At 47.7% G+C, this 461373-nt stretch carries 432 protein-coding genes, 4 tRNA genes, 8 pseudogenes and 1 riboswitch (2 of these 445 running past the window's edge); of the genes and pseudogenes, 208 read left to right on the top strand and 236 right to left on the bottom strand.

Going from position 1 to position 461373, the window contains the following annotated elements; translation table 11 throughout:
• From topA to acnA, 4 genes are all read left to right on the top strand, one after another.
• On the top strand, window positions 1–369 hold the final stretch of the coding sequence (topA, locus tag ACMHKJ_RS02745) for a type I DNA topoisomerase (RefSeq protein WP_413491940.1). Its footprint begins 2232 nt before the window's first position; only the last 369 of its 2601 coding nucleotides appear in the window; its start codon lies off the left edge, out of view; the stop codon is at window positions 367–369.
• A 383-nt stretch (window positions 370–752) separates the two neighbouring features.
• The gene (gene cysB / locus ACMHKJ_RS02740; RefSeq protein WP_413491939.1) at window positions 753–1727 is read left to right on the top strand and encodes an HTH-type transcriptional regulator CysB; all 975 of its coding nucleotides are present in this window, start codon (window positions 753–755) and stop codon (window positions 1725–1727) included.
• A gap of 19 nt (window positions 1728–1746) precedes the next feature.
• Entirely contained in the window at window positions 1747–2277 is a 531-nt protein-coding gene (locus tag ACMHKJ_RS02735) for a hypothetical protein (RefSeq protein ID WP_413491938.1), read from the top strand.
• Window positions 2278–2443: 166 nt separating this feature from the next.
• Window positions 2444–5110: an aconitate hydratase AcnA gene (gene acnA, locus ACMHKJ_RS02730; RefSeq protein ID WP_413491937.1), complete on the top strand. Its 2667-nt coding sequence runs from the start codon at window positions 2444–2446 to the stop codon at window positions 5108–5110.
• 198 nt (window positions 5111–5308) lie between these two features.
• Here the strand turns inward: acnA and ribA are convergent, their stop codons facing one another.
• Window positions 5309–5917, bottom strand: a complete 609-nt coding sequence (gene ribA, locus ACMHKJ_RS02725) for a GTP cyclohydrolase II (protein WP_413492107.1) — start codon at window positions 5915–5917, stop codon at window positions 5309–5311.
• A 215-nt stretch (window positions 5918–6132) separates the two neighbouring features.
• On the opposite strand from ribA, the gene ACMHKJ_RS02720 reads away from it, so the two are divergent.
• From ACMHKJ_RS02720 to yciH, 5 genes are all read left to right on the top strand, one after another.
• Window positions 6133–6852: a phosphatase PAP2 family protein gene (locus tag ACMHKJ_RS02720; protein ID WP_413491936.1), complete on the top strand. Its 720-nt coding sequence runs from the start codon at window positions 6133–6135 to the stop codon at window positions 6850–6852.
• Between the two features lie 182 nt (window positions 6853–7034).
• Window positions 7035–7340 carry a LapA family protein gene (locus ACMHKJ_RS02715; RefSeq protein ID WP_413491935.1) on the top strand — a complete coding sequence of 102 codons (306 nt, stop codon included), beginning with the start codon at window positions 7035–7037 and terminating at the stop codon, window positions 7338–7340.
• Between the two features lie 5 nt (window positions 7341–7345).
• The gene (gene lapB, locus ACMHKJ_RS02710) at window positions 7346–8515 is read left to right on the top strand and encodes a lipopolysaccharide assembly protein LapB (RefSeq protein ID WP_413491933.1); all 1170 of its coding nucleotides are present in this window, start codon (window positions 7346–7348) and stop codon (window positions 8513–8515) included.
• Between the two features lie 49 nt (window positions 8516–8564).
• Window positions 8565–9296, top strand: a complete 732-nt coding sequence (gene pyrF / locus ACMHKJ_RS02705) for an orotidine-5'-phosphate decarboxylase (RefSeq protein ID WP_413491932.1) — start codon at window positions 8565–8567, stop codon at window positions 9294–9296.
• A complete protein-coding gene (yciH, locus tag ACMHKJ_RS02700; RefSeq protein WP_413492106.1) occupies window positions 9296–9622 on the top strand; it encodes a stress response translation initiation inhibitor YciH in 327 nt (108 codons plus the stop codon). Before pyrF ends, yciH begins: the two co-directional genes overlap by 1 nt.
• Before the next feature lie 137 nt (window positions 9623–9759).
• Here the strand turns inward: yciH and ACMHKJ_RS02695 are convergent, their stop codons facing one another.
• From ACMHKJ_RS02695 to rsxA, 8 genes are all read right to left on the bottom strand, one after another.
• Window positions 9760–11697, bottom strand: a complete 1938-nt coding sequence (locus ACMHKJ_RS02695; protein ID WP_413491931.1) for an exoribonuclease II — start codon at window positions 11695–11697, stop codon at window positions 9760–9762.
• Between the two features lie 101 nt (window positions 11698–11798).
• Window positions 11799–12440 carry an endonuclease III gene (gene nth, locus ACMHKJ_RS02690; RefSeq protein ID WP_413491930.1) on the bottom strand — a complete coding sequence of 214 codons (642 nt, stop codon included), beginning with the start codon at window positions 12438–12440 and terminating at the stop codon, window positions 11799–11801.
• A gap of 121 nt (window positions 12441–12561) precedes the next feature.
• Window positions 12562–13266, bottom strand: coding sequence for an electron transport complex subunit E (locus ACMHKJ_RS02685; RefSeq protein ID WP_413491929.1), 705 nt, complete (start codon window positions 13264–13266; stop codon window positions 12562–12564).
• A complete protein-coding gene (gene rsxG / locus ACMHKJ_RS02680) occupies window positions 13266–13892 on the bottom strand; it encodes an electron transport complex subunit RsxG (protein WP_413491928.1) in 627 nt (208 codons plus the stop codon). The genes ACMHKJ_RS02685 and rsxG overlap by 1 nt, the downstream gene beginning before the upstream one ends.
• A complete protein-coding gene (gene rsxD / locus ACMHKJ_RS02675) occupies window positions 13889–14983 on the bottom strand; it encodes an electron transport complex subunit RsxD (protein ID WP_413491927.1) in 1095 nt (364 codons plus the stop codon). Before rsxD ends, rsxG begins: the two co-directional genes overlap by 4 nt.
• Before the next feature lie 2 nt (window positions 14984–14985).
• Entirely contained in the window at window positions 14986–17139 is a 2154-nt protein-coding gene (gene rsxC, locus ACMHKJ_RS02670; RefSeq protein WP_413491926.1) for an electron transport complex subunit RsxC, read from the bottom strand.
• A gap of 5 nt (window positions 17140–17144) precedes the next feature.
• Window positions 17145–17753 carry an electron transport complex subunit RsxB gene (gene rsxB, locus ACMHKJ_RS02665; protein WP_413491925.1) on the bottom strand — a complete coding sequence of 203 codons (609 nt, stop codon included), beginning with the start codon at window positions 17751–17753 and terminating at the stop codon, window positions 17145–17147.
• Window positions 17753–18334 carry an electron transport complex subunit RsxA gene (gene rsxA / locus ACMHKJ_RS02660; RefSeq protein WP_067362166.1) on the bottom strand — a complete coding sequence of 194 codons (582 nt, stop codon included), beginning with the start codon at window positions 18332–18334 and terminating at the stop codon, window positions 17753–17755. Before rsxA ends, rsxB begins: the two co-directional genes overlap by 1 nt.
• Before the next feature lie 350 nt (window positions 18335–18684).
• On the opposite strand from rsxA, the gene ACMHKJ_RS02655 reads away from it, so the two are divergent.
• The 3 genes from ACMHKJ_RS02655 (at window position 18685) to ACMHKJ_RS02645 (ending at window position 21917) form a co-directional block, all read left to right on the top strand.
• On the top strand, window positions 18685–19725 hold the full coding sequence (locus ACMHKJ_RS02655; protein ID WP_413491924.1) for an oxidoreductase: 1041 nt from the start codon (window positions 18685–18687) through the stop codon (window positions 19723–19725).
• A 105-nt stretch (window positions 19726–19830) separates the two neighbouring features.
• The gene (locus tag ACMHKJ_RS02650) at window positions 19831–20820 is read left to right on the top strand and encodes a bile acid:sodium symporter family protein (RefSeq protein ID WP_413491923.1); all 990 of its coding nucleotides are present in this window, start codon (window positions 19831–19833) and stop codon (window positions 20818–20820) included.
• 2 nt (window positions 20821–20822) lie between these two features.
• On the top strand, window positions 20823–21917 hold the full coding sequence (locus ACMHKJ_RS02645; RefSeq protein ID WP_413491922.1) for a TPM domain-containing protein: 1095 nt from the start codon (window positions 20823–20825) through the stop codon (window positions 21915–21917).
• 53 nt (window positions 21918–21970) lie between these two features.
• Here the strand turns inward: ACMHKJ_RS02645 and add are convergent, their stop codons facing one another.
• The 3 genes from add to manA form a co-directional block, all read right to left on the bottom strand.
• Window positions 21971–22978, bottom strand: a complete 1008-nt coding sequence (gene add / locus ACMHKJ_RS02640) for an adenosine deaminase (RefSeq protein WP_413492105.1) — start codon at window positions 22976–22978, stop codon at window positions 21971–21973.
• An 83-nt stretch (window positions 22979–23061) separates the two neighbouring features.
• A complete protein-coding gene (locus ACMHKJ_RS02635; RefSeq protein ID WP_413491921.1) occupies window positions 23062–24639 on the bottom strand; it encodes a YdgA family protein in 1578 nt (525 codons plus the stop codon).
• Between the two features lie 106 nt (window positions 24640–24745).
• On the bottom strand, window positions 24746–25921 hold the full coding sequence (manA, locus tag ACMHKJ_RS02630; RefSeq protein WP_413491920.1) for a mannose-6-phosphate isomerase: 1176 nt from the start codon (window positions 25919–25921) through the stop codon (window positions 24746–24748).
• Between the two features lie 173 nt (window positions 25922–26094).
• Here manA and fumC point away from each other — a divergent pair, with 173 nt between their 5' ends.
• Window positions 26095–27489, top strand: a complete 1395-nt coding sequence (fumC, locus tag ACMHKJ_RS02625; protein ID WP_413491919.1) for a class II fumarate hydratase — start codon at window positions 26095–26097, stop codon at window positions 27487–27489.
• 116 nt (window positions 27490–27605) lie between these two features.
• Here the strand turns inward: fumC and tus are convergent, their stop codons facing one another.
• Together tus and ACMHKJ_RS02615 are read right to left on the bottom strand one after the other, a co-directional pair.
• On the bottom strand, window positions 27606–28514 hold the full coding sequence (gene tus / locus ACMHKJ_RS02620; RefSeq protein ID WP_413491918.1) for a DNA replication terminus site-binding protein: 909 nt from the start codon (window positions 28512–28514) through the stop codon (window positions 27606–27608).
• Window positions 28515–29894: 1380 nt separating this feature from the next.
• Window positions 29895–31148, bottom strand: coding sequence for an MFS transporter (locus ACMHKJ_RS02615; RefSeq protein WP_413491917.1), 1254 nt, complete (start codon window positions 31146–31148; stop codon window positions 29895–29897).
• Between the two features lie 106 nt (window positions 31149–31254).
• Between ACMHKJ_RS02615 and ACMHKJ_RS02610 the strand changes: the two genes are divergently transcribed.
• The 4 genes from ACMHKJ_RS02610 (at window position 31255) to bioD (ending at window position 35085) form a co-directional block, all read left to right on the top strand.
• Window positions 31255–32157, top strand: a complete 903-nt coding sequence (locus tag ACMHKJ_RS02610; RefSeq protein ID WP_413492104.1) for a LysR family transcriptional regulator — start codon at window positions 31255–31257, stop codon at window positions 32155–32157.
• 20 nt (window positions 32158–32177) lie between these two features.
• A complete protein-coding gene (locus ACMHKJ_RS02605) occupies window positions 32178–32948 on the top strand; it encodes an N-acetylmuramoyl-L-alanine amidase-like domain-containing protein (RefSeq protein WP_413491916.1) in 771 nt (256 codons plus the stop codon).
• 72 nt (window positions 32949–33020) lie between these two features.
• On the top strand, window positions 33021–34220 hold the full coding sequence (gene mlc / locus ACMHKJ_RS02600) for a sugar metabolism global transcriptional regulator Mlc (RefSeq protein ID WP_413491915.1): 1200 nt from the start codon (window positions 33021–33023) through the stop codon (window positions 34218–34220).
• 175 nt (window positions 34221–34395) lie between these two features.
• Complete coding sequence (gene bioD, locus ACMHKJ_RS02595) at window positions 34396–35085, top strand: dethiobiotin synthase (protein WP_413491914.1); 690 nt, start codon at window positions 34396–34398, stop codon at window positions 35083–35085.
• Window positions 35086–35200: 115 nt separating this feature from the next.
• Here bioD and ACMHKJ_RS02590 read toward each other — a convergent pair whose 3' ends face one another.
• The 3 genes from ACMHKJ_RS02590 to ydfG all read right to left on the bottom strand — a co-directional run bounded on the left by ACMHKJ_RS02590 (window position 35201) and on the right by ydfG (window position 36739).
• Window positions 35201–35434: a DUF1161 domain-containing protein gene (locus ACMHKJ_RS02590; protein ID WP_413492103.1), complete on the bottom strand. Its 234-nt coding sequence runs from the start codon at window positions 35432–35434 to the stop codon at window positions 35201–35203.
• Window positions 35435–35454: 20 nt separating this feature from the next.
• Entirely contained in the window at window positions 35455–35820 is a 366-nt protein-coding gene (locus ACMHKJ_RS02585; protein WP_067424928.1) for a DUF1283 family protein, read from the bottom strand.
• A 169-nt stretch (window positions 35821–35989) separates the two neighbouring features.
• On the bottom strand, window positions 35990–36739 hold the full coding sequence (ydfG, locus tag ACMHKJ_RS02580; RefSeq protein WP_413491913.1) for a bifunctional NADP-dependent 3-hydroxy acid dehydrogenase/3-hydroxypropionate dehydrogenase YdfG: 750 nt from the start codon (window positions 36737–36739) through the stop codon (window positions 35990–35992).
• Window positions 36740–36941: 202 nt separating this feature from the next.
• On the opposite strand from ydfG, the gene ACMHKJ_RS02575 reads away from it, so the two are divergent.
• Window positions 36942–37349, top strand: a complete 408-nt coding sequence (locus tag ACMHKJ_RS02575) for a GFA family protein (RefSeq protein WP_413491912.1) — start codon at window positions 36942–36944, stop codon at window positions 37347–37349.
• 86 nt (window positions 37350–37435) lie between these two features.
• On the opposite strand, the gene ACMHKJ_RS02570 is transcribed toward ACMHKJ_RS02575, so the two are convergent.
• The 3 genes from ACMHKJ_RS02570 to prpB form a co-directional block, all read right to left on the bottom strand.
• The gene (locus ACMHKJ_RS02570) at window positions 37436–38887 is read right to left on the bottom strand and encodes a bifunctional 2-methylcitrate dehydratase/aconitate hydratase (RefSeq protein ID WP_413491911.1); all 1452 of its coding nucleotides are present in this window, start codon (window positions 38885–38887) and stop codon (window positions 37436–37438) included.
• A 26-nt stretch (window positions 38888–38913) separates the two neighbouring features.
• Window positions 38914–40077 carry a bifunctional 2-methylcitrate synthase/citrate synthase gene (gene prpC / locus ACMHKJ_RS02565; protein WP_413491910.1) on the bottom strand — a complete coding sequence of 388 codons (1164 nt, stop codon included), beginning with the start codon at window positions 40075–40077 and terminating at the stop codon, window positions 38914–38916.
• Between the two features lie 190 nt (window positions 40078–40267).
• Window positions 40268–41152 carry a methylisocitrate lyase gene (gene prpB / locus ACMHKJ_RS02560; RefSeq protein ID WP_413491908.1) on the bottom strand — a complete coding sequence of 295 codons (885 nt, stop codon included), beginning with the start codon at window positions 41150–41152 and terminating at the stop codon, window positions 40268–40270.
• Between the two features lie 313 nt (window positions 41153–41465).
• Here prpB and prpR point away from each other — a divergent pair, with 313 nt between their 5' ends.
• From prpR to ACMHKJ_RS02540, 4 genes are all read left to right on the top strand, one after another.
• Entirely contained in the window at window positions 41466–43079 is a 1614-nt protein-coding gene (gene prpR, locus ACMHKJ_RS02555) for a propionate catabolism operon regulatory protein PrpR (RefSeq protein WP_413491907.1), read from the top strand.
• A gap of 238 nt (window positions 43080–43317) precedes the next feature.
• Window positions 43318–43953 carry a DNA oxidative demethylase AlkB gene (gene alkB / locus ACMHKJ_RS02550; RefSeq protein ID WP_413491906.1) on the top strand — a complete coding sequence of 212 codons (636 nt, stop codon included), beginning with the start codon at window positions 43318–43320 and terminating at the stop codon, window positions 43951–43953.
• Window positions 43954–43966: 13 nt separating this feature from the next.
• Window positions 43967–45052, top strand: coding sequence for a bifunctional DNA-binding transcriptional regulator/O6-methylguanine-DNA methyltransferase Ada (gene ada / locus ACMHKJ_RS02545; RefSeq protein WP_413491905.1), 1086 nt, complete (start codon window positions 43967–43969; stop codon window positions 45050–45052).
• Between the two features lie 53 nt (window positions 45053–45105).
• Window positions 45106–46077, top strand: coding sequence for a hypothetical protein (locus ACMHKJ_RS02540; protein ID WP_413491904.1), 972 nt, complete (start codon window positions 45106–45108; stop codon window positions 46075–46077).
• 98 nt (window positions 46078–46175) lie between these two features.
• On the opposite strand, the gene ACMHKJ_RS02535 is transcribed toward ACMHKJ_RS02540, so the two are convergent.
• On the bottom strand, window positions 46176–47927 hold the full coding sequence (locus ACMHKJ_RS02535) for an ABC-F family ATP-binding cassette domain-containing protein (protein WP_413491903.1): 1752 nt from the start codon (window positions 47925–47927) through the stop codon (window positions 46176–46178).
• A gap of 415 nt (window positions 47928–48342) precedes the next feature.
• Between ACMHKJ_RS02535 and ospF the strand changes: the two genes are divergently transcribed.
• The gene (gene ospF / locus ACMHKJ_RS02530; protein ID WP_413491901.1) at window positions 48343–49068 is read left to right on the top strand and encodes a type III secretion system effector phosphothreonine lyase; all 726 of its coding nucleotides are present in this window, start codon (window positions 48343–48345) and stop codon (window positions 49066–49068) included.
• Between the two features lie 14 nt (window positions 49069–49082).
• Here ospF and ACMHKJ_RS02525 read toward each other — a convergent pair whose 3' ends face one another.
• The 12 genes from ACMHKJ_RS02525 to ACMHKJ_RS02470 form a co-directional block, all read right to left on the bottom strand.
• Complete coding sequence (locus ACMHKJ_RS02525; protein WP_413491900.1) at window positions 49083–49532, bottom strand: GNAT family N-acetyltransferase; 450 nt, start codon at window positions 49530–49532, stop codon at window positions 49083–49085.
• A gap of 95 nt (window positions 49533–49627) precedes the next feature.
• Window positions 49628–50368: a 2-dehydro-3-deoxy-phosphogluconate aldolase gene (gene dagF, locus ACMHKJ_RS02520; RefSeq protein WP_413491899.1), complete on the bottom strand. Its 741-nt coding sequence runs from the start codon at window positions 50366–50368 to the stop codon at window positions 49628–49630.
• A 1-nt stretch (window position 50369) separates the two neighbouring features.
• Window positions 50370–51482: a DgaE family pyridoxal phosphate-dependent ammonia lyase gene (locus tag ACMHKJ_RS02515; protein WP_413491898.1), complete on the bottom strand. Its 1113-nt coding sequence runs from the start codon at window positions 51480–51482 to the stop codon at window positions 50370–50372.
• Complete coding sequence (locus tag ACMHKJ_RS02510; RefSeq protein WP_413491897.1) at window positions 51466–52605, bottom strand: amidohydrolase/deacetylase family metallohydrolase; 1140 nt, start codon at window positions 52603–52605, stop codon at window positions 51466–51468. The genes ACMHKJ_RS02515 and ACMHKJ_RS02510 overlap by 17 nt, the downstream gene beginning before the upstream one ends.
• Before the next feature lie 62 nt (window positions 52606–52667).
• Window positions 52668–53318 carry a DUF4310 family protein gene (locus ACMHKJ_RS02505; protein ID WP_413491896.1) on the bottom strand — a complete coding sequence of 217 codons (651 nt, stop codon included), beginning with the start codon at window positions 53316–53318 and terminating at the stop codon, window positions 52668–52670.
• 2 nt (window positions 53319–53320) lie between these two features.
• Window positions 53321–54112: a DUF4311 domain-containing protein gene (locus tag ACMHKJ_RS02500; protein ID WP_413491895.1), complete on the bottom strand. Its 792-nt coding sequence runs from the start codon at window positions 54110–54112 to the stop codon at window positions 53321–53323.
• Window positions 54113–54138: 26 nt separating this feature from the next.
• Window positions 54139–54435, bottom strand: a complete 297-nt coding sequence (locus ACMHKJ_RS02495) for a DUF4312 family protein (RefSeq protein WP_413491894.1) — start codon at window positions 54433–54435, stop codon at window positions 54139–54141.
• Complete coding sequence (locus tag ACMHKJ_RS02490) at window positions 54435–54800, bottom strand: SFCGS family glycine-rich protein (protein WP_413491893.1); 366 nt, start codon at window positions 54798–54800, stop codon at window positions 54435–54437. Before ACMHKJ_RS02490 ends, ACMHKJ_RS02495 begins: the two co-directional genes overlap by 1 nt.
• Before the next feature lie 21 nt (window positions 54801–54821).
• Window positions 54822–55160, bottom strand: coding sequence for a transcriptional antiterminator (locus ACMHKJ_RS02485; protein WP_413491892.1), 339 nt, complete (start codon window positions 55158–55160; stop codon window positions 54822–54824).
• A gap of 453 nt (window positions 55161–55613) precedes the next feature.
• A complete protein-coding gene (locus ACMHKJ_RS02480; RefSeq protein ID WP_413491891.1) occupies window positions 55614–57551 on the bottom strand; it encodes a BglG family transcription antiterminator in 1938 nt (645 codons plus the stop codon).
• 206 nt (window positions 57552–57757) lie between these two features.
• A complete protein-coding gene (locus ACMHKJ_RS02475) occupies window positions 57758–58792 on the bottom strand; it encodes an agmatine deiminase family protein (RefSeq protein ID WP_413491890.1) in 1035 nt (344 codons plus the stop codon).
• A 10-nt stretch (window positions 58793–58802) separates the two neighbouring features.
• Window positions 58803–59402 (bottom strand): GNAT family N-acetyltransferase, encoded by a 600-nt coding sequence (locus ACMHKJ_RS02470; protein WP_413491889.1) that lies wholly within the window; start codon window positions 59400–59402, stop codon window positions 58803–58805.
• 143 nt (window positions 59403–59545) lie between these two features.
• Here ACMHKJ_RS02470 and ACMHKJ_RS02465 point away from each other — a divergent pair, with 143 nt between their 5' ends.
• On the top strand, window positions 59546–60190 hold the full coding sequence (locus ACMHKJ_RS02465) for a TetR/AcrR family transcriptional regulator (RefSeq protein WP_413491888.1): 645 nt from the start codon (window positions 59546–59548) through the stop codon (window positions 60188–60190).
• Between the two features lie 64 nt (window positions 60191–60254).
• On the opposite strand, the gene ACMHKJ_RS02460 is transcribed toward ACMHKJ_RS02465, so the two are convergent.
• Both ACMHKJ_RS02460 and ACMHKJ_RS02455 read right to left on the bottom strand, forming a co-directional pair.
• A complete protein-coding gene (locus ACMHKJ_RS02460; RefSeq protein WP_413491887.1) occupies window positions 60255–60752 on the bottom strand; it encodes a GNAT family N-acetyltransferase in 498 nt (165 codons plus the stop codon).
• 223 nt (window positions 60753–60975) lie between these two features.
• A complete protein-coding gene (locus tag ACMHKJ_RS02455; protein WP_413491886.1) occupies window positions 60976–62301 on the bottom strand; it encodes a lysozyme inhibitor LprI family protein in 1326 nt (441 codons plus the stop codon).
• 574 nt (window positions 62302–62875) lie between these two features.
• On the opposite strand from ACMHKJ_RS02455, the gene ACMHKJ_RS02450 reads away from it, so the two are divergent.
• Window positions 62876–63430 carry a dihydrofolate reductase family protein gene (locus ACMHKJ_RS02450; protein WP_413491885.1) on the top strand — a complete coding sequence of 185 codons (555 nt, stop codon included), beginning with the start codon at window positions 62876–62878 and terminating at the stop codon, window positions 63428–63430.
• On the opposite strand, the gene ACMHKJ_RS02445 is transcribed toward ACMHKJ_RS02450, so the two are convergent.
• The 3 genes from ACMHKJ_RS02445 to ACMHKJ_RS02435 all read right to left on the bottom strand — a co-directional run bounded on the left by ACMHKJ_RS02445 (window position 63412) and on the right by ACMHKJ_RS02435 (window position 65840).
• The gene (locus ACMHKJ_RS02445) at window positions 63412–64182 is read right to left on the bottom strand and encodes a class I SAM-dependent methyltransferase (protein WP_413491884.1); all 771 of its coding nucleotides are present in this window, start codon (window positions 64180–64182) and stop codon (window positions 63412–63414) included. The two genes, ACMHKJ_RS02450 and ACMHKJ_RS02445, sit on opposite strands and share 19 nt — an antisense overlap.
• 522 nt (window positions 64183–64704) lie before the next feature.
• Window positions 64705–65127 carry a MerR family transcriptional regulator gene (locus ACMHKJ_RS02440; protein WP_413491883.1) on the bottom strand — a complete coding sequence of 141 codons (423 nt, stop codon included), beginning with the start codon at window positions 65125–65127 and terminating at the stop codon, window positions 64705–64707.
• On the bottom strand, window positions 65124–65840 hold the full coding sequence (locus ACMHKJ_RS02435; protein WP_413491882.1) for a GNAT family N-acetyltransferase: 717 nt from the start codon (window positions 65838–65840) through the stop codon (window positions 65124–65126). Before ACMHKJ_RS02435 ends, ACMHKJ_RS02440 begins: the two co-directional genes overlap by 4 nt.
• 300 nt (window positions 65841–66140) lie before the next feature.
• Here ACMHKJ_RS02435 and ACMHKJ_RS02430 point away from each other — a divergent pair, with 300 nt between their 5' ends.
• The 3 genes from ACMHKJ_RS02430 to ACMHKJ_RS02420 are packed head-to-tail and all read left to right on the top strand — an operon-like array spanning window position 66141 to window position 68937.
• On the top strand, window positions 66141–67205 hold the full coding sequence (locus tag ACMHKJ_RS02430) for a FecCD family ABC transporter permease (RefSeq protein WP_413491881.1): 1065 nt from the start codon (window positions 66141–66143) through the stop codon (window positions 67203–67205).
• Window position 67206: 1 nt separating this feature from the next.
• A complete protein-coding gene (locus tag ACMHKJ_RS02425; protein ID WP_413491880.1) occupies window positions 67207–67947 on the top strand; it encodes an ABC transporter ATP-binding protein in 741 nt (246 codons plus the stop codon).
• A 36-nt stretch (window positions 67948–67983) separates the two neighbouring features.
• A complete protein-coding gene (locus ACMHKJ_RS02420; RefSeq protein ID WP_413491879.1) occupies window positions 67984–68937 on the top strand; it encodes an ABC transporter substrate-binding protein in 954 nt (317 codons plus the stop codon).
• A 133-nt stretch (window positions 68938–69070) separates the two neighbouring features.
• Here ACMHKJ_RS02420 and ACMHKJ_RS02415 read toward each other — a convergent pair whose 3' ends face one another.
• The 7 genes and pseudogenes from ACMHKJ_RS02415 to ACMHKJ_RS02385 form a co-directional block, all read right to left on the bottom strand.
• On the bottom strand, window positions 69071–69382 hold the full coding sequence (locus ACMHKJ_RS02415; protein ID WP_413491878.1) for an AzlD domain-containing protein: 312 nt from the start codon (window positions 69380–69382) through the stop codon (window positions 69071–69073).
• Window positions 69379–70086 (bottom strand): AzlC family ABC transporter permease, encoded by a 708-nt coding sequence (locus ACMHKJ_RS02410; protein WP_413491877.1) that lies wholly within the window; start codon window positions 70084–70086, stop codon window positions 69379–69381. The genes ACMHKJ_RS02415 and ACMHKJ_RS02410 overlap by 4 nt, the downstream gene beginning before the upstream one ends.
• Before the next feature lie 76 nt (window positions 70087–70162).
• The gene (locus ACMHKJ_RS02405; protein WP_413491876.1) at window positions 70163–71011 is read right to left on the bottom strand and encodes an AraC family transcriptional regulator; all 849 of its coding nucleotides are present in this window, start codon (window positions 71009–71011) and stop codon (window positions 70163–70165) included.
• A gap of 87 nt (window positions 71012–71098) precedes the next feature.
• The gene (locus ACMHKJ_RS02400; RefSeq protein WP_413491875.1) at window positions 71099–71503 is read right to left on the bottom strand and encodes an NUDIX hydrolase; all 405 of its coding nucleotides are present in this window, start codon (window positions 71501–71503) and stop codon (window positions 71099–71101) included.
• Window positions 71504–71635: 132 nt separating this feature from the next.
• Window positions 71636–72127, bottom strand: coding sequence for an RNA-guided endonuclease InsQ/TnpB family protein (locus tag ACMHKJ_RS02395; RefSeq protein WP_413491874.1), 492 nt, complete (start codon window positions 72125–72127; stop codon window positions 71636–71638).
• The gene (locus tag ACMHKJ_RS02390; RefSeq protein WP_413492102.1) at window positions 72057–72251 is read right to left on the bottom strand and encodes a transposase; all 195 of its coding nucleotides are present in this window, start codon (window positions 72249–72251) and stop codon (window positions 72057–72059) included. Before ACMHKJ_RS02390 ends, ACMHKJ_RS02395 begins: the two co-directional genes overlap by 71 nt.
• 225 nt (window positions 72252–72476) lie before the next feature.
• Window positions 72477–72805 (bottom strand): annotated as a pseudogene (locus tag ACMHKJ_RS02385) (helix-turn-helix domain-containing protein); the annotation flags it as partial.
• Window positions 72806–72861: 56 nt separating this feature from the next.
• Between ACMHKJ_RS02385 and tnpA the strand changes: the two are divergent.
• Window positions 72862–73159 (top strand): annotated as a pseudogene (gene tnpA, locus ACMHKJ_RS02380) (IS200/IS605 family transposase); the annotation flags it as partial.
• Between the two features lie 134 nt (window positions 73160–73293).
• Here the strand turns inward: tnpA and ACMHKJ_RS02375 are convergent.
• The 5 genes and pseudogenes from ACMHKJ_RS02375 to ACMHKJ_RS02355 form a co-directional block, all read right to left on the bottom strand.
• The gene (locus ACMHKJ_RS02375) at window positions 73294–73731 is read right to left on the bottom strand and encodes a hypothetical protein (RefSeq protein WP_413491873.1); all 438 of its coding nucleotides are present in this window, start codon (window positions 73729–73731) and stop codon (window positions 73294–73296) included.
• A gap of 52 nt (window positions 73732–73783) precedes the next feature.
• Window positions 73784–75010, bottom strand: a complete 1227-nt coding sequence (locus ACMHKJ_RS02370; protein WP_413491872.1) for a hypothetical protein — start codon at window positions 75008–75010, stop codon at window positions 73784–73786.
• A 32-nt stretch (window positions 75011–75042) separates the two neighbouring features.
• Window positions 75043–75465, bottom strand: a complete 423-nt coding sequence (locus ACMHKJ_RS02365; protein ID WP_413491871.1) for a hypothetical protein — start codon at window positions 75463–75465, stop codon at window positions 75043–75045.
• Window positions 75466–75533: 68 nt separating this feature from the next.
• Window positions 75534–76670: pseudogene (locus tag ACMHKJ_RS02360) on the bottom strand (IS3 family transposase).
• A 361-nt stretch (window positions 76671–77031) separates the two neighbouring features.
• Window positions 77032–77560 (bottom strand): annotated as a pseudogene (locus tag ACMHKJ_RS02355) (IS6 family transposase).
• A gap of 250 nt (window positions 77561–77810) precedes the next feature.
• Here ACMHKJ_RS02355 and ACMHKJ_RS02350 point away from each other — a divergent pair.
• A complete protein-coding gene (locus tag ACMHKJ_RS02350; protein WP_413491870.1) occupies window positions 77811–78653 on the top strand; it encodes a PhzF family phenazine biosynthesis protein in 843 nt (280 codons plus the stop codon).
• A 33-nt stretch (window positions 78654–78686) separates the two neighbouring features.
• On the opposite strand, the gene ACMHKJ_RS02345 is transcribed toward ACMHKJ_RS02350, so the two are convergent.
• Together ACMHKJ_RS02345 and ACMHKJ_RS02340 are read right to left on the bottom strand one after the other, a co-directional pair.
• Window positions 78687–79751, bottom strand: coding sequence for an alpha/beta hydrolase family protein (locus ACMHKJ_RS02345; RefSeq protein WP_413491869.1), 1065 nt, complete (start codon window positions 79749–79751; stop codon window positions 78687–78689).
• A gap of 108 nt (window positions 79752–79859) precedes the next feature.
• Window positions 79860–80762: a LysR substrate-binding domain-containing protein gene (locus ACMHKJ_RS02340; protein ID WP_413491868.1), complete on the bottom strand. Its 903-nt coding sequence runs from the start codon at window positions 80760–80762 to the stop codon at window positions 79860–79862.
• Window positions 80763–80878: 116 nt separating this feature from the next.
• Here ACMHKJ_RS02340 and ACMHKJ_RS02335 point away from each other — a divergent pair, with 116 nt between their 5' ends.
• Window positions 80879–82063 carry an MFS transporter gene (locus ACMHKJ_RS02335; protein ID WP_413491867.1) on the top strand — a complete coding sequence of 395 codons (1185 nt, stop codon included), beginning with the start codon at window positions 80879–80881 and terminating at the stop codon, window positions 82061–82063.
• 81 nt (window positions 82064–82144) lie between these two features.
• On the opposite strand, the gene ACMHKJ_RS02330 is transcribed toward ACMHKJ_RS02335, so the two are convergent.
• Window positions 82145–82942, bottom strand: a complete 798-nt coding sequence (locus ACMHKJ_RS02330; protein WP_413491865.1) for a helix-turn-helix transcriptional regulator — start codon at window positions 82940–82942, stop codon at window positions 82145–82147.
• A gap of 270 nt (window positions 82943–83212) precedes the next feature.
• Between ACMHKJ_RS02330 and ACMHKJ_RS02325 the strand changes: the two genes are divergently transcribed.
• The gene (locus ACMHKJ_RS02325; protein WP_413491864.1) at window positions 83213–84622 is read left to right on the top strand and encodes an MFS transporter; all 1410 of its coding nucleotides are present in this window, start codon (window positions 83213–83215) and stop codon (window positions 84620–84622) included.
• On the opposite strand, the gene ACMHKJ_RS02320 is transcribed toward ACMHKJ_RS02325, so the two are convergent.
• On the bottom strand, window positions 84549–85784 hold the full coding sequence (locus ACMHKJ_RS02320; protein WP_413491863.1) for an MFS transporter: 1236 nt from the start codon (window positions 85782–85784) through the stop codon (window positions 84549–84551). The two genes, ACMHKJ_RS02325 and ACMHKJ_RS02320, sit on opposite strands and share 74 nt — an antisense overlap.
• A 98-nt stretch (window positions 85785–85882) precedes the next feature.
• Between ACMHKJ_RS02320 and ACMHKJ_RS02315 the strand changes: the two genes are divergently transcribed.
• From ACMHKJ_RS02315 to ACMHKJ_RS02305, 3 genes are all read left to right on the top strand, one after another.
• Complete coding sequence (locus ACMHKJ_RS02315; protein WP_413491862.1) at window positions 85883–86821, top strand: LysR family transcriptional regulator; 939 nt, start codon at window positions 85883–85885, stop codon at window positions 86819–86821.
• A gap of 81 nt (window positions 86822–86902) precedes the next feature.
• Entirely contained in the window at window positions 86903–87361 is a 459-nt protein-coding gene (locus ACMHKJ_RS02310; RefSeq protein ID WP_413491861.1) for a nucleoside deaminase, read from the top strand.
• A 240-nt stretch (window positions 87362–87601) separates the two neighbouring features.
• Window positions 87602–88759, top strand: coding sequence for an MFS transporter (locus ACMHKJ_RS02305; RefSeq protein WP_413491860.1), 1158 nt, complete (start codon window positions 87602–87604; stop codon window positions 88757–88759).
• 39 nt (window positions 88760–88798) lie between these two features.
• On the opposite strand, the gene ACMHKJ_RS02300 is transcribed toward ACMHKJ_RS02305, so the two are convergent.
• Entirely contained in the window at window positions 88799–89320 is a 522-nt protein-coding gene (locus ACMHKJ_RS02300) for a GNAT family N-acetyltransferase (RefSeq protein ID WP_413491859.1), read from the bottom strand.
• 341 nt (window positions 89321–89661) lie between these two features.
• Between ACMHKJ_RS02300 and ACMHKJ_RS02295 the strand changes: the two genes are divergently transcribed.
• Window positions 89662–90252 (top strand): phosphatase PAP2 family protein, encoded by a 591-nt coding sequence (locus tag ACMHKJ_RS02295; RefSeq protein ID WP_150384701.1) that lies wholly within the window; start codon window positions 89662–89664, stop codon window positions 90250–90252.
• A 206-nt stretch (window positions 90253–90458) separates the two neighbouring features.
• Here ACMHKJ_RS02295 and metC read toward each other — a convergent pair whose 3' ends face one another.
• Together metC and ACMHKJ_RS02285 are read right to left on the bottom strand one after the other, a co-directional pair.
• Complete coding sequence (gene metC, locus ACMHKJ_RS02290) at window positions 90459–91634, bottom strand: cystathionine beta-lyase (protein WP_413491858.1); 1176 nt, start codon at window positions 91632–91634, stop codon at window positions 90459–90461.
• A 37-nt stretch (window positions 91635–91671) separates the two neighbouring features.
• On the bottom strand, window positions 91672–92958 hold the full coding sequence (locus ACMHKJ_RS02285) for an amino acid permease (RefSeq protein WP_413491857.1): 1287 nt from the start codon (window positions 92956–92958) through the stop codon (window positions 91672–91674).
• Window positions 92959–93211: 253 nt separating this feature from the next.
• Here ACMHKJ_RS02285 and ACMHKJ_RS02280 point away from each other — a divergent pair, with 253 nt between their 5' ends.
• Window positions 93212–94201, top strand: a complete 990-nt coding sequence (locus ACMHKJ_RS02280; protein WP_413491856.1) for a LysR family transcriptional regulator — start codon at window positions 93212–93214, stop codon at window positions 94199–94201.
• Here the strand turns inward: ACMHKJ_RS02280 and ACMHKJ_RS02275 are convergent.
• Entirely contained in the window at window positions 94171–94824 is a 654-nt protein-coding gene (locus tag ACMHKJ_RS02275) for a GNAT family N-acetyltransferase (RefSeq protein WP_413491855.1), read from the bottom strand. The two genes, ACMHKJ_RS02280 and ACMHKJ_RS02275, sit on opposite strands and share 31 nt — an antisense overlap.
• Window positions 94825–94983: 159 nt before the next feature.
• Here ACMHKJ_RS02275 and ACMHKJ_RS02270 point away from each other — a divergent pair, with 159 nt between their 5' ends.
• The 4 genes from ACMHKJ_RS02270 to ACMHKJ_RS02255 all read left to right on the top strand — a co-directional run bounded on the left by ACMHKJ_RS02270 (window position 94984) and on the right by ACMHKJ_RS02255 (window position 97749).
• Window positions 94984–95571 (top strand): NUDIX domain-containing protein, encoded by a 588-nt coding sequence (locus ACMHKJ_RS02270; RefSeq protein WP_413491853.1) that lies wholly within the window; start codon window positions 94984–94986, stop codon window positions 95569–95571.
• 34 nt (window positions 95572–95605) lie between these two features.
• Window positions 95606–96145, top strand: a complete 540-nt coding sequence (locus ACMHKJ_RS02265; protein ID WP_413491852.1) for a DUF3828 domain-containing protein — start codon at window positions 95606–95608, stop codon at window positions 96143–96145.
• Between the two features lie 122 nt (window positions 96146–96267).
• Entirely contained in the window at window positions 96268–97173 is a 906-nt protein-coding gene (locus ACMHKJ_RS02260) for a DMT family transporter (protein ID WP_413491851.1), read from the top strand.
• 51 nt (window positions 97174–97224) lie between these two features.
• The gene (locus ACMHKJ_RS02255) at window positions 97225–97749 is read left to right on the top strand and encodes a P-loop nucleotide/nucleoside kinase family protein (RefSeq protein ID WP_413491850.1); all 525 of its coding nucleotides are present in this window, start codon (window positions 97225–97227) and stop codon (window positions 97747–97749) included.
• Here the strand turns inward: ACMHKJ_RS02255 and ACMHKJ_RS02250 are convergent.
• Complete coding sequence (locus tag ACMHKJ_RS02250) at window positions 97703–98299, bottom strand: TetR/AcrR family transcriptional regulator (RefSeq protein WP_413491849.1); 597 nt, start codon at window positions 98297–98299, stop codon at window positions 97703–97705. The two genes, ACMHKJ_RS02255 and ACMHKJ_RS02250, sit on opposite strands and share 47 nt — an antisense overlap.
• 323 nt (window positions 98300–98622) lie before the next feature.
• On the opposite strand from ACMHKJ_RS02250, the gene ACMHKJ_RS02245 reads away from it, so the two are divergent.
• Window positions 98623–98943: a DMT family transporter gene (locus ACMHKJ_RS02245; RefSeq protein WP_413491848.1), complete on the top strand. Its 321-nt coding sequence runs from the start codon at window positions 98623–98625 to the stop codon at window positions 98941–98943.
• A 120-nt stretch (window positions 98944–99063) separates the two neighbouring features.
• Here the strand turns inward: ACMHKJ_RS02245 and ACMHKJ_RS02240 are convergent, their stop codons facing one another.
• On the bottom strand, window positions 99064–99519 hold the full coding sequence (locus ACMHKJ_RS02240; protein WP_067362324.1) for an Lrp/AsnC family transcriptional regulator: 456 nt from the start codon (window positions 99517–99519) through the stop codon (window positions 99064–99066).
• A 232-nt stretch (window positions 99520–99751) separates the two neighbouring features.
• Window positions 99752–102148, bottom strand: a complete 2397-nt coding sequence (locus ACMHKJ_RS02235; protein ID WP_413491847.1) for a membrane-bound PQQ-dependent dehydrogenase, glucose/quinate/shikimate family — start codon at window positions 102146–102148, stop codon at window positions 99752–99754.
• Between the two features lie 280 nt (window positions 102149–102428).
• On the opposite strand from ACMHKJ_RS02235, the gene ACMHKJ_RS02230 reads away from it, so the two are divergent.
• The 7 genes from ACMHKJ_RS02230 to ACMHKJ_RS02200 all read left to right on the top strand — a co-directional run bounded on the left by ACMHKJ_RS02230 (window position 102429) and on the right by ACMHKJ_RS02200 (window position 108529).
• Window positions 102429–102501: transfer RNA gene (locus ACMHKJ_RS02230), tRNA-Lys, on the top strand.
• 202 nt (window positions 102502–102703) lie between these two features.
• Window positions 102704–103264, top strand: coding sequence for a YagU family protein (locus tag ACMHKJ_RS02225; protein WP_413491846.1), 561 nt, complete (start codon window positions 102704–102706; stop codon window positions 103262–103264).
• 143 nt (window positions 103265–103407) lie between these two features.
• Window positions 103408–103959, top strand: coding sequence for a hypothetical protein (locus ACMHKJ_RS02220; RefSeq protein WP_413491845.1), 552 nt, complete (start codon window positions 103408–103410; stop codon window positions 103957–103959).
• 376 nt (window positions 103960–104335) lie between these two features.
• Window positions 104336–105037 carry an ABC transporter ATP-binding protein gene (locus ACMHKJ_RS02215; protein WP_413491844.1) on the top strand — a complete coding sequence of 234 codons (702 nt, stop codon included), beginning with the start codon at window positions 104336–104338 and terminating at the stop codon, window positions 105035–105037.
• Window positions 105024–106409: an ABC transporter permease gene (locus tag ACMHKJ_RS02210; RefSeq protein WP_413491843.1), complete on the top strand. Its 1386-nt coding sequence runs from the start codon at window positions 105024–105026 to the stop codon at window positions 106407–106409. The genes ACMHKJ_RS02215 and ACMHKJ_RS02210 overlap by 14 nt, the downstream gene beginning before the upstream one ends.
• Window positions 106410–106525: 116 nt before the next feature.
• The gene (locus ACMHKJ_RS02205; protein WP_413491842.1) at window positions 106526–107245 is read left to right on the top strand and encodes an outer membrane lipoprotein-sorting protein; all 720 of its coding nucleotides are present in this window, start codon (window positions 106526–106528) and stop codon (window positions 107243–107245) included.
• 3 nt (window positions 107246–107248) lie between these two features.
• Window positions 107249–108529, top strand: coding sequence for a hypothetical protein (locus ACMHKJ_RS02200; RefSeq protein ID WP_413491841.1), 1281 nt, complete (start codon window positions 107249–107251; stop codon window positions 108527–108529).
• Window positions 108530–108613: 84 nt separating this feature from the next.
• On the opposite strand, the gene ACMHKJ_RS02195 is transcribed toward ACMHKJ_RS02200, so the two are convergent.
• Entirely contained in the window at window positions 108614–110221 is a 1608-nt protein-coding gene (locus ACMHKJ_RS02195) for an ABC-F family ATPase (protein WP_413491840.1), read from the bottom strand.
• Between the two features lie 214 nt (window positions 110222–110435).
• Here ACMHKJ_RS02195 and ACMHKJ_RS02190 point away from each other — a divergent pair, with 214 nt between their 5' ends.
• The 8 genes from ACMHKJ_RS02190 (at window position 110436) to ACMHKJ_RS02155 (ending at window position 119329) form a co-directional block, all read left to right on the top strand.
• Window positions 110436–111179: a DUF4184 family protein gene (locus tag ACMHKJ_RS02190; protein WP_413491839.1), complete on the top strand. Its 744-nt coding sequence runs from the start codon at window positions 110436–110438 to the stop codon at window positions 111177–111179.
• An 83-nt stretch (window positions 111180–111262) separates the two neighbouring features.
• The gene (locus ACMHKJ_RS02185; RefSeq protein ID WP_067362351.1) at window positions 111263–111727 is read left to right on the top strand and encodes a YaiI/YqxD family protein; all 465 of its coding nucleotides are present in this window, start codon (window positions 111263–111265) and stop codon (window positions 111725–111727) included.
• Between the two features lie 345 nt (window positions 111728–112072).
• Complete coding sequence (locus tag ACMHKJ_RS02180) at window positions 112073–113497, top strand: NAD(P)/FAD-dependent oxidoreductase (protein WP_413491838.1); 1425 nt, start codon at window positions 112073–112075, stop codon at window positions 113495–113497.
• Between the two features lie 37 nt (window positions 113498–113534).
• Entirely contained in the window at window positions 113535–114023 is a 489-nt protein-coding gene (locus ACMHKJ_RS02175; protein ID WP_413491837.1) for a RidA family protein, read from the top strand.
• A 464-nt stretch (window positions 114024–114487) separates the two neighbouring features.
• Window positions 114488–116878 carry a DMSO/selenate family reductase complex A subunit gene (locus ACMHKJ_RS02170; RefSeq protein ID WP_413491836.1) on the top strand — a complete coding sequence of 797 codons (2391 nt, stop codon included), beginning with the start codon at window positions 114488–114490 and terminating at the stop codon, window positions 116876–116878.
• Window positions 116875–117504: a DMSO/selenate family reductase complex B subunit gene (locus ACMHKJ_RS02165; RefSeq protein WP_413491835.1), complete on the top strand. Its 630-nt coding sequence runs from the start codon at window positions 116875–116877 to the stop codon at window positions 117502–117504. The genes ACMHKJ_RS02170 and ACMHKJ_RS02165 overlap by 4 nt, the downstream gene beginning before the upstream one ends.
• Window positions 117501–118373, top strand: a complete 873-nt coding sequence (locus tag ACMHKJ_RS02160) for a dimethyl sulfoxide reductase anchor subunit family protein (protein WP_413491834.1) — start codon at window positions 117501–117503, stop codon at window positions 118371–118373. The genes ACMHKJ_RS02165 and ACMHKJ_RS02160 overlap by 4 nt, the downstream gene beginning before the upstream one ends.
• Window positions 118374–118528: 155 nt before the next feature.
• Window positions 118529–119329, top strand: a complete 801-nt coding sequence (locus ACMHKJ_RS02155; protein WP_413491833.1) for a hypothetical protein — start codon at window positions 118529–118531, stop codon at window positions 119327–119329.
• A gap of 217 nt (window positions 119330–119546) precedes the next feature.
• On the opposite strand, the gene ACMHKJ_RS02150 is transcribed toward ACMHKJ_RS02155, so the two are convergent.
• Entirely contained in the window at window positions 119547–119846 is a 300-nt protein-coding gene (locus ACMHKJ_RS02150) for a helix-turn-helix domain-containing protein (protein ID WP_413491832.1), read from the bottom strand.
• A 294-nt stretch (window positions 119847–120140) separates the two neighbouring features.
• On the opposite strand from ACMHKJ_RS02150, the gene ACMHKJ_RS02145 reads away from it, so the two are divergent.
• Genes ACMHKJ_RS02145 through ACMHKJ_RS02130 form a run of 3 tightly spaced genes read left to right on the top strand, consistent with a single transcriptional unit; the run spans window position 120141 to window position 121944 of the window.
• Window positions 120141–120578 (top strand): hypothetical protein, encoded by a 438-nt coding sequence (locus ACMHKJ_RS02145; RefSeq protein WP_413491831.1) that lies wholly within the window; start codon window positions 120141–120143, stop codon window positions 120576–120578.
• A complete protein-coding gene (locus ACMHKJ_RS19400) occupies window positions 120499–121677 on the top strand; it encodes a colicin E3/pyocin S6 family cytotoxin (RefSeq protein ID WP_461435643.1) in 1179 nt (392 codons plus the stop codon). The genes ACMHKJ_RS02145 and ACMHKJ_RS19400 overlap by 80 nt, the downstream gene beginning before the upstream one ends.
• A 12-nt stretch (window positions 121678–121689) precedes the next feature.
• Entirely contained in the window at window positions 121690–121944 is a 255-nt protein-coding gene (locus ACMHKJ_RS02130; RefSeq protein WP_413491830.1) for a colicin E3-like toxin immunity protein, read from the top strand.
• A 129-nt stretch (window positions 121945–122073) separates the two neighbouring features.
• Here ACMHKJ_RS02130 and ACMHKJ_RS02125 read toward each other — a convergent pair whose 3' ends face one another.
• Window positions 122074–122550: a murein hydrolase activator EnvC family protein gene (locus ACMHKJ_RS02125; protein ID WP_413491829.1), complete on the bottom strand. Its 477-nt coding sequence runs from the start codon at window positions 122548–122550 to the stop codon at window positions 122074–122076.
• A gap of 321 nt (window positions 122551–122871) precedes the next feature.
• On the opposite strand from ACMHKJ_RS02125, the gene ACMHKJ_RS02120 reads away from it, so the two are divergent.
• The 3 genes from ACMHKJ_RS02120 (at window position 122872) to ACMHKJ_RS02110 (ending at window position 124463) form a co-directional block, all read left to right on the top strand.
• Window positions 122872–123324 carry a GNAT family N-acetyltransferase gene (locus ACMHKJ_RS02120; RefSeq protein ID WP_413491828.1) on the top strand — a complete coding sequence of 151 codons (453 nt, stop codon included), beginning with the start codon at window positions 122872–122874 and terminating at the stop codon, window positions 123322–123324.
• A 13-nt stretch (window positions 123325–123337) separates the two neighbouring features.
• Window positions 123338–123745 (top strand): hypothetical protein, encoded by a 408-nt coding sequence (locus ACMHKJ_RS02115; protein WP_413491827.1) that lies wholly within the window; start codon window positions 123338–123340, stop codon window positions 123743–123745.
• Window positions 123746–123833: 88 nt separating this feature from the next.
• Entirely contained in the window at window positions 123834–124463 is a 630-nt protein-coding gene (locus tag ACMHKJ_RS02110; RefSeq protein ID WP_413491826.1) for a rhomboid family intramembrane serine protease, read from the top strand.
• Between the two features lie 120 nt (window positions 124464–124583).
• On the opposite strand, the gene ACMHKJ_RS02105 is transcribed toward ACMHKJ_RS02110, so the two are convergent.
• Window positions 124584–125021 carry a LysR family substrate-binding domain-containing protein gene (locus tag ACMHKJ_RS02105; RefSeq protein ID WP_413491825.1) on the bottom strand — a complete coding sequence of 146 codons (438 nt, stop codon included), beginning with the start codon at window positions 125019–125021 and terminating at the stop codon, window positions 124584–124586.
• 60 nt (window positions 125022–125081) lie between these two features.
• On the bottom strand, window positions 125082–125297 hold the full coding sequence (locus ACMHKJ_RS02100) for a LysR family transcriptional regulator (RefSeq protein WP_413491824.1): 216 nt from the start codon (window positions 125295–125297) through the stop codon (window positions 125082–125084).
• Window positions 125298–125368: 71 nt separating this feature from the next.
• On the opposite strand from ACMHKJ_RS02100, the pseudogene ACMHKJ_RS02095 reads away from it, so the two are divergent.
• Window positions 125369–125789 (top strand): annotated as a pseudogene (locus ACMHKJ_RS02095) (SMP-30/gluconolactonase/LRE family protein).
• Between the two features lie 56 nt (window positions 125790–125845).
• Here ACMHKJ_RS02095 and ACMHKJ_RS02090 read toward each other — a convergent pair.
• The gene (locus tag ACMHKJ_RS02090) at window positions 125846–126307 is read right to left on the bottom strand and encodes a YehS family protein (protein ID WP_067362395.1); all 462 of its coding nucleotides are present in this window, start codon (window positions 126305–126307) and stop codon (window positions 125846–125848) included.
• Window positions 126308–126448: 141 nt separating this feature from the next.
• Between ACMHKJ_RS02090 and ACMHKJ_RS02085 the strand changes: the two genes are divergently transcribed.
• The 7 genes from ACMHKJ_RS02085 (at window position 126449) to nemA (ending at window position 133798) form a co-directional block, all read left to right on the top strand.
• Entirely contained in the window at window positions 126449–127849 is a 1401-nt protein-coding gene (locus ACMHKJ_RS02085; protein ID WP_413491822.1) for an amidohydrolase, read from the top strand.
• Entirely contained in the window at window positions 127846–128676 is an 831-nt protein-coding gene (locus ACMHKJ_RS02080) for an HAD family hydrolase (RefSeq protein ID WP_413491821.1), read from the top strand. Before ACMHKJ_RS02085 ends, ACMHKJ_RS02080 begins: the two co-directional genes overlap by 4 nt.
• A gap of 66 nt (window positions 128677–128742) precedes the next feature.
• Entirely contained in the window at window positions 128743–129579 is an 837-nt protein-coding gene (locus ACMHKJ_RS02075) for a hypothetical protein (protein WP_413491820.1), read from the top strand.
• Between the two features lie 41 nt (window positions 129580–129620).
• Entirely contained in the window at window positions 129621–130550 is a 930-nt protein-coding gene (locus ACMHKJ_RS02070; RefSeq protein ID WP_413491819.1) for a Dyp-type peroxidase, read from the top strand.
• Window positions 130551–130651: 101 nt separating this feature from the next.
• Window positions 130652–132004: a molecular chaperone gene (gene yegD / locus ACMHKJ_RS02065; protein ID WP_413491818.1), complete on the top strand. Its 1353-nt coding sequence runs from the start codon at window positions 130652–130654 to the stop codon at window positions 132002–132004.
• A gap of 37 nt (window positions 132005–132041) precedes the next feature.
• Window positions 132042–132641, top strand: coding sequence for a TetR/AcrR family transcriptional regulator (locus tag ACMHKJ_RS02060; RefSeq protein WP_413491817.1), 600 nt, complete (start codon window positions 132042–132044; stop codon window positions 132639–132641).
• A 53-nt stretch (window positions 132642–132694) separates the two neighbouring features.
• A complete protein-coding gene (gene nemA / locus ACMHKJ_RS02055; RefSeq protein WP_413491816.1) occupies window positions 132695–133798 on the top strand; it encodes an alkene reductase in 1104 nt (367 codons plus the stop codon).
• A 50-nt stretch (window positions 133799–133848) separates the two neighbouring features.
• Here nemA and ACMHKJ_RS02050 read toward each other — a convergent pair whose 3' ends face one another.
• From ACMHKJ_RS02050 to ACMHKJ_RS02030, 5 genes are all read right to left on the bottom strand, one after another.
• Complete coding sequence (locus tag ACMHKJ_RS02050; RefSeq protein ID WP_413491814.1) at window positions 133849–134595, bottom strand: ABC transporter ATP-binding protein; 747 nt, start codon at window positions 134593–134595, stop codon at window positions 133849–133851.
• Complete coding sequence (locus tag ACMHKJ_RS02045; protein WP_413491813.1) at window positions 134592–135575, bottom strand: FecCD family ABC transporter permease; 984 nt, start codon at window positions 135573–135575, stop codon at window positions 134592–134594. Before ACMHKJ_RS02045 ends, ACMHKJ_RS02050 begins: the two co-directional genes overlap by 4 nt.
• The gene (locus ACMHKJ_RS02040) at window positions 135572–136483 is read right to left on the bottom strand and encodes an ABC transporter substrate-binding protein (protein ID WP_413491812.1); all 912 of its coding nucleotides are present in this window, start codon (window positions 136481–136483) and stop codon (window positions 135572–135574) included. The genes ACMHKJ_RS02045 and ACMHKJ_RS02040 overlap by 4 nt, the downstream gene beginning before the upstream one ends.
• A gap of 75 nt (window positions 136484–136558) precedes the next feature.
• Window positions 136559–138706: a TonB-dependent receptor gene (locus ACMHKJ_RS02035; protein WP_413491811.1), complete on the bottom strand. Its 2148-nt coding sequence runs from the start codon at window positions 138704–138706 to the stop codon at window positions 136559–136561.
• Between the two features lie 334 nt (window positions 138707–139040).
• Window positions 139041–141527: a heavy metal translocating P-type ATPase gene (locus ACMHKJ_RS02030; protein WP_413491810.1), complete on the bottom strand. Its 2487-nt coding sequence runs from the start codon at window positions 141525–141527 to the stop codon at window positions 139041–139043.
• 199 nt (window positions 141528–141726) lie between these two features.
• Between ACMHKJ_RS02030 and ACMHKJ_RS02025 the strand changes: the two genes are divergently transcribed.
• Window positions 141727–142074: a two pore domain potassium channel family protein gene (locus ACMHKJ_RS02025; protein ID WP_413491809.1), complete on the top strand. Its 348-nt coding sequence runs from the start codon at window positions 141727–141729 to the stop codon at window positions 142072–142074.
• A 329-nt stretch (window positions 142075–142403) separates the two neighbouring features.
• Here ACMHKJ_RS02025 and ACMHKJ_RS02020 read toward each other — a convergent pair whose 3' ends face one another.
• Window positions 142404–142682, bottom strand: a complete 279-nt coding sequence (locus ACMHKJ_RS02020) for a VF530 family protein (RefSeq protein WP_413491808.1) — start codon at window positions 142680–142682, stop codon at window positions 142404–142406.
• A gap of 63 nt (window positions 142683–142745) precedes the next feature.
• Complete coding sequence (gene fic, locus ACMHKJ_RS02015) at window positions 142746–143822, bottom strand: protein adenylyltransferase Fic (RefSeq protein WP_413491807.1); 1077 nt, start codon at window positions 143820–143822, stop codon at window positions 142746–142748.
• Window positions 143823–144076: 254 nt separating this feature from the next.
• On the opposite strand from fic, the gene arsC reads away from it, so the two are divergent.
• The 3 genes from arsC (at window position 144077) to ACMHKJ_RS02000 (ending at window position 147122) form a co-directional block, all read left to right on the top strand.
• On the top strand, window positions 144077–144499 hold the full coding sequence (arsC, locus tag ACMHKJ_RS02010) for an arsenate reductase (glutaredoxin) (RefSeq protein WP_413491806.1): 423 nt from the start codon (window positions 144077–144079) through the stop codon (window positions 144497–144499).
• Window positions 144500–144744: 245 nt separating this feature from the next.
• Window positions 144745–145737 carry a YeeE/YedE family protein gene (locus ACMHKJ_RS02005; RefSeq protein WP_413491805.1) on the top strand — a complete coding sequence of 331 codons (993 nt, stop codon included), beginning with the start codon at window positions 144745–144747 and terminating at the stop codon, window positions 145735–145737.
• Window positions 145738–145745: 8 nt separating this feature from the next.
• Complete coding sequence (locus ACMHKJ_RS02000; RefSeq protein ID WP_413491804.1) at window positions 145746–147122, top strand: rhodanese-like domain-containing protein; 1377 nt, start codon at window positions 145746–145748, stop codon at window positions 147120–147122.
• A 515-nt stretch (window positions 147123–147637) separates the two neighbouring features.
• On the opposite strand, the gene ACMHKJ_RS01995 is transcribed toward ACMHKJ_RS02000, so the two are convergent.
• Both ACMHKJ_RS01995 and ACMHKJ_RS01990 read right to left on the bottom strand, forming a co-directional pair.
• A complete protein-coding gene (locus ACMHKJ_RS01995) occupies window positions 147638–148000 on the bottom strand; it encodes a cupin domain-containing protein (protein ID WP_413491803.1) in 363 nt (120 codons plus the stop codon).
• Between the two features lie 79 nt (window positions 148001–148079).
• On the bottom strand, window positions 148080–148892 hold the full coding sequence (locus ACMHKJ_RS01990; protein ID WP_413491802.1) for an AraC family transcriptional regulator: 813 nt from the start codon (window positions 148890–148892) through the stop codon (window positions 148080–148082).
• Window positions 148893–148935: 43 nt separating this feature from the next.
• Between ACMHKJ_RS01990 and ACMHKJ_RS01985 the strand changes: the two are divergent.
• Window positions 148936–149055: pseudogene (locus ACMHKJ_RS01985) on the top strand (hypothetical protein); the annotation flags it as partial.
• A gap of 5 nt (window positions 149056–149060) precedes the next feature.
• On the opposite strand, the gene ACMHKJ_RS01980 reads toward ACMHKJ_RS01985, so the two are convergent.
• The 11 genes and pseudogenes from ACMHKJ_RS01980 to malI all read right to left on the bottom strand — a co-directional run bounded on the left by ACMHKJ_RS01980 (window position 149061) and on the right by malI (window position 161813).
• Window positions 149061–149372, bottom strand: coding sequence for a cupin domain-containing protein (locus tag ACMHKJ_RS01980; RefSeq protein WP_413491801.1), 312 nt, complete (start codon window positions 149370–149372; stop codon window positions 149061–149063).
• Between the two features lie 83 nt (window positions 149373–149455).
• Window positions 149456–149611: pseudogene (locus ACMHKJ_RS01975) on the bottom strand (EamA family transporter); the annotation flags it as partial.
• 320 nt (window positions 149612–149931) lie between these two features.
• Entirely contained in the window at window positions 149932–151074 is a 1143-nt protein-coding gene (locus ACMHKJ_RS01970; RefSeq protein WP_413491800.1) for an MFS transporter, read from the bottom strand.
• Entirely contained in the window at window positions 151074–151997 is a 924-nt protein-coding gene (locus tag ACMHKJ_RS01965) for an aKG-HExxH-type peptide beta-hydroxylase (protein WP_413491799.1), read from the bottom strand. The genes ACMHKJ_RS01970 and ACMHKJ_RS01965 overlap by 1 nt, the downstream gene beginning before the upstream one ends.
• A gap of 464 nt (window positions 151998–152461) precedes the next feature.
• Window positions 152462–153487 (bottom strand): threonine aldolase family protein, encoded by a 1026-nt coding sequence (locus ACMHKJ_RS01960; protein ID WP_413491798.1) that lies wholly within the window; start codon window positions 153485–153487, stop codon window positions 152462–152464.
• Between the two features lie 30 nt (window positions 153488–153517).
• Window positions 153518–154177, bottom strand: coding sequence for a Crp/Fnr family transcriptional regulator (locus ACMHKJ_RS01955; protein ID WP_413491797.1), 660 nt, complete (start codon window positions 154175–154177; stop codon window positions 153518–153520).
• Between the two features lie 165 nt (window positions 154178–154342).
• Entirely contained in the window at window positions 154343–155590 is a 1248-nt protein-coding gene (locus tag ACMHKJ_RS01950; protein ID WP_413491796.1) for an adenosylhomocysteinase, read from the bottom strand.
• A 171-nt stretch (window positions 155591–155761) separates the two neighbouring features.
• A complete protein-coding gene (locus ACMHKJ_RS01945) occupies window positions 155762–156226 on the bottom strand; it encodes an NUDIX hydrolase (protein ID WP_413491795.1) in 465 nt (154 codons plus the stop codon).
• Between the two features lie 46 nt (window positions 156227–156272).
• A complete protein-coding gene (locus ACMHKJ_RS01940) occupies window positions 156273–157178 on the bottom strand; it encodes an AEC family transporter (RefSeq protein WP_413491794.1) in 906 nt (301 codons plus the stop codon).
• Between the two features lie 357 nt (window positions 157179–157535).
• Complete coding sequence (locus ACMHKJ_RS01935) at window positions 157536–159830, bottom strand: autotransporter outer membrane beta-barrel domain-containing protein (RefSeq protein WP_413491793.1); 2295 nt, start codon at window positions 159828–159830, stop codon at window positions 157536–157538.
• Window positions 159831–160784: 954 nt separating this feature from the next.
• Window positions 160785–161813 carry a Mal regulon transcriptional regulator MalI gene (gene malI / locus ACMHKJ_RS01930; protein WP_413491792.1) on the bottom strand — a complete coding sequence of 343 codons (1029 nt, stop codon included), beginning with the start codon at window positions 161811–161813 and terminating at the stop codon, window positions 160785–160787.
• A gap of 196 nt (window positions 161814–162009) precedes the next feature.
• Here malI and malX point away from each other — a divergent pair, with 196 nt between their 5' ends.
• Both malX and ACMHKJ_RS01920 read left to right on the top strand, forming a co-directional pair.
• Window positions 162010–163632, top strand: a complete 1623-nt coding sequence (gene malX, locus ACMHKJ_RS01925; protein ID WP_413491791.1) for a maltose/glucose-specific PTS transporter subunit IIBC — start codon at window positions 162010–162012, stop codon at window positions 163630–163632.
• A 48-nt stretch (window positions 163633–163680) separates the two neighbouring features.
• On the top strand, window positions 163681–164871 hold the full coding sequence (locus ACMHKJ_RS01920; protein ID WP_413491790.1) for a MalY/PatB family protein: 1191 nt from the start codon (window positions 163681–163683) through the stop codon (window positions 164869–164871).
• 287 nt (window positions 164872–165158) lie between these two features.
• Here the strand turns inward: ACMHKJ_RS01920 and ACMHKJ_RS01915 are convergent, their stop codons facing one another.
• Together ACMHKJ_RS01915 and ACMHKJ_RS01910 are read right to left on the bottom strand one after the other, a co-directional pair.
• Window positions 165159–165863 carry a PadR family transcriptional regulator gene (locus ACMHKJ_RS01915; protein WP_413491789.1) on the bottom strand — a complete coding sequence of 235 codons (705 nt, stop codon included), beginning with the start codon at window positions 165861–165863 and terminating at the stop codon, window positions 165159–165161.
• A 332-nt stretch (window positions 165864–166195) separates the two neighbouring features.
• Window positions 166196–167206 carry an NAD(P)H-quinone oxidoreductase gene (locus ACMHKJ_RS01910; RefSeq protein ID WP_413491788.1) on the bottom strand — a complete coding sequence of 337 codons (1011 nt, stop codon included), beginning with the start codon at window positions 167204–167206 and terminating at the stop codon, window positions 166196–166198.
• A 597-nt stretch (window positions 167207–167803) separates the two neighbouring features.
• Here ACMHKJ_RS01910 and fnr point away from each other — a divergent pair.
• Both fnr and uspE read left to right on the top strand, forming a co-directional pair.
• A complete protein-coding gene (fnr, locus tag ACMHKJ_RS01905; protein ID WP_413491786.1) occupies window positions 167804–168562 on the top strand; it encodes a fumarate/nitrate reduction transcriptional regulator Fnr in 759 nt (252 codons plus the stop codon).
• Window positions 168563–168710: 148 nt separating this feature from the next.
• The gene (gene uspE / locus ACMHKJ_RS01900; protein WP_413491785.1) at window positions 168711–169658 is read left to right on the top strand and encodes a universal stress protein UspE; all 948 of its coding nucleotides are present in this window, start codon (window positions 168711–168713) and stop codon (window positions 169656–169658) included.
• A 106-nt stretch (window positions 169659–169764) separates the two neighbouring features.
• On the opposite strand, the gene pntB is transcribed toward uspE, so the two are convergent.
• Both pntB and pntA read right to left on the bottom strand, forming a co-directional pair.
• Window positions 169765–171156 (bottom strand): Re/Si-specific NAD(P)(+) transhydrogenase subunit beta, encoded by a 1392-nt coding sequence (pntB, locus tag ACMHKJ_RS01895; RefSeq protein WP_413491784.1) that lies wholly within the window; start codon window positions 171154–171156, stop codon window positions 169765–169767.
• A 5-nt stretch (window positions 171157–171161) separates the two neighbouring features.
• The gene (gene pntA, locus ACMHKJ_RS01890; RefSeq protein WP_413491783.1) at window positions 171162–172691 is read right to left on the bottom strand and encodes a Re/Si-specific NAD(P)(+) transhydrogenase subunit alpha; all 1530 of its coding nucleotides are present in this window, start codon (window positions 172689–172691) and stop codon (window positions 171162–171164) included.
• 391 nt (window positions 172692–173082) lie between these two features.
• On the opposite strand from pntA, the gene ydgH reads away from it, so the two are divergent.
• Together ydgH and ACMHKJ_RS01880 are read left to right on the top strand one after the other, a co-directional pair.
• Window positions 173083–174039 (top strand): DUF1471 family protein YdgH, encoded by a 957-nt coding sequence (gene ydgH / locus ACMHKJ_RS01885; protein ID WP_413491782.1) that lies wholly within the window; start codon window positions 173083–173085, stop codon window positions 174037–174039.
• A gap of 268 nt (window positions 174040–174307) precedes the next feature.
• Window positions 174308–175699, top strand: coding sequence for a basic amino acid/polyamine antiporter (locus ACMHKJ_RS01880; protein WP_413491780.1), 1392 nt, complete (start codon window positions 174308–174310; stop codon window positions 175697–175699).
• Window positions 175700–175925: 226 nt separating this feature from the next.
• Here the strand turns inward: ACMHKJ_RS01880 and ACMHKJ_RS01875 are convergent, their stop codons facing one another.
• The 4 genes from ACMHKJ_RS01875 to hrpA form a co-directional block, all read right to left on the bottom strand.
• Window positions 175926–176186: a bacteriocin immunity protein gene (locus ACMHKJ_RS01875; RefSeq protein WP_413491779.1), complete on the bottom strand. Its 261-nt coding sequence runs from the start codon at window positions 176184–176186 to the stop codon at window positions 175926–175928.
• 95 nt (window positions 176187–176281) lie between these two features.
• Window positions 176282–176545 carry a bacteriocin immunity protein gene (locus ACMHKJ_RS01870; protein WP_413491778.1) on the bottom strand — a complete coding sequence of 88 codons (264 nt, stop codon included), beginning with the start codon at window positions 176543–176545 and terminating at the stop codon, window positions 176282–176284.
• A 3-nt stretch (window positions 176546–176548) separates the two neighbouring features.
• A complete protein-coding gene (locus ACMHKJ_RS01865) occupies window positions 176549–178285 on the bottom strand; it encodes a colicin-like bacteriocin tRNase domain-containing protein (protein WP_413491777.1) in 1737 nt (578 codons plus the stop codon).
• 269 nt (window positions 178286–178554) lie between these two features.
• On the bottom strand, window positions 178555–182448 hold the full coding sequence (hrpA, locus tag ACMHKJ_RS01860; protein WP_413491776.1) for an ATP-dependent RNA helicase HrpA: 3894 nt from the start codon (window positions 182446–182448) through the stop codon (window positions 178555–178557).
• A 211-nt stretch (window positions 182449–182659) separates the two neighbouring features.
• Here hrpA and ACMHKJ_RS01855 point away from each other — a divergent pair, with 211 nt between their 5' ends.
• The gene (locus ACMHKJ_RS01855; RefSeq protein WP_413491775.1) at window positions 182660–183265 is read left to right on the top strand and encodes an FMN-dependent NADH-azoreductase; all 606 of its coding nucleotides are present in this window, start codon (window positions 182660–182662) and stop codon (window positions 183263–183265) included.
• A gap of 65 nt (window positions 183266–183330) precedes the next feature.
• Here ACMHKJ_RS01855 and ACMHKJ_RS01850 read toward each other — a convergent pair whose 3' ends face one another.
• Genes ACMHKJ_RS01850 through ACMHKJ_RS01840 form a run of 3 tightly spaced genes read right to left on the bottom strand, consistent with a single transcriptional unit; the run spans window position 183331 to window position 186511 of the window.
• A complete protein-coding gene (locus ACMHKJ_RS01850) occupies window positions 183331–183684 on the bottom strand; it encodes a YdbL family probable chaperone protein (protein ID WP_413491774.1) in 354 nt (117 codons plus the stop codon).
• Window positions 183685–183692: 8 nt separating this feature from the next.
• On the bottom strand, window positions 183693–183884 hold the full coding sequence (locus ACMHKJ_RS01845; RefSeq protein ID WP_413491773.1) for a YnbE family lipoprotein: 192 nt from the start codon (window positions 183882–183884) through the stop codon (window positions 183693–183695).
• Window positions 183881–186511, bottom strand: a complete 2631-nt coding sequence (locus ACMHKJ_RS01840; RefSeq protein ID WP_413491772.1) for a YdbH family protein — start codon at window positions 186509–186511, stop codon at window positions 183881–183883. The genes ACMHKJ_RS01845 and ACMHKJ_RS01840 overlap by 4 nt, the downstream gene beginning before the upstream one ends.
• A gap of 192 nt (window positions 186512–186703) precedes the next feature.
• Here ACMHKJ_RS01840 and ACMHKJ_RS01835 point away from each other — a divergent pair, with 192 nt between their 5' ends.
• From ACMHKJ_RS01835 to ACMHKJ_RS01825, 3 genes are all read left to right on the top strand, one after another.
• Window positions 186704–187708 (top strand): 2-hydroxyacid dehydrogenase, encoded by a 1005-nt coding sequence (locus tag ACMHKJ_RS01835; RefSeq protein ID WP_413491770.1) that lies wholly within the window; start codon window positions 186704–186706, stop codon window positions 187706–187708.
• A 594-nt stretch (window positions 187709–188302) separates the two neighbouring features.
• Window positions 188303–188620, top strand: a complete 318-nt coding sequence (locus tag ACMHKJ_RS01830) for a hypothetical protein (RefSeq protein WP_413491769.1) — start codon at window positions 188303–188305, stop codon at window positions 188618–188620.
• Window positions 188621–189057: 437 nt separating this feature from the next.
• Window positions 189058–189345 carry a hypothetical protein gene (locus ACMHKJ_RS01825; RefSeq protein WP_413491768.1) on the top strand — a complete coding sequence of 96 codons (288 nt, stop codon included), beginning with the start codon at window positions 189058–189060 and terminating at the stop codon, window positions 189343–189345.
• A gap of 78 nt (window positions 189346–189423) precedes the next feature.
• On the opposite strand, the gene ytfE is transcribed toward ACMHKJ_RS01825, so the two are convergent.
• From ytfE to norV, 3 genes are all read right to left on the bottom strand, one after another.
• Window positions 189424–190086, bottom strand: a complete 663-nt coding sequence (gene ytfE / locus ACMHKJ_RS01820; RefSeq protein ID WP_413491767.1) for an iron-sulfur cluster repair protein YtfE — start codon at window positions 190084–190086, stop codon at window positions 189424–189426.
• A 172-nt stretch (window positions 190087–190258) separates the two neighbouring features.
• On the bottom strand, window positions 190259–191395 hold the full coding sequence (gene norW, locus ACMHKJ_RS01815) for an NADH:flavorubredoxin reductase NorW (RefSeq protein ID WP_413491765.1): 1137 nt from the start codon (window positions 191393–191395) through the stop codon (window positions 190259–190261).
• Entirely contained in the window at window positions 191392–192924 is a 1533-nt protein-coding gene (gene norV / locus ACMHKJ_RS01810; protein ID WP_413491764.1) for an anaerobic nitric oxide reductase flavorubredoxin, read from the bottom strand. Before norV ends, norW begins: the two co-directional genes overlap by 4 nt.
• A 179-nt stretch (window positions 192925–193103) precedes the next feature.
• On the opposite strand from norV, the gene norR reads away from it, so the two are divergent.
• Window positions 193104–194624 (top strand): nitric oxide reductase transcriptional regulator NorR, encoded by a 1521-nt coding sequence (gene norR, locus ACMHKJ_RS01805; RefSeq protein ID WP_413491763.1) that lies wholly within the window; start codon window positions 193104–193106, stop codon window positions 194622–194624.
• A 232-nt stretch (window positions 194625–194856) separates the two neighbouring features.
• On the top strand, window positions 194857–196914 hold the full coding sequence (locus ACMHKJ_RS01800) for a TonB-dependent receptor family protein (RefSeq protein ID WP_413491762.1): 2058 nt from the start codon (window positions 194857–194859) through the stop codon (window positions 196912–196914).
• Between the two features lie 163 nt (window positions 196915–197077).
• Here ACMHKJ_RS01800 and ACMHKJ_RS01795 read toward each other — a convergent pair whose 3' ends face one another.
• Window positions 197078–197794 carry a Crp/Fnr family transcriptional regulator gene (locus ACMHKJ_RS01795; RefSeq protein WP_413491761.1) on the bottom strand — a complete coding sequence of 239 codons (717 nt, stop codon included), beginning with the start codon at window positions 197792–197794 and terminating at the stop codon, window positions 197078–197080.
• Between the two features lie 99 nt (window positions 197795–197893).
• On the opposite strand from ACMHKJ_RS01795, the gene ACMHKJ_RS01790 reads away from it, so the two are divergent.
• From ACMHKJ_RS01790 to ACMHKJ_RS01760, 7 genes are all read left to right on the top strand, one after another.
• Window positions 197894–198982, top strand: coding sequence for an ABC transporter substrate-binding protein (locus ACMHKJ_RS01790; RefSeq protein ID WP_413491760.1), 1089 nt, complete (start codon window positions 197894–197896; stop codon window positions 198980–198982).
• On the top strand, window positions 198975–199985 hold the full coding sequence (locus ACMHKJ_RS01785; RefSeq protein WP_413491759.1) for a FecCD family ABC transporter permease: 1011 nt from the start codon (window positions 198975–198977) through the stop codon (window positions 199983–199985). The genes ACMHKJ_RS01790 and ACMHKJ_RS01785 overlap by 8 nt, the downstream gene beginning before the upstream one ends.
• Window positions 199982–200722: an ABC transporter ATP-binding protein gene (locus tag ACMHKJ_RS01780; RefSeq protein ID WP_413491758.1), complete on the top strand. Its 741-nt coding sequence runs from the start codon at window positions 199982–199984 to the stop codon at window positions 200720–200722. The genes ACMHKJ_RS01785 and ACMHKJ_RS01780 overlap by 4 nt, the downstream gene beginning before the upstream one ends.
• A gap of 160 nt (window positions 200723–200882) precedes the next feature.
• The gene (locus ACMHKJ_RS01775; RefSeq protein WP_413491757.1) at window positions 200883–201224 is read left to right on the top strand and encodes a cupin domain-containing protein; all 342 of its coding nucleotides are present in this window, start codon (window positions 200883–200885) and stop codon (window positions 201222–201224) included.
• 9 nt (window positions 201225–201233) lie between these two features.
• Window positions 201234–202004, top strand: coding sequence for a class I SAM-dependent methyltransferase (locus ACMHKJ_RS01770; RefSeq protein ID WP_413491756.1), 771 nt, complete (start codon window positions 201234–201236; stop codon window positions 202002–202004).
• Window positions 202005–202361: 357 nt separating this feature from the next.
• Window positions 202362–203090 carry an ATP-grasp domain-containing protein gene (locus ACMHKJ_RS01765; RefSeq protein WP_413491755.1) on the top strand — a complete coding sequence of 243 codons (729 nt, stop codon included), beginning with the start codon at window positions 202362–202364 and terminating at the stop codon, window positions 203088–203090.
• Between the two features lie 84 nt (window positions 203091–203174).
• A complete protein-coding gene (locus tag ACMHKJ_RS01760) occupies window positions 203175–203609 on the top strand; it encodes a hypothetical protein (RefSeq protein WP_413491754.1) in 435 nt (144 codons plus the stop codon).
• A 70-nt stretch (window positions 203610–203679) separates the two neighbouring features.
• Here the strand turns inward: ACMHKJ_RS01760 and ACMHKJ_RS01755 are convergent, their stop codons facing one another.
• The 4 genes from ACMHKJ_RS01755 to ACMHKJ_RS01740 are packed head-to-tail and all read right to left on the bottom strand — an operon-like array spanning window position 203680 to window position 206286.
• Window positions 203680–204126 (bottom strand): YcgN family cysteine cluster protein, encoded by a 447-nt coding sequence (locus tag ACMHKJ_RS01755; protein WP_413491753.1) that lies wholly within the window; start codon window positions 204124–204126, stop codon window positions 203680–203682.
• A 53-nt stretch (window positions 204127–204179) separates the two neighbouring features.
• Window positions 204180–204836, bottom strand: coding sequence for a fumarylacetoacetate hydrolase family protein (locus ACMHKJ_RS01750; protein WP_413491751.1), 657 nt, complete (start codon window positions 204834–204836; stop codon window positions 204180–204182).
• A gap of 33 nt (window positions 204837–204869) precedes the next feature.
• Entirely contained in the window at window positions 204870–205964 is a 1095-nt protein-coding gene (locus ACMHKJ_RS01745; protein ID WP_413491750.1) for a lytic murein transglycosylase, read from the bottom strand.
• A 34-nt stretch (window positions 205965–205998) separates the two neighbouring features.
• Window positions 205999–206286 carry a YcgL domain-containing protein gene (locus tag ACMHKJ_RS01740; RefSeq protein ID WP_413491749.1) on the bottom strand — a complete coding sequence of 96 codons (288 nt, stop codon included), beginning with the start codon at window positions 206284–206286 and terminating at the stop codon, window positions 205999–206001.
• A gap of 160 nt (window positions 206287–206446) precedes the next feature.
• Between ACMHKJ_RS01740 and minC the strand changes: the two genes are divergently transcribed.
• Genes minC through minE form a run of 3 tightly spaced genes read left to right on the top strand, consistent with a single transcriptional unit; the run spans window position 206447 to window position 208268 of the window.
• Window positions 206447–207154 (top strand): septum site-determining protein MinC, encoded by a 708-nt coding sequence (minC, locus tag ACMHKJ_RS01735; RefSeq protein WP_413491748.1) that lies wholly within the window; start codon window positions 206447–206449, stop codon window positions 207152–207154.
• Between the two features lie 22 nt (window positions 207155–207176).
• Complete coding sequence (gene minD, locus ACMHKJ_RS01730; protein ID WP_067362569.1) at window positions 207177–207989, top strand: septum site-determining protein MinD; 813 nt, start codon at window positions 207177–207179, stop codon at window positions 207987–207989.
• A 3-nt stretch (window positions 207990–207992) separates the two neighbouring features.
• Window positions 207993–208268: a cell division topological specificity factor MinE gene (gene minE / locus ACMHKJ_RS01725; RefSeq protein ID WP_067362572.1), complete on the top strand. Its 276-nt coding sequence runs from the start codon at window positions 207993–207995 to the stop codon at window positions 208266–208268.
• 71 nt (window positions 208269–208339) lie between these two features.
• On the opposite strand, the gene rnd is transcribed toward minE, so the two are convergent.
• The 5 genes from rnd to ACMHKJ_RS01700 all read right to left on the bottom strand — a co-directional run bounded on the left by rnd (window position 208340) and on the right by ACMHKJ_RS01700 (window position 215144).
• The gene (gene rnd / locus ACMHKJ_RS01720) at window positions 208340–209491 is read right to left on the bottom strand and encodes a ribonuclease D (RefSeq protein WP_413491747.1); all 1152 of its coding nucleotides are present in this window, start codon (window positions 209489–209491) and stop codon (window positions 208340–208342) included.
• 261 nt (window positions 209492–209752) lie between these two features.
• The gene (gene fadD / locus ACMHKJ_RS01715; RefSeq protein WP_413491745.1) at window positions 209753–211444 is read right to left on the bottom strand and encodes a long-chain-fatty-acid--CoA ligase FadD; all 1692 of its coding nucleotides are present in this window, start codon (window positions 211442–211444) and stop codon (window positions 209753–209755) included.
• 286 nt (window positions 211445–211730) lie between these two features.
• Window positions 211731–212333: a Slp family lipoprotein gene (locus ACMHKJ_RS01710; RefSeq protein ID WP_413491744.1), complete on the bottom strand. Its 603-nt coding sequence runs from the start codon at window positions 212331–212333 to the stop codon at window positions 211731–211733.
• Between the two features lie 86 nt (window positions 212334–212419).
• Window positions 212420–213121 carry a tRNA (adenosine(37)-N6)-threonylcarbamoyltransferase complex dimerization subunit type 1 TsaB gene (gene tsaB, locus ACMHKJ_RS01705; RefSeq protein ID WP_413491743.1) on the bottom strand — a complete coding sequence of 234 codons (702 nt, stop codon included), beginning with the start codon at window positions 213119–213121 and terminating at the stop codon, window positions 212420–212422.
• A gap of 94 nt (window positions 213122–213215) precedes the next feature.
• Window positions 213216–215144: an ATP-dependent DNA helicase gene (locus tag ACMHKJ_RS01700; RefSeq protein ID WP_413491742.1), complete on the bottom strand. Its 1929-nt coding sequence runs from the start codon at window positions 215142–215144 to the stop codon at window positions 213216–213218.
• A gap of 100 nt (window positions 215145–215244) precedes the next feature.
• Between ACMHKJ_RS01700 and ACMHKJ_RS01695 the strand changes: the two genes are divergently transcribed.
• Complete coding sequence (locus ACMHKJ_RS01695) at window positions 215245–215589, top strand: RidA family protein (protein ID WP_413491741.1); 345 nt, start codon at window positions 215245–215247, stop codon at window positions 215587–215589.
• 211 nt (window positions 215590–215800) lie between these two features.
• On the opposite strand, the gene lsrK is transcribed toward ACMHKJ_RS01695, so the two are convergent.
• Window positions 215801–217393, bottom strand: coding sequence for an autoinducer-2 kinase (lsrK, locus tag ACMHKJ_RS01690; RefSeq protein WP_413491740.1), 1593 nt, complete (start codon window positions 217391–217393; stop codon window positions 215801–215803).
• Between the two features lie 103 nt (window positions 217394–217496).
• The gene (gene lsrR, locus ACMHKJ_RS01685; protein ID WP_413492101.1) at window positions 217497–218447 is read right to left on the bottom strand and encodes a transcriptional regulator LsrR; all 951 of its coding nucleotides are present in this window, start codon (window positions 218445–218447) and stop codon (window positions 217497–217499) included.
• A 307-nt stretch (window positions 218448–218754) separates the two neighbouring features.
• Between lsrR and lsrA the strand changes: the two genes are divergently transcribed.
• The 8 genes from lsrA (at window position 218755) to ACMHKJ_RS01645 (ending at window position 226496) form a co-directional block, all read left to right on the top strand.
• The gene (gene lsrA, locus ACMHKJ_RS01680; protein WP_413491739.1) at window positions 218755–220332 is read left to right on the top strand and encodes an autoinducer 2 ABC transporter ATP-binding protein LsrA; all 1578 of its coding nucleotides are present in this window, start codon (window positions 218755–218757) and stop codon (window positions 220330–220332) included.
• Window positions 220326–221330 carry an autoinducer 2 ABC transporter permease LsrC gene (gene lsrC, locus ACMHKJ_RS01675; RefSeq protein ID WP_413491738.1) on the top strand — a complete coding sequence of 335 codons (1005 nt, stop codon included), beginning with the start codon at window positions 220326–220328 and terminating at the stop codon, window positions 221328–221330. The genes lsrA and lsrC overlap by 7 nt, the downstream gene beginning before the upstream one ends.
• Window positions 221327–222331 (top strand): autoinducer 2 ABC transporter permease LsrD, encoded by a 1005-nt coding sequence (gene lsrD / locus ACMHKJ_RS01670; RefSeq protein WP_413491737.1) that lies wholly within the window; start codon window positions 221327–221329, stop codon window positions 222329–222331. The genes lsrC and lsrD overlap by 4 nt, the downstream gene beginning before the upstream one ends.
• A gap of 41 nt (window positions 222332–222372) precedes the next feature.
• Complete coding sequence (gene lsrB / locus ACMHKJ_RS01665; RefSeq protein WP_413491736.1) at window positions 222373–223389, top strand: autoinducer 2 ABC transporter substrate-binding protein LsrB; 1017 nt, start codon at window positions 222373–222375, stop codon at window positions 223387–223389.
• Window positions 223390–223415: 26 nt separating this feature from the next.
• A complete protein-coding gene (gene lsrF / locus ACMHKJ_RS01660; RefSeq protein WP_413491735.1) occupies window positions 223416–224297 on the top strand; it encodes a 3-hydroxy-5-phosphonooxypentane-2,4-dione thiolase in 882 nt (293 codons plus the stop codon).
• Window positions 224298–224300: 3 nt separating this feature from the next.
• Entirely contained in the window at window positions 224301–224600 is a 300-nt protein-coding gene (gene lsrG, locus ACMHKJ_RS01655) for a (4S)-4-hydroxy-5-phosphonooxypentane-2,3-dione isomerase (protein ID WP_413491734.1), read from the top strand.
• Between the two features lie 184 nt (window positions 224601–224784).
• Window positions 224785–225642 (top strand): hypothetical protein, encoded by an 858-nt coding sequence (locus tag ACMHKJ_RS01650; protein ID WP_413491733.1) that lies wholly within the window; start codon window positions 224785–224787, stop codon window positions 225640–225642.
• Window positions 225643–225665: 23 nt separating this feature from the next.
• Window positions 225666–226496, top strand: a complete 831-nt coding sequence (locus ACMHKJ_RS01645; RefSeq protein ID WP_413491732.1) for a hypothetical protein — start codon at window positions 225666–225668, stop codon at window positions 226494–226496.
• A 19-nt stretch (window positions 226497–226515) separates the two neighbouring features.
• Here the strand turns inward: ACMHKJ_RS01645 and ACMHKJ_RS01640 are convergent, their stop codons facing one another.
• The 7 genes from ACMHKJ_RS01640 to zwf form a co-directional block, all read right to left on the bottom strand.
• Window positions 226516–227121, bottom strand: coding sequence for a protein-methionine-sulfoxide reductase heme-binding subunit MsrQ (locus ACMHKJ_RS01640; protein ID WP_413491731.1), 606 nt, complete (start codon window positions 227119–227121; stop codon window positions 226516–226518).
• On the bottom strand, window positions 227121–228125 hold the full coding sequence (gene msrP, locus ACMHKJ_RS01635; RefSeq protein ID WP_413491730.1) for a protein-methionine-sulfoxide reductase catalytic subunit MsrP: 1005 nt from the start codon (window positions 228123–228125) through the stop codon (window positions 227121–227123). Before msrP ends, ACMHKJ_RS01640 begins: the two co-directional genes overlap by 1 nt.
• Before the next feature lie 104 nt (window positions 228126–228229).
• A complete protein-coding gene (locus ACMHKJ_RS01630) occupies window positions 228230–229567 on the bottom strand; it encodes an ATP-binding protein (protein WP_413491729.1) in 1338 nt (445 codons plus the stop codon).
• A gap of 26 nt (window positions 229568–229593) precedes the next feature.
• Window positions 229594–230265 carry a response regulator transcription factor HprR gene (gene hprR, locus ACMHKJ_RS01625; protein WP_413491728.1) on the bottom strand — a complete coding sequence of 224 codons (672 nt, stop codon included), beginning with the start codon at window positions 230263–230265 and terminating at the stop codon, window positions 229594–229596.
• Window positions 230266–230378: 113 nt separating this feature from the next.
• The gene (gene mdtI / locus ACMHKJ_RS01620) at window positions 230379–230711 is read right to left on the bottom strand and encodes a multidrug/spermidine efflux SMR transporter subunit MdtI (protein ID WP_067362634.1); all 333 of its coding nucleotides are present in this window, start codon (window positions 230709–230711) and stop codon (window positions 230379–230381) included.
• A 1-nt stretch (window position 230712) separates the two neighbouring features.
• Entirely contained in the window at window positions 230713–231105 is a 393-nt protein-coding gene (gene mdtJ, locus ACMHKJ_RS01615) for a multidrug/spermidine efflux SMR transporter subunit MdtJ (RefSeq protein ID WP_067362637.1), read from the bottom strand.
• 506 nt (window positions 231106–231611) lie between these two features.
• A complete protein-coding gene (zwf, locus tag ACMHKJ_RS01610; RefSeq protein ID WP_413491727.1) occupies window positions 231612–233087 on the bottom strand; it encodes a glucose-6-phosphate dehydrogenase in 1476 nt (491 codons plus the stop codon).
• A gap of 353 nt (window positions 233088–233440) precedes the next feature.
• Between zwf and ACMHKJ_RS01605 the strand changes: the two genes are divergently transcribed.
• A complete protein-coding gene (locus ACMHKJ_RS01605; protein WP_413491726.1) occupies window positions 233441–234289 on the top strand; it encodes a MurR/RpiR family transcriptional regulator in 849 nt (282 codons plus the stop codon).
• A gap of 256 nt (window positions 234290–234545) precedes the next feature.
• Window positions 234546–235988, top strand: coding sequence for a pyruvate kinase (gene pyk / locus ACMHKJ_RS01600; RefSeq protein ID WP_413491725.1), 1443 nt, complete (start codon window positions 234546–234548; stop codon window positions 235986–235988).
• 72 nt (window positions 235989–236060) lie between these two features.
• Here pyk and lpxM read toward each other — a convergent pair whose 3' ends face one another.
• The 3 genes from lpxM to znuA form a co-directional block, all read right to left on the bottom strand.
• Window positions 236061–237041 (bottom strand): lauroyl-Kdo(2)-lipid IV(A) myristoyltransferase, encoded by a 981-nt coding sequence (gene lpxM, locus ACMHKJ_RS01595; protein ID WP_413491724.1) that lies wholly within the window; start codon window positions 237039–237041, stop codon window positions 236061–236063.
• A 281-nt stretch (window positions 237042–237322) separates the two neighbouring features.
• Entirely contained in the window at window positions 237323–238681 is a 1359-nt protein-coding gene (mepM, locus tag ACMHKJ_RS01590; RefSeq protein ID WP_413492099.1) for a murein DD-endopeptidase MepM, read from the bottom strand.
• A gap of 22 nt (window positions 238682–238703) precedes the next feature.
• Window positions 238704–239618 carry a zinc ABC transporter substrate-binding protein ZnuA gene (znuA, locus tag ACMHKJ_RS01585; RefSeq protein WP_413491723.1) on the bottom strand — a complete coding sequence of 305 codons (915 nt, stop codon included), beginning with the start codon at window positions 239616–239618 and terminating at the stop codon, window positions 238704–238706.
• 76 nt (window positions 239619–239694) lie between these two features.
• On the opposite strand from znuA, the gene znuC reads away from it, so the two are divergent.
• Window positions 239695–240504, top strand: a complete 810-nt coding sequence (znuC, locus tag ACMHKJ_RS01580) for a zinc ABC transporter ATP-binding protein ZnuC (protein ID WP_413491722.1) — start codon at window positions 239695–239697, stop codon at window positions 240502–240504.
• Window positions 240497–241282, top strand: coding sequence for a zinc ABC transporter permease subunit ZnuB (gene znuB / locus ACMHKJ_RS01575; protein WP_067362658.1), 786 nt, complete (start codon window positions 240497–240499; stop codon window positions 241280–241282). Before znuC ends, znuB begins: the two co-directional genes overlap by 8 nt.
• Before the next feature lie 218 nt (window positions 241283–241500).
• Here the strand turns inward: znuB and ACMHKJ_RS01570 are convergent.
• The 7 genes and pseudogenes from ACMHKJ_RS01570 to aspS form a co-directional block, all read right to left on the bottom strand.
• Window positions 241501–242223 (bottom strand): annotated as a pseudogene (locus ACMHKJ_RS01570) (glutamine amidotransferase-related protein); the annotation flags it as partial.
• A 214-nt stretch (window positions 242224–242437) separates the two neighbouring features.
• Window positions 242438–243448, bottom strand: a complete 1011-nt coding sequence (gene ruvB, locus ACMHKJ_RS01565) for a Holliday junction branch migration DNA helicase RuvB (RefSeq protein WP_067362660.1) — start codon at window positions 243446–243448, stop codon at window positions 242438–242440.
• Window positions 243449–243490: 42 nt separating this feature from the next.
• Complete coding sequence (gene ruvA / locus ACMHKJ_RS01560) at window positions 243491–244105, bottom strand: Holliday junction branch migration protein RuvA (protein WP_067364691.1); 615 nt, start codon at window positions 244103–244105, stop codon at window positions 243491–243493.
• 108 nt (window positions 244106–244213) lie between these two features.
• The gene (gene ruvC, locus ACMHKJ_RS01555; RefSeq protein ID WP_067364693.1) at window positions 244214–244738 is read right to left on the bottom strand and encodes a crossover junction endodeoxyribonuclease RuvC; all 525 of its coding nucleotides are present in this window, start codon (window positions 244736–244738) and stop codon (window positions 244214–244216) included.
• Window positions 244739–244810: 72 nt separating this feature from the next.
• A complete protein-coding gene (locus ACMHKJ_RS01550; RefSeq protein WP_067420500.1) occupies window positions 244811–245554 on the bottom strand; it encodes a YebC/PmpR family DNA-binding transcriptional regulator in 744 nt (247 codons plus the stop codon).
• A gap of 65 nt (window positions 245555–245619) precedes the next feature.
• Entirely contained in the window at window positions 245620–246084 is a 465-nt protein-coding gene (gene nudB / locus ACMHKJ_RS01545) for a dihydroneopterin triphosphate diphosphatase (RefSeq protein ID WP_413491721.1), read from the bottom strand.
• Between the two features lie 5 nt (window positions 246085–246089).
• The gene (aspS, locus tag ACMHKJ_RS01540) at window positions 246090–247859 is read right to left on the bottom strand and encodes an aspartate--tRNA ligase (protein ID WP_413491720.1); all 1770 of its coding nucleotides are present in this window, start codon (window positions 247857–247859) and stop codon (window positions 246090–246092) included.
• Between the two features lie 505 nt (window positions 247860–248364).
• Here aspS and ACMHKJ_RS01535 point away from each other — a divergent pair.
• From ACMHKJ_RS01535 to ACMHKJ_RS01520, 4 genes are all read left to right on the top strand, one after another.
• A complete protein-coding gene (locus tag ACMHKJ_RS01535; protein ID WP_413491719.1) occupies window positions 248365–248763 on the top strand; it encodes an MAPEG family protein in 399 nt (132 codons plus the stop codon).
• Between the two features lie 83 nt (window positions 248764–248846).
• A complete protein-coding gene (gene cmoA, locus ACMHKJ_RS01530; RefSeq protein ID WP_413491718.1) occupies window positions 248847–249602 on the top strand; it encodes a carboxy-S-adenosyl-L-methionine synthase CmoA in 756 nt (251 codons plus the stop codon).
• A gap of 1 nt (window position 249603) precedes the next feature.
• Window positions 249604–250581, top strand: coding sequence for a tRNA 5-methoxyuridine(34)/uridine 5-oxyacetic acid(34) synthase CmoB (gene cmoB, locus ACMHKJ_RS01525; protein WP_413491717.1), 978 nt, complete (start codon window positions 249604–249606; stop codon window positions 250579–250581).
• A 139-nt stretch (window positions 250582–250720) separates the two neighbouring features.
• Window positions 250721–252907 carry a glycoside hydrolase gene (locus ACMHKJ_RS01520; RefSeq protein WP_413492098.1) on the top strand — a complete coding sequence of 729 codons (2187 nt, stop codon included), beginning with the start codon at window positions 250721–250723 and terminating at the stop codon, window positions 252905–252907.
• A 157-nt stretch (window positions 252908–253064) separates the two neighbouring features.
• On the opposite strand, the gene cutC is transcribed toward ACMHKJ_RS01520, so the two are convergent.
• Window positions 253065–253817 (bottom strand): copper homeostasis protein CutC, encoded by a 753-nt coding sequence (gene cutC / locus ACMHKJ_RS01515; protein ID WP_413491716.1) that lies wholly within the window; start codon window positions 253815–253817, stop codon window positions 253065–253067.
• Window positions 253818–253978: 161 nt separating this feature from the next.
• Window positions 253979–254533: a VOC family protein gene (locus ACMHKJ_RS01510; protein WP_413492097.1), complete on the bottom strand. Its 555-nt coding sequence runs from the start codon at window positions 254531–254533 to the stop codon at window positions 253979–253981.
• A gap of 172 nt (window positions 254534–254705) precedes the next feature.
• Here ACMHKJ_RS01510 and argS point away from each other — a divergent pair, with 172 nt between their 5' ends.
• Entirely contained in the window at window positions 254706–256436 is a 1731-nt protein-coding gene (gene argS, locus ACMHKJ_RS01505; RefSeq protein WP_413491715.1) for an arginine--tRNA ligase, read from the top strand.
• A 92-nt stretch (window positions 256437–256528) separates the two neighbouring features.
• Here the strand turns inward: argS and ACMHKJ_RS01500 are convergent, their stop codons facing one another.
• The gene (locus ACMHKJ_RS01500) at window positions 256529–257404 is read right to left on the bottom strand and encodes a leucine-rich repeat domain-containing protein (RefSeq protein WP_413491714.1); all 876 of its coding nucleotides are present in this window, start codon (window positions 257402–257404) and stop codon (window positions 256529–256531) included.
• 142 nt (window positions 257405–257546) lie between these two features.
• On the opposite strand from ACMHKJ_RS01500, the gene ACMHKJ_RS01495 reads away from it, so the two are divergent.
• A complete protein-coding gene (locus ACMHKJ_RS01495; RefSeq protein ID WP_413491713.1) occupies window positions 257547–258062 on the top strand; it encodes a hypothetical protein in 516 nt (171 codons plus the stop codon).
• 239 nt (window positions 258063–258301) lie between these two features.
• On the opposite strand, the gene ACMHKJ_RS01490 is transcribed toward ACMHKJ_RS01495, so the two are convergent.
• Window positions 258302–259228, bottom strand: a complete 927-nt coding sequence (locus ACMHKJ_RS01490) for a LysR family transcriptional regulator (protein WP_413491712.1) — start codon at window positions 259226–259228, stop codon at window positions 258302–258304.
• Between the two features lie 135 nt (window positions 259229–259363).
• On the opposite strand from ACMHKJ_RS01490, the gene ACMHKJ_RS01485 reads away from it, so the two are divergent.
• Window positions 259364–260074 carry an SDR family NAD(P)-dependent oxidoreductase gene (locus ACMHKJ_RS01485; protein ID WP_413491711.1) on the top strand — a complete coding sequence of 237 codons (711 nt, stop codon included), beginning with the start codon at window positions 259364–259366 and terminating at the stop codon, window positions 260072–260074.
• Window positions 260075–260410: 336 nt separating this feature from the next.
• Here ACMHKJ_RS01485 and murJ read toward each other — a convergent pair whose 3' ends face one another.
• Together murJ and rimJ are read right to left on the bottom strand one after the other, a co-directional pair.
• Entirely contained in the window at window positions 260411–261946 is a 1536-nt protein-coding gene (murJ, locus tag ACMHKJ_RS01480; protein WP_413491710.1) for a murein biosynthesis integral membrane protein MurJ, read from the bottom strand.
• Between the two features lie 74 nt (window positions 261947–262020).
• On the bottom strand, window positions 262021–262605 hold the full coding sequence (gene rimJ / locus ACMHKJ_RS01475; protein ID WP_413492096.1) for a ribosomal protein S5-alanine N-acetyltransferase: 585 nt from the start codon (window positions 262603–262605) through the stop codon (window positions 262021–262023).
• A 166-nt stretch (window positions 262606–262771) separates the two neighbouring features.
• Here rimJ and mdtH point away from each other — a divergent pair, with 166 nt between their 5' ends.
• The 3 genes from mdtH (at window position 262772) to ACMHKJ_RS01460 (ending at window position 266380) form a co-directional block, all read left to right on the top strand.
• Window positions 262772–263977, top strand: a complete 1206-nt coding sequence (gene mdtH / locus ACMHKJ_RS01470; protein ID WP_413491709.1) for a multidrug efflux MFS transporter MdtH — start codon at window positions 262772–262774, stop codon at window positions 263975–263977.
• Between the two features lie 188 nt (window positions 263978–264165).
• Window positions 264166–264723 (top strand): lipoprotein, encoded by a 558-nt coding sequence (locus ACMHKJ_RS01465; RefSeq protein WP_413491708.1) that lies wholly within the window; start codon window positions 264166–264168, stop codon window positions 264721–264723.
• Window positions 264724–265066: 343 nt separating this feature from the next.
• Complete coding sequence (locus tag ACMHKJ_RS01460) at window positions 265067–266380, top strand: CitMHS family transporter (protein WP_413491707.1); 1314 nt, start codon at window positions 265067–265069, stop codon at window positions 266378–266380.
• 62 nt (window positions 266381–266442) lie between these two features.
• Here ACMHKJ_RS01460 and ACMHKJ_RS01455 read toward each other — a convergent pair whose 3' ends face one another.
• Together ACMHKJ_RS01455 and ghrA are read right to left on the bottom strand one after the other, a co-directional pair.
• Complete coding sequence (locus ACMHKJ_RS01455; RefSeq protein ID WP_413491706.1) at window positions 266443–267045, bottom strand: TorD/DmsD family molecular chaperone; 603 nt, start codon at window positions 267043–267045, stop codon at window positions 266443–266445.
• A 63-nt stretch (window positions 267046–267108) separates the two neighbouring features.
• Window positions 267109–268050 (bottom strand): glyoxylate/hydroxypyruvate reductase GhrA, encoded by a 942-nt coding sequence (gene ghrA, locus ACMHKJ_RS01450; protein WP_413491705.1) that lies wholly within the window; start codon window positions 268048–268050, stop codon window positions 267109–267111.
• 333 nt (window positions 268051–268383) lie between these two features.
• On the opposite strand from ghrA, the gene ACMHKJ_RS01445 reads away from it, so the two are divergent.
• The 3 genes from ACMHKJ_RS01445 to ACMHKJ_RS01435 all read left to right on the top strand — a co-directional run bounded on the left by ACMHKJ_RS01445 (window position 268384) and on the right by ACMHKJ_RS01435 (window position 271006).
• Window positions 268384–268473, top strand: a tRNA-Ser gene (locus tag ACMHKJ_RS01445).
• Window positions 268474–268735: 262 nt separating this feature from the next.
• Complete coding sequence (gene dauA / locus ACMHKJ_RS01440; protein WP_413491704.1) at window positions 268736–270457, top strand: C4-dicarboxylic acid transporter DauA; 1722 nt, start codon at window positions 268736–268738, stop codon at window positions 270455–270457.
• A 99-nt stretch (window positions 270458–270556) separates the two neighbouring features.
• Window positions 270557–271006, top strand: coding sequence for a methyltransferase family protein (locus tag ACMHKJ_RS01435; protein ID WP_413491703.1), 450 nt, complete (start codon window positions 270557–270559; stop codon window positions 271004–271006).
• Here the strand turns inward: ACMHKJ_RS01435 and mnmL are convergent.
• From mnmL to hemA, 6 genes are all read right to left on the bottom strand, one after another.
• A complete protein-coding gene (gene mnmL / locus ACMHKJ_RS01430; protein WP_413491701.1) occupies window positions 270957–271910 on the bottom strand; it encodes a tRNA modification radical SAM protein MnmL/YtqA in 954 nt (317 codons plus the stop codon). The genes ACMHKJ_RS01435 and mnmL overlap by 50 nt on opposite strands.
• 6 nt (window positions 271911–271916) lie before the next feature.
• Complete coding sequence (gene kdsA, locus ACMHKJ_RS01425; RefSeq protein ID WP_067362719.1) at window positions 271917–272771, bottom strand: 3-deoxy-8-phosphooctulonate synthase; 855 nt, start codon at window positions 272769–272771, stop codon at window positions 271917–271919.
• Window positions 272772–272852: 81 nt separating this feature from the next.
• Entirely contained in the window at window positions 272853–273659 is an 807-nt protein-coding gene (gene sirB1, locus ACMHKJ_RS01420) for an invasion regulator SirB1 (RefSeq protein WP_413491700.1), read from the bottom strand.
• Window positions 273656–274492, bottom strand: a complete 837-nt coding sequence (gene prmC / locus ACMHKJ_RS01415; RefSeq protein ID WP_413491699.1) for a peptide chain release factor N(5)-glutamine methyltransferase — start codon at window positions 274490–274492, stop codon at window positions 273656–273658. Before prmC ends, sirB1 begins: the two co-directional genes overlap by 4 nt.
• Window positions 274492–275574 (bottom strand): peptide chain release factor 1, encoded by a 1083-nt coding sequence (prfA, locus tag ACMHKJ_RS01410; RefSeq protein ID WP_413491698.1) that lies wholly within the window; start codon window positions 275572–275574, stop codon window positions 274492–274494. The genes prmC and prfA overlap by 1 nt, the downstream gene beginning before the upstream one ends.
• A 36-nt stretch (window positions 275575–275610) precedes the next feature.
• Window positions 275611–276873, bottom strand: a complete 1263-nt coding sequence (gene hemA, locus ACMHKJ_RS01405; protein WP_067362732.1) for a glutamyl-tRNA reductase — start codon at window positions 276871–276873, stop codon at window positions 275611–275613.
• A 291-nt stretch (window positions 276874–277164) separates the two neighbouring features.
• Between hemA and lolB the strand changes: the two genes are divergently transcribed.
• From lolB to prs, 3 genes are all read left to right on the top strand, one after another.
• The gene (gene lolB, locus ACMHKJ_RS01400; RefSeq protein WP_413491697.1) at window positions 277165–277794 is read left to right on the top strand and encodes a lipoprotein insertase outer membrane protein LolB; all 630 of its coding nucleotides are present in this window, start codon (window positions 277165–277167) and stop codon (window positions 277792–277794) included.
• Window positions 277779–278657: a 4-(cytidine 5'-diphospho)-2-C-methyl-D-erythritol kinase gene (gene ispE, locus ACMHKJ_RS01395; RefSeq protein ID WP_413491695.1), complete on the top strand. Its 879-nt coding sequence runs from the start codon at window positions 277779–277781 to the stop codon at window positions 278655–278657. The genes lolB and ispE overlap by 16 nt, the downstream gene beginning before the upstream one ends.
• Window positions 278658–278734: 77 nt before the next feature.
• Entirely contained in the window at window positions 278735–279682 is a 948-nt protein-coding gene (gene prs / locus ACMHKJ_RS01390) for a ribose-phosphate diphosphokinase (RefSeq protein ID WP_150384674.1), read from the top strand.
• 98 nt (window positions 279683–279780) lie between these two features.
• Here prs and ACMHKJ_RS01385 read toward each other — a convergent pair whose 3' ends face one another.
• A complete protein-coding gene (locus ACMHKJ_RS01385) occupies window positions 279781–280050 on the bottom strand; it encodes a stress-induced YchH family protein (protein ID WP_413491694.1) in 270 nt (89 codons plus the stop codon).
• A 306-nt stretch (window positions 280051–280356) separates the two neighbouring features.
• Here ACMHKJ_RS01385 and pth point away from each other — a divergent pair, with 306 nt between their 5' ends.
• Together pth and ychF are read left to right on the top strand one after the other, a co-directional pair.
• Entirely contained in the window at window positions 280357–280947 is a 591-nt protein-coding gene (gene pth, locus ACMHKJ_RS01380) for an aminoacyl-tRNA hydrolase (RefSeq protein WP_413491693.1), read from the top strand.
• Between the two features lie 107 nt (window positions 280948–281054).
• Entirely contained in the window at window positions 281055–282146 is a 1092-nt protein-coding gene (gene ychF, locus ACMHKJ_RS01375) for a redox-regulated ATPase YchF (protein WP_413491692.1), read from the top strand.
• Between the two features lie 86 nt (window positions 282147–282232).
• Here the strand turns inward: ychF and rdrD are convergent, their stop codons facing one another.
• The 4 genes from rdrD to ACMHKJ_RS01355 form a co-directional block, all read right to left on the bottom strand.
• Window positions 282233–282970 carry an antiviral RADAR system accessory protein RdrD gene (gene rdrD, locus ACMHKJ_RS01370; RefSeq protein WP_413491691.1) on the bottom strand — a complete coding sequence of 246 codons (738 nt, stop codon included), beginning with the start codon at window positions 282968–282970 and terminating at the stop codon, window positions 282233–282235.
• An 11-nt stretch (window positions 282971–282981) separates the two neighbouring features.
• The gene (rdrB, locus tag ACMHKJ_RS01365; protein ID WP_413491689.1) at window positions 282982–285684 is read right to left on the bottom strand and encodes an antiviral RADAR system adenosine deaminase RdrB; all 2703 of its coding nucleotides are present in this window, start codon (window positions 285682–285684) and stop codon (window positions 282982–282984) included.
• Window positions 285684–288404: an antiviral RADAR system adenosine triphosphatase RdrA gene (rdrA, locus tag ACMHKJ_RS01360; RefSeq protein WP_413491688.1), complete on the bottom strand. Its 2721-nt coding sequence runs from the start codon at window positions 288402–288404 to the stop codon at window positions 285684–285686. The genes rdrB and rdrA overlap by 1 nt, the downstream gene beginning before the upstream one ends.
• Window positions 288405–288676: 272 nt before the next feature.
• Window positions 288677–289972 carry a hypothetical protein gene (locus tag ACMHKJ_RS01355; RefSeq protein WP_413491687.1) on the bottom strand — a complete coding sequence of 432 codons (1296 nt, stop codon included), beginning with the start codon at window positions 289970–289972 and terminating at the stop codon, window positions 288677–288679.
• Window positions 289973–290573: 601 nt separating this feature from the next.
• On the opposite strand from ACMHKJ_RS01355, the gene ACMHKJ_RS01350 reads away from it, so the two are divergent.
• From ACMHKJ_RS01350 to ACMHKJ_RS01310, 9 genes are all read left to right on the top strand, one after another.
• Window positions 290574–291959, top strand: a complete 1386-nt coding sequence (locus tag ACMHKJ_RS01350) for a TrkH family potassium uptake protein (RefSeq protein ID WP_413492095.1) — start codon at window positions 290574–290576, stop codon at window positions 291957–291959.
• A gap of 216 nt (window positions 291960–292175) precedes the next feature.
• Complete coding sequence (gene yedE / locus ACMHKJ_RS01345; RefSeq protein ID WP_413491686.1) at window positions 292176–293252, top strand: YedE family putative selenium transporter; 1077 nt, start codon at window positions 292176–292178, stop codon at window positions 293250–293252.
• On the top strand, window positions 293245–293496 hold the full coding sequence (locus ACMHKJ_RS01340; protein WP_413491685.1) for a hypothetical protein: 252 nt from the start codon (window positions 293245–293247) through the stop codon (window positions 293494–293496). The genes yedE and ACMHKJ_RS01340 overlap by 8 nt, the downstream gene beginning before the upstream one ends.
• A 213-nt stretch (window positions 293497–293709) precedes the next feature.
• The gene (locus tag ACMHKJ_RS01335; RefSeq protein ID WP_413491684.1) at window positions 293710–294201 is read left to right on the top strand and encodes a YbaK/EbsC family protein; all 492 of its coding nucleotides are present in this window, start codon (window positions 293710–293712) and stop codon (window positions 294199–294201) included.
• A gap of 515 nt (window positions 294202–294716) precedes the next feature.
• The gene (locus ACMHKJ_RS01330) at window positions 294717–295691 is read left to right on the top strand and encodes an autoinducer 2 ABC transporter substrate-binding protein (protein ID WP_413491683.1); all 975 of its coding nucleotides are present in this window, start codon (window positions 294717–294719) and stop codon (window positions 295689–295691) included.
• A 93-nt stretch (window positions 295692–295784) separates the two neighbouring features.
• On the top strand, window positions 295785–297278 hold the full coding sequence (locus ACMHKJ_RS01325; RefSeq protein WP_413491681.1) for a sugar ABC transporter ATP-binding protein: 1494 nt from the start codon (window positions 295785–295787) through the stop codon (window positions 297276–297278).
• On the top strand, window positions 297271–298266 hold the full coding sequence (locus tag ACMHKJ_RS01320; protein ID WP_413491680.1) for an ABC transporter permease: 996 nt from the start codon (window positions 297271–297273) through the stop codon (window positions 298264–298266). Before ACMHKJ_RS01325 ends, ACMHKJ_RS01320 begins: the two co-directional genes overlap by 8 nt.
• Complete coding sequence (locus tag ACMHKJ_RS01315) at window positions 298266–299213, top strand: ABC transporter permease (protein WP_067364709.1); 948 nt, start codon at window positions 298266–298268, stop codon at window positions 299211–299213. Before ACMHKJ_RS01320 ends, ACMHKJ_RS01315 begins: the two co-directional genes overlap by 1 nt.
• 11 nt (window positions 299214–299224) lie before the next feature.
• Complete coding sequence (locus ACMHKJ_RS01310; protein ID WP_413491679.1) at window positions 299225–300859, top strand: FGGY-family carbohydrate kinase; 1635 nt, start codon at window positions 299225–299227, stop codon at window positions 300857–300859.
• A 221-nt stretch (window positions 300860–301080) separates the two neighbouring features.
• Here ACMHKJ_RS01310 and ACMHKJ_RS01305 read toward each other — a convergent pair whose 3' ends face one another.
• The 5 genes from ACMHKJ_RS01305 to ACMHKJ_RS01285 form a co-directional block, all read right to left on the bottom strand.
• On the bottom strand, window positions 301081–302196 hold the full coding sequence (locus ACMHKJ_RS01305) for an ABC transporter substrate-binding protein (RefSeq protein ID WP_413491677.1): 1116 nt from the start codon (window positions 302194–302196) through the stop codon (window positions 301081–301083).
• Window positions 302193–303074 (bottom strand): PepSY-associated TM helix domain-containing protein, encoded by an 882-nt coding sequence (locus tag ACMHKJ_RS01300; protein WP_413491676.1) that lies wholly within the window; start codon window positions 303072–303074, stop codon window positions 302193–302195. Before ACMHKJ_RS01300 ends, ACMHKJ_RS01305 begins: the two co-directional genes overlap by 4 nt.
• Window positions 303075–303079: 5 nt before the next feature.
• The gene (locus ACMHKJ_RS01295) at window positions 303080–305254 is read right to left on the bottom strand and encodes a TonB-dependent siderophore receptor (protein ID WP_413491675.1); all 2175 of its coding nucleotides are present in this window, start codon (window positions 305252–305254) and stop codon (window positions 303080–303082) included.
• 254 nt (window positions 305255–305508) lie between these two features.
• Entirely contained in the window at window positions 305509–306351 is an 843-nt protein-coding gene (locus ACMHKJ_RS01290) for a helix-turn-helix domain-containing protein (RefSeq protein WP_413491673.1), read from the bottom strand.
• A gap of 255 nt (window positions 306352–306606) precedes the next feature.
• Complete coding sequence (locus ACMHKJ_RS01285; RefSeq protein WP_067362781.1) at window positions 306607–307071, bottom strand: Lrp/AsnC family transcriptional regulator; 465 nt, start codon at window positions 307069–307071, stop codon at window positions 306607–306609.
• A gap of 192 nt (window positions 307072–307263) precedes the next feature.
• On the opposite strand from ACMHKJ_RS01285, the gene ACMHKJ_RS01280 reads away from it, so the two are divergent.
• Complete coding sequence (locus ACMHKJ_RS01280) at window positions 307264–307872, top strand: LysE family translocator (RefSeq protein WP_067362784.1); 609 nt, start codon at window positions 307264–307266, stop codon at window positions 307870–307872.
• Between the two features lie 55 nt (window positions 307873–307927).
• On the opposite strand, the gene ACMHKJ_RS01275 is transcribed toward ACMHKJ_RS01280, so the two are convergent.
• The gene (locus tag ACMHKJ_RS01275) at window positions 307928–309346 is read right to left on the bottom strand and encodes an aminotransferase-like domain-containing protein (protein WP_413491672.1); all 1419 of its coding nucleotides are present in this window, start codon (window positions 309344–309346) and stop codon (window positions 307928–307930) included.
• A gap of 247 nt (window positions 309347–309593) precedes the next feature.
• Here ACMHKJ_RS01275 and ACMHKJ_RS01270 point away from each other — a divergent pair, with 247 nt between their 5' ends.
• The 4 genes from ACMHKJ_RS01270 (at window position 309594) to ACMHKJ_RS01255 (ending at window position 313104) form a co-directional block, all read left to right on the top strand.
• A complete protein-coding gene (locus tag ACMHKJ_RS01270) occupies window positions 309594–310934 on the top strand; it encodes a cytochrome ubiquinol oxidase subunit I (protein ID WP_067362795.1) in 1341 nt (446 codons plus the stop codon).
• On the top strand, window positions 310924–311931 hold the full coding sequence (cydB, locus tag ACMHKJ_RS01265; RefSeq protein ID WP_413491671.1) for a cytochrome d ubiquinol oxidase subunit II: 1008 nt from the start codon (window positions 310924–310926) through the stop codon (window positions 311929–311931). The genes ACMHKJ_RS01270 and cydB overlap by 11 nt, the downstream gene beginning before the upstream one ends.
• Window positions 311912–312073: a DUF2474 domain-containing protein gene (locus tag ACMHKJ_RS01260; RefSeq protein WP_413491669.1), complete on the top strand. Its 162-nt coding sequence runs from the start codon at window positions 311912–311914 to the stop codon at window positions 312071–312073. Before cydB ends, ACMHKJ_RS01260 begins: the two co-directional genes overlap by 20 nt.
• A gap of 197 nt (window positions 312074–312270) precedes the next feature.
• Window positions 312271–313104, top strand: coding sequence for a siderophore-interacting protein (locus ACMHKJ_RS01255; RefSeq protein ID WP_413491667.1), 834 nt, complete (start codon window positions 312271–312273; stop codon window positions 313102–313104).
• A 191-nt stretch (window positions 313105–313295) separates the two neighbouring features.
• On the opposite strand, the gene phoH is transcribed toward ACMHKJ_RS01255, so the two are convergent.
• Window positions 313296–314081, bottom strand: coding sequence for a phosphate starvation-inducible protein PhoH (phoH, locus tag ACMHKJ_RS01250; protein WP_413491666.1), 786 nt, complete (start codon window positions 314079–314081; stop codon window positions 313296–313298).
• A 427-nt stretch (window positions 314082–314508) separates the two neighbouring features.
• Window positions 314509–315513 (bottom strand): endonuclease, encoded by a 1005-nt coding sequence (locus ACMHKJ_RS01245; RefSeq protein WP_413491665.1) that lies wholly within the window; start codon window positions 315511–315513, stop codon window positions 314509–314511.
• Between the two features lie 253 nt (window positions 315514–315766).
• Between ACMHKJ_RS01245 and ACMHKJ_RS01240 the strand changes: the two genes are divergently transcribed.
• Window positions 315767–315940 (top strand): hypothetical protein, encoded by a 174-nt coding sequence (locus ACMHKJ_RS01240; protein WP_166417015.1) that lies wholly within the window; start codon window positions 315767–315769, stop codon window positions 315938–315940.
• Here ACMHKJ_RS01240 and ACMHKJ_RS01235 read toward each other — a convergent pair.
• Window positions 315937–316410: a threonine/serine exporter gene (locus ACMHKJ_RS01235; protein ID WP_413492094.1), complete on the bottom strand. Its 474-nt coding sequence runs from the start codon at window positions 316408–316410 to the stop codon at window positions 315937–315939. The genes ACMHKJ_RS01240 and ACMHKJ_RS01235 overlap by 4 nt on opposite strands.
• Complete coding sequence (locus tag ACMHKJ_RS01230) at window positions 316410–317198, bottom strand: threonine/serine exporter family protein (RefSeq protein WP_413491664.1); 789 nt, start codon at window positions 317196–317198, stop codon at window positions 316410–316412. The genes ACMHKJ_RS01235 and ACMHKJ_RS01230 overlap by 1 nt, the downstream gene beginning before the upstream one ends.
• A gap of 134 nt (window positions 317199–317332) precedes the next feature.
• Here ACMHKJ_RS01230 and ACMHKJ_RS01225 point away from each other — a divergent pair, with 134 nt between their 5' ends.
• On the top strand, window positions 317333–318052 hold the full coding sequence (locus ACMHKJ_RS01225) for a TetR/AcrR family transcriptional regulator (RefSeq protein WP_413491663.1): 720 nt from the start codon (window positions 317333–317335) through the stop codon (window positions 318050–318052).
• Between the two features lie 26 nt (window positions 318053–318078).
• Here the strand turns inward: ACMHKJ_RS01225 and ACMHKJ_RS01220 are convergent, their stop codons facing one another.
• A complete protein-coding gene (locus tag ACMHKJ_RS01220; RefSeq protein WP_413491662.1) occupies window positions 318079–318489 on the bottom strand; it encodes a hypothetical protein in 411 nt (136 codons plus the stop codon).
• 278 nt (window positions 318490–318767) lie between these two features.
• Between ACMHKJ_RS01220 and ACMHKJ_RS01215 the strand changes: the two genes are divergently transcribed.
• The gene (locus tag ACMHKJ_RS01215; protein ID WP_413491660.1) at window positions 318768–319061 is read left to right on the top strand and encodes a DUF5339 domain-containing protein; all 294 of its coding nucleotides are present in this window, start codon (window positions 318768–318770) and stop codon (window positions 319059–319061) included.
• Between the two features lie 69 nt (window positions 319062–319130).
• Here the strand turns inward: ACMHKJ_RS01215 and ACMHKJ_RS01210 are convergent, their stop codons facing one another.
• From ACMHKJ_RS01210 to ACMHKJ_RS01200, 3 genes are all read right to left on the bottom strand, one after another.
• Entirely contained in the window at window positions 319131–319568 is a 438-nt protein-coding gene (locus tag ACMHKJ_RS01210; RefSeq protein WP_413491659.1) for a universal stress protein, read from the bottom strand.
• Between the two features lie 186 nt (window positions 319569–319754).
• Window positions 319755–320183 (bottom strand): universal stress protein, encoded by a 429-nt coding sequence (locus ACMHKJ_RS01205; RefSeq protein WP_067362825.1) that lies wholly within the window; start codon window positions 320181–320183, stop codon window positions 319755–319757.
• Between the two features lie 85 nt (window positions 320184–320268).
• Window positions 320269–321135, bottom strand: coding sequence for an NAD(P)H-hydrate dehydratase (locus ACMHKJ_RS01200; protein WP_413491658.1), 867 nt, complete (start codon window positions 321133–321135; stop codon window positions 320269–320271).
• Window positions 321136–321414: 279 nt separating this feature from the next.
• Here ACMHKJ_RS01200 and ACMHKJ_RS01195 point away from each other — a divergent pair, with 279 nt between their 5' ends.
• Window positions 321415–321636, top strand: coding sequence for a DUF2594 family protein (locus ACMHKJ_RS01195; protein WP_413491657.1), 222 nt, complete (start codon window positions 321415–321417; stop codon window positions 321634–321636).
• 180 nt (window positions 321637–321816) lie between these two features.
• On the opposite strand, the gene ACMHKJ_RS01190 is transcribed toward ACMHKJ_RS01195, so the two are convergent.
• Both ACMHKJ_RS01190 and ACMHKJ_RS01185 read right to left on the bottom strand, forming a co-directional pair.
• Window positions 321817–323226, bottom strand: coding sequence for a DUF3999 domain-containing protein (locus ACMHKJ_RS01190; protein WP_413491656.1), 1410 nt, complete (start codon window positions 323224–323226; stop codon window positions 321817–321819).
• Window positions 323227–323270: 44 nt separating this feature from the next.
• Entirely contained in the window at window positions 323271–325991 is a 2721-nt protein-coding gene (locus tag ACMHKJ_RS01185; protein ID WP_413491655.1) for a DUF2339 domain-containing protein, read from the bottom strand.
• Window positions 325992–326736: 745 nt separating this feature from the next.
• Between ACMHKJ_RS01185 and hemB the strand changes: the two genes are divergently transcribed.
• Entirely contained in the window at window positions 326737–327711 is a 975-nt protein-coding gene (hemB, locus tag ACMHKJ_RS01180; protein WP_413491654.1) for a porphobilinogen synthase, read from the top strand.
• Between the two features lie 67 nt (window positions 327712–327778).
• Here hemB and ACMHKJ_RS01175 read toward each other — a convergent pair whose 3' ends face one another.
• From ACMHKJ_RS01175 to ftnA, 9 genes are all read right to left on the bottom strand, one after another.
• Window positions 327779–328129 (bottom strand): DUF488 domain-containing protein, encoded by a 351-nt coding sequence (locus ACMHKJ_RS01175; RefSeq protein WP_413491653.1) that lies wholly within the window; start codon window positions 328127–328129, stop codon window positions 327779–327781.
• Window positions 328126–328644 (bottom strand): methylated-DNA--[protein]-cysteine S-methyltransferase, encoded by a 519-nt coding sequence (locus ACMHKJ_RS01170; RefSeq protein ID WP_413491652.1) that lies wholly within the window; start codon window positions 328642–328644, stop codon window positions 328126–328128. The genes ACMHKJ_RS01175 and ACMHKJ_RS01170 overlap by 4 nt, the downstream gene beginning before the upstream one ends.
• 520 nt (window positions 328645–329164) lie before the next feature.
• A complete protein-coding gene (gene prc / locus ACMHKJ_RS01165) occupies window positions 329165–331210 on the bottom strand; it encodes a carboxy terminal-processing peptidase (protein WP_413491651.1) in 2046 nt (681 codons plus the stop codon).
• An 18-nt stretch (window positions 331211–331228) separates the two neighbouring features.
• Window positions 331229–331924 (bottom strand): RNA chaperone ProQ, encoded by a 696-nt coding sequence (proQ, locus tag ACMHKJ_RS01160; protein ID WP_413491650.1) that lies wholly within the window; start codon window positions 331922–331924, stop codon window positions 331229–331231.
• A 95-nt stretch (window positions 331925–332019) separates the two neighbouring features.
• Window positions 332020–332517, bottom strand: a complete 498-nt coding sequence (locus tag ACMHKJ_RS01155; RefSeq protein ID WP_413491649.1) for a GAF domain-containing protein — start codon at window positions 332515–332517, stop codon at window positions 332020–332022.
• A gap of 572 nt (window positions 332518–333089) precedes the next feature.
• Window positions 333090–333440 carry a YebY family protein gene (locus tag ACMHKJ_RS01150; protein ID WP_413491648.1) on the bottom strand — a complete coding sequence of 117 codons (351 nt, stop codon included), beginning with the start codon at window positions 333438–333440 and terminating at the stop codon, window positions 333090–333092.
• A gap of 26 nt (window positions 333441–333466) precedes the next feature.
• A complete protein-coding gene (gene copD, locus ACMHKJ_RS01145; RefSeq protein WP_413491647.1) occupies window positions 333467–334366 on the bottom strand; it encodes a copper homeostasis membrane protein CopD in 900 nt (299 codons plus the stop codon).
• Between the two features lie 7 nt (window positions 334367–334373).
• Window positions 334374–334760 carry a copper homeostasis periplasmic binding protein CopC gene (gene copC, locus ACMHKJ_RS01140; RefSeq protein WP_067364723.1) on the bottom strand — a complete coding sequence of 129 codons (387 nt, stop codon included), beginning with the start codon at window positions 334758–334760 and terminating at the stop codon, window positions 334374–334376.
• Between the two features lie 216 nt (window positions 334761–334976).
• The gene (gene ftnA, locus ACMHKJ_RS01135) at window positions 334977–335483 is read right to left on the bottom strand and encodes a non-heme ferritin (RefSeq protein WP_413491645.1); all 507 of its coding nucleotides are present in this window, start codon (window positions 335481–335483) and stop codon (window positions 334977–334979) included.
• A 272-nt stretch (window positions 335484–335755) separates the two neighbouring features.
• Here ftnA and ACMHKJ_RS01130 point away from each other — a divergent pair, with 272 nt between their 5' ends.
• Window positions 335756–335989, top strand: a complete 234-nt coding sequence (locus tag ACMHKJ_RS01130) for a DNA polymerase III subunit theta (RefSeq protein WP_413491644.1) — start codon at window positions 335756–335758, stop codon at window positions 335987–335989.
• Between the two features lie 322 nt (window positions 335990–336311).
• Here the strand turns inward: ACMHKJ_RS01130 and yebF are convergent, their stop codons facing one another.
• Complete coding sequence (yebF, locus tag ACMHKJ_RS01125) at window positions 336312–336695, bottom strand: protein YebF (RefSeq protein ID WP_413491643.1); 384 nt, start codon at window positions 336693–336695, stop codon at window positions 336312–336314.
• Window positions 336696–336877: 182 nt separating this feature from the next.
• Entirely contained in the window at window positions 336878–337162 is a 285-nt protein-coding gene (locus ACMHKJ_RS01120; protein ID WP_413491642.1) for a YoaH family protein, read from the bottom strand.
• Window positions 337163–337289: 127 nt separating this feature from the next.
• On the opposite strand from ACMHKJ_RS01120, the gene pabB reads away from it, so the two are divergent.
• The 8 genes from pabB (at window position 337290) to mntP (ending at window position 345610) form a co-directional block, all read left to right on the top strand.
• Entirely contained in the window at window positions 337290–338672 is a 1383-nt protein-coding gene (gene pabB, locus ACMHKJ_RS01115; RefSeq protein WP_413491641.1) for an aminodeoxychorismate synthase component 1, read from the top strand.
• 3 nt (window positions 338673–338675) lie between these two features.
• Window positions 338676–339242 (top strand): CoA pyrophosphatase, encoded by a 567-nt coding sequence (locus ACMHKJ_RS01110; protein WP_067362870.1) that lies wholly within the window; start codon window positions 338676–338678, stop codon window positions 339240–339242.
• A 190-nt stretch (window positions 339243–339432) separates the two neighbouring features.
• A complete protein-coding gene (locus ACMHKJ_RS01105; protein ID WP_413491640.1) occupies window positions 339433–340797 on the top strand; it encodes an L-serine ammonia-lyase in 1365 nt (454 codons plus the stop codon).
• Window positions 340798–341287: 490 nt separating this feature from the next.
• Entirely contained in the window at window positions 341288–342271 is a 984-nt protein-coding gene (gene manX / locus ACMHKJ_RS01100) for a PTS mannose transporter subunit IIAB (protein WP_413491639.1), read from the top strand.
• A 63-nt stretch (window positions 342272–342334) separates the two neighbouring features.
• Window positions 342335–343129 (top strand): PTS mannose/fructose/sorbose transporter subunit IIC, encoded by a 795-nt coding sequence (locus tag ACMHKJ_RS01095; protein WP_067362879.1) that lies wholly within the window; start codon window positions 342335–342337, stop codon window positions 343127–343129.
• 13 nt (window positions 343130–343142) lie between these two features.
• Window positions 343143–344000, top strand: coding sequence for a PTS mannose transporter subunit IID (locus ACMHKJ_RS01090; RefSeq protein ID WP_067362881.1), 858 nt, complete (start codon window positions 343143–343145; stop codon window positions 343998–344000).
• A gap of 222 nt (window positions 344001–344222) precedes the next feature.
• Complete coding sequence (locus ACMHKJ_RS01085) at window positions 344223–344681, top strand: DUF986 family protein (protein WP_413491638.1); 459 nt, start codon at window positions 344223–344225, stop codon at window positions 344679–344681.
• Between the two features lie 156 nt (window positions 344682–344837).
• Window positions 344838–345034, top strand: a riboswitch (yybP-ykoY riboswitch).
• Between the two features lie 6 nt (window positions 345035–345040).
• The gene (gene mntP, locus ACMHKJ_RS01080) at window positions 345041–345610 is read left to right on the top strand and encodes a manganese efflux pump MntP (RefSeq protein WP_413492093.1); all 570 of its coding nucleotides are present in this window, start codon (window positions 345041–345043) and stop codon (window positions 345608–345610) included.
• Window positions 345611–345662: 52 nt separating this feature from the next.
• Here mntP and rlmA read toward each other — a convergent pair whose 3' ends face one another.
• Window positions 345663–346478, bottom strand: a complete 816-nt coding sequence (gene rlmA, locus ACMHKJ_RS01075; protein ID WP_413491637.1) for a 23S rRNA (guanine(745)-N(1))-methyltransferase — start codon at window positions 346476–346478, stop codon at window positions 345663–345665.
• A 282-nt stretch (window positions 346479–346760) separates the two neighbouring features.
• Between rlmA and ACMHKJ_RS01070 the strand changes: the two genes are divergently transcribed.
• On the top strand, window positions 346761–347498 hold the full coding sequence (locus ACMHKJ_RS01070) for a vWA domain-containing protein (protein WP_413491636.1): 738 nt from the start codon (window positions 346761–346763) through the stop codon (window positions 347496–347498).
• An 83-nt stretch (window positions 347499–347581) separates the two neighbouring features.
• Here the strand turns inward: ACMHKJ_RS01070 and ACMHKJ_RS01065 are convergent, their stop codons facing one another.
• The 4 genes from ACMHKJ_RS01065 to ACMHKJ_RS01050 all read right to left on the bottom strand — a co-directional run bounded on the left by ACMHKJ_RS01065 (window position 347582) and on the right by ACMHKJ_RS01050 (window position 353817).
• Window positions 347582–350722, bottom strand: coding sequence for a CusA/CzcA family heavy metal efflux RND transporter (locus tag ACMHKJ_RS01065; RefSeq protein ID WP_413491635.1), 3141 nt, complete (start codon window positions 350720–350722; stop codon window positions 347582–347584).
• The gene (locus tag ACMHKJ_RS01060; RefSeq protein ID WP_413491634.1) at window positions 350715–351974 is read right to left on the bottom strand and encodes an efflux RND transporter periplasmic adaptor subunit; all 1260 of its coding nucleotides are present in this window, start codon (window positions 351972–351974) and stop codon (window positions 350715–350717) included. Before ACMHKJ_RS01060 ends, ACMHKJ_RS01065 begins: the two co-directional genes overlap by 8 nt.
• Window positions 351975–352001: 27 nt before the next feature.
• The gene (locus tag ACMHKJ_RS01055) at window positions 352002–352343 is read right to left on the bottom strand and encodes a copper-binding protein (RefSeq protein WP_413491633.1); all 342 of its coding nucleotides are present in this window, start codon (window positions 352341–352343) and stop codon (window positions 352002–352004) included.
• 91 nt (window positions 352344–352434) lie between these two features.
• The gene (locus ACMHKJ_RS01050; RefSeq protein WP_413491632.1) at window positions 352435–353817 is read right to left on the bottom strand and encodes a Cu(I)/Ag(I) efflux RND transporter outer membrane protein; all 1383 of its coding nucleotides are present in this window, start codon (window positions 353815–353817) and stop codon (window positions 352435–352437) included.
• Between the two features lie 165 nt (window positions 353818–353982).
• Here ACMHKJ_RS01050 and ACMHKJ_RS01045 point away from each other — a divergent pair, with 165 nt between their 5' ends.
• The 3 genes from ACMHKJ_RS01045 (at window position 353983) to ACMHKJ_RS01035 (ending at window position 356830) form a co-directional block, all read left to right on the top strand.
• Window positions 353983–354669: a copper/silver response regulator transcription factor gene (locus ACMHKJ_RS01045; RefSeq protein ID WP_413491631.1), complete on the top strand. Its 687-nt coding sequence runs from the start codon at window positions 353983–353985 to the stop codon at window positions 354667–354669.
• Window positions 354656–356056: a Cu(+)/Ag(+) sensor histidine kinase gene (locus ACMHKJ_RS01040; protein WP_413491630.1), complete on the top strand. Its 1401-nt coding sequence runs from the start codon at window positions 354656–354658 to the stop codon at window positions 356054–356056. The genes ACMHKJ_RS01045 and ACMHKJ_RS01040 overlap by 14 nt, the downstream gene beginning before the upstream one ends.
• Window positions 356057–356326: 270 nt before the next feature.
• Window positions 356327–356830, top strand: a complete 504-nt coding sequence (locus tag ACMHKJ_RS01035; RefSeq protein ID WP_413491629.1) for a copper-binding protein — start codon at window positions 356327–356329, stop codon at window positions 356828–356830.
• A 69-nt stretch (window positions 356831–356899) separates the two neighbouring features.
• Here the strand turns inward: ACMHKJ_RS01035 and ACMHKJ_RS01030 are convergent, their stop codons facing one another.
• Window positions 356900–357325, bottom strand: coding sequence for a hypothetical protein (locus tag ACMHKJ_RS01030; RefSeq protein ID WP_413491628.1), 426 nt, complete (start codon window positions 357323–357325; stop codon window positions 356900–356902).
• 432 nt (window positions 357326–357757) lie between these two features.
• Between ACMHKJ_RS01030 and ACMHKJ_RS01025 the strand changes: the two genes are divergently transcribed.
• The 7 genes from ACMHKJ_RS01025 (at window position 357758) to ACMHKJ_RS00995 (ending at window position 364606) form a co-directional block, all read left to right on the top strand.
• A complete protein-coding gene (locus ACMHKJ_RS01025; RefSeq protein WP_413491627.1) occupies window positions 357758–358318 on the top strand; it encodes a hypothetical protein in 561 nt (186 codons plus the stop codon).
• Window positions 358319–358387: 69 nt separating this feature from the next.
• Window positions 358388–359011, top strand: a complete 624-nt coding sequence (locus tag ACMHKJ_RS01020; RefSeq protein ID WP_413491626.1) for a hypothetical protein — start codon at window positions 358388–358390, stop codon at window positions 359009–359011.
• A 24-nt stretch (window positions 359012–359035) separates the two neighbouring features.
• Window positions 359036–361684, top strand: a complete 2649-nt coding sequence (locus ACMHKJ_RS01015; protein WP_413491625.1) for a TcfC E-set like domain-containing protein — start codon at window positions 359036–359038, stop codon at window positions 361682–361684.
• A 74-nt stretch (window positions 361685–361758) separates the two neighbouring features.
• Window positions 361759–362517, top strand: a complete 759-nt coding sequence (locus tag ACMHKJ_RS01010) for a fimbrial biogenesis chaperone (protein WP_413491624.1) — start codon at window positions 361759–361761, stop codon at window positions 362515–362517.
• Window positions 362514–363671, top strand: a complete 1158-nt coding sequence (locus ACMHKJ_RS01005; RefSeq protein WP_413491623.1) for a COG1470 family protein — start codon at window positions 362514–362516, stop codon at window positions 363669–363671. The genes ACMHKJ_RS01010 and ACMHKJ_RS01005 overlap by 4 nt, the downstream gene beginning before the upstream one ends.
• Window positions 363672–363741: 70 nt before the next feature.
• Window positions 363742–364053 carry a helix-turn-helix domain-containing protein gene (locus ACMHKJ_RS01000; protein WP_413491622.1) on the top strand — a complete coding sequence of 104 codons (312 nt, stop codon included), beginning with the start codon at window positions 363742–363744 and terminating at the stop codon, window positions 364051–364053.
• A gap of 289 nt (window positions 364054–364342) precedes the next feature.
• Window positions 364343–364606 (top strand): FaeA/PapI family transcriptional regulator, encoded by a 264-nt coding sequence (locus tag ACMHKJ_RS00995; RefSeq protein WP_413491620.1) that lies wholly within the window; start codon window positions 364343–364345, stop codon window positions 364604–364606.
• Between the two features lie 139 nt (window positions 364607–364745).
• On the opposite strand, the gene ACMHKJ_RS00990 is transcribed toward ACMHKJ_RS00995, so the two are convergent.
• Genes ACMHKJ_RS00990 through ACMHKJ_RS00980 form a run of 3 tightly spaced genes read right to left on the bottom strand, consistent with a single transcriptional unit; the run spans window position 364746 to window position 368288 of the window.
• Window positions 364746–366662, bottom strand: coding sequence for a DNA topoisomerase III (locus tag ACMHKJ_RS00990; RefSeq protein WP_413491618.1), 1917 nt, complete (start codon window positions 366660–366662; stop codon window positions 364746–364748).
• Between the two features lie 2 nt (window positions 366663–366664).
• Complete coding sequence (selD, locus tag ACMHKJ_RS00985) at window positions 366665–367708, bottom strand: selenide, water dikinase SelD (protein ID WP_413491616.1); 1044 nt, start codon at window positions 367706–367708, stop codon at window positions 366665–366667.
• Between the two features lie 28 nt (window positions 367709–367736).
• Complete coding sequence (locus ACMHKJ_RS00980) at window positions 367737–368288, bottom strand: NAD(P)H nitroreductase (protein ID WP_413491615.1); 552 nt, start codon at window positions 368286–368288, stop codon at window positions 367737–367739.
• A 163-nt stretch (window positions 368289–368451) separates the two neighbouring features.
• Here ACMHKJ_RS00980 and sppA point away from each other — a divergent pair, with 163 nt between their 5' ends.
• From sppA to pncA, 3 genes are all read left to right on the top strand, one after another.
• Entirely contained in the window at window positions 368452–370314 is a 1863-nt protein-coding gene (gene sppA, locus ACMHKJ_RS00975) for a signal peptide peptidase SppA (RefSeq protein ID WP_413491614.1), read from the top strand.
• A 122-nt stretch (window positions 370315–370436) separates the two neighbouring features.
• Window positions 370437–371456: an asparaginase gene (ansA, locus tag ACMHKJ_RS00970; protein WP_413491613.1), complete on the top strand. Its 1020-nt coding sequence runs from the start codon at window positions 370437–370439 to the stop codon at window positions 371454–371456.
• 12 nt (window positions 371457–371468) lie between these two features.
• Window positions 371469–372107 carry a bifunctional nicotinamidase/pyrazinamidase gene (gene pncA, locus ACMHKJ_RS00965; protein ID WP_413491612.1) on the top strand — a complete coding sequence of 213 codons (639 nt, stop codon included), beginning with the start codon at window positions 371469–371471 and terminating at the stop codon, window positions 372105–372107.
• 55 nt (window positions 372108–372162) lie between these two features.
• On the opposite strand, the gene ACMHKJ_RS00960 is transcribed toward pncA, so the two are convergent.
• Window positions 372163–372438: a YeaC family protein gene (locus ACMHKJ_RS00960; RefSeq protein WP_067362910.1), complete on the bottom strand. Its 276-nt coding sequence runs from the start codon at window positions 372436–372438 to the stop codon at window positions 372163–372165.
• 105 nt (window positions 372439–372543) lie between these two features.
• On the bottom strand, window positions 372544–372945 hold the full coding sequence (msrB, locus tag ACMHKJ_RS00955) for a peptide-methionine (R)-S-oxide reductase MsrB (protein WP_413491611.1): 402 nt from the start codon (window positions 372943–372945) through the stop codon (window positions 372544–372546).
• A 399-nt stretch (window positions 372946–373344) separates the two neighbouring features.
• Here msrB and gapA point away from each other — a divergent pair, with 399 nt between their 5' ends.
• Complete coding sequence (gapA, locus tag ACMHKJ_RS00950) at window positions 373345–374340, top strand: glyceraldehyde-3-phosphate dehydrogenase (protein ID WP_067420673.1); 996 nt, start codon at window positions 373345–373347, stop codon at window positions 374338–374340.
• Between the two features lie 111 nt (window positions 374341–374451).
• Window positions 374452–375333, top strand: coding sequence for a D-hexose-6-phosphate mutarotase (locus ACMHKJ_RS00945; RefSeq protein WP_413491610.1), 882 nt, complete (start codon window positions 374452–374454; stop codon window positions 375331–375333).
• Window positions 375334–375366: 33 nt separating this feature from the next.
• Here the strand turns inward: ACMHKJ_RS00945 and ACMHKJ_RS00940 are convergent, their stop codons facing one another.
• From ACMHKJ_RS00940 to fadR, 6 genes are all read right to left on the bottom strand, one after another.
• Window positions 375367–375969 (bottom strand): YiiX family permuted papain-like enzyme, encoded by a 603-nt coding sequence (locus ACMHKJ_RS00940; RefSeq protein WP_413491609.1) that lies wholly within the window; start codon window positions 375967–375969, stop codon window positions 375367–375369.
• A 78-nt stretch (window positions 375970–376047) separates the two neighbouring features.
• Window positions 376048–376806 carry a MipA/OmpV family protein gene (locus ACMHKJ_RS00935; protein ID WP_413491608.1) on the bottom strand — a complete coding sequence of 253 codons (759 nt, stop codon included), beginning with the start codon at window positions 376804–376806 and terminating at the stop codon, window positions 376048–376050.
• 128 nt (window positions 376807–376934) lie between these two features.
• Window positions 376935–379235 (bottom strand): carbamoyltransferase HypF, encoded by a 2301-nt coding sequence (gene hypF, locus ACMHKJ_RS00930; RefSeq protein ID WP_413492092.1) that lies wholly within the window; start codon window positions 379233–379235, stop codon window positions 376935–376937.
• Window positions 379236–379377: 142 nt separating this feature from the next.
• Window positions 379378–380448, bottom strand: a complete 1071-nt coding sequence (gene alr, locus ACMHKJ_RS00925) for an alanine racemase (protein ID WP_413491607.1) — start codon at window positions 380446–380448, stop codon at window positions 379378–379380.
• A gap of 90 nt (window positions 380449–380538) precedes the next feature.
• On the bottom strand, window positions 380539–381837 hold the full coding sequence (locus ACMHKJ_RS00920) for a D-amino acid dehydrogenase (RefSeq protein ID WP_413491606.1): 1299 nt from the start codon (window positions 381835–381837) through the stop codon (window positions 380539–380541).
• A gap of 412 nt (window positions 381838–382249) precedes the next feature.
• On the bottom strand, window positions 382250–382969 hold the full coding sequence (fadR, locus tag ACMHKJ_RS00915; protein WP_413491605.1) for a fatty acid metabolism transcriptional regulator FadR: 720 nt from the start codon (window positions 382967–382969) through the stop codon (window positions 382250–382252).
• Window positions 382970–383214: 245 nt separating this feature from the next.
• Between fadR and nhaB the strand changes: the two genes are divergently transcribed.
• The gene (gene nhaB / locus ACMHKJ_RS00910) at window positions 383215–384762 is read left to right on the top strand and encodes a sodium/proton antiporter NhaB (RefSeq protein ID WP_413491604.1); all 1548 of its coding nucleotides are present in this window, start codon (window positions 383215–383217) and stop codon (window positions 384760–384762) included.
• 163 nt (window positions 384763–384925) lie between these two features.
• A complete protein-coding gene (gene dsbB / locus ACMHKJ_RS00905) occupies window positions 384926–385459 on the top strand; it encodes a disulfide bond formation protein DsbB (RefSeq protein WP_413491603.1) in 534 nt (177 codons plus the stop codon).
• Between the two features lie 74 nt (window positions 385460–385533).
• Here dsbB and ACMHKJ_RS00900 read toward each other — a convergent pair whose 3' ends face one another.
• The 3 genes from ACMHKJ_RS00900 to ACMHKJ_RS00890 are packed head-to-tail and all read right to left on the bottom strand — an operon-like array spanning window position 385534 to window position 386606.
• The gene (locus ACMHKJ_RS00900) at window positions 385534–385938 is read right to left on the bottom strand and encodes an ASCH domain-containing protein (protein ID WP_413492091.1); all 405 of its coding nucleotides are present in this window, start codon (window positions 385936–385938) and stop codon (window positions 385534–385536) included.
• Window positions 385938–386243 carry a putative hemolysin gene (locus tag ACMHKJ_RS00895; protein WP_413491602.1) on the bottom strand — a complete coding sequence of 102 codons (306 nt, stop codon included), beginning with the start codon at window positions 386241–386243 and terminating at the stop codon, window positions 385938–385940. The genes ACMHKJ_RS00900 and ACMHKJ_RS00895 overlap by 1 nt, the downstream gene beginning before the upstream one ends.
• A gap of 30 nt (window positions 386244–386273) precedes the next feature.
• Entirely contained in the window at window positions 386274–386606 is a 333-nt protein-coding gene (locus ACMHKJ_RS00890; protein WP_067420691.1) for an SMR family transporter, read from the bottom strand.
• Between the two features lie 398 nt (window positions 386607–387004).
• On the opposite strand from ACMHKJ_RS00890, the gene ACMHKJ_RS00885 reads away from it, so the two are divergent.
• Complete coding sequence (locus ACMHKJ_RS00885; RefSeq protein ID WP_413491601.1) at window positions 387005–388570, top strand: ATP-binding cassette domain-containing protein; 1566 nt, start codon at window positions 387005–387007, stop codon at window positions 388568–388570.
• 56 nt (window positions 388571–388626) lie between these two features.
• Here ACMHKJ_RS00885 and ACMHKJ_RS00880 read toward each other — a convergent pair whose 3' ends face one another.
• The 4 genes from ACMHKJ_RS00880 to ACMHKJ_RS00865 form a co-directional block, all read right to left on the bottom strand.
• Window positions 388627–388830: a hypothetical protein gene (locus ACMHKJ_RS00880; protein ID WP_413491600.1), complete on the bottom strand. Its 204-nt coding sequence runs from the start codon at window positions 388828–388830 to the stop codon at window positions 388627–388629.
• Between the two features lie 109 nt (window positions 388831–388939).
• Window positions 388940–390235 carry an HAD family hydrolase gene (locus tag ACMHKJ_RS00875; RefSeq protein WP_413491599.1) on the bottom strand — a complete coding sequence of 432 codons (1296 nt, stop codon included), beginning with the start codon at window positions 390233–390235 and terminating at the stop codon, window positions 388940–388942.
• A 234-nt stretch (window positions 390236–390469) separates the two neighbouring features.
• Window positions 390470–390997 carry a hypothetical protein gene (locus tag ACMHKJ_RS00870; RefSeq protein WP_413491598.1) on the bottom strand — a complete coding sequence of 176 codons (528 nt, stop codon included), beginning with the start codon at window positions 390995–390997 and terminating at the stop codon, window positions 390470–390472.
• Between the two features lie 209 nt (window positions 390998–391206).
• Window positions 391207–391806, bottom strand: coding sequence for a pentapeptide repeat-containing protein (locus tag ACMHKJ_RS00865; RefSeq protein ID WP_413491596.1), 600 nt, complete (start codon window positions 391804–391806; stop codon window positions 391207–391209).
• A 626-nt stretch (window positions 391807–392432) separates the two neighbouring features.
• On the opposite strand from ACMHKJ_RS00865, the gene ACMHKJ_RS00860 reads away from it, so the two are divergent.
• The 3 genes from ACMHKJ_RS00860 to ttcA all read left to right on the top strand — a co-directional run bounded on the left by ACMHKJ_RS00860 (window position 392433) and on the right by ttcA (window position 397582).
• Window positions 392433–392777 (top strand): hypothetical protein, encoded by a 345-nt coding sequence (locus tag ACMHKJ_RS00860; protein ID WP_413491595.1) that lies wholly within the window; start codon window positions 392433–392435, stop codon window positions 392775–392777.
• Window positions 392778–393537: 760 nt separating this feature from the next.
• A complete protein-coding gene (locus ACMHKJ_RS00855) occupies window positions 393538–396345 on the top strand; it encodes an inverse autotransporter beta domain-containing protein (RefSeq protein WP_413491594.1) in 2808 nt (935 codons plus the stop codon).
• Window positions 396346–396661: 316 nt separating this feature from the next.
• Window positions 396662–397582 carry a tRNA 2-thiocytidine(32) synthetase TtcA gene (gene ttcA / locus ACMHKJ_RS00850; protein ID WP_413491593.1) on the top strand — a complete coding sequence of 307 codons (921 nt, stop codon included), beginning with the start codon at window positions 396662–396664 and terminating at the stop codon, window positions 397580–397582.
• Window positions 397583–397865: 283 nt separating this feature from the next.
• Here ttcA and zntB read toward each other — a convergent pair whose 3' ends face one another.
• Window positions 397866–398849 (bottom strand): zinc transporter ZntB, encoded by a 984-nt coding sequence (gene zntB / locus ACMHKJ_RS00845; RefSeq protein WP_413491592.1) that lies wholly within the window; start codon window positions 398847–398849, stop codon window positions 397866–397868.
• Window positions 398850–398914: 65 nt separating this feature from the next.
• On the bottom strand, window positions 398915–400549 hold the full coding sequence (locus ACMHKJ_RS00840) for a peptide ABC transporter substrate-binding protein (RefSeq protein WP_413491591.1): 1635 nt from the start codon (window positions 400547–400549) through the stop codon (window positions 398915–398917).
• A 162-nt stretch (window positions 400550–400711) separates the two neighbouring features.
• On the opposite strand from ACMHKJ_RS00840, the gene tpx reads away from it, so the two are divergent.
• Complete coding sequence (gene tpx, locus ACMHKJ_RS00835; RefSeq protein WP_413491590.1) at window positions 400712–401215, top strand: thiol peroxidase; 504 nt, start codon at window positions 400712–400714, stop codon at window positions 401213–401215.
• 185 nt (window positions 401216–401400) lie between these two features.
• Here tpx and tyrR read toward each other — a convergent pair whose 3' ends face one another.
• The 7 genes from tyrR to pspA all read right to left on the bottom strand — a co-directional run bounded on the left by tyrR (window position 401401) and on the right by pspA (window position 407510).
• Entirely contained in the window at window positions 401401–402996 is a 1596-nt protein-coding gene (gene tyrR, locus ACMHKJ_RS00830) for a transcriptional regulator TyrR (RefSeq protein WP_413492090.1), read from the bottom strand.
• Between the two features lie 320 nt (window positions 402997–403316).
• Entirely contained in the window at window positions 403317–404387 is a 1071-nt protein-coding gene (locus ACMHKJ_RS00825; protein WP_413491589.1) for a YcjF family protein, read from the bottom strand.
• Entirely contained in the window at window positions 404384–405781 is a 1398-nt protein-coding gene (locus ACMHKJ_RS00820; protein ID WP_413491588.1) for a YcjX family GTP-binding protein, read from the bottom strand. Before ACMHKJ_RS00820 ends, ACMHKJ_RS00825 begins: the two co-directional genes overlap by 4 nt.
• Window positions 405762–405998 carry a phage shock protein PspD gene (locus ACMHKJ_RS00815; RefSeq protein WP_413491587.1) on the bottom strand — a complete coding sequence of 79 codons (237 nt, stop codon included), beginning with the start codon at window positions 405996–405998 and terminating at the stop codon, window positions 405762–405764. The genes ACMHKJ_RS00820 and ACMHKJ_RS00815 overlap by 20 nt, the downstream gene beginning before the upstream one ends.
• Before the next feature lie 216 nt (window positions 405999–406214).
• Window positions 406215–406568, bottom strand: coding sequence for an envelope stress response membrane protein PspC (gene pspC, locus ACMHKJ_RS00810; RefSeq protein ID WP_413491585.1), 354 nt, complete (start codon window positions 406566–406568; stop codon window positions 406215–406217).
• Window positions 406568–406789 (bottom strand): envelope stress response membrane protein PspB, encoded by a 222-nt coding sequence (gene pspB / locus ACMHKJ_RS00805; RefSeq protein ID WP_067362988.1) that lies wholly within the window; start codon window positions 406787–406789, stop codon window positions 406568–406570. Before pspB ends, pspC begins: the two co-directional genes overlap by 1 nt.
• 46 nt (window positions 406790–406835) lie before the next feature.
• Window positions 406836–407510, bottom strand: coding sequence for a phage shock protein PspA (gene pspA, locus ACMHKJ_RS00800; RefSeq protein ID WP_067420720.1), 675 nt, complete (start codon window positions 407508–407510; stop codon window positions 406836–406838).
• 218 nt (window positions 407511–407728) lie between these two features.
• Here pspA and pspF point away from each other — a divergent pair, with 218 nt between their 5' ends.
• From pspF to fabI, 7 genes are all read left to right on the top strand, one after another.
• Window positions 407729–408745: a phage shock protein operon transcriptional activator gene (gene pspF, locus ACMHKJ_RS00795; RefSeq protein WP_413491584.1), complete on the top strand. Its 1017-nt coding sequence runs from the start codon at window positions 407729–407731 to the stop codon at window positions 408743–408745.
• Window positions 408746–408816: 71 nt separating this feature from the next.
• Complete coding sequence (gene sapA, locus ACMHKJ_RS00790; protein ID WP_413491583.1) at window positions 408817–410526, top strand: ABC transporter substrate-binding protein SapA; 1710 nt, start codon at window positions 408817–408819, stop codon at window positions 410524–410526.
• The gene (sapB, locus tag ACMHKJ_RS00785; protein WP_413491582.1) at window positions 410523–411488 is read left to right on the top strand and encodes a putrescine export ABC transporter permease SapB; all 966 of its coding nucleotides are present in this window, start codon (window positions 410523–410525) and stop codon (window positions 411486–411488) included. The genes sapA and sapB overlap by 4 nt, the downstream gene beginning before the upstream one ends.
• Window positions 411475–412365 (top strand): putrescine export ABC transporter permease SapC, encoded by an 891-nt coding sequence (gene sapC, locus ACMHKJ_RS00780; RefSeq protein ID WP_413491581.1) that lies wholly within the window; start codon window positions 411475–411477, stop codon window positions 412363–412365. Before sapB ends, sapC begins: the two co-directional genes overlap by 14 nt.
• Window positions 412365–413357 carry a putrescine export ABC transporter ATP-binding protein SapD gene (gene sapD / locus ACMHKJ_RS00775; protein ID WP_413491580.1) on the top strand — a complete coding sequence of 331 codons (993 nt, stop codon included), beginning with the start codon at window positions 412365–412367 and terminating at the stop codon, window positions 413355–413357. Before sapC ends, sapD begins: the two co-directional genes overlap by 1 nt.
• Window positions 413357–414166: a putrescine export ABC transporter ATP-binding protein SapF gene (sapF, locus tag ACMHKJ_RS00770; RefSeq protein WP_413491579.1), complete on the top strand. Its 810-nt coding sequence runs from the start codon at window positions 413357–413359 to the stop codon at window positions 414164–414166. Before sapD ends, sapF begins: the two co-directional genes overlap by 1 nt.
• 138 nt (window positions 414167–414304) lie before the next feature.
• Window positions 414305–415093 (top strand): enoyl-ACP reductase FabI, encoded by a 789-nt coding sequence (fabI, locus tag ACMHKJ_RS00765; protein ID WP_067398687.1) that lies wholly within the window; start codon window positions 414305–414307, stop codon window positions 415091–415093.
• Window positions 415094–415296: 203 nt separating this feature from the next.
• On the opposite strand, the gene ACMHKJ_RS00760 is transcribed toward fabI, so the two are convergent.
• Window positions 415297–416232 (bottom strand): Gfo/Idh/MocA family protein, encoded by a 936-nt coding sequence (locus tag ACMHKJ_RS00760; RefSeq protein WP_413491578.1) that lies wholly within the window; start codon window positions 416230–416232, stop codon window positions 415297–415299.
• Between the two features lie 196 nt (window positions 416233–416428).
• Between ACMHKJ_RS00760 and gstA the strand changes: the two genes are divergently transcribed.
• Window positions 416429–417034, top strand: a complete 606-nt coding sequence (gstA, locus tag ACMHKJ_RS00755; RefSeq protein WP_413491577.1) for a glutathione transferase GstA — start codon at window positions 416429–416431, stop codon at window positions 417032–417034.
• A 118-nt stretch (window positions 417035–417152) separates the two neighbouring features.
• Here gstA and pdxY read toward each other — a convergent pair whose 3' ends face one another.
• The 4 genes from pdxY to anmK form a co-directional block, all read right to left on the bottom strand.
• Window positions 417153–418019, bottom strand: a complete 867-nt coding sequence (pdxY, locus tag ACMHKJ_RS00750) for a pyridoxal kinase PdxY (protein WP_413491576.1) — start codon at window positions 418017–418019, stop codon at window positions 417153–417155.
• 172 nt (window positions 418020–418191) lie between these two features.
• Window positions 418192–419466 (bottom strand): tyrosine--tRNA ligase, encoded by a 1275-nt coding sequence (tyrS, locus tag ACMHKJ_RS00745; RefSeq protein WP_413491575.1) that lies wholly within the window; start codon window positions 419464–419466, stop codon window positions 418192–418194.
• Between the two features lie 132 nt (window positions 419467–419598).
• Complete coding sequence (gene pdxH / locus ACMHKJ_RS00740; RefSeq protein WP_067363024.1) at window positions 419599–420249, bottom strand: pyridoxamine 5'-phosphate oxidase; 651 nt, start codon at window positions 420247–420249, stop codon at window positions 419599–419601.
• A gap of 61 nt (window positions 420250–420310) precedes the next feature.
• Window positions 420311–421426: an anhydro-N-acetylmuramic acid kinase gene (gene anmK / locus ACMHKJ_RS00735; protein WP_413491574.1), complete on the bottom strand. Its 1116-nt coding sequence runs from the start codon at window positions 421424–421426 to the stop codon at window positions 420311–420313.
• A 444-nt stretch (window positions 421427–421870) separates the two neighbouring features.
• Between anmK and ACMHKJ_RS00730 the strand changes: the two genes are divergently transcribed.
• On the top strand, window positions 421871–422341 hold the full coding sequence (locus ACMHKJ_RS00730) for an outer membrane lipoprotein (protein WP_067363027.1): 471 nt from the start codon (window positions 421871–421873) through the stop codon (window positions 422339–422341).
• A gap of 60 nt (window positions 422342–422401) precedes the next feature.
• On the opposite strand, the gene slyA is transcribed toward ACMHKJ_RS00730, so the two are convergent.
• Together slyA and ACMHKJ_RS00720 are read right to left on the bottom strand one after the other, a co-directional pair.
• Window positions 422402–422836, bottom strand: coding sequence for a transcriptional regulator SlyA (gene slyA / locus ACMHKJ_RS00725; protein WP_067363030.1), 435 nt, complete (start codon window positions 422834–422836; stop codon window positions 422402–422404).
• A 521-nt stretch (window positions 422837–423357) separates the two neighbouring features.
• Window positions 423358–423594 carry a DUF1289 domain-containing protein gene (locus ACMHKJ_RS00720; RefSeq protein ID WP_067364753.1) on the bottom strand — a complete coding sequence of 79 codons (237 nt, stop codon included), beginning with the start codon at window positions 423592–423594 and terminating at the stop codon, window positions 423358–423360.
• Between the two features lie 277 nt (window positions 423595–423871).
• On the opposite strand from ACMHKJ_RS00720, the gene gloA reads away from it, so the two are divergent.
• Complete coding sequence (gene gloA, locus ACMHKJ_RS00715) at window positions 423872–424279, top strand: lactoylglutathione lyase (protein WP_413492089.1); 408 nt, start codon at window positions 423872–423874, stop codon at window positions 424277–424279.
• Window positions 424280–424400: 121 nt separating this feature from the next.
• Window positions 424401–425042, top strand: coding sequence for a ribonuclease T (gene rnt, locus ACMHKJ_RS00710; protein WP_413491573.1), 642 nt, complete (start codon window positions 424401–424403; stop codon window positions 425040–425042).
• Window positions 425043–425074: 32 nt separating this feature from the next.
• Here the strand turns inward: rnt and ACMHKJ_RS00705 are convergent, their stop codons facing one another.
• The 3 genes from ACMHKJ_RS00705 to ACMHKJ_RS00695 form a co-directional block, all read right to left on the bottom strand.
• Window positions 425075–425821: a hypothetical protein gene (locus ACMHKJ_RS00705; RefSeq protein ID WP_413491572.1), complete on the bottom strand. Its 747-nt coding sequence runs from the start codon at window positions 425819–425821 to the stop codon at window positions 425075–425077.
• A gap of 138 nt (window positions 425822–425959) precedes the next feature.
• Window positions 425960–426298 (bottom strand): Grx4 family monothiol glutaredoxin, encoded by a 339-nt coding sequence (locus ACMHKJ_RS00700; protein ID WP_413491571.1) that lies wholly within the window; start codon window positions 426296–426298, stop codon window positions 425960–425962.
• Window positions 426299–426382: 84 nt separating this feature from the next.
• The gene (locus ACMHKJ_RS00695) at window positions 426383–426646 is read right to left on the bottom strand and encodes a hypothetical protein (protein ID WP_413491570.1); all 264 of its coding nucleotides are present in this window, start codon (window positions 426644–426646) and stop codon (window positions 426383–426385) included.
• A 273-nt stretch (window positions 426647–426919) separates the two neighbouring features.
• Between ACMHKJ_RS00695 and sodB the strand changes: the two genes are divergently transcribed.
• The gene (gene sodB / locus ACMHKJ_RS00690) at window positions 426920–427498 is read left to right on the top strand and encodes a superoxide dismutase [Fe] (protein WP_150384659.1); all 579 of its coding nucleotides are present in this window, start codon (window positions 426920–426922) and stop codon (window positions 427496–427498) included.
• 73 nt (window positions 427499–427571) lie between these two features.
• Here sodB and cydH read toward each other — a convergent pair whose 3' ends face one another.
• The gene (gene cydH / locus ACMHKJ_RS00685; RefSeq protein ID WP_413492088.1) at window positions 427572–427655 is read right to left on the bottom strand and encodes a cytochrome bd-I oxidase subunit CydH; all 84 of its coding nucleotides are present in this window, start codon (window positions 427653–427655) and stop codon (window positions 427572–427574) included.
• 276 nt (window positions 427656–427931) lie between these two features.
• On the opposite strand from cydH, the gene purR reads away from it, so the two are divergent.
• On the top strand, window positions 427932–428957 hold the full coding sequence (gene purR / locus ACMHKJ_RS00680; RefSeq protein WP_413491569.1) for an HTH-type transcriptional repressor PurR: 1026 nt from the start codon (window positions 427932–427934) through the stop codon (window positions 428955–428957).
• Between the two features lie 2 nt (window positions 428958–428959).
• Here the strand turns inward: purR and punR are convergent, their stop codons facing one another.
• A complete protein-coding gene (gene punR, locus ACMHKJ_RS00675; protein WP_413491568.1) occupies window positions 428960–429862 on the bottom strand; it encodes a DNA-binding transcriptional activator PunR in 903 nt (300 codons plus the stop codon).
• 134 nt (window positions 429863–429996) lie between these two features.
• Between punR and punC the strand changes: the two genes are divergently transcribed.
• Window positions 429997–431211: a purine nucleoside transporter PunC gene (punC, locus tag ACMHKJ_RS00670; RefSeq protein ID WP_461435642.1), complete on the top strand. Its 1215-nt coding sequence runs from the start codon at window positions 429997–429999 to the stop codon at window positions 431209–431211.
• A gap of 268 nt (window positions 431212–431479) precedes the next feature.
• On the top strand, window positions 431480–432643 hold the full coding sequence (cfa, locus tag ACMHKJ_RS00665; RefSeq protein ID WP_413491567.1) for a cyclopropane fatty acyl phospholipid synthase: 1164 nt from the start codon (window positions 431480–431482) through the stop codon (window positions 432641–432643).
• 73 nt (window positions 432644–432716) lie between these two features.
• On the opposite strand, the gene ACMHKJ_RS00660 is transcribed toward cfa, so the two are convergent.
• Complete coding sequence (locus ACMHKJ_RS00660; RefSeq protein ID WP_413491566.1) at window positions 432717–433376, bottom strand: riboflavin synthase subunit alpha; 660 nt, start codon at window positions 433374–433376, stop codon at window positions 432717–432719.
• A gap of 210 nt (window positions 433377–433586) precedes the next feature.
• Here ACMHKJ_RS00660 and ACMHKJ_RS00655 point away from each other — a divergent pair, with 210 nt between their 5' ends.
• The 3 genes from ACMHKJ_RS00655 to ACMHKJ_RS00645 all read left to right on the top strand — a co-directional run bounded on the left by ACMHKJ_RS00655 (window position 433587) and on the right by ACMHKJ_RS00645 (window position 435313).
• Window positions 433587–434960 carry an MATE family efflux transporter gene (locus ACMHKJ_RS00655; protein ID WP_413491565.1) on the top strand — a complete coding sequence of 458 codons (1374 nt, stop codon included), beginning with the start codon at window positions 433587–433589 and terminating at the stop codon, window positions 434958–434960.
• Window positions 434961–435115: 155 nt separating this feature from the next.
• Window positions 435116–435192, top strand: a tRNA-Val gene (locus tag ACMHKJ_RS00650).
• 44 nt (window positions 435193–435236) lie between these two features.
• Window positions 435237–435313: transfer RNA gene (locus tag ACMHKJ_RS00645), tRNA-Val, on the top strand.
• 184 nt (window positions 435314–435497) lie between these two features.
• On the opposite strand, the gene ACMHKJ_RS00640 is transcribed toward ACMHKJ_RS00645, so the two are convergent.
• The 4 genes from ACMHKJ_RS00640 to ACMHKJ_RS00625 all read right to left on the bottom strand — a co-directional run bounded on the left by ACMHKJ_RS00640 (window position 435498) and on the right by ACMHKJ_RS00625 (window position 437057).
• A complete protein-coding gene (locus ACMHKJ_RS00640) occupies window positions 435498–435749 on the bottom strand; it encodes a hypothetical protein (protein WP_413491564.1) in 252 nt (83 codons plus the stop codon).
• A 4-nt stretch (window positions 435750–435753) separates the two neighbouring features.
• Window positions 435754–436521: a DUF4225 domain-containing protein gene (locus ACMHKJ_RS00635; protein WP_413491563.1), complete on the bottom strand. Its 768-nt coding sequence runs from the start codon at window positions 436519–436521 to the stop codon at window positions 435754–435756.
• Window positions 436522–436608: 87 nt separating this feature from the next.
• Window positions 436609–436884, bottom strand: a complete 276-nt coding sequence (locus ACMHKJ_RS00630) for a PAAR domain-containing protein (protein ID WP_413491562.1) — start codon at window positions 436882–436884, stop codon at window positions 436609–436611.
• The gene (locus ACMHKJ_RS00625; protein ID WP_413491561.1) at window positions 436881–437057 is read right to left on the bottom strand and encodes a PAAR domain-containing protein; all 177 of its coding nucleotides are present in this window, start codon (window positions 437055–437057) and stop codon (window positions 436881–436883) included. Before ACMHKJ_RS00625 ends, ACMHKJ_RS00630 begins: the two co-directional genes overlap by 4 nt.
• A gap of 550 nt (window positions 437058–437607) precedes the next feature.
• Here ACMHKJ_RS00625 and pykF point away from each other — a divergent pair.
• On the top strand, window positions 437608–439020 hold the full coding sequence (gene pykF, locus ACMHKJ_RS00620) for a pyruvate kinase PykF (protein ID WP_413491560.1): 1413 nt from the start codon (window positions 437608–437610) through the stop codon (window positions 439018–439020).
• A 443-nt stretch (window positions 439021–439463) separates the two neighbouring features.
• Window positions 439464–439700: a major outer membrane lipoprotein gene (locus tag ACMHKJ_RS00615; protein WP_067398128.1), complete on the top strand. Its 237-nt coding sequence runs from the start codon at window positions 439464–439466 to the stop codon at window positions 439698–439700.
• Between the two features lie 147 nt (window positions 439701–439847).
• On the opposite strand, the gene ACMHKJ_RS00610 is transcribed toward ACMHKJ_RS00615, so the two are convergent.
• The 9 genes from ACMHKJ_RS00610 to ydiJ form a co-directional block, all read right to left on the bottom strand.
• On the bottom strand, window positions 439848–440933 hold the full coding sequence (locus ACMHKJ_RS00610) for a L,D-transpeptidase family protein (protein ID WP_413491559.1): 1086 nt from the start codon (window positions 440931–440933) through the stop codon (window positions 439848–439850).
• A 186-nt stretch (window positions 440934–441119) separates the two neighbouring features.
• Complete coding sequence (gene sufE / locus ACMHKJ_RS00605) at window positions 441120–441539, bottom strand: cysteine desulfuration protein SufE (protein WP_413491558.1); 420 nt, start codon at window positions 441537–441539, stop codon at window positions 441120–441122.
• Window positions 441540–441551: 12 nt separating this feature from the next.
• Window positions 441552–442790, bottom strand: coding sequence for a cysteine desulfurase SufS (sufS, locus tag ACMHKJ_RS00600; protein ID WP_413491557.1), 1239 nt, complete (start codon window positions 442788–442790; stop codon window positions 441552–441554).
• Window positions 442787–444109 carry a Fe-S cluster assembly protein SufD gene (sufD, locus tag ACMHKJ_RS00595; RefSeq protein WP_413491556.1) on the bottom strand — a complete coding sequence of 441 codons (1323 nt, stop codon included), beginning with the start codon at window positions 444107–444109 and terminating at the stop codon, window positions 442787–442789. The genes sufS and sufD overlap by 4 nt, the downstream gene beginning before the upstream one ends.
• On the bottom strand, window positions 444084–444830 hold the full coding sequence (gene sufC, locus ACMHKJ_RS00590; RefSeq protein WP_413491555.1) for a Fe-S cluster assembly ATPase SufC: 747 nt from the start codon (window positions 444828–444830) through the stop codon (window positions 444084–444086). The genes sufD and sufC overlap by 26 nt, the downstream gene beginning before the upstream one ends.
• Window positions 444831–444882: 52 nt before the next feature.
• The gene (sufB, locus tag ACMHKJ_RS00585; protein WP_413491554.1) at window positions 444883–446367 is read right to left on the bottom strand and encodes a Fe-S cluster assembly protein SufB; all 1485 of its coding nucleotides are present in this window, start codon (window positions 446365–446367) and stop codon (window positions 444883–444885) included.
• Window positions 446368–446382: 15 nt separating this feature from the next.
• Entirely contained in the window at window positions 446383–446763 is a 381-nt protein-coding gene (sufA, locus tag ACMHKJ_RS00580; RefSeq protein ID WP_067364760.1) for a Fe-S cluster assembly scaffold SufA, read from the bottom strand.
• 350 nt (window positions 446764–447113) lie between these two features.
• Entirely contained in the window at window positions 447114–447539 is a 426-nt protein-coding gene (locus ACMHKJ_RS00575) for a hotdog fold thioesterase (protein ID WP_413491553.1), read from the bottom strand.
• Between the two features lie 47 nt (window positions 447540–447586).
• Window positions 447587–450655, bottom strand: coding sequence for a D-2-hydroxyglutarate dehydrogenase YdiJ (gene ydiJ, locus ACMHKJ_RS00570; RefSeq protein ID WP_413491552.1), 3069 nt, complete (start codon window positions 450653–450655; stop codon window positions 447587–447589).
• 208 nt (window positions 450656–450863) lie between these two features.
• Here ydiJ and ydiK point away from each other — a divergent pair, with 208 nt between their 5' ends.
• Window positions 450864–451979: an AI-2E family transporter YdiK gene (ydiK, locus tag ACMHKJ_RS00565; RefSeq protein WP_413491551.1), complete on the top strand. Its 1116-nt coding sequence runs from the start codon at window positions 450864–450866 to the stop codon at window positions 451977–451979.
• A gap of 483 nt (window positions 451980–452462) precedes the next feature.
• On the opposite strand, the gene ppsA is transcribed toward ydiK, so the two are convergent.
• The gene (ppsA, locus tag ACMHKJ_RS00560) at window positions 452463–454841 is read right to left on the bottom strand and encodes a phosphoenolpyruvate synthase (protein WP_413491550.1); all 2379 of its coding nucleotides are present in this window, start codon (window positions 454839–454841) and stop codon (window positions 452463–452465) included.
• A gap of 219 nt (window positions 454842–455060) precedes the next feature.
• On the opposite strand from ppsA, the gene ppsR reads away from it, so the two are divergent.
• The 7 genes from ppsR to ACMHKJ_RS00525 form a co-directional block, all read left to right on the top strand.
• A complete protein-coding gene (ppsR, locus tag ACMHKJ_RS00555) occupies window positions 455061–455924 on the top strand; it encodes a posphoenolpyruvate synthetase regulatory kinase/phosphorylase PpsR (RefSeq protein WP_413491549.1) in 864 nt (287 codons plus the stop codon).
• 183 nt (window positions 455925–456107) lie between these two features.
• Window positions 456108–457157, top strand: a complete 1050-nt coding sequence (locus tag ACMHKJ_RS00550) for a 3-deoxy-7-phosphoheptulonate synthase (protein ID WP_413491548.1) — start codon at window positions 456108–456110, stop codon at window positions 457155–457157.
• A 208-nt stretch (window positions 457158–457365) separates the two neighbouring features.
• Window positions 457366–457560, top strand: coding sequence for a hemin uptake protein HemP (gene hemP / locus ACMHKJ_RS00545; protein ID WP_413491547.1), 195 nt, complete (start codon window positions 457366–457368; stop codon window positions 457558–457560).
• A gap of 165 nt (window positions 457561–457725) precedes the next feature.
• Window positions 457726–458805 (top strand): hemin-degrading factor, encoded by a 1080-nt coding sequence (locus ACMHKJ_RS00540; RefSeq protein WP_413491546.1) that lies wholly within the window; start codon window positions 457726–457728, stop codon window positions 458803–458805.
• Window positions 458802–459629 (top strand): heme/hemin ABC transporter substrate-binding protein, encoded by an 828-nt coding sequence (locus ACMHKJ_RS00535; protein WP_413491545.1) that lies wholly within the window; start codon window positions 458802–458804, stop codon window positions 459627–459629. The genes ACMHKJ_RS00540 and ACMHKJ_RS00535 overlap by 4 nt, the downstream gene beginning before the upstream one ends.
• A complete protein-coding gene (locus ACMHKJ_RS00530) occupies window positions 459626–460618 on the top strand; it encodes a FecCD family ABC transporter permease (protein ID WP_413491544.1) in 993 nt (330 codons plus the stop codon). The genes ACMHKJ_RS00535 and ACMHKJ_RS00530 overlap by 4 nt, the downstream gene beginning before the upstream one ends.
• Before the next feature lies 1 nt (window position 460619).
• Window positions 460620–461373: the 5' portion of a heme ABC transporter ATP-binding protein gene (locus ACMHKJ_RS00525; RefSeq protein ID WP_413491543.1), read on the top strand. The gene runs 38 nt beyond the window's last position; the window shows 754 of its 792 coding nt (coding positions 1–754); it begins with the start codon at window positions 460620–460622; its stop codon lies off the right edge, out of view.

Below are 461373 nucleotides of genomic sequence, written 5' to 3'. Positions count from 1 at the left end.
CGCAACGGCGAAGTGGCACCACCGAAAGAAGATCCGGTACCGTTACCGGAAATGCCGTGTGAAAAATCAGACGCTTACTTTGTTCTGCGTGATGGCGCAGCCGGTATTTTCCTGGCGGCGCACAACTTCCCGAAATCACGGGAAACCCGCGCACCGCAGGTGGCTGAGTTAGTCCGCTTTAAAGACCGCTTATCCGAAAAAATGCGCTATCTGGCGGATGCACCGGTGGCGGACCCGGAAGGGAACCCGACTACTGTGCGCTGGAGCCGTAAAACCAAGCAGCAGTATGTTGCATCAGATAAAGACGGAAAAGCGACCGGCTGGTCTGCATTCTATATCGACGGCAAATGGGTTGAAAAAACCAAATAGATTGGTGAATTAGTTTCAACTCTATACCCAATGTCACAGGGTATAAAACCAGTCAGTTTATCGCTGACTGGTTTTTTTTACGCCTGTTGTTTGTACAGAATCTTATGAGTATAGCGATCTGTTATATACACCTGATAAAAAAGACTAAGCATGGTGGGGTTTGACAGCCGGCGCATCCGGCTATAAACCAGATACAGCAGGCACTGCGCCTTATATTTTTTAGCTGGTGTCTGTATGGGTTTTGTTATAATGTCGATAAATGGATTGTTGTTATAACAAAATGATTATTTATTACTTTTTGGTATAATTAAGACAATAAAAGACTAAGTACTGACAGCAAGTTATGCGAATAGCCTGATGGATAGGCTCTGAGGGAATACCGGATGAAATTGCAGCAATTGCGCTATATTGTGGAAGTGGTTAATCATAACCTGAATGTCTCTTCGACCGCAGAGGGGCTTTATACCTCGCAACCCGGTATCAGCAAGCAAATTCGTATGCTTGAAGATGAATTGGGCATGCAGATTTTTGCCCGCAGCGGCAAGCATCTGACCCATGTCACACCGGCGGGTGAGTCTGTGCTGCGGATCGCGCGTGAAGTGCTGGCAAAAATTGAAGCGATCAAAGCGGTTGCCGGGGAGCACACTTATCCGGAGCAGGGCACACTCAGCATCGCCACTACCCATACGCAGGCGCGTTATGCGCTGCCGCCGGTTATCAAAGGGTTTATTCAGCGCTACCCGCATGTCTCCCTGCACATGCAGCAGGGCACACCGACACAGATAGCAGAAGATGTCTGCAAGGGAAACAGTGACTTTGCTATTGCAACAGAAGCGCTGCATCTTTATAAAGATTTGATTATGCTGCCGTGCTATCAGTGGAACCGTGCTGTGGTGGTGTGTAAAGATCACCCTCTGGCGCAGCGCCGTGACCTGACGATTGCTGATCTCGCTGACTATGAAATTGTCACTTACACGCATGGTTTCACCGGACGCTCTGAGCTGGACAATGCGTTTGAAAAACTGGGTCTGAAGCCGAAAGTGGTGTTCACCGCAACGGACGCCGATGTGATAAAAACCTATGTCCGCCTGGGGCTGGGGATCGGGGTTATCGCCAGTATGGCGGTTGATCCGGAGACAGACAAAGACCTGGTCTGCATTGATATGCGGGATAAATTCAGCTACAGCACCACTAAAATAGGTTTCCGGCGCGGCAGTTTCCTGCGCACCTATATGTATGATTTTATCTGGCGTTTCGCGCCGCACCTGACCCGGGATGTCGTGGATAAAGCGATTTCTCTGCGTTCTAATGATGATATTGAAGCGATGTTTAAAGACATCACACTGCCGATTGTCTGAACAGACCAATAATAAGGAATTGAATGATAACGCGCGCAGTTATACCCTTATTCATTCAAACTGCAGGTTCGTTGGCTGCACTCAGCCAGCCGGGTCACATAGTTTACCTATGCTCCCCGTCTATCTTCCTTTGCCGCCTGCCTGCATCCTGAATGACGTTGGGTATATACCCAAAAATGTATTGAGCGCTGCCGTGCTTATCCTGGCGGCGTTTTCCGCGCTTTCCGCTGAACCGGTCTGTAAAGCAACGGTGCATGACCCTGAAAGTTATGATTATACAGATGAGTGTTATTATGCAGGGACGAATGTCCTGAAAACATATCAAATTTATAGAAATAAATATGATAATCAAAAGGATATGGTTAAATTAATAACGCCGGGTGTTGATCAGTCGCTGACGGATTACGGCACTACAGTGAACCTGGATTATAAATGGAAAGGTGTTAACCACCTGACAATGATACAGTTTTTTAATGGAGGACTGGATACTATCACCTTTGATTATGATGGTAAGGGAACGACGGTATTGATGGAGTACAGCCCTGATTAGGGTGCAGTCATCTGTCTGAATGGTTGGTTTTTTTATTGCATACCATTACATTTATTTAACAAACTGTGCGCGGATTACCACACTGTTTGCGGGAATATGATATCTTTATATATACAATAATAAGGATGATATCTGTTTAACCCGCACACATTATAGTGGAGGCGTTATGTCGTTAACCTTAAAGCAACAATGTGAAAGCCGGCTGACGGTCGGTTCACAACATTACCAAATCTACAGTCTGTCCCTTCTCGCTGACCTGCTCGGCAATCTTGATAAATTACCTAAATCCCTAAAAGTATTGGCTGAAAACCTGCTGCGTAACCTTGATGGTGACAGCGTTCAGAATGCGGATTTACAGGCACTGATCGACTGGCAAAAGACCGGTACGGTCGATCACGAAATTGCCTTCCGGCCTGCGCGTGTTCTGATGCAGGATTTCACCGGAGTTCCGGCAGTGGTGGATCTGGCGGCAATGCGTCAGGCTATCCGTGCGCTGGGCGGCAAAGAAGAGAAAGTAAACCCGCTGTCACCGGTTGATCTGGTGATTGACCACTCAGTGATGGTGGATGAATACGGCAGTGATCAGGCATTTGCGGATAATGTGGGCATTGAAATGTCGCGCAATAATGAGCGTTATCGTTTTCTGCGCTGGGGGCAACAGGCGTTTGACCGCTTTCGTGTTGTGCCGCCGGGCACCGGAATTTGTCATCAGGTCAATCTGGAATATCTCGGAAAATCCGTCTGGTATGAAACCCGTGACGGCAAAACCTATGCGTACCCGGACACGCTGGTGGGTACAGATTCCCATACCACGATGATTAACGGACTGGGCGTATTGGGCTGGGGTGTCGGCGGCATTGAAGCCGAAGCCGCGATGCTCGGACAACCTGTCTCCATGCTTATCCCGGATGTGGTCGGGTTTAAACTGACAGGAAAGTTGCGCGAAGGGATCACAGCGACCGATCTGGTGCTGACGGTCACACAAATGTTGCGTAAACACGGTGTGGTCGGAAAATTCGTCGAGTTTTATGGTGACGGACTGGCGCAACTGCCGCTGGCAGATCGCGCAACTATTGCCAATATGTCACCGGAATATGGCGCGACCTGCGGCTTTTTCCCGGTGGATGATGTGACGCTGGATTATATGCGGCTGACCGGGCGCAGTGATGATGAAATTGCCCTGACGCAAGCTTACTGCAAGGCGCAGGGGCTGTGGCGCTACGCCGGAGACGAGCCGCGCTTCACTTCAGGCATGGCGTTGGACCTGGCGACAGTGGAAACCAGCCTGGCGGGACCAAAACGTCCGCAGGATCGTGTGGTACTGGCACAGGTGCCGGCAGCATTTCAGGCTGCACTTGATCTGGAACTGAATAAAAAACCGCTGACGGACAAAATTCAGATCGGGGACAATACTGCTCCTGAAGATGGCGCTGTGGTGATCGCGGCAATCACTTCCTGTACTAATACATCGAATCCGGGTGTATTGATGACCGCCGGTCTGCTGGCAAAAAATGCCGTTGAAAAGGGCTTAACCCGCAAGCCCTGGGTGAAAACGTCACTGGCGCCGGGCTCTAAAGTGGTGACTGATTATCTGAATGCTGCCGGGCTTACGCCGTATCTGGATACTCTCGGTTTTAATCTTGTCGGCTATGGTTGCACAACCTGCATCGGCAATTCAGGTCCGCTGGATGCGGATGTTGAATCGGCAATTAAAGATAATGACCTGACCGTCGGCGCGGTGCTGTCAGGGAACCGTAACTTTGAGGGACGTATTCATCCGCTGGTAAAAACGAACTGGCTGGCGTCTCCGCCGCTGGTGGTTGCCTATGCGCTGGCAGGAAATCTGCACTGCAATCTTGAAACTGACCCGCTTGGATATGATAAACAGGGTAAGCCGGTCTGGTTAAAAGATATCTGGCCGGATAATGCCACAATTGCCGCGGCGGTGGAAAACGTCAAAACCGCCATGTTCCGTAAAGAATATGCTGCTGTATTTGAGGGAGACGAACAGTGGCAGGCGCTGCCGGTGGAAAATACCCCCGCTTATCAGTGGCAGCCGGACTCAACTTATATTCGCCATCCGCCTTATTTTGAGGGGATGCCGGTTAAACCGGCCCCGGTTAAAGACGTGAAACAGGCCCGGATTCTTGCGATCCTCGGGGATTCTGTCACAACTGACCATATTTCACCGGCAGGTAATATCAAAGCAGACAGTCCTGCCGGGCGCTATTTGCAGGCTCACGGTGTGGCACCGGCAGACTTTAACTCCTACGGCTCGCGACGCGGAAACCATGAAGTGATGGTGCGCGGCACATTTGCCAATATCCGTATCCGCAATGAAATGGTGCCGGGCACTGAGGGCGGATTTACCCGCCATATTCCGTCCGGGGAGACACTGTCTGTATTTGATGCCGCCATGCGCTATCAGGAAGCGCAGACGCCGCTGGTGGTGGTCGCAGGAAAAGAGTATGGCTCTGGTTCCAGTCGGGACTGGGCGGCAAAAGGCACGAATTTACTCGGGGTAAGAATGGTACTTGCCGGGTCTTATGAGCGCATCCACCGTTCTAACCTGATCGGGATGGGAATACTGCCGCTGGAATTTCCGGCGGGTACAGATCGCCACACGATGGAGCTGACCGGTGAAGAGCTGATTGATGTCGGCGGGCTGAATATTCTTGAGCCGAAGCAGGTTGTTCCGGTGCGTATCACGTATGCGGACGGGCGGGTGACGCAACTGAATGCACTGTGCCGTATTGATACTCAAACTGAACTGGCCTATTTCCGCCACGGCGGGATTTTGTGCTATGTGATCCGCCAGATGTTGCAGTCATAAACCGTAAGGATAAAAATAAAGCGCGGTCATGATAGCCGCGCTTTGTTTTTATACTCGTCATACTTCTGGATGCCTGAGTGTTGACTGCGCTCAGCCAGCCAAGTCACATAGTTTGTCTATGCTCCCCGTCTGTCTTCGCTTGTCGCCTACATGCCTCCGGAATTATTTAGAGTATATAGGGGGATGTTCAGCAAGTTATCAGTGATTACAGCCGGGGGTCTGGCACAGTAAATGCCCCATTTTTTCGGCTTTGGTATCAAGGTAATGGGCATTTGACGGGTTACGCCCGACAATCAGCGGCACGCGTTCAGTGATATTGATCCCGGCCTGTGTCAGGATCGCGACTTTTTCCGGATTATTGGTCAGCAGACGAACAGCGCTGATATCCAGCAGTTTATACATATCAGCACATAAGGTAAAATCGCGTTCATCGGCGGCAAAGCCCAGTTTCTGGTTTGCTTCCACCGTATCCAGACCGGTATCCTGTAAGGCGTAAGCGCGGATTTTATTCAGCAGACCAATATTCCGGCCTTCCTGGCGGTGATAAAGCAACACCCCCCGGCCTTCTTCTGAGATTTGCTTCAGTGCGGCTTCCAGCTGAAAACCACAGTCGCAGCGCAGGCTGAACAGTGCATCACCGGTTAAACATTCGGAATGAACGCGGGATAATACCGGCTTATCACCACTGATATCACCAAACACCAGTGCTACGTGGTCGTGCCCTGTGGCGGTTTCTTCAAAACCGACCATTAAAAACTCTCCGAACGGAGTAGGCAATTTGGCTTGTGCAACACGTTTTAACTGCAATTTATCATTCATGATGTAATTAACTCATTGATATAAATATCGTATTTTAACGCTGGTAACAATAACGCTGATAATAATAATGGCGATTACAGTACCTGCGCCGCCCGGGAAATGAAACTGACATCCATTTTCCGGGTCAAATAACTGAACATGACCATAGTAGTACAAGACATTGACAAAATAACATTTATTTTAACAGGAATAGTTAATAAGCAATGAAAAACATAACAAAGCCCTTCATTATAGCCTCTGTTTTATTGCTTTTATTGCCGCTGGTAATGTTGCTGACCGGCTGGCGCTGGCAACCTGCCGGTGATGAAGATTTGTTGCGCGGATTATGGTATCTGACTGATACGGCCGCGTATCCGCTGGCCATTATCGTGTCTATCTTCTTTTGTCTTCTGTTTATTGGTTTGTTTCCCGGCAGCAAAAAGCAGGCTTTGCGCCTTGCGGCGATGATGCTGATAGTGGTTGCAGCAGGTCAGGGGATTAAAGCCGTGATGAAAAATACTCTGCAGGAGCCGCGTCCTTATGTCATCTGGCTGGCACAACAGCACATTGTTACGGAAACTGATTTTTATGCACTGTCCCGGCCTGAGCGGGCAACGTTGCTGGAAAACAGACTGTCAAACCATTATCAGATCCCGGGCTGGCAGTTAAAGCACTGGCAGAGTGAAACCGGATATGCGTTTCCGTCCGGTCATGCTTTGTTCGCCGGTGCGTGGTCAATGCTGTTATTTGCCTTTTTCTGGGCGCAGCGTCGCACGGGGATAGCGATGGTGATTCTTCTCTGGGGTATTCTGGCACAATATAGCCGTATGGTGCTGGGAATGCACTGGCCGTCTGATATCATTATGTCAGTGATTATTAATGGGTTACTTGTCGGCGGACTGTTTTTATGGCTCAATAATCAGAGCAGGAAAGCGGTATTATGATATAATCACATTCCGCTGAAATCGTTGCCGGTTTTTTGTATAAGTTGTGGCGCAACGGCGTGGAAAAGCCCGGAAACACAATAAATTACTTTTGCTCCCGTACAGGGAAATGGTAACGTAAGGGGTTAGTTTGTCCGTAAGATGCGGAACGCAAACCCTGAGACCTGATAATAGGAATGCCGGTGAAATATTTTCTGATTTTTATCCTTGTTCTGGTGATTTTCATCATTTCGGTGACGCTGGGCGCAAATAACGATCAGGTAGTCACATTTAATTATCTGATTGCGCAGGGACAGTACTCTGTTTCCACCTTGCTGGCGGTACTGTTCGGTACAGGGTTTGTGCTGGGATGGATTGTTTGTGGTCTGTTCTATTTACGTCTGCGGTTATCGCTGGCCCGTGCCCGCCACCGGATCAAGCGTCTGGAAGCTGACCAGACTGCGCCGTCTTCCGGGTCGGTTGCGGTGCAGGACATCACTAAGGAATAAGCATTATGCTTGAGCTGTTGTTTCTTCTGTTACCTATTGCCGCAGCCTATGGCTGGTACATGGGGCGACGCAGCGCACAGCAGAATCAACAGCAGCATGCTGACCGCCTGTCACGTGATTACGTGGCAGGGGTAAACTTTTTACTGTCTGATCAGCAGGATAAAGCCGTCGATTTGTTCCTTGATATGCTGAAAGAGGACAGCTCCGCTTTTGAGGCGCACCTGACACTGGGTAACTTATTCCGCTCCCGCGGTGAAGTGGAACGCGCCATCCGTATCCATCAGTCGCTGATGGAAAGTGCCTCTCTTTCTTACGAACAACGCCTTCTCGCCACTCAGCAACTGGGGCGCGACTATGTTGCTGCTGGTGTGTATGACCGCGCAGAAGCGCTGTTTTTACAGCTGATTGATGAAGCTGATTTCAGACAAAGCGCACTCCAGTCCCTGTTATCTATCTACCAGTCCACCAGTGACTGGAGCAAAGCTATTGATGTCGCAGAAAAACTTCTGAAGCACGGTGATACCGGGCAGCGGGAGAATATTGCCAATTTTTATTGTGAACTGGCTTTGCAGGCACTGGGCAGTGATAACACGGACAGCGCGTTTGCCTATTTGTCAAAAGCGGCAGGAGCTGATAAAAACTGTGCCCGGGTGTCTATTATGCAGGGGCGCATTTATATTGATCGCGGTGATTATCAAAAGGCCGCGGATGTGTTGAAACGGGTATTTGATCAGGATAAAGAGATGGTCAGCGAAACGCTGCCCATGCTGGAAACCTGCTATACAAAGCTGAATCAGCCGGCGGAATGGGCTGAATATCTGCTGATCTGTTCCGATGAAAATATCGGGGCAACGGCTGAGCTTTATCTTGCTGATATTATTGAAAAGCAGGAAGGTCCTGAAATGGCGATCACCTATGTGAACCGCCAGTTACAGCGCCATCCGACAATGCGTTTGTTCTGCCGGCTGATGGAATATTACCTGTCAGAAGCGGAAGAGGGTCGCGCCAAAGAGAGCCTCGGTCAACTGCGCAACATGGTGGGTGAACAAATCCGTACCAAACCGGATTACCGCTGCGGCAAATGCGGGTTTACCTCCCACGCCCTGTACTGGCATTGTCCGTCCTGCCGGTCATGGGATACTATCAAGCCTATCAGGGGTTTGGACGGACAGTGACAACGTCACATTTACCCGTATTATTCACGAAACCACAGGTAATAAATTCATGACATCTCTCATGTTACGCGCCGGGAATGCAAACATTGCATCGCCTGTCATTGTTGCGCTTGATTACGACAATCTGAATAACGCTCTGGAATTTGCTGACCGCATCGATCCCTCGAAGTGCCGCCTGAAAGTCGGCAAAGAGCTGTTTACGTTATACGGACCGGATTGTGTCCGCGCATTGCAACAGCGCGGATTTGAGGTGTTTCTCGACCTGAAATTCCATGATATCCCGAATACCACGGCACATGCGGTGCGGGCGGCGGCTGAACTGGGTGTCTGGATGGTTAATGTCCATGCATCCGGTGGTGCGCGTATGATGACCGCTGCGAAAGAGATCCTGCAGCCATTCGGTAAAGATGCACCGCTGCTGATTGCCGTGACCGTACTGACCAGTATGGAGCAGAGTGACCTCGCCGGTATCGGGCTGGATATTTCCCCGGCAGAGCAGGCACTGCGTCTTGCCCGTCTGACAAAGGATTGCGGGCTGGATGGTGTGGTGTGCTCCGCACATGAAGCACAATTACTGAAGCAATCTCTTGGTCAGCGTTTTAAATTAGTGACACCCGGTATCCGCCCCGAAGGCAGTGATGCAGGTGATCAGCGCCGCATCATGACCCCGGCGGCGGCGGTCAGCGCCGGGGTGGATTATATGGTTATCGGACGTCCGGTTACCCGCAGTGACGATCCGCTGGCGGCATTGCAGGCAATTAATGCCTCACTGGGAGTATGATAATGGACAATAATTCACGGCTGGTGTATTCCACGGAAAGCGGACGTATCGATGAGCCGCAGGTAAAAGCAGATCGCCCGAAAGGGGATGGTATTGTCCGCATTCAGCGCCAGACCAGTGGTCGTAAAGGCAAGGGCGTTTGCCTGATAACAGGTATTGATCTTGATGATTCAGCACTGACAAAACTGGCCGCAGAATTAAAAAAACGCTGCGGCTGCGGCGGTGCGCTGAAAGACGGTATAATTGAAATCCAGGGTGATAAGCGGGATTTACTGAAAGAACTTCTGGAAGGAAAAGGCTTTAAAGTCAAACTTGCCGGTGGCTGAATCTGAATGCCCGGTTTTGTTTGACCCGATAAATAACACCTGATAAATAAAAAAACCGCCATTATAAATATAAATAATGGCGGTTTTTTGTTGTGCAGAATTATTTACAAGGTCTACTGCACGGACAAACAGAAAACTCAGACCGGGCGTGCCAGAATATTGCGTGTTTCCATTTTCACTTCAGCGATCTTCACCGGGATAATATCATTAAGGCGATAGCGGACTTCACCGTTGATAAGTACTGAACCAGTTTCCTGGCTGCACTGTAATTCATCTTTTACCGGATGAATAAAAGTACCCGGGATAAAGGCAACAGCGCCGTTTTCAGTCAGACGGACACGGATACCACCGCGGGTGATATCAATAATCTCCGCCGGGAACGGTGTGTCAGTACCCGCATAAGGGTGCAGATAACGGGCATATAACCAGTCTCCGACATCCCGCTCAGCCATACGGTTGGCACGACGGCGTTCAGCCAGATGTTCAGCCAGTTTCTCAGCCGGTTTTTCAGCCGGTTTACCGGCGATAATGGCTTTGAGCAACCGGTGATTGAGGATATCGCTGTATTTGCGGATTGGAGATGTCCAGGTGGCGTAACCATCCAGTCCGAGGCCGAAGTGCGGGCCTCTTTCCATTCTGACCTCTGCAAATGTCTGGAATCGGCGGATACGGCTGTCGAGGAACTGTGTCGGCTGGTTATCCAGTTCACGGCGCAGGCGGCAGAAGCCATCCAGTGTCAGCAACTCTTCTGCGGTGAAATTAATGCCGTTTTCTGCCAGCAGTACCACGGCCTGGTCAACGGTCAGCGGGTCAAGACCGGTATGCACGTTATACACACCGAAGCCCAGTTCTTTATCAAGCACGACTGCCGCACAGATATTGGCGGTGATCATGGCTTCTTCCACAATGCGGTTGGCACTGCGGCGCTGCTCTGCGACGATATTTGTGACCACACCATTCTCATCGAGAATAAAGCGGAAATCCGGTCTTTCTTTAAAGACCAGTGCATGGGTTTCACGCCACAGGTGACGGCGCTGATACATCTCCTGTAATAACGCAATCTGCTGACGGATAGTGTCATTGGCAGGGAGGCGGTCTTCCACGCCTTCCAGCAGATCAGAGACATCGTCATAAGCCAGTTTGGCTTTGGACTCAACCCACGCAGCAAAGAAAGTGGCATCATCTGCCAGGGAGCCGTCTTCATTTATGGAAATCTGACACACAATCGCAGGGCGGCGGACATGAGGATGCAGAGAGCAGAGATCGTCGGACAGATTACGCGGCAGCATCGGGATATTAAAACCCGGCAGGTAATTGGTAAATGCGCGCTTATGTGCGATAGCATCCATCTCGCTACCCGCAGCGATGTAAGCGGTCGGATCAGCAATGGCAATCGTCAGGCGAAGCTGGTTGTTATCACCTCTGGTGATATAAAGTGCATCATCCATATCTTCAGTGGATGCACTGTCAATGGTGACAAAATCGAGATTTGTCAGGTCAGTACGGGGCAGATCGTCATCAGCCAGTGTCGCCTCAACCGGCTCCGGCTCTTTCAGTGCATGCTGGTGACGGGTAAGTGTGACCCACCACGGCGCGTAATGATCATCGGCATCTGTAATAAACCCGGTAATTTCAGCATGGAAACTGCGGTCACCCTTTAACGGATGGCGGCGCATTTCAGCTACGGCCCAGTCACCTTGTACGAAGGTGTGCTCAACGTCTTTTGCCGGGCGGCAGGGGATCGAATCTTTTAACAAAGGATGGTCAGGAATTATCCAGAGACGCTCATCATTTTCTTTACGCTGTACACGCCCGACAAAGCGTTCAAGAAACCGCTGAACCAGGGTTTCCGGCTCTGCGACATCTTTATTATTCACGCTATGAATAGCGGCAGTAATGCGGTCACCGTGCATGACTTTTTTCATGTGTGGTGGCGGGATAAAGTAGGATTTTTGTCCGTCAACTTCGAGGAAACCGTAGCCTTTGTCGGTACCTTTCACGATACCTTCGACACGCAGTGTTTGACCGTGGAGCTGTTGCTTTAGCTGATTTAACAGCGGGTTATCTTGAAACATAGGATCCCGTACTGGTTGGGTGATCAAATTTAATGTTATTTTTACGCGAATTCACGCTGTCCGCAAGCACAGAGGGCAATTTCTGTTTAATCCGCAGTGAATTATTCCTCCGGATAGACTTTTTCGCCGAATTCGCATAAATCTTCAATAATACATGAGCCGCAGCGGGGTTTGCGGGCAATGCAGGTATAACGCCCGTGCAGTATAAACCAGTGATGGCAGTCGACTTTAAACTCAGCCGGAACAACCCGCAATAATTTTTGTTCCACTTCATCCACATTTTTACCGGGGGCAAACTTTGTGCGGTTACATACACGGAAAATATGGGTATCAACTGCAATAGTCGGCCAGCCGAATGCCGTATTGAGGACGACATTAGCGGTTTTGCGCCCGACGCCGGGCAGCGCTTCAAGTGCCGCGCGATCTTCGGGAACCTCGCTGTTATGGAGTTCAACCAGCATCCGGCAGGTTTTAATCACATTTTCGGCTTTGGTGTTAAATAACCCGATAGTTTTGATATAGGTTTTTACAGCGTCCACACCCAGCGCCAGTATAGCCTGCGGGGTGTTGGCAACAGCATAAAGCGGACGGGTAGCTTTATTGACGCTCACATCAGTTGCCTGAGCGGATAATAAAACAGAGATGAGCAGTTCAAACGGCGAACTGAACATCAGTTCTGTGGTGGGTTGCGGATTGTTATCCCGCAGGCGGGTCAGAATTTCAATACGTTTTTCTTTATTCATAACGACTTCGGCTCATTAATCCTGAATCATTTATTCTGAAACAGATAAACACATATATACTCTGAATAATCAGGGATGCCTGAGTGCAGTCAACACCCGGGCATCCTGAAATATGCCGGGGTTAGCTTACCAGATGGCTTCCGCATCCTTTTTCAGTTTCATATACCTTTACGTCCGGCACATTTTGCCGTTTTTTCATTTTCTCATCAATAAGATACTTGGCGGCGAGCATTAAGCCAAGCCCGATAAATGCGCCCGGCGGCAACATTGCCAGTAAAAACGGGGTATCAAGATGCAATATATCCACCCGCAGGACTTTAGCCCAGTCACCGAGTAGCAGATCCGCGCCGTCAAACAGGGTGCCGTTTCCGAGAATTTCCCGCATTGCGCCGAGCACAAACAGAGCGGCAGTTGACCCCAGCCCCATAGCAAGACCATCTATTGCGGAAGGAAAAACGGCATTTTTTGCGGCAAATGCTTCGGCACGGCCGATCACAATGCAGTTGGTGACTATCAGCGGGATGAATATCCCGAGTGATTGATACAGCCCGAATGCATAGGCGTTGATCAGCAACTGAACGGCGGTCACGACAGACGCAATCAGCATCACGTAAATCGGGATGCGGATTTCTGATGGTATCCAGCGGCGCAGGGCGGATACGGCAATGTTAGTGCAGCAGAGCACCAGGGTAGTCGCCAGCCCCAGTCCCAGTGCGTTTGTGACAGTGGAGGACACCGCAAGCAGCGGGCATAACCCCAGCACCTGAACCAGTGCCGGGTTATTTTTCCATAAACCATCGGCGAATAACGTTTTGACCTGACTCATTATTCTGCTCCGCAGTGTGGTAATTCAGTTAATTGTGGCGGCAGTGTCTGTATATACACTGCTGTTTTTCTCACGGCATTAACAACCGCCCGTGGCGTGATTGTCGCACCTGTGAACTGATCGAAATCACCGCCGTCTTTTTTGACCGCCCAGTGCGGATCAGCCGCTGAATCCACATGTTTGCCGCTCAATGTGGTGATCCAGTCTGAAATCCTGGTATCAATTTTATCCCCCAGGCCCGGGGTTTCTTTATGCTCAGTTACCCGGCTGCCCAGTACTGTCTGGTTAAAATCAGCGGCAACCAGCAACTGAATGGCGCCTGAATAGCCGTCCGGTGCAGTGGATTCAAGCACTGCCGCAACCGGTTCACCATTTTTGCGGGCAACATACAGTCGATGAGGCAGATTATTACCGAGCATCGGGTCTGTCACAAGGTAACATTCCGCAATCATATCGTTATCATACATCCCGGTGGGCAGAATTTGGGCAAACAGCGCTTTTTGCTGCTCAGCCGCCTGCTGCTCAATCGCCGGTTTGGTCAGCGTATAGACAAACCCGCTCAGACCGGTGGTTCCGGCGGCAAACAGGGCGAGGATCAGCCCGTAACGGCGCAATGTGGCAATCATTTATTTCCCCGTTTATGCCCGTAAACACGGGGTTGCGTATAGGTATCAATCAGCGGCACGGTAATATTGGCCAGCAGAACAGAAAATGCGACAGCATCAGGATACCCGCCGTAAACACGGATAACCCATAATAAAAGCCCAATCAGTGTGCCATAAATCAGGCGGCCGCGCGGGGTGGTGGAAGCGGTAACCGGGTCTGTGGCGATAAAAAATGCGCCCAGCATAGTGGCACCCGAAAACAGCTGAATAACCGGCGTGGAAAAATGTGCGGGATCCATCAGATAGCCAATTGTTGCCAACACCGAAAGTGTCCCCAGCATTGCCACCGGTACCTGCCAGGCGATTACGCGGCGGTTTAACAGAATACAGCCGCCGATCAGATACCCGATATTAATCCACTGCCAGCCAATACCGGCAACAGAGCCCTGCAATACAGGCTGAGAGAGGATCTCATTCATATCGCGGGTCAGCAGTCCGGTTTTAAAGCTGTCCAGCGGCGTTGCCTGACTCATACCGTCGGCTCCTGCGCGTAACTGCTCTAATGTCAGCCCCTGATCAGATAATCCGCTGAAAATCACATGCAGGCTGTCACTGGCTGAAATCGGCATTATTTGCAGACTTTCCGGCGGCAACCAGCTTGTCATCTGAACCGGGAAGGAGATAAGCAACACCACATAACCGACCATGGCAGGGTTAAACGGGTTTTGGCCCAGTCCGCCATACAGGTGTTTGGCGATAATCACGGCAAAGAATGTACCGGTGACAATCAGCCACCAGGGTGCGAGCGGTGGAATACTGACCGCAAGGAGCACGGCGGTGACCAGCGCGGAATTATCTTTAAGATAAGGCATTACCGGCTGTTTGCGCAGACGGACAGCGACACTTTCGGCAACGATGGCCGTGGCGACGGCAATCAGTATCTGAATAAGTGTGCCGATCCCGAAGAACCAGAGTTGTGCGGCAACGCCCGGAAGCATGGCAATAACAACCCACAGCATAATGGCGGACGTATTGTCGTGGTTATGTGTGAACGGTGATCCCGCTATTTTCAGCCGGTGCGGTGTGTTTGAGGAAACGGACCTAAATTTCATGCTTATATCGCTTCATTATCAGTAGTTTTTTCAGCGGCCTGTGCTGCTTTCTTTGCTTTGGCGCGGGCAATGGCGGCGGCAACAGCGGCTTTGCGCGGATCAACATCCGCTTCTGCAACAGTCACTGTTTCAGGTGTGTTATGCGTATCTTCCTGTCCGGCGGCCTGTGCTGCTTTCTTTACTTTGGCGCGGGCAATGGCGGCGGCAACAGCGGCTTTGCGCGGATCAACATCAGCCTCTGCAACAGTCACTGTTTCAGGTGTGCTATGCGTATCTTCCTGTCCGGCGGCCTGTGCTGCTTTCTTTGCTTTGGCGCGGGCAATGGCAGCGGCAACAGCGGCTTTGCGCGGATCAACATCCGCTTCTGCAACTGTCACCGGCTCAGGTGTACTATGAACATCGTCCTGTCCGGCGGCCAGTGCAGCTTTCTTGGCTTTGGCGCGGGCAATGGCAGCGGCAACAGCAGCTTTGCGCGGATCGGTTTCAGTTTCTGCGATCACATCATTACGTTCGGATACGGATTCAGCAGTTTTTTCTGCCTGGCGTGCCCGCGCCTGTGTTTTTCTGGCTTCACGGGCAGCAATAGCAGCACTGTTATCCGGTAATACAGCCGGATTGATGGTAATTGTACCGCCTGCGGTGGCATTTTTTTCTTTCACCCGGGCGAGCGCAGCACTGATGGCAGAGCTGTCTTTTTCATCCACCTGTACAGCGGCTTTTTTATGCCGTGCATCGCGGGCTTCTTTTTCACGGGCAAGGCGGGCTTGTCTGGCTTCAAAGCGAATTTTTGCATCCGCTGCCCGCTGCGTCTCGTTGCGGATCTCAATAATCTGTGCCTTTTCCTGCCGGTAATATTGCACCAGCGGGATATTGGACGGACAGACCCAGGCGCAGGCGCCGCACTCTATACAGTCAAATAAATGGTGTTGTTCCGCTTTCTCGTGCTCTTTGCCTTTGCTGAACCAGTATAATTGTTGCGGCAGCAAACCGGCAGGACAGGCATCCACACAGTGACTGCAACGGATACAGGCCTCTTCCGGTGCTTCGGGCTGCATTTCATCCGATGTCGGCGCAAGAATACAGTTACAGATTTTCACTACCGGCACATTGAGATCCGGCAGGGTAAAGCCCATCAGCGGACCGCCCATAACCACCATTTGCTGATGCTGTGGGTTAAATCCGGCTTGTTCCAGCAGGAAATGTACCGGCGTACCGAGGCGTGTCCAGAAGTTACCCGGCGTATTAACTGCTTCACCGGTGACGGTGACCACGCGCTCAATCAGCGGTTCTCCGTCAATAATGGCACGTTTTATGGCAACCACGGTGCCGACGTTTTGCATCAGCACGCCGATATCAGATGAACGCCCGCCGGAAGGTACTTCCCGCCCGGTCAGAATTTTTGTCAGTTGCTTAGCGCCGCCGGACGGGTATTTTGTCGGGATCACGCGCACATGTATCTGTGCTTCTCCTGCGGTTACTTCACGCAGGGCGGTAATCGCTTCCGGTTTATTATCTTCAATGCCGATTAACACCTGCTCCGGCGCCAACAGATGCATCAGGATGTGAATGCCGGTCAGAATCTCCACGCCATGCTCCTGCATCAGGCGATCATCCGCCGTGATATAGGGTTCACACTCTGCGGCATTGATAATCAGGGTGCGGATAAGGTCACCGCCGCCTTTGAGTTTACTGGCAGTCGGGAAGCCTGCGCCACCCAATCCGGCAATTCCGGCCTGATGAATGCGCTCAGTCAGCTCTGTTTTACTCAGTGAGCAGAAATCCGGTGTTTTTTCAGAAGGGTAAGCTGTATCCAGCCCGTCAGTCTGTATACGGACACAAGGCGCGGTCAGTCCGGACGGGTGTGCGGTCACACAGGGTTCAATCGCGGTGATAACCCCGGATGACGTGGCGTGAACCGGTAATGTGCGCCCGGAGCCGGCTGTCAGTGGCTGGCCTTTGAGAACATGTTCGCCCGGATGAACAATCAGGTCGCCTTCGTTGCCGATATGCTGTTGCAGCGGAATAATCAGCTCCGGCGGGACAGGGCAGACGCGCATAGGTGTGCGGGAGGATTGTACTTTCATTTCCGGCGGATGAATGCCGCCGTCAAAATCCCATACCCGGTCTTTTTTCAATAAATTGAGTAAATTAAACATAAAATTTATGACGCCTCAATCTGAACGGATTTGACCGGGGATGCTGCGGGCTCTGCCGGAATATTTCTGACCGGAATACTGTTTAAATCCCATTTCCAGTTGCGGGTAGTGGTGGCAACCGGGATCATTTCGATGCAATCCACAGGACATGGTGAGACACATAAGTCACAGCCGGTGCAGAGGTCTTCAATCACGGTGTGCATGGCACGGGTGGCACCGACAATCGCATCCACCGGGCACGCCTGAATACATTTTGTGCAGCCGATACACTGATCTTCATGAATAAAGGCCACTTTGCGCACAGGATTCAGGGCTGATTCGTCACCGTCGAGCGGCTGCGGATCGACACCCAGCATATCTGCCAGTTTCAGCATGACCTGTTCACCGCCCGGCGCACAGCGGTTTATCGCACCACCATTGGCAACAGATTCCGCATAAGGGCGGCAGCCCGGAAATCCGCATTGTCCGCACTGGCTTTGCGGCAGAATATCGTCGATTTTATCAACAATCGGATCTTCCTCCACTTTAAAGCGGCGGGAGGCATAGCCGAGTATCAACCCGAACAGCAGCCCGAACAGGCTGAGTACGGCGACAGCAATCCATATTATCGTCATCAGAATTTCACCAGACCACTGAAGCCCATAAAGGCGAGAGACATCAGCCCGGCAGTGACCAGCCCGATAGACGCGCCCCGGAAGGGCGCCGGAACATCGGCGGTTGCCAGTCGTTCACGGATAGCGGCAAACAGCACCATCACCAGAGAGAAACCGGCGGCGGCACCAAACCCGTAAACGGCGGATTGCAGAAAGTTATGAGACAGATTGATGTTCAGCAGTGCCACGCCGAGCACGGCGCAATTAGTGGTGATAAGCGGCAGGAAAATACCCAGCAGCCGGTAAAGTGCCGGGCTGGTTTTACGCACCACCATTTCAGTGAACTGCACCACAACGGCTATCACAAGGATAAAGCTCAGTGTACGCAGATACAGAATATCCAGCGGGATCAGGATAAAGGTATCCATCAGCCACGAGCTGACCGAGGCGAGTGTCATCACAAATGTGGTGGCAAATCCCATGCCGATTGCGGTTTCTAATTTTTTGGAAACCCCCATAAAGGGGCATAATCCTAAGAATTTGACGAGAACGAAGTTATTCACTAACACAGTTCCGACAAACAATAATAAGTAGTCAGCCATTACAATGCCCAAAGCGAGTCATATATACCCTTATTCATTCAAACTGCAGGTTCGTTGGCTACGCTCAGATAGCCGCCTGCCTGCATCCTGAATGACCCGGGTATAAAATACAAAAAACCGGTCATTACCGGAAAACGGATGAAATGATAACAATCCCGGGCGCCCGGGGTTATCGGGATTGTGTGAAAGGCGGTATAACTGAGTGTATCAGAATGAAAAAGAGGCAGAATGTAATAAAAATGCGCACAAGGTTTGCGTCCCGGAATCTGTTAGTGTTACTTTTCAGGGTGATTGTTTCATTCTGACTGCATATTTTTATCCTTTAACGTGACAATTCCCCGGAGAATGTGATGACAAAAATACTGAAAGTGGGTCTGGTAGGATACGGTTTTGCCGGAAAAACATTCCATGCGCCGTTTATTGTTAATAATGCCAATATGGAACTGGCGAAAGTTGCCAGTAGTGACGCGCAGAAGGTTCATGCGGATTATCCGGATGTCCCGGTTGTCGCCACACCGGAGGAAATATTTGCAGATCCGGCTATTGATTTGGTTGTTATCCCGACCCCGAATGACACGCATTTTCCGCTGGCACAGATGGCACTGGCGGCCGGGAAACATGTGGTGGTGGATAAGCCCTTTACCCTGACATCCGAAGATGCCTTTTCGCTGGCAAAACAGGCAGATGATGCAGGATTGGTGCTGTCTGTCTATCATAACCGCCGCTTTGATTCAGGCTATCTGACACTCAAATCCCTGTTTGAAAGTAAAAAACTCGGCGATATCAAATACTTTGAAATTCATTTTGACCGCTACCGTCCGCAGCCGCAGAAACGCTGGCGCGAAGCGGCGGCATTGGGTAGCGGTATCTGGTACGATCTCGGCTCACATCTTATTGACCAGGCGCTGCAATTTTTCGGCAAGCCGGATGCAATCACGGCTGATCTCGGTATGATCCGCCCGGGCGCAGAAGCGATTGATTATTTCCATGCACAACTGCATTATCCGGACGTGAAAGTCATTCTTCACGCGACTACGGTGGCAGCAGCAGAATCGCCGGTGTATATCGTACACGGCATGAAAGGCAGCTATGTGAAATACGGGTTGGACCCGCAGGAAAATGCCCTGAAAGCAGGAGAGATGCCGGTTGGAATTAACTGGGGTCATGACAGCAGAGACGGAAAAGTGACGTTGTCACCAGATGGCATTGAACTGATAACCGATATCTATCCGAACAAAGCCGGACATTACGGACGTTATTACGCCGAAGTGGCGGAGGCGATTCTGAATAACGGACCAAACCCGGTAACGGCTGCGGAAGGTGCTGAAGTGATCCGGATTATTGAGGCCGGAATGGAATCTCACAAAACAAAACGGACGGTGGCGCTGTAATCAGCTCATCGGTTTAATTTTATACCCTTATTCATTCAAACTACAGATTCGTTGGCAGCATCCTGAATGACGTTGGGTATAGTTCAGACAAAAAGTGAATAACGTATGACAAGCTGGTGGCAGAAACTGCGGTTAGATCCGTTCCTGGTTATTATGATCACAGTGGTTATTTTAGCCTCTCTTTTTCCGGCAACGGGTAATATTGCCACCGGGTTCCGCTATCTGACCACCGCCGCGATTGCGTTATTGTTCTTTTTTCATGGTGCCAAACTCTCGCGGGACGCGATTGTGACCGGCATGGGACACTGGCGCCTGCATCTGATGGTGTTCAGCAGTACTTTTATCCTGTTTCCTGTTCTGGGTCTGGGTCTGAGTTTCCTGGTGCCGGAGTGGATGTCGCCGGCTATTTATATGGGTTTCTTATACTTATGTGCCTTACCTGCAACAGTACAATCGGCTATTGCTTTTACCTCTGTTGCCGGGGGAAATGTGGCAGCGGCGATTTGCAGTGCTTCCGCATCCAGTATTCTCGGTGTTTTTTTATCACCGGTTATTATCGGATTTATGATGGAAACACAGGGTGCACATGACCTTGATACTTTTGGCGCTATCAAATCCATTTTACTGCAACTGATGCTGCCGTTTGTTGTCGGGCATCTTTCCCGCCCGCTGATTGGTAAATGGGTGGATCGCAACAAAAAAATCATCAATAAAACAGACCGGACATCTATTTTGCTGGTGGTTTATGTCGCATTCAGTGAAGCAGTCGCGGAAGGTATCTGGCAAAAAATTGATGCAATGTCCATTTTGCAGATTGCGGTTGTTTCCTGTGTATTACTGGCGATAGTGCTGGTGATTAATGTGTACGGCTCGCGCTGGCTCGGTTTCAGTAAAGAAGATGAAATAACCATTGTGTTCTGCGGATCGAAAAAGAGTCTCGCAAACGGTGTACCGATGGCAAACGTGATGTTCCCTCCTGCGGTGGTGGGAATTCTGGTTCTGCCGCTGATGCTGTTTCATCAGATCCAACTGATGGTCTGTGCGGTGATGGCAGCGCGCTATGCCCGCCGCAGCAAGGTTCACCAGCAGGAGTAATTATGATGCGCCTGGTGGCAGGATGCCTGTTTCTTATTTTTATCAGCCTGTTTGCCCGAGCAGACGGGCAGTCGCTGCCTGAACTGAAGCGGGAGCGGGTAATTGACAGTGCGGGAATTCTGACAGAGCGGCAGATAACAGAATTAAACAATAAATTGGTTAATTTTGAAAATACCCGGGATGATGGTACGAAATTTGTTATTTTCCTTGTTCAGACGACGGGGAAAGAATCAACAGAACAATTTTCACTCCGTGTTTTTAATCAATGGAAAATCGGAAAAGAAGAAAAAAATAACGGAATATTATTGGTTGCGGCAATAAGGGGTAACAGTATCCGTTTTGAAATCGGTAATGGTATTGAAGCCATAATACCGAGTGTTATTACCGGGCGGATAATCAATAATTATATTTTGCCTGATTTTAAGTTAGGTCTTTATTATAAGGGACTAAATTCAGCGGTAGATGAAATCATTTCATTAGGAACAGGCGAAAAAGATATATCTGACTATAATAAAAGCGATTTTTTGTATGTCCCTGAGAGTGATGACAGTCTGTTAGTATTATCGGTGATATCTGAACACATTTTTTCAAATGCTTTTTCTGCTGTTTATATACTCACTTTTTTTTGTCTGACATTGTTCAGAACGAAAAAAGAAAAACAAAAAATAGAGCACGAATTGAGCTTTATTAATCTCCCCGGAGTTAAAAGTGAAGCGGAAAAAAGAAGAATCACACTGTTAAATATAATATATAGCAGGAAATATATTTATCCAGGATACATAAAAACAATGGTCTCCGCACTATTTTATTCAATAATTATTGTATTATATGCTGAATTAGCGCTGGGCGGAAAAATTACGCCGGATACTATCATGGAGATTGCATTCGGGATTGGTTTTATCAGTGTGTTCATGTCAGCGGGACTGTATCTGACGCTTTTTCTCTGTATTCCGAATCTCCGTTTACAGAGGCGGCAGTTCAAAGAGTCGTACATGATAAAACGGTATTTGCCTTCTTCATCCCCGTTGGTATCTTCCGCAGACAGCGAAGAAGAAAGCCGTTCATCTTCTGACGATGACGGGTCTTCCGGCAATTGATAAAACCGCCGCATACAGCATACGGCGGTTTTTTAATCAGATAAACACGGCGACTATTCGCTGCGTTGTGCCGCTATCCGGCGCAGTTCGGTTTTCTCTTGTTCAGAAAGAAATGCAATTTCCAACCCGTTAATCTGTGCCTGCTCAATTTCCGCACGCGTCAGACCGGCAGCCGGTGCCGCGATATTATATTCATACGCAATTTCAATGCCTTCAACAGCAGGGTCATCGGTATTGATGGTTGCCGGAATACCGTGCGCCAGAAACTGTTTCAGCGGGTGTGCCGCGAGTGATGCCACTGTGCTGGTCTGGATATTGGAGGTCAGGCAGGATTCCATACCAATACGGTGCTCCGCCAGATAATCCATCAGTGCGGGGTCTTCAATGGCCATCACACCATGCCCGATGCGCTGTGCGCCGAGGTCACGGATAGCCTGCCAGATACTGGCGGCACCGGCAGCTTCACCTGCGTGAGCGGTGATCGCCCAGCCGGCATCACGGGCTTTGCGGAAATGGCCGGAGAACAGGTCACCCGGATAGCCTGATTCATCACCGGCAATATCAAGTGCCACAATACGCTCACGATGAGCAAGCAGCGCATTTAATTCAGTATGACAGGCATCAGTGCCAAAAGTACGGCTGAGTATGCCAATCATATTAATGCGCACAGCGCTGTTACGCGCCACTGAATTCACACCATCCAGTACGGCTTCTACCACACCTTCAACCGGAAGTTTATGTTTCATCGCCATATAATACGGAGAGAAGCGCAGTTCGGCATAATCAATTCCTGCATCTATTGCGTCCTGAACATTTTCCGCCGCGACACGGTGGCAGGCATCCAGATCCGCGAGTACAGAAACACCCCAGTCCAGTTTTGCCAGAAATTGCACAAGGTCCGGCTCATTGCTCATCACCTGAACATACGGGCGCAGAGCGTCGGGCTCATAAGAAGGTAATGGCAAATTATGTTGGCGGGCAAGGCTGATAATGGTGGAAAGGCGGATATTACCATCGAGATGACGGTGTAGATCAGTGAGGGGAAGTGATCGGTCAATCATCATAATCAATGTTCCTTACAGATAATAAAAAAGCCGGTCAGGCGACCGGCTTTCACTGAATCAACTAATGATAAAGAACGATATTACTGCGCAGCCGGTGCCGCAGTGTCTGCAGCCGGTTCTTCACCAACAGCAATATTTTCTTCAATGACGTCGCCGTCAGCATTCATTTCGACAGGCTCTTCGTTATAGCCTTCATCACTGTTATCACTCAGCATACCGTATTGGTCGTATTTTGAGAGGAATTCAGCAACAGTAAATTTCTTACCGTTGAAATCAATGTTGTTATTGCTGTATTTCAGATCCATGCCGATGGTTTTATCAGTGACTTTAACCACTTCCATCATGGCACCCATGCTGGCCATCTGAGCAACACCTTGTTCGCCTTGTTCTTTAGCTTCTTTCGCGCCCATACCTTGTGACTGCATGGCTACTGCCACGAAATCAGTCAGCATTGGTTTTGACAGATCCATATTGAATGCGAAATCTTTAACCAGAACCGGCAGGATTTTTTCAAAGCTGCCACTGTGCTCCAGGGATTTAAAGTTTTCCTGAGTCAGGGCATTAAAGGTTACGCTGAAGTTAACTTTTGACTCACCGCCGCTGTTTTTCCAGCTCAGAGGAGAGATAGCAAATGACGGGCTGTGTTTGAAGAGCGCCAGTGCGTTGGTCTTCATTTTTTCGTCCAGCGCGTCCATTTTGCTTTCATCAAAATTTTCGGTATACATGGAATCACTCATCTGAGAGTATTCTTCCATTGATGCCATCAATGTGTTTGCTGCTGTCGCATCCAGATCTTTCAGTGCGCCTTTCAGGGTGATGCCACCCAGGTCGATATCACGATAGCTCAGTGAACCCAGGCTGTAATCGATATCTGCACTCATTTTGTTGTCTTTGACGCCGGACGTGCCGTTCAGCTTCAGATCTTTCAATGTAACGTTATCGCTGTAATTAACAACAACCAACTCTTTCATCGACAGATTCTGGTCGCCCAGATAGAAGAAACTGTCACCTGATTTGCTTACGTCGCTGTCAAACGCCAGACCACGCATTACCAGGCTTTCACGCTCACCTTTGCGGTAAGTCAGTTCATTGCTGCTGCCGCTACCCTTCACATTTTTAAATTCTTTATCGAATTTAACGTTCAGGTCTGCACCGGAGAATGCCAGTTCTTCACCATCTTTTTTGTAATCAATTTTGCTGACAGCAAGGTCGATATCAAAATTCTGGTCGTAACCGATACGGGTGTCGAGAGCAACAGGGGATTTACCACCGGTCATATCAAATGCCGGTTTGGTGGCTTCGCTGTTTTCCAGTTCAGAATGGATTGACGCCATGTTTGGCGAAAGAACCATTTTTTTCAGCTGAGACAGCGGGAACGGACCGTGGTCAATTTTGTTAACGATAACTAATTGGTCTTTGGCGCTGCTTCCTTCACCCTGAAGAACCAATTTAACGTCAGAACTGAAAATACCGCGTGAAAAATCTTTTGCAGTCAGAGTAATCTGAGCATCAGGATATTTATCCTTGATCAGTTTATTTGCTTTGGCAACGTACTGTTCGAGGTTTGCTTCGATTGTTTTACCGGTCTGCCATGAAGCAACACCCCATGCTGCACCTAATGCAACAATAACGCCAACAGCAACTAACGACTTTTTCATAGAGAAATCCATCCTTTATATGCGATTCAATTTGCAGGTTTTCGCACGGTATCAAATTAACGGACAGTTTACAGAGCAAACTGTCCGGGAGAAATCAGAGAAGTACTTATAGCGTATTATAAACGCGGGCAATGATTCCTTCACCATCTATTTCAATTTTTCTTTCTGTTGCAGAGATAAAAGTTGATTCACCTTCGATAACGCTTAAAGTCGTGGTTTTGGTAGTGATAACCACCTGACCTTTCACACAAAAAAGGATATTAGCGCTATTATTATCCAGAGTGATTTTTTGATCATTTAGTTTAATCACCGAAAAAGCGAAATCATCGACCGGAACCGGGAAAATATCACAGCCATTTACCGTGTGCGGTGACATAAATAAGGTTTTTGCCGGTTTCGCAATGAAATCAAGATTACTCAGTAATTCTGCGACATCTATATGTTTTGGTGTCAGCCCTGCGCGCAACACATTGTCTGAATTAGCCATGACTTCCAGCGCTGTTCCCTCCAGGTAAGCATGGGGGGTCCGGGCATACAGAAACATGGCATCGCCCGGTTTCAGTTCGACAACATTAAGAAGAAGAGGGGTGAATAAACCATTATCTTCAGGGTAAAATCCCGTCATCTTCCTGATAGTATCCCACGGCTCGCCCTGACGACTGTTCAGCGCTGATTTCAGCACACCGATAGCTCTGTCTTTTGTTTCGCCGCTCATTGACAGCAACCGGGTGAACAACACAGAAAGCTGCTCTTCTGATGGTTCGGCAATAAACAGGGCAATTCCCGGATGTGCCGGTGCCACTTCACTGAGCAGTGTGCAGATCTCCGGCAGCGGACGAAAGGCATTCATCGCTTTGAACGGGGTGAGGGCATAAACCAGCTCTGGCTTATGATTATCATCCTTATAGTTACGAACAGGAGAATCAAGGGGAATACCTGCCTGATTTTCCCTGGCAAAACCGGCTTCTGCCGCGGCTTTGTCAGGATGCACCTGAACGGAAAGCGGCTGGGCGGCACTCAGCACTTTAAACAAAAAAGGTAACCGGTGAAAACGGCGGTTTATTGTCTCCCCCAGACAGCCCTGCGGGTCGGCGGCGATATAATCATATAGAGAGCTGACGTTACCGTTGTTATCCGTGACGACTGAGCTGGCTTTAGGGTGTGCGCCCATCCATAATTCGGCCATCGGCTGCTTATCAGGATTCGGGTAACCGTACATTTCTGTCATCGCGGTATGACTACCCCAACTGTAGTATTGCACCTGATTCTGCATTTTTAACATAGCTTCGCTCTCTTTTTAAACAATTAACAATAAGATAGTAACAATAAAACAATAAGTCTGCCCGGATCGCATAATCGGAAATGAAACTATGGCAAGATGACGGCGTTTTCAGAGTTTATCTGCAACGTCCGGATTTTCAAATTCATTTTATGTTGTGTGCTAAGGAGAGAGTAATGGCGGTCACCCGTATTGAAAAAGACTCAATGGGCCCTGTTGATGTTCCGGCTGACAAGCTGTGGGGCGCGCAGACTCAGCGTTCATTAGAGCATTTCCGTATCTCAGTTGAAAAGATGCCCGCAGATCTGATAGCGGCACTGGCCATGACAAAAAAAGCGGCTGCGGCAGTCAACTGTGATTTGGGTCTGTTGGCGCAGGATCGTGCCGGAGCAATTATTGCGGCGGCAGATGAAGTGCTGGCAGGTAAACATCCGGGTGAATTTCCGCTGGCGGTCTGGCAGACCGGCTCCGGCACACAAAGTAATATGAATATGAATGAAGTGCTGGCAAACCGTGCCAGTGAAATTCTCGGCGGCAAGCGCGGCAATGAGCGCCTGGTTCACCCGAATGATGATGTGAATAAAAGCCAGAGTTCCAACGACGTCTTCCCGACCGCTATGCATGTCGCCGCTGTCATTGCGGTCACTACACAACTTATTCCTGAGTTAAAATCCCTGCACAGTGTCCTGGCGAAAAAAGCGGAAGAATTCCGTGATATCGTCAAAATCGGCCGTACACATTTACAGGATGCAACACCGCTGACATTAGGTCAGGAAATCTCCGGCTGGGCAGCTATGCTGAAATACAATCGTAAACACCTGGAGAACAGCCTGCCGCACCTGAGCGAGCTGGCGCTGGGTGGTACGGCAGTAGGTACAGGGCTTAATACGCATCCCGAATATGCTGTCCGTGTGGCGAAGAAAATCGCGGAGCTGTCCGGTCAGCCGTTTGTGACCTCACCAAACAAATTTGAAGCACTGGCAACCTGTGATGCGCTGGTTCATGCGCATGGTGCGCTGAAAGGTCTGGCGGCATCAATGATGAAAATTGCCAATGATGTCCGCTGGCTCGCATCCGGTCCGCGCTGTGGTATCGGTGAACTGGCTATCCCTGAAAATGAACCGGGAAGCTCTATCATGCCCGGAAAAGTTAATCCGACACAGTGCGAAGCAATGACTATGCTGTGTGCCCAGGTGATGGGAAATGATGTTGCCGTCAATATCGGCGGAGCCTCCGGTAACTTTGAGCTGAACGTATTCCGTCCACTGGTTATCCATAATTTCCTGCAATCCGTCCGTCTGCTGGCAGAAGGCATGCGCAGCTTTAATGAGCATTGTGCTGTGGGTATCGAACCGGTTCGTGAGCGGATCAGTCAGTTGCTGAATGAATCATTGATGCTGGTTACTGCGCTGAATACTCATATCGGTTACGACAAAGCAGCAGAGATCGCGAAGCAGGCGCATAAAGAGGGGCTGACTCTGAAAGCGTCTGCCATGAAGTTGGGTTATCTGACCGAAGCTGAATTTGATGCCTGGGTTCGTCCGGAAGATATGGTCGGCAGCCTGAAGTAATCAACCGCATTTTTTAGTATGGTGGATATATATACTCTAAATAATTCGGGATGCCTGAGTGCAGTCAACACTCAGGCATTCTGAAGTATGACGAGTATCCTGATGTGGCTCCGTTCTCACATCTGCTCCATAAATAAATACAGACGGGGTATTACGGAGATTAGTTTTTTTGCCTGAGGACGGTGGCGCACCTTAATATTTTCGGCGTCATAATCCGGTAAATCCCCTGTAACAGGTCGGTTTTCATCATCACCATCATAAAACACAATAATCGGTGAGGCGTTTGCATATTGCACTTGCTTTTGTGCCTCACTGTACCAGACTCTGGCAATCGGCTGGACTTTAACCGGACGTTTGATTTTAAGTACCGCATCCGCCGGAATCTGTTTCAATGCAGCTATTTCCTTTGCCAGAAACATCTGCCATGCCTCCCTGGTGTGGGGGGCAATTGCACGCGGGTTCTGGTAGCGTTCCTCTGTCTGAGCCAGTAATTCATCACGATCCACTTTCTGGATAATATGTTTATTCGCCCAGCCAAAGCGGACAGTATCAGGAGAGGTCACTGACTGGATCTGACGATAAGCATTTAATGTAATCAATCCTTTGATTTGATTATGAACAAATTCAAAGCGCTGTGTTTTATTGACACCGGATGTTTCAGTGACTATTTTTGCCAACTGTTTTTTCAGGGTATTAATATCATCGAGCAGTTGCTTAACCTGCCGCTGCTCAGAGCGGGGAAGGGGAACTAATATGACACCGGGCAAACGTACGGCGGATTTACTGCTGATATTGTGGTCATTATCAAAAATAAACAGCCGCTGATAATGTGCTAATGCTTGTTCTGTTGCCGCTTCACCGGAGACAGGAATGACAGAAATAGAGGTAATCTCTTCATTTTCTTCACCTTTTAGTCTGTCCGGCAACTGATAAACCTGAGCCTGAACTCCCGGCGTTTGGCTGAGTGTCAGGCAGAAGGTATTCAGCATATTCTCAAGCTGTTCAAAACAGGCTGTGAGTGACATTTTGGCATCATATCGCATTATATTTACCAAATTAGTTACAACATACAGTTTGGGTTTATCATCAGATTACTTTAGCATCCTGCTTTATACAAGTATAAAATGCTTTCAGCAGGGTGAAAGAACTCTTTACATGTAAATTGGTGATGTGGGTACGGAGAATAAATCCATGTAAAAAATTACCATTAACCCGATAATTAAATACCGGGTTAATGGTGGATGTTGATTTGGCATAATACGATATATTTTATTCGTTATATCAGTAGTCAAAATTCGGAATTATTGCTTTTTTACCGACGAATAACTGAAAATAATATACCGCAGATGAGTGTTTCCACTATGAACACCCAATTTTTTCTTTTGGACAGTTAATCCGGGATTGATGTGTTTCTGAAGATTCCAAAAAACTTGGCAGAGTTTCATCAATATTAGGTTTGAGATAACAATTATGAATCATCAGTGAACTGCTTAATAATAGTGTTAACATAATTACCTCGCTATATACCATTATTCATTCAGGCTACAGTTTCGTTGGCTGTATCTTAAATGTCACTTGGTATATATAAATATTAATTTAACAATGAAATGCTAATCTATGCTTTTAATATTATCCAGGATACCCCCATATTACCGGACAATATTCAGGTGCAACAATATCGCAGCCTTCAAATGAAGCTGCAGAAGAAATTAATAATGAACCGGATAACAATAGTGCTAACATAGATACTCCCTGTAAATGAACTTTGTTATTAAAATACGATATCAGCAGAAGGGATTGATGATTAAACAAGTGCTGTCAATATAATAGGAGATTGTTGGTTCCCGTAGATGTGGCGACGGCGGAACCTGATCAGTATTTCGTGGCGGAAAAATATTATGAACCACTAATGAACTACTTAACAGTAATGTCAGCATAATTAACCTCGTTATTACATTAAGTTATCAGTAAGTTATGATTTAATATCTGTGGTACGCATTAACATTAACGGGCTTAATCTGTAAGGGCAATTAACCTTGCGAGGTATTTTATATAGAGGGGGTATAAAAAACCCTTGATTTATTTTATGTTAATTAATTAGTTACTTTATATTCGAAATGTCAGGATTGTAACTAATGGATTTTCCGACAGGAGGCCAGATATCACAATCTGAAGGGTAATTAATATCACACTGATACGCTGAGAATGAAAATAAAACACTGCCTAATAAAAACGCACTCATATATAACCTCTCGATGTAATAATAGCAATGAAAAACAGACTATTTTTCTTAATGCAGAAAACTATCAATAATGAGTCCGGTCTGCAATTAATCCGATGAGGTATTTTATATGTCGGAGATATTAATTTCCATGAGGTTGTTTCAAGGGAATTAATATAAATTCTTATGAAGAAATCTGTTTCTTCAGGTGCAGCGCAATAAACAGCCCGATAACCAGCATGGCGGCAATAAAACAACCGACACCGGTCCAGTGCCAGTAAGACCAGAATACGCCGCCAAGTGTACCGGCAATACTGGAACCTCCATAATAAGCGAAAAGATACAGTGAGGATGCCTGCGCCCGCGCGCGTCTTGCACGGCGTCCGACCCAACTGCTGGTAACAGAATGAGCGGCGAAAAAACCGGTGGTCAGCACTAACATACCAATAAGCACTGCCGCTGTGGCATCACCCAGTGTTATCAGAATACCGGACAGCATCAGTGCTACCGCACCAATTAATATATTGCCGTATCCGTATTTTCTGGTCAGTGCGCCGGCTTTAGATGCACTGTAAGTGCCTGATAAATAAACCACAGACAACATGCCGACAACCGCCTGACTGAAATTATACGGCGGCTCCAGCAGCCGGTAACCAATATAGTTAAACAGCGTGACAAAACTGCCCATAATGATAAAGCCGATAGCAAATAACCAGGGCAGCCCGTCGTCCCGGCAGTGTAGGATCAGATATTTCCACAGGCTCTTAGGCTTGAGTGAGCTGGCGCGGAAATGGCGTGAGGGCGGTAACAGCCGCCAGAACAAAAATGCACCAAACAGTGCAAATGTCCCCAGGATCAGAACCGCAATGCGCCAGTTAGCGTAATCGGCAACCACCCCGGTTATCAGCCGTCCGCTCATGCCGCCTATCGAGTTACCACTGATATATAATCCCATGGAAAGAGCAACGTAGCCCGGATGGATCTCTTCACTGAGATACGTCATTGCCACCGCAGCCACACCGCTGAGCGACAGCCCGACAAGAGAGCGGACAATCAGGATACCCGCCCAGCTTGTGGTAAAAGCGCTGAGCAGTGTAAAGAGTGCCGCACAGGTCAGCGCGACAACCATTACGTTTTTGCGCCCGATCGCATCAGAGATGGGGCCGGTAATCAGTAATCCGACCGCCATAAATCCGGTGGCAAGGGAGAGTGATAAGCTCGCCTGCGCCGGTGACACGGTAAAGTCTTCAGATAACAGCGGCAGAATGGGCTGGACAAAATAGAGCAGCGCAAAGGTCGCCAGACCCACCATAAAAAAGGAGAGGGTAACGCGCAGATACAATTTGTCATCACGCTGGATATAGTGCAATTTTGTCTGACTCATGGCACTGTCCCGGTCAATATCGCGGTCAGTCATCAGTTTATTCTCGTCAGTCATACACTTATCTCAGGTCGCAGTAATATAACAGAGGATAAAAAGATGCTACTATTTTGTCTAATATATTAATGCTCTTGTTTGATACTTTAAACGACTTAGTGAGGCAATAATGATCGAACTTCGCCATTTGCGCTATTTTATTGCCGTTGCTGAAGAGTTGCATTTCGGGCGGGCGGCAGAGCGGCTGAATATTTCACAGCCCCCGCTGAGCCAGCAAATTCAGGCGCTGGAAAAGGCAATACCGGCAAAATTACTGGCGCGTAATAACCGGAATGTCAGCCTGACACCGGCGGGTGAAATGTTTCTGCGTGAAGCCTATCAAATCCGCGCTCAGGTTGAAGCGGCGATTGGTAAAGCGGCGAGAATGGAGCGCGGGGAACTGGGTGAAGTGTCTGTTGGTTTCACGTCAACCACACCTTTTATGCGCCATATTACCGCCACATTCCGCCAGTACCGGGAAGCGTACCCGGATGTGGCGATTCACATGCACCAGATGAATACAAAACAGCAAATCAATCCGTTACTTACCGGTCGGATTGATTTTGGTGTGATGCGCAACACACAATTGCCCGATAATCTGGTTCATGAGTTGTTGTTCAGAGAACGATTTATGTTAGCTGTCTATGATGATCATCCGCTAATCCGGCACAGGGAAGCGGGCATTTCACTTGATATGCTCAACGGTGTGCCGCTGGTCTTTTTTGAGCGGGATGTGGGAACTGCGTTATACGATGAAATCATTAATATACTGAAAGGGGCAGGCGTAACTCCGGTAATAGCCCAGGAGGCCGGCGAGGCAATGACCATTCTCGGGCTGGTGTCTGCCGGGCTGGGAGTGTCACTGGTGACTGAATCCTTTACGCGGATGAAAGTGGATGGTGTCCGTTACCTGCATTTAGCTGAAAATCAGGCGTTTTCTGAAGTCTGGTTGGTGTATCATAAACACAAAATATTATCGTCTGCCGGTCAGCGGCTGATTGCGATGCTGAAAAGTAATGTTTTCCGCTGAGCGGAGCCGTTTTAACTGAGGTGCCAGTGTTTCTGTGTAATAAATATCCGGCGATAACCGTTTTGTTAGTCACTCTGTGGTCAGGTATTGCCGGTGCGGCGGTGAGTCTCAGCGATTTTTATCAGCCCGATGGTACCCGGCGTGCGATAGCGCATAATATTACGGCACTGACCGGGCAATTTCTTGCGGTGCCGTACCGGGCGCATCAGCTGGTTGGTTCGCCGGAAACGCCGGAGCAACTGGTCACAAATCTGAATGCGCTCGATTGTTTTACCTACCTGGATTATGTGGAAGCACTGAAGCGCAGCCCGCAACAGCAGGATTTCTCCGGGCAACTGGCGAAAATCCGCTATAAAAACGGGGATATCAGTTATTTTCAGCGGCGTCACTTTTTTTCGGATTGGGTAAGCGGCTCACAACCGGTTGCACAGGATATTACCCGGCAATTGTCACCGGATTTTCAGGTGACACATAAGCAGCTTAATCAGCGCAAAACGGGTGGCGCATATATTCCGGGTCTGCCGGTAACAGCAAGGGATATTGCCTGGTTGCCGGTGTCTGCGCTGACGCCGGTGGTGCTCGCACAATTGCAGACCGGGGATTATATCGGTATCTATTCTCCGCAAGCCGGGCTGGATGTTTCCCACGCGGGGATTATTATCCGTACCCGGGACGGATTATTTCTGCGTAATGCGTCATCAACAAGGCGGGAACGACAGGTGATTGATTCGCCATTACACCTGTATCTCCGGCAAAAAAGCGGGATAGTGGTATACCGTGTTGTGTTGTGAAACCACTTACGAACCCGGCGTTTACCCGGATAATGACTACTTCAGCCCGTACATTGCTCAGGATTATTACTGGTGAAATCGACAACACAACCCGGACATATTGACCATATCAAACAAACCAATATGGGGGTTGTTTATCGCTATATTGACCAGCAGGGACCTATATCCCGTATTTCTCTGTCAAAAAAGGCACAGTTAGCCCCGGCGAGTATCACTAAAATTACGCGTGAACTGATGGATGCGCATCTGGTTCGTGAAACGGAATTTCCGGGGCTGGGGTTTCGCGGTCGTCCTGCCATCGGGCTGAAAACTGATTGTGGTGGCTGGCATTTTTTGTGCATCCGTATTAACCGGGGTGAGGTTATTTTTGCGCTGCGGGAACTGAGCGGAAAACTTCTGGCAGAGGAAATCATCGGATTTCCGGCGGCCCGTTCTGATTTTGTTCCGCCTTTCCTGACTGAAATTGATGCTTTTTTTGCCCGGAACTACGCGATAGTAGGGCGCCTGACTGCTATTGCGATCACCATTAATGCGGTTGTTGATCCGGCGAAAGGGATTATCCTCGATTTTCCTTATTATAATATTACTGAATTACCTATCGCGGATATCTTATTTCAGCATACCGGTATGCCTGTTTTTCTTCAGCATGGTATCTCCGCCTGGTCGTTGGCTGAATATTTTTTTGGTGCGTCGAAAGAGTGCCCGAACAGCATTCAACTGGTGATCGATGAACATGTCGGTGTGGCTGTTATCACGGATGGCTCGTTATTGCATGCACGCCGTAACAGCTCGGCGGAAATAGGACATACACGGGTTAATCCGCAGGGAAAACTCTGCTATTGCGGTAATCAGGGGTGCCTGGAAACCGAAGTTGGTATACACCATGTGCTGGAGCGCGCCGCTGCATTCCTGACCGGACCGGAGGGGCAGTCTCCGACAGCGGACATTTTATGTCACGCGGCACTGGACGGCGATGCATCTGCATGCGCGCTTATTGAAGAAGTCGGGCATCATATTGGTGATGTCGCCGCGGTGATGGTCAATATATTTAATCCGGAAATGATCCTTATTGGCTCTCCTTTAAACGCGGCATCGTCTGTTTTGTTTCCTGCCATCCGTGCGCGGATTGATCAGTGTGCATTACCCGGATTCAGCCGGACACTCACCATGACTTCATGTGAATTTATTAATTCCGGTACATTACCGGGTGCGGCATTAGTTAAAGAAGCGCTGTACAACGGTTCTTTACTTATAAAACTGATGAATGGATAAGTAATTTTGTAGTGTTGGTCTTTGACATAAAACAAATTAATGGCAAGGATTTGTTCATCAAAACAGGATTTTCGCAAAAAATTGCGCTGGCGCAAACTTGACAGATATCTGATGCCTTACACTTGTTCTGTTATCAATTTTGATACGCACTTCTTGATATAACGGAAAAACATCTATGTTAAGGCGCTTGTTTATAACCGGCACAGATACGAATATAGGCAAAACTGTCGCTACGCGGGCTTTAATGCAAGCCATCAACCGACTGGGTAAATCTGTCGTTGGGTATAAACCAATCGCAACAGAATACCATGATACCCTTAACGGTAAACGTAACCGCGATGCCATGGTTTTGCATGAGACATCCAGTATTGATGTTACTTATCAGGATGTTAACCCAGTCATGCTGGAAAATAACTATGGTCCGACGACGACGGATATCCAATTTCCTGCATTATCAGCGGGGCTGGAAAAATTAAGCCGGGTTGCGGAACAGGTTGTGGTGGAAGGGAACGGTGGATGGCGTTATCTGCTGAATAATGAAACATTTTTATCTGACTGGGTGAAGAAAGAGAAACTGCCGGTGATTCTGGTGGTCGGGATCCAGTCCGGATGTGTGAATCATGCATTATTAACTGCTGAAGCAATTAAATACGATGGCCTGGAAATTATCGGCTGGATTGCAAACCGGATTAACCCGGGGCTGTCTCATTACGCGCAGGTGATGGATCGTTTACTGAAACATCTGCCGGCTCCGCTTCTGGGCGAGATCCCGTATTTACTGCGTCCGGAAGAGCGCGAGTTATCGCATTATCTGAATGCTGAAAAAATTGAGATGCTCTGGGGCAAAGAACTGGTCGCTTCCTGAGTTAACAGACTGATGATAAATAAAAAAAAGGGCTATTATTGATAGCCCTTTTTTGTCATTCACAATTCATGCATTAACAATATTACGAAGTCTGACCGCATACTGTTATTGCGAATTATTTGCGAAGATAAATAATATTCTGTGTTTCATTGTCGCAGTTACCCACAACCTGACCTTCAGCTTGTGCTGCACTTTCCGCAGGCACGACAGTTAAGGTAAAGCCGTCAGCAGGCACACCGTTGCTGATGATTTTCTGCGAAATTTCTTCCGTGACGCTTTCGCAGGAAGCTTGTGCCATTGCAGGGATAAGCGCAAAAAGTACCGTACTAACCGCAATCAGTTTTTTCATCATTTTTCCTTAAATATTTACTACTTCCAACCTGAAGTAACTTCACGTCCTGTATTTGCATCAAGACATCTCTGTGTATTAGGCTCCCAATACGCAGTGACGACGGAACTTTTTAAGCAGGCATCTTCGACATCAATAGCACGATCAACTTTATCAAACTCTTTTTCCGCACGGCGGTTCACTTTCTGGCGCAGGGAACGGGTATCATCCCACTGTTCTTTTTCCTGGCGCGCTCTTTCTTTCTCCAGCGCGGTATCACCGCCACTGACGACACATGTGCTACCCGGACTGCAATTTGCAGTAACTGCGTTTGCCTGTGCTGCAAAAAATAACGGTGCAGCGAAGGCGGTTGCGATAAACCACTTTGTGAGTATGGATTTAGTCATTATCGTGTTTTCCTCAAAGTTCAATCCTGCAAATTTCGTTCTGATCTTATGCATTATACCGAAGTGTATTTGAGCACCAACAAAAGAAAAAGCATTTCGTGCGTAATTTCAGGTAATTTAAGAAAATTACCTGAAATAAATGAGGTAAGTTTATATTTTACTGTGGTTTTCAGCCTTCACGGTGAACATTCAGTCCGGCAAAGGACTGACAAACCGGCATCATTTCCATGGTATTGATATTAACATGCGCCGGTAGTGTTGCCACCCAGTAAACGGCTTCCGCAATATCATCCGGCATCAGCGGATCGGCATTTTTATAGGTGTTATCGGCTTTTTCTTCATCACCACGATAGCGAATTCCGGAGAATTCAGTTCCGCCGACCATGCCCGGTTCAATATCGGTCACACGGATTTTTTTGCCGAACAGATCCGCGCGCAGTGCCAGACTGAACTGTTTTACAAAGGCTTTTGAACCGCAATAAACGTTACCGCCCATGTAAGGCCAGGAGCCGGCAGTTGATCCTAAATTAATGATATGGCCACGATTTCTTTCCACCATGCCCGGCAGTATCGCGCGGGTCATGTGCAGCAACCCTTTGATGTTGGTATCGACAACCACATCCCATTCTGCAGGGTCAGCTTTATCAGCAGTTTCCATACCAAGCGCCAGACCTGCATTATTCACCAGCACATCAATTTCACGCAGTGATTCAGGCAGGGCGGCAATCACATTATCGACCGCCGGGCGATCCATCATATCCAGCGCCAGCGGATAGAAGCGATCGCCGAACTCTTTATGTAATTTTGCCAGGCGTTCAAGACGGCGTCCTGTACCGATTACAGTATGGCCGTTATCAATAAATTTGCGTGCGAAAGCCTCACCGAAACCTGCGGTTGCGCCTGTAATTAAAACAATCATGACTTACTCCGATTCTGTCAGCGGGGTTTCCCGGAAAAAATAACACGTCCACAGCGATATAATGCCGGCAGTTAATATTGCACAGTGTAACGCGGATAAACTTTTGAAAGCGCGTCACAGGTTCCGCTTTTCAATTATTGAACGGAAAAATGCTGTGCTAAATTGCTAAAAATCCGGCAATGATAATGAGAAGGAAAAACCGATGTCACAAGGTCAATGTTTATGCGGGAAAGTGTCAGTATCCACACAACAAGCGGTAACAGATATTTCGGTCTGCCATTGCGGCATGTGCCGGAAATGGAATGGTGCGCCGTTTATGTCTGTCGATTGCGGCAGTGATATCAGTATCAGCGGTGAGGATTATATCTCCCGTTATGCTTCATCCGGGTGGGGTGATCGCTGTTTTTGCCGTGAATGCGGCACGCATCTTTTTTATTATCTGAAACCTGCCAATCAATATTATGTATCGGCGGCATTATTTGGTGAGACAAAAGAAAGCCGCCTGACTATGCAGATTTATACGGACTGCAAACCGGATTATTATCATTTTGCAGAAAAAACGCCGATGCTGACAGAGCAGGATATTCTGGCGATGTTTGCCGAAAAATAAGAAGTAAGAAATAAGAAATAAAAACGGATACCGGTGAGGGTATCCGTTCTGTTTTTCTGCGTTGCCGGGCAGATTGGAACCTACTGTCAGATAACAAACAAGTCCATAAATTCACTGACAGACAGTAATTCCAGCGTTTTACGGTCGCGGGCAGCATTCAGAATACGTTTCTGCTGTGCTTCCGGGAATTGGCGCGCCAGATTAATACGGAATTTTTCCAGTAATAACGGAATGCCCTCTTCACGGCGGCGGGCGTGTCCGACCGGATATTCCACCACAACTTCATCCAGAACAGTACCGTCTTTCAGGGTGATAGTCAGGGCGTTAGCGATAGAGCGTTTTTCCGGATTATGATAGTCCCCGGTAAATGCCGTATCTTCCTCGCAATGAATGCGCGCGCGCAGAGCATCGATACGGGCATCGGCGGCAATATTATCTTCATAATCTGACGCGGTCAGGCGACCGAAAATCAGCGGAACAGCAACCATATACTGAATACAGTGGTCGCGATCAGCCGGATTATTCAGGAACCCGTGTTTATCAATGATACGGATACAGGCTTCATGCGTGCGGATAGTGACTTTTTCGATATCATCTGCCGTTTTACCGGCTTTCGTCAGCGTGTGATGTAGAGTCATTGCAGCTTCAACAGCGGTTTGCGAATGGAATTCGGCAGGGAACGAAATTTTAAACAGCACGTTTTCCATTACATACGAGCCATAAGCGCGCTGGAATTTAAACGGTTTGCCGTCGAACAGCACATCATAGAAACCCCAGGTTTTCGCGGTCAGTACAGTCGGATAGCCCATCTCACCTTTTTGTGCCAGCAGAGCCAGACGCACTGCGCGGGATGTGGCATCACCGGCAGCCCAGGATTTACGGGAGCCGGTATTCGGTGCATGACGATAGGTGCGCAGAGACTGACCATCTACCCATGCATGAGACACCGCACTCAGCAATTGTTCGCGATCCAGACCCAGCATTTCACCGACAACCGCGGTGGATGCGACTTTTACCAGCACGACGTGGTCAAGACCGACTTTATTAAACGCATTTTCAAGCGCCAGGCAGCCCTGAATTTCATGTGCTTTGATCATCGCAGTCAGCACACGTTTCAGTGGCAGCGGTGCTTTACCTTTTGCCAGTGCTTCGCGTGACAACCAATCGGCCACCGCTAAAATACCGCCGAGGTTATCGGAAGGATGTCCCCATTCGGCGGCCAGCCAGGTATCGTTAAAATCGAGCCAGCGGATCATGGCACCGATATTAAATGCGGCCTGGATGGGATCTAACTGAAACTGTGTGCCCGGCACTTTTGCACCGTTCGGAACAATCGTTCCCGGAACGACAGGACCGAGCATTTTCTTGCACGCCGGATATTCCAGGGCTTCCATACCACAGCCCAGGGTGTCCAGAAAACAATAATATGCAGTGTCATAAGCCCGCTCACTGCTGATATCCATCTTCAGCACATAGTCAGTAATGTCCTGAATAACCTGATCGTACTCTTGGTGCTGTGTGGTAACGGATGCTGACATAGTCTGTATTCCTTATTATTCAATAATTAACGCGCATTCAACGGGACAAAAGTCTGGTTTTCCGGGCCGGTGTAATTGGCGGAAGGACGAATGATTTTATTATCCAGACGCTGTTCAATAATATGTGCCGCCCAGCCTGCGGAGCGGGCAATAACAAAAATCGGGGTAAACATCGCCGTCGGAACACCCATCTGGTGATAAGCAACCGCAGAGAACCAGTCCAGATTCGGGAACATTTTCTTGTGCTGTGACATTACGGATTCAATACGGTCTGCGATATTAAATAAACGGAAATCTTTGGCTTCTTCCGATAACTCACGGGAAATCGCTTTGATCACCTGATGACGCGGGTCAGCGATGGTATACACAGGGTGTCCGAAACCCATCACCACTTCATTGCGGGAAAGGCGGGCAATAATATCGTCCTGCGCTTCATCCGGTGAGCTGTAACGTTTCTGAATTTCCAGGGATACTTCATTTGCGCCGCCGTGTTTAGGTCCGCGCAGTGCCGCGATAGCGCCGGTGATCGCCGAATAAAAATCGGTACCGGTTCCGGCAATAACCCGCGCAGCAAACGTCGAGGCATTAAATTCGTGCTCGGCATAGAGAACAAATGAGGAGTTCATGTAGCGAACCCACTCAGCAGACGGGGTTTTACCATGCAGCAGGCGCAGGAAATGCCCGCCGGCGGTTTCTTCGTCTGTTTCGGTATCAATGCGGCGGTCATTGAACGCATAGTGATACCAGTACAGCAGCATTGAGGTCAGGGAAGAGAGCAAGCGGTCAGCGATATCACGCGCACCTGATAACGGATACCCCTCTTTTTCAGGCAGAACACAGCCCATAATGGATACGCCGGTGCGCAGAACATCCATCGGATGCGCAGACGCAGGCAGGGCTTCCAGTGCTTTTTTCACACTGTGCGGCAGACCGCGCAGGGATTTCAGTTTTACTTTATACGCCGACAGTTCAGCGGCATTCGGCAGTTTTTCGTGGATCAGAAGATGAGCGACTTCTTCAAAATCACATTGTGTGGCTAAGTCCAGGATGTCATATCCGCGGTAGTGCAGGTCATTCCCGTTGATCCCCACAGTACAGAGTGCGGTATTTCCGGCAGCGACGCCGGAAAGCGCGACGGATTTTTTACCTTTCTTCGGTGTAGGTTCAGATTTGCTGAGTTGCTTGTTCATTACGGGTATTCCTTATTATTATGTACCCTTATTTATTCAAACTGCAGGTTCGTTGGCGGAACGATGTACGCCGGGTCACATACTAATGTATGCTCCCCGTCTGTCTTCCCTTGCCGCCTGCCTGCATCCCGAATGACGTTGGGTATAGTAAAACAACCTGCTTCGCATAGTATCGGGTAAGATTCAGGTGTTACTTTTTCTGTGAAAACAAGGCGTCGAGCTTGTCTTCATAATCGTAGTAACCGATGCTTTGGTATAATTCATCACGGGTCTGCATCTGTGCCAGCAGACTCTGCTGAGTGCCTTCACGGCGCAGCGTGTTATAGACATTTTCAGCCGCTTTATTCATGGCACGGAACGCGGTAAGCGGATACAGGGCGATAGCGATATTCACACTGCGCAGTTCATCCAGAATAAACAGTGGCGTCTGCCCGAATTCAGTAATATTTGCCAGCACCGGTGCGTTGATATTTTTGGTGAACAGGCGGTACATATCCAGCTCAGTGATGGCTTCGGGGAATAACATATCAGCACCGGCCTCAATATACGCCTGCGCACGCTCCATGGCGGCATCCAGACCTTCCACCGCAAGGGCATCGGTCCGCGCCATCACCACAAAGTTTTCATCTGTGCGCGCATCAACGGCGGCTTTAATGCGATCAACCATTTCCTGCTTTGATACGATTTCTTTGTTCGGGCGGTGACCACAACGCTTTGCGCCAACCTGATCTTCAATATGCATACCGGCGGCACCGGCTTTGATCAGGGATTTTACAGTGCGTACCACATTAAATGCCGACGGACCAAAACCAATATCCGCATCCACCAGCAGCGGCAAATCACACACATCAGTGATACGGCGGACATCTGTCAGCACATCATCCAGTGTGGAAATACCCAGATCCGGAATACCCAGGGAGCCTGCGGCAACACCGCCGCCGGAGAGATAAATTGCTTTATAGCCCGCACGTTTAGCCAGCAAAGCGTGGTTGGCATTGATAGCACCGACCAGCTGCAACGGGGATTCAGACTTTACGGCATCACGGAATGCGCGTCCTGCGGAGTTAAGAGCCATATATTCACCTTGTTATTAATTTGATACTCATTTGATACAAATTAGTTCTCAGTTGTTATAAAGCAATCACTGTGCCAATCAGCCTGGTATTAAACTAAAACGAACCAAAACGGGACGCACATCACAAATACTGGTTTGTTTATCCGGATATTACGGCTTCCACTATAGAAGTTGATGATTCTGTCTGACAAGCGGGATGTTAGTGATTTGTGATGATGGTGCTATTTATGTTTCATTTCCTGGTTTATGATGTTTCATGAAACAAAAATGAAATATTTGAAATAAATGAAACATCTGAAACAGGAGCAGACTGATGACGCAAAGTGACAAACCGGTGATCTGGACTGTTTCCATCTCCCGCCTGTTTACCCAGTTTCGCGATATCAGCCCGGAATTCAGTGCCCGCGCCACTATCAGTGCTATCAATCTCGGGTTTGATGCGGCGGTTGATGCCATCCGTGAGCGGCTGAAAACGCAGCGCTGTGATGTGATTGTCAGTGCCGGATCAAACGGTGCGTATCTGAAGCAGCATTTGCCGGTGCCGGTGATTATCGCCGCTCCGGGCGGGTTTGATGTGATGCAGGCGCTGGTGCAGGCGCGTCAAATCAGTGATCGCATTGGTCTTGTCTATTACAGGGATACCTTTCCGGCACTTGAATCGCTGGCTCAGAGTTTCGGGATGCAGATTGAGCAGCGCAGTTACATCACCGCCGAAGATGCCAGAGCGGCGTGTAATGCACTGAAAGCGGCGGGGATTACTGTTGTGGTGGGCGCGGGGCTGATTACAGATATTGCGGCTGAGTGCGGAATGACCGGTATTTTTATTTATTCTAATGATGCTGTCCGCCGGGCATTCACGGACGCAATAGAACTAACGCGGATCCGCCACCAGCCGCAAAGCTTCCCGTTGCCGGTTGCCGGTTCTCTGAGTATCCGTCATACGATTAATGATATTCTGGGGACATCCGGGGTCATGGAACAGGTCCGCGAGACAATTACACTGTTTGCCCGTTCAAAAGCAACGGTGATGATCCAGGGCGAAAGTGGCACCGGCAAAGAAATGGCGGCACAAGCCATTCACCATGAATATATCTTGTTCCGTACCCATAAGCGCACAAAGCGCAGTGCGCCGTTTGTTGCGGTTAACTGCGGGGCAATTCCGGAAAGCCTGCTGGAAGCTGAACTATTTGGTTATGAAGAGGGCTCGTTTACCGGTTCACGCCGGGGCGGACGTGCAGGGCTATTTGAAGCGGCGGACGGCGGCACCTTGTTCCTCGATGAAATCGGCGAGATGCCGTTATCTCTTCAGACACGGCTGCTGCGGGTGCTGGAAGATCGTGCGATTGTCCGTATCGGCGGATACAAACCCATTACTGTGGATGTGCGGGTTATTTGCGCCACTCATGGTGATTTGGACAAATGGGTGGCTGAAGGGCGGTTTCGCGCAGATCTTTTTTATCGTCTCGGTGTGTTGCGTCTGCAATTACCGGCACTGCGTGAGCGGGATGCGGATATTTTGTTGTTAGCGGAAAAACTGCTCAAACTGGCCTTTGCTGAACTGGATTTGCCGCTGCATCGCGGGTATCTGCAACAAATTCTGGCGTGCAGTTCCTTTTTCTATCAGTACCGCTGGCCGGGCAATGCCCGTGAGTTGCGCAATTTGATGGAGCGGGTGGCACTGTATTGCAGTGCTTATCCTGACAAAATAATTACTGAATCATTATTAATGCAGTTATCACCGGAGCGCCGTGCTGAGCTACAACCCACGGAGATACTTACCGCTACCGCAGAACCTATGGTAACCGCAACGGCGGCAGAGGCCATTGCCCGTTTTCGCGGTGACCGGCAGGCGGCGGCTGACTGGCTGGGGATCAGCCGGACAACTTTGTGGCGGCGTTTAAAACAGGAGCGCATCATATCACCCTGAATCTGAGCCGCTTTATAAAGGTCGTCCGAATTGAAAAGCAAGCGGCGGAGTGTTTACCCGTCCGTGGCAGGCAATACTGTTATACCCAACGTCATTCAGGATGCAGGCAGGCGGCAAGCTCCGACCTATGGGGGAGCATACACAAGTATGTGACCCGGCTGCCCTCGTTCCGCCAACAAACCTGCAGTTTGAATGAATAAGGGTATATTACCGGAAGGACAGAGGGAACACAGACACAATGTCAGATCTTTTTGCGCACGATGAACCACTCAATATTGCGCCGGATGCCTGTTTATTCAAAGGTTTCCTCAGCAATGAAGATACCGTGTTGCTGGCGAATATCGCCGCGATCACCGCTACCTCCCCGTTTCGTCATATGCTGACACCGGGCGGATACCCGATGTCAGCGGCGATGAGCAGTTGCGGCGCACAGGGCTGGATTTCAGATGCAAAAGGCTACCGTTATTCTGCCATTGATCCGCTGACCGGCAATCCGTGGCCGTTCATGCCGGAACTGTTTTTGTCTCTTGCACAAAATGCGGCGGAACGTTCCGGTTTTCATGGGTTTCTTCCGGACAGTTGCCTGATTAACTGTTATGTCCCGGGCGCGGGAATGTCATTGCATCAGGACAGAGATGAACCTGATCGCCGCCAGCCGATTGTCTCGTTTTCGCTCGGGTTACCTGTGCAATTTCAGTTCGGCGGAATGCAGCGGCACGACCCGCTGAAAACCTTTGCGCTTGAGCATGGCGATGTGCTGGTGTGGGGCGGTCGTTCCCGGCTGAACTATCATGCTGTCCGTCCGGTAAAAAACGGGGTTCATCCGCTTGCGGGTGTCCGGCGGTTTAATCTTACTTTTCGCTGTACGCGATGATAATGAGCACAAGATGAAAGCAGACTCACAACGACCATCGGATGACGATTGCTGGGCGGCGCTGGTTGCCCGGGATAAAACGGCAGATGCGCATTTTGTTTATGCTGTCAGAACTACCCAAATATGGGGATTTCCGTCTACGGTGGTGCGTTTGCCGAAACGGGAAAATACTGAATTTTTTGCCACACCGGCACAAGCTGAAGTGCAGGGCTATCGTGCCGGAAAACGACAGCAGCGCAGTGGTGACGCTATGATGCAGCGACATGCACAACTGATTGCCAAATCTTGCCGCGAACTGGAAACCTGCATTAATCACGGCAGTGCTGTACCGCCTCTTGCGGAGCTGGCGAAATCCGCGGGGGTCAGTCCGTTTCATTTTCATCGTCTGTTTAAAACTCACACCGGGGTAACACCTGCGGCGTATGCGCGGGCTTTCCGGGGCGAACGGCTGCGTGACCAACTGACAAAACAGGCAACAATTACTGGTGCAATTGCTGAATCCGGCTTCAGTTCCGGCAGTCGGTTTTATGAAATATCAGATACACTGCTGGGGATGACACCAAAAAACTGGCGCGCCGGCGGCAAAGGAGCGCTTATCTATTTTGCCCTTGGTATATGTGCGCTGGGTGATATTCTGGTTGCACAAAGCGAAAAAGGAATTTGCGCTATTTTGCTGGGTGATGATGCGGAAACACTGCTGCAAAATTTACAGGATCAATTTCCGAATGCCGAACTTGTTGGCGGAGATGCGCAATTTGAGCAGGTTGTTGCACGAGTGGTCGGTTTTGTGGAAGCGCCGTCTGCGGGGTTTGAATTACCACTGGATATCCGTGGTACTGCTTTTCAGCGCCGTGTCTGGCAGGCACTGCAAACTATCCCGGTTGGCACGACAGTCAGTTACCGCGATATTGCGCAACGGATAGGTTCCCCGAACGCGGTTCGTGCGGTGGCGGGCGCATGTGCGGCAAACTGCCTGGCAGTGGCTATTCCGTGCCACCGAGTGGTGCGTACCAGCGGGGAACTTGCCGGATATCGCTGGGGAATTGACCGGAAAAAGCGCTTGTTACAGCGCGAAGCATTGCAACAGGAAACTTATTAAGAGAAGGAATAGGGATGTATTTTCGTTCAGCTGTTTCAGGATTGAGTTTGTTGATGGCGACACTGCAGGTAATCGCGGCACCGGCAGCCGCAGAGGTTGTAGCGGATGAAAACGGCACCGTTTCGGCTGCCGTCTCCGGTCCGTTATTTGATTGTGGTTATGAGCTGACAAAACTGATTGCGGGCAGTAATCATGACCTTATCCGTGCGGAAAAGGTGACATCAGACAAACTGAGTATTGATATTGAAAAACGTGATAACAATGAACTTGCCATTCAGTTATCGGATACCCGGCAGACGCCGTCGGCGGACACCCCCGGTGCCGGTAAGCTCGGCTGGGTGACCTATAATATAAAAAACAATACATTGCAGACAACAGAGTCGGATGAAGATCATCCGGTATCACTGACCTTCAGTGCGGTACAAGGGCAACGGGTGCAATCGTGCTTTAAAAAAGAGCAGGCATGTCAGACAATCCTCGGTACGCTGCGCCTTGAGGCGTTTATTGCGCAATCCCCGAAATGGCGGGTGACCGGTACCGGGCGCGCCTATTTTCATGCCGCACCCACATCACAGTGTCGTGATGATAATGCCTTTGTGGTGCCGGGTGATGTGCTTCAGGTCAATGGTTTCCGGGCGACAACCCCGGTGAAAGGTGAAAAAGAGGGCTGGTTGCTGGTGGGCTACGGTAATGCGCAGGGTTGGATCAATGTAAACCGCCTTGAACCAGAAGGAGCAGTTTGTGACGCGGTCACAGAAAAGGCAGAAAAAGCCTACGAAAAAGAACTGCATAACAGTGAACCGGCATCACATAAATATATCGTCACACAAAAACAGCTCAGGTTTTATGATGCGCCGGATAAAGGCTGCAAAGCGGAAGTGCAAACATTTGTTGTGCAGGATGATGCCGTCTGGGTTGATCGCAAACAGCCGTATCAGGGATTTTTGCACGGACGTTATATTCATCCGGCGAATGGAAAAATAACGGAAGGCTGGCTGAAAGCAGATGGTCTGACCAAAAAATAAGAAAAATGTGAAGTTATACCCAACGTCATGTCGCCAACGAACCAGCAGTTTGAATGAATAAGGGTATATGGACACCCGAAGGTGTCCACCTTACTTAATTACTCATCTAACCCTAATTGCACACGCAAAGTGGCAATTTCTGCCTGCCATTGCTGCTGAAGTGCGGGTTTCTGGTGTCCGGGTTTGCGCTGTACATCGGCAGCAAGCCTTTCTTCCAGCGCGATCAGCGCCGCCAGTTTTTCCTCTTCATCATCTGCAACAGCCGTTGTTTCAAGTGTTGCGTCAAGTGACCGTGTTACTGCATCCGGGGACTGATCAGCATTCAGATGCCGGATAGCATCATAAACCTGATCCAAATCGTGATACTCCGTCAGCCGTGAGCCGTCGATATACCAAAACCGGTTACAGCTTTTTTCAATCAGTTCCCGGTCATGGCTGACCAGAATCAAACCACCGGCAAACCGGCTGATTTCATCTGCCAGTGCGGTTTTCCCGTCCATATCCAGGTGGTTGGTTGGTTCATCCAGCATCAGAAGAGAATATTTCGCCAGGCTTAACCCGATAAATAACAGCCGCGCCCGCTCACCACCGCTCAGTGAGCCGACAGTTTGCTGGTGGCGCAGATAGGGAAATCCCGCGCCGATCAAGGCCATTTTCCGCTGTTCATCAATCAGCGGAGCAAACGGTTTTAGTGCATCCATTAATGAATCAGTATCATTCAGCTGCGCCAGTTTTTGGTCGTAATAGCCCAAATGAACCCGTGGATGCAGTACCAGCGGGCTGTCGGGTAAAGTGATACTCTCCTGCTGTGACTGCGCCCAAATCATCCGCAGCAATGAAGATTTCCCTGTGCCATTTGCACCCGTAATAGCGACGCGGTCGCCACTTTTCACTGATAAATTATCCGTCACATACAGCGGCGGGCAATTATCGGCCGGGATAACGGCTAACTGATTAAATGCACAGAGACGATCTGCCCGCAGGGCATCGCCTGTCAGTTGCAGTTGCCACCGGCTTCCGGCTGACAGCTCAACCTGATCATCCTGCAAACGTCCTACCTGTTTCTCCATTTGTTTGGCTTTACGGGAAAGGGCTTCGTTATCATACACTTTCCCCCAGATAGCCAGACGTTTTGCACTTTGCGCGATGCGGTCTATCTCTTTTTGCTGCGCGCTGTGACGATGCTCATCACTTTCATCCTGTGCAACGAGCGCTTCCCGTGCTTGTGAACAAGGCAGCCGGAACACAGAAATTGTGCCGTCACGCAATATCCATGTGCAGTTTGTCACATGGTCGAGCAGAGTATTATCGTGAGATACCAGGATAAAACTGCCGCGCCAGCTTACCAAAAACTGCTCCAGCCACAGAATGGTCGGTAAATCGAGATGGTTACTTGGCTCATCCAGCAGCAGCAAATCCGGATTGATAATCAGCGCCCGCGCCAGTAACAAACGGGTATGCTGCCCGCCGCTCAGTGCGGAAAGCGGCAAAGACCACTGTGTGCTGTCAAAACCGGTTTCGGTTAACAGCATTTCGGCACGCCACATATCAGAGACACGCAGCTCCGCAGGTAGTTTTTCCAGCACTGCATCAATCAGTGTCACAGACTGTAATGATTCAGGCAGATGTTGTTCAATATAGGCGACTATCACGCGGTTTGCCGGTGTGACAGTACCTTCATCCGGCATTAATTGCCCGGATAATAATTTCATTAGGGTACTTTTTCCGCAACCGTTATGACCAATCAGGCCAATTTTCTCTCCCTGATTCAGGGCAACAGAAATATCGGTTAACAGGGGCGTGTGACCGGGGTGGAATGACAGATTACGGGTTGATAATAATGTACTCATAGCTTACTCAAATTTTTGGCGTAACCACGCCTTGGGTCATAAAAGCGATAACCCTGTAAGCTGAGGAAGGATGTTACTCAGTAATGCTTCACTCAGGCAGGATTAACGCACAGCGTTAACAGAACAGCCTGAGTTCTGACGATTACCAAAGAAATGTGAATATTCGATCACATCACTTAACAACATAATTAGCCTCCTTTTTTTTCTCTGAGTTATAGAATGAGGCGATTATATCACCGGAAATTATTAATGAGCAATAAGAGCGCTAAGGTGATTTAAGCAAGCGGGGGGGGATGCGTTTTTTTTGAAAGAATCGTCGGTACGGCATGTGATAAAAATCGGGTTTTATACTTTGAACCAATCAAGGTTTATACCCAACTTGAATGACGTTGGGTATAAACACGAGGACAGAACAATGCCCCTGAAGCGCTCTGCATTAAAACTGGATTTTTCCCTGCTGAATAATGCGTCTGAATCTGAAAAAAAACCGGTATTACCGGTAGGCAGTTATCTGAAAACACATTTTGATTCACTGCACCGGGAGGTTATGCAATCTGCGTATTATCATCTCCGAGATGAGCTGAACCCGCCGGACTATAAGGCGTTGAGTGAATGCGGTTTTTCCTCCGTCAGCCACGGGTTTCATTTATCCAATAATGGCGGGGATGTATTTATTCACGCCCGCCGCGATATTCCGCGTTTTTCCGGCGGATATGAGGGGGATAAATTTCATATCAGTGTGCAGGAATCTCAGTTGTCAGAGGCTGTTCAGGTGCTTTCCGGGGCGTTATTTTCAAACAATAACCCGTGCGATAAATGGAAAATCACGGATATTGCCCGCGCCGATCCGGGCAGCCGGGTCCGGGTGGGCGCTCAGATTACGTTATATGTTCGTCCGGATCAGGCAACCGCGCCTTATCACGCGCAAATGCTCAGTGAAATCCGTCAGTTTACCGGCTTACTTGATTCCCGGCTGACAGAGGCAGGGATCATGCAGGGAGAGCACCCTGCGTCTGATATCCGCCCGCCGCAGTGGAAGTTTGTCAGTTATCGTAACGAAATTATCAGCGGGCGCGATGGCAGCGATATTGAACATCAGCGATTATCAGAGTCACCATTTTATCGTCTGATGACAGAGTAACTGATGGCGCTGGTTTACCGGCGAACCATATCACAGTGCGGGATCCCGTCTTCTGAATAAATATCTGAGCAGACAGTAAAACCGCATTTTTCATAAAATGCGGTCAGATGTGCCTGGGCGCTGATATGAATCTGCCGCTGTCCGTGATGCTGATGTACCGCGCGGATAGCTGCTTCCATCAGGGGATAGCCCAGTTTTTGTCCGCGAAACTGCGGATTAACCACAACGCGGCCGATTGCTGCCGGTGATGCGTCATCCGCCGGGGGCAGAATACGGCAGCAGGCGACAATCTCACCGTTTTGCTCCGTCCACAAATGCAGTGCGGTGAGATCAGCACCATCCGCATCCTGATAACAGCAGGTTTGCTCCACCACAAACACCGCGCTGCGCAGGGCAAGAAGCCGGTAGAGTGTCAGCGGTGATAATGCATTAAATTCAGCTGTGTGCCAGGTGATCGCGGTCATTGTGTTATCCGTTTTGTTGCGGGGATATCCCGTTTGATGACTGTCTGAAAGAAGGACGATATCCCGCTTGTATTTATTTCCCGGTTACTGAAATATCAGATTACGGCTTGCTTAACCATCTGTAATAACTGACGAACATCTTCAGGACGGGTATTCCCCGTCTCTTTATCAATAATCGAGCTATAGATGTGAGGAATGATTTTTTTCACGCCTGCATCGAGAGCGATTTGTAAAATTTCGGCAAAGTTATCTAAGTCAATTCCACCGGTAGGTTCGAGAGCAAAATCAAATTTTGCGCAGGCCGCGGCGATGGCTTTGTATTCCTCAATATACGTCAGTCCTTGCATATGAAAAAATTTAACCGAGTCAGCGCCCATATCTTTAAGCATCATAATAGCCGTTTCAATGGGCACGATGCCATCAGGTGACTCAGAGCTTAACGGGCCGGTTGAAATTTTAACCATGCCGATAGTACCACCCGGTGAAATTAATGCATTCACAAAGGTTTCATTTTGACCCAGCAATGCACGGCTGACAGGTGCGCCGGTGAAAACCTGATTGACGTGTTGAGGCTGAATTTCCTTTGAAATCAAAGAAACCATCATAGATTGATTCGGATCGCCGGCACCTAATCCCACAGATAACGCATTGTTTGTTTTTTGTGCATAAATTTTCATATCCGCAATAGCGCTTTCAAGATCCGGATAGTTTTTCGATAAAACACCGACGACCACAAAGTTTTCAGCCGCAGCACAGATATCTTCAGCATTTTGGTGGTTGCCTGCCAATACGTTTAAACACACGCGGTTACGGTAAAAATTCGGTGACAATTTCATATTAAATTCCTTTCACTAACACGCGGATACGTTCAGATATAACATTGAGTTGTTCATTGCTGACGCTACGGACATCGACTTCTGCTTTACCTTCGTTAGCTTTGTATTCGCGGAAATAAATAGCGGTATTACCTTGTTTTAATTCAGACATAATTTGATATGTGGTTTTTCCAATCTGCTTTTCATCAAAGCTGATTTCAGTCCGGGCAATATCTCTGCCGGCGGCATCCCACACGATTTGCGCAGAAATGGCCGGAATGGCATTTAAATCGGAGACAAATTTATCCATCCGGTTAACCATCTCAGCCCCGGTTTCTTTGGTTGCAGTCAAATAATGTTCGATGGCGAGTGTCAGCCCCAAAATCCCTTCTTTACCCACTTTCATCGCCCGCCCGATACCCAGGCTTTGGCGCTTAACCCATTTAATATACGTTTTTTTACCAACCACCAAGCCACTGGTGGGGCCTTCAATAGCCTTTGCTCCACTGTAAATAACCAAATCAGCGCCTGCCCGGTAGTAAGTGGTTAAATCTTCTTCTGCGGCGGCATCAACAATTAATGGTAATTGATGTTCGCGGGCAACACTGACCGCATCGCTGACCGTCAGCATACTTTTTTGTACGGTATGATGAGATTTTATATAAAGGATAGCGGCCGTCTGAGGGGTGATTTTTGCGGCTAATTGGGCTGCACTACATTCGTTGGCAAAACCAGCTTCAATTACTTTACCGCCACCTAATGTCACCATGGTATCAACAGGGGCTCCGAAGTTAACGTTATGACCTTTCGGTAAGATAATTTCACGTGGTACAGGCTTGTCTGAAGAGTGTAAGTTGAGTAATAGATCCTCATCATCTTTTACTATAACCGCAGCTACTGCCTGGGCAATTCCTGCAGATGCACAAGAAACCACCACCGCATCTTCAACATTGAGTAACTGAGCGATAAATTCGCCCGTTTTATTCACCAGCTCTTTAATTTCAAAGTAATTATTCAGCCCATAAGCAACACGTTTGACAACGTCTGGTGTTGGTGTGGAAACACCAAGCATAGTCATGCGACCGGAAGCGTTAATAACGTGTTTAAGCTGATATTTTTCATAAATCGATTGCATGTTCACATTCGCCTTGTGCCTGAATTATGTGTTTTCCACCAATGATGGCGGCGACGGGGACGAAACGGTGTGTTCCGGTGCGTTGTTCGTTTTCTGCATCCGTCAGTTCAGTGAGTTCTTCTTTAAGATTGAACAGTGTGATATCGGCGTCAAAACCCGGCCTTAAATAGCCTTTAGCCGGCAGAGAGAGCAAATCAGCGGCTTTTTCAGTAACACAGCGCAGGATTTGTTCTGCACTAAAGCCCATGCACAGGAATTTAGTCATCACAAATGCGAGGCTGTAAACAGGACCATTAATACGGTTTCTGTGGTAGATATCGGAGCTGATAATGTCAGGATAAGTGCCGATACGCATGGCTTGTTCTGCCACTTTAAAGCTAAAACTTTCACCGCCGTGACCAACATCTAAGATCACACCCCGGGCCAATGCACGGGCAATTGACGGCCTGAGATGACCGGTGTCATCTAAAATTTTGTTGGGTTTACCATTAAAACAGTGCGTAATAATGTCGCCACGCGTCAGTAAATCGGCAACTTCGTCAATGTCAGGCGGATTATTACCAATATGAACCATCAATGGCAGACGATATTTTTTTTGCATCTCTTTGGCTTTGATGAGCGGGGCGATTCCATTTTCGCCCACCACACTTTTACTCATACGTGCTTTCATGCCGACAACAAAACCATTATGACGTTCAATGGCTTGCTGAAAGCAGGTATCATCAATGTTGCTCATATCGGATAATTCATTTTGTGCAATTATGCCAATGCGTGAAATATTCAATAAAGAAAAGACATTGGTTTTGGATTTGAGTGTCGATTGGTAAAATGTGTCAATATCATCGGCACCAACACTACCGGCATCAACCAGTGAGGTGACTCCGCCGGCAACGCCTGCTGAATCAGGATCATCGAAGTAGACAGGTGATTGCACAAAGCAGTGTGCGTGTGAGTCAATCCATCCGGCACTAACGTATGTTTCCCCTTTCAGATCAATTACTTTCTCTGCTTGTTGACGACAGGCCAGTTCCGGGCCGGCTGCGTCGATTTTGCCGTCTTTGATAAGAATATCGATAATTGAACCATCGATACGCTTGCCCTGTTTGATGATTAAAGAATACATGGTTACCTTCTTTATTATTCAGGGGCTGCTGATTGATACTTACATCAGCAGCCCCTGAATGTCTAAGCAACAAGGGGAAAGAAATATCCAAATAACATCGCGCCTAAAATGGCACCACCTGCAACGGGTTTCTGCCACACATAGAAAATCAATGCGCCAATTAAAGAACCGATACCAATCGGAACAGATGCGGCCATTGCAGCCAAAATAATCAAAGGACCAAGGAAACGACCTGATGTGTTACCGGCTCCCATCATGACATCCGCACCAAACGTTGAGTTTGCCTGAGCGATAGTGAATTTACGGGCAAAAACAATTATCAGACCTATCAACACGCCAAGAAAGAGTCCCGTCAGTAAGGAAAGCCAAAAATTAGTGACTAAAATATCCCATCCGGCGGCAAGGAATAGCGCCGGAACCCCGAGGCCAATCCCTGTTTGCAGTGCGCCTCCTATATCCAGGATACCCACCAGCGATCCTTCAATAATTCGTGCAAACAAGAAGCTTGCACCGAAAGCCGCCACGGCGCCATAAACACCGGTGTCAAGTCCTGCACGTAACATGGCCACAAAGGCAACTTCGTTAAATGCACCGAAACCGTAGACGACATACATATGTGTACCGGCGAAGATCCCTGCGGATAATAGTCCGGCAAAGAGAGGGAAAGACCACTCTGCGTACCAAAAATCGTGTTTGTTAATTTCAGTTGTCATGGTTATTTCCCGCTCAGCAGCCCGTGGATATATTCAAGCCACAATGGTTTATCGAGATTGAAAGAGGTGATCATCTTCAGGTCGAACTCACGGAAGAATCCACTGAGCACGAACAACAGAACAACGGTTATCATCATTGTGCGGGTGATGCGGTTCCAGCCATTATCATCAACACCTTTACCAATTAAGATACCAAGGACTAAACCCGGGATTGCGTTACCCATAATCAGTTGTGCGCAACCACCGAAAAGTGTTGCCCAGAAACCGGAACGGCGTCCGGCATCCATCGCCGCTAACCAGAAAATAACCGGCATTACTGTGTTAACCAGTAAGTTAGCGGCAGGAACCAGTACATTAATGGCGGTTGTCTGTAGTGCAGCAGGGACGGCTGATGCGGTGGTATTTAAGAATGCGACGACAAAAGCGCCGATAATGGCACAGGCTATCGCCATTTTTTTCGGGTTATGCAATGTTTCTGCAACATTACGGTTTTTTGTCAGTAGTGCAGCGGCACCCCAGTTAGGAATGATGCGATGATCAACGTCTTGCGTGAATGCCCCCGCAGCGACAGAGGATGCCCATGCGTTAAAGAAGAATCCTAAGCCAAAAGAGAAGTGTGATGCCGGGTCGCCTTCACAGGCATTTAACTCGCCTAATGTACGAAATGCTCCCATTCCCTGAGTGGTCGGAGCGTGGAACATACGTGCAGCCCCGGCTCCTAAACCAAAGCCGCAAAGGCCGCCGATAATCAGGGACATACCCAATATTTCTAAGAAAGATGCCGTTTCACTCATGGAATTAACTCCGGGCCTGATTGCTTTTATTGTTCTGTAAATGGTATTTCGTTAACAGAAAGTAAGGTAACATCCAGAGAAACGTCGAGCACAACACGAAAGTGTTCGCGTTTACGCGGCAAAAAGATAAAAAGAAATTTTTCTGTCCGTGACTGCGAATGAGCACTAACCACCTCAACATCCTTTGGTTCAATTCTCAGTATGATGTTGGTGTTGTCTTTGAGTACGGTTTTTTGTATTGAATTCAATGCGTCAGCAATCGCTTTTTGTTTTGTGTCGCCTTGCCCTGTCACCCGTACAACCGTTTCAATAGATTTTTTCATTAAGCGTTGCCGTATTTTTTATTAAATGCTTTAACTAAGCGCTCGCCTAACTCTTCCTTATCCATAAAACCAAAACCCAACACGTTGCAACCCTCTGCAATTGCAGTTTCTCCTTCTTCGACAGAGCGCATCCCATAACGTGCTTTATAGCCATATTTGGTTTGAGCCGTGATAGCACCGGCGCCGCCGCTACCACAAAAAGAGATACCGAAATCGGCTTGCTCTGCATTCATGACATCACCGAGTTTCATATCAGCAGCAACACCGGGAACCACAATCGCTTTGGCACCTGCATTTTCCGCGCCGACAGCCACTTTTTGGCCTTTCCCTAAACGATCTCCGATAACAATAACGATTTGTTTCATATTTTTATTCTCCAAAAAAAATTAGTCATCAGAACGAATAACTTCAAAATGAACAGAGAGTAAGTACGTCTCTTCAGGAGCTAATCCGGGCAAGGTGTCAACAGCCCGTTGAGCTAATGCAATGGAGTGTTCAGATATTTCATCAAACAAGCTGATATCCACTTCGGGTAATGCTTCGCCGGTTTGCGCTCTTGCAACCATGGCACGCAGATGAGATACCAGCATTTGTTGTTGTACCTCCGTGGTGTAACAGTCCTCCAGCCTGAGCCAGTCAGTAATCATGACCAGCAGTTTTTGTGTTACCTCATCAATATCCGGGTTGTGTTCAAACATATTAAAAACCACAATTGATTCACTCATAACTATTTAAAATCCAAAGTAATAATGCAAGTCAGACTACGGTTGCTCCCTGATGACTAATACCTTAATCTGTTCTGCATTATTTTTGCAGGCAGTAAATTTCCACTTGGAAGTGGAAATAATATGGAATAGTACAAAGGATAATAGTGTTTATTTTTTAACCCAAGCGGAAATCAAATGGAAAAATAACATTTAAAAAGAGTCTGGAAAAATTTACAAACTGTATTTTTTGAAAAATAATTGTTTTAATTCAATTTGTTAGTTATCTTCTGGTGAAGGTGGAAATGCAGGGGTAACAGGGAAGTGATATTTGTGAGCTATTACTTCCACTTGGGGTCTTTGGTGGTTAAATGAGCAGGGGATTGTGAAAAAATAAATGATGGAGTTGCGGTTAGGATCACGTAAAAAACAGCAACTCCCGGTTTTCCGCAAATAAGTGGAAGCTGCCGGTACTCAGAGGATACGGGCTAAACTGTCTTTAGCTATCATTTGGAATTCATTGAAGTTTTTGACAGTAATTAAGCGACGGGTTGTTTTTTCTTTGACGAAAGTGACGAATAAGTCATATATCGCCATAGCTTCTTCATAATCAGCCTTACTGATAGCGAGCAGAAAAATGACATAGGCGTTTTCTTTCGTTTCCTTGTTCCACTCGATGCCTCTTGGCGCAACAATTGTGACGACAACCGTCTTGTTAGCGAGTAACCCTAACGAATGAGGCAGGGCGATACCTTCACCCAGTAAAGTGGAAACAATCGATTCGCGTTCCTGCAGCGAGGGATAAAAATCAGAAGTGACATACCCATCTTGCTGTAATTTTTGGCATACCGTTTTAAATAGTGTTTCCTGACTAATTTTTTCGTTAATCACCATAAAAAATCGTTCATCAAAAAATTGCTCAATGATATAAGGATGCGTTTGGTCAATCATCGCTAAGCGGCCTACCTGCTTGAGCTGATAGGGTGTAGGAAAAGGCGCTATTTTTATAACGGGTTTATTTTTTTCAGAAATACGCACGGTAGTAATAACAAAATCTTCATCAACTTCCTCAAGTGATTCATATTCCTGCAAAGTGAGATCCCGGCTGAATTTCAGCTGCGGAAATTCACGCATAATCTTAGACTCAACCACCCGAAATGTTGAATTACCCGCATCGGTGACAACAAGTACCTCTGTTTGCCGGATAGATCCTGCGCCATAGTTTCTTTCAAGACTGACACCAATATGCACGGCCAAATAGCCAAGTTCATCTTCACTAATGGCGTGAGGAAGTAATTCTTTACTTGCGCTCGTCAATGCACTGAGAGTGACATCATAGGCAAAAGGGTAATATTGTTTTATATCTGATAACAAAGGGTTTGGTGTGGATATGTGGTACTGAAGCCGTGTGATTAATGCGGCAAGATGAGTATTCAGATCTTTTTTAAGTTTTTCATCACTGCGTAAATCATAGTTATAGAGTGAGTTAATATAATTCAAAATATATTCAGCCAGCTCATTATGGCTCCCGTTTTTTTGGCTGGCGGAATCTTGGCTGCTAATACGCCGGGCAACGATTTGATCGTGCAGATAGCTAATTTCGGGATTAGAAAGATCGCTTCCTAAAAAATAGATTAGCCCTTTAGATATTTCATTACAGACTTTGAGGATCACGTCGTCATTAGCATTATTGTTGACTATTGAGGTTAATTCATGCCCTCGGGTAATACGTAAAATTGTGACTGCACAATTAAAAATGAGATAAATATGACCTTCATTACTAAGCCGGATATCGAAGCGATTAATACTGTAATGCAGTACTTTATCAATGTAAGTGAGATCAATATTATCTAAGCATTCAGGCGAAAAAGTGGCTAAATCATGGTTGATCTGTTCAGAAAAACGACGCCACAATGTTTCGGTGATACAGGCTCTGACTGCCCATTCACTGGCATTTAACCGAATTCCCTGATGGGGAATGCTTTCTAAGCTAATTTGATATTTTTGCAGGTGTTCTCTGACCGCGCTCATATCTTGTTGCAGCGTACCTCTGCTGACAGACCATTCTTCTGCGATATCATCCAGTTTTACAGGGAGTGATAACATTAAAAGTTTTAATAATAATGCATCGATACGCTCTTTGCCGGTACGCGGAATACTGTTTTCTGTTTCACCTTGTTGGGTGAACGCCTCAAAAAGTACATTATCGTCAATTTTTAAACGATAGCCATGGCCGCGCTCATAGAGAATATGCGCCCCATGATCTTTAATCAACTCATTGATTTCATTTATATCTGAGCGAATTGTCCGGGTGGAAACGGAAAAACGTTTTGCGAATTCATCCTGAGGTACAACTTCATTGAGAATACCGGCAAAAATTTGATTGTACCGCTGCTGAGTGAACAGACCCATGGAAACACCTTTAAAATCAATGCTAAAAGTATTGAATGTCAAAGTAAAATAATATTTTTGACGGGTTAATAGCCGGACTCTATCACAGGCTTGTCAATATATGGGCTATAGGAATGCTTTAATTTGAGAAGTAACCCACAAATTAAAGCATATTTAATGCGTGTTAATGAATTTTATCCGCAGCTAAGGTTAGTCAGCGTACTACCTCAGTGGCAAAGACTTGTAATAAAAGAAGAAAAGTCCGGCTCCTGCATGGTCATACAATGGATCCCGCCGCCGCCGGACGCAATATTATCAATATTTGTCTGAACAACTGTGCGCTGCGGGAACAGCGATTCAAGCAGGGATCGTGCCTGCGCATCGGCTGTTTTATCGCCAAATTCCGGCAGGATAATCCCGCCGTTACACGGGTAGTAATTAATGTATCCGGCGGCAAAGTCCGGGTGCTTGTCCCGGTTTACCCTTGTCTGCGACGGATTATTCAGAACATGAATATTATCAATCAGGTTGGTATGCTGACGCAGGGTATTCAGGGCTGCGGCATGATCCCGTGTGACCTCGTACTCAAAGGAACCGGGGTCATTTTCCATCGGAATAATTAACGATTTTTCATTGATAAACCGCGCGTAGAAATCCACATGGGCATCGGTAATATCATGGTCGCGGATACCATTAAGCCAGATAATCGTATTCAGACCAAGAGTTTGCTGTAATAACTGCTCTGTCCGGTGACGGCTGAATCCGGGATTGCGATTATCATTAAGAATACAACTGCGGGTAAAAATACCGGTGCCATAGCCATTGACTTCAATTGCACCGCCTTCCATGGTCAGCGGGTTGATATGCAAAGGCATACCGGTGTATTGCGCCATAACAGCCGCAATGTTTGCATCGCGCTTTGCTGTCTGTTTGCCTCCCCAGCCGTTAAAATTAAAACTGACTGCGGCGGGGCGCTGCGTCAGGGTGTCATAAACAAAATTGGCACCGCTGTCGCGCAGCCAGATATCATCCAGCGGACAGTCAACATAAGTGACAGTGTCACCGAGTAACTGTTGTGCAACGGCTCTGTTTTCTTTTGTTACCAGCAGATTAACCGGCTCAAAGCGGGCAATCGCCCGCGCAATATTTGCCTGATCACGACAGACTCCGGCGGCAAGTTTTGCAGACCAGATCCGCGGGTCAGCACCAAATGCCAGCCAGGTGGCTTTGTGGGGGTGATGTTCTGAAGGATAAATAAACATAGTCAGCTCATTATCTCAATGGTAACGACATGTAATACCAGCCGTAAATATCCATATAGCGCAGGGTGGCCTGCGAGGTTTCATATTTCACATCAGTAAAACCGCGCCGCAGATAGAGCGCGCGGGCTTTGGTATTTAAATCTGAGACATACAATGACAGCCGGTTGATAGACGGGTCAGTGCGCAGTTGTTCTGTAATGCTGTCAAGCACCTGGTTGCCGATACCCGTTCCGCGCTGTGATTCATCCACACACAGATAGGAAATATAGGCGGTATCTGGTTCAGGGACATGCACAAACATCTGAAGAATGCGCCGGATTTTCATAAACGGGATAAACCCGGCTTTGCGCAGGATAGTCAGATAAGATATCGGTCGCGGCGCATTTTCCGTCGGGTGTTTTACACCATAGCTCAGCCCGTAAACAGCGACTAATTTGCCGTCACGTTTTACCTGAAAATGGCGGTCATGCGGCTCACTCAGCCCGCGCTGCCAAAACATATCCAGCACCGCCTGACGTTGTTTATCCGGCATGGAGTGTATGGTTTTAAATTTAGAAGAAAATGCCTGATAAAACAGGGTGCATGCGCTGTTTATGTTTGTTTCATCCAAACTTTCTGTTTGTAATCTGCTACCATCAGGGGCAGTGGTTATACTCTTCATTGTGTTGGGTATGTAAATAATAAAAGATGAATTGATAAAAGATAGAGTAATCAGTCTAACATTTATTGTCCAGCTTTTCGGAGAATATTCTCATGGATAAATTAACGGAAAAGCAGCGCCAAAAACGCCGGCAGATCCTGGATGCAGCAATGCACTGCTTTATAGAAAAGGGATTTCATTCGACATCAACAGCGGAGATCTGCAAAGCCGCAGGGATGAGCCCGGGTAACTTATTTCATTATTATCCGACGAAATACGCGATTATTGAAGCTATCGCAGAGCTGGACAGTGATGAGCACAAGTCTATTCTTGCCATGGGCGACGAACCCGGGAATGCCATTGATATTATTGAAAAAATAGTATCGGCGCTGATCACCCTTTACAATGAGCCGGGCTATGCGCGCATCAGTCTGGAAATTATCACCGAGGCGAGCCGTAACCCGGAACTTAACACCGCATTTGTGGTAAACGAGCAAAAATTACACAGTAAAATACGTGATGTATTGCACCGGGGAATTACCGCCGGCGAGATTGATTCACAACTGAATCCGCAACAAACGGCATCCTGGCTGATGGTAATAGCAGAAGGTGCGATGGGCCGGGATCTGATGGAGCCGGCGTTTAACTGGAAAACCAGCCTTGCCGGGTTGCACGTTTTGATCAGAAAAGCGCTTATACCCAACGTCATTCGGGATGCGGGCAGGCGGCAAGCTCCGACCGCCGGGGAGCATAGATAACGGCGGGCTGAGTGCGGCCAACGAACCTGCAACTTGAATGAATAAGGGTATATACCCTGAATAATCAGTCTGCTAAGTGGCGCTGCATAATGGTGACGTTTTCGTCGTTGATAACATCATCAAATACCGGTTTCCATCCCATCCGGGCATACATGGCTTGTTTGTCCGGGGTGTAAAGATTGAGAGCAGGCAGGTGGCGCTCGGTTGCCGCATCAACCACCGCCTGAGTCAGAGCGCTGCCCAGCCCCTGACCCCGTGCGGCGGGCAGGGTATATATTTCACCTGTCCACCAGTCAGCATCCGCCATCCGGCTGGTTTTCAGCTCCCGCCAGATAAGGCTGGCGGTTGCCAGCAATGCCCCGTTTTTATCTGTGGCAACAAACAATTGTTCACCATTTTCCCCGTTTACCCGGTTAAGCAGGCGCGCCAGGATTATCTCCGGAGTCTGCCATTGAGGCAGTGCCTGCCACTCGTTATGCAGAACCTGTGCAATGGCTTGCAGCAGAGGATAGTCCTCAGGCTGAGTAGTGACAGGGCGGACAGTCATGATGCGGATAGTCATGATAATGATACTCCGGGATGTTCAATTAGTTCGCTAATCAGTGCCGGAACGGGCTGAAAGCGCGCGCGGGGTCCGTGCAGTGCATCCGCTGCCGGGGGTGCCTGTGGGCCCGGCAGCAAAGGATAGTTTACTATAACGGTTATTACTCATTTTATACTATACCCTTATCCACTCAAAAGGCAGGTTCGTTGGCTGCCTTCCGAATGACGCCAGATATATATTTTCATTTCTCAATGTCCTTTGACACGGAAAAGTTATTAAAATAAAAATCCTCATCAAAATATGAAAGGATATAATCAACATCATTAAATCTAAAATAGTAAGGCTTTGATGCCTGACTTACAGATAATATATTCTCTGTTGTTTTTTTATCTATATCCGTTTTCCATAATCCGGCAGGTCCACCCGTAATAGAAAAGAAAAATTGATTTTCATTTCCCCAATCAAAATTAGCACCATAGGTAAAATTTACTGTCTCATATTTTTTCTTGTCAAAAAAAATATTAGTGCTGATATCAGGGCGATCTTCAGGGAAGATATAGACACCTTCATAATCACCGGAAGCTACATGCCATTTTTTATTAGCTGATGCCGTATTACTACGGCATAGTTTTTCATCACAATAGCCCATCCAATCATTGTTTTTTTCAGCTTGATTTTTATATTCACTCATTAAACCAGCTATTTCTTTAGTATTAACAATCTCCGTTATTTTTGATTTAATCCACGAAGCATCAATGTCAATACTCTTAATTTTTTTAAGATTACTAAAGTCGACACGATAGTATTTATTTATTCTTCTTCCTGTTTTATCATCATATACATTATTAACAGAATAAGCTAAATAGTCATTTCCTTTTTCAAGGATTTGTATTTCCGGTGACTGATAACCGTTACTATCATATTTTGAGATAATTACTGATTCACCGGGGTAATCTGAAACCAATATTAAATAAGATGATGACTTGTTAGTGTTGACTTTAAAGAAAAAGAAAACGTTATTATCTATGTTTAAATGAGAAAGTATTTCCCAATCACCTGTTCTGATGTTTTTATTGAAGTTATCGCTTTTGCTTGGAGCTTCTGAAATGTTTTTTACCAACCATTGGTTATATATCAATGAATATCCATTGGTGTTGGTTTTTTTATCTTCAGCTTTATTATTCTCATCACTTTCATTACTTTCGTCATAGGTAATATCATCAGAATTGAACTCGTCTGAAACAGATTTAAATTCACTTATTCTTGATAGTATAACATTTCTTTCTAAATATATATTTTTAATACATTCATAATTACTACCACATTGATTTCTGTTTTTAACCCAGGCTTTTTGATCGTTAATTAAGATCCCTAAGGATAATGTGTTGTTTTTTGCTTTGGTAAATAATTTGTTACTCATGTTATCAAGACCATCAAGATAAGAATTACCACATATTGTTGCTTCTGTCTCATTTAATGTATTTAATGAACAATCAAACCCGGCAGCATATGAAACAGATTGAAAAGATAATAAAATCGATAAAAATGATACTGTTAGCTTAATCATAAATAAAACCTCTTACATCCTCTGTTTAATTAATTTTAACTCAGCCTGCGGTGTAATTTAAATTATCATGGCGACTGAATTTTATTTATATAATATCAGGCCGCTTATACTTATGATATGTCAGTTAAATTCAGGCTTAAGTTCACCACTTTCAGGATATCAGCGCAACTAAAATAATAATAAAAAGAAGTAGTACAGAGTATGTAAGGAAGATAGCCGGGAAAATTAATGAAAAAATTATCTTCTGAAGCAGAGGAATGAAAAAAATTGTTGCATTATCCAATGTATTAACACTGATTATTTGTCGATTACCGGCATAACCGGCTAAACTTAATATGGGTAAAATGTTTGTTTTGAATTGCCTGAATTGAGAGTAAGACGCATCCGGATAACAACAATTTTCTGAGTTTACGGCGCTGTATCAGAAATTCACCGGTCTGCTGGTTGTCCGGGAGAGTGGTGCGGTGCGAATTTTTGTCATCATTAAAACTGCAGGCAGGCATGTTAGACGGACCTGTAGTTTGAAGAAATAATAGTATATAGTATTTTATATATTAACTTTAAGATCTTAATAATGCACAATATTATTTATATCGCGACCAGCCTCGACGGTTATATTGCCGATGCGCAGGACAAACTGGACTGGTTGTTTTCCGTGCCGAACCCGGAACAGGATGATATGGGATTTGCTGCGTTTATGCAGGGTGTTGATGCGGTAGTGATGGGGCGCAAAACCTTTGAAACCGTGTGCAATTTTGATGGTGACTGGCCGTATGATAAACCGGTTTTTGTATTATCCCGCTCAGTGACCGAACTGCCGGGAAAACTGACCGGTCACGCCGTGCAATTAATGCAGGGTGATATTAATGAGATACTGGATACTATCCACCGCGCAGGTTACCAGACACTGTATATTGATGGCGGAACTGCCGCGCAGCAGTGTCTGGCGGCAGATTTGATTGACGAAATGGTGATCACGACTGTGCCGGTTCTGTTAGGCAGCGGCAAACCGCTGTTTGGAACACTGGCTGAGCCGCTGCAATTTGTTCATATCAAAACAGAGCGCTATTTTGATTATATGGTCAAGAATACCTGGTACCGGAAACGGGATCAGGCGGCGCAGGTCTGAGTACGCCCCGGGTGGCATAGCTCAAATACCATTTCCGGCGAACCTGGCTGAAACGGGCTGTGCTGCCAGTCACCACAGACACGGTTGACTGTCAGCCCGCTGTATTCAACTGCATCACAGATCTCAGCAAAAGACGGAAAGACAATATCAGATGTGGCACTGAATACCGGCCCGTTTTCACCCATCTGATAAAAGGTACTGTAACGGATAACGCCATCATGTTCTGCGACATCATTCCAGTAAATTATCTCACCGAATTCACCACTGATGCGTGTTTCCCGGGTCAGTTCAGGTATCCATTCACGCCACTCTTCAGTCTGAGAATTGCGGCTGTCAAACAGCACAATACCGTCCGGGCTTAAATGACGCTGAATTGCCTGTAGTGCAGCAATGCGTTGCTCCCTGGTCAGAAAGACCTGGAACGCGTGCCCGGATAGGATAATCAGGTCAAAGGTGATATCCAAATCGAGGTTTTCTGCTGAACTGCATACCCAGCGGACGCTATCCGTTTTTTGCTGTGCGATAGCCAGCATTGCCGGTGCGGGATCGGCTCCGGCGAGGATTTTATGCGGATAGGCTGCGGCAATTGCGGCCATGAGTGTACCTGTGCCGCAACCCAGATCCAAAATACGCGCAGCACTTGCCGCTCTGGCAAGATAAACATCAAAATCTGCCCGCCATTCGTTATCCATATCATAAAACCGCGCCAGATCCGGATTCCGGTAAAGGGCGTCATCATATTTGTTTGTCATCAGATTTTGTCCTTTTGTTATGGTTTCGGAGATCCGGATGATACATAGCACGGACACTATAACAAACTCACCGTTGCTTAACTCATAAACCATCTGCTTTGGCAGGTATTTCATTCATGCTGCGGTGCAGTAATATCATCACAAGAACAATACCGAACCCGACTGCCAGCCCGGTAGCATTGACGTAATACCAACCCGCATAATAAAACGCAACACCTCCCAGCAGGCTGCCGAGTGCGCCAAAACTGAAGATAAGAAAGTCCGTTGCGCCCTGGATTTTTGCCCGTTCATTTCCACGGTAGGTGCGCGGCAGCAGTTGCGTGGTACTGATCAGAATAAAATTTCAGCCCAGCCCCGGAGCGGTCATGGCAATCAGAAAATGAGCATAACTGTTACCGGTAAGACTGACCAGATTAGTAATGATCAGGCAGACAACGCCCAGCCAGATTTAAAATGTGGATGAATAATGTAACAAGATGGAAATTCGTATGCCGGATGATACAACTTCAAGTTAACTTTAAGTCAAGAGGGGGTTTTGATCATTTTTTCTTTGTTTTTTTTCAGACTGACAGCAAGGATTTTCCGGAAATTAGGACACTCCAGGTGATTTTCTGCCGGACACTGCTCAATATGCAGTAATCCCTGTTTCAGTTTTTGTAGTTCCCGTATTTTATTATCAATTTCGGCGGTTTTTTCTTTAATTGCCGTCCGTTCGATACCTTTTCCCGGTAATTCACTGAGCATCACCGTGATTTCATCCAGCGAAAAATGTCCCTGTTTTGCCAGTATGATCAGAGAGAGCCGGGTCAGTATCTCCGGCTCATAGATACGGGTCAGACCTTTACGCCCGGAGGGCGTAATCAGCCCTTTGCTCTCATAATAACGAATGGTGGCCGTTGTCAGACCGGTCAGTTGTGCAACCCGCCCGATGTTCAGTAATTTCATGCCTGTGCTGTCAGCTTGCGGAGTGAGGCGAGTGAATGGATCTGTTTTCCGTCTGCGGTAAAGTTGTCCGGAGATAACCATGTCTGCATCGCCTGATCCACATCCGGCCACTCTGTATCAATAATGGAAAACCATTCTGTATCGCGGTTACAGCCTTTGACCACACGTGCCTGACGGAAACATCCCTCATACTGAAAACCCAGACGCAGCGCCGCGCGACGGGACGGTTCATTCAGGCTGTGGCATTTCCATTCATAACGGCGGTAACCCAGGGTATCAAACACGTATTTCATCAGCAGCCAGTGGGCTTCAGTGGACATCACCGTGCTGCTCAGTAACGGGGAAAAATGCACATGTCCGACTTCGGTTACGCCATTTTGGCAATCTGTCCGTAACAGAGAGAACAAACCGATGGCTTTACCGGTTTCTTTATTGATAATGGTAAAAAACAGCGGATCGGTCAGTTGCGCATTTTTTTCAATTCGTGCCGTATATTCATTGAAATCACGCGGCGGCTCATCCGGCAGCCAGGTCCAGTACCGCCCGTCGGGCGCAAGGGAAAATGCCTGATATAAATCAGCCGCGTGCGCCGGAACCAAAGGTTCAATACGGCAAAACTTACCTTCTGCACTAACCCGTTCAGGGTAAGCGCGTCCTGACCAATCCGGTAAGGTATCGCCGACAGGCTGTCCGAATGTATTTAACTGGCTCATTTTTTTCTCCGCGGTGTTTTTGTTTTTTGTACTGTAATACGCCGTACGGGAAGAAGAAAGATCCAGTTTATTTAAATAACAGGGGTCCGGTAGCGAAATGGTGTAAATCGATATTTTATTCTGTGGTAATCAAATACAGAACATAGAACACCTATGTTAATAATTTATTTTATAAAATGTACTCCGGGGGAGTACTACGCAGCGTGTCATTATAATTTATTATAGAATATAATAACTAACCAACATGTTATTCTTATGCTGATAATATGTTAATGCTTCACTAAATACAGGCTGGTATATATGAGGGATATGGTAAGTAATATAAACAGGATAAATAAAAAGAAATATCAGTATCAGAGTATTTTGCAGTTCTTTTTTTACCTCTTTATTTTACTCGCTGTCATGTTTTTTTCACTGTTTTATGGCAGTGTCAATATGGAGTTTCATCAAAAACTGACAACTGTCCTTAAAATAGTGACCGGTGAAATAAACAACGGCGATTTATTGCCGTATGAAACGATTATTTATAACATCCGGTTGCCCCGGATAATTCTTGTTGCTGTCACCGGTGCATCATTATCACTGGTCGGTATTCTGATGCAGACCATTACCCGTAATGAACTGGCTGATCCTTATATTCTCGGCGTTTCTTCCGGTGCGAGTGCGGGGGCTGTTTCCGCGATTGTGCTGGGATTGTTCTCTTCGGTTTCACCTTATAATATCTATATTGGTGCCTTTGCGGGGGGATTGATTTCCACCTCTATTATTGTGTTATTTAACTTTAAAAAAAGTAATATGACAAACCTGGTGCTTATAGGGATAGGGATTTCCAGCCTTTTCTCTGCAATAACAACCGCGATTATTTATTTATCGAAAAATGAAAGTCAGGTGAAAAGTGCGATGTTCTGGATGCTGGGCAGTTTTTCCGGTATAAAATGGTCCTATATCTGGTTGCCGTTTGTTGCCATGTTGGTTGTACTGGCATTCTGTCTTTTATTCAGTAATGTCCTGGATACATTATTATTAGGCGCAGATGCCTCACAACAGTTAGGTATCAATGTTGGTGCGATTAAATTATGTATCATCATTCTGTCTTCTTTTGTGGTCTCTATTATTGTTGCAAATGTCGGTGTTATTGCATTTATCGGGCTGATTATTCCGCATATTGTCAGGAACCTTATTTCGGTTAAACATTTTAAGCTATCACTTTATTCCTGTCTGATTGGCGGCGCGTTTTTAGTCATTATTGATACTATCTCCCGGAGCTGGTTTAAACCGGAGGAGATCCCGGTCGGGATACTCACCTCTTTAATTGGTGCGCCGTTGTTTGTTTATATCATTATCAAAGGAAACCGGAGCCGATAACATGAGTACTGTTGATGTTACTAACCTGAACTATAACGGAATACTGAAAGAGATTTCGTTATCATTTTCCGGTAAACATATTATTGGTATTGTCGGACCTAATGGATCGGGTAAAACAACGCTGCTGAGACATATTTACCGCGATATAAAAACAAAAAAAACCGTCTTTCTTGATAAAATGGATATTGCTGCATTTTCGATAAAATCGCTTGCCCGTCATATATCGGTACTGACTCAGTTTAATGATCAGGTAGAAGGAAAACTGACCATTGAAGAGATAGCTGTTATGGGCAGAATGCCGTATAAAAAACATTATGTTGATTACAGCCACAACGATTTTCTGATTGCAGAGCGCTATATGACATTATTTGGTCTGCAAACCATGAGACATAAAGAGTATCACGATTTATCCGGCGGTGAAAAACAGCGGGTTATGCTGGCAAAATGTTTTTCACAGGAAACAGATATCATGATCCTAGATGAGCCGACAAACCATCTGGATGTCAGGTATAAAGTTGAGGTAATGAAAGCATTAGCGGCGTCAGATGCGACGGTTATCATGACTATTCACGATATTAATTTAGCCGCCAAATATTGCCGGTATCTTATTATGATGAAAGACGGTGAAATTTATTCACAGGGAACACCTGCGCAGGTATTCACCAAAGAATGCCTGTTTGATGTATTTGGTGTGGAATTTACGATATTACCGGTCGATGACCGGGTCGCTATATTTTTATAGTCTGCTTTATAACATATTGTTGTCACTCAAGAGGGAATGATGAAAAAATTATTATTGGGTACGTTTATTGTCTCCGCACTCTTTTCATTACCGGCGCACGCGGCACAGGCACCTGTTCAGTTTGATGCGAATCTTGACGGCAGTGAATATCATTTTAAACTGGATAGACACCCGCAGCGTATTGTTTCTCTCAGCCAGATCACCACGGAAATATTATTGGTACTGGGATTAGGTGATCGTATGGTGGGAACGGCCTTTCTGGAAGAACCTATTTACCCGCCGGTCAAAGAGGCGTATGACAAAATCCCGGTTCTGGCAGAAAAATGGCCTTCTTATGAAGTGTTTATGTCAGTTTCCCCTGATTTTTCCACCGGCTGGGCAAATTCATATTCTAAATTAGCGCTGGAAGCGAATAAAATTGTTCCGGAAGGCGTTTCTGTTTATATTCCTGAATCAATGACCTCTTCATCTGCGGATGTTAATACCTATTTTAATGATCTGCTGAAGTTTGGTGAGATTTTTGGTGTTGAAGAAAATGCACAAAAATATGTTGCATCTGAAAAAGAAAAATTAAAATCAGTTGTCAGCCATATTAATAAATACCCTGAGAAAACCGCGTTTATTTTTGATTCACAGGATGGTAAGCCTTATACCTTTTTTGAGGGGTATACGACTGAAATGCTTAAATTAATTTCAGTGAAAAATATTTTTTCCGGAAAAGGCATTAAAAAGACCTGGGCTGTAGGTAACTGGGAGGATGTGATTATGTCTGATCCACAAGTCATTATTATTCCTGTCTATAAAGGTTTCCGTAATGATGATGATTATGACCGGAAAGTAGCGTTTCTTGAATCTATGCCGGAAATGCAGGGCGTCAGCGCAATAAAAAATAAAAATTATATAAAAGTCAATTTATCTGAGCTGGTTCCGGGTCCCCGTTCTATTGATATTTTACCGGCACTGGCAAAAGAAATACACGAGAAACACTGATTTTGTGTTTATTCAGCACCAGGTAAAAACCGGTGCTGAAATATAGCGGATATATACTCTAAATAATTCAGGATGCCCGGTTAGCTGAGTGCAGTCAACACCCGGGCATCCTGAAGTATGACGAGTATAATAATTAAAACAGATAAATCAGTGAATAGAAAAACGTTAGTGTCAGAACAACAGTCAGCAAGGTATTTTTAATTAATCGCGCAGATATTATGCAAAACAGTGTTCCCCATAAATACGGATTATCATTTATTTCCCGGAACTGTTGCGCTTCCAATAACACAATTGGCGCACAAATAGCCACCAGCAGGCAGGGCGCAGAGTAAGTCAGCGCCTGTTGAACAAATACCGGCAGGCGCAGCGGCAGCCCCGGGATCAGAAAAATAAAGCGCAGCGAAAAAACCATCACTGTCAGTGTCAGAATTAATCCCCAGCTCATTTTACATCCCCCCATTTGCGACCCAGAAAGACAGCAATCAGCATGGCGCTGACACCGGCGATTACTGTTCCCCCCTGAATACCCTGGCGGGTCAGAAAAATAGTCAGGGCAAAAGAGATAATTGCGCCGGCAAATGCACTTTTTGATTTAATCAGCGGCACAACAATGGCCAGCAATGTTGCAACGACTGAAAAATCCAGCTTTAGCTGACTCAGGTCACTGATGCTGTGCGCGAGGATAATACCGAGCACACTGACCAGCACCCAGACCAGGTAAAAACTGAGCCCGGCACCGAAAAGATATGCAAAACTCAGTCGGCTGCGCCCGGCAACACTGACGGCAAAGAGTTCGTCTGTCAGTAAGAATCCGATACCTGCGCGTTGTACCGGGGTAAACGGGCGCACATGCGGGCGCAGCGTCAGCCCGTAGAGCAGGTGCTGCGAGGTGATAAAAAAGACGGACACAATAATCGTGATGATCCCCGCGCCGCTGTTAAGCAACCCCAGAGTCACAAGCTGGGCGGCACCGGCAAACATCATCGCGGACATCGCCACGCTTTGTGCAAAGGTCAGTCCGCTGTCCACCGCCATCGAACCGGCAAGGATTGCCCAGGGAACCACGGCGAGATTCAGTGGGGTCATATGCAGCGCACCGGTAAAAAAATCCTTCAGAGGTGATGCGGGTAAATCAGAGGTTATCGTCATAGTGAGCCATCCGTCAGCATGAAACAGTAGCGGATACTCTGGCATCTGAGGGTGCGGGAAGATTGTATAAAATTGCTCAGCGGGTGAGGCGGTTATGGATAAATTTACCGGGTGAAATGCCCATTGCCCGCTTGAAATGGCGGGTAAAATGGCTTTGGTCGGTAAATCCGCACTGTACGGAGATATCCGCCGGGCGACCGCCGTCAATCAGTAACTGACGTGCTTTGCGCAGGCGCGCCTGGATAAGCCAGGCATGGGGCGGCATGCCGTAGCGTTGACGAAACTGGCGCAAAAAGTACCAGGGGCTCAGGTTGGCGAGTGCGGCAAGGTCGTCCAGCGCGTAATCAGTCTCCGGCTTGCTGCTCATCATATCCGCGATATATTGCAGGCGCTGACCGGCAGGGGTTATTTCAATTCCGGAAAAACTTTTTTTATTATAACGGGTTATCAGCCATGCGAGGGTGGAGAGCAACAGTGAGCCTTTGAGCAGGCGGTTATCGGGTTTGAGCAATAAATCAAACAGCAGCCGCAATTGTGCGGACAACCCCGGGTCATGTACCACCGCGCTGGTAAACCAGGGAACAAAGCTCTGGTCTGTGGTTTTCAGATCGCGCATCAGGGTATCCAGCATGTCCGGTGTCGGGTAAATCGCCCGGTAAGCCCAGCCGGTTTCCAGGGCGGAAGAGCCGGTGTGGATTTCATCGGAATTCACCAGAATGATATCTCCGGCCGGGGCATAATGATTACTGCCGGTGCGGAAAAACTGCTGTACGCCATCTTCAATCACACCAATACAAAAGCCTTCATGAGTGTGCCGGCTGAATTTTTGCTGATGATAGCGGGCCGAGAGCATACCCAGACCATAAAAATCGTCCAGGTGAAAATAATCTGCTGTTTCCCGGGGATCCGGCTGTTTATCATGCATAAAAATGTACCTGTATAATACCTGTGTTTATTCAAACAGCAGGTTCGCTGGATGTCTTGTACAAAATTGCGCATCTGCCGCGAAAATTCAATTAATTAATTTATGCGCTGCAAGATCTTTGATAATCAGCGCCGCAACCAGAGAGCAGCGGGGCAGGTCACTGCTGTCGAGCCAGGCCAGTTCAGCGATTTCAGCCGCCGGTTTCAGATCACCGGTAAATTCAGCCTGAAAACAACGGATGCGCACTTGCGTGCCGTCCTGTTTGCCATCCGCCTGTCCGGTAAAATCACCGTAAAAAGAGATGGAGTCCGGTATCAGGGTAACGGACAGCTCTTCATCAATTTCACGGCAGAGAGCTTGTTCATCTGTTTCACCGGCTTCACGTTTACCGCCGGGTGCATAAAACAGGGTTTTGTTATGAGAACGGACCATCGCGACTTTGCCATCTTTCAGCGTGATCAGTGCCAGTTTGTCAATCATTTTTGTGGTCATCGTCATTTCTCAGAGTTTATATAATTAATTATCACTATCGTTATTAAAACAGTACATCATAATGTATTTTTGAGGTAATAATCAGTGTACCGGTGACTACTCCCCGCCGTAAACGGCGAGGCTTTTCACTTCTCAGGCCGCAACCGTCTGTGTGATGGATTTACGCTGGCCTCCATGGACAGAGACGACGAGACCCGCCGCCTGCAATTCCTGTATGCCCTTCTGTCGGATATTGATGGCCGCGTTGATATCGCGATCGTGTTCAACTCCGCATTCAGGGCATTGCCAGATACGTTTATTCAGCGGCATTTCCGGCATTTTGTGACCACAGCAGTGACAGGTTTTAGAACTGGCGAACCATTGCTCCAGTTTCACCATATAAACACCTTTTTCTGCTGCTTTGTATTCCAGTTTTGATATAAATCCACTCCATCCGGTATCACCTATCGCCCGAGCCAGATTGTGGTTTTTCATCATGTTTGCCGATTTCAGCGTCTCTACAATTACCGCTTGGTTTTCGTCAACAATTGTACGAGAGAGTTTATGCTGGAAATCAGCGCGTGCATTGGCTACCCGTTCGTGTACACCCAGCAAGCTGTATTCGGGCTTTCCGGCGATTCGCACTGCCTTTTTTCTTACGTGATAATGCTTTCTGTTTACGCCGCAAATTTCGGCTGACATTGATCAGGTGACGCGGGTTAGCAACTTTATCGCCATCCGATTTTATGGCGTAGTGGGATAACCCCATGTCCAGACCGATGACTGTGGTCACCAATGTGGGTTTCGCTGGCGCTTCGATTCCATCATCACAGAGTATGGCGGCGTAATATTTACCCGTTGCCGTTCTGGATAATGTGATGCTTTTTGCCTTGCCGATAGTTTCCCTATGAATACAGGCTTTTATCGGAGGAAATTTGGGGATCTTAACCGCGCCATCCAGCACCTTCACCCCAACACAGTGATAGCTGGATTGCTTACCGTGCTTACGTTTGAATGCTGGAAACGTGCTTTCAGCTTCGGATTAAAGAAGTTAGAAAAAGCAATGTCGGGGTTAATAACCGCCTGCTGCAAGGCGATTGAATCATAGTCTTTTAACCACATGTATTTACGCGATTTTTTTGCTACAGCCAGCAACGGCTTCAGCTCCTTGCAGGGATTTAAGCTCACGCTATAGTGCTTATAAACATGCCTTTTGATATGCAGAGCTTTGTTGTATGCAAAACGAACAACGCCGAACTGAGCATTGAGATACTCAGCTTGTTCTGCTGTCGGATAAATGCGTACTTTTGTGGCTCTTAAAATAATCAGCGCTCATTGATATAGTTAAGTAATTTTAGCATGTTACAGGACGATATCAATTGAGTAATCAGCATGACTCTCCAGAAGGTTTTCTCCGTAAACGGGCACAGTGTTAGCAGACTTGCTGTTCATTTAATATTCACTACAAAATACCGCCGAAAACTATTTGACGGAGGCATGATCGAACAACTTCGAAAAGCATTTTACTCGGCGGCAGCCAAACTGGAATGTGAGATCGTTGAGATGGATGGCGAACGTGATCATGTCCATCTTCTGATCGCGTACCCGCCGAAGCTGGCTGTCAGCGTGATGGTCAATAATTTAAAATCCGTCTCGTCACGTTTGCTGCGACAGCAAAGACAGATGGAGATCAGTGAAGTTAGATTAAAAACAGTTCTGTGAAAAAAATGAACCGATCTCCATCAATGTTATTAAGTGATCTCCATCATGCTAATACGCTACAATGCTTGATTCTAATTATTAGGCAGGCTTTACTTTAGAGAGATATAACAACCACTCGATTCTGAAAAAAGAAAATATCCATAAAAGTCTGAATTAAGTGTTATATACACTAATCCATCATCTTCACTGGAAACAGAGCAAAAAAAATGATTTTTTGTTTGTATTGTTATATCTTCACCCGCAAGACCTATATATACTATTTTTATATACCAATAATCATAAGGAGAACCAAGTCCTGTTATATAAGGAAATGGAGCGGCATGTCCTATGCTATTATTTTTAGCTACATTTTCATATGTTTTAGTCACTATTGAAAATGGCTTATCATGATCATATAGCGTATGAACTACAGTTAATTCTTTTATATTAAACCCAATGCGATTAATAACATAAAAATAACCTAGATTTGATAATTTTTGCAAGGTGTCTATATCAATATTATTTATAATATCACTTGATTTATTCATGGTAAATACCCCAGGTTACAATTAATTATCACTAATTTGTACTATATAATTATTATCTAACATAAAAAATCACCTCTCCATTACTTTCTACCTTAGAAGCCAGATTGGCTTTGTTTCCATACTGATCTATGAGAGAAAAATCCATCTCCACAACCCATTCTTTATAAACGGAGAAATGTTCATACTCTATTTGACAATTCCAAAAACATAATCCTGTTGTTTCATGATTTTTTGCGGTAATAAATATTGACCATCCTTGAGGGAAAATATATTCTTTTGTAAATATCGCTTCAGGATCATAGTTAACTAATTTATCTGTAGAAGTGTTTGCTTCATTGTGATTTCCTTTTTGCTTATATTGATATGTATAGTTTTCAGCACATGTTGCATTTTTTGTTTCTATTCCTTGCGATGGATTAAATCTAACATAGTATTTAGTTAAAATTATATTTCCATCGCCTAAGTCATTTTGTTTTGAAACAAAGGTTTCAATATTTGAATTGGCAAATATTCTTTTGGGTAAAGGGAATAATGTAATGTAATCAGAAATCATGTTTCCGTTGTTATTTAATGCGGATGTAGTGTATTCTTTTCCATTTACCGTGCATTGTACGGAGATATTGAACTTTTCAACCAATTCATCCAAGGAGGCATAAGCAGTGCATAAGGAAAGGAAGTTATTATCTACTGAAGAATAAATTACAGGATAAACATACTCCCCTTTTTTTTCATTAAAAAAAACGTCACCATGGAATATTTCATTTTTATAATCAACGAATTTTATATTTTTAAATATTTCATGTGATTCTATTTTTATTTCTTTCCCACCTTTGCTTATAGCATTTAAATTAACTGTTAGTGGGATTTGATTTTTTCCATTAGCGTATATTTTATTTTCCTTACTTCCTCCTTGGATATTTATTTTTAATAAATTTAAATGCTCAATGCAATCCCAGCGATTATTTACATGGTCATTGTTTGATAGAATTATACTCCCATCAATAATTGCATTTCCAGAAACCATAGCGTCATCTGTTACTATGGCGGAATCGCAAACGATAGCAGTATCATGTATTGAAGCATTCCCTGATACCCGGCCACTACCATACACCATTGCTTCATTGTAAATAAAACAACTGCCGTCTTGACTTAAATTATGTTCGCCGCCAACCCATCCGCCGTAACGGTTTGTTGCAATATTTTCGATTCTTCGAAGAAGAATTCCATTAAACTCTTTAGTGACATCAGTAATTCTATATTTTTTTTCGAAATTTTCCATTGTAACTCTCTTTTAATAATTAATTTAGAAACCTACTTACAATATCCAGTATTTGATTTCATAATTACCATTTTAAAAAATGGGTTTATTGCTATGATAACAACACCATTATCGTCACTACTAATATTGCATTGCATTTCTATATATCTTATTTTTTTCTTTTCACTTGGAACGTAGAACTCAATATCCCAAGAGTCACTTCCTTCTCCTGTGACATAATAAAAATCATCACCTATTTTATTCATTTCAAATGTATCTAAATGAGATTGCTTTATGTTTTCCGTATATTCTACGGAGTCATATAAATATTTATGGTCTAATATAAGATCAGTTAGTATAGCGCCGCTATTATTCGCAAAGAATATAACTCCTTTTATTCTGGTACCTTTTCGTGTTGAGTTTTCATTGTATTTATTTTCATTAATTATGGTGTTTTTTATTTTATTTTCTGACATTAATAACTCCTTTTAATAGTATATTGGCTGGGTTTTCACTATCTAATATAATATTTATCCACTTCCACTTATATGAAACAGTCCTGATTAGAGTTTTCCAGCTGCTTCCGGTAAATCTTAGGCGGCAGATTGTTCAGGTTTTCATGTGTCCGGTTCCTGTTATAATCCAGCATTCAGAACCAAAATATTTCTTTAACTTGGCTCAGTAATTAAAATAAATACGTTTTTAAAAACGCACGACGGAATGATCCGTTAAAACATTCAATTAACCCATTTTGTTGTGGTTTTCCCTGCTGAATATAATTCAATGTAACACCATTTTCTGTACAAAACTGAGCCGGTTTTTCTGATATAAATTCCGATCCGTTGTCTACCAGGATGTATTCCGGTAACCCGCGTTCTTCTTTCAGGCGAGATAAAATACGGATCACCCGTTCTGTCGGTAATGACGTATCAATTTCAATCGTCAGGCACTCACGAGTACTTTCATCAATAATATTTAGTGTTTTGAAACGATTGCCGCAATACAGATTATCGTTCATAAAATCCATAGCCCAGCGTTCATTAATCTGTGTTGCTGTAATCAGCGGCTTTCTTTCCCGCTAAGGCAATTTTTTCTTTACTCTGCGCTTCAGGTTTAGCACCAACCGACAATATACTCGGCAAACCCGTTTATGATTAAAGCAATATTGCTTCCGCTGTATTCGGTGAAAGCATTTCCAGAATCCGGCCTGTGGTGATAATTACAGTTCGGCATAAATCGCGTCAATAACCGAGGCATCCCTTATTTCCCAGTCAGTATTTGCCCGGTAAAAAGACGTTCCGGGCAATGAAACTAACCGACAGGCGACTATGACCGATAAGCCTGCTTGAGTTAATTTCTGAGCGCAGGTTTTTTTTTCGGTCATCACCAGCCTTTTTGCTAAAAGTTCCTTCATGGCATGATTTTCCAGACTGACTTCCGCAAACAACCGTTTAAGCTTGGTATTTTTATCATCGCGTTCTTTAAGCCTTTTAATATCAGCCGCTTCCATCCCGCCATATTTTGATTTCCAGTTATAATACGTGGCATTACTAAACCCGTTCTGGCGACAAATTTCGTCAATTTTCATACCAGAGTCAGCCAGCATCAAAATACTGACAATCTGCGATTCGGTAAAACGTGTTTTTTCATCATGACCTCTGCTGTTTTCAGGACAGAAAATCTAATTATAGTTGTTCCATTTTAGGGGAGGCGGATATATTCTTATGTTTGATTTCTTTACATATTAAATATATTTTAAGTATTCATAATAAAGTCAATTATTATACGGTGAATCATTAAAGCCTGACTAAGACTACAGTTTTTTTGCGGTGAGTTAAAATATAAATAATATAATTGAATAATAAAATATGAAAGGTTAAAAAAACTTAATGTTTTCAATAAAAAAAACAAACATAATAAAAATAATAGGTAACAATCTAATTATGATTGTTTAAAAAGTTATTATTTGCATTTGATCCCAATGAAGGGCTTGTTGCAAATAATGAATTAGAGTCTTTTTCATTCAAGGCTAATTGGGTGTTTCATGCTAAAAGCGTCTTCACATTGAATAATCGATTGATAAAGGCAGATCGCTCCCGCACCCGAAACATGGGTTCGTCACGACATAGCCATTCATCACATTGACCTTTATTCAGTTTTCGCGACGTTTCAGTTCCGGCATAGAACCCCAAGAAGTGTGTTTGTCAGTATTGAGTACTTTTGGCTGTCGCATAGTAATACCCGTTTGAGAAATTTATAGGCGGCATGGCGATTACGTTTCGGTGAAAAATAAACATCCAACGTTTCCCCGTATTTATCAATTGCACGGTAAAGGTAAAATCATTTACCGTTGACTTTGACGTAGGTTTTATGGAGTTGCCAGGAGGAAACAGCCCAACTAAATTGATATTTTTTGAGTTTTTTACGGAGTAGAGGCGCATATTCGATAAACCAACGATAAATGGTCTCGAACGATGAACGGAAATTTTCCTTTCAGCTAACATATCGCTGACGTGGGCATAACTCAGCGGAGCCGAGCCATGAGCCATACCATCGAAGGCTCCACCGGATAGTGGTTGGCGTAAAATGTTTTCATTTAAATAGTCAGGCGCCATTGAGCTTTCCCTTGAAAGAAACTAAGGCATCAGTGTTCATCATCAACTCAATTTTTGCAACAAGCCCACATAACAGGTAAAAGTAAACAAAACTCTCGTTTTATTTACTCGCCCTATCCGCTCAAAAAATGTACTTAGTGTACGTTTCCGTACAGTTGGGCTTCAAACCTCCTAACTAACTAAGAAATGCCATAAGGATAATAATCATGAATACCAAACCCCATCGCTTTCACCAGGTTGATGTTTTCTCTGCGGTGCCGTTACTGGGCAATGCGCTGGCGGTCGTTGTTGATGCTGATGATTTGACGGATGAGGATATGCTGCGCTTTGCCCGCTGGACCAATCTGAGTGAAACCACCTTTTTGCTCAAACCGGTTAATCCGCAGGCTGATTACCGGGTGCGTATTTTTACCCCGGACGGCGAGCTGCCGTTTGCCGGACATCCGACACTGGGTTCTTGCTATGTCTGGCGGGAGACGCAGTCGTTTCAGGAAAAACGCACTATTATCCAGGAGTGCGGCGTGGGGTTAGTTGCTATCCGTCAGCAGGATGAAAAACTGGCGTTTGCCGCGCCAAAATTATTGCGCGGCGGTGATGTTGAGCCTGAAAAACTGGCTTATATTATCGGTGCGCTGGGATTAACGCAGGCGGATGTTGTGCGTTCCGCATGGGTAGATAACGGGCCGGGCTGGATAGGTTTGCAACTGACTTGCGTTGAAAGTGTGCTGGCGGTTAAGCCGGATTATGCCCGCCTGAATGGTTATGATATTGGTATTTGTGCTCTGTATGACGATCAGAGTGGTCCGGTACAACTGGAAGTGCGCGCATTTTGCTGTTCCCTGGTGGAGGAAGATCCTGTTACCGGCAGTCTGAATGCGTCACTGGCACAATGGCTGATCGGCAACGGCACATTGCCGGAAAAATACACGGCAAATCAGGGACGGGCGCTCAGCCGTGACGGGCAGATTTTTCTGAGCAAAGAGGGCGCTGATGTGTGGGTTGCCGGGGATGTGGTCTCTGTTATCACCGGACAGGTGTATTTGCGCTGATTATATATCGTTCTTCTGGTCTGTAAGGTATTTTCAGGCTTTACAGACCGGCAGATAGGGTGCTAAATCTGGTTTTTCGTTTTCTATCCAGTCTGTAATTATGTTCAGGGCGCCGGGATAATAGGCATCGCGTCCGGCATACAGAAAATGCCACCGGCGCAGAACCGGCCAATCGCTTTCTAACTGATAATTAAATGCGGGTGCGCGGAGCAATCCGTGACCTGCCTGCGGAAAAATAATCACATCAGCCTGCGGATTATCTTTCAGGGCTGACTGATAACGACAGGCATTTGTGCGCGCATTCACATTTAAATCTTCCGCGCCCCAGACCGCCAGCACGCGTCCGTTCATGTGCGGCAGGTCAGCGGATGAATCACTCAGGTAATTTTTTGCTACGAACGCAAAGCGATCCGGCGTCATATCACTGCGTTGCGCCGGGTCTTTTGAACCATTCATTGCGAAAATACGGTCATTTTCTGTTTGCTCTTCCGCCAGCAAACGGGCGATATCATCAGGTGTTTTTCCCTGCTGCGCATAGCGCAATCCCTGATAAAACTGCCCCTGATCCCGCCAGTTAACCGCTCCGCCGATAATCACAGAGAATGCCGGATGTGATTGTCCGGCCGCCGCAGGGATAACCCATCCCGCCTGGGAAAAACCGAGAAAGCCGACTTGCACAGTGCCGTCCGGATAGCGGGACTGAATAAAGCGCAGTGCGGCTGCCGCTTCTTCTGCGCGATCAGGCATTGATTGATCCAGCCAGTTTCCCCTGCTGCTGCCAACACCGGCTTTGTCCCATGAAAACACCGCAATACCGGCATCTGTCAGTGTGTTAAACAGCGGGCTGTAACCCATATTGGAATAGCGATACTGCGGGCCATCCCCGTGAATAATAACGGCAACCGCCGCCGGTTGTCCGCTTCCCGGTAACAAAAGTGTGCCGGAAAGGGTATTACCCTGTGATTCAAAGGTCAGTTCCTGCTGTATCGCGTCGTCAAAATCGAAATCATCAAGATGGCTGGTAAAAAAAAGCACAACACCGGTTGCCAGCAGTAAGAAAAATAGCCCGGTTAACAGGCGGATGGCGGCGTATTTCATTATTATTATTTCTCTCAGAAGAGCAGATAAAATTAGACTAAACAATCTAAAAAATAATGTCGAACATTTCCCTGAGCCATCCGTTGTGGCTTAATATAGTGTTCAGATTCAGCTCAGGCGCTTGAGGCTCTGGCTATGCTGCATAATGAAATCGATAAAGCAGCGCAGGCGCGGAGAAAGTGTCTGGCTCCGGTAATAGACTGCATGAATGGGTTGTTTATTTTCATACGTAAATGAGGTTAGGATCTGCCGGAATTCGCCGCTTTCGCGCATCTCATGAGTCATAAAATCAGACATACAGACAATACCTGCGCCCTGACGGGTCAGATTACAGAGAATTTCCCCGCTGCTTGCGGCAATTGAGGGGGTAATTTTCAGTCCTTTTTTATCATCATGGAACAGCGGCCATTCATTCAGACTTTCCGGTGAGGTAAATCCCAGCAGGCGGTGTTGTGTCAGCTCCTGCGGTGTCTTGGGTTCGCCGTACTGTTGCAGATAGCGCGGGCTGGCTAAAATACGCAACCGGCTGTGACCCAGCAATGTGGCGTGAAGAGAGGAATCCGCGAGAGCGCCAATACGAAATGCAATATCTGTCTGTTTTTCAAGTAAATTAATAACACCTTCATAATTGGTCAGTTCCAGGCGGATCTGAGGGTAGAGCTCATTAAACTGTGCCACCAGTGGTGTTATCACATGAATAAGAAAGGGTGTTGATGCATCCACCCGCAAAATACCGGATGGGATCTGCTGGTGGTTCATCAGCACATCTTCTGCTTCCTGCGCGAGCTGTACGACATCCCGGGCTTTGTGCAAAAATATCGCGCCTTCCTCACTCAGTTTCAGCCGCCGGGTCGTGCGTAAGACGAGTGTGCTGTTCATTTTTTCTTCCAGACGCAGCAGGGCGCGGCTGGTGGCAGAAACAGTCAGTCCGCTCTGCGCGGCGGCGGCCGTGATAGATCCGCTGTCCACCACAGCGATAAATACCCGCATTTCTTCCAGCGTAATGTTCATTTTCGCGTTTCACTCAATTATTTTTTGCAGATTAACGACTATTTCCGCCAGAATCAATGTGACACAATCGCCGCACTTACAACAAAGTGGCGTTGTTATTATTTTCTGAGGACATTATGCGAACAAATACTGCACTGTTATCCCTTTCTGTCGGGGCTTTTGCTATCGGTGCGACCGAATTTTCCCCGATGGGCATGCTACCGGAAATCGCCGGTTCACTGGCGGTTTCCATTCCCACTGCCGGTATGCTGGTTGTGGTGTATGCGCTGGGAGTCATGTTGGGTGCGCCAATTATGACATTGTTATTAATTAAGCGTTCACCGAAAGCTGCCCTGATTTTTCTGATGAGCATTTTTACCCTCGGTAATATTTTGTCGGCGCTGTCGCCGAATTATGAAATGTTGCTTATCGCCCGCTTTATTACCAGCCTGAATCACGGCGCATTTTTCGGGATAGGCGCGATGGTGGCGACCCGCGTGGTCGCGAAAGGGAAAGAGGCGAGTGCTATCGCCGGGATGTTTATGGGACTGACCATTGCCAATATCGGCGGCGTACCGGCGATCACCCGGTTATCCCAGATACTGGGCTGGCGTGAATCTTTCTTTGCCATCAGTGTATTAGGGCTGATAACTATGCTGGCACTGTTGCGCTCTCTGCCGCGTAATATGCAGAGGCAAGAGCTGAACCTGCGCCGCGAATTACAGGTGCTGACCCGCCCGGCAGTGTTACTGGCGATGCTGTGTACTGTGCTCGGTGCCAGTGCAATGTTTACATTTTATACCTATATTTCGCCGTCACTGATGTTTATCTCCGGTGTGCCGGAAGCACAAATCAGTATCATGCTGGTGCTGGTTGGTCTGGGATTTACGCTGGGGAACTACCTCGGCGGTGTCTGGGCAAACAGCTCAGTTTCCCGCACATTATACGGATTATTTACCCTGCTGGCGCTGACCATGGTGCTGTTCCCTATGGTGGCAAGTGACAGTGTCACGGCTGGCGTAATGCTGGTTGTCTGGGGACTGGCAAGCTTCGGGATTGTGCCGCCGTTACAGGTAAAAGTGATGCAGGTAGCCTCGGAAGCACAGGCGCTGGCATCATCGGTCAATATCGGGGCATTTAACCTGGGTAATGCTGTTGGTGCGGCGCTGGGGGCATCTGTACTGGCGAACGGTGGTGATTATTCTGCTGTCAGTTATGCCGGTGCGGCTGTTGCTGCGGGCGGGTTAATTATCCTTCAGGTCACATTGCGTCAGGCAAAACGTCAGCGGGCAATGACAGCAAAACATTGTATTGAAAGCTGAGTTATCCGATGTTTCCCTGCATAACCGCAGCCTGTTGCACTATATTGTTATACTGTGCAGTTGCTGCGGTTGTTTTAATGGTTATTCCTCATCACTGACCGGCGTGTATACCAGCAGCCGGTTTGATTTATCAATATCAAATGTCAGTGACGCGTACTCGTAGGTTTCCCGCTTTCCGTCAAATTCAATCTCCCGCATTCCGTTACAGGGCTGATAAATCTCATGAATATTCCACAGACGATCAAATACCGGTGATTCCTCACATAATGTATGGATAAGTAACTGGATCGCGGGATCTTGTTTTGTTCGCGCATAATCACGGCGGAAACTGGCTAGCAAGCGCTGTGCATCAATATCCCAGTCAGTAAAACGGGTCTGATAGCGCGGATCAGTAAACAGCAGATACAAAAAGTTGCGCATTTTGGGCGCGGCATCAGAAAAATGAAAATACCTGTCTGCTTTGTCATTATAAGCCAGTACATCCCAGTGCAGATTCAGTACATAGCAGAGATAACTGTCCGGAAAATCATCCAGCATACGGGTGATCACAGCGGGTACATGATGCTCCGTTTCACTTGTGGTTTCCGGTGCCCGTTGGTGTGCCAGCAGATAAAGGTGCTGACGTTCAGCATCATTGAGCTGTAACGTCCGCGCCAGATTATCCAGAAAGCGGGTGGATACACCAATTTCGCGACCCTGCTCAAGCCAGGTGTACCAGGTCAGGCCGACACCCGCGAGTGCCGCAACTTCTTCCCGCCGCAGTCCGGGGGTACGCCGTCGCGAGGTGTGGGGCAGACCAGCACTCGCCGGTGTCAGGCTTTCGCGTTTTGTCCGCAGGAAATCAGCCAGTTCCGGGCGGGTACGTGCTTTATCATTCATTGACTATTGTCCTGTGTCATCAATCGTATACCCCTATTCATTCAAACATGACGTTGGGTATATTTTGTCAGCCGGTTGTTGTTAATAATATAGCCTGTTGCTTTTAGTAATAGTATAACCAGTTAAATTGTAACAGGATAACAATCTGATTATAGTCTCATTCCTGCTTATACCCTTATTCATTCAAACTGCAGGTTCGTTGGCAGAACGACGCCTGCCTGCATCCTGAATGACGTTGGGTATAGAATTGGTTACATAATGAGATAAAAAATGAATCAGCAACAACGGATCGCGCTGTTTGTATTAGTCCTTGCCGGGTTTGTCACTATTTTTGATTTATTTGTGGTTAATGTGGCGATTGTCAGTATTGAGCGCGATCTACACACCAGTTTTACGGAACTGACACTGATTATTGTCGGGTATGAGCTGGCTTTCGGGCTGTTGCTTATCACCGGCGGGCGTCTTGGTGATATTTACGGGCGGTGCTGTTTGTATCGCGTTGGTATGGCATGTTTTACCGTCGCCTCGTTGTTGTGTGCATTTGCACCTTCCGCGACACTGCTGGTGACTGCCCGTTTTATTCAGGGGCTGGCGGCGGCGCTGCTGTTTCCGCAGGTCTACGCCGGGATACGTCTTAATTTTGATGAAGCACAGGCAAAAAAAGCCTTCGGTTATCTGGGAATGACGCTCGGGCTTGCCGCAATTGCCGGGCAGGCGCTGGGTGGCTGGCTTATTACGCTGGATCTGTTTGGCATGGGCTGGCGGCTGATTTTTCTGGTCAATTTACCGGTTGGTATTCTGGCACTGATATTCTCCCGCTATTTACAGGAAGGACGGGCAGAAGGCCGGTTAACGCCGGACTGGTTCGGTGTCATTCTTTCAGCGGGTGCTGTCAGTATGCTGTTGCTACCGTTACTGATGTTACCGGTATGGGGCTGGGATTGGCGCAGCAGCGGATTACTGACCGCCGGTGTCGCTCTGTTATGGTGTTTTGTCCGCCATGAAATTAATTTGTCCCGTACCGGCAGAGAGCCGTTGTTTGATATGGCAATATTGCGCAACCGGTCGTTTGTAACCGGCACTGGCGTAGTGGTTTGTGTATATGCCACATCCTCCGCATTTCCGCTGATACTGTCGCTATTGCTGCAAAACAGTATGGGGGCAACGCCACTGAAAGCCGGGCTGATTTTTGTTCCTGCCAGTATCGGATTTGTGATTGCGTCTTTTATCACGCCCGGCGCCATGATCAAATATGGAGAGCGGGTTATTTTCAGGGGGGCATTATGGTATGCCGCCGGTTATCTCGCACTGATTGCAGGGCTTCATTTGTTACCCGCCGGTGATACGTTATGGATACTCACCCCGTTGTTGTTCTGGGTGGGTTTCACCCAGGGAATGATTATGACCCCGATGCTGAACCTGGTGCTCTCCCGTGTTTCTGCGCCGGAGACCGGAATGGCTTCAGGGCTGACCGCCACACTGCAACAAATCGGTGCGGCGGCAGGGGCTACAGCGGTATCCGTTATTCTGCAATTTTCTCTCAATTCTGTGGATACCCCGGCTATAACGTCAGTTCAGGTCTCCGCGTTCAGCCTGAGCCTCGGATTTAATATTCTGATGGCATTGTGTGCCGCATGGTTTCTTTACCGGCTGACGCGCAAGCCCTGCGTGAGCGGATGATGAAAGAAGCGGTCAGCAGAAGGGTTGCAAACACACAACCCAATGCCACCCGGATATCCGCCTGAAGTGAAAATTCGGAGACAAGCATACCGCCCGCAGCAGACCCGGCTGCGATCCCTGCGTTAAAAAAAGCAATATAAAGAGCGCCGGTTATTTCAATATCCGGCGCACTGAAACGGATCATCCAGGTCATCAGTACCACAGACACACCGCCATAGGTGAGTCCCCAGAGAATGATCAGCGGGAGCCGGGCTGTCATGACAGGAGTAAGAAAAAGTAACCCGGCTAATGTCAGAATGATCCCTGTAATGATACCAAAAACAGCCCGGTACAGATGACGTCCGGCAAGTAGTCCGAACAGAAAGTTTCCGGCTATCCCGGCAATACCGTAAAGTGCCAGTAATCCGCTCAGGTTTTGGGGTTGTAGTTGCGGATCTTCATGTAATAACGGGCGGATAAAGGTAAATACCATAAAATGTCCGGTCACCAGCAACAGTGTGATAAACAAACCGGTACGGATAACCGGGCGGCGCCATTGCTTTATAAACCGGCTTACAGCGGGTGCGTGCGTACAGGGCAGAGATGGCAGGCACACCATTTGTAACAGCAGAATAACGAGGGAGAATACGCTCATGATAGTGAAGACTCCCCTCCAGCCGGTCAGTTCCCCCAGCATGATCCCAGCGGGGATCCCCAGTACAGAAGCGGCAGCTACGCCACCAAAAATCAATGATGTTGCAGCGGCGACCGACCGCACCGGCAACAGGCGGACGGCAATACCACCAGCTATCGCCCAAATCCCGCCGATACTCAGCCCGACAATAATCCGTGCGGCAATCAGGACATAAAAATGCACTGCCAGAGCTGCACTGATATTTGCCAGCATCAGCAGTGTCATCAGGATCATCAGCAGGGCACGCCGGTTCAGCCTGCCGGCAAATAAAATAACCAGCGGGGAGCAGAAAGCCGCGACGATTGCCGGAATGGTCAGCAACAGACTGACCTGTGCCTGTGGTACACCAAAATCAGCGGCGATAGGGCTGAGTAATCCGACCGGCAGCATTTCGGTGGTGACAACCGCAAAGGTGGCGAGTGTGATCGCAATAACGGAAAGCCATCCCCGCCGTAATGATGGCAAAGATAAATAGTGATTGTCTGACATACATTCCCCATAAAAAATAAACATGACTTGAGGCGTTAGTCTATCTGCGCCAATATGGCAGATAAACAGGGCGTATGGGGTAACACCGGGGACAAATCGTGGCAGATAAAAATCGCTTATTGCTGGATAATTTATTTGATGTGCTGGTTTTTGTGCGGGTTAGTGAAACAGGAAATTTCACAGCCGCAGCAGAAAAACTGCAAATTTCCCGCTCGGCGGCCGGAAAATGTATTCAGCGGCTGGAAAACAGAGTCAGTACCCGCCTGCTGCACCGGACAACCCGGCAAATTCGTCTCAGCGAAGAGGGAGAGCGCTTTTATCTTCATGCAAAACGGATTTTATCTGAGGTGGATGATGCAGAAAATGCACTGTATGAAGGGCAGCAAACCCCGTCGGGAACATTGCGGATTGACCTGCCTGTGGTGTTCGGCCGTCACTATGTATTGCCGGTTTTACAGGACTTTACCGCACAATGGGCGGATGTGGAGATTGATGTCAGTTTTTCAGATGATTACTGTGATTTGGTACATGAAGGGGTCGATGTGGCAATCCGCATAGGCGGAAACGATGACAGCCGCCTGGTACGGAAAGTACTGGCACCGCACCGTCTTATTACCTGCGCATCGCCGGATTACCTGGCACGGAAAGGCACACCGGAAACACCGGATGAACTGACTGCACATGAATGTATGATTTTTTGTCACCGCGGGCGGCGGGTTGCCTGGCAGTTCAGCCGGGATAAACAGATAATATCGCTCCCGGTCACAGGACGGATGCGTTTGGGTGATACCGGCGCGATCCTGGATGCGGCGCTTGCAGGGAACGGCATTTGTCAGATTGGTGCATTTCTTGCGGGACCACAGATAGCGCAGGGTAAATTAATACCTCTATTTAATCCTTTTTCAACCCCCGGAGAACCTGTGTGTGCGGTTTACCCGTCAAAACAGTTTTTACCCCCTAAAGTCCGCCAGTTTCTGACATTGCTTGAAACCCGTTGGCAGGGTAAAGCAGTATGGGAATATTCAGGAAACGGATGACGTAACTTGTGTGCGAAACGATATTATTCAGATATCCGGCTGTTATGATGAATATCGTTGACTGATTAATAAGGATCGGGAATGACTGATAAACAGTTTTTGCAGCAGGCGATTGCACTGGCACGCCGCAATATTGAAAAAGGCGGACGTCCGTTCGGCGCTGTTATAGTGAAAGACGGCAACATTATCAGTGAAGGAGTTAATCAGATGGCTGAACTGAATGATCCGACGGCACATGCAGAGTTGCTGGCATTGCGCCATGCCGGGCAGGCACTCCGCCAGACCCGGCTGGAAGGTTGTGTGGTTTACGCCAGTGGTCAGCCGTGTCCGATGTGTCTGGCAGCTATACGCATGGCAGGCATTACCCGGGCAGTTTATGCTTATTCCAATGCCGATGCACAGCCCTATGGTTTATCAACAGAGATAATTGCCGTGGAATTGCGGGCAGATCCTCATGAACAGGCCGGATTTTCATTTACGCAACAAAAACCGGATGATGAGGCGTCACTGTATGCACAATGGCAGGCGCATCAGCACTAAATCATCATAGAAACAGTCGCGGCTTCCGGCGGCGGTTGTTTCTGTTATAATCGTCTCTGCATAACTCGGTTATGTTCCTCTTCGTTTTTCCTGCGTTTTACACTGGTGTCATTGTTACGATACGCCTGTTTCCCTCCGAAAATATTGTTACCACGTGTTTTTCCTGTCGTTTTATCTGCACTAACTTCCCCTGATAATGTGATTTTTATTCCTTTTAACCTTATTTCACGGGAATTTCTGATGATTTCACCTTATTTGCTGCCGGTGCTGGCAATGATTGTCTTTTTCACCGGTGTAACGGAATTTATGGTGTCACCGATGCTGACACCACTGGCAGAGGCATTTTCGGTTACACCAGCGCAATCATCCTGGCTTATCGCGGTTTATACCTTATCTTACGCCATCGCGGCTCCCTTTATGGGCCGGGTTTCTGATCGTGTAAACCGTTATAAACTGTTACGGGCGGCATTATTGTTATTTGCGGCTGACGGGTTTGCACTGGCGCTGGCGCCCGGGTTTGCGGCTGCTGCCGGGTTGCGGGTTCTGGGCGGACTGGCCTCTGCGGCACTGATCCCGACGGTGTTTGCGCTGATTGCGGAACAGTTTCCTCCGGCACAGCGGGCAACAATTATAGGCTATGTTATGACCGGAATGACACTCGGTATTGTATCCGGACCGCTTATGGCGGGTTGGCTTACAGCCCGTACCGGCTGGTATATGCCTTTTGTTCTGACGGCAACTGGCGGGCTGATTATGTGGGTAATCTGTGGTTTTTTGTTCCGCAATATCAGTACCGTGCCACTGCCGGTTTCTCACAAAACAGGAAAAATCCGCGATAACCCCCGGCTGATTGGTTTTCTGATGGCAAAAGGTTTGTGGAATGGTGCCGCTGTAACACTATTTGTCCTCAGTGGTGAGCTTTTGCGTCTGCGTTTCGGGCTACCGACAGAAACGGTCGGGCTTATCGGCGGGGTATTTGGCGGTGGATTGTTTCTCGGGAATATATTACTGCCATTTATAATGCGCCGTTACAGAACAGAATCGCGTTTATTACTGATAAGCCTGGCAGGTATGACCCTGATGGTTGCTGCGTTTATCAGCGGAACAGGCGGTCTTTACGGCTCCTTATTATGGATGATGCTTTGGGGCGCAATGCTTGGCATCGCGGCACCTGTCAGTACATCTGTCGTGGCTGAACGCGCCGGCACATATAAAGGTGAAGCACTTGCACTTTCTGAAAGTATGAATAATGTCAGTATTTTTATATTGTTACCTTTTACGGCGGGATTACTGGCTTCACAGGGTAGTACGGCACTGCTTATCGCCGCCGTTATATTATTGTGTGGTGCCACCGGGCTGACAGGGTACTTAATCCGCCCGGAAAATAGTAAAAAATGATAATAACGGAGCTATTCAACATAAATATAACAGCGCGTATTACAGTTTTTTCTCCATTATAAATAACTGAGAGGATTGCTGTGCGGTTTCAAACGCAAGGGTGCCGGTTTTTATCATTCCCTGTGACTGATAAAAATGTTGTGCGCCGGTATTGTTTTCCAGGACTTCCAGCCATAAACCGGGCTGGTTCCGGCTGCGGGCAAATGTTTCTATCAATCCGAAAACCGTTTTTCCGTAACCTTTTCCGGTTTCTCCGGGTAAAAAATAAAGCTTGTTCAGCAGCATTGCGCAATATTTACTCATTTCTATCCGGCTATTCTCTGTTAATTTACAAAATCCGATTATTTTTTCATCAGTACAGATAAAAAACCAGAATACTCCGGGTGTCATCAAGCTTTGCTGTAAGGGCTCCGGGTGATATTCATTGTTCAAATACGTATTTAGTTCTGCCACTGAATCCCAATAACCGGTAAAATGGTGCCGGTAAGCGTTGTTACCCGCGTCACTGAGTACGGTGATTTTATCCGGTGTAACAGGCTGTAAAGTGAGTAATGCTGTCATTTGTATTTACCTCATTAATTTTATTGTTTTAATATAATGATTTTTAGTGAAATATCTGATTTATCAGCCGGGTTTAAGGTTTTGTTATATCCGACCAGTGAACGATAACCCGAAAAATGAGTGAAATAATGTCTCCTATATCAATATTATGCACTAGTTTTCCGAAAAAATTAGGAATTATCCCTATGAAACGGAAAGGTGATAAGTTGTTGATGATTATGATGTTATGGAAATTAACATAAAATGACATGATAGTATTTGTCGTATCAGTGTGTTAAAACACACTGTACTGAAAATCAGAAAAAGAGTTTAATTGATTTTTTATAAAAGGATATTTTCAGATGATGTTCATCGACAGGGTCATTCACCTGGTGCTTAGTGGTATTATTATCGTCGGTGTTTACCAGTTTTATTTTTTTACACAACGAAACATGGTACGGCCTGTTAAAACGTTTAATTCATCCATTGATGAAAAAATTCCTTTCTGGCCCTGGTGGTCATGGATATACAGCTTTCTTTATTATCCGGCTATTCTTTATCTGAACTGGATAATTCAGGACTCACGACAATTTATTATCATCGTATTCAGCTATGTAATTTTATTGTTTATGCAGATGTTTTTCTTTGTTGTCTACCCGGTTGCAGTACCTGCACACTGGCGTCAGATGAATACCGGGAAGAAAGCATCTGAGAAATTTTTGCAGTTTGTACAGAAATTTGATGATACTTCCAACTGTTTCCCTAGCATGCACGTATCCGTTGCCACATTAACGGCGTTACTGGCTTATGCATCACTGGGTCCGTGGGTGTTTATGTTCCCGCTGCTGATTGCATTGTCCTGTATGTTTACCAAACAGCATTATGTGATTGATTTACCTGCCGGCGCTGTACTTGGCTGGATTGCGTTTCAGTGTTATGTATTTTTGATTTAACCTTTTCCTTACGTTTGATTAGTAGACTCACTATTATTGGTACCCTTACTGACTTCCTTGCCGCATAATTATATGCGGCTTTTTTTATGCGCACAGATATAAGGTGGATAATGAGCCGGGAACATAAGCAGGGTGCTGCAGGCATAAAAAACCTGCAAAGTGCAGGTTTTCTGAGTGGCGATACTATTGTTTTTTCAGCGGCAATATCACTGTGCCATACGTGCGAATCCACCAGCTAAATCTGTTTTCAGATCATCACTGTCTTCCAGCCCGATTTGCAGACGCAATGTCAGCCCGCCGGGATTCCATTGTGTGACTGTGCGGTATTCTGCGCAGTCAAACGGGATGATCAGGCTTTCAAATCCGCCCCATGAATACCCCATTCCGAAAATAGAAAGACCATCCAGTAATTTCCCGATATCGTCTTGTGTAAATTTCGGGTCCAGCACAATGGAGAACAACCCGGAAGAGCCGGTAAAATCCCGCTTCCATATTTCATGCCCCGGGCAATCAGGAAATGCCGGATGCAGCACACGGATAACTTCCGGGCGTGCTTTCAGCCAGTGCGCCATATCCAGCGCCCGCGCCTGTGCTTCTTTCAGACGGATTGGTAGTGTACGCAACCCGCGCAGGGCAAGGAAGCAATCTTCAGCGCCCGGCAACATGGCCATTAAATCATAAGTTTCACGCAGTGCAGGCCACCAGGCGGCATTGGCTGAGACAATGCCCATCAGTAAATCTGAGTGCCCGCCCAGGTATTTTGTCCCGGCTTCGAGAGAGATATCACATCCCATATCATGGGCGCGGAAGAACAATGGGGTCGCCCAGGTGTTATCTATAATAGTGGCGATATTATGACGTTTTGCCACGGCAACAATCGCCGGAACATCCTGAACTTCAAAGCTCTGAGAGCCGGGAGATTCAAGGAAAATGGTGGTGGTGTTGCTCTGGATCAGTGATTCAATATCACTGCCTGCCATCGGATCATAATAAGTGGTAACAATCCCCATTTTGTTCAGCAGTCCGCGACAGAAATTGCGGGTCGGACGGTATACACTGTCCGGCATCAGAAGGTGATCGCCGGTTTTCAGTGTTGTCAGCAATGCCAGTACAATCGCACCCAGCCCTGAGGGGGATAATACAGTGCCTTCAGCACCGGCAAGAGCGCTCCAGGCCTGCTCTAAATTTTTGATGGTCGGCGTGCCCGCCGTGCCGTAGTTAAACTCAGCCCGGTTATTGAGCAGGGCATCCATGGTCGGAAACACCACGGTTGATCCCCGGTAAACCGGGGCATTAACAAAACCTGACTGCGCTGCCGGCGAGCGGCCTAACTGAGTGATTTGTGTATCAATATGAAATTCGGAAACCGCTTTTTTCGTCATAAAATCCTCACACATAAACAGGGCTGTTCATACAGCATTATTCGAAAAATTTAAAGAACGGAGAGAGGCACAGTAACACACCAAAAAAGATGATAAACCAGACGGTCGCTCCTTTGTATTTATGTAATACCGGCACGCGATACACCAGGTAGCACGGGATCAGGCAGGAGACGATGCCGAATAACGGGCCGCCGAGCTGCATGAAAAAGAGAATTGAAAAGCGCGTGGATACCCAGAACCACAGAGCCAGGATAACACCTGCGCATACGCTGTAATGCAATACGGTGTGATTGATTCGCTCCTGCGGCATAAAGCGGCTCAATACGTTAACAACAATCCCTTTAATCGCTTCCTGGAAGCCCAGATAAATACCGAGAAACGCGGTCAGGATAGCGAAAATATTGAGCATCGCTGTCATGACTTTCACAACGGAACCCGGAATAACCTGGGCCGCAATCGCCAGCGCAGAGATATTTTGTTCAAATGCGGAAACCGCCTGTTCATGACTGATTGAGAACGTGAATGAAAATGCAAAAAACAACACGGCAACGGCTAAAATAATGTAGGCGACACGGTTGGCGCGGATAGCCCGGTATGTCGCGATACGTTTATCTTTTTCCACTCTGCGGTAAGCGATGTTCATCGGGCTTAAAATCTGAACAAACAGGATAGAGAACAGCGTAAACGGCAGAGTCAGAAACACATCCCGCAGAAAAGGCAGAATATCAGGAAATGCCGTGATATTCGCGAAATTCCAGTATGGCACCATCACCACGCCGAGTAATATGATAATCCCGAATTTCACAATTACCATCGGACCGGAAATTTTGAATAACAGGCGTTCGCCCTGTGCGGCAATAGCGACCAGGACTGTCAGGATAATCAGTCCGTACCAGACGGAATCAGACCATAATCCTTCAGATAGACCGAATGTCTTAATATACGATGCACTGTCAAATGTGACCGCCAGTGAGTAGGAGAACATACCGTGCAGCAGCATCAGGAAATAAGCTATCCCGAGTGCCACACCCCAGTTTTTCCCCAGATACTGGGTAATTACGCTGGCATAATCTTCACACTCATCTGATTCGGATAATGTGCGCAGATATAAGTTTTGCAGCCAGTAAATAGCCGGATAAGAGAGTAATGTGGCGGCAATAAATACCCAGATACCTTTAATACCAACCTGAACCGGCATAAACACAATGCCGGAACCAATTGCCATTCCGATACATAAAATAACCCAGCCGGTATCATATTTGGTAAACGGGATCTTTCGTAAATCGTTTTGTGAGTTTGCACTTGTCTGAATGCTGTCTTGCATAGTCAATTCCTCAACGTTATAGATTTAATTATTAAAAAAGTCAGGAACAACGTGAATATATTTTTTGTTGTATGGGTACAGTGAGTGTTATATACCCAACGTCATTCAGGATGCAGGAAGGCGGCAAACTCAGGCCGACGGGGAGCGTGACCCGGAGGGCTTCATGCCGCCAACGAACTTGCAGTTTGAATGAATAAGGGTAAAGCTGTTGTTATAGTAAGCGGGAATAGGCAGTCTGAACAAGGGTGACACCATGCTAATAAATAAAAACACTTTTGCGTTTAAAGCAAAAATAGACAGCTATGCGATTTTCCGGCATCTGGAACTTTTCATTAAAATCGTGGAGTGTAACAGCCTGAGTGGTGCGGCGAAAAAACTGAATGTGACGCCGTCTTCAGTCAGTCGTGGGCTGCAACAGTTGGAAGAGCAGTTAGGTGTGGTGTTGCTGAAACGAACCACCCGTAATTTTGTTCTGACAGAAGCAGGCCGCTATTTATTGCAGAGAGCGCAACAGTTACTGGCAGATCTGGATGATTCATTAGTAAACACGGCCAGTTTTTATCAGCACGCACAAGGACAATTAAAAATAACCTGTTCGATTGCGTTTGGTGTCTGCCATTTAATGCAGCTTTACAGCGAATACCGGGAAAATAATCCTCAGGTGTGGCTTTCGGTTGATCTCAACGATGCATTAATTAATTTAAATGAAACCGACTTTGATATTGCATTACGAATTACCAGTCATCCGCCGGATAATTTTGCATTACGCAAATTATGCAATATTAATTGGGTATATTGCGGCAGCCGCCACTATTTTGAACAACACGGAATTCCTGAATCACCGGCAGATATTGCTTTGCACCGCTGTTTAATTAATCCGAATATTCCCGATACCTGGCGAATGACAGACAAAGATGGCGTGGCATTTCCGCTGGCAATTAATAATATTATTGAAGTAAACAGCAGCCTGGGATTGCTGGAAGCAGCGCGTTGTCATCAGGGAATTGTATGCCTGCCGACATATATGCTTGGTGATTATATTAATAACGGAGAGCTGATACCGGTGCTGACGGACTATAACCCGAAAACAACACCGTTTGCGCTTTATGCATTGTACAGCCCGGCGCATACTCACGCGCCGAAGATCAGGACATTTATTGATTTTCTGGCGGATAAGCTGCCGTCAGATCCGCCGTGGGACAGTTGGATGCATCAGGACAGAGCCGGCAGCTCACCTGCATAAACATAATAGGTTTCAGTGACATCATGCCCGCCCCAATCATAAGGCTGTGCTGCAATGCGCTGTAAACCTTTATGCTCATAGAACCCGAAATCAGAGTCACTGTCAGTCCAGAGGAAATAGCGGGCAGCATTGTTATCGCGTAAATAACGCATGGCGTGCTGCCAGAGCTGGTTGCCTATCCCGCGTCCGCGGTAACGTGCATCAATCATAAACAGATTCAGCGAGGCATCAAAAGGGCGCTCACAGTGTGCCAGTAATTCTCCGTTAATAATCAGAGTATTAAGATACAGTTCGAACAGACTTTCTTCCTGAGTGGGTTCTCTGGCAATAATATTTTTCAGGGCGCGGTACTGACGGGTTTTGGCATTCACTTTTTGTATCAGATCCGGTGCGGCGGTAACCGCGATAATCCCTGCAATTTCCTCCCCGTTGCGGACCACAAAAATACGCGAAGAGGTCAGAATGACATCATCGAGCAGAAATTCCGCCATCGGCAGGACTTTCTCTTTCGGTATCCAACTGCGGTAGTCCCACGTGGTGATAATCAGCTCATTAATCTGTGTGATATCTGTGTCAGTGATACTGTGTAACTCACTGTAATTCAGTGCCTGAGTGTTACTCATGCGGATATTGCCTTTTGAAGTAATTGTCTGCTGATTATTATATCGTTTGAGTTATGACGACCGCAAACTATCCTGTCCGGTTTAGCAATTGCGCGGCAATAATAAAGAGATTAGAGTGTTCAGCGCATCCGTCTTTCTTGTCTGATAATCAGGTGGCTAATGACTTCTCCGCACGATCGTGTCCGTATTATTGATACCATCACTCTTTCCGATAACTGGTATGTCCTCAGAAAATATGTTTTTGATTATCTGCGCAGTGACGGTACCTGGCAACGTCAGGAGCGGGAAGCGTATGACCGGGGTAACGGCGCGGTTATTTTGCTCTATAACCGCAGTAAAAACAGTGTAATACTGATCCGTCAGTTCCGGTTTCCCGTGTTCATCAACGGGCACAACGGCTTTCTGATTGAAGCCGCCGCCGGTCTGCTGGAAGAAAAAGATCCGGTTTCACGCATTAAAGCAGAAGCTGAAGAAGAAACCGGATTTCATATCACCGAGGTGGAAAAAGTCTTTGAAGCCTTTATGAGTCCGGGATCAGTGACAGAAAAACTCTACTTCTTTATGGCGGAATATCAGGACAATAACCGTCTGAATCAGGGCGGCGGGCTGAAAGAAGAGGGGGAAGATGTTGAAGTACTGGAAATGAAGTTTGATGATGCCCTTGCCGCTATCCGCAGCGGTGAAATTAATGACGGAAAAACCATTATGCTGCTGCAACATCTGGCATTATCAGGGAGAATGAAATGATGTACGGGTTGGTGCAATGCGAAGCAGAATAATCATGAAAACAGCAATAAAAACAGTTAGATATATATTTATTATTCCGGGTCTGCTTTTACCCATATCTGCCGGTGCCGCAATATTACCGGCAGAATCGCCCGTCAGCGTGGTACTGGATTTTTACCGCCTGAATTTACAGGATTCATCATCCGGTGGATATGATCAGAGTGTAAAACAGTATGTCACCCTGACGTTACAGAAAAATATCAGTGATTCAATTAGTTGTAATTATGACAGTGATGACACTGACCAGGCACTGTGTGATACACCACGGCCCTGTAAAACCACAGAGAATCACTCCGCCTGCCTGTGGGGCGATAACTGGGTTGAAAATGATGAAAATTATTACACCAAATCACAAGATATTTATGATTCCTGGGTAAATTACCGGGATGCACATACCGAATCACAAACAGATGAAATGGCAACGGTACTGGTAACTCTCGGTAATCCACCGGATGAATTATTACCACTGCGGGTGACCGTCATTAATGAAAATGGACACTGGAAAATTAATAATGTGGCATTGATAGCACAGTAATTTTCCGGAAAACGGGGTAGTTAGCTGATATCCGGCATATTATTTCAGTTATGGTAAAATCAGGAGAGGAACCGCACGCGGTATATGGCATTCCATAATCGTGCAGTGGTTTGCAGAATATTATGGCTTTACGAGAGAAAGACAATGCCATCGCCATTACCGGGCTGGTTATTTTAACACTGATCTGGAGTTACAGCTGGATCGCCATGAAACAGGTCACGCACTATGTTGATGCGTTTGATTTTACGGCGATGCGTTGTGTATTCAGCGCCATTATGCTGCTGCTGGTGCTATATATCCGTTCGCGTGTAACAGGGCGTAAAATCCGGTTTACCCCGTTTAGTTACACGCTGGGAATTGCCGTGCTGCAAACCTGCGGCATGGTCGGGCTGGCGCAGTGGGCGCTGGTCAGCGGCGGTGCCGGAAAGGTGGCTATCCTCAGTTATACCATGCCGTTCTGGGTGGTCATTATGGCGGCTGTTTTTCTGGGCGAGCGGATGCGTCGCCTGCAATATGCGGCTATTGCAGTCGCCGCCGCCGGGCTTGTGTGTGTTATCCAGCCCTGGTCGCTTGATTTTTCATCGATGAAAAGTGCCTTTCTGGCGATTGCCTCAGGGATAAGCTGGGGGGCGAGTGCGATTGTGGCGAAAAAAATGTACCGCCGCTATCCGCAGCTCGATTTACTCTCTCTGACCACCTGGCAGATGGTCTATGCCGCCGTTGTTATGACGATTGTGGCTTTACTGGTTCCGCAGCGGGAAATTGACTGGCAGCCCTATGTGTTCTGGGCGCTGAGTTACAGCGCGATACTGGCAACCGCCGTTGCCTGGAGCTTATGGCTATTTGTTCTGCGCAAATTACCTGCCGGTATTGCCAGTCTGAGTACATTAGCTGTGCCGGTGTGTGGTGTTCTGTTTTCCTGGTGGCTATTGGGTGAGGAACCCGGACGGACAGAGGCAACGGGAATTATCATGATTGTGCTGGCACTTGCGGTGATAAGCATTAAACTACCAAAAAAATCAGCATAAATACTTATACCAGACGTCATTCAAGATGCAGGAAGGCGGCAAGGAGCAGATATGTCAGATACACAATCCCGGGGGCGGCTTCATTTTTTCTGCGGTAAAATTGCATCGGGAAAATCCACGCTGGCGAACCAGTTAGTCCGCGAAGAAAATGCCGTTCTTGTGGCAGAAGACAGCTGGCTGGCGGCACTGTATCCGGGGGAAATAACCCAACTTGCAGATTATATTGAAAAAAGCCGATTACTGAAGTCCATTCTTGCGGCGCACCTGACCGACCTTCTGCGTGCGGGAAATACGCTGGTGCTGGATTTTCCGGCGAATACACCTTTACAGCGCAGGTGGCTGAAAGGGCTGGCAGAGCAGGCGGAGTGTCAATATTGCTGTCATGTGCTGAGTGCAGATGATGACGAATGCAAACGGCGGCTGGCGGTGCGCAACCAGGCAGGTGAAAATCCATTTACTACTTCAGCGGAACAATTTGATCTGATCACCGCACATTTCAGTTATCCGGCAGAAGAAGAGGGGCTGGTGGTCAGTTACCGCGGAATCGGCTCAGTTGGTCTGCAAGTAAGGTTTTGACCAGCCAGACCGCTTCACTGATAACTTTAGGTTTCAGTGTCGGGTCTTTGATCATCATGATGCATAAAGACTCGGTTGCCCCGAAAATCATGATAGCCGTCCATTCCGGAATCCGGAAATTTTCCGGCAGGTATGTTTGCAGCGAGCGGTGAAGTGTCTGACAGAAAAAATCCTGCACGTCTAATCCGATATCTGAAAATTCCGGATACGCTTTCAGTGCCGCCACAGTGGCATTGAAGGCTTCTCCGTCATCCGCCATACATTCAAAATAAGTGGTAATACATACGGTTACCGCATTCTTCAGATCAGAAATCGGCTGGTTCATCTGCGCATTCATCCGGGCGGTAAGGGCATCATCACTGTATTTAAACAGCGCATACAGCAGGGATTTCCGGTTGCCGAAATGCTTATAAGTCACCGGCTTGGTGACTCCGGCTCTCTCTGCCAGCGTGATTAATGTCAGCGCATCGGTCCCTTTTTCCAGGATGATGGTGTTGGCGACATTCAGTAGTTGGATTTGGCGCTCATCGCGCTGTAAACGTCCGGACAAATCCGTCTCCTTATCACTGTATTAATGAAAAATATAAAAATGAATACACTGAAAGTGTATCACAGACTTGCGGAGCGAATCAGACAGTAAAAAGATCTGAAAAAGCTTTACAAGTTACTAAAGGTAACATATAACTATACTAAAGGTAACTTGCAATATTCATCTGCTATTAATCAATATATACCCAACGTCATTCAGAGTGCAGGAAGGCGGCAAGGGAAGTCAGACGGGGAGCACACATTAGTATGTGACCCGGCTGGCTGAGCGAAGCGAACGAACCTGCAATTTGAATGAATAAGGATATAATTTAGTGAGGAAGTACCATGCCGTGGATTTTATTAATTACTGCCGGTCTGTTTGAAGTGGTCTGGGCATTTACTATGAAGCAGTCCGAGGGCTTTACAAAATTAGGTCCGTCAGTGATAACCATTATTGCCATGCTGATCAGTTTCGGGCTGCTTGCTGCCGCAATGCGCGTACTGCCGTTGGGCACCGCGTATACCATCTGGACCGGTATCGGGGCAATTGGTGCTTTTATTGTCGGGATCACGGTTCTGGGCGAACCGGCAAATATGATGCGGATACTTGCCGGGGTGCTGATTGTGTCTGGCCTGGTACTGATGAAATTATCCAGCCCGGCGTAATAATGCCTGTCTGAGTCTGTATATCCAACGTCATTCACGCCGCCAACGAACCTGCAGTTTGAATAAGGGTATAAATAATTCGGTGTTGACTGCCGGCAGATGTTGCCGGCTTTTTTGTGCTTACAGCAATGGCAGTTCCCGCAACTGAATAACATTCTTCATTACCAGTGTGGACGTCAGGCGCTGGACTCCCGGCATAGCAGAGAGCTTGCTGTCATAAAGCCGCTGGAATGCATCAATATCTTTCACCACTATTGTCAGCATATAGTCCGGATCACCAAACAGCCGTTTTGCTTCAATGATATACGGAACATCAACAACCGCTTCTTCAAATTTGCGCATGCTTTCCTGATTACCATCTTTCATGGTCACAAAAACCAGGGCTGAAAAATTCAGCCCCAGTACACGTGGATCAAGCTGTGCGCGGTAATCACAAATTGCTCCGGATTGTTCCAGTGCTTTCAGTCTGCGGTGGCAGGGGGAAAGACTCAGACCAACGCGATCTGCCAGTTCAGTGACAGTTAATCGTCCATCGAGTTGTAATTCAGAAAGGATCTTCCTGTCAAAGCTGTCCATTGGCAATTTTCTTCCCAAAATAAGGTAAATCAGGGGCTGATTAGCAAGCACATTCTATCTGATTAACGATATTCTTCCTATCAGTTTCCGGTGAAGGATAGAGGTATACGGAAACTGATTTTAAAAAGTGTCAGAATGACCCGGCAATAAGCCCCCGCCGGGTCTGACTAAATAAAAAACCCCGTTTCATGGCTCTGAAACGGGGTTTTTCTTATTCTGAAACCTGCTTTAACTATTTATTATCAGGTAAACCATAGGCTACTAAGCTATCGCCCATTGTTGTTCCGAAAGATCCATGGCCACCCGCCATAATAACAACATACTGTTTACCATTAACAGAATATGTCATCGGTGTGGCTTGTCCCCCCGCAGGTAAGCGGGCCTGCCATAACATTTCACCATTAGTGACATTAAATGCCCGCAGATAATTATCCTGAGAAGCAGCAACAAACATCACATTACCGGCAGTAGAAATAGTACCGCCTAATCCGGGAACGCCAATTTTCAGCGGTGGAAGCTGCATCAGATTAGGTAAACTATCGCGGGTTGTACCAAAACGATGTTTCCAGATTAATTCATTTTTCTGTAAATCGATAGCGGCAACAAAACCCCATGGCGGCTGTTTACACGGTAAACCTACAGGCGATAAGAATGGGTGAATATCCACACTATAAGGTGTGCCTGTCATAGGTTGGAGTCCTTGCTCACCGTGACCGCCTTCGCTATTTTTTTCATCATCAGGATTTTTACGATGTAATTTTGATACAAAAGGTAAAGCAATCGTATTCATCACGGCTATCTGACGATCCTGATTAACGGAAATACCGCCCCATTCAAAAATACCAAGGTTACCGGGAAATACCAACGTGCCATTTTCTGACGGCGGGGTATAAATTCCGTCATAATTAAGCTGATTAAAAGCAATACGGCACAATAGCTGGTCTGCCATAGTGCCGCCCCACATATCTGACTCTTTAAGTTTATCTGCAGGTGCAAGATTTAATGCAGAGAAAGGCTGTGTTGGTGAGTAATGTTCACCCTGAGTCTGAGGTCCGTGGCTGACACTTGCCGGTACAGGTTTTTCTGTTACGGGAACTAAAGGCGTCCCATCCCGTCTGTCGAGCACAAAAATATTCCCTGTTTTTGTGACAATATAAATTGCAGGTATAACACCATTTTTTTCTGTTTTTATATTGACCAGTGATGGTTGTGACGATACATCCATATCCCACAAATCATGATGTGTGGTCTGGAAATGCCACAATAGCTCTCCTGTTGAGCCACGTAATGCCACAATAGAGTTTGCATAACGCTCTTTCAGCGGATCGCGGTTACCACCCCAGATATCGGGTGTGCCGACACCGGTTGGAATATATACAACATCAGTTGTTGCATCATACGCTAAAGGTGCCCAGGCATTAGGTGAGTTATGAACAAATTGAGTATTTTCACCCGGCATGGTACCCGGATCCTCAGCTCCTGTATCAAATACCCAAAGAAGTTTACCGTTGTTTACATCATAACCACGGATAACGCCGGAGGGCTCCTGAGTTGAAAAATTATCAGTTACAGAACCACCAATAATGATCGAATTACCCGTCACAATCGGCGGTGATGTTGGATTATAGCCACCAAGATAAGCATACGGCATCGATTTAAGTAAATCGATTTGACCGTTTTCACCAAAGTCGCTGCATACTTTCCCTGTTTGCGCATTTACGGCAATGAGCCGTCCGTCATTAACAGGAAGGAAGACTTTTTGTGGACATAAAGAGGGTGCCGGTTGGCGGATTTCAAGGCTTTTTGCAAATCCGGCTGTATTGTTTTGGTCATAGTAGGAAACACCACGACAAGTCATGTGCTGGAAGCTTTTGTTATACTGAAGTTTTGAATCAAAACGCCATTTTTCTTTACCGGTTGCCGGATCAAGGCTGATAAGATATTGATGTGGTGTACATAAAAACAGATTATTATCTATTTTTACAGGTGTGACTTCATTCGTAATTTCAACGGCATCATCCGGGCGTTTTTTGTCACCGGTATGAAATGTCCATTTTGCAACTAATGTATTTACATTTTCACTGTCGATTTGTGTCAGCGGGGAATAACGGATACCGGCCTGAGTTCTGCCATAAGCCGGCCAGTCATTATCGCTTATACCGGCAGGTGAATGTGTAACTGCGGGTTGTTGTTGTGTAATTTCACCGGTAACAGCATGAGGATCTGTAAACAGACTACCTAAAATAATACCTGGTGTAATTATCAAAAGTGATAGCAGTATTATTTTATCAGCACGGCAATAGAATGCCCCTTTTCTGACAATAAACGGCAATAATAATAAACCTAAAATAAAGGCGATATCAAGACGCGGAGCCAGCGCCCAAAAGTCAAATCCTGACTCCAGGATGCTCCAGATGATCGTCGCTAAAAGAAGTAAGTTAAAAAGCCGGAATGTGATTTTTTTCTGATATATAAAACACACAGATATAAGTAATAATACCAATCCGGAGAAAGCGTAAAAAACGGAACCACCCAAGGTTATTAAATAACCACCCATAGCTGTGAAATAAGCGCCCAATACAAATAACACAATGAATAAAATACATCGGTAGATCGTTGATATTTTCATACAGTTATTGTCCTGTTCGGAGATATAGGAGTGTCCTGTTATATAGCCAACAATGAGAATTGTTCTTTTACCATAGCCTAATTATCTTATGTGGTAAAAATTTTACACATGCTTCCGGTTTAATGTTCCGGGTTATTCGTTATTTAGCAATAACGTCGTTACCAGTATTTAACAGAGCCATTTCATTTACTCTTTTTAGGGTATTCATCCGGCATCTTAGCAGATGATTACGTATAAAGTAGTTGAACCTCGTTATCCGCGGGTGTATTTTATTAATCACGGGCTGTTAGCTCAGTTGGCAGAGCACTGGACTCTTAATCCATTGGTCGGGGGTTCGACCCCCCCACAGCCCATCAATTCTCTTTCAGGCATAATGCGTAATAAATAATCTCAGGAACACCACGGATCGGTAATATATGTACAAGCGTATAGCTGAAGGTATCGGGCTGCACGGTGAATGTCTGCTGTCTGAAAAACAACCTGAAATCACATGTGCCATGTATCAAATTTAACTATTTGAGTGGCTACGTAATATCACACACGGGAGGCGTTATTATGTTCACAGGACTTTTTGTAAGAACTGAAAAAACACGCAGACGATATGGAGTGGCATTATTTGTCGGGATCCTGGGGGGTATTGTTTCTGCATTTGTAAAATGGGGGGCTGAAGTTCCGTTTCCGCCACGAACATTTACGGGGGATCGCAATGAATTTAACCCACCTTATTTATTTCTCCGAGATTATTTAGGAATAGATCCCACATCAACAATTTATACATTCTCTGAGCATATTATCAATCCCGTTACGATTACACATATAGTATTTTCACTTATTTTTGCAATCGGGTACTGTATTGTTGCTGAGGTCTTTCCAAAAGTTAAAATGTGGCAGGGTGTTATGGCCGGGCTGATAGCGACAGTTGCTGTACATGGTATCAGCTTTCCTTTACTTAACCTGACGCCTCCGTTAACTGAACTTCCGTTTGATGAATATTTTTCTGAAATATTCGGACATATTGTCTGGTTTTGGTCAATAGAGGTAATCAGACGGGATATTCGTAACCGAATTACTCATGAACCGGATCCGGAAGTTCCCTTGAATACGCCTTACCGATAATAACACGGCTATATCCGGTATAAGATTAAATCTATTATCCACAGATAATTGAAAACCACCCGCATAGCGGGTGGTTTACTCTGATTTACCCGGATAGTCGCTGGGAGAATATAATCTCATGAATCATTTTATGGCAAAGTAATTTGTCGCAGCGTAAATTCATACTAACCTTACTTAATACCATATTGCCTGTCGGGATGTTTATTGCGAAAGAGTACGCCAGTGACTCGCTGACCTATGACGATCTGACTGAAAAAGCGAAAAATAATGGTACGGCAACAACCCGTGTCCGGATTAAATATCATGAAAATACGGCAACCGGTGAACAGGAGGTGGTGTCTTACGCGACAAAAGGCAGTAACGATCAGGTTCGGGTAAGTATGGGCATTAAGGCTCCGGAATCTGAAGCCGATGAAATCAGAATGGGCAGTCAGGCCTATCATTCAGACGGTCTGCCAACCCCGAAATCACTGGCGACTATTTATAAATTTGCGCTGGATGACGGAAATATTATTTATCTGGGTATAGATACAGATAATAAATTTGTTGAGCTGACATCCTCCACACATCCGGACGAATTCGGCGGACGAGGCTGGCATACCGGCGGAGACGTTGACAAAACAGATGTCCCGGCAGATACCGGTAAAGAAATGACCCGGTTCCGGATGACCGGAACCGGACACATGAACGTCTGAATAATCTTCCGCCAGGAAGCAACCGGAAAACGCTAATCAGGACTGCTTCAGATAAAGAGAACTGGCCAGCACTATCAGCACGGATTGCTGATTTTTTATTTACCGATTGTTTTTTAACATATTTTACATCATCGGCATTTGTATCATCTTATTTTCAGTCATTTTATTTTCAGCTTTATGAAATGTTCCGTAAAAATCATTATTGCTATTTTAATATATTGCATGAACATAATCAGCGCCATCCTCCTCCGAAAAAGTACTGTTACTTAATAATCAGTTAATAAAATAATAAGATGGTTCTAGTATTTCATGAAATTCAAATAAGGTATCTTCCGTGAAAATAGATTAAAAATGAACACCACAGGGATATTTTCAGATGTATGCAGTAGAAATGGAGAATGTTCATAAGAGCTATTTTCTCGGAAAAATCCGTGAGACAGCATTAAGAGATATTAGCCTTAATATTACTTCGCAGTGTTTTACTGTATTGTCCGGAAAATCCGGCAGCGGAAAAACGACATTGCTTAATTTAATCGGTGGACTTGATACTCCGGATGACGGATATATTAAGATTGCCGGCCATGCAATGAATAAAATGAATGATAACCAGCGCAGTACATTCAGAGAGCAGCATTTAGGGTTTATTTTTCAGAATTTTAATTTAATTCCGGTATTGACGGCCTATGAAAATATTGAGATCCCGTTGATCCTGCAGGGGTGTCCTCCGGCAAAACGCAGGCTGGCAGTGATGGCAATGTTAGAAAATGTCGGTCTTGAAAATAAAACAAACGCTCTCCCTAATCAGCTTTCAGGGGGACAACGGCAACGCGTTGCAATTGCCCGCGCACTGATCCATAAACCCGTATTAGTCCTGGCTGATGAACCGACTGCCAACCTCGACAGTAAAACAAGTAAATCAATTTTACAGCTTTTGAGAGAGCTACAGACTGAATATAAAACATCGGTTGTTTTTTCGTCACATGATCCGCTGGTACTTTCAGCAGCAGATGATATTTATTTAATTAATGACGGTATGGTTACCCATCAAATCCGGGATCTGACTGATGAAAACAACTAAACTTGCTCTGCGCAATCTTCTCCGGAACAGGCGGCGTACCTGTTCTACATTATGTGCGATTATTATCGGCGCGGTCAGTATTCTGTTATTTGGTGGATATAATCATTCTATTGAATACAGTCTGAGGACCACCTTTATCCGTGATATCGGTCATCTTCAGATTCAGCATAAAGATTATTTTCTTCAGGGCATTGCGAATCCTCAGGAATACAGTATCCGCCGCTACCAGGCTATTATTGATGCCATTTCCACGGACCCCGTATTAAGCCCGATGATTAATGTCAGCGCGCCTGTTCTTCTGATGAACGGAATTGCGGGTAACTATTCTGCCGGTACATCCCGGCCGGTATTAATTTACGGCACCGATGCAGTCAGTCAGCAGAAATTATCTCAGTGGGATGAATACCAGCTGGGTAAAGATATTCGTGCGCGCAATGCACTGGACAAATCAGTAACTGATGCCGGATTAACCGGGAATGGTCTGAGCCGGCTGCTGAAATTAGACGAGCCGGAAAATAGCCATATTACAGATACCCGCCGGACTGATTCCACCGCTGATGCGTTGCCTGATGATCTCGCTGAGTTGGTTCAGGATACCCGTGGTCAACGCAAAACCGGGGCGGGAAAATATATCGAACTGCTGGCAGCGTCTGCTAACGGCGCTCCCAATATTGTCAGAATTAACGTTACCGGTCACCAGCCGCAGGCGGCTCGTGAGCTGGATGACAGCTATGTGAATATTCACCTGAAACAGGCGCAGCAGCTTTTATTCGGACAGGGAGAACCGGGTGTCACCGCGATTGTTCTGCAACTTAATCATTATGACCAAATGGATGAAGCCAGGACGCGCTTACGACAGTTGCTGACTGAAATATCGGCTGATGAACCGCTGGCAGTGCTGGATTTTATGCAGTTGCAACCACTGTATAATCAAATTTTGGCCATGTTCGGAAAGTTATTCAATTTCCTGCTGGTGATTATTCTCTGTATTACGTTATTTACTGTCGGTAATACGATGAGTATGGCTGTTTTGGAGCGAACAGTTGAAATTGGTACGCTGAGGGCTATCGGATTAAAACAGCGCGATATTCAGAGCATGTTTCTTAATGAAGGTATTCTTCTGGGGATCATAGGTTCTGTCACCGGGGTTATTTCCGCTCTTATCATTGCTTATATTATCAATCTCTCCGGTCTGACCTGGCAGCCCCCGGGTGTTATTGCCCCGATTCCTATCCGGATAAAAATATGGGGTGAACCGCTGATGGTTGCCGGTGTTATCGGAACGCTGATGCTTGCCGCAGTATTTTCTTCCTGGTGGCCATCAAGAAGAGCCGCGGTTGTCTCCATTGTTCAGGCATTACGATATACATAGTGCAATATACCCAACGTTAATCAGATTACAGGACGTAATATACCATGATATTTCAGACAAAATGGTCCGCCCCGTTGTGCTTCGCATTTGTATTTTTATTTGCAGGAATACGCCCGGTGCTGGCAGATATAAATGCACAGGATATTCTGAAGAGAAGCGACATTGTCCGTAATCCGCAGCAACCATTTACGCTGGTCACAACATTAATCAGCTATAAAAATGGTACTCAGCATGAAAAAAGTGAACTGAGGCTTTATTCCCGCCCGGATCCTCACGGCGGACAGTATCACAGCCTGCTGCGGTTTATCAGTCCGCAACGTGATGTGGGAAAACTGACATTAAAAAGCGGACGCGACCTCTGGTTGTATGATCCTAACAGCAAAGCCAGTGTGCCTATCTCACCACAACAGCGGTTGTTAGGTCAGGCGTCAAACGGAGATGTTGTGACGGCGAACTGGGCGGCAGATTACGGTGCGGTAATTATAGCGGAAGAGACTATTCAGGATGGATATAAACAGGATCGTGAATGTTATCGTCTGCATTTAACTGCAACGAATCCGGATGCCGCATATCCGTCCATGGAGCTGTGGGTCGATAAAACCAATTTTAAGAGCCTGAAAGCTGAGTTTTATGCGGTTAACGGCAGTCTGCTGAAAACGACTTTTTACCGTCGCTATGAAGAGGTTTTAGGCGGTGAGAGACCCACTGAAGCGGTAATTATTGATGGTATGAATTCGCAGTTGGTGACGATTATCCGTAATCAGCAATTTGAATGGCGTGATGTGCCGGAGTCCTGGTTCCAGCGTGATTTTTTACCACATATCAGGGATAACTGATTTATGTGGAAGCATCACAGTTACCTGATTGTCGGTGCATCCTGTCTTGCAGGCAGTGCATTATTGCCGGCGGGTGCTGCTGAGGGCATGGATACGTCAGTATTGCAGGCACTTGATCTTGCGGATAATACCGTCTTTGAAAAGGCGGAAAACAGCGCATTATCTTTGTTTACAGAAGCCGCTACGGTAATTAATGAGGCGGGCAGTAATGTGCATCGCCTGTCTCTGGATCTGCGCCTGGATACTCAGCTGTTCCCTTCAGGATCTGATAAGGTTCGGTTTGTCTTATCCAACCGGACAGATACCCGTTTTTTTGGTGCTCTGGGACATAGCGGAAATGTCAATGTACTCAGGGAAGCCTATATCAGTTATAAAATATCATCCGTGACTATTGTGGATGCCGGGCGTATTAATACGCGTTATGGTGTGGCTCTGGGTTATAACCCGACGGATTTTCTTGGCAGGAATACGGTCAGGTCGGCTATTTCAGCTGATCCTGAAAGTTTGCGTACCAACCGGCTGGGTAATGTCATGATCCGGCTTCAGCAGTTCTGGGATAAGGCTGCCGTAACCGCCATTATTTCACCAAAACTCGGGGATAAACCGAATAAAGCCGCGTTCAGTCCTGACTGGGGCGCCAGTAACCCTGAAGACCGCTTGTTGTTATCAGCAAGCTATAAATTCGGGGATAATTTTAATCCTCAGGCTATCTATTATCACGAGGCCGGCAGCCAGCCGCAATTCGGGCTTAATGTCTCACGGGTTCTCAGTCGTTCCGTATTGATGTACACGGAGTGGGCCGGTGGTCGGCAGCCGCTGGCATGGCAGAAAGCCTTACCGGAAAATCAGCAGGAAACCAGGTGGCGTAACCGTGCCGCAATCGGCACAACCTGGACCAGCGATAACCAACTGACATTGCGTCTGGAAGGGCATTACAACGGCAGTGCGGATAATAAAAAAGCGGCGGATCAGTTATCGCGAATACCTCCATCCATGCTGAATCCGGTCGATCTGACTGATAAGATGCAGGATATTATGGCATCGCGCAAATCCGTGTTATTCCAGGTCTATCAGAAAGATATTATTGATAATTATGATGTTAATCTGATTTTGCAACGCGACCTGCAACAACATAAAAACATGGGTTTTGCTGAGATACGCCGACATTTCGGTTCTGCGGATGTTGCCGTGCAGTGGCAGAAAACCTATGCACTGAAAGAAAAAGACGGGTTTGATGTCAGGCCTGAGCAGCGTTGGCAATTGTCTGTTAATTATTATTTTTAAATGAACCGTATTTCCCCTGAATGAAAACAAGACGCCCGATGATGTTCATCGGGCGTCTTACTATTGAAAAGCGGTCAGACTATATCAGCTTGCCGATGATTCAATGCCCTGGCTGCGCAGATATTCATCATACGTCCCGGTGAAGTCGATAACTTTTTGCGGGGTGATTTCGATAATGCGGGTGGCCAGTGAACTGACGAACTCACGGTCATGGGAAACAAATACCAATGTTCCCTGATATAACTCAAGTGCCATATTCAGAGATTCAATGGATTCCATGTCGAGGTGGTTAGTCGGCTCATCCATAATCAGAATGTTCGGCTTGGTCATCATCAGCTTACCGAATAACATCCGGCCTTTTTCACCTCCGGACAACACCTGGACAGGTTTTTTGATATCATCCTGGGAGAAGAGCAGACGTCCGAGCACGCCGCGGACAGACTGCTCATCATCACCAGCCTGCATCCACAAACTCATCCAGTCGAAAACCGTCATATTGACTTCAAAATCAGCCCCATGATCCTGACCATAATAGCCGATAGCCGCATTCTCAGACCATTTGTAGCGACCGGCATCCGGTGTCAGTTCGCCGACAAGCATTTTCATCAGTGTGGTTTTACCCACACCATTCATACCCAGAACGGCAATTTTTTCGCCCACTTCAACCATCATATTGATGTTTTTGAACAATGGCGGGTTGTTATCATACCCTTTGGTCAGGTTTTCCACTTCCAGCGCATTACGGAACAGTTTTTTGTCCTGATCAAAGCGGATAAACGGATTCTGGCGGCTGGAGGCTTTTACTTCTGCCAGCTGAATTTTATCTATCTGTTTGGCGCGGGAGGTTGCCTGGCGTGATTTGGAGGCATTTGCACTGAAACGGCTGACAAATGACTGCAATTCATTGATTTGTGCTTTTTTCTTTGCGTTATCCGCTAACAGTCGCTCACGGGATTGTGTGGCGGCAAACATGTATTCATCATAGTTACCCGGATGAACATTCAGGCTACCGTAGTCCAGATCCGCCATGTGCGTACACACCATATTGAGGAAGTGACGGTCATGGGAAATAATGATCATGGTACTGTTACGGGCGTTCAGTGTCTGCTCAAGCCAGCGGATAGTATCAATATCCAGGTTATTTGTCGGCTCATCGAGCAGCAGAATATCCGGGTCAGCAAACAGTGCCTGGGCTAATAAGACACGTAATTTCCAGCCCGGAGCGACTTCGCTCATCGGACCGCTGTGTTGCTCCAGCGGAATACCCACACCCAGCAATAATTCACCGGCGCGGGATTCGACAGTATAGCCATCCATTTCGGCAAACTGTACTTCCAGATCAGCCACACGCATGCCATCTTCTTCGCTCATTTCCGGCAAATTATAGATACGGTCGCGTTCCTGTTTGACTTCCCACAGCTCGCTGTGACCCATGATCACAGTATCAAGCACGCTGAATTCTTCATAAGCAAACTGATCCTGCTTCAGTTTACCCAGGCGCTCATTCGGGTCGAGGAAGACATTCCCGCCGGACGGAGTGAGTTCGCCGCCGAGAATTTTCATAAAGGTGGATTTACCACTGCCGTTCGCGCCGATCAAGCCGTAGCGATTGCCGCCGCCGAATTTTACAGAGATGTTTTCAAACAGCGGCTTAGCGCCGAACTGCATCGTGATATTATTGCTGATTAACAAGACGAATACTCATTAGTTGAAATTGAAAAAGGAAACGGCGGGCATTATGCCACAAATTAAACGCGAACTCACCGGTGTATAAAAAAAAGGCGGGGCATGAGCGGAAAAATGCAAAACAAAATTGATAAATAATGGATTCTCTGGTGAAGTTGTCCCGGGGTTTCTGTAAGAGAAGCCCGTCGGGTATATACCCAATTTCATTCAGGATAGCACTATGCCATGGACATTTTCTCATCCGGCGGTTGTTTTTCCGCTGCAACATTCCCGTTTCGGACGCTGGCTGAATCTTCCGGCTCTGATAACCGGCAGTCTCTCGCCCGATTTACTGTATTCTTTCGGGTTATACCGCGCGGCAGGTGATGCGCACCATTTCGGTGGCTGGTTTTATACCGGACTGCCGCTTTGTCTGCTTATTATACTGGTTTTTCATTATTTGTCTGATCCGCTGAAAAAAATCCTGCCCGTTCCTGTAACCGACCCGCTGACCGGGTCATGGCGCAGAAATTTTATCCTGTTGATTTCTCTGTTTATTGGTGCAGCCACTCATATTATCTGGGATGCATTTACCCATGAAACCGGCACTGTCGTCAGAGCGGTGTCACTGTTGCAGGCGTCTGTATTGCAGGGAATGACTGACGGGCAGGAGATAGCTGTCTACAAAGTATTACAGCACCTTGGCTCACTGCTCGGCGCCGGGTATCTTTGTCTGGTGTATATCCGCTATCAGCGCAGGCTTGAGGCTGCGCAGCGACAGGAAAACTGCCGTAAATTTATCCGCCTGGCAGGTCTTGCTGTGCTTTCAGCCCTTTGTGCATTGCCGGTTGCGTTGTGGCTGGCACAGACGGTTTCCGGTTTTCATGTAAATCGCTTTGTTTTTTATGAATTGTCGCTGACTGTGCCGTTTTTGTTCGGATTTATTATATTGATGGCGCTGTTTTATGCAGTTAAGCGGGTCTGACGGCTTTATTCTGTGTGTTTGGACGTCATTCCGGTATTCTTGGTGTAAATCTTAGTGCAACATACCTGTTCAGAGGAAATACCATGGCAATCTGGGTCGATGCTGACGCCTGTCCGAAAGTAATTAAAGAGATACTTTACCGGGCGGCAGATCGTGAAAAAATAGAAATTACATTTGTTGCCAACCAGCGCCTGGTTGTCCCGGCATCGCCCTTTTTGCGGACATTACAGGTGCCCGCCGGGTTTGATGTCGCCGATAACGAAATTGTCCGCCGGGTTCAGACCGATGAACTGGTGATCACCGCCGATATTCCGCTTGCGGCGGAAGTGCTGGAAAAGGGCGGTGTTGCGCTCAATCCGCGTGGTGAACGCTACAGCAATGCCACTATCCGTGAACGTCTGACCATGCGTGACTTTATGGACACCATGCGTGCCAGTGGTGTTCAGACCGGGGGTCCGGCAACCATGAATCAGCGTGACCGCCAGCAGTTTGCCAATGAACTGGATAAATGGCTGTTACAGCGCAAAAAACGTCTCGCAGCGTCCTGATATCCCCTCACTATTAATATATGAATGTTTTCCGGGCTGCATTATGTGGCCCGGCAGTAATAATTCTCTCACCGTGCTCACTATCTGACCTAAAACACTATAATAACAATGGGTTATAGTTATCCTGTTGCTGTATCCCCGCAGACGATCTGGTCTGAATCCAACTAAACACCTCGTTAAATCCGATATTTTATATCGGCCATTCCTGATAATGCTTCTATTTAGCCCTGATATTATTAACAATGCGCCATATTCATTAACAATATAATGATATTTGTTATAATTAGCGCGCTACTTTATCAAAGAATTGCCATATAAATATTAAATAAAATGATGAGGGTTTAGATGAAAATCTCACGCAGAAAGTTAATTTTAGGGGTTGGTGCTGCCGGGGTGTTGGCAGGTGGTGCTTCAGTATTAGTTCCGATGGTTCGCCGCGACGGTAAATTTGTGGAAACCACATCCCGCGCAAAAGCGGTTACCGGCACAGAAGGCGCGTTACCGAAAGAAGCTGATACTGTAATTATCGGCGGCGGCATGATGGGCATTATGACCGCAATTAACCTGGCTGAAAGGGGCATGAGCGTCACTGTCCTGGAAAAAGGGGATATTGCCGGTGAGCAGTCCGGACGGGCTTACAGCCAGATCATCAGCTACAAAACATCAAAAGAAATTTTCCCGCTGCACCATTACGGCAAAATGTTGTGGCGCGGTATGAATGAAAAAATTGGCGCGGATACCAGCTACCGGACTCAGGGTCGTGTTGAAGTGCCGTCAAGTGCGGACGATCTTGAAAAATCACAGGCGTGGGTTGAATCCGCCAAAGTGTGGGCGTCTGATTTTGATGCGCCGCTCAATACCCGTTTTATTAAGGGTGATGAATTAAAGCAACGCCTTGCCGGCGCAAAAACAGACTGGCCGATCGCCGGGTTTGAAGAGGATTCCGGCAGTGTGGACCCGGAAACAGGTGTGCCGGTTCTGGCAGAATATGCCAAAACGCTGGGTGTTAAAATTTTCACCCATTGTGCGGTTCGCGGCATTGAAACCGCAGGCGGTAAAGTATCTGATGTTGTTACTGAGAAAGGCGCAATCAAAACCTCTCATGTTGTACTGACCGGGGGGATCTGGTCGCGTCTGTTTATGGGCAATCTGGGTATTGATATCCCGACACTGAATGTGTATTTGTCACAGCAAAGGGTTTCCGGCGTTCCGGGCGCACCGCGCGGCAATGTGCATTTACCGGGCGGTATCCACTTCCGCGAGCAGGCGGATGGTACTTATGCCGTAGCACCGCGTATTTTCACCAGCTCTGTGGTGAAAGACAGCTTCCTGCTGGGACCTAAATTCCTGCATCTGCTGGGTGGCGGTGAATTGCCGTTGGAGTTTTCCATCGGGGAAGACTTATTTAACTCCTTTAAAATGGCGACATCCTGGAACATGGATGAAGCATCACCTTTTGAGACTTACCGGGTTGCGACAGCCACACAAAACAGCGAACATCTGGATGCGGTATTTGCCCGTATGAAAGCAGAGTTCCCTGTATTTGAACAATCAAAAGTGGTTGAACGCTGGGGCGCGATTGTTGCGCCAACGTTCGACGAACTGCCGATTATTTCTGAAGTGAAAGAGTATCCGGGGCTGGTTATTAATACCGCGACTGTCTGGGGAATGACCGAAGGTCCGGCATCCGGCGAAATTACAGCGGATATTGTTACCGGCAAAAAACCGGTTATTGATCCGGCACCGTTTAGTCTTTCACGTTTCAGTTAATTAGTTAATTACCTGCAATATTATAAAGAGGCTCAATATGCGTTATAAAAGTTTACTGTTAGCTCTTCCGTTAGTCTGGGGTGCGGCAAATGCAGCTGAAGGTGTTGTTCATCACAAACTGAACGGCATGCCTATCTCTGAATCTGTGGAAATCAGTGGCAATAAAAACATTATTTTCCTCAGTGGAAAAGTTCCGGCGAAGATTTCAAAAGACGTACCGGAAGGTGTTCTGGCGTCTTATGGTAATACTGAAGCTCAGACCATCAGTGTTATGGAACAAATTAAAGCACATCTGGCTGAATTAGGTCTGGAAATGAAAGATGTGGTGAAAATGCAGGTGTTCCTGGTCGGCGGTGATGAAACTAACGGCACAATGGATTTCGCAGGCTTTATGGCAGGATATTCTAAATTCTATAACGACAAAGACTCCGGTAATGCATTACCGGCACGCAGCACTTTCCAGGTTGCTAAATTAGCCAACCCGGCATGGCGTGTGGAAATTGAAGTAACCGCAGTACGCCCGTAAGGCGATATATACCCTTATTCATTCAAACCGCAGGTTCGTTGGCTTCGCGCTGCTCGCCGGGTCACATACTAATGTATGCTCCCCGCCAATCGGAGCTTGCCGCCTTCCTGCATCTTGAATGACGTTGGGTATAGCTGCATCATAACTACCGGATCTACGGCCAAAAGGCGTAAATCCGTCTTATCCCCGCCACGCTTCTGTACTAAAAGAATTGTCATAACTTGTTGAATTAAGATATCTAATTCCATTATTTCATGGCGTACGCATACTGCGCTATTCTATTTTTCTGAGACAACGATATGCTGACACGAGTCCGCTTTTCACTATAAAATGGCACTCTGCCTGCTAACTCTTCCTGTATTCGAAATAATCCCGCATCTTTTATATGGTTTTGATATTAATCAATAAGGTCTGACCAGTCCATTTTATGATTGTCAGTAATTAAAGAGCGATGTGAGATTATAATGACAACAAAAATAATACCTGAAAATACGGATGGATTGCCGGTCAGCCGCCGTCACTTTGTGCAGGCGGGTGCCGCACTGGTGACCTTGCCGTTTATCAGCAGCGCACAGGCAGATGAAAGCCTGCCGCAGAGTTCAGCAAACAGCGTGGCAGCGAATGCCGGTGCTGATGTGATAGCCACATGCAGCACCTTTGACTGCGGCGGGAAATGTGATATCCGCGCTCATGTGAAAGAGGGGATTGTCACGCGGATAACCACCCGTCCGGATGCGGATCTCGATGATGACATGCCGGTGATGCGGGCGTGTGTTCGCGGGCGCGGTTACCGCAAGTTTGTCTATAACGCAGATCGGCTGAAATACCCGATGAAGCGGGTAGGTAAGCGCGGTGAAGGGAAATTTGAGCGAATTTCATGGGATGAAGCGACCACCCTGATCGCCGAAAATGTCACCCGGCTGACAAAAAAACATGGTGCCGCCAGCCGCTTTCTGACAGTTAACACTGCAGTTACCGGGGGTATTTTTTCCGGCGACACCATGATGAAGAAACTGTTTAACCTGACCGGCGGCTATCTGCCGTATTATCACTCCGTCAGTCTGGGAAACACCGTCAAAGTCACCCCTTATACTTACGGGATTGCCAAAACCGGCAGCTCGATGGATACCCTGGAAAATACGCCGTTAGTGATCCTCTGGGGACATAATCCGAACGAAACCGTATTCGGACATTCCAATCATTACTATCAGAAAATGAAGCAGAACGGCACAAAATTTATTGTCGTTGATCCGCGCTATTCTGATACTGCGCAGTCTCTGGCTGATCAGTGGATCCCACTGCTGCCGACCACGGATAATGCCCTGATGGACGCGATGATGTATGTCATCGTCACTGAAAACCTACACGACAACGCGTTTGTGGATAAATATGTTATCGGTTTTGATGAAGAGCATATGCCGGAAGGCGTTCCGGCGGGTGAATCGCTGGTTTCTTATCTGACCGGTAAAAAGGACGGCACAGAAAAAACACCGGAGTGGGCAGAAAAAATCACCCGCGTCCCGGCAAATACTATCCGCCAACTGGCGCGTGAGTATGCGATGACCAAACCGGCGGCACTTATCCAGGGCTGGGGTCCGCAGCGCCATATTTGTGGTGAGCGCAGTGCGCGCGGCTCTACATTGCTGGCGGCTATCACCGGGAATGTCGGGAAAGAGGGCGCATGGGCTGCCGGTTACGGCGGCGGCGGTAACCGCGTGTCAATGCACGGGCCGGATACCGGCGAAAACCCGGTTAAAGCGCAAATCTCTATTATGAACTGGATGCAGGCGGTTGAAGATGCCGGTAAAGTGCGCCCGGAAGACGGGTTACTCGGTGTTGATAAGCTTGATACCAATATCAAAATGATCTTCTCGCTGGCGGGTAACTATCTGGTTAATCAGAACCCGGATGTGAATGCGGCAGCAAAATTACTGGCAGATGAATCAAAAGTTGAATTTATCGTCGTCAGTGACCTGTATATGTCACCATCCGCCAAATACGCCGATCTGCTGCTGCCGGAAACCAGTTTTATGGAGCGCTGGAATATCGGCGATACCTGGGGCACCGGCAGTTACTTTATTCTGTCAGAAAAACTGATTGAACCTGCATTTGAACGCCGTTCTGATTATGACTGGATAAGCGACGTTGCAGACAAAATGGGTGTAAAAGAGGCGCTGACAGAAGGGCGCAGTGAAAAAGAATGGATTGCCTATCTCGTCGGGATGAATAAAGCCCGCTTCCCTGAGCGTCCGGATTTCCCGACCTTTGAGGAGTTACAGAAAACCCGCCGTTATCTTTTCAAAGAGAAGCCGTTTATTGCGTTTGAAGCGAATATCCGTGACCCGGAAAATAATCCGTTCCCGACGCCGTCCGGCAAAATTGAAATCTTCTCCAAGCGTCTGTATGACATGCAGAACCCGGATATTCCGGCATTGTCACATTATGTTCCGGCGATTGAAGGACCGGAAGATAAACTGACTGACACATACCCGCTTCAGATGCTGACCTGGAAAGGGCGCAACCGTGCAAACTCCACACAGTTTTCTAATCCGTGGTTGCAGGAAGTGCAGGGACAATCGCTGTGGATAAACCCGATCGACGCAGAAAAACGCGGGATCAGTGAAGGCGATATGGTGCGGATTTATAATGAGCGCGGTATTTCTCAGATCCCCGCGCTTATCACTCAGCGTATTATCCCGGGCGTTGTCGGGATGCAGGCGGGCGCCTGGTGGAACCCGGATGAAAACGGCGTTGATCACGGCGGTTGCCCGAATGTGCTGACATCCACACGGATGACCCCGCTGGCACACGGTAACTCGCATCTGACAGTTCTGGTTGAGGTAACAAAAGCATGAGTGATTTTAAAGAATACGCACCGGTCAGTGATGAACAGCTCGGGTTCTTTATAGACTCCTCACGCTGTTCCGGCTGCAAAGCCTGCCAGGTAGCCTGTAAAGATAAAAACAATCTGGAAGTCGGGCGGAAGTTCCGCCGTGTGTATGAAGTTCAGGGCGGGGGATTTGCACCCAATGGTCAGGGCGGCTATGAAAACAATGTGTTTTCCTACACCTTAACTATCTCCTGTAACCACTGTGACGATCCGGTCTGTGTTAAAAACTGCCCGACCACCGCCATGCATAAACGTCCGGGCGATGGCATTGTGCGGGTTGATACCGGCAAATGTGTCGGCTGTGGCTATTGCGCCTGGTCGTGCCCTTACGGCGCGCCGCAGATGAATAAAGAGACGGGCCAAATGTCCAAATGTGACCTTTGTGTGGACTTGCTGGCAGCAGGTCAGAACCCGGTGTGTGTTGATACCTGTCCGCTGAATGCCATAAAATTCGGTAAAATCAGCGAACTTCGTGAAAAATACGGGCATTTAAGCCAGGTTCAGGGATTGCCGGATTTTACCATCACACAGCCGAACCTGGTGATAAAACCGCACAAAGGCGCACAGAATAAAGGGGAGGTTAAATCATGAGTGAGTGGCCATTAGTTGCATTTACGTTATTAGTACAAAGCTCGGTCGGTGTTGTGATTTTTTCTGCACTTTTTTTCTGTCGTCTGGAAAAATCACTGGGTAATCAGCGCGCAAGCCTTGCCATGAAACCGGTACTGCTGACCGGTGCCGTTCTCGGCTGTCTCGGGCTGCTTGCCTCGACACTGCACATGGGGTATCCGTGGAATGCGTTTCATGCGCTGCGCCATATCAGCACCTCGTGGCTGAGCCGTGAAATTGTTTTTGCTGCTGTATATCTGGGCGCGTTATGTCTTTATACGCTGTTTGTTCTGATCAAAGGACGGATGAACCGGAGTATTATTGCGCTGATTGGATTGCTCGGACTGATTGATATTTACTGTATGGCATCCCTGTATTTCAGTACCGCGATGATGACATGGATGCATGTGAATACCTACATCCTGTTCTTTGCAGCGGTATTTGCCGCAGGCGGGGCCATTGCGCTGGGGCTCACGGCGCTGCGGGTGAAATCAGTTATTGACGGTACAACCACATTGCGGATTGTTGCAACTGCACTGGGTCTGATTTTCCTGGCGGTTGCGGTACGAATGGCGGCTCAGCCATTCTTCCTGGAATGGTTGTCAGAAACGGCACAAAACAGTGATGCGATAACTTTTCCGCACTCACCGCTGGCCGCTTACGCAACAACGTACGGGCTGCGGATTATTGCCGGTGCATTATCAATCAGCGGAATTTTGTTCCTCGGATTTAGCCTGATGCGGATGCGTAACACTGTACTGACCAGCGGTCTGCCGGTTATTTTATCCGGCTCAGTCCTGGTCTTTGCAGGTGAAGTCCTTAACCGGTTTGCATTTTTTATTGTGAAGTAGCCACAAAACCCCTCTTTGAATTTAATAAAGAGGGGTTAAATAACCCGGTAATTCATCTTAATATTCCGCTGTTAAATTATATAACAGCGGAATTGTCATTCCTGATGTAAAAAAGTATTCCGGATATCTTTCCGGAATACTCAGGAGAAATAAAGATGACAGAAAGTAAATCTGAAAAACCGGGTGGCGGATATCTGACAGATTATCAGCATGATGGTGTGTGGAGGAAAGGAATAAAATTTCCGTCCGGAAAACTTAGCTATTATGAGCAATATGACATTGTTGTAGAAGGTATCACCTGGCAAAAACCGGAGCAGATTGACAGTGAGAACCTTATTCTGATACCTGTTCAGGAAGATATTGTATGGAACAGCAAGATAGGGATATATGGCTCACGGGGTACTGAAGCCAGTGAAACAGTCTATATGGACGGCACGGAAGTTAAACCGTACGGCGGAAAAATTGATAATTTAGGTACGCTGACCCGGATTATTTTCGAAGAAGGCAGTGTTACCCGTTATAATAATTATCAGGCAGTTATTAACGGACACAAATATACTGATTTACCAAAGGATACTGAAAATAACGCTATTGGTCTGACCGTAAAAATTGATGAATATGCCGGTGTGGTACTTTCCGGGCTTAATGACCGCAGTCAGCCGGTAACTGTATTTGAAAAAGACAGTGATAATAAACCATTACAGGGATTTGTTATTTTTCACGGTAATACATCTACTTGTATTATGTTCCGTAAAGGTGACCTTACGGCGTTTTCCGCCGGTTATAAACTGTATTACGAGGATACATTTACTACAGCGTCGATCAATCTTGAACCGGTTCATATCCGTTTTGAATCTGTAGGCAAAAATATTTGGACAGAAGTTCGTCTGGTTGCGCTGAACAGCGATGGTCAGGATGGTGAAACCCTGTTTCAGGGACGTTACAATCCGTCGTAAAAGAGAAAAAATAACGCTGCCGTATTATTCGGCAGCTATTTTCACCACACCGCCATTCACCGGGACAAACTGTAAATTCAACAGTGTGGAACTGATAAGACCGCCTGTCACGGTAATCTCCATCAGGGCGCGAAACCCGGCATATGGGCCGTTTGTCAGAATCAGCGGTGCCTAAGAAATAATTCCTTTTTTATCACTGACCTATACTTGGTGTTGGTCAGATACGGAAAATTCGGTTATGGCCAGCCGGAAGTTCAATAGTCAGGCGAAGCTTACCGCCCATTGCCTCAATATAGCGTTTCAGTGTTGCCAGTTTTATATCGTTACCGCGTTGTTCTATCTGAGTGACAGCGGGCTGAGATATTCCCTGGTTAGCAGCCAGCATTTTCTGCGAAACATTCAGCTCTTCCCTGATAAGCTGTAATCCGGTTTCAAGAACCAGTTCATCAGTCAGCTTTTTTATGCGAGCCCGGCTTTCAGGGCTCTGATCTGCAATTACATCCTGCAATGTCTTCATTATTACTTTCCTTCTGTTGGTGCAAGATATGACGAAAATTGTTCGTCTGCAAGACGAATCCTGGAGTTTCCCGTTCTCTCTGTATTTTTCATCCCCGCACCTTAACTGCCGTTTTTTCATAATGACGGCGCTGTTGCCATGTAACCTATTTCATTATTAACTTACTAATTATTATATAAAAATTCACATCACGAACCAATTTTGACATTCTGTTTGACGAGAACTATAGTAGTATTCACTGTGCGAATATACAGTGTATTAAATGGGTTATTTTTAATAAAAAAGGATTTTACTATGAATAAAAATAACAGCGGCGGCTATGGCGGTAGTAACCTGGGTGGCCATACCACTGACCACGGTAATGGTAAGTCTACCACCTCAGATAATCGCGGTGATATCAGCCACCACACAGACAGCGGCGGTAGTAAAGGCGATCATGGCCGGGGACGCGGCGGCGACGGAAGCGGAGATTCATCCTCTTCCCGTGGAGATGCCCCGGAAAATGCAAGCCAGGTGAATATGGCTCACGCCGGAATTCCGGTCGCACTTTATCCGGTCAGCGGTGTATTAACTGTTTCACTGAACTGGCCGACCATAACAGCCGCAGTACGTGAGGCATTTATCGGACTGGATACCTATTTGGGTAATTCTCTTGCCCGGACGTCTTCTTGGTGTCGTCGTCGGCAGTCTGTTGCCGGGTCAGATAGCCCCGGACCCAAAGTTTTCATATAACCTCAAAGATCCCCTGGTCGATAAAGACAACCCTTACAGTGTTACCGCATTACCAGCAGAACTGGTTACATCGGTACCGGTTGCGGATATTCCGAAAAATACGACTGTTCCGGCCAGGGTACTGGCACAGGCGGTGATTGATGAACTGGTCCAAACCCGGCCGGTCACAATTACGCCGGTAAAATCTATGCCGGTACCGGTTGTTAAAGCGCAGAAGACTAACAAACATAATGTGTATACCGCGCAGGTTGTGCCCGGTATGAAGCCGATGCGGATCCATGTCAGTTCCTATCCTGATAAATCTCAGGTGGTACCAAACAGTACACCTGCCGTAAAACAGTATTTATCTCATCCTGATGAGGGGCGTTCACATCATGCTATTCTGGATTTTGGCAGAGATCATGCGCCGGTTTACGTTTCAGTCACAAAACAACTCAAACCGGGAGAAGAGAAAAAACTGGCGGAAAAGGCACGAAAAGAGTGGGTGACGGATAATTCGGTTGGAGTGATTAAGGTTCTGGCAGATATTAACACGCTGATTATTAACACAGAAAAGCGGATGTCAGCGAAGCAACAGGAGCTGAAAAATAAACAGGCTGAGTTACAAGACCTGAACAAAGAGTTAATGGTAAAAAATGCGCGCGATAAAAAGAAGCGGGAAATTAACATTGTAATCAATCAGCTCTCTACCGAAGTCGGTTTACTGGAAAAAGCGCTATCGGACGCGATGGAAAGCCGAAATAAAGCGGAAGGCAAGAAAAAAGCCGCTGAGGATAAGGTTAAGGAAGCCAAGGACAAAAAACGTCAGGGCGTTAAAGAAAAAGGTCATGATTACCATCCGGCACCGAAAACTGAAGAAATTAAAGGGTTGGGTGATTTAAAAGGAACTCGGAAAAAGACACCAAAACAAGGCGGAGGAGGAAAACGAGACCGCTGGATAGGAAGCAAAGGCCGTAAAATCTATGAGTGGGACTCACAGCACGGTGAATTAGAAGGGTACCGTGCCAGCGACGGCCAGCATATCGGAGCATTTGATCCGAAAACCGGTAATCAACTGAAGCCTGCCGACCCTAAACGCAATATCAAAGAATACCTGTAAGGAGATAACATCATGGGATTGAAATTAAGACTGGAATGGTTTGATAAAAAAACAGAACTACTAATTGGTGAAGAGTATTCAAAGGATCTTGGTGATGACGATACTATTATCGGGCAGACAGTTAAGCCAACAGAAAATATTATTAATAATGGTGGTTTTGACGTTATTCCGGCATGGGTTTCTTACCTTCAGAAGCATCTGGCTCATAAAATCGAGTTAGATAAATACGACTATCAGGTGTCCTTTGATTACCGTGATAAGTGGTAATTTATTTTTGTCAGGGATGAAATGAAGGCGAATACCCGTTACTTACGGATAAGAAGCGGGTATTCATGAATAATTGTTAACACTAAAAACCTCCTTCAGATAAGGAGGTTTATGCAAACAACAGAATGATTATTTTGCCAGATACAGGCACGGATCTACAGCATTACCGTTTTTTCTGACTTCAAAGTGCAGCAGTGGCTGTTTGGCGTCAGTGTCCCCGACCGTGGCAATCTGCTGACCGGTTTTGACTTTATCGCCTTCTTTTACCAATATTTTATCGTTATGTCCGTAGGCTGTGCGGTAAACCTCATCATGACTGATGATAATCAGGTTACCGTAGCCTTTCAGGGCATTACCGACATACACAACATCACCCTCTGCGGCGGAAAGGACGGGTTTACCTTTTTCACCTGCAATAGTGATTGCTTTGAGGGTGGTAAAGTTATCAACAATATTGCCTTGCAGCGGCCACTGAAACTGTCCGGTTGTTTTTGCGGCGGTTGTAGCATCACATTCTGTAGTCGCGGCTTTCTCAACCGGGGTTGTACAGGCTGACAGCAGAACGAATACCGGCGCGAATAAGACAGCCGCTGTTAATTTTTTCACTGATTATTCCTTAAATATGAATGACTCTTCTTCTGAATAATAATCGCTTGGTACAATCATTCACAGATGAATTTATTGTTTGTCGTATTATTACGGATGTCTGCTTACCACTCCTGTATTTTATATTATTACCCGCTTATTGTGACACTGTCACTAATAAAACCGCTATTTACTATTTCCATTGTGACAGGTTACCAGGTAAATTAAACCTATACCCAACATCATTCAGGATGCAGGCAACTAACCTGCGGTTTGACGGAATACGGGTATATAAAGCTGGCTTTTCTTTGCAGGTTGAATACCCAGAGGAATAATAAGAAAATGAAGCGCGTTCTGACCTGGCAATACCAGCAATATACAGTTACGACAGATACTAAACTGTTTGATATTGACGCTATTCATCAGTATCTGACCCGTTCATCCTGGGCGGAAGGCATTGATATTGATACAGTAAAACAAAGCATTAATAACAGCCTGTGTTTCGGGCTTTTTAACGGAGATATCCAAATCGGTTTTGCCCGTGTCATTACTGACGGGGTGACATTCGGCTATCTTTGTGATGTTTATGTCCTTGAGGAGTGGCAGCATCAGCAGTTAGGGCGCTTCCTTATGGAGTGCTGCCAGTCTCATCCGGTTATGACGCGTCTGCGGCGGATTATGTTAGTGACATCGACTGCGCCGTGGCTGTATGAAAAAATGGGCTATAGCCCGGTTAACTGTGAAAATTTTGTCTGGCAGATTGTCAGGCCGGATATCTACCGGCAACGCGGATAGGTGACATAGTTATATGAATGAAATTACATTATATCCTGCCTCGGTATTGACGTTTTTTGTTGCGCTGCTTCATTTCGGCTGCTTATTTTGGGGGGCCGCCGGTTACCGCTTTCTTGGTGCAGGAGAGCGGATTGTCAGGCTGGCAGAAGAAGGGCGTTGGTATCCGCATGTTATGGCAGTCAGTGTCGGGGTTGTGCTGACGATTGTTTCCGTTTACGCCCTTGTTACTGCCGCAGGTCTTGCGGCGCTGCCGTTTGCACAGGGTGTGCTTACCGCTGCGGCCGGGGTCTTTTTGTTGCGGGCGCTGGCGTTTCCGCTGATAAAATCCCGCTTCAAAGGAAACAGCGACCGTTTCTGGTATATCAGCTCATTTTGCAGCCTGATACTTGGCTGCTTGTTTGCCGCTGGCGTATGGCGCTGAGTGTCATAAGGAAAATCAATATCCCGGTGGAACCGCCGGAAAATTCCGCTATAGTGAGGTAGTTTTATTTACCCACCGGACAGGAATAATGACGAACCCGACAGTAAACAGTAATAATGAAAAGTCCGGCACTGCCGGCGGATTAAAAACCGGGCTGAAAAATGGTCTCTATTTTGTGCTGTTTTTAATCGGCATTCAGTTACTGACCGCGATCACCGGTGGTGCAGTGACTGCGCTGGGGATTGAGCCGCGTACCATTAACGGGCTGTTTGGTATCTTGCTTGCACCCTTTATTCACAGCAGTTGGGGACATTTGTTCAGCAATCTGCCACCGTTATTAATTTTAAGTGTTCTGCTGATGCTGCCGTCATTTAAGCACTATGTGAAAGCATCTGCGTTTATTATTATTGTCGGCGGGTTACTGGTCTGGTTATTTGGCAGAAATGCTGTACATGTGGGTGCCAGCGGGTGGATTTTCGGTCTGTGGGCGTTACTGATTTATCAGGGGATTTTTCGTCGTAAACCGCTGGATATTCTGATTGGCATTGCCGTGCTGTTTTATTACGGCGGAATGATAACAGGTTTGTTTCCCGGGGAGCAATATGTCTCTGTGGAATCCCATATCAGTGGTGCGGTTGCCGGTATTTTATTCGGCTGGATCCAATACAGAAAACGTAAACCCGCGGTAAAAGCCAGCGCAGAGCAGAGCGGGAAGTAAAATTTCAAATCAGAAGATTAAATCTGAACAGGCTATATGTCCGTATTTTCTGCAATACGGACAAATGCCTGCCCGGATGGTGATAATTCACGAAATCCCAGCATTAATGCAAATTCAGTTTCATGCCCGCCCAACCGCACCCGCAGCAACCAGCGAAAGCACAGCATGCATGCTGTGAGCCTCCTGAGCAACCACAGGAACAAACCCCGCCTGAATACAGAGCTGAAACACTTTCAGATGAAAGCTGCGACCCTCATCTGCCGGCCAGAGTATAAAGGGTAAATCAGAGAGTTGGCTCAGTGTCACGTCCGTGTGCGTATTTAGCGGATGCGCTTTGGGTAAGGCGATACATAACCTGTCAGTATCAAACGATTTTTGCACAATATCATCCGCATTTGTCAGTGGCGGAATAATAATACTGATATCTAACTCATCACTGCGTATGGCATCAATTTGCGCCGCCGTTGTGGCTTCCCGCAATTCCAGGCGGATCCCCGGATGCAATAATCTGAATTGCTGAATGATATCCGGTAGCCGCCCGTAAAGCGCACTGCCCACATAGCCCAGCCGGATAAACCCGGTGCGTCCGCAGGCGAGATCCTGCGTTGATGTAATTGCCTATTCTGCCTGTTTTATAACGGCGCGAGCCTGATGCAAAAAGTGTTTCCCCGCAACAGTTAAACCGGATATCCGGTTGTTACGTTCAATTAAAACAACATTCATATCCTCTTCCAGCTTACGGATAGCATTTGTCAGCGGGGGCTGGGACATATTTAATTTTTGTGCTGCGCGATGAAAATTAAGCTCTTCGGCAACGACAATAAATTGCGCCATTGCACGTAAGGTAATCCTATCTTTCAGCAGCACCGCACCAGCATGCCGATTTTCAGTTAAATGATGCAAAAATGGATGCCACAGGGCGTTTGTGGTGCGGATTAATCAATAAAAACCTGAATGTGGACTCCGGTTATCTTTACTGTATAGATCCCGATGGGATATTACACTCTCTCAGACGGAACACTCAGTCACAAACGTGTCTTTTACCGTTTTACCCCCGTGCAGGGCAAACCAGACGGATTAACTGTGGGATCTGATGGTTATCTGCTGAGTGTTCTTTTTGACGGGAGTGCAGTCGCCCGGATTTCACCCTGCGGACAGCGTGTACAGTTTATTGATCTGCCTGTTCCGCGTCTGACAAGCTGTTGTTTTGATGAAGATGAACACTATTTATATGTGACGAGTGCGCGCATCGGGCTGACACCGCAGATGCTCAGCGCATTTCCGTTATCAGGCAGCGTATTGCGGATTGATATGGCGGGGTATTGAGACGATATTAAGAATAATCACCGGGTGATAACACCCGGTATCAGGCAGGAGTCAAATCAGCCGCGCAGGCGGACTGTCAGTCCTTTCAGGAAATAACGCAGCAGTTGATCACCGCAGTTGCGGTAATTTTTATGATCCGGGTTACGGAACAGGGCGCTTAATTCCGGTTTTGACACAGTGAAATCAGCATTCTTATAAATTTCCTGCAAATCCGCATCTTTCAATTCGAAAGCGACGCGCAGTTTTTTCAGCATAATATTGTTGGTGAGCCGCGCATCAATTACCGGGTCCGGGCGGCTGTCATCTTTTCCGCGACGGAAAGAAATCAGTCCGTTAAGAAAATGCCCCATCGCATTATCATTAATCTCCTGATAATCCGCATCATCTTCTTTTTTCAGCCACGCGGTCATTTCTGCCTGCGTTACAGTCAGTCCACCCAGTGCGGTGACTTCAGTCATTTTGATATCAGACAGATCCAGCATGTAACGGACACTGCGCAGAACATAGTTATTTAACATAAATTGGGTTTATCCATTGGGATACAGTTGAAAACCCCGTTATGGTAGTGATTATCGTCCGGGTTTTCAATGAAATCTGCGGATTGGAAGTACATAAGAGGCAATGGTATATTGGTTTTTTCAGCCCCGCTTGAGGTTTTTATGTCATTATCCCGCTCTGCCTGTGTTGTAACCCTGCTTGCCGCCGCCTGTTCTGTTTATGCCACCACGCCCGCTGACCTGATGATCACCGACGGAACGGTTCTGACGATGAATCCGGAAAATCAGGTCATTGAACACGGCACGGTGGTAATTAGTGCCAATAAAATAATTGCGGTCGGCGGTCCGGAACTGGCGGATAAATATCAGGCAAAAAAAATCCTCAATGCAGAGGGCGATATTGTCATGCCGGGTCTTATCAATACCCACACTCACGGGTCGATGACGGTTTTTCGCTCCCTCGGGGATGATGTTCCTGATCGTCTGCACCGCTATATTTTTCCGCTGGAAAATAAATTAGTTTCCCGTGACATGGTGCGGATTGGTGCGAATCTGGCCAATATTGAAATGATTAAAGGCGGCGTAACAACGTACGTCGATATGTATTATTTTGAGGATGAAGTCGCTAAAACAGTAGATAAAATCGGTCTGCGGGCAGTTCTGGGTGAAACCATCATTAATTTCCCGGTTGCAGATGCCAAAAATGCCGATGAAGGCATTGCTTATGCGGTCGGCTTCATTAAGGAATATAAAAATCACCCGCGTATTACACCTGCCTTTGCGCCACATGCACCTTATACCAATACTACAGAAAACTTACAGAAAATCGCGGCATTGTCTCTGGAACTGGATGTGCCGGTAATCACGCATCTGGCGGAAACCGATCGCGAAAAAGAAGAGATTGCCAAACGCACCGGTGGTAAAAGCCCGGTTCAGTATATGGCGGATATCGGCGTACTGAATCATAAGTTACTGGCAGCGCACGTTATTATGGCGGATGATAAAGATCTGGCGTTGTTGAAGCAATATGATGTCGGGGTGGCGCATAATATCAGTGCCAATACCAAATCCGCCAAAGGGGTTGCGCCGGTAACCGCCATGCTGGAGAAAGGAATACGCGTCGGACTGGGAACGGATGGGCCTATGTCATCTAACACACTGACCACGATGAATGAACTCGGGCTGGTGGGTAAAATCCACAAGCTGGAAACCAAAAACCGCGCAGCAATGCCGCCACTGACGGTGGTTGAAATGGCGACAATGGGCTCAGCCCGCGCACTGCATATGGAAGATAAACTTGGCTCGCTGGAACCGGGCAAGCTGGCAGATATCATTGTGGTGGATACTAAAGCGCCGAATATGGTTCCGATGTATAACGCGTATGCCGCACTGGTATACGGCGCAAACGGGGCGAATGTCCGCCACACCATTGTGGACGGTACCATTTTGATGGAAGACCGCAAATTGCTGACCGCAGATGAAGCATCCATTATTAAGGACGCACAGGTTTTTGCCGACAAAGTCCGCGAAACCGTGCTGGCATCAGGGGAAGAGGTGAAATGACCGAAAAATTAAAGTGCGCGCTGATTTATGATTTTGACGGCACACTAGCCGAAGGCGATTGCCCGGAGCACGGATTAATGCCCGCGCTGGGCGTTAGTGATTTTCCGTCATTCTGGCGTGAAGTGAAAGCACTCGCCAAAGAAGACGATGGTGATGAAATCCTGTCCTATATGGGAACGCTGGCGGCAAAGGCTAATGCAACACACTCAGATGAACTGAGTGTTGAAAACCTGATGAAACACGGAAAAACCATTCCGTTATTTCCCGGTGTGAATGCCTGGTTTACCAGGATTAATAAGTGGGCTCAGGAGCATAATTTACTGCTGGAGCACTATATTCTCTCCAGCGGGCTGGATGCCATGATCCGCGGCACAGCTATCGGCAACGAATTCCGGGATATCTACGCCTGTAAATATCACTATTCCCCGGACGGAAAAAAAGCTCTGTGGCCCGCTCAGGCGATCAATTACACCACTAAAACTCAGTTTTTATTCCGCATCAACAAAGGAATACATAATTCCTGGGATAACGCAGCGGTGAATGAATTTATCGAGCAGGAAGCGCGTGATATTCAGTTTCGTCATATGATCTATTTCGGTGACGGGGATACGGATATTCCGGCGATGAAAATGATCCGTTTTCAGGGTGGTTTTTCATTAGCGGTATTTGATCAGAAAAAATGGGGTAATCCGGAGACCCAGCAGAAAGTGGGTAAACTGATCGCGGAGGAGCGGGCGAATTATGTGGTACCTGCCAGTTATGAAGAGGGCAGCCAGTTGGATGTTACCGTAAAGGGATTATTGCAGTTGTTCAGCCGCAAGCGGTAACATTCACTCAATCCGCCATCTCCGGAAATAGGGTGGCGGATATTTAAAAAACACAGGGAGTTGTGTATGAAAACTATTTTGCGTGTATTCAGCGGTTTTTTATTTACCGCATTGTCTGTTCAGACCGCAAACGCGGATATTACAGTACCTATTATATATGTTGAAAATGCCATTCCTGCGATATCGCTGACTGTTAACGACACTCAGATTACTAAATTATCCATTGATACCGGTGCACCCGGCGGCTTATATCTGTTACCGCCGGTGTTTGAACGGGTTTTATCTGTGCAGGAAAATGAAACAAAAGAAACTCAGTCCGCCATTGATATATTCGGGGGGCAGCATTCAACTGAATTTATCCGCAACGCGACAGTAACTGTGAATGGGGAAAGTGTCTCCGGCACAGATATTTTTGTGTTTAATCCGTGGGGAGCGGGAATGGCGACAGCAGATGGACGCCTGCTTATTGATGGTGTGCTCGGGCTGGGCGTAGTAAATAAAAACCGGTCTCTGATTATTAATTTTGCGGCAAAACAACTGACAATCGCAAACAATCCGGCGGCGCGCCCTGAGGGTTATCGCTGGCAAACTATTGACTTTACACATTCAGATCAGGGAATAGTGATTAAGGTGCGTGGTGAAAATAATAATTCTTACCGGATGATGATTGATACCGGCGCAAGTCACACTGTGTTGTTTAACCGGAACGGTAAAGGCTGCGCGACACCGTCTTTATCCTGCCCGCGGGAAACCATTATTACCCCGGATGCCGTTACACTCTCAGCGCTGTTATTTCAGATCAGTGACAGCCGGATAAATTATGACGGATTGCTGGGCAATGATTATCTGTCCGATAAAGTGTTGTTTATTTCAGCAGACACCCTGTTAATTGGTGTACGATAACAGAAGGTCGAATAATCAATAACTGAAGAAACGGAGATAATATGAAATACCAGGATGTGACTGACCAGCCCGGCGAAAATGCGTATTTCCTTGTTTTTAATCTGACAGAAAATTCACAGACACGGGATAAAGTGGTTACACTGTGTAATAATTTATCAGGTATACTGCGCAGTATGCGGACCCGTTATCCTGCACTGGAAGTCAGTTGTGTCGCAGGGTTCGGTGCGGATGCCTGGTCACGGTTATTTTCTGATGCAGGAAAACCCCGCGAACTGAATACATTTAAAGAAATAAAGGGCGCACATTTTACGGCGGTATCCACTCCCGGTGATATCTTCTTTCATATCCGGGCATTGAATGTCTCTGCCTGTTATGAACTGGGATCTGTTATCAGTCAGGCATTAAGCGGGGCGGTGACCTGTGAGGATGAAGTTCACGGGTTCCGTTATATGGACGGACGCGCCATTATTGGTTTTGTTGACGGCACAGAAAACCCGGCATTTGAAGATGAACGCGCTGAATATTCGGTTATCGGTGATGAAGACCCGGCATTTACCGGGGGCAGCTATGCGTTTGTGCAAAAATATATTCATGATATGAGTGCCTGGCAAAATCAGAGCACGGAATATCAGGAAAAAGTCATCGGACGTCATAAATTTAATGATGTTGAACTGACGGATGACCAAAAAATACCGGGCTCCCATAATGTGGTCACCAATATTCAGGATGCAAATGGAAATGACCTGAAAATTGTCCGCGCGAATATGCCGTTTTCCAATCCGGCAAAAGATGAATACGGAACGTATTTTATCGGCTACGCGCGTTATTTCTCCACTACACGGCGTATGCTGGAAAATATGTTTGCAGGCACAGAAAGCGGCGCAAGCGATGAATTACTGAAATTCAGTACCGCGGTTACCGGCACACTGTTTTTTATTCCGCCGTCTGCACTGCTGGATGATATTGAATAGCGAAAGCCTGTTATGTAACGGGTTTTTCGGTGGTGTTTTTACGCAACCTGATGTAAAGTTGCCGGCTTTTTTCCGGTACGAAATAACTATTGGGTGGCGGTATGTTTATTGGTTTTGATTACGGAACATCAAATTGCTCTGTTGCAGTCATGAAAGAGGGTGTTCCGGTACTTTTACCGCTGGAAGGCGACAATGTGTATATTCCTTCAACACTGTGTGCGCCTACCCGTGATTCGGTTTCTGAACATTTATTCCGCCACCGGGATATTTTACCGTCAGATAAAACCGGTGAACAAATATTGCGCAAAGCCATTGCGGCGAACCGGGAAGAGAGTATTGATCTGGAGCCGGAAGATATTGTTTTCGGGCAGGCAGCCCTGGAATTATACCTTAATGACCCGCGCGATGTGTATTACGTCAAATCCCCGAAATCCTTTCTGGGCGCGTCCGGGTTGCATGAAGTGCAGATCAGTTTTTTTGAGGATTTAGTCTGCGCCATGATGGCGAATATTAAACATCAGGCTGAAAAATCGACACAAAACACCATCACACAAGCAGTGATCGGTCGTCCGGTTAACTTCCACGGACTTGGCGGCGAAACGGCAAACCAGCAGGCGGAAGCAATTTTACTGCGTGCCGCAAAACGATCCGGCTTTAATGATGTTACCTTCCAGTTTGAGCCGGTTGCGGCGGGGCTGGAATATGAAGCCTCACTCGACAAAGACCAGACTGTGCTGGTGGTTGATATCGGCGGCGGTACAACCGACTGCTCATTAATCCGCATGGGGCCGGGATACCGCGGACAGGTAGATCGCACTGAAACACTGCTTGCGCACAGCGGTCAGCGCATCGGTGGGAATGACCTGGATATTTATCTGGCGTTCAAAAAACTGATGCCGTTATTCGGGATGAGTACCCGCGCATCATCCGGTATCGAAATGCCGCTGATGCAATTCTGGAACCCGATCGCCATTAATAATGTGGAAGCTCAGCGGGAATTCTATTCACGACCTAATCTGGCAGCATTACAACAGCTTAGACGTGATGCGGCAGAGCCGGAAAAACTGCTGCGTCTGCTGGAAGTGTATAACGAAAGTCTGGGTTACAGTATTGTCCGGCGTGCGGAAGAAGCTAAAATCGCGCTTTCATCCTTCCCTCAATACCGGGCGGGCATCCGGCTTCTCAGTGAAGTGCTGGAAGTGGAGATCGCAGCTCAGGAAATGGAAGACGCGATTTCATCCCCGAAAGATAAAATGATTGCGCTGGTTAATGATGCTGTGCAGCAGGGCGGTGTTACACCGGACACCATTTTTATTACCGGCGGAACAGGGCGTTCACCGGTATTGTGCCGATCGATTGAACAGCAGTTACCGGGGATCCCGGTGGTCAGAGGGAATGATTTCGGCTCTGTTACTGCCGGTCTGGCACGCTGGGGTGAAATTTGTTTCAAATAAACTTGCAACAGACCGATCGGTCTATTACAGTATTTGCATGAACAGACAGACTGACCATGATACACGTGAACACCTTTTAGCTACCGGCGAACAGCTTTGCCTGCACCGGGGGTTTACCGGAATGGGGCTGAGTGAATTACTCAGAACCGCAGAAGTGCCGAAAGGATCGTTTTATCATTATTTCCGCTCAAAAGAGGCATTCGGCGTTGCTATGCTGGAGCGCTATTATGCAGATTATCTCACGCGCTTAGCCGATCATTTTGAGCGCGGGGAAGGGAGTTACCGGGGGCGTTTTCTCGCCTATTACGGGGAAATGCTGAAAAACGCCTGTCAGCACAGCCGGATCCACGGGTGCCTGACTGTGAAGTTATCTGCGGAAGTCTGTGATTTATCAGAAGATATGAATGCCGCTATGGATAACGGGGTCAGCAGGGTCATTGCTCTGCTGGCGCAGGCGCTGGAAAACGGGCATGATGAAAAATCGCTCGTTTTCAGTGGCAGTTCTCTTGCAACCGCACAGGTTTTATATTCCCTGTGGCTGGGGGCGAACTTACAGGCCAAGATTTCCCGCAGTGCTGTCCCGCTGGAAAGCGCGCTGGCTCATGTGAATGTATTGCTTACAGCGCCGGATGTATAAGCGGCGTTTTTATTTACCTTATAACTAGTCGACTGGTCTAATCCGGAGATATTATGTCACAAGAAAAATTATTCACCCCGCTGAAAGTGGGCACATTTACTGCCCCAAACCGTATTTTTATGGCACCGCTTACCCGCCTGCGCAGTATTGAGCCGGGTGATATCCCGACGCCACTGATGGTTGAGTATTATCGCCAGCGCGCCAGCGCCGGGTTGATTATCTCAGAAGCGACACAAATTTCAGCACAGGCAAAAGGCTACGCCGGGGCGCCGGGACTGCACAGTCCGGAGCAGGTCGCGGCATGGAAAAAAATTACTGCCGGTGTTCATGATGCAGGCGGCCATATTGCCGTTCAGTTGTGGCATACCGGGCGGATTTCACACTCCAGTATTCAACCCGGCGGGCAGGCGCCTGTCGCGCCATCGGCTATCAGTGCAGAAACCCGCACATCACTGCGTGATGAAAACGGTCGGGCTGTCCGGGTTGATACTTCAATGCCGCGCGCATTGGAAACAGCTGAAATCCCGGGAATTGTGAATGATTTCCGCCACGCGGTGGCAAATGCGCGTGAAGCCGGTTTTGATATGGCGGAACTGCATTCCGCTCATGGTTATCTGCTGCATCAGTTTCTGTCACCGGATGCCAATCACCGGACTGATCAGTACGGCGGCAGCGTAGAAAACCGCGCCCGCCTTGTACTGGATGTGGTTGATGCAGTTTGTGATGAGTGGGCGCCGGAGCGAATAGGGATCCGCCTCTCGCCAATCGGCACTTTCCAGAATATGACAAATGGCCCGGATGAAGAAGCTGACGCGCTGTATCTTATTGAACAGCTGGATAAACGTGGCATTGCGTATCTGCATCTGTCAGAGCCGGACTGGGCAGGCGGTAAACCGTACAGTGAAGAATTCCGCCGGAAAGTGCGCGCGCGTTTCCGTGGTGTGATTATCGGTGCCGGTGCTTATACAACGGAAAAAGCAGAAGATTTAATCGAAAAAGGGCTTATTGATGCCGTTGCTTTCGGTCGTGATTATATTTCTAATCCGGATCTGGTCGCGCGCCTGCAACAAAAAGCGGCGCTGAATCCCCAACATCCGGAAACCTTTTACGGCGGCGGTGAGCAGGGGTATACGGATTATCCGTTTCTCATGCAATAAAGTATGAAAAGTTGAAAAATAAAAGCGGCGAATTATGCCGCTTTTGTTTTTCAGGGATGCACGATTCTGTCGGCATACACAGTGCAATACCCGTCCATTTCTATTTTTTTAAATCTGACATCAAACACATCACTTAACAGTGGTGAATCAATTAACTCAGCCGATAAACCGAAGTAACGTAATTGCCCCTGAGACAGCAAAATAACAGACTCAAAATAACGAAAAACCATATCCAGTTCATGTAAACACACGATAACTAATTTATCTTTACCCTGCGTGGTTAAATCTTCAATAAGCTGCATCCGGTGTTTGATATCCAGTGCCGCTCCCGGTTCATCAGCAAAAATAACCGGCGGATTACACATCAGCGCCATCGCTGTTAATACCCGGCTTTTTTCACCGCCGGACAGAATATGCCAGTGTTTATTCAGCAGCGGTATTAATTCATATTTCTGACAGACTGTTGATTTAGCTTGTGCCGGGTCTGTTGCCCGCTCTGCGGCAAGTGTAATTAACTCATCCACCTGTTGATCCCAGCAGGGATTAAAACTCTGAGGGATCAGCCCGATTTGCTGTATTCGTGCAGCTCCGCGATACGCCGCTATATTTTTTCCGTTTAATGTGACGGATGAAAATACCTCCCGGTTAAGACCGGATAAGGCATTAATCAGGGTTGATTTACCGGAACCATTCGGACCAATTAAGGCAATGCTGCCTTTATCCGGTAGATTCAGATTATCTATTGAGATAAGCGTTTTTCCCTGTTTGCAGATATGCATATTTTTTACGGTGATCATATTTTCCGCACCCGCTTTGCCAGTAAGTAAATAAAGAAGGGTCCGCCGATAAAGGCAGTAATCAGCCCCAGCGGTATTTCACCGGGCGGCAGTAAACTGCGGGACAGTGCATCAGAAAACATAACCAGCGCCGCACCAATAACAGCGGCTGCCGGTAAAACATATTTATGGCGCGTACCAACCTGCCAGCGTGCAATGTGGGGTGCAATAAGTCCGATAAACCCGACAATTCCCCCTAGTGAAACCGCAACCGCCACAATAGCTGACCCGGCAATTAATGCTAAAACAGTGAACCGTTCAACGGATAAACCAAAACTCATCGCCATTGTTCTGTCGAGCCCCATGAGATCTAACCCGTCAGATAAAACAAAGACAGAAATCAGAATACAGGATGCGGTTAATAACAGGCAGATAAATAAACCTTCCGGTGAAGGCGTTTGTATGCCACCCAGGATCCAGCTGAGAACAACCTGAAGGCTGGTGCTTTCATCAGATAATGCCATCATCATAAAAGAACGGGCTGCATTTAATACTGCGCTGACGGCAACGCCGGTTAGTAATAATGTGGCGGTATCCAGTGAACCTGCTATCCGGGAAACAGAGATTACAATAAATATTGCTGCGAGTGCGCCACTGAAGGCAAATAAGGGAAGGGTAATTGCCATCGGTAATGCCATCGGAACTAATAATGCGATGGTTCCGCCAATTGCCGCGCCACCGGATGAGCCTAATAACCAGGGCTCTGCCAGCGGGTTACGGAATACCCCCTGGAATATAGCGCCGCTTAATCCCAGCAATGCACCGGTAAACCCGGCGGTAATCACCCGTGGTAAACGCCACTCAACTAATAACCGGGATGTCAGGTCATCGGCATAAAATAACGCACTAATGACCTTAACCGGGCTTTCCCATGTGTGCCCGGCACAGGTAGAAAAAATAAAAGTAATAATGAGCAGAAATAACAGACTGACGATCTTCACTGTTTTGTGCTCCATTGTTCAAATAGTTCAGACATGTATTCAATACCATCAATAATGCGGGGTCCCGGTATCAGAACAAAGGCACTTTTTACCGGATAAATATCGTTATTTTTTACCGCTTTTATCTGAGACCAGCCCGGTAATGCCAGCAATGACGTCATTTTTTCATCCGCAATGGTATAAAGAATAATATCCGGATCAGCGGCAATAATCGCTTCAGGTGAGACTTGTTTTAACACCGGACCGGCATGTTTATATTCCTCAAGGGCAAGTGTTCCGCCTGCTTTTAAAATTGAATCTGCGGTATAGCCGGGTGTTTTTTTATAAGTCTGAGGTCTGGCAACCAATAATAATCCGTTGCTTATTTGCCCCGTTATCATAATCACGCGGGGGGCATGATAATCCGCTGGTTTGTGCTGTACGTTACTTAACCGTCTTTCCATCTCTGCGGCGATCTGTTCGCCTTTCTCTGTTGTTTTTGTGACTTCTGCGACCAGGCGGATATTACGGATGATTTCATCAATACTGTTACCTTCCAGGACTAATACGGGAATACCAAATTGCCGCAGGGGTATTAACAGCTGATGGGTTGCCTGGCGGGCAGGTGTCATAATCACCAAATCGGGTTTCTGCTCAATAATTCGCTCAAGGGAAAAACCAAGACGTCCGCCGATTAGGGGCTTATTTTTTATTTCATCGGGGAAATAAGTGTATGCATCAATACCGACAATATTATCTGACAGACCCAGGATCGCCGTGATTTCAGTATTTGATGAAAATATCGTCACAATGCGCTGTGGTTTCTCATGCAGTGTAACCGGTGTATATAGTGGAGCAGTTATACTGAAAGCAGGAAGAGCATGGCACAAGGCCATGCTCAGTGTCATAATTAAAAACAGATTTCTCATGATTATACCCTTATTCATTCAAACTCTTCCCTTGCCGCCTGCCTGCATCCTGAATGACGTTGGGTATATTATCTGTTAAAACCGGTAAGACACACCGGCAATAAATGAACGTCCCGGCATAGATGTTCCCAAACTACCATTGGATTTGGACGGCAACATAATATACGGGTCTTCATCCAGTGCAAAAAATACCGGATGTTCATTTTTATTCAGAATATTATCTATACGACCATAAAATGTCAGGGATGAACTGATATCAACATCCGCATGTAAATTCCAGACCATAAAAGGGGATTTACGCATAACATAAGAGGTATAAGGGCGGACTTCAGGAATAATGCCTTCTTCGGTTTTATACCACATTGGTCCGCGCAGAATTCCCTGAAGCTGAATGCTCCACGGATACTGACCATTGGAAAAATACAGGTCATTAATCACGGCGCCCTGATACTGATACATCCGCTGCACTTTTGTACTATTATTGGTTGCGGTTATTTGTGCGCCTTTATCTTCCATATCGAAGTTCCAGCTGCCGTTAAACCGTAATACCCAGTCCCAGTCTGTCTGCCAGTTCATTAATGAATTAACGGCGGTGCGGCTGTTTATTTCCAGCCCGCGCACAACAATATCATTTTCACTGTTTGCATACTGATATACATTCGGTGAAATAACATCGGTTTGTATTCTGTCCTGAATGGTGTTCTGAAACAGAGAGAGATCAACGGAATGGAGAGAATTACCAATAATGGCACCAACTTCAATCTGCCGGTTACTTTCTGCATTCAGTGTGCTGTTGCCTAAATATTGTGCGCCGGACAGGGTTGTATAATCAGCGCCTAATTGTGTTGCGGTCGGGGCGCGGTATCCGGTTGCCAGAGATGATTTCAGGTTCAGCCACTCATTCACCTGATAGTTTGTTCCCAGACTCCAGGTTAATTTATTATATGATGTGCTGCCGGTAAATTGATTATCCAGATGCGGCGTTTTGTCAAAGTCTGTTTTACCATAGGTATAACGCATCCCGCCGCGGATTATCCAGCTGTCATCAAATAAGCTTTGTTTGTCATCAAAATAAAATGCATACAGGTTTTCAGTCTGATTATTATCGTAAGGTGCGGATTGTTTGATTGGTTTTCCGCTCACACTGACCTGATGCCGCTCAGAGCGCAAACGGCTGTGCTCATAATCAACACCTAATAACAGGTCATTCTGTTCATGAATTTTAATGATCGGCTGGAATTTAATACCATAAATATCTAATGCACGGCGGTTATGATCACTGCTGGTTTTTGCCGTTAACGGCGATGCCCATCTGAAATTATCTACATCCTGAATAAAATAAGCATGGGTATCCATGCTGACGATACTGTCATTATTGCCGTTTTTCCAGACCAGATCCGCAGAACGGTTATAACGGGTATCTTTGGCATAAATATTCCCGGTTGATCCGCGAAAACCACCGTCATAAATACCATCTGTCCTCAATGATAAATCGACCAGGTTATTTTCGTCTATTTTCCAGCCTAAATTTCCGCTTAAACCAAACCGTTCCCAGTTTGTATTTTCCTGTTTATGTCCGCCTTTACCTGAATGGTAATCATCCCGGCGACCGGCTTCAAAACCAAAATAGCCGTATATATCGCCATTATCATTTTGAAAACCGTAGCCGCCATAGGTTTGGGCTAATCCCCATGAACCGGTTTCAACTGATAATTTCCCGCCTTCGTCAGTTAATCCGTTTTTCAGGAAAATATTAATTACACCGCCCATTGCCTGTGATCCGTAAATAACAGAAGAGGGACCTCTGATAATTTCAATCCGGCTAACATCTTTAGGCGATAATTTGGATAAATTCGCGGTACCGGCACGGCGTCCGTTTACCAGCACTAAAATCTGACCGGCAAAATCTTTTCCCTGACCATCAGTTGCGGCACCACGGATATTCACAGATGTTTGCCCGGGACTCCATTCACTGAAAAAACCGACACTGTTTTGTGCTAATAAATCCGTCAGGCTGGTTGCGTGAGCGCGCTCTATTTGTTCACTGTCAATAACCTGAGTGGTCACTGTTGATTTGCGTTGCTGCTCTTCACGTCCGGATGCGGTAACGACAATGGTGTCATTTACCGGATCTGATTTGTTGTTATTTTCTGCACCCACTGCTATTTGTGAATACGATATAATTAATGAAAGAAGTGCTATTTTCCTGCCGTTTATTTTCATCTTAAAACTCATTATATTTATTTATGGCGTACCTAAAATATCAACCGGTAATATCCGGAAGGTTTCCCTGTAATAAAGAATATCACCCACAAATGATAGGCATTATCATTCTACAAAAAAACAACAGGCTAAGTTACTAAAAATAAGAGTAAAAATGCGAAGGGTGAGAGCGGTCAAGGTAATTGAAAACAATCTGTTACAATCACGGGCAGGAATTATAAAAAGGTATGAAGATGTATATTTAATCCGCAGGGTATTAACAAAATAAATACATCTGTTTTATAACATTCCGCCGTGCAGATGATTGCACGGCGGAATAACGCATCATAATAAATCAGTTTTTGACGGGAACCTGAAAACGTTTCAGGCGTAACGCATTAGCCAGAACAAAGACACTGGAGAGCGCCATTGCGGCTGCGGCGATCATCGGTGACAGTAATGTTCCGTTGACCGGATACAGCAGACCCGCCGCAACAGGGATGAGCAGGGCGTTATACGCGAATGCCCAGAACAAATTCTGTTTGATATTGCGGATTGTCGCCCGGCTTAATGCAATCGCATCACCAACACCGCGTAAATCACCTGACATCAGAACCACATCAGCAGCTTCAATCGCCACATCGGTTCCTGTTCCGATAGCAAGACCAACATCGGCTTCGGCAAGCGCCGGTGCATCGTTAATACCATCACCGACAAATGCTACTTTTGCGCCATTACTACGGAATTTCTTCAGTGCCGCCACTTTGCCGTCAGGTAAAACTTCCGCCGCCACTTCATCAATACCCAGTTGTTTGGCGATTGCTGCTGCTGTTGCCGCATTGTCACCGGTGATCATCGCCACTTTCAGCCCCAGAGCATGCAGGGTGCGGATAGCTTCCGGTGTTGTGTCTTTAATCGGGTCAGCTACTGCAATAATCGCTGCCAGCTTTCCGTCAATTGCGGCATAAAGCGGACTTTTACCTTGTTCACCAAGACGTTGTGCTTCCGGTAATAAACGGCTGATATCCAGACCCAGCTGCGTCATAAACCGGTCTGCGCCGACAGAAACCGTACGCCCGCCGACATCAGCTGAGACGCCAAAGCCCGGTACGGCGGCGAAATTCCCGATTGGCGCCAGTGTCAGTCCTTTTTCCTCTGCCGCTGCCACAATCGCTTCCGCAATCGGGTGTTCTGATCGGGTTTCAATGGCTGCAACCAGGGCGAGCACTTCATTGTATTCAAATCCGTCTGCCGGCACGAGGTCCGTCAGTTCCGGACGACCTTTGGTCAGGGTGCCGGTTTTATCGAGCGCAACCACACTGACATCACGCAATGCCTGCAATGCTTCCCCTTTACGGAACAAAATTCCCATCTCAGCGGCGCGACCGGTTCCCACCATAATGGATGTCGGTGTCGCCAGTCCCATTGCACACGGGCAGGCAATGATCAGAACAGCCACTGCATTAATCAGCGCGAATGCGAGTGCCGGGTCCGGTCCGACAAATAACCAGATAAGGAAGGTGATTAACGCGCCAACCATAACAGCCGGAACAAACCACATGGTGATTTTATCAACCATCGCCTGGATAGGTAATTTCGAGCCCTGTGCTTCTTCGACTAACCGGATGATTTGCGCTAGTACTGTATTTGCGCCGATTTTAGTGACGCGAAAGCTGAATGCGCCGGTTTTATTAATGGTTCCGCCGACGACTTGCGAGCCGGTTTCTTTTGACACCGGAACCGGTTCCCCGGTGATCATGCTCTCATCGACATAAGAGGTTCCTTCCGTCACTTCACCGTCCACCGGAATTTTTTCCCCGGGGCGCACAAGAACAATATCATCTGTCATTACTTCACTGAGTGCGATTTCAACTGTTTTTCCGTCACGCAATACCCGTGCCGTTTTCGGCTGAAGCCCGACCAGGCGTTTGATTGCCTGTGATGTTTTCCCTTTGGCGCGAGCTTCCAGGGTACGGCCAAGCAGGATCAGTGTCACTATCACAACCGCTGCTTCATAATAAATATTGGCGGTTCCCGCCGGTAAAATCTGCGGAATAAAGGTGGATACAACGGAAAAGAGATACGCTGCTGCGGTGCCCACAGCAACCAATGAGTTCATATCCGGTGCACCGCGCAGCAATGCCGGAAATCCTTTGCGGTAAAAACGCATTCCCGGACCAAATAACACGATGGTCGCGAGCACGAACTGAATATACCAGTTCAGCTGTTGCCCGAGCGTATTTGTAACCCAGCCGTGTACGCCGGGAATAAAGTGGGAGCCCATTTCAATGATAAAAACGGGCAGGGTGAAAACAGCGGCTGTCAGAAGTGCGCGGCGCAATGAACGGTCTTCTTTTTCCCGGCGGATCTCTGCCTGATCATTTGATGTTGAACCGCTGTCAGACAAACGCCGGGCTTTATAGCCCGCTTGTGTAACCGCTGCGTCCAGATCAGCAAATGTTACCGCCGCAGTGTGGCGCACCCGCGCGCGTTCTGTTGCCAGGTTTACGGTTGCTTCAGAGACGCCCGGGACATTTGCCAGCGCTTTTTCAACACGCCCGACGCAGGATGCACAGGTCATTTCTTCAATGGCGAATTCCGTGGTTTCCATTGTGACGTTATAACCTGCGTCTTCAATGGCACGAATAGCCGCCGGCGCATCAATATCACCGGCAAAAGTAATATCTGCCCGTTCAGTTGCCAGGTTAACAATCGCATTATTGACACCCGCAACAGCTTTCAGCGCTTTTTCAACCCGACCGACACAGGATGCGCAGGTCATGCCTTCAACGGATAAGCTCAGCCGTCCGGATGATGAAGATGGGGATGGAGTTGTATTCATGGTTTTTCCCTCTGGAATAAATTGTCTGATAAGAAGCCTAACCCTTCCCTTTAGGGCAAGGTCAAGCGTTATCGGTTATTTTTTTCAGGAAAGTGTTTGTACTTATGGTCATTAGATACAACGGCGCTGCTCAGTTAGAATTAACGCAATGAAACGGCTACAATAAGGGTATAAATACCAACAGGAGTTACATAATAATATGTATGAATCAAAAAATATGCCGGTAATCCCGTTTAGTGCGTTTTTAAAACGTCTGTTCTTGCATTTTGGTGGTGCTGTTCTTCTTATAATCGTTACCTTATTTATTGGTATGGCAGGGCACATGGTTTTCGATGCCAATATAAACTGGCATGATGCGACATTAAACAGTGCGTTTATAGCAAACGGTATTGGTCCGTATATTGTACCGCAAGGTCTGGCAGGAAAAGTTTTTTTTGCTTTTTATGGTATGTTTACCAGCCTGGTATTTATGACTACGCTGGGGCTGGTTCTGGCACCTATTGCTCACCGGATATTACACCGGTTTCATTTAGACACTGAAAATTAAGTGATATTTAAAATTGCGGAGCCGATGTATACCCATATTTTACAGAAATAAAAATGTCCCGGAACTTATCGTCCGCCATTTAGAAAAAAACTCACTTTTTGGGTCGGTATTCTTGGTTTTACGATTTTGTATGAACGTACGGAAGAACGTTTCGTCTATCTGGATTTAAACGGGGTTCAGTTTATGCCGGAGGAGTATCAGGAAAGGATATACCAGGTCAATAACACTGAACGGGTGCAACGCCAATTCCTTGTTCAGGATCCGGACGGGTATTTATTACGCCTGGTTCAGGTTATTAATCGCTGAGCATCAAAAAACACGGATAATCTCTATTCAATAGTTTTGGTCCAGGGATTGAATCCCGGATGCGTCTCTTCTTCCTGAATATCTTCATCCCGTGAATCAAGATACAGCGCTTCAACTTCTGCGCGCGCCCAGGGCGTTCTGCGCAAAAATTTCAGACTCGACTTCACGCTCGGGTCACTTTTAAAACAATTTATCTTAATAATTTGAGACAGTTTGACCCAGCCATATCTGGCAACGAGTGTATTAATCTGCATTTCAAGTGTGACGCCGTGCAAAGGGTCTTTAGACGTATTAGCTGTCATGAATAAAGTGTCCTGTTATATCAGATATCAAAAAATAGGGAAGCTGACGGAGTTTAGCACAGATTACCGGTTTAATTCCTGTAACAGGCGTGTATTAAGGTACAGTTTTTCCCGCCCGGATTGCATTTCTTCCAGCACACCGATTTCAACCAGTTGTTTCAGGTAAGCAGAGGCCGTCTGACGTTTTGCCACACCCCGCTCAACAAGATTCTCTATACGGCAATAAGGTTGTACAAAAAGAACCTGAATTAACTCATGAGTATAAATTTTAGGTAATTTTTCCCGTACGTATCCGGTAATATCTTCTATTAGGCTGCGGATAATAGCTATTTTCCGGGATGTCCATTTTGCTGTATTTTCAGTGGCTTCCAGCATAAAGAGTATCCAGGGTTCCCAATCGCAGCTCTCTGTCACTCCGCGTAATAATGTGTAGTACTTATCCCGGTTTTCCAAAATAAACCGCGACAGATAGAGAATAGGTAATGACAGTATGTCAGTCTGAATCAGATATAAAATATTCAGTATCCGCCCGGTTCGCCCGTTACCATCGGGAAACGGATGAATACATTCAAACTGATAGTGCAATATTGCCATTTTAATCAAAGGGTCAATATCATCTTCCGCGTGCAGGAATGTTTCCCAGTTTGTCAGCAAATTCCGGATAACAGTTTCGCCTGACGGCGGGGTATATATCACATTTGCGTATTGGTCGCTTAATACGGTTCCCGGCGTTTTGCGGATATCAGTCTGAATAGATCTCAGCGTTGTACAAATCGTTATTGCGGTATTAGTACACAGCGGAAATGTGTTTAACTGTGCAAAACCATTATGCAACGCAGTGCGGTAGCGTAATGCTTCTTTAGTTGCGGGGTCTGCATTCTCTTCGTGACCGGCATACTGGAATAATTGATCGCTGGTGGTAACGATATTTTCAATACGGGAAGAATCTTTTGCTTCCAGCAACGGCAGAATATTGATAAGCAGGGCAGGATCCGGAATAAGTTCTCCTGCCGTTTTCAGTTCAGCAACCGCCGCGCGTGCAGTGATGCACGCTTTGAGTATTTTCCGTGTTTCAATAAGATCCAAATCCGGCGGTAGTGCGGGAAGTGTGTTGTAAGGGATTTCCGGATTATAAGTCATATATTTACAAAACCTGTTTTTATCGACATATGATCATACTATGTTGATAGCATAAACATGTCACGTACTATATGTACGAAAAATTCACTTTTATCGACATATCACTGATATGTGTCGATGTGATAAAGGTATGCCGGTGAACAGAACGCATAGCTGCTCTATCAATACCGGCATTATCATGACTATTCCTGTGTTAACAGTCACATTAATTGCGCTGGTACTTCGTTTGTCTGTCCTGAGTTAGGAGAGATAGCATGAGTAATATAACGATTTATCATAATCCGGACTGTGGCACATCACGAAATGTACTCGGGATCATCCGTAACAGCGGGGAAGAACCGACCATTATTTACTATCTGGAAACGCCACCGGACAAAAATACACTGATGAAATTGATATCTGATATGGCTATCACCACCAGAGATCTTCTGCGGAAAAACGTCAAACCTTACCAACAATTAAACCTGGGAAATGATATTTTTACAGATGAGCAGCTTGTCGATTTTATGTTAAAACATCCGATATTAATTAACCGGCCAATTGTGGTTTCACCATCAGGTACAAAACTTTGCCGACTGTCAGAAGTTGTACTTACAATATTACCTCAACCACAACAGTGTGACTTTATTAAAGAGAATGGAGAGGTGATCCATAATCTGTCACGACAGAAGAGCTGATATTATTTATCCTATCTGATTAAAACTTAACCCTCTTGCACTTTTTTCTTCCGGAAATTGATGCAGAACAAGTTAATAAGATTCAATCGTACTATTTAAGCGTTATCATAAGAAAATCAGAAAAGAACCGGAACATCGCGCTCAGGATATAATCTAAAGTGTGGTTACCGGTTTTTCTGGTTTTATTCAGGATAACTATTGAGGGATATTTATGCGGTTCACAGGATCTTTATGGGAGCCGGCTCATGATTAGCGGCTTATTCATCGGCATGCTTTTTGGCGGGCTTTTGCAATCAGGGCAATTTTGCTTTGTTTCCGGTTTCAGAAATATTGTTTATCAGAAAAACACCCGTTTTCTCACCGCGCTGCTGATTGCAGTTTCTATTCAGGCTACCGGATTTTTTACCCTGCAATCAATGGGATTACTGACTATTCCGGAAGGCACTCTGCCGGTGACTGCCACTATTGTCGGCGGTTTTTTATTCGGGGTCGGCATGGTATTAGCGGGATGCTGCGGTAGTGGTGCCTGGTTCCGGTCCGGCGAAGGGCTGACAGGAACATGGATTGCTTTATTTGCATTTGTCGTCACCATGGCGTCAGCCTGGAAAGGCAGTTTAAAACATTGGATTGAGCCATTATTAATACATCCGGCACAAGCTGATACTATCTATAAAACACTGAATATCTCCCCGTGGTTTCTGGTCGCCGTATTAATTATTGCCACTGTCGGATTACTGATTTATCAGCATCGTCATCCCCGTTATTCACCGCCATCGTCGGGCAAATTTAAGCGATTACCCCTTAACCTTACCGCCGTGCTTATTGGTATTCTCGGCATTATTGCCTGGATTTTCAGTGCGGAAAGCGGTCGCAACTTTGGTTTTGGTATTTCTGTACCTTCCGCCAATGTTATTCAGTATTTAGTGACAGGTCAGCAGCGTTATTTCAACTGGGGAATGTTATTTGTTATTGGTATTTTTGCCGGTTCAATGATCAGCGCTAAAGTACGCGGGGAGTTTTCCTTAGCATTACCACCGGACGGAAAAACCGTTGTAAAACGGTTAACCGGCGGCATAGTAATGGGAATAGGGGCAACACTTGCCGGCGGATGTACTGTAACTAATTCACTGGTAGCTACCGCGTATTTCTCCTGGCAGGGTTGGATTTCAACACTGATGATTATGGCGGGTGTTTGGATCACCAGTTATTTTATTAAACCATCACAGTGCAGAATATAGGAACATATATGAAAGGAAAATTAACAATCTTATTATTATCAGCGCTGTTGTCGGGCTGTGACCAGACCGTTGTAAAAGATATCAGTGTTGATGAGTTATCAAAAAACCTGGATAACCCAGATTACCTTATTATAGATACCCGTCCGGACAGCCTGTATTTTGGTTTTAAAGATAAAGATGCAACCCGCGGTGGTCATATAAAAGGTGCAATGCAATTTACCACCGGGTGGCTGGATTTTATTGATGAAAATAAATTCAATAATTTTGTTGCCGAAAAGGGAATTACCAAAGAAAAAACGCTGGTTTTCTATGACAGTAATTCGGATGACCTGGATAGGGTAACCGCTGAATTTGCCGCCAAAGGCTATAATGTACTCGCATTTAAAGAGTTTATTAACTATGCAAATTCAGATTATCCGATGGAGAAATACCCGAATTACTGGATGAGTGTTTCACCCGGATGGGTCAATGCCGTACTTAACGGTGAAAAGCCGGAAAGCTATACCAGTGATAAAAAACCGGTGATATTTGAAGTTTCATGGGGTGAGGCGGAACAATCCAAATCCTATTCCACCCATATTAAAGGTGCCTATCATTTTAATACGGACTGGATTGAAAATGCACCGGTGTGGAATTTATCTGAACCAGATGTCATTAAAAATAATTTACTGAAAAACGGCATCCGCAAAGATACCCCTGTCATAGTCTATTCTGAAAATCAGATGGCGGCATTACGGGTATTATGGGCGCTGAAATGGGCAGGGGTCGAAGATGTCCGTTTTCTTAACGGTGGTTTAAATGTTTGGGTTGATGCCGAATTACCGACAGAAACCGTGGTTAATATACCTGTGCCGGTTTCTGATTTTGGTGTCTTTATTCCGGCAAATCCGCAGGTCAATATTTCCATGCCCGCTGAAGCTATTCAGGCACAAAAATCAGGGCTAAAACTGATCAGTAACCGCACATGGGATGAATATACCGGAAAAATTACCGGCTATGATTATATTCCGCGTAAAGGCGAGCCGGCAGGGGCTATCTGGGGATTTGGCGGTAAGAATTCTAATGACATGTCTGATTATTATGATCCTGACGGCACACTACGTAATCCGGAAGAGATCTTTGCGCTCTGGAAAATGCAGGGAATTGAGCCTTCAGACCACGTTGCTTTCTATTGCGGAACCGGATGGCGGGCAAGTGTCTCATGGTTTATGACGCAAATGGCGGGCTGGGAAAATAGTCAGATATATGATGGCGGCTGGAATGCATGGCAAATGAACCCGGAATTACCGGTGCTTGATAATGCACAGAGTAAAATCAGCAAACCAGATGCACTGAATGACTTTGGTGAGATTGTGAAAAAACCGGGACAATCCTGCAAAAGCTGATGCCGGATTTGAATTACCCGCCTGTTTACGGGCGGGTATATATTTCCGGTGCCTCGGTGGCCGGCTTCGGATACCGGATTCCGATAGTGGCCGTGTACTGAAATCAGAGGTAGAGCTTTTTTATAAAGGATTTATGCAACAGCTCAGTAGTTGCAGACAATCACCAGGTCAGATGTTCGCAGGCCAGAGAGGATAGGTTACTTATATGAATTACTCAGTCGGAACAGCTAAATACCATGGTGCTATTGTGAGTTCATTTCATTTAACATAATATACATTATGCGAACATAAGTGTGAAATGAAAAAAACCAGCGTTCTGGCTGGTTAATCATGTTAGTTCTTTTTCGGCTCTAAACCGAGTTCTACCTTCATTTAATCCCGAATCGCTAATAGAAAAGTTATCATATCCGCTCTGCGCTAAGTTAGAGATGTCTGTCACGTGGGCTCACCAGATAGATCAACGTCTACCAACCAATTGGGGGTCGATATTATTCGACCCTGAGTGTGTTTAATAATTAAATTCGAATATCATTTTTTGCAGTCCGCTCTCCGCCTTCATGGCCTGTATTTAGAATGCCACAAGGTTCAATTATCATAATATGAGTTTCGATATCGGCACTGGTCTTATGCTCTATACCTCGAGGAACAACATACATTTCTCCTGCAACCAGCTGTACATGTTCATCTTGAAAATCAATCCGTAAAATACCATCGAGTACAATAAATGCTTCGTCTGTCTCCGGATGTGTATGCCAGATAAAATCCCCTTGAATTTTGACTACTTTAAATTGATAGTCATTCATTTCAGCAACCACTTTAGGTTGCCATTGTTCAGTAACAAGGGATAATTTATTTTTTAAGTTAATGGGTTGATACATTATTGAGCTCCTTATAAATGAGGGAGCATCATAGTAAGAAATGCTGAATAATTCTTGAAGGATCGTGCAACTTAATATCTCAGTTTTTTTGGATGTATTTTAACCAGCGACCAGGGGAAATACCAAAATGACTTAAAAACTGACGAGTTGCATGACTTTGGTCTGCAAACCCAGCTTCGACAGCACTATCTGCCAAATTTACACTCTTTAATATCAATTCTTTAAACCGTTCCAATCGCCGCATCGTGATATATCTATATGGGCTTGTTCCAAATAACACACGAAAATCCCGGCTCAAACTCCACCGTTCCCTACCACTTACTGAAGAAAGTTCATCTAGTGTAATATTGTTATCAAAATATGAATGAATATACTCCCGGGCAAGCTCTGCGGCTTTGTAATCAAATGACCTTCGTTGTTGATTTTGTCCTCCAATAGCAGCGAGGACCTGTACAAGATCATAAATTGCATCTTCTTCTTCAATCATTTCAAAATGCATATCCATTGCTTTTAATAAGGGCTGAGTCGCAGCGGATAGTCTGGGATCAATAGAAATACCATCAGGAATAAAGGGGAGCGGTTTACCGCCAAGAATATTTTGAACTAAAGACGGTTTAATATATAACATACGATACTGAAACCCATCCCGTGTACCGGCCTTTCCATCATGCACTTCATCCGGGTGTAATATTACCGTCCCTCCGGGTAAGCTATGACGCTTTTGACTACGATAATTAAAACTTTGTACACCAGATAATGTACGTCCAATGGCATAGGTGTCGTGGCGATGAGGTTGATAACCATGACCAGAAAAAAAAGCCTCTATCCGTTCTATCTGCATTGAGTGCTTAGCTAGCCTCACCCAGTCTTTAGCTTTTTCATTTCTTGGCATCCTGATACTCTCCTATCAAACCATAGGTAATTAACAATATTATATCGGTATTCCTCAGCACCTGAGTAAGCTGGGTGTGAAAGAGTCTGATTTCCCGTATATGGCTGATATGGCACTCAAAGACAGTAATGCGTTCTCTAACCCGCACAAAGGATTTGGTTAATCCTCTTAAACAGAGCCCTCTTTTTCAATCACCAGTATCCTGGCTTCCCCCACCGGATGTGCAACATGTTCACAGCCGATACCGGCATAAAAAATATCACCGGCATTTAAGATAAGTTTTTTCGTTTCACCATTCTCTTTGTAATGCATTTCTACAGCGCCATCCATGACGGCAAAAACCTCTTGCCCGTCATTAACATGCCACTTATATGCTTTATCTGTCCAATGCAATCTTACTGTTGTGCCGTCCAAATTAGCGATATCTAATGCCTGCCAGGCTTTGTCTGCGGTAAAGTCTTTGCTTTTGTATGTTTTCATTTTGTAATTTTTTGTAGTTATCAATCGGTTATTGTGTATTTGATATTTGCAGTTTTTTAAATCGGAATCAATAATTTTCTATTCTATTTTCTGGTAGTTGAACAAAAGCAGATACCGGAAATGATCAGAACCGCACTTAACAAATGAAAACTGTGTAATGTCTCATTTAAAAATATAACGCCAAAAAGACCGCCGCTCAGTGGGATCAAATGAGAGAAAATTTCGCCCCTGGTTGCACCATTAAGCTCTGGTATCACAAGGTCTTATTAAGCGGAGTATGATATGGATAATGAAATAGTGGTAACTTCCCATTCAGCGCGTGGCTGGGTCAATGGTTTTATTGATGTATTGATGTTCTGATTTTTAGCGGCGCCCTACCCGCCACAAAAGCCGGTATTATCGGGTTTGCACCTGATTTTTTGACAGTGGCACGGGCAGCAATTGCCGGGATTTCTCTCTGCGCTGATACTCAATGAGGCGGTCAGCTTTGTGATGATTACATCAACTGCTGGTGTTATTGCCTGTGTGGCGGGTTCAAAGCGATTTTCCTGATGGAGTATTATGAGGGTGATTTATTTTTTGACTGAAGATTAAAAACGATGATCAATATAAACAGTGTTATTACCAGCGGCATAAACATAACTGAATCACCATAAATAACAGCCGCGACAGCGGCTCCAATGGCCAGCGCCATACCGGAAATACCGTCCAGTATGGCAATTTTCCGATCGCTGTTCACTGATGTAATTAACGTATCAATACCTGCTCCGTAAAACATTTCCAGAAATGTTACACCAATAACAATTAACAACAGACCCGGTAATTCTGTCAGCTGAAAAAACCAGGGAATAAACAGCAGGATACAAAATCCGGTTGCTATCAGTATCGCATTTACTATGCCCCATTTTTCCGTGAGATACCGGTATACGGGGATCTGTCCGAGAATTATCACACCGGTGTTGAATAACATCACCGGCCCAATGAGTGATTTGTTATCTGATTGCACCAATTCCAGAGGAACAATGACTTCAAAGGTGTAGTACAGCATAGAAAAAAGAATACTGATAACTGAAATAACCGCGGCATCTTTATTTATCAGGTCAGAAATCGTGATGGTACTACGTGGCTGATATGGTTTCCCGGGACAATTTTTTAACCCGGTTGAGAACACGATACCAATGATAAAGAATAAGATTAGTGTCAGGAGTGCTGCGGTAAATGTAACGGAAAAATAGACAAATGCACTGATCATCATCGGTGAAATTGCCGCTCCTGTATTATTGAGCGTCATTCGTACAGAGAAGCTTTCACTCATATTTTTCGCTGTAGCTTTAATATAATATTTTGATGCAACCGAAAAAAAAGATGTGGCAATACCGTTTGTCAGCATAACAATCAGACAAAGATAAAATGATTGATCATAAAATAACAGTGAGAGTGATATTAATTTAAATATCAGCGAAAAAATAATAACTTTTTTACTATCAAACCGTATTGTTGACGGGATCACTATAAAATAAGCCAGTGAATATGACCAGAATTTTACTGTTCCTAAATAAAGTATTTCTTTAGCGCTGAGATGTGTACCGACAAGGTATAACAGCGCCAGAGGCATCAATAATCCGGAACCCATTGCATTTAACAAGAAACAGAGGTTAATGGCCCGGTTGTTTTTTTCAAAAACGGCCCGGTATATCCTCATCAGCTAAGGTTCCAGCGCTGACATATTTCAGAGAAAATCGTCCTTCCGGTATCGGTAAGTACGGCATGTTGTTTGACGATACCGGCTGTGTTACGTAACTTATTCAGGCTGTCAGTAAACCGTTCGTTATACTCATCTGTACATTCACCAGTATTGTTTTTAATGATTTCATCAAATACATGGCAAATACGGGAAAGAACGAATAAAGCATGAAATATACCGATCATAGGCCTGTCGTCATCACGTAATGGTGCGGTAAATACATCATCGGGCGAATTCAATACCAGTTGATCCTGTGCGTTCAGTATATTCAGTGCGGTATGCCCACACTCATGGGCCAGAATATCAATATAATACGCTACAGAATGGGACGGATGAATATAGGTAAATAACATGCCCCACATATAAAAATTAGTGCCTGAGCGCATAAACCGCGAGCCATCTTTTGTTTCCTGAGTCAGGTAAATCTGATGAATAAATTGATTGATCTCCTGCCAGGTATCAGGAACATCACGATAAATAACAGCAAGCGCCTCCTTAATTTTTACCGTTTCATCCGTTGCCAGTTGGTTGTCATCACAATAGCCGAAACCAAGCTGTTTATCGTCTCTGATTATCTTTAAAATTATATGTGCTGCAAATGAACTATCATCAGAGCTCAGTGGTGATATAGCAAGTTGTTGCAGGCTATCTTCTCTTTTTAATTGATTAAGATAGGTTATTGCAGTTGAGTGCTCTTCATGTTCGGCATATATACCGGCTATATAGTGGATAGCACAAGTTTCCCATGATAACGGCAATGACGATTTTATTTCAGGTAATTCATAAAAATCCAAAAGATAATTCAGTGATGTATAAATTTCATCTGAAAAATATTGATAAGCCTGCTGATGTGAATAATCAGGAAAAGTCAGATTAAACATACTATCATGCTCCATTTGTTATATAGTAAAGTACATGAGAGGGTCATGCCTGTAACAGACAGACATGACCTGTGGTCATTATTAAATAGCAGGCATATTATTTACTAAATGACCAGCCAGATAATGGGGATTTTATCTTCAGCAGTTTACTGGTATCTAATTTTTTCATTATTTCAATTCCTTATAAATAATAATAGATGGAGTTAGATTGATTATTGCTGCGTTTGAATAACAAATAAATCGTAAATGAAAAAAGAAAAATAAAAAACATTTTTTCATTATGTGTGTTGTTTTTTAGATGATAGTCACAAAAAATTAATTTTTTTAATTAAAATATAACAGGGTTGTATATGTTAATTAAATACCCATTAATTAATATAGATATTAATAATTCATTTATTATTAGATAATAAAAAACCGCCCGGTGTTATCTTCCGGGCGGTTTCAATAAGGGTCTGAATGGCTTATATCAAAGATAAAAATGTTTTTTTAAAGTCATCGATGTCATGTTGTGTCGTCGCCCATGATGTACACAGACGTAAACAGGATTTACCCGGTTCAGCAAGCAATGTTTCATGGAATACAAACTGTTTTTTCAGTTTTTCGGCCAGTGTCGCAGGCAGGATAACAAATACCTGGTTGGACTCCGGTGGTGCCAGAAAGGTGAAACCCTGTTCTGTAAAGAATGCAGATAACTGCCCCGCCATATTATTCAGATGGCGGCCTAATGTGAAATAGAGGTCATCGGTAAACAGTGCCAGAAATTGTGCCCCGAGCAACCAGCCTTTTGCCTGTAATCCACCCTTCTGCTTGATACTGAAACGGAAATCGTCTTTCAGTACAGGATTATTAATCACAAGTACTTCTGCGGCGATAGCACCGATTTTAGTTCCGCCGATGTAAAACGCGTCTGTCAGCGCGGCAACATCTTCAATAGTGATATCACTCACGTCAGACATCAGACCGGATGCCAGACGCGCGCCATCCAGGTAGAGCCACAAACTGTGTTCATCACAGAATTGGCGCAACGCCTGTAGCTCTGCTTTGCGGTAAACCGTACCGATTTCGGTGGAGTTCGTGATATAGACCAGTTTTGGCTGCACCCAGTGTTCATCATTGTGTTGAGCAACAATCGGTTTCAGATGATCGGGTGTCAGTTTTCCGTCAGGGGAAAAAACAGTGATAACTTTGTGCCCGGTTGCTTCAATCGCGCCGGTTTCATGTGTCGCAATGTGCCCTGTGCTGACAGAGATAACCGCCTGATGCGGACGCAGAAAGTGAGAGATAGCCGTCAGGTTTGTGATAGTGCCGCCGTTGAAAAAATGCACGTCTGCCTGCGGACGACCTATCCGCTGTTTAATCAGTTCAGCTGCACGGTTGCACAGTGAATCCATTCCGTAGCCGTCGTGACGGTGCCCTGCGGTGTCAATTATTTCTTTTAAAACAGCAGGATGAGCTACTTCATTATAATCATTCTGAAAACGGTACATGTATTCCTCCAATTATGTTTTCCTGATAAATCAGGTCGTGCTTACCAACCCGATCACGCCCTCATCAAGGGTGATTTTCCCCTGAGTTTTCAGGCGCAGCAGGACTTTGTCAGCATGGCGCCGGGAGGTTCCCAGGATGCTGGCGAGCATATCCCGGGGAAGACGGATTTGGTGACCACTGATTTGTGTCAGCATATAAAGTAAGTTATTTTCAATAGAATCAACGGCATTCATCAGGCGCTGTTCGCCGTTAATCAGACAACGTTTTGCCAATTGACGATTAAGCAGTAGTGACAAGCAGTGATCCTGAGCAAGCCAGGTCAGAAATGCCGTTGCCGGCATGCGCAGAACACGGCAATCTGATAATGCAATAACATCATACCGGTAGGCCTGCTGGCAGATAGCTTCCATTTCACCCAGGAATTCGCCGCGATAACAAAAGGTTAATCCAACTTGCTTGCCATTTTCCGCTTGTTTATTAACGATAAATTCGCCGTCCAGAATAACATAAACCGCCTGGTTAGGGTCGCCCTGACAGATAAGGTTTTGTCCGTTACGGACATGCAGTGTGGTAACGGTATTTCTGATGAGATCAGGGACATCACGGAACAAGCCGTCTGCATTGGGCAAAAGCTCTTCTTCACTGAATTTCAGCCATAATTCACGAAACGGGGTATCGTTTTGCATCATCGTTATCAATTGGTCAGATTGAGATATTTATCGTGAAAATACGGTAACACGGTTAATCGTGTGTTTGAATAGGTCGTGGCGGGTTATTTTTTGTTACAGTGTAACAAACATGCATCAACCACAGGCGTGTGCTTCCTGCGGTTGATGCATATGTAATAAACGAAATTAATTTAGTTCGTAACCGTTCAGGTATTTTTGCTGTTTTGTGTTCAGATTATCCAGAGAGACACCCATGTCTTTTAGTTTCAGAGCTGCCACATTGCGATCGATTTCATCACTTACATCATAGACTTTGGCTTCGAGGTTGTGTTTGAGCAGGTATTCCGCACTCAGCGCCTGAAGTGCAAAACTCATGTCCATAATTTCTGCCGGATGACCATCGGCACAGGCGATATTGACCAGCGCCCCGCGACCTAATAAATAGAGGGTATGTCCGTTTTTCAGGGTACAGCCCTCGATATTGTCACGGACAGTCGTGATAGTGTCGCTGAGCCGTTTCAGGTCAGTCAGATTAATTTCATCTTCAAAATGACCGGTATTACTGATGATCGCACCCTCTTTCATCAGACTGAAATGCTCTGCTGTCAGTACATCACAGCATCCGGTGGCGGTAATGAAGATATCTCCCCGCTCTGCCGCCGCGTTCATGGTCATAACGGCAAAGCCGTCCATTTTCGCTTCCAGTGCTTTGATAGGATCAACTTCCGTCACAATGACTTCAGCACCCAACCCTTTTGCCCGCATTGCGCAGCCTTTACCACACCAGCCGTAACCGGCGACAACAACCGTTTTCCCGGCAATAACCAGGTTGGTGGTGCGCATAATACCGTCAAATGTGGATTGCCCGGTGCCGTAACGATTGTCAAACAGGTGTTTGGATTGCGCACCGTTAATGGATAACACAGGGAAATTCAGTACCTGATTTTTTTCACGGGCAATTGCGCGTAAAACGCCGGTGGTGGTTTCTTCACAGGCACCGATGGTGTGTTTTGCGTATTCAGGATAGATACTGTGCAATTCATGAACCAAATCGCCGCCGTCATCAATCACAATGTGCGGCTCACAGGCCAGTGTCTGTTTTACAAATTCCTGATATGCCTGCGCATCTGCCCCGTGGACGGCAAAGGTACTGATCCCGCTGACAATAAGTGCCGCCACGATATCATCCTTAGTAGACATCGGATTGCTGCCGGTGACCGATACCTGCGCGCCGCCTGCCGCCAGAACCCGCGCCAGATAGGCGGTTTTGGCTTCCAGGTGAATAGAGAGCGCAATACGTTTTCCTGCAAAAGGTTGCTCTTGTATAAAACGTTGTTCCAGTGCTCTCAGCAGTGGCATATGGGCACGGACCCAGGTAATTTTTTGCTCGCCCTGCGGGGCTAATGAGAGATCTTTATAGATACCGGTGACCATAGCAACTCCTGTGTACCTTTATTCATTCAAACAGCACTGCATCTTGAATGACATCGGATATATACGTTTTTAATTACGGGGAATTTCGTCACAGTAACGGAGTGTATTATACGCCTCCAGGGCAATTGCCCTGAAAACAGCAAAAAAGGTTAACCGGATGATATTTTGTGATCAGAGGCGGGACTGGATCATGGCGATCAGCCCGCAAACATCCTGCGGGACATTATCCAGCGTACTGATTTCATCTGGCGTCAGCCAGTGAAATTCCGGATGTACGGCGACATCCTCACGTAACGGGCGGCACCAGTACACCATATCAATGTGCCAGTGTTCACCGATTTTTTTATCACGGATAAATTCTTTCAGAATGGCCATGGGCAGCGGAAGTACACCCACTTCCTGCAGTGGTGTAATCTGTTGTTGTGTTTGTGTATCCCAGCTGATTACCCGGCAATCCAGCCCGGTTTCTTCATTGATTTCACGCAGCGCTGCATCCTGTGGTTCTTCATTTTCTTCAATGTGCCCGCCCGGCGGCAGCCAGATCCCGAGTTTGGGATGCAGGTGCAGCAGGAAACGTCCCCGGCGGTCACTGATAAGCCCGGACGCTGTAAAATGTTTGATAACAGATAATGTCATATTTTCTCAGTATATTTATTTTTCAGTCAATGGTTTTGATAATCGCTCAGGTAATAATTGTCATGACAACCGGCAGTGTCAGGACGGCGACCATGGTCTGAAATGTAATGATACCCGCCATCAGTTGGCTGTCACCGCCGAGCTGGCGCGATAAAATATAGGCGGTCGGCGCGGTCGGGATAGCAAAGAAAATCACAAACAGGTGATATTCAAGATCGCTCAGCCCAGTTACAGCCGCAACAGCAATTGCCAGAAGCGGCATCAGACATAAGCGGAGAGCACTGTTAAACCCGATTTTCAGTGCTGAATAACGGATAGTCGCAACCTGCAATGCCGCCCCGACACATAACAACCCGAGCGGCAGGCTGGCGCCGGCAAGTAATTTGGCAAACTGGTGTGTATTATACGGCAGTCCGATACCAGAGATATTCAGTAACATCCCGATAATACAGGATATTATTAACGGATTTGTCAGAACAGGAACCAGCAGACGGCGCAGCGACAACTGCTGAAATTCTGACAGGGAAATCACGGAAATAATGTTACACAGCGGCACTAATACCGCGAGGATCACCGCGGCAACAGCAACACCGGAAGGACCATAAAAATCATTGACGATGGATAACCCGAGATAGGTATTAAAGCGGATAGCCCCCTGGATAAGCACACCAAATTCAGCAACCGGCATTGCACGAAACCGCTTTGCAATCACAAACCCGATTGTTGCCAGCCCGAGCATAATAACCAGAGAAAGCGCGAGTTTCGGCAGTTGCGGGTTATCCAGCGGTGCGGTGGCCAGGCTGCTTATCAGCAGTGCCGGAAACAGAATATAATAATTGAGTTTTTCCGCACCATTCCAGAACCCGGCATCAAATACCGGACGCCGCTTTAATACGCAACCCAGTAAAATCAAAGCAAATAACGGCCACAGTGTCATTAATATGGCAAACATCAGCGGACTTCCGGCAAGACAGATATGTCCGCATCATAACAGGAACAACCAACGGTGCGAGTGTTACGCACTGTTTTGTATCGCTGATCGCGTTTTTACATTAAATCCGGCACAACGCATAAAACACACTACGTTTTTGCCGCGCAGTATGTTAACCCGCCTGAGTTATTACCTGATAAGTTTGCCGGCCAAATGAGCTACAATATCAGCGGATTATACTGAGTATGGTGGATTTTCTCCCAAGTTATATACTCTAGTCTGCAAAGTGACTTATCACCACAGATTGTGTAGAAAAAACAAACCCTGACATGTACATATCCTTATGTACATGATTTACCTTTCTTATGATTTAATTAACTAGAAGTTATACTTAACTCCAATCATAGCTGAACTATCGTTATACCCTTTATCACCCACTTGCGTACCTATATTCCCCCACAGGTTCAGGCGTGGGCTGATTTGCCCTTCTACACCCACTTTCACCTCACCTATGTTACGGGCACCGGCCTGGCTGATACGGACATCATCCATCGTAGCGCTATAGCTGCGTGTATTGTGCAACCAGTTAGCTTCAATAAACGGCTCGAAGGTACGACCTTTGCCTTCATCCATAGCATAATGGCTCTTCAGATAAGCACGTATACCCAAACGTGTCTGTACGTTGCCATCGCCATCGCTATTGACAAGGGTACCATTATCTTCTCTGTGTTGGTCGGCCACCACACCCATCCACGTTGCCTGTGCTGTAGGTTGGATAAACCATTCGTTTACCGTACCTTTGCCACTGGTAAAATCACCCATTTTAATGGTGTAACCCGTTTCCAGCGATGCCGTTAACCCTTTAGACTTATAGGACTCACTGGCCAGCTGTTCGCCATTGACATCGTTATTAAACCAGTTGTATTGCAACCATGTATCTACATAAAGACCCGATTTATCTGCATCGTTGGCAAACCACGTACCATAAACGCCAACACTGTAGCCATTAACGGAACCTTTAGAATCATAGCTCGTTACAGAGGAATTAGTCTTACTATGACTATTAGCATACCCGGTCATCAGTCCCAGATGGCTTTGATTTAAACCATTTGTTGACCACTGTGCGATATCGCCCCCCAACTGAATCACATAGCTATTACTTTGAGTTTTTAATTGCCCATTATTATCACGCCAGCCGTTATGCTTCCCAACCTGACGTAACCAAAGGCTGGTGACCTTTTTCTCGCCGGTGAGAACATCAATATACTGAGTTTCACCTAAACGGTCGTGTAAACTTGTATTAAATAACGTATTTGCCGCTGTGAGATTAGCAATATAGCTACCACCTTCAGGCCGACTCACATGTTCACCATTAACAGGTGGCCCAACTACAGGTGGCTCAACTACAGGTGGTTCGACTACAGGTGGCTCAACTACAGGCGGCTCAACTACAGGTGGTTCAACTACAGGTGGTTCAACTGGTAGTTGACTTGTTAAAATCCAGTTATTGTTTCTGCGAACCAGCGAGTAGTCGTATGCACCAGCAACGATACGGCCGCTCTGAGTAAATATACCGTCTGACTGACCGTCTACATGAATTAATTTAATTCCTTCAATAGTCCCGGCGCCTTTCCCGCCGATATTATTAACAATGACATTTGTATTACCATAGCTATCTCCTTCAATGATCATCTTATCGATAAGAGAGTCATCCCCGGCCAATTTTGCATTAAAACTGATAGTGCCATCATTCCCAATATAATTATAATGAACAGTCAGGGTTGAACCTATACCATACCCATCAGAGAACCGTATAACTCCAGCGTTAGCAAGTTCGTTTACATCAGAGTCCAAAATAATATCCCATGAAGAAGTGGAGTCAATATTAAGCACACCAACGTTACGAATGTAGCCAACAAGTGATGAATAATTGGATAATCGAGTGTCTATATAAGATTTACCCACAGCAATTATAGAGCCAATAGCACTGCTTTTATTAAGGTTAAAGTCAATAATCGATTCGTCAGAGCCAAGTAACAAGGCGGCGGTAGGATTTCCGGTGGTGACCATTGAATCGTTAATTACATTAATTTTTGCAAAAGCCCCATCAGAAACCATAAATGCCGTGGTGCTTTCGGTAGTGACAGATGAGTTATCAATAGCAATATTAGTGGTAAAGTAGGTACCAGCATTACCTTTATATATATGGATCGCACCAGCTGTATTTTTTGACTCAATAATACTTCCATTTTCAATGGAAATATCTCCGCCTTTTGTAATAATCCCATATCCGGAACCATACTCATCTCTTCCGGTGGAATTTATTTTAGTATTGTCAAATTTAATTACACCACCAACAATATAAGCTCCGGTTGCCGAACCTTCTGCATTTATAGTACTATCCTGCACTAAGGTTGTAGTGGTTTTTGGATCCTCAATTCCGTTAGCATTCACAACCAATCCATTAGCACTTGCTCCGGAAGTGCCATCCGTCGCAGTTACGTTAATAACTGTATTTTTAACCTCATACTGTTTAAAATCATTAAAGATTGCCCATGTATCATGACTAGATAAATTAGCATCTTCAATAACGGTGCTGGCGTACACAATAGTAGGGCTTAAAATAATTCCTGAAATAACCAGACTGAGTGTTTTTACTTTATAGTTACGCATATAATAATTTTAATACTCTTTTATAATAGGTGAGTTATTGTAAATTTTTAATAATATCAATAAAAAATGAAACTCATATTGAATTAGGTAATTCCAGAGTGTGCTCTTTTGGTTAATATTCGCCTCATCCAGTAGATACATTTCATTAGATTACGAAATGTCATGTTTTAACGCTATTATAGTCACCTCTGCCATTAATAATATAGAATAAATATTCATTACCCTTCGCGGCGATATATAAATGAAATAATACATCAACAAATCCAGATGACTCCGTGCTAAGGTAGCCTTCAATCTTCTGGATTGTTAAAATAATATTTTAATAACATCATTGGTTTGTTATTTTTAATCTGGTTTGACTTATTTATTTTTTATAATCGTCCTCTGCTAACTCCCTATTGACTCAAATTTATTTGATGATTTTTTCTTTTTTTTCTTTTCCGTTAAATAAGCAACCGAGTAGTATTGTTCGATTCCGGCTTAATTTAACTGATGCATTTTTCTTATGGTAATATAATCCGTTTTCCATTAGCATAATTTAACTGTCTGATGCATTAAGTTTTTTTTCGAATTTTAAACATTAACAAGTAATCAATAGAATAAACTATTATTATTTAATTTCTCATCAAGATGAGGTAATTTAACAACAAAAACCTACAATTAGTCAAATTCATTATTGTTATTATATCTACCAGTAAAAGAGGTTAATTGTAAGAATTGTCGGCAGGGCGGCACAAATCCAGAAGGATTCTGTCGCATTAACAGCGTGAAGTCAGCAAATGAACGCTAAATAAAGATTATAGTTTTCGTTTTCCTTGTCACTCCGCAGTTAAAATGTGACCTGATTCTCCAAAAGAGAAATGTCACTTTTTCTTCTGAAGAACAGGGATTCTATCTTCGCAAGCTGGTTCTGAACTTATTGGTCACACCGGAAACGCTGTTCTTCATGCGTTTTTATCCGTTTAACTGCGCAAAGCCAGGTGACAACGTCACGCTTACAGGCGGGGTATCATCACCGCGGATGCGGCGTAACAACCGTGTGGCAGCGGTGCTTCCTACTGCACGTGACGGCTGGGTGATAAAGGCGACCGGGATGTCATACAGCGCTTCGCTGCCGATATCATCAAACCCGACCAGTGCAATTTCCCGGGTATAATAACTTTCGTTATCCCCTTGTTTTACGGCGTTTCCGGTGCTCAGTGCGGCAAAATAAGCGCCGAGCGCAGTGCCGGTGTTATGACAGACAATGGCACTGACATTGGGGTACTGATACAGAAATTCAGACACCAGGCGGATAATATTTTGCTGCTTATTATCAGTCTCAACAATCCATTCCGTCCGGAACGGCAGCCCGTATTGTACTAAGGTGGAGCAGTAACCGCCGATCCGCTCAGCCCGGGTCAGTGAATCACTTTCCCCGCCGAAATAGGCAATCTGCCGGTGACCATTTTTGATGAGATATTCTGTTGCCAGCCTGGCGGCAACCGCATTGTCCGGGCGGACAACATCGATACCGGCAAACTCACAGGCACGGGCAGCACATACCAGCGGGATCTGATAATGATTTATCCGCTCAACGACATTATCTGTCAGGAATTTCCCGCCGCCGACAATCACACCATCCACACCATAGCGGATCAGGCTGTCCAGCGAGCGGGTAAAACCGTCGGTTGAATTGCCGCATTGTGTCAGAAAAACCTGTTTTCCCTGAGTCTCCGCGTATTCACTGACACCGGCGGCAACTTCTGCGTAAAACGGCTCAGTAATATCTTTGACAATCAGCCCGATCACATTCGAAATGTTATCGCGTAATGTCGCGGCCTGTTGATTACGGACATAGCCCAGCGATTCAATTGCGGCATTTACTTTTTCCGCTGTTTTACGTGAGATCCGCCCTTTTCCGCTGAGTACCAGCGATACCGTTGTGACTGACACTCCGGCCAGTTGCGCCACATCGACAATCGTGACTTTTCTGAGATTCATAACGCCAGATACTTCCCTTATACGCCGGATACCGCAGCGAATTTTACACAATATCCGATAAAACGTTTTATCTATTTATTAAATATGGTTGTCAGGTCATGTTTATTTTTTGTGATCGGGTAAGTATTATATTTTGGTAAAACGTTTTATCTTATTTTACCTTAACGACACCACACTAATAATTACAGGATACGGTATGAGTAGCCAACCAAAACAAAAAGTCACGCTCTGGGAGTTTTTCCAGGGACTTGGCAAAACATTTATGCTGCCTGTCGCACTGCTCTCATTTTGCGGGATCATGCTCGGGATAGGCAGTTCGCTTAGCAGCCGTGATGTTCTCACCCTGCTGCCGTTCCTTGACCACACTGTATTCCAGCTGGTTTTCACCTGGATGAGTAAAGTCGGCTCATTTGCTTTTAGCTTTTTGCCGGTGATGTTTGCTATCGCCATTCCGCTGGGTCTGGCGCGCGAGAATAAAGGTGTCGCTGCATTTGCGGGCTTTGTCGGCTTTGCGGTATTCAACCTTGCCACCAACTTTTATCTGACGGCAACCGGTGTATTACCCACAACCGACCCGCTGATCCTTAAAGCTCACAATATTCAGAATATCATTGGTATTCAGTCAATTGACAGCGGAATTCTGGGCGCGGTGATTGTCGGTATCATTGTTTATATGCTGCATGAGCGCTTTAATACCATCCGCCTGCCGGATGCCCTCGCGTTCTTCGGCGGTACCCGGTTTGTGCCGATTATCACTACCCTGGTGCTGGGTTTATGTGGTTTATTGGTACCGCTTATCTGGCCGTGGTTCGCGATGGGGATCAACGGATTAGGTAAGCTTATTCACAGTGCAGGCGCATTCGGCCCGATGATTTTCGGTTCCGGCGAACGGTTGTTACTGCCTTTCGGGCTGCACCATATTCTTGTTGCGCTTATCCGCTTTACTGAAGCGGGCGGCACCATGGATGTGTGCGGTAATACCGTTAACGGCGCGCTGACTATCTTCCAGGCACAGCTTTCCTGTCCGGATACACAGGGCTTCGCGGCAAGTGCCACTCAGTTCCTTTCTCAGGGAAAAATGCCCGCTTTCCTGGGCGGTCTGCCTGGTGCGGCGTTAGCTATGTATCACTGCGCACATCCTGAAAACCGTCATAAAATTAAAGGATTACTGATTTCCGGTGTGGTTGCCTGTGTGATTGGCGGTACCACTGAACCTCTGGAATTCCTGTTCCTGTTTGTCGCGCCATTCCTGTATCTGATCCATGCGATTCTGACCGGTCTTGGTTTCACCGTGATGGCAATCACCGGGGTGACTATTGGTAATACAGACGGTAACCTGATTGATTTTGTGGTCTTCGGGATCCTGCACGGTATTCAGACTAAATGGTATATGGTGCCGGTTGTCGCCTTTATCTGGTTCGCCGCTTACTATGCGATTTTCCGTTTTGCTATCACCCGCTTTAATATCAAAACCCCGGGTCGTGACACAGAAACCAAAACCGGTGATAAAGCCCCTGCTATCACCGGCTCAGCGGGTAAATCCGGTTATAATGTCCCTGCTATCCTTCAGGCTCTCGGCGGCAAAGAGAATATTATTTCTCTGGATAACTGTATCACCCGTTTGCGGATGTCAGTTCATGATATGAGCAAAGTTGATGATGCACAGCTTAAAGCGCTGCGGGCAATCGGGGTTGTTCATCTTAATGACCATAATTTACAGGTTGTTATTGGTCCGCAGGTTCAGTCTGTCAAAGATGAGCTGGACCAACTGATGAAATCTGTGCCTGACAGCTCACAACCTGAACCTCAGAATGCCTGATATTCCTCACCGCACTGTTTATCAGTGCGGTTTTTCCCCGGAGAAACTATGTCATCAGAAGCTATGCCATCTTCATTTTCTGTTCCGGTCGATCGCCACGGAACCTATTGTACTCAATGGGATTTTGTACAGGATCGTTTTGGTCAGGCCGATTTACTGCCGTTTACTATCTCTGATATGGATTTTGCCACCGCCCCGGCAATTTTGCAGGCAATCACTGACCGCACCACACATGGCGTATTCGGTTACAGCCGCTGGCAGCATGCGGATTTTCTCAGCGCAGTCGCACACTGGTTTTCATCCCGCTTTCAGGCAGAAATCGATACGCAATCGCTGGTTTATGGTCCGTCTGTGATTTATATGGTCAGTCAGATGATCCGTTTGTGGTCACAACCCGGTGACGGTGTTCTGGTTCATACCCCGGCGTACGACGCTTTTTATAAAACCATCACCGGAAACGAACGCAATATTGTGCCGTGCCTGCTGGAGAAAACAGCAGGTGGCTGGTGGTGTGATATGGAAAAGCTGGAGGTGCTGCTGGCACGACCGGACACCCGTATCATGCTGCTGTGCAGCCCGCATAATCCGACCGGTAAAGTCTGGACCAGGGCAGAGCTGGAGACAATGGCACAACTGTGTGAGCGCCATAATGTGAAAGTGATCAGTGATGAAATCCATATGGATTTGTGCTGGTCGCCGCATCAGCACACGCCGTGGTCTGAGGTCGGGCGTCAGGAATGGGCACTGTTCACCTCAGCGTCGAAGTCTTTTAATGTGCCGGCGCTGACCGGCGCTTACGGGCTTATTAATAATGCGGTATCCCGCGAGGCATATTTTCACCGGCTGAAAGCCTGTGACGGGCTCTCTTCTCCGGCGATTCTGGCGGTTATTGCTCATATTGCTGCATACCGGAACAGTGCGCCGTGGCTTGATGAACTGCGTGATTATCTGTTTGCTAACTTACAATATGTTAAACAGCGGTTGGATGATGCATTTCCTGAGCTTAACTGGCAGGTGCCGCAATCGACCTATCTTGCCTGGATAGATCTGAACCCGCTGAACATTGATGACAATGCACTGCAAAATACGCTGATTAACCGGGAAAAAGTGGCGATCATGCCGGGATATATTTACGGAGAAGAAGGTTGCGGATTTTTACGTCTTAATGCCGGATGCCCGCGGGAAAAACTTGCCGCAGGCATGGATAAATTAATAAGTGCGCTGAGAACGTGCACTTGAGGTATGACGGGTATATCTGTTTTTTACGGACCGGAATATAACTATCCTCTTATTCATTCAGGTTGCAGGTTCGTTGCCTGCATCCTGAATGACATTGGGTACACATCCCGGTTATTCATGTATGCCGACCTTATTGCGTAAAGCCCGGCGTAAATAAGAAAACGGTAAACCGGGACATATTTTATCTCCCGGTCTGCCGGTCTTCACCGCTTCCTGTTTTTCATCCTTTACCGGCGCTGTCTGCGCTTGCGGTTGGATCTTGCCGGAGGTGGTGTTATCCGCCATTTTTATTTCCCTTCTTTACTGAGCGCGTCGTTAACGGCTTCTATTTTTTGCACGGCATCATTAAGAATATCTGCGATTTTGCTGAGCTTGTCTGCATCCAGTTCGCTGGTGACCAGCTTGTGGCGCAGTAATGCCCGTAAATTACCGAGAGCCTGTTCGATTTCATCGGATAACAGAGAGCCACGGCGGAAAGAGTCTGTTTCTTTCAGGCGTAGCGCAATTTGCTCAAGAACCCCGGCGTTTTCATCCAGATGCAGCTTCCCTTCCGGTGTCAGGCTGTAACTCTTGCGACCATTGCCTGTATCTTCGGCGACAATCAGAAACTGGTCTTCAAGCAGTGTCAGTGTCGGATAAATCACACCAGGGCTGGGTGTATACAGACCTGATGTTAACTGACTGATAGATTTGATTAATTCATAACCATGACTTGGTTTTTGATTAAGGTTGGCCAGCATCATGATGCGCAGGTCACCGTGATCTAACAGACGACGCAGACCTTTGCCCCGTCCGCCCCGGCGCTGGCCCCGGTGTTCTCCGTGTTCATGGTGATCCCCATGGCAATCGTGTTCACCGCGTTCGTGGTGGTCACCATGACAGCAGCGTTTACTTTGTCCGTGATGTTCGTCGTGACAACTGCCATGCCCGCCGTGACGTTGACGCCCTTCCTGTGCATCGCAGGCGCGATGACGTAATGCATGTAAAAACATAGGGTAATTCCTTTTATGATCAATAGTTTTAATTCACGACTGATATTATACCCAACGTCATTCAGGATGCAGGCAACGAACCTGCAGTTTGAATGAATAAGGGTATAGATATATCTGTTTCGCTTTATGGATAACTATAGCTACCCCGGGATAAAAGGTCAATTTAGATATATCTAAAGCAGCACAATTTGCGCTTAATGTGAATGATAACCACTCTCATATTATAGCGCACAGGCGGGATGCTCTATCAACAAATAATGCTGATATGCCCGGCGGGCTGAGTTTGCCGGGCATCTTGAATGACGTTGGGTGTAGTGCATAAAACAGAAGGATCAGAAGTCAGGATTGGTCAGAATGATTTTACCGGTTAAATCCCCTGACTCCATCAGTTGATGGGCTTTTACCACGTCTGCCAGATCAAAAGTATGGCTTATCAGCGGTTTTATCTTCCCTGCCCGTAATAATGGCCAGACTTTTTGTGCAAGGTCACGGGCAATAACAGCTTTTTCTTCCGGTGTCCGCGCCCGCAGGGTTGATCCTGTGTGGGTCAGGCGTTTTACCATCAACGGCATCATATTCAGGTTTTGCGGATTGCCGCGCATCAGCCCTATCTGGATTATCCGCCCCGCTTTTGCTGCGACCTCATAGTTTTTCTGAATATAATCGCCGCCGATAATATCCACAACCATATTGACACCCTGCCCGCCGGTCAGGTCAGGAATGACCTGTGCGAAATCGGCTTCCCGATAATTAATCACATGATCGGCACCGAGCTGGCGGGCAATATCGGCTTTTTCTGCTGAGCCGACGGTGGTGTACACCGTTGCACCAAATGCTTTCGCCAGCATGATTGCCACACTGCCGATACCGGATGTGCCGCCGTGAATCAGCACACTCTCTTCACTCTGCAACTTACCGATCTGAAAGACATTCGCCCAGACCGTAAAGAAATTTTCAGGAATACCGGCTGCATCCGTATAACTCAGGTTTTCCAGAGGCAGAGCGATACTGTCATGGACTAGGCAGTATTGTGCGTATCCGCCGCCTGCCACAAGCGCGCAAATTTTATCACCCACCTGCCAGCGTTTACAATCCTCACCAACGGCGACCACTTCACCCGCAATTTCAAGCCCCGGAACAGGAGAGGCATCCGGCGGTGGCGGGTAACTGCCCATCCGCTGAAACACATCAGGCCGGTTAACTCCGGCAGCCGCGACTTTAACCAGCAGGTATTCTCCCTGTACCTTAGGCAATGGCGTTTCAATTACCTGTAATACCTCCGGACCACCGGGTTTGGTAATATCTATTGCCATCATTGATTCGGGTAATGTATGTGAAATCATTACGTTTCCTTAAACAGTCCTGGGATACCCTTATTCACTCAAACTGCAGGTTCGTTGGCTGCACCTTAAATGACGTTGGGTATATAGTAATAAGTCTTTTTATGACTACTTTTAGGCTTCAGATAAATTTATAGCGGTGTCATCATACCGCCACTTATAAAAGATAGCATAGCTAGATGGCGAAAATGTAATACCGGTAATATCTTCTTTTATATTTCCATGACAAAATAAGGGATATTTTTACGCTCCCGCTAAACGTCATTTCATTGCAAAGTTTCGTTGCAAATATGTGATTTAATTTAATGTATCACGCTATTTTACAACTAATGATGAACGTCTTATTTACATTTGTATATATTATTAACATGTTGATCTGTAATAAATTGACCTGAAATTGACTTATCCGTTGTTTCCGGTCGGATTAATGAGACTTTAATCAAAAAAATTACATTACGACATCACGAAAAAAGCATATTATGTCAATATTATGCGCCTGTTTTTAGCCGGGTATAATTATATTTAAACTCAGACCACTTACCACTTTTGGTAGTCTGTGATAAAATTGATTCAAATCAATATTATTTCAAGAGCAAGCCTATGATCCCGGAAAAACGTGTAGTACGTAGAATTCAATCAGGCGGCTGTGCGATCCATTGTCAGGATTGCAGCATCAGCCAGCTGTGTATCCCTTTTACGCTTAATGAGCATGAGCTGGATCAGCTTGATAATATCATTGAGCGCAAGAAACCTATCCAGAAAGGTCAGGCACTGTTTAAAGCCGGAGACGAACTGAAATCTCTGTATGCTATCCGCTCCGGAACCATCAAGAGTTATACCATCACAGAAGAAGGTGATGAGCAAATCACCGGTTTCCATCTGGCCGGTGACCTGGTGGGTTTTGATGCCATTATCAATACTGAACACCCGAGCTTCGCACAGGCACTGGAAACATCCATGGTCTGCGAAATTCCGTATGAAACCTTAGATGACCTCTCAGGAAAAATGCCGAATTTACGCCAGCAGATGATGCGCCTGATGAGCGGCGAAATTAAAGGCGACCAGGAAATGATCCTGCTGTTGTCTAAAAAGAATGCAGAAGAACGCTTAGCGGCATTTATTTATAATTTATCACGTCGTTTTGCGCAGCGTGGTTTTTCTCCGCGTGAGTTCCGCCTGACCATGACCCGTGGTGATATCGGTAACTATCTCGGCCTGACTGTCGAAACGATCAGTCGTTTACTGGGGCGTTTCCAGAAAAGCGGCATGCTGGCAGTAAAAGGCAAGTACATTACCATTGAAGATATGGATCAGCTGGCGGCTCTCGCCGGCAAAGTACCTGCTATGCCGCAGGACTGATTAATAAAGCCCCCCCGGGATTGCATTTCTCTGCACTATAATCAGCACCAGACCGAATTATTTCGGTTTGGTGCTAATATTTCCTACATTCCTGCTCCGGTTTGGTTTATCTTTACAGATACGAATCCCGTTCCGCGAGGAGAGATGAATGTCTGACTATCAGAACCTCTTAGTTGCAATAGACCCCAATCAGGATGATCAGCCGGCATTACGGCGTGCGGTATATATCGTGCAACGCAATGGCGGACGAATCAAAGCTTTCTTACCTATCTATGACCTCTCTTATGACATGACAACCCTGCTCTCTCCGGAAGAGCGGGATGCGATGCGCAAAGGCGTGATCGCTCAGCGCAGTGCATGGATTAAACAGCAGGCGCGTTATTATCTGGAAGCCGGCATCGATATTGAAGTAAAAGTCGTGTGGCATAACCGCCCTTATGAAGCCATTATCAAAGAAGTGATCAGCGGCGGGCATGACCTGATGCTGAAAATGGCACATCAGAATGATAAGTTTGAGTCACTGATATTCACCCCGCTTGACTGGCATCTGCTGCGCAAATGTCCGTGTCCGGTCTGGATGGTGAAAGATAAAGTCTGGCCGGAACAAGGTTCTGTTGTGGTCGGCGTGAATCTGTCAAATGAAGAGTCTTATCACGATGCACTGAATCTGAAGCTGGTGGCTATCACACAGGAGCTTGCCAAACGGATAGTCAAAGACCCCGCTATTCATCTGGTCAGTGCGTATCCGGTTGCCCCTATTAATATCGCAATCGAATTGCCGGATTTTGACCCGAACACCTATAACAATGCCCTGCGCGGGCAACATCTTATCGCGATGAAAGAGCTGCGGCAGAAATTCGCTATCGGTGAGGAATACACGCATGTTTACGAGGGATTACCGGAGAAAGTCATTCCTGAAGTCACTGCACAACTGCATGCCGGGGTAGTTGTACTAGGTATTATCGGGCGGACCGGGATTTCAGCGGCGTTCCTCGGTAACACCGCGGAGCATGTCGTTGATCATCTCAAGTGCGACCTTCTGGCAGTAAAACCGGATGGTTTTGTGTGCCCGATTGATACTGACGATGATGATTAATCACTGATTGATTAGTTTTCGGCTATATAAAAGCCGCATAAAAAAAGCGGGTGATTATTATTAATCACCCGCTTTTTGCTTTAACAACTAATGTTAACCGCCGGTTTTACAGTGAACGTAAAATAGCTTCACAACTGGCTTTGGCATCGCCAAATAACATCTGGGTATTTTCTTTAAAGAAAAGCGGATTCTGAACCCCGGCATAACCGGTATTCATCGAACGTTTGAATACAATTACGTTCTGCGCTTTCCATACTTCCAGAACAGGCATTCCTGCAATCGGACTGTTCGGGTCATCCAGCGCCGCCGGGTTAACCGTATCATTCGCGCCGATAACCAGAACCACATCGGTATCTTTGAAATCATCATTGATTTCATCCATTTCCAGCACGATGTCATACGGCACTTTTGCTTCAGCCAGCAACACATTCATGTGACCGGGCAGACGCCCTGCCACCGGATGGATACCAAAACGTACCTTGATGCCTTTATCACGCAGCTTCTGCGTAATATCATGCACAGGGTACTGTGCCTGGGCAACCGCCATACCATAGCCCGGGGTGATGATAACGGATGTGGCATTTTTCAGCATATCCGCCACTTCTTCTGCGTTAACTTCACGGTGCTCGCCGACTTCTTCATCACCGGAGCTTGCGGTTCCGTCTGTTCCGAAGCCGCCTGCAATGACACTGAAGAAGGAGCGGTTCATTGCCTTACACATAATATAAGACAGAATCGCACCGGACGAACCAACCAGCGCACCTGTGACAATCAATAAGTCATTACTCAGCATGAAACCGGCTGCTGCTGCTGCCCATCCTGAATAGGAATTGAGCATAGACACCACGACCGGCATATCCGCACCGCCGATAGAGGCGACAAGGTGCCAGCCGAATGCCAGGGCAATCACTGCCATCACGATTAATGTGAGAACCTGTAACCCTGCGCTGTCAGTTTTGACAAAGGTCCATAACAACAGGAAAGTGATAACCAGTGCCGCCAGGTTTAGTTTGTGGCGGTTAGGCAGCATCAGCGGTTTTGAGGATAATTTACCGCATAATTTTCCGTACGCAACAATTGAGCCGGTGAATGTTATCGCGCCGATAAATATGCCAAGAAATACTTCAGTCAGGTGAATATTATTCATCACCGATGACGTCAGCGCCTGGTTGTGATCCATATAACTGTTGAAACCGACCAGAACAGCGGCCAGACCCACAAAGCTGTGTAAAATAGCAACCAGCTCCGGCATTTCAGTCATTTCGACTTTACGCGCCAGACGAATACCAATCACAGCACCAATCACCATCGCCACAATGATCCAGCCGATATTGGATGAATACGGTCCGAAAATGGTGGCAGCCAGCGCGATAGCCATCCCGATCACACCCAGCAGATTACCCCGCTGAGAGGTTTCGTGGCGGGATAACCCTGCAAGACTGAAAATAAATAAGATTGCGGCAACAATATATGCCGCTGTAACGACTCCGCCAGACATATTCATTACCCCTTACGAAACATTTTAAGCATACGCTGAGTGACGGTGAAACCGCCGAAGATATTGATACTGGCAATCAGCACCGCAATAAAGGAGAAAAATGTTACCCAACCTCCGCTGCCTATTTGCAGAAGTGCGCCGACAACAATAATGCCCGAAATTGCATTGGTTACCGCCATTAATGGCGTGTGTAGTGCATGGCTGACATTCCAGACCACGTAGTAACCAACCACACAGGAGAGCGCAAAAACAGTAAAGTGGGATAAAAACTCCGCCGGAGCGACATTTGCGAGCCAGGCAAACAGAACAAACGCCAGTGCCATCAGTCCGTATTTCAGCCACGGAGACATTGGTTTTGCCGGTTTTTTCTCAGCTTTCACCGCAGCAGGTTTTGCCTGCGGTTGAGCGGAAACCTGAATCGGCGGTGCCGGCCAGGTGATTTCACCAGCTTTTACCACGGTCAGACCACGAATAACGACATCATCAAAATCAATAGTGATTTCGCCATTTTTCTCTTTGCACATCAGCTTCATCAGGTTCACCAGGTTGGTGCCGTAAAGCTGAGAGGATTGAGTTGCCAGACGCGCGGCGAGATCGGTATAACCGATGATTTTCACCCCGTTTCCGGTGGTATGGATCTCACCCGGCACTGTCAGTTCACAGTTACCGCCGTTTTGTGCGGCTAAATCAACGATCACACTGCCCGCTTTCATCGACTCAACCATGTCTTTTGTGATGAGTTTTGGTGCCGGACGTCCCGGGATCAGTGCGGTGGTTACAATGATATCAACGTCTTTTGCCTGTTCAGCAAACAGCGCCATTTCTGCCTTAATAAAGGCCTCTGACATTACTTTTGCGTAACCGTCACCACTGCCTGCGGCTTCCTCGAAATGCAGCTCGAGGAAATCAGCGCCCATACTGTTGACCTGCTCTTTTACTTCAGGACGGGTATCGAACGCACGGACAATTGCGCCCAGGCTACCTGCGGCACCAATGGCGGCAAGACCGGCAACACCAGCTCCGATAACCAGCACTTTCGCCGGCGGGATTTTACCGGCAGCGGTGATTTGACCGGTGAAAAAACGACCGAATGCATTGGCGGCTTCAACAATTGCGCGGTAACCGGCGATATTGGCCATTGAACTGAGCGCATCCAGTGACTGAGCACGGGAAATACGCGGAACCGAGTCCATTGCAAACACGTTAACGCCCTGCGCCGACAACTTTTCAAGCAGCTGCGGGTTCTGGGCAGGCCAGATAAAGCTGACCAGAGAACTGCCTGCTTTCATCAGCGGAATTTCACTGTCCAGCGGTGCGTTCACTTTAAAAATAATGTCAGATTGCCAGACATCCTGCGTGCCGGCGATATCTGCACCGGCTTCACGGTAAGCGTTGTCATCAAAACTGGCAAGATGACCGGCTCCTGTTTCAACAACCACATCAAACCCGAGTTTTTTCAGTTGTACAATGGTAGCCGGCGTGGCGGCTACCCGGGTTTCACTGGACTGTCGCTCTTTTGGTACACCAATACGCATAATGTTCCCTTACATAAGCTCAAGTGTTTTACGGGCATGCTGGTCAGACTTGTGCATAAAAAAACAGCCATCTGCACGAAATCAGATCAAACACACCCTTTTATCTGAAATGTCCTAATAACCTACTGAAAAATGTGATATCGATCCATCTAATTTATTCGTAAATTCATACTAAACAGTATTTCCCCGGACAGAAAATTATTTTGCCGATAAATGACTATGATTGCATAAATTTGTGGTAAAAATAGCTGTATGATTAACAGTCTTAAATTCGCACGACAAATTAAAGCGACAACAAGCACAAATACATGTCATAATCGGGCGGCCAGGATATAAAATTACAGGTTCAGCACGTTATGAATATTAATTGCGCAAGGCGGAAGGATTTTGTATGAAGCTGAAAACAACGGTCATCGCATCTGCGATGTTTTTTTCATTTACGAGTCTGCTGCCGGTTCACGCAGCACAGGAATTAACGCCGGAGCAAGCGGCTCAATACCAACCTTTTGAGCGCATTGCCGTTACAGGCCGTTTCAATGCAATTTACGAAGCTGCTGCCGCCGTTTCCCGTAAAGCAGACAAAATGGGTGCCGATGCTTTCTATATCCAGAGCCTCGATGATCTTAACAGCAACGGAAATATGCGTGTAGTTGCTGATGTTTACCACAAAGATGCGGCACCCGCTGAAAAGAAAAACTACCGGTCATTCCGCGGTATTAATGAATTACCGGAAAAAGATGCCGTTGGTCTCCAGCCTTTCGACACAGTGACGGTAAACGGGTATTTCGCCAACAGTCCTGATCTGAATGATGCTATTGCCAAAGAAGCCATCAAAAAAGGCGCAGCCTCTTTCTTTATCGTCCGTAATATCTTTACCAATGACGGCGGTAATCAGCTGGCAACGGCGTATGTTTATAAAGCCGATGCACCTAAACGTATTCTTCAGACAGATGAAGCACTGATCCCTGCTGATTCAGATGCCGGCCGTGCCGCACTGGCAGCCGGTGGTGAAGCAGCTAAACAGGTAGAAATCCCGGGCGTTGCCTCTTCAACAGATACTGCCGGTAACAGCGTAGGCCGTTTCTTTGAAACCCAGGCATCACGCGGTGGGCGTTATACTGTTACCCTGCCGGACGGCACTAAAGTAGAAGAGCTGAATAAAGCCTCTGCGGCCGTCATGGCACCGTTTGACAGCGTAACTTTCACCGGTTATTACACGACCTCTCCGGAAGTATCTTATCAGGTGGCCAAACGCGCAGCAGCCAAAGGTGCTAAGTTTTACCACATTACCCGCCAATGGCAGGCCAGTGGTGGTAACGTGACTATCAGCGCGGATTTATACAAATAAATCCATGCCGGTCAGCAAAAAAAGCGTATCGTCTGATACGCTTTTTTTATACCTTTAATTTAGTACGTTAACCTTATCCTCACAATCTGCTGCTAATGGATTAAGTAACAGCGAATATGCATAATATAATGCAATTAATGCATGATTAAACATTGCATATCCCCCTGACTCTCCGTACAATCAGCGCCAATTTTTGCGTATTCAGTCAAATTGATTGCATGAATACCCTGTACATATATTACCGTTGCAAACTTACCGGGATGGTACTTTGGATAAAAAACTCAGTTTAACCGCGCTTACGGCATTAGTGCTCAGTTCAATGGTCGGCGCCGGTGTTTTCAGCCTGCCGCAAAATATGGCGGAAGTCGCCAGCCCCGCGGCGCTGATTATCGGTTGGTCAATTACCGGCGTCGGTATTCTCTTTCTCGCTTTTGCATTACTGCTTCTTTCCCGTCTGCGCCCTGATCTCGATGGCGGTATTTTTACGTATGCCAAAGATGGATTCGGCGAGCTGATAGGTTTTTGCTCTGCGTGGGGATATTGGCTGTGCGCCGTGATTGCCAATGTGTCGTATCTGGTTATCGTGTTCGCTGCATTCAGTTTTTTTACCGATACACCCGACCATATTGTTTTTGGTGATGGTAATACCTGGCAATCACTGATTGGTGAATCTGTTCTGTTGTGGATTGTTCATTGTCTGGTCCTGCGTGGTGTTCAGACTGCTGCCGGTATTAATAAACTTGCCACATTTGCCAAGCTGGTGCCTCTCGGCCTGTTTATTGTGCTTGCCGTGATAGCCTTCCGATGGGATACGTTCCACCTGGATTTTACCGGTGTTGAGCTGGGTGTCCCGGTCTGGCAACAGGTGAAAGATACTATGCTTATCACATTGTGGGTTTTTATCGGTATTGAGGGTGCGGTTGTCGTCTCTGCCCGTGCACGGCGGCGTAAAGATGTCGGGTTGGCAACCATGTTTGCCGTGGTATCGGCATTAAGTATCTATATCTGTGTAACGCTGCTCTCTATGGGGGTTGTTGCCCGCCCGGAACTAGCTGAAATGCGCAACCCGTCGATGGCCACACTGATGGTTAATCTGATTGGCGGCAGCGGCGAAATTATTATTGCAGCCGGTTTGATAGTCTCTGTATGTGGCGCGTATCTGAGCTGGACAATTATGGCAGCAGAAGTCCCGTTTATTGCCGCACTTCATGGATCTTTTCCGTCTCCGTTCAAAAAACAGAATGCGAACAATACGCCATCGACATCATTATGGATGACAAACTGTGCTGTGCAGCTTGCACTGGTGCTGATCTGGCTGAGTGGCAGCAATTATAATACGTTGCTGACGATTGCGTCTGAAATGATTCTGGTGCCCTATTTCCTTGTCGGTGCTTTCCTGGTAAAAACCGCTCTGAGATTGAAAAAACCGGCACTGCTGGGCGTGGGAATGGTTGCGGCACTGTACGGATTATGGCTGATTTATGCCTCCGGCTTGCTTAATCTGCTGCTTTCCGTGGTGCTTTACGCACCGGGAATTCTGGTATTTCTGTACGCACTGAAAAATCGTGAAATAAAAACCACCCTGCACTTTGTTGAGTGGACCATTATAGCCCTTCTGCTGGCAGGCGCGGTTCCAGCGCTCTGGTATTTAATCCGATAGTTATCTGAGCTGAACGGGTCGATTGACCCGCTCGGCTATGTCTGTAAATACACACGCAGCCCTTTTATTCCTGTTAAGCAAATAGCATCGCGATAGTTTCCCTTTTCTGCTTTTAAAAAGAGACATATTGTATGTTGTAACTAAACAGGTATCTCAGTAAAAATGTGTGCTATATATTTTTCACGACTGTAATCAACACTGAGTTCGGCGGGTATAAGAGATTCATTCAACCTTTTTTAAATCCCTGCTTACCCTGACTGGCTCGCCATTCTTTCACTGTTTTCAAAATACCCGCCGGAGAATAATCTTCCCCATCATTAGGATAATAGATCAGGCCATTTCCACGAGGATGCTCCGATAATATAACGAAATGTCTAACCCATGATTTGTGCTCTTCCTCACTGGAAGTCTCTACATTACAAATCACCTGTAACAACTTCAAAAACTCCGCTTCGGTGTAATCACTGATACTATTTTTCATTTTCATATTTAAACACATCGTCTGTAAGCCAATAGCCAAATTTCCAATGAGTTGCCGGAATATCTCAGGTATCACCGTATTCCGGCAGCTCATCACTTAATTCAGCCTTTTTTAAACCCTGGTTTGCCCTGCTTAGCCCGCCATTCTTTAATTATTTTAGTTATCGCCTCAGGTGTGCTATCTGCATCTGACTGAGCGAAGTAAATTAAATCAGTACCATCAGGATGCTCTGTGATTTTTTCAAAATGACTGAGTAAGATATCTAATTGATCATCTGTCTCCGCTACATTTTCCTTATAAATTTCCTTCATCAGATCCAAAAATTCACTTTCAGTATAATCATTTATGCTATTTTTTAATTTCATTACTCAGTTACCTCTGTGAATATCAATATGACGTTTTGGTGTAGTAACACGGAGATTACCCATATCATAAACTTCCCCGCCCCGGCTAATAAGTTTATCGTGATGGATTTCAAATGAACTTCGTTTCCCTACAACCCCATTTTTCGGCGTTTTAGGAGCCTTACCAACCTGCATACGATCCCGGTTTCCCTTGATAAACTGCTTTGATAACTCAGTATCCTTAGAAACCTCTATCCAAAATTGCTTCCTGAAATCATCAAAGCTGCTAAATTTCTTGCCCCGTAATTTATCAGCAATACGATCAGGGATCTGTGCTCCGGCTTCTTTTCCTGCATCCTCCAGCCATTTATCACCAACCGTTTTACCTTTGCCTGTGGCGACTCCCGGTTGATTGCGTTTTTTCTCTTTATTTAGTTTATCTTCAGCGGATTTTTTCTTACTTTCTGCCTGTTTGCGGCTTTCTATCGCAACCGCCAGTGCATCTTTCGCCTGAGTATATTGGTGGATGATAGTTCGAATACTGTTCATCCGCTCTTTGTAACTCTCAGCCTCCTGTCTGGCATTACGAACTTCAAAAAACGCAAACGCCTTATGGGCTCTTGCCAGTTCTTCTTTTAGTTTGTCTAAATCAATATGTTTTACCGCATCATAATTTATCTGCGCCGTTTTCAGATTTACATCCGCTTTCGTAAAATTTTTATTCTCAATATCAAATTGCTCTTGTGCCGCCTCTACCGGATGCCGCGCCACCCAGTCTTTTTTCGCCTGCTCAATTATTTTTTTCTCTTCTTCCGGTTTTGGCTTTTCTGTAACAGAAATATAAATCGGTACATGATCGCCACCAAAATCAATCATGGCGTGATATGAACGATCGGTTTCTATAGAAGGAATATATTGATGCATGGCAGGCGCTGTATTTGGCTTTGCCAATTTTGATCTTCGTCGCTTATTTTTATAGATCTCAATGCGCATCGGCGTCATGCCGGGAACGACAGCCGCTGTATAGACATTCGGTTTATTTGTCTTTTGGGCTTTTACAACTGAAACGGGTGTCAAGGTAACAGGTGTTATGGCGACTCGCCGTGAGTTAGTCAGGTCATCAATCACCACCTGAGCAATGACACCAGCCGGAACTGCATCATATTTGTGAATTTCGTTCACGGGCACAGATGTTACAAGATTAGCCGGCAGTGTCGTAATACCGTAGACTTTTTGCTTATTGAAATCCACATCCCTGATATTAAAGTGCATTTTTGGTTCTGTTGCTATGGTTGCCGGATATAGCAAACCAAAAACCCCCATTACACGAACACCCCACGGACCATATTTGCTCAGAATGCCTGAGAAATATTCACCCAACTCAACAACCGCTGCATAAACAGATTCAGTAAACGCAGTTTCGACTAAGGTTGCACCGAAAACACCTTGCTTATTAGCGACTGATAATGCCGTGACGCCTATAACACCCAAATCGATTGAAGTTACTGATTCAGGATGTGAGTTTATATTTACACGTCCATTGGCAGATTCGCTATTACCTCTGCGGGAGCCTCCGAATTTATCCGGGTCATAGTGATGGATATCTCCGTAGGGCGTATTACTTGTCCCCCATCCACTACCACTGCCGGAACCACCACTTGATGAACCTCCGTTACCGCCAATTCCTGTCGGTCCGCCGTTGATATTGCCCCCTGTATCATGGGCACCACTGTTGTAACCATTTCCATCACCACCACTCATGATTGTGTCCTTTTATAAAATTAGCAATATGCCGGCTTTATACACAGCGATGACTAACCCTACACTCGAATCATGAGCTTTACTAAGCATCCATCAGTATAAAAAACGTCAGAATACAATGAATTAAACAACGTTTATTTTTTATTTATCACACCACAAATTTTAAATTTCACGTTATTTCACACAAAAAAAACGGGCACTTCTGTGCCCGCTGATGGGTAAAAAATCAATAACTGTACAAAAACACAGTGCCCCGTAAAAACGGCACTTTACCCACTGATTTGTGCCATTGCCTGAATGATCCGCTTATCTGACACCGGATATGGCGTGCCTAATTGTTGGGCAAACAGGCTGATCCTCAGCTCTTCAATCATCCAGCGCACTGCTTCGGCTTCCGGTTTACGTTTATCCACAGGTGACAATTTACCTTGCCATTGCTTCCAAAGGTTTTGAATATGCTCAATTTTATTCATATTGGCTCTGTCGCGGTTCACGTCCGCCATCAGTTTTTCAATACGCCGCTCTATTCCCTGCAAATAACGCAGAACATCCGGCAGGCGCTGCCAGCCATGTGATGTCACAAAGCCCGGGAAAACCAGACCGGACATCTGCGCTTTGATGTCAGAGAGCGCAAACGCCAATTGCATATCAATCCGCCCTTTCAGACGCTTGTTAATGGCAAATGTGGTTGTCAGGATCTGCTCCACCAGCCGGGCAATGCCGACCACGGTTTCATTCAGTTCCGCGCGGACAAATTCCTGTAGTTGCGCGAATTTTTCTTCCTGCCGGACAACGCCGCCAAACTGAGCAACCAGTTTATCGATACCGCAGGCGATACAGTCATCAATCAGCTCCAGCACCTTACCGTACGGGTTAAAATACAGACCGAGCTTGGCTTTATTCGGTAGTTTTTCATGGAGATATTTAACCGGAGACGGGATATTGAGCAGCAACAGACGCCGCGTTCCCGCCAGCATCGCCAGTTGTTGTTCAAATTCGGTTTCGAACACCTTAATCCCGACACTCTGCTTTTCATCAACCAGCGCAGGATAGGCTTTTACGGCATATCCGCCCCGCTTTTGCTCATAACAATCAGGAATATCGCCGAAACGCCAGATGTGCGCGCCGCTTTGTTCGATACCATCATCCACCACATCCGACAGTGTCTGCTGAACTTCCGCTTTCAGGCTGATCTTCAGAGCATCCAGGTCATATCCTTCCGCCAGTTTTTTCTGTTTATCGCCCACAACACGGAAAGTCATTTTCAGGTGAGACGGCACCTGCTCCGGCTGCCAGGATTCGCGGTCAATAGTCACACCCGTCATGCGGCGCAGTTCGCGCTCCAGCGCATCCAGCAGCCCGCCCTGCGGCTCAGGAACCCGCTGCATGAAAGCCCCGGCATAGTTAGGTGCAGGCACAAAATTACGCCGCACCGGTTTCGGCAGTGATTTTATCCATGCCATAATGAGCTCTTCCCGCAATCCCGGAATTTGCCAGTCAAATCCGTCCGGGCTGACCTGGTTGAGAACCGGCAGCGGAATATGCACGGTCACGCCATCGGCTTCAGTTCCGGGTTCAAACTGATAACTCAGACGGAATTTTAAATCCCCCTGATACCAGTAATTCGGGTAATCCTGCGCTGTTACCTGATCCGCATCAGAGCGGATAAGCATATTTTTCTCATAACTGAGAAAATCCGGTTTTTGCAGCCGCTCCCGTTTCCACCAGTTATCAAAGTGTTGCGATGAAACGATCTCCGGCGGCAGACGTGTATCATAGAAACTGAACAGGGTTTCGTCATCAACCAGAATATCGCGGCGTCGCGATTTGTGTTCCAGCTCTTCCACTTCATTACGCAACGTCTGATTGTCCCGGAAAAATGTATGCCGCGTCAGCCAGTCGCCTTCGACCAGTGCATTACGGATAAACAACTCACGGCACAGCGCAGGGTCAATATTGCCGTAATTGACCGGACGCGCCGCCACAACCGGCAGACCATAAAGAGTGACTTTTTCTGTCGCCATCACCGCACCCTGTGATTTCTCCCAGTGCGGCTCGCTGTAATGATACTTAACCAGATGCTGCGCTAGTGGCTCTATCCAGTCAGGCTCTATCTTCGCAGCAATGCGTCCCCATAAGCGGCTGGTTTCCACCAGCTCCGCCACCATCGCCCATTTTGGCGGCTTTTTAAACAGTCCGGAGCCGGGAAATATTGAGAAACGCGCATTACGCGCACCGGTAAACTCCTGCTTCTCAACATCTTTCTGCCCGATATGAGAAAGCAGCCCGCTCAGCAGTGACAGATGAATACTCCGGTGATCCGCCGGTTCGCTGTTCACCGGGATGCCCTGTTCTTTCACTACCTGGCGCAGCTGAGTATAGACATCCTGCCATTCGCGGATCCGCAGATAGTTGAGAAATTCCTGGCGACATTGTTTACGCAGTTGTGAATTGGATAAAACTTTTTGTTGCTCTTTCAGATAGTTCCACAGATTCACAAATGAAACAAAATCAGATTCTTTATCAACAAAGCGCCGGTGTTTTTCATCAGATGCCTGCTGTTTTTCCATCGGACGTTCACGCGGGTCCTGAATCGATAATGCCGCAGCAATGATCATTGTTTCACGGACAGCTCCGTGATTACGGGCTTCGAGTACCATTCTCGCCAGGCGCGGGTCAATCGGTAGTTTTGCCAGTTGGCGACCGGTCTGTGTCAGTTGATAGTGGTTTTCCTGCGAGGCATTGGTATCAATCGCCCCGAGTTCTTCCAGCAGTTTTACACCATCCTGGATATTGCGCTTATCCGGCGCTTCAACAAACGGAAACGCGCCGATATCACCCAGCCCGATAGCCGTCATCTGTAAAATAACGGAGGCCAGATTAGTGCGCAGAATTTCCGGATCGGTAAATTCCGGACGGGTCAGAAAATCATCTTCTGAATAGAGACGAATACAAATCCCGTCTGAAACACGCCCGCAGCGCCCTTTACGCTGATTGGCAGAAGCCTGTGAAATCGGCTCGACCGGCAGACGCTGGACTTTTGTCCGGTAACTGTAGCGGCTGATACGGGCAAAACCGGTATCAATGACATATTTGATGCCCGGCACCGTCAGGGAGGTTTCTGCTACGTTCGTCGCCAGAACAATCCGCCGGCCGGTATGTGGTTGAAAGATCCGGTTCTGTTCACTATTGGAGAGCCGCGCAAATAAAGGCAGAACTTCTGTAAATCGCAGATCTGCTTTATTGAGTGCATCGGCGGTTTCGCGGATCTCCCGCTCCCCGCTCATAAAGATAAGGATATCACCGGCACTTTCACGTCCGAGTTCATGGACCGCGTCCAGAATGCCCTGAGTCAGGTCACGATCCGCGTCATTGTCATCCCCCATCACCGGGCGGTAACGCACCTCTACCGGGTAAGTGCGCCCGGAGACTTCAATGATCGGCGCATTACTGAAATGACGTGAAAACCGTTCCGGGTCGATCGTTGCAGATGTGATGATCACTTTCAGATCAGGACGCTTCGGCAGAAGCTGACGCAGATAGCCCAGAATGAAGTCAATATTCAGGCTGCGTTCGTGTGCTTCATCAATAATGATCGTGTCATATTGCAGCAGGAGTTTATCCTGTTGTAATTCAGCCAGCAGTATCCCGTCTGTCATCAGCTTAATCAGCGAATTATCACCAACCTGATCACTGAAGCGGACTTTATATCCGACTGCCGCACCAAGCGGTACTTTCAGCTCTTCCGCAATACGGGAGCCGACGGTACGCGCCGCCAGACGCCGGGGTTGTGTATGGCCGATAAACCCGGTAATACCGCGTCCCAGCTCAAGACAGATTTTCGGGATCTGCGTGGTTTTCCCGGATCCGGTTTCCCCGGCAATGATCACCACCTGATGGTCGCGGATCGCGTTATAAATAACATCGCGCATCTGCGATACCGGCAGATTACCCGGATAGGTTATTTCCGGGCGGCTTGCTATCCGCTGCTCTGTCCGGGTAATGCCGTGCAGTATTTCATCCTGCAATGCGCTGAGCACTTTTCTCTGTGATTCCGGGTTATGTATTTTCGCAACACCGGAAAGCCGCTTGCGGAATTGCCATTGATCCCGCAGCGATAAATGGGGGATCAGTTGTTTTAATTCATTGAGAAGGGAATTCACCTTGCTGTCCTTCTGATAGATGGTCTGTAGCCTGTTGTCGCCTGTCCGGCGTAGCTTTTTGTGCGACGGATTCTTACCGTATCGTTATTATCCCGTTTTCGGTGTAACACATGCCGCATGATTTTCAGTAAACTCATGTTTTATGGCGGATGGATCCCTTCATTGTCATGTTTTTATTACATAAGCTGAATCACATATAACAAGGTTTACTATGCAAAAAATTCTCGTGCTCAAATCCAGCATTCTTGCGGGTCACTCTCATACCAACAAAATGGCGGATTATTTTATCGGACAATGGCGGAAAAATCATGCAGATGATGCGATTACTATCCGTGATCTCAGCGAAAACCCGGTTCCGGTGCTGGATAATGAAATCATTTCCGGCATGAATGTTCCGGCGGACGGAACCTTAACCGCGCGTCAGGTATCTGCCAATGCATTACAGACAGAACTGATTGATGAGCTCTTTGCTCATAATGTCATTGTATTCACTGCGCCAATGTATAATTTCACTATACCCACTCAACTGAAAACCTGGCTGGATTTTATCGCCTCTGCCGGTAAAACGTTCCGTTATACCGAAAACGGTGCCGAAGGTTTAGTGCTGGGTAAGCGCGCTATTGTACTGACTGCACGCGGCGGTTTCCACCGTGATCAGACATCTGACCTGATTGTGCCGTTTATGAAACAGTTCCTGGGTTTTATCGGGATCAATGAAATTGAATTCATTTTTGCCGAAGGTGTGGCAATGGGTGAAGAGTCTGCGGATAAAGCGCAGTGTGATGCACGCCTTTGTGTTGAGCAGTTATCCGCCTGATAACTGATTAATATAAGAACCAATACAGCAGCGAACTGTTTACAGGTTTTGCTGCTGTATATTATCTATTCTTTCTTCAGCCACTGCCCGTTAATGCCGAGGACATACTCCCCTTTTGGTGCCCGGGTAACCAGTTTTTGTCCGGCAATTTTTGCCACTTCATCGGCTTTCATCCGGTTGCCCTGTGCCAGTTCACTGTATTTTTGTGATCGGGCGGCATTAATCTCTTTTACCAGGTTTTTGACATCATTCCGTGAGGCCGCACTTTCAACCTGTGCAATATAGCCGCTGAAAGTTTCACCCGCCAGTCCCTGTTGCTTTGCTTCATCCAGCGTCAGCGCAAATGCTGAGCTGCTGACCATCAGTGTCAGTGCTGCCGCGCCAGTGCGGAATTTCCCTGCTTTAAATAATGTGCTCATTATTCACCTCAAAAAATAGCTGAATTGCTCTTCAGCAGATCTTCTACCTGACGGTCAATTTTGACATTAATTTCATGCTCTATTTTGACATTCATATTGATATCAATAGGTTTATCCGGGGTTGCAACTTCGACCCGCAAACATCCGCCCAGTGATATAATCATTAACGGCAATACCGCCCCTGCCATCCACTTTTTCATTCTGACTCCGTCGGATTTGACTCTTGCTGCTGTGAAATTGTTTTTTCCAGCCAGGCTTCCAGATTGCTGCCAAAACTCAGGCTGCGCCATAACTGAAACACATTTTCTTCATGATTGTAATTAAGATTCACCACACGCCGGGCATCCAGCACCGGATTGTAGCCGGAGATAACCGAACGCATGGTCAATACCCCTAAATTTGTCAGGTTAATATCGGTACGCACCCGTTTCATCACCAGATAATCCAGCCAGCTGATTGCTGTTCCTGCTGAGAGATTGTTCTCACTGACTGACGAGACAAACTGATTATCCAGATTCAGTGTCAGCGGGTCATCATTTTCAACCCAGCCGTTACGGACAATCCACTGCGGGTTATCAATATAAAACGGCAGTTCGCCGCTGATACTGCCTTCCAGACCAAACTGTGTCACCTTGAGAGTATTAATCAGCGGTCCGGTGGCCAGTTTATCCAGCCGGATCACTGCCGCCCCTTTCTGAGGAACAGATAATGATGCCATCGTTACCTGCCCGCCCAGCAAATCCAGACTGATACCTGACAATACCAGCGGATAACGATCACTGTACGGATAATAGCCCTGTAAATCTGCTTTAATATCGGTGACTTCAAATAAATTATTTACCCGCGCAATACGCAGTGTGACCGGTGCTTTGCTGCCGAGCTGCCAGCGACTGTCAGACAAACGCCACGGCAGCACAAAATCCACACCCTCAACTTCACCATCTTTCAGCCACATACTGCCTTGTTTTACCACCCAGTGGCCACCAGCGACAAATCCCTGATCCGGCGCGGCAGAGAATGCCGCCTGCGCATAAAACTCCCCGTTGCGCAGTGTTATCCCTGAATCAGACGGAATGAGAGTCTGAAAGGCGCGCAGATCCTGCTCAGGCCAGCGCGCTTCCCCCCGCAAACGGGTACCGTCCCAGCGGGTCCAGTACTGTATCGGCCCGACATTTTTTCCGGCAGATAATGTGCCTTTGACTGAAAAATCATGCGGATCACGCCCGGTCACCCGCATCACAAAGGTGGCGGATGGCAGATAGCTCTGGTCGATTTTGATTTTTTTTGTCGTCAGCTGAAATTGCCCGCTCAGTACGGGGTTCTCTGCGTCCCGCTGCCAGACAACCGGAGACAACAGTGTCACCGCGGGGGATTCCATCGACATCATGCCGTAACGGACCCCCTTAAACCCCGTATCCAGCCGCCTGATCCGGATTTCATTCTCTATCCAGGACCCGGCACCGGAAAATGTCCAGTCCGCATTCAGTGGTTTGACATTGCCTTTGCCCCAGACCTGCCAGTACCAGTGTCCGCTGTCGGGTAAAAACTCCCGCGCCTGACCTTTCATCTGAAAACGATAGCGGCCCAGTTCAGGATTATTAATCGTCACAATTGCATCCAGCGGACCGGAAATCCCCGACTGTGAGAGCCGCGTTCCCGCCAGCGGCAGGCGCAGTTCTTCCACCTGCAATGTCGGGCTGAGTTGCCCGCGGGCGCGGATCATGGCACCCGAGCTGATGCGTACCACCGGATCGGACAGCGTACCGGTCAGTACTGCCGGAAGCCGTCCCGCTGCCCACATATCCTGACTGTTTACCTGGCCGGCAAGTTCAAACGGGATCTCAAACCCGGTCAGTGACAGCCCGGTCTCCGGTAGTTGCAGCACAACGGTGCCTTTGCCACGCTTTCCCTGAGTGACCACAGAAATCCGCGCAGTAAGGCGCATATCCGTTATCGTTTTCTGCCAGTTGCTCAGAGTCGCATTCAGTGTTCCCCGCAAAGGTTGCTCTGCTTTATCCCAGCGCCATTCGCCATCCGTGATAGTGACGGTTTCCCCCGTTGCCGCCCAGGGAAGGCTCAGCAACAGTGTTTCGCTGTCTGTTTCGCGCAGAGTCAGTGTTCCCTGTTTTCCCTGCCAGTCAAATGTCAGTACCAGCGGTAGTGTCCGGGACGGGCTGACAATACCCGCCTGCAATTGCCCTTGTTCAGGCAGTGTTGCTGTATTGCCCGGCAATGTCAGACTGCCGGTGAGAGACAATTTATCCTCACCGGCAGCAATATTAAATTGTGACACCGTCACGCTCTGATCAGGGTTAATGGTAAGCTCTGTCTGAATATTTTTTCCCTGATACGACACATACTGCCCCGAAGCCCCTGACGTGGTCAGGCTCAGGCTGCCCTGATAATCCGGCACAGATGTAATCAGCACATCATCTATTGTCAGTGTGGCGGAAGGCAGTTGTGACAGCAGTACAGCAATATTGACGGGCTCACCTTCCGGCTGTCCGGGAGACGCCGGCAGTGTCTGCATGCATTCAGTGTCACTGGTCAGTCCGGCGGCATCAATCTGCCATTGCCCGGTGCGGCTGTAGCGGACAGAAAGGTTATGTCCGCCTGCCAGTGTGCAGTGGGTTCCCTTTAGTGCCCAGTCTGTAATGTAGATCCCGCGTCCGCGAAGTTCAGGCTGAGAGAGTGACAACGTCACGCCATCCGGCAGATACGATTTTACGACCACGGGGAGCCAGCGGGGTAATGTCAGCCAGATAACCGGTATTATCATCAACAACAAGACGGATAATACCACCAGCACTTTCAGTAATTTTTTCATGCGCCTTACCGGGTTAATTATGCGGTTTTCCACGGAGTTAACCGGAAAACCGCATTGGCTGCGTACAGTTACGTGAAGTTAGCGTTATACTGTACCGCAACAGATTCAATTATTTCTGAACTAAGGAACTGCCCTATTTTGTCAGGGCTATCCGGTTTAGTGTAGCGATTTATTTTAGCGGAGGAGTCCCGGATGAAAATTGTCAGTTACAGTACCAAACATTACGACCGCAAACACATGGATTTGGTGAATCAGGATCCGCGTTTTCAGTATGATATCGAATATTTTGATTTTCCGCTGACACAACAAACTGCCAAGAACGCCGTGGGTGCTGATGCGGTCTGTATTTTTGTTAATGATGACGCTAACCGTGACGTATTGCAGGAACTGGCTGACCTCGATATCCGTATCCTGGCGCTGCGCTGTGCCGGGTTTAATAATGTTGACCTTGCCGCCGCACAGGAACTGGGTATACAGGTTGTCCGTGTACCCGCCTATTCACCGGAAGCGGTTGCCGAACATGCCGTTGGTATGATGCTGAGCCTGAACCGCCGCATTCACCGCGCTTACCAGCGCACCCGGGATGCTAACTTTTCACTCGAAGGTCTGACCGGCTTTAATATGCATAACCGCACAGCCGGCGTTATAGGTACAGGTAAGATTGGTCTTGCGCTGCTGCGGATTTTAAAAGGATTCGGGATGCGGCTGCTGGTGTCAGATCCTTATCCTAACCAGGCAGCGCTGGATTTGGGCGCGGAGTATGTGGATCTGGATACGTTATTTGCTAACGCTGATGTTATCTCACTCCACTGCCCGCTGACCCCGGAAAATCATCACCTGCTGGATAAGCAGGTCTTTAATAAGATGAAAGACGGCGTGATGATAATCAATACCAGCCGTGGTGCGTTAATTGACTCAGCAGCAGCAATTGATGCACTCAAGCAACAGAAAATCGGGGCGCTGGGTATGGATGTCTATGAGAATGAGCGTGATTTATTCTTTGAAGATAAGTCAAATGATGTCATTCAGGATGATGTTTTCCGCCGCCTCTCCTCCTGCCACAATGTGCTGTTTACCGGTCATCAGGCATTTCTGACAGAAGAAGCGCTGCTGAGCATAAGTGAAACTACGCTGAACAATATTACTCAGCTGCATAGCAATGAAACATCCTGCAATCTTGTGTTACATAATCAGTGATCATTATGTAGTTTGTTACAAATTATCCCGGAGTTTTCATCTCTGCCTCCGGGTCTTTACTTATAAAGTAAATTAATAAACATAAACTTAGCTTAACTACATAGGTTTTATCTTAATTTTGCCCGTACTCATTTTTGGTGCTAATATTTGTTCAGTCATCCGCTGAGTTTCTGCATATACTCTGTGACGATAACCAAAGCATCTGTATTGCAATGATCACGTTAATCTCTGTTTAATCCGTCAATATGACGGTGGATTTATTTTATATAAAAAAAAGTCCCGAAACGGGGCAGGCAGGATATAGATATTGAGTAATGTATTTTTTGCTTTTATGACTACATTATAAATCACACTTAATAAACCAATCCTAAATAAAACAGTAACAAATAGTAGATTGTTTTTTCTGTCGCATCTCTTTATTTGTTATGTTTTCGTTTATATTTATTGATGTATTATCTTCGCCATGAAGTAAGACGCAGCAACCAGATACCGCAATTAACTTTAAATACCATTCGTGATGTTATTAAACGAAGAGTATCTCATTAACTAAAAAGAGAACCTTCGGTTAGTATCGAATAATAGAGAGTAAAAAATATGTCTAAGTTAACCCGTTTAGTTTTAGTGGCAGGCATTGCACTGTCTTTTGTTGCACACAGCGAAACACAAGACCAGCAAGGTGGTACCATATCATTCCGGGGCGCGCTGGTTGAATCACCTTGTTCTTATAATATTTCAGGTGGCAATATTAACACCGAGTGTCACCGCTCAGGTCAGACAGAACCCTATAATGGTAAAATGCAGGCCGGGAATAATTTCAAAGGCACATTACTTCCTGACCACATTGGTGAAACTAAGGTAATGCCGCTGCCGACAGATCCGGATAAGTACATCGTCACACTAAGCTATCGTTAATACAGGCAAAGATATACACAACAGCAAATACAATAATAATATGGCAGTTTTATTTTCATATATGATTACGCCCGTTCCACGCTAATAATAAATAAATTAATACAAATACTATCAGACACCCTAGGGTGTCTTTTTTTTTGCTGTATGATGTTTCTGTTTCCCGGGTATTAAATTGGTTACCGTAATGCAATATCCGCTATATCAGAAGATAACAACAGACAGTCAGATTTCACCTGGTGGTCTGACCGCCGGCAAAATGATACCGTCATATACCCAACGTCATTCAAGTTGCAGGAAGGCGGCAAGCTCCTGCTGGCGTCGTTCCGCCAACAAACCTGCGGTTTGAATGAATAAGGGTATACATGATTAAATATACTTAACTATATGCAACAACATTAATGAAAACAGGATGCTTACACTAAAGGATTATACCGATAATGACAGATACCCCGACGACACTGTTACAGCGGTTACAAACCGCCGCAGAGAAGATGGATGCCGGCTTTTCGCCTGTGCTATTTACCCGCGATGAATTAACAGAATTGGCACATGTCCTGTCAGTTGTCTCCGCAAAACCTGCTGCTGCACTGATTATTACAACCTGTGAATCCGGCGCGGTCAGCCATGCCATAAATTATGGCTGGAATGAGGATGATAAACAGCAAACTGAGCAACAAGGCGGGCGCTATATTGCCCTGTTCCGCCATGACACGGTATCTGACTGAGAGTATATTGCGCTGATTTTTTTTATAAAAAAAATCCCGCCAGAGACCATTTTCTCTGCCGGGAAATAAAGTGATTTATTATTTGCCTGCCAGTGCACGCGGGAATAATAAATTATTCTCCAGGCTGATATGTTCCATTAAATCATCGATAAACGTATTGATTCCGTTATACAGTACCCGCCAGGTCGTGCAGGCATCTTCCGGTGGCGTGACATTTTTAGTGATAAATTTAATCACTTCCACAATATCACCTGCATCATCATGCTCTGCTTCCATCACCTGAATGGGCCCGGCCGCCTGCTGTCCCATGCCATTACAAATCAGCGGAAACAAAACCTGCTCCTCTTTCATCATGTGACCGGTCAGCTCGTTATGCAGTGCGGTCAGTTGCCGGGTCAGCCCTTTTGGTACACTGGCTTTCGCGGCATGCACCCGCTCTACTTTCTCCGCCTGTAAAATCAGCTCCGGCAGTTGTGCGCGGTGGCGATCATGATAACGACTGACGATAAACGCAATAATGTCGCTCAGCGGTGCAGTCCGCCAATCCTGAACCAGTGCGTCATCTTTCAGGGCAAGCAGAGCCTGCTCTATTTCATCAATATTTAATGCTTTCTTTTCTGCGGATTTTTCCAGTGTCCGTTTACCCCCGCAGCAAAAATCCAGGTCATAACGGCGGAAAACGGCTGATGCGCCATTAATTGAGAGTGCGAGTTCGCCTAATGTTTTTTCACGTAATGTCATTTTTTGCCCCGAAATTCAGTTTGTTTTATATGTTTGTTTTATATAAATAAGGCAGTTATACCCAACGTCATTCAAGATGCAGGCAGGCGGCAAGGGAAGATAGCCGGGGAGCATATGACCCGGCTGGCTTCACGCCGCCAACGAACCTGCAGTTTGAGTGAATAAGGGTATATCAATGCTGCGGTAACTGGCGCAGTAAGGTAAACGCATCGCTCAGCCGGGACTCTGTTACCGCAAATGCATGCAGGTTTCCGGTGGAATCATGCCCTTTTGCTGTCATTCCTGTGCTGCTGATATCAATCGTCCATTGCAGATCAGGATGATGTAAATTCCCTGCCAGCTGAACCGGCATATCAGGGGTTTTTATCCGGATAAGCATCGGCGGCAGAACCAGTGTTCCCTGTTCACCGGTCAGATTCTTTGCCAGCCTGACGGCGCTGAGCATAATGGGTTGCAGAAATTGCAGTACCTGCCCGTCGATTTCGGCACAATCCCCCAGCGCGTAAATATCCGGATGAGAAGTCCGCAATGTCCGGTCAACCACAATACCGCGCCGGGTGTCCAGTCCCGCCATGTTTGCCAGACTGATATTCGGTTGCAGACCGGTGGCGGCGATCACCACATCTGCACGGGTCACACAGTCATGGTCAAATACGGCGCAAATTCCGTCTGCTTCTGATGTCAGTGATTGTAATTGTGCCCGGTTCAGTACCCGGACCCCGGCCTGCGCCAGTGAATGCTGCAAACGGCTGCTGAGTTCTGCCGGCATCAGGGATGATAAAATGCTGCCCGCCATATCCGCCAGGGTGACTATTTTACCGGCACGGCAGAAATCCATTGCCAGTTCAGTGCCGATGAGCCCGCTGCCCAAAATCAACACCCGCTGTGCCTGCCGGATCTGCGCCTCATGCGCCTGATACTCTTCACGGCTGTTCAGTGTCAACATCAGAGAGGAACCGTCAACCTGAGGGCGGTAAGGTGTTGCTCCGGTCGCCAGCACCAGTTTGTCATAATTCCATTGCTGATTATGGCTGCTGACACTATGCTGCTGCGCATCAATTCCACTGATCCGGGTATGCGGAAACAGCTGCACATTAAATTGCTGCGCAAATTCATCTGCTGACTGCCGTGTGAGATCTTCCGCGCTCTGGTTCTGACTTATTACATGGCTCAGATCAGGTTTGTTATATTCATCAATACTGTCCGCTGAAATAACGCTAACCGGTACCTGACTGTCAGATTTGCGGATATTTTTCACCAGTTGGCGGGCAGCAAAACCCCCGCCAATAATCACAATGCCTGCACTCATGCCGCCTCCGATGCCAGAACATCAAAAACATCTTTACCGAGAGAACATTCAGGGCACAGGAAATCGTCCGGCACACAAGACCATGGTGTACCCGGTTCAACACCCTGTAGCGGCTCACCTTTCAGCGGATCGTATATCCACTGGCAGACACTACACTGCATGCACGGACCCAAATTTTGCTCCGCCGGTTTAGTGACAGAGTTAGTGACGGTGTCACTTGTAATTTTATTGTCTGTATCATTGGCGGTGTCATTTCCCGCCGGTACAACCGGTGATGTTGCCGCAACCGGTGCCGGTTTTGGTACTGCCGGTCTTGTCACCGCAGGTAATGTATCAGTAGCCCACTGCCGTGCCACGTCACGCCCGTACTGACGACAAACTTCCAGCGTATCCATATCCGGACGCCATTTGGCTTTCAGTGCAATGGAGGTTTCAAACCCGGCATCCATCAGACGGGTCTGTACGCGGTCAACCGCACCGCCGTTCCAGCCGTAACTGCCGAATGCCGCCGCTTTTTTGTTACGAAAGCGCAGCCCGGTCAGTTCTTCAAGTATCGCTGCCACTTTCGGCATCATCACATTATTCATGGTGGATGAACCCGCCAGCACACCTTTTGAACGGAACACATTGGTAATAATGTCGTTTTTATCACTGCGGGCGACATTAAAGATTTTCACCATCACATTCGGGTCAGTTTCATTAATACCCTGTGCGATAGCATCTGCCATCATCCGGGTATTATTAGACATAGTGTCGTAAAAAATAGTGACGCGGTCTTCCTGATAATCTGCCGCCCATTTCAGATACAGCTCCACAATTTGTGTCGGATTATCACGCCATACCACGCCGTGTGACGTGGCAATCATATCCACCGGCAGATTAAATCCCAGAATTTCAGTGATTTTCGGCGTAACCAGACGGCTGAACGGCGTCAGGATATTGGCATAATAGCGCTGACACTGCTCAAACAGCTCAGTCTGATCCACTTCATCATTAAACAGTCGCTCATCACAATAGTGCTGACCAAAGGCATCATTACTGAATAAAATCGCGTCACCGGTCAGATAAGACATCATACTGTCCGGCCAGTGCAGCATCGGAGTTTCCACAAAAATCAGTTGCTTACCGTTGCCGATATCCAGTGTGTCTCCGGTTTTTACCACATTGAAATTCCATTCAGGGTGGTGGTGATGCCCGTTAATGGAATCAATCGCATTTTCAGTACAGTAAATCGGCGTGTCCGGAATGTGGCTCATCAGCTCAGTCAGCGCACCGGCGTGATCTTCTTCCGCATGGTTAATCACAATGTAATCAATGTCATTGAGGTTGATTTGTGTTTGCAGATGCTGCACAAACTCCCGGCTGAATTTATGATCGACCGTATCAATCAGCACATTTTTTTCTTCACGGATGAGATAACTGTTATAGCTGCTGCCCAGCAATGTTTTATATTCTGTCCCGTGAAAATCACGCACTTCCCAGTCACGTTGTCCGACCCAGTGAACATTGTTTTTTACATGAATAGCCATTTGATTTTTACCTTCTGTTTTTATGCTTCGTTGTACAGAGATAATCAATTTGCGTGCCAACTTTTATTACATTGATTTTAAACATATTTTAAATTTTATATAAGAAATCGCTGTCAAAATGACTGTCTATTTCATTGTCAATATGACATTGTGTTGTCATATTGACAGCGGAGGAAAGCATGGGATTTTCAGTTGAGGTACTAACCGGTATTGCTATTGCACTGCAGCGGGATATTGGTCACAGGGATCGCTTTCAGCGGTTGATCGCCACCCTGCGCCACGTGCTGAAATGTGATGCTGCCGCCCTGTTGCGCTATGAGCCGCATCAGTTTATCCCGCTGGCGATAGACGGGCTGTCTCAGGATGTTTTGGGTCGCCGCTTTGCCCTGGATGCACATCCCCGTCTGGAAGCCATTGCCCGCGCCGGGGATATTGTCCGTTTCCCGGCGGACAGCCATTTACCCGACCCTTACGACGGGCTGATCCCTGATCATATTCATCTGAAAGTCCATGCCTGTGTCGGGCTGCCGCTGTTTGCCGGGCAAAATCTTATCGGCGCACTGACCCTTGATGGTCTGTTGCCGGATCAGTTTGATGATTTCAGTGACGAAGAATTGCGCCTGATCGCCGCCCTTACCGCCGGGGCATTAAATAATGCGCTACTGATTGGTCAGCTGGAGAGCCAGCAACTGGCATTCAGCCCGTCCGCCGGTATCGCCACAGGAACACAGGCCGGAAAAACCGATATTATCGGGCTTTCTGCCTGCATGTTGCAGTTAAAGAAAGAAATTGCCATTGTCGCGGGCGCTGAGATGAATGTTCTGATCAGCGGCGAAACCGGAACCGGGAAAGAGCTGGTGGTGCAATCCATCCATGAGTTATCTGCCCGCCGGGAAAACCCGCTGGTTTATCTCAACTGTGCCGCATTGCCCGAAACGGTCGCGGAAAGTGAACTGTTCGGTCATGTAAAAGGCGCATTTACCGGCGCTATCAGTAACCGCAGCGGAAAATTTGAAATGGCGGATAACGGCACCCTGTTTCTGGATGAAATCGGCGAGCTTTCCCCTGCATTACAGGCAAAATTACTGCGGGTATTGCAGTACGGTGATATTCAGCGCGTGGGTGATGATCGCCCGCTGCGGGTGAATGTACGCGTGCTGGCGGCAACCAACCGCGATTTACGGGCAGAAGTTGCCGCCGGAAATTTTCGCGCGGATCTGTTTCACCGGCTGAGCATTTTCCCGCTTCAGGTGCCGCCGCTGCGTGACCGGGAAGAGGATGTTCTGTTGCTGACCGGCTATTTCTGTGAGCGCTACCGCCTGACATTTAATCTGCCGCAGGTCGTGATAAGCCCGGCGCTGCGTTCCGCATTGCTGCATTACCACTGGCCGGGCAATGTGCGGGAACTGGAGCATGCCATTCACCGCGCGATTGTCCTCGCCCGTGCAACCGGCGGCAGTGATGAAATCCTTCTGTTACCTCATCATTTTGAATCGGGAAATGCACCACAAACGCCGGAGCCTGAGACAACGCCTGACATGACAAACCAGGATCTGCGCAGTGCAACTGATACTTTTCAGACCGCGCTTATCCGCGACACACTTACCCGCTGTGATAACAGCTGGGCGGCAACCGCCCGCGCGCTGGGAATTGATGCCGGAAATCTGCACCGGCTGGCACGCCGCCTGGGGCTGAAATAACCCTTATACCCAACGTCATTCAGAATGCAGGCAGGCGGCAAGCTCCGACTGCCGGGGAGCATACATCAGTATGTGACCCGGCTGGCTGAGCGTGGCCAACGAACCTGCAGTTTGAATGAATAAGGGTATATCCGCCATTTTTGACAAATGTCATAGGATGACACGCCTTCCCTGCACTATGTTATGCCCTCAAATAAAAATGAGAATCATTTCCATAACGAGGTCAGGGATAATGCAGATAATAAAAAACCGCCGCAGGCTGACACACTGTCTTGCGCTTACACTCAGTACCGCCGCACCGGCAGCTGTTGTTCATGCTGCCGTCACAGATAATACCCCGGCGGATACTCTTATCGTCACCGCTGCGCGCCAGAACACGACGGCACCCGGTGTACAACAGGAAAAAGAGAAACTGGAGAGTGTCGCCGGCGGCACAAATCTGGTGGTCGTTGAAAAAGATACGCGCCTTGCCACGCTGCATGATGCGCTTGATTATCAGCCCGGCGTGCTGGTGCAAAATTTTTTCGGCGGTATTGATCAGCCCCGCCTGAATATCCGTGGCTCCGGTGTGCAGAGCGCCCCGCTGGCACGTGGCATTTTACTGATGCAGGACGGACTGCCGGTGACAGATGCGGACGGCAGTTTCCATATCAGCACCCTGGAAATGCGGGATGCCCGGATGATCAGTGTCCGGCGCGGCGCAAACAGCCTTAATCCGCAAAGTAACACTCTGGGCGGCGAGCTGGATCTTATCTCCTATACCGGACGCGACGAACAGGGACGGCTGCGCTATGAATACGGCTCTTACGGACGCGAGGGTCTGCAAACTGCCTTTGGTGGTGTCTCTGATGACGGCAAATTCGACGGACGCATCAATTTCACTTACGACCATTTTGACGGCTACCGCAAACATTCATCTTCACAGCGCAAAACCGTGCGCACTAATTTCGGTTATGTCGGGGATGATGTTGAAAACCGGACCTGGCTGAGCTGGACTGATCTGCGCTTTGATGTGGCGGGCCCGGTTTCTGAAGCCGTGCTGGACAGTGATCCGACTGAAGTCTATCCAATGGTCTGGCTGCGCGACCCGCACCGCAATGTTGAACAACTCCGGGTTGCCAACCGCACAGACTGGCAGATGGATAATCAGCACATCAGTGGCGGGATCTGGTATATCCGCACACATGATAATTTTACCACCCCGGCTTACTACCGCTTCAGTCAGAGCCACAGTGAAGGTGCGCAACTGACCTGGCAGATGGAAACAGACCCGGCCACCTGGCGCGCAGCACTGGCGGCAGATCATATGGGGCTGGATACCAACCTGATGCAGAATCGGCGCGGTACGTCGATGGATAAAACCCTTATCGGAAAATTTGATGGCCGTGCAGATAATATCTATGCTTCCGCCGGTACCGGTATTCACCTGACCCCGGAACTGACACTGAACCTGGATATAAAAGCCACTCACGCCCGCCGTGATGTTGAAAAACGCAGCGGTACCGATACGCTGGATCAGAGCTGGACATTCTGGACACCAAAAGCCGGGGTTATCTGGCATCCGGCTGATAACCAACGCTGGTTTGCCAACATCAGCGCCAGTCAGGAGCCCGCCACCTTCCATGAGATAATCAATTCATCAGACGGCAAACTGACAAAACTCGATCCGCAGAAAGGCATTACATTTGAAATCGGCGGTGACGGTGACTTCACGGAACAACTGAAATGGAATGTGGCGCTGTACCGCAGCATCATCAAAGATGAGTACATCACCACGTATGATACCGAAGGCAATATCACCGGCGTCTTTAACTATGCTGCCAAAACCCGTCATCAGGGGCTGGAAGCCGGACTGAACGGTGCTATTCCGGCAGGACCCGGTGATGTGGAATATAAACTCGCCTGGACATGGAATGATTTCCGCTTTATGGGTGGCGAATACAACGGCAACTATATTGCGGGGATCCCGCGTAATATGGTTTCAGCCGAAGTGATGTACCGCACAGGTAACTGGCGTTTTGGTCCGAATATTCACTGGGCGCCGACTGACATGGCCGTCGATCACGAAAACCATCTTGATATTCAGAAACGCAAACATTATGCCGTACTGGGTCTGAGAGGCAGCTATCAGCCTGCGGACAGTTGGTCACTCTATATGTCCCTGGATAACCTGACCAATGAGCATTACGCGACGACATCTGTGGCAAACCGCTCTGTTACCGCCAAAGACAGCACGCTTTTCCCGGGTATGGGGTTTAGTGTTAATGGTGGGGTTACCTATAATTTCTGATTTATACTCGTCATACTTCAGCATGCACGGGTGTTGACTGCACTCAGCCAGACGGGTCACATACTAATGTATGCTCCCCGTCTGTCTTCGTTTGTCGCCTACAGGCATCCCGAATTATTTAGAGTATATAGCTTTTGATTATCCGCACTTCTGTCAGAAAATATCAGAACGGGCGCTGTGATGGCGTTGCCAGCTCTGTCAGATAGGATTCATTTGTTATCTGCACCGCATCTTTATCTATCCCGATAAAGGCTTTCTGCCGCCAGCCGGAAAATAACCGGCTCAGAGTTTCATAACGCACACCCAGCTTTGTCGCCAACTGCCCGCGTGATAACGGCAAAATAACACAGTCAGATTGCTGACACCGTTTCAGATCCAGCAGATACGCTGCCAGCCTCTGCTCTGCCGAACTCGACGTCAGCCAGTCAATATGATTGATATTTTCATACAATTTAAGGCTGAAACGGGAGAGCAACTGCGCCATGATTGCAGGACTTGCATGGCACAGTTGTAAAATTGCGGATTTATCCAGTAACAGCGCCTCCCCGTCTGTCCGCGCCCGCAGACTCATCGGATACCGGTTGTGCGGCATAAATATCGCCGCAATCGCCACCAGCTCCCCCGCCGTAAACATGCCGAATACTTTCTCTTCACCAGACCAGGTATGGCGGAACACATCTATTTGTCCGGAAATAATAAGCGGGCATGCTTTTACCAACTCACCCTCGCGGTTAATCAATTCTCCTGACGTAAACGCAAGATAGCTACTGTTTGCCAGCACCAACGGCAGAGATTCATCCGGCACTGCCTGAAACAGCGGGCATGATCGGAGGATCGCCATTTGCCGCGCAGGGTAAACGGTATTTTTGACAAATGTCATAGGGCTTTCCTCTCAGTGCCGCCTAGAATGGATACGATTATAAATGATAATAAATCGCATTATCAATTTAATTATTAAAAATAACTCCAGGATAACCTTATGATCATTAATGTTTTTAAGCTGACACCTGCTCTGCTGTTCATCTGCACCGCCGCGTATGCCGCATCTGACGGCGCGGTAAGCTTTACAGATATGTCACAGCAACCCATTCAGTTAACCGCACCGGCAGAGCGCATTGTCGTGATCCCTATTCCCGCCGCTTCCATGTTGGCGGGGATTGATGAAAGCAGCCGCAAACTGGTCGGTATGCATCCGTTTGCCGGTGTTGCCGCCCGCGAGGGCATGCTCGGTGTGATGTTTCCGGATGTATTATCTGTGCGCAGTGATATGGTTGGTAATGATTTCGCGCCTAATGTTGAAGCCCTGCTCTCTGTTCAGCCGGATTTAGTCTGGCAATGGGGACACCGGGGTGACGATATTATTGCGCCGATGCGTAACGCCGGTCTGACCGTTGCAACGCTGGATTACGGCAAAGAAGCCTATACACAGGAATGGCTGACGCTGATGGGTAAAACCCTCGGCAGAAATGATAAAGTCGCCGGGCTTATTGCCTGGCGTAATGAGGTTATTGCACAACTGGAAAACAGTGTCGCTGCCATCCCGGAATCAGAACAACCCCGCGTACTCTATCTCTCTCACTTTAAACAAAGTATTCAGACCTTTGGCGCGGCATCGCATAATAATGCGGATTTTGCCCTTGCCGGGGGCATCAGTCTAAACCGCGACCTGACCGGTCCACGCACCCTGAATATTGAGCAGATCCTGGTATGGAACCCGGACATTATTCTGCTGGGTAACTTTGAAGCCGGACTTGCGCCATCTGATATTTATAACAACCCGATGCTCAGTGATGTCACTGCGGTCAAAAATAAACGTGTCTACAAACTGCCGATCGGCGGCTTTATCTGGGACGCCCCCAATCAGGAAACACCGCTTTACTGGCAGTGGCTGGCGCAGATATTTCACCCCGAATCTGCCACATTCCCGTTACGTGATGAGATCCGCCTGCGCTATCAGCAGATTTATCATTACACACTTAGTGAACAAGAGATCGACCGCATTCTGCAATTTGATCTTAACCGATCCGGACGCGATTACCTGACACTGATGGGGAAATCTGATGCGTAATCATTGGATCCTGCTCACCATCCTGTTGCTTGCCACGGTACTTACCGCCCTCTGTGCCGGGCGCTATTATGTCTCTTTCACCACAGTAGTGCAGATCGTGTCCGACACTCTGATCGGACGTAATACCAGCAGTGATTACAGCCGTACTGCCGAAAATGTGGTGCTGTATGTCCGCCTGCCGCGCATCCTGATCGCCGGACTTGCCGGTGCCGGGCTGGCTGTCGCCGGAGCTGCATTGCAGGGGATCTTCCGTAACCCGCTGGTCGGCCCGCAGATCATCGGGGTATCCTCCGGGGCGGCACTCGGCGGAGCACTGGCTCTGCTGCTCTTTTCATCCCTCTTTATTACGATCGGTTTTGCCTTTCTCGGCGGACTTCTCGCTATTGTGCTGGTGTTTTTGCTGGGATTAAACCGCCACGGCAGCAGCCTGCTGATGCTGATCCTCGCCGGTGTCATTATCAATGCTTTTTTTGCCGCACTTATTTCACTGATCACCTATTTTGCTGATCCGAATAATACCCTGCAAACCATTGTCTTCTGGTTGATGGGCAGTTTTGCGACCGCCACGTATCTGAAAGTCAGCGTATTATTTCCTGTTGTTGTTATCGCGGGAGGAATTATTTTTGCCCTGCGTTTTCGTATCAACGTGCTCTCGCTCGGTGAAGAAAACGCACAGGCGCTGGGATTGCCGGTCACCGCAACCCGCTGGACAGTGCTGATTTGCGTGACATTAATTACCAGCGCCACTGTCGCCGTTTCCGGCACTATCGGCTGGGTCGGTCTGATTATCCCGCACATTGCACGCCTGATAAGCGGGCACGATCATCGCGTGCTTCTGCCTGCCAGTGCACTGACCGGTGCTATTTATCTGATCGCCGTCGATACCCTCGCCCGCAGCATGACCAGCGCTGAAATCCCGCTGAGTGTGATAACCGCTCTGATCGGCGCACCTATTTTTGCTCTGCTCATTCACTCCATGAATAAAAAGGTAGCTGATTTATGATCCGCGTTAGTCAGCTCAGCTATCACACCGGGCAGCGCCCGCTGTTTGATAAATTAACATTTAGTCAGCCGCAGGGCTCTGTCGCCGCTATTCTCGGCCCGAACGGGCGCGGAAAAACCACACTGCTGCGTTTGCTGCTGTCACTGCAAAAAGGGGCAACCGGCAAAGTAAAACTGAATGCGCCGGCAGCTTATGTACCGCAACTCAGTGGTGCGCTGTTTAATTACTCCGTCCGCACCATGGTCAGCCTGGGACGTGTGCGACACCTGCCCTGGTATGCCTCACCTTCCCGCCACGACCATGACATTACTGATCAGGCGCTCGCCGACCTCGGATTAACCCGGCTTGCAGATAAACCGTTCAGCCTGCTCAGCGGCGGCGAAAAACAGATGGTGATGATCGCCCGCGCGCTGGCAGGAGAGCCGGAGATACTGATCCTCGACGAACCAACCTCTGCTCTCGATTTAGCCAATCAGGATACCGTGCTGTCCGTGCTGAAAATGCTGGCGGCAGAGCGCGGAAAAACGATTTTATTCACCAGCCATTACCCGCAGCATGCCCTGCATATTGCGGATTATTCATTACTTTTATTCAGCGGCACACAGGCGCAGTTCGGCGACAGCAACAGTATGCTTACCGCTGAAAACCTTGAAAAAATGTACCAAATTCCTGTGGCAGTCACGCAGGTGGCATCTCAGAACCGGCAGACCTGCGGGGTTATCCCGCTGTTCCGCTAACAGTAACAACAACATTTAACTATGCCCAACGTCATTCAGAATGCAGGAAGGCGGCAAGCTCCGACTGCCGGGGAGCATACATCAGTATGTGACCCGGCGGGCTGAGCGTAGCCAACGAACCTGCAGTTTGAATGAATAAGGGTATATAAGGACACTTATTATGAGCGACAACACTATCACCCCGGCACAAGCCCTGATTATCGCCGATCTCGTGAACTATACTGAACAAGGCATTTCCAGCCGCGTGCTGGCAAAAAACGGCGGTGGAAACATCACCCTGTTTGCCTTTGATAAAGGTCAGGCCCTGTCTGAACACAGTGCGCCGTTTGACGCCATTGTTATGGTGGCGGAAGGCAGCCTTACCCTGACTATCGCGGGTGTTCCGGTGACAGCCAGACCGGGTGAAATCATCCGCATGCCTGCCAATATTCCTCATGCCGTAGATGCGCCGGAGCAGGCAAAAATGCTGCTGGTGATGTTACGTGAACCGGAAACCAAATAGGATAAACTGATGGAAAGCTCACACACAGGCCATGAAGCCGGACACAAATTCCTCGCGCGGTTAGGTAAAAAGCGCCTGCGTCCCGGCGGGCGAATTGCCACCGAATGGCTGCTGTCACACAGCGGGCTGCAATCAGACAGCCGTGTACTGGAAATTGCCTGCAATATGGGCACAACAGCCATTGAAATTGCACAGCGTTTTCAGTGTCATATCACCGGTATTGATATGGATAAACAGGCACTTGCCAATGCGCGGAAAAATATTCTGCAAAATGGATTATCCCATCTGGTCACTGTGCAGGAAGCCGATGCCTCAAAACTGCCGTTTCCGGACAACCATTTTGATGTGGTCATTAATGAAGCGATGCTGACCATGTATGCCGATAAAGCCAAAGCGCGTCTGTTACAGGAATATCTGCGGGTACTGAAACCGGGCGGACGTCTGCTGACACATGATATCGCCCTGACCACCCCGCGTGAGGAAGAGTGTGTCACACAGGAAATGCAGGCGGCAATCCATGTAAAAGCACAGCCGATGCTCAGTGATGACTGGCTTGCACTGTTCCGCAATACCGGGTTCTGTGATGTGATCCGCTCTGAAGGCGCGATGACACTGATGACCCCGAAAGGCATGCTGCACGATGAAGGTGTTGTCGGTACACTGAAAATAATCCGCAATGCGCTGAAAAAAGAAAATCGACTGCAGTTTTTGCAGATGTTCCGCCATTTCCGGCAGAACCGCGATCGTCTGCGGTATATTGCGGTGGTCAGTACAAAGTAAGTTTGTGAAATATCGGGTTGTAAATTAATATCAAAAAATAATAAATACATCGAATAATTAACGTTTGATGTATTTGTTATCCATAATAATATACCCAACGTCATTCAAGATGCAGGAAAGCGGCAAGGGAAGTTAGACGGGGAGCATACATAAGTATGTGACCCGGCTATCCTCGTTCCGCCAACGAACCTGCAGTTTGAATGAATAAGGGTATAAACATTATTTTCAATATTTGTTTACTCTTCATTAAACATGCTCCAGATATAACGTAACTATTCTTTTTCACCATTAACTATATTGGCTAAAATGCAAATCATATACCCTGGTAACTATTCAAACGCTACACTTCCGGATGAAATGTTTGAAGAGGAATATTATTTCGCTCAAAAGAAAAAAATCCCCTGCCTGTTACTTCATCCGGAAAGTGCAGTAACGGGAAAATATCAATTTTCCGGTGCATTCAAATCTGATATCCCTGTTATCTGGCGCGGATGGATGCTGAATACTGAAGAGTATCAGCAATTACACCGGGTGATTGCATTGCACGGCGGCACAATGCTGAGTTCCGCTGATAATTACATCAGTAATCATCATATTACCGGCTGGTATGAGTGTTGCAGGAAATTCACACCTGAAACCGTTATCACATCAGCCAATGCAAATTTTGATGAATTAATCTGCGACCTTCAATGGCCCGCATATTTTGTTAAAGATTATGTAAAATCACTGACAACAAGCCGGGGGTCGATCGCCGAAAATGCAGATGAGATACGGGAAATAATTAAACTAATTACTCATTATCGCGGAGAAATTGAAGGCGGCATCTGTCTGCGTCATATTGAATATTTTATTGAAAATACTGAGCGACGGTATTTTGTTCTTAACAAAAAGGTATATTCAGCGGATAGTCATATCCCGCACATTGTGTATGACATTGCAGATAAAATAAACACACCTTTTTTCTCTGTTGATATTGCAGAAAATACAGCGGGTAAACTGCGCCTGATTGAAATTGGTGATGGTCAGGTTTCTGATATTAAAGAATGGGATACAGAGAAATTTATTTTAATGCTGAATAATTATTAAGAATAATATGTGAGTATTCAGGCTATTGACTAATTTATCCCTATTTGATGAAAAAACAATCGATAGCGGTTAACAGGATGTTTAATGAGCAGAAATGGCAGCCGGTATACAAAGGAAAACCGACGAAAACAACTGATTCTTAAAAGAAAAAAATCACATCCTGTGCGGATATTTATCCGGAGCCGTGATTTTTTAGCTAAATCGATACTCAGCATCATTATATTCGGTATGATTATTTACTCAGTTAGTAAAGAAACAAGTAATCTGACGCTCATTATTTACATAGCTATATCTATGCTTTTATTTCCATTTACAAAAAAAACGAGTGATGATTTAATCCGCCATTATTTTTCAGAGAAGACATTCAAAATCATTAATGAGGGAAGGATAACCGACCATGGCTCTATTTACCTGGTAATTATCATGATAGTTGCCACCCCTCTCGCTACTGGTTATTTCATATATTATGCAATAGATTATTATAATAAATTTAAAAGTAAAGGTAATGATGATAACTAAAAAAAATGGCCACACCAAAAGTCTCACAGTAATATAGTGAGAGACTCCGGATGTGATTTATTTTTATTTATTACAACCCACTCTCGGGCTTATTCAAAATATGATCTTCCCAGTTCTGAACCACACTTTCCGGCACCGCAATATGGCGCGCAGTAATACCGTTTTGGTGCATCAGGGATTTTGATCCGCTGATTAACGGATGCCAGGGTAATAATGAATTCCCTTCCGAAATCCGGCGATAGGCGCAGGTTAACGGCAGCCAGGCGTCAAATGTCAGCAGGTTTTCCCGCGTCAGTTTTATGCAATCCGGCTCATAACGGAACCGGTCTTCATAATGGCGGCACTTGCAACTTTTAATATCCAGCTGGTTACAGGCAACATCAGTGAAATAGATTTCATCTGTGTCCGCGTCCATCAGTTTCTGCAAACAACACTGTCCGCAGCCATCACACAATGATTCCCACTCTTCATCACTCATTTCATCGAGGGTTTTCACCGTCCAGAATGGTTGAGACATTTTATATTTCCTTCTTATATCTTTTTATTTTTTATCTTTTACCGTGACAACCATCAGATTACCCAGGTTGTCAGCATATAATCATTAACTGCCATTTTCAGCATATCGCCGGACACCAGCGGCCCGACACCTTCAGGGGTTCCCGTCAGAATAATATCACCGGGACGCAGGGTGAAATAACGGGACATATAGCTTATCAGCGGCACAATTGGCGTCAGCATATCTCGGGTATTGCCCTGCTGGCGTAATTCACCATTGACGGTGAGGCTCAGCGTGACATTTTGCGGGTCAGGAAATTCATTAACCGGAATAAAACCGGATACCGGCGCTGAGCCATCAAAAGCTTTGCTCTTTTCCCACGGCTGTCCGGCTGCTTTCAGTTTGCTCTGAACATCCCGCAGGGTTAAATCAAGCGCGATACCAAACCCGGCAATTGCACGGGCGCAGCGATCTTCATTTGCCTGTTTCAGCGGTGCACCAATCAGCACTGCCAATTCAGTTTCATGATGCACTTCACCAAACTCTTTCGGGATAGCGACGGGCTGGCGTAAATCACACAGAGCCGTTTCCGGTTTAATAAAAAGAAGGGGTTCTGCTGCTGTCTGAGATTTCATCTCTGCGACATGTTTCGCATAATTAAGCCCCACACAGACCACTTTACCTGCAGGAAAGTCCAGGAGAGCGCCCTGCCAGTCACGATGCTGATACATAGTTTTACCCCTTAATTTTTTATACTGATTATTTTACCGGATCCGTGCTCCGATATTATCCGCCATCAGCGAAACACTGAGCGCAAAGAAATACGAGCGGTTCCAGTGCATGATAGTGATAAAGTTCTGTGTAACCAGATATACACGCCCCTGATTATCGTCCGGCACAACCAGCCACAACGGAATGTTATCAGGAAGGTTTGCCTGAGCCGGAAGAATCACACCCAGTGCTTTCCACTGTGCCAATGTTTTACTCTGTGCTGTCTTCGTGCCTTCAATTGAGCGGTCAAACTCTGCCGGTAATGTAATTTCATAACCCCACGGCAGCCCTTTTACCCAGCCTTCTGTCGCCAGATAATTCGCAGTGGAGGCAAAAACATCGGCTTTATTTTTCCAGATATCAACAATGCCGTCGCCATCACCATCAACCGCATAAGTCAGGTAGCTGGTCGGCATAAACTGATTCTGTCCCATTGCCCCCGCCCAGGAGCCTTTCAGTTGCTGATCAGCCGGAATATGCCCGTTATCAATAATCTGCAATGCCGCGATAAATTGTTTTACAAACATCTCTTCACGGCGGCCTTCATAAGCCAGTGTCGCCAGCGCAGAAATCACATCCTCCTTGCCCTGATAACGCCCGAAGCCACTTTCCAGCCCCCATAACGCAACAATATATTCCTGCGGTACACCATAATTCTGACTGATACGGTCAAGAATGGCGGTATTCGCATCATATTGTTTCACTGCGGTACTGATGGCACCGCTGGTAACCCGGCGGTTCAGGTAATCATCGAGTGTGACTTTCTTCTCAGGCTGGTTTTTATCAGACGTTATAACACGTTCGATAAAATGAAAATTCTCAAAAGCACGGGTCAATGTCGCTTCTTTAATGCCTTCCTGACGCGCTATCTCTTTTAATTGTTCCGCATAAGCAGGAAATTGCTCCGCAGTCCGGGAATCCACAGGAAAATCACGCTGCAAATCGCTGACAGACAGGCGCGGCGCGACAGATTTTACTGCCGGTGCTGGTGCAATCAATCCTTTGGACTGCGATACCGGTGGCTGAGATGCGCTGCATGCAGTAAGAGATACAGCAATAATAACGGAAGACAATAATGTCAGGCGCATAACGATATCCTTTCTTTCTGTTTGGCAGACATAATTATTCAGATTTATCCTGGATATCAAATAAATCCCGGTATTCCTTTAATAAATTTTCCGCCGGTGGCGGGAATTGAAGATAATAACCGGATTCGGTTAATGCCTGTTTTACTTTCTCAATATCTGCATTTGCCAGTTTGTCGCGATTTGCCAGGTTAATCAGCATGCTGAATGCCGGTGTGCCGAATCTTTTCAGCAATTCGTCAGGTACGCGTGAAAAGTCGTCTCTTTTTTCAATATAAAGATAGGTATGATCGCGGTTAGGACTTCTGTAAATTGCACACAACATTGGAATTATCCCGTATAAATCAAATCGTGACTTGCTTGAAAATGGCAGTAACTATAACATGCTATTGTTTTTGATAATATCGTCACCCGGCATTGTGTCTCAGCCGTGTCATTTGTGTATGGCTGAATACCGGGCCGTTTAATTACATTGAGTCGGACAGATGTCATCATCGCCAATTGAGTTAAAAGGCAGTAACTTTACGCTTTCGGTTCTTCATTTAAATAATGAGGATCCTCAGATTATTGAACAGGCAGTCCGCGAGAAAGTCGGGCAGGCGCCCGCTTTTTTCCAAAATGCGCCTGTTGTCCTGAATGTCAGTCAGATTTCATCCGGTGCAAACCTGAAAATCATCTGCCGGGCAGTGGCTGAGGCCGGTCTGTCTGTTGTCGGGATCAGCGGCTGTCAGAATGAAAAAATGCGCAAAGCGGCTATCCGCAGCGGCATTCCGCTTCTCAGTGAAGGGAAAAGTGCCCGACCCGTTACGGCTGAGCCGGATGTGTCAGAGCAGGCAACCGCACCGGTCCCTTCACCGGATACGCAAAAATCTAAACTGATCACCGTTCCTGTCCGTTCCGGACAACGAATTTATGCGCCTAACAGTGACCTGATTGTGACCGCTAATGTCAGCGCAGGTGCGGAGCTTATCGCAGACGGCAATATTCATATTTATGGCCTGATGCGCGGACGTGTGCTGGCAGGCGCTGCTGGTGATACAGAGTGCCGGATTTTCTGTTCTCACCTGCATGCGGAACTGATTTCTATTGCCGGACAATATTGGCTGAGCGATCAAATCCCGGCGGAGTTTACCGGGAAAGCCGTCAAATTAAGTCTGGTTAATAATGAACTCACTATCAACAATCTAATATAGACCTTTAACAAGGAATAATTCCATGGCACGCATTTTAGTTGTTACTTCAGGTAAAGGTGGCGTAGGCAAAACCACTTCCAGCGCGGCCATAGCGACCGGCCTTGCCCAGAAAGGAAATAAAACCGTTGTTATCGATTTTGACATCGGTTTACGTAACCTTGATTTAATCATGGGCTGCGAGCGTCGCGTTGTGTATGACTTCGTGAACGTTATTCAGGGCGATGCCACACTGAACCAGGCACTGATTAAAGATAAACGGACAGATAATTTATTTATTCTGCCCGCGTCACAAACCCGTGACAAAGATGCACTGACCCGCGAAGGGGTCGAGAAAGTACTGAACGAATTAGGTGAGATGGACTTTGATTTTATTATCTGCGACTCACCGGCAGGGATTGAAAGCGGCGCACTGATGGCGCTTTATTTCGCTGATGAAGCCATTATTACCACCAACCCTGAAGTTTCATCTGTCCGCGACTCTGACCGTATTCTCGGGATTTTATCCTCTAAATCCCGTCGTGCGGAAAGAGGTCAGGATCCGATTAAAGAACATCTGCTGCTGACCCGCTACAATCCGGGACGGGTCAATCGTGGTGATATGCTGAGTATGGAAGACGTACTGGAAATCCTGTGTATCCCGCTTATCGGGGTTATTCCGGAAGATCAGTCTGTTCTGCGTGCATCCAACCAGGGTGAGCCGGTTATTCTGGATCAGGAATCAGATGCGGGGAAAGCTTATGACGATGCAGTTGCCCGGATTTTGGGTGAAGATCGTCCATTCCGATTTATTGAGGAAGAGAAAAAAAGTTTCTTAAAACGCTTATTCGGGGGGTAAACCATGGCGCTGTTAGACTTCTTCCTGTCGCGAAAAAAACCGACAGCAAATATTGCAAAAGAACGCTTGCAAATCATTGTTGCAGAGCGTCGCCGCGGTGACTCTGAACCGAATTATCTTCCGGAACTGAAACGCGATTTACTGGCTGTTATCTGTAAATATGTTCAGGTGGACCCGGAGATGTTATCAGTGCAGTTTGAGCAGAAAGGTGATGATATTTCAGTTCTTGAGCTGAATGTTACCCTGCCTGAAGGCGACGAAATAACTAAAAAAGAGTAGCACTGCCGTCATTACAACGGCGTGATACTAAGTGACGGCACAGTGGGGTAACTCACTGTGCCTTTTCTGTTTTATGCATCCGGTGCGCGGCCTGATAATGACTGAATTTCATCAACCGTTTCTGCCAGTAGTGTTTCAAGCAGTGGTTTACGCCAGCCGCTGAGCAGCTCCGGTTTGCCCTGCTGTGCTTTACAATCCCATACTTTATTCAGGTATTGATTAATCTGACGGCGCGATGCCAGTAACTCCGGACTAAATTGTTCCGTTTCACTCAGCGTTGTAACGCGGGCTTTAATCGCCTTGAATGTTTTACGGTATAACGGATGATCGGACACATTTTCCACCGGTGGCGGACATTCGCTGTCATCCAAATCACGGCACTCATCCACAATTGCCAGCACCCGTTTGCCGTGGCAGCGGATCTCCTGCCCGGTAAAATCTAACCCGTCCAGTTCACTCAGTGATGCCGGCATATAACGCGCCACTTTCCACAGGTGCTCTTCCCTGACAACAAAATTGACAGCCATATCCCGCTCACGAGCCTGCTCAAGCCGCCACTTAGCCAGTTTCTGTAAACAGGCTAACTGTTGCGGACGCAATAATCCTGCCCCGCTGAACTCTTTATAGACCTCAGACGGATCTGCCTGTTTAATCCGCCGTTGTACCATCAGGGCGCACTCTTCCTGTGCTGCCTGCGTACAGCCCGCTTCCTGTACCTTTTCTGTCAGTATTTCTGCCAGCGGCAGCAGATAATACACATCTGCCGCAGCGTATTCACACTGTCTTGCTGTCAGCGGACGTGCCAGCCAGTCCGTGCGGGACTCACTTTTATCCAGTGCGGTACCCAGATAGGTTTCCACCAGTGATGCAAATCCGCAGGACAGCGGATGACCGACAAACGCCGCCAGAATTTGTGTATCCACCATAGGGTGCGGTACACAGTTCAGGCTGTTGAGGAAAACCTCAATATCTTCGCTGCCGGCATGCAGATATTTCACCATATCCGGTGCGGTAAGCAGTTGCTGCAATGGCGCCCAGTCCGTGATGCCCAGCGGATCGACAAGTGCAAGGTGTTCCCCGTCATAAAGCTGAACCAGACCAAGATGCGGGTAGTATGTCCGGATACGGATAAATTCGGTATCCAGAGCAAGAAATGGCTTGCCTGCAACCTGTTCACAGAATGCAGCAAGCTGCGTATCGCTGGTAATCAACTGATGATTCAAAACAACTTCTCTTAGTCTTAAACGACGTGATTAATAAATGATTATACTCGTCATACTTCAGGATGCCTGGTCGTTGACTACGCTCAGCCCGCCGGGTCACATAGTTTACCTATGCTCCCCGGCGGACTGAACTTGTCGCCTACATGCATACTGAATTATTCAGAGTATAGAAACAAGATAACTCAACAAATTATACTAATTCAATATACAGCAATAACGCCGGTAACTACCGACGTTATTATTTTGCAACCGGACGGGGTGTCATGCAACCGGCTGAGCCTGTGTTTTTTGTTTTTCTTCGTTACGTAATTCGCGGCGTAAAATTTTACCGACATTGGATTTTGGTAATTCATCACGAAATTCAATGATTTTCGGTACTTTATAACCAGTCAGATAACGACGGCAATGTGAACGCAGCTCATCTTCTGTCAGTGAGGGATCTTTGCGGACAATAAACACTTTGACGGTTTCGCCGGAGCTTTCGCTCTCCACACCAATGGCTGCACACTCCAGTACCCCCGGATGCAATACAACCGCCTCTTCAACTTCATTCGGGTAAACATTAAACCCGGACACCAGTATCATATCTTTTTTGCGATCAACAATATGCAGAAAACCGTTTTCATCAAACTGTGCGATATCCCCGGTTGCCACCCAGCCATCTTTTAACACTTCAGCAGTGGCATCCGGACGATTCCAATACCCTTTCATAACCTGCGGACCACTGACCCACAGTTCACCCGGCTGGCCTTCCGGCATATCATTACCGTCATCATCAACCAGACGGATATCCGTGGACGGAACAGGAAAACCAATACTGCCGCTGTAACTTTTCAGATTATGCGGATTACCGGCAACCAGCGGTGAGCACTCTGTCAGTCCGTAACCTTCCAGCAGGTGCTTGCCGGTCAGGGCTTCCCAGCGCTCAGCCACAGCTTTCTGCACCGGCATGCCCCCGCCGACAGAAAGGTTCAGTGTGGAGAAATCCAGTTTGCGGAACTCAGGATCATTGACCCATACATTGAATAATGTATTTACCCCGGTTATCGCCGTAAACGGGTATTTACCCAGTTCTTTTATGGTGCCGCTGACGTCACGCGGGTTCGTAATTAACAGGTTGCGTCCGCCTGTTTCAAGAAATAGCAGACAATTTACAGTCAGGGCAAAAACGTGATACAGCGGCAACGCCGTCACAATCAGTTCTTTTCCGACACTCAGTTCAGGAATGTAGGCGGCACGCGCCTGTTCCAGATTCGCCAGCATATTACGGTGCGTCAGCATCGCCCCTTTGGCAACGCCGGTTGTTCCGCCGGTGTATTGTAAAAAAGCAAGGTCTTCCCGGTGAATGTCCGGTTTGACATACTGCATGCGGTAGCCCTGATAGATAGCCCGGCGAAAAGAGATGGCATCCGGCAGGTTATATTTCGGTACCAGCCGTTTAATATATTTGACGACAAAATCCACCAGCGTCGCTTTGGGACGGGAGAGCTGATCCCCCATGCGGGTTAAGATAACGTGGCGAATTTGTGTGTTAAATACAATTTTTTCAAGCGTGTGTGCAAAATTGGATACAATGACTATCGCGGCGCAGCCGCTGTCATTTAACTGATGTTCTAACTCTCTTGGTGTATAGAGCGGATTCACATTGACAACAATCATCCCTGCCCGCAAAACCCCGAACATCGCGATAGGGTATTGCAGTAAGTTTGGCATCATCAGGGCGACCCTGTCCCCTTTTTTCAGCCCCAGTCCGTTTTGCAGATAGGCGGCAAAAGCACGGCTGCGCTCTTCCAGTTTCCGGTACGTCATTACCTCGCCCATATTAATGAACGCTGGCTGGTCCGCAAAGCGGGATACCGCATTTTCCAGCATCTCTGCCATAGAGGCGTAGGTGTCAGGATTGATATCCGCCGGGACGTCTTCCGGATAGTGTTTAAGCCAGACTCTTTCCAAGATTTTACTCCTAATGATTGCTGCTTATCTCAGACCCTGCCAGTATTAACAAAGTATTTACATAACCGGCGGTTTCAGACAATTAATCTGTTTCAGGTTGAGAGACACATCACTAATTTATTTTACAAATACAGATAATAATTGAGGCGGCAAATGCCGCCTCTTAATTTATTCATATTAAACAGATAATAATGATAACGTCTGCTTATAAAAACGTATGTGATTGTACACCCAAATCAGCATTTATGCTGAATTTTAAGGTGTTACCATCCGTAAATCACCCTGATTATGGTACCAGGTAATCCTGTACCACGGCAGGTCCCGGCGGATAATACCAGCCGCCGCCATAATAGCCGCCACCGTAATAGCCATTTTGCCAGCGCCATGGATCAGGTCCGTAAACCGGCGGCGGCATCATTACCTGCTGTGATTTATGCCAGCGCTGATAACCGGTGACATCAATCACCGGGAAGGTGTATGCCACTTCCCCGATATGCCCCTGTTTTGTGCCGTTCAATGTGCCGATAACCGTAACATACTGGTCAAGGAAATTGCTTGGCTCGAGAAAACCGTTAATCCGGGCGTACATTCTGCCGGTTGTGACTGACCCGAGGAAAGGCGCACCGGAGCTGTTAAGCGGCATAACCGCAATCTCTAACTGAGTGGCGTCCGGCTGATTCAGTACATTCAGAACACGCCCGCCGAAACGCGCTTCCATTCCTTTATATGCCTGCGGAGCTTTTTGCGCCGCAGAAAAATCCGTAACCAGAGACGGACCGGTACCTTTGATGGCGTCCGGCACCGTAGCGCAGCCCGTCAGCGCCAGCGTGGTAATCACAACGCAATATTTCAGGCTACTCTTCAGGCGACTATGTAAGCGATTCATCATAACAGTGACCTCTTGTGACAGACCCGATACTCTTATTGTGGCTTATGTCCGGCGATTCAACAATTGACGCCGTCTATATTTTCGCACTATTCCCTGCCCGGCAATTTCTTCCAGGTCACTTCATTGCGCAGATAAACCGGCTCCGCGGCTTCTGCCGGAACGGTTTCGCCCTGCTGCAGAGCAATGACTGCCAGCGGCAACATATCCTGTGCATGAGGCAGTGTAATGTCCGTCATTTGTGTTGATGCGCGGATGGCACCCTGCATATCCGGATACGCCGCCCAACCGGTACCGGCAAGTCCCCATTCTCCGGAAAGTCCGGCGCAGCGGGCAATAAAATCTGCTGGTTTCAGCACAGCTTCTGCTGATTGTGCATGAAATACGCCCTGCTCATCACGCGTATAGGCAGCGCAGTAAATTTCATCCATACGGGCATCAATAGCAATCAGCGCCCGGATAAGCCCGGTGGTGCGGAAAACCCCTTCAGCCATGGTTTTCAGCGATGAAATACCGATCATCGGCAGCTCTGCGCCAAGCGCCAGTCCCTGAGCGGTGCCGACACCAATACGCACGCCGGTAAAACTCCCCGGTCCCTGACCAAACGCCAGTGCATCGAGATCCTGTAACCTGATATTCTGCTGCGCCAGCACGGCCTGTACCATCGGCAGAATACGCTGCGTGTGCTCACGGGGAGTCTCAGCAAAATCGGCAGTGATTTCGCCGTTATTATAAAGCGCAACAGAACAGGCTTCGGTTGCGGTATCTAAAGCTAAAATTCGGGTGGACATGCCATAACTCCGGCAAAGAAAAGTAAGGTTTATGGTAGCAAAAAAATCATCATGACAGAATATTTACCCTGATAAGTGATCATTCTTGCGGTTATCAGTCAGTTGATTGCCTGCGCTGAGCGTGCCGTGCTGCCAGAAATTCAGCAGCTTTCGCCAGTGACCGCGTGCGGGGTGAAGGTGGCAGGCTTTTCAGGAAGATTTCACCATAAGGGCGCATAACAATCCGGCTGTCACAGATGACAATCACGCCGTAATCTTCTGTATCACGTATCAGCCGCCCGACACCCTGTTTAAGGCTTATGACAGCATCCGGGATTTGTACATCACGGAACGGATCACCACCCCGCACTGCGCAATCCTCCATCCGGGCTTTCAGCAACGGATCGTCCGGGGCCGTAAACGGCAGTTTGTCGATAATGACACAGGTCAGTGCATCACCGCGCACATCCACACCTTCCCAAAAACTGCTGGTTGCAACCAACAATGCATTTCCGGATGAGACAAAATCACTGAGTAACTGACTCTTACTGGTTTCGCCCTGAACCAGCACCGGCAGAGTCAGTGACTGACGAAATTCTGATGCAAGGTCACGCATCATCTGATGTGAGGTACATAAAAAGAAGCAACGCCCACGATTCTGGTTGATCAGCGGTCTGAGTTGTTCCGCCAGTTGTTTTGCCGCGCCGTACTGATTCGGCACCGGCAGAAAACGCGGGACACACAGTAAAGTTTGTTCCTGAAAATTAAACGGACTCGGCAGAATAAGTGTTTCCGCGCTGTCCAGCCCCAGACGACGGGTAAAATGATGAAGATCGTCATTGACGGACAGTGTCGCGGACGTAAACACCCAGGCAATATTCGCACTGCTCATCATTTCACGGAATTTATCTTCCACCGTGAGCGGTGTCAGTGCCAGCAGAAAGTGACGTCCGTAACTTTCAAACCAGTAACTGTAGCCCGGAATGGAAACGTCTTTCAGGCGTTTCAACCGGTTACGGTAAACCGTTGCCCGCTCGAAAGCCGCATCCAGCATTGTGGATCGCCCGAGAGACAGTTTCATCACGTCATAGCAAAGCTCCAGGGTATCATCGAGGCGTGTTATCGCCTGCTGAATATGAGGCTTTGCCAGTAATTCGCGCAGATTACCGCGATAGCCGGTATCCCCCAGCGCCAGACGGAAATCCTGTGTGCACATGGTCAGGCGATCAGCGCATTTTTGTAACTGAGCCTGATCGCGCAGCTCTGTCCGGTAAGCCATAATGATATCGCGCGTGAGATCAAATAACTGGCGGCTGCTGAGTTGCTGACCGAAATACTGGCTGGCGATATCAGGGATCTGATGCGCTTCATCGAAAATAATCACTTCCGCCTCCGGGATTAATTCCCCGAAACCGGTATCTTTCACCACCCGATCAGCCATAAACAGATGATGGTTGACCACCACCACGTCCGCGTCCAGTGCCTTACGCCTGGCTTTCAGAACAAAACAGTCTTTATATTGCGGGCAGTCACTGCCGAGGCAATTATCATTGGTGCTGGTAATCAGCGGCCAGACCGGGCTGTCTTCCGGAATATCATGGCAGGTGCTGATATCACCCAGTTCAGTCACGCTTGCCCAGCGCCGCGCTGCGACTATCCGGCTCAGCGTTTCATGATCCATATTAACATCACCGAGCGCCTGCTGATCCAGTCTCTCAAGGCAAAGGTAATTCGAGCGCCCTTTCAGCAGCGCGACTTTGCCGTCATAGTCCAGTGCCTGAATAATAGTCGGAAGATCACGGTTATACAGCTGATCCTGCAACGCTTTCGAACCGGTGGAGATAATTGTTTTCTTTCCGGCGCGCAACGCGGGCACCAGATAGGCGTAAGTTTTCCCGGTCCCGGTGCCGGCTTCTGCCACCAACTGACCTTGTGTTTCAATCGCCCGGCTGATGGCGGCGGACATGGTCACCTGTGCTTCCCGCGGCTGAAAACCGGGGATCACCTGAGCTAACCGGCCATTTTTTGCAAAATCGTCTGACACGCGCGTTCTCTTCTGACAAAATAGACCGCAATTATGCCAAGGGTTGAGCGATAGCACCACCTTGCTGTGTAAGAAACTGGATATATTTACAGGAGAGAGAATGACAATTCAGCGAATTGACCCGGAAGACCGCTGGTCTGAAGCCGTTGTGCACAATAACACTATTTATTACACCAGTGTCCCGGAAGACCTGAGCGGAGATATTACCGCGCAGACAGCCAGTGCGCTGCACGCGATTGATAAAATACTTGCCCGCGCCGGTTCAGATAAAACCAAAATACTGGATGCCACGATTTTCCTGGCGGATAAAGCGAATTTTGCCGGAATGAATGCGGCATGGGATGCCTGGGTTGCTCACGGCAGTGCGCCGGTGCGCTGTACTGTTGAAGCAGCACTGATGAATCCTGGTTATAAAGTTGAAATCAAGATTATTGCTGCGGTGTAGGTTTTGAGGAAAGCAGAGGTTTGCTGAAAAACAGTGTTTTCTGTGAATATATAGTGCCTCTGCTGATGACGGGCAAAACCGAAAAATCGCTGTAAACACATCCGTGTGCGCTCAGGCGCGTCATCCATGACGCGCATGCTTTTCGTTTCCCTGCCCGTCATCGCAGGTTTACCCGGACATCCGGTATCTCTGCTTTTTATTGATACAGGGATTATTTCAGACCCGGCGCCTTCCACATTGATGTGGTCAGACCGGAATCCACCAGCGTCAGTTGATCTGCATAGACTTTTTGCCAGTTTTGTTTCGCTTTGTCATAGACGTCGCGGTGTTCCGGATTTGGCTGGTATTCCTGCTGCCATTGGACCAGACGCTCACCGGCAGACGCCATATCATCATATAACCCGACACCGGCACCGGCGGCAATTGCACAGCCCAGAGCGGTCGCTTCTTTCACGACCGGCACACGAACCGGCACACCGGTGACATCGGCCAGAATCTGGCTCCAGAGTTTGCCTTTTGAGCCTCCGCCGGCAAACACCAGAGAATCCGCTTTCACGCCGCTGAATTGGGCAATTAAATCCAGATTCAGTGAGGAAACAATCGCGGCGTTCTCTTCCAGTGCGCGGAACAGAGAGGCTTTGTTACTCTTTTCTGCATCAATCGACAAATTAATAAAAGAGGGTGCCGCGTGATACCAGGATTTAAAACGCATCACATCAGAAAAAATCGGCATGATACCGTGAGAGCCTGCCGGAACGCGGGCTGCCATATCTTCCAGTAATGAATACGCATCCACACCAAGCCGTTCGGCGACCAATTTTTCTTCCGCGCAGAACGCATCACGGAACCAGCGCATGGTAAGTCCGGTAAAGAAACTGATCGATTCCGCCTGAACCATGCCCGGGATAACATGCGGGTTAATACGGGTATTCATGTCAGGATCAGTGACCGGCTGCGGCAGGTTAACCACCTGCTGCCAGAAAGTTCCGCCGAGTACCGCTGTTTGTCCCGGTTTGACAACGCCGAGGCCCAGGCAGCCAAGCTGAACATCCCCGCCGCCCATAACAACCGGCGTGCCTTCTACCAGACCGGATTCTTCAGCAGCTTTCGCCGTAATATATCCCAATACCGTACCGGTTTCTTTTACCGGCGAGAGAATATCCGCGCGCAACCCTGCCATTTCCAGCAAACCGGGACGCCAGTTGCGGGTGACTAAATCAAGCATACCGGTAGTTCCGGCATTGGAGGGATCGACTGCCAGTTCGCCGCTCAGTTTGCAGGCAAGCCAGTCGCTTATCATTGTCAGTGTTCCCGCCTGCCGGTAAATATCCGGACGGTGATGTGCCAGCCATAACAGACGCGGCATTGCACCCAGCGCTAAGGTCTGCCCGGAACACTGATAAACATCATATTCAAAGGTATTGTTGTACAGCTCTTTTAATTCGCTGACTTCGCGGCTTGAACGGGCATCCACATTGGCACATGCCCAGATAGGCTCCCCGCTGCGATCATAGAGAACAATCCCCTCACGCATGGAGCAGGCAGACACACCTGCAATCGAGGAAGCCGGTAATCCGGCGTTTTTCAGTGCCAGCTTAATGCAGTGACATGCCAGCTGCCAGTTGGTGTGCAGGTCAAATTCCATCGAGCCCGGAACGTCCGGCAGTTCATTATGACGCCACTCCGCCTGTCCGGCGGCAATCTGGTTGCCGTGAAGATCAAAAATTACGGCTCTGATACTGCCTGTTCCCGCATCCAGTGCCATCAGGTACTTTGATGACTGGCTGCCTGTGCTCTGATCCATGTCGCCATCCTCACAAAATTAATTGGATTGATACCGGTACATCATGAAATACAGCGTATTTTCAGCGGCGGCTGTCAGCCACAGAGCACAGACAGTCAGCGCATCAGGTTAATAATGTCAGCATCACCCGTGCCGTTTGTTCATCCGTGACCAGCGCATTGATATACCCGCCCAGCAGCGCCGCCACTATCACTTCAGCTTTCTCTTCACCGCCCGCCACACCCACAACAGTCGGAATGTTTTTCAGCTCCGCCGGGGTGATACCGATAAGTTCGCGGTGCATTTCCACATCATCGGTCATTTCACCTTCGCGACCGATAAAATAGCCGAGAATGTCACCGACTGCGCCGCGCCGTCCCAGCATCAGTTGCTCACCGCTGCTGATGTAACCGGAGCGCATAATGGTCGCATCCTGTTTCTGATTAACCGCGCCCAGCCCGACCACCGCAATATCTGCCGCACAGGCTGCCATAAGGACATCCTGCACACTGCGCTCGCGGCGGAATGTCGCGGCAACCGTGGCATTGGATGCCCGCAGCGGCGCAGGAATGATACTGACCGGGCAATTGGCATCGAGCTGCCCGATACCGGTCATGTATTGCCCGACCCCGCCGGACAGTGTTACCAGCCGGATCTGCTGTGAAGACACAAATCCGCTCAGGTGCTGCAATGTTGCCATCGCTGCTTCACCAAAGCCGACCGCCAGCAATTGTCCGGGTGTAAGCTGAGACATCAGAAGATGTGCGCCGGCAACACCAAGCCGGCTGTGAAGTTCAGGTCCGTTCAGTGAGGGCAGGATGCGAATTTGTTTTAATGAAAATCTTTTCTTCAGAAGATCTTCAAGCTCCAGACATCCTTCAAACCGGGAATTTATCTGCACCCGGATAACACCGGACTGACGTCCTTTTTCGAGTAAACGCGACACTTTAAGTCGTGTCAGGCCGAGCAGATCCCCGATGTCTCCCTGTGTGAGGCCATCATGGTAATAAAACCAGGCAATACGGGCCAATAACTCTTCTTCATTCATACTCAGTCCTGAGGCGTCATAGTCCATCGAAGAAACGGGGCTTACCGGGGCTGCTTTTGTATTTTTAGAGACTGTCGACATGTGAACTTTTGTTTTCCATTTTTACAGATAAGCACCTTTTTGCGGATTTCGCCAGAGGTGCAAGCCAAAATTTTGAACAGATTCTAACGCAGATCTAATTTTTTCACAAAATGTGGTGAAATTATTGTCATATTTCATTTTTATGGATTACATTTATGAACAAATGTGTTTATAAATTATAAATGTTCATTTTTGATGTTTTCTTCATCACATAACATCCGAGCACAATACCCATAACATCAGAGGTGCCGTTATGTCCGGAAAGCAACACCCTGTTCAGCCACTGCTGACTGCCCGCGGAATAGCCAAACAATTTTCCGGCGTGGTGGTGCTGAAACACATCGACTTCACACTGTTACCGGGACAGGTTCATGCCCTGCTCGGCGGAAACGGCGCGGGTAAATCCACTCTGATGAAAATCATTGCAGGGATTGAGCAGCCGGATAGCGGTACACTTACACTTGAAGGTCAGGACATTTCGCACCTGACACCGGCAAAAGCACATCAACTCGGGCTGTATCTGGTTCCGCAGGAGCCGCTGCTGTTCCCTAATCTGACCGTGCAGGAAAACATTCTCTTTCGTCTGCCGAAACATCAGGCGGGTAAAGCAAAATTACAACAGATGCTCAGCGCGCTGCGCTGCAATTTTGACCTGAGCGCCCGCGCGGGCAGCCTGAATGTGGCTGACCAGCAGTTAGTTGAGATAATGCGGGGGCTGATGCGGGACTCACGCATTCTTATTCTGGATGAACCCACCGCCTCCCTGACACCGGCTGAAACAAGCCGCCTGTTTGAGCGGATCAGGGAATTACAGCAAAAAGGGGTCGGGATTGTCTTTATCTCCCATAAAATTCCGGAAATTCATGCCATTGCTGATTATCTGAGTGTGATGCGTGACGGCAATATTGCCCTGACCGGACCGGCAAAACAGTTTTCAACCGATGAAATCATTCAGGCGATCACGCCGGAAGCCAAGAAAAAACCGTTATCTGACACCCAAAAATTATGGCTGGATCTCGCCTCTGCCCGCAATAATCCGCAATCCGGTGAACCGGTGCTGGATGTCCGTAATGCCTGTGGCGAAGGATTCCGTCATATCAGTTTTGTTGTCAACCCGGGGGAAGTGGTCGGGCTGGCCGGCGTCGTTGGCGCCGGCCGGACTGAACTCGCGGAGACATTATATGGTCTGCGCCCGCTGATCGCCGGTGACATTCACCTCAACGGTGAGAATTTACGCGGAGTCAGTACAGAAAAACGCCTTACCCGCGGGCTGGTCTGTTTACCGGAAGATCGCCAGGCATCCGGGCTTTTCCTTGATGCGCCGCTGACCTGGAATATCGGCGCACTGGTGCATAACCACCGGGGGCTGCTGGTTCGTCGCGCTTATGATGATGCGGTGCTGGAGCGCTACCGCCGCGCACTGAATATCAAATTCAATGACGGTCAGCAACTGGTGCGCACACTTTCCGGCGGAAATCAGCAAAAAATCCTGATAGCAAAATGCCTGGAAGCCAATCCGTCCCTGCTGATTATTGATGAGCCGACGCGTGGCGTGGATGTCGGGGCACGAAATGATATTTATCAGCTTATACAAAGTATTGCACAGCAAAATGTGGCGATTTTACTGATTTCATCAGATCTGGATGAAGTTGTGGCACTGGCTGACCGCGTACTGGTCATGCATCAGGGCGAATTTGTCGGTGAACTGCAACACAATGAAATGAATGTCGATACCATTATGCACATGGCATTTGGTGAGCAGCGCCGCTGCACTGACACAAAAAGGTCCGAAACAGAAAGCAGAACATCACAGGAGGCGGCATCATGCTGAAATATATACAAAATAACCGAGAAGTGACCGCGCTGCTCGCGATCCTCTGCCTGTTTATATTACTGGGTGGAATGGAAACCCGCTATTTCAGTTTTCAGACCGCCACCATGATTTTCGGCAGTGCTCAAATCCAGATGCTGCTGGCGATTGGTGCCACCCTGGTGATGCTGACGCGCAATATTGATGTCTCGGTCGGCTCCACCACCGGGCTGTGTGCGGTGATTATCGGCATTTCACTGAATGCCGGGCTGCCCCTGACAGTCGCCATTCTGCTGACCGTTGCCACCGGCCTGCTCGCCGGGCTGTTTAATGGCATTCTGGTAACCTGGTTCAAAATACCGGCGATTGTTGCCACCCTCGGCACGCTCGGACTGTATCGCGGCATTATGTTATTACTGACCGGCGGTAAATGGATTGAAGGTTTACCGGCAGAACTGAAAGCCCTGTCGCAGCCGGTTTTCCTGGGATTATCGCCGATTGGCTGGTTCATTATCCTGCTGATTATTCTGATGACACTGTTTCTGTCCCGCACGACTGCCGGACGCGGTTTTTATGCCACCGGCGATAACTTACAGGGCGCACGCCAGTTAGGTGTTCCGGTAGACAGAACACGAATTATTGCTTTTTCAGTCAATGGCATGATGGCAGCACTTGCCGGTATCGTCTTTGCCTCACAAATCGGCTTTATCCCGAATCAGACCGGTAACGGGCTGGAAATGAAAGCTATCGCAGCCTGCGTACTGGGCGGAATAAGTCTGCTGGGCGGCACCGGAACTATTGCCGGGGCAATTCTTGGCGCTTACTTTATGACTCAGATTGACAGCGTGCTGGTGCTGCTGAAACTGCCGGCCTGGTGGAATGATTTTATCGCCGGTTTTGTCTTGCTCGCCGTCTTAGTCTTTGATGGTCGTCTGCGCGTGGCACTGGAGAAAAACCTCCGCGCCCAGCGTTACGCACGGTTCCTCAATCCGTCCCCGCAGCAGGAGACAAAAAAATGACTGGTATCAAACGTTACGGCTGGGAAATTTCACTGTTACTGCTGCTGGTGGCAGAGATCCTGTTATTCGGGATGGGTAACCCGCGCATGCTGGATGCCAATGTGCTGCTGTTCAGTACCAGTGACTTTATCTGTATCGGGCTGGTGGCGCTGCCGCTCACCCTGGTGATAGTCAGCGGCGGAATGGATATCTCATTCGGCGCCACTATCGGGTTGTCCTCTATTGTGCTCGGTATTCTTAACCAGGCGGGTGTGCCGATGATTGCCGCCATTCCGCTGACATTGCTGACCGGTGCTCTGTGCGGACTGATTAATGCCCTGCTTATCTTATTTACCGGTATAAACCCGCTGGTTATTACCCTCGGTACTATGTATCTGTTCGGCGGCTGCGCCCTGCTGCTCTCCGGGCTTTCCGGTGCCAGCGGCTTTGAGGGGATCGGCGGCTTCCCGATGGCCTTTACCGATTTTGCCAATCTGGATCTGTACGGTATTCCGCTTCCGCTGATTATTTTTGCCCTCTGTGTGATTGTGTTCTGGTTTTATCTGCACCGCACACATCCCGGGCGTAATGTCTTTCTGATCGGACAAAATGCCCGTGTCGCGCGTTACAGTGCCTTTCCGGTGACGCGCACGATTTGTCTGCTTTATTCGATGGTCGGTGTATCTGCCGCTCTCGCTGCCATTATTTTAGTCTCCTATTTCGGCTCTGCCCGTGCCGATCTCGGTGCGTCATTCCTGATGCCGGCAATCACGGCGGTTGTATTAGGCGGCGCAAATATTTACGGCGGGTCCGGCTCTGTTTTAGGAACGGCTCTCGCTGTACTGCTGGTTGGTTTCTTACAGCAGGGGCTGCAAATGATTGGTGTACCCAATCAGATCTCCAGTGCACTCTCGGGTGCGCTGCTTATTGTTGCCGTTGTTGGACGTTCCGTTTCTTTACACCGACATCACATCCTCGGATGGTGGGCGCGTAAACGCAACAGGCAATTCGTATCAGAGTAAAACACGTCTTTTATCACAGATTTGACGAAATGGAGAAAACCATGAAACCCATCATGAAAAAACTGGCGCTCGCCACTGCATTAAGTCTCGCATGTGTTTCCTGGGCGAATGCAGCACAAAAAGTCGCCTTTATTCCTAAACTTGTCGGTGTCGGATTCTTTACCAGCGGCGGTCAGGGTGCAGTTGAAGCGGGGAAAAAACTCGGTATCGATGTCACGTATGACGGACCGACTGAGCCGAGTGTTTCCGGTCAGGTTCAGCTTATCAATAACTTTGTCAACCGTGGTTATGACGCGGTTATTGTCTCAGCCGTATCACCGGACGGTTTATGCCCTGCTCTTAAACGCGCCATGCAGCGCGGTGTGAAAGTGCTGACATGGGACTCGGATACCAACCCGGAATGCCGCTCCATTTATATCGACCAGGGCACGCCGAAACAACTCGGCGGAATACTTGTGGATATGGCCGCGGATCAGGTGAAAAAAGAGAAAGCAAAAGTCGCGTTCTTCTATTCCAGCCCGACCGTGACCGACCAGAACCAATGGGTGAAAGAGGCGAAAGCAAAAATCGCCGCCGAACATCCGGGCTGGGAAGTGGTTACCACACAGTATGGATATAACGATGCGACAAAATCATTACAGACAGCCGAAGGTATCATGAATGCCTGGAGCGACCTGGATGTGATTATTGCACCGGATGCCAATGCTTTACCGGCAGCGGCTCAGGCGAAAGAAAATCTGAAACGTAATGATGTTGCGGTCGTCGGTTTCAGCACCCCGAATGTTATGCGCCCGTATGTGGAGCGCGGCACAGTTAACCAGTTCGCCTTATGGGATGTGGTGAAACAGGGTGAAATATCAGTTGCTGTGGCAGATGCACTGATGAAAAAAGGTGAATTGAATGTCGGCGATAAAATTATGGTCGACGGCGTGGGTGAAGTCGAGGTTTCCCCGAACAGTATCCAGGGGTATGACTACGAAGCAAAAGGCAACGGTGTTGTTGTGCTGCCTGAGCGCGTAATTTTCACCAAAAAGAACATTAACAACTACAATTTCTGATAACCACAATTTCCAGGGAGAACTCCATGGCTGATTTAGATGATATCCGTGACGGTAAAGATTTCGGGCTGAATACCCCGCAGAAAAACACCCTTTATACTCTTAAAGGCTGTGGTTCGCTGGACTGGGGAATGCAGTCGCGCCTTGCCCGTATTTTTAACCCGCAAGATAACAGAACCGTGATGCTGGCCTTTGACCACGGCTATTTCCAGGGGCCGACCACCGGTCTTGAGCGTATTGATATTAATATCGCTCCGCTCTTTGAACACACCGATGTTCTGATGTGTACCCGCGGGATCCTGCGCTCACAAGTGCCGGTCGCCACCAACAAACCGGTTGTCCTGCGTGCATCCGGTGCCAACTCAATTCTGACCGAGCTTTCCAATGAAGCCGTCGCGGTGGCAATGGATGATGCCGTACGCCTGAATGTGTCGGCGGTTGCGGCACAGGTGTATATCGGGACAGAGCATGAACATCAATCCATCAAAAATATCATCAGTATGGTGGATGCGGGGATGCGTGTGGGTATGCCGGTGATGGCGGTAACAGGTGTCGGTAAAGATATGGCGCGTGACCAGCGTTATTTCTCTCTCGCCAGCCGTATTGCCGCCGAAATGGGCGCACAGATCATCAAAACCTATTTTGTTGAAGAAGGTTTTGAACGCATTACTGCCGGATGTCCGGTGCCGATTGTTATCGCAGGCGGGAAAAAATTGCCGGAAGATGAAGCACTCGATATGTGTTTCCGTGCCATAGACCAGGGCGCCTCCGGTGTGGATATGGGACGCAATATCTTCCAGTCCGAAGACCCGGTTGCCATGATGAAAGCCGTTCATGCCGTTGTCCATGGTGGCGAGAGCGCAAAACAGGCTTATGCATTGTTCCTGAGCGAAAAGAATAAGGGGTAAATTTTGAACGTAACATTAGTCGAAATTAATGTAAAAGCGGACAAGGTGGATGAATTTATTGCGGTATTCCGTGAAAATCATCTGGGTTCGGTAAAAGAGCCCGGCAACCTGCGTTTTGATGTGTTGCAGGACCCGGATATTCAGACCCGTTTTTATATCTATGAAGCCTATACGGATGATGCCGCCGTTGCCGCACATAAGAAAACACAGCACTATTTGCAGTGTGTTGAAAAACTGGAAGCCCTGATGACCGGCCCGCGTAAAAAAACTGCGTTTATCGGGTTAATGCCTGAAATCAAGTAAATTCAGGCGATATTCTGAAAAACCTGCTGCGGCAGGTTTTTTATTGTCCTGACGCGGCAAACCACCTACTATCTGATTCATTCATTTTATACCCTTATTCATTCAAACTGCAGGTTCCCTGGCTGTATCCTGAATGGCATCGGGTATATATACTACTTAAGTGCTGTTATCAGCCGGGGTACGCGTGAAAAAAATACACTTCTGTGGTTCATTGCTGTTATTGTCGGTCTCAATTGCACCGGCTTATGCCGCTGATGACTGTAAACCCATGTCCGCCCAAACACAGCTTAACCATTACCGCCTGATGGGAATACCCTACCTGCGCGGCCCGGTTAAATCTGTCTCGATGACGACCGAAAGAAACCCGCAAAGTGATATCCGGCTCTCCTCATTCAACCGGATACACCTGAGCCCCTGCGGACACATCATCAGTTATGATTTTATGCGCAAAAATCAGGAATACGGCACGCTGACAACCACAACTGTCACCGGCGCTGAAGATGATGCTGCTATTAATCTGGAATACACTTACTCAACCGGTTATATAACACAGAAAAAACCACGTCCGATGGTTTCCCGCATAACACTGACAAAAGACGCGCAGCAAGTCGTCACCGGTTACCGGACAGAGAATTTTATTAAAGGAAACAGTACGATTCTGTCCGAAAAAGGGGAACTGAATTACCGCAGTGGCGATGTTGATAATATTGTGATTAACAGCGAATTGTTCGCACAAACCTACACCATGAAATATGACTACAATGATAATGGCGATGTCACGCGGATTTACACAGATACGTCGCCCATGATCGAATACGCCTTTACATATAATGATAAAGGCGGGCTTGTCACCGGCTCAGACAAAACGGATATCGCCGGTATCACTGTCACCAACCACATTGAATGCACTCAGTGGGATGCACGGCAAAACTGTACATCGGGGATCTGGACAAAAACAAACAGTAACAGCCAGCCCGGCATGACAGATGTTCAGGGGCAGACGGTTTTTCATACCACTTATGATTATTACGGTGACAAGTAATGAGGCCGTTTACGTTGTGCACGGTGATTACACTGTTAACCGCGACCTGCACTGTTCCTCTTTATGCAGCAGAAACCTGTAAAACCACTGATGCATCAGTACTGCAAAATAACCGGATTATCCTCGGCGCCCCGCTGCTCACCGGAGCAGTAAAATCGCTCAGAGCAGTATCACCGCCTGATCCGGAAGATTTCCGGCAGTTCAGCACCACAACAGATATTGATTTCGATCCTTGCGGACAAATAACACAGTTTAAATTTATGCGCAGTGAAATCCGGAATAAAATGCAGATAACCCGGATACTGACCGCATCAGAAACCACGGACAATGCGCTTTATACACTCAGGAACTACAGACACCGTCCGGGTAAAAAAGACCGGTATCCGATGGTTATCGACACTGTATTTACCAAAGATACCCGCCAACAGATAACCGGCGGTTCAGGAAAAATGTATGTTGAGAATAACGACACCGTGATGCCCGGTGATGTTCAGGTACAATTTGATAATGCCCGGGTATCAGATATCCTCACTCACTGGCCGCATCTGAAAACGGATCAGCATTTCTCATTCGGTTATGATGACAAAGACCGCCTGACTTCGGTGAAATCAGACAGTCAGGCACCAATGACGCAGACTTATACCTATACTCAGGAAGGTTACCCTGCGACACAGGAAGAAATATTCGATGGTGAAATTGCCGGCAGCCGTTATTTTACGCAATGTCTGACCCATGACAGTCATGGTAACTGTATTAAAGAACATGTTACGTCGCAGAATATTTACGGTGGCGCATCCGGGCTGAAAACAGAATCATCTGTGATTGTTAATAAAACTATCCGTTATTATCCGTAACCCGGTTATCTGATTTTAATTAAATACCGGTTCTGCGAATTTTTCGCTGTTGCCGGAAGCGATGAACGTATGCCGAAATAATCAGTATCAGATAAAGAACCGGCTCCGGTGTGTTCGTTTTCACTGACAGAATATAATGCAGGATAACAATCAGCAGCAACGGATAAAGTAAACTGTGAATACGTTTCCACCAATCACCCAGCCGGATGCGAACCGGGTTAAATGAACTGACCGCCATCAGGAATAAAATAATCCAACCAGCGGCGCCCAACATCAGATAAAAACGCGATATAATTTCACTGAAAAAAAGAGCAATGTTATTGACACCAATTTCAAAAAACAGATAGCTTGCCAGATGTAATGTTGCCCAGACAAAACACCATAATCCGAGTAACTTCCTGGTCTGATATAAACTATTCCATTTTAGGTAATGCGCGGCTGCGGGTATTACAGCAATCAGGATTAACAAACGCAGTGCTGTTATTCCCGTAAAATGCTGAATATCTTTTGCAGGATCTGCACTTAACTTATCAACGTTAAGTGCGTAAACCAGCCATACCAATGGCAGTAATGCCATCAGATGAAAAAATATATTAATAACCGGATAGTGGCGTAATCTGATCATCAGAAATATCTCCGCAGATCCATCCCCTTATATAAATCAGTAACCTCATCAGCGTAACCATTAAATAACAACGTCGGCTGCCGTGTTGTCCGTCCTAATCCCTCTGAGCCGATAAAACGCTCTGTCGCCTGCGACCAGCGCGGGTGATCTACCTGCGGGTTTACATTGGCATAAAAACCATATTCACCGGGAGCTGAAAGATTCCACGTTGTTGGGGGAACAGATTCAGTTAAACGAATTTTAACTATCGATTTAATACCCTTAAAGCCATATTTCCACGGAACAACCAACCTGACAGGCGCCCCATTTTGTTTTGGCAGTTCTTTTCCGTAAACACCGGTCGCCATAAATGTCAGGGGATGTAATGCTTCATCCAGACGTAATCCTTCAATATACGGATACGAAAGCCCGCCGCCGGTAAAACGACTTTGTTGTCCGGGCATTTGTTCCGGTGCATATAATGTTTCAAACGCCACATATTTCGCCCGGCCGTTCGGCTCTGCGGCTGCTAATAACGCAGCCAGCGGAAAACCGACCCAGGGAATAACCATTGACCATGCTTCAACACAGCGCATCCGGTAAATACGCTCTTCTGCTGTAAATTTATTACGGATATCATCGGCATTTAATATCAGCGGCCGGTTCACTTCCCCTTCAATTGCCAGTGTCCATTCATCCGTTTTCATCGTATGTGCATTTTCAGCGGGATCAGATTTATTTAAACCAAACTCATAAAAATTGTTATATCCGGTCACTTTATTTTCCGGTGTTAATACCAAATCAGACTGATATGCAACAGGCCGGGTGAAATTCAATTCTTTTAATATTGCATCCGGCACCGCCGGTTTCTCATCAGCAGAAAACCATGAAAGAATTCCGGCATTTACGCCGGGGCTGACCATCATTCCGGCTGCACCCGCACCTAATAACCGGAGCAGGTTTCTGCGCTTCATCATAAAAACAGATTCCGGTGTAATATCAGATGGTCGTATTATTTTTTTCATAGTATGTCCCTTTATTCAGAAAATCAGCAGAGCGTTTCTGTTTAATCCGTTATACCGCAGGCTCTGAATTTAAAGCTGACAAGATGATGACAATTTTGTCATGTTTATGCGATTTTCCCCGGCAACACTAAAGTAACAACATTACGGGACTCAATACGTTCAAATCTGACTTCACCGGCATGTAATTCCATAATTGCCTGAACTATGGATAACCCCAGCCCGCTTCCTTCTGAAGTACGGGCATTATCGCCACGCCAGAACCGTGTAAATACATCATCACTGTTTTCTATTACATCTCCTTCATTTATAACAGAAATCAAAATTTTATTATCGCTGATAACCGCACGGGAAATTATTGTGGTATTAACATGCGAGTACTTGACAGCATTTGATACAATATTTATCAGTGCCCGCATTAATAGCATCCGGTCGGCACTGACGCTGACACATGATATTTCATTGACTAATGTTGACCCGTTCTCTTCTGCATAAGGCGATAACAACTCATAAACATCATCCATTAGTTCAGTAACAGATACACGTTCCTGATTCAAATTAATATTTTTATTTTCGGCTCTGGCAATAAAAAGAACACTCTGGATTATTTGTGCCAATTTATCCAGCTCTTCTGTATTACTGACAATAATAGATTTATATTCATCGGCAGTCCGTGATTTTTGTAATGTGATTTCATTCTGTACTTTAATCGCATGAATGGGTGTTCTTAACTCATGCGCTAAATCATCCGCTAATTGTGTCAGTCTGGTAAAATCGTTTTTCAGTCTCGAGCGCATTATATTTAAGGAATCCCCGAGGCTTTTTAGTTCATCCGGTAATGTGCTTATATCCACAAGCTTACCAAGGGAATGAACACCTGTTTTCGCTGTGATCTGACTCAGCCGTGTAATATCCTGCAATCCCCGTCTTATCAGCCAGAGACTCAGAATAACCATAAATATAATGGCGATAGCAGAAACAGCTATACTTTTTTGCAGATATCCGGTCAGAACACTATTACGATCAACTGATAGCTTTGCGATAGTGACGTGTAATTTTCCGGTTGCTGATTGTATTTCAAAATTAACTGAAGAAAGAGGTATTCCGTCAGCTGTATTCTGATGTGAAATTGATTGTAAACTCAGATTTTCCGGGCTGACAGGGGGATATTGATTGTCCAGCGTTAATTCCGGATTGGTATCAACAATAACGGTATTTTCTGCATCTGTTATTTTAATAACATCCTGGCGTACATCCATCATGCGCTGAAAATAGATTGGCAGTGATTTTATATCAATACCGCTGATAATTAATTTTGCCAGTTGATCGGCCCGGTTAACCAATAAATTATCATCCCGGGATACTAATTCATTTTTTAATGAGTGATAGAGTATCAGTGTTACAAACCCTGCATTAATGACCATCAGCAGGATAAATAATGACATGATTTTAAACCGTAATGACTGTATTTTCATATTTCCGGCCTGTTTAAACGATATCCCATTCCACGGACAGTTTCGATTAATTTGACATCATAGTCATGGTCTATTTTTTTTCTCAGACGCCGGATAGCCACATCAACAATATTGGTATCACTTTCAAAATCAATTCCCCATACTTCACCGGCAATCAGGGTTCTCGGTAAAATATCTCCCGCATGAAGGGCAAAAAAGAGCAACAATGAATATTCCTGGCGTGTCAGTGTTATTTTTATTCCACCCCGCTGTACTTCATGACGGGTAAGGTCAATCTTGAGATCAGCAATATCAATTACTGCCGATACCGGTTGATGGACACGTAATTGATTTTTTACTCTTGCCAGCAGCTCAGAAAATGAAAATGGCTTAACTAAATAATCATTAGCGCCCAGCTCCAGCCCTTTCACTCTGTCCGCTACCGCGTCCCGGGCTGTCAGGCAAATAACAGGTACCGTTTTAGATGTACGCAGTGTTTTCAGGACTTCCCAGCCATCCATCCCCGGCAGCATAATATCTAAAATAATCAGCCGGTAGTCATTTTCAAGCACGAGATAAAGACCATCCCTGCCGTCTGTGGTGATATCAACAATAAACCCGGTTTCTTCCAGTCCTTTTTTAACCCAGCTACCGGTTTTTTCATGATCTTCAATCAGTAATATTTTCATTTTTGCTACCCGGAAATTGCGCTTATGGTATCTGTCTGTCAGTTTATTTTAATTTTGGACATAAAAAAACCGCAGACGACGGAAAGGTGTCTGCGGTTTCAGTATCAGTGTAATTACGCGAATTTAATCATCACCATACCCAGCAGAAGCAGAACAATACCGCCCCAGCCTTTGTAATTGAGGCGCTGATTAAACAAGATCCAGCCCGCAGCGACGGTTGCCACAATCCCGAATGCACCCCAGAGTGCATACGCCACAGATAACTCAATACCGCGGACCGCCAGTGCCAGGCAACTGAATGCACCTAATACTGCCAGCAGTGATAATATCCCCAGCCATACGCGTTTAAAGCCGTTTGACATCTTCAGCAGGATATTGGCCATAATCTCCAACACCACAGCCAGCAGTAAAAATGCCCCGTGCCACCATTCAAATGTCGACAACATATTACGCCCCTTTCATCATCTCGTTCAGTGGCGCATAAGACGGTTTTGCAACAGGCTGTTTTTTCTGTACTGCTTTTTTGGTACCGTATTTAATCAGGGTGATCCCTGCAATTAACAGCGCCAGACCGCCCAGTTTCATTGGCGAAAGTGATTCCTGGAACCACATCACACTGAATGTGGTAATGATGAGGATCCCAATTCCTTCCCACAGCGCGTATGCCACGCCGAGAGCCACTTTTTTAACCGCCATGGACAGTAAAATATAAGATGCAGCGATCATGATATACATCACAACCATTCCTGCGGTGTCGCCTGAAACACTTGCGTATTTCATCGACAATGTTCCTATGACCTCAGTCACAATGGCCAAGCCTAAAAACATCCAGTAAATCATAGTTATTTTTCCTGATGTACAACGCATACAGGTTTACGACACACCATAAAGAAGGTGCGTGACCGGTCGCGTTTAACGCTAAACGAAAATGTTAAATATAACAGTGCAACCAAAAGCGCAGCGGCGTTTGGCTCGTCAGACGGAAAGAGAAATAGCTATAATTCGCTGTACCAATAGTGCTCGCTTGATACGATAGCGGAAAGGAAAAGTACGTGGGTAGAACGTCGGATTTTAATCCTGCTACTACTGTCGCTTTGCATGATGTCTTATTCTTTTGTTTGTACCCGGTCGGGTCACAACAATGAAAGAATCCTCCGGTTATTAATATTAACATCATTTTTATCACAACTAACTGCGTTCAGCAATGCCGTCGCTCATTATTTTTTAGTAAATAATTTTATTTTTTAGGTAGTTACAAAAATGGCCAGCTTCTTATTCAGAAGATGACCATATTTAAGCAGGCTCAAACCCGCCGTTCACGGGTTTTTATGCGACCAGCTGTATAATTATTCCAGTTCGTTCCAGGAGTGCCCGTCACGTGCCATCATAGCAATAGAGGCGATTGGTCCCCAGCTTCCCGCCTGATATGGCTTAGGTGGTTCATTGTCCAGTGACCACGCATGCATAATGGAATCCACCCACTTCCAGGCTTCCTCCACTTCGTCACGACGGACAAACAGAGCCTGAATGCCGCGCATAGCTTCGAGCAGCAGACGTTCATAGGCATCGGCAATATGAGTCTGGTTAAAGGTTTCCGAGAAGCTCAGATCCAGCTTGGTCGTTTGCAGACGATGCTTGTGATCCAGCCCCGGCGCTTTGTTCAGCACTTCAATATCGATACCTTCATCCGGCTGTAAACGAATAGTCAGTTTATTCGGCGGCAGATGCTGGTATGTCTCATTAAAGATATTCAGGGACGGCTGTTTGAAATACACCACCACTTCAGAGCATTTTGACGGCATACGCTTGCCGGTACGCAGGTAGAACGGTACACCGGACCAGCGCCAGTCATCGATATCCGCGCGGATCGCCACAAAGGTTTCTGTCTGACTGACGGTATTCGCACCCTCTTCATCCAGATAGCCCGGCACTTTTGTGCCATGGACAAACCCGCCCGTATATTGCCCGCGAACGGTTTTCTCCCGGACATTACTGATATCAATGGTTCGCAGCGAGCGCAGAACTTTCACTTTCTCATCACGGATGCGGTCACTGCTCAGGTCATCCGGCGGCGACATCGCAATCATGGTCAGAATTTGCAGCAAATGGCTCTGCACCATATCGCGCATCTGGCCGGCTTTATCAAAATAGCCCCAGCGCCCTTCAATACCCACTTCTTCTGCCACTGTTATCTGGACATGATCGATTGTCCGGTTATCCCAGTTATTCACAAACAGCGAGTTGGCAAAGCGCAGCGCCAGCAGATTCAGTACCGTTTCTTTTCCGAGATAATGGTCGATACGATAAATCTGGCTCTCTTTAAAGTATTTTGCCACTTCGGTATTGATAGCCTGAGAAGACTCAAGATCATTACCCAGCGGTTTTTCCATCACCACACGGCTTGGTTCTTTATTCAGATGCGCTTCGCCCAGCCCTCTGCACATGGCACTGAATGTGCTTGGCGGCATAGCAAAATAATAAACGGAGGTATTTTTATTTTCCGCAATAATATTTGCCAGACTTTTAAAATGGGATAAATCATTCACATCAAGATTGCAGAATCCCAGGCGGGCACTGAAACGCGCCCACAGCTCCGGATCCAGCGGCTCATTCAGGAAGGTATTAAACGCCTCTTCCACAAACTGCTGATATTCCTCACGGGACCATTCTGCACGACCTGCGCCGATAATACGGGTTTCAGGGTGAATATTGCCTGCTTTTTCAAGCTGATATAAGGATGGAAGTAACTTGCGGCGTGCGAGATCGCCTTTGGTGCCAAAAATGACTAAATCACAAGCGGGAGCCGTTGCTGTCAACGCCATAAAAAACCTCTCCTCGTGGCAGTGGAATTGTAATTTTGTTACAGAGATAACGAATAATGTACTCGTTTGCGCCCGGTCAGTAAACATAAATGCGGGTTACAGCACATTTTTGCTGCCTTCCCGGCAAGTACGGGTCTGTGGCCACATCACAATGTGATTTTCAGTAATATGTAATAAAATTACTTTTTTGATGCAAATTTACCGGAATGAAAGTCAGACACAGCTCAAACTTTCAAAAAAAAGCCTTATTCTCCGCCGGTTATCCCCTGTTCTGCCCCGGTTTACGTAGTATATTTTCAGAAAATAATGACAGCCTGTCGTGTCACACAGATCAATATAAAAGGCAAAGTGGTATGAATATTTTAGACCGGCTGCGTAACAGTCTGGATTATCTGAGTAAATCTGAAAAAAAAGTGGCGGAGACAATCCTGGGTGCGCCGCAGATAGCCATCCATTCCAGCATTGCCACTCTTGCCAAAATGGCGGATGTCAGTGAACCGACGGTTAATCGTTTCTGCCGCCGTCTGGATACCAAAGGATTCCCGGATTTCAAACTGCTGCTGGCACAAAGCCTGGCTAACGGCACTCCCTATGTCAGCCGCAATGTCGATGAAAATGACTCTGTTGATGCCTATACCAGTAAGATATTTGAATCCGCCATGGCAGGGTTGGATGCGGTCAGAAGCACACTCGATATGCTGACCATCAACCGCGCCGTGGATTGCCTGACCCAGGCACGGAAAATAGCATTTTTTGGCCTGGGGGCATCTGCTGCCGTTGCCCATGACGCCATGAATAAATTTTTCCGCTTTAACATCCCCGTTATTTATTCTGATGATGTTGTTATACAACGCATGAGTTGCATCAATAGTACAGAAGGTGATGTCGTCGTGCTGATTTCCCATACCGGACGCACCAAAAACCTGGTTGAAATAGCCCGCATTGCCCGTGAAAATGATGCCACCGTGCTGGCAATCACATCAGAAAATTCACCGCTTGCTGCCGAAGCCTCTGTCACTATCATACTAAATGTCCCGGAGGACACTGATATTTATATGCCGATGGTGTCACGTCTGGCACAACTGACCATTATTGATGTCCTCGCCACCGGTTTTACCCTGCGCCGTGGTCCGAAATTCCGTGATAACCTGAAACGTGTCAAAGACGCACTGAAAGACTCCCGCATTGACAAACTCTGTTAGTTTTTAATCATTTGTGTCGTTTTGACACATTTACTGCCGCTGACTGCAATTAATGTCACGAATTAGTAACATGGTGAATGATACGATATACCTGACTCACTGTTTTACATTTGCTGACTCGATTTTTATTTTAATTACGCGATAATCAAACAGGAGTGAATCGATTTTACACTCACTATCCGGTAAATGATCCGCCGGACGGAAGAGTGTTTTTATTAACACCAGTTTTACCTTATTCAGGTCAACGGAGAAATGTATGTCAACACGTCTCAGAAGAACAAAAATTGTGACGACCCTGGGTCCGGCTACGGATCGTGATAATAATCTCGAAAAAATCATTCAGGCGGGAGCAAACGTTGTCCGCATGAACTTCTCTCACGGCAGCCCGGAAGATCACGTTGAACGTGCGGTAAAAGTCCGTGAAATTGCCGCACGCCTCGGTGTTCAGGTAGCGATTTTAGGTGACCTTCAGGGCCCGAAAATCCGCGTATCCACCTTTAAAGATAATAAAATCTTGCTGAGCGTCGGTGATAAATTCATCCTTGATGCTGAGCTGGGTAAAGGTGAAGGTACCAATGAGCACGTCGGTATTGATTACAAAAAATTGCCGGAAGATGTGGTTCCCGGCGATATTCTGTTACTTGATGATGGCCGCGTTCAGCTGAAAGTGCTGGATGTAAAAGGCGCAAAAATTATGACGGAAGTGACTGTTGGTGGTTTACTTTCTAATAATAAAGGGATTAATAAACAGGGCGGCGGGCTGTCTGCTGATGCACTGACTGAAAAAGACAAAGAAGACATCAAAACAGCCGCCAGAATTAATGTTGATTACCTTGCTGTCTCCTTCCCGCGCTGCGCGGAAGATTTACATCTTGCACGCCGCCTCGCCCGTGATGCCGGTTGTGAAGCCCAGATTGTCTCCAAAGTGGAGCGCGCAGAAGCCGTTGCCACTGATCAGGTAATGGATGAGATTATCCTCGCCTCTGATGTGGTGATGGTTGCCCGTGGTGATCTCGGCGTGGAAATCGGCGATCCGGAGCTTGTCGGTGTCCAGAAAAAACTGATTCGCCGCAGCCGTCAACTGAATCGTGTCGTTATCACCGCGACTCAGATGATGGAATCAATGATAACGAACCCGATGCCGACCCGCGCAGAAGTCATGGATGTGGCAAATGCCGTTCTTGATGGTACGGATGCTGTGATGCTTTCTGCTGAAACGGCGGCGGGTCAGTATCCGGCTGAAACGGTTGAAGCGATGGCGCGTGTCTGTCTGGGTGCGGAGAAAATGCCTAACGTAAATATCTCCAAACATCGCATGGACAAGACATTCGACAATCCGGAAGAAGCGATTGCAATGTCAACTATGTATGCAGCGAACCATCTCAATGGTGTGAAAGCTATTATCGCCATGACAGAATCCGGTCGTACCGCCCGTATGATGTCCCGCATCAGTTCCGGTCTGCCAATCTTTGCTATGTCGCGTCATGAAAAAACCCTGAACCAGACAGCGCTTTACCGTGGTGTAACCCCGGTATTTTGCAGCACACACACTGACGGTCTTGCCGCAGTAACTGAAGCGGTCAGTCGTTTGCGTGAAAAAGGCTATCTCTTCCCCGGGGATCTTGTGATGGTCACTCAGGGGGATCAGATGGGTCTGGTCGGCAGCACTAATACCAGCCGTATTCTTGAAGTGAAATAATTACCTGAGATTACAAACAAAACCGCCGGTCATCTGACCGGCGGTTTTGTTATGATGTAATGAACGGCCCCGTCAGGGCAATTCTTTTCTCTTGAACCGCTGATACGGCTCTTCCTCACCGTCACGACGGGTTTTCAGCAGTTTCAGAATCCAGGTGTACTGCTCAATATTCGGGCGTACAAGCGCTTCCACTTCTTCATTCATGCGCCTTGCGATATACGGATCATCCTGCCCGTCAATATCATCCATCGGCGGACGCACATGAATATGAAACTGATGATTTTTGTGATCGTACACCGGAAACAGCGGAACAATCGCGGCTTTGCAGACTTTCATCAGCCGCCCGATAGCCGGCAGTGTTGCTTTGTAAGTGCTGAAGAACGGCACAAACTCACTGTGCTCTGCACCATGATCCTGATCCGGCAGATAATAACCACTGTAGCCATTACGGACACTGGCAATAAATGGCTTAATTCCGGCTTCACGTGAATGCAGACGCCCGCCGAAATGCACCCGCGCTTTGTTCCATAAATAGTCCGCGACCGGGTTTTTCTGATGATGGAACATGCCCGCGACTTTATTTCCCTGCGCAGCAAACAACATTGCCGGTAAATCTATCGCCCAGCCGTGCGGCACCATAAAGATAATATTGCGCCCCTGCGCCTGTAAGCCATCAATAATGTCCTGCCCGTGAACCTGTGTGCGGGAAATAACCCGCTGAGGATTACGCAGACAAAGCTCTGCCAGCATCACAAACGCATGAGGAGCACTGGCAAACATATTATCCGCCAGTACCTCCCGCTCTGCCGCAGGCATATCAGGGAAGCAGTAATAAAGATTAATCAGTGCTCTGCGACGAGCACTTTTGGCTAAGCGTCCGGCTATTTTACCAATACCCGCCAGCATAGGATCACGTAATTTAACCGGCAAAAACGTCAGCCCGGCCAGAGCCCCTGCCGCCGCCCACATTCCCCAGTATTTCGGGTGCAGATAGTGGCGGTGAAATGTCGGGATATATCCCGCTTTGCTGTCTGTATCGGTTTCTTTATTCACAGATGGACACCAATATTGAATTAAATATATATATCATAGTGTTATAACTATTTTAACGTATCATTATTAATTATTTATGATCAGATGTATACCCTTGTTTATTCAAACTGCAGGTTCGTTAGCTGCACTCAGCCACCCGGGTCACATACTGATGTATGCTCCCCGTCTGTCTTTCCTTGCCGCCTGCCTGCATCTCGAATGTCATTGGGTACAATTAAAATTCGCTACAACGGATGAACAGAACGCGGATACCTGAGTACCCGCGTTCGCAGAAGAAGATATTAATTGAAGGTCAGTTGCGGGCGCTGCTGTTTAACCACAGACAGGTAATTCGCACGATCTTTGCCGGACAATCCGCCGGAGCGTGGTAATTTAGCCGTTAACGGGTTCACCGCCTGCTCACCGTTCCAGACTTCAAAATGCAGATGTGGACCGGTTGAACGCCCGGTATTTCCGGATAATCCGACCTTGTCACCCCGCTTCACTTTCTGACCGGGCTTGACTAATAATTTACGCATATGCATGTAGCGGGTCGTAAACTGGCGTCCGTGGCGGATTGCCACAAAATTTCCGGCAGCACCGCTGAATTTCGCCACAACCACTTCCCCGTCACCGACTGCCAGCACTGGTGTACCGACCGGCATCGCAAAATCGACGCCTTTATGCGGCGCAATACGCCCGGTTACCGGGTTTACGCGACGCGGATTAAAGTGAGAAGAAACACGGAACTGTTTACCTGTCGGGAAACGCAGAAAACCGCGCTCCAGGCCATCACCTTTAGCATCATAAAAACGGCCGTCTTCTGCACGGAATGCATAATAGTCACGTCCGTTAGTATGCAGACGGATAGCCATCATCTGGCTCTGCTCCTGTTTGCCGTCCAGCATTTCGCGGGAGGTTAACACCGTAAAGCTGTCGCCGTTTTTCACCCGGCGGACATCCACCTGCCATTGTAATGCTTTTGCGATATCCCGCACTTCACTGCGGCTTAAACCGGCTTTACTGACACTGGCATTCAGGCTGCCGCTGACTTTTCCGCTGATGCGTTTTGTCTGCCATTCACCTTCACGGGTTTCTTTGGTTTCTTTAAATCCGTTGCCGCTGCGGACATATGTCCGGGTTTCACGGCGGTTAACCGTCCAGCTCAGGGATTTCAGTTCCCCGTCTTCGTTCAGTTCCCAGGCAAGGGTCTGTCCGATCTGAAGATTGCGCAACCCTTTGTATTTATTTGATAATAATGCAACATCAGACGAATCGATACCGTATTGTGTCAGAATGGCAGATAAACTGTCGCCATTTGCAACGGTATATTCCAGTGATGTCGGAATGACAGTATCGGTTGGTGATGATTCATCAACATCATCAGACTCTTTTGCCAGACCTTCATCCGGTAACTGGTCGCTGCTGTCAGTAATGATATCATCGGTATCCGCATCCACCTGAATAGTGCTGAGATCCGCAGGCGGCGCAAAATCTGATTCAATATACTGTTCGTTATCGGATGTCCGTTCGTGATATACAGCAAACGGGTGCCAGACAGCGACACCCAGAGTTGCGGCAGTTAACATTCCCAGCATCATGCGATGCGCTTTCGGTAACTGGTTGTATACCAGAACGGCGGATTTTGCCATTTGCTGCAATTGCACGCGTTCTGTTCCTTATTTATTGCTCCAGGCAGGATGCGTACTGCGTCGATAACCGGGACAGGAACTCGGTATAACCGTCCCTGCCCACTGCAATTCCGCTGCCCAGCGGGTCAAGTACGCCCATCTTCGCGTTCGTACCTTTGGCTACCGCTGTAATGACTGCCGGCCTGAATTGTGGCTCAGCAAATACACATAATGTGTCTTGCTCAGCCAGCTTTAATTTGATGTTGCTGAGTGTCTGAGCTCCCGGCGAAATTTCAGGATTGATCGTAAAATGCCCTGAAGGCGACAGATCGAAGCGTTTTTCAAAATAACCGTAAGCATCATGAAAAACAAAATATCCCTTATTTTTTACCGGTGCCAGCTGCTGACTGATATTCTTCTCAGTTTCAGTAAGTTGTCCATTGAATTTACGCAGGTTTACGTCCAGCGCAGGTTTTTTATCCGGATAACTCTCAAGGAGTTTATTATAGACAACCTGAGCTGTTTGCCGTGCAATATCAGGCGATAACCACAGGTGCATATTATATACTCCGTGGTGATGATGTCCGTCGTCGTCGTGGTCATCATCTTCATTGTTTTTCAGCAAAAACGGCCTGACTTGCTCAAGCTCACTGATAACAATCTGTTTTTGCGCCGGAACAACCGCTAACGGCTTTTGCAAAAAGGTTTCCAACTCCGGCCCGACCCATATAACCAAATCCGCCGACCGGATTTTTTTCAGATCAGAGGGTTTCAGTGCATAATCATGGGGCGATGCGCCATCGGGCAGTAAAATCTGTGTGTCCGTTACGCCATCAGCGATAGCGGCTGCGATTAATCCGACAGGACGTAATGATGTTAACACATCCGCACTGGCGGTTTGTGCGCTTAAACTCAAAAAAGTGGCGATAAACACCGTTTTTATACCGCGCCGTGACTGATGTAACATAATTTAAACTCCGTGACATGATTTTAGTAATGTTATATTATAACGTTTCACTCATTCTGCAAGATAACAATTTCCCATGTCAACACTTATCGCGGTAAATGATGTATCCGTTACTTTCGGCAGCAATACCGTGCTGGAAGACATTTCATTTGCATTAACACCGGGTAAAATCATCACCCTTCTCGGGCCCAACGGCGCAGGAAAATCCACGATCGTCCGTGTCGTTCTCGGGCTTATCGCACCGTCATCAGGGTCAGTAACACGTACACCCGGGTTAACCGTCGGCTATGTTCCGCAAAAACTGTATCTTGACCCGACCATGCCCCTGACCGTTGCCCGCTTTCTGCATCTCAAACGCGGTGTCAGCAAAGCAGATTGCCTGACAGCACTCGGGCGGGTAAACGCCGCTCATCTGACGGACAAACCGATGCAGCGCCTCTCGGGCGGTGAAATGCAGCGTGTACTGCTGGCACGGGCACTGTTAGCCCGCCCTCAGTTGCTGGTACTGGATGAACCGACTCAGGGCGTGGATGTGAATGGTCAGGTGGTATTGTATGATTTAATCACACAACTGCGTGATGAACTAAACTGTGCCGTATTGATGGTTTCCCACGACCTGCATCTGGTGATGGCAAAAACAGATACCGTACTCTGTATTAACCGCCATATCTGCTGCTCCGGTGAACCGGATATTGTTGCGGCACATCCGGAATTTACGGCGATGTTCGGCACCCGTGCCGCCACACAAATCGGGGTTTACCGTCATCATCATAACCACAGTCATGAGAATGCCGGAGCGGTTGCATCCCCTTCAGCGCCCTGCTGCGGCAACCATTCACCTGTAAGCGGATCACCGGATAGTGCCGCGGAGTGCCGTCATGATTGAGTTACTGTTACCCGGCTGGCTCGCCGGTATGTTGCTGGCTATTGCAGCCGGTCCGCTCGGCTCCTTTGTGGTCTGGCGACGGATGTCCTACTTCGGGGATACTCTGGCACATGCGTCACTGCTGGGCGTCGCTTTTGGTTTATTGCTCAATGTCAGTCCGTTTTATGCGGTGATCGCGGTCACGCTGATCCTGGCGCTGCTGCTCGCCTGGCTGGAGCGCCGCCCGCAACTGGCGGTTGATACCCTGCTGGGCATTATGGCGCACAGTGCGCTGTCACTCGGTCTGGTGGTGGTCAGTCTGATGTCTGACGTCCGTGTCGATTTGATGGCTTATCTGTTCGGTGATCTGCTGTCAGTCACTTATGAAGATCTGCTGCCGATAGCCGTCGGTGTGGTAATTGTCACCGGTTTGCTGTTATGGCAATGGCGGAATTTACTGTCAGTAACGATAAGTCCTGAACTGGCGTTTGTTGACGGTATACAGCCCGGTCGCCTGCGGATGATGCTGATGTTAGTCACGGCACTGACTATCGGACTCGCAATGAAATTTGTCGGAGCACTGATTATCACATCATTACTGATAATCCCTGCCGCCGCTGCCCGTCGTTTTGCGCGGACACCGGAACAGATGGCAGCCGGAGCGGTAATTATCGGTATAATTGCCATTACCGGCGGGTTAGCACTTTCTGCCGTTTATGACACCCCGGCAGGTCCGTCAGTTGTACTGTCTGCAGCATGCTGTTTTATTCTGAGTCTGCTGGTTAAACCTAAGAACTAAGATCCGGTATACCCTTATTCATTCAAATTGCAGGTTCGTTGGCGGCTTGAATAATATTGGGTATATAAATAAAAACCCCCGCCGGTATGCACAGCGGGGGTTTTTGTTAACGACCATCGGGATGATTACAGGCCGGTCACCGGATGGATAGATCGGCGTTTTTTCGTCTTCGCCATCGGGCGGTGAAGTTTCTTTTCTTCTGTTTTCTCTGTTTTACCACTTCGGCTGACAGTGTAGCCCAGAGCTAACTTATCGAGGAATTCAATAAGCTTCTCATTCATTTCACTGTAGCTGTGACGGCGGATAGCGCTCGGCGTATCAACAAAGCGGAAAGTTGACGCGGATTTCAGGTCATCTTCACTATTGAGGATCAGATATTCAACCACATCGCGGGTAAATTCCATGTGACACTGGAAACCAAATACCCGGTTGCTGTAGGCAACAATCTGTCGCGGACATCCGGCACTGAAGGCAATAATCTGCGCATTTTCAGTAAGTCCCGGCATATCATTGTGCCAGTGACCCACACCCAGAGAATCCCCGAAATTCGAGAAAAGCTGGCTGCGTTTTCCCGCATTGGTGATATGCATCGTAAACTTACCTATCTCTTTGTCAGGGCTTTGTTCATACGGTGCCCCTAGTGCTTCACCGATAAGCTGTGCGCCGAGGCAGACACCAATGACGGCTTTATTTGCCGCAATGGCGTTGGCAATAAATGCCTGCTCTTTTTTCGAATCAAAATAAGAGCATTCAGCTGTTGTTGTTGCCGGGCTTTGCGGGCCGCCCATCACAATCAGAAAATCAATACCGCTGACACTGTCAGGCAGCTTATCACCTTCATAAAGACGGGTGAATGTGACGTTGAATTTGTTCTTCCGTGCCCAATATTCGTAAGCGCCCGGCGCTTCAAAATAGTCATGAATGATAAAATGAACGCGCATAGTCAGTTCCCTTTCACTATATAGAAATTATCCTTTCTACAGTACAGGGTTACGACTGCGCATGCCAATTTTAAAATATCGAATAATCACCAATTACAGCGGATTACTCCCGGAATAATCCCCGGAAAAATCATTTAATTATCATGAATATAAAAAGATAAGCATATAATGTTTAATTGATTAATTATTAACCAATCTGGTTTTATTATCCTGCTTATTGGTTTCCGTGATGTTCAATCCCGAAATGACGATAAGCGTGTATCGTCGCCAGTCGTCCGCGAGGGGTCCGCTGGATAAAGCCCTGCTGAATTAAGAACGGCTCAATTACATCTTCGATGGTTTCCCGCTCTTCTCCAATGGCCGCAGCCAGGTTATCCAGACCGACGGGGCCACCCATAAATTTATCAATAATAGTGACTAATAACTTACGGTCGAGATAATCAAATCCGGCGGCATCCACACTCAGCATATCCAGCGCCAGCCCGGCGGTAGATTCGTCTATCGACCCGTCACCTTTCACCTGGGCAAAATCCCGCACCCGCCGTAACAGACGGTTGGTAATACGCGGTGTCCCGCGTGAGCGCATGGCTATCTGACGGGCACCTTCAGCAGACATATCCACGCCCATAAAATGGGCGCTGCGGCTGACAATATGCTGTAAATCATCCACATTATAAAACTCAAGTCGCTGGACAATACCAAAACGGTCACGCAGCGGAGAGGTCAGAGAACCCGCCCTGGTTGTCGCACCAATCAGGGTAAACGGCGGCAAATCAATTTTAATCGAGCGGGCAGCCGGACCTTCGCCGATCATAATATCCAGCTGATAATCTTCCATTGCCGGATACAAAATTTCTTCGACCACCGGTGATAAGCGGTGAATTTCATCGATAAATAAGACATCATGAGGCTCGAGGTTAGTCAGCATTGCCGCCAGATCACCGGCTTTTTCCAGTACCGGACCGGATGTTGTGCGCAGATTAACACCCATTTCATTGGCAACAATGTTTGCCAGCGTAGTTTTCCCGAGCCCGGGCGGACCAAAAATCAGCAGATGATCGAGAGCGTCTCCGCGCTGACGTGCCGCTTCGATAAAAATTTCCATCTGTGAACAGACCTGCGGCTGACCCACATATTCCGCCAGGAATTTCGGACGGATTGCGCGATCCACCACTTCATCATCCGGTAATGTTTCTGCCGTAATCAGTCTGTCTGCTTCAATCATGACCTGTCACCCCGTTCTGCCGTCATCATCTTTTCGTTATATTTACAGCGCAGCGCGCAGTGCTTCGCGGATCAGTGTTTCACTGTCAGCACCCGGTTTGGTTACTTTCGCAATCATCCGGCTGGCTTCCTGTGGTTTATACCCCAGGGAAATCAGTGCTTCAACAGCTTCAGATTCCGCATCTGCCTGCGTATTACCCGCCTGCTGACTTGCCGGCAGTGACATTTCCGCATCACGGAACAGGTCGCCGTTAAGCCCTTTAAAACGGTCTTTCATTTCAACAACCAGGCGCTCGGCAATTTTTTTACCGACACCCGGTAATTTAACAAGCTGTGCCACCGCGCCCTGCTCAATCGCCGCAACAAATTGCTGAGCAGACATTCCCGAGAGGATAGCCAGCGCCAGTTTGGGTCCGACGCCGTTGACTTTGATTAATTCGCGGAACAGCGCGCGTTCCTGTTTATCATTAAACCCGTACAGCAACTGTGCATCTTCGCGCACAATAAACTGGGTAAACAGGATAGCTTCCTGTCCCACGTCAGGCAATTCATAAAAGCAGGTCATCGGCATGTGAACTTCATAGCCCACACCATTCGTTTCTAATAATACGATAGGTGGCTGTTTTTCCAGCACAATACCTCTAAGTCGTCCGATCACGCGCGTTTCCTTTATAATTACCGGCAGTGCCCGTTTATAACATAAAAAAAGCTGGACGTATATCCAGCTGTCGGAAAATTCAGTTTACCACGCACGGATACCGGGCGGTTACTCTTTCAGCCGTCCGCGCGCCATCACCAGGCGTGGTTGCCCCATCTGTATTAAATTCTGATTGAAATGACAGTGAGTAATGGCAATCGCCAGCGCATCGGCGGCATCGGCCTGCGGCGCTGCCGAGAGTTTAAGGATAGAGCGCACCATGTGCTGCACCTGCGCTTTCTCTGCGGCACCCGTACCGGTAACTGACTGTTTGACCTGGCGGGCGGCATATTCAAATACCGGGATACTATTATTAACTGCGGCGAGAATAGCCACACCACGCGCCTGCCCGAGTTTCAGGGCAGAATCGGCATTTTTAGCCATAAAGACCTGCTCGATGGCAAAATTGTCCGGCTGATACTGTGTGATGATTTCGCTGACACCGGCGTAAATTTTTCCGAGCCGGGACGGAAGGTCTGCGACCTGTGTGCGGATACAGCCGCTGCCGATATACAGCAACCGGCGGCCCTGCTGGCGGATAACACCATAACCGGTCACCCGGGAGCCGGGGTCAATACCCAGAATAATGGACATAGGAGAACCGCGTATTTGCAGAGAGAGTACAGAGAGATACACCATGTGCATCCCTCTGTAAAGGGAAGACGATTACAGCAGCGCTGCGATTTCGTCAGAGATTTCGCCGTTGTGGTAGACTTCCTGCACATCATCAGAGTCTTCCAGCATATCAATCAGGCGCATCAGTTTTGGTGCCGTTTCTTCATCAAGATCTGCTTTGGTGGACGGGATCATGGACACTTCAGCTGATTCCGCGGTAAACCCGGCGGCATCCATCGCATCCTTCACATCACCAAGAGATTCCCATGCGGTATACACATCGATAGCACCGTCATCAAAGGCTTCAACATCTTCGGCACCTGATTCCAGAGCAGCTTCCATCACAGCGTCTTCATCCAGACCCGGTGCATAAGAAATTACACCTTTACGGGTGAAGAGATAAGCCACAGAGCCGTCAGTACCTAAGTTACCGCCGGTTTTGGTGAACGCGTGGCGCACATCAGAAACAGTACGTTTGCGGTTGTCAGTCAGACATTCCACCATTACCGCTGTGCCACCCGGGCCGTAACCTTCGTACACAATGGATTCCATGTTATCGTTTTCATCGTTACCCGCCCCGCGTGCAATCGCACGGTTCAGGGTATCGCGGGTCATATTATTTGATAACGCTTTATCCACTGCCGCGCGCAGACGTGGGTTAGATGCAGGATCAGGACCACCAATGCGGGACGCCGTGACTAATTCACGAATGATTTTCGTGAAAATTTTACCGCGCTTAGAATCCTGAGCTGCTTTGCGGTGTTTGGTGTTGGCCCATTTACTATGACCTGCCATTCTCTAATCTCCAAATTAAGTCTTTACGACGTTCATTCATATTGATCCGCTGCCATTGCGGGAGGTTACACTGTGTGTACCCCGCCCGTCCCTGACTGACAAACGAATTCTTCAATTGCATTCCCGTTACTGGGTGAAATGGTTTTCCCGGCGGCATCTTCCGCCGGTAACCATTCATACGCCAGATGTTCCGTTAAAGGAACCGCTCTCGGCGCGGGTAAGCGTAACATAAACCAATGTTCCGTATTGTGAGTCACCGCAGGTGCATAGCGATGGCGAAAATGCGGAAAAATGGTATAGCAGACAGTGCGCTGACAATCCGTCAGCAGCAACTGCTCTGCAATGATATCAATGCCGGTTTCTTCTTTTACTTCCCGGACTGCGGCCTCCCGGGGAGTTTCTTCCGCTTCCAGACTGCCGGTGACGGACTGCCAGAAAGCAGGGTAATCACGGCGTTGTAACATCAGAACACGCCCCGTTTCCTGCTCATAAATAACCACCAGCACGGATTCAGGGCGTTTATAAGCCATCAGATTCAGTCGCTTTCTTTCTGCGTAACAGTAATCGCCAGTTCTTTCAGCGAATCTGCCGCGGCAAAGCTCGGAGCATCTGTCATCAGACAGGCTGCTGCCGTGGTTTTAGGGAATGCGATAACATCACGGATATTTTCAGTTCCGGTCAGCAGCATCACCAGGCGGTCAAGACCAAAGGCCAGACCTGCATGCGGAGGTGTGCCGTATTGCAGTGCATCCAGCAGGAAACCGAACTTCTGGCGCTGCTCGTCCTGAGTGATCCCCAGAATGCCGAATACAACCTGCTGCATTTCATTGCGGTGAATACGCACTGAACCACCGCCCACTTCATAGCCGTTAATGACCATGTCGTATGCATTGGCGATTGCCTCTTCCGGTGCATCTTTCAGCTCTTGCGCTGACATATCACGCGGGGACGTAAACGGATGGTGCATCGCGGTCAGACTACCTTCACTCGTTTCTTCAAACATAGGGAAGTCAATCACCCACAGCGGACGCCAGCTGTTCAGGTCAGTGATACCAAGGTCACGTCCTGTTTTCAGGCGCAGCGCACCCATTGCATCCGTCACCATCGATTTGGCACCGGCACCGAAGAAAATAATATCGCCGGACTGCGCATCAGTGCGATCCAGAATTGCTTCAGCAATATCCGCGGTCAGGAACTTGGCAACCGGAGACTGAACGCCTTCAAGACCCAGAGAGCGATCGTTGACTTTCATCCACGCCAAGCCTTTCGCGCCATAAATACCGACAAATTTGCCGTATTCATCAATCTGTTTGCGGGTCATTTCTGCCCCGCCGGTGACACACAGTGCCACAACGCGACCTTTCGGATTGTTAGCCGCATCGGCAAAAACAGAGAATTCAGACTCTTTTACCAGATCCGCAATATCAGTTAACTCTAACGGGTTACGTAAATCCGGCTTATCTGAACCGAAACGACGCATCGCTTCCCCGAACGTCATGACCGGGAAATCACCGAGATCGACATTAATAATGTCGTTCCACAATTCGCGGATCATTCTTTCCATGACCGCACGGACCTGGTCTGCGCTCATAAAGGAGGTTTCGACATCGATCTGGGTAAATTCAGGCTGGCGATCAGCACGTAAATCTTCATCGCGGAAACATTTTACAATCTGATAATAACGGTCAAAACCGGACATCATCAGTAATTGCTTAAAAAGCTGCGGAGACTGCGGCAACGCATAGAATTTGCCTTTATGCACACGGCTCGGCACCAGATAGTCACGCGCACCTTCCGGTGTGGCTTTGGTCAGCATCGGGGTTTCGATATCGAGGAACCCTTCGCCATCCATAAACCGGCGGACAAAACCAGTTACCCGCGCACGGGTTTTCAGGCGGGTTGCCATTTCAGTGCGGCGCAGATCCAGATAACGGTACTTCAGACGCATCTCTTCAGTATTGGTCTGATTGCTGTCAAGCGGTAACGGCTCTGACTTATTAAAGATGGTCAGTCCATCTGCATGCACTTCCACACTGCCGGTCGCCATCTCTTTATTAATTTGATTTTCAGGTCGCGCGCGGACAATGCCGGTAATCTGAATACAGAATTCATTACGTAATTCTGATGCCGCGGCAAATGCGTCTTTTTGCTCAGGATCGAAAAAAACCTGAACGATGCCTTCGCGGTCACGCATATCGATAAAAATCAAACCCCCGAGATCACGACGACGGTTTACCCAACCACTAAGGGTTACTTTTTGACCGATGTGAGCACTGTTGAGCTGCCCGCAATAATTAGTACGCATACGATATCCTTTTGTCCGCTATTGTGCGTTTCTGCAAAATTTTGGCATGGTTCTTTTATGAAGAAATGTCAAAAAGGTCATCATTATAGTGGAAAACTCCTGATGAGATAAGAGCAAACCGCACATCTGCCGCAGAGAATTCTCTCACTAATTGATAATTTTCAAATAATTTAGTATATACCCAACGTCATTCAAGATGCAGGCAGGCGGCAAGTGAAGATAAACGGGGAGCATACATCAGTATGTGACCCGGTTAGCTGAACGCAGCCAACGAACCTGCAGCTTGAATGAATAAGGTATATACCCAACATCATTCAGATTGCAGGCAGGCGGCAAGTGAAGATAAACGGGGAGCATACATCAGTATGTGACCCGGTTAGCTGAACGCAGCCAACGAACCTGCAGTTTGAATGAATAAGGGTACAGATTAATATTATTTATTGTGACCTTATCTGCTTTGAGGTTTATCATTGTTTTGCTGTTTCAATTGACCATGAGGGGAAAAATGGTTAGTTCTCTTTATATTATACTGGGTGCGCTGTTAATTATTAAGCTGTCACTCGATGTCATAAAGTTGCGGACACTTTACCGCGTTGCCTACGGCGACGGCGGATTTTATGAATTACAGACCGCGATTCGCGTACAGGGCAATGCGATTGAATACATCCCTGTTGCGCTGCTTTTGTTACTGGTGATGGAACAAAACGGCGCACAGGTCTGGATGGTACATGTTTGCGGTATCATTTTGATCCTCGGACGTATTTTTCATTCATACGGATTAAAGCACCGCGAATACCGCTGGCGGCGCTCCGGAATGGTCGCCACCTTTACCTCAATGATACTGATGGTTCTGGCAAATATCTGGTATCTGCCCTGGCAGCAAATTTTTTCACCCTACATGTGAGCTGCCTGCCCGGACATAACACTTTCTGCACCGGGGCGGCTCTGTTAGAATACGTGCATCTTTTTGTACTGTAGATCTGTATTATGTCCAAAGAAATTCCGGATTTACCGCAGGATATGTTATTTGCGGCCCCCATTGCCCGGCTTGGTGACTGGACGTTTGATGAAAAAGTTGCGGATGTGTTCCCCGACATGATCAAACGCTCGATTCCCGGGTATTCCAATATTATTGCAATGATCGGTATGCTTGCTGATCGTTTTGTCACGCCCGGCTCTCAGGTTTACGATCTCGGCTGCTCGCGGGCTGCCGCGACGCTGTCCATCCGCCGTAACATCACAGATAAAACCGGCTGTCGTATCATCGCTGTGGATAATTCAGCGCCGATGGTTGAACACGCCCGCCGCCATATCGACGGCTATAAATCCCCTGTCCCTGTTGAGGTGATTGAGGGGGATATCCGTGATATTGCCATTGAAAATGCCTCAATGGTGGTACTCAATTTTACCCTGCAATTTCTTGCCCCGGCTGATCGCGAAACACTGCTGCATAAAATTTATCAGGGATTATTGCCCGGTGGTGTACTCGTACTGTCAGAGAAATTCAGCTTTGAAGATACACAGATTGGCGGATTGCTGTTCAGCATGCACCATGATTTTAAACGGGCCAACGGCTACAGTGAGCTGGAAATCAGCCAGAAGCGCACCATGCTGGAAGATGTCATGCTGACAGACAGTGTGGAAACCCACAAAACACGGCTGAAACAGGCCGGATTTGAACATTGTGAAGTCTGGTTCCAGTGCTTTAATTTCGGGTCGCTGCTGGCAGTAAAAGAGAAATAACATGATTGATTTCAGTGATTTTTATCAGTTAATTGCAAAAAATGAACGTCTGAGCAACTGGCTGGAAACCCTCCCGGCGCAGTTAGCACAATGGCAGCGGGACTCACTGCACGGTTACTATCCGGGCTGGGTTAAATCTATTGAGAACCTGCCGGATATGACTCCCCACACGCTTGATCTCAAAAACAGCGTCACCGTAATACGCGACCCTGTGCTGAATGAGGGCGAAACCCGGCGGATAACGAATATCCTGCGTAACCTGATGCCGTGGCGCAAAGGCCCGTTCTCTCTCTATGGCGTCGAAATTGATACAGAATGGCGCTCAGACTGGAAGTGGGAGCGTGTGCTGCCGCACCTCTCACCGCTGGCAGGACGCACTGTACTGGATGTCGGCTGCGGCAGCGGTTACCACATGTGGCGCATGGTCGGTGAAGGTGCTGAACTGGTGGTCGGTGTCGACCCGACACAGCTTTTTCTCTGTCAGTTTGAAGCGGTTCGCAAGCTGCTCGGCAATGATCAGCGCGCACATCTGCTACCGCTGGGCATTCAGGAACTCCCTGCCCTGAAAGCCTTTGATACCGTCTTCTCCATGGGTGTTCTGTACCACCGCCGTTCCCCGCTCGATCACCTCTGGCAGTTAAAAGACCAGTTAGTCAGCGGCGGTGAACTGGTGCTGGAAAGCATTGTCATTGAAGGTGATGAACACCGGTGCCTTATCCCGGGTGACCGCTACGCGCAGATGAGTAATGTGTATTTTATTCCGTCCGCGAAAATGCTCGCCGTCTGGCTGGAGAAATGCGGTTTTGTGAATGTGCGGATTGTTGATGAATCGATCACCGGCACAGATGAACAGCGCCGGACAGAATGGATGATCAATGAATCACTGGCGGACTATCTTGACCCTGATAATAAATTGCTGACCGTTGAAGGTTATCCGGCTCCCCGCAGGGCGGTTCTGATCGCACAAAAACCGGAATAATCTACCGGTACCGCCATTTTATTCTGAGATACCCTGCTTTGCAGGGTATCTTATATCTGTCAAAAAAGTATCACCCCGCCGCTTATTTCGCTACTCTTCATATTCATATAATAATCAATAAAAGCAAAAATGAATAATGATGAAGAAAAAAAAACTCCCGCTGCTGCTGAGTATCTTATTCTTTGCGCCATATGCATCCGCCACCCTGCTCAGCGACAACAAAACAGAACTTTTTATTGATCCCGAAACACTGCGGATAACAGTCGCAGGTACCACAGTTAACCAGGGAACAGAAAAGCAACCTGTTGATAAATTGACAGAAAATAATTCACACGCTACCTGGGTCTGGCCGGATAAACAGATGCAGGTATCTGCCGAATTTATCAATGCAGAGCTGACCCTGACATTCCGGACAGACAAAGCACAGAGTCTTCAGTGGTTTACCCTTCCTGACTCAGGTGTATCCCAACTGTATATGCCTCTGGGCGAAGGCAGCCGGATCCCCCTTAATAATACACAGTGGCGCAGGTATCTCGTCACTGAACAAAACAGTATTGATACCAACTGGGATCTTAAATTACCGCTCTGGAGCCAACAGCAGGATCGGGTATTCAGCTGGATTTTATTGACACCTTTTAATAACCGGATCCGCTTTTCTGAAGATAAAAACACGCTGAAAATGACCGGGGAACATCAGTTCAGTTCCTTTAATCAGCAGCAACCTTTTTCTGTCATATTGCATACCGGAGATACCCCTCTGGATGGTGCGTTACGTTACCGCCGCTGGTTACAGGAAACACAGCAATTCCTCCCGTTGCAGGAAAAATTTGCACTTATACCGGACGGACAGAAACTGATCGGCGCCACCCATATTTATTTATGGGGAAAAGGCGTTATTGATCAGCAGGATATTAAAGACTGGACAGGTCTGAACCAGTATCTTCAATCACCGGAAGGACAGATTTTATGGCAGGCACTTGACCGCGACAGTCAAAAAGCCTTTCAGAAACTGAGCGGAAAAACACCGGAGAAATGGCAGCAGCCTTATCTGACAGAATCACTGAATCAGGCACTGAAAAAGATAATACCGTTGCACGCCATTCCGGATGATACTGATTTTATGAGCGCACAACGGAACCAGGCGCAGGACATAAAACAGTGGGTAAAACAAAATACCGGGCGCTGGTTACAACCTGAATCAGAATGGGGACAAGGTCTTTCTCTGCCTCTGCTTAACGCGCTGTCTGCCGCCGGACTGAATAAACTCTGGCTGGGTGTGGATAACTGGACAGTGACCTATTATCAGCCACAGGCCGTTAACCGGGCGAAAGAGCTGGATTATCTTATCGGCAGTTATGATTCTTATGATACCGGGATCCCCGCCGGAAAAAACAGCGAATGGCTTACTGCACAAGTCCCCTCTTCATTACGGGAAAAATGTGCGATCGTCACCGGAAAAGCAGAAAAACTGCCGGGATTTGGCGGAGAGGGTTATTACCTGAATCCGGGCTGTATGCAGCACTATTCAGAGCAGCGCATCCGGGAATTAGTCCGCTTATCCGGGATAAACAGCTTATTTCTGGATGTCGACGGAACCGGAATGGTGTCTGATGATTATAATCCGTCGGCACGAATGAGTGCGGAAGAAATGGCGGGTGCCAGAAATAACCGGCTCCGTTGGGTGACACAGACAATGCAGATCCCGGCAGGCTCTGAAGATGGCAACGCAGTCACCGCTAAGTACCTGATGTTTGCTCACGGAATGGAAACCTGGGGATTCGGCTGGGGTGATAAAGACATTCACCGGAACAAACAGTCGCCTTATTATCTGGGCGCATGGTGGCCTGAAAGCGAACCGGCAACATTTTTTCAGCCTGCAAAACTTAAACAACCGTATCTGACAACGGAGTTTGATCCCCGCTGGAGACTGCCGTTATATCAGGCGGTGTTTCATGATGCGATTATCAGCACACATCACTGGACGTATGATAATTTAAAATTCCCTGAGGTGAGAATAACCAGGGAACTGCTCAGCCAGCTCTATAACACGGCTCCCCTCTATAATCTCAGCCGTAATACAGTGAAGGCGCGCCTCCCGGCTCTGATTAAGTCTGACAGCACATTTCGCCCGCTGCATGAGCATCTCTGGAACAAAGCACTGACAGACTTCCGCTGGCTGGATAACGCAGGATGGGTACAACAAACGCAATTCAGTGACGGAACAACCATCACCGTTAACTTTGCCGCAGATGTTCTGCTTGGTTATCCGCCACATTCTGTTAACGCAATATTACCGGATGGACGAAATATCAATACATTATTTTGATTTATCTGTTTTTGCGTAAACATACTGTATCCGGCTGAAAATGACCTCACTATACCCTTATTAATTCAAACTGCAGGTTCGTTGGCTACGCAAAGCCCGCATCCTGAATGACGTTGGGTATATAAGGTGATACTGAGGTCATTTTGCCGCCGCTATATCAGTGCATCACCACACTGTGCAAATCCAGCACGCCCTTCATAGCTTCTACTGTATCCCCGTCCACGCAGGTGTGTGAAAACTCATCCGTTTCACTGTCACTGCCCATCGCCACCCCGACTTTGCGGTAACGCATGGTGGACGGTTTTATTTTAGATGCGGAGCTGTGAACTTCCTGCAAACCAATATCCAGAAATTTCTGCACATTCGCCAGTCTCACACCGGCACCCGCCATAATCAGCGGTCCCTGACTGGCTTTTTGTAACTCTTTCAGCAGGGGCAAGCCCAGTTCGGCGCTCAGTTGCTGTCCGGATGTCAGTATCCGGCTGACCCCGAGATCGGTAAGCTGTTGCAGCGCCAGTAACGGATTAGCACACATATCAAAGGCCCTGTGGAAAGTGACTGCCATACCTCCCGCCAATTTACACAGCATCTTCATCCGCGGCAGATCCACATGCCCGTCTTCATCCAGCAGCCCTGTCACCACGCCGGGAAAACCTAATTCACGGACTTTGATAATATCATTTTTCATCACGGCAAATTCTGATGTGGTATAGCAAAAATCCCCGCTGCGCGGGCGGACAATCGGGTGAACCGGTATACGCAGGCGATCAATAGTTTGTTTTAACATTCCCCAGCTGGGTGTCAGTCCGCCCTCTGACGGCGCTGCACATAATTCAATCCGGTCAGCACCGGCCTTTTCCGCAGTGAGGGCACATTCCACGCTGTAGCAACAAATTTCCAGTTCCGCCATTGATTAGCCTCATTACATAGTTACGCAGGTAAATATCGATTTAAAACGATTCAGTTATCTTGCGGTACACTATTACACGCAATATAGATTAATGAATTGTTAAATATCACAAGATGCAAAATATCCGGAAGATAATCACCCGCAATTGTCATAATTGCTGGTCAGCGCTCACTTTCGACAATTTCCTGCAACGTAAACGGATGAAATTTAATTGTTATATTATCCCTGCAGACCGCCAGAGTCGGGTTCGGTAACCGCTCATTCTCCCCCCGCGGATGACTCTCTTTGATGATAACCCCGGACGGCAGCGGAGACGGCAGTAATGCTGCCGCGCGTTCAGTCACTGTGGCAGCCTCTCCCGGCAGCACCAGTTCCACATGCTCCCACCCCTGATGCGCATACTGTTTGCCTTTCGGAAATGGCAGTTCAATGACCGGGATCTGCCAGTGCAGCAGCGCCAGAGGCTGATGAAGCAAAAACAGGTACACCGGGCGTCCGTTGATATTATTATCCGATAATACCGTCGCACACTGACGCAACCCTGCCACCCAGAGCTCTGCCAGTTCAGTATCATGTGTGCGCAGTGAGATATGGTCTGCCTCATACGCGCGCAGATCTAGCTGCAAATCATCAGCAAACTGCTGTAATTTTCCGGCAAAAACCGGCAATTCCGCCACCAGCCCGGCAAGTGCCGCAATTTGTTCTGGGCTTTTCATCATGATCCCCTGTGAGAATTTACCACCCCGGAAAGGCGCTGATGGTAGCATGAGACCCCCTTTTTATGGTATAAAACCTCCCAAATTTCCCGACAACATCCCGCCCGGACGAGCGTGTTCATCCTCCGCTGTATCCGGTGTGTCATGTTGTTTTCTATATTAAGGTAAACCGGTGAATATTCAGGCAATTCTTTCCGATAAGATCCAACAGGCTCTTATCAGCGCGGGCGCACCACTTGATTGTGATGCCATCGTTAAGCAGTCTGCCAAAGTGCAGTTTGGTGACTACCAGGCCAATGGTGTCATGGCTGCGGCGAAAAAAATGGGCATGCAGCCCCGCCAACTTGCTGAAAAAGTGGTTGAACTGCTGGATCTGAACGGAATTGCCGACAAAACAGAGATTGCCGGACCCGGGTTTATCAATATTTTTCTCTCTCCTGCCTGGCTCTCATCACAGCTTGAGGTTGCACTGGCAGATGAAAAACTGGGACTGACCCCGGTTGAGCCGATGACCATTGCTATCGACTACTCTGCCCCGAATGTTGCCAAGCAAATGCATGTCGGTCACCTGCGCTCCACCATTATCGGTGACGCTGCTGCGCGCACCCAGGAATACCTGGGTCATAATGTGATCCGCTGTAACCACGTCGGAGACTGGGGTACGCAGTTTGGTATGCTCATCGCTTACCTGGAAAAAATGCAGAATGAAGATGCCGCGGATATGGCGCTGGCTGATCTCGAAGTTTTTTACCGCGAAGCAAAAAAATATTACGACGAAGATGAAGACTTTGCCGTCCGCGCCCGTGGTTATGTGGTGAAATTACAGGGCGGTGATGAATACTGCCGCACTATGTGGCGCAAGCTGGTGGATATCACCATGCAGCAGAACCAGGAAACCTACAACCGTCTGAATGTCACTCTGACAGAAGATGATGTGATGGGTGAAAGCCTCTATAACGATATGCTGCCGGGCATCGTCAGTGACCTGATGGCACGCAAAATCGCGCAGGAAAGTGAAGGTGCGATTGTCGTTTATCTGGATGAATTTAAAAATAAAGAAGGCGACCCGATGGGGGTTATTATCCGCAAGAAAGACGGCGGATACCTCTACACCACCACCGATATTGCCTGCGCAAAATACCGCCACGATGTGCTGCACGCAGATCGCGTTCTCTATTATATCGACTCCCGCCAGCACCAGCACCTGATGCAGGCATGGACGATTGTCCGTAAAGCCGGTTATATCCCGCAGAGCATGACGCTGGAACACCACATGTTCGGGATGATGCTCGGCAAAGACGGCAAGCCGTTCAAAACCCGTGCAGGCGGGACTATCCGTCTGTCTGATCTGCTGGATGAAGCGGTTGAACGAGCCGGAAAACTGATCCGCGAGAAGAACAGTGATATGGCAGAAGATGAACTGAAGCAGCTTGCGGAAGTCGTCGGTATTGGTGCGGTAAAATACGCTGACCTGTCAAAAAGCCGGACTACTGACTACATTTTCGACTGGGATAATATGCTGGCTTTTGAAGGTAACACCGCGCCCTATATGCAATATGCATATACCCGCGTGGCATCCGTCTTTAAACGTGCCGGTATTGACAGTGCCTCACTGACACTGCCGATAATCCTCAGTGATGACCGCGAGCGCCAGCTTGCTGCCCGCCTGCTGCAATTTGAGGAAACCATTACCTCAGTTGCGCGTGAAGGTATGCCACACATGATGTGCAGCTACCTTTACGAACTGGCGTGTCTGTTCTCCGGCTTCTACGAGCATTGCCCTATTCTGGCGGCGGAAACAGAAGAACTGCGTCAGAGCCGCCTGAAACTGGCACTGCTGACCCAGAAAACCCTGAAAGCCGGGCTGGATACACTGGGAATCGGTACTGTCGAAAAGATGTAATATCAACCATACTGAAAAAGGGACCATAACGGTCCCTTTTCTGTTTTTACTGCTCCGTTGCCACTGCACACACTTGCAGCAACACAATGCACTTACAACAATACAATACAGCCCGACTGCCGCAGTTTCTCAGCGACCGGAGGCTCGTTTGAAAATGCATTCCAGCGCAGATCCAGTTTTCGCAGGTTTGGTAAGTCCGCCAGGCTGTCCGGTAGTGAACTCAATTGATTAGCCCGTAAATCCAGGTGAGTCAGTGATGATAACCCGCTGAGATCTGCCGGTAACGCCGTTAATTCATTGAAGCGCAGATTGAGTGTCGTTAAATTATTTAACGCACTAATTAATGACGTAATGTAACTGATTTTATTATTGTTCAGATCGAGTATTTCCAGCGCAGACAGCGCTGCGATATCATCCGGTATTGATGTCACCGCATTATTCATCAGATAAATTTCACGCGCCTTTTTCAGCCCACAGACTGACGCAGACAATTCTTTTATTTCATTGTTGTATAGCCGGATCTCAATCAATTCTGACATTGCCGAAAACCATGCCGGCAGCGCCGTCAGTTTGTTGTCGGTCGCGTTAAAATAGGTCAGTTTATGCAGACCGGAAAAATCAGCCGGTAATGCAGAGAAACCATTCTCACTAAGATACAAAAACTGCAATTCATTCAGCGCACCAATTTCAGGTGCAACATCTACTATCAGGTTATGCCCAAAATCCAGCATTTCACAGCGGGTAAGCTGCGCAATCTGTGCCGGTATCTTCGTTATCTGATTACAGGAAAGGTTCAGCACCCGCAGATGATGATTCAGACACACCTCTGCCGGAAATTCACTGAGCTGATTGTTATACGCACTGAGCGCCTGCAAGGTATAAGGCGGTGTGATAAAGGCATCAATTGACAGATGCCCGCCATTATCAAGGTTCAGTTCAGCATCAGAAGTAGTATGTTGGTGCAGCATCAGGGAAGCTCTCCGGCGTCAGCAGGTACAGATTAGTTTTCTGCGTCATGGTAACACTATTGTTGCGCGGCTATTTTATTTTGATATCCCTCCCCTCAGACAGCCGGTGTTATCCTCCGCCAGTTAAATAACAGGAGAGCTTATGAGTGACGATAAAATATATTTTTCTGATGTAAAAATGAGCGGAGACATTGAGCTGACCACGGCAGCGGATAAATCAGTCTATGGTTTGACCGGTGATAATAATGCTGATACCAGCACGCTGTTAACCAGTTTATTCCAACTGCGTTATTTTTCTAACCGGGTTATTTATAATCAGCCGCGTACTGATGATATTCATCTGACATTTAAGCACTGTACTGAATATTCGCCGGTTGCACGGCAATTACACACCGATAATTATATTATCGTCACCGGTGATGTCGGCAGTCGCTTTTTACCCTTTGTTCATGACGAGGCGGTAATGTATCTCGCGCCCCCCGGTGATAGCATGTCAGTGACAATGAGAGATCCCGACCCTGATACTCAGTTGCATTTATTACAACATTACGGCAATACGTCAGATCCGGGATTTATCTCCATGCCTATCCTGATTAATCGCATTAAAGATGGCTACAGTGAGTATAGGGAGCCTCCGCTTATTCCGGCAGTATCCTGACCGGACACAGGGTATGAGTCATCGGGAAACTGACGGTAACATGCGTTAGTTTATCCCGGGCGATTTTCCGGTTTAATACAATACTGCCGTCAGTCATTCTGATACAAATCTGAAAGAAGAATATCCATCAGCGTACTACAGGTCACAATAATCTGACTGTCGGTAAATAGGATTTTTTATTGGAATTCCCCGATTCGGGTTACGGAAAAATGCCACTTAACTTACATTTATAAGTGCCGTTATTTTTCGGGGAGATTACCATCACGCTTGCTTATTAAAAAATCAATAAAAACTCTGAGATGTAAAGGCATAAGTTTGTTACCCGGATACAGAATCGTATAAGGTCTGGTCGCGCCACTGTAATCCTTTAATACTTCCACCAGGCGGCCTGCTTTGATGTCCTCTTCTGCAAATAAGCGGTAGGATTGAAACAGCCCTGCTCCGTTAACAGCCAATGTGACTCCTGCCACCAAGTCTTCACTGCATCGGAAACTCCCTTTAGTATTGACCTCGCACAGACCGTCAGCGGTATTGAAAATCCAGGGTATGTTTATTCCGGTACTTGGTAATTTAAATTGAATACAATCATGATATGCAAGATCTTCTAATACCCGAGGGATCGGGCGGGAAGATAAATACTTGGGGGAAGCGATAATAATTAAGTCCAGATCCTCAAAATGCCTCGCAATTAATGATGAGTCTGGTTGCTGTCGTACTCTGATACTTATATCGTAACCTTCGCCAATAAAATCAACATTACGATTGCTCATGTTTACGTCAAATAAAACATCCGGATATAAAGTCTTAAATTCGGTAAGTAACGGAAATATCCTGATATGACCATAAGTAACAGGCAGACTGATACGTATTAATCCGGCGGGCTTATTTTGCCTTCCCATTACGCACTGTTCGGCATCAATTAATTGAGCGAGGGCTTGACTGCACTGTTCAAAATACTGTTGCCCGGCATCGGTCAGGTTTACACGCCGGGTAGTGCGTGAAAACAGTTTTACCCCCATCCTGCTCTCCAGTCGTCCGATTGAACGGCTCACGGCTGTTGGCGTTACACCTGCTTCAGCCGCAGCAATTGTAAAACTTTTATGCTCAGCAGCCAGACAGAACAGCTCGATGCTGCCTATCTGCATATCATTAAAATGTCTTTTCATTTATTACACCGTGTAATCATTAATGTTACATAAGTGCTATTTTTCTTACCCAATGTACCAAATATACTTAGCTCATTCCAGCCGCAGTAACACGGCTCAGTCACAACACATTTTATATAACGATTGGAGAAAAAAATGCACGGAAACAAAGTTGCTATTGTAACAGGCGCATCTCAGGGTATAGGCAAATCGATAGTCACCGCATATCTCAATAAAGGGTATTCCGTCGTGGCGACATCCAGAAGTATTGAGCCACATGACAGTGACAATTTAATCGCTATCCCGGGCGATATTTCTTCCGCAGAAACCGTTGACCGGGTAATTGATGCCACATTACAGAAATTTCGACGAATTGACACTTTAGTTAACAATGCTGGTGTATTTTTGACAAAACCATTTACGGAGTTTAACAGCGATGACTGGAATAAAAATATATCAACAAATCTCGGAGGTTTTTTTTACATTACTCAGCGGGCAATTGATCAAATGAAACAGCAACACTGCGGTCATGTTATACAGATAACGACCAGCCTGGTGGATCAGCCAATTAAAGGGGTTCCCAGTGTATTAGCGTCTCTGACCAAGGGTGGATTAAATTCAGCAACCCGGTCTTTAGCTATTGAGTATGCTGATACCGGTATTCGTGTTAATGCCGTTTCCCCCGGAATTATCAGAACGCCAATGCATCCGCAGGAAACTCACGACTTTCTCAATGCGTTACACCCAATCGGCCGGATGGGTGAAATTGAAGATATTGTAAATGCAATTATCTTTTTAGAGGATTCTCCGTATATCACGGGTGAAATCCTGCATGTTGATGGCGGACAATCCGCTGGCAGGTGGTAATAGATATCCGTTCACAGAGAGGAAGCCATGCTATTTATAAATGTACTTATTATAAAGATTGAGACGACAAAAGAGTATGACGATTCTCTGTCAGAATTGCTTTTGATGATGCTTTTACTGATATTTTAGTGCAACAATTTTAACTTTTTAGCTGAATCGATAAACCTTAAAAAAAAACTTTATTTAATTTTTTTAAATCAATATGATAAATGAGAATAATCTAAAACAACCTAATTAATAACATTAATATATTAATGTTTATGTCGACGGATCAAAAAAACCGGCTCCTGTTATCAGGTGCCGGTTTCCGGTTTGACTAATATGTGTTAATCAGGCTTATAAGCCGCGTTGTGCAAAGTCCCGCAGGCGAAAGCCCAGTACATAGAGTGCCGCGAAATACGTGACTGCACCCGCTATCACCACACCGATCAGGCGCAGCATACGCAGTGTCATTCCGTCCTGTGACCATTCCGGCAGCACATACAGCATCCCCAGCAGCACCGCAACCATAAACAGCATCGCAATAACCAGTTTCAGGAAGAATTTTCCCCAGCCGGGCAATGGTGTGAAGATATTCTGTTTACGCAGTTGCCAATACAGTAAAGAGGCATTAAAGCAGGCCCCGATACCAATAGAAAGTGCCAGACCGGCATGTTTAAATGGCCCGATAAACACCAGGTTCATTAACTGGGTCAGGATCAGTGTTGCAATGGCAATTTTTACCGGTGTTTTAATGTTCTGGCGGGAATAGAACCCCGGCGCCAGCACTTTAATGACAATCATCCCCATCAGCCCGACACAATATGCCATCAGCGCCTGCTGCGTCATCAATGCATCAAAACTGGTGAAATTTTTGTACTGGAACAGGCTGACAGTCAGAGCCTCTGCCAGAATTGCCAGCGCCACCGCACACGGCAGAGCCAGCAGGAAACACAGGCGCAGCCCCCAATCCATCAGCTTGCGGTACTCTGTACTATCCCCTTTTGTGAAACTTTTCGCCAGTGACGGCAGTAAAATTGTACCCAGCGCAACACCCAATACACCGGACGGCAGCTCCATCAGGCGATCGGCGTAATACATCCAGGAAACTGAGCCGGAGACCAGGAATGAGGCAAAAATCGTGTTGATTATCAGGGAAATCTGACTGACAGATACCCCGAGAATCGCAGGTCCCATCAGTCTCATCACCCGCCAGACACCGCTGTTGCGAAATGAGATCCGCGGCAATACCAGCATGCCGATTTTTTTCAGGTGCGGGAGCTGATAGGCAATCTGTAATACGCCGCCGACCAGTACCGCCCACGCCATCGCCATAATCGGCGGGTTAAAGTATGGCGCGGCAAACAGGGCAAAACCTATCATACTGACGTTAAGCAGCGTCGGCGCAAATGCCGGAACAGAAAACCGGTTCCAGGTGTTAAGGATCCCGCCCGCCAGTGATGCAATAGAAATAAGCAGAATATAAGGGAAAGTCACCCGCAGCAGATCCGTCGTCAGAATGAATTTATCCTGATCACCAACAAAACCGGGGGCGGTGATATAAATAATCCACGGGGCAGTGAATATACCGATAACGGTGACTATCGCCAGGATCAGTGTCAGCATCCCGGAAACATAGGCGATAAAGGTTTGTGTCGCCTCTTCGCCCTCCTGCGTTTTGTATTCCGATAAAATCGGTACAAATGCCTGGGAGAATGCCCCCTCAGCAAAGATACGACGTAACAGATTAGGCAGTTTAAAGGCGACAAAGAAGGCATCGGCTGCCATGGACGCCCCGAAAATCCGGGCAATAATTGCATCGCGGATAAAGCCGAGTACACGCGAAAACATCGTCATCGAGCTGACTGCGGCGAGAGATTTCAATAAATTCATGCTGAGTGTGCTGGTCAGATAACAAGGGCGGAAATAGTATCACGTTAATGCGGGCGGGACAGAAAAACCCGCCGTTAACGTGGCCTTACCCAATCCCGGGTGGTCAGTACGGTCAGAACATGGTCACGCCACTGCCCGTTGATCATCAGATAATCCTTCGCATAGCCCTCTTTTTCAAACCCGAGGCGCGTAAGAAGTTGCCCGCTGCGCTGATTATGCGGCATATAATTTGCCATGATGCGGTGCATACCCTGCTGGCGCTGCATAAAACGGATGGTAGGCTCCAGCGCTTCCTGCATATAATGTTTTCCCTGCCATTTTTCACCAAGTGAGTAACCCAGATAACAGGCAAAAAAGACACCACGGATAACATTACTGTAATTTGCCACACCCATGACTTCGTTTTCTTCCGCGTCCAGCAGCAGAAAATGAAATGCGCTTCCCTGACTGTGCATGCCGGTCATCAGTTGCAGGCGGGAAGACCAGCCGGAAGGATGATAATGGCTGCGGTCGCGGATAGGCTCCCAGGGTTTAAGATACGCTTCATTTTCACAATAATATTCACTGATACGGTGCGTATCCCGTTCATGTGCCAGGCGGACAACCAGTCTGTCTGTCGCAAAACGAACCAGCGGAGTGTTAGCGCGATAGCCGAACAGCATAATCCCTCACTCAGAGAACCCGGTTAAAGCAGGCTTAACAGTGGTTCGTCGATAAAAAAATATCATCCTGAATCCGCTATCTTAATGACCGCATTCAGTGGAAAATAAAGAGGATTATCATCTCCCTTTTTCCTTTCCCTTTCAACGTTTAATGTGGTGTTTAATGTCACTCGTCAGACAAGCCCGGACGCTGGGTAAATATTGGTTGCTCGCGGATAATTTGCTGGTTGTTCTCGGGTTCTTTGTGGTCTTTCCGCTGATATCCATCCGTTTCGTTGAACAACTGGGCTGGTCCGGGATTGTTGTGGGGTTTGCTCTGGGGCTGCGCCAGTTTGTCCAGCAGGGACTGGGAATTTTCGGCGGTGCCATTGCTGACAGATTCGGCGCCAAGCCGATGATTGTTATCGGCATGTTCCTGCGCGCCGGTGGATTCGCACTGATGGCAATGGCGGATGAGCCCTGGATACTCTGGCTCTCCTGCGTGCTGTCCGCTCTCGGCGGTACCCTGTTTGATCCGCCGCGTACCGCGCTGGTGATAAAACTAACCCGCCCGTATGAACGCGGCCGTTTTTATTCTCTGCTGCTGATGCAGGACAGCGCCGGTGCGGTGATTGGTGCGCTGCTAGGCAGTTGGTTGCTGATGTATGATTTCCATCTGGTCTGCTGGGTCGGCGCGGGCATTTTTGTGATAACCGCGCTGTGTAATGCCTGGCTGCTGCCCGCGTACCGCATCTCAACCACCCGTACACCGATTAAAGAAGGCATGTCCAGGGTACTGAATGATAAACGCTTTTCCCGTTATGTACTGACACTGACCGGCTATTTTATTCTGTCGGTTCAGGTGATGCTGATGTTCCCGATTATTGTCAATGAACTGGCGGGCACACCGGCGGCGGTCAAATGGATGTACGCGATTGAAGCCGCCCTGTCGCTGACACTGCTTTATCCGCTGGCACGCTGGAGTGAAAAACATTTCCGGCTGGAAACACGCCTGATGGCCGGGCTGTTTCTGATGAGCCTGAGTATGTTCCCGGTCGCCCTGACTCATTCACTGCATCTATTGTTTGTGATTATAGGTTTGTTTTACCTGGGCTCGATTATTGCCGAGCCTGCGCGTGAGACTCTCAGCGCTTCGCTGGCAGATCCGCGCGCACGCGGCAGTTACATGGGTTTCAGCCGTCTGGGGCTGGCATTCGGCGGCGCTATCGGCTATACCGGCGGCGGCTGGCTTTACGATCTTGGTAAAGAAATGCAATTACCGGAACTTCCCTGGTTTTTACTCGGTACAATCGGTCTTATTACGCTGTTCACACTCTACCGCCAATTTAACCCGAAAAAGGTCAGTCCAGCGGTATTACCGGAAAATTAACCCGGTATTGTGGGATTTATCATAGCGTTTATACCCGACGTCATTCAGGATGCAGGAAGGCGGCAAGGGAAGGCAGACGGGGAGCATACATCAGTATGTGACCCGGCTGGCTGAGTGCAGCTAACGAACCTGCGGTTTGAATGAATAAGGGTAAGTTAGTATTGGAGACATATTTAACAGGAGATGCGATGAGAATGTTCCTCTGTGTTGCCGCATTAGTGTCGGCAACAGTTTTAACAGGTTGCGATAAATTAACCGAAATCAGTATCAGCGAAGAGACCATAAACAGTGCCATTGCTGATAAAATTCATCTGACAAAACGCATTGGCGTGGACGGCGTGGCAGATGCGGATTTCACACTGGAAAAATTGCTGGTTGAAATTGGCAGGGAAGAGCCCGGAAAAGTAAAATTAAATGGTATCGGCTCACTGAAGCTGGTCTCTCTGTTCGGTTCCCGTGATTTTACCATTTCGATGACACTCAGTGCCGCACCCTATTTTGATGCCGCCAGCGGATCGATTTATATGCGTGATATTGAAATCACAAATTACAGCCTGAACCCGGACAAATGGGACACACTAATTTCTGCCCTGATCCCCTATCTTAACAGCACACTGAGCACCTTTTTTGATATCACCCCGGTCTATGTGCTGAACAGCGGGAATACCGCCGAAGCCGCCGCCAAAAAATTCGCCAAAGGAATTGAAATCAAGCCCGGTCGAATAGTTATTCCGTTAACTGAGTGATATTCCATAAAAATTTTTAATTGTGCGACGAAATAATTAAACCGCTGAATTATGATGCCGTAACTTAACTATTGTAATGGAAACGGCATCAACTTCAGGCTGATAAAGAAATACGCCTGTAGCACTCTCTTTTTGTTTATGACATTTTCGCTGCTATCAATACAATTTTTAATCATTCCTCCCTGCGCTGCATAAAATTAATTTCTGGTTAGCAATAGGATTGCCCGCATTCTTCATCACTATTTTTAATGCGTTAACTCACAATTTATAAACAAAATTCATACACATCTTCATCTGTTCAGTAACATCAGAAAATAAATCTATTTGTGATAAGGATTGTCTGATGCTGACGCTGATTGGATTACTGATCATTATTGCCATCGTCACCCTGCTGATGACCGGCAAAACCAGCCCTGTTATAGCAATGTCGGTAGTTCCGCTGCTTGGCGCACTGTTAGCGGGCTACTCTCTGACTGAAATTTCTGCGTTTTTTGACTACGGAATAAAAAAAGTGGCGAATGTCGCCACCATGTTCCTGTTTGCCATTCTGTTTTTCAGCATCATGAAAGACTTACATATTTTTAATCCTTTTATCCGACTGATGGTCAGCCTGACTCGCGGAAATGTTGTGATTGTTGCCATGGTCACCGCACTTGTTGCGGCAGTTGTGCATCTGGATGGCTCAGGTGCGGCAACATTTCTGATTATCATTCCGGCGTTCCTTCCCCTTTACCGGCGGCTGGGCATGAGCCCGTATCTGATGCTGCTGCTGATGTGTCTGAGTATGGGAGTGATGAATATGGTGCCGTGGGGCGGACCGCTGGGACGGGCATCCGCTGTTACCGGAATTTCAGCCGCCGAATTGTGGCAGCCGCTGATACCGGTGCAAATCATCGGGATTGTGGCATCCGTTCTGGTTGCCGGTCTGTTCGGGCTGCGCGAGAAGCGCCGTATTGCGCGTGCTGCGCAGTTCGGTACCACGCCTTATGAGCAGGACTCTCTGCTGAAGCTGTTTGATGAAGATGACCACGATACCGGCACGGAAAAACCACAACGTTTTCTCCTCAACATCAGTCTGATATTGCTGGCGATTATCTGCCTTGCAATGGGTTGGTTATCTGCGCCGTATATCTTTATGCTCGCCCTTTCCGCAGCCCTCGTGCTGAATTATCCGAAACCAAAAGATCAGGTTGCGGTGATAAACCACCATGCGCCACAGGCGTTATCTATGGCCGCCATTATTCTTGCCGCCGGGGTATTTCTCGGGGTTATGGATAAAGGCGGAATGCTGGAGTCTGTGGCGCGGGATCTGCTACTTATTATTCCGGAAAATCTGGTCGCGCAGTTTCATATTATTATCGGGCTGATAGGTGTTCCGCTGGATATTTTCACCAGCACAGATGCGTATTATTTTGCCCTGCTGCCGATTGTACGGGATATTGTGGCGTCTGCGGGTATTCCGCCGGCTGATGTGGTGTATGCGATGGCTATCGGTAATAACGCGGGGACATTCGTCAGCCCGTTCTCACCGGCGGTCTGGCTGGCTGTGGGTATCGCCGGAGTGGATATGGGCCGCCATCTGCGCTACTCCTTCCTCTGGATCTGGCTGTTCAGTTTAATCACCCTGGCCGCAGGTTGGTTGCTGGGTTTGTTCTGAAAATAAAAAAAGAACCCGGTGATTAAGCCGGGTTTTCACTATAAATGTGACAACGTCACGAATTAATTATTATCTTCGCCGCCATCATTCTCTTCACTTTCACACTCTTCAGTATCACCGGCATCTTCCTGACTTTCCGCCAGCTCTTCCCACAACCCGGCAAGGGCTTCGCGGGTCAGAACAGCTAATGTGCGGTAAAACCCGGAGTGGGCATGCGCCTCAACCTTACCCAGGAAACTGTCACTCCATGGCAACAGATAATCAGCAAACAGAGCTGTCTGCGCGCTGACTTCATCTTCCTGCGACTGATCTTCCAGCCAGGAGGCTGCCAGCAACAGTGCACCGAAACTGTCTGCGGCGGCTTCAGGAACCGTCATACCGCGCTCACTTAAAAACTGGCGGACATCATTTTCCGGTTCACCGGTGTAGTCAGAACGATGTACGGCAACCGCGCCATCAGTAAACAACTGCTGATAGTCTGCCATGAGCACCGCGCTGTCACACTGCTCTGCCAGGCGCGTCAGCAATGCATCCTGCTCCAGCGGCCAGTGCGCTTTAAGCTGTCCCTGTTTAATCATATTCAGTACCGGTAACAGCACAGGATCTGACGGCGGGCGGTTAAACAGGGTTCCGAGCAGGCGGCAAACCAGTGAAAATTCATTCATACATCAAATCCTTATTACATAATTTGCCGCTATTGTCCGGATTGCTGTTATCCCTGTAAAGAATTAATAGCCTAATTCCATATTCACCACGCCTTGCGGCGCTTCACCCCGCTCGATCCGTTCAATATTGGCGGCAATCGCTTTCATGGCTTCCGCCGGAATAGTAAAGGCAGCAATATGCGGCGTAACATCCACACGCGGGTGCGTCCAGAACGGGTGCATTTCCGGTAACGGCTCGGTGGCAAACACATCCAGGCTGGCACCGGCAATCTGCCCGTCATCAATCGCTTCCAGTAAATCGTTCTCAACAAGGTGCGATCCGCGCGCCAGGTTAATAAGGTAGGAACTCTGAGGCAGTTTGCTGAACAGTGACTGATTGAGTATCCCGCGGGTTTGCGGCGTATCCGGCAGAAGGTTAATCAGCAGACGGCTGTGGCTGAGGAATTCATCCAACTGGTCATCACCATGAAAACTGGTAACACCCGGGATGTTTTTGGCCGTCCGGCTCCAGCCATGCACTTTAAAACCGAATTCAACAAGTTTTTCCGCCACAGCGCGGCCCAGCACGCCCGTGCCCAGAACACCGATTTCAAATTCATCAACGGTAAACGCCGGTTGTGCTTTCCAGATCCGCTGCTCCTGCTGACGTTTATAGATATCCATTTTGCGAAAGTACCAGAGAGCCTTGACCGCAGCATACTCCTGCATCTGTGCGCCCATCCCGGTATCTTCCAGCCGCACCACCGGCACACCGGCGGGTAATGTGCCCGGGTTCGCCTGCTCCTGCTTCAGAATGGCATCCACACCGGCACCCAGCGCAAAAATACCTTTCATGGACGTTCTGTTCGCCAGACATTCATGAGGCGGCAGCCAGACCAGAGCATAATCAGCCGGCTGATTATCACCCGGCTGCCATTTGCGGATAGTCGCCTGCGGCAGATATTTTTTCATGCCGCTTATCCACAGGTCTGAATTAAAGAAAGGATGGTAGAAAATGATATTCATGCAGCGCTCCTCTGTTTTTTACCAGCCTGATAGCAATCCTTACATAATTCAAGCCCGGACTGATTTTCACGCTGTTAAAATGTTGTTATTGTTAACTGACCTGCATAATTTCCGGGTATCCGGTCATCCGGTGAAAATATTTTTATGATTGTTTTTCATACAACATGTCATCACCCCCGGCAGCTTTCGCTGTGTAAATCGCCAATGTGCTGATTTTTTAGTTAAACGCACGAAAAAATACGTTTTTTTTCATGTGTTGTATTGACGCTTTACGTCGCTTCCCCTATAGTTACGCCCCGTTGCAGCGAGATATCAACGCAGCGGAAATACACCGGTGAGATGTCCGAGTGGCTGAAGGAGCACGCCTGGAAAGTGTGTATACGAGAAATCGTATCGAGGGTTCGAACCCCTCTCTCACCGCCACATTAAGAAAAACGCCTGCTGAGAAATCAGCAGGCGTTTTTCGTTTTATACTCTTGTATTCATTCAAACTGCAGGTTCGTTAGCTGCACTCAATCAGCCGCCTGCTTATAGACTGCTTTTGATTTAATCTTAATATCCGCTATCCTATCTTGCCTCATTTGATGTATCTCAGCGTAATTTCTCTTTATTTTGCGTACACTATTGTACTTTGGCGTCTGTTTCTTCTCTCATTCATATAGCTAAAGGTGACAATTGTCCCGAAATGAAAATATCAACGTTTAAAGGATTACCTCTTTTTTCTGCACTAATCGACTCATGCCGGAATCAGCCTTATTCCGCAACCCGCTTACTCAAAGATACCATTGCCGGTATTACCGTCGGGATCATTGCTATCCCGCTCGCTATGGCGCTGGCTATCGGCAGTGGTGTTGCTCCTCAGTACGGCCTGTATACGGCTGCTGTCGCCGGTATTGTAATTGCCGTAACCGGCGGCTCGCGTTTCAGTGTCTCAGGCCCCACGGCCGCCTTCGTGGTTATCCTTTATCCCGTTTCCCAGCAATTTGGTCTGGCCGGTCTGCTTATTGCCACACTGATGTCAGGGTTTATCCTGCTCGCAATGGGACTGGCACGTTTCGGGAAGCTTATCGAATATATCCCCATCTCTGTGGTGCTCGGCTTTACCTCGGGGATTGCCATTACCATTGCCACTATGCAGGTAAAGGATTTTTTCGGGCTGACACTTGAGCATGTGCCTGAAAACTATGTGGATAAAGTCGCCGCGCTCTCAGGTGCCATGCCGACTATCCATCTTGCGGATACCTTAATCGGTCTGACCACACTGCTGGTGCTGATTTACTGGCCTAAACTCAAAGTCCGCCTGCCGGGACACCTTCCTGCGATTATCGCCGGGATGCTGGTCATGGTTATCCTGTCATTCTTTGATCAGGATGTAGCCACCATCGGCTCACGCTTTAGTTATACCCTGCCGGACGGCACACAGGGCGCGGGGATACCGGCGATTCTGCCGCAATTTATTCTGCCGTGGAATTTACCCGCACCAAACGGTGCCCCTTTTGATTTGAGTTGGTCAACCATTGCCGCCCTGATGCCCGCTGCTTTTTCAATGGCCATGCTGGGCGCGATTGAATCCCTGCTCTGTGCCGTCGTGCTGGACGGTATGACAGGGAAAAAACATAACTCCAACGGAGAACTGCTCGGTCAGGGACTGGGAAATATCGCCGCACCGTTCTTTGGCGGGATCACCGCGACTGCCGCCATTGCCCGCTCTGCGGCTAACGTACGCGCCGGGGCGACCTCACCGGTTTCCGCCATTGTTCACTCCCTGCTGGTTCTGCTGACGCTGCTGGTGCTGGCTCCTGTGCTCTCTTATCTGCCGCTCGCCGCTATGTCTGCGCTGCTGCTGATGGTTGCATGGAACATGAGTGAAGCCGCTAAAGTGATTGAGTTAATCCGCCGCGCGCCGAAAGACGATATTATCGTACTGTTGCTGTGCATGAGCCTCACGGTGCTGTTTGATATGGTGATCGCCATCAGTGTCGGCATTGTACTCGCCTCTCTGCTGTTTATGCGCCGTATCGCAAATATGACCCGCCTGAGTGAATCACCGTTCACCAATAACGACAAAGGGTTATTGGTTGTCCGCGTCAACGGCCCGTTGTTTTTTGCTGCGGCTGAACGTATTTTTGATGATCTGAAAGTAAAAAGTTCCGGTTATCATACTATTGTCATGCAATGGGATGCAGTTCCCGTACTTGATGCCGGCGGACTGAAAGCCTTCCGCCGCTTTATCGATGAAGCCGGTGTCGATACTCATATCGTGGTATGTGATATTCCGTTCCAGCCACTGAAAACCCTGGCGCGGGCGCGGATTGTCCCTGTAGATAATAAAATCAGTTTCTTCCCGACGGTGACAAAAGCGCTGATTGACCTTGATCTGATGGACGGTGTGATTTCTGAACCCTGATAGCAGAACTGCACGGTAAACAGGATGCGAAACATAGCCAGCGGCAGGCAAAAAGCACCGCCGCTATGCTATGAAAATGCAGGAATGAGGAAAAGTGATATGGCGATATTCAGATTACCGTTTCTTAACTGGCTTATCCTCAATGGACTTGCAGCGGGCTGGCTGTATCTTAAAGGTGGGCTGATATTTCAGTTCAGTGGCTGGACAGGCATTCTTGCCCTTCTTACCGGGCTCGAAAGTCTCGGTTGGATTGGTGCAGCGCTGGTGTATTTCCGCCGCCACAACACCACGGTGAACCCGCTCGGGGAAGCGACCAGCCTTATCACCGGCGGACCCTTCCGGCTGTCACGCAACCCGGTGTATCTGGCGCTGACAACCGCCTGCATCGGGTTTGCGTTATTAACACATTCGTTTTATTTTCTGGTTGCCGGGCTGATTTTCTGGCTGATAACCGATTTATTCAGCATCCCGCAGGAGGAACAATTTCTTGCCGGACGCTTTAAAAAACAATGGACACAGTATTGTCAGCAGACCCGCCGATGGCTTTAGCATCACACGCACTGCCCTGACCGCCGTGTTCTGACAGATACTGCCATAACCCGTTCATCCCGCTCCAGTGATTGCTGCACCAGTCAGGTGCCAGCAGTGTCGGATACCGCGCGCTGGCACAAATGCGGTGATAAACCACCTCACGCGGCGTACGGCGGATAATCTCACCGGCAATATGAATATAGTCTTCCAGTGAAATAGTGGGCAAACGCCCTGCACGCCAGGCTTTTGCCATGATACTGCCCTCCACAATATGCAGCGGATGCAGCTTGATACCTTCAGTGCCGGTTTCCAGCACGCGTTCAAGGGTTATCATATTGTCCTGCGCGGTTTCGCCGGGCAACCCGACAATCAGATGGCAGCAGACATTCAATCCGCGCGCGCGCGCGGCACGGGTTGTTGCCTGGTAGCAGGCAAAATCATGTCCGCGATTAATGCGTCGGAGGGTTTTATCATGCGCGGTTTGCAATCCCAGCTCCAGCCACACTTCATAACCCTGTTGCTGATAATGCTGTAACAGATCCAATACCGCTTCCGGTACACAATCCGGACGGGTACCGACACACAGTCCCACCACATCTGCCTGAGTCAGTGCAGATTCATACATCTGACGCAACAGTTCAACTTCTGCGTATGTGCTGGTATAGGCCTGAAAGTAAGCAAGATAGCGTTTTGCTCGGGTGATTTTTCCGGACTGCTGATTAAGCTGATCCTCAATAGAATCATACTGTGTGTTTTCATCAGCAAATGAGGCAACATTGCAGAACGTGCAGCCGCCGCGCCCGAGGGTGCCGTCGCGATTAGGGCAACTGAAACCACCGTGAAGGGTAATTTTATGGATCTTTTCGCCATAACGGCGCTGAAGGTCAGCGCCGAACATGTTTACAACATCATGAAGCTGCATCTGTTCTTATTTTTCAGTATCCAGTACAGGGAAGCTTTTTACCAAATCATCAATCGCTTTTATCTGTTGCAGGAACGGCTCCAGTTTTGCCAGCGGCAGTGCAGACGGACCATCACAACGCGCATTATCCGGGTCCGGATGCGATTCCAGGAAAAGACCGGCAAGACCCACGGCCATTCCGGCACGCGCCAGTTCCGCAACCTGACCACGACGACCGCCTGATGCAGCGCCAAACGGGTCACGGCATTGCAGTGAATGCGTCACATCAAAGATAACCGGACAGCCACCTGAGGCTTTTTCCATCACTTTAAAGCCCAGCATATCGACAACCAGATTGTCATAACCGAAGTTTGCACCGCGATCACATAAAATAATCTGGTCATTGCCACCTTCACGGAATTTATCCGCAATATTACCAACCTGCCCCGGGCTGATAAACTGAGGCTTCTTGATATTAATGACCGCACCTGTTTTAGCCATCGCTTCCACCAGATCAGTCTGACGGGCTAAGAATGCCGGTAACTGGATAACATCAACAACTTCAGACACAGCCTGTGCCTGGCTTGCTTCATGAACATCAGTGATCGTTTTCACACCAAATGTGGCTTTGATTTCTTCAAAAATCCGCATTCCTTCCTCAAGACCCGGACCGCGGTATGAATTGATAGAAGAGCGGTTAGCCTTATCAAAAGAGGCTTTGAACACATAAGGAATATTAAGCTTCTGCGTGACGGTAACGTAATGTTCGCAGATTTTCATCGCCAAATCGCGGGATTCGAGTACATTCATTCCACCGAACAGGACAAACGGCAACTGATTGCCGACACGGATATCCCCGATATTTACGATTTTCTGTTGCATGCTATAACCTTTTGACAGAGGCAATTATATTGCGTTTATGGAAATGGTAAAAACAGCGCCCGCTATTTAGTGCAGAACCATTTAGTGCAGAACAATGTGCTGTTGCTCATAAGTGTGGATCTGCATTTTTATCATCTCAGAGACCGGGTCTTTCGGGCACTGCTCAACAAAATAATTCAGGTCTGAAATCGCGATATGGCTGCAATCCAACTGTGCATATATCAGGCCGCGATCGCGGATTTCATAAGGGTCATCCGGGTCAAACAGTAAAATGGTTTCGCTGACTCTCAGCGCCTGCTCCATTTTTTTCTCTTCCATCAGGGAAACTTTAATACTCTCAAGATACTTGCGCACCACATGACTGTTTTCGGCCTCGTCCAGATCCCCGCCGGTCAGATGCTGCGCCGGACTGAGTGTGCCCTTTATCCAGACATCCAGCGTGTGCTGATCCAGTATTTCGCCGTTAATCGGGTTAATAAACAGCGTTTCTTCTTCCAGGTCCGCGCGCAGGATCAGTTGCGTCGGGAAAACAACCGGCGCAACCGGCAACCCGACGGACTGAGCAAGATGGATAAACAGTATCCCGAGTGAAACCGGTGAGCCGCGCTGTGTGCGCAAAACGGTGTCCAGCCAGAGTGTGTCAGACAGGGAATACACACCGCTGGCACCGCCAAACTGCCATTTCTGGTAAAAGAGTGTGATGAGCGTTTGTAAACAGGTGCGGTCATCCGCTCCCGGCGGAAGGCGTTTACGGGCCTGACGGATAAGTTCATTGATGTGCAGTTCAGCCTGCGGCTGATCAAAATCAGGGCGGACAGTTTTTAACACTAACAGAATACCGTTCAGTAACGACGCCCCATTGAACTCAAAATCGGCAATGCTTTTCATTTCTCTTCCCGTTGGCCTAAAGTAACCCGCTCATTTCCACCATAATCGCGGCGGGTTTCCACCCGGCAAAATCCGTTTTTCCGGAACAGTTCACGGACGGCATCACCCTGCCGCCAGCCATGCTCCACTATTAACCACCCGCCGGATTGCAGATAATCTGATGACGCCTGTGCGATATCAGCTAAATCGGCAAGCCCGTTCTGTCCCGCAACCAGTGCGCTGCGCGGCTCGAAGCGGACATCACCCTGCGCCAGATGTTCATCATTCTCATCAATATAAGGCGGGTTACTCACTATCATAGCAAATTGATGGATCGCCAGTGAAGCAAACCAGCAACTTTCTTTAAAGGACACATTATTAAGTGCCAACTGTGTGGCATTGAGACGTGCCAGCGCCACCGCACCGGGCTGAATATCCACCCCGGTGACGGTACAATCCGGGCGTTCTGATGCCAGCGCCAACGCGATAGCTCCGGTACCGGTGCCGAGATCAAGAATATCGCAGGCACCTGCGGGTAGCAGTTCAAGTGCGGTTTCCACCAGACATTCGGTATCCGGACGCGGAATAAGTGTTGCCGGTGATACCTGTACCGGGAGCGACCAGAATTCACGGGTGCCGGTGATATATGCTACCGGCTCACCCTGTTCACGCCTTATCAGCAGCGACTCAAGGCGCTGCTGTTCATCATCACTCAGTGCGGTTTCATCAAACGCAAAAATATAGCTGCGGGTGCGCCCGGTAACATGCCCGAGCAAAATCTCCGCATCGCGTTTCGGGCTGTCACTGTGGCAAAGACGTGTGATTGCAGCCGCCAGCCAGGTACGGAAAATCATCAGTCCTGATCAGACAGCGCCGCGAGCTGATCTGCCTGATATTCATTAATCAGTGGCTGGATAAGCGCATCCAGCTTGCCTTCCATCACTTCATCCAGACGGTAAAGAGTCAGGTTGATGCGGTGGTCCGTTACGCGCCCCTGAGGGAAATTATAGGTACGGATGCGGTCAGAACGATCACCGGAGCCGAGCAGATTACGCCGCTCAGAGGCTTCCGCTTCATGACGTTTTGCCTCTTCCGCCGCTTTGATACGCGCGGCCAGCACAGACATGGCTTTGGCTTTATTTTTGTGCTGTGAACGTTCGTCCTGGCACTCAACGACAATCCCGGACGGAATATGGGTAATACGGATAGCGGAGTCGGTGGTATTAACGTGCTGACCACCGGCACCGGATGACCGGAAGGTATCAATGCGCAGATCCGCCGGGCTGATATCAGTTAATTCAGCTTCCGGCACTTCAGCCAGTACCGCGATAGTACAGGCGGAGGTATGAATGCGCCCCTGTGATTCGGTTTCCGGTACGCGCTGCACGCGGTGACCGCCGGATTCAAATTTCATTGTTCCGTAAGCATTATCACCGACTACTTTGAAAACAATCTCTTTATAGCCACCGTGTTCGCCGTCGTTACTGTTCATGATTTCAATTTTCCAGCGGCGGGCTTCGGCATAACGGCTGTACATCCGGAATAAATCACCGGCAAATAAGGCTGCTTCATCTCCGCCTGTACCGGCACGGACTTCCAGGAAGCAGTTGCGTTCGTCATCCGGGTCTTTCGGCAGCAATAAAACCTGCAATTCCTGCTCTGAGGTTTCATTGCGCAGTTTTGCGTCTTTCAGCTCTTCTTGCGCCATCTCCTTCATTTCAGGATCATCAAGAAGCAATTGCGCGGTTTCGATATCATCCTGAATAGCCTGCCAGGTTTCAAAACACTTCGCAACATCGGATAATTGCGCGTATTCTTTTGATAAGGCACGGAATTTATTTTGATCAGCGATAACATCGGCATCCGCAAGATGCGCCTGAATTTCTTCGAAACGTTCTTTTAATGCTTCCAGCTTTGCGACAATAGAAGGCTTCATTCGTAGTCTGCTACCTTAAGATAATAATAGAGGAAATTAATGGTGCTCCAGCCCGAGGCTGTCGCGTAACAGCGTCAGACGCTCAGTGTCACCGTCACCGGCAGCTTCCCGGAGTGATTTGGTCGGTGCGTGGATAAGGCGGTTGGTCAGTTGCTGTGTCATCTGGTTGATAACGTCAGCGGGATCATGTCCCTGCTGAATCAGACTGACAGCCCGTTCTGCCATCGCGGCGCGGATCTCTTCAGCCTGTTCGCGGTATTCGCGGATAGTGTTCACCGCGCCCTGACTGCGCAGCCACTCCATAAAGTGACCGCTTTCCTGGGCGACTATTGATTCTGCCTGCTGTGCGGCAACCTGACGCTGCGCCAGATTATGCTCAATAATAGCCTCGAGATCGTCCACCGTATAAAGATAGACGTTACTGAGCTTTTCAACATCCGCTTCGATATCACGCGGTACGGCAATATCCACCAGCAGCATCGGACGGTTTCGCCGGGCTTTCAGCGCACGCTCCACCATCCCTTTACCGATAATCGGCAGCGGGCTGGCTGTGGAGCTGATAACAATATCCGCCTCCGCCAGCCGGCTGTCGATTTCCGGCAGCGTGATCACTTCCGCATTGACTTCCTGTGCCAGAATACGGGCGCGCTCACGTGTCCGGTTGGCGATCATCATGTGTTTCACGCCGTGCTCGTTCAGATGACGGGCAACCAATTCAATGGTTTCCCCGGCACCGACCAGCAGAATATTCAGTTTGGCTAAGGATTCAAAAATCTGACGCGCCAGCGTACAGGCGGCAAACGCCACAGAAACCGCATTTGCGCCAATGTCCGTTTCTGTCCGCACACGTTTGGCGACAGAGAATGATTTCTGAAACAGGCGTTCCAGCTCGCGGGAGAGTGACTGATGTGTCTGAGATTGTGCAAAGGCTTTTTTGACCTGCCCCAGGATCTGCGGCTCGCCGAGCACCAGCGAGTCCAGACCACTCGCCACCCGCATCAGGTGACTGACAGCCTCATTGCCCTGATGCCAGTACAGGCTGGACATCAGTTCCTGCGGATTGATATTGTGATAACGGCACAGCCAGTTAATCAGTTGGTCGCGCTGATCACCCTGCTCATTCACACTGAGATAAATCTCGGTCCGGTTACACGTAGACAGCACAACGCCGCCGCTCACAGACGGCTGTTCGAGCAGATTAGCTAACGCCGCTTCCATGCTGTCCGGTGAAAACGTGACTTTCTCACGTAACGCAACAGGCGCGGTTTTGTGGTTAATGCCGAGTGCTAATAGAGTCATATCTGCAATGCGAATCAGGTAAGTGTGTGAAACACCGGCAGAGTATACCGGAAATCAACACCCTTACTAAGGATAACTGCAGGCATTTTAGCAGTCGGCTCACCGCAATTAAAGCGCTAAACCCGAATCCGTGATAATAAGCAGTTAGTGTAGTACAGCTCAGTGCGGCCCGTCCGTTATTAATGAGCCTGATATTTGCGTAAATCAGCGTAAGAGAGGTAGGAAATAATGCCCGGAACAGGCACAATATTCCCATTGATTGCGTTTTAAGTTGTTAAAGGAAATTACAACGTGGCTCTTATACAATTACCACGCGTTATCCGGTTATTACCGTTATGCAGCCTGATCCTGGCTGCCTGTACCCTGCCAGATACGGCAGAAAAAGGAGATGTCTCCGCGACATCTGCCGGCTGGAAGAACCATGTGGAGAAAGTGAATAATCTCACCGGCTACCAGACCCGGGGTTCGTTCGCCTACATCGGCGAAAACCAGAAAACCTATGCCCGCTTTTTCTGGCAACAATATTCGGCTGACAGCTATAAGCTGCTGCTGACCAACCCGGTCGGCAGTACAGAGCTGGAACTGATTGTCCGGGATGGTCAGACACAGCTTACGGATAATAAAGGGCAAAAACATTACAGCGATGACCCGGACAATATGATTTATCAGCTGACTGGTATGACTATCCCGATGGAAAACCTGCGTCAGTGGATAACCGGATTGCCGGGAGATGCCCAATCCTATGCCATCAGCAATGAATACCACCTCAAAGCCCTGACCTGGTCACAAGGCATGGAGAAATGGAAAGTCAGTTATCAGTCTTATGACGATAAAACCTCACCGCAACTACCGAACCGCCTTGATATCGAACAAGGCAGCAACCGCATTAAGCTGAAAATGGATTCATGGACACTCAATTAACGTCTCTGACCTGGCCGTCCCCTGCCAAACTGAACCTGTTTTTATATATCACAGGCCGCAGAGAGGATGGCTATCATCTGTTGCAGACGCTGTTTCAGTTTCTCGATTATGGTGACAGTGTCACAATCACACCCCGCACAGATGATAATATCCGGCTTCTGACACCGCTGGCCGGTGTGCCGGATGAGCAGAACCTGGTTGTCCGTGCCGCCCGGTTGTTGCAGCAATATGCCCGCGACCAACACCTGACTGATACCCTCCATGGCGCGGATATTTCTGTTGATAAAATTCTGCCCATGGGTGGCGGGATCGGCGGCGGATCATCCAATGCCGCCACAGTACTCATTGCGCTAAATTATCACTGGAAGTTACAATTACCGGATGAAATACTCGCGCAGTTGGGTATTACCCTGGGTGCCGATGTCCCGGTATTTGTCCGGGGGCATGCTGCATTTGCCGAAGGAATTGGTGAAATTCTGACCCCGGCGTCACCACCGGAGCGCTGGTATCTGGTCGCACACCCGGGAATTTCGGTTCCGACACCGTTAATCTTCACAGATCCACAATTAATTCGCGACACCCCAATCCGCTCTCTGCCCGCATTATTAAAGGCTCCGTTCGCAAATGACTGTGAACCGACCGCAAGAAAACGTTTCCGTGAGGTTGATTGCCTTCTTTCCTGGCTGCTACAATATACAACGTCACGCCTGACCGGTACGGGTGCATGTGTGTTCGGTGAGTTCGAAAACCAGGCAACCGCCCGACAGGTGTTAAGTAACGCGCCGGCGTGGGTGAAGGGCTTTGTGGCACAAGGTGTCAACATATCGCCGCTTCATCAGTTCCGCGCCGGCATTAAACCGTAATTGCCCCTGATTTCGTCCCCCTGACGTTTTCAGGTATACAATTCACTCTCTCTGGACGCATGCCTGAGGTTTTTCCCGTGCCTGATATGAAGCTTTTTGCTGGTAACGCCATCCCGGAACTGGCACAACGTGTTGCCAACCGCCTGTACACTAACCTCGGAGATGCTGCGATTGGTCGTTTCAGCGACGGTGAAGTCAGTGTTCAAATCAATGAAAACGTGCGCGGTGGTGATGTATTCATCATCCAGTCTACCTGTGCACCGACCAATGATAATCTGATGGAACTGGTTGTGATGGTCGACGCGCTGCGCCGTGCTTCTGCGGGTCGTATCACCGCGGTAATTCCGTACTTCGGTTATGCCCGTCAGGATCGTCGTGTCCGCTCAACGCGTGTGCCAATCACCGCAAAAGTGGTTGCTGACTTCCTCTCAAGTGTGGGTGTTGACCGTGTGCTGACTGTTGATCTTCACGCTGAACAGATTCAGGGTTTCTTTGATGTCCCGGTTGATAACGTCTTCGGCAGCCCGATCCTTCTGGAAGATATGTTACAGAAAGATCTGGATAACCCGATTGTGGTTTCTCCGGATATCGGTGGTGTGGTACGTGCGCGCGCCATTGCCAAACTGCTCAACGACACTGATATGGCTATCATCGATAAACGCCGCCCGCGCGCGAACGTTTCTCAGGTGATGCATATTATCGGTGATGTGGCGGGTCGTGACTGTGTACTGGTTGACGATATGATTGATACAGGGGGCACGCTGTGCAAAGCTGCGGAAGCACTGAAAGAACGTGGTGCGAAACGTGTATTTGCTTACGCAACTCACCCTATCTTCTCCGGCAACGCAGTGAACAACATCCGTGATTCAGTGATTGATGAAGTGATTGTCTGTGACACCATTCCGTTATCGGCTGAGATCAAAGCACTGAGTAATGTCCGCTCACTGACATTATCCGGGATGCTGGCTGAAGCCATCCGCCGTATCAGTAATGAAGAGTCTATCTCCGCGATGTTCGAGCACTGATTCATCTGAATCAGGCGCACATATTGCGTGTCAAACCCGTTGCTGATTACAACGGGTTTTTTGTATGCAGAACAAAATGACCGGTATTTGTTACAGCGTTACGGCATCCGGCGACGATAGCGGCTGTGGAAGTTACGCAGCCAGTAATATTTGTCTGCGATACATTCACGGCGCCCGCTCATACCGGCTCCGGCTAACCAGACTAATGCACCGATAAAGATCCCCATAAGGGAAGCCTCAGAATAAACATCAGGCACAGGAAGTGCAAAGATAAGAATGCTGAAAGTAAGGGCCATACTGCCGACCATCAGTAACATACCGACAATCATCAGCAGATTCCCTACTAATAAGGTTAGTTTACGTTTCATAGAAACCTCCGTCACTCATTTGTCTCAAAACAACCAAAAGTACGAAAGCAGGAATTCCTTCTTAGTACGGATTATAGCCCGTATTTTTACGAATGTGTTGCGTATGAGATCACATAGACCAAAAATAACCTTTTTTATTTGGCTAATCGTGCCAAACAAAAAAATTTAATAGTTCCCCCCTAAACTAGTGCACAAATAGTCACACTTGCTCCCTGCCCCGGCGTTTATTTTTGTACTCCGCGCAGCAGACAGGTAGAATATCTCTCTTTGCATTAAAACCCAGCCTGAACAACAAGTGAAAACAGTGTGAGTCAGATTAAATTAATTGTGGGGCTGGCAAACCCCGGTGCGGAATACGCCCAAACGCGCCACAATGCCGGAGCCTGGTTTGTTGATGAGCTTGCCCGTCGCCATAACCAGTCATTAAAATCAGAAAGTAAGTTTTACGGCTATACCGCACGCCTGAATATTCAGGGAAATGATGTCCGTCTGTTAGTGCCGGTCACCTTTATGAACCTGAGCGGTAAAGCCGTCAGCGCCATCGCCGGTTTTTATCAGATTGCCCCGGATGAAATTCTGGTTGCTCATGATGAGCTGGATCTCCCGCCCGGCGTGGCAAAAATGAAGCTCGGCGGCGGTAACGGCGGGCATAATGGTCTGAAAGATATTCAGAGCAAACTCGGTAACAACCCGAATTTTTATCGTCTGCGTATTGGTATCGGGCATCCGGGTGATAAAAGCCAGGTTGTTGGTTTTGTGCTGGGTAAACCACCGGCCAGCGAACAGCAATTAATCGATGACACTATCGACGAAGCCGTGCGCTGCACGGATGTACTGATGAAAGACGGCATGGCAAAAGCCATCTCCCGTTTACATACGTTTAAAGCAGAGCGCTGAGTCGGGAAATGTCGTCTGTTTTGCCGCAACCGTGTATAATCAGCGGCAATTATTTAACGTGCTTGCAGGCCGTGCCGGTCTGCTGTCATTTTTAAGGTGAAGAATTTATGGGTTTCAAATGTGGTATCGTCGGCCTGCCGAACGTTGGTAAATCAACGCTGTTTAACGCGCTGACCAAAGCAGGTATTGAAGCGGCGAACTTTCCGTTCTGTACAATCGAACCGAACACCGGTGTTGTTCCGATGCCGGATGCCCGGTTAGATGCCCTCGCGGAAATCGTTAAACCACAGCGTATTCTGCCGACCACCATGGAATTCGTCGATATCGCAGGACTTGTGAAAGGCGCATCCAAAGGTGAAGGTCTGGGTAACCAGTTCCTGACTAATATCCGCGAAACGGAAGCTATCGGTCACGTTGTCCGCTGTTTTGACAACGACAATATTATCCATGTCGCTGGTTGTGTAAATCCGGCAGATGATATTGATACCATCAATACCGAACTGGCACTGGCCGATCTCGATACCTGCGAGCGTGCCATTCACCGTGTTCAGAAGCGCGCCAAAGGCGGCGATAAAGATGCAAAACTCGAGCTGGAAGTGCTGGAGAAATGCCTGCCGCTGCTGGAAAACGCACAGATGCTGCGCAGCCTGACCCTGAATAAAGAAGAAGCCGGTGCTATCCGTTATCTGAGCTTCCTGACACTGAAACCAACTATGTACATTGCCAATGTCAGTGAAGATGGTTTCGAAAACAATCCGTATCTTGAACAAGTGCGTGAGATTGCAGAAAAAGAAGGTTCCGTGGTTGTGCCTGTATGTGCGGCAATTGAATCTGATATCGCTGAGCTGGAAGATGGCGACCGCGAAGAGTTTATGGCCGATCTCGGCATTGAAGAACCGGGTCTGAACCGTGTGATCCGCGCCGGTTATGCCCTGCTTGAATTGCAGACTTACTTCACTGCCGGTGTAAAAGAAGTCCGCGCATGGACCATCCCTGTAGGTGCCACCGCCCCGCAGGCCGCCGGTAAAATCCATACCGATTTTGAAAAAGGTTTTATCCGCGCCCAGACCATCGCCTATAACGATTTTATTCAGTATAAAGGTGAACAAGGCGCAAAAGAAGCCGGTAAAATGCGCGCAGAAGGCAAAGAGTATATTGTCCAGGACGGTGATGTGCTGAACTTTTTGTTTAATGTCTAACTTCTGCTTTAGGGTAAAATTACCCTGTCCTGACAAAAATCCACGCAATTGCGTGGATTTTTTATATAGCATGAATTTAAAACTGATTACGCTTTTAGCTTATTTTCAATCAACGTCATAAAATAAGATGTATCGCTAACCGTATCCTGGTTCTTACTGTGATCGGCTTCATCAACAAGCTTCATATACTCGATAAAATGAGGCTCTTCGAATTTTATATTTGTTTTCTCACGAAAAATATTCAATTCATTGAGACGTTCTAACCTTCTGGTGTAGAGTTTGAAACGCTCATTTTGCCGAGTTAATCCTAAAGTGCGGTCAATAAGTAAAGGGCAAAGTGTTAGAGCAAGAAATGTGAGAAAACCATAATATAATTTATGTTCAATCCCATAGATAGACAAAAATAACAGTATAAAACCTATGAACAAGATAACGTGTGCACAATTTTTATAACTTGCTCTGGATCTTTTTATTACGTTATTAGTAGTCTGCGAGCCAAATTTACGATTAAACATTAACCACTGCAACAACAATACCAAAATAATGATAGCTACTCCCCAGAACAGGCTATTCCATGAGGGTAAAGTTAGGACATCTATCATCGCACTCGCTTTCTCCACACCCACTTTCTTTGTCAAACTTAAACAAAAGAAAAAAGTAAAGAACATGAGAAACGGAATAGCATAAAGAGAAATTCTACGAATTAGAAAGCGAGGCCAATACGACTTGCACTCTTTTTCCTGTAAATTTTTCAACTCTTCTTTGAGCTTAGCTTGTAACCCATTGGCATCCGTATATTTTAAGTCAGGCAATCTACTACTCAAGATAAAACCCCCTAGTCAATAACTTCAAATACATTTAAATGATTACGCTGAAACTGCTCCAATCCGTACAGGCGCAGCCTTTCCAGCCAATATTCAGCCATCGTTCGGCTTATGCCGCGTTCAATCGCAGCCTCTCGTAGCAGTAAAAACTCCGTCCGTAATGTCGTTGGCATAATTCCGGGATCATCAGTGTTGACCAGAACCCTTACAGGCCCTCTGCGCAAACCATGGCGATTAAATTCAGCGCCTGGTTTTAAGAGTTCTTCATCCGGCGGGTTCCAGCGAAAAATAGGATGTTCCACGTGCTTTTTGAACCGCGCAATATAGACGTTGGACGTCGGGTTTGTTTCAATAATTAACCCTTTACGATCATAGTGATCGAGCAAATAGTCCTGCAATGCATGCATAAACTCCAGCTCTACTGGTGTATCAATATCCTGGAGGATATTTTTATCGCCGCTTGCCTGCTGACGCAGTTTGCCGGGGTTACCCAGACCAATCAGCTCTTGCATGCTCCATTCGTCCGCAACCCGCACAACCACCAGTTGCGGAGGGAGATCGTCAAGCAGTCTGGAGTGTCTTTGCTGATAAAGCTGCGCCGCCACACTGTCTTTATCACTTAACGTTGGCCAATCTGGCAGCGCGCATTTCTCTTGCGAGGTCAACGGCGCTCCACCATGGAGTTGCTGGAGACGATAAGAGCAATTACGCCGGAAAAGCCAAGCACGGTAGAGCGTATCAGGCGTAATATTTTTTAGAGGTGGTTCATCACCGCTAACTCGTGTATCCGCCACGCTATTATCTATTTGAGGTAGTCTCTCCTTACACCAATCACAACGCGCGACAAAACGTGCAATGCGCCGCTCAAGCAGCGGTAATACCGCCTGAGCAAGTGGCAACAAACCCGACAAAACCGTGGCATAGTGCCACTGCCAGACAAGATTATCTAAATGCTCATCCAGCGGAAGTATCATCTCTCCATGCCGCTTCGCCCAAAGCGCAGGTTCAATTCCCAACGCGAGCGCATGGCCCAACCGGTCCCCCTCTCGCATCTCGCAGAAGCGCACCGTTTCATCGATATGACGCAACCCCGACGCCGGATGCGAGTAATCTTCCCCGGCATGGATACTGAAATGAAAGCCCGTACAGGCGCGAAGCCCGTCAGGCATCGGATATAGCCCGCTGCGCAGCCATCGTAGCATCGGCGCAAAACCCGCAATTTTCAGGGCATTTTCATCCCCAGCAACATCCAGACCCCGAAACCAGTTCGACGGCTGAAAATGAAAGTGCGGGTTCCGTTTTCCTCCTAGAAAAACTGAGTGATTCCAGCCATTATGGCTGTAGAGCTTTTGCAGCAATTGCTCAGCTTGTGCCCAGTTATTCTGCAAGTCAACCGTTGGTCGCTTACCCCGACTTGTGCTTTTAGAGCGCGAAAAGTGTCCACAAAACTGCCAGCGCTCGAGCGCTTCAATGTAGCGCAGCGTGCGTTCGTCTGGCTTAATCTCATGTTCACCAAAAACATACGGCGGAGATATGGGGGGTACACCGAGGGTGTTGAGTAGTGTTGAGGAAAATTCTGCCACCATTTCATAGCTAAAAGCATTCGGGGTTGCCTTCACTTCGGCCACATCATCTTTGCCAGCAAACAGGTAACGCATATTGCTACTGTCACTTTTCCTTCCCAAACGTAACGCGCCACCAAAATAGCGTTCGGTAAAACGCGTAAGCCCCTGCCCGTCCATAATAATGCGACGACGTAGTGCATTAACTGTAAGCCAAAAACAGAGTATTGCCGTGCGCTCAAGCGGATGCGTGTCTTTCAACTGATAAGAGTGGCAAAGGTAAAGCTGCAGCCACAACCAGCGTGAAGGGTGTTTACGGTCTGAGGCATGTGCAAGCTGACTTAATAGCCAACCAAGACTGACTTTTTCAGCTCCGCGATTCTTTTTAGCGAGCATTAGCCAGTCCGGAAGATTCTGAATTTTCTTCATCGGGTCACTTAAGGCCGTATATTTCTTTGAAACCGTTTCAAACTGATCGGAAAGTAACAGAGAAAGCAGCGACTTTGCTCGCACTAACAACGGCGTTAAATCATTATGCTCTTCATAGGACCACAATGATGCTTTATTACTCTTTGGCAATTCAATCTCTTCAAAAAGATAACCATCCAAGATAGTATCTCCCGCCGTCACCCCACCAAGGTGGACATGACCCTCCGCAAAAGGCTTACCCGAGCTGGCAGGAGGCGCGAAAAACGGATTCTGTGCCATCACGACACGGGTGATGTCCGACAATCGCGGAGGTGGACTTTGCTGTAGCCAGTCCCCCAGACGCCAGCCCGCAAGCAGCGTCGGGTCCAATTCTGCCGCAATCCGCACATAGTCCTGCACCTTATTTTCACGGTAATAGAGCAAATCACCATTACGCAGCAGCAACTGTTCTGCAATGACATCAAGCCAAGGCAGTTCCGGACTGGCCAACAAGCCATTGTCACAGATGTTCCCCATTAGCTGACGCACGTCGGTCAATCGGTAAGTGCGAGGGTAACGGTTATCAATACTCTCAACTAGCAGTTGGTAGCACTCTTCCTGCAATGACAACCACTGTTTAAAATCTGTCGGCGGTGATAACAGGATCGCCCAAAAACGCCGTGAGAGGCGCTCGTCGGTGAAAAAACACCCTGCAGCATGTTCACTCAGCGACCTAATTAACATTATTTTTCACCCTCAGAGTAGAGCTCTTCAAACGCGGCCAGAAGCGTTTTAACTGCGGGATCGGTTTTGGGGAAATTGCTAATGACTTCATCAATGAAGCTTTTAGCTTTATCGTAACCCGGATAAATCATCTCAAGCTGTGTTTTAATACGAGTTTTAATCAAGCGAGCTAGTGGATTTATTGACAGTTTTCTTGTAATAAATTCCTTAGCTGGCTTGATATTTATAATTTTTTCTGTCTGAGTTAGTGTTTTTTTTTCCGCCTGAGAATCTGTGTATTGTTTTTGTTTAAGATCAACGCTTAATACCTGATCAATCCATTTTTTCAGCGGATGAGTAGCCAATACATAGCTGACAGTTCTGGTTTTTTCACCATAAATTTTACGGTGCTGATATGCTTCGCGGTCACTGTTAGACAGTTGATTTTGTTCAGGTGTGAATGGTCCCACATTCACACGGAAATTATCATTACTATAGAAGTTTTTAGTAGAATTAATATTGGTTGTCGAAACAACATCAGATAATCCAAATAGCTCACCTTTTTCAAAGCTACCAAATGCAGACCATGTTGAGTAAAAAACCCAACCTGCGATATGTATCGCAGAGTCCCTATAACCTAAACCAGTGAGACCAGAAATACCCTGACTATAAACCTTGTTAAATACTTTATAGACTAGCCACGGTGAAACTTCAATATTTGCAATGTTGTTATTCTTCCTCCATTGATTAATCTCATCACAGAGATTTTTAAACATCAATTCATTCTCATCAGGAATTTCCTCCAACGGTTCATCCGTTAGTTCTCGTTCAGATTCGAACCGACTATTCATACGTGTGTTCTTTTTGGAGTTAAACTCATCCAAATACAACATTTTTGTCGGAGCAAGCGCGCTTGCAGAATAAAATGGAGAACGCTGTCTTATCCGTTGCAGATCGGTTAATTCTATGTCGGAAACCAAGCTTGTTATAATCACCTCAAATACTCGGCCAATATTTAACACTATGGACTGTTTTGAATTGGTATAGAAATTTCGTTGCGTCAACGCGGAAATAAGGAAAATGGCCTTATTTTCTAAATCTTTATCATGGTAATAGTCATGAACATCTTCCCAGTATTTCCAATTCAAACTCGTATTTACACCCACTTCAGCCACAGGATAAGGTAAAAGCGTTTTTTGTCCTTTAATAGCAGTCAACCAGGTCTCAGGCAACTTTGTTTTCAACTGAGATTCCCAGTCAGAGAGATCGTCATTGTTTTCAAAGATCTCATACTCACGCTGCTCATGCTGTAAAGGTTGAAAAAGCGGAGTCGCAAGCACAGATTGATTACGATTTTCCCCTTTATTCCAGGAGAACCAGTACTTTTTTGCCTGAAGCGTTAAAAACACAGCCCCCGCCTCTGGTTCAAAGCGAAAATACTCACAGAGCTTATCGACCCACGCGGATTTTTTATCCTCTGCAAGATATGTTTTGCTATCAAGGGCACTGGATATCTTCAGTTCGTCATAAAATAGCCTGTAAGCCTCACCATACTCACGCTTAGCTTCTTTACTCAACTCATGGTATTTTTTAGCAAAACTTTCAATGACATCAAGTGGAACATCAGGCATTTGCCATACCCGACGTATAGCTAGCGGGCTGACTTTCTTTTTAAATGGCTCAGGAAAATCGTGTATTAAATCACCACAGTGATTAATGAACTGTGTTAGGGCACGTATGGACGGGATGGGTAACGGTAAATCGCTGCCCTCAAGACCGTTCACCGGGCCGGTGATAAATATCTTCAACCACACCATAAAGTTACGCAGAGGGATACCATCTTTGTCCAGAGTGACATCAATACCGTCTTGCTGCCAGTAATCACTCACAGAGGGCATACTTAGTCTACGCGGCAGTGGTAAAATTTTACGCTGATACTCAATTGCCAATTCCTTGGCGATATCATAAGACTTTTTACGCTCATAAGATGAGTCTTTATTCAACCGTCCATGAAAATCTCGCCAGCAGACTTCATCATATAAGCGACGATCGCCGCTCACAATAGGCAATACGTATGGAGATGTAAGATAACGACGCAATATTTCTAGGTTTTCAAATGCCCTATTAAGCGAGGTATCCACATCATCGATCGGTAATATTAATAATTTCTTTCCTATCAAATCTAGCGCAGATTTTAAAAATGCTTCAACGCAATTTGCCAGATGCTTGCTGCCATATAGGGAGCGAATTTTATCCATCCCATGCTGACTTTGCTGCAAATCAACGGATTCCAGACCGTGGGCTAATTCTTCAAGCTTCTGGGTAAATGCCCTGGATTTATTAATGTCTATACACTGTGCAGCTTTGATGTCCTTATCCTGAAGAACGGCTGCCACAATAATATGCAAAAACAGCGATTCACCATCTTCGAGCAGAGTCGGGTCGATAGGATCAAGAATATGAATATCTCCCGCAAACTCTTTATGATTACTCGCCAAGTAATCTCTTAAATTCACAAGTACCGATGTTTTACCGGTCCCCCTTTCACCATCAATCGATATCGCCTTATGACTTCGTGTTTCGTTGAACGATTCCGAGTTTTTCGGTACGTCATCAACAGCCTTAACAGCCTTTCCAATGAACTGGGCGAGCTGTTCGTAAATTTTACGAGGAAGTAAGGTATCTGGATCCTTAAGAACCGCAGACTCTCCGCTGTCCAATGGTATGTATATCTTGTTCACAATAATCCCTTTAATGGTCGTTTTTGATGTGAGTACATGTCGTGAACTATTAATTTTGATGCAAAATCAAATAAAATCAAGATGCAATGAAGGCAATGAAGGCAATGAAGGCAATGAGAATAATCCAAAAAATATATAATTATTGGATTATTCCATACCGTGACAATTGGCTGCTATAAAAGTGTGAATTTAGCATACGCGCCATCAGTGGAGCCTGTAATTTAAATTGTGTAATTGCCTGTTTTTGATATGTTCACTCCAACTGTACTAGCTCATCCTTTGCTTAACTTCTCTTTCGGCGTTTCCCACTTCAACAACCGTTCAACCGCCGTATCCTCAGACATGAACTGACGGGCAAGTTGTAGACGTTCCATGACCTGTATCTTCTGCTGCTCATCAAGCATTGCTGCGTCTAACTCTGCTTCGTGAAAAAACTGTTCCAGCTGTTTGTCTTCAGTCCACTGAGCCATGATGGACTTCAGCTCAGTACGACTGGAGCTGTACGCTTCCTTTTCCCGAGCTATCCGTTCCTTTTCCAGATATATAGCATGTTCCTGCTCACGCTGAATGCGCCACTCCTCTGCTTCGATTCTGGCCTTTTCTAATTGCTTTGAAATTAGAGGAACAGCCTCCTGCATAGCAGAAATCATCTTAGGGATCTGGCTAATCAATCCACACTGCTTTGTCTGCCGGAACTGAAGTAACCATTTTGCGGAAGAATAAGGTGAGTAAAGCTGCAACAGAAATCGCCCGGTAGGCAAAGTATGTTTCGATACGTGACGAAAAAGCTCACTATTTCTTCCCCGCGTCCACCGTCCTATCTGTTCGTCACGTACATAGCGGTTTTTAACTTTTTTCGCTGGAACATACTCCGTCATTTCAGCAAGATTAAACGCAAAGTACATATCCTCAACATAAATAATACTTGGTGTATAAGGCCGCCATAAATTGTCCCAACGATATCCTTCCCCTTTCGGGTCTTCCTTAATATCAATATCCGCACGATGTAGCGTTGCTACCGGCACATCCAGCGTAACACGGTACCCCTTTTTCCCCAGGGCATCAAAGAAGCGACTCAGGAACTCTATTGCACTATCAAATCCCGTATCAGAAACGTTGAGATCCAGTAATTTCTTTTTAGTAGGCTTGTAATAGCCATCTTCTGTAACCGGGGAGGCTGGCAGATACGTTTTGAGATCATTTATCAATCCATAGCCATTCCCTGTAACAAGAGCTTGCTTTCGGGTTACTAAAGGCGCTGGTTTTGGTACCACAATGCAGGGCGGTTGCACTGATGGGGTGTTATTCTTAAGAGTCTTTACCACCTTATCCTTTTTCAGAGCAGGCAGCGCTGGGATTGCCGGCGCAATCCCTTTCGCCAGAGCTTTCCAGTAACCGGCAAGCGGCCTGGGTATCCGCATTTCACTGCATCGTTTCACCAGTAACTCAGTACTAATGCCATACAGCGCAGTTATACGCTCCGCAGGCTCGCGCCAGACCAAATGATAGAGCGTTTCCCGATCTTGGGGGAAGATATGTACAGAATCGTGTGAATTAATCTCTGACATTGCGTATCCCTTTTTTGGCTAACATAATCAGAAATCTTTGCCTGCTGCTTTTATTTCTCTCAGAGAGTCATTAAATGGTTGCTCTTGAGAAAAAATAAAATTATTAAAATCATTAGCGGAGATCATATCCCCGGAGCAGATTTTTCACTTGAATGCGCATTAGCATTATAGGAAACACCACACATCAGACATAGTAACAATGATTTTTTCAAGACTAACACTCCCTGCAATACGATAAACTGTTAACGTACACGAATTATAGAATGATAACCACTTACTGTAATATCCCGCACCATGGACATATCACCAAAGCCCTCATCTAACCAAACTCTGCTTATCACCCTCCCTGCCGTAATTTACAGAAAGCTACATCATTAACGGATTTTAATAAAATTATCGGCTGTTAATCACATTCCGAAAATCACCGGACCGTTTACATTCGACCATAATTAGTTCACCATCAACGACTATTTTACTGATACAATTCGCTATTAAATAAGAAAAATCAGGTGGTCACCCTGTGCTATCAACCCGCTCCCGAGTAATCATCCATCTGAGCAGTTTTCTGATTGTGATATACAGCCTGACGCTGCTGTTGCCGATGCTGGTTGCGCTGGTCGCCGGGGAGCAAAGTTTTTTTGCGTTTGCGACCAGTTTTCTGATTTTCTTTCCCGCAGGGATTGTTTGCTGGTATCGCAGTAAAACCACTGAATTACAATTACAAACCCGCGATGGCTTTCTGGTCATTGCTGTATTTTGGCTGTTATTTTCAATTATCAGTGCCATGCCGTTCTGGCTGGACGATCACCTTAATATGGCATTTGAAGATGCGTTATTTGAGGGGATTTCCGGTATTACCACAACGGGAGCCTCTGTATTTCATAATGTCACGGACTTGCCCCGCTCTGTTCTTTATTACCGCGCACAGCTCAATTTTATCGGCGGATTGGGTGTTATTGTCCTCGCCGTCGCTATATTTCCCCTGCTCGGAATAGGCGGGATGCGGTTATATCAGTCTGAAATGGCCGGTCCCTTTAAAGATGAACGCTTAACACCACGCCTGGCAAGTTCTGCCCGCAATTTATGGTTTACCTATTTATTACTGGGTTTTCTCTGTATTGTCGCCTTCAGATTCGCCGGAATGTCATGGTTTGATGCCTTGTGTCACGGATTATCAACCGTTTCTCTCGGTGGGTTTTCAACCTACAGTGAAAGTATCGGGTACTTTAACAGTTCATCCATTGAATTAGTTGCGGGGATCTTTTCTTTATTATCTGCGGTGAATTTTACACTCTATTTTATGGCACTGGCAAAGCGAAGTCTGAAACCTCTTTTCAGCAGTACTGAGTTGCGATTCTATTTTGCCGTTGCTGCATTTATTATCGGATTGGTATTTTTTGAAGTCTGGCGGGCAAATATGTACTCCTCGGCGGAAGAATCCTTTGTTCATGCTTTTTTCCTGACCAGTTCAATGCTGACGGATAACGGATTAGCCACCGCTGATTATGCACAGTGGCCGTCTCATATTATTGTATTGCTGCTGTTTGCCAGTTTTTTTGGCGGCTGTGTCGGTTCTACCTGTGGTGGTATTAAAGCTATCCGTTTTTTGATTTTATCCAAACAGAGCTGGCAGGAAGTGTATTCCCTTATCCACCCGAAAGCACAAACGCGGATTAAAATCGGCGATACGGTTATTCAGAACCGGTTAATCAATTCCGTTCTGAGTTTCTTTTTTCTTTATATTATCTGTACCTGTATTTTTATTTGGTGTCTCAATCTGATGGGATACGATTTAATGACATCCTTTGCCAGTGTGGCCGCCTGTATTAATAATATGGGATTAGGGTTTGGATTAACGGCTCCGGGTTTCGGTGAAATATCACCGGCAGCAAAATATCTGCTCTGTTTTGCTATGTTATTAGGCCGCCTGGAGATTTATACCCTGCTGGTGCTGTTTTCTGTCAGCTTCTGGCGTAACTGGCCGTAATGATATTTATTCTGTTTACCGCCCTGTTAACCTGAAGTATGGCAGGCATATACTCTAAATAATTCGGGATACCTGTAGGCGACAAGCACGCTCAACACCCGGGTATCCTGAAATATGACGAGTATAAAAGATATTAATATTCACTGCTGTATATTTACTCCGTACTTAATAGGTTCTATTAGTCAGGAGATAACATCTCCGTAACGGAGTTACATAATGTCAACAAAACTCATCTTAATTATCGCCGGTATTATTATCGGTGCCTGTGCATTAATTCTCGGAATATACGGAAATCCGCCCAATATGGGGGTTTGTGTTGCCTGTTTTATCCGTGACAGTGCCGGTAGTATGGGGTTACATAATGCAGAAACCGTTCAATACCTTCGTCCTGAAATTTTCGGTTTTATTCTTGGCTCATTTGGTGCCGCCGTTATTTTTAAAGAATTTCAGTCCAAAGCAGGATCTGCGCCCGTTATCCGCTTTACCTTAGGTTTTCTGATGATGGCCGGTTGCCTGGTTTTTTTAGGCTGTCCGCTGCGGATGATCCTGCGGATAGGTGCCGGAGATTTAAATGCCGTTGTCGGGTTATTTGGTCTTGTTGCCGGAATATGGGGCGGCAGTCTGTTCCTTAAAAAAGGGTTTTCATTACCGCGTAATTATCAGCAATCCGCAGCAGAAGGTCTGATCCTGCCGGCTATTTGTCTTGTTCTGTTCATTATGTTTATTGTTGACAGTACAATATTCAAATCCAGTGTAAAAGGTCCGGGGGCAAGCCATGCGCCGGTCTGGATGGCCATTTTTGCCGGTCTTATTATCGGCGTGATTATCCAGCGCACCCGGTTTTGTTTTATTGGTATGGCGAAAAATATTTTTCTCTCGCGTAATTATAATATGGCTATCGGCGTTATTGCCCTGCTCATCATTATTATTGCCGGTAATGCCCTGACAGGAAAAATTAATATCGGATTTGAAAATCAGCCGATTGCGCATACTGATGGTCTGTGGAATTTTCTGTCCATGATGCTTGTCGGCTTATGCGGTGTCTTTATTACCGGGTGTCCGCTGCGCCAGCTTGCTAATGCCGGTCAGGGTAATACAGATGCGGCGGTCAGTGTTCTCGGTATGCTGATCGGGGCTGCATTTGCGCATAATTTTTCTTATGCATCAAGCCCGGCAGGTGTTACCGGAAATGGTAAACTGATTGTTGTTATTGGTTTATTGTTAACGGTATCAATCGGTATTATCTATACCCGCATTGCCAATAAAAAACCAGAGGAAGAGCATAGTGTATAATTATTTGTTTTTATTCCATGCTCAGCATGGTTTAAAAAAACTAAAATACCAATTACATGCCAATGCAGTAGAATCCTCTGTGGCAGATGCGCCCCGCAAGGTATCGACAGAATGTGAAACCGCGCTGATTGCCGGTTTCAATACTGAAAATGCCTATCTGGATTATACCGGTGAAAATATCAGAGAAGTCTGGCGGGTATCCGGTTCGGATTATAAACAGGTCTGGATGGATAAAAACGCGTAGTTACACAGAATAAATCGATAAATAAAAATGAGCAGCGCATAACTGCTCGTTTTTAGTCGGTGATCACAACATATACTCTAAATAATTCCGGATGCATGTAGGCGACAAGCTCAGACCGCCGGGGAGCATACATCAGTATGTGACCCGGCGGGCTGAGCGCAGTCAACACCCGGGCATCCTGAAGTATGACGGGTATATAACAGGAAAAACAATATGTCGGCACCAGATACCACTCTGAATAAAATCACTGCCCTTTTAAATAAACACAACGCCCGTTATGAAATAATGAGCCATGATGCACTCGGGTTTACCTCCGGTGAAGTCGCGCAAATGCGGGATATAGAGCTGGGTCAATGCTCCAAGGCCGTGATTCTTAAAATAAAAGGCAATGGCGTAAAGAAAAATGTGCTTGCCGTGTTACCGGGTGATGAAAAAATAGATGGTGAAAAACTAACTGGTTTTTTCGGCGGCAAAAAAATGTCCTTCGCAACAGCCGATCAGGTTAAAGAGTTAACGGATTGCGTGCCCGGCGCACTTGCGCCTTTTACATTTAATCCGGATCTTGAGCTGGTTATTGACCCGGCATTATTTGAGCGCTATTCCGAGATTGCCTTTAATGCCGGAACATTAACCGAAACCATCGTATTGAATGCAGAAGACTACCGCGCAATTGTGAAACCGCAGGAATTTAGTTTTATCCTCTGATACTGTGCGCCAGGTTTAGTCGGTGTGAATAAAAATATTATTCGTTAATAATCAAATAGTAATATAAAAATGATAATTTAATGTTCTTTTATTACATCAATGACGAGGATTCAATCGCATCATAACGTGATTAAAATCGCATTATTATGAAATAAATAATTATGTTACATAAAAAACAATCGGTTCAGCCTGCTTTTATTGGATCATCTAAGTATTACTTAAAATGTCAATAATTAGTTTATTTCGACATTAATATTACACCGTCATTTATGTTATTAATTGTGGCTTATTTTGTTAATTTAAAGTTAAAATGATAAAAAAATGCGTTATTAAATTACAAATAAATATAAAATATACATTTTAGTATCTTTAATTTAACATACCAATATCATTTATGGGCCCAGATCACATTTATAACTTCTCCCTTCCTTTTCCCGCTGCCCCACATCTATAGTCAGGTTTCATTTTGGTCTCCCTACAACACTCTCTGTATCCATATAAAAGGGTCATTACCGATGAAGAAAGCCTATTTTAAAATCGCGGCATTATCTGTTGCTCTCTTTTCTGCCAGCGTGTTTGCAAAAGAATACGAAATCGTCAACGTTGTCAAAGTCTCCGGTATTCCCTGGTTTAACCAAATGGATAAAGGGGTTCAGCAGGCAGCAAAAGATCTTGGCGTGAATGCCTATCAGGTTGGTCCTTCCACTCCGGATCCGGCTCAGCAGGTTAAAATCATCGAAGACCTGATCGCCAAAAAAGTGGATGCCATCACCGTAGTTCCTAATGACGTTACCGTGCTGGAGCCTGTCTTTAAGAAAGCCCGCGCGCAGGGTATTGTGATCCTGACTCATGAAGCACCCGATGGTCATAACGCAGACTGGGATATCGAAACTATCGATAACGATGCCTACGCCAAAGCCACTATGGATGAACTGGCGAAAAACATGGGCGGCAAAGGCGGCTATGTGATTTATGTCGGCTCACTGACCGTTCCTCTGCATAATAACTGGGCTGATCTGGCTATCGAATACCAGAAAAAAACCTACCCGGAGATGTTCGAAGTCACCAGCCGTATGCCGGTAGCAGAAAGTATTGATGCCTCTTTTGCCGCGACAAATGACCTGATGAAAGCCCATCCTGAAATGAAAGGGATTGTCTCTTACGGTTCACTGGGTCTGATTGGTGCCGGTGAAGCTATCAAGAAAAAACGCGCTAAAAATAAAATCAGTACCGTAGGTATTCTGATGCCGGCACAGGCCGCACCTTACCTGAAAGGCGGCGAAATCAAACGTGGTTTCCTGTGGAACCCGGCTGATGCAGGTTATGCTCTGGTCTCTGTCTCCAAAGATATGCTGGATGGCAAGAAAGTGACTGATGGCGTTGAAGTAAAAGGTCTGGGTAAAGCAGAAATTGATACCAAAAAACAGGTGATTAAATTTAATAAAATCCTGGAAGTTGACAGCAATAATGCGACTTCACTCGGTTTCTGATTTTTCATTCTTTTAGTCATTCCGTTATTTCCGTATTTCCGTTTGTTTATTTGTTAAAAGGGCAGCGTTGCTGCTGCCCTTATGGGCTTGTATATGTCAAAAGACGCACTGATTACCTTAAAACAGGTTTCAAAACACTTCGGCTCCGTCATTGCTCTCGACAGCATTAATCTGACGTTTAACCGGGGCGAAGTTCATTGTCTTGCCGGTAAAAATGGCTGCGGCAAAAGTACCTTATTCAAGGTTATCTCCGGCGTTCATTCACCGGAAAATGGTGCTGAGATTATTATTGACGGACGAAGCTACAGTAAATTAACACCACAACAATCTATCGCGCAGGGAATTCAGATAATTTATCAGGATCTCTCGCTGTTTCCGAATTTGACCGTTGCTGAAAATATTATTATTCAGGAACATGTTAAATGGTACAAAGGACTGGCAAACCGCCGGCATCAGCTGAAACAGGCACAGGCTGTTACGGACCGTATTGGTCTTTCCCTGCCCCTGAATAAGCGTGTTGAACAACTTTCTATTGCTGAATGTCAGCTGGTCGCTATCTGCCGCGCAATGGCAAATGATGCCCGGCTGGTGATTATGGATGAACCAACCGCGTCTCTGACCCGCAGTGAGGTCAATCAATTGATCCGCGTGGTGGCTGATTTAAAAGCCGCCGGGGTCACTGTTGTGTTTGTCAGCCATAAGCTGGATGAAGTAATGGAAATTTCAGACCGGATTTCTGTTATCCGCGACGGAAAATTAATCGGGACGTATAACGCCCATGAGATGAACAGTGATGAGCTGGCTTATCTTATGACCGGACAGCGTTTCGAGTTCACACCATTACCCGCGTACAACACCAGGGGAAACGTATGTCTCTCCACCGAAAAGCTTACAAAACAAAAACAATTTTATGATATCGACCTGCAACTGCGCGCCGGAGAAGTCGTCAGTATTACCGGACTGCTCGGCTCCGGGCGCACTGAGCTGTGCCTTGCGTTATTCGGTATGACAAAACCGGATAGCGGCACAGTGCAGATAAAGGGTTCACCAGTCACGTTGCGTTCCAATCGCGACGCTATTAACCACGGTATCGGTTATGTGTCAGAAGACAGAATGAGCACAGGTCTGGTAATGGCTCAATCTATTCATGACAACACCACATCCGTGATGCTGCCGCGTCTGACCCGCAAAAGCGGATTACTCGACAACACCAGGGCACATCAATTAGTCAGTGAACTTATAGAGGCACTACAGATAAAAGTGTCCGATCCTGCATTGCCGGTAACCAGTTTATCCGGCGGAAATGCCCAGCGAATAGCGATTGCCAAATGGATCGCCGCCAAACCGGAGATTCTTATCCTCGATTCACCGACAGTCGGGGTGGATGTCGCGAACAAAGAGAGTATTTATCAGATAATCAGGATGCTGGCTGCTGAAGGTATGGCTATTTTGATGATCAGTGATGAAATTCCGGAAGTATTCTATAACAGTCACCGGGTTATTGTGATGAAAGAAGGTCGTTTTACCCATGAATTCAGTCCGTTAACATCGACAGATAAAGAAATAATGGAGGCTGTCAATGCTTAATTCGCTGCGGGGGCTGTTACAGCACCACGAGTTTTGGCTGGCCGTATTAATTATGCTGCTCTGCCTGTTCCTTGGCGTCACTAATGAAGATTTTATGACGCTGGGTAATGTCTTTGATATGACCACCAGCACGGCAATCCTTGCCATTATGGCCTGTGGTTTGTTTGTGGTACTGGTTTCCGGCGGGATAGATATCTCATTTCCGGCAACGGCAGCCATCTCTCAGTATGTAATGGCAACGTATGTTTTGTCTCAGGGTGGCAATTTCTTTATCGCTTTTGCCATTGCCGCGGTCACGGGGCTGCTGCTCGGGCTGATTAACGCCCTGCTTATTTATCGCCTGAAAGTGCCGTCCATCATTATTACTATCTCCACACTGAATATCTTTTTCGGTCTGCTGATTTATGTGACCAACGGCGAGTGGCTGTACGGCTTCCCGGAATGGTTTATGGATGGCGTGGAAGTGATGTCATTTACCGGCACTGATGGTTACGATTACGGACTTTCCCTGCCGATCCTGACCCTGATTGCTGTGATTATATGTACCGGTTTTCTGATGAGCAAAACCCGCATCGGACGTCAGATTTACGCGGTCGGCGGTAATGCCGATGCGGCAAAGCGGGTCGGTATCAGCCTGTTGGGTGTGATGCTGTTTGTCTATGGCTACATGGGCGCGCTGGCGGGTATTGCTTCTGTGGTACAAACACAGATAACCCAATCTGTAGCACCGAATGCCCTGATGGGGTTTGAATTAACCGTACTCGCCGCTGTGGTTCTGGGCGGGGTGAGCATGTCAGGCGGAAAAGGCTCACTCACCGGTGTGATTCTGGGGGTTGCGCTGCTGGCGGTCGTGAAGAACGGGCTGACACTGACGGGCGTTCCGTCATACTGGCACACGGTTCTGACCGGTTTTATTATTGTAATCAGTATCAGCCTGACCGCGTACAACGAAAAACGCCGGGCAGCTAACGGAGGTCATCTGTCATGATGTCAATGCTGAATCTGCGGAGTGACCGCAATATTATTTATCTGCTGGTCATTATGGCGGGGATCCTGATTTTGCAGGGAATTTTTAACGCCGGACCTTTTTTCTCCCTGTCCAACTTCCAGTCAATGACCTCACAGATGCCGCTGCTGGGTATGCTGGCGCTGGCCATGTCTGTCTGTATGCTGACCGGCGGAATAAATCTGTCCATTATTGCCACCACCAACGCCAGCGGGCTGGTAATGGCAAGTGTACTGGCTCTCAGCCCCGGTGATGGTGCACTGTTATTGCCCGCTCTGCTGGCAGGGTTAGTAACCGCCATTGTGATCGGGCTGATTAACGGGTTCTTAATCGCCAAAGTGGGCGTTTCCCCTATCCTTGCCACGCTCGGTATGATGACGTTAATCAACGGGCTGAATGTGCTGGTTTCCGGCGGTACGGTAATTTCAGGTTTTCCGCCGTCACTGTTATGGCTGGGTAACGGCACACTTGCCGGTATTCCGATGCCGCTTATTCTGTTCCTGCTGTTTGCTTTTCTGCTGTGGGGCTTACTTGAATACACCCCGCTGGGACGCACTGTTTACCTGATGGGTTCGAATGAAAAAGCGACCCGTTTTTCCGGGCTGAATACACAGAAAACCATTATCGCAGTGTATGTCATTTCATCCGTTCTGTGCTGGGTTGCCGCCATTATTATGATGGCAAAATTTAACTCCGCCAAAGCCGGTTACGGGGAATCCTATCTGCTGATCGCCATTCTTGCCTCTGTGCTCGGCGGCGTCAATCCGGATGGCGGTTTCGGGCGCATTATCGGGATCGTACTCGCCTTATTTGTCTTACAGATGCTGGAGAGCGGGCTGAACCTGCTGGGTGTGAGCAGTTATCTCATCATGGCGCTGTGGGGCGGTATTCTTATCTTATTTATTGCATTGCAGAAAGCCCGGTCATAAGGAAGCGAATTATGAGTGTCTATTTTATTGGTGTGGATGTCGGGAGCGGCAGCGCCCGGGCCGGTGTTTTTGATGCCGCAGGGCGTAAAAAAGGTGAAGCAAAGCGGGATATCCGCCAGTTTAAACCGCAGGCAGATTTTGTTGAACAATCGTCTGATGATATCTGGCAAAGTGTGTGTCTGGCGGTAAAAGATGCCGTTGCCCAGGCGCGCATTGATCCTATTCAGGTCAAAGGTCTGGGGTTTGATGCCACCTGCTCTCTCGTCGTTCTGGATAAGCAGGGGCAGCCGCTGACTGTCAGTCCGACCGGGCGCAGCGAGCAGAATATTATTATGTGGATGGATCACCGCGCCATCAGTCAGGCGCAGCGGATCAATGATACAAAGCATCCTGTGCTGGCCTATGTCGGCAACCGCATCTCTCCGGAGATGGAAACACCGAAACTGTTATGGCTCAAACAGAACATGCCGACCACCTGGACAAAAGCGGGTTATTTCTTTGATCTACCTGATTTTCTGACCTGGAAAGCGACATATACCAACAGCCGCTCGCTCTGCTCGACAGTGTGTAAATGGACCTATCTCGGTCATGAAGATCGTTGGGACAGTCATTTTTTCCGCCAGATTGGTCTGGAAGACCTGCTGGAAAATGACGCGCAGATTATCGGGAGTCAAATCCGTCCGATGGGTGAACCGGTCGGTAACGGGCTGACACCGAATGCCGCCGCCGACCTGGGACTTATCCCGGGCACGCCGGTTGCAACTTCTATTATAGATGCGCACGCGGGCGGTATCGGCGTACTGGGCGCGGCTGATGCCACCGGTGCAAAACCGGATTTCAATACCCGGATGGCACTGATTGGCGGTACATCCTCCTGTCACATGGCTGTGTCAAAAAATGCCCGCTTTATTGACGGGATCTGGGGGGCGTATTACAGCGCCATGATCCCGGGTTACTGGCTCAATGAGGGCGGACAATCTGCCACCGGCGCGCTGATTGATCACATGATCACGTCTCACCCGCAGTATCAGGATGTGCAGAAACTGGCAGAGCAGCAACATCAGACTGTTTATCAGTTCCTGAACGACCGACTGTTGGCGCTTGCCGGGTCAAAAGAAGATATCGCCCTGCTGACGCGTCATATTCATGTGCTGCCCTACTTTCACGGCAACCGCTCACCGAGAGCGAATCCGAACCTGCGCGGTGTTGTGACCGGGCTTCGCATGACTCAGACACCTGACGACCTTGCGCTGATTTATCTGGCAACTATTCAGGCAATTGCCCTGGGTACACGTCATATTATTGAAGAGATGAATAAAGCCGGATATGCCATTGATACTATTATGGGCTGCGGCGGCGGGACCAAAAATCCGATTTTTATTCAGGAACATGCTAACGCCACAGGTTGCGCGATGTTGTTACCGGAAGAGAGTGAAGCGGTATTACTCGGCTCCGCGATGCTCGGCTCTGTTGCGGCGGGATTTTATGCCTCTATTCCGGAAGCGATGCAGGCAATGAGTCGCATCAGTAAAACCGTGACACCACAGGCGGAAAGCATTAAACGATTTTATGATGCCAAATACCGCGTGTTTCATCAGTTATATCATGATGATCAGCGCTACCGGCAATTAATGTCAGAAGTATAATAACAGACAGGTTCCGGCGGATATTTAGTCACTATACCCTTACGCGTTAAAGATACAGCCAACGAACCTGCAGTTTGAATGAACACGGCTATATACCCAACGTCATTCGGGATGCAGGCAGGCGGCAAGGGAAGATAGCCGGGGAGCATACATCAGTATGTGACCCGGCTGGCTGAGTGCAGCCAACACACCTGCAGTTTGAATGAATAAGGGTATATTATTTATTTTTCCAGCGTCACTGAGAATACCCCCGTCGCCGGGATCGGCATAAACTTCTCATATAATTCTTTGCGGGTCGCTTCGGGATCTAAATCAGCAAACAGTTCCGGATGCAGCCATTTCGCTAATGCCTGAAGCGCGATAATATTCTCAGGCGAATCATAGAAAATATGCCATAAGCCATGAACTCTGCCTTTTTCAACGGCGGATAATTCACCTATCGGATTACGCTGAGATATGACTTTCAGACTGCTTTGTGCTGCCTGTGGCGTTGCAGAATACCCTAATGTGACGCCACGACTGCCTTCGGGAAATACTCCGGTGGCAACATAGACATCCGGATGACGGCTTAAAATATATTCCGGATTTAATTTACCGATAGCACCCGGAATAATAGCTTCACCAATTGCCGTGCCGCCGGCAAGATTAATCATATCCGTCAGACTGCCTTTACCGGGTGAACCGCAGCACTCCTGTAAACCGGGTAAATAATCCACAAAAATAACCGGTTTCTTGTCTGCCGGAATATCCGCCGGAATACGGGCAACCACATCATCCATTTTTTGCTGATAATACTGATTAAACCGTTCCGCCTCTGCTGTTTTTCCGATAGCCTGCCCGAGAATACGCATACTTAATTGGGTATTTTTTACCGGATGCTGGCTGAAATCCACATGAATAACCGCAATACCGGCTGATGTTAATAACCGCGCCGCTTCACTGCCGGCACCCGGACCATGACCGCCGGTCATCGGTAAAATAACCAGATCAGGTTGCAATGCTAATGCCTTTTCAACACTGAATGTATCTTCCGAGCCACCACCCACCACAGGAATTGCATCTGTCTGCGGAAATACGGCTTTAAACGCAGCGTAGCCCTGAACATCCAGGTCACGAAAATCGCCCTGCCAACCCACAATCCGCTTAAACGGCGCATCCTTTTCCAGTATGGAGAGCGGATAAATCATTCGTCCCTCGCCCAGCAGAATCCGTTTTACATTATCCGGTACATCGACCTGACGACCGGTAATATCAGTGACCATAACCGCCTGAGAAAACAACGGGCACATTAACAGCCCCGCAGATAAGACTATTTTCAGTTTTGCTAATACTGTCATTTTATATTTCCGTTAACAAAAGAGATGTTATTACGCTGATGTTTTCTTTTTTTCCACCAGATAACAATGCCACTGACATAGAGCAGTGGTAATAATATGCCGCACAAAAAGGCGATAATGACCCCGGGTATTCCGATACCTATATCCTGATGTAACTGAGCAATAAGGGGTTTATATTCCGGTATTATTGACAGAATATCAGGGCGTGCCAGAAAAATGCCGGTAACCGCGATCAGCAACAGCGGCAGTGAAAAATAAACGGCAAAAAAATAATGCCACTGCCGCCACTTTGCCGCACCCTGCAATCCCGGACGAAATAAGAACAGTGCAGACATAAACTGACGCCATCCATTACGAGGCCACCACAAAATAATTCCGCTGATAACAGAGAGGGTCAGAACAATGCCACATACAGAGACCAGCCAACCGCCGGAAACCGGCGGTAATAAGAGTGTCCGGTGCAGGGCAACAACCTGTGAAAAAATCAGGTCATCAAAAACAATAAACCCTTTCGGCTTGCCACTTACCGGATCAATAAAGGCGATCCCCAGTTTATCAGAATGAGAAACGGAGCCAAAAACCATTGCGTTCGTTGCCGGAATAAAGCCGCTCCCCGGAGCCGCTTCTCCCATAACGCGGCTAAGTTCAGGATAAGCCGCCTGCGCATTCTGCCGCCAGACATCCGGCGACAAGAAAGCAGAAGTTCCGGTTACCGGCGGAGCATAAAGCACCACCTTACCGATTTCCCATTCCAGCACCGGTTTTTTCAGTAATAACACCGCGCCGGACATTCCGATCAGTGAAATAAAGAACCCGATAATAATCCCCGGCCAGAAATGTAATCTCAACCAGTTTTTACGTGTTATATACTGAGCCATGCCGGTTACCAGTTATACCGCAGTGATGCGATAATTGTTCTGTCAAAGCCAACGGAACAGCCACCAGTTGAACAGCTTGTGTAATATTTCTTGTCGGTTACATTATTAACATTAATACCGGCACGCCAGTTTTTAAAATCAGGATTTATGCCACCCAGGTCGTAGTGTGCTGCCATATCGAATAAGGTATTTGACGGATTTGAAATAGTGCCGTCGTTGTTAACCGGTGAAGACCCGGTATAACGCGCACCCGCAGCAAGACCTAACCCCTGTAAATGACCGCCCTGAATAGTATAATCTGCCCATACTGACGCAGTATGTTCCGGTAAGCCGGTCGGACGCTGCCCTTTCTCTTCAGGGTCAGTGGTTTTGGTATTTTCCAGCTTATTAAAGGTATAAGCCGCCGTCAGATTCAGCCCGTCGACCGGTATATAGGTTCCCTGAAGTTCAATACCCCGGGAGCGGACTTCCGCCGTCTGAATATTGTTTAAATTATTATCCGGATCTGTTGTCAGCATATTTTGCTGTGTCAGTTCAAAGACTGTCAGTGTCGCATTAATATTGCCGCCTTCCGGCTGATATTTAAGACCGGCTTCCGTCTGTTTAGCGGTAACAGGTTTATAGGTTTCCCCGTAAAAATTAACACCCAACTGAGGATTAAAGGAGGTTGAATAACTGACATACGGCGCTACCCCGAAATCGGTCAGATACATTGCCGCTGTGCGATAGGTGAATTTACTGTCACGCTGGTCACTACTGTCATTTGTTTTCCTGTTTTTGGTTTTACTGTCAGACCAGTCTTCCCTGCCGCTTAATACCAGTATGATGCCGTTATCAAATTTAGCCTGCTGCTGTAAATAAACACCCGCCTGATCACTGGTCTGAAGAGTATTTGCCATCATATTATTAACCGGCCCGTACTGACCGCCGTAAACTGGGTTAAAAATATCAATCGGCGCGGCTTTCCCGGACATCAGTAAATAATCTTCGCGGGTATGGCGGTAATCGACGCCTGCCAGGGATGTCATTTCTGTATCCTTCAGCCACCAGTCCGCTTTTATATTATTATCCAGGCTGAGCACATCGCCTTTAATCCGGAAATGATAGGCCGCACGGTTAAGTGTGCGCATATCCGGCGATAAATATAATCCCTGCGCAATATTAGTATTTAAATCAGTATGACTGAACCGCGCACCTGAGTGTCCGGAAAAAGTATCATTAAAGGTATGGTCTAACTGATAACCCAGAGAGGCTTGTGTACGGTCATTTTTTAATCCCGGTTCATCCAGGAAAACATTCGGATCTACTTTGCCGTTCGGGTTGGGTAATAATGTCCCTGCCAGAGGTAAAAACGGGCGCGGTGCGCCAAATTTATCATGACTGTAATCCGCTAAAATAGTCAGTGTCGTATCGTCATCCGGCAGCCAGGTAAACGCCGGGGCAATATAGACTTTATCATCTTTAACATGATCAATTTGCGTATCACTGTTACGGACAAGCCCGGTCAGCCGGTAAAAATAATGGTCACTGTCACCCACCGGACCACTCAAATCGCCCTGAATCTGTTTACGGTTATCATTACCGCCCTGCACTTCAATTTCATGAAAGGGTTTATACAACGGACGCTTTGTTACCTGATTGATAATGCCGCCGGGAGAGTTCTGCCCGTATAATACCGATGCAGGCCCGCGGATCACATCAATGCGCTCAAGTCCGTATTGTTCCGCTTTCGGCCATGCCTGTGCGGTTGTACTGCGTAATCCGTCCCTTAGCATCCCGGTGCTGGTAATATTAAAACCACGGATACTTAAATTATCAAAACGGGAAGATGCCGCATCATTTGTTTGTAAAACACCGGCGGTATAACGCAGTGCTTCACTGACAGACTGTGCATTACGGGCGGTCATTTCATCACGGGTTAATACAGTGACCGACTGCGGCGTTTCAATAAGCGGTGTATCTGTCTTTGTTGCACTGACACTGCGGGTTGCAATATAGCCGTCAATTTTACCGGCAGGCGACTGTGCCGGTTTGGCTGTAACGATTATTTCATCTTTTTTGTCGTCAGAATGACTTTCAGACGCAGCAACAGAAGAAAAAAGCAACGGTAAGAGGGCAATACACACCGGAGATAATACACGACCGGAGATACCCGGATAATAAAGAACAGATTTTTCCATTGAAATACGAACCCGCAGAGAGAATAAATATCAGAATGATAATGTATCTCATTTACGTATTTATCTTCTGCCGGAGACTTTCGCTGGTATGACTATTTGTTTATCAGAAAAGCTATCCGCCTGATTATATACCCAAAGTCATTCAAGATGCAGGCAGGCGGCAAGGGAAGATAGGCGGGGAGCATAGTAAACTATGTGACCCGGCTATCTGAGCGCAGCCAACGAACCTGCAGTTTGAATGAATAAGGGTATATTTAGCATAATTCTTTAGGTGAGAACCCAAACCGCCTGCGGAAAGCAGTTGAAAATGCGGCTGGTGAATAACCGACCTGCCAGGCAATGGCAGATACCCGCATATCACCGGCACAAAGCAGGCGATGCGCTGATTGTAAACGCTCTTCCTGAATAAATGACGTAACAGACAAGCCAAATAACTGCTTAAAGCCGAAGCTGAGTTTGCGCATATTCAGCCCGGATTGCCGGCTGAGCTGATATACCCCGGGCGGGTTGGCTAAATCGGCTAAAATACAGTCTCTTATTTCATACAAACGGTGTATATCATGCGTCGCCAGTTTAGGGTGATGAAGCGTCCGGGTATTTTGCTGAATATGCTCAAATGAATAAGCGCATAACTCAAGAATTTTGCCTGTCAGATACATATCTCCGGGCGCACCGCCAAGCGGATTATTCAGAATTTGGTTTCCCAGCACGGTTAATACATTACCGGCTTTACCGGACAGTAATTGCGGTCCGCGTGATACAGCATCGGTTAATAAAGGCGGCGGGGAAATATTAAATGCATCCAGCAGGCTGTCAGATAAACAGACTGAAACAAAACGGATATCTTCTGACTGTAAAAAACGCTGGCGGCTTTCCTGTTCATCATTGTTGGCAATAACACACAAAGATGCGCCGGAAAGTGAAACACTGTTTTTATTGTCCGGCTGACATTCCAGTTCACCATTCATCATCAGAACCAGTTTCAGTCCTTTCCATAACGGCTCGCTGACCCATTGTCCGGCATCCGGTGTCATCTTTCCGCAATAAAAGAAAGAGTCTGCACCGGGTAACAATGCATTCATTTTACCACTGTGCATAATACTTCACCTTTTGCCTCTTTAATAAAGGCGAATAATAACTATTATCAGATTTATTTTCCACCCTGAATTTTTCAGGCACATCCTCAGCATGTTATAGCGAATTCATTGATAAAAGCAGCCATTTTATCCGGTAAAGATCATGCTTTGACAGAGCACCGATATGATCGGAGTCACAAAACTACCGCGCAATCCTGTTGCTTAAAACCTGTCTCAGAGCACAATTCTGTTGCGTTTCGTGACAAGTCTCACATTTTACAGGGGTAATGCATGTGTAACCTTCAGTGTTTCCATTGGCACTTCCGTCTTAACACTTTGAATACTTGGTATTTGCGTCAGATGATCAGCATGAAACCGTCGGTATGAAGTTAAGTCTTTGGTCACAATCCGTATCATCGCGTCACACTCGCCCGCCATCAGATGACACTCAACAATTTCGGGCATTTCATTGATAGCAGCAACAAAATCATTGATAGTCTGTGCGTCCTGTCCTTTGAACCAGATGCGGGCGTAAAGCATCAGCCCGGCGCCTATCTTGCTACCGTCAAGAATCGCCGCATAGCGCTTTATAATGCCGTTTTCCTCAAGTCTGCGTACCCGCCGCAGGCAGGGCGACGGCGACAGCCCGACTTCCCGCGCCAGCTCCACATTCTGAATTTTTCCGTTACGTTGCAGCTGGTCGAGTATCCGCCGATCCATCTTATCCAGTTCAATTGACATTTAAATCACCACCTGACTATTTCCACGCAATAATATTGCTAAGAATAGTTTTTTCCCGCCAATTTAACAACCTAATTTCCCGCAAAGCTCAGTATAATTCAGTTAACAAGAAAATCCGTCGCAATAAGAATAAATTCATTAATATTCAATATATTGCGAATTATTAATATATTATTGAATTTGGGGTGTTATATGGTCATAAATACGTTGATGGTTTTTGGTGTAACCGTATTACCCATTGTATTTGCACCCGGCCCCGATATTTTATTCGTTTCATCACAAGGCCTGGCAAGTGGTTCCAGAGCCGCGCTGAAAGCAAATATGGGTGTGCTTTTAGGTTATGCCATGCACTCCGTCTTAGCCGCTTTCGGACTGGCAGCTGTTGTAGTGGCATCCCCGATTCTGTTTAATGGTATGCGCTGGTTTGGTGTTGCCTATATTGCCTATCTGGCTGTACGAATGATGATGTCATCAATGCATAAAAGTGACATGCCGCAGATGCAGCCTGCCGCCAAAGCTGTTATCACCAAAGGCTTTTTCACCAGCTTCCTGAACCCGAAAGGTCTTCTGGTCTATTTTGCCATTCTGCCTAACTTTATTTCCGGCAGCGAAAGTGTCGCGGTACAATCCTTGTTATTATCCGGCGTCTATATTGCCAGCTGCGCAGTAGTCTACAGTGCGGTCGCCCTGATTTTCGGTCAGATGAGCAAAGGCGAATATAATGATAAACGCCGCCGTATCGGCGAAGGCGTTGCCGGTGGGTTATTAGCCACTGCTGCGATGAGCCTGGCATTTAGTTAATTCACTGATTATTCAAATAAAAACGGGAACTTAAGGTTCCCGTTTTTATTTATTTCTATTGCGTCTTTTGCAGCACATAACACAGCTTGCCCAGGACTTTCATGGCGTTATCCATGCGCTCATTCCATTCAAAAGAACAATTCAGCCGGAAGGCGTGATTAAACTGCTCACTGGTGGAGAACATGCTGCCCGGAGCGATACTTATCTGCTCATTGAGTGCCATCTGATACAGCTTGGTGGCATCAAACGGCGGTTCAAATTCCAGCCAGAGAAAATAACCACCCTGCGGACAGTTAACCTTCACATTCGACGGAAAGTGCTCGCTGATAGCATAGAGCATCCGGTGCTGGCGCTGTTCAAGCTGCTGGCGCAGTTTTTTCAGGTGCGCGTCATAACCACCCTGTCCCAGATACTCCGCAATAGCCTGCTGTGTCGGCATGCTGGCGGAAACGGTACTCATCATCTGCAACTGCTGAACTGTCCGCGCATGTTTACCCGCAGCCACCCAGCCGACACGAAATCCCGGCGCAAGACACTTGGAAAATGAGGAGCAATGAAAGAAATTGTTTTCTTTATCCAGGCTTTTCGCAGGCTGTGGTGCGTTATTGCCGAAATACAACTCGCTGTAAACATCATCCTCAATAAGCGCAATATTATGGCGCGTCAGGATATCCACCAGCCGGTGTTTATTTTCCGCAGGCATTGTACCGCCGAGTGGATTCTGGAAGTGAGTCATCAACCAGCAGGCTTTTATGTCATAGCGCCCGGCAACATCTTCCAGGGCATCAAGGTCGATTCCCGTTTGCGGGTCAGTTTTAATCGCCACCGCTTTCAGGCGCAGGCGTTCAATCGCCTGTAATGCCCCGTAAAATGCCGGAGATTCAATCACAACCCAGTCACCCGGTTCGGTCACCGCCTGAAGGCTGAGAGACAGGGATTCCATAGCACCGGCTGTGATCACTATTTCTTCCGGTGACACATGAATGCCCTGTGATGCATAACGCCGCGAAATATTACGCCGCAATTTTTCATTGCCCGGCGGCAGGTTAACCACTGCACTTTGTGGCGCAATACGCCGCGCCACCGCACCCAGGGCTTTGGACAGTTTTGGCTGCACCAGCAGTGTGGGATCAGGAAACGCTGAGCCAAACGGTACAATTGCCGGGTCTTTGCACGCCTGAAGAACATCAAAAAGCGAGGCGTTTATATCAACGTTTTCAGTAAGATGTAAACCTAACCCACCTTTTGCCTGAGCAAACGCAGGCGCGCGTTTTGCGACAAAATAGCCGGATTGCGGGCGGGCAACAACCCAACCCTGACTCTCCAGTAACTGATAGGACTGTACGACAGTCATCAGACTCAGTCCCGACTGTCTGGCGCTTTCACGCAATGACGGCAGCCGGTCACCGACCTGCCAGATATCATCTTCGATCTGTTGTTTTATCTGTTCTGCTAACTGTTCGTAGCGTGTCATAGCGTGATCCCTGAAAACTGTTATAGACATATACTAATTAATTGTAACTATTATAGTCTAGCAACTCATGGTGTACTACGCCACACTTTTCATCTGCATATACCCAACGTCATTCAGGATGCAGGCAGGCGGCAAGCTCCGACCGACGGGGAGCATAGATAAACTATGTGACCCGGTGGGCTGAGCGCCGCCAACGAACCTGCAGTCTGAATGAATAAGGGTAAAGTTATAATAACGAGAGGTCACAATGTTTGGGTTAAGTGCCCTTGAGCTTGCGCGAATTCAGTTCGCCTTCACTGTGTCGTTTCATATCATATTCCCTGCGATAACCATCGGGCTTGCCTCTTTTCTGGCGGTTCTTGAAGGAATGTGGCTGAAAACCCGCAATGACGATTACAAAAAGCTCTTTCATTTCTGGTCAGCCATCTTTGCCGTCAATTTCGGCATGGGTGTGGTTTCCGGTTTGGTGATGGCGTATCAGTTCGGCACCAACTGGAGTTTCTTTTCTGAGTTTGCAGGATCTATTACCGGTCCGCTGCTCACCTATGAAGTACTGACGGCGTTCTTCCTGGAAGCGGGTTTTCTGGGGGTTATGCTGTTCGGCTGGAACCGTGTCGGCGAAAAACTGCACTATTTTGCCACCTGTATGGTTGCACTCGGCACACTGATGTCCACCTTCTGGATACTCGCCTCCAACAGTTGGATGCAGACACCGCAGGGGCATGAGGTTATCAATGGTGTTGTGGTGCCGGTTGATTGGTTTGCGGTAATTTTTAATCCGTCCTTCCCGTACCGCCTGCTGCACATGACAACTGCCGCCTTCCTGGCCGCTGCATTTTTTATCGGCGCTTCTGCGGCCTGGCATCTGCTTCGCGGCAATAAATCAGGTGCGATAAAGAAAATGTTTTCGATGTCGCTCTGGCTTATCCTGGTTCTCGCTCCCTTACAGGCACTGATCGGGGATGCTCACGGGCTGAATACCCTGAAATATCAGCCGGCAAAAGTAGCGGCAATGGAAGGTCACTGGGAGAACAAACCCGGTGAAGCCACGCCGCTTATTCTGTTTGGTATTCCTGATAACGAGCGGGAAGAGACCCGGTTTGCCCTGGAAATACCGGGTCTGGCGAGCCTTATCCTGACACACAGCCTTGATAAACAAGTGCCTGCACTGAAAGAGTTTGCTCCCGATGAGCGCCCGGCGAACGTCTTTATGGTCTTCTGGTCATTTCGCGTCATGGTCGGGCTGGGAATGCTGATGATTTTAGCCGGTGTGCTGAGTCTGTGGTTGCGCTATCGCAAGCGCCTGTATGACTCGCGTCCGTTCCAGCACTTTATATTCTGGATGGCACCGTCCGGGCTGATTGCCCTTCTTGCAGGCTGGTTTGTCACGGAGATCGGGCGGCAGCCCTGGGTGGTTTACGGGTTGCAGCGCACAAAGGATGCGGTCTCCGCGCATGGCGATGTACATATGAGCATCAGTCTGCTGCTCTTCTTTATCGTCTATGGCTCTGTATTTGGTATTGGCTACATCTATATGATGAAACTGATCCGCAAAGGTATCGCGACGGAGGTTCCTCATGAGCATTGATTTACCGCTGATTTGGTTCGTCATCATTATATTCAGCACGCTGATGTATATCGTGATGGATGGCTTTGATTTAGGGATAGGTATCCTCTACCCCTTTGTGAAAAGCAATGCTGACCGCGACCTGATGATGAACAGTGTCGCACCGGTCTGGGACGGCAACGAAACCTGGCTGGTGCTGGGCGGTGCGGCACTGTTTGGTGCCTTTCCGCTGGCATACGCGGTTATCCTGGATGCGCTTTCTATCCCGCTGACACTGATGCTTATCGCCCTGATTTTCCGTGGCGTGGCATTCGAATTCCGCTTTAAAGCAGATGAACATCACCGCTATTTCTGGGATCGCGCCTTTCTGACCGGTTCTGTCATCACAACCTTTGCACAAGGTGTGGTTGTCGGCAGTGTGATTGAAGGCTTTCCGGTGGAAAACCGCGCTTTTGCCGGTGGCGCACTGGACTGGTTCACACCGTTTGCCCTCTTTTGCGGACTGGGGTTGGTAGTCGCTTATGCGCTGCTCGGCTGTGGCTGGCTGGTGATGAAAACAGAAGGTCATCTGCAACAGCAAATGTATAAGGTACTGAAACCACTGACCGGCGTGATGCTGGTTGTCCTGGCGATCATCAGTCTGTGGACACCGCTGGCGCATGAGGCAATTGCTGTCCGCTGGTTCAGTTTCCCGAATATTCTGTTTTTCCTGCCGGTTCCGCTGCTCGTGTTGGTCTGTGTTATCGCGCTGTTCCGCAGTGCCTCCCGTCACGGACATTACACACCGTTCTTCGCGGCACTGGCTTTGGTATTTCTTGGTTTCACCGGACTTGGTATCAGTATCTGGCCGATGATTATCCCCCCGGTGATTGACTATGAAATGGCGGCAGCGCCCGCTGAAAGTCTGAGCTTTATGTTAGTCGGCGCGCTGTTCATTATCCCTGTTATCCTGGTGTATACCTGGTGGAGTTATTATGTCTTCAGAGGAAAAATCACTCATGACCAAGGCTACCACTGAGTCTGCGGTGGGCAACAATTCCCCCTGGTGGAAAAAAGCCGGTTGGATGATAGCCATCTGGGCGGGCAGTGTTCTGGCACTGTTTGCTGTCTCTTCGGTTTTCCGCTTGTTAATGACGGCGGCGGGAATGAAAGTAAAGTAGTCGTTATGTTTCATCCGTAAGTACCTCATCAGTACCTCATGCACTGTCTTTCAGTCGCATTGCCCGGCACACCACGCCCCTCGTGGTGTGCCTTTTTTAAATGGCTTTGTTGATAATGATTAGCATTCGTTAAAATACCTGCTAAACTCCGCTAAACAGATATAACTAAATAAGATAATTCATAACGGAGAATCCGCATGAGCCGGGATAAAAAAGAAAAAAACATCTACCGCCCTGCACCACCACGTCTGGTTCAGGTGAAATCTTATACTGATGTCACGCCCAATCTGCGCCGTATCACCTTTACATCTGAGACGATGAATACTTATCCGTCAGGCTGTGAAGGCGGTCATCTGAAGCTGTTTATTGCCAAAGATGCACCGAATGCGCCTTTGCTGCCGGTTTTATCAGATAAAGGCCCTGTCTGGCCGGAAGGTAAAGAGCGCCCGATAGCCCGTACTTACACTGTGCGCGCCATCCGTCCTGAACTGAAAGAGATAGAGATTGAATTTGCCCTGCATGATGATGCCGGTCCGGCGATAGATTTTGCTAAAAACGCCAAACCGGGCGATTACATCGGTATTACCAACCCGGGCGGACCTGATCCGCTGTTGCCGGTGGCAAAACACTATTATATGGCGGGTGATTTAACGGCACTGCCGGCGATTGCTGCACTGCTGGAAAAAATGCCTGCTGATGCGCAGGGAAATGTGGCAGTCCGTATTGATCATGACGACGATAAACAAACGCTGAATAAACCTGCGGGAATGACTGTTCACTGGGTAACCGGCGGCACAGAAAAAACAGATGAGATAACCGCACTGTTTAAAAGCTGGGCGGTAACAGATGTGACTGACTGCACGTTCTGGATTGCAGGAGAAGATTCCATGGTGAAAGATCTGCGCCACTATGTCCGCCGTGAGCTGGGCGGTGAGCATAATCAGATGTATGCGATCCCGTACTGGCGCTTTGGTTATAATGAAGAGGGTTATCATCATCAGCGCCATGATGTGATGGATGCCGACGATTAATAACGATTAATCGCAAAAAAACAGCGGCTCACAACGGCCGCTGTTTTATACCCTTATTCATTCAAACTGCAGGTTCGTTGGCCGCACTCAGCCCGCCGGGTCACATACTGATGTATGTTCCCCGGCGGTCGGAGCTTGCCGCCTGCCTGCATCCTGAATGACGTTGGGTATATATTCTTGTCGTGAATTTATCAGTTATAAGCCTGTAATGCCCGCAGACACAGTGATGAGCGCACACAGTCATCCTGCGTAAATGACACCACTGACACCATTTCATCATCACTGAAACGGCGCAGTACATCTGCCAGCCCTGACGGCACATTGCCCGGTAAATCACACTGGCTGACATCCCCGTTGACAATGACTGTCACATTTTCACCCATCCGGGTCAGGAACATTTTCATTTGTGTGACAGTGACATTCTGTGCCTCATCGAGGATCACCACCGCATTTTCAAATGTCCGCCCCCGCATGTAAGCAAACGGAGCAATCTCCACCTTGCCTATCTCCGGACGCAGGCAATATTGCAGAAATGATGCGCCCATCCGTTTCACCAGAATGTCATATACCGGTCTGAAATACGGTGCAAATTTATCACTCATGTCACCGGGCAGAAATCCCAGATCTTCTTCTGCCTGTAACACCGGACGGGTCACAATTATCCGCTCAATTTCTTTATTAATCAGGGCATCCGCCGCAAGCGCGGTACTGATAAAAGTTTTGCCGCACCCCGCCTCACCGTTGGCAATAATAAGCTGTTTACGGGCTATCGCCTGAATGTATTTATCCTGCGCATCGTTGCGGGGTAAAACAGTGCTGTGATCCCGTTTTTCCCGCGCCATACCGATGGCTTCCACACCGCCCGCCGGGATAAATACCGCCACATTATCATCACTGAATCGCCCCCTGCGGGACTCTTTCCGGGTCATTCGTTTTGCCTCTTTGCGTACTCTGACTACCGCTTTTTGTCTGCCCATAATCTTAATCCTGTTGAGTTATGATGACGGAGTAACTGAAACAGTGAGTTGGCAACCGGCGGCTTCCTCAGGCCATGAGTGAAAATCCGGATATAAAAAAACCGGTGATAAATTCCACCGGACATACTCTAAATAATTCGGGATGCCTGTAGGCGACAAGCGAAGGTAGACGGGGAGCATACATCAGTATGTGACCCGGCGGGCGTAGCGTAGTCAACACCCGGGCATCCTGAAGTATGACGAGTATATAGGGGGGTTATCACCGGCTGACACTGTCGTTCGTCTGTATTACGCATTCGTTATCCTCAGATGACAAACTAAAGCGAACACTAAACTGACTGTGTGACAATATAATGACAATGTTTTCTTTTTATCAATAAAAACCGCTGAAAATTAACATTTTTAATACAACTGCGTGTCGCAGACCTCAGCGCACCTTACAGTTTTTGGCTGCAATGTACCCCGCCGCTTCTGCTGAAATCGCATCCGGGAAATATTCACTGTTTTTGGCACTGACCCGGTTATAACCCGGACAATCCGGATGATGATAAATTTTGCTGTTACGATTACCACGGATCGTTTTATTTTCCGGTTTTTTCACCGGAGATGACGTCACTTTTACCGGTGTTACCTTCACAGGTGGCGCAGGCAGACGGGTGAAAATACCGTCCGCTGTATTGATATGACCCTGCTCCCAGCGGCGCTCACCGGTCACAAACGGGTTTGATTGCCCGGTCACCGCACTGATACGGCGATCGCGTTCACGCTCCCAGGCTGATGGCGGATAAGTTGCATCCCAGGTTATCAGGAGTTTCTGCTGCTGATCTGACATCGCCAGGTCATAGCGGTCATGCATATAGAACCAAACCCGGGCAACCTGTCCTTTGACCTCATCACGTGGTTCAAACACCCGCTGTTTAAAATCCACCCGGCTGGTACATTGCCCGTAGCTCTGAGTCCCCGCGCCGCGTGCCATGCTGTAACGGAAATTGCTGCGATCACCATTCACTTCACCAATAGATGGCGCAAGATTATGGAGATCGGCTTCCATCGCGCGGAATACCGGATCTTCGCTGATACAGTTTTTTCGTCCGCCCTGCTGCCAGCACTGGCGCTGATGTCCGAACACCCAGGCAGGTACAATGTGTTCCCACTCAATTCGTTCTGCGCGGGATTGCTGTGATCGCACCTGATAACCGCAACTGTTCAGATCTACCCTGCCGCCTGATTTTCCTGTCCACTCCCACTGACAGCCGCAATAGAGTGTTCCTTCGCCCTGCGGGTCACGGTTCTGATCATGATACACCTGCTCACGGGACACAATTTTCGCCTCATCAAACCGTTCAGGTGCAGCGGCAAACGCCGCGGGTAACATCAGAAATAATGTGAATAATGACAAACTAAATAACTTTAAAATACGCATATAAATCATACACCAACAGAATAATGAGGGAGGCAATTATGCCATGTCAGACACGGATAATCGCATCAGATTTGAGAATAACATCTCAATCCGCTGTTTATGGCGTATTTAGGGTGTTTTTTTACAGTATTGCCCTGACAAAAATTGTATATTCTGTGCCCTTTATACCCAACGTTATTCAGGATACAGGCTGGCTTCACGCCGCCAACGAACCTTCCGTTTGAATGAATACGGGTATATGTCAGGAATAAGGAGATACACGATGCATCCGTTGGTAGATAAAATGATAGCTGAGATAGTCGGAACTGCCCGTTCTCATAATGAAGAAGAAGTCGATGTTAGTGTACAGGAGAGTTACAACCGGGTGCAGATTCAGGTTAATATCGCAGAGAAACCGGTAATGGATATTATCCTGAACCTGAACCCTGTCACTTAGACGCGCGGACGCTTGCGGTAAAGCCACAACCCCGGTACTGATAAACCAATCGACAAGGCCCCGACAATAAACGCCGCCCGCAGAAAATTATTCACCAGCATCTCAAGCAATTCAGGCGTATAACCCGCCTGTGATAGTTTGACAACAGCCAGCATCGCCATATAAGCATTAATACCCGGAAACATCGGGATAATCGCCGCGACCGTAAATACTTTCGGATGAGCCAGCCACCAGCGTGACCACTGAATACCAATAATACCGACCAGTACCGATGCCCAGAACGTAGCAGTAACAATATCAAAATCAGCCGTCATCAGGATAAACCGGCTGCCATGACCAATCGCCCCCAGATAAGCACAATATTTCAGCGCACGTTTCGGTACATTAAAGACCATCGCAAAACCGACCGCAGGGATCGCCGCCAACAGCATGTCCTGCATCAGCGCGGCAAAAAAAGAGAGTACGGTCATCATATCCAGTCCCTCAGACTACCGAGCGTTATTGCCATAAAAATACCGATACAGGTTGCCAGGGTCAGCAGGCTCGCCATAGCCCAGCGCGCCAGCCCTGTATTCACATGCCCTTTAAACATATCCGCAACTGCATTAATCAGCGGAAAGCCCGGCACCAGCAGCAAAACACTCGCCGCCATTGCAATGCCCGATGTTGCCGTAAACAGCGGGAGCTTCAGCATAAGCCCTGCCACCATTGTGGCGGAAAAGGCAGTAAAACAGAAATTGATCAATGGATTCATGTGCCTGGCCGTCAGCACCTGACGAACATACATAGCACAACCACTGGCAACAAACGTAACACAGGCTCCGTCCCATCCGCCTTTGTTCAGTTTACAGAAACAGGCACAGGAGAGTGCGACCATCAAAACCATTATCCAGCGCGGGTAACGCAGAGGCTTAATATGCGAGAGTTTTTTCTGTACCCCTTTGCAATCCAGATGCCCGTGTTCGGCGAGGATCACAACATGCTGCACCTCTGTCACCACATGCATATTAATACCGCGATCCACCACTTTGCGCGTGGAGGTCATGCAGTGCCCGTTAATAATCGTCGTTAATACAATGGCATTCGCTGAAATTGCACAATCTACCTGCTCAGCCCCGAGTGCTCTGCCTGTGCGCACCGCCAGCTCTTCCACCAGCATACTTTCCGCGCCGTGCTGCAACAGCAATAGCCCACTCTCAATACATAACCGGGTGATGGTCCGCTGTGTATCGACTGAAATCTCTTTCCCCTGCCCCATAGTTTTACCGTTAGCCGTTGATGGTCTGACTTTCCCGCTATTCTAAATCTTTGTATTAACAACTCACTGGGTTTGATCAAGAGTTTGAACAATAATTTGACCAATAAACGATCACCTTTTGTATTATTGTCAGTATGGCAGCAAAGGCAGCTATTGAGCAATCCTCCCCGGCGTGGTTAAATCAGGGCTTATTATTACCACCGGAGCCTGTTTCTGTTATGTCATCATCCCCGTCACCATTAACCCCGAAAGGGCAGCGCCGCCGCCATGCTATCCTCACCGCCGCTGCTGATGTCTTTATTCTTCATGGCTACGAGGGAACGACTCTGGATATGATTATTGAACAGTCAGGCGGATCGCGCTCCACACTTTATACCTCGTTCGGGGGAAAAGAAGCCCTGTTTCTGGCGGTGATCGAGTACCTTATCTGCGGGATTTTTGAAGAAGAGAATGATACCCCGGATATTGCCCCGGAGCCGGAAGCACTGTTATACGACTGTGGCAGACGTTATCTGAACAGCATTGTTCATCCGCAATCACTCGGACTGTATCAGTTGATTCTTGCGGAATCCCAGCGCTTTCCGCAAATCAGTGAGCGCTTTTATCAGGCAGGACCTCAGCGGACATCACAGCAATTAGCTGCCCGGCTGAAAGCTGTCCCCGGGATAGACGCATCTCAGGAGATATTACAGGCTGTCGCCGCGCGTTTTCTGGAAATGCTGAAAGCAGATCTTTATCTGCCGGTATTCAGTCAGCGCCATGAAAAACCCACTGCCGGATTTATTGAAAAACAGCTACCGTTATCCGTTGAGATAACAGCCTGTTATATCCATCACCGCCTGACCTGCCAATAAGCAGCGGTGACAATCAGTATCTGCGTTCAACCATTCAGTTCAGCGGCTTTTTCGCGTGCGGTACGCAGGTCGTCTGCAACAACAACCGGCACACCATAAATAGCGGATGCCATCGGCGCAAATTGTTCCAGTGCCGCTTTATCCTGTGCATCCGGGTTAACGGTCAGGATCATTGCCCGGCAATACTCTGTCATTTTGTCCTTTCCGGTTTTTAACCAGCGGCGGACATATTTGCGGGCATCCATATCCTCCTGAGTCTCCGGTTTTTCCTGTGCGTCTTTCGGCGGATAAATCAGTGAAAAAGCAGACTGTTTTTCCAGCAACACATCCAGCTCTTTAACCCACTGCTCTGTTTGTGCCATATTTTCCGGGAATGAAAGCATAGTAACTACCGGGAATTCGCTGATATCCATGTGAATAAAGGTAAACTCTGACATAAAAACTCCGAATCTTGTTTTGTATTTATGGGTACAGTATTCACCGATTGATAGCATGTCAACAAATAAGAATGATTTTCACTTTCATTCGCACGAATTATCCGGATTTTCCTGTTACACCTTCCTTTTCCATCCACTGCGTAATTATGTGGTTTTTACTTAAAATCTACGTAATTGTGCTGACATTCATATTATTCTTATATATAAGACAGGATAATTCAGGGCATAGTGACTAATTATTCATACTTGCCCACCCTACCTACAATATAAGGCTTATAATGAAAAAACTGACGTTAATTTCCCTGGGATGTCTGTTTTCTTTGACCGCATTTGCGGCAAATGCAAGCAACGTGTGTGATGAATACTTCACCGATATAGACGATATGGTGAAACTCGCAGAGCAGGACGCGAAAGGTAATGCTGATGCCACCGCACAGGTGAATGCAATGAAACAACAGCTTGAAACAGCCAAAACACAGATCCAATCTGTCCCGCAGGAAACACAGGATATGGCATGTCAGCAAGGGCTGGATGCATTAAAGGAATTCAAAGCCGCAGCAGATAAACAGTAATTATCCCTGTTCTGTTGTATTGAAAGAGGTCCGCAGCGGACCTCTTTCTATTTTGTATTTAAGATACGGTCAGCGCACAACCAACACCGAAATCGGTGCATGCGCCACAATTCCTGATGCGGTAGAGCCAAGCAAATGTGTGGAAATGCTAGGGTGGCGGGAACCGATAACAATAAGATCAGCATTTATCTCTTTTGCTTTCGCAAGGACTTTATCCCGTGGTGTGCCGTAATCAACAAAATAGCTCACCTGCTCCGCAGGCAAATCAATTTTGTCTGCAATTACTTTTAATTCTTCTTTTGAACGCTCAACGGCTTTATCTGCAAATGAACTCAGGAGTTCATAGTGATAATTATAACTTATTGAAAATTTAGAAATATCAGGCACAGAATGAAATAACATCAGCTTTGCCTGCGACATCTTTGCCAGATATACCGCGTGTTTAAGCCCGTTACTGGTCAATACATCTTCTGTCACATCAATAGGAACTAATATCATTTTATACATACCATCCCTCATTATTGATTAATGTGTATCTGATTTAAGTATAGATGGCATCGGACAATTAGCCGTGTCCGCTATCATATTTCTGATAAACAGTGCTTATTTGCGGGTGGTACTTAAACAGAAGGGGAAAACATATCCGGTGATAATATGTTTATCACCGGATAACAATATCAGCAGATAGTGATATCAGCGGACAACCATAACAGAAACCGGCGCGTAACGAACCACACCACCGGCGGTTGAGCCTAATAAATGAGTAGAGATATTCGGGCGGCGGGAGCCTATAACAATAATATCGGCATTAACCTCTTCAGCTGCCTGAATAATTTCATCCCGCGGAGAGCCGAAGGTAATCGTATACGCCAGACGCTCAGCCGGCAGATCAATTGAATCCATCAGCATACGTATATCTTCTTCCGCTTTAATTGTCGCTTTATCTTTTATTTCCATATAACCCAGCGCATACGCATTAATAATCGCGGATGAAATAGGCAGGACATGGACAATATGAAGCTTTGCCCCTGTTTCTTTTGCCAGATAAAGTGCATGGCGGACAGCTTTACTGGTTAATTCTTCTTCTGAGATATCAACCGGAACTAAAATTATATTATACATACTGCCTCCTGATGCGGGTCATGCGATATACCACCACTATAGTAAATTTCACTGAAAATATCTGTGAGATTGATACCGTTACCTCTTATTTTTCCGGGATTATCTCAGCCTGCAAAATCAGCCGGTTACGGATAAGCCTGACATAATCAATTATTTCATGAGCCGTTAATCCGACCGGACCCATTCCGGCTGCCACACATTCATCTGCAGCCGCGCCATGAAGCCAGACACCGCCGCAGACAGCTTCCTGCACAGGTAATTTTTGTGCCAGCAGGCTGCCGATAATCCCTGACAACACATCCCCGCTGCCCGCTGTGGCTAATCCGCTGTTACCGCTGTAATTACACCATAATGCGCCATCCGGGGATGCCACCAGGCTGCGGTGTCCTTTCAGAACCACCCAACAGCGGTATTGTGACGCGAGTGTCTGTGCCGCTGTCGCCCGGTCTGACTGAATATCAGTCACTGTTGTATGTAAAAGGCGGGCAGCCTCCTGCGGGTGCGGGGTTATCACACAGTTGCCATGCAGAGTTGTGCCGGGAAGCCCGGCCAGAATAGTCAGCGCGTCAGCATCCAGAAGCAGTGGTTTATCCGTTACCAAAAATGCGTCCTGCGCCAGTTGATAGCTTTGTGCATTCAGTCCCAGACCGGGACCGGTCACCATTGCGGTGACCGGCAGAGAATCCATCGGGTCACCTGCCGTTCTCAGCATCAGCTCCGGTGCATTTTCAATAAACGCCTGCGGCAATTGCGGCTGATTAAAACGAAGAATGACTTTACCACAGCCACTTTTCAGTGCTGCACATCCGGCAAGAATAATGGCACCGCTCATGCCCTGCGCACCACCGGTGATAGCCAGCGTGCCAAATGTACCTTTATGACTGTCTGCGGCGCGCGGTGTTTTCAGCGCCGGGCAATGACTGATTATCGTATTGATATCAATGTGGTTCATATTATTAACCTTACCTCCGGACACGGATTATTATTTCTGTATATACCCTTATTCATTCAAACTGCAGGTTCGTTGGCTGCTGTCAGCTAGCCGGGTCACATACTGATGTATGCTCCCCGTCTAACTTCCCTTGCCGCCTGCCTGCATCTTGAATGACGTTGGGTATATTCATCATCATAATGAGTAAATCAAAAAGAAAGTAGGGTAGTAACGGTCATTTCTGGTATTCTTTGCCGCTGATATATCGGGACAGATAAAATAAAACGGTTGAGGTTAACCATGAATAACGCATTTAAAACTGAAAACGAAATTGAAACATTAGCGGCGGAAGTCACCTGTTTAAAAGCGCTGGTAACATATTTACTGAAAGCGGTAGGTCAGGCTGATGCCGGCCGGATTATCGTTAATATGGAACGTCAGATCAGTGAGATTGATGATGAGCATTTATCTGAGACGTTTAAAAATACTATCGCTCAGATTAAAACGGTCTACCGGAAATAATTCTGCTGCCTGGCAATAAATGCGATTCATTCGTAATGCAACGAATCGCTAAAGAGAGGAAGAGGTATTTTTGTTACTATAAATTTCCTGTACTAAATACCCTTCCTTTTATTTTTTGATTTATTCCGCACGCTGTTATGCAACGTGCGGATTTTTTTATCTTCTGATCTGCGTCAGCAGTCACATCTGTGAGGGTTTAATCTCTTTCAGTAACCGGACAGCAAATAATCCGAGCACGGCAACACCCGCGACCAGCACTCCCCATAATAGCCAGGTTTTCCAGGCAAACGGCGGTGCCGCCGGTGGAGCCGGACGGAGTTTTTCTTCCCCTCCCAGCGTTCTGAGCTGGTCTGATACCGTTGCAGACGGCAACTCCGCCTGGCTTTTCAGGGTATTTTCCGGCAGCATCTGTGAAAGTGGCATAAATACCGGTTCCGCATTATAAGCGCCCCACGCCAGAAGATACGGCTCGGTTCCCTGTGCATTAAATGTCAGATACTGCGCATATTTTATACCTGTCACCTTCGGAGGCTGATCACGCCAGCTACTGTTAATTGCAGTCAGACGCAACTGCCGGACAAGCTGATCATTGAGCATGATATTGGCATTGTGGCTTTCCGCGCCGTTATCATCCAGCGAAAACAGCACCTGATTTGCCAGCGGCAGCCATTTGCCGTCCGTTTCTGTCCGGTACTCAATCCGCACCGGCAGTACGGTATTTTGCTGTGCAATATTAATATCCAGCCGGTTCAGATACTGACTATTCGGCAAACTGTAAATCGCCGCCCCGTCAGGTGCGGCACTCTGTTCAAACATAAAACGATTCACGTCCCGGCGCTCAACGGTCTGTAATCCGGTACCTTCTGCTTTCGTAATAACCGGCGGTGTCTGCCCGTTATCCCCGGTAACGGAGAGCAGCCAGTACGGCGCTTTTCTTTCTGATGCACTGACCGATGACGGGATCATTATTTGCTGAGCCAGTAAGGTATCTGTGCCGGATGTCAGATCCATCAGAGGGATATCACGGGCCACCGGTGACCAGTTTTGTTTATCATCACTGCGGTAGAGAGTCGCTGTTGCCTGCATATTTCCGGTCTGCGCCGGCCAGGTCAGACTGACCTCACGCAGCGGCAGTGCCAACGGCTGATGATTGTCCGGCACCAGCAGATACGTCGCCGTTGCCGGGCGCAGCAGAGTCCCGGCATTGTCATTGTAAATAGTCAGTTCTGTGCCGTTATCCGCTTTCAGGCGAATTTTACGATCGTCATCACTTCCCTGCGCGCGGGTCTGTGAGAGCGGGTAAATAATAAACCGGACTCTGATTGTTTCATCCGTTGTCTGTTTTGCCGACGTCAGTGCCACCGGAACAGAATGACCGGTGTTATCAAACACACGGATATCCCGCAGATCAGGCCGGGCACTATTCAGATAAACATTCTCCGGCACGGTCAGCCGGTAGAATGGTGCATTGCCACCCTGCAAAACCAGTTCCGCACCCTGATTGAAATCATTCAGGGTCAATGTCTTCGCCGGTGTTTCTGCCCGGGACAATGACGTCACTGATGCCAGAAACGCAGTCAGGATCATCATACCGCCGCGCCATCTGCGATGATTTCTTGCATAATTCCCTGAATTCATCCTTTATGTTCCTTGTTGTTATAGTTGCCTGTCGCCACTTTCGGCGGTAACGGGGAGAAATACCCCACAACCAGGATAAGCAGCGCAACACCAATAAACGCAATTGCGCGGGCAAGCCCGCTGCTCTGATTCATATCAATGACAAAAAGCTTAATTATCACCACCGTCAGCGTAATCGCACCCGCCAGCCACAAGTAACGTTTATGGTAACGGGTGGCACTTATCATCAGGATCACGGCGGTCAGCGCCCAGATAATCGCCAGTGTGGTCTGAATAAACCGGGACTGAATCAGCGCCTGTGATGTCCATGCCGTACCATCGACAAATGCCAGCGCGCGTATAAGTATCCCGTTAGCCCACCAGATACCCAGCGCAATAATGGTAAAGCCCAGCCACCGGACAATATCGGCCCGGTAACGGACTTTCGGTCGTGTCCGGATAAGCGCATTGCGAAAACTCCATAACGCTGCGATACCGAATAGCCCGGCCTCATCCAGCGGATTAAGCAGCGGAATGTAAGTCCAGAGAGATAACTGACCATCCTGAATATTCCCGCTGATAAGCATAATGACAAGTATGACCACCAGCGGATACAGGCTCTGCCAGTAAAGCGCGGCATGTTTGTCCATCGGCGGCAGCGGAAGGTGCTGCAATATGTAAAGCGTAAAAATGATGCCGCAGATTGCCAGCAGATTAATAAAATAGATCCATTCATCCATGCCCCATGGCAGGCGGTTATCTATCCACAATACTTCTGCCAGCAGCAGACCGATCAGCGTCCAGAGGGTCGCACCGTGCACCAGATTACGGACAATCTGCGGAACATTTTCCGGCAGAAGACGAATAAAGTTCACCATACTCGCAATAATCAGCAACCAGATAAAACTGCCATGCACAGAGCCCATTGGATGATTATCGATGCCAATGTCACCGATGATAGTCAGAAGACTGAGTGACCACAGGAAGCCGATGCAGTAATACAATTGAGTCCACTGCACTCTGCGGGCAAGGAAATACCAGCTCCAGACAGAAATGACCAGTCCGGTAAGCAGGTATTCCTGCGGCGACAGGAAATTTCCCGCCGGTGACAGCCACGGCAGCATCCATAACCACAATCCCCAGACTATCATTGCCAGAACAAGTAACAGAACCGAAACGGACTTACTGCCGGAAAGTAACCGGTAATGATGATGCAGCGCCCCTGCTGTCAGCAATCCTGCCCACTGAAAGATGTACATCCACATACTTTGCTGTGACCAGTATATGAAATCCATGCTGTACAAAAGGGAAGCAAAACCAAACAAGACCAATCCTGTTCCGCTCAGGACAGAAACCCGTTGTTTTTGCAGGCAGGCAAACCACAGGATAGCCAGCCCTTCAATGGTCCAGACAACCGATGTCCACTGTGCCGATAATGCCAGCGGAACGGCAAGAGAAATAAACCCGGTGCTCAGCAGTAAAAAACCGAGTGAGAGACGATGCCCTGATTCCCGGAAACGGCGCAGGCTGATAACCGTCAGCACCATATAGATCAGACCAAAGCTCAGCGAGGAAATAGCGGTTCCGAGGTAAAATGGCAGTGTAATCGCGTATTGCAACGAAAATGCCAGGATCGGTGGCGCAAACAGTAAAACGGAATCCACCGTCAGTTGTTTGCGATCCCCGTCAGTCTTCATATGGAGCCGGGCATACTGCTGAGTCATCAGACCATACAGGATCAGGTTCAGAATAATAAAAATCTGGCAGCTCAGATAGTATTCCGGCTGGTAACTGTTTACCCCCCAGGCAACCCCGATAACAAAGGTAAATGCAAAACCGATAATATTGAGCAACCGCCAGCCCTGCCAGTGGTTCATCACCAGAATGGATACGGAAAGCATCAGATAATAAGAGAATAGTGCTATATAGTTTCCGCTGCCGGTTGAAAGCAATACCGGTGCGGCGTAACCCCCGATCACGGCAAGAACCGCCAGACTGACTGCCCGCTGCACCACAGCAAAAAAGACAGATGCCATGCAGATAATCACCATCAGTAAGAGCGCAAAAACAGGCGGCAGGAACTGATACAGTTTATAGGCTGCGAAAATAGTAATATAGAAAGCGCCCAGACTGCCGCCCTGAACTACCAGGCTGTAGAGTCTGTTTTTATCGCGTACACGCCAGGCGGCGATAAACAGCACCACAGACAGCGCTCCTGCACCTATCAGTCTGAACTCCGGCGTCAGCATATTGTTTTCAATACTGAATTTCAGCAGATACGAGAGTCCGACAAACAGCAGCAAAATGCCGACTTTTGCCAGCACATTGCCGTTGAGCAACCACTGTATAATATTTGCAGCGGGATTATTCCGCTCCTGAATATCACCGGTATTTCCGTCATAAACAGGTGGACGATTAACCGGTTCCGCTGTTTTTATTGCGGCAATCGGTGCAGGGATTGCAACCGGCGGAGCTTTCACTGTCACCGCCTGCATTGAATACGGCGCAGGCGCAGGTTCTGCCCGGACAACAACGGTTTCTGTTTCAATGTCTGTTTCCGGCACCGGCTCACCGGAAAGGTAGCCTTTAAGTGCTCTGCGCAGTTCTTCCGTTTCTGCGGTCAGGTCACCCACTTTGTCTTTCAGTTCAGCTGTGCGTCGTAATGCCGTATACGCCATAAACGGTGTAACGATAATGATGGCCAGCAATACAAAACCCCAGAAGAGTAATGAATCCATATTTATCCTGTTTGTCAGCCGCCGGTACACAGCGCAGATAACATTTGATTTCAGTTAAGTACCATTCTGCCTGTTTTACTGATGAAAATCCCGCTGAGCAATGCGTTATTTAACAAATGCAATAAAATCCTGCAATCCACCGTTAATCCGATGTGAAAACACAATCGGACAAAGTCCGGCATCTGTTTCACACTTATTTTAATCAAAATTCATTTTTACGGACTTTAAATGTTGACTGCAGTCACAAAAACGGGCAATTTTTAGATATAGATCACAACAACACAAGGATATTTGCCATGCGATTTTTTGCCCGCTTCTTAAAAGAATTAGACAAGGTTACTGCGTCCTTCTGTGTGGTCGCATTTTATCGTAATCGTCTCTGAGTCAGCTTCTTAGTTGTATTCATAGACACCGGACCGGTTAAAATCAAATTTACGTTTAAATGTTAAATTTTATTTGCAATGAAGATTGACATACATCAATCAAATGTTAAAGTAACCGCATCGCATTGTAAAAACGCAATAATAAGAACGCAATTATGTTACCTGCAATAAAAAATATCAGACGTTTTATCTCAGAGCTGAATAAAATCGCCCGTATTATATTCTGAAGATAAACCAACATGACATTTAAGGCTCCCGTCGCGGAGCCTTATTTTTTTCTCTCCGCACCCCATCCGGTACCGAAAGGTTTATACTGATTGCATATTTTTTGCGAACAATGCGAACAAGGAGCTATTGTCGTTATGCAACATGACATCCAACGTCTGAGAAGAATTCGCCAGACCCCGCAGATGCGTGATCTGTTCCGGGAAACCTCACTAAGCCTCAATGACCTGGCATTACCGATTTTTGTCGAAGAAGGTGCCGACGACTATAAAGCTATCGCCAGTATGCCGGGCGTGATGCGCATTCCGGAAAAACGCCTGGCGTATGAAATAGAACGGATAGCGAAAGCCGGGATCAAATCAGTGATGACGTTTGGTGTGTCACATCACCTTGATGCCACCGGCAGCGATGCCTGGTCGGAAAACGGGCTCGTCGCTCGTATGTCCCGCATCTGCAAAGAAACCGTCCCTGAAATGGTGGTGATGTCTGATACCTGTTTCTGTGAATACACCAGCCACGGACACTGCGGTGTGGTGCATGACGGTGTTGTCGATAATGACGAAACATTGCATAACCTGGGCTTACAGGCGGTTATTGCCGCACAGGCCGGAGCTGATTTTATTGCGCCATCTGCGGCGCAGGACGGGCAAGTCCGTGCGATCCGCTTCGCGCTGGATGCCGCCGGTTTCCATAATACCGGCATTGTTTCTTATTCGACAAAATTTGCCTCTGCCCTTTACGGCCCGTTCCGGGATGCTGCCGGTTCCTGTCTGAAAGGCGACCGAAAAACCTATCAAATGGACCCGATGAACCGCCGCGAAGCTATCCGCGAATCACTTACCGATGAGCAGGAAGGTGCGGATATGCTGATGGTTAAACCAGCGGGGGCTTATCTTGATATCCTGCGTGATGTGCGTGAGCGTTCAAATCTGCCGTTGTCGGCCTATCAGGTGAGCGGCGAATACGCCATGATCAAACTGGCCGCACAGGCCGGAGCTATTGATGAAGAACGCGTTGTACTGGAAACGCTGGGGTCAATTAAACGCGCCGGTGCTGATTTGATTTTCAGTTATTTCGCCCTGAGTCTCGCAGAGAACAAGATCCTGAGCTGATTGTTTAAAATATCGTATTTACTGAAAAATCCCGGTTTGCCGGGATTTTTTTTGGCTGTGGCGCGTCCTATGATAATTTTTCTTCCAAAAATGTCTTCAGTACCTTTGCCTGATTATGTTCCTTATCTTTTGCAGCAAACAGTAACGTCAGATTACCCTGCCCCGCTTTTACCACTAACGGCCGCCAGAATTCAGGCCTCTCTTCCAACGCTTGCCGGTAACGTCGCTCAAATTCGGCGAATTTATCCGTATTAGCATGAAACCACTGGCGCAGTTCTGTCTCAGGTGCGACCTCTTTATTCCATTCGTCATAATGCAGGTCTGTTTTTTTTATCCCTCTCGGCCACAGGCGGTCAACAAGAACCCGGTAACCATCACTCTCAGTAACCTCATCATAAACCCGTTTACAGAAAATCATGACGCAACTCCTTTATACTGTTTTTCATGTGCCAGCAACCAGGCTTTACGCGCCGTTCCTCCCGCATAGCCGGTCAGTTCGCCATTTTTACCGGTGATACGGTGACACGGCACCAGTATTGATACCGGGTTCATTCCATTTGCCCGCCCCACAGCCCTGACAGCCTGCGGGCAGGATAATATTTCCGCCAGCCCGCTGTACGTCTGCGTACTGCCGAAGGGGATACATTGTAATTGTGCCCAGACCTGTTGCTGAAAGGATGTACCGGGTAACACCAACGGCACAGTGAAACGGGCTAATTTACCCGCAAAATAGTTCTGCAACTCGGTATTGAGTAAAGTAAGATGCGGGTGGCTTCCTTCCGATACCGGCAGGTTTAGTCGTCGCGTCACCAGCGAAAACGTATCTTCCCGTCTGTTGTCCTCAAAAAACTCCAGAAAACAAATACCGTGCTCTGTGGCAGCCGCAGACATATTGCCCAATGGCGTATTGAATTTTGTACGAATTATCACCATGGCTCCCTAAGCTAACCAGTGTACGCTGGTAGCTGTACTGTTTTATTTACAAAGTGGACAGTTTTTGAGTTAAAATTGATTTAATTGTGTTCAACTTCTTTTGAGCAAAAACTTGATTGAACTCACACTAATGAGTAAAGTGCGTCTCAGAGATACAGCGCTGACTCATTGACTGTATCAGCTTATACCCTTACTCATTCAAACTACAGGTTCGTTGGCTACATCCTGAATGACGTTGGGTATATATTGTGAATATAAATATTACTCACCTGAATATTAAACATTATTTTTTAAAATAATGGAGGAATTGTTATGGCTAAATTAATCAAATCTACAAAAACAACTTTCGATCGTATTACTAATGCTGTTATGACAATTTCTGTACCGCGCTTCTTTTAATCTGCGATACGATTGCCGGTGCTGCCTGATACGCAATGGTATCTGTGTATGCAGCACAAAAAAAATCGACAGCCTGTAAGCTGTCGATTTTTTTATATCTGATAATCAGATGGGAAACAGATTATTGTGCGCTCTTCGTAATATCCGGTATTTTTGCTAAATCTGCAGCAATTTTAACGGTTTCATCAAGATAAGCATCAGGTCCTTCATAATCTTTCGGCAATGCCTCCAGATTCAGAATAGGTTTTTTACCTTCGCGCGCATAACGTTCGTTAATCCGCTTCAGCCGGGTCGCTTCCAGCTCTTTATCTTCTTTATCACGTTTAGCGTAATTCAGCGAAATAACATCCTGCGTTGCTTTATTGGCTTTATAGCGTTGCAGATCTTCATAGATATAACCAAATTCAGGATCTGTTTTCGTCCGTTCCTGATATTTCAGTGCCAGCTCCGGTACGGCTTTGCTGACCACATCGGCAGACTTGTACTCCGCAGGTGTAATACTGTCCCACGGCAACGCATTATCTTCAAAGCTTTCGCCGATATCATCATTATCATAGCCGGTCGGCATAATAATATCCGGTGTCACACCTTTACGCTGCGTACTACCGCCATTGATACGGTAAAATTTCTGGATAGTGTACTGAACGGAGCCTAAATCAGGCCACTCAGGACGCAGCATCTGATCATAAATCCGGCTGATCGGCCGGTGCTGCTGCACAGTACCTTTACCGAAGGTCGGTTCACCAACAATCAGGGCTCGTCCGTAATCCTGCATAGCTGCAGCAAAAATTTCAGAGGCCGAAGCACTAAATCTGTCAACCATGACCACCAGCGGACCTTTGTAGTAAATAACATCATCGGTATCCGCATCCTCACGGACACGACCATTGTTATCACGTACCTGAACCACCGGGCCACTGGTAATAAAGAGACCGGATAAATCCACCGCTTCTGTCAGTGCGCCACCGCCGTTACCGCGCAGGTCGATAATCACCGCATCCACTTTCTCTTTTGCCAGCTTCTGCAACTGCGTTTTGGTGTCATTGGTCAGACCGACATAAAAGCCCGGAATATTGAGAACCGCAACTTTCTGAGTACCGACCTGTTTAATGGTCATTTTAACAGCGCGGTCTTCCAGGCGGATCTGTTCGCGGGTCAGCGTCACAATACGTGGCTTCGCACCTTTGGTATCACCCAGGACTTCAAGGCGGACTTTACTGCCCTTCGCACCTTTGATTTGTGAAACAACATCGTCCAGCCGCCAGCCGACCACATCCACCATTGCTTTACCGGTCTGACCTACCGCGAGGATTTTATCCCCGACGGAAAGCTCTTTACTCTTGAGCGCAGGACCACCTGCGACCAATGAGTTGATCACTGTATAGTCGTCATCCATACGCAACACAGCACCGATCCCTTCAAGGGAAAGGCTCATTTCTGAGTTAAACTGCTCGGTATTACGCGGAGAAAGATAGCTGGTATGCGGGTCGATTTCACGTGCAAACGCCGTCATGATCAACTGGAATACATCTTCACTTTTCGTCTGAGTCAGACGTTTAAGCGCATAGGTATAGCGCTTTGTGAGTGTTTCTTTAATTTCTTTATCATCTTTGCCGGATAATTTCAGGCTCAGCCAGTCATATTTGACTTTGGCATCCCACAGATTATTCAGCTCAGCTTCTGTCTGCGGCCAGGGCGCTTTGCTTCGGTCCGTAGCAATAACATCGTCACCATCAAAATTCATCGGCTGCTTCAGACGGGCCAGCGCATATTCAAACCGCTCAAAGCGGCGCTTCTGCGACAAGTTAAACAGCTCATATAATGGCTGTAGCTCACCTTTCTGAAGGTAACTGCCGACCTGCGATTTATTTTTACTGAATGCGGCCACATCAGAGGCTAAAAATACATTATGACTGTAATCCAGTAAATTCAGGTAACGTTCAAGAATTTTTGCTGAAAACTCAGCATCCAACTGAAACTGACGGTAATGGGAATGCAGAAACCGTGAGGTCACACGCTCACTGACCGAAGAGTGTTCCGGGGCTTGCTGTGTATTCGGTAGCTGACTCAGTTTCACATCCGGCAATGCCGTTGTGCCGGTTTTGGCTATCGCGTTGCCGGTTAAACTAACTCCGATGAGCAACGCCAGGGGTAAAAATTTGTTCATGCCTTGGTTGACTCCGTATCAGAATTTTAAGTGTTCCGCACGTACGATCATTGCCAACCCTGAAGGTAGCTGAACACGTACACCATCTTTGGTGATTTCGAGGACCTGCGCATCCATAACGCCGGATCCTACCGTCACCTTCAGTTGCTGCCCCACAGTCAGGGCCTGAATATCCGTAATCGGAATCAGTGCAGGCTGAGGTTCTGCACGGGGCACGCGTGGTTTATTACGTGGCGCACTCCGGGTCTGTGGCGGCTGAGCAGTTCCGGTATTCGGCGCTTTAGGCTGATCCGGGTTATGACGGCGGGCGCTACCGGCGGCTTTATCAGCCGTACGCGGTTTTTTCTCACCGTTCTGCTCACGTTTTTGTGCACGCTGAGCCTGAACCCGCGCTTTGGCTTCCGTTAACTGAATACGGGCATGTTCAACATGTTCCGCTTCCAGTTCACCGCAATCGTTACCATCCAGATCAACACGTTTTGCTCCCTCTTTGACGCCATAAAGGTAACGCCAGCTGGAGGTGTACATCCGCAGCGCGGTACGTAACTGTGTTTTACTGATGCCGTCTTCTTCGGTGATACGACTAACGATATCGCGGAAGATGCCGATTTTCAGCGGGCGGGCTTCCCCTTCTGCTATAAAGCATTTCGGGAAGCGCTGAGCCAAAAATGAAATAATTTCTTTACTACTATTCAACTTGGGTTGATTTTCCATGAATTTTCCTGATTACAACGGGGCTTTGCCAACCAGTAGGCATGAACAGGCGACATTATAATAGTGTTGCAGACAAATGCTATGCTCCTGTGAGCCTAACTTGCGATCATTTCACGATATTTTGGCATAACGCACGTTGCCAGATGTGCGCAGAGCGCGTCATTCAAGGCTTTAAGGCCAATTTCATCATTATTATCAAAACGATTAAAAATCGGGCTGTCGATATCCAATACACCAATAATCAGATTATTTACACACAGAGGTAACACAATTTCTGATTTACTGGCTGAATCACACGCGATATGGCCGGCAAAATCGTGCACATCCTGTACACGGATTACCCGGGCTTCGGACACCGCCGTTCCGCAGACTCCCCGTCCGACAGGAATACGGACACACGCCACTTTTCCCTGAAAGGGACCTAATACCAGAGTTTCACCCTGTAAAAGATAAAATCCCGCCCAGTTTACGTTATCCAGCTCGTCAAAAAGCACGGCACTGACATTAGACAGTGTCGCTATCACATCTTTTTCATCGCTGATAAGCGAGGTTAAACGGCGGGTCAAATCCTGATAAAACGCAATTTTATTCATGTACCACACTATATTACGGATTAATATACCAGCTAAGATAATGGTTAATTTATATCAAATTACGGGGCGACCCTATAGGAATATTACAAATCCTTTCGTAATTAAGGAAAAAAGCGGGAAAAGTGCATTATATGCACTACATAATTCAGGACGCAGGCAGACCGCAAGAGAAGACAGACAGGGGATACGGATAAACTATATGACCCGGCGGGCTGAGCACAGTCAACACCCGGGCATTCTGAAGTATAACGGGTATAAAAAAGAGACCGGATAAAGTCCGCTATCCGGTCCAGGGAAAAAGGCTCTCAGCGAGCCATGCGCTAAAATTGCCATTGAAAATATCTTACAACCTACATAATTAAGATTAGCTGATTTATTTACATATACAATGTATTTGTTTATCAAATCATTAACATGTATCTAATTTAAATAGCTTATATTTCAGTGGATTAATTAATAACCTGATATTAATCGTTAAATTTCATAACTAATACCCAACGTCATTCAGGATGCAGGCTGGCTTCACGCCGCCAACGAACCTGCAGGTTGAATGAATAAAGGTATAATATCGGTTATTTTTCACCGCACAGTGCCTCAGCAGCTTCAATGACAGGGGTAATATCCATCTGTTTTTCCGCATCATCCGGCCGCTTTAATACAATAACGGAGAGATCTGTCACCTTTATTTTTTGCGACTTCGCCTGCTCGGCTGCCACATCATTGAGCGGATAAGACATCAGCGTCGACGGATTGATGACCCACAGCGCATGGCCTTCACGGCAATTGATCATGACTTCTTCCCGGGTAAAGGGCCAGTTTTCACCAAACTGAAATTTACTGATGGTCTTCAGTGGTGCGGCCTGCGCCGCACCAACAAGTAAAAGGGGAATTAACGTCAGTGCTTTCATTATATTATGTCTCATCTGTCTGCCGGTATGCAGCCCGCTTATCACGCAGGCTGGTAGGTTGCAAAAATTGCCACCATTAAAATGGCAAGTGTGCCGAGAATTATCTCAACCCAGCAGTTAATCATCAACAGGCGAAAGCGCCCTGATTGTGCTATTTTCGGGACAATGATATAGCGGTTAATCACTGCCAGTACCACCATAATCAGTACCAGGGAGATTTTCAGCCACAGCAGTGCCTGATAATCACTGCCGCTGAAATGTGGCCAGTCCGGTAGTAACAACACCGTACTGATAAGTCCGGTCGCCAGCACCAGAAAAACCGCAACATGCCCCCAATTTGAAAACCGGATCAGTGTGGCAGTCACTTCTTTCGGTAAACCATCGGCAAGGGAAGCACGGCGCAGAAGTATCAGCAGGCAGACCAGAAACGGCCACAAACCGCCGAACCAGTATGCCGCGCTCAGCAGATGAATAACCTGTGTTATCTGATGAAACCGCCCTGCCCAGCCGCTGTGGAGTACCCCGTGCCCGGTAAAGGCATGCAGTGACAACATCACGGCGGCACACAGCAGAAACAGAAAACTCTGTTTTCGTCCTGACGGTAAAAACAATCCTGCTGTCAGAATGGCAGCAAACACCAGTTGCCAGCGCCAGACCTCCCCGAACGCCGTAGAAAGCACAGCAAGGATAATATCCGGATCCCGCATATCAGCCCAGCCATCCCCCATCAGTGCGCCCTGAAGCAGCAGCCATAATACGGTTGTCAGAGCAGTGAAAACCACTGCCGCACAGGCCGTATTATGTAACCGCGCACGCAACAGCACCGCAACGCGATCAGATGCCGGTAGTACCGAAAAAAGACCGCATCCGGCTGACAGCATAAGAGAGACAAAATGAATGAAGCGGCAGATAACCAGCAACGCTTCAGGTGTCAGAGTCATTGCGCTGTTATTTCACAGTAAACTGATAGTTACCGTTGGTTTTATGACCATCAACAGAAACCACTTTCCAGTCAACATGGTACAGACCCGCAGGCAGGGTTTCCGGCAACGGCAGAATAAGCTGAGTGTCATTGTGTTCGTTCAGAGCCAGCTTACCGGTGGCAACGGCGTTATTTTGCGCATCTTTTACACTGATTTTACTGAATTTCAGTTCGATTCCTTCGGAGAAATCCAGTGCAATATGCTCAGGTGCTTTCGCAACTGATGTATCCGCCGCCGGTTCAAGTGCTTTAATATGTGCATGAGCCAGCGCCTGTTGGCCGGATAAACCGACAAACAGAACAACAATTGCAGAGAGTTTGCGCCATTGCGCGGTCAGGGTGGTTAACATAATGGTATGCCTCATTTTTTTGCAGGTGATGTAATTATGAGGAACATACTAGCGTAACCGGCAGTCTTGCGGAAATCATCAAAACAAAAAGCGTTTTTTTTGTGATCAGTGCCACAAATAAAAACCACACAGTTATCAGTTAATTATGATAATTGTGTGGTTATACTCTTATTCATTCAACCTGCAGGTTCGTTGGCTGCATCCTGAATGATAAACAAATCAGCAGGCTGACGGCTCAACGGCCATACGTGCCAAATCTTTATCCAGCAGGAACAGTGATTTTCCGCTGTCACCCACCATTGCGAATTTATCCAGAACAGATTTGAATAATTTCTCTTCTTCATGCTGCTCAGACACATACCATTGCAGGAAGTTAAAGGTGGAATAATCTTGTGACGTCAGCGCAACATGAGCCAGTTTGTTAATTTCCTGTGTGATTAATTTTTCATGTTCCAGGGTCTGCTCAAAAATTTCACTGACAGATTTGAATTCTGACGGCGGCGCCTGAACCGTTCCCAGCAGCGGCAGTGCGCCGGTGTCACTGAGGTAATTAAACAGGCGGTGCATATGCTCCATTTCTTCGGCAGCATGAGCTTTCAGGAACGCCGCAGCGCCTTCGTAGCCTTTATCCGCGCACCATGCACTCATCTGTAAATATAAGTTTGAAGAATAGAATTCCAGATTCAGCTGGGCATTCAGTTGTTTAATCATATCCGGTTTTAACATAGCAAACTCCTGTGCGGTCGTTTATTTCATCATCTGCGGTCATTATGCACACTCCCACAGGGAAGAAAAGCGCTATTTAATATATTCACAACATATTGAAAATAAAATGATTTTGTAAAGATAATCAGAATAAATCGCATTCTCTTTCTGCCGGTTCGGCCGCCGTATTATTTCAGGATATTTTCCGGCAAAAACGTCCGCTCTTGCAGATCCGGTGCAACTCGATTAACGTTATACCCTCACCATACACTCACCAAAAACAGGAGCACATTGTGGGTTATAATCTGGCAACACTCAGCCATGAAGAAATGGACAAAATTAATGTGGATCTGGCGGCATCCGGCGTAGCATTTAAAGAGCGCTATAATATGCCGGTGATTGCAGAACAGGTACAACAGACGCAACCTGAAATACTGCGTCCGTATTTTGCTGAACGCCTGGTATTCTACCGTGCGCGGAGTATGCATTTCTCCCGCCTGCCGTATGAGCCGAATAGTAAGCGATAAGGGCCCGCCTCAACGCGCCCTCTGATACCCTTATTCATTCAAACTGCAGGTTCGTTGGCTGCACTCAGCCAGCCGGGTCACATACTGATGTATGCTCCCCGTCTATCTTCTCTTGTCGCCTGCCTGCATTCTGAATGACGTTGGGGATATAACCTTATTCATTCAAACTGCAGGTTCGTTAGCTGCGCTCAGCCAGCCGGGTCACATACTGATGTATGCTCCCCGTCTGTCTTCCCTTGTCGCCTTCCGGCATCCTGAATGACGTTGGGGATATACTCTTTTAGAGTATATCTGCACTAATATTTGCTATTTGGGCTACCTGCTACTTTGGCAGGCCGTATGTCATTGTTTGTGCAGCACAATTAATATCGACAATATAACTGAGCTGTTTTTTCGAGCCACGCACTGTCAGTGGCACACTGTAATTGCCGTCTTTTTCAGTCACGTCAGCGGTATTCACCCACGCAACCGGTTTGCTGCCCAGCAGTGCTTTATCATCCTGCCAGCGGGTATAGCGGTTTTGCACAAAGTCATACTTAACCTGTGCTGCAACCTGATCTTTTGTCAGTGAATCACACGTCGGAAATGTCACCATGCGCTGATTTTCAACAACCATTTTTACCGGTGTCTGCGCACTTACCGTAAACGCCAGCAGTATACCGGCACCTGATAATCCGATGCGGGTACACAGATTGATTACGTTCATAAAACCTCCTGTTTTTATCTCTGTCTGAGATTAAATGTTGTCCTATATACCCTTATTCATTCAAACCACAGGTTCATTGGCTGCATCCTGAATGACGTTGGGTATAAAATTTCACTTAAATCTTATACATGTGACATTAACATATTTATTATCAGGAAATTGTGACATTTGTTAGATATTTGTTACCGACCGTTGTCGTCGCTGTCATCATCATAGTCATCAGATTCTGCGTCGTAGTTATCTGTTGAATAACCATCTGTTGCATTATCATCTGTGACATAGTCATCAGCATCATCTTCATCAAACAGCACACTGACCTGTTCCCCGCCCTGATGCTGTTCGCGTAATTCTGCCGCAACCAGTGCAATAGCCTCGCCACTGCTCATGCCGTCCTGCATCAGCGCATGGATACGTTCAACTGCTGCCTGTTGTTCTTCGTGATTTAATACGGGAATACCACTGGACATAATTACCTTCTGTAACATATCGGCAAAAAACGCATTATACTCACAAAGACCGCCGCACGCATCTGCCCGTTTTCAGTTAAGATAGTGCGATGTTTTCCTGAGAATTCGTTTACTGACAGACCAAACCATGACACAACATTCAATACCTGTACTGACACCGCTTGATTACCATCCCGGACTTGCCGTCACCCTGTTCGCGCCGCTGGCTCATCTGCCACAGGCTGTGCTGCTGCACTCGGGTGATGCTCAGCATCAGCATAACCGTTTTGATATTCTGACAGCCGACCCTGTAATGATCCTGACCACCCGGGGAGATGATACCGTTACTGAAGATAACCGGAGTCAGTGTGTCTGTCAGAAAAGTGATCCGTTCCAATTACTTGACGATGCCCTGGCGCAGTGCGGGTTTTCTCCCTGCCCGCAGGATGATTATCCGTTTATGGGAGGCGCACTCGGGTTGTGGGGATATGACCTCGGGCGCCGCACAGAATCCCTGCCGTCACTGGCACGCAATGAGCTGAAAATTCCGGATATGGCAGTTGGTTTGTATGACTGGGCGATCATTGTGGACAACCATCGCCGCTGTGCCACGCTGATTACTTATGACGATCCCGCTGCGCGTCTTGCATGGCTACAGGCTCAACGGGATGCAGCCCCCGCGCAGGCTGTTCCGTTTGCACTGACCGGTGGTTGGCAGTCAGATATGAGTGAAGCGGAATATCATGAAAAAATCGCCCGTATCCATGAGTATCTGCAGGCCGGGGACTGCTATCAGGTGAATCTGGCTCAACGTTTTACCGCCCCTTATGAAGGGGATGAATGGCAGGCGTTTCTTTTGCTGAATGCAGAAAATAAAGCGCCGTTCTCTGCGTTTCTGCGCCTGGCGGATGCGGCGGTTATCTCTGTTTCACCGGAGCGCTTCCTGTGGCTGAAAGACGGCACAGTGCAAACGCGTCCTATTAAAGGCACCCGTCCGCGCCACCCGGAAGATCCACAGGCTGATGAGAAAGAAAAACAGGCTCTTTCGGCGTCTGAAAAAGACCGTGCCGAGAACCTGATGATTGTTGACCTGATGCGCAATGATATCGGACGGGTTGCACGACCGGGCTCTGTCAGTGTGCCGTCGCTGTTTGCCGTGGAGGCATTTCCGGCTGTGTATCATCTGGTCAGTACCATTACCGCAGAATTACCGCCGCAATGCCATGCGACTGATTTGCTGCGCGCCTGCTTTCCGGGTGGATCAATTACCGGTGCGCCCAAAATTCGTGCGATGGAAATTATTGAAGAGCTGGAGCCTTACCGCCGTCATGCCTATTGCGGGTCAATCGGCTATATTAGTTTCTGCGGGACAATGGACACCAATATTGCTATCCGTACCCTGATTGCCGAGGATAACCGGCTTTACTGCAAAGCCGGCGGCGGTATTGTGGCAGACAGTCGTGCCGCGGATGAATATCAGGAAACATTTGATAAACTGGGGCGGATCTTACCTGTTCTGCCGGAGAAATAACCCATGAATTCACTGGCACAGTTTATTCCCCGTTTTCAGTTAATCCGCCCGGAAGAGGCGGAAATCACAGGACAGCGTGATCGTCATGCGGCTGTTTTGCTGCCGATCACGGACAAACCCCGGCCGGGTATATTACTGACTCTGCGCGCCGCTTCGCTGCGATCCCATCCGGGCCAGATTTCCCTGCCCGGCGGCGCAGCTGACCCCGGTGATACCTCCCCGGTTGCCACCGCCCTGCGCGAAGCTCAGGAAGAAATTGCCATCCCGCCGCAATCTGTACAGGTGCTGGGGCAGATGGCACCAGTTGACAGTGTGACCGGTTTTCGTGTGACGCCGGTAGTCGGGATAGTTCCCTCTTCACTGGTCTTGCGGAGTAACCCGCAGGAAGTCGCTGATATCTTTGAGCTGCCGCTTGATGCCGCTCTTGATGTAAGCCGTTACCGCTATATTGATATGAAACGCAATACTGTGGAGCGCCGCCTGTATTTTTGTCTGTATGAAGGAAGAATGATTTGGGGGCTGACTGCGGGTATTTTATATCGGCTGGCGACGCAAGTTAAAAATGATTAATTTGTAACCTAATTCACACTCTGACACTATTTTACCCTGTATTTTTTCATCAACCATGCCTATTTTTTATCTGAAAACGCTGTTACGCAGTAAAAAATGCGATAAACTGCTTCGTTAGCGTGAGCAAAAAACAGTAAAGTAACGCGCTTTACAATAAATCACTATTACATTGTTTTTTAAGGAGTCTGACGTGATTAGCGTTTTCGACATGTTTAAAGTGGGCATTGGCCCTTCCAGCTCTCACACCGTAGGGCCGATGAAAGCCGGGAAGCAGTTTGTTGATGAATTAGTTGAAAAAGGACTGATCTCACGCGCAACCCGCGTTTCCGTTGATGTCTACGGCTCACTCTCCTTAACAGGGAAAGGTCACCATACTGATATCGCTATCATCATGGGTCTGGCGGGTAACTTACCGGCAACCGTGGATATTGATGCTATTCAGGGCTTTATCGCAAATGTCAGTGAAACAGAAAAACTGGCACTGGCAAATGGTCAGCAAACCGTTGATTTTCCGCTTGAAGGCGGAATGAATTTCCATACCGGTAACCTGCCGCTGCATGAAAACGGCATGAGCATTACTGCATTTGCCGGTAACGACGAACTGTACACCAAAACCTATTACTCCGTCGGCGGTGGTTTTATCGTCGATGCGGAACACTTTGGTCAGGATAACGCCAATGAAACACCGGTATCCTACCCGTACGCCAGTGCTGAAGAGCTGCTGAAGCACTGCCATGAAACCGGTCTGTCTGTCTCCTCTCTGATGATGAAAAATGAGCTGGATCTGCACACCAAAGCAGACATTGACGCGTATTTTGCTGATATCTATAAAACCATGACCGACTGTATCGCGCATGGTCTGGAAACCGAAGGCATTCTGCCGGGTCCGTTGCGTGTACCACGCCGCGCGGCAGCACTGAGCCGACTGATTAATTCAACCGGTAAACTGTCAAATGACCCGATGCAGGTTATTGACCTGGTCAATATGTTTGCACTGGCGGTCAACGAAGAAAATGCCGCCGGCGGACGTGTTGTCACAGCGCCGACCAATGGCGCCTGCGGGATCGTACCTGCGGTACTGGCTTACTACGACAGTTGCATTGAAAAAGTTACCCCGGATATCTATCTCCGTTACTTCCTTGCCAGCGGTGCAGTCGGCATTCTGTATAAAATGAATGCATCGATTTCAGGCGCAGAAGTCGGTTGTCAGGGAGAAGTCGGTGTCGCCTGTTCAATGGCAGCCGCAGGACTGACTGAAATTCTCGGCGGCAGCCCGGAGCAGGTCTGTATCGCAGCTGAAATCGGCATGGAACATAACCTGGGATTAACCTGTGACCCTGTCGCCGGACAAGTTCAGGTACCGTGTATTGAGCGTAACGCGATTGCATCTGTGAAAGCGATTAATGCCTCGCGGATGGCATTGCGCCGCACGAGTGCACCGCGTGTCTCACTCGATAAGGTTATCGAAACCATGTATGAGACCGGAAAAGACATGAATGCCAAATACCGCGAAACATCGCGCGGTGGCCTGGCGATTAAAGTTCAGTGTGACTGAACCGGACCATGTTGTGATCTGATCCGCAAAACATAATTTTCAGACATTAATATCCCTGCAACATTGCAGGGATATTTTTTACCTGAAGCGCATCAGCATTGCTGTTTTTTCGTTCAAATTTATAATATTTAAAGTAATTATATTAATGGTATGTAAATTTCGCTAGCTCATCCCGCTATAAAATACCAAATAATCCCGCCATTCACCTGATAAATGACTCACTCAACATAATTATCATCTTTACTTACATGTTTCGTGTTTCGATTTTGTTGTTTTCTGACGGAAAGCAAGTTTTTTTATAATCATAAAATGGTAGTCTTACAATTAATTAGCGCCCCGAAATTAATTACCGCTGCTTAAACGTAAATAATTAGCGGTATCACGGGCCTGAGACTATCTTTACACCGGAGTCTTACGGTTTTTTCCTGACCCATAAAAGATTCTGTGTAATACACAAAAACCATCCTGGCTGATGTTAAGGGGGAGAAAGGTGAGTATAGCCATTATGATTGGCACCCACGGTAAAGCCGCGGAGCAATTACTGCGCACGACTGAAATGTTGATTGGTGAACAGGAGAACGTTTCCTTCATCGACTTCGTTCCGGGGGAAAATGCCGACACACTGTATGCCAAGTACAATGAAAAGCTGCCCGGTTTATCAACTACTGACGGGGTATTATTCCTTGTCGATACCTGGGGCGGCAGCCCGTTCAACGCAGCAAACCGTATCGTCACTGAGCAGGATCAGGCGGCAGGCGGCACCAGTAATTATGAGATAGTCACAGGGGTGAATGTTCCGATGCTGGTAGAGACCTTTATGTGTCGTGATGATAATCCGTCATTGCAGGAACTGGTCGCTGTCGCACTCGAAACCGGCCGTGAAGGTATTCGCGCCCTGAAAACACAGGAAGCGGAAGCACCAAAAGCAGCACCTGCGCCAAAACCGGTTGCAAAACCTGCAGCACCGGCCGGTCCCGGCGGACACATGATTATTTCTCTCGCGCGTATCGATGACCGTCTTATTCACGGCCAGGTTGCCACACGCTGGACCAAAGAAACGAATGTGAAGCGTATTATTGTCGTCAGTGATGATGTTGCAAAAGATACTGTCCGATCCACATTACTCAAGCAGGTAGCACCTCCGGGCGTTACTGCTCACGTCGTTGACGTGGATAAAATGATCCGTGTCTGGAATAACCCGAAATACGCCAATGAGCGTTGCATGCTGCTGTTTACTAACCCGGCAGATGTACTGCGTCTGGTTGAAGGCGGTGTCAATATCACGACCGTGAATATCGGCGGGATGGCATTCCACGAAGGTAAAAAACAGGTTAATAATGCAATTTCTATCGATAATGACGATATCGTTGCATTCAAGGCCTTAAATGAACGGAACATTGAGCTGGAAGCCCGCAAAGTGTCTACCGATTCAAAAATAAAAATGATGGATTTAATCAGCAAAGCTGAAAGTTAATTTGACCCATTACTCAATGCAAAATTTGTTTTTCACAACATGATTGGTTAAAGGAGAAAGACAATGGAACTTTCCGTTGTACAAATCGTCCTGGTCTTCATCGTTGCCTGTGTCGCAGGTATGGGGTCAATCCTCGATGAATTCCAGTTTCACCGCCCTCTGGTCGCCTGTACGCTGATGGGGATTGTACTGGGTGATATGAAAACAGGGATAATGATCGGCGGTACGCTGGAAATGATCGCCCTGGGCTGGATGAACATTGGTGCGGCAGTCGCACCGGATGCGGCGCTGGCGTCCATCATTTCCACCATTCTGGTTATTGCCGGCGGGCAAAATATCGGTGCCGGTATTGCACTGGCTATTCCGCTGGCAGCCGCCGGTCAGGTTCTGACGATTATCGTCCGTACTATTACTGTCGCCTTCCAGCACATGGGGGACCGTGCCGCAGATAAGGGGAACCTCTCCGCGCTGGGCTTTATCCATGTCGGCGCCCTGTTGCTTCAGGCAATGCGTATCGCTATTCCGGCGGTTATCGTTGCAGTATCAGTCGGGACAGATGTTGTCCGTGAAATGCTGGATTCAATTCCTGACTGGGTCACTCACGGTCTGAATATCGCCGGAGGCATGATCGTTGTTGTCGGTTACGCCATGGTGATTAACATGATGCGTGCCGGTTACCTGATGCCATTCTTCTACTTAGGCTTCGTGACTGCCGCATTCACCGACTTCAACCTGGTTGCCCTGGGTGTTATCGGGACTGTGATGGCTGTGCTGTATATCCAGCTCAGTCCGAAATACAACAAATCGGAAGTCGTTGTCGCTGCCGGCAAGAACGACCTCGATAACGAGTTAGACTAAGAAGGTGAACAACATGGTTGATACAACAAGCAACATAACTGCAAAAAAACAGTTAAGAAAGAGCGATATCCGTGGTGTGTTCATCCGCTCAAACCTGTTTCAGGGGTCGTGGAACTTTGAACGTATGCAGGCGATGGGTTACGCCTTCTCCATGGTGCCGGTTATCCGCCGTCTTTATCCTGAAAATAACGACGAGCGCCGTCAGGCTATCAAACGCCACATGGAATTCTTCAATACGCATCCGTATATGGCAGCCCCTATTCTCGGGGTAACCTGTGCGATGGAAGAGCAGCGCGCCAATGGTGCAGATATCGACGATGGTGCCATCAATGGTATCAAAGTCGGTCTGATGGGACCGTTAGCCGGTGTGGGTGACCCTATTTTCTGGGGAACCGTGCGTCCGGTATTTGCCGCACTCGGTGCCGGTATTGCCATGACCGGCAGCCTGCTCGGGCCACTGCTGTTCTTCTTCCTGTTCAATATCGTCCGCCTTGCCACCCGTTATTACGGTGTGACGTACGGCTATAAAAAAGGACTGGATATTGTTCAGGATATGGGCGGCGGCTTCCTCCAGAAACTGACAGAAGGTGCCTCTATTCTCGGCCTCTTTGTCATGGGGGCGCTGGTGAACAAATGGACAAAAGTGAATATTCCGCTGGTGGTATCGGAGATTAAAAACCCGACCACAGGCGAGATAGATGTCACCACTGTCCAGACCATTCTTAACCAGCTGATGCCGGGTCTGATGCCACTGTTGCTTACCTTCGGGTGTATGTGGCTGCTGCGCCGCAAAGTAAATGCGCTGCTGATTATTATCGGTTTCTTTGTGCTCGGTATTCTGGGTTACGTTTTCGGTTTCCTGGCACCGTAATTGATAAAAAAATCATACCCTGATATACCCAACGTCATTCAGGGTGCAGGCAGGCGGCAAGCTCCGACCGCCGGGGAGCATAGGTAAACTATGTGACCCGGCGGGCTGAGCGCAGCCAACGAACCTGCAGTTTGAATGAATAAGGGTATAAAAAGTATGTTAGTTTAAACGGGAGGACGACCTCCCGTTTTTTATTACCACTTCAGGGGAAAAGAAACCACCATGACTATTAACGATATCATTTTACTGTGTGTAATCATTCTGATGCTGCTGTTTGCGGCCTATGACGAATTTATCGTCAATACACTGAAAGGTAAAACGCAGTTACGGGTAAAACTCAAGCGTAACCACCGTGCTGATGCCGTTATTTTTATCTTTCTTATTGGTATTGTTATTTATAATAATATAACCGGACATGGTAGTGCATTAACAACCTATTTACTTTCCGCCTGTATTATCATTGCAATCTATCTGGCTTTTATTCGTTCACCCAAGTTATATTTTAAGCAGGACGGATTCTTTTATGCGAATGCCTTTATTAAATATGACAGAATAAAAACAATGAATTTATCTGAAGACGGTATTCTTCTTGTGGGTTTAGAAAATCGCAAGATCTACATAAAGGTTTCACATCTTGATGATTTACAACAAATTTATAATTTCATGGTTAATAATAAATAATTATCCTTTATTTTTATCCCCCTATAAAAATAAAGACTAATATTAACATTAGTCATTATTTCCTTATTTAATGCAAAAGAATGAAAATCATTCTCATTAGCATCTTTTGAAAACAGAATATCAATTCTTGCCTTTTTTATTTTCTGTGATATCTTTCCGGTCACGTCATTGGGGAGTAGCCTGTTCTATTATTCACCTCTCAGGTAAATAACAGAAAATCCGTGTCAACATGCTCGCTGGATATTATATCAGCGTGGTACGGATGCCGTTTCGGTTGGCAAGACCATAGACACACATTTCACCGGAGGTCGGGGATGGATTGTGTGTATATGGATAGCTACCCGACCGAGACTGAGTTTATGAGTTTTTATGCCACCCTCGTCCTCGCCCTGGCCCTCTCTATGGATGCCTTCGCCGTTGCTATTTGCAAAGGCGCTACCTTGCACAAACCACCCTTACGTGAAGCACTGCGCACCGGTTTAATCTTTGGTGTCATTGAAGCCATCACACCACTTATCGGCTGGACAATCGGTATTTTTGCCAGTCAGTATGTTATCGAATGGGATCACTGGATTGCGTTTGCGCTGTTATTTATTCTCGGCGCCCGTATGATTTACAACAGTATCACTGCCGGTGATGATTGCTGCGCCCAACACGAAAAACCACAGCGTCACAGCGCAATGCACCTTGCCACAACTGCCGTTGCCACCAGCCTGGATGCCATGGCAATTGGTGTTGGTCTGGCGTTTCTTGAAGTGAATATCGTGCATACCGCCATGGCTATCGGGCTGATGACCATGATAATGGCCACCACCGGGATGATTTTGGGACGCTATATCGGCCCTATGCTGGGTAAACGTGCTGAGATTGCCGGCGGGGTTGTCCTGATCCTGATTGGATTCACCATTTTGTATGAGCACATTGGTTAATCCGTTCTGCTTTGCACGCAATCTGATGACCCGCTGTTGCGGGTCATTTTATTTATACATCACGCCGGTAAATCCGGATCAGAAAATCAGTTTCACAGGAAAATACCGTTTCTGCTGCCAGTTGTTTTTTCACCGTTTCTGCCGCTTTCCAGGCAAACGGCGTCATAGAGAGCAATGCGGTTGCATCTGCACCCTCCAATACCATCGGATACGCTACCTGATATTCCTGTACCGGACTGAACCCCGGAAAACATTCCTCTTTCAGAGGATGAAGATGCACATCGGTATAAATCAGGGATTTCAGCTGGTATAAATGACGCGGACCCGGTGTGACAGTCACAATAATCCCGCCCGGCTTCACCACGCGTGTTAACTCATCCGGGTTGCAGGGAGCATAAATACGCAATACACCTTCCAGAGAGTTATCTTCAAACGGCAGCCGCTGACTGGACGCCACACTGAAATTTACCTGTGGATACCGCTTTGCACCAAAACGTACCGCGACTTTTGCCACGTCCAGCCCGTAAACCATGACATCACGCACAGCAAGACTTTCTGTCAGCGCGCTGGTGTAATACCCCTCGCCACAGCCGATATCCAGAACCGCTTGCACCTGTTCCGGTAAAAACTGTTCAAACGCCGCAATAACCTGATCACGCATCGGGCGATAATGATGATTATCCAGAAACGCTCTGCGTGCCTGCATCATCTCTTTACTGTCTCCCGGCTCTTTTGAGCGCTTAAACTGAACAGGTAACAGATTGATATATCCCTCTTTCGCGAGATCAAACTGATGGTTATTATCGCAACAATAACTGTTTGAACGGCGATCCAGCGGGTGTTGGCAAAGCGGGCATTGGTAAGACATAATCATTCACTGTGAAATAGGGTAAGAGTGCAACCGGCAGCGCCGGTAACAGAAAAATTGAGGCAAAACCATATCATGAAAACGTATTGGTGACAGGATAAAATTGATGATTATCAGCAATGGCACAGCCTGCACGTCAGAGTTAATCCACAGAGCCTCTTTCCTGTACACTGCAACTGTTGAGTCTAATCAGATAAATCTGCTTTGAATATTTTTCGTACACGCCAGAATACGGGTATTCCCACCTTCGCCTCACACCAAAAAACAGAATAAGGAATACCTATGCTCAGACTGACCCGTCCGCTTTTTGCCTCACTTTTGTTTTTATTTTCAGCCACCACATTCGCTGCAGTTGACACCAAACCGGCACCATCTGAAACAACCGCGCCCGCAGATTTAGACCTGGTCTTTGTTCTGGATAAAAGTGGGTCAATGTCCGGATTTGAACAGGATACTATCGGCGGCTATAACTCCGTACTGGCAGAAAACCGGAAAAAAAGCGGAAATATTTATGTCACTACAGTGTTATTTAATCACGGGAGCAGTACATTACATAACCGCGAGCCTATCAGCAAAGTTAAAAACCTGACACCCGAGGATTATTCTGTCGGCGGTAATACCGCATTATTGGATGCTGTTGGTCAGACAATAGATAAAACCCGTGAAACCCGCAAAATCACGAAAAATAACAACGTATTATTTGTCATTATTACTGATGGCGAAGAAAACAGCAGTCAGAAATACAGCCAGTCAAAAATTAAAGCGATGATTAAGTCTGCGGAGAAAGAAGATAAATGGGACTTTATTTTCCTGGGTGCCAATATTGATGCTATTTCAGAAGCCGGTAATATCGGTATTAAAAGCTCTAACGCCACCGGTTATATGCAGGATAAAAAAGGCTACGACAAAGCCTATGAAGCTGTAAATAAAGCCGTCTCAGTCAAACAACAGTCCAAACCGATTACCGGCGAATGGAAAGCTGAGGTCGAGCAGGATAACAGTGAGCGTAGTAAAAAATAACGTTTTAGCTTTATGGTATTCAAAATAGTAAATCCCCGGCTGTCATACCGGGGATTTTTCTTTGGTTATGATTTTTTATTTGGTTACTTGTTTTTATGACGATGCAGCCAGATCAGTTTATAAGCGGCCGGAATAATAAACATCGATAATAATGGTGCGGTTATCATGCCGCCAATCATCGGTGCCGCTATCCGGCTCATCACTTCAGAGCCTGACCCCGTTCCCCACAATATCGGCAGTAAGCCTGCAATAATCACCGCCACTGTCATTGCTTTCGGTCTGACGCGCAGCACCGCACCGTGGTAGAGCGCATCATCCAGACCTTCGCGGGTAAATGTCGCCGGGTTAGTCAGTTTGGGGTCCGCTTCTATGGCATGGCGCAGATACATCAGCATCACCACGCCAAACTCTGCCGCAACGCCCGCCAGAGCGATAAACCCGGTACCTGTGGCAACGGACAGATGGAACCCCTGCCAGTAAAGGAACCAGATACCACCGATCAACGCAAACGGCATACTCAGCAAAATAAGCAGTGCCTCATCAAAGCGTCTGAACGCGAGATACAGCAGGATGAAAATAATCATCAGCGTCATCGGCACCATCAGCATTAGTTTTTGATTTGCCCGCTCTAACAGCTCAAACTGACCTGAGAATGACACACTGGTTCCCGGGCGGAGTTTCACGTCCTTCTCAATAGCCTGACGCAAATCATTCACCACAGAAACCATATCCCGCCCGCGGGCATCGATATAGATCCAGCTTGCCGGACGTGCATTTTCTGTTTTCAGCATAGACGGACCGGACGCCACGCGTATATCCGCCAGATCGCCGAGTGTTATCTGCTGATTCTGTGGTGTCAGTACAGGCAGTTCACGCAACGCCTGCGGACTGTCGCGCAACGCCTGCGGATAGCGCAGACCTATCGGATAACGCGCCACACCTTCCACGGTTTCCCCCACCATCGCGCCGCCGGTTGCGGATGATACAAACAACTGAACATCACTGATGGTCATACCGTAACGTGCTGCTTTTTCACGATTTATCACCACATCAATATAACGCCCGCCCTCAAGGCGCTCGGCAAGCGCCGACACAACACCGGGAACCGTTCTGGCAACAACTTCAATATCCGACGCCGTTGCATCAATGTCCGCTAATACCGTACCGGAGACTTTAATACCAATCGGGCTTTTTATCCCGGTCGATAACATATCAATGCGGTTACGAATAGGCGGAACCCACAGATTAGCTAATCCCGGCAGGCGTACGGTTGCATCCAGCTCCTCAATAATTTTATCCAGCGTCATGCCTTCTCGCCATTCTTCCTGCGGTTTCAGCTGAATGGTTGTTTCTATCATTTCCAGCGGCGCAGAGTCCGTCGCGGTTTCGGCTTTTCCTGCTTTGCCAAATACCGTTGCCACTTCAGGCACAGTGCGGATCAATTTATCAGTAGTCTGTAACAGCGCAGTTGCCTGTGCAGGAGAGACACCCGGCAATGTGGACGGCATATACAGCAGGTCACCCTCATTAATTTTCGGTAAAAACTCCCCGCCTATCCGGCTGAGCGGCCAGATCACAGAAAAGAGTGTCAACACAGCCACCAGCAGTGTCAGTTTCGGACGGTGCAGCACTTTCAGTAATAACGGATGATAAATGCGGATCAAAAAACGGTTCAGCGGATTCTTGTTTTCAGCCGGAATTTTACCGCGTATCCAATAGCCCATCAGGATAGGGATAACAAAAATCGCCAGCGCGGCAGCCCCTGCCATTGCATAGGTTTTGGTAAATGCCAGAGGTCCGAACAGCCGCCCTTCCTGACCTTCCAGGGTAAAGATAGGAATAAATGATAATGTAATAATCAGCAGGCTGATAAATAACGCAGGACCCACTTCAACAGAGGCTTCCGTGATTACCTGCCAGCGCGTTTTATTATCAAGAGATTTATCGGGATGCTGATGTCCCCACTCTTCCAGGCGTTTGTGCGCATTTTCTATCATAACAATCGCTGCATCCACCATCGCGCCGACGGCAATGGCTATTCCTCCCAGCGACATAATGTTGGCATTAAGCCCCTGGAAATGCATGACGATAAACGCGATAAATAACCCCAGCGGCAATGAAATAATTGCCACCAGCGCAGAGCGCAGATGCCACAAGAACAATGCACACACCACGGCAACCACCAGAAACTCTTCAAGCAGTTTAAAGGTCAGATTTTCAATGGCACGGTCAATCAACTGGCTGCGATCATAAGTCGTGACGATTTCAACGCCTTCCGGCAGACTGCTTTTCAGTGCTTCAAGCCTGGCTTTGACCGCTGAAATAACGTCGCGGGCGTTTTCACCGGAGCGCAAAATCACTATCCCGCCCGCGACTTCACCTTCACCATCAAGCTCGGCTATGCCACGGCGCATTTCCGGCCCTATCTGCACGGTTGCCACATCACGCAGGTACACCGGCACACCATTCGCGTCCGTCTTCAGGACTATCTGATTAAAATCATCCACAGATTGCAGATAACCGGTTGCCCGCACCATATATTCCGCTTCTGCCAGTTCAAGTGAGGATCCCCCTGCTTCCTGGTTTGAAGCGGAAAGCTGCTGCTTCACCGTTGCAAGGCTGATGCCGTACTGCGCCAGTTTCTGCGGATCCACCACAATCTGGTACTGTTTTACCACGCCGCCGACAGACGCGACTTCCGCCACGTTCGGAATCGTCTTCAACTCATATTTCAGGAACCAATCCTGCAATGCACGTAAATCAGCCAGATCTTGTTTTCCGCTGCGGTCAACCAGCGCATATTCAAAAATCCAGCCGATACCAGTGGCATCCGGTCCTATTTCCGCACTGACACCGGCAGGCAGTTTACCCTGAATCTGATTAAGATATTCCAGCACACGGGAACGCGCCCAATAAAGGTCGGTTCCGTCTTCAAAAATGACATAGACATAAGAGGCGCCAAACTGTGAGAATCCGCGGACTGTTTTTGCCCCGGGAACTGACAGCATGGTGGTTGTCAGCGGATAGGTTACCTGATTTTCAACCAGTTGCGGCGCTTGTCCCGGATACGTAGTTTTGATAATAACCTGCACATCAGACAGATCAGGCAGTGCATCAACCGGGGTTTTGGCGATCGTCCACACGCCCCATAAGGTCAGAAACAGCACACCAAACATCACCAGAAAGCGGTTGGCGACTGAGCGCCGGATAATCCATTCAATCATGACCGCCTCCCTGATGTTCTGAGTGCGGGTCAGTATCACGCATCCGCTCCAGCGCACCATTAATATTGGCTTCGGAATCAATCAGAAACAGTCCGTTAACCACCACTTTCTCCCCTTCACTCAGTTCATTGCCGATCCCGGTGTCACCCTGTGAATCACGCAGAACCGTAATTTTTTTCGGTACAAACTTCCCGTTTTCATCCAGGGTTATCACCCGTTGTTCACTTCCTGTATCAATCACCGCCCGCGACGGAATAAGCAGCATATCGCCACTCTTTGCCGTTAATGTGAGATACGCATTCATGCCGGGCTTGAGTAATTCCTCCGGATTTTCAACCTGTAAACGCAACTGAAGTGTGCGACTGACCGGGTCCGCCCCCGCCAGCAGGTCGCGCCGGGTAATGTTGAAGGTTTTATCCGGCTGAGACGGGACCGAAAGGCGCAAATCTGCCTGTTTATCCAGCAGATACGCGAGAGATTCCGGCACCGCGACGCTCAGCCAGATGGGATCAATCCCCTGAATTTTGGCAACGATATTTTCTTTGCCGATATTCATCCCGGTTTTCAGATCAAACGCGGTCAGAACACCGTCAATCGGCGCAGTTATCGTAAACCGGGTCTGAATTTCCCGTTTTTGCTGCAACTGCCGGATATGATTTTCCGGCATTCCTGCCAGGCGCAGTCGCTCCAGCACGCCGCGTAATTGTACTGCGGTGCCGCCGGTTTCCTTGAGCAGCAGATATTCACTCTGCGCCTCCACCCATTCCGGCACTGTGATTTCAATCAGCGGCATGCCTTTGCGCACGCGGTCACCGGTGGTCAGCGGATACACTTTTTCAATAAATCCCCCCGCACGCGCCTGGACAATGACAAACTGATAATCATTAAACATCACATTTGCCGGAAATGTGCGGGTGTAATCCAGCGTTCCGCGGCGAACCTGTGCCGTTTTTAACCCGAGATTCTGCTGCTGAACCGGGTCTATCCGCACGCCGTTGCCTGTTCCGCCACCCTCTTCATCCGCATATTTTGGCACCAGATCCATATCCATAAACGGGGATTTTCCCGGTTTATCAAATTTAGTATCCGGTTTCATCGGATCATACCAAAAGAGGACGTTCCGCTCCGGTGCCTGAACGGCGGTATCACTCTGTGCAAAAGTGAAATACGGTGAGATCCCGATTGCCACTGCACCGCCGATAATCAGGCTGCTGATTATCACCGCGCTGTATTTTAATGTTGCAGATGCCATGTCCGTCCCCCGGAAATAGCCGGTGAATTACCGGACTGAAATTGACTGAAGAAGGGAAATATTTTCCTGCTGAATGAATGTGAAGCTGACTTTGTCACCCTCTTTCAGATCCGTAAATTGAGGTGCAGCTTCTGTATAGGTAAAGCGCATCCGCATCGCGGGCCAGCCGAGTGATGCGATAGCATCATGATCTATCGTGATTTTTTTATTCTCCGCATCAATGCCTCTGACAGTACCGACGGCTTTGGTAACCTGCGGCGATACCGCAGATGCTGATGCAGCTGCACTGTGATGTAATTCATTGGCAGACGCAGGCAGTGAGAATGCAGCCATGCCCGCTACTAATGTGACGATGAGAGATAAACGCATAATAAGTATCCTTATTTTAATATACTTTTATTCATTCAAACCGCAGGTTCATTGGCTGCATCTTGAATGACGTTGGGTATAATGTTGATGATCAGGCTTTCCATCCGCCGCCCAATGCGGCAAACAGGGTAATTTCATTTGTTTTTTGGTTATATTTCAGTGTGGCGAGGGTTTGACGCGTGGTCAGCAATGCCCGCTGTGCATCCAGCACATCGAGGTAACTGCTCTGCCCGCGGGCAAAAAGAAACTGCGCGCGCTGCAATGTGATGTCCAGTGATGCGGCGTATCGAGTCTGTGCCGCTATCTGTTGTGCAAGACTATCCCGCAGCACCAGTGCATCCGCGACTTCTTTAAAGGCGTTCTGAATGCGCTGCTCGTAGATAACCACCGCTTTTTCCTGTCGGATCTCCGCCAGCGCCAAATTGGCGTTATTGCGCCCGCCGTTAAATACCGGAATAGTGATTTTCGGGATGAAGCGCCAGATACCGGTAGCGGCGTCGAGTACAGAAGCCAGGTTACTGCTGCTGCCGGAGATCTCGCCGGTCAGCGAAACAGACGGGAAAAATGCCGCGCGGGCAGCGCCGATATTGGCATTCGCTGCCAGCAAAAGGTGTTCGGCTTCGGTAATATCCGGGCGTTGCAATAAAATATCTGACCGGAGATTAACCGGTAAGTTAACTTCCGGGGAAACCAGTGCGTCAGCCGGATTTGCCGGTAATAACGGGCGGTAATCCCCGGACACCCGCTGCAACGCATTGGCGGCCTGTTTCAGTTCTCCCTCACGCGCGGCAATATCTGCCTGTGCGCTTTCCGTTTGTCCCCGTGCCTGCTCCAGCGCGAGCACATTGCTGTTCCCGGTTACCAGACGGCGCTCAATAAACCGGTAAGACTGCTTATAGTAATTCAGGCTCTCACGGCTGATAGCAAGCTGCTCTGTGGCAAGGTGATACTGGTAATAACTCTGCATCGCTGTGCTTATCAGCAGGATTTGCGCTGTCCGCTGCGCTTCCTGTGTGGCAAGGAAGTTTTGCTGATCAGCGTCACTCAGGTTCTGTAACCGTCCCCAGAAATCCGGCTCAAAGCTCAGTGAAAATCCGGTGTCATAGCTGTCTTCCGTCCGTTTTTCACCTGTAAACCCGCCTTGTGACGTGGCACTGAGATTGCCGTTTACCTGCGGTAATTGGTCTGCCCTCGTCACACCATATTTCTCGCGCGCTTCGCGGACATTGAGTATTGCTGTTTTTAAATCGGCATTCGTGCGCAGTGTCTGTTCAATCAATGCCGTGGCGGCAGGATTGGCAAAAAACTGACGCCAGCCCGGAACGCTGTAATCACCGGTGCTGACCAGCCCGTTCTGCGCAAGGGAAAATTGCTGAGGAACAGGGAGCGCCGGACGCTGATAATCCGGCGCAAACGAAGCGCAGCCGGTCAGAACAAAAAAGGTGCTCAGTGAGATATATTTTAAAATCCGCATACTGTCCGGTCCGCCGGTTATTAACATAATAGCCGCAGTGTACCGGGGTGATTCTGTTTACTGAGTGACAGAAAAATGACGAAATTGTCATTTTAGGTAACGGACGTTGATCTCATGATTTTGCGCATTAAAATGGCTGATATACTTCACTGAACAGGAACAAGTGTGAAAATTTTAATCATTGAAGATGAAAGCAAAACTGGCGAATACCTGAAAAAAGGATTGTCAGAGGCCGGTTTTATTGTCGATCTGACCGATAATGGTCTGACCGGGTATCATCTGGCACTGACGGCTGATTATGACCTGATTGTGCTGGATATTATGCTGCCGGATGTCAACGGCTGGGAAATCATCCGTATGCTCAGAGCCGCAAATAAAGGCATGCCGGTGTTACTACTCTCCGCACTCGGCACTATTGAGCACCGCGTCAAAGGTCTTGAGCTGGGTGCGGATGACTATCTGGTCAAACCCTTTGCATTTGCTGAATTATTAGCACGGGTCAGAACCCTGCTGCGCAGGGGAACCGCGATTATTGCCGAAAGTGAATTCCGGATCGCTGACCTGATGATGGATCGCGTGTCACGCAAAGTAACCCGCAGCGGTGAGCGTATCACACTGACCAGTAAAGAATTTTCACTGCTGGAATTTTTTCTGCGCCATCAGGGGGAAGTTCTGCCGCGTGCCCTTATCGCCTCTCAGGTCTGGGATATGAATTTTGACAGTGATACCAATGTGATTGATGTGGCAGTCAAACGTCTGCGCGCCAAAATTGATCAGGATTTTGAGCCGAAACTGATTCATACCATCCGCAGTGTCGGTTATGTCCTTGAGATCCCCGATGATAAAAAATAAGCCCTGCCGTCCCTTTTCCCTTGCCACCCGGCTGACCTTTTTTATCAGCCTGGCAACAGTAACCGCCTTTGTCGCATTCACCTGGATAATGCTTCATTCCGTGGAGAAACATTTTGCCCAACAAGATGACAGTGACCTGCGGCAAATCAGTGCCACTATCAACAGTATTCTTCAGGACAACAGTGAATCAGAATCCCAGCGGCTCGGTACACTGAGTTCAGTTCTGAATAATTACCCGAATATTGCGGCGGTCTTGCTTGATAAAAACAATAACATCCTGTTCCGCTCAGAAAAAGGTCCTGATTTTAATGCCATTATTGCTTCCCCGGCATTCAGTCAGAAATCATACGGTGACCGGGTGTTCCGTTGGGAAAAAGAGAATGACCCAACCGCCTACCGCATCCTCATCACTCCGGTGGGTGCGCACTATGCCTTATTAATTTCACTCTCAATCAATTTCCATCTGCATTACATTGATGAACTGAAACATAATTTAATGATGACCGCTTCCGCCATCAGTCTGCTGATTATCATCATTGTATTATTTGCGGTTTATACCGGGCATCAGCCGCTGCGCAGTGTCAGCGATAAAATTAAAAATATTACCTCTGAAGATTTAACTGTCCGGTTAGATCCGGAAAATGTGCCGATTGAACTGGCACAATTAGTTATTTCGTTTAATCATATGCTCGGCAGGATAGAAGATGTCTTTACCCGCCAGGCTAATTTCTCTGCGGATATTGCGCATGAAATACGCACGCCTATTACCAATCTGCTGACACAGACAGAAATTGCATTAAGTCAGCCGCGTACCACAAAAGAGCTGGAGGATATTCTTGACTCTGGTATGGAGGAATATCACCGGCTGGCTAAAATGGTGACAGATATGCTTTTTCTGGCGCAGGCCGATAATAATCAGCTTATTCCGGAGCAATCACGGCTGAATTTAAACACGGAAGCCATGAAGGTGATTGATTATTACGATATCGTCGCCGAAGAGCAGGGCATTTCATTAATGCTGACAGGGAAACCGGCATATATTAATGGTGATTCAGTAATGATCCGCCGTGTTATTAATAATTTACTCTCTAATGCTGTCCGCTATACTCCGCCGGAAGGCACTATTACTATAGCGATAAAAAAAGAAGATAATCTTATTACGCTGATGGTAAAAAATCCCGGAACGCCGATTGCAGCGGAGCATCTCCCCCGTCTGTTTGACCGGTTGTACCGGGTAGACCCTGCAAGGCGGCGCAATGGTGAAGGCAGCGGCATCGGGCTGGCGATTGTCAAATCCATTGTTACCGCACATCACGGTAAAATACAGGCTGAATCTGATAAAGATTCCACCCGGTTTATTATTTCATTCCCTGTTATTACTGACTGAGTGCAGCCAACGAACCTGTAGTTTGAATAAACAAGAGTATATACCCAACGTCATTCGAGATGCAGGAAGGCGGCAAGCTCCGACCACCGGGGAGCATAGGTAAACTATGTGACCCGCCGGGTATCGTTCCGCCAACGAACCCGCAGTTTGAATGAATAAAGGTATAGTCTGACAAACATGTCATTATTCCGTCACGCCTGCAACAGAACCTATTTTATATAATCATCCCATCGAACACAGTATACCAACTAACTTTCATGGAGATGTATTATGAAAAGCATTATGAAAAAAGTAATAACCACGGCTGCATTAATGATGGTATTTTCCGGCGCAGCTACTGCCGCCACACAAAATACCACCCGCTTCAGTCAGATGAATGAGCATGAAAAAGCCGTGGTTGCGCACGATATGATGAATAACGGACGTTCCGGTGCGCACCAGGTAATGAGCAGTGACCACAAGAATAAAGTACCGGCTGAACAAAAAACGGCTGAAAATACTATTACCGGTTTTTCACAGATGAATGAACATGAGCAGGCTGCTGTCGCGCATGACATGATGAATAACGGACGTACCGGACAACATCAGGTTATCAGTAATAAACATAACCAGCTTGCCGGTGATAATGCAAATACCACCGCAAATAACAGCACGTCGACACCCTTTTCACAGATGAGTCAGCAGGAAAGAGCCGCCGTTTCCCGCGATATGATGAATAACGGGCGCTCCGGTCCGCATCAGTTGCTCGCAGAGCAGCACCGCAGACAGAGTTAATGTCTTAATTCCGTACCCTGTTGAGTTTTATTATTTCCTTGTGATTGTGGTGTTATTTTTTGCCCCGGCTTACGGGGCTTTTTTTGACTGTGGCGGTAAATCACGGAATGCCCGCACATTACGGTTCTGCGTTATCTGACTTATCAGGCCCATCAATGTTTCAGACAGCGGCGCTGTCATATCCGGCAACTTCTTTTCTGTTTTATCCTGAAAACCCTTGACCAGCGCAGGCTGCCTTATGAGCCTGACACCCCCCGCCGGCTCACGCTCCGGAAAACCGGACACATCATCCACTAATAACTGTCCGCCCATCGTGCTGCCTTTATACAGTTGACTTCCGCTGTCGGTAGTTTGTTTCAGGGACTGTTTGCCGATGCTCAAACCAATCCCTCCGAAGCTCAGCAAGCCGGCTTTTCTCTCCTCGCGCAGAGGCATTTCCTCACCGGATTCATCCGTGGTGGTGACGGTGATATTTTTCCGGCCGTAGCGATTCACATTGCTGCAAGAGATGCACATAGAATGCGAACCAAGGGTCGCACTACATTGACCTGGATCAAACAATTGGCTAATTAATTAAATAGTGGATATTTCTGAAAAATTAACATAACAAGATCTAATCAATTGCCTTTTGGTTATTTTTTAGGTCAATGACCTAGCCCTGACTCACCACGCAATATAATCATCTGGTATCTAGATTATTAATGGGTTTAAGTATTGGATATTTGCTATTAACTAGATCAAAAGATCGCAATATACTTAATAAGTAGTTTAATAAGCTTATAAATCTAATGAAAGATAGTTTTTATTGATAAAGGTCATTTTCCCGCTGATTAGCTATTTAAAATACTTAACTGATACCTCAGGAACATTATTCAGCTGAATATCGGTTTTTCAATTCTCCCGAAACTTATTAGATTAGGATCACATATGAAATTACCTTTAAAAACGACGACCACCGCCGTGATGTTACTGTTCTCCGCCGGCGCTTTTGCCGTTCCGAGTACCTTACCTATCCAGCTTCAATGGCAGGGTGTTATTCCGTTAGCACCATCCACCACGGGCGCGTGGAAGTACGTTAACCCTGTGACGGGTGCCGATTATGTCGCCACCATGGGCGTCCTGAATATTTCCGGTGGCGCCGCAAAACGTGTGATACCCACCCCAACGCAGATTGGTCTGCAAACAACCACCGGCGGTATTTTTACCGCCAGTACCGATATCAAGGCCTTTCTTGCTGCAGATCCAACCTATATAGGTCTCACCGGAACCACCGCCCCTGCGGCACCAACGATGTCGGTTAATGGTGTCACATTGACTGTGGGCGCAGCCAATTCTGTAACCGTGGGCACAACAAGCGCAACACCGGGGGCGCCCGACATTATTCCATTGACCGTGACGGGAAATGGCCAACTGGCCGCAGGTACCTATAACGACGGGGATGCAGTTATCCTCACCACGAGTCTGATGATCACGGCTGACGTGACCTGATTTTTGCTTCTTTCCCGGGGTGGTGCGCCATTCCGGTTTATTGCCCTATGCAGAGTGAATGGAAACATCATGAAAGACAGACAGCGGGTTTACACCTTGCTTTTCGGGTTGATGGTGCTGCCTGCGTTGGCATATAACCGCGAGCCCTCCATCCAAAAAGATATAGATATTAACGCCAACATCAATATTACCCTGCCCGTGGCGCCGGGTTTGTATATTGAAGTGCCACAGCGCAGTACTTCTTTGGTGTGGAATGACAGCCTGAGGCGGTTCAATGACTTTTATTTTCAGTTTGATGTCTGGCTCGATGCGACAACCAGCAGCAGTTTAAGCCGTTCCACGGTGATGGTCAGTATGATGGATGTCAATATGCGCTGCCAAACCCGTACCGACAGTTATGCGTTTGCGGGGCTCCGGGATGACCCACGGAATACCGGTACCCCCCATTATACGGCCACCATCCAAATCCCGGGCAGCAGTTTTCCCAATGAATGGCGACGGGTGAACAGTACGGTTGATATCCCGGGCAGCCTCTTTCAATCCCAAAATTATAATCCGGACACGCAGCGGGAACTGCCTTACCTGCGGGGATATATCCGGTTTACGCCCCCGGACATGACTCAGATAAAAGCCGATGGCGGCGCAAGCTGCCTCGGAGGGGCTTTACTTATGTTTTCATCCATTTCAGTGTAATCGGAACGTCGTAAAGGAATCGTTATGGCAGCACCCCAAAAAAGTCTTTTAGCATTATTGTGCCTTGCCGCAGTGACCTCCTATGCCGCTGAAACGAAAGACGGACAGGACGCTGATACTTACGCCAACACGGTCAGCAAGGTGGCACCGGATGATTTTCGTCTCCTGTTGACTTTACTGTCAAAACCCACTGAATTTATTTTACCGAATGAGAATACCTTCCTCACCGAGGCGAATTTGGGTCATGCGCAGGTCACGCTGAATGCCGACAGTGACAGAGCGTCCATACTGGATTTTTTGCTGGAAAATGGACTGAGCCCTGACGGGGCAGATACAATCTTAGGGCTGTTAGACGCAGGCATGAGCAGCGACACCCGTTGCCGCGGAGATCGGCAGTTTTGCCAGGTGACCCCGGACAACCAGTTGAGTGTAGTGGTCGATGCACCACGTGAAAAAGTGCGGCTTATTCCGGCACCGTCTCTGTATGCGAAAACCGCCGGGGCTGTCGGGTATTTTAATGCCCGCAATGAGAATACCGCCTTAATTAACCGAACAAATCTGTATACCAGTTATGTGGACGGTGACCGCACAACCACGGTAAATGATCGTGTAGTGATCGGACTGCCCTGGGGGCATATTCGCTCCGAACTGTCGGCTTACGATAATAACGGAGACCGCTCCACATCGGTCGACAGCCTTGAGTACAATCTGGACATCAAAGGCTGGCGTCTGATGGCAGGGCGCAGCCGGGATTTTAATACCCAAAATGCCACCAGTCTGTTGAACTTCAGTTCACAGTTAAAAGAAGGGCTGTACCTGATGTCGTCGCGCAATCTCATGCGCGGACAGAGCAGTAACTATCAGCGCGCCTATTTTTATATGCCCCAACGCGGGGTGGTGGAGGTGTGGCGCGGCACTCAGATGCTGTTCAGTCAGCCAGCCGATGCGGGACAACAATTTCTGACCTACGACCAATTACCGTCGGGGGTGTACAGCCTTACCCTGAAAATGAAAACAGACAACAACGTCCTCACCGAGCAACAGGTCAGTATTGTCAATAACCCGTCAGTCACCTTGCCTATCGGGAAAGCGGACTGGTCGTTCGGGATGGCGGACATGCGCAATGACACGACACGCCTGACCGTCGCGGAGATCAACATGGCGGCCCGACCATCAGGCGCGCTGGTATTAGCGGCAGGGATCAGTGCTGCACAGGATGAGCAAATGTATTCGTTAGGTGGCAGTTGGACAGTCACTGACGATGTCCAAATGGACATGGCGTTAGGGCGGTTTTCTGACCAGTCTTTTTATTGGCAAAATACCGTTTCATGGCAAAGTATCTATTTAACCTGGCAATCATTCCGTCCGGGAAATACGGGTACATCTCCGTCAGTGACCTCACCGGGGCAGTCCTCCCGCACGGGCCGGAAAGCCCCCCTTTCTGAAGTGATGTTAGGGCGTGATGATTATGACGTAGTTACCCTGACGCTTAACTACCCGATTATAGAAGCCACAGGGTATACCAGCCTCAATTACAACTATCGTGCTACCAGTGAAACAGAAGGCGCGTTCCGGGGTTTCAACTTAACCTCGGGACTCACCACCCCGTTCATTATGGGAAGCACTGTAGGGCTGAGCGTAAGTGCCGGACGCAATCAAATGCTCGCGAATAACTCATCCGTCAGCGATCGTGACGATTACTCCGTGTCATTGAACTGGTCTGTACCACTCGATGAAAAACGCCAGGTCATGAACAACCTGCAATACAGCAAAAATGACACCATGCTCACCAGTACGGTACGTCAGCAATTTACCCACAGCGACAGTTTGACCAGCAGCCTCGAAGCCGGGGGACGCTGGCGCAGTGGTGACGGACTGCCGGAAGCCACCATCACGGGCTCCGTCAACCACAATGGTGAGCAGTTTACTGCCGGTGGGAGTGGCACGTTGAACACCAAAAAAGGCAATGTGTTGTTTGCCTCTCTGGGGGGCTCACAAGTGATTTCACGGCAAGGGGTTTTCCTTACCGCGTCAGACAGTGAGAGTTTCCTGTTGGTGCGTAACCGCACGGAGATGCCAACGACACAAACCGATGCGGGCACGCCGCAGGTCGCGGGACAACTGACATTAAGAAACAGCAACAGCAAGTTCAGCTCGGCGCAGAGTTACCGCCCTGAGTCGGGCGCCACCCTGACTCCGTTAGAGCGCTACCGGGGGTGGAATGTGAAACTGCATACCGCCAATACTGAGTTTTATAACGCGGGGGATAAGGAAATCCGCGGGTTCTCGTTCCCGGGAACAATGGTTGCCATCGAACCACAACTTGAAAAAGAGTATCAGCTGATTGGGGCATTTTATCTGCCGTCCGGTACACCAGCCGACAGTTTACGCTGTGAAGGAGAGAGCTGCCTGCAAGTGGATAAGCTGGATGAAGGGCTATTTAAGGTAAGACTTAGCGGTCGGGAGGGATTTCGTCTGTTGTCCGGGGATACCTTGTGCCTGAACGAGCAACTGCCGGATACGTCGACCCGTTTGACGAGACTTCCGGGAGTGCGGTGTCAGGCAATAACGAAAAATGAGTCTCAGTTTGAGCTCACGACGCGTCCTGACCATGACGGGGAACTGACACGCATCAGCAGACCTGAAACACCTTTATTGCAGCCTGAACGCTGATCCGATAACCATACGGGAGGCATGCGCGACCTCCCGACTTTTTCGTAACGGGTAATATCATAATGAACCTTTTAATGATGACAATGAAAAAAATCACACACTGCCGGGGGTTGGCGTGGTCCGCTATTCCCGTGTTATGGGCGATGACACTGTACACCCCACCCGTCAGCGCCCTTGCCATTGACAATATGGTGCTGATTAGTGGTCAAAATCCAACGGGTGACCAATTTACGCTCACGGGTAATGACCATTCCACGGTGTTTGTACGCACTCAGGTTACCCGCCTGCATGTGAAAGAAAACCAAGTCACCGAAGAACCCTTCTTACGTGAAAACCTGATGAAGTGGACCATCACGGTGAACCCGGCCCTGTTTATTCTTGACCCCGGCGAGTCCCGGCAGGTGTCACTGAGTCCTATCACCACACCGGCCTCCCGTGAGGCGGATGAAGTGTATGCCGTCAGTTTTATTCCTCAGGCGGCGAAAAAAACAGAAGAAGGCAACCTGATGGACATGCAGATAGGGTTTCAGACCTATTACATTGTGCCCGCTACCACCGCCAAAATGGATTATACCCTGCGCTACCAACCCACCACGGGCAAGCTGACGTTAGTGAACAAAGGGAACACCGTGATGTTGGTGGAGTTAGACCGCTGTAAGCCGGGTGAAAAAATTGATCCGAAACAAAGTTGCACCACCACTTTTATGACAATAGCGGGGAGAACCAAGGAATACGAGGTACCACAGTGGCTGCGTGGAGCAGACATGACGGTGGAGGTGTTGAACCACGATAAAAGCTACCGTCAAAAAGCCCGGCCGGAGATAGTCCGATGAGTATATTGAGAGAAATCCTCACAGGTATTCTGAGATGCGGTATCGGGCTAATCGCCATGCTGCTATTAGTGATGCCTGTGGCAAAAGCGGATGTGACTCAGAATGTCACCTTTACAGTGAAAAGTGACGGTCGGGTTGAGGCGTGGAGTGACATAGGCACCTTTGATGCGAGCGGCAAGGCACTGACAGTCAATGCGGCACAAATGCCAACTGAGCTCAGGGACTCCACCATTATAACTCCGGTTCCTTCTTCTTATCCCCGAGAAACCTATTTAACAGTAAATCCCATAGGGTACACCGTGATTGGAACTGCCGGAGCTCTCGCGTCCGGGACTCAAATTACCATACCGTTCAGGGTGTCATTTATGGAAACACAGCCGGGAGGCTCTGCATATACCAATATTAACTATGGAAATTGCGATGGAGGATCTTCTTTTATCAGTAACATGGATAGTATGATTTTGAGAATCAATACCAATGGAAAGTCTTTTCCCACGATGTGTAGTAGTCGGATTGGTATGATTACCGATGCTCCTTCTTTTGTATATAAAAATAGAAAGTTATTTCTAACATCGGTACTTAATTTTGAGTATTTTGAAAATAACGGTGGAGCTATCTGGCTAAGAACACAGAAGGTGCCGGCAGGCACTTACACCTTCCCAATCAGAACATTTCAGTTAACCAGCCATCATGAACCGCAAATAACAAAAACGGTTCTCTGGCATGTCAATCTTCGGGTCGTCGTCGAACCCTCGATGGCGGAAGTCAATATGCCGTCCACCATGGAGATGGTGGTGCGGGATACGGGCAATAACCGCCTGGTGGGTGAAGGAGCAGTACAAATCAGCGCCCAGGGTACTCTGGGACGCAACCTGCGTATTGAGCCGCGCTCCGCTACTGGCGGCAAGCTGATGAAAGGCGCTGAAGAAATTCCGTATACCCTATCCGTGTCTGCCCTCGCAGGGGATTACAAACTTCATCTGTTAATCGATAACGGGCATGTTCAGGCTCCGGCGGTTATCCCTCTGTATGGTCGTGAATTTGATTATCCATTGCGGCTGAATGCCCACTTTGATACCCCAAAAAGTGGACTCACCAGCGGTAATTTCCGCGACCGCGTGACGTTGGTGTTCAGTACCACCGACATTCCCTGACGCGACGACGACACCGGAGGACGCTGGCAGATGTTTTCGCTGAGAGGATGACAGAACAGCACAGATCGTCATGTTAGTTAACATGGCGTTCATAAACCCAAAGCCTTGGAGGCAGATCAAAGACATGAAACATCAAAATATGGACTTATTAAATAAATGCGTCGGCAACGCCATTTATATACTGCGGAGTAATCAGTGCATGACCGGAAAGCAACTGGGGTCCGCGATTGGTTTGAGCCAACAACAAATCTCCCGCTATGAGACCGGATTATCGGGCATTACAGTTGAAATTTGTTATCGCATAACATTAGTGTTACAAGTATCAATTGACGTTTTTTTCTTGCTCGTCGATAAGCTCTATTATCAGCGCTTAAATGACTAAGCGGGAACATCGTTTTATATCTCTTAACGAAAACCACCTGGATTACGGTTCTGCCCGGAATCGGAATGCCAGCACAGCCGCTTACTTTTTTATTAATTTTGTTTAGTTTTCCCTATGGTGATATTAAACTAGCTAACAGCACAAATTGATCAACACCTTATGCCTGACACTGACACATTATGACGTTACTTTCATTATTTCATAAAGAAACAGACATAACGCGCACCGAAAACATAAGATTTTGATAATGAATAAAAAATCCATACATGGCGACACGAGGCAGAGGATAATGACCGCATTGTATGCAGTCAGCCCTGCGAATATTGATAGCATACCCGATGCAGCTCAGTGGCCGAAAACCCGGGAAATTGCCGATATTTGCGATGAATCTATTTATACTACCCGACGGTTTTTGCTCCTTCTGGAGCAGGAGGGCTTTGTCCTGTGCTCTCATCGCAGCATTCAGAACTCACTGCGCTGGTACCCCACACACTCCCGCGACGTCTGTTTTTCATCTCTCAACAAACGAGTCCGCCGTCCCTTACCGGAGTAACCTGATCCCGTCATGCAGGTAACAGAGCACTTTTTCTATAATAATCCTGTCAAACACACGGTACCGGACGTCATTCAAACTGCAGGTTCGTTGGCTGCATCCTGAACGATGTTGGGTATCGTGTTATTCTTGCCCCGGCTTACGGGGCTTTTTTTGTTTTTTTCGGCTTTGCGGCCTTCTTTTTTGACTGTGGCGGCGGCGGTAAATCACGGAATGCCCGCACATTACGGTTCTGCTTTGCCTGACCTATCAGGCCCATCAATGTTTCAGACAGCGGCACCATGAAATCCTGATAACGGTACTGTTTCTCACTGATTTGCGTCAGGGTTGATTCCCAGTGCGCCGTCATATCCGGCAGTGTTGCCATTTCCGGCAAGACATGAATAAGTGCGCGTCCCGCAGGTGATGAGTGAATATTCCGTCCTTTTTTGTACAAAAATTCACGGCGGAACAGCAATTCAATAATCCCCGCACGGGTCGCTTCTGTGCCTAAACCATCGGTTTCACGCAGCACTTTTTTCAGGGATTTATCTTTCACAAACCGGGCAATCCCGGTCATGGCGGAAAGCAGTGTGGCATCCGTAAACGGGCGTGGCGGCTGAGTCTGGCGCTCCACCACTTCCCCGTGCTCACACAGCAATTCATCACCTTTGGTCAGAACCGGCAGCGGAGTGCCTTCGTTCTCTTCATCCCGCTCTTTGGCACCCAACAGTGTGCGCCAGCCTGCCTGTGAGAGAAACCGGGCTTTCGCAACAAATTTTCCGTTGGCAATATCCAGCTCAATCACACACTTACGGTATTGTGCATCCGGCATAAACTGCATCAGATACTGACGGGCAACCAGCTCATAAACATTCGCTTCATTTTCACTGAGCGACACGCGGGAGGATTTTGCCGTCGGAATAATAGCGTGGTGCGCATCGACTTTTTTATCATCCCAGCAACGGTTTCGCAGGGAATCATCCATATTATCCTGTGGCAGCAGATCCGGCGTATGCACAGAAATCGCGTTCAGTACCGTGTGCCGCCCGGCAAAATGCTCTTCCGGCAGATAACGGCTGTCCGAACGCGGATAGGTAATTAATTTATGGGTTTCATACAAACGCTGACAGGTATCCAGCACTATCTGGGCACTCAGTCCGTAGCGTTTGGCGGCCTCAATCTGTAATGCGGACAACGAAAACGGTAATGGTGCCACTTCGTTTTCTGTTTTGTCCTGAAAATCCGTGACCAGCGCAGGCTGCCCGCTGATACGGCTGACAACATGTTCTGCCAGTGTGCGGTTGATCAGGCGTCCGTCTTCATCCTGATGATCCTGACACGCCTCACTCGGCTGCCACAGCGCAGTAAAGCGTTCATCTGCAGGTGTAACAATATGTGCCCGCACTTCAAAGAAATCACGCGGCACAAAATTTTCAATATCTTCATCGCGACGCACCACCAGCCCGAGCACCGGGGTCTGTACGCGCCCGACAGACAACACGCCGTTATAACCGGCATTACGCCCGAGGATCGTATAGGCGCGGGTCATATTGATGCCGTAGAGCCAATCCGCACGCGATCGCGCCAGCGCCGAAACACACAACGGAATAAATTCCCGGTTAGAGCGCATCTTCCCGACCGCCCGCGTCACTGCCTGCGGGTTAAGGTCATTCACCAGACAGCGCAGCGCCTGCTGACGGAGCGCCGGGTCAAGCTCGAGAAAGTCCAGCACTTCATCCACTAATAACTGCCCTTCGCGATCGGGGTCACCGGCGTGGATAACTTCAGTGGCGGAACGGAGCAGTGAGCCGATAATACGCAACTGTTTCGCAACCGAATCACGCGGTTTGAGTATCCATTTTTCAGGGATAATAGGGAGATCAGCAAGGTTCCAGCGGGCATAGCGGGGATCGTATGCATCCGGCTCTGCCTGTTCGAGCAGATGCCCGATACACCAGGTGACACAATCATTTTCACCGCAACGGATAAAGCCGTCCCCCCGCTGGTGCGGTTTGGGTAATACGTCCGCAATCGCACGGGCGAGGCTGGGCTTTTCAGCAATAAACAAACGCATGTTTATGCAGTAACTTCTATCAGCGCACGATCTGCATCCGGCGCAACCAATTCGCCTACCGGGCTGAGGGTCAGACCATATTTACGTGCAACCGCTTCCACTTCATCACGCGCCTCAGGATCTACTGCCAGTAACAAACCGCCTGATGTTTGCGGATCACACAGCAATTTGCGCTGAACGTCGGTCATTTCGCCGACAAGATGCCCGTAACTGTCAAAGTTACGCTGTGTACCGCCCGGCGTGCAGCCCAGTGCGATATAATCATAAACACCCGGTAAAACCGGAATAGAATCAGTGTGAATAATTGCCTGTAAACCGGAGCCACGGCAAATTTCGCTCAGGTGCCCGAGCAGCCCGAAACCAGTCACATCCGTCATAGCTTTCACACCACTGATTTCTGAGAAATCCGCACCCGGTTTGTTGAGCTGACACATGGTGTCACGCGCCAGATTTTTATGTTCAGGACGCAGTTTGCTCTCTTTCTCAGCGGTAGTCAGCACACCGATACCCAGTGGTTTAGTCAGCAACAGCTGGCAACCGGCCTGTGCGAGGTTGTTCTGTTTGATTTTGTCTGTCGGCACAATACCGGTCACCGCCAGACCAAAAATCGGCTCAGGGGCATCAATCGAGTGACCACCCGCCAGCGAAATTCCGGCTTCACGGCAGACCGCGCGACCACCTTCAATAACCTGCTGCGCAATTTCCGGTGCCAGTTTGGCAATCGGCCAGCCAAGGATAGCAATCGCCATAATCGGCTTGCCGCCCATAGCGTAAATATCACTGATCGCATTGGTGGCGGCAATGCGCCCGAAATCAAACGGATCATCCACAATCGGCATGAAAAAATCCGTGGTACTGATGATGCCAATGCCGTTACCGATGTCATACACTGCTGCATCATCACGGGATTCATTACCGACCAGTAAATTAGGATCAATAAATTTAGCCTGCTCACTGTGCAGGATGGTTTCGAGTACTTTAGGGGAAATTTTACAACCACAGCCCGCGCCGTGACTGTATTGCGTTAAACGCACTGCTTCTGACATGATAATCTCCTTGTTAGCGTCAATCTGCTCAGAACCAGCTGACAAAAGGGGTGAGATCCACAGGCGCCACAGTAGCAGGCGCTTTCAGTGCCGGGGTGCCGAGATAAAGAAAGCCGACAATTTTATCATGCTCTTCACATCCCAGACCATCCCGTACCACCGGATCTTTTGTCCATGAACCCGTACGCCAGATCCCACCGAAGCCCTGAGCTACTGCTGCCATCTGCATGGCCTGTACAGCACAGCCCGCAGCAACCACCTGTTCCCACTCAGGAACCTTGTGCGCGGCTTTTACCTTTGCGATAACCGTGATAATTAACGGCGCACGTAAAGGTGCATGGCGGGCTTTCTCCTCAACCTCAGGTCCGAGACCGGCTTCCTTCGCTGCTTTTTCGAGCAATTGACTGAATTTTGTAATGCCTTCATTTTGCATCACAATAAAATGCCAGGGCTGTAACGCGCCATGATCCGGCGCACGCATCCCGGCATTCAGAATACTATTTAAGGCGTCACCCGACGGTGCAGGTGTTGTCAAACGTGACGCTGAGCGGCGATTAAGTAATAAAGTCAGTGCATCCATCAGTTATCCCCTTTTTTTAGTCGCTGATAAGCTACCACTTTTTTCACTACTTTTAAGGATAGATTGTTTAAATGCCTATATTTCAGGCAATCCGTCGTTTTCAGGCTGACAAATCCGTTCATCCTCTTTACGATAGCAGGACATCTTTGTATTTGGAGCCGTCATGCGTATTTTATGGACTATCATCACCGGATTATTTAAATGGAGCTGGCGAATACTGAATTTTGTGCGTCACCTTGTCGCCAACATTCTTTTTCTGGTCTTACTGCTGATTGTGGCCGGCGTGTATGTCACCCTCAGTGAATCTGATACTCAGGTCAGCAGAGAGCCCGGAGCATTATATGTAAATCTCTCCGGTGTTGTCGTCGATCAGATTTCCCGTAACAGTCCGCTTGAAGGTCTCAGCCGCCAGCTACTCGGTGCGTCTGCCGGTCAGTTGCAGGAAAACTCACTTTTTGACGTGGTTGACACTATCCGTACCGCAGCCGGTGATCCGGATATTACCGGGATGGTTCTCAAACTGGATGATTTTGCCGGAGCGGATCAGCCATCACTCAACTATATCGGAAAAGCGATCAGTGAGTTCCGCAAACAGGGCAAACACGTTTATGCGGTCAGTGGCAGCTACAGTCAGTCACAGTATTATCTGGCCTCTTACGCTGACAAAATCGTGATGCCGGCACAAGGTGGCGTCGGTATCTACGGGTTCGCGACGAATACCTTGTATTATAACGAGTTACTGGAGATGCTGAAAGTCAAAGCGCACATCTTCCGCGTCGGTACCTATAAATCCGCTGTCGAGCCGATGATGCGTAATGATATGTCACCGGAAGCCCGCGAATCAACACAACGGTTTGTCGATATTCTGTGGGATAACTACCTCACCACCCTTGCTGCCAACCGCAAAACAGATAAAGATACCGTTTTCCCGGGTGCAACAAAAATGCTCACCCTGATGAAACTGGCACAAGGTGATAATGCCCGCTATGCAATGCAACAAAAACTGGTGGATGAAATCATGCCATCAAATGTTTTTGAAGCCGAAATGGTGAAAGTGTTTGGTTGGGATAAACAAAATAAAACCTTTAACGCTGTTCAGTTTAACGACTATGCCAAACTCAGGGGAGTAGGTACCCCGCCGGAAAAAGAAACGCAGAATATTGCCGTTGTCGTTGTGCAGGGTGCAATTGTTGACGGACCGGATGCACCGGGCATGGCAGGCGGTGACGCCGTTTCTGCACTTATCCGCGAAGCGCGTCTGAACCCGGATGTGAAAGCGCTGGTTCTGCGGGTAAACAGTCCGGGCGGCAGTGTAACTGCCTCTGACCAGATCCGCGCCGAAGTCGCCGCGCTGAAACAGGCCGGAAAACCGGTTGTGGTTTCGATGGGCGGTGTTGCGGCATCAGGCGGTTACTGGATTTCGACTCCGGCTGACTACATTGTTGCCTCACCGGGTACCATCACCGGCTCTATCGGGATTTTCGGCGTGATCACCACCTTTGAAGATACCCTCAGCCAAATCGGTGTTCACACTGACGGCGTATCCACCTCACCGCTCGCTGATGCAACCGCCACCAAAGCGCTGACACCGGAGTTTTCAGAGCTGATGCAGATGTATATCGAAAACGGCTACCGCTCGTTCCTGACTATTGTTGCGCAGTCACGGCACAAAACCACGGAAGAAGTGGATAAGATTGCACAGGGGCGTGTCTGGATAGGGCTTGATGCCAAAGCCAACGGGCTGGTTGATAAACTGGGTGATTTTGATGATGCCGTTGCGAAAGCCGCTGAACTGGCAAATATTGAAAAACCGGTACTGAACTGGATGCAGCCGGAGATGACCTTCGTGGATAAACTGCTGTCAGAAGCGGTCGGGAATGTGAGTATCACCCTGCCTTCAACGTTGCAGGGGCTGATCCCGGCACCTGTCGGTGCGACACTGACGCAACAGGCTACGTTCTCCAAAATGCTGACCGATCCGCAATATCGTTACGCGTTCTGCTTAAACTGTACTGATATTCAATAAGTTTATTCTTCAGCCAAAACTCATAACCTGAAGCCTGTTCGTGACGAACAGGCTTTTTTTTATTTCTGAACACCCTATAATTCCTGCAACTTTCCTTGTCACTCATCGTTAAGAGCAGCAACATGCAAAAGAAATCCATTTATGTGGTCTATACCGGCGGTACTATCGGGATGCAGCACTCGGCGCAGGGCTATGTTCCTGTTTCCGGACACCTGCAACGCCAGGTCGCGATGATGCCGGAGTTTTTCCGTCCCGAAATGCCGGATTTCACTATCACAGAGCATCAGCCGCTGATTGATTCATCCGATATGACACCCGATGACTGGCAGTGCATCGCCGATGATATCAACGCTCAGTATGACCATTATGACGGATTTGTTATTCTGCATGGCACAGATACCATGGCGTTTACCGCCTCCGCACTCTCTTTTATGTTTGAAAACCTGACCAAACCGGTGATCGTGACAGGGTCACAAATTCCGCTGGAAGCCCTGCGGTCAGATGGTCAGATAAACCTGCTCAACGCGCTCTATCTGGCCGCTCATTACCCGGTCAATGAAGTCGGATTGTTTTTCAATAATCGCCTGTACCGTGGTAACCGGACAGTAAAAGCTCACGCAGACGGCTTTGCGGCGTTTACCTCGCCAAACTATCCGCCGCTGATGGAAGCCGGTATTAATATCCGCAACCTGAATACCAACCCGCTGCCGCAAAATGATGCGCCCTTCACGCTGCATAATATTACTCCGCAGCCGATTGGCGTTGTCACTGTGTATCCCGGCCTTTCTGTCGATGTGGTGAACAACATTCTGCAACAGCCGGTCAAAGCACTGATTATCCGCTCTTACGGCGTCGGTAATGCACCGCAGCAGCCTAAATTACTCAGTGCGCTGCGCGACGCCACTGAACGCGGCATCATCGTGATAAACCTGACACAATGCATCTCCGGACGCGTCAATATGGACGGCTATGCCACCGGACACGCTCTCGCGGATGCCGGTGTGCTCAGCGGGTTTGATATGACGTTTGAAGCCGCACTGACCAAGCTGCATTATCTGCTCAGCCAGGATTACACCAGTGATGAGATCCGCATTCTGATGCAACAGGATCTGCGCGGTGAACTCAGTTATAACGACAACTGAGGATACAAACTGGTGAAAACAGCCCTTCTTCTTGTGGATATACAAAATGATTTCTGCCGGGGCGGTTCACTCGCAGTCCCGGACAGTGACAGCGTGATCCGCACCGCCAACCTGATGATAAAATATTGTCAGCAGCAGGCAATACCTGTGGCAGCCAGTCAGGATTGGCATCCGGCAAATCACCTGAGCTTTGCGGTCAACTCAGGAACGGTTGTTGGTGAATGCGGCGAGCTTAACGGGCAGCCACAGGTGTGGTGGCCGGTTCATTGTGTGCAGCACACACAAGGCGCAAATTTTCATCCCGACCTGAACAAACAGGGTATCGGGCACATTATTTTCAAAGGTGAAAATCCACAGATTGACAGTTACAGTGCGTTTTATGATAACGACCACCAGCGCCCGACAGCCCTTCTCCCGTGGCTTGCCGCACAGAATATTACCCGGCTGGTTATCCTCGGGATCGCCACAGATTACTGTGTGAAATTTACGGTGCTTGATGCGCTGGCGGAAGGTTTTGCGGTAACGGTGATAACGGATGGCTGCCGGGGTGTCAATTTACAGGAACATGACAGCCGCAGTGCCCTGGCAGAAATGGAAAAACGGGGTGCGGTGTTACAGACCTGCGCGCAATTTTGCGGCACAGAAATCTGACTTCAGATAAAACAGACGCGGGACAGCGGCATTTCTGCGTAGTCCCGGTTGGTGCTCAGTCCTGCGGCCGGATGGTCGCCAGGTGTGTATCACTGAACAGGGCTTTCAGCGCCTGTTTGGATTTCAGGCTGATCTCCCCGTTCACACCAATGGTCATATGCTCCGGGTCCTCGTTATGACGGGACTGCCATATCATCACCAGTTGCAGGCTGCTGCTCTTTTGTGATTCTGTCAGCGGCACGCCATCGGCCCATTTGCCTAACTCGACGGCGGTCACCAGGCGCCGGTATACTTCCGGTGTCATGGCGGACAGCAAATCATCAATTTCCATTCTTACTCCTTCCCCGAATACGGCTGATTTTACGTTTTGATTACATCAAAAAGCTGAATCGTTTTTTCTTTAGTTGATTAAATGTTAAATTGAAAATTTAACAGACTAACCTTTTGTTATTTCTTTTGTTTTTTCATCTTCAAAGCTCAGTGATGCAGAGTTAATACAATACCGCTGCCCTGTCGGCGCGGGTCCGTCAGGAAAAACGTGCCCGAGATGCGCATCACAATGGCCACAACGGGTCTCAATACGATGCATGCCATGAGAGCTGTCGTCAATATACCGGATCGCACTTTTGCTGACCGGTTCATAAAAACTTGGCCAGCCGCAGCCCGCATCAAATTTAGTATCAGAATAAAAAACAGGAAAATCGCAGCAAATACAACGATATACACCCTGATCTTCATTATATAGCAGGCGGCCGGTAAACGGATGTTCTGTTCCTGCCTCCTGTGTGACATAGCGCTGAATATCTGTCAGCGCAGGTTTTTTTTCAGTCCCGGGCATTGCTGAATCCTTATCATTATTTTGTATACCCTTATTCATTCAAACCGCAGGCTCGTTGCCTGCATCCTGAATGAATAAGGGTATAAAGAAAACCAAAGTATAAGGGTAACAAAAAATTAACAACCTGTAGCCGAATGTTATTCTAAACGCGTCCTGCCAGCATTGACACTGCTTATTTGTGATGTGATTCACATTTATGTGCCATGCCCGCTGTCTTTCTTGCGCTAACTCCCGATAATAGCGGCGACAAATTTACTGAAAGTGGCGATTTGTTACGCGAAATTGAGTATTTTTTCTGTCTGATGACATTACTTGACACGATTCCGCTTGACGGCTGGCAAGGTTTTGGTAACTTTAGTAGCAACTTTAATTCACTAATAAATAGCTGGTGGTAATACTATGACTATCAAAGTAGGTATTAATGGTTTTGGTCGTATCGGCCGTATCGTATTCCGTGCTGCACAAGAGCGTTCTGATATCGAAATCGTTGCAATCAACGACCTGCTCGATGCAGATTACATGGCATACATGCTGAAGTACGACTCAACTCACGGCCGTTTTAACGGTACTGTTGAAGTGAAAGATGGCCATCTGGTTGTTAATGGTAAAACTATCCGCGTAACGGCTGAGCGTGATCCTGCTAATCTGAAGTGGAATGAAGCCGGCGTTGATGTTGTTGCTGAAGCAACCGGTCTGTTCCTGACTGACGAAACTGCACGTAAACACATTCAGGCAGGCGCGAAGAAAGTTGTCCTGACCGGGCCTTCCAAAGACGAAACTCCGATGTTTGTTATGGGTGTTAACCATAAAGAATACAAAGGTCAGGAAATCGTCTCCAACGCATCATGCACCACTAACTGCCTGGCGCCGCTGGCTAAAGTTATCAACGACAACTTCGGTATCGTTGAAGGTCTGATGACCACTGTTCATGCAACCACAGCAACCCAGAAAACGGTTGATGGCCCGTCACATAAAGACTGGCGCGGCGGCCGCGGTGCATCTCAGAACATCATCCCTTCTTCTACCGGGGCTGCTAAAGCCGTGGGTAAAGTTATCCCTGCTCTGAACGGGAAACTGACCGGGATGTCTTTCCGTGTTCCTACCCCTAACGTCTCTGTTGTTGACCTGACTGTCCGTCTGGAAAAATCAGCAACCTATGCGCAGATCTGCGACACCATCAAAGCGGCTGCCGCAGGCGAGCTGAAAGGTGTTCTGGGTTACACTGAAGATGATGTGGTTTCCACTGACTTTAACGGCGAAGTGCTGACATCTGTATTTGATGCAAAAGCCGGTATCGCGCTGAACGACAACTTTGTGAAACTGGTTTCATGGTATGACAACGAAACCGGCTATTCTCATAAAGTACTGGATCTGATTGCACACATCTCCAAATAAGTCTGCATTCATTTTCTGCCCTGAAGAGCCGCTTATGCGGCTCTTTTGTTTTTCAGTGAACAGACGTAAAGTAAAGAGAACTTTATTTTTTTCATTTCAAAAGGGTAAATTATGATTGAGCGCCTTCTTGCATTACCTGTCGTCAGTCCGATCACTCCCTCTCTGTCACAGCGTCAAATGGGTGAACTACCCGTTATTGTGATCGACCATCCGAAAGTCCGTGCTGCGGTCAGTTTTCAGGGTGCACATGTACTGGCGTGGCAACCGGCAGAGGCTGAGCATCCCGGATTATGGCTCAGTGAAAACAGCGCGTTTACCCCGGGTGTGCCGGTACGCGGCGGTATCCCAATCTGCTGGCCGTGGTTCGGTCCGGTACAGGCTCCGGCTCACGGATTTGCCCGTACAATGCAGTGGGATTTTACCGCACACAATGAAAATGAAGACGGTGTTTTTCTTACATTCACTCTGCGTGACAGCGCAGAGACCCGCAAAATCTGGCCACATGAATTCACATTGATTGCCCGCATCCGCCTGGGGGAAACCTGCGAGGTTGAACTTGAGGCTTACGGGCAATATCAGGCAACCGCCGCGCTGCACAGCTATTTTACCGTCGGGGATATTGCACAGATTAGTGTTACCGGTCTGGGACAGCATGTGGTGGATAAACTGGCCCAGCGCGAAGTGTATACCGATGATGACAGACTGGTTTTTCAGGGACGTACAGACCGCATCTACACAGAGCCGGAGCAATGCAGTTATATCCGCGATAAGAAACTGAAGCGGACGATTGAAGTCGTGCATTTTCATCACAGCGATGTGGTGTGCTGGAACCCGGGAGCGGCATTATCCGCTGACATGAAAGATATGACGGATGATGGCTATAAAACCATGGTGTGTGTCGAAAGCGCCCGGATTAATCACCCTATGACACCTCAGGGCGACAAACCCTCTCATCTCTCCGTACGGGTCAGCCTTAGTCCTAAAATCGCCTGACAGCGGTTACAGCCGCAAATAGCCGGTAAAGGATTACCGGCTTTCATATACGGTCAGTAATAACGGTGAGTCAAATATTGATTTGGGGGAGATCACCGTTTCATTCAGCGGAATACGGTTGCCGTAGCGCTCTTTCATTTTAGCTCTGACCGCCGGTGACGACAGGTCAAATTCACGCAATGTCTGTAATTTCCCGACTTCTGTGCCGGATGCATTTTTATATATCTTCCAGACCAGTTCAGAGCAGTAGATCCGCTCATCATCCCATGAAAATATCAGGTCATAAGGCCGCGACTGATAACGGAGCGCCTCCTGATATAGTGCCTTTTTCTGTGATTCCGTCAGGGGTATCTTCAACCGTTTCAGCACATAATGGCCGGAAACGCCCCGTGCAACCCACTGTTTCAGCGGCGTAAATTTCACAACATCTGCCGCTTCATATACATAAGGTTTCCCGTCACGCAGCAGAATAATGCCCATATGACTGTAGGGTGAATGCGTGGCTTTCTGAATAGCGGCACTTTGGGATGAACGCGAGGTGTGGAAAATGATATCGCCCTGTTGCGGTTGCAGGGCAAATACGGATGCGGTGAAAAAGCACAAGAGTAATAACAGGTTGCGCACTGATATTATCATGCATCGTCTCCTGTGAAATGCCATAAAAAACTGCACCGGACAACCTGTCAGGTGCAGCTCAGTAGTCTGTCTGTCTTATCAGAAGCTATAGGTGACGCCGGTCCACAGAATTGAGGCGGTTTTTTTATCCACCATCGGGCTATCTTTGGCTTCATCCGGTAACAGGTCAATACGCCCCATGGCGAACGCTGACCAATTATCATCAAACTTATAATTTCCTGTCACTTCAATATACGGCATCCAACTGCTGCCCGGACGGTATTCATCCAGACCACTGCGGCGGGATTCTGTATCTGTTATGCCATATTCATAGCGGTTCTGACGTTCATTCTTCCAGACAACCCCGACACCCGGCTGAAGTGACCAGCTGTCACCTTTAACGTTGTAGAGGTAAGCGCCATCAAAGCGCATGCCGTCACTTTTCCCGAGGATATCCCCGGAGAAATTCGCGCGCAGTGTTCCCCACTCTTCATGATGACGATAGCTCATGCCCGCCATCGCCGTATCACGGCGGTTATCGAGCTTACGCATGCGGGAATCTTTATTATCTTTAGCGCGGTAAGCCTGCGGGTAATAATAAAGATCGACAGAAAGCTGATCTTTTTTATCATTCCACAGATAGTAACCCGTCGCTAACGTATGAAAATAAAAGTTTTTACCATCATAGTTAACCATCGGAACCGGCATAAATTTATCTGACATTTTTGTCCCGCGATAGGCCTGCTCCTGGTATAAAACAGAGGCCCCGACAGACCACTTACCGTCATCTGCCAGTGCAGAAGCTGACAACGTCGCCAGTACTGCTGTTGTCAGCAGACCGGTTATTTTTTTATGCATTATTATTTCCTGAGTTAAATTCGTCTGCAAATTACAGTGATACGTATTCGCACAGTGATATATTTTACCGTGAATGATAATTCAGTAATGATTAAAATTACAAATATTTACTGTATCAAAACGTGCCGTTAACATGGCTGAAAACCGCTTAGTGCCGCAATGACCGCCTGTCCTGCCGCTATTCCGCCATCCCCGCACGGAAGCTGGCGGGGTTCAAGAACGTGCCGGTGAGTTAATCCTGCTTTAATAAAGCTACGTAATAACCGGTTATTAAATACCCCGCCGGAAAGAACGACTGTCTTAGTCTGATACTGTTCTGCGGCTTTATCTGCCAGTTTTGCAAAGGTATTGGCCAGCATGACATGAAAACTGAAGGCTTTTTCCGCAGAGGTCAGCGAATCATCCGCGAGCATCAGCCAGAGAGGAAGCAAATTGATAGTATTATCCGGATCGACCGGCAACGATCCCATTGTCTCCACCTTACTAAATTTGTGACACTGTAACGCATGTGTTTCTAATGCACAGGCGGCTTCACCTTCCCAGCTTACCGAGCCGGAAGTCAGCCCCAGCGCACAGGCAACCGCATCGAACAACCGTCCGCAGGATGATACGCGGGGTGAATTAATTCCCTGTTCAATGGCTTTTATCAGCAATTCACACCCCTGTTCAGGCAAACAGGCGGACAACGGTGAGTCCGCAGATAACCCGCCATAATGCAGGTGCGCCAGCAAATTACGCCACGGTTGTGTCGCCGCTCTGTCTCCGCCCGGTAAGCTCACGGCGGGCAGACCGCCGGTGCGGATCATGTTGCGGTAATCCCCTGCCAGAACTTCGCCGCCCCACAGCTGATTGTCTGCACCAAACCCGAGACCATCCAGTGCAATACCGACAACCACGCCATCCTCCTGCCGCCAGCCGTGCTCTGCCAGACAGGCAGCAATATGGGCATGATGATGATACACAGGTATAAACGGTACCTGCCAGGCTGCGGCAAGCGCCATTCCGGTTTTATGGCTGACATACCCGGGATGCGCATCCACAGCGACTGCCTGAGGGCGCACCTGATAAATCTGCTGAAACAGTGCCAGTGATGCCTCCTGTTGCGCCTGCACGGAAAGGTCATCAAGATCACCAAGATGGGGGCCGGTAATCAGCTGGTGATGATGCAGAAAACAAAACGCATTTTTCAGATCCCCCCCCAACGCCAGTATTGACGGCGTTTCTCTGCCGGTCACTGCACTGATATCGATCGTATCCGGCACATAGCCCCGAGCCCGGCGCAGCATCTGGTTGCCGTCTTTCTGATAACGAACAAGGGAGTCATCTGCACGCTGAATGATTTCGCGGTTATGCAGCAGAAAAACATCAGCAATCGTATCAAGTTGTTCAAACGCTGTGGTGCTATCAAGTGCCGGCGTATGACCGGATGCATTTCCGGATGTCATCACCAACGGGCGCTGACTGTCATGCAGCAGCAGATGCTGCAACGGATTAGACGGTAACATAATGCCGATTTCACACAAATTCGGTGCTATCAGCGGTGATAATGCAGCGAACAGCCGTGGTTCCTCAATCAACACAATCGGTGCTGCCGGGCTTTTTAATAATGTTACCAGCGCCGCATCAGGCTCGTGTCCCAGACAGGCTGTCAGCCAGTCGACTGAGGGGATCATCACGGCAAACGGTTTCGCCGGGCGGTGTTTGCGCGCCCGCAATTTCGCGACCGCATCATTGTTTTGTGCATCAACAGCAAGATGAAAACCGCCAAGCCCCTGCATAGCCAGAATATTGCCGTTATGCAGTTGTCTGATACTCTCAGTGATTGCATCATCATAACGCATCAGTACCTGCTGATGTGCATCCGTCAGCCAGATTTGTGGTCCGCAGTCAGGGCAGGCATTAGGTTGCGCATGAAAGCGCCGGTCGCCGGGGTTTTCATACTCTTTCTGACATACCGGACAAAACGGGAAAACAGACATCGCGGTATTGGGGCGGTCGTACGGCATGCTGCGGATAATAGTGAAACGCGGTCCGCAATGGGTGCAATTTATAAACGGATAACGGTAGCGGCGGTTTTGCGGGTCAAATAATTCTGCACGGCAGGCGTCACAGGTGGCGGCATCCGGAATGACTTCTGTGTCCATCTCACCACGCCCGCTGGCACAGATAACAAAGGCTGCCGGATGCTGTGCAAAAGTATAATCGTGCTGCTCAATACTATCTATCCGCGCCAGTGGCGGGCACTGTGCCTGCAACCGGTCAATAAACCCGGCAACATCGGCACTTTTTAACAGGTGAACAAGCACCCCTTCGCTGTCATTACTGACATCACCACACAGCGCCATCTGATGCGCTATCTGCCAGACAGCCGGACGAAACCCGACTCCCTGAACTTTACCTTTAACCCGTATTGCCACACCCGCAATCATAAAACACTCCAGACTGATTTCAACCGACACACTGATTTCAACCGACATAGTGTACTGCGGTCAGATGTACGGGTTATTTAGCCAGATCAGAAAAAAGCGGAATTTATACCCTTATTTATTCAAACTGCAGGTATGCCTGAAATCAGTCAGTTGCTACGACCGGTACCCGCCGTGCCAGCGCCGTCAGTAATTCATAGCCGATGGTTTCCGCGTGCATGGCAACTTCATCCACCGGCAGATATCTCCCCCACAGCTCCGCCGGCGTGCCGATATCCGCAGACGGGCACTCAGAGATATCAACCGTCAGCATATCCATGGAAATACGCCCTGCCAGCGGGCAGCGCTGCCCTTCAATCCATACCGGTGTGCCGTCCGGCGCATGGCGGGGATAACCATCTGCATAGCCGCAGGCAATAGTGGCAATGCGCATGGGTTTATCCGCGGTAAACCGGCTGCCGTAACCGACTGTATCTCCGGCAGCAATATGATGAACGGCAATAATTTTACTTCGCAGTGTCATCGCCGGCTTCAGTGCAAACTCTGCAATATCCGCATAATTTCCGGAGGGCGATGCCCCGTAAAGAATAATTCCGCAGCGGACTTCATCACCCCGCGTATCCGGCTCCCACAGTGCAGCCGCTGAATTAGCCAGACAATGTGGCAGATTCAGTGAACTGAATAATGCAATGCGTGACATCTGCTGATGAATACCGGCGGTCAGATCGGCATCAGAAAAATGGCTCATCAGTGTAATATTATGCACCTGCGGCACTATTTTCAGACGCTGGAGTGCATTCAGATAAGATGCGGGAGAAAAACCCAGCCGGTTCATGCCACTGTTCAACTTGAGATAAACATTCAACGGATGAATAAGTGAAGTATCTTCAATTGCCTTTAACTGCCAGTCACTGTGTACCGATGTTGATAACTGATAATGGTCAATCAGCACCAGATCCTGTGGCTGAAAAAAACCTTCCAGCAACAGAATGGGTTTCTGCCAGCCCCGCTCCCGCAGCGTGACCGCGTCTGCAAAATCCAGCAGCGCAATACCGTCCGCCTCAGCCAGTGCAGGGAGGATCCGTTCAATACCATGACCATAGGCATCCGCTTTGACCACCGCCCACACCCGGGACGGGCTGACAATACGGCTTACCTGCGCCAGGTTATGGCGGATGGCATCATTATGAATAACTGCCTGTATCGGACGCGGCATAAGATAGCGGGCTCCTGTTCTGTTAATAACCTTATTCATTCAAACTGCAGGTTCGTTGGCTGCATCTTGAATGACGTCGGGTATATTATGTTATGCAGTATGCAACTGCTGCGGAATAACCAGCTTTGTTTTAAACCCGTTCAGGTAGCGGGAAACCGCCAGGTCATCTGCGCGGATAGCGGTCTGGTGTCCGGTCATAATATCCGCCAGAAGTTGCCCGCTGCCGCAGGCCATCGTCCAGCCGAGTGTGCCGTGTCCGGTATTAAGGAACAGATTTTTATATGCCGTCGGACCAACAATCGGTGTGCCGTCCGGTGTCATCGGGCGCAATCCTGTCCAGAATGTCGCTTTTGCAATATCCCCGCCGCCGCCGTAAAGATCCTGCACCACCATTTTCAGTGTTTCACAGCGCCGTTTCACAATATCCAGATTAAACCCGGTGACTTCCGCCATGCCTCCGACACGGATACGTTCATCAAAGCGCGTCACGGCAATTTTGTATGTTTCGTCCAGCACGGTAGAGACAGGCGCACGGCTGACATCGGCTATCGGCATGGTCAGTGAATAGCCCTTGAGCGGATAAACCGGCACTGAAATGTGACCGCGTAACAACTGAGTTGAGTAAGAGCCGAGTGCAACCACATACTGGTCGCCGGTGATCACTTCTTCATCACAAATAACACCGCTGACGCGATCACCGCTGTACTGAAGCCGGTGAATATTCACGCCGAAACGAAATTTCACCCCCGCCTGCCGCGCCATTTCCGCCAGGCGTTTAGTGAATAAATTACAATCGCCTGTTTCATCATTCGGTAATTGTAAACCGCCGCTGAGCTTGTGCTCCACATGCGCCAGCGCAGGCTCTGCCTCGTGAATTTCACCGGCACTCAGTAACCGGTAAGGCACACCTTCCTGCGTCAGGACGGCGATGTCATTGGCGGCATTATCCAGCTGTTTCTGTGTACGGAACAGTTGCAATGTGCCGCCAGACCGCCCCTCATACTGAATACCGGTTTCTGCCCGCAGGGTTTGCAGACAGTCCCGGCTGTATTCGGCAATACGAACCATGCGGCTTTTGTTCATCACGTAATAATCAGCACCGCAATTGCGCAGCATCTGCCACATCCAGCGTAACTGAAATAAGGAACCATCCGGACGAATTGCCAGCGGCGCATGCTTTTCAAACATCCATTTTACCGCTTTCAGAGGAATGCCGGGCGCGCCCCATGGTGTTGCGTAGCCGGGTGAAATTTGTCCGGCATTGCCAAAGCTGGTCTCTTCGGCTGCGGCAGACTGCCGGTCAATCACGGTCACATTGTGGCCTTTCTGCGAGAGATACCAGGCTGTTGTGACACCGATAACACCACTTCCCAGGATGACAATGTTCATATTGCCGCCTTTTGTTAAATTGACGTTATCACCAGCATAATATTTCAGAAACATTTTGCCAACATAGCCGCATCCACTCAGCGCGGAATATATTGGTTTCTTTGCAGTCAGTCACAAAACAGCGTGTTTTTTCATCAATGCAATTATTAATTAATTTATTTTCTTATCCGGAAATGGTTTTATTTTATTAAAAAACAATATGTTATTACCCACCCACCTTACCGATATGAGCCACTCAATGCGGGAGATCGCTGGGTGTGGAATAACAGAGAGTGAAACAGGAGATGTTTTTTACCGTGGAGTAAGAGAGATACACAGAATTTTCCGGTTGTCATGTAACGCGAAAGGGATTTCAGACACTGACGGCAAAAAACCGGCCTGAGCCGATTTTTCAGATTATATATGCAGGTAATCAGCGTGTCTGCGGATTCAGATCCTGTGCGATTTCGCTCTGCATGGTCTGCCAGATAAGCCCGCTCTCTTTGCCGTAATGGCGGACACAGTCAAGCACACTGTCATAGGCTTTTTCACTGCATAACGTAATGAGCTGCTGATAAAAATTCAGTGCCAGTTTACGTGCTTGCGGGCTGGCAAAATAAAACCGTCCGACTCTGGTGTACAGCCCTTTCAATCCGTTGAAAATCAAACCGTAAATAGGGTTTCCGGAGGCAAATGCCAGACCGCGGAATACATCATAATCATACTGACTGAATGCGGCCGGGTTATCCTCCGGTACAGAATCCTGTCCGAGGACTTCCAGTGATTTCTCAGGATTATGGCGAAACGCAGTGCGGATAAAAATAGAGGCAATATTTGTCCGGGCTGCCAGCAGGTTTTCAATCAGTTCCGGCGCACTTTCATGATCCAGACGGGCGATGGTTTCCAGAATATTAAGACCGGAGGTTTCCCAAAAATTGTTAATTTTAGTGGGTTTTCCGTGCTGAATAGTCAACCAGCCATCTCTGGCAAGGCGCTGTAATACTTCACGCAAGGTGGTACGGGTCACACCGATAAGTTCTGATAACTCACGTTCTGCAGGTAAAATGGAACCGGGCGGAAAACGATTATTCCAGATGCTTTCAATAATATACTCTTCTGCAAACCCCGCAGGGCTCTGCGCTTTGATTACCATAGCTGACTTCATCCGACGCAAATAATTAATTTTCCAATGGCGGGGATGATAACAGAATGTAGTGCCGCGATATAGCAATGACCATGCGAAAGAGTGAATCAGGTCATAAATAACAACAGTGTGTGTTCACACGCAGATCAGTTGATTTAAATCCTTAATAAATTCAGAATACCGGCGTAGTATAAAATACTGCATATCTTCATGCTGCTTTTCCCTGCAATCCCTATGGAGGACACACAGCAATAATGGAAATGTCAATGCGGCAAGCCTTCCTGAAAAACTTTATGGGTCATTCACCTGACTGGTACAAGCTTGCTATTATTTCGTTTTTAATAATAAATCCGATTGTTTACTTTCTTATCGACCCGTTTACAGCGGGCTGGTTATTAGTTATTGAGTTTATCTTTACGCTCGCGATGGCGCTCAAGTGCTACCCTCTGCAACCGGGTGGTTTACTGGCGATAGAAGCGGTTATCATCGGGATGACGTCTCCCGATCAAATCAGCCATGAAATAATGAATAACCTTGAAGTTATTTTATTGCTGATTTTTATGGTCGCCGGTATCTACTTTATGAAGCAGCTGCTGCTGTTTCTGTTCACGAAAATGTTGTTAACTATCCGCTCAAAACGGGCACTTTCCCTGGCGTTCTGTCTTGCCAGTGCCTTTTTATCTGCCTTTCTCGATGCACTGACAGTGATCGCTGTTGTTATCAGCGTTTCTGTCGGGTTTTATGCGATTTTTCATCAGTATGCCTCTTCACAAAAAGAGATGTTACCCCTCAGTGATGATCATTTTATCGACAGCGCAGAGAAAAAACAGACACTGGAACAGTTCCGCGCGTTTTTACGCAGCCTGATGATGCATGCCGGTATCGGTACGGCACTGGGCGGTGTGATGACCATGGTGGGTGAACCGCAGAACCTGATTATTGCCAAACATGCCGGATGGGATTTTGTTAGTTTCTTCCTGCGCATGGCACCGGTGACGATCCCGGTCTTTTTTTGCGGTTTACTGGTCTGTTATCTGGTCGAACGTTTCAGATTGTTTGGTTATGGTGCAGAGTTACCGGAACGGGTCAGAGCCGTACTTGAAGATAATGCACAAAAATCTGCCGCACACCGGAGCAAACAGGAAAAAATGCAGCTGATTGTTCAGGGCATTATCGGCCTCTGGCTGATTTTCGCACTGGCATTTCATCTCGCCGAAGTCGGGCTTATCGGGTTGTCTGTTATCATCCTGACAACGGCTTTTTGCGGGATCACGGAAGAGCATGCTCTGGGTGAAGCCTTTGAGGAAGCGCTGCCGTTTACCGCGCTGCTGACTGTCTTTTTCTCTGTTGTCGCGGTGATTGTTGATCAGAAACTGTTTACGCCGTTTATTCAGTTTGTTCTCAGTTCTGACCCCTCCTCACAGCTTTCGCTCTTTTACCTGTTCAACGGACTGCTCTCAGCCGTTTCCGATAATGTCTTTGTCGGAACCGTCTATATTAATGAAGCAATGACCGCTATGAAGGAAGGACTGGTTTCCTATACACAGTATGAATACCTCGCCGTTGCTATCAATACCGGGACAAATCTGCCGTCAGTGGCAACCCCGAATGGTCAGGCTGCATTCCTGTTCCTGCTGACCTCAGCACTGGCGCCGCTTATCCGCCTTTCCTACGGGAAAATGGTGATGATGGCGCTGCCTTATACCATTGTGATGACCCTTGTCGGTTTCTTTGGTATCGAGCTGTGGCTGGTGCCGGTTTCAGAATGGATGGCGGGTCAGGGTATAATTACGCTGCCGTAACAGATGCATTACACTAAACTAACCGGAATAACGCTGTTATTCCGGTTTTTTCATTTCCACACCGGGCTGATGCGGAAAAGAGATGCGTCGCTGTACTTTTTGTCGTACATTCATTCGTAACGTTAGTCTATTCATTCATTTACCGGATAATACGGATAATATTATGCTGACTTACCTTTATGAGTGTTCCCGGGGTCGCAGTGCCTGGTTTTTACTGATGATCTCCGCGCTGGCACTCGACGGTATCGCCCTGTTCTTTCAACACGGGATGGGATTACAACCGTGTGTGATGTGTATTTATGAACGTATTGCCGTGCTGGGTATTGCGTTTGCCGGCTTCCTCGGCTGGGTGGCACCGCGTACCGCGCTCATCCGCTGGATTGCTGTCGCGTTATGGATTTACAGCGGGATAGTCGGGTTACAACTGGCATGGGAACACACCATGATCCAGCTCTATCCGTCACCTTTCAATACCTGTGATTTCTTTGTGAATTTCCCGGAATGGCTCCCGCTCAATGAGTGGCTGCCGGCGGTTTTCGAAGCGTCGGGTGATTGTTCAATTCAGCAATGGGTATTTCTGAAACTGGACATGCCGCAATGGCTGATCGGGATTTTTGCGGTGTATCTGATTATCAGCGCGCTGGTGTTGTTATCTCAGTTTATCCATAAGAAAAAACGCCGCAACCTGTTCGGATAACGGGTATATATACGTCATTCAAAAAAATATCCGCGCCATGCAGGACGCGGATATTTTTTGCAGAACACGCGCGATCACAGCACGTCAATCAGCGTGAATTCCTCGAAAATCAATTCCATCTCCGGCGAGAAAAACCCTTCCCGCGTAAAATATGCCTGATGTTCTCTCTGCCAGAAAGAAAGACTTAAATCTCCCTCTCCCTCGGCTGCTGCTATAGCGGGTGTAACATCACAAAAGCGGACAAGCTGCATTGATATAGTGCGGATAACACAAACCGGCACATTTGCGCCATTAAGAATAATACTGTATCCGCCAATCTCCGGTTTAACCCCTTCCTGTATAAAACTATTCAGGGAAGAACAGGTTGCTCTTTTTTGTCCGTAAATAACCAGTGCTGCCAGTTCATCCGCCAGCTCCGGTGAATCACCAAACGGCCAGGCGACGACTCCCGGGTATTTAGCCCGTAATACATCAGATATCACAGTACAGAACCGCAACTGCCGGAAAGCAGCGCCCGTTCATTACAGCGCTTTCCGTTGGCAAACTGACAAACCGATGACTGCGCGCCGTTCAGTTCATGAATAAGCGACGGTGTTCCGCCTGCATAACTGCATGATGCACGGGCATCTTCCGTTAAATCTGTCAGTGGTTGCTGATAACGCAGAACCTGCTTTTGCTGCACCGTTTCCGTTGACTGACTGCATGCCGCCAGTAATCCTATTGCGCCGATAAACATTGCGCGCAGGACCCACCGACCGGCGTGATAAAAATCTGCTGATTTCATTCTGTTTTGCCCCACATCCCATCACCGGTGCTAATGACCGCTGCTTTTGGAGAATAAATTTATCACTAACACACCCGCAATAATGAGAGCCATCCCGGTAATTGCAGGTAAATCCAGTTTCTGCTGATAAATAAAGTAAGCGGCCACGGAGACAATAACAATCCCCAACCCTGACCATATTGCATAAGCGATCCCCAGCGGCATTACACGGACCACCTGAGAGAGCGCAAAAAATGACACACAATAGCCAATTACCACTATTACTGACGGAATAAGCCGGGTGAATCCGTCCGCTGCCCGCAGCATGGAGGTTGCGATCACTTCTGAGCCCACAGCCAGAATCAGCCATAAAAAACCATTCATAGAAAAACCTGTCATTCTGTATTTATGATTAAATCAGATCCGCAGTATAATGGCGTTGCAGAAAAAAGGATAAAAATATCCTGTGGCGCAATTTTGCCCGCAAGTTTATACCCAACGTCATTCGGAATGCAGGAAGGCGGCTATCTGAGCGTAACCAACGAACCTGCAGTTTGAGTGAATAAGGATATACATCCCGTTATTTCTTTGACATTATAACTGCGATTCTATTTCCCCCGAGGATGTCAGCTGACATGATTTAATGCCTGTACGTAACCACAATATCGTCCGTATCTTACTGATGCGATTTGTTGATATTGGGCAGGCAGCTATCCTCATTATTTTTTATCTTATCTGAATTTCGCATAATCGCCTGCCCTGAATATTTCAGGAGCTTACTTATGCCTGTTCATTGCCATTTTTCACACTTATCTGTCGTTTTTAACGACACCCCGCTGTTTGAGAATATCAGCGGTACATTAACACATCAGGTTCAGGGACTGACCGGCAACAACGGCCGGGGGAAATCCGTGCTGATGTCCCTGCTCGCACAACTTCGTCCACCGACAACCGGTACGGTCAGCTGGCAGACACCTTTCCATTATGTTCCGCAACTGACACGGCTGCCCGGTGTGACACTGGCTGATGCGTTAGGGAACAGCCATATTCAGGCGGCTTTCCGGCGTGCCGAAAACGGCACCGCCACCGCTGATGATTATGATCTTCTGTCCGATAAATGGGATTTCCCTCACCGTCTTCAATCATTGCTGGAAAGCGCACAACTGGGTCAGTTTTCGTCCGATATGCCATCAGCACAACTCAGCGGCGGTGAGCAAACCCGGCTGGCGCTCTGCTGTGCTTTTTTGCAACCAGATACGTTTTTATTGCTCGATGAACCGGGAAACCATCTGGACAGCGCCGGTCGCCGCTGGCTGAGTGAGCAGCTTCTTCAGCATCCGGCCGGGGCATTAGTTATCAGCCATGACCGGCGGTTACTTAATGATATGCACCGTATTTTTGAACTGACCCCGTCGTCACTGGATGAATATGGCGGCAATTACAATCACTTTGCTGAACAAAAAGCCTTTCAGCTTAATGCGTTACAAAGTGAAGAAAAGCAGTTGCAAACCAAGGCACGTAAAGAAAAAGACGAGCTACAGCGCACGCTGGAGAAAAAAGCACAACGCCGCCGCCAGGGAGAACAAGTGCGTTCATCCGGTTCATCTTCCGCACTTTTACTGGATATGAAAAAAAATAAGGCGGAAAAACAACAGTCAGCTATCACACAGCGCCATGAAAGGGTGATGGGGCAACTGGATGACCAGCGGCGCGCCGTAAATGACCAAATACAACGGATAACGCCGCAAATGCTGGCATTTAACTATCAGGATTATCAAAAGCGGATCCGGGTGAATGCACATAACCTGGTTCTGCCGTTCGGCTCACAACAGCCGGTTTCACTGACGATTTCCGGCGGAGAGCGCTGGCATATTGCAGGGCGTAACGGCTGCGGGAAGTCTACCTTGCTGAAAGTACTGACTCATCAGTCAGCCGCCGCATCCGGTCAGCATTCTCTGCATGGTCACTGGCGCTATCTTGATCAACACCTGGCGCTGCTGAATAAATCGCTGTCGGTCGTTGATGCATTATGCGAATTTGACGCGATCATTACAGCACAAACCTGGCGCACACATCTGGGCGCATTACGCATACGGGGGGATAAGGGGCTGATTCCTCTCTCACAACTGAGCGGAGGTGAACAACTGAAAGTCACATTGCTGGCATTAACGCTCTCTGCGCCACTGCCGGATATTTTATTGCTGGATGAACCTGATAACCATCTGGATCTGGATTCAAAGCTACTGCTTGAAGGTGTATTACGCAGTTACAAGGGCGCATTATTATTAGTCAGTCATGATGATGCGTTTGTAGAAAACTGTGCTGTAACTCATACCCTGGTATTATAACAGATACGGCGATATACGGCGGCACTGCTGCCGTATATCGTTATTTACCACTTAATTTATAACTTGCAGATATTCACAATAACAAAACGGGCAATATTGACATCATTGGCTGTTGCATCATTAATTGCAGCAGTATTAAACATTGTCAGAAATTTTTCTGTATCTGTATTATTAATATCCGCATTGATTGCAATCTGGCTACGCAATAAAACCGATCCTGTCAGACCAAGACCTTCATAACACACAATATACTTATCCATATCCTTTTCAATCCCTGATTTTATCAATAAAAATCCATATTAATGTTTATTCAGGGTCCCGGTTATCAGTGTTTCCTTAATTTACAGCCCTGTTATTACAGAACTATCATTATTTTACTGCCCGACCTTCTTTTTCACCTAATGGCGTATGTAGCTGTGACGGCACAAATACACCTGTATTATCATTACGCCCCTGCAATAATACTTTTGCCTCTTTTTTTCCGTATTCACTGACTGCCTGTTGTGACAATTTTCCGATAATGGAATCAGGTGAACGCAGACGATTAATAATCAGCACAACCTCGGTATCCGGAAAATCAGACATCATATTTTGATCACCTTCACTGTCTCCGGCAACTAACAGAGGCCCTTTTCCTGCATATTTAGCCTGAATAAACTGGCGAATAGTCTCTGTTTTTCCTTTTCCCTGAGTCTGCGGATAGACAGGGTCTAAATCCGCGGTCAATTTATTCTCTTTTGTACGTAATAAATGCATCGCGAAAACCTGAGAGTCAGGAACAAGATACGGCGTCTGTGTCACAACAGATTTAACCACCTCAAGGTTTGAGGCTGAAATAACATAAACATCAATGCCGGATTTTTGTAATACCTGATAGAGATCTTGCATTTCAGGTACTAAACGAAAGCCGTTATGCCAGGAAATATCGACCACACCAGCCAAACCCTGTAACGATTCAGGGCTTTGCCACGTGACGCTTTCTACCGGCTGAGTTTGTTGCCATGCAATGGTTTTTTCTGTTATGTCAGCGACCTGTTCAGGCGTCATATTCTTAAATAAATAGGTTACCCACGGATAAGAGACTTCATGCTGAAATGTTCCGCCGATAGCCGCATATAAATAGCGCATTTTGGTAATGAAGTTTTGATAATGCGGGGATTTTTTTATTTCAGAAAGCGGTTTATTTCCATTGAGTGTATCAGCATTCTCATACAGCCACTGGTAGCTTTCGAGAATATCAGCTCCCACTTTTTTAATATTAACCGGCCTCCCTTCTTTATTGTTAAATTCAGCCTCAAAATCTGTCGCAGGAATATCTTTAAAAATAACGGTTTTCAGCTCTTGTGGTGTCATAGCAAATAATAGATTTTCAAGCTGAAAAATCATTGCCGCTTCTTCAATATCCAGAAATGCTGTCGTATTATCAAAATCAAATACGGCATAATACGTATGAGCAGGCGATTTCCCCGCTTTTGCCAGCATCGCATCCAGGCGCTGTTTATTAGCACTGTCCCATTGTCCCTGCTGTAATGTCTGTGATTTTGTAACAACCTGCGGTGCTGCTGATGTATTCAGTGGAATAGTTTGCGCATTTACAGTGGCAATATTCAGTGTCAATGCGCCGACTGCCAGTGCAATCAGGGTATAACGGTTAATCAATTTCATAGGAAACCCCTTTTTTTAAAAAAATACTGATAAAAGGGATAACACAGGGTCATTTTTTGCTGTATCAAAAATCAGCAACGAATAACATTAAGCGAAATGGATCACACTCTTTTTACCTGCCACCGTATTCTGATAATTAATAATAAGCCGACAAATCAGCCATCATTCCGGCAGAAAACAGGATGCTGAAATAAAACAGTACTGCATTTTGTATCCTGTTTATCTGTAACCGGATTATTTCAGGGTATACATTGTCAGCACGGTGTATGTCAGATCGTTTTCATCAGTGATCCGCACCAGATTGGCATTACTGACCACACCAACAACGATCTCCACGCCATCTTTTTCATATTTGCGCTTAAATTGCCCTATTTTTCCTTTGGCTATTTTTTCAAGGAAAGGCGTATTCCGGTCATATTCTTCATTGATACCGTCCGGCTGACCATATTGCGCTTCCATCTCAGCATTAATTTTATCATATTCACTGAGAAGCACCGCCTGATCACGGCTCCAGAGTCCGAAACGGGATATTCCGCTGAGTCCGTTCCCTTCCGGTGAAAAAACCGTCATAAAAAATTGTTTTTTAATATCCGGCGATTCCAGTGAGCTGCATAATTTCCCGCCGTCACTGGTCCGGGTACAATCCAGCTCATTAAGATTCAGTTCACTTAATTCTTCCGGTGTCTGACCCCATTTAAATCCGTAAGGTGCATCCGGTGTATTGCTTCCTGAGCCTGCACAGCCGGACAGTAATACAGCCATAATTCCTGATATAATAAACTTTCGCATACCTCACCCTAATGTACATTGAGCCACTTAATACGGATCATACCAAAGACCGGTAAGAGACCTGAAGCCCGGCAACTGACTTCTGAGTAAAATCAGATTTAATGAAGTCACTGTGCCGTACTCATACTAATATACAGGTCTGTAAACCGGATGAACATCATAGAAATGTCTGTGATGAATATTTAGTCAACCAGCTGAATATCCAATCCTCTCAGTAGTTCTAATGCTTCAATTCTTGAAAATGTTGCGTTTGTAACTTTATTTTGCCGGATATCAATATTAAATGAATGGCTGCCGGTCAAATCTGTATTTTCCAGGTTTGTATGCATAAACAAACTGTTTGATAAGTCACAATCTTGTATAAAAGATTTACAGAGTTCTGCATTTCTGAAGTCCGCATCATGTATTCTGCATGTTTCAAAATGAGATTCATGTAATTTTAAGTCAAAGAAGTTGCAGCTGTCTAAAATACACTCTTTAAAGCTCAGTTGGGAATAAAAGTCAAACGCAGGCCAATAGCCTTTTGTCCAGTCAATTCCGACAAGTTTACATTCCGTAAATTCAACCACCGAAAACCGGCTACCGGGAACATTAGTCAGACTTAAATTACATGCATCAAACTGACAATTCAAAAATTTGCATTGTGAGAAAACCGCTGATGTAAAATCACAATTAATGAATTTGCAACATTCAAACACCACATCTGAATAATGTTGATAACTCAATTCCTGTTTGTCAAAACAGGTATCAAAGTATTCACCGTTATTTTCCGGCTCTGCCATCAGTCGTCTCCTGAAACAGGATCCGGTTGTAACACCCGGCAATCATTATCATTTATCAATTTCAAAAACATTAATAAATACCTTTCATTCTCTGTTGTTCTTTATAAACAGCCTGGTTTTCTCTGATTGTATTTACTGTACTGTTTTCATAAGGATCATTTTTTTTACTTCCGGCATCACTGTCTGTGTGTTCTGATGCTGAACATCCTGCGATTACCACCGGCACCAGAATACTTAATATTATTCTATACCCAACGTCATTCAAGATACAGGAAGGCGGCAAGGGAAGCCAGACGGGGAGCATACACAAGTATGTGACTCGGCTGGCTGACCGCAGCCAACGAACCTGTAGTTTGAATGAATAAGGGTATATGCATTTGCTTTCCCTTATAAACAGACCGTACCCGATTCAGAGTGTAAAGCGGGCAAAAAGTTCCGACATAAAGTGCCGGAATTTTGTAAGCCAATGATGAATAAACACACTGTTGTATGTAGTAATACCTGCCTGACTCGTATATTTAATTCATTTTGTGCAATATTCAGAATGTTCCGCCTGCAAAAAAAGATTAAATGCTGTAAATCTTCTTCTCTGCATAAATGAGTCTGATTTTGGTAACGAGGTAATTATGTCTGTCAGCAATAAATCCGTGTATTCCGCATGTTCTAAACTGACCCTGATGGTCATGAAATTAAGTGGATTAAAACGGACCATTACGATTAATCAGTATTTTGACTGGGCAACAGATAAATCACTTATTCAACGATTTATCGACGATAACAAAGACCATACTACCAGTCTGGTTGCTTTAGATAAAACAAATAAAGATTGCAAAGCAGACCTCATCGCATACCTGGATACAGAGATTCGCAAATATGCCGGAACAGAACAAAAAGAAAACTATACTGCACTCAAAAACGGTAATCTTTTAGTCATTAAAACGTTCAGTACCATCATGCAAAAGCACAGCTGACGGACAAAAAACACAATAAGCACAGTTGCCAACCACCCATTTCATTTTTCGGACTATAACCACCCGCTCCGCGGGTGGTTATGATGGATGCAATGTATTACTAATTATTTTATCAGTGTCCCCCGCCCGAAAGCCTTTTCCCTCATCAATCCGATCCCCCGGTAACTCAACCGGAGTTAACAGATGAACAAAACGAAATATCTGTGGGTACCCCCCTGATGCCCGATAACAAACAAGCGACAAATGGATTTAGGATTAGTCTTAATTTGCATTAAAAAACACATGTTACTTGTTTAAAAACAAAATTTTAAGAGTATTCCCAACAGGAATAAATTTCATTTTTTGACATAGCTCATTTTATTTAAAGTAGTATTAATACTCATTATAAGTTATAAAAACCGCTTAAAAATTTATAAATATTGTAATTCACTTCCTTACATATAGAAATTCGTCCAAAATGAGCGTGTGCTTGTTACTTATCGTGAAACCACTTCATATGAAAAGAGCATCCATTATAAATACTGTTAAACACACCACATCGTTAAACTTAATTGTTCAGTTATTTTTTGTTTTTTTAACCTGTATTACATCTGCAATTGCTGAATCAAATAATACTTCCGCTATCAGAGAGCCGACTAAAGCAACAGATATATCAAATGATTACAACCAATCCCCTCAAAGTGATTCTTTGGCGCCACCTTTTAACCCGGATACCCGCCGATCAGGAACCATTAATTTAATTAATAATAATACTGATACTGTGACACCTTTATCTGATAAAAAATGGCTATTACCCACCCATAAAACTGCATCAGAAACCGTTGCATTTGCCTATAATTTTCCGGATAAAAATCCGGATAATGAATGGGCTGATTATGCCCGCCGGGCAGGGCAATTTATGCAGCAACCCGATTCAGCCGGAGCGGCAGGTGAATATGCTAATTCACTGGTTACCCGCCAAATTAATGCAGATATTGAGTCCCGGCTGAATGCAATCGGCTATGCGCGGGTTCAGTTAAATATTGACCGTTATTTTTCGTTGAAAAACTCAAAAATTGATTTTCTTTTCCCGTTATGGGAAAAGAAAGATAATTTATTCTTTGTTCAGAACAGTATTCACCGGACAGATGAACGTAATCAGGCAAACCTGGGGATGGGCTGGCGGCACTTTAATGATACATCCATGACCGGTGGAAATATATTCTGGGATTACGACTGGTCCCATAATAATACCCGGTTCGGTATCGGCACAGAATATGGCAAGGATTATCTGACATTAAGTACAAATGGTTATTTTCGTATAAGTCAGTGGAAAGATTCTCCTGATGTAGCGAATTATCGTGAACGCCCGGCAAATGGTTGGGATATCCGTGCTGAAGGGTATCTCCCCTTATATCCTCATCTTGGCGGAAAGCTGGTCTATGAGCAGTTTTATGGTCAGGAAGTTGGCTTATTTGGTAAAGATAACCGTCAGCGAAATCCTGATGCGATTACCGCTGGTGTAAATTATACGCCGGTTCCTTTATTTACTGTAAGTACAGAACACCGGCAAGGTAAAAACCGGGAGAATGATACCCGGTTCGGCTTTGAAATAAATTATCAGCCCGGCGTTTTATGGATACAACAAATTAATCCGGATGCCGTTGCACAATTAAGAACATTAAACGGAAGTCGCTATAAATTAGTTGACCGCAATAATAATATTATTCTTGAATACAAGAGAAACGATACGATACGGTTGCAGGCGACGGATAGAATAAACGGATATACGAATGAAAAGAAGTCATTACAGCTCTCCGTAACCAGCACCCGACCTGTAAAATACATTGAGATTTCAGGACCCGGCTTATTAGCTGCCGGCGGACATATAATCAAAGAGGATACCACTCATTATAGTGTAGTATTGCCTGTTTATAATTTCACCAACACTGAAAAAAATTATTATACTGTAAATGCCGTTGCTGTTGATACAGAAGGAAACCGCTCCAATCAAACTCAGACACGAATTAGTGTTATTCAAAATACGGTCAGTATTACCCAAAGCACCCTGACACCAGAAGAGAGTCATTTGTCAGCTGACGGCAAAAGTACACAACCGCTGACATTAATAATCAGAGATAAGCAAGGCCAGCCTGTTGATATTCCGGCATCTGACATCATGGCTAAGGTAAATCACCAATTATCCGGTTACCGGAATGTGGCCACTGTTTCTGATTTTATCAGGCAAAGCGCCGGTCATTATACGGCTGTCGTTACAGCGGGTACTCAGGCAGAAACGATTACGGTTACCCCGGTTGCACAACATATATCCCTGATATCTGCCCGCGTATTTATCAAAGAAGCCACTCCGTCAGAAAATAACTCAACATTTACAGCCAGCCCCTTAATAATAAGAGCTGATAATATCGAAAATAGTATATTGATTTTTGCTGCCAAAGATACTAATGGAAATGCCATTAGTCAGTTGAGCAGTCAGCTTACTTTTATTATTAAGGATAGTCTGGGTAATGAACTAAATTCAGGTAAAGTCAGTCTCAGCCGTATTACTGAAAATTCCGCAGGAATTTATAGTGCCACGTTTAAAGGAACATTACCTGGTTCATATACGGTAATACCCTATTTAAATACAGTGAAAATAGGTAATTTGCAGGAAGTCGTGCAGATAATTGCTGATGACAGGAATGCCACTATTGCAGATGGTGATTTACAGGTAACCACAGATGGCGCTACCGCTGATGGTTATTCAGTGAATGAAGTCGTCGCAAAAGTAACCGACCGCAATGGAAATACCCTCGCCGGACAGAAAGTCATATTCAGCGCAAATAATGGTGCGCGGGTGACAACAGTCACCGGAACAACCGGGAGCGATGGTCTGGCTGTCGCCACATTAACAAACATGACCGCAGGAAGTACTCAGGTCATTGCATCCCTTTCCGGCGGAACAAGTAAATCGGTTAATGTCACATTTGTATCAGATATCAGCCGGGCACGGGTAAGCATGAAAACGACCAGAGATAATGCGATTAAAGACGGCATAGATACTGATGAAGTGGAAGCAACGGTAACCGATAATAGCGGATTACCTATTGAAGGTATTAACGTTAATTTCAAAGCACGAAGCTCATTTAGTCAGGTTATTACCCCGGATGTCACCACCGATATTAATGGTAAAGCAAAAACAACGATTGTATCCAAGTCAATACTGGCAAATATCATAGTAGCAACACTTCCCAACGGAAATAGTGCGGACACACGTATAGAATTTATTTTACTGAATCCAACATATTCACTGGTAACCAATAATGCCATTGCTAACGGTATAGATAAAAATAAATTCAGTATTACGTTAACCCGCCCTGACAACGATCTTCCCGTAGCCGGACAAGAAATAGTATTCATAGCACAACCCCCAATGATATTATCTGCTGAGAAAGTTATAACCGATGAGACAGGTACTGCAAATATTACTATAACAAGTATGCATCCAAGCGGGGGCAGAGGGTTCACCTTATTTATTAGTGCAAAATCATGCTGTGTTATTCCACTTGAAGGTATTATGTTCCGTTAGAATTTTGTAATATTAATAACCACCCTCTCTGTGCCCGGGGGAGATTGATTATATTAGCCTGCTTTCAATTAGTTAATAATGAAAACAGAAAGAAATGAACACCGCAGGGAAAATCCCTTATTGCAATACAGCGTGCCTCCGGATTTTTGCGCACACCGACAGCCGGTAAAATGAGTCTTTTTTACCGGCGCGTATCAGAAGACCCCGCCTATCTGCTATCATTGCATCTTTCTCTCAGACTCTTTGCCGCAGATAGCCTGTCATTTTTATCTGTCAGTCTGCAAAACAACACAAAACAGTAAAGAAACAGTAAGACATGAATACACCAAAAGATCAGCACAATATTAATAAATTGCAGAAACGCTTACGCAGCCATACCGGTAAAGCCATCGCCGATTTTAATATGATTGAAGATGGCGACCGCATTATGGTTTGTCTCTCCGGCGGCAAAGACAGCTATACCCTGCTTTCTGTTTTACAGAGTCTGCAACAGAGCGCACCCATCAGTTTTTCACTGATCGCGGTAAACCTGGATCAGAAACAACCGGGCTTTCCCGGTCATATTCTGCCGGAATATCTGGAAAACCTCGGTGTTGAATATAAAATCGTGGAAGAGAACACGTACGGGATTGTGAAAGAGAAAATCCCTGAAGGTAAAACGACCTGTTCCCTCTGTTCACGCCTGCGCCGTGGTATTTTATACCGCACCGCTACCGAGCTTGGCGCGACAAAAATTGCCCTCGGACATCACAGGGATGATATTTTACAGACACTGTTCCTGAATATGTTTTTTGGCGGCAAACTCAAAGGTATGCCACCGAAACTGATGAGTGATAACGGCAAACACATTGTTATCCGCCCGCTGGCGTATTGCCGCGAAAAAGATATTGAACATTTCTCCGAAGCAAAAGGATTCCCGATTATTCCGTGTAATTTATGCGGTTCACAGCCGAATTTACAGCGCCAGATAATTAAAGATCTGCTGCGTGACTGGGACAAAAGGTATCCGGGCCGCATTGAAACCATGTTCACAGCCACACAGAATGTTGTACCATCACATTTATGTGATACAGAATTATTTGATTTCAAATCAATTCATCAGGGCAGTGATGTGGTGGATGGCGGCGATTTGGCGTTTGACAGGGAAACACTGCCATCGCAACCCGTTTGGATGGTTGATGACGATGAAAGCTCAGACTTTACAGAACACCGTCTGGATGTGGTGGAAGTGAAATAAGCCTGTACGGTCAATCCTGAAAAAGCGCTCCCTGTGAGCGTTTTTTGCCGGTCAGAACGGATGCAAAATTCAGGCAAAAAAAAACCGATGTATAAATACACCGGCATGATAATGGTCAATATTCTGTATAAGAATTCAATATGAGAAAAACTACAATTATGGAGCACAACGTTCATCGCTCAACGTTGTATTCACCTGCGGGACTAATAGTGCCCTAACTGACGCCGCTGTTTCTTGATATAGCTCAAGTCCGGTACGTTAAATCATATAAAATTACGCGTTTTTACAACCAGTTACTCTTGCGTAACCACCAGGCAACAAAGCCTATCACACCCGCCAGTCCTACACAGAACAAACTGAATGCAAACGGAAAATCTCCGCCCGGAATTCCGCCGAGATTAACACCAAACAAGCCGGTCAGAAACGTTGTCGGCAAAAAAACCATTGCCAGCAATGACATAGTATAAGTGCGCCGGTTCATGGCATCGGCCATCATGTTAGTTATTTCATCTGAAATAACCGAGGTGCGCGCAATACAGGAATCAATATCATCAATAATCCGTCCGAGCCGGTCGCTGACGTCTGTCAGTTGATGACGATCCTCATCTGAGAGCCAGACGTAGCGCTCTGATGCCAACCTGGCAAACACATCCCGCTGCGGTGCCATATAACGGCGCAGGACAATTAATTGCTTGCGCAGCAGTGCCAGCTCTCCCCGTGCCGGAATACGAGGTTCGAGTATCGCATCTTCCATGTCGATCAGCTTATCATGCAGATCTTCAATAAAATCCGCGACTTCATCTGTAATACAGAATGCCGCTTCCGCCAGCCATTCGCCGGTATTTTTCGCGCCTTCTCCTTTCAGCAAATCATCCTGAATCGTCTGGATAGAGTGTACTTTCCGGTGGCGGGTCGAAATAATATAATTGCTGCTTATCCAGATACGGAACGCCACGAGCTGATCCGGTCTGTCACCCTCGTTATTATTAATGGTTTGCAGCGTGATAAGCGCTGCCTCTCCGATTCTGACAATCCGCGGGCGGATTACATCATTGGTCAGTCCTTCCTGCGCCAGCACCGGCAGCAGGTCAGTTTCGCGCAGCCAGCGCTGATTATTGGCAATAAGATAGTCCAGATGCGCCCACATCGGCTGCTTTTGTCCGGCAACCGCATTGACATCAACAGGAATACAGCCCCCTTCTCCGTCAAGCTGAATCCTGTAAATAGGATCGGTTCCCTGAAAAGCAGATCCGTACAATGCACCCATATGTTTCTCCTCCGATGTTCTGCCGCATTCCCCCGCTCCCTGCGGGGAAATGACAGGAGGCAGGCTTAATGCTTAATAATATAGAGATTATGGCTGTACGCCACATCTTCCGGATTATTAACCGGATACCCTTTCAACCACGGTTTGATCAGGCGGCCATTGGTGTACTGATAGATGGGTGCTATCGGGGTATCTTCCGCCAGCAGTTTTTCAGCTTCGTTATAATCTGCATTGCGGGCTTCATCATCGGTTTCCAGCGTCGCGGTTTTCAGTAATTCATCATATTTTTTGCTGTGATACCGTGAAATATTGCCGGTGTGAATACTGCTCAGCAGCGACAGGAAGGTCGACGGCTCATTATAATCGCCAACCCAGGATGCGCGGATCACATCAAAATCCCCGGTATTACGGCTGTCAATGTAAGTTTTCCACTCCTGGTTCACCAGCCTGACTTCCACGCCCAGCTTTTTCTTCCACATCGATCCGACCGCAATGGCAATTTTCTGATGATTTTCTGAGCTGTTATACAGTAAGGAAAGTTTCATCGGATTATGCGGACCATAACCGGCAGCCGCCATCAGCGTTTTTGCCTGGCTGTCCAGTTCGCTCTGGCTGAATTTCTGATAACGGCCCGGTTCCGGGGTAAACCCGGCAGTGACGTCCGGTGTAAAACGCCATGCCGGTTTTTCGCCTGTGCCAAGGACTTTTTCAGCAATCACCGCGCGGTCGATAGTCATGGAAAGCGCCTGACGCACACGCGGATCATTGGTCGGCGCGCGCTGTGTATTAAAGGCGTAATAATAGGTACCGAGCTGATCCGGGATATAAATCTGATCCGGTATCGATTTTTTCAGCTTCTGATACTGATTTTTCGGGAAAGATTCAGTGATATCCAAATCACCGGCAAGATAGCGCTTTGTTGCCTGAGATTCATGATTAATCGGCACAAAGGTAACGGATGTCAGTACTGTGTGTTTGCTATCCCAGTAATGCGGGTTCGGTGTCAGAACAATTTTTTCATTCACCACCCGCTCGTGCAGGACAAATGCACCGTTTCCGACCAGATGCCCGGCGCGGACCCAGTTATCACCATATTTCTCTATTGTCGCACGATTTACCGGGAAAAGGCTGAAGTTTGCCGCTAAATTCGGGAAATAAGGTACGGGTCTGTCCAGCGTAATGCGCAATGTGTGCGGATCAATAGCTTCCGCACCGAGTGTGGCGGGTGCCATTTTGCCGTCGATAATCGCCTGCGCATTATTAATACCGGCAAGAGGCGCGAACCAGGCGAATGTTGAAAGACTTTTCGGGTCAACCAAACGCTGCCAGCTGTAAACAAAGTCCTGTGCGGTGACAGGTGTGCCGTCTGACCACTGCGCATCTTTGCGCAGATGAAATGTCCAGACCAGATTGTTATTTGTTTCCCAGGAGAAAGCCACTCCGGGAACAGGGTTTCCTCCTGCATCCTGACTGGTCAGCCCTTCAAATAAGTCACGCAGGAGCTGTGCTTCTGTCAGCCCGACCGCCTTTACCGGATCAAGTGATGCAGGTTCGTCTTTCAGATGACGATAAACAGATTGCTCTTTTGCCAGCTCTGTTCCGGCGGGGATCACCGCCGCCATGGCACAGAACAGAGAAGAAAAGGTGAACACCGCACCAGCAAGAAATGCGGTACGTGATAAATTTGCCGGCATGAGCATAACGGACGCCTTGTATTAAAAATAGTAAACCGATAGATTATCCGATGATTACCGAAACACAACAATCGAATATTACATTTTAATGGACGGTATTCGATGTAAAAACACCTGTCTGCTATTTTTAAATAAACAATTATGGGCTTCATTAAAAGGATAAAAAATATGACTAATACTGTAAAACTTCAGGGTAATGATGTACGGGTTTATGGTTCTTTCCCGCAAGTTGGTGCAAAAGCCGCACCATTCAGCTTAGTGACCGGTGAGCTGTCCGATGCCACCCTCGCCACGTATGCCGGAAAACGTAAAATCCTCAACATTTTCCCGAGTGTGGATACCGGTGTGTGCGCGACCTCTGTGCGTAAATTTAATGAAACAGCAGCAAAACTCAGTAATGCCGTTGTTTTATGTATCTCCGCTGATCTGCCTTTCGCTCAGGCTCGTTTCTGCGGTGCGGAAGGCATTGAAAATGTCGTGATGCTCTCCACTCTGCGTGATCCTGAGTTCCGTGAAAATTACGGTGTCGGAATTGGCAGCGGCCCGTTAGCCGGTCTGTGCGCCCGTGCGGTTGTGGTGCTGGATGAGAAAGATAATGTGATTTACAGCCAGCTCGTCGGCGAAATTACCGAAGAGCCGGATTATGACAGCGCGCTGAATGCACTGAAATAATTATATATAATGTATACCCAACGTTATTCAGAATGCAGGAAGGCGGCAAGGGAAGATAGACGGGGAGCATACATCAGTATGTGACCCGGCTGGCTGAGCCGTAGCCAACGAACCTGCAGTTTGAATGAATAAGGGTAACCCCGCTACCGGAAATGGTGCGGGGTTCTTTTTACACCACAGATAACTCAGGCTTCTTCGTCTTCATCACTGTCATTGTTCTTTGCACTGCCGCGCGCCCGGCTCAGCCCGTATTCGCGTAACTTATTTGCGATCGCGGTATGGGAGACATTAAGCCGTTTCGCCAGCTTACGTGTACTCGGATAGTGGCGGTACAAACGGGTCAGTACCGAGCACTCAAAACGCTTGGTGATATCATCCAGCGAGCCGCTGAGAATGTCCTCACTGAAACCGATTTCTGCTTCCAGCTCCGGTAAAACAATATCCTGCGGGCGCAACAGCGCACCTTCCAGTGAGGAAAGTGCCTGATAAATCACGTTGCGTAACTGACGGACATTACCCGGCCAGTGATAGGCACATAAAAACGGTCCCAGCTCCGGCGCAAGGCGCGGCTCTTCACACTCCTGCTCGTCAGAAAAACGCTTAACCAAATCGCGGGTCAGCGGAAGAATATCTTCCTGATGATCACGCAGCGGCGGAATGGTCAGCGTCAGCACATTGAGGCGGTAATAAAGGTCTTCGCGGAATTTCCCCTCTTTTACCAGCTCCAGCAGATTTTTTTGTGTCGCACAGATAACCCGCACATCCACTTTTACTTCATGCTCTTCCCCGACACGGCGGAACGTGCCGTCATTGAGAAAACGCAGCAGTTTTATCTGCATCTGTGATGACATTTCTGCAATTTCATCCAGAAGAACGGTGCCGCCGTTGGCTTGCTCAAAGAAGCCTTTTTTCGGTTCGGTGCTGTTGGCGTAAGCGCCTGCGGCGTAACCAAACAGTTCAGTTTCCACCACATCATCCGGCATAGAGGCGCAGTTGAGTCCCAGGAACGGCTGGCTGCCGCGCACACTGTAGAGGTGGCAGGCTTTGGCAAACACATCTTTCCCGGTACCGGTTTCACCGACCAGTAACAGCGGGGAGTCCATTTTTGCCATGCGCTGTGCCTGTTCAACCACATGGCGCATTTTGGCGCTTTTTGCCACCAAATCATCAAAACTGCCTGAGTGAGTTACCTGCATACGACGTTTTTGTCCGGCTACGGTGTTATTTTCCGCGCGCAACAAAACAACCGCGCCGATAGCCGCAGAGGCATCGTCTTTATCATCAAAGCTGATTGGTGTGACATTCAGGCTGTAAGTGTGCCCTTTGAGTGTCAGGGTTTCTTTATGCACAGACGGGGTATCCTGCTCAATCCAGCGGCTGAAATTAAACTGGCTGAAATAATAGGTGATATTCCGCTGCTGAATGCGCTCTTCTGTGGTGGCAAACAGAGACAACGCCGCGCTGTTGGCAAGCTCGATATTACCGCGCAGATCCAGCGATAAAATCGGGTCTTCCAGGGACTCGAGTAATACCCACATCGCCCGTTGTTCGCGCTCTGAAGGCATAAAATGAACGGTTCTGACATCCACCACGCCCTGAATACGGCGGATCTCAGCCATAAGGGACTGAAATACAGAAAAATCAATCTGCATGAAATTAAGGTAAATCCGACCGTTCGGGGCAATTTCAATGCCTTTCAGGTCGATATTTTGCAATACCAGCAGATCCAATAACTCCCGCGTCAGTCCGATTCGGTCCTGGCAAATTACTTCCAATCGCATCATTACGATCCTATTTACACTTAAGTTATTATTTTCCGGCTAATTGAAACCGATTTTACGGTATAAAATGAAAACTGTCACGATTAGTTGACACAATTAATGCGCCCTGTGATCGCGGTTCCGTATGCGTATAAGCCAGAAAGAGGATATCTCAGGAGATGTAATGCAGTGCAGACGACAAATCGCCCGGGAAGGGTGATAACGCACCCGTTCAGGAGCATAACGGGATCATAGTAAAAAAAACAGTGACTGAACACGGATTTCTGCATAATAAGACCGGATGGCATCACAAAATGCACATCCGGTCTGTAAACCGGCTGTCAGATAGCTTTTTCCTGCGCTTTACCTTTAGGAATGGCATTTTTAAGCTGTTGTAACAACTGCTTACGAAAATCCATCAGTTTGGGTTTGTCATTTTCAATCCAGGGAAGCGGACGGCACAACTCCATCGCTTTGATACCCAGGCGCGCAGTCAGTAACCCGGCACCCATGCCCTGTGCCGCGCGGGCAGAGAGTCGTGCAGTGATATCCTGGGAGAGCCAGTCCATGCCCACTTCGCGGATAAGCTCTGAAGCACCGGCAAAGGCAATATTCAGTAACACCAGTTTAAACAAACGTAAGCGGCTGTAATAGCCCAGTTCGATGCCGTAAATCGCCGCGACCCGGTTTATCAGGCGGATATTGCGCCAGGCAATAAACGCCATATCCACCAGCGCCAGCGGACTGACTGCGATCATCAGCGCAGATTCTGCCGCAAAACGGCTGATTGCCCGCCGTGCCTGTTCATCCAACACCGGCTGGACAATCTGACTGTACAATGTCACTACTTCACGATCGTTATGACTGCTCTGTAACAGACTCTGCCACCTCTGTAATGCAGGATGATGCGACGGAATATTTGCCTGCTCAGCCAGCTTTTCACAAAATGCGCGCCCGTCTCCGATGCGGTGGCTTTGCAACAACGCGGAAGCTGCTTCCCGCTCGGTGGCGCGCTGACGCAAACGGTACAGGCGCCGCCATTCTGTCAGCACCGAACCAACTCCCGCAATCAGGATCAAAAATGTCGCCGCTATACCGCCGAGGGCGGTCCAGTCATTGCCTGCCCATGCATCATTCACCCACTGAATAAGTTGTGCGACCGCACTGATCCCCAGCAATCCGCCTGCCACAAAAATCAGTTTACGCCAGAGGCTGCGGCGCGGTTTCAGAACCTGGTTCAGCAAGGCTTCCGCATCCCCTTCTGCGTCCTGTTCTGACTGCATAGCAGTTGATTGCTCAAATACAACATCTGCGGCATCCGTAAACTGACGGGCAGGCTTGAGTTCTTCCTGTGGTGCAGGTGACAGCGGCGTTTCGTCAAAGTCTATCCGTGATTTTACCGGCTCATTCATGATAATTTATCTCCCAGTAAAAATTCCATCGCACTGTCCATACGGATATGCGGCAATGGTGTGTCCATCCGCATCGGCAGCGGGCGGAACGATTCAAACTGAAATCCCTGCTGCTGCCAGAACTGTGCATCTGGCAGGCGTTTTGGTACTTCTCCCGGATAGAATGTCAGCGGCGTGTTATCCGCCAGGCGCATGCCTTTCAGGGCAGGTATTTTTTCCCCCTGATGCATTACCATGCCGTTTTCTGTCGCCTGAACAGACGCCAGCCCGATACAATCCATTTTGATCCCTTCAAATGCTGCCTGCTGCCATGCCGATTGCGTCAGTTGCTGTAGCAGGGCAACCAGATTGGCATGTTGATCTGCCGTGATATGGTCGGCTTTACTTGCCGCAAACAGTAATTTGTCGATACAGGGCGAAAACAGGCGGCGCAACAGCGTGCGCTTGCCATAGTGAAAGCTCTGCATCAGTTGTGTCAGCGCAAGGCGCATATCATTAAACGCCTGCGGCCCGCTGTTCAGCGGGGTCAGGCAATCCACCAGCACTATCTGGCGGTCAAAATGCTGAAAATAGTGCTTATAAAATCCTTTGACCACATGGTCACAATAGTACTGATAACGATCACGCAGCATGCCGAGCACGCTGTTTTTCGCCGCTTTATTCAGCCGGGTCTGATCCGGCATCTGATCTGTGATAAACGGAAAAAACTGTAAACCGGGCGCACCCGCCATATCACCGGGCAGCACAAAGCGGCCGGGCTGGATAAAATGAAACCCCGCCGCTTTGCAGCGGTGCAGATAATCCGTGTACGCCTGCGCTATCGCGGCAAGCGCCTGTTCATCTGCCGGTGCATAAGGATCCAACTGACGGCACAGCGCCAGCCAGGTTTCTGCCCACTGCCCCCGCTCCCCTTTGAGCAGTGTTTGCATCTGTGCAGACCAGGTCAGATAATCCTGCTCCAGCATAGGTAAATCCAGCAACCATTCACCCGGGTAATCCACTATCTCCAGATAGAGCGTGGAGGTTTCTTTAAAATGGCGCAGCAGGCTGTCTTGCGTGCGATAACGCAGTTTCAGCCGGATCTCACTGACCCCGCGCGTCGGCACCGGCCAGTCAGGCGGTGAGCCATACAGTGACGCCAGCCCTTCATCATAGGCAAAACGCGGCACACCCAAATCCCGCTGCGGGATACGCTTCACACCGTGAATACGTCCGTCACGGGCGGCAGAAAACAGCGGTAGCCGCGCACCGCTCTGAACATTGAGTAACTGATTAACAAACGAGGTAATAAATGCGGTTTTTCCGCTACGGCTCAGCCCGGTAACCGCCAGACGCAGATGACGATCCAGCCCCCGGTTTACCAGGGCATTCAGCTCATTTTGCAGTCGTTTCATGTTTCTCCCACGGCAAATGACGGGTCAATTTTTCCATTCCGGCGCGCAGTACCGGCTCAAGAGCCAGTAATACAAGCCCGCGCAACGGCTGACGGGTCACTGATTTTAACACCGCCCCCGCAATACCGGCAGGTGCCGCCATCAGTGCCGCAGACGTGAATAAACGCAGCCCGGTTTTACCAAAACGCAATAAAATCTGTTTATTCTTTAATTTCATAGCATTATCACTTTGATATATACCCTGAATAATTCCAAATGTAGGCGACGACACACTCAACACCCGGGCATCCTGAAGTATAACGAGTATATACCCGACGTCATTCAGGATGCAGGAAGGCGGCAAGGGAAGATAGACGGGGAGCATACATAAGTATGTGACCCGGCTGGCTGAGTGCAGCCAACGAACCTGCAGTTTGAATGAATAAGGGTATAATTAAAGATCACGAAACCGGCGGTTGAGCGTGAATTGCTCAGATGTTACATAACGCTCAATATCACGGATCCGCTTTTCTGTCCGCGCCTGGCTGCTCTCCACCTGTTCAAGTAGTTCTGCGGCACTTTGTCCGCCCGCATCGCGGTGATTACCCTGCGGAACAACCGGTAATATCATGCCGAACAGGAGATACATAGTGATTGTCAGCCAGAAAAACCCGGTAAAGGTGGCGACAACCGCGATAACACGGATAAGCCAGACCGGTACATCAAAATAGTTAGCAATACCGGCACAGACTCCCCGAAACATGCCCTCATCCGGATACCGGTACAGTTTACGAGACTGAAATTCCATTATGATTGCCTCCAGCCCGGATTTTCCGCATCCAGAATCGCTTCCAGTGTTTTGATCCGCGCTTCCATTTGTTGTGAATTCTCCGCCAGCGCCGTAAGACGCCGGGTGTCAAATGCGTCGGGCCGGCTTCCCCGCTGACTGTTGTAGTGCAGCCATAACCAGATCGGCAGCACAAACAATACAAAGATAGTCAGTGGTATACCTAAAAATACAAATGCCATGTTGTTGTCCTTAATGGTATTAATTCAGGAAAGCCTTTTACTGACCTTATTCGCCCTTTTCGTCTTTTTCAAGTCGTGCTTTGATAGCGGCTATTTGCGCGCTTATTTCATCTTCCGCTTTCAGCTCGGCAAACTGCTGCTCCAGGGACTTTTCTTTTCCCAGACCATAACTTGCCGCTTCGCCTTCCATATGGTCGATACGGGCTTCAAATTGATCAAAACGCGCCATTGCCTGATCCATCTTGCCGCTGTCCAGTTGCCGGCGTACCGCACGGGACGATTTCGCCGCATCGTGGCGTACCACCATAGATTGCTGTTTGGCGCGGGTTTCAGTCAGTTTCTGCTCCAGCTCGTTAATTTCAGTTTTCAGTCGTGCAATTGTTTCATCAAGAATAATCAATTCGTGACGTAATGTATCCACATGCCCTGCAACGCGCTGTTTTTCCAGAAGTGCAGCACGTGCCAAATCTTCTTTGCCTTTGGTTATCGCCAGCTCTGCTTTTTCCTGCCACTCATTAACCTGACGATCACCGTTTTCTATCTGACGCGACAGATTTTTGCGCTCCGCCAAAGTACGGGCAGACGTTGAGCGGATTTCCACCAGCATGTCTTCCATTTCCTGAATCATCAGGCGGATCATTTTCTGCGGATCTTCTGCTTTATCCAACAGTGACGCGACATTAGCATTAATGATATCGGCAAAACGTGAAAAAATTCCCATAATGTGTATCCTTTTTTATCTGTAATGGCCGCCCCGCAGGGCTGAATGTTGTTGTCATGATGAATTGACAAACTAAGTATTACAAGATGCGTGCCAACCCTGAGAATTTTTTTAATCTGCTGTTTTTACTTGATTTTATTAATTTCACTTTTGTCACGACTTGCGATAGAGTGGTCTTATTTACCATTAAATGGTCATATTAACCATGAAAAAATACGATGAATGAGACCCCTGATACGCTGATTGGTATTGATAATACCTTTATGGATGCACTGGAGAACATCTCGCGGCTGGCAAAAATTGCCCGCCCGGTGCTGATTTGCGGCGAGCGCGGCACCGGCAAAGAGTTGTTCGCACATCGTCTGCATTATCTCTCTCCCCGCTGGGATGAGCCATTTATTACCCTCAATTGTGCGGCACTGAACGATAATCTGCTCGACTCCGAGCTGTTCGGGCACGAGTCCGGCGCGTTTACCGGTGCTCAGCGCCGCCATCAGGGGCGTTTTGAGCGCGCGGACGGCGGCACACTGTTTCTCGATGAGCTGGGTACCGCGCCATTGAATGTGCAGGAAAAATTACTGCGCGTCATTGAGTATGGCGAGTATGAGCGGGTCGGCGGGCAGCAGACACTGAAAGCGGATGTGCGGATAGTCTGCGCGACCAATGCCGATTTACCGGCACTCGCGGCAGAGGGACACTTTCGCGCGGACTTGCTCGACCGGCTGGCGTTTGATGTGGTGACTATTCCGCCACTGCGCTGCCGTCCGCGTGATTTGTCCGAACTGGCAAACCATTTTGCCGTACAAATGTGTCAGGAAATGGGTACGTCGTTTTTTGCCGGGTTTTCACCGCACGCGATAAAGCAGATGCAGGATTATGCATGGCCGGGCAATATCCGCGAGCTGAAAAATGTGGTGGAGCGCTCACTTTATCGTCAGGGCGATACCACGGTACCGCTGGCAGCACTTATTATCAATCCGTTTGTCACCGCTGTTACTGCACAAAGCGGGCAGTCCGGCGCAGAAAACCCCCTGCCACCGCTGCCGTTTTCCCTGAAACAGTGGCAACATACACAGGAGTCTGATGCGCTGAATGCCGCACTGCATCAAACTCAGTTTAATCAGCGGGAGGCTGCCCGGCTGTTGGATCTGACTTATCATCAGTTCCGCGGATTGCTGAAAAAACACGCATTAACCGGGTCTGATCGCAATGAAAACGCCCTTTTGCCCGATTAAATGCTTCCGTTTTTGGTTAGTCGCACAAATTGCGATATAATACGGCGTTCATTATTAACGGTAATTTATTTATGCGCCATTGGATTATCAGGGCATGCACGGTGCTGTTGCCCGTAACAGGTTTTGCCGCCGCACCTGCGCAACAGACACCCCGCCCGCCTGAACCGGCAGTGGTGCAGGCCGCACCACTGACACCAGTCCGGGATACCGGCTTTGTCTATTGTGTCAATGGCAACATCAGTACGTTTAACCCGCAGCTGGTCAGCAGCGGGCTGATTGTCGAACCGCTCGCAGCACAGTTGTATGACCGCCTGCTGGATGTTGACCCTTATACTTACCGGCTGATCCCCGAACTCGCCGCCCGCTGGACTGTGCTGGATAACGGCGCGACTTACCGCTTTTATCTGCGTCGTGATGTGGAATTTCAGACCACAGACTGGTTTACCCCGACACGCAAATTAACCGCCGATGATGTGGTGTTCAGTTTTTCCCGCATCGTGGATAAGCAAAATCCGTATCATTATGTTAACGGCGGGCGTTATCCCTATTTTGATAGTCTCCGGTTCGCCTCCAATGTGAAATCCATCCGCAAAATTAATAATCATACGGTGGAAATCAAACTTAACACGCCGGATGCCTCTTTCTTGTGGCATTTAGCCACCCATTACGCCCCGGTGCTTTCAAAAGAGTACGCTGATAATCTGCAAAAAGCGCGGCGCCAGGAACAGATTGACTGGAAACCGGTCGGCTCCGGGCCATACTATCTGGATGATTATCAGAGCGGACAATTTGTCCGGATGCAGCGCCATGAAAACTACTGGAAAGGTAAACCGCGGATGCAGGAAGTGGTGGTGGATGTCGGCGCAGGTGGTGCCGGACGGATGTCGAAGCTTATCACCGGCGAGTGTGATGTGCTGGCGTATCCCGCTGCCAGCCAGTTGCAGGTGCTGCGTGATGATCCGCGCCTGCGTCTGATGCTGCGCCCGGGTATGAATATCGCCTATCTGGCGTTTAATACCAGCAAACCGCCGTTTAATAAGCTGGAAGCACGCCAGGCAATTGCCTATGCCATTAATAATGAACGGCTGATGAAATCCATTTATTACGGCACGGCAGAAACAGCAGCGTCTATTCTGCCCCGTGTTTCCTGGGCTTATGATAATCAGGCGCGGGTAACGGAGTACAATCCGGAAAAATCAAAAGCCATGCTGGAACAGCTCGGACTGAGTGGTATTACACTGAATTTGTGGGTACCGACCGCCTCGCAGTCTTATAACCCCAGCCCGCTGAAAATGGCGGAGCTTATTCAGGCGGATCTGGCGCAGGTCGGCATTACAATGAATATCCGCCCGGTCGAGGGGCGTTTTCAGGAGAATACCCTGATGGATCGCAGCCATGATATTACGCTTGCCGGCTGGTCGACCGACAGTAATGACCCGGACAGTTTTTTCCGTCCTTTACTCAGTTGTGCCGCGATTGGCTCTCAAACCAATCTGAGTCACTGGTGCTCACCTGAATTTGATGATGTTATTCATCAGGCGCTGCTGGCTCAACAATTAGGCAGCCGGATTGAGTATTATCATCAGGCGCAGCAGATACTCGCGCAGGATCTGCCGGTGCTGCCGCTGGCGTATTCACTGCGCTTACAGGCATTCCGTTATGATATCAAAGGGCTGGTGCTCAGTACTTTCGGTAATACCTCGTTTGCGGGTGTCTACCGGGAAGAGGCTGAAAAGCCGGTGATTGAAAACAAACCTGTGACGCCGGAGAAAAAGCCATGATCATCTTTATTCTGCGCCGCCTGTTGCTGATGCTTATCACCCTTTTCTTTCTGTCACTGCTCAGTTTCAGTCTGAGCTATTTTCCGGCGAATGCGCCCCTGAGCGGTGCCACACTGACAGATGCACTTGTGTTTTATTACAACGGATTACTGTCCTGGGATTTCGGCAGTTCGGTGATTAACGGCGAGCCGGTCAGTCAGCAGTTATGGTCCGCCCTGCCGCCGACCCTTGAATTATGCGGTCTGGCTTTTCTGTTCGCGCTGGTTATCGGCATTCCTGCCGGTATTATTGCCGGTGTCTGGCGCAATAAAGCGGCTGATGTCATCATCAGTACATTTGCACTGGTCGGGTTTTCAATCCCTGTATTCGGACTGGCTCTGCTGCTCACATTGCTGTTCTCTCTGCGGCTGGACTGGCTGCCGGTCTCCGGACGGATTGATTTATTGTATGATTTAACACCGGTTACCGGTTTCGCTATTGTTGATGCCTGGCTGTCTGATTCGCCTTACCGCCGGGAGATGATTGTCAATGTTTTATCTCACATGGTGCTGCCGGTGCTCACGCTTTCTATTGCGCCGATGACCGAAGTTATCCGCCTGATGCGCACCAGTACCGAAGATGTTATCAATGAAAACTATATTAAAGCCGCCGCTATCCGCGGATTATCCCGCCTGACCATTATCCGCCGCCATCTGTTGCACAATGCGCTGCCCCCGGTTATCCCTAAACTCGGACTGCAATTTTCCACCATGCTGACACTGGCGATGGTGACAGAAGTGGTATTTAACTGGCCGGGTATCGGGCGCTGGCTGATAACCGCTATCCGCCAGCAGGATTTTTCCGCGATTTCAGCCGGAGTGATACTGGTGGGATCAATGGTGATTATTGTCAATATCGTATCGGATATTCTGGGTGCCATATCCAACCCGCTGAAACATAAGGAATGGTATGCATTCAGATAAACTCTACCGCGAAGATCAGATGCCGTCGCCGGGACGGGTTATCTGGCAAAATTTTACGGCGGATATTCCGGCCATGATCGGGTTTTATGGTGTACTGTTTCTGCTGGTGCTGACCATCAGCGGACCCTATATTGCGCCGTATGCGCTCGACCAGCAGTTTGTCGGCTATCAGTTACTGCCGCCGTCCTGGTCACATTATGGTAATGTCGCTTTTTTCCTGGGAACGGATGACCTCGGGCGCGATATTTTAAGCCGCATACTGATCGGGACACAATCCACTTTCGGTGGCGCACTGCTTGTGACAGTGACGGTCGCGGTATCCGGCATTGTTATCGGCTGCCTGGCAGGTATGACACACGGCCTGCGCTCCGCTGTATTTAATCACATGTTTGATACTCTGCTCGCCCTCCCGTCGCTGCTGCTGGCGATTATTGTTGTTGCCTTTTTCGGTGCCAGCCTGAGTAACGCCATGATTGCGGTGGCGCTGGCGCTGCTGCCGCGTATTGTGCGCATGATTTATATCGCGGTGCATGATGAACTGGATAAAGAGTATGTGATTGCCGCACGCCTGGATGGCGCATCCAGCCTGAATATTTTTATCCGTACTGTCCTGCCGAATATCAGCGCGGTCACAGTAACAGAACTGACGCGCGCCCTCTCTATTGCTATCCTGGATATTGCCGCACTCGGCTTTCTGGAGTTAGGTGCACAACTGCCGTCGCCGGAATGGGGAGCCATGCTCGGGGATTCTCTGGAGCTTATCTATGTTGCGCCCTGGTCGGTGATTCTGCCCGGGACGGCAATCCTCATCAGTGTGCTGCTGGTCAATCTGCTCGGCACCGGGTTACAGCGCGCGATTAATGCGGGGGTGGAATAATGCCGTTACTGGATATCCGCAATTTAACCATCGAATTTATGACTGCCGCCGGTCCGGTAAAGGCAGTGGATCGCGTGACATTATCCCTGACCGAGGGCGAATTCCGCGGGCTGGCGGGTGAGTCAGGCTCTGGTAAAAGCCTGATTGCCAAAGCAATTTCAGGTGTTACCAAGGATAACCTGCGCGTCACGGCAGACCGTTTCCGTTTTAATGATATTGACCTGCTGAAATTAACACCCCGCCAACGCCGCAAGGTGATCGGGCACAATGTGTCGATGATTTTTCAGGAGCCGCAGTCCTGTCTTGATCCGTCGGAAAATATCGGCAAACAGCTGATTCAGGCAATTCCGGGCTGGACTTACAAAGGCCGCTGGTGGCAGCGTTTTAACTGGCGTAAGCGCCGTGCTATTGAGCTGCTGCACCGCGTCGGTATCAAAGATCATAAAGATGTGATGGGCAATTATCCCTATGAACTGACGGAAGGTGAATGTCAGAAGGTGATGATTGCCATCGCGCTGGCAAATCAGCCACGCCTGCTGATCGCCGATGAGCCGACCAACGCCATGGAGCCGGATACCCAGGCGCAGATTTTCCGCCTGCTCACCCGTCTGAATCAGAATAATAATATGACCATTTTGCTTATCAGCCATGATTTGCAGATGATGAGCCAACTGGTGGATCGCATTCATGTGCTCTATTGCGGACAAACCGTGGAAAGCGCCGAGCCGGAAGATCTGCTGCTCAAGCCGCACCATCCCTACACCCAGGCACTGATGCGGGCAATACCTGATTTTGAAAAAGCCCTTGCGCACAAGTGCCGGCTGAATACATTACCGGGTGCGATCCCGTCACTGGAACACCTGCCGGTCGGCTGCCGTCTGGGACCGCGCTGCCCGTATGCACAAAAAGTGTGCATTGAAGCGCCGCGTCTGCGCACCATAAAAAATCGCAGCTTTGCCTGCCACTTCCCGCTGAATATGGAGGATGTGTAATGCCGGGTCCTCTGCTGGAAGTCAAAAATCTGAGTAAAACCTTTCATTACCGCGACGGACTTTTCCGCCGTCATTACCGGCAGGCGGTCAAACCTGTCAGTTTTACCCTGCAACCCGGTCAGACACTCGCCATCACTGGTGCGAATGGTTCGGGAAAATCAACACTCGCGCGGATGTTATCCGGCATGATAGAACCGAGTGGCGGGGAGATCCTGATAGACAAACACAAACTGACTTACGGTGATTACAGCTACCGGAGCCAGCGTATCCGTATGATTTTTCAGGACCCGGCTACGTCACTGAACCCCCGTCAGCGTATCGGGAAGATACTGGAACTGCCGCTGATCCTCAATACTGATCTTGATGCCGCTCAGCGCCGTCTGCGTATTCACTCCACACTGCGCCAGGTAGGTCTGTTGCCTGATCATGCGGATTATTATCCGCATATGCTGGCATCCGGGCAAAAACAGCGCGTGGCTCTCGCCCGTGCGCTTATCCTGCAACCGGAGGTGATTGTTGCCGATGAAGCGCTGGCCTCTCTGGATATGTCGCTGCGTTCGCAGATAATCAATCTGATCCTGGAACTTCAGGAAACACAAAAAATTGCCTATATTTATGTGACACAACATCTGGGCATGGCAAAACACATCAGCGACCAGATCATGGTAATGCATAACGGGGAAGTGGTTGAGCGCGGCAATACCGCTGAAGTACTTGCCTCTCCGCTGCATGATGTGACCCGTAAACTGATTACCAGCCATTTCGGTGAGGCGCTGTCCGCCGAAGCCTGGCGTCAGGATGTGGAGTAATAACCACTCTCTGATGAGTCAGGCAAAATACACCACAATTTCCGGTTACGTGATAGAATCACCCGGATTTTTAACAACCTCATCACCTGCCCGGTTTCCGGAGACAGCGGATGACATGAAAAAAACAAGGAAACTGCTATGGGTTTTATGACCGGTAAACGCATCCTGATCACAGGTGTTGCGAGCAAATTATCAATTGCTTACGGTATTGCCAAAGCGATGCACGACCAGGGCGCAGAGCTTGCGTTCACCTACCAGAATGACAAGCTGAAAACCCGTGTTGAAGAGTTCGCTCAATCCCTGGATTCCTCCATCATCCTGCCTTGTGATGTTGCTGAAGATGAAAGCATTGACAGCCTGTTCACTGAGTTAGCTAAAGTCTGGCCGAAATTTGATGGTTTTGTGCACTCTATTGGTTTCGCCCCTGCTGACCAGTTAGACGGCGACTATGTAGATGCGGTCACCCGTGAAGGTTTCCGTATTGCGCACGACATCAGCGCCTACAGCTTTGTGGCAATGGCAAAAGCCTGCCGCAGTATGCTGAACCCGCATTCTGCTCTGCTGACCCTCTCTTACCTGGGAGCTGAGCGCGCAATCCCTAACTACAATACTATGGGTCTGGCAAAAGCGTCTCTGGAAGCTAACGTCCGTTATATGGCAAATGCGATGGGTAAAGAAACCATCCGTGTTAACGCCGTATCTGCCGGTCCTATCCGTACTCTCGCAGCATCCGGCATCAAAGATTTCCGCAAAATGCTGTCCCATTGCGAAGCTGTGACACCACTGCGCCGCACTGTGACCACTGAAGATGTGGGTAATGCCGCGGCATTCCTGTGTTCTGATCTGGCGGGCGGGATCACCGGTGAAGTTCTGCACGTTGACGGCGGTTTCAGTATCGCGGCAATGAATGAGCTGGAACTGAAATAAAACAACCAGCCTCTGCAATGCAGAGGCTGTGTTTTCTGAGCGTTCCGTGCCGCAGCGGTCACAGGCAAAACGAAAAGACGCTGTAAATACATCCGTGTACGCTCATACGCGTCATCCATGACGCGCATGCTTTTCGTTTATTTGCCTGCTTCCCGCTGACGCCTGCTGATATCGGTATCATCTGTCTTAAAAATCACTGAGTTTCAGCCTTCAGAGTTCGATTCTGCCAGTAACTTCTCTGTCAGCCGCTGAGCATAAAGCGCTTCTTCGCCACACACTGACGGCATTGTCTGATTGGCAACTGAATCAATAAAATGGCGCACAGCTCCATCAAAACCGCGCTGAACCAGTACCGGCTCCCATGCCGCCGGGTACTGCTCCTGAATTCCTGCCGCAGTTTCACTGCGAAAGTGGTTCATGTCTGTCACCTGATAGCAGCCATCACGTCCGGTTACACTCACCTGCTCCCGCTGACTTGCAGCGCACCTGTGCATTGATGCTGTCAGCCAGGCACCTTCTGCGGTCTGCAAATGATGTTCCGCATACAGCAACTGATTTTGTTCATTAACCTGTATGCTTCCGCTTTTCAGGCGGGCCTGTCCGTCGCGCCCCAACCAGAGTAAAGTATCCGCAATATGCAGATAATCATCTGTCATCGTAAAATTGACATCATGCGGACCGACACTGTTGCTGCGGTGCTTATCCATACGGACAGAGGCAGCCTTTCCGGCAATACACTCTCTGAGTTGCAGGTAAAAAGGCGAAAATCGCCGGTTAAATCCCACCATCAGCGCCCGTTGTTTTTTTGCGGCCAGACTGACCAGGGCTTCTGACTGCTCACAGGTTTCGGCAAGTGGTTTATCAACATACACATGACAACCTGCATTGAGTAACTCACTGACGACGGCAAAGTGACTTGCGGTGCTGCTGTGAACAAAGACCGCATCACATTGTTCTGCCAGTGCATGCAGTGTAGGAAACAAGGTAAACCGGTAAGCATCACACACCGGGCGGGCTTTTTCCTGATTTGGCGAAAAACTGCCGGACAGCACCCAATCATCCGTTTTGGCTAATACCGGCAAATATGCTTTTTGTGCTATGCCACCCAAACCGGCTATCCCGATACGGATTTTTTTCATGTACTTTTCACCTTTTATCGTTTTGTAACAATGAATTATAAAGTATTACCGGATATTGAATCTGTAGTGATTATATGGAAAGATAGCTCTGACCGGTAAGAAATTCGCCTGCTAAATCCATATGCCCCGTGAATACCAGTCTATACTTCTTACATACCGCCATATCCGTTCTTTCATTTTGACTGAGGAGCAATCAATGCAATTATTTTATACCCCGGGAAGTTGTGCGTTATCTCCGCATATTATTTTGCGCGAAACAGGGCTGGATTTTTCACTGGTCCGTGTCGATCTGAAAGCTAAAAAAACAGAAAATGGTGATGATTATCTGAAAATCAACCCGAAAGGACAGGTGCCCGCACTGTGTATCAGTGATAACCAACTGTTAACGGAAGGCGTGGCGATTGTACAATACCTTGCCGATCAGAAACCGGATCGCAAACTTATTGCCCCTGCGGGGACGCTGGAGCGCTACCATCAGATTGAGTGGCTCAATTATATCGCCAGCGAAGTACACAAAAGTTTCAGCCCGCTCTTTTCAACAGAGACGCCGGAGGATTACCGCCCGATTGCTGTCCGCAATCTGATGAGCAAATTTGCGTATGTTGACAGTGTGCTGGCAAAAAGCCCTTATATCACCGGTAACAGTTTTACAGTGGCGGATGCCTATCTGTTTACTGTCTCCGGCTGGGTGCCACACCTGAATCTCTCACTGGAGCCTTATCCGCATTTGCAGGCTTATCTGGCGAAAATTGCTCACCGCCCGCATGTGCAGGATGCAATGGAAGCGGAAGGTCTTATTTAAGCTTTCCCTTATTCATTCAAACTGCAGGTTCGTTGGCTGTAACCTGAATGACATTGGGTATAAAAAGTAAAAACGCCGGTATTTACCGGCGTTTTGTATTGCAGATAATATGCTGCAATCAGTCTATCTGCTCCGCGCAGAATTTATGTGTCGGGACAACCATTTCATCCTGTGCTGCCACCAACTGTAATTCATACTCATTCATGGTTTTAGTTTTCAGCATCACTTCATACACAGCAGCCGCAACGTGCTCCAGTGCTTTCGGTAATTCTTCACCTTTGAGCAGATTAACCAGCATCAGACCACTGGTTAAATCACCCACACCCACCGGTTGGCGCTCACCAAAATCCACCAGCGGACGGCTGATATGCCAGGCGTGCTCTGCGGTAACCAAAATCATTTCAAAGCGATCAGCACGGTAACCGGCACGGGAAAGATGCTTAACCAGCACCAGGCGCGGACCTTTTTTGCACAGACTGCGGGCAGCGGCAACCGCTTCATCCACATTGTGAATAGTTTGTCCGCTGAGAGTTTCCAGCTCCAGAAGATTTGGTGCGACCATATCACTGACCGCCAGGGCTTCCCGGCACAGGAAATCCGCCACACCGGGTGCAACAATACAACCTTTCTCCGGATGACCCATTACCGGATCACAGAAATACCACGCCTGCGGATTACGGGCTTTGACCTTCTTCACCACATCCACAATTCGCTGTCCCTGCTCTGCCGAGCCGAGATAACCGCTGAGCACCGCATCGCAGCGGGTCAGTTGATCAATCTTATCGATGCCGTCCACGATGTCAGTGATGTGCTCTGCGCTCATCACGCAGCCGGTCCAGCCTTGTGCATACTGTGTGTGATTCGAAAACTGAACCGTGTTCAGTGGCCAGACGTTGACTCCCATGCGGCGCATCGGAAATTCGGCCGCGCTGTTACCGGCGTGACCATAGACAACATGTGACTGGATAGAGAGAATATTTTTCATTGATACAACCTGATTTTTATTATTACCGCGCATATACCGTTATTCATTCAAACTGCAGGTGCGTTGGCTGCATCCTGAATGACGTTGGACATATCATATTCTGTGAAACGAAAAAGATCTTGCTGGCAGATCAAAAAGGGCAACTTTCGTTGCCCTTATTCAGCGTAAACTTTTATTTCCAGCAGATCAGGCAGTAATGTTTTTTCCCGCGACGCAGTAATGTGTAGCGACCAAATAATTTATCACTGTCAGTAAAGCGGTATTCTGCATCAGACTGTTTTTCACCATTAAGTGAAACAGCGTTGGAGCCAATCATGGTACGCGCCTGACCGCGTGACGGCACCAGTTCAGCCAGTACCAGCGCCTGCTGTAAATCAGCATCGCTTTCCGGCTCAATGTGCGGCATACCATCCTGCGCTAACTGTGCAAAATCATCTTCCGTCAGGTTGCTGATATCGCCGTTAAACAGGCTGTCAGTAATACGCTGTGCGGCAATCAGACCCGCTTCGCCGTGAACCAGTTTTGTGACCAGCTCTGCCAGAACATACTGCGCGAGCGGTGCTTTACCGCTGGCTTTGTCTTCAGCTTCAAGCGCGTCAATCTCATCAAGGCTCATAAAGGTGAAGAATTTCAGGAAGCGGTAGACATCAGCATCGGCTGTATTAATCCAGAACTGATAGAATTTGTACGGGCTGGTTTTCTTCGGATCCAGCCATACTGCGCCGCCTTCGGTTTTCCCGAATTTAGTGCCGTCAGATTTGGTGATAAGCGGTACAGTCATGCCCCAGACCTGCTGCTGGTTCATGCGGCGGGTTAAATCAATACCGGAGGTAATATTGCCCCACTGGTCAGATCCACCGATTTGCAGCTCCACACCGTAATCTTTATTCAGACGGACAAAGTCATAGCCCTGTAACAGGTTATAAGAGAATTCAGTAAATGAAATACCGACATCATCCCGGTTCAGGCGCTGTTTTACGGCTTCTTTGTTGATCATCTGATTAACAGAGAAGTGTTTGCCGATGTCGCGCAGAAAGGTCAGCACATCCATAGAGCCGAACCAGTCATAGTTGTTTGCAGCGACTGCACTGTTGTCACCGCAGTCAAAATCGAGGAACGGCGATGCCTGCTGACGGATTTTTTCCACCCAGTCATGAACCGTGTCCTGTGTATTGAGTTTGCGCTCCGTCGCTTTAAAGCTCGGGTCGCCAATCAGCCCCGTTGCACCACCAACCAGCGCAACCGGACGATGCCCGGCTAACTGGAAACGCTTTAAGCACAGCAACGGAACCAGATGGCCCAAATGCAAGCTGTCGGCGGTCGGATCGAAACCACAATAGAGGGAAACCGGGCCTTGCGCCAGTCTCTCTGCTAACGCTTTTTCGTCCGTTACCTGGGCAATAAGGCCCCGCTCTTGCAGTTGTTTAATCAGGTTCGTACCAGACATCAATGACTCCATCAGTTCTGTTTTGTCTATGCAAAAATTGCGGATGATAAAATGAGGTTACAGCATAAAGCGGCACTCCGTGAAGTGCCAGCAATAAAGTCGTTTTAGTGCAGAAATTCGTTTTCTGTCAGCTTATGGTGCGAGGCGGTCAATCTCCCAGCCATCAGCGGTGCGCGTATAAAGGAAGCGGTCGTGCAGGCGGTGTTCACCCCCCTGCCAGAACTCCACTGAGTTAAATTTCACGCGATATCCGCCCCAGAAGCTTGGCAGCGGAACTTCACCCTGCTTAAATTTTTGTTTCAGTTCAAGAAACTTACCTTCCAGAATCCCTCTTGCCGAGATACGGGAAGATTGCTGTGATGCCCATGCGGCAATCTGACTGTCTTTAGGGCGGCTGTTAAAGTACTTCACCACGTCAAGAGTGGATAAACGCTCAACCTCGCCCAGAAAACAGACCTGCCTGTCGAGCGTATGCCACGGAAAATGGAGGCTTATTTTTGGGTTTTTTGCCAGATGCTGTGCCTTACGGCTGCCTGTATTAGTATAAAAAATCAGTCCGTTTTTATCGAAATGCTTGAGTAACACAATACGCTGATACGGCTGACCAGTTTCATCCACCGTCGCCACACTCATGGCGGTCGGATCTGACAATTTAGCTTCACACGCCTGTTTCAGCCAGCGCTCAAACATTTCCAGCGGCTCATCACTGAGATCATGGCGGCGTAATCCGCCTTTGGTATATTCACGCCGCAGTGAAGCAACATCCGGAGACTCATCTGACATGCTTTTTTCCTCTTGATTTTTCTTTTAATCACAATTACTTGCTGTGTATTTGTGCCTATATTTATTCATGGCGGATAACCGGATAAACCGCGCCCAATACGGTTTCTCTGTCTGCGCCGGTAACAGACGGCAGATTACCGGACTCGCCTGCCAGAGTGCGTGCCGCCAGCCAGGCAAACGCCAGTGCTTCCAGGTCGTCCCCGCTCAGACCAAAGGTGTCAGTCGGGCTGACTTCTGTGCCCGGCAACAACGCAGACAAACGGGACATTATCTGCGAATTCTGCGCCCCGCCACCGCACACCAGAAGCCGTTCACACCCGCCACAGAGTGCCACCTGGTCACTGATACTGACCGTTGTCAATTCCAGCAGTGTGGCCTGTACATCCTCCGGTAATACATCAGGGAATGCCGTCAGGTGCGTGGTCAGCCACTGCATATTAAAATATTCACGGCCGGTACTTTTCGGTGCTGAACGGCTGAAATACGGATCACGAAGCATCTGAGCCAGCAGTTTTCCATGTACATGTCCGCTTTTTGCCCAGGCGCCGTCTTTATCATAAGGCTGTGCCCGGTGGCGCCATGTCCAGCTGTCCATCAGCATATTGCCCGGCCCGGTATCATATCCTCTGACCGGCGCGGCCGGAATAAGGGTGGTGATATTCGCTATTCCGCCGATGTTCAGAATAATGCGTTTCTCACCCGGTACGCCGAGAACAGCCTCATGAAATGCCGGCACCAGTGGCGCGCCCTGCCCGCCATACGCCATATCGCGGCGGCGGAAATCCCCGGCTGTCGTGATATTAGTCAGCGCGGCGACCCGGTTGTTGTCCCCGAGTTGCATAGTGAAAGGCGTTTCGCTGTCCGGTTCATGCCAGACAGTCTGCCCGTGGCAGCCGATGCCGGTAATGTCCTGCGGTGTCAGCCGGGCTTTCTCCAGCAGCCCGTTTACCGCCTGCGCAAATAATGTGCCCAGGTCATAATCCAGCCTGCCGATTTCCGACAATGTCGTCTGTTGCCCCTGACATACTGCCAGTATGCGGGTTTTCAGTGCATGGGGAAACGGATGCGAATAACTCACCTGTTGCGCTACCACTGCATCATTAATCGCAGCCAGAACGACATCAACGCCATCCATACTGGTTCCTGACATCACTCCGATATAACGTCCCGGGCGCATAGCCAATTCCTTTTAATCAATAACCGTTTGATAAAAATAGTATATACCCAACATCATCCAAAATGCAGGCAGGCGGCAAGGGAAGATAGGCGGGGAGCATAGGTAAACTATGTGACCTGGCTAGCTGAGTGCAGCCAACGAACCTGCTGTTTGAATGAATAAGGGTATATTCAGATGTAACTACTATAATTAGGCTCAACAGCAGATCCATCCCTTTCTGTCGCGTGACATCACTTAATCCTGAATCTGATGCGTGCCTCACAATTGTGAAATAAGAGGATTTACCTTGCCTGATAACCATTTCACTTTAAGCTGTTCCTAATCCTCACGGAAATAAAACATTTTTAATGCAAAATTATTCTGCGATAATGGGTAAGATACAACACGACACCACAGATAATGAACCCATTCCCCGTCTGTGAACATAATAATCAGGAGTTAAGTATGTATAAGCGTTTTCTCGCCGGTGCATTCGCCGTTGTCGCATTATCCGGCTGTGTGAATATGGATACACTGAGTGGTGACACTTATAGTGCAGAACAGGCGAAAAGTGTTCAGACAGTCACTTATGCTACTATTATGAGTGCCCGTCCTGTCACAATCCAGGCCGGAGGTAAGGAAAATGTTCTCGGCGCTGTGGGTGGTGCTGTTCTGGGTGGTATCTTAGGCAGCACTATCGGTGGCGGGACAGGCCAGACTCTTGCAACCGCGGCAGGTGCTATCGCCGGTGGTGTTGCAGGTCAGAACGTACAGGGTGCAATGAACAACACATCCGGTGTTGAACTGGAACTCAAACAAGACAATGGCGAGATCATTGTTGTTGTACAGAAACAAGGTAAAACACCTTTCTCTGTAGGTCAGCGCGTCCGTATCGCAAAATCAGGCTCAACGTATACCGTATCTCCGCGTTCCTGACAGCAGTTTTATCCGGCAAAAGGCGAAACAACTCTGTTTCGCCTTTTTTGTTTGTCCGGGTTAGTTTCGGCTGTGTAACTGAACAATATTGTTTTCCAGCTTGCGGACAATATCAGCCAGCGCGTATAACTCGTCCTGTGTTATCCCCCCCAGAATCTCCTGACGTGTCTTTTCAATTACGGCATCCACCTCACGGATAAAAGGTTCAGATTCTTCCGTGAGCTTTATCCGTTTTGCTCTGCGGTCGTTAATACAGATATGGCGCGTAATTAACTTTTTCTCTTCCAGCTGATCCAGCGTACGAACCAGTGAAGGTTGTTCAATACCAATCGCTTTTGCTAACTGAATCTGGGATTGGTCCGGGGGTAACAAACTGATGTTGTAGAGTGTTATCCAGTGTGTCTGCGTTAATTTTAACGGCTTGAGCCGATGGTCGATAAGTGACCGCCATATCCGTACTAACCTCGCTAAATCTGATCCCAAAGTTAACTCCACAAATTTCTCCTTATGTGAATACTGTACAGACGCATGTGAACGCCATAATGTCTTTCAATCACCCAATAAAAAGAAACGCTGCGCTATTGTGTTCATTAATATCAGACGCAATATTGCGGCGTAATAAAAAACAGTTCACATTTATCTCACACCCTGCCATTTAGATAGCAGTGAAATAGTTAGCTTTTTATACAAATTTAATTGATTAAGCGAGTGAAGTTGTTTCGCAGTAAGAATAGCGATCATCACGAATGGGATCTATATTTTTTTACATAACTATGTTCTTATTTTTAACAAAAAAATAATTTAATATATTAAAAATTGTTTAATTACAATTGGATAGGTTTAATTATGCCTGTTTACAAATAGTGATATTTATTACATTGCATTTATATGATTACCTTCCTAATAATAAACACAAATACACTAAATTAGATTATTTATATAATATATAAATAAGCCGAACTAAATAACACTTGTTAATTAATTCATTGCTAACATATAGAATATGAACTATTAATTTAAAATAAATCTATCTGAGATGAAGGTTCATCCGGCAATATGTCGCCTTTCTGCGCCCTGTAACGACGCTGACGACATAAACGCAGTACATTCTCTTTTTGGGTATTATTCAGGGATAACCACTGAAACCGCTCATCACGGCTCCGGTAGCAACCTTTGCAGTAACCTTTCTCACTTAGCTCACAAATCCCCACGCAAGGCGAAGGGATATCGAAAAGGTGAAGTTGTTCTGCCATCTGATAATGTCCTTTCGTCTGATGCCTCTGCGGGCAGCTTCCTGTTATCCTGTAACCATCAGCATCCTGATAATTTGAATTGTAGTCAATTCTCACGTTATAGTGTGAGTTATTGCTGCTATACCCAACGTTATTCAAGATGCAGGCAGGCGGCAAGCTCCGACTGCCCGGGAGCATAGATAATCTATGTGACCCGGCGGGCGGTGTGAAGCCAACGAACCTGCAGTTTGAATGAATAAGGGTATAAATAATGAAAGCCAATCAGGGAGATTACTTTATGCGTGTACTCCATACCATGCTCCGCGTAGGTGATATGCAACGTTCCGTCGATTTTTACACTAAAGTACTTGGTATGCGCTTACTGCGTACCAGCGAAAATCCGGAATATAAATATTCACTGGCCTTCGTGGGTTACACTGATGAGAGCGAAGGCTCAGTCATTGAATTAACCTACAACTGGGGTGTTGATTCTTATGATCAGGGCAGTGCTTTCGGGCATATTGCACTGGGTGTCGATGATGTTGCCGCTACCTGTGAGTCTATCCGGCAGGCCGGCGGAAAAATCAGCCGTGAAGCCGGTCCTGTAAAAGGTGGTTCCACTGTTATTGCCTTTGTTGAAGACCCTGATGGTTATAAGATTGAATTAATTGAAAATAAAAGTGCCGGTGCTGCCCTGGGCAACTAACCGGTATGTGAAGGAGGATCAGAACGATCCTTCTTTTTAGTGTCTGAGGCAATCTGTCCTTTCGCCCGCAGGCTCGCCGCGCTAGAATGATGCGTTTTGTTCGTTACAACCAAAGAGTCCCATGTCTGATAATCAAAATCACAATACCCTGAGCGCACGTTTCCGCGGATACTATCCTGTTGTTATTGATGTTGAAACAGGCGGATTTAATGCCAAAACTGATGCTATGCTGGAAATTGCTGCCATCACCGTTAAAATGGATGATAATGGCTGGCTGATGCCGGATCAGCGGCTTGAGTTCAATGTACAGCCTTTCGAGGGTGCTAATCTTGATCCTGCTGCGCTGGCCTTTACCGGGATAAACCCTGCCGACCCCGAACGCAAAGCGGTCCGCGAGTATGATGCCTTACATGAAATTTTTAAAATGGTGCGCAAAGGCATGAAAAATGCTGACTGCAAGCGCGCGATTATCGTGGCACACAATGCGAACTTTGATCACAATTTTGTGACGACAGCCGCAGAGCGCTGCGGTCTGAAACGTAATCCGTTTCATCCGTTTGCCACCTTTGATACCGCGGCATTAAGCGGACTGGCTCTCGGGCAGACCATCCTGGCAAAAGCCTGCATTACCGCCGGTATTCCATTCGATAGCAAAAAAGCCCACGGCGCGGCATATGATACAGACCGCACATCCCTGCTGTTCTGTGAAATAGTCAACCGCTGGAAGAAACTGGGCGGCTGGCCGCTGCCCGCAGACGCCTGAACAAACGCCACCTTTATGGTGGCGTTTTTATATTATTGTTTATCTGATAAATACTGCCAATTCCCGGTTCCGGCTCCTGCCATTACAGACGGACTGATAATATCCGCAGACTGAAGCTTCATCAGTTTCGGCAGGATTGTTTGTTCTGTTTCTTTAATCAGTTGTTCAATCCCGGCTTTAAAGCATACATCAAAATCTTTTTGTGCCAGATATGGTTTTGCCTGATCTACTGAACTGATCGACCCCAGTTGTGTAACATTACCGAATGCTTTTTCACCGAAACCGACTGGCGCAGAAAGCAATTCTGCCGCTTTCAGGCGGATATCCCGGGTGCCCGGGCCTGCTATTTTATGCTGTATTGCACTAAGCTGGGTAATGGTACTTCTCAGCGATCCTGATGATAAACTGACCAGTGAATTCGCCGTCAAAGATTCTCCTTTGCTCAGTATTTCCCTTAACAGGTTTACATGTTTCGACAGACAATTATGTGCAGAACCGAGTGTTTCCTGCGCGAGCAGAAGCTGCATTGTTTCAGATTGATCCTGTCTGACAGAAAGCGTATTTATCCGTCCGCTCAACTGGTGAAACGCATTATCAACCTTATCTTTCACTGATACAAAAAAATGGGTAACACTGTTTTTAATTTCACTGAGTTTCGCTGATAATCCGTGACATGGCAGTGACGTATCATCCGTAAACTCCCCAATGCCGGTAACCTTTACATGAGATGAAGCATACCCCGTTAAAATTGTATTCTGGCCGGCAGTATTTATCTGCATCTTTTTTTCCTTTTGTGTAAGTGACGCAGACACTTTAAAAAATAACACGCATAACAACTTTCATTTCATCACCATCAGAAAGACAAAAGCCCCGCCGGGAACACCGGCAGGGCTTTTTTGTTCATTCTGACTGTATAATTATTCTTCGTTTTCAGTCGGATTTTTAGCTGCTGTTTCTTTAATCAGTGTCTGTAATTCGCCGCTGCGCATCATTTCCATAATAATGTCACAACCACCGACTAATTCCCCGCCAATCCACAGTTGCGGAAATGTCGGCCAGTTTGCGTACTTTGGTAATTCCGCACGGATATCCGGGTTTTGCAGGATATCAACATACGCAAAACGCTCTTCACAAGATGCCAGTGCCTGAACAGCCTGCGCTGAAAAACCACAGCTCGGCAATTTCGGAGAACCTTTCATATACAGCAGAATCGGGTTTTCTTTGATCTGGCGTTCAATTTTTTCAATAGTCGTCATTTAAAATATCCTTTACATCTGCCCGGTCAGTACCGGTGTTAACTTTCATGCAGAATACCACTTTCCGTTACAAAGCGGTAATAATCATTCACATCCCGCCTGCATTTTCAGCCAGTAATTTTGCTGACAGACACTGAAAAATTCTTTTCGTTGCGGTGATATGTTTTTATTATTAAATTCAACCACTTCCCATACTATCCATTGTTCCGGACACTGACTGTCACCGTCATAAACGGCGGTTTCTATTTCCCCTGTGCACATCAGAACGACACCATCACAAAACTGCCATGTTCTTATGCGGGTGATAACCTCTGATAAAGGGTCATGGCAGTTATTATCAGAAATCATAATGCACTGTGCACTGCTGTTCAGGGCAGAATGAAGGTAATAGGCCAGCATGGTTACGTATATATGATGTTAAGAGGTGTCGCAATAATAAAGGGTCTGTCATATGTTTACAAACCGCAAAATTCTTCTGTTGCAGAAATATGCTGATACCACTCTCCTTTCCTCATCTCCCGCTGTTTTTTGCGGCAAAACTTGTTAAGATAATTCGCAGAATAATAACAGTAACCCATCCGTGATGAGGTTACTGATTTAACCTTAAAAAAGGAGAATGCAATGTCGTTTGAATTACCTGCACTGCCTTATGCAAAAAATGCATTAGCGCCATATATTTCTGAAGAAACACTGGAATACCACTATGGTAAGCACCATAACACCTATGTGGTTAATCTGAACAACCTGATTAAAGGCACTGCTTTTGAAGGAAAATCGCTGGAAGAGATAATCAAAACCTCTGACGCCGGAATCTTTAATAATGCCGCTCAGGTCTGGAACCACACGTTTTACTGGCACTGTCTGGCACCAAACGCAGGCGGTGAACCAACCGGGAAAATTGCTGAAGCAATCACTAAAGCATTCGGTTCATTTGCTGAGTTCAAACAGCAGTTTACTGATTCCGCTATCAAAAACTTCGGCGCCGGCTGGACGTGGCTGGTGAAAAAAGCAGACGGCAGCCTGGCTATCGTCAATACTTCAAATGCGGGCACACCAATCAGTGGTAATGACAAACCACTGTTAACCGTCGATATCTGGGAGCACGCGTATTACATTGATTACCGTAATGCACGTCCTAAATACCTGGAAAATTTCTGGGCATTAGTGAACTGGAAATTTGCGGAAGAAAATCTGGCGTAAGTTACTCAGATAACAGATGTATTATATTAAAAAAGGGCGGATTTTCCGCCCTTTCGTACAGCAGGAAGATGCATCAGAAAAGCATAAAAGCAAATGCGACGATCATTGCCAGTGCCGCAAACGTCATTGACAAACTATATTTCAGATCTGTATCCATTCTTATCTCCAAAATAGCTGCTAATCAGGAAGTGATGACCATCAGAAACCCGTGATCATCAAAATAAACAAAACCGATGGTCTGACTAAAAAATAAAAATAACTGACCATATCAATAACCATAACACAGGTTATATCTTTTACTTTTGACCCGGATCAGACAATAAAGACTGTTTTTACAGAAATTTTTCTATTGTTACCGCATAATGGCACTATAATAGCAATCGATTAACCTAATAATAAAATACAGACCAGCAGGTCAGGAGTTGTTTTCATCATGGCAACGATTAAAGATGTGGCTAAGCGCTCGGGCGTCTCCACCACAACCGTCTCCCATGTCATTAATAATACCCGTTTCGTTGCAGAAGAAACGAAAGCGGCTGTCTGGGCTGCCATCAAAGAATTACATTATTCACCCAGCGCTGTGGCGCGCAGTCTGAAGGTGAATAACACAAAATCTATCGGATTACTGGCAACCTCCAGTGAGGCGCCCTATTTTGCCGAAGTGATTGAAGCTGTTGAAAACAGCTGTTACAGCAAAGGATACACCTTAGTGCTGTGTAACTCGCATAATAACCCTGATAAACAGAAAGCCTATCTGGCGATGCTGGCACAGAAAAGGGTCGATGGTCTGCTGGTGATGTGTTCTGAGTATCCCGATCAGCTGATTTCCATGCTGGAAGGCTACCGCAACATCCCGATGGTGGTTATGGACTGGGGCAAATCCCGTGGTGATTTTACCGATGCTATTATTGATAATGCCCTGCACGGCGGCTATCTCGCCGGGCGCTATCTGATTGAGCGCGGGCACCGCGATATCGCGGTAATCCCGGGTCCGCTGGAGCGCAATACCGGCGGTAACCGTCTGGAAGGCTTTCAGAAAGCAATGAAAGAAGCCGGGATCACAGTGCGTGATGAATGGATTGTCCAGGGTGATTTTGAACCGGACTCCGGTTATCAGGCGATGACACAAATTCTTAACGGAAAACAACGTCCGACGGCTGTTTTCTGTGGCGGTGATTCGATGGCGATGGGCGCGATTTGTGCCGCTGACGAAATGGGACTGCGCGTGCCGCAGGATATTTCGGTGATCGGGTACGATAATATCCGTAATGCCCGCTACTTCACCCCGGCACTGACAACGGTTCATCAGCCGAAAGAGCGCCTGGGACAGATGGCACTGACCATGCTGCTCGATCGTATCGTCAATAAGCGTGAAGATGCACAGACAATTGAAGTGCATCCGCGTCTGGTTGAGCGCCGTTCCGTGGCAGATGGTCCGTTTATCGATTACCGCCGCTGATATCAGCGCAACCACTCGGCATTGAGGGTTTCGCTGTCACCGAGATAATCGAGCAGCCAGCTTAGAGCCGGTGAGGTATTTTTATCCACCCAGGTGATACAGCACGGGCTGTCCGGTAACGGTTGTTCAATCTTCAGTGCCGCCAGCCTGCCCGCCGCAATCAGCGGGTCAGCGCGGTGCGCCGGCATCATTGCCACACATAGCCCCGCCTCCACACACGCAACTCCGCTGTCCCAGTCCGGGACTATCAGACGGCGCTGGTTATCCAGCGCCCAGGTGTCGCGTTTGGGCAGCGAACGGGACGTATCTTCCAGGCACAAACTCGGGTACAGCACCATTTCTTCATTCGTCAGAAGGCTATCCGCCGATGCCAGCGGGTGTGCTTTGCTGACCACAGCCCGCCACGGCATAAATCCCATATCGCGGAAATTATAGCGCTCACCGATGGGAGATGCCCTGGTTGCGCCAATCGCCACATCCACCCGCCGGTCCACCAATGCATCCCATACCCCGTTAAAGACTTCCGGATAAATAAACAGCTCAATGTCCGGAAAATGATGGTAAAAATCCAACAGAAGTCGCGTTATTCGTGCCGGTTTCACGATACAGTCAACCGCAATACTGAATTCACCACGCCAGCCGTTGGCTATCATCTGACATTGATGTCGTGTGGATTTCATTTTTTTGATAACAGTCCGGGCTTCTCTGACGAACAACACACCCGCAGGGGTCAGTTCCACATCTCTGTGGCGTCGTTCAAACAGCGGTACTGCCAGCCACTCTTCCAGTTGGCGGACACTGTAGCTTATCGCAGAGGGCACGCGGTGAAGTTCTTCTGCCGCCGCACTGAAGCTGCCTGTCCGTGCTACTGCATCAACCACATCCAGCGTATATTCTGACCACATAATCCCTCCTTTCAAATTTTTTCACAGCAATGTGCAAATAATAACGTTTTACAAAGAAAATTTCGAATGGTTAAAATAACAACTTACGAATTACACTTTCGCACAACATTTATTTAACATTCAGGTATTCATTTGTGACTGTTCAAAAATCGCCTTCCCGCGGCTTCCTTTTTTATCTCGCCGGACTCAGCATGCTGGGTTATCTCGCGATTGATATGTATCTCCCTGCTTTCGGTATGATGCAGGTATCTTTAAACTCAAGTGCCAGCGCCATCAGTGCCAGTCTGAGTATTTTCCTGGTCGGTTTTGCTATCGGTCAGCTGTTATGGGGTCCGCTTTCCGATAAAATCGGGCGCAAGCCGGTCCTGCTGATGGGATTAGGGTTGTTTGCCCTGAGCTGTCTGGCTATGGTGTGGGTATCCACCCCGGCACAACTTTTATTACTGCGCTTTGTGCAGGCTGTCAGCGTCTGTTCTGCTGCTGTTACCTGGCAGGCGCTGGTGATTGACCGCTATGACAGCCACCGCGCGCAGCGTGTTTTCGCCGCGATTATGCCGCTGGTAGCTCTCTCTCCGGCACTTGCTCCTCTGCTCGGTGCCTGGCTGCTCAATCATGGCGGCTGGCATGAGATCTTCCTGTTACTCGGCGGTATTACTGTTCTGATCCTTCTCCCGACGCTGTTTTTGAAAGAAAAACACGCATTTGCCGCACCTGACAGTATCAAACCTGAAAAGCAGGCGATCTCGTTCTTCCGCCTGCTGAAATCACCGATATACAGCGGTAATGTGCTGATTTATGCCGCGTGCAGTGCCGGGTTCTTTGCCTGGCTGACCGGCTCACCGTTTATCCTGCGCGATATGGGATATAACCCGAATGATATCGGATTGAGTTATATTCCTCAGACTATCGCCTTTATGGTTGGCGGGTACGGCTGCCGTGCCCTGTTATCTTATGTGAAAGGTAAAACATTACTGCCGTTCCTGCTGGCCGGTTATGCCATCAGTATGATAAGCCTGTATGCTATGGCCAAATTCGGTAATCCGTCACTGGTTGAGATCCTGATCCCGTTCTGCTTTATGGCGGCAATGAACGGCGCGTCATATCCGATAGTGGTATCAAATGCCCTGGCCGTTTATCCGGCACACAGTGGTAAGGCCGCGGCGTTACAAAACGCAATTCAGTTAGGATTATGTTCTGCCATCAGTTTCCTCGTCTCTGCCCTGATGAATAATCCGCTGCTCTCAACAACCGCAGTCATGGCAGCTACGGTGATCCTGGCTGCCGGCGGCTATATTATGCAGCACCGCTCATCCCGGACAGCTGTAACTATTGCGGAACAAAATCAATAAATTGCAATTAATTTAAGAATATTCCTAATTGTAAGCCGTACTCAGTTACGGCTTTTTTTATCATTGAAATTTACTTTCAGGCTCCTATACTTTTCAGACAATTAGTCTTAAATCCGGATTTTGAACTTTATTTTTATCTTAAAGATAACATTAATATGATAACCGTCACCCGGTAAGGGACAACATGTCATGTTCTGTTATTTCTGCGCAACATAACTGATATTAATAAAGTTCTCAAAATCCCGCTTTGATAAAAATTGGAGATAACATGAGTTCTGATTGTATCGAAAATCAAAAAACGCAGTCTGATGCCTGGCTGCGGATTACTTCCGACCTTTTAAATGAAGCCGGTATTGAAATTAACGGCACCCGCCCTTTTGATATACAAGTGCACAATAACCATTTTTTTAAACGGATATTGCAGCAGGGATCGATGGGACTGGGTGAGAGTTACATGGACGGTTGGTGGGACTGTGAGCGTTTGGATCTCTTTTTCCAACGTGTGCTGCGTGCCGGGCTGGAAGACAAACTTCCGAAAAATATCAATGATGTTGTTAAAATTGCTATGGCGCGCCTGCGTAATCTTCAAACCCGTAAACGGGCAAGGATTGTGGGTGAAGAGCATTATGATCTGGGTAATGACCTGTTTGAGCGCATGCTCGACCCGTATATGCAATACTCCTGCGGCTACTGGAAAGACCTGAGTCATACCCCGGAAAACCTGCCTCTGGCGCAGGAACAAAAACTGCATCTTATCTGTGAAAAATTACAGCTGAAACCGGGTATGCGGCTTCTGGATATCGGCTGTGGCTGGGGCGGGCTGGCGGCTTATGCGGCAAAACACTTTGCGGTCTCTGTTACCGGGGTGACTATTTCTGCCGAACAGCAAAAATACGCGCAGGCACGCTGTGCTGATCTTGATGTCAATATTATCCTGGAAGATTACCGCGATTTAAATGAACAATTTGACCGGATAGTGTCAGTCGGGATGTTTGAGCATGTCGGACCGAAAAATTACGCGACGTATTTTGATGTGGTAAAACGCAATCTGAAGCCGGATGGCCTCTTCTTATTACACACTATCGGCTCAAACCGGAATAAAGTGAATGTCGATGCGTGGATTGATAAGTATGTTTTCCCGAATGGCTGTCTGCCCTCTGTACAAAATATCGGTGACAGCAGTGAAAATAAATTAGTCATGGAAGACTGGCACAATTTCGGCGCGGATTATGACCGGACACTGATGGCGTGGTATGCCCGTTTTCTGGATGCATGGCCTGATCTGGAGCAGAATTACACTCCCCGCTTCAAACGGATGTTTACCTACTATCTGAATGCCTGCGCGGGGGCTTTTCGTGCCCGTGATATTCAGTTATGGCAGATATTATGGAGCCCGCAGGGCTGTGAAGGTGGTTTGCGCGTTGCCCGCTGAACGTTTCAGACACAAAAAAATCCGGACTGATGCCAAACCAGTGCCGGATTTTTTTACATATAATCTGTCAGGACTATGCGGGTTCTGTTGTCGCAGGCGGTGTCTTAGACTCTTGTGACTGCTGTGTTTTCTGCATCAGTACGCGCTCAACAGTATCAACTATCGCCTGTGTCTGCGGATCAAGCTCAATATTCACTTTATCCCCCAGACGCTTTTTGCCCAGCGTCGTGCGGGTGCAGGTTTCCGGGATCAGATGCACACAAAAGCGATTATTGACCACATCACCGATAGTCAGGCTGATACCGTCAATACCGACAAATCCTTTATGCAGGATATATTTCATCAGCATTTTATCTTCGATGCGCAGCCAAATCTGGTAATTATTTTCTGATACAAAAATTTTGGCAATTTCCGCCGTGGTCACAATATGGCCTGACATAATATGTCCGCCGATTTCATCACCATATTTGGCGGCTCTTTCCAGATTAACATTGTCACCGGTTTTCAGACTGCCGAGGTTTGTCAGTCTTAACGTTTCCTTAACCAGATCAAAGCTGATTAAATCACCGTCTATTTTTGTGACTGTCAGACAGCAGCCGTTGTGTGCAACCGAGGCGCCCGTTTCTATTCCGCCCAGTAATTCCGGCGGAAATTTCACAGTGTGAACACGAAAGTTTTCTTTTTCTTCAATGGCGACGACGGGGCCTTTGCCTTGTACAATCCCGGTAAACATGCGGATCTCCAGTCAGTAAATAAGTAGATTTATTGAGTTTATCCTACAATACAGAATTAAACAGCCCTTCTCCTGTCATCCCGCACATTTAATTGTATTGGTTTGTGTTGGCTTAATCGTTAGAATACCTGATCGCATACTCCGATAAATTATCAATGTATCCCGGAATCTCTTTCCTTATTTTTCTATCTGTATAAAAGGTGTATTTACGTGCAGAAGTATTTAAAAGAAGCGCGTACTTTGCTCGCTCTTGGTATTCCCGTTATTATCGCGCAGTTTTCCCAGACCGCGATGGGCGTGGTTGACACCATTATGGCCGGCAGAGTCAGTGCGACAGATATGTCCGCGGTTGCCGTCGGCACCTCTATCTGGCTGCCCGCGATATTATTTGGTCATGGTCTGTTAATGGCACTGACCCCGATTGTGGCACAAATGAACGGCTCCGGCCGCCGTCCCCTGATAGCAAATCAGATACAGCAGGGAATGTGGCTGGCAACTTTTCTGTCCGTTCTGGTCATTGCGGTGCTCTATAACAGCCGGTTTGTTATTGAAAATATGCCGCATATTGACCCTCTGCTGGCTGAAAAAGCCGTCGGATTCACCCATGCCATTATGTGGGGCGCGCCCGGTTACCTTTATTATCAGGTACTGCGCAGTCAGTGTGAGGGATTGTCCAAAACCAAGCCCGGAATGGTGATTGGTTTCCTGGGGCTGCTGGTAAATATCCCGATTAACTATATCTTTATTTACGGGAAATTCGGCATGCCTGCACTCGGTGGTGTGGGTTGCGGTGTGGCAACCGCCTCCGTATTCTGGGCAATGTTCTTTTTTATGCGCTGGTATGTCAAACGCGCCCGCTCTCAGCGGGATGTGCGTCCTAAACAGCGTTTTGCCGCACCTGACTGGACAATTATAAAACGGATCACCCTGCTGGGGCTGCCTATCGCGTTAGCCTTGTTCTTTGAAGTCACGCTGTTTGCGGTTGTCGCCCTGCTGGTCGCACCTTTGGGTGTCACGGCGGTCGCCGGGCATCAGATAGCCCTGAATTTCAGCTCCATGATGTTTATGTTCCCGATTTCACTCGGCATCGCCACCACTATCCGGATAGGCTTTAATCTCGGGAAAGATTCCCCGGAGAAAGCAAAGGTATCCTCCTATACCGGGCTTGGCGTCGGTCTGATGATCGCGGCAATGACAGCACTCTTTACCGTGCTGCTCCGTGAGCCTATCGCCCTGCTGTATAACGATAACCCGGAAGTGGTACTGATGGCATCAGGTCTGATGCTGCTGGTGGGTGTCTATCAGCTGTCTGATTCTGTTCAGGTGATTGGCGCAGGTGTATTGCGTGGTTATAAAGATACCCGCGCCATCTTCTTTATTACCTTTGTTGCTTACTGGGTTCTGGGGCTGCCAATCGGCTATATCTTAGGATTAACGGATTGGATAGTACCGGCGATGGGACCTCAGGGTTTCTGGGTTGGTTTTATCATCGGTTTAACGTCTGCGGCTATCGGAATGGCCTGCCGGATCCTGTGGTTACAGAAACAGCCGGACAGTTTTATTCTGCAACGCGCGGGGCGTTAATCCTTTTTTCTACCCGGCAATACCGGGAAAAGCACATATTTCAGTCCGATAGCGTTAAATACGAGCAGTCGGACACGAAAATGTGTTTTTCCCCTTGCAAGAGTGGGTTCTGATCGTTAATATCCGTCTCCGTTGTCAGCGAAATTATAAATAATGCGTCCATAGCTCAGTTGGTTAGAGCACCACCTTGACATGGTGGGGGTCGGTGGTTCGAGTCCACTTGGACGCACCATTTATACTTTTACAGCAACACAGCAAAGCAACAGTTCAAACAGTGCGTCCATAGCTCAGTTGGTTAGAGCACCACCTTGACATGGTGGGGGTCGGTGGTTCGAGTCCACTTGGACGCACCATTTCTCGCAGTATCCGGTTACCTTTTCCTGCGTACAAATTCTTTCCGTTTGTTATCCTAAATCTTACTTATCGAATACCGATCTTGTTAATACACAGACAGATTGCCCGGACGGCGTTAGCCTGCTCCATTAAAATCATCAGGGTTAGATCCTCCATTTTGATCTACATAGCCATTAAGAAAATCTATTCTTTCATTCCTATAAAAATGATGTTTGCAACTACCATAGCCATTACAAATATAGCCAATGATAAATACTGAGGAAGTTCACCTGTTCTCATCGATTGAATCATATCAGCGCATACAAAAAACATTGCATAAAAATATACAATACATAATTTGTATCTTATGGTTTTTATCTTACCTTTATTCATATTTAAAAAAAGAATAAAATTAATGGCTGATAACGCAAAGAAAATATATATTTTTGTATCCATACAATTAACCTCCTGTTATTTTACCATCCTGAGTAACATCATAGCGATTTCCATTTTTATCTTTGCACATATAGTACAACGGCGGGTAGTCATCCGTTCCTGTGATGGTCATAATCAAGCTACAATGTTCCTTAACATATTTAATGTTTGTTATTTTTTCGGGTTCAGCAAGACTCAACATAATGTTCCCTGTTGTCTTATCAAATATAAAGGAATTTTTTATATCATCTTTTATTTTAATAAAATTAATTATATCACTTGCTATCTCAGCAGAAAATAAATATTTATTAGCTTGCCTGAATGCATAATCCAGATCTTTTCTTCCGTAACGAAAGAGTACAAGAGCCTTTATTTTTCTGTCATCATAAACTTTAGATAATTTTGGAACCAGTTTTAATTTACCCCGGATTGAGATCCCGGCATCAACAAGGTCATAAACCAGATTTCCGACCGATTCATTAAATCCGAGATTTTTTGCAGCAGCTTTATATCCCTCTCTGACTGGCCCCTGAACATCACTGTTTCCTTCGTAAAAGCCCATTCCCCCCTCATACATACCGTTCAGTCCGTGGGTAATAAGAGGAGCGCCTATCAGACAACCACCACCGGTTGAGCATAATGCGATCCCTGCTACAGTTATCCCTAATCCACCGAGAATGGACAAACCATTAACAAACCAATCAAAAGATTGTTCGGTCAGGCTTTTTTCTTCTTTTTGGATTTCTTCTGCGCCCTGCTCATAACTTATCTGACCGGATTCAACCTGCTGCACCACTTCATAGGCAAAGGATTGAATTTCCTGCTTAAAACCATCTTTGACTTCAGGGTAATACAGGTGTTTTTCGCAGATGTCGGCGGCTCAATCTATCAGACGCTGCGCATCAATCCTGATCCTGCTGTCTTCGCTGTAAACGGGAGAGTCATATTGCCGGAAGGGTGTGTTATCAGGCTGACCAGTACCTTGTTCGTCCCCGGACGGGTGGTCTGATGTGGTCAAATTAAATGGCTCTGCGTTTCGGTACGGGGTTGCGGCAATAACCACATTAGAGCCGAAAGGACAGCCGCACTGAACGATTGAGCCATCTACGGCCTGTGCTTTGCCGTGATTACTAATCCTGCTTTCTCCGGTAATCACTTTTCCTGTTTGTCCGCACCCGGGCAAGGAGAGGTGAGATCACCAACCCTGAGGCTTATTTTTCCGCCGCAGGTGATAGTATGAGTTATGGCGAGACAGGTTGCTCCTGTACTGGTTTTGTCACCATGAAGTGCCATTGCTTTACCGAAAATGTTCGGTCTGATTTCTGACATATCATCATTCCCTGATTAGTTGCAATTACGTAGGAATGACAACCATAAGTGAAATTTAATCAGGATTAAAGATATCTTTTTTTATGTTACACAGGATTTTGTGTAATTTTATGCCAGCCTTTCATTCGTATTACCTGGAAAATCACAGAGACCGCAGGCGGAATTATATCAGGGCAATCGCAATCAAACAGGGTCATATAGCGGGGTACTCTTTTATTTAAATGAAACGACAGACAACACCTGATAGCCAGAAAACCCAAAATCATAAAATTTCTGATTTTATGATTCAAATCACACTAATAACCCTCTATAATGCCCGTGCAGTTGTTGAATGGATTCAGCTTGTTGATTTATCGGCAATGAAACAGAGTGAACCTTAGCGGATCTCTGTATACTGAATCTGTTCTTTTACAAAAACGACTTATTTTAATAACCCGGGAACCCTGACAATCGCCTATCCTTAAAGATATGATGTGAGGCGTTTGTTAACGCTCATGTCAGATACCAGTGGTTGTTCACTATTTACTCTCATAACTGTAGATGGGCTGTCATGAAAAAGACGAAAATTGTTTGTACTATCGGACCTAAAACCGAATCAGAAGAGAAACTGGAAGCACTGTTAGATGCCGGCATGAATGTGATGCGACTGAACTTCTCCCACGGCGATTATGAAGAACACGGCCAGCGCATCAAAAATCTGCGTGCTGTCTGTGAACGTACCGGTAAGAAAGCAGCCATTTTACTTGATACCAAAGGCCCTGAAATCCGGACCATTAAACTGGAAGGCGGTAATGATTTCGCCCTGGTTGCGGGTCAGACCTTTACCTTTACCACTGATAAATCCGTCATCGGTAACAGCGAACGTGTTGCTGTCACCTATCCGGGCTTTGCGCGTGATCTGAAACCGGGCAATATCGTACTGGTTGATGATGGTCTTATCGGTATGCGTGTTAAAGAAACCACCGCAACAGAAGTCATTTGTGATGTGCTCAACAGCGGTGACCTCGGTGAAAACAAAGGTGTAAACCTGCCGAATGTATCAATTGGCCTGCCAGCACTGGCTGAGAAAGACAAACAGGATTTGATTTTCGGTTGTCAGCAGAATGTTGATTTCGTTGCAGCCTCTTTCATCCGTAAACGTTCAGACGTTGATGAAATCCGCGCTCATCTGCAAGCCAACGGCGGCTCGCATATCCAGATCATTTCTAAAATCGAAAACCAGGAAGGGATGAACAACTTCGATGAAATCCTCGAAGCATCCGACGGGATCATGGTTGCCCGTGGCGACCTAGGTGTTGAAATTCCGGTTGAAGAAGTGATTTTTGCACAAAAACTGATGATCGAAAAATGTAATACCGCGCGCAAAGTCGTTATTACGGCAACACAAATGCTTGATTCCATGATCAAAAATCCACGCCCTACCCGCGCAGAAGCCGGTGACGTTGCGAACGCCATCCTGGACGGTACAGATGCCGTTATGCTGTCCGGTGAAAGTGCGAAAGGGAAATACCCTGTTGAAGCCGTGACGATTATGGCGACCATCTGTGAGCGTACTGATCGCGTGATGCACAGCCGCCTAGGTGAATTACAAACCGGTCATAAACTGCGTGTAACAGAAGCAGTTTGCCGTGGCGCAGTTGAAATGTCAGAAAACCTGGATGCACCACTGATTGTTGTTGCGACCGTCGGCGGCAAGTCTGCAAAATCTGTTCGTAAATACTTCCCGAAAGCCCCTATTCTGGCGCTGACCACCAATCCGACCACTGCCCGTCAGCTTCTGCTGGTAAAAGGTGTGACCACAAAACTGGTTAGTGAAATCTCATCAACGGATGATTTCTACCGCATCGGACGTGACGCTGCATTAGAAAGTGGTCTGGCTGTTAACGGCGAAATAGTGGTTATGGTTTCAGGTGCATTAGTTCCGAGCGGCACCACCAATACCTCATCTGTCCAGTTACTGTAGTTTTTCAGGATTATCTGAATAATCAGCGCACCCTCTTTACGGGTGCGTTTTTTATTCTAAACTATACCCAATGTCATTCAGGATGCAGGAAGGCGGCAAGCTCAGACCGCCCAGGAGCATACACAAGTATGTGACCCGGCGGGCTGAGTGTAGCCAACGAACCTGCAGTTTGAATGAATAAGGGTAAGAGAACGTAACAGAAATCTGTACCTGCACAGGATAATTATCACTTTCTGAATATGAGATGTCCGTAAATAGCCCTGTTTGTTTCACTACCGGGATATTTGATTGAAAATCGTGCCGATTATGGTTTTTTTTGATTTTCTTTGCGGTTTTGGTAAGATTATCGTTGTAAACGCTGAATTTCTATTCTCTTTCTGTATTGAAATGTGTAATATCATAAGTGCTACTTGGCGATTAACTTTAATCTAGAGGGTATAAAAATGAGTCGTTCTAAAATTGTTTTAGGTGCTGTAATTTTAGCTTCTGCCTTATTAGCAGGTTGTTCTTCTAACGCTAAATTTGACCAACTGGACAACGACGTTAAAACGCTGAATGCCAAAGTTGATCAGCTGAGCAACGACGTTAACGCAATCCGCTCTGATGTTCAGCAGGCTAAAGACGAAGCAGCACGCGCTAACCAGCGCTTAGATAACCAGGTTCGTTCTTACAAAAAATAATTCGTAACCACGAGCTTGAGAATGAATGGCGTAACATGAAATATGTTACGCCATTTTTTATGTCTGCAATCCGTCATCATAGCGACAAAAAAGCCACATCCGGTAAATACTGATGTGGCTTTTATATTATCTCAACAGCTCAGGTTATTACTCTTCGACGCTGTCCTCACTGATAATCGGACCCGGTTGAGTTAACCGCCCGGGAGCGAAATCTGCCGGTTTCAGATTCAAGGCTTTAATTTCAGCTTCTTCATCCATTTCCACCGGGGCAAAATTGGTATTACTGCCCGATGTTGACTCTTCCTGCTGATATTGCGCATCGCGGCTCACATCCACCGGCATTCCTGAACGACGGATAATCGCCTGTTCAACAATGTCACTGTTGGTATCCGGTGACTGCATAAAGCTTATCAGCCCGGCTGAACGGGCAATCGGCATAGTCTGCGGATCGTCATTTTTATTCTTCGATAACGGCTGGTGAACTTCCACGTAGCGCTTACCGTCCGGTTCAACAGCATATTTTACCGGCTCATTGAGGATCTGCACACGGGTGCCTTTCGGTATCGAGTTAAACAGGGCTTTGATATCATCAGGACGCAAACGGATACAGCCGGAGCTGACCCGCATGCCTATCCCGAAATCCGCATTGGTTCCGTGGATAAGATATTCACCCCGTCCGTGCGCCAGACGCAGCGCAAACAGCCCCATCGGGTTTTCCGGTCCGGCAGGAACAACACCCGGCAACGTAATTCCCTGTGCGGCATAGGCTTTGCGGATATTGACCGTCGGTGTCCAGGTCGGATCTTTAATCAATTGTGATACGGATGTGGTCATAACAGGCGTATCACGCCCTAACTGACCAATCCCTATCGGATAAACCTTCACTGTATTTGTTCCCGGCGGATAATAATACAGACGCAGCTCTGCCAGATTAATCACAATTCCCTGATGCGGCGTGTCCGGCAGGATAAGCTGTGACGGGATAATAAGTTTACTGCCGGCTTGCGGCAGATATGGGTCAGTTCCCGGATTGGCTTCCAGCATCGCTAATAACCCGATGCCATACTCCGCAGCAATCGCTTCCAGTGAACGCCCGTCATCCGGCACGATATAGGTTGTGTTCTCACCGATGACCCGTCCCTTATTCGCAGGGAGTTCATATTCTGTTGCCTGAGCGGTTAACGCAGTAATGGTTAATAAAAGCCCGCCCATCAACGAGAGCATTCGTTTCATACCAGATCCTCAGCTGATGTTATAAAATACGTGGCGGTTTTTCAGCCGCCACGACAAGTATTATACCCTTATTCATTCAGGATGCAGGCTCGTTGGCTCCCCGGCGGTCAGAGCTTGCCGCCTTCCTGCATCCTGAATGACGTTGGGTATATATTATTGGCGGAGTGAGAAAAAGGGAACGATGTTTTATCTCATTTGCTGCGTGTTTTGTAAGATTGTTCTGACCATTGCATTCAAACCCTGAGTACGGGAGGGTGTCAGATGAACAGACAGGGCCAGCTGATTAAAAATATCTGCAATATCCAGCGCCCGGATTTCTGCCGGAAATTTGCCCTGATATAACGCGATAACCAGCGCCACCAGCCCTTTCACGATAGCCGCATCACTGTCTCCGGCAAACCAGATCCGTCCTTCATCATCCTGTTGCATGGCTATCCAGACCTGACTCTGACAGCCCGATATTTTATGCTGCGCTACCCGTTGTGTTTCTGTCAGTGCCGGTAATTTTTCACCCAGCTCAATCAGATACAGGTAACGCTCCTCCCAGTCATGACAGCGGGCAAAATTGCGCAATAATTTTGCCTGATCCGGCAGATTAATCTTCATGTCCATCCTTACTTAACCCAGCAGTTTTGCAGTTCGTTGCAGTGCGCTTATCAGTATATCAATGTCCGCCTCTGTGGTGTAGAGCGCAAATGAGGCGCGGCACATAGCACTGACACCATAGTGAGCCAGCAGCGGCTGCGCGCAGTGGTGCCCTGTACGGATTGCCACGCCGTAGCGATCAAGAAAAGCACCGGTATCAAACGCATGATGAACACCGAGGTTAAAAGCTATCACCCCTTCGCGCTGTGAATTACCGTACAGAATAATACCCGGAACTTCGTTCATCCGCGCAACCGCATATTGCATCAGTGCGTGCTCATGCTCAGCAATCGCGTTCATGCCAATACGTCCCAGATAGTCAAGCGCTGCACCCAGCCCGATAATCCCCTGAATATTAGGTGTACCTGCGTCAAAACGCCAGGGAACTCCGGCATAAGTAATGCCGTTGGTTAAACTGACTTCAGCGATCATCGCACCACCACCTTCACGCGGCGGCATGTCGTCCAGCAGGGATTTTCGTCCCCACAACACACCGATCCCTGTCGGGCCATACAGTTTATGACCGGAAAAGACGTAAAAATCACAATCCAGCGCCTGTACATCGACCGGCAGGTGCATTGCACCCTGTGCGCCGTCTACCAGCACCGCAAGCTCTCCGCCCGCGTTACGGCTCAGCTCACGCGCCTGTGCGATAATCTCCCGCACCGGATTCACCGTGCCGAGCACATTAGACAGATGCGTAAAACTCAGCAGCCGCGTCCGGTTATCAATAAGTTCCGGTAATTTGCTGAGTATCAGGGTGCCGTCATCTGCCATAGGGATAACGCGGATGTCAATCCCGGCGCTGTCTGCCAGCATATACCAGGGCACAATATTGGCATGATGTTCCATTTCAGTAATGATGATATTGTCACCATCGTTACAAAATGCCCGCCCGAAACTGTCTGCAACCAGATTGATCGCCTCAGTCGTCCCTTTAACAAAAATAATTTCTTCCGTCTGCGGCGCATTAATAAAGTCAGCCGCTTTTTGCCGCACCGCCTCTGTGGCAGCGGTCGCCTGCGCACTCAGTGTGTGAATGCCGCGGTGAACCGCGGCATAGTGGTGGGCTGTAAAATCACTGACCGCATCAATAACCTGCTGCGGTTTTTGTGCGCTGGCGGCGCTGTCGAGATAGACCAGCGGTTTATCATTCACAATAGCGGACAGAACCGGAAAATCTGCCCGCAACTGCTGTACCGGATAACTCATGCCCGCTCCTTATCGCCTTGATCAAGTGCTCCGCGAATGCGCGTCATCACCACATCATTAAGGACGCTGTCACTGATGCTGTCTGTCAGTTCTGCGGCAAACGCGAGGATAATCATCTGCTTCGCTTCTTTTTCTGAGATCCCGCGCGCGCGCAGATAAAAAAGCTGCTCTTCATCAATCCGCCCGATGGTCGCGCCATGACCGCACTTCACATCATCTGCATAGATTTCCAGCTGTGGCTTGGTGTCCACTTCCGCTTTTTTACCCAGCAGCAGATTGTTATTGGTCATCTGCCCGTCTGTTTTCAGGGCGTGCGGAGCCACTTTAATCATGCCGTTGAATACCGCTTTGCTATTATCCATCACGATAACTTTATGGCGCTGACGGCTTTCACAATAACCTTTGTTATGTTCCAGATATGTCCGCGTATCAGCAACCTCACCATTCTTAGGCAGTACCAGACTGTTCATGGAAAGCATCACACCTTCACCATTGAGTTGTGTGCTGGTGTGATGCCGGGTCAGTTTGCCGCCGAGCAGAAAACTGGTGCTTTCCACCCGTGCATTGGCATCAATCACTAAATCATTGTGAGCGAAATGATAAGCCTGCGCATTTTCAAAACCCAGTTTCAGATGGCGAAAATCACTGTTTTCACCAATATTGGCACTCAGCCGTGCACCAGTAAAATGTGCGGATGCGGATGCTGAGCCAGAACTGATAAAATGTTCTATCACCGAGGCGGCTGCATTTGCCCCGATCTCAAGATGATAACGGCTGTGACACATATTCAGCCCGTCACTGTGTGCCGTTGAAATATTCACGATATATAAAGATTTATCTGCCTGCACACCCTGTTTCACGCAGATAACCAGAGGATTTTGCGCGAGGCTTTCCGTCAGATGCAGGAAAATTTCTCCGTTCACTGCCGCCGGAAACGCACGTTTATCATCGGCAATGCTCAGTTCATAAGCACCAAAATCCGTATCACTCCACTGTGGCGCAAACACACCGTCCACCAGCACCACACGGTAAGCATTGAGTGTCGTTATCACGCCCGCAGGCAGTGCATCAATTGTACCCATCCGTTGCTGATACTCTGCCGCAAGCAGATTATCCAGTGACGTATAATGCCAGTCTTCCTGACGAAACGCCGGAAAGCCGGTTTTCTGTGCCAGTTGCCAGTGATGCAGGGCATTGTCTGAGAGCGGGCGTTGACGTTGTGCAATCAGCACGTCAATCTGTGCCATTGCTGCCGCATTGCGCTCACTGACCTGACTGCGTTTCAGCCCGCGTTCACTGTTGGTCAATAAGCCAGCCATATCCCTGCTCCTCCAGTTTTTTAGCCAGTGAGAAATCACCGGATTTAATAATTTTGCCCTGATACAGCACATGAACAAAATCCGGTTTCACATAATCGAGGATGCGCTGATAGTGCGTGACAATAATAAAAGCACGCTCCGGGCTGCGCAGCTGATTCACACCATTTGCCACGGTTTTCAGGGCATCAATATCCAGTCCGGAATCTGTTTCATCCAGGATGCACAGTGACGGCTCAAGCGCTGCCATTTGCAGGATATCATTACGCTTTTTCTCACCGCCGGAGAATCCGACATTCACCGCGCGCGTCAGCAAATCCTGCGGCATATTGAGCAGCTCAATTTTGTCTTCAATAAAATCAGCAAAATCAAACCGATCCAGTTCCGGTTTGCTGCGGTACTTGCGCACCGCATTCACTGCGGTTTGCAGGAAAAACTGATTACTGACGCCGGGAATTTCCACCGGATACTGAAACGCCAGAAAAATTCCCTCACCGGCGCGATCTTCCGGTGCCAGCTCCAGCAGATCTTTACCTTTAAAACTGACGGTGCCGCCATCGACTTCGTAATCTTCCCGTCCCGCCAGAGTAGCGGATAAGGTACTTTTTCCGGAGCCGTTCGGTCCCATAATGGCGTGAATTTCACCCGGTTTTACCTCAAGGGATAACCCTTTGAGGATCTCGTTACCTTCCACGCTGACATGCAAATCTTTTACACTTAACATAATGTACTACTCCGTCCCGCCGGTTAGCCTGCGGGCGCTGATTCTGATGTAATTAACCCACACTGTGCTCAAGGCTTATCGCCAGCAGCTTCTGTGCTTCCACGGCAAATTCCAGTGGTAATTCAGAGAACACGTCTTTACAAAAACCATTCACGATCATAGAGATCGCATCATCTTCACTGATCCCGCGCTGTAAACAATAAAACAGCTGATCTTCACCAATGCGCGAGGTGGTCGCTTCATGCTCCAGATGCGCACTGTTATTCATCACTTCCACATACGGAAAGGTATGAGCGCCGCACTCTGTGCCGATAAGCATGGAATCACACTGGGTAAAGTTACGGGCGTTTTCCGCACCCGGCAATATTTTTACCAACCCGCGATAGCTGTTCTGGCTTTTCCCGGCAGAAATCCCTTTTGAAATTATGGTGGATTTGGTATTTCGCCCGATATGGATCATTTTTGTCCCGGTATCGGCCTGCTGTGAACCATTGGTCAGGGCAACAGAGAAAAATTCACCGACAGAATTATCCCCTTTGAGAATAACACTCGGGTATTTCCAGGTGATCGCCGAGCCGGTTTCTGATTGTGTCCAGGACATCCGCGAGTTGTCACCCTCACACAGTGCCCGTTTGGTCACAAAATTGAGGATCCCGCCCTGTGTCTCGCCACCGGCAAACCAGTTCTGTACAGTGGAATATTTCACTTCCGCATCTTTGAGGATAATCACTTCAACAACTGCCGCATGCAGCTGATAAGTATCCCGTACCGGTGCTGAACAACCTTCGATATAACTGACGTAACTGCCTTCATCGGCAATCAGAATAGTCCGCTCAAACTGACCGGTTTTCGCCGCGTTAATGCGGAAATAGGTGGACAGTTCCATCGGGCAGCGCACGCCTTTCGGGATATACACAAAGGTGCCGTCAGAGGCAACAGCGGCATTCAGTGCGGCAAAAAAGTTATCGTGACTTGATACCACACTGCCGAGGTATTTCTGCACCAGTTCCGGATAATCATGAATCGCTTCCCCGAATGAGCAGAAAATTACCCCGTGCTGTTTCAGTTCATCACGATAGGTTGTTGATACTGAAACGGAATCAAAAATTGCATCTACCGCAACCGCTTGCCCCTCACGAACCGGAACCCCCAGTTTTTCAAATGCATCTTCGACTTCACTGGTCAGGAAACTACCTGCCGGGCTTTGGGTTGCTCCCGGCTGAGAGCCGCAGGTATCATCACAGGATCCGCAGGATGGCGCGGAGTAATAACTGTAATCCTGATAATCAAGATCAGGATAATTGGCTTTCAGCCAGTGCGGCTCTTCCATGCCCAGCCAGTGCTCAAAGGCTTCCAGGCGGAAATTCAGCATCCACTCCGGTTCATTTCGCTTGGCAGAAATCGCACGGATAACGTTTTCATTTATTCCTTTCGCCAATTCATCGGTGGCGACGTTGGTGAAGAAGCCCTCTTTATAACGCCCGTCATTCAGCCAGGTCTGAACTTCTTCACCCATTTCCGGATTGCTCTGAGACATAATATGGCTTCGCTCTTAAACCCCGAAGCTCTCACCACACCCGCAGGCATGTTGTGCTTTCGGATTATTAAATTTAAATATCTGATTCAGCCCTTCACGGACAAAATCCACTTCTGTGCCGTCAATAAACGGCATCGCTTTGCGCGGAACATACAGCCGGGCACCATCGCGCTCAAACAGCATATCTCCCGCATCCGCCTGATTAATCATGTCAAAAACATAACCAAACCCGGCACACCCGGATTGCTTGACACCCAGGCAAAGCCCGATGCTGTCCGGTGTGTTATTCATCAGTGTCACAATCTGTTTTGCGGCGGCCGCCGTCAGCGTGACCCCTGTCCAGTCATTGTCATTCAGTGAAAATGTTTCCACCGGGTTTGCAGTATTTGTTGTCATCATTGACCTCATAAAATTTACGGCTTTCGCCGACGGTAGCTCTCCGTAAACACTATGTTAACGATAATGTTTCCCACTTCAACCACTTGCTTTGAAAGGGCATTCCGATATCAGTATAAATAATAGGCAAAACAGCGTGAATACGTGTATCATTTTCGTGTGGGAAGTGGATTAAGCTGTTGTTATAAAGATTAAAAATATTTTTATTGTGTGTGTATTTTATAGTACCAATGAGTACAGTATCTATCGCACAAAAGGATCATTATAAATGCAGCTTTACAGACGGGAACCGGTATTTCATCATTTCCGAAAAAAAAAATAAGAAATACCGGCTGAATGTTGAATGTATGTTACTTTTTCAGCCCATGCAAAATAGCCGTAGTCAGACGGGATATACAACACAACTTTTGTTGTTCATCATAGATTTCTATCGACCAGACCTGCTGGTTACGCCCGAGATGTATCGCTTTGCAGTGACCGGTAACCAGTCCTGCGCGAACCGCCCGCACATGGTTGGCATTAATCTCCACTCCCACCACGGTTTCATCTCCTTCACTGCACAGATAACCGGCCACTGAGCCGAGACTTTCTGCCAGCACCACAGACGCACCGCCGTGCAATAATCCGTGCGGCTGCTTTGTCCGTTCGTCAACCGGCATTGTGCCGATCAACTGTTCCGGCTCCAGCGCGGTAAATTCAATCCCCAGATGACTGAGCATATTTCCCTGCGCAATGTGATTCAGCTCTGCCAGTGTGGTGGCGCGTTTCCATATCATAGAACTCTCCCCGGTTATCGTGTTTGTCCGGTTTCAGGATACCAGCTTCAGGACACCAGTGTCAGCAGTGCCTGCAACGGATGCAGCATCACTTTTCCTTCCATCCGCTTTACCTGACTGCGGCAGGAGTACCCGGTGGTGAGGCAGCGCTCTGATACCAGTGTCTGATACGGCTGCGCCCAGGAGAGCTGATAAATCCCTTTTGAGCGTTCCAGATTCGGCATTTCATGTCCGTAAGTCCCCGCCATACCGCAACAGCCGACACTGACCGGTTGCAGCGACGCGCCGAAACGGCTGAAAATCACCTTCCAGGCATTGACGCTGTCCGGCAATGCTGTCGATTCAGTACAGTGACTGAATAAATACCAGGGACGGCTATCTGTTGCCACTGCGACGTCAGGGAGCTGATCTGCATATTCAGTCAGCCACTCATGCACCAGCATCACGCGGAATAACTGCTTCTCCGGAGACAATACCGTTTTATATTCATCGCGGTAACACAGCACCAGCGCAGGATCAACGCCCACCATCGGGCAGCCGAGGCGCGCCACACGATTGAGAAAATCAGCCGTCCGGGTTGCGGTACGGGCAAAACGGGCGAGAAATCCTTTAATATGCTGCGCTTTGCCGTTCGGGCTGAACGGCAACAATACCGGATGAAAACCAAATTTTTCTGCCAGTGCGGCAAAGTCAGCCACCACTTTGGCATCAAAATAACTGGTGAAAGGGTCTTGTACGATAAAGAGATAACGCCCCGCCTGCCGCTCACCTTCACTCATGCTTTCCAGTACTTCGAGAGTGACGGATGTAGCTTTGCTGCCCGCAAGCTGTTGTTTCAGTGACGGCGCAGACAGCAGCGGCAGGTCTGTCATGCCGACTGTTTTTTCACTGAGCGTCTGCACCCAGGCTTGTTTCAGGAAAAAGTTAAATACGCGGGGTGCTTTTGCCATCAGCGGCGCACCGCTTTCAACATTGGCAACCAGATGGTCGCGCAGCGGACGCAGATAGCGCCCGTGATACAGCGCCAGGAAACGGGCGCGGAATTCCGGCACATCTATTTTAATCGGGCATTGTGTTGAACAGGCTTTACACGCCAGACAACCAGACATGGACTCTTTCACTTCGTGGGAGAAATCATATTCTCCCCGCGACGCCCTCCATGTATGCCGGGTTTTCTCTATCAGCCCGCGCAGAGAGAGACGGCTTTGCGGGACAGATCCCGTTAACAGCGCCGGGCAGGTTCCCTGCTCTGTCAGCAGACGCAGCCACTCTCTCACCAGAGTGGCGCGCCCTTTCGGGGAATGAAAGCGGGATTGTGTCACTTTCATGGACGGACACATCGGGCTTTTCACATCAAAATTAAAGCATAATCCGTTACCGTTGCAATTTATTGCCCCGGCAAATGCATTTCGCACATCTATTGGTATAGTTCGGTCATAGGTGCCGCGTTTTACCGCATCCACCTGCACCAACGGTGCATCACTGTCTGATGGCGTACAAATTTTGCCGGGATTGAGCCGGTTTTCCGGGTCAAATGCGCCTTTTATCCGGCGCAGCTCTCTATAAAGTGTGTCACCGAAAAATGCCTCGCCATATTGCGCGCGAAAGCCCCTGCCGTGCTCGCCCCACAGCAATCCGCCATATTTTGCCGTCAGTCCCACAATCTCATCGGAAATCTGTTTCATCAGCACTTCCTGCTCCGGCGAGCACATATCCAGTGCCGGACGGACATGCAACACGCCGGCATCCACATGCCCGAACATGCCGTATTCAAGGTGATGGCTGTCCAGCAAGGCGCGGAATTCGGTAATATAGTCGGCCAGATACTCCGGCGGTACACAGGTATCTTCCGCAAACGGGATCGGTTTTGCCGCGCCTTTACTGTTACCCAGTAATCCCACCGCTTTTTTACGCATTGCATAAATACGCTCAATGCCGGTCAGATCCTGACAGACCTGATAGCCAATCACCCCCGCTTCATTATTTGCCATCAATCCGCCAAGGCGCTCACAAAGGGCGGCAACCTGCCCGTCAATAAGCGCAACGTCATCGCCGCAAAATTCAACAATATTCAGCCCGAGCATGATTTTATCCGGAACATCCGTAACCAGTTCACTGACGGAATGCCAGACAATATCTTCCCGCGCCAGGTTCAGCACTTTTGAGTCCACGGTTTCCACAGAAAGTGCCTGCGCCGCCACCATAAACGGAGCATTGCGCAATGCGGAGTCAAAGGCATCATATTTGACATTCACCAGACGGCGTACAGCCGGCAATGGCGTGATGTTCAGTTTTGCTTCTGCGATAACCGCCAGTGTTCCTTCCGATCCGGTCAGAATGCGGGTTAAATCAAATGTCTGTAAATCATCACTGAAGACATGGCGCAGGTCATACCCGGTAAGAAAGCGGTTCAGTTTCGGAAAGCTGTCCAGAATTAACTGCCGGTTTGCTTTGCAACTATCCAGTGTGGTGCGATACAACTGCCCGGTCACACTATCCTCTTCTGCATACGCCCGCGCCACACTGACCGGAACCGGTTGCGTATCCAGCAATTCGCCGTTGATCAGTACCGAACGCAGCCCCAGCACATGATTGGACGTTTTGCCGTACACCAGCGAGCCCTGCCCGGACGCATCAGTATTAATCATGCCGCCCAGAGTGGCACGGTTTGATGTGGAAAGTTCCGGGGCAAAAAAGTAACCATACGGCTTCAGGTAGGCATTCAGCTGATCTTTAATCACCCCTGCTTCAACGCGCACCCAACCCTGCTCCGGGTTAATTTCAAGGATACGGTTCATATAACGGGATAAATCGATCACCACACCGCTGTTCAGTGACTGACCATTGGTGCCGGTTCCGCCGCCGCGCGGGGTAAACTGAACCGAGCGGAATTCATCCTGCGAAGCAATACGCATGATTAAAATCACATCCGCCACTGAGCGCGGAAACACAATCGCCTGCGGCAGAAGCTGATAAATACTGTTGTCCGTGGCGAGCGTCAGACGCTCACCATAACGGGTTGTGGTATCACCGGTAAATCCGCTTTCGTTCAGGGCGATGATATACCGTCCGGTTTCCGGGCTTACCTGCGGAGATTGCGTTAATCGAGGGATCATTATCTGCGGCTCTTTATCATAAATGGTCACATTGCGAATTCGACAGTATAATTATGTTGTTAACACGCCATTCTGATGCATAATTCAGGCGTGAATATTCACCTTAACACACAATGTATTCATTTTGTGCGCTCCCTGAAATAACGCAATATTCGCGCTACTTTATTAGGAACATACAGCTTTTTCATTTACAAAGGGAAACTTATCTGTGGAAAAATCGCAGCCTGGTTATGACTTACCTAAATTAATATTCGCCATTGGCGCGATATCAATTCTCATTATTATTAGTTTCTGGGTATTAAGCCCGTTTATTTTAGGCTTCGTCTGGGCAGGTATGATTGTCATTGCAACCTGGCCGGTCTTTAAGCGGATCCAGCGCCGCGTCCGCAACAGCCGCTGGATTGCCGCCTGCATTATGGTTATCCTGATTATTCTTTTATTCGTCTTCCCGCTGGCGTTACTGATTAACAGCATTGTTGAAAATAGTGAGCCACTGATGCGCTGGGTAAAATCACCGGGACAACTGACCCTGCCGGAACTGTACTGGCTGGATTCTGTCCCGGTTATCGGACCTAAACTGTTTGCCAACTGGTCCTCTCTTGTTGCCAGCGGCGGCAATGCCATGATGGCAAAAGTGCAGCCTTACCTTGGTCAGGGTGCAGCCTGGTTCCTGACACAATTGCTGAGTGCCGGTAAGTTTCTGTTCCATCTGGTGATTATGCTGATGTTCAGCGGTCTGTTATATCTTCAGGGAGAAGAGACAGTGCGCGGGTTCCGCCATTTTGCCATCCGTCTTGCCGGGATGCGCGGTGATGCGGCTGTACTGCTGGCGGCAATGTCTGTCCGTGCTGTCGCACTCGGCGTCGTGGTTACCGCGCTGACTCAGGCTATTATCGGCGGTATCGGACTGGGACTTGCCGGCGTGCCTTTTGCCGCTATCCTGACGGTGCTGATTTTTATCTGTTGCGTGGCGCAACTCGGCCCGCTGCTTATCATGGTTCCGTCCATTATTTTCCTGTTCTGGACCGGTGATACCACATGGGCAATTATTATGATTATCTGGGCCGGTGCGGTAGCCACAATGGACGGCGTGCTGCGCCCGTTCCTGATAAAAATGGGAGCCGACCTGCCGATGGTACTGATCCTGACCGGTGTTATCGGCGGGATGTTATCCCTCGGGATGATCGGACTCTTTATCGGCCCTGTGGTGCTGGCCGTTTCCTATACCTTACTGAAGGCCTGGATGAATGATGTGCCACGTCCGTCCGATGATTTAACCGAGGTCAGAGCGTATATGGAAGAACAACTCTCAGAAAAAAAATAAGTTTTTAATCAAAGGTGCAGAAATGCACCTTTGTTATATTTAATTAATTATTCAATTAAGTTTCATAACTAACATTAATAATTTGAAATATTAATATACATTGAGATACAGGGTCAGTACTTATTCTAAATACAGACAGACGTTGTGAATATATTTCACTTATCTTACAATTAGTAAATTATATATTGAGACAATTCTTAATGCAGGAATATCTTAATTATTTTAATATATCCGTCATCAAGTAACGAATTAAAAGGTTCCGTTATTCATTAAAACGGTATCTTCTGAATACAAAATATTGCTGTGTGTAGTCTTTGCCTGTCAGCCCATGATAGGCTTTTTTTTGCCTGTAATTCCGGTATTCTTATTTGGTTTTAGTTTGGTTTCAGTTTGATTCATGTAAAAAAACACATCTGTTGCAATATTTGATTATAAAAAAAAGCCCGAATTAATTCGGGCTTCTGAGCATTTTAAATGATGCTATTAATTATTTTCTGCTAATGCAACCCAGGTTTTCACAACAGTATCCGGATTAAGCGATACACTGTCGATCCCCTCTTCCAGCAACCATTGCGCAAAATCCTGATGATCTGACGGGCCCTGCCCACAGATCCCCACATATTTGTTATGTGATTTTGCCGCCCTGATAGCCATAGATAACAGTGCTTTCACAGCATCATTACGTTCATCAAAGAGTTCAGACACCACACCGGAATCGCGATCCAGCCCCAGTGTCAGTTGCGTCATGTCGTTTGAACCGATAGAGAAGCCGTCAAAGAACTCAAGGAACTGGTCAGCCAGCAGAGCATTCGACGGGATTTCACACATCATAATCAGGCGAAGACCATTCTCGCCGCGTTTCAGACCACGTGCTTCCAGTTCCTTCACAACCGCTTCTGCCTGAGCAACAGTACGGACAAACGGGATCATCACTTCCACGTTAGTCAGATCCATCTCATTACGCACGCGTTTTACCGCTTCACACTCCAGCGCAAAACAGTCACGGAAGCTGTCATGAACATAACGACCGGCACCACGGAAGCCCAGCATCGGGTTCTCTTCATCCGGCTCGTAGATATCCCCGCCAACCAGGTTTGCATATTCATTGGATTTAAAATCAGACAGACGCACAATCACTTTCTTCGGATAGAATGCCGCTGCAAGTGTCGCGATCCCTTCTGTCAGACGACCGATATAAAACTCAACCGGATCATCATATCCCGCCATCATACTGCGAATTTCTGCCTGTAATTCAGGGGTTTGTTTATCAAACTCCAGCAGTGCACGCGGATGCACGCCAATCATACGGTTGATAATAAACTCCAGGCGGGCAAGACCCACACCTTCATTCGGCAGACAGGCAAAATCAAATGCACGGTCAGGGTTACCGACGTTCATCATGATTTTTGTGCCCACTTCCGGCATTTTATCTATTTCAGACGCGTGGATAGCAAAATCCAGTTCTCCGCTGTAGACATAACCGGTGTCCCCTTCAGCACAGGAGACAGTAACGGCCTGACCTTCTTTCAGCAGTTCGGTGGCATCACCACAACCGACAACAGCCGGAATACCCAGTTCACGGGCAATAATCGCCGCATGACAGGTGCGCCCGCCACGATTGGTCACAATCGCCGCCGCTTTTTTCATGATAGGTTCCCAGTCAGGATCCGTCATGTCAGTGACTAACACATCACCGGGCTGAATTCTGTCCATCTGGCTGAGGTCATGAATAACTTTAACCTTACCGGCACCGATACGATGACCGATAGCACGGCCTTCCACCAGCACATCACTCTGACCGTTCAGCTGATAACGTTCCATTACCTGTTGGTTGGAACGTACTGTTTCCGGACGCGCCTGAACGATATATAACTTACCGTTGTTCCCGTCTTTCGCCCATTCTATATCCATCGGACGGCCGTAGTGCTTCTCGATCGTCACCGCTTGTCTTGCCAGCTCTTCGGTTTCACTGTCTGTCAGTGAGAAGCGCCTGCATTTCTCAGCCGCAACATCTTCGATACGGACCTGTTTGCCGTGACTTTTATCATCGGCATACACCATCTGAATCTTTTTCGATCCCATTGTGCGGCGCACAATAGCGGGACGACCTTTTTCCAGGGTTGGTTTATGGACATAAAACTCATCCGGGTTAACCGCACCCTGAACCACCATTTCACCCAGCCCGTAAGCGGAGGTAATAAAGACAACCTGATCAAAACCGGATTCGGTATCGATAGTAAACATCACACCCGATGACGCAAGATCTGAACGCACCATACGCTGAATACCCGCAGACAGTGCAACACCGCGGTGATCATAGCCCTGGTGAACACGATATGAAATCGCGCGGTCATTAAACAGTGAGGCAAAAACGTGCTTGATTGCCACCATAATGGCATCCATACCCTGCACGTTTAAAAAGGTTTCCTGCTGTCCGGCAAATGAGGCATCCGGCATATCTTCGGCGGTGGCAGATGAACGCACCGCAAATGTCGCCCCTTTTTCCCCTTCAGACAGTTGCTCATAAGCCTGACGAATGTCATCTTCAAACGCGGCGGAGAACGGGGTATCAATCACCCATCCGCGGATTTGAGCACCCGCTTTCGCCAGTTGATTCACATCATCAACATCCGTTTTATCCAGCAATTCATAGATACGCTGGTTAACACCACTTTGCTCGAGAAAGTCATTAAAGGCCTGTGCCGTGGTGGCAAAACCATTGGGAACAGACACACCTAACCCGGAAAGATTGGTTATCATTTCCCCTAAAGACGCATTTTTACCACCGACACGGGGTACGTCATTCATACCTAACTGGTTATACCAAAGTACATTACACGGAGTCTGACCATTGTTGGACATTGCAAGCAATCCTTTTAACATTCAAAAGAAGGTAAAGTCGGAAATACAGCGCTCTGTTGAGCATCAGAAACAGATTATCACAATGTTCAGGTGAATATAGACAGGTGAATCGATCAACCCGATTACAATATTTTTTTATCCTTTATAATCAGGTTTGAATTTATTTGTGCCGTTGCTCCGGATTATCGATTCAGCAAAAAACATAGGAAAATAAATAACATGTCTATCACAACCGGCTCATCTTCTGATACACAAAATAAAGAGACACGGAGTGTTTTCTTTATTTCTGACGGAACAGCCATTACGGCGGAAGTATTAGGTCATGCCGTGCTGTCACAGTTCCCGATTGATATCATCGCGTATACGTTGCCGTTTGTGGCAACCGTTGACCGCGCATTGGAAATCAGACAAAAAATTGATACCATTTATGACACTACCGGGTTACGCCCGCTGGTGTTCTACTCCATAATTTGTCAGGATGTCCGCGAGGCGATCACCGCCAGTAAAGGCTGTTGCCAGGATATAGTGCAAACACTGGTCGCGCCGATACAAAAAGAGATTCAGATGGACCCGCAGCCGATTTTTAACCGGACGCACGGATTATCCAAACGCAATCTGAGCCAGTACGATGCCCGCATCGCTGCGATTGATTTTGCGCTGGCGCATGATGACGGCGTGTCTCTGCGCAATATGGATCAGGCGCAGGTAATTTTGCTCGGCGTTTCCCGCTGCGGTAAAACACCGACCAGCCTCTATCTCGCGATGCAGTTTGGTATTCAGGCGGCGAACTATCCGTTTACCGCCGATGATATGGATAACCTTCAGTTACCGGCAGCACTCAAACCGCATAACCATAAATTATTCGGATTAACTATCGATCCTGAACGCCTTTCTGCTATCCGTGAAGAGCGCCGCGAAAACAGCCGCTATGCGTCTATCCGCCAGTGCCGTATGGAACTCGCCGAAGTGGAAGCCCTGTACCGCAAACATAAAATCAGCTACCTCAACACCACCAATTACTCTGTTGAGGAAATTTCCACCAAAATTATTGACTCATTAGGCTTAAACCGCCGCATGTTTTAATGTCGTGGTTTCAGATGCAACGGGTCAGAAGAACAGGCCGGCGGAAACGGTTAAGTGGATCACAACTCAGCGTGATCCACTTTGTGAAATTCCGTCTTGTAATCATCCTGATTTCGTTTATTGTGATCAGTATCACTGTGGTTACACACAGCAACAGACCGATTTCAGAGACAGTATTTACTTATGGAAAAAACGGATGAATTGCGCACACGGGCGGTAGATAAGCTGATCACCCCGTCAGCGCTGGCCGGAGAGTTCCCGGTCACCGACACAATAAATAAAAATGTGACAACGTCACGTACCCGAATTGAACGCATTCTTACCGGTGATGACCCGCGTTTACTGGTTATTATCGGCCCCTGCTCCGTTCATGACACCATCGCCGCGCTGGATTATGCACAGCGCCTGAGTGAATTGCTGCCAAAATACCAGTCCCGGCTGGAAATTGTCATGCGCACCTACTTTGAAAAACCCCGCACTGTTATCGGCTGGAAAGGCTTAATCTCTGATCCGCACCTGGATAACTCCTGCCGGGTCAATGACGGGATCCGCCTGGCACGCAAACTGCTTATTGATGTTAATGCGCTGAATGTTCCGACCGCCACCGAGTTTCTCGATATGGTCACCGGGCAATATATCGCAGACCTTATCAGCTGGGGCGCTATCGGCGCACGCACGACAGAAAGCCAGATCCACCGGGAAATGGCCTCCGCGCTCTCCTGCCCGGTGGGCTTTAAAAACGGCACCGACGGCAATATTAAAATTGCCATTGATGCTATCCGCGCCGCACAGGCCGGACACATGTTTTTATCCCCTGATAAAGAGGGGCAGATGACGATTTACCAGACTCAGGGAAATCCGTTCGGTCACATTATTATGCGTGGGGGTAAAACGCCTAACTACGCCGCAGGCGATATCGCCTGTGCCTGTGACCAGCTCCGCCAGTTTGATTTGCCGGAACACCTGATCATTGATTTCAGCCATGGCAACTGCCAGAAAATTCACCGCCGTCAGTTAGATGTCGCCCGTGATGTATCACAGCAGATTAAAGATGGCTCCCGCGCGATTGCCGGTGTGATGGCAGAGAGTTTTATTCAGGAAGGCACACAGAAGCTTGTCAACAACAAGGCACCGGTTTACGGACAATCAATAACGGACCCATGCCTGAGCTGGGCTGATACCGTGACACTGCTGGATATCCTGGCGGATGCCGCTGATGCCCGTTTTGCCTGAGCCGTTCCGGGCTGCTACAAAAAAAACAGGATGCCCCGGGCATCCTGTTTTTTATTCATCATCCGCAGTTATCATTCAGCCGTAATAAAGTTGAGATCCCGCTCGCTTTTTTTACCAAAGTCCGCACCACAGATAAAAATCACTTGAACTCATCCTCTTCCCTGTTAATACTATTTGCGAATGATAATTGATATCAAATAAAATAATTATGGCAGAAAGTAATTCTGACGCTAAGAAATTAAGCGTTACGGGGCACGACCATCCGGCAACACGGAAAAACAGCATTGCGGTGATCAGCAGCCGGGTACTCCTGGGTCCGCAAAAACGCATTATTATTCAGCATCAGAACGAGGAATATCATCTCCGTCAGACAAAAAACGGAAAACTGATCCTGACAAAGTAATACCTCTGCAAGCCACCCACTCCTTCCGGGCAGCCAGCTGACTTTATTGTGTGACACTCATACACAGAGTTTGCATCTGCTGCTGCGGCTTTTCGCACCATGATGTTCACTCCGAAACAACATATATATCAATCCATGTTGATATAAAAACAGTAAGGATCTGCCATGCACAGTGAACAGCTCACCCGTTATCTTGCCCTGAAAGAACAGGGAACCGTTATCCACGCCCGCGACATTGCCACACTCATGGGTATATCAGAAGCAGAACTGGCACATTGCCGCACCGGTTTTGACACACACCGGCTGACACCTGATATCCCGGCAATCTTCCCGGCACTTGCCGCCGCCGGAGAATTAAAGGGGCTGACGCGCAACAACTATGCCGTTCATGAACATCTCGGCACCTATGAAAATGCCCGATTTGGTGAGCATGCCTGCCTGCTGCTCAAACCTTACGGGCTGGATTTGCGGTTTTTCCTGTCGCAGTGGAAAACGGTGTTTGCTTTTGAAGAAAAAACAGCACACGGTCTGCGCCACAGCATCCAGTTTTTTGATAGTCATGGTGACGCCGTTCATAAAATTTATACTACACCCGCCACAAATATGAACGTCTGGCACCAGGTAACTGAACAATTCCTTACCACCGATAACCCGTCTCTCTCTCCGGAACCACTGCCGGTTTCCGCTCACCCGACACTGACACCTGAACAACAGGAAAAATTTACCCGCGACTGGCAGAAAATGACGGATGTTCATCAGTTTTTTATTTTGCTGAAAAAATTCAATATCAGCCGGTTACAGGCATTCCGGTATGCCGGCAACACACTGGCTCAGCGCGTGGATAATAATGCACTATCCCGCATACTGACTCTTTGTTCGGCACAACAGAATGAGATTATGGTGTTTGTCGCCAACCGGGGCTGTGTGCAGATTTTTACCGGTTCCGTTGCCCGTACAGAACCTTATCTAAGCCCGCAGAACGAACAGCGCTGGCTCAATATTTTCAATCCTGGCTTTACCCTTCATCTGGTCGAGTCAGCCATTGCGGAATCATGGGTAACCCGTAAACCCACAAAAGATGGCATTGTCACCAGTCTGGAGCTGTTTGATGCAGAGGGTCAGCAGATTGCTCAGTTGTTCGGACAACGTACTGAAGGTGAGCCGGAACAGGAAGTGTGGCGGACACAGATAAACGTCCTGTTGGCTGAACTGTCAGACACACCGGATGATGAGGCCGCCGCATGAGATCTCTCCTTCTGCTTATTCTGTTATTTACCTGTTCTTCCGCGTTAAGCGAACATCGCCGCATAATCACTCTCGGCGGTGATGTGACAGAGATTGTTTTCGCACTCGGTGCCGGAGACCGGGTTATCGCCCGCGATACGACCAGTGAACACCCGCCGGAAGTGAAGCAACTGCCGGATGTCGGTTATTTTCGCCTTCTGAATACCGAGGGACTGCTTTCATTACAGCCATCACTGGTTCTCGCCAGCGAACTGGCTTATCCCTCCGCGGTCCTGAAGCAGGTAAGTGCTGCCGGCGTATCCGTGATAACAATCAGTGCCACACCAGGTCTGAGTGCGATCACCACAAAAATCAGTCAGATTGCCGATGCACTGGCATTGCAAACCGAGGCCGAACCTCTCATTGAAAAAATACGTAATCAACTTGATGCCGTTAAACAAACCCCCTTACCGGTAAAAGTACTGTTCCTGCTCAATCACAGCGGAACCGCACCATTGGCAGCGGGTCAGAACACTGCCGCAGACGGCATTATCCGCGCAGCCGGTGGACAAAATGCTGTCACCACATTTCAGCGCTACCGTCCGCTGTCTGCTGAAGGCATGATATCCGCACAGCCGGATCTTATTGTGGTCACCCGCAGCGGACTGCTTTCACCGGACAACACAGAGGCATTGTGGCAACTTCCCGGGCTGGCTCAGACACCTGCCGGACAGCAGAAAAGAGTTCTGGTCGTTGATGACATGGGCTTTCTTGGTTTCGGATTACAGACACCCGCTACATTGCAGCAGTTGCGCCGGGCGATGGAGGTGACAGCCTCACGATGAACCAGCAATCCCGTTACCGGCTGCGCGGCGCTTTTCTGTTATTTTTGCTGCTGTCCATGACCTTTACTGCCATGAATACCGGTGGGTTACCGGTTTCATTACATACTTTTCTGCGGGGAGAGATAACCCCGCAGCTCTGGCAAATCTGGCTTTCTGTCCGCCTGCCACGCGTTGTACTGGCAATATTAACCGGTGCTGCACTGGCAACCGCCGGGGTACTGCTGCAAGGACTGTTCCGTAATCCGCTGGCTGACCCCGGTTTGTTAGGCATAAGCAGTGGTGCCGCAGTAATGGTGGCTCTCGGTATTATTTTTATTGCACCACATCTGTCCGGTTATACCGCTATGTATCTGCCGGTTTTTATGGCTTTCGCCGGCGCACTCTGTGTTACCGGCTTTATCTTTATGCTCAACCGGCAGCGGCAGCCCCTGCTCAGGCTGCTGCTGTGCGGTATTGCCATCAATGCTATCGGTATGTCATTTGTCGGGATGCTTAATTACATAAGTGATGATCAACAACTGCGCCAGTTTTCTCTCTGGATGACGGGTGCCACCGGACATATCAGTTGGTCATTGCTGTTGCCCGCATTAATAATGTCAATACCCGTCTTTTATATCGCCCTGCGGTTGTCGCGTTCACTGGATCTTATCCAGCTTGGTGAAGAAGAGGCGCATTATGCCGGTATTAATACCCGGCAGACACAACGGCGGGTATTGCTGCTCAGTGCTTTCCTGGCAGGTATTGCGGTTGCCCTGTGCGGTGTAATTGGTTTTATCGGACTGGTTATCCCTCACCTGATGCGGATGATGTTTGGTTATCATCACTATCTGCTGCTGCTCACCTCGGCGATTGGCGGTGCGCTGCTGCTTCTGTTGTCAGACACACTTGCGCGGACACTGGTGATGCCGGCTGAAATCCCTGTCGGGCTGTTGACAGGGTTGCTGGGTGCGCCTTACTTTCTGTGGCTGATTTTTTCGGTGAAAGAATAATATGTGTGAAAATACGGATGACCTTTCTGCCCCGCTGCTCACTGCACGTAATATCAGTTTTACCTGCGGGAAACGCTATCTTATCCGGGATATTTCATTAACACTGAACTGCGGAGAAATGACCGCGATTATCGGGCCGAATGGTGCCGGAAAATCGACACTGCTGCGGTTACTCAGCGGCTATCATACCGCTGATACCGGGCAGATTACTCTCCGGAATAAACCATTACAGGCATGGTCAGCTGGCGCGCTGGCACACATCCGTGCCGTCATGACACAGCATACCCGGATTTCCGTCCCGTATCCGGTAAAGGATATCATTACCCTGGGATGTTTATCGCAGAAACCGCATGTATTAAAGAACGTAATCAAACTAACTGCCTGTGAGCCTTTACTGGCCCGGCGCTGGCATACGCTTTCCGGTGGTGAACAACAACGGGTCCATCTGGCGCGGGCACTGATGCAATTAGGTGATACATCACACAGAGCCTGTCTGCTTTTTCTGGATGAGCCCACCGCCGCACTGGATCTCTATCACCAGCAATCGCTGCTGCGGATGCTGAAACAGCAGACAACAAACAGCCCGCTGGCTGTCTGCTGCATTCTGCATGATCTGAACCTGGCATCGCTCTATGCAGACCGTATTATTTTGCTGCATAACGGCACTATTGCCGCACAGGGTAAGCCGGAGGAAGTACTGAACACCCCGTTGCTTACAGCGGTTTATAAAGCCGCACTGGTGACGGACAAACATC

The organism is Morganella psychrotolerans (genome assembly GCF_965118875.1).
In the GTDB taxonomy this organism is placed as follows: domain Bacteria; phylum Pseudomonadota; class Gammaproteobacteria; order Enterobacterales; family Enterobacteriaceae; genus Morganella; species Morganella psychrotolerans_C.
Note: the sequence above shows the minus strand (reverse complement) of the source record. Positions and strands in the feature narration are given on the sequence as shown.

Coding starts and splice junctions, on each gene's coding strand:
- cysB (WP_413491939.1), top strand. CDS start 753: ATGAAATTGCAGCAATTGCGCTATATTGTGGAAGTGGTTAATCATAAC.
- acnA (WP_413491937.1), top strand. CDS start 2,444: ATGTCGTTAACCTTAAAGCAACAATGTGAAAGCCGGCTGACGGTCGGT.
- ACMHKJ_RS02720 (WP_413491936.1), top strand. CDS start 6,133: ATGAAAAACATAACAAAGCCCTTCATTATAGCCTCTGTTTTATTGCTT.
- lapB (WP_413491933.1), top strand. CDS start 7,346: ATGCTTGAGCTGTTGTTTCTTCTGTTACCTATTGCCGCAGCCTATGGC.
- pyrF (WP_413491932.1), top strand. CDS start 8,565: ATGACATCTCTCATGTTACGCGCCGGGAATGCAAACATTGCATCGCCT.
- ACMHKJ_RS02695 (WP_413491931.1), bottom strand. CDS start 11,697: ATGTTTCAAGATAACCCGCTGTTAAATCAGCTAAAGCAACAGCTCCAC.
- nth (WP_413491930.1), bottom strand. CDS start 12,440: ATGAATAAAGAAAAACGTATTGAAATTCTGACCCGCCTGCGGGATAAC.
- ACMHKJ_RS02685 (WP_413491929.1), bottom strand. CDS start 13,266: ATGAGTCAGGTCAAAACGTTATTCGCCGATGGTTTATGGAAAAATAAC.
- rsxG (WP_413491928.1), bottom strand. CDS start 13,892: ATGATTGCCACATTGCGCCGTTACGGGCTGATCCTCGCCCTGTTTGCC.
- rsxD (WP_413491927.1), bottom strand. CDS start 14,983: ATGAAATTTAGGTCCGTTTCCTCAAACACACCGCACCGGCTGAAAATA.
- rsxC (WP_413491926.1), bottom strand. CDS start 17,139: ATGTTTAATTTACTCAATTTATTGAAAAAAGACCGGGTATGGGATTTT.
- rsxB (WP_413491925.1), bottom strand. CDS start 17,753: ATGACGATAATATGGATTGCTGTCGCCGTACTCAGCCTGTTCGGGCTG.
- rsxA (WP_067362166.1), bottom strand. CDS start 18,334: ATGGCTGACTACTTATTATTGTTTGTCGGAACTGTGTTAGTGAATAAC.
- ACMHKJ_RS02655 (WP_413491924.1), top strand. CDS start 18,685: ATGACAAAAATACTGAAAGTGGGTCTGGTAGGATACGGTTTTGCCGGA.
- ACMHKJ_RS02650 (WP_413491923.1), top strand. CDS start 19,831: ATGACAAGCTGGTGGCAGAAACTGCGGTTAGATCCGTTCCTGGTTATT.
- ACMHKJ_RS02645 (WP_413491922.1), top strand. CDS start 20,823: ATGATGCGCCTGGTGGCAGGATGCCTGTTTCTTATTTTTATCAGCCTG.
- add (WP_413492105.1), bottom strand. CDS start 22,978: ATGATTGACCGATCACTTCCCCTCACTGATCTACACCGTCATCTCGAT.
- ACMHKJ_RS02635 (WP_413491921.1), bottom strand. CDS start 24,639: ATGAAAAAGTCGTTAGTTGCTGTTGGCGTTATTGTTGCATTAGGTGCA.
- manA (WP_413491920.1), bottom strand. CDS start 25,921: ATGTTAAAAATGCAGAATCAGGTGCAATACTACAGTTGGGGTAGTCAT.
- fumC (WP_413491919.1), top strand. CDS start 26,095: ATGGCGGTCACCCGTATTGAAAAAGACTCAATGGGCCCTGTTGATGTT.
- tus (WP_413491918.1), bottom strand. CDS start 28,514: ATGTCACTCACAGCCTGTTTTGAACAGCTTGAGAATATGCTGAATACC.
- ACMHKJ_RS02615 (WP_413491917.1), bottom strand. CDS start 31,148: ATGACTGACGAGAATAAACTGATGACTGACCGCGATATTGACCGGGAC.
- bioD (WP_413491914.1), top strand. CDS start 34,396: ATGTTAAGGCGCTTGTTTATAACCGGCACAGATACGAATATAGGCAAA.
- ACMHKJ_RS02590 (WP_413492103.1), bottom strand. CDS start 35,434: ATGAAAAAACTGATTGCGGTTAGTACGGTACTTTTTGCGCTTATCCCT.
- ACMHKJ_RS02585 (WP_067424928.1), bottom strand. CDS start 35,820: ATGACTAAATCCATACTCACAAAGTGGTTTATCGCAACCGCCTTCGCT.
- ydfG (WP_413491913.1), bottom strand. CDS start 36,739: ATGATTGTTTTAATTACAGGCGCAACCGCAGGTTTCGGTGAGGCTTTC.
- ACMHKJ_RS02575 (WP_413491912.1), top strand. CDS start 36,942: ATGTCACAAGGTCAATGTTTATGCGGGAAAGTGTCAGTATCCACACAA.
- ACMHKJ_RS02570 (WP_413491911.1), bottom strand. CDS start 38,887: ATGTCAGCATCCGTTACCACACAGCACCAAGAGTACGATCAGGTTATT.
- prpC (WP_413491910.1), bottom strand. CDS start 40,077: ATGAACAAGCAACTCAGCAAATCTGAACCTACACCGAAGAAAGGTAAA.
- prpB (WP_413491908.1), bottom strand. CDS start 41,152: ATGGCTCTTAACTCCGCAGGACGCGCATTCCGTGATGCCGTAAAGTCT.
- prpR (WP_413491907.1), top strand. CDS start 41,466: ATGACGCAAAGTGACAAACCGGTGATCTGGACTGTTTCCATCTCCCGC.
- alkB (WP_413491906.1), top strand. CDS start 43,318: ATGTCAGATCTTTTTGCGCACGATGAACCACTCAATATTGCGCCGGAT.
- ada (WP_413491905.1), top strand. CDS start 43,967: ATGAAAGCAGACTCACAACGACCATCGGATGACGATTGCTGGGCGGCG.
- ACMHKJ_RS02540 (WP_413491904.1), top strand. CDS start 45,106: ATGGCGACACTGCAGGTAATCGCGGCACCGGCAGCCGCAGAGGTTGTA.
- ACMHKJ_RS02535 (WP_413491903.1), bottom strand. CDS start 47,927: ATGAGTACATTATTATCAACCCGTAATCTGTCATTCCACCCCGGTCAC.
- ospF (WP_413491901.1), top strand. CDS start 48,343: ATGCCCCTGAAGCGCTCTGCATTAAAACTGGATTTTTCCCTGCTGAAT.
- ACMHKJ_RS02525 (WP_413491900.1), bottom strand. CDS start 49,532: ATGACCGCGATCACCTGGCACACAGCTGAATTTAATGCATTATCACCG.
- dagF (WP_413491899.1), bottom strand. CDS start 50,368: ATGAAATTGTCACCGAATTTTTACCGTAACCGCGTGTGTTTAAACGTA.
- ACMHKJ_RS02515 (WP_413491898.1), bottom strand. CDS start 51,482: ATGCAATCGATTTATGAAAAATATCAGCTTAAACACGTTATTAACGCT.
- ACMHKJ_RS02510 (WP_413491897.1), bottom strand. CDS start 52,605: ATGTATTCTTTAATCATCAAACAGGGCAAGCGTATCGATGGTTCAATT.
- ACMHKJ_RS02505 (WP_413491896.1), bottom strand. CDS start 53,318: ATGACAACTGAAATTAACAAACACGATTTTTGGTACGCAGAGTGGTCT.
- ACMHKJ_RS02500 (WP_413491895.1), bottom strand. CDS start 54,112: ATGAGTGAAACGGCATCTTTCTTAGAAATATTGGGTATGTCCCTGATT.
- ACMHKJ_RS02495 (WP_413491894.1), bottom strand. CDS start 54,435: ATGAAAAAATCTATTGAAACGGTTGTACGGGTGACAGGGCAAGGCGAC.
- ACMHKJ_RS02490 (WP_413491893.1), bottom strand. CDS start 54,800: ATGAAACAAATCGTTATTGTTATCGGAGATCGTTTAGGGAAAGGCCAA.
- ACMHKJ_RS02485 (WP_413491892.1), bottom strand. CDS start 55,160: ATGAGTGAATCAATTGTGGTTTTTAATATGTTTGAACACAACCCGGAT.
- ACMHKJ_RS02480 (WP_413491891.1), bottom strand. CDS start 57,551: ATGGGTCTGTTCACTCAGCAGCGGTACAATCAAATTTTTGCCGGTATT.
- ACMHKJ_RS02475 (WP_413491890.1), bottom strand. CDS start 58,792: ATGTTTATTTATCCTTCAGAACATCACCCCCACAAAGCCACCTGGCTG.
- ACMHKJ_RS02465 (WP_413491888.1), top strand. CDS start 59,546: ATGGATAAATTAACGGAAAAGCAGCGCCAAAAACGCCGGCAGATCCTG.
- ACMHKJ_RS02460 (WP_413491887.1), bottom strand. CDS start 60,752: ATGACTATCCGCATCATGACTGTCCGCCCTGTCACTACTCAGCCTGAG.
- ACMHKJ_RS02455 (WP_413491886.1), bottom strand. CDS start 62,301: ATGATTAAGCTAACAGTATCATTTTTATCGATTTTATTATCTTTTCAA.
- ACMHKJ_RS02450 (WP_413491885.1), top strand. CDS start 62,876: ATGCACAATATTATTTATATCGCGACCAGCCTCGACGGTTATATTGCC.
- ACMHKJ_RS02445 (WP_413491884.1), bottom strand. CDS start 64,182: ATGACAAACAAATATGATGACGCCCTTTACCGGAATCCGGATCTGGCG.
- ACMHKJ_RS02440 (WP_413491883.1), bottom strand. CDS start 65,127: ATGAAATTACTGAACATCGGGCGGGTTGCACAACTGACCGGTCTGACA.
- ACMHKJ_RS02435 (WP_413491882.1), bottom strand. CDS start 65,840: ATGAGCCAGTTAAATACATTCGGACAGCCTGTCGGCGATACCTTACCG.
- ACMHKJ_RS02430 (WP_413491881.1), top strand. CDS start 66,141: ATGAGGGATATGGTAAGTAATATAAACAGGATAAATAAAAAGAAATAT.
- ACMHKJ_RS02425 (WP_413491880.1), top strand. CDS start 67,207: ATGAGTACTGTTGATGTTACTAACCTGAACTATAACGGAATACTGAAA.
- ACMHKJ_RS02420 (WP_413491879.1), top strand. CDS start 67,984: ATGATGAAAAAATTATTATTGGGTACGTTTATTGTCTCCGCACTCTTT.
- ACMHKJ_RS02415 (WP_413491878.1), bottom strand. CDS start 69,382: ATGAGCTGGGGATTAATTCTGACACTGACAGTGATGGTTTTTTCGCTG.
- ACMHKJ_RS02410 (WP_413491877.1), bottom strand. CDS start 70,086: ATGACGATAACCTCTGATTTACCCGCATCACCTCTGAAGGATTTTTTT.
- ACMHKJ_RS02405 (WP_413491876.1), bottom strand. CDS start 71,011: ATGCATGATAAACAGCCGGATCCCCGGGAAACAGCAGATTATTTTCAC.
- ACMHKJ_RS02400 (WP_413491875.1), bottom strand. CDS start 71,503: ATGACCACAAAAATGATTGACAAACTGGCACTGATCACGCTGAAAGAT.
- ACMHKJ_RS02390 (WP_413492102.1), bottom strand. CDS start 72,251: ATGGGGTTATCCCACTACGCCATAAAATCGGATGGCGATAAAGTTGCT.
- ACMHKJ_RS02375 (WP_413491873.1), bottom strand. CDS start 73,731: ATGAATAAATCAAGTGATATTATAAATAATATTGATATAGACACCTTG.
- ACMHKJ_RS02370 (WP_413491872.1), bottom strand. CDS start 75,010: ATGGAAAATTTCGAAAAAAAATATAGAATTACTGATGTCACTAAAGAG.
- ACMHKJ_RS02365 (WP_413491871.1), bottom strand. CDS start 75,465: ATGTCAGAAAATAAAATAAAAAACACCATAATTAATGAAAATAAATAC.
- ACMHKJ_RS02350 (WP_413491870.1), top strand. CDS start 77,811: ATGAATACCAAACCCCATCGCTTTCACCAGGTTGATGTTTTCTCTGCG.
- ACMHKJ_RS02345 (WP_413491869.1), bottom strand. CDS start 79,751: ATGAAATACGCCGCCATCCGCCTGTTAACCGGGCTATTTTTCTTACTG.
- ACMHKJ_RS02340 (WP_413491868.1), bottom strand. CDS start 80,762: ATGAACATTACGCTGGAAGAAATGCGGGTATTTATCGCTGTGGTGGAC.
- ACMHKJ_RS02335 (WP_413491867.1), top strand. CDS start 80,879: ATGCGAACAAATACTGCACTGTTATCCCTTTCTGTCGGGGCTTTTGCT.
- ACMHKJ_RS02330 (WP_413491865.1), bottom strand. CDS start 82,942: ATGAATGATAAAGCACGTACCCGCCCGGAACTGGCTGATTTCCTGCGG.
- ACMHKJ_RS02325 (WP_413491864.1), top strand. CDS start 83,213: ATGAATCAGCAACAACGGATCGCGCTGTTTGTATTAGTCCTTGCCGGG.
- ACMHKJ_RS02320 (WP_413491863.1), bottom strand. CDS start 85,784: ATGTCAGACAATCACTATTTATCTTTGCCATCATTACGGCGGGGATGG.
- ACMHKJ_RS02310 (WP_413491861.1), top strand. CDS start 86,903: ATGACTGATAAACAGTTTTTGCAGCAGGCGATTGCACTGGCACGCCGC.
- ACMHKJ_RS02305 (WP_413491860.1), top strand. CDS start 87,602: ATGATTTCACCTTATTTGCTGCCGGTGCTGGCAATGATTGTCTTTTTC.
- ACMHKJ_RS02300 (WP_413491859.1), bottom strand. CDS start 89,320: ATGACAGCATTACTCACTTTACAGCCTGTTACACCGGATAAAATCACC.
- ACMHKJ_RS02295 (WP_150384701.1), top strand. CDS start 89,662: ATGATGTTCATCGACAGGGTCATTCACCTGGTGCTTAGTGGTATTATT.
- metC (WP_413491858.1), bottom strand. CDS start 91,634: ATGACGAAAAAAGCGGTTTCCGAATTTCATATTGATACACAAATCACT.
- ACMHKJ_RS02285 (WP_413491857.1), bottom strand. CDS start 92,958: ATGCAAGACAGCATTCAGACAAGTGCAAACTCACAAAACGATTTACGA.
- ACMHKJ_RS02280 (WP_413491856.1), top strand. CDS start 93,212: ATGCTAATAAATAAAAACACTTTTGCGTTTAAAGCAAAAATAGACAGC.
- ACMHKJ_RS02275 (WP_413491855.1), bottom strand. CDS start 94,824: ATGAGTAACACTCAGGCACTGAATTACAGTGAGTTACACAGTATCACT.
- ACMHKJ_RS02270 (WP_413491853.1), top strand. CDS start 94,984: ATGACTTCTCCGCACGATCGTGTCCGTATTATTGATACCATCACTCTT.
- ACMHKJ_RS02265 (WP_413491852.1), top strand. CDS start 95,606: ATGAAAACAGCAATAAAAACAGTTAGATATATATTTATTATTCCGGGT.
- ACMHKJ_RS02260 (WP_413491851.1), top strand. CDS start 96,268: ATGGCTTTACGAGAGAAAGACAATGCCATCGCCATTACCGGGCTGGTT.
- ACMHKJ_RS02255 (WP_413491850.1), top strand. CDS start 97,225: ATGTCAGATACACAATCCCGGGGGCGGCTTCATTTTTTCTGCGGTAAA.
- ACMHKJ_RS02245 (WP_413491848.1), top strand. CDS start 98,623: ATGCCGTGGATTTTATTAATTACTGCCGGTCTGTTTGAAGTGGTCTGG.
- ACMHKJ_RS02240 (WP_067362324.1), bottom strand. CDS start 99,519: ATGGACAGCTTTGACAGGAAGATCCTTTCTGAATTACAACTCGATGGA.
- ACMHKJ_RS02235 (WP_413491847.1), bottom strand. CDS start 102,148: ATGAAAATATCAACGATCTACCGATGTATTTTATTCATTGTGTTATTT.
- ACMHKJ_RS02225 (WP_413491846.1), top strand. CDS start 102,704: ATGTTCACAGGACTTTTTGTAAGAACTGAAAAAACACGCAGACGATAT.
- ACMHKJ_RS02215 (WP_413491844.1), top strand. CDS start 104,336: ATGTATGCAGTAGAAATGGAGAATGTTCATAAGAGCTATTTTCTCGGA.
- ACMHKJ_RS02210 (WP_413491843.1), top strand. CDS start 105,024: ATGAAAACAACTAAACTTGCTCTGCGCAATCTTCTCCGGAACAGGCGG.
- ACMHKJ_RS02200 (WP_413491841.1), top strand. CDS start 107,249: ATGTGGAAGCATCACAGTTACCTGATTGTCGGTGCATCCTGTCTTGCA.
- ACMHKJ_RS02190 (WP_413491839.1), top strand. CDS start 110,436: ATGCCATGGACATTTTCTCATCCGGCGGTTGTTTTTCCGCTGCAACAT.
- ACMHKJ_RS02185 (WP_067362351.1), top strand. CDS start 111,263: ATGGCAATCTGGGTCGATGCTGACGCCTGTCCGAAAGTAATTAAAGAG.
- ACMHKJ_RS02180 (WP_413491838.1), top strand. CDS start 112,073: ATGAAAATCTCACGCAGAAAGTTAATTTTAGGGGTTGGTGCTGCCGGG.
- ACMHKJ_RS02175 (WP_413491837.1), top strand. CDS start 113,535: ATGCGTTATAAAAGTTTACTGTTAGCTCTTCCGTTAGTCTGGGGTGCG.
- ACMHKJ_RS02170 (WP_413491836.1), top strand. CDS start 114,488: ATGACAACAAAAATAATACCTGAAAATACGGATGGATTGCCGGTCAGC.
- ACMHKJ_RS02165 (WP_413491835.1), top strand. CDS start 116,875: ATGAGTGATTTTAAAGAATACGCACCGGTCAGTGATGAACAGCTCGGG.
- ACMHKJ_RS02160 (WP_413491834.1), top strand. CDS start 117,501: ATGAGTGAGTGGCCATTAGTTGCATTTACGTTATTAGTACAAAGCTCG.
- ACMHKJ_RS02155 (WP_413491833.1), top strand. CDS start 118,529: ATGACAGAAAGTAAATCTGAAAAACCGGGTGGCGGATATCTGACAGAT.
- ACMHKJ_RS02150 (WP_413491832.1), bottom strand. CDS start 119,846: ATGAAGACATTGCAGGATGTAATTGCAGATCAGAGCCCTGAAAGCCGG.
- ACMHKJ_RS02145 (WP_413491831.1), top strand. CDS start 120,141: ATGAATAAAAATAACAGCGGCGGCTATGGCGGTAGTAACCTGGGTGGC.
- ACMHKJ_RS02130 (WP_413491830.1), top strand. CDS start 121,690: ATGGGATTGAAATTAAGACTGGAATGGTTTGATAAAAAAACAGAACTA.
- ACMHKJ_RS02120 (WP_413491828.1), top strand. CDS start 122,872: ATGAAGCGCGTTCTGACCTGGCAATACCAGCAATATACAGTTACGACA.
- ACMHKJ_RS02115 (WP_413491827.1), top strand. CDS start 123,338: ATGAATGAAATTACATTATATCCTGCCTCGGTATTGACGTTTTTTGTT.
- ACMHKJ_RS02110 (WP_413491826.1), top strand. CDS start 123,834: ATGACGAACCCGACAGTAAACAGTAATAATGAAAAGTCCGGCACTGCC.
- ACMHKJ_RS02100 (WP_413491824.1), bottom strand. CDS start 125,297: ATGGCGCAATTTATTGTCGTTGCCGAAGAGCTTAATTTTCATCGCGCA.
- ACMHKJ_RS02090 (WP_067362395.1), bottom strand. CDS start 126,307: ATGTTAAATAACTATGTTCTGCGCAGTGTCCGTTACATGCTGGATCTG.
- ACMHKJ_RS02085 (WP_413491822.1), top strand. CDS start 126,449: ATGTCATTATCCCGCTCTGCCTGTGTTGTAACCCTGCTTGCCGCCGCC.
- ACMHKJ_RS02080 (WP_413491821.1), top strand. CDS start 127,846: ATGACCGAAAAATTAAAGTGCGCGCTGATTTATGATTTTGACGGCACA.
- ACMHKJ_RS02075 (WP_413491820.1), top strand. CDS start 128,743: ATGAAAACTATTTTGCGTGTATTCAGCGGTTTTTTATTTACCGCATTG.
- ACMHKJ_RS02070 (WP_413491819.1), top strand. CDS start 129,621: ATGAAATACCAGGATGTGACTGACCAGCCCGGCGAAAATGCGTATTTC.
- yegD (WP_413491818.1), top strand. CDS start 130,652: ATGTTTATTGGTTTTGATTACGGAACATCAAATTGCTCTGTTGCAGTC.
- ACMHKJ_RS02060 (WP_413491817.1), top strand. CDS start 132,042: ATGAACAGACAGACTGACCATGATACACGTGAACACCTTTTAGCTACC.
- nemA (WP_413491816.1), top strand. CDS start 132,695: ATGTCACAAGAAAAATTATTCACCCCGCTGAAAGTGGGCACATTTACT.
- ACMHKJ_RS02050 (WP_413491814.1), bottom strand. CDS start 134,595: ATGATCACCGTAAAAAATATGCATATCTGCAAACAGGGAAAAACGCTT.
- ACMHKJ_RS02040 (WP_413491812.1), bottom strand. CDS start 136,483: ATGAGAAATCTGTTTTTAATTATGACACTGAGCATGGCCTTGTGCCAT.
- ACMHKJ_RS02035 (WP_413491811.1), bottom strand. CDS start 138,706: ATGAAAATAAACGGCAGGAAAATAGCACTTCTTTCATTAATTATATCG.
- ACMHKJ_RS02030 (WP_413491810.1), bottom strand. CDS start 141,527: ATGAATACAACTCCATCCCCATCTTCATCATCCGGACGGCTGAGCTTA.
- ACMHKJ_RS02025 (WP_413491809.1), top strand. CDS start 141,727: ATGTATGAATCAAAAAATATGCCGGTAATCCCGTTTAGTGCGTTTTTA.
- ACMHKJ_RS02020 (WP_413491808.1), bottom strand. CDS start 142,682: ATGACAGCTAATACGTCTAAAGACCCTTTGCACGGCGTCACACTTGAA.
- fic (WP_413491807.1), bottom strand. CDS start 143,822: ATGACTTATAATCCGGAAATCCCTTACAACACACTTCCCGCACTACCG.
- arsC (WP_413491806.1), top strand. CDS start 144,077: ATGAGTAATATAACGATTTATCATAATCCGGACTGTGGCACATCACGA.
- ACMHKJ_RS02005 (WP_413491805.1), top strand. CDS start 144,745: ATGATTAGCGGCTTATTCATCGGCATGCTTTTTGGCGGGCTTTTGCAA.
- ACMHKJ_RS02000 (WP_413491804.1), top strand. CDS start 145,746: ATGAAAGGAAAATTAACAATCTTATTATTATCAGCGCTGTTGTCGGGC.
- ACMHKJ_RS01995 (WP_413491803.1), bottom strand. CDS start 148,000: ATGTATCAACCCATTAACTTAAAAAATAAATTATCCCTTGTTACTGAA.
- ACMHKJ_RS01990 (WP_413491802.1), bottom strand. CDS start 148,892: ATGCCAAGAAATGAAAAAGCTAAAGACTGGGTGAGGCTAGCTAAGCAC.
- ACMHKJ_RS01980 (WP_413491801.1), bottom strand. CDS start 149,372: ATGAAAACATACAAAAGCAAAGACTTTACCGCAGACAAAGCCTGGCAG.
- ACMHKJ_RS01970 (WP_413491800.1), bottom strand. CDS start 151,074: ATGAGGATATACCGGGCCGTTTTTGAAAAAAACAACCGGGCCATTAAC.
- ACMHKJ_RS01965 (WP_413491799.1), bottom strand. CDS start 151,997: ATGTTTAATCTGACTTTTCCTGATTATTCACATCAGCAGGCTTATCAA.
- ACMHKJ_RS01960 (WP_413491798.1), bottom strand. CDS start 153,487: ATGTACCGTTTTCAGAATGATTATAATGAAGTAGCTCATCCTGCTGTT.
- ACMHKJ_RS01955 (WP_413491797.1), bottom strand. CDS start 154,177: ATGATGCAAAACGATACCCCGTTTCGTGAATTATGGCTGAAATTCAGT.
- ACMHKJ_RS01950 (WP_413491796.1), bottom strand. CDS start 155,590: ATGGTCACCGGTATCTATAAAGATCTCTCATTAGCCCCGCAGGGCGAG.
- ACMHKJ_RS01945 (WP_413491795.1), bottom strand. CDS start 156,226: ATGACATTATCTGTTATCAAACATTTTACAGCGTCCGGGCTTATCAGT.
- ACMHKJ_RS01940 (WP_413491794.1), bottom strand. CDS start 157,178: ATGTTTGCCATATTAATGACACTGTGGCCGTTATTTGCTTTGATTTTA.
- ACMHKJ_RS01935 (WP_413491793.1), bottom strand. CDS start 159,830: ATGCGTAACTATAAAGTAAAAACACTCAGTCTGGTTATTTCAGGAATT.
- malI (WP_413491792.1), bottom strand. CDS start 161,813: ATGAATCTCAGAAAAGTCACGATTGTCGATGTGGCGCAACTGGCCGGA.
- malX (WP_413491791.1), top strand. CDS start 162,010: ATGAGTAGCCAACCAAAACAAAAAGTCACGCTCTGGGAGTTTTTCCAG.
- ACMHKJ_RS01920 (WP_413491790.1), top strand. CDS start 163,681: ATGTCATCAGAAGCTATGCCATCTTCATTTTCTGTTCCGGTCGATCGC.
- ACMHKJ_RS01915 (WP_413491789.1), bottom strand. CDS start 165,863: ATGTTTTTACATGCATTACGTCATCGCGCCTGCGATGCACAGGAAGGG.
- ACMHKJ_RS01910 (WP_413491788.1), bottom strand. CDS start 167,206: ATGATTTCACATACATTACCCGAATCAATGATGGCAATAGATATTACC.
- fnr (WP_413491786.1), top strand. CDS start 167,804: ATGATCCCGGAAAAACGTGTAGTACGTAGAATTCAATCAGGCGGCTGT.
- uspE (WP_413491785.1), top strand. CDS start 168,711: ATGTCTGACTATCAGAACCTCTTAGTTGCAATAGACCCCAATCAGGAT.
- pntB (WP_413491784.1), bottom strand. CDS start 171,156: ATGTCTGGCGGAGTCGTTACAGCGGCATATATTGTTGCCGCAATCTTA.
- pntA (WP_413491783.1), bottom strand. CDS start 172,691: ATGCGTATTGGTGTACCAAAAGAGCGACAGTCCAGTGAAACCCGGGTA.
- ydgH (WP_413491782.1), top strand. CDS start 173,083: ATGAAGCTGAAAACAACGGTCATCGCATCTGCGATGTTTTTTTCATTT.
- ACMHKJ_RS01875 (WP_413491779.1), bottom strand. CDS start 176,186: ATGAAAATGAAAAATAGTATCAGTGATTACACCGAAGCGGAGTTTTTG.
- ACMHKJ_RS01870 (WP_413491778.1), bottom strand. CDS start 176,545: ATGAAATTAAAAAATAGCATAAATGATTATACTGAAAGTGAATTTTTG.
- ACMHKJ_RS01865 (WP_413491777.1), bottom strand. CDS start 178,285: ATGAGTGGTGGTGATGGAAATGGTTACAACAGTGGTGCCCATGATACA.
- ACMHKJ_RS01855 (WP_413491775.1), top strand. CDS start 182,660: ATGCAAAAAATTCTCGTGCTCAAATCCAGCATTCTTGCGGGTCACTCT.
- ACMHKJ_RS01850 (WP_413491774.1), bottom strand. CDS start 183,684: ATGAGCACATTATTTAAAGCAGGGAAATTCCGCACTGGCGCGGCAGCA.
- ACMHKJ_RS01845 (WP_413491773.1), bottom strand. CDS start 183,884: ATGAAAAAGTGGATGGCAGGGGCGGTATTGCCGTTAATGATTATATCA.
- ACMHKJ_RS01840 (WP_413491772.1), bottom strand. CDS start 186,511: ATGAAAAAATTACTGAAAGTGCTGGTGGTATTATCCGTCTTGTTGTTG.
- ACMHKJ_RS01835 (WP_413491770.1), top strand. CDS start 186,704: ATGAAAATTGTCAGTTACAGTACCAAACATTACGACCGCAAACACATG.
- ACMHKJ_RS01830 (WP_413491769.1), top strand. CDS start 188,303: ATGTCTAAGTTAACCCGTTTAGTTTTAGTGGCAGGCATTGCACTGTCT.
- ACMHKJ_RS01825 (WP_413491768.1), top strand. CDS start 189,058: ATGACAGATACCCCGACGACACTGTTACAGCGGTTACAAACCGCCGCA.
- ytfE (WP_413491767.1), bottom strand. CDS start 190,086: ATGACATTACGTGAAAAAACATTAGGCGAACTCGCACTCTCAATTAAT.
- norW (WP_413491765.1), bottom strand. CDS start 191,395: ATGAGTGCAGGCATTGTGATTATTGGCGGGGGTTTTGCTGCCCGCCAA.
- norV (WP_413491764.1), bottom strand. CDS start 192,924: ATGGCTATTCATGTAAAAAACAATGTTCACTGGGTCGGACAACGTGAC.
- norR (WP_413491763.1), top strand. CDS start 193,104: ATGGGATTTTCAGTTGAGGTACTAACCGGTATTGCTATTGCACTGCAG.
- ACMHKJ_RS01800 (WP_413491762.1), top strand. CDS start 194,857: ATGCAGATAATAAAAAACCGCCGCAGGCTGACACACTGTCTTGCGCTT.
- ACMHKJ_RS01795 (WP_413491761.1), bottom strand. CDS start 197,794: ATGACATTTGTCAAAAATACCGTTTACCCTGCGCGGCAAATGGCGATC.
- ACMHKJ_RS01790 (WP_413491760.1), top strand. CDS start 197,894: ATGATCATTAATGTTTTTAAGCTGACACCTGCTCTGCTGTTCATCTGC.
- ACMHKJ_RS01785 (WP_413491759.1), top strand. CDS start 198,975: ATGCGTAATCATTGGATCCTGCTCACCATCCTGTTGCTTGCCACGGTA.
- ACMHKJ_RS01780 (WP_413491758.1), top strand. CDS start 199,982: ATGATCCGCGTTAGTCAGCTCAGCTATCACACCGGGCAGCGCCCGCTG.
- ACMHKJ_RS01775 (WP_413491757.1), top strand. CDS start 200,883: ATGAGCGACAACACTATCACCCCGGCACAAGCCCTGATTATCGCCGAT.
- ACMHKJ_RS01770 (WP_413491756.1), top strand. CDS start 201,234: ATGGAAAGCTCACACACAGGCCATGAAGCCGGACACAAATTCCTCGCG.
- ACMHKJ_RS01765 (WP_413491755.1), top strand. CDS start 202,362: ATGTTTGAAGAGGAATATTATTTCGCTCAAAAGAAAAAAATCCCCTGC.
- ACMHKJ_RS01760 (WP_413491754.1), top strand. CDS start 203,175: ATGAGCAGAAATGGCAGCCGGTATACAAAGGAAAACCGACGAAAACAA.
- ACMHKJ_RS01755 (WP_413491753.1), bottom strand. CDS start 204,126: ATGTCTCAACCATTCTGGACGGTGAAAACCCTCGATGAAATGAGTGAT.
- ACMHKJ_RS01750 (WP_413491751.1), bottom strand. CDS start 204,836: ATGTATCAGCATCGTGACTGGCAGGGCGCTCTCCTGGACTTTCCTGCA.
- ACMHKJ_RS01745 (WP_413491750.1), bottom strand. CDS start 205,964: ATGCGCCTGACATTATTGTCTTCCGTTATTATTGCTGTATCTCTTACT.
- ACMHKJ_RS01740 (WP_413491749.1), bottom strand. CDS start 206,286: ATGTTGTGTGCAATTTACAGAAGTCCTAACCGCGATCATACCTATCTT.
- minC (WP_413491748.1), top strand. CDS start 206,447: ATGTCATCATCGCCAATTGAGTTAAAAGGCAGTAACTTTACGCTTTCG.
- minD (WP_067362569.1), top strand. CDS start 207,177: ATGGCACGCATTTTAGTTGTTACTTCAGGTAAAGGTGGCGTAGGCAAA.
- minE (WP_067362572.1), top strand. CDS start 207,993: ATGGCGCTGTTAGACTTCTTCCTGTCGCGAAAAAAACCGACAGCAAAT.
- ACMHKJ_RS01710 (WP_413491744.1), bottom strand. CDS start 212,333: ATGATGAATCGCTTACATAGTCGCCTGAAGAGTAGCCTGAAATATTGC.
- tsaB (WP_413491743.1), bottom strand. CDS start 213,121: ATGTCCACCCGAATTTTAGCTTTAGATACCGCAACCGAAGCCTGTTCT.
- ACMHKJ_RS01695 (WP_413491741.1), top strand. CDS start 215,245: ATGACAATTCAGCGAATTGACCCGGAAGACCGCTGGTCTGAAGCCGTT.
- lsrK (WP_413491740.1), bottom strand. CDS start 217,393: ATGGATCAGAGCACAGGCAGCCAGTCATCAAAGTACCTGATGGCACTG.
- lsrR (WP_413492101.1), bottom strand. CDS start 218,447: ATGGACTATGACGCCTCAGGACTGAGTATGAATGAAGAAGAGTTATTG.
- lsrA (WP_413491739.1), top strand. CDS start 218,755: ATGTCCGGAAAGCAACACCCTGTTCAGCCACTGCTGACTGCCCGCGGA.
- lsrC (WP_413491738.1), top strand. CDS start 220,326: ATGCTGAAATATATACAAAATAACCGAGAAGTGACCGCGCTGCTCGCG.
- lsrD (WP_413491737.1), top strand. CDS start 221,327: ATGACTGGTATCAAACGTTACGGCTGGGAAATTTCACTGTTACTGCTG.
- lsrB (WP_413491736.1), top strand. CDS start 222,373: ATGAAACCCATCATGAAAAAACTGGCGCTCGCCACTGCATTAAGTCTC.
- lsrF (WP_413491735.1), top strand. CDS start 223,416: ATGGCTGATTTAGATGATATCCGTGACGGTAAAGATTTCGGGCTGAAT.
- ACMHKJ_RS01640 (WP_413491731.1), bottom strand. CDS start 227,121: ATGATCAGATTACGCCACTATCCGGTTATTAATATATTTTTTCATCTG.
- msrP (WP_413491730.1), bottom strand. CDS start 228,125: ATGAAAAAAATAATACGACCATCTGATATTACACCGGAATCTGTTTTT.
- ACMHKJ_RS01630 (WP_413491729.1), bottom strand. CDS start 229,567: ATGTCATTATTTATCCTGCTGATGGTCATTAATGCAGGGTTTGTAACA.
- hprR (WP_413491728.1), bottom strand. CDS start 230,265: ATGAAAATATTACTGATTGAAGATCATGAAAAAACCGGTAGCTGGGTT.
- mdtI (WP_067362634.1), bottom strand. CDS start 230,711: ATGTTGTCGACATTTGAATGGTGGCACGGGGCATTTTTACTGCTGGCT.
- mdtJ (WP_067362637.1), bottom strand. CDS start 231,105: ATGATTTACTGGATGTTTTTAGGCTTGGCCATTGTGACTGAGGTCATA.
- zwf (WP_413491727.1), bottom strand. CDS start 233,087: ATGGCGTTGACAGCAACGGCTCCCGCTTGTGATTTAGTCATTTTTGGC.
- ACMHKJ_RS01605 (WP_413491726.1), top strand. CDS start 233,441: ATGAATATTTTAGACCGGCTGCGTAACAGTCTGGATTATCTGAGTAAA.
- pyk (WP_413491725.1), top strand. CDS start 234,546: ATGTCAACACGTCTCAGAAGAACAAAAATTGTGACGACCCTGGGTCCG.
- znuA (WP_413491723.1), bottom strand. CDS start 239,618: ATGTTACATCAGTCACGGCGCGGTATAAAAACGGTGTTTATCGCCACT.
- znuC (WP_413491722.1), top strand. CDS start 239,695: ATGTCAACACTTATCGCGGTAAATGATGTATCCGTTACTTTCGGCAGC.
- znuB (WP_067362658.1), top strand. CDS start 240,497: ATGATTGAGTTACTGTTACCCGGCTGGCTCGCCGGTATGTTGCTGGCT.
- ruvB (WP_067362660.1), bottom strand. CDS start 243,448: ATGATTGAAGCAGACAGACTGATTACGGCAGAAACATTACCGGATGAT.
- ruvC (WP_067364693.1), bottom strand. CDS start 244,738: ATGTCCATTATTCTGGGTATTGACCCCGGCTCCCGGGTGACCGGTTAT.
- ACMHKJ_RS01550 (WP_067420500.1), bottom strand. CDS start 245,554: ATGGCAGGTCATAGTAAATGGGCCAACACCAAACACCGCAAAGCAGCT.
- nudB (WP_413491721.1), bottom strand. CDS start 246,084: ATGGCTTATAAACGCCCTGAATCCGTGCTGGTGGTTATTTATGAGCAG.
- aspS (WP_413491720.1), bottom strand. CDS start 247,859: ATGCGTACTAATTATTGCGGGCAGCTCAACAGTGCTCACATCGGTCAA.
- ACMHKJ_RS01535 (WP_413491719.1), top strand. CDS start 248,365: ATGGTTAGTTCTCTTTATATTATACTGGGTGCGCTGTTAATTATTAAG.
- cmoA (WP_413491718.1), top strand. CDS start 248,847: ATGTCCAAAGAAATTCCGGATTTACCGCAGGATATGTTATTTGCGGCC.
- cmoB (WP_413491717.1), top strand. CDS start 249,604: ATGATTGATTTCAGTGATTTTTATCAGTTAATTGCAAAAAATGAACGT.
- ACMHKJ_RS01520 (WP_413492098.1), top strand. CDS start 250,721: ATGAAGAAAAAAAAACTCCCGCTGCTGCTGAGTATCTTATTCTTTGCG.
- cutC (WP_413491716.1), bottom strand. CDS start 253,817: ATGGCGGAACTGGAAATTTGTTGCTACAGCGTGGAATGTGCCCTCACT.
- ACMHKJ_RS01510 (WP_413492097.1), bottom strand. CDS start 254,533: ATGAAAAGCCCAGAACAAATTGCGGCACTTGCCGGGCTGGTGGCGGAA.
- ACMHKJ_RS01500 (WP_413491714.1), bottom strand. CDS start 257,404: ATGCTGCACCAACATACTACTTCTGATGCTGAACTGAACCTTGATAAT.
- ACMHKJ_RS01495 (WP_413491713.1), top strand. CDS start 257,547: ATGAGTGACGATAAAATATATTTTTCTGATGTAAAAATGAGCGGAGAC.
- ACMHKJ_RS01490 (WP_413491712.1), bottom strand. CDS start 259,228: ATGAAAAGACATTTTAATGATATGCAGATAGGCAGCATCGAGCTGTTC.
- ACMHKJ_RS01485 (WP_413491711.1), top strand. CDS start 259,364: ATGCACGGAAACAAAGTTGCTATTGTAACAGGCGCATCTCAGGGTATA.
- murJ (WP_413491710.1), bottom strand. CDS start 261,946: ATGAATTTATTGAAATCTCTCGCCGCAGTCAGCTCGATGACGATGTTT.
- mdtH (WP_413491709.1), top strand. CDS start 262,772: ATGTCACTCGTCAGACAAGCCCGGACGCTGGGTAAATATTGGTTGCTC.
- ACMHKJ_RS01465 (WP_413491708.1), top strand. CDS start 264,166: ATGAGAATGTTCCTCTGTGTTGCCGCATTAGTGTCGGCAACAGTTTTA.
- ACMHKJ_RS01460 (WP_413491707.1), top strand. CDS start 265,067: ATGCTGACGCTGATTGGATTACTGATCATTATTGCCATCGTCACCCTG.
- ACMHKJ_RS01455 (WP_413491706.1), bottom strand. CDS start 267,045: ATGAATGAATTTTCACTGGTTTGCCGCCTGCTCGGAACCCTGTTTAAC.
- ghrA (WP_413491705.1), bottom strand. CDS start 268,050: ATGAATATCATTTTCTACCATCCTTTCTTTAATTCAGACCTGTGGATA.
- dauA (WP_413491704.1), top strand. CDS start 268,736: ATGAAAATATCAACGTTTAAAGGATTACCTCTTTTTTCTGCACTAATC.
- ACMHKJ_RS01435 (WP_413491703.1), top strand. CDS start 270,557: ATGGCGATATTCAGATTACCGTTTCTTAACTGGCTTATCCTCAATGGA.
- mnmL (WP_413491701.1), bottom strand. CDS start 271,910: ATGCAGCTTCATGATGTTGTAAACATGTTCGGCGCTGACCTTCAGCGC.
- kdsA (WP_067362719.1), bottom strand. CDS start 272,771: ATGCAACAGAAAATCGTAAATATCGGGGATATCCGTGTCGGCAATCAG.
- sirB1 (WP_413491700.1), bottom strand. CDS start 273,659: ATGAAAAGCATTGCCGATTTTGAGTTCAATGGGGCGTCGTTACTGAAC.
- prmC (WP_413491699.1), bottom strand. CDS start 274,492: ATGATTTTCCGTACCTGGCTGGCGGCTGCAATCACACGTCTTTGCCAC.
- prfA (WP_413491698.1), bottom strand. CDS start 275,574: ATGAAGCCTTCTATTGTCGCAAAGCTGGAAGCATTAAAAGAACGTTTC.
- hemA (WP_067362732.1), bottom strand. CDS start 276,873: ATGACTCTATTAGCACTCGGCATTAACCACAAAACCGCGCCTGTTGCG.
- ispE (WP_413491695.1), top strand. CDS start 277,779: ATGGACACTCAATTAACGTCTCTGACCTGGCCGTCCCCTGCCAAACTG.
- ACMHKJ_RS01385 (WP_413491694.1), bottom strand. CDS start 280,050: ATGAAACGTAAACTAACCTTATTAGTAGGGAATCTGCTGATGATTGTC.
- ychF (WP_413491692.1), top strand. CDS start 281,055: ATGGGTTTCAAATGTGGTATCGTCGGCCTGCCGAACGTTGGTAAATCA.
- rdrB (WP_413491689.1), bottom strand. CDS start 285,684: ATGTTAATTAGGTCGCTGAGTGAACATGCTGCAGGGTGTTTTTTCACC.
- ACMHKJ_RS01355 (WP_413491687.1), bottom strand. CDS start 289,972: ATGTCAGAGATTAATTCACACGATTCTGTACATATCTTCCCCCAAGAT.
- ACMHKJ_RS01350 (WP_413492095.1), top strand. CDS start 290,574: ATGCTGGTTGCGCTGGTCGCCGGGGAGCAAAGTTTTTTTGCGTTTGCG.
- yedE (WP_413491686.1), top strand. CDS start 292,176: ATGTCAACAAAACTCATCTTAATTATCGCCGGTATTATTATCGGTGCC.
- ACMHKJ_RS01335 (WP_413491684.1), top strand. CDS start 293,710: ATGTCGGCACCAGATACCACTCTGAATAAAATCACTGCCCTTTTAAAT.
- ACMHKJ_RS01330 (WP_413491683.1), top strand. CDS start 294,717: ATGAAGAAAGCCTATTTTAAAATCGCGGCATTATCTGTTGCTCTCTTT.
- ACMHKJ_RS01325 (WP_413491681.1), top strand. CDS start 295,785: ATGTCAAAAGACGCACTGATTACCTTAAAACAGGTTTCAAAACACTTC.
- ACMHKJ_RS01320 (WP_413491680.1), top strand. CDS start 297,271: ATGCTTAATTCGCTGCGGGGGCTGTTACAGCACCACGAGTTTTGGCTG.
- ACMHKJ_RS01315 (WP_067364709.1), top strand. CDS start 298,266: ATGTCAATGCTGAATCTGCGGAGTGACCGCAATATTATTTATCTGCTG.
- ACMHKJ_RS01310 (WP_413491679.1), top strand. CDS start 299,225: ATGAGTGTCTATTTTATTGGTGTGGATGTCGGGAGCGGCAGCGCCCGG.
- ACMHKJ_RS01305 (WP_413491677.1), bottom strand. CDS start 302,196: ATGACAGTATTAGCAAAACTGAAAATAGTCTTATCTGCGGGGCTGTTA.
- ACMHKJ_RS01300 (WP_413491676.1), bottom strand. CDS start 303,074: ATGGCTCAGTATATAACACGTAAAAACTGGTTGAGATTACATTTCTGG.
- ACMHKJ_RS01295 (WP_413491675.1), bottom strand. CDS start 305,254: ATGGAAAAATCTGTTCTTTATTATCCGGGTATCTCCGGTCGTGTATTA.
- ACMHKJ_RS01290 (WP_413491673.1), bottom strand. CDS start 306,351: ATGCACAGTGGTAAAATGAATGCATTGTTACCCGGTGCAGACTCTTTC.
- ACMHKJ_RS01285 (WP_067362781.1), bottom strand. CDS start 307,071: ATGTCAATTGAACTGGATAAGATGGATCGGCGGATACTCGACCAGCTG.
- ACMHKJ_RS01280 (WP_067362784.1), top strand. CDS start 307,264: ATGGTCATAAATACGTTGATGGTTTTTGGTGTAACCGTATTACCCATT.
- ACMHKJ_RS01275 (WP_413491672.1), bottom strand. CDS start 309,346: ATGACACGCTACGAACAGTTAGCAGAACAGATAAAACAACAGATCGAA.
- ACMHKJ_RS01270 (WP_067362795.1), top strand. CDS start 309,594: ATGTTTGGGTTAAGTGCCCTTGAGCTTGCGCGAATTCAGTTCGCCTTC.
- cydB (WP_413491671.1), top strand. CDS start 310,924: ATGAGCATTGATTTACCGCTGATTTGGTTCGTCATCATTATATTCAGC.
- ACMHKJ_RS01260 (WP_413491669.1), top strand. CDS start 311,912: ATGACCAAGGCTACCACTGAGTCTGCGGTGGGCAACAATTCCCCCTGG.
- ACMHKJ_RS01255 (WP_413491667.1), top strand. CDS start 312,271: ATGAGCCGGGATAAAAAAGAAAAAAACATCTACCGCCCTGCACCACCA.
- phoH (WP_413491666.1), bottom strand. CDS start 314,081: ATGGGCAGACAAAAAGCGGTAGTCAGAGTACGCAAAGAGGCAAAACGA.
- ACMHKJ_RS01245 (WP_413491665.1), bottom strand. CDS start 315,513: ATGATTTATATGCGTATTTTAAAGTTATTTAGTTTGTCATTATTCACA.
- ACMHKJ_RS01240 (WP_166417015.1), top strand. CDS start 315,767: ATGCATCCGTTGGTAGATAAAATGATAGCTGAGATAGTCGGAACTGCC.
- ACMHKJ_RS01235 (WP_413492094.1), bottom strand. CDS start 316,410: ATGACCGTACTCTCTTTTTTTGCCGCGCTGATGCAGGACATGCTGTTG.
- ACMHKJ_RS01230 (WP_413491664.1), bottom strand. CDS start 317,198: ATGGGGCAGGGGAAAGAGATTTCAGTCGATACACAGCGGACCATCACC.
- ACMHKJ_RS01225 (WP_413491663.1), top strand. CDS start 317,333: ATGGCAGCAAAGGCAGCTATTGAGCAATCCTCCCCGGCGTGGTTAAAT.
- ACMHKJ_RS01220 (WP_413491662.1), bottom strand. CDS start 318,489: ATGTCAGAGTTTACCTTTATTCACATGGATATCAGCGAATTCCCGGTA.
- ACMHKJ_RS01215 (WP_413491660.1), top strand. CDS start 318,768: ATGAAAAAACTGACGTTAATTTCCCTGGGATGTCTGTTTTCTTTGACC.
- ACMHKJ_RS01210 (WP_413491659.1), bottom strand. CDS start 319,568: ATGTATAAAATGATATTAGTTCCTATTGATGTGACAGAAGATGTATTG.
- ACMHKJ_RS01205 (WP_067362825.1), bottom strand. CDS start 320,183: ATGTATAATATAATTTTAGTTCCGGTTGATATCTCAGAAGAAGAATTA.
- ACMHKJ_RS01200 (WP_413491658.1), bottom strand. CDS start 321,135: ATGAACCACATTGATATCAATACGATAATCAGTCATTGCCCGGCGCTG.
- ACMHKJ_RS01195 (WP_413491657.1), top strand. CDS start 321,415: ATGAATAACGCATTTAAAACTGAAAACGAAATTGAAACATTAGCGGCG.
- ACMHKJ_RS01190 (WP_413491656.1), bottom strand. CDS start 323,226: ATGATGATCCTGACTGCGTTTCTGGCATCAGTGACGTCATTGTCCCGG.
- ACMHKJ_RS01185 (WP_413491655.1), bottom strand. CDS start 325,991: ATGGATTCATTACTCTTCTGGGGTTTTGTATTGCTGGCCATCATTATC.
- hemB (WP_413491654.1), top strand. CDS start 326,737: ATGCAACATGACATCCAACGTCTGAGAAGAATTCGCCAGACCCCGCAG.
- ACMHKJ_RS01175 (WP_413491653.1), bottom strand. CDS start 328,129: ATGATTTTCTGTAAACGGGTTTATGATGAGGTTACTGAGAGTGATGGT.
- ACMHKJ_RS01170 (WP_413491652.1), bottom strand. CDS start 328,644: ATGGTGATAATTCGTACAAAATTCAATACGCCATTGGGCAATATGTCT.
- prc (WP_413491651.1), bottom strand. CDS start 331,210: ATGAACAAATTTTTACCCCTGGCGTTGCTCATCGGAGTTAGTTTAACC.
- proQ (WP_413491650.1), bottom strand. CDS start 331,924: ATGGAAAATCAACCCAAGTTGAATAGTAGTAAAGAAATTATTTCATTT.
- ACMHKJ_RS01155 (WP_413491649.1), bottom strand. CDS start 332,517: ATGAATAAAATTGCGTTTTATCAGGATTTGACCCGCCGTTTAACCTCG.
- ACMHKJ_RS01150 (WP_413491648.1), bottom strand. CDS start 333,440: ATGAGACATAATATAATGAAAGCACTGACGTTAATTCCCCTTTTACTT.
- copD (WP_413491647.1), bottom strand. CDS start 334,366: ATGACTCTGACACCTGAAGCGTTGCTGGTTATCTGCCGCTTCATTCAT.
- ftnA (WP_413491645.1), bottom strand. CDS start 335,483: ATGTTAAAACCGGATATGATTAAACAACTGAATGCCCAGCTGAATCTG.
- yebF (WP_413491643.1), bottom strand. CDS start 336,695: ATGAACGTAATCAATCTGTGTACCCGCATCGGATTATCAGGTGCCGGT.
- ACMHKJ_RS01120 (WP_413491642.1), bottom strand. CDS start 337,162: ATGTCCAGTGGTATTCCCGTATTAAATCACGAAGAACAACAGGCAGCA.
- pabB (WP_413491641.1), top strand. CDS start 337,290: ATGACACAACATTCAATACCTGTACTGACACCGCTTGATTACCATCCC.
- ACMHKJ_RS01110 (WP_067362870.1), top strand. CDS start 338,676: ATGAATTCACTGGCACAGTTTATTCCCCGTTTTCAGTTAATCCGCCCG.
- ACMHKJ_RS01095 (WP_067362879.1), top strand. CDS start 342,335: ATGGAACTTTCCGTTGTACAAATCGTCCTGGTCTTCATCGTTGCCTGT.
- ACMHKJ_RS01090 (WP_067362881.1), top strand. CDS start 343,143: ATGGTTGATACAACAAGCAACATAACTGCAAAAAAACAGTTAAGAAAG.
- ACMHKJ_RS01085 (WP_413491638.1), top strand. CDS start 344,223: ATGACTATTAACGATATCATTTTACTGTGTGTAATCATTCTGATGCTG.
- mntP (WP_413492093.1), top strand. CDS start 345,041: ATGAGTTTTTATGCCACCCTCGTCCTCGCCCTGGCCCTCTCTATGGAT.
- rlmA (WP_413491637.1), bottom strand. CDS start 346,478: ATGTCTTACCAATGCCCGCTTTGCCAACACCCGCTGGATCGCCGTTCA.
- ACMHKJ_RS01070 (WP_413491636.1), top strand. CDS start 346,761: ATGCTCAGACTGACCCGTCCGCTTTTTGCCTCACTTTTGTTTTTATTT.
- ACMHKJ_RS01065 (WP_413491635.1), bottom strand. CDS start 350,722: ATGATTGAATGGATTATCCGGCGCTCAGTCGCCAACCGCTTTCTGGTG.
- ACMHKJ_RS01060 (WP_413491634.1), bottom strand. CDS start 351,974: ATGGCATCTGCAACATTAAAATACAGCGCGGTGATAATCAGCAGCCTG.
- ACMHKJ_RS01055 (WP_413491633.1), bottom strand. CDS start 352,343: ATGCGTTTATCTCTCATCGTCACATTAGTAGCGGGCATGGCTGCATTC.
- ACMHKJ_RS01050 (WP_413491632.1), bottom strand. CDS start 353,817: ATGCGGATTTTAAAATATATCTCACTGAGCACCTTTTTTGTTCTGACC.
- ACMHKJ_RS01040 (WP_413491630.1), top strand. CDS start 354,656: ATGATAAAAAATAAGCCCTGCCGTCCCTTTTCCCTTGCCACCCGGCTG.
- ACMHKJ_RS01035 (WP_413491629.1), top strand. CDS start 356,327: ATGAAAAGCATTATGAAAAAAGTAATAACCACGGCTGCATTAATGATG.
- ACMHKJ_RS01025 (WP_413491627.1), top strand. CDS start 357,758: ATGAAATTACCTTTAAAAACGACGACCACCGCCGTGATGTTACTGTTC.
- ACMHKJ_RS01020 (WP_413491626.1), top strand. CDS start 358,388: ATGAAAGACAGACAGCGGGTTTACACCTTGCTTTTCGGGTTGATGGTG.
- ACMHKJ_RS01015 (WP_413491625.1), top strand. CDS start 359,036: ATGGCAGCACCCCAAAAAAGTCTTTTAGCATTATTGTGCCTTGCCGCA.
- ACMHKJ_RS01010 (WP_413491624.1), top strand. CDS start 361,759: ATGATGACAATGAAAAAAATCACACACTGCCGGGGGTTGGCGTGGTCC.
- ACMHKJ_RS01005 (WP_413491623.1), top strand. CDS start 362,514: ATGAGTATATTGAGAGAAATCCTCACAGGTATTCTGAGATGCGGTATC.
- ACMHKJ_RS01000 (WP_413491622.1), top strand. CDS start 363,742: ATGTTAGTTAACATGGCGTTCATAAACCCAAAGCCTTGGAGGCAGATC.
- ACMHKJ_RS00995 (WP_413491620.1), top strand. CDS start 364,343: ATGACCGCATTGTATGCAGTCAGCCCTGCGAATATTGATAGCATACCC.
- ACMHKJ_RS00990 (WP_413491618.1), bottom strand. CDS start 366,662: ATGCGTTTGTTTATTGCTGAAAAGCCCAGCCTCGCCCGTGCGATTGCG.
- selD (WP_413491616.1), bottom strand. CDS start 367,708: ATGTCAGAAGCAGTGCGTTTAACGCAATACAGTCACGGCGCGGGCTGT.
- ACMHKJ_RS00980 (WP_413491615.1), bottom strand. CDS start 368,288: ATGGATGCACTGACTTTATTACTTAATCGCCGCTCAGCGTCACGTTTG.
- sppA (WP_413491614.1), top strand. CDS start 368,452: ATGCGTATTTTATGGACTATCATCACCGGATTATTTAAATGGAGCTGG.
- ansA (WP_413491613.1), top strand. CDS start 370,437: ATGCAAAAGAAATCCATTTATGTGGTCTATACCGGCGGTACTATCGGG.
- ACMHKJ_RS00960 (WP_067362910.1), bottom strand. CDS start 372,438: ATGGAAATTGATGATTTGCTGTCCGCCATGACACCGGAAGTATACCGG.
- msrB (WP_413491611.1), bottom strand. CDS start 372,945: ATGCCCGGGACTGAAAAAAAACCTGCGCTGACAGATATTCAGCGCTAT.
- gapA (WP_067420673.1), top strand. CDS start 373,345: ATGACTATCAAAGTAGGTATTAATGGTTTTGGTCGTATCGGCCGTATC.
- ACMHKJ_RS00945 (WP_413491610.1), top strand. CDS start 374,452: ATGATTGAGCGCCTTCTTGCATTACCTGTCGTCAGTCCGATCACTCCC.
- ACMHKJ_RS00940 (WP_413491609.1), bottom strand. CDS start 375,969: ATGATAATATCAGTGCGCAACCTGTTATTACTCTTGTGCTTTTTCACC.
- ACMHKJ_RS00935 (WP_413491608.1), bottom strand. CDS start 376,806: ATGCATAAAAAAATAACCGGTCTGCTGACAACAGCAGTACTGGCGACG.
- hypF (WP_413492092.1), bottom strand. CDS start 379,235: ATGATTGCGGGTGTGGCAATACGGGTTAAAGGTAAAGTTCAGGGAGTC.
- alr (WP_413491607.1), bottom strand. CDS start 380,448: ATGCCGCGTCCGATACAGGCAGTTATTCATAATGATGCCATCCGCCAT.
- ACMHKJ_RS00920 (WP_413491606.1), bottom strand. CDS start 381,837: ATGAACATTGTCATCCTGGGAAGTGGTGTTATCGGTGTCACAACAGCC.
- fadR (WP_413491605.1), bottom strand. CDS start 382,969: ATGGTAATCAAAGCGCAGAGCCCTGCGGGGTTTGCAGAAGAGTATATT.
- nhaB (WP_413491604.1), top strand. CDS start 383,215: ATGGAAATGTCAATGCGGCAAGCCTTCCTGAAAAACTTTATGGGTCAT.
- dsbB (WP_413491603.1), top strand. CDS start 384,926: ATGCTGACTTACCTTTATGAGTGTTCCCGGGGTCGCAGTGCCTGGTTT.
- ACMHKJ_RS00895 (WP_413491602.1), bottom strand. CDS start 386,243: ATGAAATCAGCAGATTTTTATCACGCCGGTCGGTGGGTCCTGCGCGCA.
- ACMHKJ_RS00890 (WP_067420691.1), bottom strand. CDS start 386,606: ATGAATGGTTTTTTATGGCTGATTCTGGCTGTGGGCTCAGAAGTGATC.
- ACMHKJ_RS00885 (WP_413491601.1), top strand. CDS start 387,005: ATGCCTGTTCATTGCCATTTTTCACACTTATCTGTCGTTTTTAACGAC.
- ACMHKJ_RS00880 (WP_413491600.1), bottom strand. CDS start 388,830: ATGGATAAGTATATTGTGTGTTATGAAGGTCTTGGTCTGACAGGATCG.
- ACMHKJ_RS00875 (WP_413491599.1), bottom strand. CDS start 390,235: ATGAAATTGATTAACCGTTATACCCTGATTGCACTGGCAGTCGGCGCA.
- ACMHKJ_RS00870 (WP_413491598.1), bottom strand. CDS start 390,997: ATGGCTGTATTACTGTCCGGCTGTGCAGGCTCAGGAAGCAATACACCG.
- ACMHKJ_RS00865 (WP_413491596.1), bottom strand. CDS start 391,806: ATGGCAGAGCCGGAAAATAACGGTGAATACTTTGATACCTGTTTTGAC.
- ACMHKJ_RS00860 (WP_413491595.1), top strand. CDS start 392,433: ATGTCTGTCAGCAATAAATCCGTGTATTCCGCATGTTCTAAACTGACC.
- ttcA (WP_413491593.1), top strand. CDS start 396,662: ATGAATACACCAAAAGATCAGCACAATATTAATAAATTGCAGAAACGC.
- zntB (WP_413491592.1), bottom strand. CDS start 398,849: ATGGGTGCATTGTACGGATCTGCTTTTCAGGGAACCGATCCTATTTAC.
- ACMHKJ_RS00840 (WP_413491591.1), bottom strand. CDS start 400,549: ATGCTCATGCCGGCAAATTTATCACGTACCGCATTTCTTGCTGGTGCG.
- tpx (WP_413491590.1), top strand. CDS start 400,712: ATGACTAATACTGTAAAACTTCAGGGTAATGATGTACGGGTTTATGGT.
- tyrR (WP_413492090.1), bottom strand. CDS start 402,996: ATGCGATTGGAAGTAATTTGCCAGGACCGAATCGGACTGACGCGGGAG.
- ACMHKJ_RS00825 (WP_413491589.1), bottom strand. CDS start 404,387: ATGAATGAGCCGGTAAAATCACGGATAGACTTTGACGAAACGCCGCTG.
- ACMHKJ_RS00820 (WP_413491588.1), bottom strand. CDS start 405,781: ATGAAACGACTGCAAAATGAGCTGAATGCCCTGGTAAACCGGGGGCTG.
- ACMHKJ_RS00815 (WP_413491587.1), bottom strand. CDS start 405,998: ATGAAATTAAAGAATAAACAGATTTTATTGCGTTTTGGTAAAACCGGG.
- pspC (WP_413491585.1), bottom strand. CDS start 406,568: ATGGAATTTCAGTCTCGTAAACTGTACCGGTATCCGGATGAGGGCATG.
- pspB (WP_067362988.1), bottom strand. CDS start 406,789: ATGGCATTTGTATTTTTAGGTATACCACTGACTATCTTTGTATTGTTT.
- pspA (WP_067420720.1), bottom strand. CDS start 407,510: ATGGGAATTTTTTCACGTTTTGCCGATATCATTAATGCTAATGTCGCG.
- pspF (WP_413491584.1), top strand. CDS start 407,729: ATGAATGAGACCCCTGATACGCTGATTGGTATTGATAATACCTTTATG.
- sapA (WP_413491583.1), top strand. CDS start 408,817: ATGCGCCATTGGATTATCAGGGCATGCACGGTGCTGTTGCCCGTAACA.
- sapB (WP_413491582.1), top strand. CDS start 410,523: ATGATCATCTTTATTCTGCGCCGCCTGTTGCTGATGCTTATCACCCTT.
- sapC (WP_413491581.1), top strand. CDS start 411,475: ATGCATTCAGATAAACTCTACCGCGAAGATCAGATGCCGTCGCCGGGA.
- sapD (WP_413491580.1), top strand. CDS start 412,365: ATGCCGTTACTGGATATCCGCAATTTAACCATCGAATTTATGACTGCC.
- sapF (WP_413491579.1), top strand. CDS start 413,357: ATGCCGGGTCCTCTGCTGGAAGTCAAAAATCTGAGTAAAACCTTTCAT.
- fabI (WP_067398687.1), top strand. CDS start 414,305: ATGGGTTTTATGACCGGTAAACGCATCCTGATCACAGGTGTTGCGAGC.
- ACMHKJ_RS00760 (WP_413491578.1), bottom strand. CDS start 416,232: ATGAAAAAAATCCGTATCGGGATAGCCGGTTTGGGTGGCATAGCACAA.
- gstA (WP_413491577.1), top strand. CDS start 416,429: ATGCAATTATTTTATACCCCGGGAAGTTGTGCGTTATCTCCGCATATT.
- pdxY (WP_413491576.1), bottom strand. CDS start 418,019: ATGAAAAATATTCTCTCTATCCAGTCACATGTTGTCTATGGTCACGCC.
- tyrS (WP_413491575.1), bottom strand. CDS start 419,466: ATGTCTGGTACGAACCTGATTAAACAACTGCAAGAGCGGGGCCTTATT.
- pdxH (WP_067363024.1), bottom strand. CDS start 420,249: ATGTCAGATGAGTCTCCGGATGTTGCTTCACTGCGGCGTGAATATACC.
- anmK (WP_413491574.1), bottom strand. CDS start 421,426: ATGCGCCCGGGACGTTATATCGGAGTGATGTCAGGAACCAGTATGGAT.
- ACMHKJ_RS00730 (WP_067363027.1), top strand. CDS start 421,871: ATGTATAAGCGTTTTCTCGCCGGTGCATTCGCCGTTGTCGCATTATCC.
- ACMHKJ_RS00720 (WP_067364753.1), bottom strand. CDS start 423,594: ATGGCAGAACAACTTCACCTTTTCGATATCCCTTCGCCTTGCGTGGGG.
- gloA (WP_413492089.1), top strand. CDS start 423,872: ATGCGTGTACTCCATACCATGCTCCGCGTAGGTGATATGCAACGTTCC.
- rnt (WP_413491573.1), top strand. CDS start 424,401: ATGTCTGATAATCAAAATCACAATACCCTGAGCGCACGTTTCCGCGGA.
- ACMHKJ_RS00705 (WP_413491572.1), bottom strand. CDS start 425,821: ATGCAGATAAATACTGCCGGCCAGAATACAATTTTAACGGGGTATGCT.
- ACMHKJ_RS00700 (WP_413491571.1), bottom strand. CDS start 426,298: ATGACGACTATTGAAAAAATTGAACGCCAGATCAAAGAAAACCCGATT.
- ACMHKJ_RS00695 (WP_413491570.1), bottom strand. CDS start 426,646: ATGATTTCTGATAATAACTGCCATGACCCTTTATCAGAGGTTATCACC.
- sodB (WP_150384659.1), top strand. CDS start 426,920: ATGTCGTTTGAATTACCTGCACTGCCTTATGCAAAAAATGCATTAGCG.
- cydH (WP_413492088.1), bottom strand. CDS start 427,655: ATGGATACAGATCTGAAATATAGTTTGTCAATGACGTTTGCGGCACTG.
- purR (WP_413491569.1), top strand. CDS start 427,932: ATGGCAACGATTAAAGATGTGGCTAAGCGCTCGGGCGTCTCCACCACA.
- punR (WP_413491568.1), bottom strand. CDS start 429,862: ATGTGGTCAGAATATACGCTGGATGTGGTTGATGCAGTAGCACGGACA.
- cfa (WP_413491567.1), top strand. CDS start 431,480: ATGAGTTCTGATTGTATCGAAAATCAAAAAACGCAGTCTGATGCCTGG.
- ACMHKJ_RS00660 (WP_413491566.1), bottom strand. CDS start 433,376: ATGTTTACCGGGATTGTACAAGGCAAAGGCCCCGTCGTCGCCATTGAA.
- ACMHKJ_RS00640 (WP_413491564.1), bottom strand. CDS start 435,749: ATGGATACAAAAATATATATTTTCTTTGCGTTATCAGCCATTAATTTT.
- ACMHKJ_RS00625 (WP_413491561.1), bottom strand. CDS start 437,057: ATGTCAGAAATCAGACCGAACATTTTCGGTAAAGCAATGGCACTTCAT.
- pykF (WP_413491560.1), top strand. CDS start 437,608: ATGAAAAAGACGAAAATTGTTTGTACTATCGGACCTAAAACCGAATCA.
- ACMHKJ_RS00615 (WP_067398128.1), top strand. CDS start 439,464: ATGAGTCGTTCTAAAATTGTTTTAGGTGCTGTAATTTTAGCTTCTGCC.
- ACMHKJ_RS00610 (WP_413491559.1), bottom strand. CDS start 440,933: ATGAAACGAATGCTCTCGTTGATGGGCGGGCTTTTATTAACCATTACT.
- sufE (WP_413491558.1), bottom strand. CDS start 441,539: ATGAAGATTAATCTGCCGGATCAGGCAAAATTATTGCGCAATTTTGCC.
- sufS (WP_413491557.1), bottom strand. CDS start 442,790: ATGAGTTATCCGGTACAGCAGTTGCGGGCAGATTTTCCGGTTCTGTCC.
- sufD (WP_413491556.1), bottom strand. CDS start 444,109: ATGGCTGGCTTATTGACCAACAGTGAACGCGGGCTGAAACGCAGTCAG.
- sufC (WP_413491555.1), bottom strand. CDS start 444,830: ATGTTAAGTGTAAAAGATTTGCATGTCAGCGTGGAAGGTAACGAGATC.
- sufB (WP_413491554.1), bottom strand. CDS start 446,367: ATGTCTCAGAGCAATCCGGAAATGGGTGAAGAAGTTCAGACCTGGCTG.
- sufA (WP_067364760.1), bottom strand. CDS start 446,763: ATGACAACAAATACTGCAAACCCGGTGGAAACATTTTCACTGAATGAC.
- ACMHKJ_RS00575 (WP_413491553.1), bottom strand. CDS start 447,539: ATGATATGGAAACGCGCCACCACACTGGCAGAGCTGAATCACATTGCG.
- ydiJ (WP_413491552.1), bottom strand. CDS start 450,655: ATGATCCCTCGATTAACGCAATCTCCGCAGGTAAGCCCGGAAACCGGA.
- ppsA (WP_413491550.1), bottom strand. CDS start 454,841: ATGTCCAACAATGGTCAGACTCCGTGTAATGTACTTTGGTATAACCAG.
- ppsR (WP_413491549.1), top strand. CDS start 455,061: ATGTCTATCACAACCGGCTCATCTTCTGATACACAAAATAAAGAGACA.
- ACMHKJ_RS00550 (WP_413491548.1), top strand. CDS start 456,108: ATGGAAAAAACGGATGAATTGCGCACACGGGCGGTAGATAAGCTGATC.
- hemP (WP_413491547.1), top strand. CDS start 457,366: ATGGCAGAAAGTAATTCTGACGCTAAGAAATTAAGCGTTACGGGGCAC.
- ACMHKJ_RS00540 (WP_413491546.1), top strand. CDS start 457,726: ATGCACAGTGAACAGCTCACCCGTTATCTTGCCCTGAAAGAACAGGGA.
- ACMHKJ_RS00535 (WP_413491545.1), top strand. CDS start 458,802: ATGAGATCTCTCCTTCTGCTTATTCTGTTATTTACCTGTTCTTCCGCG.
- ACMHKJ_RS00530 (WP_413491544.1), top strand. CDS start 459,626: ATGAACCAGCAATCCCGTTACCGGCTGCGCGGCGCTTTTCTGTTATTT.